The sequence below is a fragment of the Stenotrophomonas sp. 80084_Sma genome (assembly GCF_056481995.1).
In genome coordinates, this window is sequence record NZ_CM151177.1 from 3,271,948 (window position 1) to 3,725,306 (window position 453,359).

The following is a 453,359-nucleotide window of genomic DNA, read 5'->3' on the forward strand; positions in this document are numbered from 1 at the left end:
TCGAAGACGTGCCGTTCACGGTCAAGCGCGAGGACGTGCTGTCCAAGTGCGGTTGGTCGCCGTTTGAAGGCACCACCTTCCGTTCGCGCGTGGCCTCCACCTGGGTGAACGGCCAGCTGGTGTGGGACGGCAGCAAACTGGTCGGCGAACCGGCCGGTCAGCGCATGACCTACGACCGCTGATGCGTTCGGCACTGATGATCGGGGCGCTGCTGCTGGCCGCGCCCCTGCTCACCGCACCGGCAGCCCAGGCGCAGGATGGCATCGGCAGCCTGATCGACAGCCGCGTAGTGTTCCCGGCCAGCGCGTCGCAGGGCGCGCTGGTGATCGGCAAGGTTCCCGCCGGCAGCCGCGTGCAGTACGCCGGCCGCCAGCTGCGGGTGAGCGGCTATGGCAGCGTGGTGTTCGGCATTGGCCGCGACGAGAAGGGCCCGCTGCGCGTGCAGGTGCAGCGCCCTGATGGTGGCAGCGAGACCGCGACCATTGCGGTGACCCCGCGCGACTGGCCCACCGAGCGGGTCAACGGCGTGCCGCCGAAGACGGTCAACCCGCCGCCGGCGATTGCCGAGCGGATCAAGCGCGAACAAGCACAGGTGACCGCCGCGCGTGCCCGTGATGACGACCGTACCGACTTCACCCAGACCTTCATCTGGCCGGTGCAGGGCCGCATCAGCGGCCGCTTCGGCAACGCACGCGTGTACAACGGACAGCCCGGCGCAGGTCATTCCGGCATGGACATCGCGGTACCGACCGGCACGCCGGTGAAGGCGCCGGCGGCCGGCATCGTCACCTTCGCCGGCCCCGACCTCTACCTGACCGGCGGCACGCTGCTGCTCGACCACGGTTTCGGTGTCAGCTCCAACTTCCTGCACCTGTCGCGCATCGACGTAAAAGTTGGCGACCGTGTGGAACAGGGCCAGGTGATCGCTGCGGTCGGCGCCACCGGTCGTGCCACCGGCCCGCACCTGCACTGGGGCATGAACTGGTTCGATACCCGTATCGATCCGCTGCTGGTGCTGGAACGCAAATAACGGTCGTGCCGGGCGCTGGCCGGCAACCCCATGATCTTCGCGGCGAATCTGGATGCCGGCCGGCGGCCGGCGCTACCGTGATGTTTCGACGCATGGAAACAAGGAACGTTGCATGCCCGCTACGGGTGATATCCACGTCGTCCACAACGCACGCCTGGGCGCCTACGTGGCCTACCAGCTCACCCACCAGAATACGGAGGACGGTAGCTTCGCCGTCCTTGCACTGGACTGGGTGGGCAGTGCCCTGCCGGATGCCGCCGCCGTTGCAGCCATGCAACCTGCCCGCTTCAGCCCGTTCCGTGCGGCGCCCGCGATCCTGCACCGCTGGGTAGGCAAGCGCGTCCCGCGCGATTTCCGGCAGGTGGGCTGGCGCGAGCCGCTGATCGCCGATCATCCGAGGGCTTACGGCAGCTGGCCGGATGGCGCCGAATGGGTCGGGCAACGCAAGTGGGATGCGCTGGATACCGATGCCGTGCGCGCCTTCCACGCCGCGATGTCCGCGCCGCAAGACCAGAGCGTGGTACTGGAAAGCGATGCCTTTCCGGTGCGTCGCTGTACCCGCCAACTGGACAGCGCGACCCTGAACCGTGCGCCGTCACTGGCTGTATTCGATGCCCTGCCGCTGCTCACGCAGCTGGAGATCAGCACACCGGTGCCGGGCCTGCTGCCGTGGCTGCGTACACGGCCGTTGATCCATACCTTGCAGATCAGTGGCCTGCAGCAGACCGACGTCGATGTGCGAGGAACCCGGCTCCTGCAGATGACGATCGATGTCACCGGCCTGCGCTCGCTCCACCTCAACCCGCAGCTGGATCGCCTGACGCTGATCGGCAGCATCGATCCCGCGCTGATCATCCACGCCGAGGACGAAGGCCGCTGGCTGACCCTCATCAGTACCGATCCGCTGCTGCCAGGCCTGGGCCTGGCGCAGCTCGGTGAGCTGCAGCTGCGGGAGGTACGCGAACTCGACGCCGCACGCATCGCCCAGCAGTTCCCGCAACTGCAATCACTCGCGATCAACGGCGCCCCCTGCCTGCTGCATCAGCTGCAGTGCCTCGGCGATCTGCAGCAGCTGCACACCCTCAGCGGCAGCGATCTCTTTCCGCCTGCTGGTTCGGTGTTTCCGGCACCGGAATGCTGGCCGCGCTTGTGCCGGCTATGGCTGCACAGCTTACCGGCCGATCTTGGCACCGCCATCAGGAAGGCCTACAAGGGCGAGGTGGCAAAAGGCCTGGATCTGGATGTGGGCCAGCTGCGCAAGCCCGAATGGCTGGCCGCAAATCTCGACAACCCCTTCCGCGACTGGGAGGGAAGCACGCACATCAGCACTGCGCAGGCGAAGAAGGCAACCACGCTGTATCGCAAAGCCTGTACGGATGCATTGAAGCTGGCCACCGATGACCGCGCTGCTGCAGAACTGACCGCAGCGCTGGCGCAGATCGGCCGCAACTACACCGAAGGCTTCAACGCACTGGACCGCCGCAGCGGCTTCATCGAAACCGAAGAGCGCGAGCAGATCTACATGGCGTGGATGGGCATCGTCGATGCCGTGGAAGCGGCGCGCGCACCGGGCACTACGCCGCTGCAGCGCGACGTACTGCGCGAAGCAATGAACGAGGTCAGGACGTTCTGAGGCGCCCTGGAAGGGTAGCGCCGGCCGCCGGCCGGCAACCCCATGAATCCTGCATCGCCCTGGCTGTCGGCCAGCAGCCGGCAGCCAGGGCAATCGATCAGCCGCGCGCAGCCCACCACACACGCAGCAGGGTGCGTACCGGCGTGGCTTCGATCGGCTTGCCTGCCGCCTGCGCGGCAACGCGTGCACGCGCCAGGCTGGACCACACGCGGCGCGGGCGCGGGCCGGGCACGCGGCTGCCCCAGCCCTTCAACAGATGCTGCGCCCAGCGCTGTGCGGCCGTGCTGGCATCACCGTCCAGCAGGCTGCGCGGCACACCGGCTACGCCGGCATCCTGCAGGCGCTGGGCCAGGGTCTGCAGCTGCACCGCACGACCGGCGCCAGTGCGCGGCTTGTCCGCGAACAGGGCTGCCTCCACCGCGGCCACGGCCTCTGCGTAGTTCGCCAGCGCGCGCTCGGCGCCGGCCGCATCCAGCGCGACCGTGCGCGCTTCAACCAGATCCGGAAGTGCTTCGGCCAGCTGCGCCCACGGCGCACGCACCGGCTCCAGCAGGCGGCCCAGCGGATGGCGCGAACGATGCGCGGCCCAGCTGCGCAGCTCCTCGCCCCACCACGCCAGCTTGGCGTCGGCCGGCAACGGGTCGCCGCTGGTGTTGAGCATGTCGTCGAATTCCTGCAGCAGCGCGAACCACGCCACCGCAAGCTCGCGTTGCGATTCGGCCACGAACGGGGCGGCCACCGACCATTCCGGCCAACGGCTGCGCCACTTGTCGAGGAAACTGTCCAGCGCGGTACTGCTCACTACGTGATTCCTTACGGCTGGGCCGGGGCTGCCGGCCGGGTCGGCCAGAGGCTGGCCAGTTGCAGAAGTTCGGCGTTCTCGACCAGCACGTCGGCCTGCCAGGCCAGCGGATCGTCGCTGTGCAGGCGATAGCCCCACAACGCCGCCACCGACGGCATGGCCGCGGCACGCGCGGCGATGATGTCGCGCTCGTCGTCACCCACGTACACGCAGTCTTCGGCGGCAATGCCGATGGCCTGCGCGGCGTGCAGCAACGGCAGCGGATGCGGCTTGCGTTCGGCCAGGCTGTCACCACCCACCAGTACCGCACAGCGCTGCTGCCAGCCGTGCTGCGGCAGGATCAAGCGCGCCAGGTATTCAGGCTTGTTGGTGACAATGCCCCACACCGTACCGGCATCGTCCAACGCGGCGAGCATGCCGGCCACGCCATCAAACAGCACTGCGTGCTGGCCGATCAATGCTTCGTAGCGCTGCAGGAATTCCGGGATCAGCGCGTCACGTGCGGCAACGTCCAGTTCCGGGAACGCAGCCGAGACCATCGCCCGCGAGCCCTTCGACACCACCGGGCGCAGCGCGGCCGGATCGATGGGTGCGCGTCCACGCTCGGCCAGCATCGCGTCGCAGGTGGCGACGAAGTCCGGCGCGCTGTCCAGCAGGGTGCCGTCCAGATCGAACAGCACCGCGCGCGGGAAGCGGGCCGCGGTCATGCCGGCTTGACCGCGTAGGCCAGGTAGTTGATGTCGGTACGGCTGCTCAGGCGGGCCTGGTTGCGCCATGGCTCGTAGGCCATGCCGCTGACATCCACCAGCTGCATGTCGGCCTCGCGCAGCCAGCGCGCCAGCTCGGCAGGCTTGATGAATTCCTGGTAGTGGTGCGTGCCCTTGGGCAGCAGCCGCGCCACGTACTCGGCGCCGACGATCGCCACCGCGAAGGCGGCGGCGGTGCGGTTGATGGTCGACAGGAACAGGTGGCCGCCCGGCTTCAGCAGGCGCTTGCAGGCCTCGATGATCGCGCCCGGGTCGGGCACGTGCTCGAGCATTTCCATGCAGGTGACCACATCGAAGCTGCCCGGCTGCTCGGCGGCCAGATCTTCGGCAGCCTGCACCCGGTAATCGACCTTGGCGCCGCTTTCCAGCGCATGCAGGCGCGCGACCTTGACCAGTTCCGGGGCCAGGTCGATGGCGGTGACGTCAGCACCGGCCTGGGCCAGCGCTTCACTCAACAGGCCGCCACCACAACCGATGTCGAGCACGTGTGCGCCGCGCAGCGGCACGCGGTCGGCCACGTACTGCAGGCGTACCGGGTTCAGCGCATGCAGCGGCTTCTGCGGGCCGTCAGCGTCCCACCAGCGGTTGGCCAGCGCGGCGAACTTGTCCAGCTCGGCCTGATCGAAATTGGAGGAAGCGTGGGGGGCAGTCATGAGGGAGTCCTTGCGGCGCCGGGGTTCAGGCGCGGATATGACGGATGCGCTCGCGCCACTGGCGCGCGTTGGCGATGATGCCCGGCAGGTCCATGCCGACCAGCTCGCGCTGCACCAGCTTCGGCTTGCCGGCAATCCAGACGTCGCTGACCTGCTGGCGGCCGGTGGCGTACACCAGCTGCGACAGGACGTTGTGCAGCGGCTGGGTTTCCAGCACGGACAGGTCGACGCAGACCAGATCGGCCTGCTTGCCGACTTCGATGGAACCGATGCGGTCGCCGAAGCCCAGTGCGCGGGCGCCACCCAGGGTGGAGGCGCGCAGCGTGGTCGCCGCATCGAGCGCGGTCGCATCGTCGGCCACGGCCTTGGCCAGGATCGCCGCGGTGCGGTTCTCGCTGAACATGTCCAGGTCGTTGTTGCTGGCGCAGCCATCGGTGCCGATCGCCAGGTTCACGCCGGCGCGCTGCAGGGCGCAGGCCGGGCAGAAACCGGAGGCCAGCTTCAGGTTCGATTCCGGGCAGTGCACCACGCTGACGCCACGTTCGGCGCACAGGTGGATTTCCGCATCGGTCAGCTGGGTCATGTGCACCGCGATCAGGCGGTCGTTGACCAGGCCGAGCCGATCCAGCCGCGCCAGCGGGCGCTGGCCGTGCAGCTTGATCGAATCGTTGATCTCCTGCGCGGTCTCGTGGGTGTGCAGGTGCACCTGCATGTCGAGCTGGTCGGACAGCATCCGCACCCGCTCGAAGTTGGCATCGTTGACCGTGTACGGCGCATGCGGCGCGAACGCGGTGCCGATCAGCGGATCGGTGCGCCACTGGTCGTGCAGTTCACCGGCCTTGGCGAAGTATTCGTCATCGGTCTTGGCCCAGGCGGTGGGGAAATCGATGATGACCGCGCCCACCAGCGCGCGGAAACCGTGCTTCTTGTAGACCGCGGCCTGCACGTCGCCGAAGAAGTAGTTCTCGTTGGCACAGGTGGTACCGCCGCGCAGCATCTCGGCGATGGCCAGAGTGGTGCCGTCGGCAACGAATTCGGGGCCGATCACCGCCGCTTCCACCGGCCAGATGTGCTGCTGCAGCCAGGTCATCAGCGGCAGGTCGTCGGCGACGCCGCGCAGCAGCGTCATCGGGTTGTGCGTGTGCGCATTGACCAGGCCCGGCATCAGGGCAGCCTCGGGGCGGCTCACCACCTGGGTGGCGCGGAACCGCGCGCGCGCCTCGGCACGCGGCAGGATGGCCACGATTTCACTGCCACGCACGGCAACGGCATGGTCTTCCAGCACCACCGCGTGCGGCTCGATCGGAACGACGTAACCGGCTTCGATGAGCAGGTCGCAGGCTTCGGGGAGGTGCGGGCTATCGCTCATGCGGGCTCACTGGCTGTGGGGCGAGATACTTCTGGGGGACACGCCCCTGAGTCAGGGGCTGCCGCGAAGCGGCGGGGTCTGGAGACTCGTGAAGCGGGGCCCATGATCTGCCGAAGCAGATCATGGGAGCGCCAGCGCGAATGCGATGGCGCGTACCCGGCCACCGGCCGGCACTACCGTAATCCGGCTGCGCCGGATTACTTGACGCGTGCGGAGTATTCGCCCGAACGGGTGTCGACGCGGATCACTTCTTCCTGGTTCACGAACAGCGGCACGCGGACCACGGCGCCGGTTTCCAGGGTGGCCGGCTTGCCGCCGCCGCCCGAGGTGTCGCCACGGACGCCCGGATCGGTTTCGGTGATCTTCAGTTCAACGAAGTTCGGCGGCTGCACGAAGATCGGCTCACCGTTCCACAGGGTGACCACGCAGGACTCTTCGCCCTTCAGCCACTTCTCGGCGCCGCCCATGCCGGCCTTGGTGGCCTGGACCTGCTCGAAGGATTCCGGGTCCATGAAGTGCCAGTACTCGCCGTCGCTGTACATGAAGTTCATGTCGGTATCGACGACGTCGGCTGCATCCAGCGAGTCGGTCGACTTCATGGTGACTTCCTGGGTACGGCCGTCCTTGATCAGGCGGTACTTCACGCGGGTGAAGGCCTGGCCCTTGCCCGGCTTGACGTATTCGGTGTCGATGATGACGGCCGGTTGGTTGTTGACCAGGATCTTCATCCCGTTCTTGACGTCGTTCATGCCGTAGCTGGCCATGCGTAAACTCCTGAGTGGCAAAAACGCCGCGGGTGCGGCGAGCCGTTAGAATGGAAAGCCCACCGGATGCCGGTGGGCGACTGTTTTTCTGCCCCCATGATAACCGCAGGCCCCCTCTCCATGCAGCTTTCCGCCTTCCCACGGCCCCAGTCGCCAGGTGCGCCCGCGCGCTGGCAGCAGCTCTGGCGCCAGGCGCTGCGCGACCCGCACGCCCTGCTGGCCCGGCTGCAGCTGGACCCGGCCGCGCTGGGTGTCTCGGAGGCGGCCATGGCCCAGTTCGCGCTGCGCGTGCCGGAGGGCTTCGTGGCCCGCATGCGCCCCGGCGATGCGGCCGACCCGCTGCTGCGCCAGGTGCTGCCGATCGACGAGGAAATGCACCCGGCGCCCGGGTTCAGCTTCGATGCGGTGGGCGATGGCGCCGCCAAGAAGGCCACCGGCGTCATCCAGAAGTACCGCGGCCGCGCCCTGCTGGTCGCCACCGGCAGCTGCGCGATCAACTGCCGCTACTGTTTCCGCCGCCACTTCGACTATGGCGCGGAGAACGCCGCCAAGGGCGGCTGGCAGGAGGCCGTAGCCGCCATCGCCGCCGACCCGGACATCGACGAGGTGATCCTGTCCGGCGGTGACCCGCTGTCGCTGGCCACGCACAAGCTGGTGGAACTGACCGACGCCCTGCGCCAGATACCGCACATCCGCCGCCTGCGCATCCATACCCGACTGCCGATCGTGCTGCCGGAGCGCGTGGACGATGAACTGGTCTCCTGGCTGGGCAGCCTGCCTTGGCCGCCGGCGATCGTGGTCCACGCCAATCACGCCAATGAATTCGACGCCAGCGTGGACGCAGCGATGGCCCGCCTGCGCGGTACCGGCGCCCAGCTGCTGAACCAGGCGGTGTTGCTGCGCGGGGTCAACGACAGCGTGCAGGCCCTGCAGGACCTGAGCGAGCGCAGCTTTGCTGCTGGCGTGCTGCCCTATTACCTGCACCAGCTGGACCGGGTCGAGGGCGTGGCCCACTTCGAAGTGGACGACACCCAGGCCAAGGCGCTGATTGCCGGCCTGACCGCACGCCTGTCCGGCTACCTGATCCCCAAGCTGGTGCGCGAACTGCCCGGCGACCCGAGCAAGCGCCCGCTGTAACAAAAAAAGGGGACGGAGGGAATTAAGTCGCTTATGCATTTGCGACTTAATTCCCTCCGTCCCCCTTTTTTGGGGTCAGACGCCCGATTCGATCATCCGCACCACTTCGGTGGCGGTCACCGGGTGGCTCAACCAGTAGCCCTGGCCAAGATCGCAGCCGCGCTGCGCCAGCAGCTCGAACTGTGCCTGCTGCTCGATGCCCTCGGCCACCACGGTGATGCCCAGCGCGTGGGCCATCGCGATGATCGCCGTGGTCAGCGCAAGGTCGTCGGGATCGCGCTGCATGTCGGCAACGAAGCTCTTGTCGATCTTCACGCCGTCCACGGGCACCTGGCGCAGATGACTGAGCCCGGAGAAGCCCGTACCGAAATCGTCCAGCCACACCTTCACGCCAGTGCGGTGCAGCTTGTCCAGCAGCTGCGCGGCAACCATCTCGTCGCCGATCACGGCGGTTTCGGTCAGCTCCAGGTGCAGGCGCGACGCCGGCAGCCCGGACTCATGCAGGCACTGCGCGACCAGTGCCGGCAGTTCGCCGCCACGCAGCTGCCGCGGTGACACGTTGACCGACACGAACAGATCATCGCCCGCTGCCCCGCGCGGCCACTGCGAGGCCTCCATGCAGGCCGCACGCAGCACCTTCGGGCCGATGATCTCGATCAGGCCACTCTGCTCGGCCACCTCGATGAACACCGAGGGCGGGATCGTGCCCAGGGTCGGATGCTGCCAGCGCAGCAGTACTTCGACGCCGACCATGCGGCGGTCGCGCATGCGGAAGATCGGCTGGTAGGCCAGGCGCAGCTCACCGCGCTCCCAGGCGCCGCGCAGCTCCTGTTCCATATGCACGCGACGCTCGACCGCATGGTCCATCGCCCGGCTGTAATAGCGATAGCAGTTCTTGCCGGCCATCTTCGCCTGGTACATGGCGATGTCGCCGTTCTTCAGCAGCGTGGTCGCATCGGCAGCATCGTCGGGGAACAGGGTCACGCCGATCGAGGTGCCCAGGAACAGTTCCCTGCCCTGCACCACCAGCGGCTTGCCCAGCTCGCGCACCAGCACTTCGGCCAGCAGCCGCGCATTGGCCGCCACGTCGCCATCTCCGACCAGGATCACGAACTCGTCGCCGCCGAAGCGGGCCAGCAGGGCTTCATCGCCCCCGGCCTCGGTGACCGCGCGGCCGATACGCTGGGCGAACTGCAGCAATGCCTCATCGCCGGCCTCGTGGCCAAGGGTGTCATTGACCCGCTTGAAATCGTCGATATCGGCGAACAGAAGGCCCAGCCGGTGATTGGCGGCACGGGCCGCCATCAACCGATGATCAAGCGCCTCGCGGAATGCCAGCCGGTTGGTCAGCCCGGTCAGCGCGTCGGTATAGGCCATACGCCGCACTTCGCGGTCATGGCGTGCGATCGCATCGCGCATCCGGGCGAAACCGCGGACCAGTTCGCCGACCTCGTCGTCGCGGGTGTTCTCGGCCAGGGGTGTCTGGTAGTCACCGGCCTCGATGCGGCGGGCGGCGACGGCAAGATCACGGATCGGCGCGACCAGGGTGCGCTGCACGTACAGGATCACCACCACGCCGATCACCACCAGCAGGCCCAGCATCAGCAGCAGCCAGCCCAGGTGACGGCTGCCAACCTGCTGCAGGCGCTCGCCCAGGGTGGCGTTGGCCGCCTGCTCGCGCTGCTGCACCTCATCCAGCGCCATGCCGACCCGGACGCCGCCAATGCGCTGGTTGCCGATCATGATCGGCATGGCGTTGTCGAGCACCTTCGGCGATTCCTGCACGACCAGCATCTGCGCGGCCGCGGCCTTGGGTGCCAGTGGATCGGCCATCGGCTGACCGAATCCAGACACCTCGACCGAGCCATCGTGTACCAGCCGGCCGCGTTCATCGAACACCAGTACATAGCGCACCACGGGCTGGCGCGCGGTACTGCGCACCAGTACGCCCACCTGGTCCAGGTCACGGTAGTACAACGGGTTGGCCAGCGCGTCGGACAGCTCACGCGCCATCGCCTCGCCGCGGCTGCGCACGCTGCGGTCGAACAATTCATGGATGACGCCGCCGCTGAGGTTGCGCACCTCGCCCTGCATCGCGGCCTGCCGACCCAACAACACCGCAAGGATCGCGATCACCACGACCATCGCCCCGCCCATCGCGAGCAGGAACCGGGCCTGCATCCCCGAGCCAAGCCACTTCATTCCACTTCCATCCGCACGCGCGTCAATCCTTGTTTCAATTCATCCAACCGCTGCTGCGCATGCGCATCGACGCGGTGGAACCCGGAAGTGCCAAAAAACCGATGCAGCGCCCCCTGTGCCTGCGGGTCGCTGGCTGCCTGCAGCAGCACTTCCTGCAGGCGATCGCGCACGCGTGGATCAAGGTCGGCGCGGACCATCTCCACCGCACGCGGGTAGGGCTCGGTGCGCAGCAGCTCGCGGAAGTCGCGCCGGAACGCTGCCGGCATCCGCCGCTCGTCGTTCCAGTCCACGCTGCTCACCGCCCCCACGTCAACCACCCCCTTGTGCACGAACGTCGCGATGTTCAGCTCGCTGCGTGCAAATACGTAACCCACACTGTCCCGGCCCGGCATGTCCCATGCACCGGCCAGGATCTGGGGCGACAGGCCCTCCTGCAGCAACGTCATCACCGGCACCAGATAGGCACTGGTGGACGCCGTGTTCTGCAGGGCCAGGCGATGGCCCCGCAGATCCTGCACGCGCTGGATTGGGCTGTCGCGGCGCACGAAGAACACCGTCTGGTAATCCCGCACGCCGTTGCGCTCGGTCAGCAGCAGTGGACGGGCGCCACTGCGCTGGCCCAGCGCCACCGCCGTACCGGAGGTTTCCGTGACCCAGTCGACCCTGCCCCGCCGCAGATAGCTGGCCATCTGCTGCGGGTCGCGTGCCATCAGGATCCTCCCCTCCTTGATGCCAACGTCATGCATGCGCGCCACCACGTAGTCCAGCAATGGTTGCAGCTGCTCGTAATGGGCCTTCGGATCATCGCTGATCCGGCCCAGCACCAGCACCGGGTCCGGTGCTGCACGCACCGTCCCGGCCAGCAGGACCATGGCCAGGCTCAGCAGTCCCCCCCTGCATTGCCTTTCGCAGACCCGACACAGGCTTCATCCCCCCTGGGTATCCGGACAGACTAACCGAAAAAATGAGAACGTCGTCAGCTGTCCTTGCCGCCTGCCTGGGCCAGTCGCGCCATGCGCTGGGTGTCGGCGAGGATGCCGCGCAGCAGGCGCACTTCCTGCTCGCTCGGCTCACTGCGCAGGAACAGGCGGCGCAGCTTGCGCATCGCCGATTCCGGGGCGCGGCCCTTGTGGAAATCGATCTCGTCCAGTGTGTCAGCCAGCTGGGCGAAGAAGCTCTCCATCTGCTCGTGGCTGGCCGCCTGTTCGCGGAAGCCGGGCTCGGCATCGGTGGCCGGTTGCGCGCCCAGCAGCTGCATGCGCGTTTCATAGGCCAGCACCTGCACGGCGGCAGCCAGGTTGAGCGAGCTGAACTCCGGGTCGGACGGGATGTGCACCGCTGCATGGCAAAGCTGCAGTTCCTCGTTGGTCAGGCCGGTGCGCTCACGGCCGAACACCAGCGCCACCTCGGCACCCTCGCCAGCCTTGGCCACCGCGCGGGCAGCGGCATCGGCGGGCAGGTACTCCTCCAGCTGGACGCGGCGTGCACGGGCGGTGCAGCCCAGTACCAGGCGGCAATCGGCCACCGCCTCGGCCAGGGTGGCCACCACCGGGGCATCCCCCAGCACGTCTTCGGCACCGGCCGAGCGGCGGAAGGCCTCCTCGTCCAGTGGCTTTTCGGGGGCAACCAGCACCAGGCGGGCCAGGCCCATGGTCTTCAGGGCGCGGGCGGCGGCGCCCATGTTGCCGGGGTGCTGGGTACCGACCAGGACGAATCGGAGGCGGGTGGCGGCAGGAAACTGGGACATGAACAGGGAAAAGGTCGAGCTGGACGATGACCAATGGTAAACTGTGCGACCGGCCACTGCGCCGGACCCGCTCTTTTCCCCCGCCAGTCCATCTCTTCTGCCTTTCCGGGAGCCCACGCCATGCAGAAACCCGCCGTAACCGTCATGGTCAAGGCCGCCCGCCTCGCCGGCAACGTCCTGTTGCGCAACATCAACAAGCTCGAGGCACTGAACGTGGTGCAGAAGGGCCGGATGGACTACGCCAGCGAAGTGGATGCGGACGCGGAAAAGGTCATCGTCAAGGAACTCAAGCGCGCCTACCCCGAATACGGTGTATTCGGCGAGGAAGGCGGCGTGCAGGGCGAGCGTCGGCACATGTGGGTCATCGACCCGCTGGACGGCACCAGCAACTACCTGCGCGGCGTGCCGCACTACTGCGTGTCGATCGCCCTGGTCGAGAACGGCGAGCCGACCGATGCGGTCATCTTCGACCCGCTGCGCAATGAACTGTTCACCGCCAGCCGTGGCGCCGGCGCCGTACTGAACGACCGCCGCATCCGCGTGGCCGAGCGCAAGGATCTGGAAGGCACGATGATCCACACCGGCTTCGCGCCGCGTGAGCGCAACCGCGCCAGCGCCCAGCTGAAGGCGGTCGACGCCCTGCTGGTGCACGGCGAAGACATCCGCCGCACCGGCTCGGCTGCACTGGACCTGGCCTACGTGGCCTGTGGCCGCGCTGATGCCTACTTCGAAGCCGGCGTGAAGGGGTGGGACATCGCTGCCGGCCTGCTGCTGGTCCGCGAAGCGGGCGGCAAGGTCTGCGACTTCAAGGGCGCGACCCTGGGCCGCATGGACAACCGCGGTCCGGAGACCCACCAGATCGTGGCCGGCAACCTGAAGGTGGCCGAGTCGCTGCAGAAGGTGCTGGTGAACACTGGCTACGCGGCGGAGTTCGACGCGAAGTTCTGATCTGCGCGTAGACGCGGTTCATGGAGACGGCACCTGCGAAGGTGCCGTTTTCGTTTGCGCGGTGATCGTGCTTGTCACTTTCTTTGCTCGTGCAAAGAAAGTAACCAAAGAAACACGCCGCCAGGGCGCGAGCCGATGCTGTGCATCGGTACCCTGCGCTCCTCGGTCCGTCGAGGGACGGTGCGGGAACTCGCTGCGCTCAGACACCCGCACCTCTTCGCCCTCGCCGGACCTGCGGTGCTCGGCTCGCTCAAGGCGGACCCAAGGTCAAATGCCACAGCTGCACCCAGTAGATCCACGCCATGCGTGGATGCTGTTGCCGTTGATCTTGACTTTCCAGTCCGCCTTGAGCGAGCCGAGCATCGCAGGGGAATCAGGGGCGAAGAGGTGCCGATGTCTGAGCGCAGCGAGTTCGGCACCGCCCCTTGATTCACCGAGAAGCGCAGGGGACCGGCGCGTAGCGACGGCTCGCGGCTGGCGGAGCGTTTCTTTGGTTACTTTCTTTGCGCGCAAAGAAAGTGACACCTCCCCGCAGGCGAGGAAACGATCCGGCACCACCCATGCGTGCGCGCGCAAACAAAAACGCCCGGCGCGAGGCCAGGCGTTCCTGCACTGCCTTGGAAGCGGACGCTTACGCCACCGTCGACGCCCGCAGCGCGGCGATGCGCTCTTCCAGCGGCGGGTGGCTCATGAACAGCTTCTTCGCCGTCGAACCGGCAATACCGAACGCCGCGATCTGCGTCGGCAGCGTGCTCTGGCCGTGGTTGAGCTGCAGGCGTTCCAGCGCGGCGATCATCTTCTGGCGGCCGGCCAGCGAGGCACCGCCTGCGTCGGCGCGGAACTCGCGATGGCGCGAGAACCACATCGAGATCATGGTGGCGAACAGGCCGAACACCATCTCCAGCACGAACACGATGATGTAGTAGGCGAAGCCGCGGCCGCCGCCTTCGCGGTTGCCCGACAGTGCGCTGTCGATGATGCCGCCGACAGCGCGCGCCAGCACGATGACGAACGTGTTCAGCACACCCTGCAGCAGGGCCATGGTGATCATGTCACCGTTGGCGACGTGGGCGATCTCGTGGCCCAGCACCGCTTCGGCCTCGTCTTCGCTCATATTGTGCAGCAGGCCGGTGGACACCGCGACCAGCGCATTGTTGCGGTTGGCACCCGTGGCGAAGGCATTGATCTCCGGACCTTCATACACGGCCACTTCGGGCATGCCGATGCCGGCCGCCTTGGCCTGGCGCTCGACGGTGGCCAGCAGCCAGCGCTCGGTCTGGTTGCGCGGCTCGGTGATCACCACCGCGCCGGTGGAGCGCTTGGCCATCCACTTGGACAGCAGCAGCGAGATGAAGGAGCCACCGAAACCGAAGATGCCGGCCATGATCAGCAGGCCGCTCATCTTGCTGGGGTCGGTTCCCAACAGCGACATCACGATGCTGGCCAGGATCAGCACGGCAAAGTTCGTGGCCAGGAAGAGGGCAATACGGGTGAACATGGGAAATTCCGGCTCGGAAGGGGTCGATATCGATCAATTTGCGGTGCGGTCAGCTTGAATTCAAGCGCCAACCTGACCGACGATTCAGCCAGCATGACCTCCCCCATTCCCTGCGGCCGTTTCGCCCCTTCGCCGACCGGCCTGCTCCACCCCGGATCCCTGCTCGCCGCCTTCGGCAGCTGGCTGCTCGCCCGCCATCACGGCGGCCTGTGGCGGCTGCGCGTCGAAGACGTCGACCCGCCGCGCACCGTGCCCGGTGCAGCGGAATCACAGCTGCAGGCGCTGGCCGCGTTCGGCCTGGTCCACGATGGCCCGGTACTCTGGCAGAGCACGCGCGGCGAGGCCTACCAGGCCGCGTTGGATGAACTGCTCGCCAGCGACCAGGCCTTTGTCTGCCACTGCAGCCGCAGCGACCTTGCCGCCGGCGGCGGCATCCATCATCGCTGCGTCGCCCGGCAACCACGACCGGACCCGGCCGTCCGCTTCCGCGTGCCGCCCGGCAGCCTTGTGCACTTCGACGATGGCCTGCGCGGCCCGCAGCAGCAGGACGTGCATGCCGAGGTCGGCGACTTCGTGCTGCGCCGCGCCGATGGCTGCTGGGCCTACCAGCTGGCGGTGGTGGTCGATGACGCCGCGCAGGGGGTGACCGAAGTGGTGCGCGGGGCCGACCTGCTCGACTCCACCGCACGGCAGATCCTGCTGCAGCAGGCGTTGGGCCTGGCGGTGCCGCGCTACTGGCACTTGCCGCTGCTGCTGGATACACCGGGCCACAAGCTGTCCAAGTCACTGGCGGCGCTGCCGGTGGACAGCGCACGTCCGCTGCCGGTGCTGCGCCAGCTCTGGCAGCTGCTCGGCCAAGCCCCTGAGGCGCTGGCGCAGGCACACGATCTGGACGCGCTGCTGGCCACCGCTCGACAGGCCTTCGACCCGGCGCGGTTGCCGCGTAGCGACATCCTGTTGCCGGCCGGCGCACTTTCCGCGCCGATGTTGCAGAATCACCCTTCCCCCACCTGATACCCGGACAGCACTCCATGACATCTCGCGTCGCACTGGTCACCGGCGGAACCGGCGGCATCGGTACCGCCATCTGCCAACGCCTGGCCGACCAGGGCCACCGGGTCGCCACCAACTACCGCGACGAGGCCAAGGCCCGCGCCTGGCAGCAGGCGATGACCGAACGCGGCTACAGCGTGTCGATCTTCCCGGGCGATGTCTCCGATCCGGACAGCGCCGAAGCGCTGGTGCGCGCCGTCGAGGCCGAACTGGGTCCGGTCGAGATCCTGGTCAACAACGCCGGCATCACCCGCGACACCACCTTCCACCGTATGCGCGCGGACCAGTGGCACGATGTGATCAACACCAATCTCAATTCGGTGTTCAACGTCACCCGGCCGGTCATCGAGGGCATGCGCCGCCGCGGCTGGGGCCGGGTCATCCAGATCAGCTCGATCAACGGCCTGAAGGGCCAGTACGGTCAGGCCAACTACGCGGCGGCCAAGGCCGGCATGCACGGCTTCACCATCTCGCTGGCCCGCGAGAACGCCGGTTTTGGCATCACCGTCAACACCATTTCGCCCGGCTACGTCGCTACCGACATGGTGATGGCGGTGCCGGAGGAGGTGCGTGCCAAGATCATCGCCGACATCCCCACCGGACGCCTGGGCAAGCCGGAGGAAATCGCCTACGGCGTCTCGTTCCTGGTCGCCGATGAAGCCTCGTGGATCACCGGTAGCAACCTGGACATCAACGGCGGCCACCATATGGGTTGGTAAGCCGCGCAGCGGGCCATCGCGGCGAACGCCGCCGGCCCCTGCCGATGGTCATGCTGCGCAGCACGCAAACCCTTGTTGCGCAACATGATCGCCGCCGAAAGCCAAGCCTGGCGGGGGCTGAGGCGGTTGCAACGGCTGCTGCACTGCGCCATGCTGCGCGTCTACTGTGACGAGTACCGCTTCATGGCTGCGACCCGCATCATCAAGAAGTATCCGAACCGCCGTCTCTACGACACCGAGATCTCCAGCTACATCACCATCGAGGACGTGCGCCAGCTGATCCTCGACGGTGAAGACTTCGAAGTCCGCGACGCCAAGAGCGGCGACGACCTCACGCGATCGGTCCTGCTGCAGATCATCGCCGACCAGGAACAGGACGGCGAACCGATGCTGTCCACCCAGCTGCTGAGCCAGCTGATCCGCTTCTACGGCGATTCCCTGCAGGGCTTCATGGGCAACTACCTGGAGCGCAGCATGCAGGTCTTCCTCGACCAGCAGCAGCAGTTCCGCCAGCAGATGGGCAACCTGCTGGGGCAGACCCCGTGGGCGATGATGAACCAGCTGACCGAGCGCAACCTGGAGTTGTGGCAGGAATTCCAGCGCAACATGGGCACCGGCTTCGGTGGCCCGCGTCCGGGCGGCACCGGAACCGGAACCGGCGCAGGTACCGGCAACAAGCCGAACGAACCGGGCACCGGCACCGGCGGCAAGACCCGCCGCTGAGCTGCAGCATCGGCTGATACGAAAACGGCGCGCCCCTGGCGCGCCGTTTTGTTTGGCCTCGCGCCAACGATACGTCAGCGTTTCGCCTTGCACCCCGTGCATACGCGCTCGACCTTGTAACCCTTCGCCTTCAGCTTCTCGACCACGCCGTCGTTGCCCAGCAGGTGCAGCGTGCCCACCACCACCAGCGTACCGCCCTGCCCTGCCTGCAGGTACGGCAGCAGCTTCGGCACCCAGGCGTCATTGCGGCCGGTATTGATGCGCTGATACAGCTGCGGATACTGCTGGCGCATTTCCGCCGCCATCCGGGTCCACAGCACGCGCTCGTCACCGCGGCGCCAGGCGTCGTGCAGCTGGCGTGCCTGCTCGTCGGCCTTGCCGGCCTGGTCCAGCGCTTCGGCCAGCATCTGCCGCTGTTCCTGCAGCGTCATTCCGTCGAGCATGCCGATCTGGGTGTCGATGTCTTCCAGTCCCGCAGTCTTGCGCCCGGTCTTCTGCGCACGCTCCATGAAGTGACGGTCCAGGCCCAGTGCCGGGTCCAGGCCCAGCTTCTGCATCTGCCCGACCGAAATGCTCAGGCCGACAAACCACGGCTTCATCCCCTGCATCTGCGCCAGCGGCAGCTTGTTTTCGGTGGCGAACACCTGCAGCTTCTGCCAGGTCGCAGCATCCAGATCGCGCTTGAGCTCGCTGCCATCGGTGCGCACCGCAGCCTGCACCATGCGGCTGGCCAGCTGTGGCGACTGCATGTCTTCCGGCGACAGTTCGAACACGACCCGCTGCGAGGCCTCGAACGCCTGTTCAACATCGGGCGACAACGGGTAATCCTGCGGCTTCAGCAGGTGGAAGGAACCGAGCAGGTAGAGGCGCGAGTCACCCGGGCCGGTCACTTTCCACAGCAACGGCACCGGCGGCTTGGCCGCCGCTGCGCCAGCGGTATCGGCTTGCACGGTACGCGCCGCAACCAGCGGTGCCAGCGCACAGGCCGCCAACAGAACGGTGGCACGCAACAGGGATCTGATCGGCATATCAGCCTTCTCCTTCAGGCAGGTGGTAGGCCTTCTCGCCCGCTTCCACGCGCAGGTCCAACCGGTTTTCCGGCGGCGCCAACGGGCAGGTCGCGTAGGCGGTGAACGCACACGGTGGGTTGTAGGCATGGTTGAAATCGATGCGCACGGTGCCATCGGCAGCGGGGGCATCGGTATCCAGATAGCGACCGGCCGGATAGCTGCCGCGGCCACTGGTGCGATCGGCAAAGATCAGGAACAGCGGCTGCCCCGGCGCACCGATCGCCTCCAACCGCCAGCTGCGGCCATCGCGCTGGAACTCGACCGCGCCGGCATTGGGCATTTCGGTGGTCAGGCCGGTGATGTCGACGATGGGCAGGGTCTTGCCCGGCGGGTGCGCGATGAAGCGCGCCTGCACCTGCCAGTCCGGGCCGCCCGGCCAGTACTCCAGCCCACCGAAATCGCGACGTGCCGGCGCATCGGCGTGCTTGACCCGCAGCGCATCGCGCGGACCGCGGCGGATGATGCTGAGCTGGCCTTTGCCGCCATCGAACGCCAGCAGCGTCGGCTGCGCATCCTTGTCGGTGTCGATGCGGATGCGGCCGCGCACCGGCTGGCCATCATGGCTGACATCCACACCGGCTTCGGGCGTGAACCACCATTGGCTGCCTTCACGGCGCAGCAGGCCCAGCTTGTCCGGCCCAACCGCCAGGCGGATGCCATTGGTCGCGCCGCTGCCGACGAAGTGGGATTTGTTCTGCAGCCAGTGCAGGCCGACCAGCGCGGTCCAGCCATCGGGCCGGGTCAGGTCCTGATAGCGTGCCACCCGCCACTGCTGCTCGGCGGCATAGGACGGATCCTCCGCGGCCGAGGCTGGTGCCGGCGGCGTTGCCGGGCTGCAGGCGGCCAACACCAAAGCGGCCAGCAGGCCCGCCATTCCCCGATAACGCATCGATGCTCCCCTCAACGTCCGCGCAGGAACCAGCGGTCGATCTCCGCCAGCGAAAAACGGGCCCAGGTCGGCCGGCCGTGGTTGCACTGGCCGGACCGCTCGGTGATTTCCATGTCGCGCAGCAGCGCGTTCATTTCCGGCACGGTCAGGCGCCGGTTGGCGCGCACCGCGCCATGGCAGGCCATGGTCGACAGCAGTTCGTCGCGTGCACTGGCCACGCGCCGGCTCTGGCCGTGTTCGCGCAGGTCGGTCAGCACATCGCGCAGCAGGCCTTCCGGTTGGGCATGCGCCAGCAGCGCCGGAATGCTGCGCACGTGCAGCGCACCGGGACCGGCACGGGTCACTTCGAAGCCGAGTGCGGCCAGGGTTTCACTTTCATTCTCGGCGGTGTCGGCTTCGCGCTCGCCCACTGCGAGCGTGATCGGCACCAGCAGCGGCTGCGACTGCAGGCCGATGCCATCGTGCGCGTTCTTCAGCCGCTCGTAACCGATGCGTTCGTGTGCCGCATGCATGTCGACCACGATCAGGCCTTCGGCGTTCTCGGCCAGGATGTAGATGCCATGCAGCTGCGCGATCGCGTAGCCCAGCGGTGGCACGCCAGCGTCGGCACTGGTGACCGGCAGCCCGTTCTCGGTCGGCATCGGCGGCAGCGCAGCACCGCGTTCGGCGCCGGCCGGTGCGGCATACAGCGCGGCATAAGCCGCCGGTGCATCGGCCACCTGCAATCCCAGCGGTTGCTGCGGGCGCCAACCCGAGAATCCACCACCGCCACCACTCGAACCGGCCCCCGGTGCGGCACCGCGTACCAGACCGAAACCGGAGGCGCCCGCACTGGAGAGCATCGGTGCCGCGCCTGCATCCACCGGATGCGCGGAGCCGGCGCCGATGTCCTGCACCGACATGCCGGCGCGGGTATCGGCCAGCGCATCCTTCAGCGTGCGGTAGACAAAATCATGCACCAGCCGCGAGTCGCGGAAGCGCACCTCGTGCTTGGCCGGGTGCACGTTGACGTCGACGCGGGTCGGGTCAAGCTCCAGGAACAGCACGTAGGCCGGTTGGCGGCCGTGATACAGCACGTCGCCATAGGCCATCTTCACCGCATGGGCGACGCTGCGGTCGCGCACCGAGCGGCCGTTGACGTACAGGTACTGCTGGTCGGCGCTGGCGCGCGAATAATGCGGCTGCGCGATCCAGCCGTGCAGGCGCAGGCCGGCGCCGCTGTGGTCGACGCGAACGGCTTGGTTGGCGAAATCCTCGCCCAGCGTTTCGGCCAATCGCGCATCGGAATACAGATCGCCCGGCTTGTAGCGGCGCGAGGCCTTGCCGTTGTGCGAGACGCGCAGTTCGACATCCGGCCGCGCCAGCGCCAGCGAACGCAGCCATTCTTCGATATGGCCCAGCTCGGTGCGCTCGGCGCGCAGGAATTTGCGCCGCGCCGGTACGTTGTAGAACAGCTCGCGTACTTCCACCGTGGTGCCCGGCGCATGCGCGCGCGGCGTCACTTCGCCGATCTTGCCGCCTTCGATCTGCAATGCCGAACCGTGTTCGTCGTGCGCGCGGCGCGAGGACAGGGTGAAGCGGCTGACCGAGGCGATCGATGGCAGCGCTTCACCCCGGAAACCGAGCGTGGCCACCGATTCAAGATCGTCCAGATCGGCGATCTTGCTGGTGGCGTGGCGCGATACCGCCAGCGGCAGCTGTTCCGGCGCGATGCCACTGCCGTTGTCGCGGATGCGGATCAGGCGGACACCGCCCTCCTCAAGATCGATATCAACGCGGCTGGCGCCGGCATCGATCGCGTTCTCGACCAGCTCCTTGACCACCGACGCGGGACGTTCGACCACTTCGCCAGCGGCGATCTGGTTGATGAGGATCTCCGGCAACGGCCGGATCGGGCGCGGATGGGTAGCAGACGTCATGCGGGGATGATAACGGAGCGGCCGAGGGTAGAGTCGAGCCATGCTCGACTGACGGGCTACCGGTAAGGCCCAGTCGAGCGCGGCTCGACTCTACAGAAAGCAGTAACCCACCTTCGGCGGGTTATTTGCTGCCGCCGGCCATGGTGCCGGCGGCGTCGATCTCGGCCTGGGCCCGGGCGGCATACAACGTGCCCGGCGGCGGCTGACGGCTGAAGAACGTGTGCACACCGTCCAGTACCGCACCGGCGATCTTGCGCTGGTAGGCCGGGTCGATCAGGCGGCGCTCTTCATCCGGATTGGAGATGAACGCGGTTTCCACCAGCATCGCCGGCATGTCCGAAGTACGCAGCACCGCGAAGTTGGCGCGCTCGATGTTCGGCTTGTGGTTGTTGCCGATCCGCTTCAGGCCGCCCAGCACATGGCCGGCCGCGTCCTCGGACGCCTTCATGTAGCCGCTCTGGGCCAGATCCAGCAGCACGTTGGCGAGCGTGCCTTCGGTCTGCTGCAGGCGCACGCCACCGACCAGGTCGGCCGCGTTTTCCTTGTCCGCCAGCCAGCGGGCGCGCTGCGAAGAGGCGCCCTTGGTCGACAGCACGTACACCGACGAGCCCGTGGCCGAACGGTTTTCCGCCGCGTCGGCATGGATCGAAATGAAGATGTCGGCCTTGTTCGCACGCGCCTTCTGCGCGCGCATCGGCAGCGGAATGAACACGTCGCTGTCGCGGGTCAGGTAGGCCTTCAGGCCCGGCGTCGCGTTGACCTGACGGGCCAGTTCACGCGCTACGGCCAGGGTCACATCCTTCTCGCGCTTGCCGGTCGGGCCGATCGCACCGGGGTCCTGGCCGCCGTGGCCTGGATCGATGGCCACCACCAGGTGGCGCATGCCAGCCTGCATGCGGATGCGCGAGGCATCGCTGGGCATGGCCGGACGCGGTGGCACCACCGTGGTCGGAACCGGTGCAGGCGCTGTGGCCGGCGGCGTGGTTACCACGGCGGCGGTACGCTGGCCGGCAAGGATCGCAGCCGGCGATGCGGACGGCGTGCTGCTGGCAGCCGTACCCGCTGCCGCGACCTGGGCCGGTGCAGTGGACGGGGCCGGGGTCGGAGTGGCCGGTGTGGCAGCCGCGGCGCTGGCCTGCTGCTGTACCTGCGCGGTCAACAGCGCGGTGGCGCGCGCGGCGTCGTTGCGCGACTGCGCGCTCTCGGCCGGCGTCGGTGCGGGCGTGTTGACCGGTGCCGGTGCCTGCGGCTGCACCGCCGGCGTCGCTGGCGGGCGGCTGGCGGCCACGGCCGGGCCATCGCCCGGCCATTCGATCACCAGCTTGGATTCATTGCCTTCGCGCTGCATCTGTGGGCGGAACGGCGCCACCGATTCAGCGAGGTCGAAAACGACACGGAAGGTCCCCGGCACCGGCTGTCCGGTACGCACCGCCGTGACCACGCCCTGCGCGGCCGGCATTTTCAGGTTGCGTATGGCGCTGGAGTCCGGGAAATCGACCACCAGGCGGTTCGGTCCGGCCAGCGACAAGGTCTTGTAACCGCCACTGCCGACCAGCGAGATCTCGGCACGGGTGCCGGTGGCGCCGGTATTCAGCAGGACCTGACGGACTTCACCGGCCCACGCACTGACGCTCGCCAGACCCAGTCCGACGGCGGCACAGATGGCAATGAGACGGTTCCCCGGGCGCATGGCTCAGGATTCAATCACCGCGCTGAACGGAATGCAACACCTTTTTCCTTAATAATCCGTAACCTGCCGGTGTTTGTTCTCGTCAGCCGACAGAAATGGCCTGCAAGTCGCCCCCTTGGGGGAGCCGTTCCAGCCATTCATGTCCGACGTCGCTGGCTCCAGTGAGACGGACGCGACGCCCCTGCCCCTCGATCTCCAGCGCCACCACCAGGTCGGTCGGCGGCAGCGCGCCAGCGCCGCGTTCCGGCCATTCCACCAGCCACAACACCGCGCTGCCCTCGTCCAGCCCGAGAAAATCGAGCTCGCCGGCCTGGCCGATCCGGTACAGATCCAGATGCCAGGCCTCGCCACCGCTGGCCAGCGGATAGCGCTCGACCAGGGTGTAGGTCGGGCTGCGGATCGCCCCCTGCACGCCCAGTGCGCGCAGCAGTGCGCGGGCGGTGGTGGATTTGCCGGCGCCCAGGTCGCCGCGCAGTTCGACCAGCGCCTGCGGCGGTCGGGTGGCGGCCAGCCACTGCCCGAGCAGTTCAGTGGCAGCGCTGTCGGCAAGGAAGAAATCGATCATCTGGAAAGTTCCGGGTTGGCCAGTCGCCGCAGCGGCGACAGCAGATCAGTTGGAAGCAGGCCGCGCGCGCCGTCGGCGGCAGCGACGTCGCCGGCAAGCGCATGCAGCAGCGCACCAGCGGCGGCGGCATCGAAGGCGGCCAGGCCTTGCCCACGCAGGCTGGCGATGATGCCTGTCAGCAGGTCTCCCATGCCACCCACGGCCATGCCGGGATTGCCAGCCGCGATCAGTCGTGGCCGTTGCCCCGGCGCTGCGACGATGCTGCCGGCGCCCTTCAGCACCACCACGGCGTGGAAGCGCTCGGCCAGTGCCTGTGCGCAGGTGAAGCGATCGGCCTGGATGTCAGACGTGCTGCAACCCAGCAGGCGCGCGGCCTCGCCCGGGTGTGGCGTAAGGATGGCGTCGGGCAGCGCGCGCGGATCCTGCGCCAGCAGGTTCAGTGCATCGGCATCGACCACCAGTGGCCTGGCGCTGGCCAGCACCCGCGCAAACAGTGCGCGCGCCCATTCGTCCTGGCCCAGACCGGGGCCGATCGCCACCACCCTGGCCTTGTCCAGCAGTGCCGGCAGCGCGTCACCATCTTCCAGTGCATGGGTCATGGCTTCGGGCAGCCGCGCCAGCAACGGGCCAACGTGGTCGCGGCGGGTGCCCAGGCTCAGCAATCCAGCACCCGCGCGCAAGGCGGCTTCGGCCGCCATCGCGATGGCGCCGCCGCTGCCATGGTTGCCGCCGACGCACAGCACGTGCCCGGATTCGCCCTTGTGGGTATTGGTGCGGCGCGGCGGCAGCAGGGCTGGCAGGCGCACCTGCGTCCAGAGCTGCGCAGCGGGTGACACGCTCTGCCATGCGGCCGCGGGTAGCTGCAGCGGCGCCAGCGCCTTCCGCCCGCAATGGTCCAGCGCATCGCCGGTGTACAGCCCGCGATGCGGCACGATGAACTGCACGGTCAGCGCCGCCCTCACCGCGTCGCCCGGTACGGCGCCGCGGTCGGCATCCACGCCACTGGGGACGTCCAGCGCCAGAACCGGTGCCGCCTGCGCATTGAGCGCGGCAATCAGCGTCTGAGCCACGCCCTCCGGCACGCGATCGAAGCCCAGCCCGAACAGGGCATCGACCCAGATATCGGCCTCGGGAAGCGCGCCGTCGAAATCGGTGAGGGTGCCGCCGTCGGATGTGAATTCCGATGCTGCACGCTGTGCCAGCGCGGTTGACGGTGGCTTCCCCGGCAAGGCGATCACCGTCACCTCACGTCCGGCCTGCAGCGCATGGCGGGCCAGCACATGGCCGTCGCCGCCGTTGTTGCCCGCACCAACCACCACGCCGATCCGCTGCGCCTGCGGCCAATGCTGCAGCAGGCACTGCCAGGCGGCCTGGCCGGCCTGTGCCATCAGGCCCCAACCGCCCTCGGCGGCCAGCGCCGAGGCCTGCGCATCAAGCGCACGCGCGGCAGCGGAATCGAACAGATCGGCAAGGTTGGCCATGCGGGGATTTTATACTGGTGCGCATGTCCCCCGTCCCCGCCCCTGTCGATCCTACCCAGGCCGTGCAGCGCATCCGCGAACTCGCCCGTGCGCATGGCTTCCAGCGCTGTGGCATCGCCGGCATCGAGCTGGGCGAGGATGAAGCGCACCTGGCTGACTGGCTGGGCCAGGGCCTGTACGGCACGATGGACTGGATGGCGCGCCACGGCACCCTGCGCGCGCGCCCGGCCGAACTGCTGCCCGGCACCGTGCGGGTGATCTCGGTAGGCATGGACTACAGCCACAAGGACGACACCGAAGCTTGGGCAACCCTGGCCGACCCGGGCCGCGCCTACGTGGCCCGTTACGCTTTGGGTCGCGACTACCACAAGCTGATGCGCAACCGCCTGCAGAAGCTGGCCACGCAGATCAACGATGAAGTGGCACCGCTGGGCTACCGCGTATTCGTCGATTCCGCCCCCGTGCTGGAACGCGCACTGGCGCGCAATGCCGGCCTGGGCTGGATCGGCAAGCACACCTGCCTGATCGACCGCCATGGCGGCTCCTGGTTCTTCATCGGCGAGATCTACATCGATATCCCGCTGCCGATCGATGCACCGGCCACAGCACACTGCGGTACCTGCACGCGCTGCATCGATGTCTGCCCGACCCAGGCCATCACCGGCCCGCAGCGGCTGGACGCGCGGCGCTGTATCTCCTACCTGACCATCGAGCACGACGGGGCCATTCCCGAAGAGATGCGGCCGTTGATCGGCAACCGCATCTACGGCTGTGATGACTGCCAGCTGGTCTGCCCCTGGAACAAGTTCGCCAAGCGTACCGACGAAGCCGATTTCCGCGCGCGCAACAACCTCGATACCGCGCGGCTGGACCAGCTGTTCGCCTGGGATGAAGCCGAGTTCCTGCGCCGTACCGAAGGCAGCCCGATCCGGCGCAGTGGCCATGAACGCTGGCTGCGCAACATCGCCGTGGCACTGGGCAATGCACCGTCCTCGGCCGAAGCGCTCGCCGCATTGCATACCCGCATCGATGATCCCTCGCCGCTGGTGCGTGAACACGTGCAGTGGGCGCTGGGCCAGCACACGGTGCGCTGACGTGCGATCCTGAGCCCCCGTTCCGCCCGCAGCACGCCGTTCCCATGCAGCCACGCAACAACGACATCCTCACCCCCAGCCAGCTCAACACCCTGGCCCGCGACCTGCTGGAAGGCAGCTTCCCGGCGATCTGGGTCGAGGCCGAACTGGGCAGCGTGGCGCGCCCTGCCTCCGGGCACCTGTATTTCACCCTGAAGGACGCACGTGCGCAGCTGCGCGCAGCAATGTTCCGGATGAAGGCGCAGTACCTGAAGTTCGTGCCGCGCGAAGGCATGCGCGTGCTGGTGCGCGGCAAGGTGACCCTGTACGACGCCCGTGGCGAGTACCAGATGGTGCTGGACCACATGGAAGAAGCCGGCGAAGGCGCGCTGCGCCGCGCTTTCGAGGAGCTGAAGGCACGCCTGGAGGCCGAGGGCCTGTTCGACCCGGCACGCAAGCGGCCGCTGCCGGCGCACGTGCAGCGCCTGGCAGTGATCACCTCGCCCACCGGTGCCGCCGTACGCGACGTGCTGAGCGTGCTCGGCCGCCGCTTCCCGCTGCTGGAAGTGGACCTGCTGCCGACCCTGGTCCAGGGCAGCAGTGCCGCCGCGCAGATCACCCGCCTGCTGCAGGCGGCCGACGCCAGTGGCCGCTACGACGTGATCCTGCTGACCCGCGGTGGCGGCTCGCTGGAAGACCTGTGGGCCTTCAACGATGAAGCGCTGGCCCGGGCGATCGCCGCCAGCCGCACCCCGGTGGTGTCGGCGGTGGGACACGAAACCGACTTCAGCCTCAGCGATTTTGCCGCCGACCTGCGCGCACCGACGCCGTCGGTGGCGGCCGAACTGCTGGTACCCGACCAGCGCGAACTGGCCCTGCGCCTGCGCCGCACGGCCGCCCGCATGGTGCAGTTGCAACGGCATGCGATGCAGCAGGCGATGCAGCGCGCCGATCGTGCCCTGCTGCGCCTGAACGCCCAGAGCCCGCAGGCACGGCTGGACCTGCTGCGCCGCCGCCAACTGGATCTGGGTCGGCGCCTGCATGCCGCCTTCAACCAGCAACAGGAACGCCGTGCCGCGCGCCTGCGCCATGCGGCGGCAGTGCTGCGCGGGCATCATCCGCAGCGCCAGCTCGACGCGATGCAGCGCCGCCTGGCTGCCCTGCGCGGGCGCCCACAGATTGCGATGCAGCGTCTGCTGGAACGCGATGCACTGCGCCTGCGCGGGCTGGCGCGTTCGCTGGAAGCGGTCAGCCCGCTGGCGACTGTGGCACGTGGCTACAGCATCCTGACCCGCAGCGACGACGGTGCCCTGGTGCGGCACGTCGACCAGGTGCAGCCGGGTGACGCCCTGCAGGCCCGTATTGGCGACGGTGTGATCGAGGTGCAGGTCAAGTAAAGGGTTGTTCGGCAGGGCTGCGCCCTGCACCTGCAGAAGCGCTCAAGCAACAGCAACAGCCGAAGCAACAGCCAAAGCTGGTATTCCGTGGGATGGCGGGGCGGTGTGGCTGTGCAGGACACGCCGTAAACCCATCCATGGGGGCTCGATGGCGCCATCCATGGCGCCAACGGTCCCGCACAACCACACCGCCCCGCCTCTGACAGATTCCGGAGGCTGTTGGTAGTTGTCGACCTTGGTCGACACGGTAGATCCACGCATGCGTGGATGAATCTCCATCGGAATCGAATATTTCGATATCGGAACGATTTGAGCCGAGCATGGCTCGGCTCTACAGAAGAGCGAACAGATTGCGAGAATCTTTCGAAGGCGGGGTGGGTCCGGTTGCGGGGGCGTGAGCCGCATGGGCCCGAGGCATGCCTCGGGCGGGTTGGGCAGGACGCCCAACCCCGGTCTTGCCGTGTGCGCAGGACTGCGCACACGAGCAAGCGGCGACCGAGCTTACATGGGTGAGGGCGCTTTGCTTGCGAAGCACTGCTTCGCAAGCGCCCGAACGCACAGCCGCCAGCGGCTGGGCCGGGCCCCGGAGGGGGGACTTGCAGCGGCCCCCGCAACCGGACCCACCCCGCCATCCCACGGAATGCACGCTGTTGCTGTTGCTTCGGCAGGTGCAGGGCGCAGCCCTGCCGAACAACCCCCTACTTTGCCTGCTCGCAGAACTTCTGCCGGTACTCGAGCGCCTTCGGCATCAGCGCCTGCAGGTTCTGGATGCGGGTACCCGGGTTGGGATGGGTCGAGGAGAATTCCGGCGGTGACTGGCCACCGCTGGCCTGGCCCATGCGCTGCCACAGCGGCACCGCCTCGCGTGGATCGAAGCACGCTGCCGCGGCCAGCATCAGCCCCACTTCATCGGCCTGCGTCTCGTGGCTGCGCGCATACGGCAGCAGATACCCATAACCCATCGCCGACATCATCATCTGTTGCTGCTGCGCATCCATGCCGCTGGCGGCGCCGGCCACCTGCCCGATCTGGGTCAGCTTCTGCTGGGCCATCCGCTGTGCACCGTGGCGCAGCAGCGCATGGGCAATCTCATGGCCCATCACCACCGCCATCGCATCACGGGTGCGCGCCACCGGCACCAGCCCGGTGTAGACCGCCATCTTGCCGCCCGGCAGGCAGAACGCGTTGGCCTGCTCGGATGGGATCACATTCACTTCCCACTGGAAATCCCGCGCGAAATGCGCCGGCTGCACGCCGTGCTCCTGGGCCAGCGCGGTCTCCACCACATCGACCTTGGCAATCAACCGCTGGGCGATGTCGCGCACATCGCGCGCGATCGGCGCATTGGGATCCATCGGCCGTTCCTGCGACAGGATCTGCTGGTAGGCCTGCAGCCCCAAAGCGGTCTCCTGCCGCGCATCCAGGCTGCTGTCAATCATCACCTTCTCGCCGGTATACGGATCCACCGTACGGTTGGAAAACCAGTAGAAGACCGCATAGCCAGCGGCCAGCAATAGCACCCACCAGCGGATGTTGCCGAACAGGCCGCGCCGTTGTGGGCCTTGCGGCGAGCGGGAGAAGGGATCATTGCGCATCGGGTCGGCTTCCAGCAGGCCCCGCCGGCCGGCGGGCACGGCGCAATCTTAGTGCGCCGATGCCAGCAACGGGTGAAGCCGGCCGCCGATCAGATGCCGCGTACCAGGCGGAAGCCGATGCGCGCGTTGGTGGTATCCGAGTCCTGGGATTGCCGCCAGGCGGCACGGGTCTGCTCCGGCGCATTGGCCCAGTTGCCGCCCCGGATCACCCGTGCGCGGCAGCCCGGGTTGAACCAGGCGGCGCCATCGGAGGGCGCGCGCCGGTAGCTGGCATGCCAGCAATCGGCCACCCATTCGCTGAGATTGCCGCCCATGTCGTGCAGGCCGAAGGCATTGGCCTGGAAACTCCCTACCGGTGCTGGCCCCCACCAGCCATCGCCATAGCCGATGAAGGCGTTGTGCCAATGCCGCCCGGACGGCGACACGTCCTTGCTGCCGGTGAAATTGCCGCTGCCCGGCGGCGGCGTGCCGGCATCGCCCCAGGGGTAGCGACCACTGCTGCCACCGCGCAGCGCGTACTCGAACTCTGCTTCACTGGGCAACCGGTAGCTGCGCCCGGTCTGCTCGGACAACCACGCCGCATAGTTTTCGGCATCGCGGATGCTGACGTGCATCACCGGCGAATTGGCCATCGCGCGGCCACCGTCGTAATCCGAGCGCCAGTCCACGCCGCTGCGGCGGATGAAGTTGCCGCTGCGTTCGTCATAGACCACCGAATGGCCGCGCCGCGTCGCCCGTGGGCGCGCATTGGTCGCCTTCACGTAGCGCTGGAAATCGCTGACCGTGACCTCGGTGATCGCCATCGCAAAGCCTCGATCAAAGCGCACATAGTGCGATGGTCGCTCGGCATCGCTCGAGCCCGGCTCGGCATCGCCGGCGCCCATCTGGAAACCGCCATGCGGCACCACCACCATCTGCGGCCCGCGTCCGCCATCGCGCATGGCGTCGCTGAACACCTGTCCCGGGCGGAAGCTGCCGTAGTGGGTGGCCAGGTCGATACGCTCACGCAGCTGGGCCACCACCGCGTCTCCCGGCAGGGCGATGCGCAGGGCCTCGGCCAGTTTCTCGCGCGCCGGCTTCAGGCCCTGCGGCGTGGACAGGTCGCGCAGGCCGTCATCGCGCAGCTGCAGCAATGCCGCCGCACGGATCTGCTCGATGCGCTCGAACGCGTCGGCGATGGTGGGCGACGAGTCGCGCACCTTGCTCGCTTCGGCCAGCCAGGTGCCGGCGCTGGCGAAATCGCGCGTGCGTGCCGCGTCTTCGGCGCGGCGGATCAGTCCACTTTCGGCCGCGGCCAGTCCCTGCCGTGCGCGGCTGTTGTCCTCATCCAGTGCCAGTGCCTCACGGAAGTTGCCGATGGCCCCATCCCCGTCTTCACCGATCCGGTCCGAGCGCAGGTCCTCTTCGCCGGCGCGGTTATAGGCCACCACACGCTGGGCAAGCTCCACCCGTCCCTGCAGCGCACGCACCTTTTCGTCCTTCGGCGCCAGCGTCAGCAACACCAGCGCCTGGCGGCTGGCCTCAGCCAGCGCCTCGCGCTGCTTCAGCGGCCGCACCAGCAACGCATCCGCCTGCTGCTGCAGGCGCTGGCGGGCGCGCTGCAGGCCTTGGCGAGCCTGGCGGTCATCCGGATCCTCTTCCTGTACCGCCAGCCACAGCGGGATGGCGGCATCGGCATCCTCATAGAGCCGTCCTTCGGCGAACGCCTGCTCGGCGGCGCGGCGCAACTGGGCCAGGCTGCGGCCCTGGCGGTCCACCCGCGGCGGCGTCCACTGCTGTACATCCTCGGCGGCATCCTCACCGGCGATGGTCACGCTGCCCTGCCCGGCCTGCGGGCGCTCGTCGCTGTCTGCGTCCGCGGACGGGCGCGCCTGTTCCCCGGCACTCCGGTCCGTTGCCGTGGGGGGCGACGGCGTGCAGCCGGCCAGGGCCAAGGCCAGGGCGGTGCACAGCACGGGCGACAACGAAAAACGCAAGCAGAGCCTCCTTCGGCACGGACGCGCACCGACGTTAGGCTATTCTCCCCTGCCTGAGCAAACCCGAGTAGTAGGCCCTGACCCGTGGCAACCTGGATCACCACCCCCGCCGAGCTGGATGCGTACTTCCAGCAGCGCCCGACCCGCATCGGCCTGGATACCGAATTCATCCGTGAGCGCACCTTCTGGCCGCAGCTGGCCCTGGTGCAGATGGCGGTCGGGCAGGACATCCTGCTGATCGACCCGCTGATTCCCGGCATGACCGAGGCGCTGGCGCCGTGGCTGGCCGATGAATCCATCACCAAGGTGATGCACAGCGCCAGCGAAGACCTGGTCGCGTTCAAGTGGGCGTGCGGCGTGCTGCCACGACCGCTGTTCGACACCCAGATCGGTGCTGCGCTGGCCGGCATCGGCGGCGGCATGGGCTACCAGAAGCTGGTGGCGGAAATCACCGGCGTCGCCCTGGCCAAGGGCGAAACCCGTTCGGACTGGATGCGCCGCCCGCTTTCGGAGTCGCAGCTGCAGTATGCCGCCGACGACGTCGAGCACCTGTTCGCGCTGCATGACGCCATTGATGCCAAGCTGCAGGCACTCGGCCGCCAGCAGTGGCTGCACGACGATGGCGAGCGCCTGCTGGCCAGCGTCGCCAATGACGAAGACCGCTGGCCGCATCTGGCGATGCGCTCGGCGCAGTTCCTCGACGCGGCCGCACAGCACCGCCTGCTGCGCCTGCTGCGCTGGCGTGATGTACAGGCACGCAACAGCGACCGCCCGCGAAGCTGGATCCTGGACAACGAACTGGCCGCCACCCTGGCGCGCACGCCACCGGCCGACGAGGCTGCGCTGGGCAAGCTGTTCGAGCAGTTCCCGAAGGCACCGCGCAAGCTGGCCGGCGCGGTCTGGCAGGCGCTGTCCACACCGCTGGCCGATGAGGCCGGGGCACCGCTGGCACTACCCGCCAACGACAGCAACAAGCAGGCGGTGAAGAAGCTTCAAGACGCGGTGGCCGAGCGCAGCCGCGAGCTGGGCCTGCCGGATGGCGTGCTGGCCTCCCGCAAGCATCTGGAAAGCTATCTGGAACGCCGCCAATGGCCGGCAGCACTGGCCGGCTGGCGCCAGCAGGAACTGGAATCGCGGTTGCAGGCGCTGCTGCCGGCACGTTGATGGCACAAGGCGCCGGACCACGTCGGCGCCGTGCACCTCAGGCCTGCTGGGGCCGTGCTAGGGTTTGCCGGTACTGACAAGGAGACGTCGATGCAGACCCTCAAGATCGCGACCGCCTGCGCACTGCTGCTAACCCCGTTGGTCCTGGCATGCGCTGGGCAGGCCGCACCACTTTCCTATGCACAGGAAAAGGAGAACACAGCCAAGCTGGTGGACATCATTGACGGTGCCACCCGCGATGGTCTGGTTGCCGTGCTGGTGCCGGCCCCGTATGTCGTGCACAACGGCGGGCCAGGCGTCGGCTCTCCGGTCCCCGGCTTTCATCTGGGCAACCGCTCGACCGACCTGCCCGGGTTCTCGACGCGGGTGTCCTTCCAGCACAAGGACATTCCCTCCCAGGGCTATGTGCAGCTGTTCAACACCAACGAACTGGAAACCGGCCCGCAGCGGACGGTGTTGATGGACGTGTTCGAGGTGCATCTGATTCCGCCGGGCACCTATCTGCTGAACGGTGCGGAGAACTACCGCCTGAACACCCGCGTGGCCAAGCTGAAGCCGCTGGGGACCATGGACGAAGTATCGAAGGACATCGGCGCCACCCGCCTTGCCGACGTCGACTACCGTTTCTATTCCTGGAAGAAGGTCTGGGTACCACCGGGCGTCCTGACCGATCAGCACTCCCAGCAGGTCTGCATCTCGGTGCACGTGGCTTCCGGCAACTGCGTGGCATGGGGCACCCAGAACTATGAAACCTCGCGCCCGACCGAAGGCTACTGGGATGACAGGATCGTCCCTGAAGACATCCCTGCCGTACGCATCCAGGCGGTCATCGCCAAGGCCCACGCGCCACTGGCCTTCACTGCCCACGAAGGGCAGATCCTGCTCAGCCCCTTCATTGTTGCCGCCGACGGCGATATCGATTTCAACGCGAACGACTGCGCACCGGTCGACAAGCTGACGGGCTGCGCCCTGCGCCGCTTCAGGGTGCACTACCAACCCGCGCCGTTGGACGCTGCACGCAAGCACATCGCAATCACCTCGCGCGGCCTCAACGGCAAGCAGCGCAAGGTACTGGAGCGGATGGAGGCGATGCAGCTGCAGGTGCTGGGCCCCAGTGCGCCGTCCGATGCAGCGCTGGGCAAGGGCGTCAGCGCCACGCCTTGAGCACGGATGATGCCTGACCAGCAACGAAAAACGGCGCTCGATGAGCGCCGTTTCCGTTACACGACGGGGTGGGCTTACCAGTTCATGTTCAGCGAGACACCGACGGTACGCGGCTCGTTGTAGACCGCGGCCATGTAGTTCTCGATCACACCCTTGAGGTTCTTCTCGTTGGTGATGTTGCGCGCGAACAGCGCCACTTCGTAGGCACCGTAGTTACCCGAGTAGCCGATCTTCAGGCCACCCTCGAAGTCACCCTTGGAGTTGAACTCCTTGCTGTCGTACAGCACGAAGCTGGTGTAACCCTGCTTGTTCCAGTCGGTGGAGACGAACATGGTGCCGGCGTCGCTCACCGGGAAGTCGTAGCGGGCCGCCAGGTTGACGTTGTACTTCGGCGCGTTCGGCAGCGGGTTGCCGTCGATCTGCGCGAAGGTGTTGGCACCGACCTTGATGGTCGGGTCGCCGACGGTGCAGACCACCTGGCCATTGAGGCCGCAGACCTGCGCGTACACGCGCTTGTCCTTGATCTCGCTGTGCAGCAGGCTCAGGCCGGCGCTCAGGGTCAGGTTCGGGATCGGACGCAGCTCCATGTCCGCTTCGAAACCGTAGGCCTTGGCCTTGTCGGCGTTGAACAGCACGCCGTTGCCGTCCGAATCGTTGCCGTTGAGCTGGATGTCGTTGACGGTGTAGGTGAACGCGGTGGCGTTCAGGCGCAGGCGGTTGTCCCACAGGCTGCTCTTCACGCCCGCTTCCCAGGACAGGATGGTCTCGGAATCAGCGGTGGTGAAGTCGGCATTGAACACCGCCGAACGGCCCTGGATGGTCGGGCCGCGGAAGCCGCGTGCGACCTTGGCGTAGACGCTCACGTCCGGCGTGATCTGATACATCGCGCTCAGATCCCAGCTCGGGGTGGTGTCGGACATCTTGACGTCGGTGCGGCCCTTGTAGGTGACCACGCCAGCGGCAGTGTCAGCCGTCTTCAGCAGGCGGGTGTGCTTCTCGTCCTTGGTCTGGCGCAGGCCGGCAGTGACGGTGAACTTGTCGGTGAAGGCGTAGCTGATCTGGCCGAACCCGGCCCACGAGGTGTTCTTGTTGCGCAGGCGCACCCAGTTGTTCGGGTTGCGGGCCGCGCCCTGCAGGAACCATGCACGCTGGTAGAAGTCGGTGGTGTCGCTGCCGTTGAAGTAGAACGCACCGGCCTGCCACTGCAGGGCGCTGTCGTCATGGCTGGCCAGGCGGAATTCCTGGGTCCACTGGTCCAGGTCACGGATGCGGCCCATCGACTGGCCGTAGCCGTTCGGCACGCCGTTGACCGGGAAGTTCACCGCGGCACCGCCGTCGGTGTCGCCACGGCTGTAACCGGAGGTGGTTTCGTAGGCGGTGATCGAAGTGAAGTCGATCGCGCCGAAGTCATAACGCGCCTTCACCGAACCGCCATAGGTCTTGTACGCCTGCGGGTTGTTGCCGGCTTCGTCGTAGGCGACCTTGTCGCGCGGCACGTCGGTCTTGTTCGAGCCCTTGGTCAGCGCACCGCGCAGGAACAGGGTTGAGGTGCCTTCGTAATCACGGGCGTGGGCCGAGGCCAGGATCGAGAACTGGTCGCTCGGGGTCAGCAGCAGCTGGGCGCGCACGTTGCGGTCATCGAAGCCGCCCATGGCGTTCTTCTTCGGGCTGACCGTGCCGTCGGCGCTCGGGCCCTTGTAGGTGTTGTCGACGTAATCGTCGCGGTGCTGGTACAGGGCCGACACACGGAACGAGGCGATGTCGTTGATCGGGCCACCGAAGCCGCCGTCGATCGACACGCTGTTGTAGGACGCGTAGCTGGCGCTGACGCGGCCGGTGTAGTCCTGGGTCGGCTTCAGGGTGTCGAACTTGATGATGCCGGCGGTGGTGTTGCGGCCGAACAGCGAGCCCTGCGGGCCGCGCAGCACTTCCACCTGGTCCACGTCATAGACCGGGTTGGACTTCAGCACCACGTGTTCCAGCACCACGTCGTCCTGGATGATCGACACCGGCTGCGAGGCACCGAGGTAGAAGTCGATGTTGCCCAGGCCACGGATGTAGAAGCGCGGGAAGATGCGACCGGTGGTGGTTTCCGCATACAGGCTCGGCACGCGGCCGGACAGCGCCAGCAGGGTGTCGTCGCCGCCGGCGGTGAAGTCGCGCATGCGCTCGCCCTGCACCACGCCCACCGAGACCGGCACTTCCTGCAGGTTCTGCTCACGGTGTTCGGCGGTCACGGTGATCGTGTCCAGGCCGGTCGGGGTCGGCGCGCTGTCCTGTGCGGCGGCGCCGAAGCTGCCGACCAGGGCCAGGCCGGCACAGGCCAGGGCCAGCGGATGGCGGCGGAAGGAAACAAAGGAAGACGACATACCCGACAGGCGGCGGGAATCGGAATGGGAGGGCATGAAATGCTCTGAGGAGGCGTCCGTGCGGCCTGCGCGAGCCGGGCGGCAAAATGGAGGATAACTGCGCAAGCCGCCATTATCCCCCAAATTGTTACGATTTCGTTGCACAGCACCCAAACCCGGCGAAACAAGCGGTTTCGGCACAGTCACCGGGCATTCCGCACGCCCTGAAGGCTTGACTCAGGGCAGCGGGGTCAACGCCACATCGACCATCGCCAGCAGCCGCTCGCGGCTGATGCCGTCACGGGCCTGCACCGAAATGCCGTGCAGCACCGTGGCGAAGTGATCGGCCAGTGCCTGCACCGCCACATCGCCGGCCAGCTGCCCTTCGGCCTGCGCCTGCTGCAGCCGCGCAATGATCGCCGCCGTACGCTGGCGACGATGGCTGGCCAGCCAGTCCCGTACGCCCTCGCCATCGGGCGACACGCTGCTGGCCGAGGACACCACCAGGCAACCGTGTGGCCGCCCGCGCCGGGTGTAGGTCAACACGGCGTCACGCAGCATGGACCCGATCGCCTCGCGCAGCGTGGCCTGCTCCAGCGCGCGCGGCGCGAAGCCGCCCTCGCCTTCCTCGTACAGCGCAACGGCTTCGCGGAACAACTGCTCCTTGCTGCCGAACGCGGCATAGATGCGTGCAGAGGCGATGCCCAGTGCTTCCACCAGTGCCGACATCGACGTGCCTTCATAGCCGTGCTGCCAGAACAGCAGCATCGCCTTGCGCAACGCCTGGTCCCTGTCGAATTCGCGCGGTCGCCCTGCCATCTGCCTGCCTGCTCCAGTGAGGCGCGCAGTGTAACGCGGGTGTTGACCACCGCGAGGGTCGCGCATATTCTTTGTTGATCGACAAACAATTGGAGCAACACATGCAGACCCTCAAGGGCCCCAGCCTGCACCTGGCGCAGTTCGCCGGCGACCAGGCCCCGTTCAACAGCCTCGCCAGCATTGCCGCGTGGGCCGCCGGCCACGGCTTCAAGGCCCTGCAGATTCCCGCGTGGGATGCACGCCTGTTCGACCTGGCCACGGCTGCCGACAGCCAGGACTACTGCGACGACCTCCGCGGCACCCTGGCCGAGCACGGCCTGCAGGTCAGCGAACTGACCACCCACATCCTCGGCCAGCTGGTGGCCGTGCATCCGGCCTACGACGAGCTCTGCGATGGCTTCGCCCCCGAAGCACTGCGCGGCAACCCGAAGGCCCGCAGCGAATGGGCGCAGCAGCAGCTGCACCTGGCCGCCCGTGCCTCGCGACGGCTGGGCCTGCAGGACATGGGCACCTTCTCCGGCTCGTTCGCCTGGCCGTATCTGTTCCCGTTCCCGCAGCGCCCGCCGGGCCTGATCGACGCGGCGTTCGACGAACTGGCACGACGCTGGCGGCCGATCCTCGATGCCTGCGAGGACAACGGCGTCAACCTCTGCTACGAGATCCATCCCAGCGAAGACCTGCATGACGGCACCAGCTTCGAGCGCTTCTTCGAACGCGTCGACCAGCACCCGCGCTGCCGCATCCTGTTCGATCCCAGCCACTTCGTGCTGCAGCAGCTGGACTACCTGGAGTACCTGGACATCTACCACCCGCTGATCCGCATGTTCCACGTCAAGGATGCGGAGTTCCGCCCGAGCGGCCGCCAGGGCATCTATGGCGGGTATGCCGACTGGACCGAGCGCGCCGGCCGCTTCCGCTCGCTGGGCGACGGCCAGGTCGACTTCAAGTCGATCTTCTCCAAGCTGGCCCAGTACGACTACGCGGGCTGGGCGACGCTGGAATGGGAGTGCTGCCTGAAGGACCAGGAAGCCGGCGCGCGCGAAGGTGCCGCGTTCATCCGCGACCACATCATTCCGGTCACCGACAAGATCTTCGACGACTTCGCCGGTGCACCGATCAGCACCACACAGATGCAGCAGATGCTCGGCATCGCCTGAGCCCCAACGGAGCAACCCCCATGAACACCCTTTCTTCCGCTGGCACTGCCGGCGACGATGCCCTGCGCCATCACTACCTGCGTATCGACGGCCAGCGCGTGCATTGTGTTTCCGCCGGCCATGGCGAGCCGGTGCTGCTGATTCCCGGTTGGCCGCAGACCTGGTATGCCTGGCGCCACGTGCTGCATGCGCTGGCCGAAGCCGGTTTCGAAGCGATTGCCGTGGATCCGCCGGGCATCGGCGAATCCGACCGCCCCGCCCACGGCTACGACACCGGCAGTGCCGCCGCCGTCCTGCACCAGACCATGCAGGCACTGGGCCACGATCGTTACCAGGTGGTCGGACATGACATCGGCATGTGGATCGCCTATGCGCTGGCCAGCGATCAGCCGCAGGCCGTGCGCCAGCTGGCGGTCACCGAAGCGGTGATTCCCGGCCTGGCGCCGGAACCGGGCATCTTCGCCGCACCGGCTGACAACATCTTCCTCTGGCACTTCATGTTCAACCAGGTGGCCGACCTGCCGGAAGCACTGATTACGGGGCGCGAGCGCGCCTACCTGGAATTCATGTTCGACCGCTGGTCGTACCGCCGTGATGCGGTGGCCGCCGATACCTACATTGCCGCCTACAGCCGCCCCGGCGCCCTGAGGGCGGGCTTCGCCTGGTACCGCGCGATTCCGGAAACGATCCGCCAGAACAAGCTGCGTGCGCAGCACCGTTTGCCGATGCCGGTACTGGCCATCGGCGCCGAGCACGCCACTGGCGATGCGCCGATGCTGACCCTGCAACCGCATGCCGATGATGTGCGCGGCAGCATCGTGCCGGGCTGCGGCCACTTCATCATGGAAGAAGCGCCGCAGGCGTTCCTTGCACAGCTGCTGCCGTTCCTGCAGGAGGCACGCCATGCTGCTTGAACCGGCGCTGCAGCAGTTCGTCGACGCCGTCGCCGCCCATGCGCTGCCGGAAGACCTGCGCGAACTGCGGGCGATCAGCGAGAGCGCGTTGCCACAGTTGCAGGGAGCACCACAGCCGGTTGCGCATGTGATCGAACACACGGTAATCGCGCTCGACGGGCATGCGCTGGAGCTGCGTTTCTACACGCCGGAAGGGCTTCCCGATGGACCGGTACCGGCTCTGCTGTTCGCCCACGGCGGCGGTTGGTTCCAGTGTTCGCTGGCGGTCTATGACGGCCCCTGCCGCGCGCTGGCCAATGCCAGCGGTTGCGTGATTGTCGCCGTGGGTTACCGGCTGGCGCCGGAGCACCCGTTCCCGGTTCCACTGCATGACGTCGCCGACGCCTGGCGGTGGTTGCAGGACAACGCCGAGCGCCTCGGCCTGGACCCACGGCGGCTGGCGATCGGTGGCGACAGCGCCGGCGGCAACCTCGCCGCCGCCTGCTGCCTGCTGCTGCGCGAACGGGGCCTGCCGCAACCGTGCCACCAACTGCTGCTGTACCCGGCGCTGGATGCCGGCATGGGCAGCGGTTCCTACCGCGACTACGCCACAGGCTATTACCTCAGCGCCGAACTGATGCAGCGCTGCTGGCAGGCCTATCTGGGTGATCTGGCCCAACCGTCGGCGCTGGCCTCGCCCGCCCACGCAACCGACCTGCAGGGGCTGGCGCCAGCCTCCGTGCTCAGCTGCGAGCACGACCCGCTGCGCGACGAGGCCGAGCAGTACGCGCACCGCCTGCAGGCTGCGGGTGTCGACTGCACGCTGGAGCGGCTGCCGGGGATGATCCACGCCTGCATCCACCTGCAGGACGTGGCTGTTTCCACCGGCATGGCGGTACAGCGCGCGGGCGATCTGCTGCGCCAGGCGCTGGCCTGAACCGGCTGGGGACGGCGGCAGATCCACGCCTGCCGCCGTCCCGGTCCGGCGCTTGGCAAGCCCGGCAGGCGGCGCTACACTGAAAGCCTGCCGTGGGGCCATAGCTCAGCTGGGAGAGCGCGTCGTTCGCAATGACGAGGTCAGGAGTTCGATCCTCCTTGGCTCCACCACTATTCAGAAGAACCCGTAGATCTCCGTGATCTGCGGGTTTTTTTTTTTTCAGCGCCCGCGGCTCAGGCCGGCTCCTCGCCGCCGTCCTTGCGCTGCGGGCTGCGCGAGTGCGTATCGCGCACCTGTTGATCGCGCTGCCCCGGCCGCTGCTTGGCCACGTCGTCCTGCTTCCTGTCCTGGCGGCTTTCCTGGATGCCCTGCTTCGGGTCCTGATCCTTGCCTCGCTCGTTCATTGAAATCTCCCTCGCCGGCGGAACGCCAACGTTGCCCATCACGCTAGAGGTTGCCGGGTAAGCCACAGGTCAGTCCTGTGCCAACGTCATGTGCAGGCACTGGCTTGCCGCTGCGGCCCCCGTGCAGCCAGAATCCGACGCACCACGCCCACCGGTATGCCATGCCCTCTTCTGTCCAGCACGCAGCACACGCCGTGCCGATGCGCCTCGATGCGACCGACGGCAGCATCCAGCTCGGCAATCTGCCGGCCTTGATCTGCCCCACCCTGTCACGGGATGAGGCGCGTATCGCGTTCGCCACGCTGGTGCGAGGGGAGCGTGATGTCGGCACCGGCTATCACTGGCTCAGCCTGCACCGGCTCAGCCTGGGCGGTGCGCCCGCTGGCATCAGCCTGTGCTTCCACGGGCAACAGCTCGACATGGTGACGATGGGCGTCGATCTACCCGGTGCAACACTGGAAGACGGCTGGCCAACCCAGGCCGCAATCGATGCAGAAGTCGCCTTCATGCGCCGCACGCTGGGTGCGGCGCTGGGTCGCAAGCTGAGCGGCGGCCAAGCCCGGTTCAACTGGGGCGAAGCCTGGGCCCGTTTCGATCCGAAAGGCTTCATGGCCAGCAGCGGCATTCGCTACTCACCACGCACGTGACCGCGCTCAGGTACGGGTGATCGACACCCCACCCTCCACGCGCATCGCGGTACCCGTAACGAAACTGCTCTCATCGCTGGCCAGGAACAGCGCCGCATTGGCGATCTCCTCCGGCTCGGCGAGGCGCTTGAGTGCGTGCAACGAGCGCACGAAGTCGCGGGCATCGCCGGTCGGTGCGGCCTGCCGGCCCATCTCCGTATCGGTGCCACCGGGCAGCAGTACGTTGCTGCGCACGCCGCGCGCACCGTATTCGGCAGCGATCACCTGGCTCAGGCCGATCAGCCCGGCCTTGCTTGACGCATAGGCCGCCATGCCCGGGAATCCCACGGTGTGGCCGACGAAGGTACCGACGAACACCAGCGAGCCGCCGCCGCGCGCCAGCAGTGCCGGCAGCTGCGCGCGTGCCGCATGGAAGGCGGCGTCGAGATTGGTGGCCATCACCTCGCGCCAGGCATCCACCGGAAACTCCGCCGCCGGCACGCCCGGGCCGAGCATGCCGGCATTGTTGAGCGCGATGTCCAGGCCGCCGAATGACTGCTGGGCCAGATTGACCAGCGCCTGCGCCGTGCCCGGGTTGGCCACGTCGGCGGCATGCACCACGGCTTCGCCACCGGCAGCGCGAATCTGCTCGGCCAGCGCCTGCAGCGGCTCCGGCCGCCGTGCGTTGAGCACCAGCTTTGCTCCTTCGGCGGCGAAGCGCAGCGCGCTGGCGCGGCCGATACCGGCGCTGGCACCGGTGATGAGAGCGATCTTGTTGTTCAGGCGCATGGTCGTGGTACCGGTTGTGAAGTGGCCGCCACGATGCCGTGCCTTCGGTCCGCCAACACTCCGTTTCCGGGCCTCACAGGTGAGTGCAGGAAACGGAGTTTCCGCAGCACCGGCACGTGCCAGAATCCGGCCATGGACAGTACCGCCACCACCGCCCTCGATGACCGCATCGAACGGGTCTGCCGCCACCTGCAGACCAGCCTCGACGAACCCTCGCTGCAGGAACTGGCCGATATTGCTGGCTGCAGCCCGACGCGCTTGCATCGCCTGTTCAAGCAGTCCACCGGGCTGACCCCCAAGCAGTACGCCGCCGCGCTGCGCGCCGACCGCCTGCGCACCGGGCTGGAACAACAGGAACGCATCACCGACGCCTTCCACGATGCTGGCTTCGGTTCCAGTGGACGCTTCTACGAGAACGCACCGAAGTTGCTGGGCATGACGCCCAAGCAATGGCGCGCAGGGGGGCGCGGCGAAGTCATCCACTTCGCGCTTGCCGAAAGCTCACTGGGCAGCGTGCTGGTGGCCAGCAGCGGGACCGGCGTGGTCGCGATCCTGCTCGGCGACGATCCGGAGACACTGCTGCAGTCGTTGCAGCAACGCTTCCGCCAAGCCGAACTGGTCGGCGCCGACCAGGGCTACGAGCAACTGGTGGCACAGGTCGTAGGCCTGGTCGAGGATCCTTCGCGAGGCGCCACGTTGCCGCTGGATATCCGTGGCACCGCGTTCCAGCAACGGGTGTGGCAGGCACTGCAGCAGATTCCGCGCGGGCAGACTGCCTCGTATGCGGATATCGCCGCGCGTATCGGCGCGCCGCGCTCAAGCCGCGCCGTCGCACGCGCATGCGCAAGCAATCCGTTGGCGGTGGCCGTGCCCTGCCACCGCGTGGTGCGCCGCGATGGCGACCTGTCCGGCTATGCCTGGGGCGTAGCGCGCAAGCGCGAACTGCTGCGCCGGGAAAAGACCTCGACTGCCTGAGGTGGGTGCCGACCTTGGTCGACACACTCAGCTTCCCGTAGGCGCCGACCTTGGTCGGCACACCGCCAAGGCCTCAATCCAGCTTCACCACCAGCTTGCCGAAGTTGCGCCCCTGCAACAGCCCGAAGAACGCCTCCGGCGCATTCTCCAACCCTTCCACCACATCCTCGCGGTACTGGATGCGGCCGTCGCGCAGCCACTGCGGCATCTCGCGTTCGAACTCCGGCCACAGGTGGTTGAAGTCGTGCACGATGAAACCGCGCACGGTCAGGCGCTGGCGCAGGATCTGGCTGAACAGTGCGGGCAACCGGTCCGGGCCGGGCTGCTCGACGCCCCGCTCGTTGTAGGTGGCGATGGTGCCGCACACCGGAATGCGGGCGAAGTCGTTGAGCAGCGGCAGCACTGCATCCAGCACGTGTCCGCCCACGTTCTCGAAATACACGTCGATACCCCTGGGCACTGCCGCGCGCAGCGTCGCGGCGAAATCAGCGGCGCGATGATCCAGCGCCACGTCCACGCCCAGCGTCTGCAGATAGGCACGCTTGGCTTCGCCGCCGGCGATGGCGACCACGCGCGCGCCCTGCAGCTTGGCCAGCTGGGCCACGGTCGCGCCCACCGGCCCGGTCGCGGCAGCCACCACCAGCGTCTCGCCCGGCTTCAAACGGGCGATTTCATGCAGGCTGGAATAGGCGGTGAAGCCGGGCATGCCATACACGCCCAGCGCGGTACTCAGCGGCAGTCCGGCCGGGTCCAGGCGGCGCCCCAGTGCCTTGGCCGGCAGCACCGCGTGGGTCTGCCAGCCCCCCGGCGCCAGCACCAGCTCACCTGCGGCTACGCCCTCGGCGTTGGACTGCAGCACCTCGGCCACGGTCTGCCCTTCCATCACCGCGCCCACCGCCACCGGCGCGGCATACGAGGGGCCCTCGTCCATGCGTCCACGCATGTACGGGTCCAGCGACAGGTAGCGGTTGCGCAGCAGCACCTCGCCATCGGCCAATGACGGCAACGCAACCTGTTCCAGGCGGAAGTTGGCTGCACTTGGCGCCCCCTGCGGACGCGACGCAAGCACGATGCGGGAGGTGGTCGAGGGATCGGACATGGCCAGGTCTCTGCTGTTGCCAGCATCAGGAAGGGAGTGCCGACACTACGCCGCAGCCATCCCCGATGGCGGCCACGAAAACAGCGTTCCATCGCCCGGACCGGCGCAGGTCCGGCGCAGCCCTTGCCCTTGCAGCTTTGGCGATCGCGGCGATCTGCTGATTTCCACCGCAGACGATGATCGACTGGCCACGCCCCGCCCCAGAACGGAGGATCAAGCACTTGCGAGCGCGCAGACGGCAATGTGAAGAAATCTTGGCAAAACGCTTGCCGAAGGCAGCCGACCTCCGTAATATACGCGTCCTTGGCAGCGACCTCGCTGCAATGAAACATGTGGCCGAGTAGCTCAGTTGGTAGAGCAGGGGATTGAAAATCCCCGTGTCGGCGGTTCGATTCCGTCTTCGGCCACCACTTTCGAAGGCCTGCAGAGATGCGGGTCTTTTTTTTCCGGAAACCGGGTTTGATCACGGTTGCCACACAATTTGGCCGAGTAGCTCAGTTGGTAGAGCAGGGGATTGAAAATCCCCGTGTCGGCGGTTCGATTCCGTCTTCGGCCACCATCTTCAGAGACCTGCAGAAATGCAGGTCTTTTTTTTTGCGCGATCGTGCCTGCCGTCTCTGTAGTACCGTCCTTGGTTCACTGCATGGAGCACTGATGACATGGATGACACCCCTTCCCTGTCCCAACTACGGCAATCGCTGCGTCGCCTGCAATGGCTGGTTGCCGGGCTGTCCGTATTGTTGCTTGGCTTGGCCGCAGTCACGGCCTGGCTGCTTTCGCAGCGCGATGCCCCATTACACGTCGATCATTTGAGCACGCGGCAGCTGCAGGTACTCGACGAGCACGGCGTGGTACGGGTGGAGATTGGCCAGGACAGCGTAGAAGAAGGGCGACGAAGCCGCGCTGCCGGCATCCTGATTTTCGACGCTTCCGGCGCCGAGCGAGGCGGCCTGAGCACGTTCGAGGACAACAGCGTCGCTCTTGCTCTGGACGCCCCGAAGGGACAGGGCGAGGACCGGTGGCGGGACCGGGCCGGACTCCGTGTGGACGCCGACGGCTCCGCGCAACTGCTGCTGACCGACAATCTGACCCGCGGCGCAGTACGCCTGCATTCCAAGGGAACTGGCGGCGGAGGGCTGGACACCTTCAAATGGGATATGGGCAGCGGCACGTTGCATACGCGGACACTTACCTTTGACGGCGACGAGCGCAGTCAACGCCCGTTCGAGCAGTAGCCGCAACTGACGACGGCAATGGTGCCGGCGCATGGAACCTTTACACGCGCCCGTGGCCGCTCGCCTAAGCTCAGGACTCCTGCCTGGAGCCTGCCGATGCCTCTGCGTCCCGCCCTGCTCGCCTGCCTGCTGCTGGCCGCCTCCCCGGTGATCGCCGCCGAACCGGTGCGCGCAGTCGACACGCTGGACATCGACCGCTACGCAGGCCAGTGGCACGAGATCGCGCATCTTCCGGTGTCGTTCCAGAAGCAGTGCGTCGGCGAGATCACCGCCAACTACGGGCTGCGCCGCGATGGCCGCATCAGTGTCACCAATGCCTGCCGCAACGGCGACGGAGAACGCGTGGTTGCTGAAGGCGTGGCACGCCCGGTTGCCGGCCATCCCGGCCAGTTGCAGGTGCGCTTCGTGCCGGACTGGCTGAGCTGGGTGCCACTGGTCTGGGCGGACTACTGGGTCCTGGCACTGGACCCGGACTATCAGTGGGCGTTGGTCGGTGAACCGGACCGTAAGTACCTGTGGATCCTCTCGCGCCTGCCGGAAATGGATCGCGCCCGGTTCGAACAGTTGAAAGAGAAAGCCGAGACGATGGGCTACGACCTCGGCCCACTGCGCCTGATGGCTCCGATTCGCGATACGCCCGCCGACTGAACCGCGCCGCATCCGGCGCACCACGCGCGTGCCATCCGGCGCCGCGCACGCCCGGCCGCCATCTTCACGCGCTACCCTCTGCGACGGGTCGCCACAGGCGATCCAAACGACCATACGCCGTAGTATGCTTATCCAACGCACCCCTCCAGAGGACCTGCGCCCATGCTCCACCGCTTCCGTATCGCCTTGATCGTCCTGTGCACCCTCGCCCTTGTTGCCTGCAACAACGGCATCGTCAAGCGTGTTTCGGAACCGGCGGCCAGCCTGCAGCAGCTGACCGTGCGCGCCGACGGCAACTGGACCGTAGCCCTGCGCCTGCAGAACTACAGCTCCATGCCCATGACCTTCGATGACGTCGCGCTGGCGCTGACCGTCGGCGACAGCGACGCCGGCACCCTGCAGGCCAAGCCGGGCATTTCCATCGGCGGCACCTCGGCCGACGTCATCCAGGTCAATCTGGTGCCCAGCTCGGCCGCACGCCTGGTAGTGGCCGATGCGCTGGCCAGCAACCGCACCCTGGCCTATGGCCTGAAGGGAACGGTGGCAGCCACGCCGCAGGAAAAGAAGCAGCGCAGCTTCGACATCAGCAGCCGCAGCACCCTCAACCAGGCCCCGGGCCTGCCGGGCGTGCTGCGCTGACTCCCGCTTTCCGCCGCGGCGCCCGGCGCCGCTCCCCCTGTCCCTGATCAAATCGAGACGTACCGATGAGCAGCTACACCGCCCCGCTTTCCGACCTCCGTTTCGCCCTGCACGATGTGCTCAAGGTCGAACCCCTGTTCGCCCGCCTGGGCTTCACCGACGCCACCGCCGACGTGGTCGATGCCGTGCTGGAAGAAGCCGGCCGCTTCAGCGCCACCGTGCTGGCCCCGCTCAACAGCGTCGGCGACGAGATCGGCTGCGTGCTCGACCAGGCCACCGGTGAAGTGACCACCCCGCCCGGCTTCAAGCAGGCCTACGACCAGTTCGTCGATGGCGGCTGGACCGGCCTGACCGCCTCGCCGGAGCTGGGCGGCCAGGGCCTGCCGCACACCCTGGGCGTGCCGCTCAACGAGATGATCAACGCCGCCAACCTGGCCTGGGGCAACTTCCCGCTGCTCTCGCACGGCGCCATCGAAGCGCTGAAGCAGCACGGCGAGGCCTGGCAGCACGAGGCCTTCCTGAAGCCGCTGATCGAGGGCCGTTGGACCGGCACCATGTGCCTGACCGAGCCGCACTGCGGCACCGACCTGGGCCTGCTCAAGACCAAGGCCGAGCCGAATGCCGATGGCAGCTACTCGATCACCGGCACCAAGATCTTCATCACTGCCGGCGAGCACGACCTGACCGGCAACATCGTGCACCTGGTGCTGGCCAAGCTGCCCGACGCCCCTCCGGGTGCCAAGGGCATCTCGTTGTTCGTCACCCCGAAGTTCAAGGTCGACCGCGAAGGCAACGTCGGCGAGCGCAACGCACTGCGCTGCGGCTCGATCGAGCACAAGATGGGCATCAAGGGGTCGGTCACCTGCGTGATGAACTTCGATGGTGCGCAGGGCTACCTGGTCGGCCAGCCGCACAAGGGCCTGCAGGCCATGTTCACCATGATGAACACCGCGCGCCTGGGCGTCGGCCTGCAGGGCATCGGCCTGTCCGAGCGCGCCTACCAGAACGCACTGAAGTACAGCCGTGAGCGCCTGCAGTCGCGCGCCCTGAGCGGCGCCAAGTTCCCGGACAAGCCGGCCGACCCGATCCTGGTCCATCCGGATGTGCGCCGCATGCTGCTGACGGTGAAGTCACTGGTCGAGGGCAGCCGCCTGCTGGCCCTGCACGCCGCCACCCTGATCGACGTCGCCCACCACGCCGAGGATGCCGCCGAGCGCGAGCGCGCCGACACCCTGGTGAGCTTCCTGACCCCGATCTCCAAGGCCTGCCAGACCGAATGGGGCATCGAGAACACCTACAACGCCCTGCAGTGCTTCGGTGGCCACGGCTACATCCGCGAACACGGCATGGAGCAGCTGGCCCGCGATGCACGCATCACCACGCTGTATGAAGGCACCACCGGCATCCAGGCGCTGGACCTGATCGGCCGCAAGACCGCGTCCAGCCAGGGCGCCGGCCTGAAGCTGATGCTGGCCGAGATCGAAGCCTTCGCCAAGGCCAACGAGGGCAACGAAGCGCTGGCCGAGTTCATCGGCCCGCTGCGCGCCAAGGCCGCCGAATGGGGCAAGCTGACCATGGATGTGCTGCAGCGTTCGGCTTCCAATCCGGACGAACTCGGCGCGGCCAGCTACGACTACCTGTTCTATTCGGGTTACGTGGTGCTGGCTTACTGGTGGGCCCGCAGCGTGGCCGCCGCCGATGCCAGCGCGCACGGCGCCGCTTTCGCTCAGGGCAAGCGCGAGACCGCACGGTTCTACTTCGCCCGCGTACTGCCGCGCACCCTCGCCCACGCCGCCGCGATCCAGGCCGGCGCCGCCCCGCTGATGGCGATGGACGACGAGCGCTTCGGCGCCTGAGCCGGGCTGCGCCCGGCACCCGCGGTAGTGCCGGCCGCTGGCCGGCACCCGCAACAGCAACATCAACGGCAAGAGCTGGCTTCCTGCGGGGTGGCGAGGTGGGTCCAATTGCGGGGGACGCTGCAAGTACGTCCATGTAAGCTCGGTCGCCGCATCCATGCGGCTCACGCCCCCGCAACCGGACCCACCCCGCCCTCGACAGATTTCTGCTGCTGGTAGGTGTCGACCTTGGTCGACACCGTAGATCCACGCCATGCGTGGATGGAAACCACCGAAATCCATCTGGAGAAAAGCCCCCTTTTGTTAAAGGGGGCGCGCCGACAGGCGCGGGGATTAGGAAGAATGCGCGGGCAACCCAGCGCGCCAACGGCGGGCTGGGTTGCTAAAGGGGGCGCACCGACAGGTGCGGGGGATAGGAGAACAGCTTATACCTGAATCTTGCGATTTGGGCATCGCCCTCGGGGCGATACCCAAATCGCAAGATTCAGGTATAAGCTGTTCTCCCGATGGAGACAGACACTACACGCTTGGGTCTGATCGAAGCCGGAGCCCCGATTTCTGCTCCGGGCGCCGAAGCATCGCCCAACGCCACGACGCTGCATCGCCCCGGTTCGGTCCGGCTGCTCTCGCTCGATGCCCACGGACGCGTACTGGACTGGATCACCTGGCAGGATGCGGCGTGCCTCTACGCCCGCGAAGCCGTCGCCTGGACACTCGGCGATCCCTGCCTGCACATCCACGGCGGCACCAACCGCTTCAGCGGCCTGCAGAGCGGCATGGACCTGCACCCGATCATCGCCGCCCGCGGCCACGCCCGCTCCCGCGCGATCGACCCCACGCCGAACCTGACCAACCCGGCCCTGTTCGCCCGCGACGCGCACCTGTGCATGTACTGCGGCCAGCAGTTCAACCGCCCCACGCTCACCCGCGACCACGTCATGCCGCTGTCCAAGGGTGGCCTGGACTGCTGGGAAAACGTGGTCACCGCCTGCTTCCACTGCAACTCGCGCAAGAGCGACCGCACCCCCCAGCAGGCCGGAATGCCGTTGCTGGCGGTGCCTTACCGGCCCAGCTGGATCGAGCATCTGATCCTGTCCAACCGCAACATCCTGGCCGACCAGATGGCCTTCCTGAAGGCGCAATTGCCCAAGCGGTCAAAACTGAGCACCTGAATCGCTGAAAATGCAACCCTCACCGTCCTGTCACGGGCGGCGGCGTTTGCTTGCCCCACCCCCGTTTGAGGGCGAAAATGGGCGTTCAGAACAAGTGCGAACATGATGATCGACTCTGCCCGCTATCCCCGCCTCGCGCGCATCCAGACACCGGATGACCTGCGCACGTTCGACGAATCCGAATTGAGGGCGGTCGCCGACGAACTGCGCGCCTACCTCATCGAGTCGGTGGGCAAGAGCGGCGGCCACTTCGCCGCCGGCCTGGGCGTGATCGAACTCACCGTGGCCCTGCACTACCTGTACCAGACCCCGCAGGACCAGCTGGTCTGGGACGTCGGTCACCAGACCTACCCGCACAAGATCCTGACCGGTCGCCGCGACGAGATCCACACCGTCAAGCAGAAGGACGGCGTCGCGCCGTTCCCGAAGCGCGAAGAGAGCGAGTACGACACCTTCGGCGTCGGCCACTCCTCGACCTCGATCTCGGCCGCACTCGGCATGGCCATCGCCCGCCAGTCCGAAGGCGACAACCGCCAGGTCGTTGCAGTGATCGGTGATGGCGCAATGACCGCCGGCATGGCGTTCGAAGCGCTGATGCACGCCGGTGGCATGGAGCCCGAGCCGAACCTGCTGGTGATCCTCAACGACAACAACATGTCGATCTCCGAGGCGGTCGGCGGCCTGACCAAGATGCTCGGCCGTGCCACCGGCAGCCGCACGCTCAATGCGCTGCGCGAAGGCGGCAAGAAGATCCTCGGCGACAAGAAGAACAATCCGGCGCGCTTCGTGAAGCGCTGGGAAGAACACTGGAAGGGCATGTTCGTGCCGTCCACGATGTTCGAGGAAATGGGCTTCCACTACACCGGCCCGATCGACGGCCACGACATGCCCGCCCTGCTGTCCACGCTGAAGACGCTGCGCGCCTCCAAGGGCCCGAAGCTGCTGCACGTGATGACCACCAAGGGCAAGGGCTACGAGCCGGCCGAAGGCGACCAGATCGGTTACCACGCCGTCGGCCCGTTCGATCCGGACAAGGGCCTGGTGGCCAAGGCCGGTGCCAAGAAGCCGACCTACACCGATGTGTTCAGCGACTGGCTGTGCGATGCCGCCGCTGCCGAGCCACGCCTGTACGGCATCACCCCGGCGATGCGCGAAGGCTCCGGCCTGGTGCGCTTCAGCAAGGAATACCCGCAGCGCTATTTCGACGTGGCAATTGCCGAACAGCACGCGGTCACTCTCGCCGCCGGCATGGCCACCCAGGGCGGCAAGCCGGTGGTGGCGATCTACTCGACCTTCCTGCAGCGTGCGTACGACCAGCTGGTGCATGACGTGGCCATCCAGGACCTGGACGTGCTGTTCGCGATCGACCGCGCCGGCGTGGTCGGCCCGGACGGCGCCACCCATGCCGGCAACCTCGACCTGAGTTTCCTGCGCTGCGTGCCGAACATGGTGGTGATGGCACCGTCCAACGAAGCCGAGTGCCGGCAGATGCTCAGCACTGGCCTGCAGCATCCGGGCCCGGCTGCCGTGCGCTATCCGCGCGGCACCGGCACCGGCGTCGCCGCCGGCACCGACCTGTCGACCCTGCCGATCGGCAAGGGTGAGCTGCGCCTGCAGGGCAGCCGCGTGGCACTGCTGGCCTTTGGCAGCACCGTGGCGGCCGCCGAACAGGTCGGGCGCGAGCTGGGCCTGAGCGTGGTCAACATGCGCTTCATCAAGCCGCTGGACGGCGAGCTGGTGCTGGCCGTGGCCGCCCAGCACGAGGGCCTGGTGACGATCGAAGACAACGTGGTGGCCGGTGGCGCCGGTTCCGGCGTCGGCGAGCTGCTCAACGCCGAAGGCGTACTGCGCCCGATCCTGCATCTGGGCCTGCCAGACAGTTACCAGCACCACGCAAGCCGTGAGGACCTGCTGGCCGAAGCCGGTATCGATGCGGCGGGCATCCGCGCGGCGGTACTCAAGCGCTGGCCGCAGCTGGCTGCAGGCACCCCGCCGCTCAGCGCGGCGGGCTGAGGCCGGTCACCACCAGTAGATCCACGCATGGCGTGGATCTACTGCGGAACAGGGGTCGATCCACGCCATGCGTGGAGACAGATGCAAAGTAGATCCACGCCGTGCGTGGATGGCGGGCTCCGGAACGATGATCTGGCCGGAAACCCCAACCCTCAGCCGTAGCTGACCGCTTCCACGAACGCACCGCTGGCCTCCACCCGCACCGCAGCGCGCTGCCCGGTGTCGACGAAGTGGAGGCGTGCAAGGGTTTCAGCGAAATCGTAGGCCCGGGCACCATCGCGGAACTCGATCGGTTCCGGCCGGTCCGGGTGCAGCACGCGCCATTGGCGTTGCTCGCATTGCAGGCGGATCAACATGCAGCTCACTCCTTGAGGCAGCGTATCGACGGTGGCGGGACGGGCGTGCCGGTTACGGCAGACTTCATCGCGACGGATCAGGGGCACGCAGGGGTGCCCTGATCACAGAAGATACGACGTTCAAAATGTGAGCTGTATCAGATTATTCTGATTTTCGATGGGCGAGCTCAATTCACCTGGAACTGCGCCCGGCAGCCGTCGCTGACCCAGATGCCACGACGGTTCCAGCCCCAGGTCTGGCCCTCGATGCAGGCGCTGCGTGAATCCTGACGCACCAGGCGCACACCACGACGGATGCGGGCATCACAGTACTCCTGGCGGTGGCCGTTGGAATGGCAGGTGATCACCTCACCCCCGCCCCAGCCATTGCCACCGTTGCCCCAGCCGTTGCCATGGCCACCACCCCAGCCACCGCCACGGCGGTACTCGCCAACGAACTCGGCACGGCAGCCCTGGGTGACCCACACACCGTAGCGCGATTGCCCCCAGGTCTCGCCTTCCACGCACGGCGAACCGGACAACTGGCGGATCATCCGGGCACGGCCTTCCAGGCGGCATTCATTGCTGCGGTTCTTGATCGATTCGCAGCGGACGATGCCGCCGCCATCACGACCGCCATAGCGATCGTCGTCATAACCGTAGCCATAGCTCTGCGCCTGCGCGCCGCCCGCGGCCGCCAGCATCGGCAGCAGCGTGCAGGCCAGGGTTCGCCAGGTGAGTGCCTTGCCCATCGGAATCTCCGGATGAATACGATGGCGCAAGCATCCGGGATTCGTGGCGCGGCGCACAGGGGGCGCCCCACGGCGGTTTTTTCCCCATTCAAACAACTCAACCGTGGCTGACTGCGCCTCGGCCGGTGGCGTCACTCCCCGATATGGAGCGCATCCACGGTGCTGCCGAGCGCCTCGACCCGGACCGTGCTGCGCTGGCCGGTGCGACGATGGTGCTCGAGGGCCAGCGCAGCGGCCGCGTCGAAGGCATCGGCACCGCGGGCGTAACGGGTGGCGTCACCCGCCTTCGGATGCAACACGGACCAGTGCCGGGCAGTGCATTGGACAGTAAAGACCATGAGAAGCTCCTGCGGAAGGAAAGAGGCGGTGACAGGCGGCAGGGCCACGTGCCAGTACACCCTCAGGCTATCGATCGCGTCGGAGATGGCCCATCAGATTTGTACGAAAATGCCTCAGGATTCGGTCGGGCGCTTCCCAACCCTCACATCCCTGAGGCTGTTTAGTGAAGGCGTTCCGTGACCCTTGTCACGGAGTTGACGGAGCTTCACACTACCGTCACCAACAGGGGCCCCTTCCACATGCGCACCTTCTTCTCGCAGCAGCGCTGGACGCTGCTGAAGTTCTATTTCGTCGCCAGCTATCTGGTGCTGATTGAAGAGCTGATCCGCGCCGCCATGCACTGAGCGCTTGCTGGAGGGCTATTTGCGACAGACACTGTCGCTTTAGGCACGGAGCCCGCCCGATGAAAGCGCTTCTTCTGATTCCAGCCCTGCTGGTGCTGACCGCGTGCGCCAACCAGCACGACGCCGCCGCACGTGCCGATGCGGCGACCACCTCGTCTGCGATACCGAAGGTGGGCGGCGATCGCGATGCCCACGGATGCATTGGTTCGGCCGGCTACCAGTGGTGCGAGCGCAGCCAGCGTTGCGAACGCCCGTGGGAACTGGCACGGGCACAGGGCCTGGCCAATACCGCCGAGGCCATCGATGCCTACTGCGCGAAGCCGGCCAGCCCGGCACGCAAGTGAGGCGCGCACCCCATGGCTGAGCTGAGCCCGCTACCCACCCTGGCCCCGGGTCGCTACCGCCACTTCAAGGGCGGCGAGTACGACGTGCTCGATATCGTCCGCAGCAGCGAGACGCTGGAGCCACTGGTGCTGTATCGCGCGCTCTATGGCGAAGGCGGCCTGTGGGTGCGCCCGTATGCCATGTTCGTCGAACAGGTACCGGGCGAACACGGACCGCAGCCGCGTTTCGCCCGCATCGACGCATGACGGTTCCGCTGCCGGCCCTGGCCGGCAGCGCGGTGACACCACGGGCCTGCGTTACAATCGTACCGTCCAGTCGGTTTCTTCCCGCCATGTCCGCATCCCCCTCCCGTTCGCGCCGCAAGGCGCCCGACAGCGTGCGCCAGTCACTGCTGCAGGCCACCATTGAAGTGATCGGCCGTAATGGCCTGGCCGCGCTGACCGTGCAGGACGTCGCACAGGCCGCCGGTGTCAGCAAGGGTGCGCTGTTCCATCATTTCAGCAGCAAGCAGGCACTGGTGGATGAAGCCATCGGAGCGCTCATCGGCGAATTCGAAGCGCGGGTGCGTGCCCTGCTGCAGGAAAACCCCGAAGGGCATGGCCGTTTCAGCCGCGCCTATGTGCAGGCCAATTTCGAGCATCTGCTGCAGCAGGAACAGGACAACGACATCGGCCTGACCCTGGGCAACCTGATGGAACCAGCCCTGCTCGCGCATTGGCGCACCTGGAAGCGTGCGATGCTGGCCGAGTTCGCCGGCGAAGCCAACGATCCCCGACTGTATGCGGCGCGCTGCGCTGCCGATGGCTACTGGGCCACGGCCTATGGGCGTCCGCTGGACGAGGAAGAACGCGCCAACGCATTGGCGATGGCCGAACAGGCCCTGAAACTATGCGACCCGCAGTGAGCAGGAGCGCTCAATGAATCCCTATCTCTACCTTGCCGCTGCCATCGTGCTGGAAGTAATTGCCACGTCGCTGCTGAAGGCATCCGACGGCATGAGCCGGCTGGCGCCGACACTGGGCGCGCTGGTCGGCTATGGACTGTGCTTCTACCTGCTGTCGATGACCATGAAGTCGATCCCGACCGGCATCGCCTACGCGATCTGGTCCGGCGTCGGCATCGTGCTGATCTCGCTGATCGGGCTGGTGGTGTTCAAGCAGCGCCTGGATGCACCGGCGTTGATCGGCATCGGCCTGATCTGTGCTGGCGTACTGGTGATCAATCTGTTCTCGCGCAGCAGCGCACACTGAGTACGCTGCTGCGCGATCAACGCTAGCTGACCTTCTTCGCTACGGTCATGCCGAGCAGGAACAGCACCACGGCGATGATGATGCCGGCCCAGAACAGGAACTTGGCGATGCCGACCGCGGCGCCGGCAATGCCGCCGAAGCCGAGCACGCCCGCAATGACGCCGATGATGGCGAAGATGATAGCCCACTTGATCATGTCAAACCTTTCCCCGTGGGGACTGCGTACTGGATGATCAGGCTAGGCCGTAGCCGATGCGGCAGTCGTGAACAGGCCGCGTGCGCGGCGTGAATCAGCGCGGGCGGAAACGCAGCAGGGCCACTGCAAAGGCCAGGAAAACGCTGCCCACCAGCCGCTCGAACCAGCGCCGCGCGAAGGGTTTGGCCAACCATCGGCGCAGGCCATGGCCACCGGCGGCATACATCACGTACCAGAACAGTTCGCAGCCGGCGAAGGTGGCAACCAGCACGCTGTACTGCAGCGCCTGGCCACGCGACGGGTCGACGAACTGCGGCAGGAACGCCGCAGCGAACAGCAGCAGCTTGGGATTGCTCAGGCCCACCAGAAGGCCACCACGGAACACCTTCCACGCGCCCAGCGACGCCGCAACCGGCAGCGCGGCATCGACCGTCACCGGTGGTGCCGGCCGGCAACTGTCACGCCATGCCTTCAGGCCCAGCCAGGCCAGATAGGCCACGCCCAGATAGCGCAGCACCTCAAACAGCATCGGCGAGGAATGCAGCAGCGCACTCAGGCCTGCTGCGGAGGCCGCCAGCACCAGCAGCATCGCCAGCAGGCAGCCAGCCATCGCCGGCACGCTACCGCGAAAGCCGAGCCCGACGCTGCGACCGAGGATATGCAGCATGTTCGGCCCCGGCGTACCACACAGAACGAACACCGTGGCGAGGAACCACCACCAGGTATGCAGCGCCATATCGGACATCCACTTCAGAAGATCCCACCAGCATAGAGTGCGCCGGCCTGGCGCGGCACACACAGCGCAGCATGGATGCGGTGGTTACAGAGGCAGGCTCAGGCCGCGAGCGCGTCGCGCCGTACCAGTACCTGGTCGATCAAGCCCCATTCGCATGCCTGCTCGGCACTCATGAAACGATCGCGGTCCAGGGTCTGCTCGACCTCCTCGACACTGCGTCCGCAATGCTGCGCATACAGCCGGGTGATGCGCTGCTTGGTGCGCTGCATTTCCTCGGCGTGGATGAAGATGTCCGACGCCTGGCCCTGCACCCCGCCCAGCGGCTGATGCACATGCAGGCTGGCATTGGCCAACGCCGCACGGTGACCGGGCTCGCCGGCCATCAGCAGGAACGAACCCATCGACCGCGCGGTGCCCATGCACAGCGTATGCACCGGGGCCGAGATGTATTGCATGGTGTCGTACATCGCCAGGCCGCTGGAGATCACCCCACCCGGCGAGTTGATGTACAGATGGATCGGCTTCTCCGGGTTTTCCGATTCCAGGAACAGCAGCTGCGCGCAGACCAGCGCCGACACAGTGTCATCGACTTCGCCGTTGAGAAAGATGATGCGCTCGCGCAGGAGCCGCGAGTAGATGTCATGGGAGCGCTCACCGCGCTCGCTGCGTTCCACCACCATCGGTATCAGCTGCATTCTGTCCCGCATGTGCCTGCTCCCTGTAGCGTTTGATCCAGGCGCCGGCTCAGGCCGCGCGCATCATGGTGCGATGATCGTCGTTGGCGGCCAACGGCAGCAGCGCGCGCAGGTCAGTGAGCCGATGCACGATGGTCAGCACCGTCCCCTCACCGTCATCCGCGCGCAGCCGGAAACACACCAGGCTGTGCAGATGCGGGGGCTGCGCATCGCGCAGGCGGAACCCCAGCTCCCGCCCCTCCTCGCACAGGCAAGGCTGCGGATCGGCAAGATCGGCCGCAGGCAACCAGCGCTCACGCAGCGCCGGATCGAACAGTGCGCGCCAGACCCGTTCCGGTGGCGCTGGCAGCCACTGCTCCATCACCAACGCGGGAGCCGCTTCGTTCAGAACATCGTCCATCAGTCCATCTCCTTCAGCAGATCCTGCAAGGCATCCATCCGCGCGGGCCAGTAGGCCCGGTAGCGCTGCAGCCAGTTGCCGATGTGCGCCAGCCCGCGCGGATCGACCTCGTAGTGGACGAAACGGCCTTGGCGCTGTTCGCTCACCAGCCCGGCATCGCGCAGCACCGCCAGGTGCTGGGACATCGCAGACTGGCTGATCGCCATGCCCTCGCGCAGCGCGCTGGCATGCTGCCCGCCCTCGGCCAGCTTTTCGAAGATGTGGCGGCGGGTGGGGTCGGCCAGCGCTTTGAAGAGGGCGTTCTCGATCATGACCAACACATTAGCAATCACTAATGTGTAGTGCAACTCCCGCATCGGCTGTGCTGCAATGACGGCTCCCCGGCATGGAGCTGTGCATGAAGACCCTTGGCCTGATCGGCGGCATGAGCTGGGAAAGCTCGGCGCAGTATTACCGGCTCATCAACGAGGACGTGCGGCAGCGCCTCGGTGGCGCACATTCGGCGCAGCTGCTGCTGTGGTCGGTGGATTTCGCCGGCATCAAGCAGCTGCAGCATGACGGCGACTGGGATGCGCTGGGCGACCACATGGCCGACGCTGCACGGCGCCTGCAGGCCGGTGGCGCCGATCTGCTGTTGATCTGCACCAACACCATGCACAAGCTGGCCGACCGCATCGAGGCGGTCTGCCCACTGCCGCTGCTGCATATCGCCGACCCCACCGCCCAGGCCATCGTGCAGGCAGGCGCACGCAAGGTGGGCCTGCTCGGTACCGCCTTCACCATGGAACAGGACTTCTACCGCGGCCGGCTGCAGGATCGCTTCGGATTGGAGGTGCTGGTTCCCGAAGGCGATGATCGTCGCAGCGTGCACGACATCATCTACCAGGAACTGATCGCCGGTGTGGTCAGCGAGCACTCACGACAGGTCTACGCCGGCGTGATCGCGAGACTGGTGGCGCGCGGTGCCGAAGCCATCATCCTGGGCTGTACCGAGATCATGCTGCTGGTACGCCCGGAAGACAGCGCAGTGCCGCTGTTCGATACCACTGCGCTGCACGCACGGGCTGCGGTGGACGCGGCGCTGGCCTGAATCGATGCGCGCCGGAGCGCGGAATCAGTCCGCGCCCTGCACTTCCAGCGCGGTGATGAGCCACTCGACCACCGCCTGTGAATCGCACAGGAAGAAGATGGCATCGCCGGAGCGCGCCTCGGTAAGCAGGCGATAGACCGTGATCGCCACCGCCGACTGGTTGGCGATGAACACTTCCGGGCTGCGCGGCCCCTCGCTGTGGCCGGCAACCGCGTGCAGCGCCTTGCGTGCGGCCACGGTGGCAGCCGGGTCCGCGCTGCGGGTCAGTTCCGGCCCGCGCAGGCCCCAGGCAATGAACACATGCTTGCCCTTGAACGTGGTGTCCAGGACCCGCACCTCGGCGCCACCTGCGTCGGCCGAGCGATGAATGACGGTACTGCTGATCAACGCAACCCCCTGTGGTCGTCGTGGTCCGCGCATCCTCCTCCACGCGCCGGCCGCATGCCAGTGACAACAGCCACAGGCTGTGCCGACCGGCGTGGGAGACATGTAAGAGGGTGTAAACCGATGCGATCGGATGTGCAGCGATGATACGGGATGTAGCCCTCTGCATGGGCCCGCGCGTACTACTAAACCGCCACTGAGCCATCTTCGGAACGAAGCGTTCCGGCAGCCCCGGACTGGGCCATTCTTGCCGCCCCATCCCCACCGAGCCTGCACATGTCCCATCGCCTGCTGCTGACGATCACCGGCACCTCCCTTGCCCTGCTGCTGGCCGCCACCACCGTGGCCGCACAGGACTACGACACCGATCACATTCCGGCGCTGCGCTGCGAATCGCAGTTCAACAAGACCGCGCAATGCCCGATCGAGGGCCCGATGCGCCTGGCCAGGCAACTGTCGGTCACCCGCTGCGTGGAGAACCAGAACTGGGGCCAGAGCCGCCGCACGTTGTGGGTGACCGACGGCTGCCGCGCCGAGTTCGTCGCCGACGGCTATGGGCGCGGACGCTGGCCGGGCCGCGGCAGGGACCGTGACGATGATGGCGAGCGCCTGGTCTGCGAGTCCTACGAAAAGAAGGACAAGGAATGCCGCATCCGTGTGCGCCACGAGGTGCGCCTGATCAAGCAGAAGTCGGTGACGGCCTGCATCGAGGACCAGAACTGGGGCTGGGACCGCCGCGGCGTGTGGGTCAGCGACGGCTGCCGGGCCGAGTTCCGCGTGTATTGACTGCCGAGCACGCGCTGGCTGCGGCGGGTGCGACTGCACCTGTGGCATAGCCGATAGACTGGCCCCTCCTGTCAGGAGCCCGACCATGCCCGCTGCGACTGCGCTGCGCCTCCGCGACGCGACGCCCGCCGATGCCTCCGCGCTGATCGCACTCGACAGCGTGGCGGCAAGCGACCCTCGACGGGCGGAACAGATTGGCGAGTGGTTGGCGCGGGGCAACGTGCATGTTGCCGAGCAGGAGCGCGAGATCGTTGGCTACATGACCCTCCATGAGCACTTCTTCGGCGAAGGCTTCGTCGAAATGCTGATGGTCGCGCGCGAGCGGCGCAGCCAGGGCGTCGGCGCTGCACTGCTGCGGCACGCGATCGCACAGCGTGGACAGCGCAAGCTGTTCACCTCGACCAATGCCTCCAACATCGCCATGCAGCGCCTGCTCGTTGCATCGGGCTTCATCGACAGCGGCATCGTGCATGGACTGGATGACGGCGACCCAGAGCTGATCTACCGCTTTGCCGGCAGCTGATCGAGATACGCGGTCACCTTGGTGTCCAGCAGATCCATCAGCACGGGATCCATGCAGCGATAGTCGTCGGGAACATCGAGGCAATGCAGGTGCTTGTGTTCCAGCAGGCGCGCGTATGCGGCCTGCAGTCGATGCTGATGCTTGGCCTCCATCACGAAGATGACATCGGCCCAGCGGATGTCCGCCGGGTCGATGGGGTGTCGTGCATGCGGGCTGGTGCCGGCCGACCGCGCAGTGAAGCCGGGCCGCCGTCGCCACATGGCTTCGGCGGTTGGGCTGCGCAGCTGGTTGCGGCTGCAGACGAACAGCAGGTTGATCATTCCTGTTCCTGCAGTTGGCGGGCGCTGAGCACTGGATAGGTGAAGCCCAGCTGGCGTGCGCGCGCAAGCTTGGCATCGCGCGTGTACAGCAGCTTCCAGTTCTTCTCGGGCTTGTAGCTGTAGGCGGTCGTGGCGCGGTCGCCACCACGGTTGCGCGCCTGGCTGCGACGCCAGGCACGGTTTCTTGCAGATTCCATGATGTGTTCTCGTGAGTACCGGGTTCAGCAGCCGCGGTAGTACGAGTGGCGCGCAGCATACACCGCGCGCACAAAAAAGCCCACGCATTGCTGCGCAGGCCTCTTGATTCATCACAGTGGTCGGGACGGCCGGATTCGAACCGACGACCCTCTGCCCCCCAGGCAGATGCGCTACCAGGCTGCGCTACGCCCCGACTGATGCTGCGATGTGCCCGCCAGTGCGGCGGGCCGTGAAGTATAGCGGATTACGATGGAAATGGGATCAGCGGCGCAACAACTGCAGCACTTCTTCCAGCTCCATGCGCACCTGCTTGATGATCTGGTTGCTCAGCGCCGATTCCTCGCGGGCATCGGGACCGTCCAGACGCAGGCGTGCACCACCGATGGTGTAGCCCTGTTCGTACAGCAGGCTGCGGATCTGCCGCACCATCAGCACGTCGTGGCGCTGGTAGTAGCGGCGGTTGCCTCGGCGCTTGGCCGGCTCAAGGCTGGGAAACTCGGTTTCCCAGTAGCGCAGGACGTGCGGCTTGACGTCGCACAGCTCGCTGACTTCACCGATGGTGAAGTAGCGCTTGGCCGGGATCGGCGGTAGTTCGCGGTTACTGCCCGGATCCAGCATAAGCTTCCACCCTCTCCTTGAGCTTCTGGCCCGGACGGAAGGTGACCACCGTGCGGGCGGAAATCGGAATTTCCTCGCCGGTCTTGGGGTTGCGACCCGGGCGCTGGTTCTTGCGCCGCAGATCGAAATTACCGAAGCCCGACAGCTTCACCTGACGTCCCTGTTCCAATGCTTCACGCAGCACATCGAAAAACGCGTCGACGAATTCCTTGGCTTCCCGCTTGTTCAGACCGACTTCGTCGAACAGCTTTTCCGCCATCTCCGCCTTGGTCAATGCCATTGCCTGCTACCCCCGAGTGCTGCCCGCTCAGCCGCGGATCCGGGCGTGATGTTCACGCTCGATGGCAGTGACCGCCTCGGCCACCACCGCATCCACGTCGCGGTCCGTCAGAGTGCGCGACTTGTCCTGCAAAATCAAGCCCATAGCGAGACTCTTGAATCCCGGCTCGACGCCCTGGCCGACGTAGCGGTCGAACAGGTTCAGGTCGCGCAGCAGCGGGCCAGCAGCCTGGCGGACGGTGGCCGCGAGATCGGCCCAGGCCACCTGTTCAGGCACCAGGAATGCCAGGTCGCGACGCACTGCCGGGAAGCGCGACAGTTCGCCGGCACGCGGCAGGCGGCGGGCGGTCAGCGGCTCCAGGTCCAGTTCGAAGGCATAGACGTCGGCTTCGATGTCCATTGCCTTGGCCAGACGCGGGTGGATCTGCCCGATCCAGCCGATCGCCACGCCATCGCGGAACACCTCGGCCGAACGGGCCGGGTGGCCGTAGGGGCGGGCCGACGGGCGGAACTCCAGTACCGCACCACTGGCAGCCGCCAGCGATTCCAGATCGCCCTTCAGGTCATGGAAATCGACCTTGCGGGCCGGCAGGCCCCACTGCAGTGCCTGTGCATCACCACAGACCGCAGCGGCCACGCGCGGGGTTTCCAGCGGCGCCGGCCGGCCGTCGCCGGCCTGCTGGGCGAACACGCGGCCCAGTTCGAACAGGCGCACGCGGCCGATCTGGCGGGCGGCGTTGCGGCCCAACGTGGCGACCAGGCCTGGCAGCAGCGACGGGCGCATCACCGCCAGTTCGGCCGACAGCGGGTTGGCCAGCGGCACCAGGTTGTCGCGCAGCTGCCACTGGCTCAGCAGCGCATCGTCGACGAAGGCGAAGTTGACGGTTTCCTGCTGATCACGGGCGATCAGCTGGCGGCGCACGCTCAGTGCGTCCAGCTGGGTCTCGCTCGGCATCGCCACGCGCGAGGCGCCGCCCGGCAGCGTGGTCGGGATCTGCTCGTAACCGTGGATGCGCGCCAGCTCTTCGATCAGGTCTTCTTCGATGGCGATGTCGAAGCGGCGGCTCGGCGCCGTGACCTGCCAGCCGTCGGCGGTGGCAACCACGTCCATGCCCAGCGCGCGCAGGATGCGCTCCACTTCCGCATCGTCGATGGTGATGCCGAGCACGCGGGTGATGCGGGCGCGGCGCAGCACGATGGTTGCCGGCTGCGGCAGATCGGCCTCACGCACGGCCTCGGTGACCGGCGCCGGGGTGCCGCCGGCCAGGTCCAGCACCAGGCGGGTGGCGTACTCGATGGCGGTACGCGGCAGTGCCGGGTCGACACCGCGCTCGAAGCGGTGGCCGGCATCGGTGTGCAGGCCCAGCTTGCGACCACGGCCCATGATCGCGGCCGGCGCGAAGTGTGCGGCTTCCAGGAATACGGCGGTGGTCGCGTCGGTGACGCGGGTGTCGAAGCCGCCCATCAGGCCGGCCAGGCCGACCGCACGATCGGCGTCGGTCACCACCAGGAAGCTGTCGTCCAGCGCGGCGTCGCGGCCGTCCAGCAGCTTCAGGCTCTCGCCGGCACGCGAACGGCGCACGGCGATGCTGCCCTGCAGGGTGCCCAGGTCGTAGGCATGCATCGGCTGGCCGAGCTCGAGCATCACGTACTGGGTGATGTCGACCAGCAGCGAGACCGGGCGCACGCCGCTGCGGCGCAGGCGCTCGGCCATCCACAGCGGGGTCTTGGCGGCGGCGTTGACACCTTCGATGACGCGGCCCAGGTAACGCGGTGCTTCGGCGCCGGCGTCGAGCTGGATGGCCAGCTCACGGCTGCCGATGGCGGGAATCGCCTCGGCGGTGAAATCCAGCACGTCGCTGCGGGTGGCCGCGGCGACGTCGTAGGCGATGCCGCGCAGGCTGAAGCAGTCGGCGCGGTTCGGGGTCAGCTTGATCTCGATGCTGGCGTCCGGCAGGCCCAGGTACTCGACCAGAGCCTGGCCGACCGGTGCGTCATCCGGCAGCTCCAGCAGGCCGGAGGCATCGTTGTCCAGGCCCAGCTCCTTGGCCGAGCACAGCATGCCATTGGACTCGACACCGCGCAGCTTGGCCGGCTTGATCTTCAGCTCGCCAATCTGCGCGCCGACCATCGCCAGCGGCGCAACCAGGCCCGGACGTGCGTTCGGTGCGCCGCACACGATCTGCAGCAGCTCGCCCTGCCCGGCATCGACCTTGCACACCTGCAGGCGGTCGGCTTCCGGATGGCGTACGGCGTCGACGATGCGCGCCACGACCACGTGCTCGAGGCCCTCGCCCAGCGCGGTCACGTCTTCCACTTCCAGGCCGATGGCGGTCAGCACCGCACTCAGTTCATCGCGCGAAGCGCGGGTCGGGACGTGGCTGCGCAGCCAGTTTTCGGAGAATTTCATGGTGTCACCCTGGTGGGAGGCGTGCCTCCCGTTGCGGTTTTTGTGGTCGCCCAGCGCATGCGCAAGGAGGCGTCCATCCAGAAAAGCAGCCGAGCATGGCTCGGCGCTACACGGTTGCGACTTACGCGAACTGCTTCAGGAAGCGCACATCGTTCTCGAAGAACGCGCGCAGATCGTTGACGCCGTAACGCAGCATCGCGAAGCGCTCCACGCCCATGCCGAAGGCAAAGCCGGTGTAGCGCTCCGGATCGATGCCGACGTTGCGCAGCACGTTCGGATGGACCATGCCGCAGCCGAGCACTTCCAGCCAGCGGGTGCTGCCATCGGGCTGCTGCCAGGCGATGTCCACTTCCGCGCCCGGTTCAACGAACGGGAAGTAGCTGGGGCGGAAGCGCATCTCGAAGTCGCGCTCGAAGAAGGCGCGCACGAACTCGGCCAGCGTGCCCTTCAGGTCGGCGAAGGTCGAATGCTCGTCCACCAGCAGGCCTTCCACCTGGTGGAACATCGGCGAATGGGTCTGGTCGCTGTCGCTGCGGTACACCTTGCCGGCGGCGATCATGCGCAGTGGCGGCGCGTGGTCGCCCATGTAGCGCACCTGCACACCGGAGGTATGCGTGCGCAGCAGGCGGCCGTCACCGAAGTAGAAGGTGTCGTGCATGGCGCGCGCCGGGTGGTGCGGCGGGAAGTTCAGCGCCTCGAAGTTGTGCCAGTCATCCTCGATCTCCGGCCCTTCCGACAGCTCGTAGCCCAGCCTGCCGAAGATGCCGGTGATGCGCTCCAGGGTGCGGGTGATCGGATGCAGGCCGGCGCGGTCGCCATTGCGGCCCGGCAGGGTGATGTCGATGGCTTCGGCGGCCAGGCGCGCATCCAGTGCCGCGTCTTCCAGCAGCGCCTTGCGCTCGCCCAGCGCGCGGGTCAGCGCGTCGCGGGCCTGGTTGATCGCTTCACCGGCGGCCTTGCGCTCGTCGGCCGGCAGGGCGCCGAGCTGCTTGAGCTGCGAGGTGATGCTGCCACTCTTGCCAAGCAGGGCCACGCGCAGCTGTTCCAGCACGTCGGGGCTCTGTGCGGCGGCCACATCGGCCAGCGCCTGGGTGGTGAGGGATTGGATGTCGCTCATGGGGGGCCGGAACTCCAGTCGATCTGCCATCGCGATGCGCGAAGGGCCGACCCCTGTCGCCACCGCCGTCCCCGCGCTGCCGTCATGGCCTCACCGGGACCCAAAAAAGAATGGGGAAGGACTTGCGCCCTTCCCCATGCATTGCCTTGACCTGACACCGTTCCGAGTGAACGGTTACGGCATCGGGAAGGACTTATGCCGCCAGCGCGCCCTTGGCCTTTTCGGCCAGCGCGGTAAAGCCGGCTGCGTCGTGCACGGCGATGTCAGCCAGGACCTTGCGATCCAGGGTGATGCCGGCCTTCAGCAGACCGTTCATGAAGCGGCTGTAGCTCAGGCCGTTGATGCGGGCAGCCGCATTGATACGGGTGATCCACAGCGAACGGAAGTTGCGCTTCTTCTGCTTACGGCCGATGTAGGCGTACTGCTGTGCCTTGATGACCGCCTGCTTGGCGACGCGGAAGACCTTGCGACGGGCGTTGTAATAGCCCTTGGCGAGATCCAGAATCTTCTTGTGGCGGCGACGCGCCTGTACGCCACGCTTAACTCGTGCCATTTTTCAGTTCCTCAGAGGTAAGGGAGCATGCGGTCCAGACGGCCTGCGTCTTCTGCACGGACATGGCCCGTCTGACGCAGATTACGCTTACGCTTGGTCGCTTTCTTCGTGAGGATGTGGCTACGGTTGGCGTGGCCGCACTTGTACTTGCCCGAGGCGGTCTTGCGGAAACGCTTGGCCGCTGCCCGGTTGGTCTTGATCTTGGGCATTGCAATGTCCTTGATGGGATATGACCCTGGTTTCTGACTGATCTGGCGGCGGCCTGGGCCGCTCTTTCCGTCCTGCCATGATCGGCGTACGACCCGTCCTGGGTGGGTCGAGCCGGGCATGATACAGGCAAAACCGCCCTGCCACCAGCCCCTGCAACCCTTTCGCCGGCAATTCACCGGCTTCCTGCAAAAGCAAAGGGACGCCCATGGCGTCCCTCTACCCTGAACCATTCAGCCAGGCGCCCCGGAAGGCGGCCCGTCAGGCCTCAGGTCTTCTTCTTCGGCGCGATCATCATGACCATCTGACGCCCTTCCAGGCGCGGACGGGATTCAATGACGATGTCCTCGCCCAGATCGGTCTCGATCCGGTTGGCCATTTCGCGGCCCAGTTCCTGGTGGCTCATTTCACGGCCACGGAAACGGATGTTGACCTTGATCTTGTCACCATCCTCGAGGAACCCGCGCATCTTGCGCAGCTTGATCTGGTAGTCGCCCTCGTCCGTGACCGGACGGAACTTCACTTCCTTGATCTCGACCTGCTTGGTCTTCTTCTTGGCCTCGCTGGCCTTCTTCTGCGCTTCGAACTTGAACTTGCCGAAGTCCATGATCTTGCAGACCGGCGGATCGGCCTGCGGCTGGATTTCGACCAGGTCCAGGCCTTCATCTTCGGCCATGGACAGCGCTTCGTCGCGCGACAACACGCCGATCATTTCTCCGTCACTGCCGATCACGCGGACGCGCGGCACACGGATTTCCTGATTCTTGCGGTTCTGTTTGTTGTCAGGGGTGCTGATATTACGTTCTCCCAAGGGTATCGAACCGGTCCGGGTGCCTGTGCCCCCGGACCGGACCTTTGCTTACGCGCCCTCGGCCTGGAGCCGCTCGATGAAGGCCTGCAGGCTCATGCTGCCCAGGTCTTCGCCAGAACGCGTACGCACCGCCACAGCCCCATTTTCCTTCTCGCGGTCACCAATGACCAGCAGGTAGGGCACGCGCTGCAACGTATGCTCGCGGATTTTATAGCCGATCTTCTCGTTACGCAAATCCGAGCTGACGCGGAAGCCTTGCTCCGCAAGGGTTTTGGTCACGCCCGAGACGTACTCGGCCTGAGCGTCGGTGATGTTGGCCACCACCACCTGGGTCGGCGCCAGCCAGGCCGGGAACTGGCCGGCATGGTGCTCGATCAGGATGCCCAGGAAGCGCTCCATCGAGCCCACGATGGCGCGATGCAGCATGACCGGGTGCTTCTTCTGGCTGTTCTCGTCCACGTACTCGGCGCCCAGACGGCCCGGCATCATGAAGTCGACCTGCATCGTGCCCAGCTGCCAGGTACGGCCGATCGCGTCCTTGAGGTGGTACTCGATCTTCGGGCCGTAGAAGGCGCCCTCGCCCGGCAGCTCCTGCCACTCCACCCCATTGCTGGACAGTGCCGAGCGCAGCGCGCCCTCGGCCTTGTCCCAGGTGGCGTCATCGCCCAGGCGCGATTCCGGACGCAGCGCGATCTTGACCTGGATCTCATCGAAGCCGAAGTGCTGGTAGACCGCCAGCGCCTGCTGGTGGAACGCGGTCACTTCCGCCTCGACCTGGTTTTCCGTGCAGAACACGTGGCCGTCGTCCTGGGTGAAACCACGCACGCGCAGGATGCCGTGCAGCGCGCCGGACGGCTCGTTGCGGTGGCAGGCACCGAACTCACCATAGCGGATCGGCAGGTCGCGGTAGCTGTGCAGGCCCTGGTTGAACACCTGCACGTGGCCCGGGCAGTTCATCGGCTTGAGCGCGTAGGTGCGCTTCTCCGATTCGGTGAAGAACATCGCGTCCTGGTAGTTGTCCCAGTGGCCGGACTTCTGCCACAGGCTCACGTCCAGGATCTGCGGGCAGCGCACTTCGCCGTAGCCGGTCTTGCGGTACACCTTGCGCATGTACTGCTCGACCACCTGCCACAGTGCCCAGCCCTTCGGGTGCCAGAACACCAGGCCCGGCGCTTCTTCCTGCAGGTGGAACAGGTCCTGCTGCTTGCCGATGCGGCGGTGGTCGCGCATCTCGGCTTCTTCGATGCGCTTGATGTACGCCTCGAGCTGCTTCTTGTCGGCCCAGGCGGTGCCGTAGATGCGCTGCAGCTGCTCGTTCTGCGCGTCACCGCGCCAGTAGGCACCGGAGATGCGGGTCAGCTTGAAGGCCTTCAGGAAGCGCGTGTTCGGCACGTGCGGGCCGCGGCACATGTCCACGTATTCCTGGTGGTAATACATGCCCATCGCCTGGATGTCGTCGGACATGTCCTCGATCAGGCGCAGCTTGTAGTCCTCGCCACGGGCCTTGAAGATCTCGATCACTTCGGCGCGCGGCGTCACCTTCTTGATGACGTCGTAGTCCTGGGCGATCAGTTCACCCATGCGCTTCTCGATCGCGGCCATGTCGTCCGGGGTGAACGGGCGCTCGGAGTAGATGTCGTAGTAGAAGCCCTCGGCGATCACCGGGCCGATCACCATCTTCACGTCCGGGTACAGCTGCTTGACGGCGTGGCCGACCAGGTGGGCGCAGGAGTGGCGGATGATCTCCACGCCCTCCTCGTCCTTGGCGGTGATGATGCGCAGGCTGGCATCGTGGTCGATGACGTCGCTGGCATCGACCAGCACGCCATCCACGGCACCGGCGATGGTGGCCTTGGCCAGGCCGGCGCCGATCGACTGGGCGACCTCCATGACGCTGACGGGATTTTCGAATTCGCGGCGGCTGCCGTCGGGAAGAGTAATGTTGATCATCGCAGTGGCTTCGTGCGGGGCCCGCTGGGCGGGCTGGAAAGCGTTCCCGGGGCGGCGCCCGGGCAATAAAAAAGCGCCGCGAGGGCGCCTGGAACACAGGGCCTTCGGGGGCAGGTCAACAGTGGGCGGTGGTAGTGCTCATGTCGCACGCTCGGCCGGCGCTGGGCGCGGGCCACCTTGTTCCAGTCAGGGTTCTACGCTGATCTTAAACCAGCGCAGGGGAAAGCCCAAGGCCTACCGTACGGTCCGCTGAATGGGTCTCGCTGGCGGCGTGAAATTGCAATGATTACCATGTCGGCGCAGGCCGCCCTGTGCCAGCCTGCCCGCTTTCCCCCAGGACCCCGTGATGCGCCACCCGCTCCGACCGGCTCCCGCCGGCCCCGCCCGTGCCCCGCGTTCGCCGGCCCGCTGCCACGCTGGCCGCCCGCGATGATCACCGTCGGCCTTTCCACGCTCGGCTTCTGCAGCCTGGGCATGCTGGCGGCGATGTTCTCGGCGCTGGCGTTCTATGCCGCCTCGCCGCACTGCCGCTGGCCGCGCCTGCGCCGTGCCGGCCGCCTTGGCCGCCAGATCGGCCTGGTCGCCGCTGCCGCCGCGCTGTGGCTGTGGATGGCCGAGCTTGGTTTTGCCGCCGGCCTGGTGGCGATGCTGTGCACCTGGATGCTGGCCGCCATGCTGCTGCCGGCGCTGGCGGCCTGGCACCGCCCCGGCACGGAGTCGCCGTGATGTGGCCGCGCGCCTTCGCCGGCATCGTGGCCGGCTTCCTCCTGGCCGCCGCCGTCACCGGGCTGGTGACCTGGCTGCCGCCCGGCCCGTGGCAACGGGCGCTGGTGCCGACCCTCATCGCCTTCATCCCGCTGTGGATGCTGGCCGCCCTCTGGGCGTTCAGTTTCCGCAGCGCGCTGCGCGCCTGGCTGGTGCTGGCCGGCAGCGCCGCCGCCGGCTTTGCCGTGCTCGGGCTGCTGCGCCTGACCGGCGCGGTGCAATGAGACCTTTCCCATGAAGTTCAGTTCGCAGACGCTGCGCACGTTCACCACCCTGCACACCTGGGTCGGCCTGGTTGCCGGCTTCGGCCTGTTCGTGGCCTTCTACGCGGGTGCGCTGACCCTGTTCCACCACGACCTGCCGCTGTGGCAGACGCCCGGTGCAGCCACCGCACTCCCCGCCGGCCTGGACGACGCGCAGTACCTGCTGGAAGACGTGCTTGCCGCGCATCCGGAAGCGCGCCGCCACGTCGGCATGACCTTCCCCGGCACCGAACACCCGCAGCCACTGGCCTACTGGCAGGCCGATGACGGCAGCTGGCGCTACGCCTGGCCGGGACAGATCGCCGGCAGCCCGACGCCGCCACAGACCGGGCTGGCCGAACTGGTCAACGAGCTGCATTACAGCCTCGGCCTGCCGGTGGCCGGCATCTACGTGATGGGCATCGTCAGCCTGCTGTATGGCATGGCCCTGCTCAGCGGCCTGGTGATCCACCTGCCAAAGCTGTTCGGTGATCTGTTCGCACTGCGTCCGGGCCGCAACCTGAAACAACTGTGGCAGGACGCGCACAACGTGATCGGCGTGCTCAGCCTGCCCTTCCACCTGATGTTCGCGGTCACTGGCGCCCTGCTCTGCCTGGTGTTCGTGCAGATGGCCCTGCTCAACCCGCTGATCTACGACGGCAAGGCCCTGCAGGCGGTACCGACCGCAATGGACACCGCGCCCGTGCGCGACGCCAGCGGCATCCCGGCACCGCCGGGCAGCCTGCGCGTGCTGCATGCACGCGCGCTTGAAGTGGCCCGCGCACAGGGCGTGGCCAATTTCGAACCGGCCTACCTGAAGCTGGCCAACGCCGGCGATGCCAACGCCACCATCGAGATCACCGGCGAATCCACCGGAACGCTCGGCCCGCTCGGCGCGGTGGCACTGAACGTGGCCACCGGCAACGTCCTGGCCTCGCAGCTGCCCGGCCAGCGCGACGCCAACCACGCCACGCTCAGCGCGGCCTATGCCCTGCACTTCGGCGAGTTCGGCAACGGCGTGGTGGTCTGGCTGTACTTTCTGCTCGGCCTTGGCGGTGCCTTCCTGTTCTACTCCGGCAATCTGTTGTGGATCGAATCGCGGCGCAAGCGTCGCCAGCCGCAGCAACCGCGTGCCGGGGTGAACATGGCACGGGCCACGGTCGGCGTCTGCATCGGGCTGTGCGTTGCGATTTCGGTGGCGTTCGTCACCGCACTGGTGCTGGAGCGGCTGGCACCGTCCGCGGTCGATCACGGCATCCGCTGGGCCTGCTTCGGCAGCTGGGCGGCCTGTGCGCTGTGGGCCGCGCTGCGACGCCCGGCGCAGGCGGCACGCGAACTGCTGTGGGCGGCGGCGATCAGCACCGCGCTGGTGCCGATCCTGCATGGCGCGCTCAATGGTGACTGGCTGTGGCGTGCTGCTGCGCGTGGCCACTGGCCGCTGTTCTGGGTCGATGCCATCGCGCTGGCCATGGCCTTCGGCTTCGCCCGCCTGGCTGTGGCCAGCCAACGCCGCGCCCGCAACGGCGACCCCAACAGCGTCTGGGCCAACTGAGCCGTCGCCGGGCATGGCCCGGCGCTACCGACCGTTACGCGCAACGCCCCCTGTAGCGTCGAGCATGCTCGACAGCTGTTGATTTCGCGCCAAGCTCCGTCGAGCAAGCTCAACGCTACCCAAGCAGGATCATGCCTCGCCGGGGTAACGACTCACTTCGATCAGGTTGCCATCCGGGTCGCGGAAGTACACCGATTCGATCGGCCCCAGCGCGCCGGTACGTGCGACCGGCCCCTCCTCCACTGCAACGGACTGCGCCTGCAGGTGGGCCAGCACATCGGTCGTCGCCGTGCGCGTGACCAGGCACAGATCGGCGCTGCCCGGCATGGGCCGCAGCGCATGCGGTTGCAGCGGGGCGCTGGCCGGATGCAGGTTGATCTTCTGCTGGCCGAACTGCAGCGCGGTACGACCGGCGCCGAAGCGCACGACCTGCATGCCGAGCACGCGCTGGTAGAAATCACAGCTGCGGTCGATGTCGGCGACGGTGAGGACCAGATGGTCCAGGCGTTCGAGATGGATCATGCCCGCAGCGTAATGCTGCGGGCATGGACATGCTGTGCGGGGTCGGGCCGATGGCGTTGCGGCGTTGCGCCGGACATCGCCTGATGCAGCTCAATCGCCGATGCGTGCCTTCTGCCAGGGGCCCAGCATGGCGTTGAGCAGGCTGGCCTGTTCGTCGTCGCCGGTCAGCTCCCACATGAAGACGCCGGCCAGGCCCTGCTCGCGGGCGAACTGCGCACGCAGGCCGATCGAGCGCGGGTCTTCATAGCTGATGAAAACCTTCTGCTCGGCGTTGTACAGCCACGGGCTCTGCGCCTGTGGTTGCCAGTGCTTCGTCCAGCCCGGCTGGTCGAGATAACGCGCCTTGATCACCCGCCAATCGCCGGCATCGGCTGGTGCGCTGTAGGCCTGATACAGACCGTCCGGTGCATCGCCGGTGACCTTGAAGCCGCGCCCGTAGAACGGCATACCCAGCACCAGCTTGTGGGCTGGCACCCCGCGCTCGCGATAGTACTGCACCGCGCCGGCAACGTTGTTCCAGCGCCGCAGTTCCGGCGCCAGCGGATCGGTCGGCACTTCATGCAGGGGCGCATTGAACGTCGACACCGCCGAGAAGCCGGTGCCCATGTCGTAGCTCATCAGGTTGATGAAATCGAACACCTTGGCCAGCGCCGGCAGGTCATAGCTTGCGGCTGGATCGTAGGGGCCATCGGTCTGCAGGCGACCGGCGGCCAGTGCGGCGGTCAACAGCGTCGGCTGCCCCGCCTTGCGGCCATGCGCATCAAGGGCCACGCGGAACGCCTGCGCGAGCCGGGTCAGATTGGCGCGGTCCTGCGGGCGGTGTGCCAGCTCCTTCGGTCCGCCACTGACCGGGAACTCCCAGTCGATGTCCACGCCATCGAAACTGCCAGCATGACGATCGAAGAACAGCGCCATGCATGAGTCGACCAGGCGCTTGCGGCTGCCCTCGGTCAGCGCTGCATCGGAGAATCCACCTGCGCCCCAGCCACCGATCGAGATCAGCGTGCGCAGATGCGGGTGCGCCTTCTTCAGCTCGGCCAGCGCCGCGAAATTCTTCGGCGCTTCCGCGCCGATCGTGCAGCGCCCGTCCTCGATGGTGGAGAACGCATAGAACAGGTGGGTGAGGCGCTCGGCCGGAATGCTCGACACCGGGTAGCGCTCGGCCGAACCACCGGGGTAGTAGGCACCGAAGATCGGCGGCTGCACGGGCGCCGCATGCAGGGCAATGGGCAAGGCACCGGCAATCAGCACGGCAAGGGCAGCCACGGTCTGGCGGAACATGGGGTCTCCCGGTTCGAAGGCGCAGCCACGTTAGCAAACGGATGGGGCTGTGGGACGGTTGTCGTGGCATGTCGTCCAGTGGACAGGTGCATCCCGCCGAATGGCGACAACGCGCCAGTCATGCAACGACCCTCATGCACTGCAGCAGGACACACGCCGACGCCGCGTTCGCGGGCTCGCGCATCGGCTAAGGTAGCCGCGGACCTTCAACCGCGCATGGACATGAGCACCGACCACGACAACCTCGACGACGGCGACCTGCTGGACGACGAAACCCTCGACGAAGGCCAGGCCCTGGAGGCACGCGCCTACGACGCCTTCCACGAAGGCAACCTGCAGCGGGCGGTGGCGCTGTTCGGCGAGCTGATCGCACTCGCCCCCGAAGTGCCGTACCTGCATTACATGCGCGGATTGGCGCACAAGTATCTGCGCGACTGGGCTGCCTCACTGCAGGACAACCTGCGATCGGAGCAGCTGCGCGGCGAGTTCGATGTCGCCACTGCCTGGAATGCCGGCATCGCCGCCACCGGCATGGCGGACTGGGCCGAAGCACGACGCCAGTGGACCCGCTGTGGCATCACCCTGCCCGAAGGCGAGGGCCCGATCGAGGGCCACTTCGGCGTGGCCTGCGTGCGCCTGGCGCCATGGTCCGACGCCGAAGTGGTGTACATGAGCCGCATTGATCCGGTGCGTGCACGCATCGACAACGTACCGCTGCCCGAAAGCGGCTTCCGCTTCGGCGACATCGTGCTGCACGACGGCGCCTCGACCGGCCAGCGTGCCTACGGCGAGCGCCAGGTGCCGGTGTTCAACGCGATGCAGCGCCTGCAGGCATCGGACATGGCGACCTTCACCGTGTTCGTGCAGTGCGATTCGGCCGATGACATCGCTGCCCTGCAGGCCATCACCCTGCCCGGCATCGGCATGGTCGAGGATTGGACAGCCACCGTGCGCCGGCTGTGCCGTCGCTGCAGCTACGGCACGCCGCACCAGCATGGTGATGAGGCGCCAGATGAAGACCAATGGAGACGCGAACGTGACCTCGGCGTGGCCGCACAGGGCCGGGCTGCGGTGGAAAAGCTCATGGCGGTGTGGGTCGCTGCAGCCCCCGGCCGGGTGCTGGAGGCCATCGAACAGCGCGAGCACCCGCTGAGCGACCCGGAGCCAGGCCAGGTCTGGTGGCTGGGTGAGGACGAAGAAGACGCGTAAGTGCAAGGACCAACGGTCCTCATCCACAGGATTCCAGGCAAAGAAAAAGCGGGCCGAAGCCCGCTTTTTCATTTCAGCGATTCCAGGAGCGTGTCAACCAAGGTTGACACCCACCGCCGATTATTCGGCGCTGACGGCGTCGCCTTCTTCCACGGCCTTCATCGACAGGCGGATACGGCCCTGCTTGTCGACTTCCAGCACCTTGACCTTGACCACATCGCCTTCCTTCAGCACGTCGCCGACCTTCTCGACGCGATCGCTGGAGATCTGCGACACGTGGACCAGACCGTCCTTGCCCGGCAGGATCGTGACGAACGCACCGAAGTCCATGATCTTGGCGACCTTGCCTTCGTAGATGCGGCCCGGCTCGACGTCCGAGGTGATCTGCTCGATGCGGGCCTTGGCGGCCTGGGCAGCGATGGCATTGACCGAAGCGATGACGATGGTGCCGTCATCCTGGATGTCGATCTGGGTGCCGGTTTCCTTGGTGATGGCCTGGATGGTCGAACCACCCTTGCCGATCACTTCGCGGATCTTGTCCGGGTGGATCTTGATGGTCAGCAGGCGCGGCGCGTAGTCCGACAGCTCTTCACGCGGAGCGGTCAGGCCGTGGGCCATTTCGCCCAGGATGTGCAGACGGCCAGCCTTGGCCTGCTGCAGAGCCTGCTTCATGATCTCTTCGGTGATGCCTTCGATCTTGATGTCCATCTGCAGGGCGGAGATGCCCTCAGCGGTACCGGCCACCTTGAAGTCCATGTCGCCCAGGTGATCTTCGTCACCCAGGATGTCGGACAGGACGACGAAGCGCTCGCCTTCCTTGACCAGACCCATGGCGATACCGGCAACCGGCGCCTTCACCGGCACGCCGGCGTCCATCAGGGCCAGCGACGAACCGCAGACCGAGGCCATCGACGAGGAACCGTTCGACTCGGTGATTTCCGAGACGACGCGGATGGTGTACGGGAAGGCTTCCAGCGACGGCATGACAGCCAGCACGCCGCGCTTGGCCAGGCGACCGTGGCCGATTTCGCGGCGCTTCGGGCCCATCATGCGGCCGCACTCACCCACCGAGAACGGAGGGAAGTTGTAGTGGAACAGGAAGTTTTCCTTGTACTCACCGGCAACGGCATCGATGACCTGGCCATCACGGGCGGTGCCCAGGGTGATGGTCACGATGGCCTGGGTTTCGCCGCGGGTGAACAGCGAGGAACCGTGGGTACGCGGCAGCACGCCGGTCTTCACGGCGATCGGGCGGACGGTGTCCAGCGCACGGCCGTCGATACGGACCTTGGTGTCCAGCACCGAGTCACGCATGGTGCGGTATTCCAGCTCGCCGAATTCCTTCGACAGCTCGGCCGGGTTCCAGCCTTCAGCGGCAACGCGGCCAGCCAGGGTTTCGACCACGTCCTTCTTGATCGCCGAGATGGCGTCGCGGCGCTGCAGCTTGTCGCGCACCTGGAAGGCTTCGCCCAGGCGCGGGCCGATGGCTTCCTTCAGGGCGGAGATCAGCGCGTCGTTCTTGGCCGGGGCTTCCCAGGTCGACGGCTTGGTGCCGGCTTCGACGGTCAGCTCGTTGATCGCGTTGATGACCTTCTGCATTTCGCGGTGACCGAAGGTCACGGCGCCCAGCATCACTTCTTCGGACAGTAGCGCGGCTTCGGATTCGACCATCAGCACGGCGTTGGAGGTACCGGCGACAACCAGTTCCAGCTGCGAGTCGGCCAGTTCGCTGACGGTCGGGTTCAGGATGTACTCGCCGTTCTTGTAACCGACCTTGGCAGCGCCGATCGGACCCATGAACGGGGTGCCGGCCAGGGCCAGGGCAGCCGAGGCGCCGATCAGGGCCGGGATGTCACCGTCCACGTCCGGGTTCAGCGACATGACCGTGGCGATGATCTGCACTTCGTTCTTGTAGTCTTCCGGGAACAGCGGACGGATCGGACGGTCGATCAGACGCGAGATCAGGGTTTCCTTCTCGGTCGCACGGCCTTCACGCTTGAAGAAACCACCCGGGATACGGCCGCCGGCGTAGAACTTTTCCTGATAATCGACGGTCAGCGGGAAGAAGTCCTGGCCTTCGCGCGCGCTCTTGGCGGCGACGGCGGTGACCAGCAGTACGGTGTCGTCCATCTTGACGATGACGGCACCGCTGGCCTGACGGGCGACTTCGCCGGTCTCGAGCGTGACGGTGTGCTTGCCGTACTGGAAGGTTTTGGTGATTTTTGCCACGGAGGGTGTCCTTGGGGATGCTGTCTGCGAATTTGGACCGTCGGCGACCCTTGCCGCCAGCGGGTGGCCGGATCGTTCCGGCCTGAATCGGGGATTGCGGTGCTACAAAACAAAACCGCGGCGCATCGCTGCGCCGCGGGGGATTCGTTGCTTAGCGACGCAGGCCAAGCTTCTCGATCAGGGCCTTGTAACGCTCGACGTCCTTCTTCTTCAGGTAGTCGAGCAGGCTGCGACGGCGGTTGACCATCTGCAGCAGGCCGCGGCGGCTGTGGTGGTCCTTCTTGTGGGTCTTGAAGTGGCCGGTCAGCAGTTCGATGCGCGCGGTCAGCAGTGCAACCTGGACTTCCGGGGAGCCGGTGTCAGCCGAGCTGCGCTTGTTATCTTCAATGACCTTCTGGGTGTCGATCGACATTTCTTTTTTCTCTGTGATGCGTGGCCGGCAGGAACGCGCTTCGCGCACCGCCAGGCTCGCCGTGGACTACGAGGATGAAACCTGCGCGAGGCAGGTTGCCGGAAAACGGCCGCGAAATTGTAACGGTCGGGGGCTTCCGGGACAAGGACCGGGGCTGAACCGCCCGGCCCAGGTCAGAGGTTGAAACGACGCTGCGGAGCGAGCAGGCCACTGTCATCGACCTGGCCCAGGCCCTGGACAGCATCGTCCGGGCCAAACACGGCCACCAGGCCATGCGGCCAGGACAGGTCCCGCTGGCGCTGGCCGACGCAGAAGCGGTGGGCCTGGTCGGCATCGAGGTCGACCCGCGGGTATTCAGCCAGGCCGGCCGCCAGCGGCAGCAGCAGCGCGTCCATCCCGGCCTCGTCGCCCGCCTCGACCATCGCCCGCAGTTGATCCAGCGTGACCATGGCAGGCTCGCGGAACGGCTCGACCCACAGCCGGCGCAGCGCGCTGATGTGGGCGCCACAGCCCAGGCTTTCGCCGAGGTCGCGGGCCAGGCTGCGGATATAGGTGCCGGAGCCACAGGTCACGCGCAGCCGCAGCCGTTCCGGCTGCTGCTCCAGTACCTCGATGGCATGCACCTGCACCTCACGCTCCGGCGCTTCGATGACGTCACCGCGGCGGGCCTTCACATACAGCGGCTCCCCACCCTGCTTCAGCGCCGAATAGATCGGGGCACGCTGGCGGATGTTGCCGGTCAGCGGCACCAGCGCCGCCTGCAGGGCCTCGGCACTGATCGCCGGCACCACGCGCTGCAGCAGCACCTGGCCTTCGGAGTCATCGGTGTCGGTGGTCTGGCCCAGCATGATCTCGGCGTCGTAGGCCTTGGCCGAGCCGAGCAACAGTCCGGCAATCTTGGTCGCCTCGCCGAAGCACAGCGGCAACAGGCCGGTGGCCAGCGGATCGAGGCTGCCGGTATGGCCACCCTTTTCGGCACGGAACAGGCGACGGGCCACCTGCAGGGCGGCGTTGGAGCTCATGCCGGTCGACTTGTCGAGCAGCAGGATGCCATCCAGGCGGCGGAACTGAATTCGGGTCATGACAGGATTTTGTAGAGTCGAGCCATGCTCGACTGCTGCAGCGCGGTCTGCATCAGACATCGCGCAGCCGGAATGCAACAACGCCGGGCATGCCCGGCGTCACGCGGTTATTCTTCGTCGCTCTCGCGACGCTTCTCGGCGGCCAGCGTATCAGGCAGATCGCGCAGGATGTTGTCGATGTGCTCACCACGGTCGACCGAGTCGTCGTAGTGGAAATGCAGTTCCGGCACGTGGCGCAGCTTCATCGCACGGGCCAGGTCCATGCGCAGGCGATAGCCCAGCTCCTTCAGGCCGGCCACGGCTTCGGCCGAACGTTCCGGCATCAGCGCGGTGACGAACACCTTGGCATGGGCCATGTCGCGGGTGATTTCCACGTCGGACACGCTCACCGAGGGCAACCCGTGCTCGCGCACAGCGTTGTGCACCAGGGTGCCGAGTTCACGGCGCAGCTGGGCGGAGACACGGTCGGTTCGATGGAAAGTCTTGGGCACGCGGTCGGGCTCTCGATTCAAATGTGACCCGACCAAGGTCGGGTCCTACCAGGAGGAGCGGCCCGACCTTGGCCGGGCCCCACCAGGGGGCGGACCGGCCCGTGAGGGCTGGTCCGTTGCAGCAATTACAGGGTGCGCGGCACTTCGATACGCTCGAAGCACTCGATCTGGTCACCCGGCTTGACGTCGTTGTAGGCCTTCACCGCGATACCGCACTCGGTACCGTTGCGGACTTCCTCGACGTTCTCCTTGAAGCGACGCAGCGATTCCAGCTCGCCCTCGAAGATCACCACGCTGTCGCGCAGCACGCGGATCGGCTTGTTGCGCTTGACCACGCCCTCGATGACCATCGAGCCGGCCACGGCGCCCAGCTTGGAGCTGCGGAAGACGTCGCGGACCTCGGCGATACCGATGATCTCTTCGCGGATCTCCACGCCCAGCAGACCGGAGGCCACCTGCTTCACCTGGTCGATCACGTCATAGATGATCGAGAAGTAACGCAGGTCAACGCCGTTGGATTCGATGATGCGACGGGCCGAAGCGTCCGCACGCACGTTGAACCCGATGACGGTGGCCTTCGAAGCGGCCGCCGAGTTGGCGTCCGATTCGGTGATGCCGCCCACGCCGGAGTGGATCACGTTGATGCGGATGTCTTCGTTGGACAGCGCGACCAGTGCCTGGCTCAGCGCCTGCACCGAACCCTGCACGTCGGCCTTGATGACCAGGTTGAGGACCTGCTGGCCCTCGCCCTTGCCCAGGGTCGCCATGATGTCTTCCATGCGGCTGCCGGCGGTGGCGACCAGGCGCGATTCACGGCGCTTGGTCTCACGCTGCTGGGCAACGTCCTTGGCCAGGCGCTCGTCCTCGACGACCACGAAGTCATCACCCGCTTCCGGCACGCCGGACAGGCCCAGGACCTGCACCGGAATGGACGGGCCGGCGAACTCCGGCTGCTTGCCGGTTTCGTCGAACAGCGCACGCACGCGGCCGTACTGGATGCCGCACACCAGGTAGTCGCCCTTCTTCAGGCGGCCCTGCTGCACCAGCACGGTGGCGACCGGGCCACGGCCCTTGTCCAGCGACGATTCGATCACCACGCCCGAAGCGCGGCCTTCGTCGACGGCCTTCAGTTCCAGCAGTTCGGCCTGGATCGAAATGGCGTCCAGCAGGTCGTCGATGCCCAGGCCGGTCTTGGCCGAGATCTCCACCATCTGGGTGTCACCACCGAAGTCTTCGGCCACGACCTGCTCGGACAGCAGTTCGTTCTTGACCCGCATCGGGTCGGCGTCGGACTTGTCGATCTTGTTGATCGCCACGATCAGCGGCACACCCGCCGAACGGGCGTGCTGGATCGCTTCCTTGGTCTGCGGCATGACGCCGTCATCGGCGGCCACGACCAGCACCACGATGTCGGTCAGCTTGGCGCCGCGCGCACGCATCGAGGTGAATGCCGCGTGGCCCGGGGTATCCAGGAAGCTGATCACGCCCTTCGGCGTATCCACGTGGTAGGCACCGATGTGCTGGGTGATGCCGCCGGCTTCGCCGGTGGCGACCTTGGTGCGGCGGATGTAATCCAGCAGCGAGGTCTTGCCGTGGTCGACGTGGCCCATGATGGTGACCACCGGCGGACGCTGGGTGGCTTCGCCCTGGTTTTCACCGGTCGAGGCCAGCAGTGCGTCTTCGGCGTCGTTGTCGTTGGCACGGATCGCCTTGTGGCCGAGTTCTTCGGTCACCAGCGCAGCGGTGTCATGGTCGATGGACTGGGTGATGGTGGCCATCACGCCCATCTTGAACAGCGCCTTGACCACCTCGCCGCCCTTCAGCGCGAGCTTCTGCGCCAGGTCGGCCACGGTGATCGTGTCGCCGATCGCCACTTCACGCACCACCGGCGCGGTCGGACGCTCGAAGGCGTGCGGACCTGCATTGTTGCCACCGCGCGACATGTCGCGACGGCCACCGGCCTGGTTACGCCCGCCCGGACGACCACGGGTGTTGCTGTTGTTGCTGTTGCCACGACGCGCGCGGTCGGCAGCCGACAGGTGCATCTGGCCGGCGAAACGGTCGCCCGGGCCACGCTCGTTGCGCGGCGCGCTGCGGTTGTTGCGGTCGTCGTTGCGCGGCGGCGGCGGAGCGCTGCGCGGCGCAGCCGGAGCGGCGGCCGGAGCACGCGGCGGGCGCGGCGCGGTTTCATCGATCGGAGCGCGCTTGGGCTTGCTGGCAGCCAGCGCCTCGGCAGCCTTGGCGGCGGCCGCAGCTTCCTCGGCGGCCTTCTTCTCGGCCTCTGCGCGTTCCTTGGCCGCAACCTCTTCCTCACGGGCACGGACGATGGCTTCGTCGCGCAGACGATCCTTCTCGGCCAGGGCCTGCTGTTCGGCAAGGTTGCGCGCACGCGACTCTTCCAGCTTGCGCAGGATGTCGGCGCGCTCTTCGTCCGGGGTCATGGCGCGAGCACCATCCTTGACGTAGGTACGCTTCTGGCGCACCTCGACATTCACGGTCGTCTTGCTGCGACCGGAACTGACCGTCACTTCCTGCTGTTTCCGGCGGTTGAGCGTGATCTTCTTTGCAGACTGATCAGTTTCTTCCGGGGCCTGCTCGGGCTTGCCGTGCGAACGACGAAGGAAGCCCAGGAGCTTCACCTTCTCGGTGCTGGTCACGACCTGGTCGGGACCGCTGAACTTCATGCCGGCACCGGCCAGCTGTTCCAGCAGTTTTTCGACCGGCGTGTTGACCAGTTCGGCAAGCTTGCGGATGGTGGTTTGCTGCGACATTCGGATCCTATGATCTTGTGGGCGCCCCCCCGCATCTGGAGGTGGCGCGGATTCTACGCCCTGAGCGGCTCAGGGCCCTGTTCATTGCCGGCTCATTCGCCGCGTTCCAGTCGGGCGATCTCCTCGGCACGTGCGGCCAGGATCAGCGCAGCGGCGCGCGCCTGATCCAGCCCTTCGATGCCGAAGTCCATGACCTCGTCGGCGGCCAGGTCGGACAGGTCCTCACTGGTACGCACGCCGTGGCCGGCCAGCGCATACGCGGTGGCTTCGTCCATGCCCTTCAGGGACAGCAGGTCCTGCGCCGGCTGGCCGTCTTCAAGGCCTTCCTCGACTGCCAGGGCCTCATTGAGCAGCGCATCGCGGGCACGAGCGCGCAGCTCTTCGACGATGTCTTCGTCGAAACCTTCCACGGCCAGCAGTTCGCCGACCGGGACATATGCGATTTCCTCGACGGTGCCGAAGCCTTCGCTGACCAGGATGCCGGCGATCTCTTCGTCCACTTCCAGCTTGTCCATGAACAGCTGGCGGGCCGAAGCCTGCTCGGCCTCCGACTTGGCGGTGACCTGGTCCTGGGTCATCACGTTGAGCTGCCAGCCGGTCAGGCGGCTGGCCAGGCGCACGTTCTGGCCGCCCTTGCCGATCGCCTGGGCCAGGCGGTCTTCGGCAACGGCCAGGTCCATCGAATGCTTGTCTTCATCGACGATGATCGACTGTACTTCGGCCGGCGCCATCGCGTTGATGACGAAGTTGGCCGGGTTGTCGTTCCACAGCACGATGTCCACGCGCTCGCCATTGAGCTCGTTGGACACGGCCTGCACGCGCGAACCGCGCATGCCGATGCAGGCACCGATCGGATCGGTGCGCTGGTCGTGGGCGAGCACGGCGATCTTGGCGCGGTCGCCCGGATCGCGGGCGCAGGCCTTGATTTCCACCAGGCCCTGGCCGACTTCCGGCACTTCCAGCTTGAACAGCTCGATCATGAATTCCGGGGCGGCGCGGCTGATGAACAGCTGCGGGCCACGCGGTTCCGAACGGACTTCGGCCAGGTAGCCGCGCACGCGGTCACCGGCGCGCAGCACGTCGCGCGGAATGCCCTTGTCCTTCGGGATGAAACCTTCGGCGTTGCCACCGAGGTCGACATAGATGTTGCCGCGCTCGGCGCGCTTGACCACACCGGTGATCAGCTCACCCACGCGATCCTTCCATGCATCCACGACCTGCTGGCGCTCGGCTTCGCGCACGCGCTGGACGATGACCTGCTTGGCGGCCTGGGCGGCAATGCGGCCGAAGTCCGGGTTCTCGATCTGCTCTTCGATGTAGTCGCCGACGTCCACGCCTTCGGCTTCATCGACGGCGTCCATCAGGCGGATCTGGCGGTCCGGCGATTCCATGACCACGTCATCGGCCACCACTTCCCAGCGGCGGAAGGTTTCGTAGCTGCCATCCTTGTGGTCGATGACCACGCGGGTCAGCACTTCCTCGTCGGGATAGCGCTTCTTCGCTGCCGAGGCCAGGGCGGCCTCGATGGCATCGAAGATCACTTCACGCGGCACGCCCTTCTCGTTGGCGACTGCGTCGACTACCAGCAACAGTTCCTTGCTCATTGGCTCACTCCGCGCGCGGCTTCTTTGCCGCCGGCTCGTTGGAAGAAGAATTCTTGTTCGGCTTCGGACGCTTCGGTGCCGGACCGGTCGGCTTGCTCGGGGCCAGCCCCAGCGCCACCCAGTCGGGCATGATCCGTGCCTTGTCGATGTTGTCGGCCGACACGACCACTTCAGCCTTGTCGACGATGAAGGTGATGGTGTCCGCGGCCTCGTCGGTCGCTTCGATGCGGCCCTGCAGGCGACGACGGTTGTCCTGCGGCAGCTTCAGCGTGACCTTGGCCATTTCGCCGAGGTGACGGCCGAACTGCTCCAGGTTGAACAGCGGACGGTCGACGCCCGGCGAAGACACTTCCAGCGTGTAGTTGCCGCTGATCGGGTCTTCGACGTCCATCTGTGCCGACACTTCGCGGCTGACCCGCTCGCAGTCGTCGACATTGATGATGCGCTCGGGCTGTTCAGCCAGCGGCACGTCGATGTAAAGGCGCAGGGTCGCACCGCCGGGGGCCGGCAGATACTCAACGCCCAGCAGCTCCAGGCCCAGCGACACAACGGTCGGGGCGAGCAGATTCGCGATGTCGGTTGCCTTGTCGCTCACAGCCTGCCTTGATCTCTTGGTTGGGTGCCGGCCTTGGCCGGCATGGAAACATGACGCCCCGGAAACGACAAAGGGCCCGCTGGGCCCCTTTTCCGGAAAGACTCCGGTGACTGGATTCCGGTTGCAACCTGCAGTGCCTGCCGGTTGCGGCCCTCCTTCCGGGTCCGGACTCCCGCTGGGAGGCCGCCTTCAGGGGTATTGCTAGGCCGCTGATGATAGCGACTGCACCGCGCTGGTGCAAGGCTTGGACCCGCCTGAAACCGGCCGCTTCGCTCGCCGGGCATGGCCCGGCGGATCAACCAGAGCCGCAGAAGAAAAACGCCCTCGAAGCAGGACTTCGAAGGCGATCTCTTTACTTGGTAGCGGGGGCAGGATTTGAACCTGCGACCTTCGGGTTATGAGCCCGACGAGCTGCCAGACTGCTCCACCCCGCATCAGAAGCGGAATTATGAGGCATAACTTCAAAACCTGCAAGCTTTTCCTCATTCATCGAACTGGTTGGCGCCGATTCGATGTGTTGGTAGCGGGGGCAGGATTTGAACCTGCGACCTTCGGGTTATGAGCCCGACGAGCTGCCAGACTGCTCCACCCCGCACCGGAAGTGTTTGAACTGCTGCCCTGCTCTTTCGAGGAGGGCTACCGCAACGATGTTCTGGCTGAACCGCTGCAGTGACAACTCAGGCTGCGCATATTACACGAATCGCGCAGCTTTGTGTCAACTTTTATGCAAGATGCGCAAATGCCTGCTGGCACCAGACCATGATCGGGTTCCATGCCAGGCCCAGCGCCAGCAGCGCCAGCGCGTTCACGCCCAGGACCAGGCCCAGCACGCGGTCGTTGCTGCGCGGCATGGCCTCGCCCACCGGCTCATCGAAGTACATGACCTTGATGACGCGCAGGTAGTAGAAGCAGCCGACCACGGCACACAGCACGCCGAGAATGGCCAGCCACAGCAGGCCACCGTTGACGGCCGCGCCCAGCACCGCCAGCTTGGTCCAGAAGCCCAGGAACGGCGGGATGCCAGCCAGCGACGCCATGATGCACAGCACCAGGCCGGCCATCCACGGGTTGCGGGCATTGAGGCCCTTGAAGTCTTCGATGTTCTCGGCTTCGAAGCCGGCACGCGACAGCGCGATGATCGCGCCGAAGGCGGCGGTCGACATGATGGCGTAGGCCAGTGCGTAGAACAGTGCGGCGGCATAGCCCTGCGAGCCGCCACCGGCAATGCCCATCAGCAGGAAGCCGATGTGCGAGACGGTGGAAAACGCCAGCATGCGCTTGAGGTTGCTCTGCGCGATGGCCATCAGGTTGCCGATGACCAGCGAGACCGCCGCCAGGCCGGCGATCAGCAGCTGCAGTTCGGTCGACAGCGGGCCCACGCCCATTTCCAGCAGGCGGTAGGCCATGCCGAAGGCGGCCAGCTTCGGCGCCGAGCTGATGAACAGTGCGATCGGTGCCGGGGCACCCTGGTACACGTCCGGCAGCCACATGTGGAACGGCGCGGCACCCAGCTTGAAGGCGACGCCGGCGATCATGAAGACCGCACCGGTGATCAGCAGCACGCGCTCTTCCGAGTGCGGGATGGCCTCGCGGATGACGTCCAGCTGGAGGCTGCCGGTGGCGCCGTAGATCAGCGACATGCCGTACAGCAGCAGGCCAGAAGCCAGCGAACCCAGCACGATGTACTTCATCGCCGCTTCCGAGGCCAGGCCGTTCTCACGGTTGCTGGCAACCAGCGCGTAGGAGCACAGCGCCAGCAGTTCCAGGCCCAGGTAGACCATCAGCAGGCTGCCGGCCGAGACCAGGATCATCATGCCGGCGGTGCCGAACAGGATCAGCACCGGGATCTCGCCCTGGAACAGGTTGCGGTCGCGCAGGTAGCGCCAGCCGTAGACCAGGGTCAGGCCGCTGAGCAGCACGATCCCGGTCTTCATCACGTCCGCGGCGGTATCACGCACGAACATGCCATGGAAGACCTCCCCCTGCCCGCCCACGCCGGTGGCCAGCATGAACAGCACCACGGCCAGCGCAGCGAGCGAGAACAGGTGGGTGACGATCTTGTTCCGGTTGCTGACGAACAGGTCGAGAATCATCAGGGCGAAGGCGCTACCGATCAGCACCAGCTCGGGAGCGAGCGGTGGCAGGTCAGCGGCGGTCAATGGCAGCAGCGGCGAGGTGGTCATCATCAAATCCTGGAATTACAGCAGCTTGCTGGATGCGATCTGCATCGCCAGCTTCGCGATCGAGGGCTCCATCAGGTCGGTCAGCGGCTTGGGGTAGATGCCCAGGGCCAGCACGCCGATGGCGAACACGCCCAGCACCAGCCACTCGCGGCCGTTGATGTCCTTCAGTTCGGCAACATGGCTGTTGGCCACTTCACCGAAGAAGATGCGCTTGTACAGCCACAGGGTGTAGGCGGCGCCGATGATCAGGGTGGTGGCCGCGCCCAGCGCGATCCACGGATTACGCTGGAAGGCCGCAAGGATGACCATGAACTCGCCGACGAAACCGCTGGTGCCCGGCAGGCCTGCATTGGCCATGAAGAACAGCATGGCGAAGGTCGCAAACCAGGGCATCACGTTGACCACGCCGCCGTAATCGGCGATGCGGCGGCTGTGCATGCGGTCGTACAGCACGCCGACGCTGGAGAACATCGCACCGGACACGAAGCCGTGCGAGATCATCTGCACCATGGCGCCCTGCAGGCCCAGGCGGGCGGCATCGGCGTTGCCGGCTTCACGCACCAGCCACAGGGCAATGAATGTGCCCAGGGTGACGAAGCCCATGTGCGCGATCGACGAATAGGCGATCAGCTTCTTCATGTCGTCCTGCACCAGGGCGACGAGGCCGACGTAGATCACCGCGATCAGCGACAGCGCGATCACCAGCCACGCCCATTCCTGCGACGCGTCCGGGACGATCGGCAGGTTGAAGCGCAGGAAGCCGTAGCCACCGATCTTCAGGGCGATGGCGGCCAGGATCACCGAACCGGCGGTCGGCGCTTCCACGTGGGCATCCGGCAGCCAGGTGTGGACCGGGAACATCGGCACCTTGACCGCGAAGGCGATCAGGAAGGCGAAGAAGATCCAGGTCTGTTCCTTGGCCGACAGCGGCAGCGCGTACAGGTCGGCCAGCTGGAAGCTGCCGCCCTTCATGTACAGGTAGATCAGCGCCACCAGCATCAGCACCGAGCCGAGGAAGGTGTACAGGAAGAACTTCAGCGCGGCGTAGATGCGACGCGGGCCACCCCAGACACCGATGATCAGGAACATCGGGATCAGCATCGCCTCGAAGAACACGTAGAACAGCATCGCGTCCGTGGCCGAGAAGATACCGACCGTGACGCCTTCCAGGATCAGGAAGGCGGCCACGTACTGGTTGACGCGCTTGTCGATGGCGCTCCAGGCGCCGATCAGGGCAAGCACGCTGACCAGGGTGGTCAGCAGGATCAGCGCCACGGCGATGCCGTCCACGCCCAGGTTGTAGCCGATCTTGTACGCCGGGATCCAGGCATGGGTCTCGACGAACTGCAGACCGTCGATGCCCGCGTTGTAGCCGCTCAGCAGCGAGAGGCTCGCCACGAACGTCAGCACCGCTACGCCCAGCGACGCCCAGCGGGCGGTCTGCGCATCACGGATCGCAAGGATCAGGGCGCCACCGATGATCGGCAGCCAGATGAGGACACTGAGTAGAGGCCAGTTCGACACGTCTTCTTATTCCGTACAGGTCATCAACGCAGGTAATGCATCAGCACGCCCAGAAGGGCAATCAGGCCGATGATCATCGCGAAGGCGTAGTGATAGAGGAAACCGGATTGGGTACGACGCAGCACGCCGGCTGCGACGTCCACAACACGTGCCGAAAGATTGACCACGCCGTCGACGATGTTGCTGTCGATCCAGCGTGCGACCTTGCCCAGCTTGACGCTGCCACCGGCAAAGCCATCGATCCACAGCTTGTCGAAGCCGTACTTGTTTTCCAGCACCGACACCAGCGGAGCGAAGGTCTTGCGCGCCTTGCCCGACAGGTCCGGCTTCCACAGGTAGAACAGCGCAGCCAGCAGGAAGCCCGCCAGGGTCAGCCAGAACGGCGGCAGCATCATGCCGTGCAGCGCGAACGCCACCGGCCCGTGGAACTCTTCGCCCAGGAAGGCAACGGTGTTCTTGGCCGGATCGTAGAAATCGACGATGCCGGTGAAGAACGTGTTGACCTGGCCCTTGATTGCGTCGTGTGCATGGTGGCCGGCCCAGTCGGTGCCGTGCAGCATCGGACCGATGCTGAAGAAACCGATGGCGATCGACGGGATGGCCAGCAGGATCAGCGGCAGGGTCACCACCCACGGGGTTTCGTGCGGCTCATGCGGACCGTGGCCATGGCCGTGGTCGTCATGGTGCGCGTCCCCATGATGGGCATCAGCAGGGTGCGCATCTGCGGCGTGGTGATCGTCATGGGCATGGCCGTGATCATCATGCACGTCGCGGAAGCGCTCCTTGCCGTGGAAGGTCAGGAACAGCAGGCGGAAGCTGTAGAAGCTGGTCACCAGCACGCCACCCAGCACTGCCCAGTAGCCATAGGTGGCCACCCAGCTGTTCTGCATGTGGGCGTGGATCTCGGCCGCCTCGATGATGGTGTCCTTCGAGTAGAAGCCGGAGAAGAACGGCGTACCGACCAGGGCCAGGGTACCGATCCACATGGTGACGAAGGTGATCGGCATGTACTTGCGCAGGCCGCCCATCTTGCGCATGTCCTGCTCGTGGTGCATCGCGATGATGACCGAGCCGGCACCCAGGAACAGCAGCGCCTTGAAGAAGGCGTGGGTCATCAGGTGGAACACGGCGGCCGAGTACGCCGACACGCCCAGTGCAACCGTCATGTAGCCCAGCTGCGACAGCGTGGAGTACGCGACGACGCGCTTGATGTCGTTCTGCACGATGCCGATCAGGCCGGTGAAGAACGCGGTGGTGGCACCGATGAACAGGATGAAGTTCAGCGCGGTCTGCGACAGCTCGAACAGCGGCGACATGCGGGTGACCATGAAGATACCGGCGGTCACCATCGTCGCGGCGTGGATCAGTGCCGAGATCGGGGTCGGGCCTTCCATCGAGTCCGGCAGCCACACGTGCAGCGGGACCTGGGCCGACTTGCCCATGGCACCGATGAACAGGCAGATGCAGATGACGGTGGCGATCGACCAGATCACCGGCTCGTTCAGCAGCTGCATGCCGAACATGGTGCCGTCCCAGATCTGCAGCTGGGCGCGCGGGTCAGCCAGCATGCCGGCCTGCGAGAACACCTGCGAGTAGTCCAGGGTGCCGAACACCCACAGCACGCCGGCGATACCGAGCAGGAAGCCGAAGTCACCAACGCGATTGACCAGGAACGCCTTCATGTTGGCGAAGATCGCAGTCGGGCGCTTGAACCAGAAGCCGATCAGCAGGTACGACACCAGGCCCACCGCTTCCCAGCCGAAGAACAGCTGCAGGAAGTTGTTGCTCATCACCAGGGTGAGCATCGAGAAGGTGAACAGCGAGATGTAGCTGAAGAACCGCTGGTAGCCCGGATCGTCCTGCATGTAGCCGATCGTGTAGATGTGGACCAGCAGCGACACGAAGGTCACCACCACCATCATCATCGCGGTCAGCTTGTCGACCATGAAACCGACGTGGGCCGAGTACTGGCCGACTTCGAAGAACGTGTAGATGTTCTGGTTGAACGGCTGCGCGCCGCCCCACAGCAACTGGTAGAGCGTGTACATCGACAGGCCGCAGGCAACCGCGACGCCGAGGATGGTGATGGTCTGCGCGCCGAAGCGCTTGACCTGGCGACCGAACAGGCCGGCGATGATGCTGCCGAACAGCGGTGCAAGCACCACTGCGATCAACAGACTCTTGGAGAGAGTGATTTCCATCTGTGGATCAGCCCTTCAACGAATCGACTTCGCCGACATTGATCGTGCGGCGGGTACGGAACAGGGTCACCAGGATCGCCAGGCCGATGGCGGCTTCCGCGGCGGCGACGGTCAGGATGAAGAACACGAACAGCTGGCCGGACGGATCGCCCAGCTGACGCGAGAAGCCGACGAAGTTGATGTTCACCGACAGCAGCATCAGTTCGATCGACATCAGCAGGACGATGACGTTCTTCCGGTTGAGGAAGATGCCGGCCAGGCTGATGGCGAACAGCACCGCGCCCAGCGCAAGGATGTGGCCAAGGGTAATCACGGCTGGGTCTCCTCGCCGGCGGCCGGCTTGCTGTTGCTGTGCACGACCGGCGCTTCGGCGCCCATCTTGACCATGCGCAGGCGCTGGCCGGCCTTGACCATGGTCTGCTCACCCGGGTTCTGGCTCTTCACGCCGGTACGGCGGCGCAAGGTCAGCATCACGGCGGCAACCACGGCCACGGTCAGGATGACGGCGGCGAACTCGAACGGCAGCAGGTACTCGGTGAACAGCGTACGCGCCAGCCAAGTGACGTTGGAGCTGTCGGCAGCGACCGCAGCGGCGTTGTCGGCCGGGAACGGGTTGACCGCCCTGCCCTTCACGCCGATCAGGATCAGCATCTGCACCAGCATCGCCACGGCAACAATGAGACCGACCGGCAGGTAGCGGACCCAGCCCTCACGCAGCTTGGTGGGGTCGATGTCGAGCATCATCACCACGAACAGGAACAGCACCATCACCGCGCCGACGTAGACCAGCACCAGCGCCACGCCGAGGAACTCGGCGCCGACCAGCAGCCACACGCAGGCAATGGAGAAGAAGGTCAGCACCAGGCAGAGCACGGCGTGAACCGGGTTGCGCACGCTGATCACCGCACCGGCCGAAACCGTTGCCGCGATGGCGAACACCCAGAAAGCGATATTTACCCAATCCATCTCTCGACCTCAGCGGTAAGCGGCATCGGCGGCGCGACGCTCGGCGATCTCGGACTCGAGACGGTCGCCCAGGGCCAGCAGCTGCGGCTTGGTAACGATGTTTTCGCCACGATTCTCGAAGTGATACTCGAGGATGTGGGTTTCGACGATCGAGTCCACCGGGCAGCTTTCTTCGCAGAAGCCGCAGAAGATGCACTTGAACAGATCGATGTCATAGCGCGTGGTACGGCGGGTGCCGTCTTCGCGCTTGGCCGAGTCGATGGTGATGGCCAATGCAGGGCACACCGCTTCGCACAGCTTGCAGGCGATGCAGCGCTCTTCACCGTTGGGGTAACGGCGCAGGGCGTGCAGGCCACGGAAGCGCGGCGACTGCGGGAACTTCTCCATCGGGTACATCATCGTGTACTTGGGCTTGAAGCTGTACTTCAGCGTCAGCCAAAGGCCGCCCAGCAGTTCGAGCAGCAGCAGGCTCTTGAAGTAATGGGTAATCCTGTTCATCACTTAGACGCCCTTTTGAATCACGCCGAAGAACACCATGACGGCGGTAACCGCGATCCACAGAATGGCCAGCGGGATGAAGACCTTCCAGCCCAGGCGCATGATCTGGTCATAGCGGAAGCGCGGGAAGCTGGCACGGAACCAGATGTAGGCACTGGCGAAGAAGAACACCTTGACGAACAGCCACGGTGCACCGCCCTTCCAGATCCAGTCGACCAGCGGCGAGACGTCGCCGAAGTTGACCCAGCCCTGGATGGGGCTCAGCCAGCCGCCGAGGAAGAAGATCGAGATCAGGAAGCTGATCAGGATCATGTTGGCGTATTCGGCCAGGAAGAACAGCGCGAACGCACCGCCCGAGTACTCGACCATGTGGCCAGCGACGATTTCCGATTCACCTTCCACCACGTCGAACGGCGCGCGGTTGGTTTCGGCAACGCCCGACACCCAGTAGATGACGAACAGCGGGAACAGCGGCAGCAGGAACCAGTCGAAGAAACCGGAATTGCCAGCCTGCGCCATCACGATGTTGCTCAGGTTCAGGCTGCCCGACGCGATCATCACGCCGACCAGGGCGAAGCCCATGGCGATTTCGTAGCTGATCATCTGCGCCGAGGCGCGCATCGCACCCAGGAACGCATACTTCGAGTTGGATGCCCAACCGGCCAGGATGATGCCGTAGATGCCCAGCGAGGTCATCGCCAGCAGGTACAGCAGGCCGGCGTTGGCGTTGGACAGCACGATCTGCGAGTCGAAGGGGACCACCGACCAGGCCGCGAAGGCCGGAGCCAGGGTGATCAGCGGGGCCAGCAGGTAGATCGCCTTGTTGGCGCTGCTCGGCTGGACCACTTCCTTGAACAGCAGCTTGAAGACGTCGGCGAAGGCCTGGAAGATGCCCATGCCCACGTACATCGGGCCGTGGCGGACGTGCATCCAGCCGATCAGCTTGCGTTCCCAGACCACGTAGAAGGCCACCGAGATGATCACCGGCACGGTGATCACCAGGATCTTCAGGATGATCCAGATCAGCGCGCCGATGTCACCAAGGCCAAGCAGCCACTGGTGCAGCGGATCGACCGCGTTCAACAGCAATTCGTTCATGCAGCCACCACCGTTACGCGAGCGGCACCCAGCGGCGCGGTCGCGCCGTGGCCCGATTCAATCCAGACCGAACCCGCAGCGACGCGGGCGTCGATCACCACCGGCAGGGTGGCCTTGCCGGCATCGGTGCCGACCTTGGCCATCTGCCCTTCCTGCAGCTGCAGGCGAGCGGCATCTTCAGCGTTCAGCACGATGCGCGGGGCGTTGTTGAGCGGATGCGACTGCAGCGCCGGGGCGCGACGGACCACCGCATCGGTGCGGTAGATCGCGGCGGTCGAAGCCACTTCCAGGCCTTCGCCGGCAACCACCGGCTGTGCCGAGGCGGCAACGGCGACCGACACCGGGGCCAGGCTGGCGCGCAGGCCGGCCAGGTCGGTGAAGTCGAAACCGGCTACCGCCAGCTCACCGCCCAGGGCGCGCAGCACGCGCCAGCCCTCACGGGCCTCGCCCGGCAGCTTGCCGCCGGCACGCGCCGACTGCTCGCGACCATCGAGGTTGGTCAGGGTGGCGTCGATTTCCGGCAGCGCACCGATCGGCAGGATCACGTCGGCAACGTCGCGGGTGGAGACGCAGGCGAACTGGCTGAAGGCCACCACCTTGGCGCCGACCAGCGCCTTGCGCGCGGCGGGGGCGTCGGCGAAGTCCAGACCCGGCTCCAGGCCGTACACCACGTAGGCCTGGCGCGGCTGCGCCAGCATTGCGGCGACGTCCTTGCCGGCCGGCAGCACGCCTGCGCGGGTCAGGCCAACGGCGTTGGCACCCTGCGGGATGCGGCACAGCTTGGCACCGGTCGCAGCAGCGAAGTCACGCGCGGCGGCGCGGATCGCGGCAGCCTGCGGATGGTTTTCGGCGATGCCACCGACGATCAGCACGGTGTTGTTGCCGCCCTGCACCGCCGAACGCAGCTCGGCGTTGGCCAGCGCGTCGACGAACTTCGACGGCGCGACGATCTGCTTGCCGGCGATGCTGAAGGCGAAGTCGAAGTCCACCGGGTTGACGACGTGGATCTTCGCGCCGTTGGTGGTCTGCGCCTTGCGCAGGCGGGCGTGCAGCAGCGGCAGTTCGTGGCGGATGTTGCTGCCCAGAACGACGATGCGGTCGGCGCCTTCGATCTCGGCCAGCGGCAGGCCGAACACTTCGGCGGTTGCGGCGTCGGAGAAATCGCGGTTGTTGATGCGGTGGTCGATGTTGCTCGAGCCCAGGCCCTTGGCCAGGCGGGCCAGCAGCGCGCCTTCCTCGTTCGAGGTGGACGGGTGCACCAGCACGCCCAGGTTGTCGCCCTGGTTGGCCTTGAGGATCTCGGCGGCCGCAGCCAGGCCTTCGGCCCAGCTCACTTCCTTCCACTCGCCATTGACCTTGCGCAGCGGCTTGACCGCACGGTCTTCGCTGTACAGGCCCTGGTGCGAGTAACGGTCACGATCGGACAGCCAGCACTCGTTCACCGCTTCGTTGTCGCGCGGCACGGTGCGCAGCACTTCGCCGCGACGCACGTGCAGGAACAGGTTCGAACCCATCGCGTCGTGGTAGCCCAGCGATTCGCGCGCGGTCAGTTCCCACGGGCGGGCGCGGAACTGGAACACCTTGTTGGTCAGCGCGCCGACCGGGCAGACGTCGACGACGTTGCCGGACAGCTCGGTGGTCAGCGGCTTGCCGTCGAAGGTACCGATCTGCAGGTTCTCACCGCGGTACATGCCACCCAGTTCGTAGGTACCGGCAACGTCGGCGGTGAAGCGGACGCAGCGGGTGCACTGGATGCAACGGGTCATCTCGGTGGCGACCAGAGGGCCCATGTCCTCGTCCGGCACCACGCGCTTGCGCTCGTTGAAGCGGCTGACCGAACGGCCATAGCCCAGCGACACGTCCTGCAGCTCGCACTCGCCGCCCTGATCGCAGATCGGGCAGTCCAGCGGGTGGTTGATGAGCAGGAACTCCATCACCGAGCGCTGGAACTTCAGTGCCTTCTCGCTGCGGGTGGCGACCTTCATGCCATCCATCACCGGGGTGGCGCAGGCCGGCGCCGGCTTCGGCGACTTTTCCACGTCCACCAGGCACATGCGGCAGTTGGCGGCGATCGGCAGCTTCTCGTGGTAGCAGAAGCGCGGAATCGAAATGCCGGCCTTGTCGGCCGCCTGGATGATCATCGAACCCTTGGGCACGACCAGCGACTTGCCATCGATTTCGATGGTCACGTGATCCGGTGGCACGTTCGGGTTTACGGGTTGCGCGCTCATGCGGCGGCTGCCTCCACCTTCTTGCCGTCAACCATCGAATGACCGTTGACGATGTAGTACTCGAATTCGTCCCAGAACTGGCGCAGGAAGCCCTGGATGGGCCATGCAGCCGCTTCACCGAACGCACAGATGGTGTGGCCTTCGATCTGGCCGGCCACCGCCTTCAGCTGGTGCAGGTCTTCCATCGTGGCCTTGCCGGCGACGATGCGCTCCAGCACGCGGTGCATCCAGCCGGTGCCTTCACGGCACGGGGTGCACTGGCCGCACGATTCCTTGTGGAAGAACTGGCTGATGCGGCAGGCGAACTTGACGCAGCAGACGCTGTCGTCGAGCACCACGATCGCACCCGAACCCAGGCCGGAGCCCAGCGCACGGATGGTGTCGTAGTCCATCGGCAGATCCTGCAGCTCGGCCGCGGTCAGTACCGGCATCGACACGCCGCCCGGGATCGCGCCCTTGAGGGTGCGGCCCGGACGCAGGCCACCGGCCATTTCCAGCAGGTCGTGGAACTTGGTGCCCAGCGGCACTTCGAAGTTGCCGCCGTTCTGCACGCAGCCGGACACCGAGAAGCACTTCGGACCGCCGTTGGCGGTCAGGCTCAGGCCCTTGAACCACTCCGGACCGTTGCGGATGATCGCCGGCACCGAACCGTAGGTTTCGGTGTTGTTGATCGTCGACGGCTTGCCGTACAGGCCGAAGTTGGCCGGGAACGGCGGCTTGTAGCGCGGCTGGCCCTTCTTGCCTTCCAGCGATTCCATCAGCGCGGTTTCTTCGCCGCAGATGTACGCGCCGGCGCCCAGCGCACCGTAGATGTCGATGTCCACGCCCGAGCCCATCACGTTCTTGCCCAGCCAGCCATTTGCATAGGCGTCGGCCAGGGCCTGTTCGAAGTGCTCGAACGGCTCGTGGTGGAACTCACCGCGCAGGTAGTTGTAACCCACGGTCGAACCGGTGGCGTAGCAGGCGATCGCCATGCCTTCCACCACCGAATGCGGGTTGTAGCGCAGGATGTCGCGATCCTTGCAGGTGCCCGGCTCGGATTCGTCCGAGTTGCAGAGGATGTACTTCTGCATGTTGCCCTTGGGCATGAAGGACCACTTCAGGCCGGTCGGGAAGCCTGCGCCACCGCGGCCACGCAGGCCCGAGGCCTTGACCATCTCGATGACCTGCTCCGGCGGGATCTTCTCTTCGAGGATCTTGCGCAGGGCGGCGTAGCCACCGGTCTTCAGGTAGCTTTCGTACGACCACGGGGTGTCGTAATGCAGGGTGGTGTAGACCACCTGGTGCGGCAGCGGCGCGGGGCCGACCGGACCCTTGGATTCGTGGTGATGTGCCATGCCCTTACTCCAGCCCGTCCAGCAGCTCGTCGACCTTTTCCAGGGTCAGACGCTCATGGTAGTGACCGTTGATGACCATCATCGGCGCGCCGCCACAACCGGCCAGGCACTCTTCCTCGCGCTTGAGGTAGACGCGGCCGTCCGGGGTCGATTCACCGTGCTTGATGCCCAGCTTCTTCTCGCAATGGCGGACGATGTCCTCGGCGCCATTGAGCCAGCAGCTGATGTTGGTGCAGATGGCCACGTTGTTGCGGCCCACCTTCTCGGTCTCGAACATCGAGTAGAAGCTGGCGACCTCATAGGCCCACACCGGCGGCAGGTCGAGGTACTTGGCCACGCCGGCGATCAGTTCGTCGGTCAGCCAGCCCTCGTTCTGCTCCTGGGCCGCATGCAGGCCCTGCAGCACGGCAGAGCGCTTGCGGTCCGGCGGGAACTTGGACAGCCAGTGATCGATGTGAGCGCGGGTCTTGTCGCTCAGCACCACCATCGGGTCGACGTCGCGCGCCGCCTCGAAATTACCTGTCGCCTTCATCGGCCGACCTCAGCGAAATGCATAACGTGAAATTCCAGAAACTGCGGCGCCGGCTTGCGCCGGCTGCCTGCAGCGGGCGTTGGCGTGGCGGACGGCATTACCGGTCAACCTCGCCGAACACCAGGTCGTAGGTACCGATCATCGCCACCACGTCGGCCAGCATGTGGCCGCGCACGATCGAATCGATCGAGGACAGGTGGGCGAAGCCCGGTGCACGCAGGTGCACGCGGAACGGCTTGTTGGCGCCATCGGAGACCAGGTAGCAGCCGAACTCGCCCTTGGGCGCTTCCACTGCCGCGTAGGTTTCCCCGGCCGGCACGCAATAGCCTTCGCTGAACAGCTTGAAGTGGTGGATCAGCGCTTCCATGTCGTCCTTCATGTCCTCGCGCTTGGGCGGAGCGACCTTGAAGTTCTTGACCATGACCGGGCCGGGGTTGGCCTTCAGCCACGCCACGCACTGCTTGATGATGCGGTTGGACTCGCGCATTTCGGCAACGCGGACCAGGTAGCGGTCGTAGCAGTCGCCTTCCTTGCCCAGCGGGATGTCGAAATCGACGGCATCGTACTTGGCATACGGACGCTTCTTGCGAAGGTCCCAGGCAATGCCCGAGCCACGCAGCATCACGCCGGTCATGCCCCACTGGTGGGCCAGTTCCGGAGTGACCACGCCGATGCCGACGGTACGCTGCTTCCAGATACGGTTGTCGGTCAGCAGGGTTTCGTATTCGTCGATGCGCTTGGGGAACTCGACGGTGAAGTTCTCCAGGAAGTCCAGCAGCGAGCCTTCGCGCGAAGCATTGAGCTGCTTCAGCGCCTTGCCCTTGTGCCAGCGCGATTCCTTGTACTTCGGCATGTGGTCCGGCAGGTCGCGGTAGACACCGCCCGGACGGTAGTACGCCGCGTGCATGCGCGCGCCGGAGACCGCTTCATAGCAGTCCATCAGCTCTTCGCGCTCGCGGAAGGCATACAGCATCACCGCCATCGCACCCAGGTCGAGCGCGTTGGAGCCCAGCCACATCAGGTGGTTGAGGATGCGGGTGATTTCGTCGTACATGGTGCGGATGTACTGCGCACGCTCCGGCGCTTCGATGCCCATCAGGGTCTCGATCGCGCGCACGTAGGCGTGCTCGTTGCACATCATCGACACGTAATCCAGGCGATCCATGTAGCCGATCGACTGGTTGAACGGCTTGGACTCGGCCAGCTTTTCGGTACCACGGTGCAGCAGACCCACGTGCGGGTCGGCGCGCATGATGGTTTCGCCGTCCATTTCCAGGATCAGGCGCAGCACACCGTGCGCGGCCGGATGCTGCGGGCCGAAGTTCATGGTGTAGTTGCGGATTTCCTGCCGGCTTTCGGCGGCGTTGCTGGCGAAGGCTTCGCCGGCCTGGTGTACGTGGCTCACTTCACTGCCTCCTGCGCGCGCTCACCTTCTGCGGTCTGCAGACGGGCGTCGTCGCGGATCACGCGCGGCACGCCGACACGCGGCTCCACCGAGGTGACCGGTTCGTAGATCACGCGCTTCTTTTCTTCGTCGTAGCGGACTTCGACATTGCCGATCAGCGGGAAGTCCTTGCGGAACGGATGGCCGACGAAACCGTAGTCGGTCAGGATCCGGCGCAGGTCCGGGTGGCCTTCGAAGATCACGCCGTACAGGTCGAACGCTTCGCGCTCGAACCAGTTCAGGCCCGGCCAGATGCCGGTCAGCGAGGACACCACCGGCAGCGCTTCGTCAGGGGCGAAGCAGCGCAGGTGCATCATCAGGTTGTGCTGGTACGAACGCAGCTGGGCGACCACGGCGAAGCGCTGGGTCGGCATGTGCTGCGGGCGGGCACCGTCGGCACCGTTTTCCTCGGAGGGGAACTCGCCCCACGCGAAACGGCCCTGGGCCTTGCCTTCGACGCCACGACTGAAGCCCTGCGAGGACACGTCGGCGGTGTCCCATTCGTCGGAGCCATAACCGAGGTAGTCGACGCCGCAGAGATCTACGGCCTGCTCGAAACCAAACTCGTCACGCAGCGCCAGGGCGGTGGCGTGCCACTCGGCGGCAGGCACTTCCAGCGTCACTTCGCCGCGGGGTTCGACCACGATGACCTTCGCACCTGCGAAACGTGCGGAGAGTCGGTCGATGAAGGATGCTTGCTCTGCCATGGGGGCTTGGCGCGCTCTTGTCAGGTGAAGGGGTCAGCGGGCGATGGTCTGTGTACGCCAGATCTTCTTCTGCAGCTGCAGGATCCCGTACACCAGCGCCTCGGCGGTCGGCGGGCAGCCCGGGACGTAGACGTCCACCGGCACCACGCGATCACAGCCGCGCACCACAGAATAGGAGTAGTGGTAATAGCCGCCACCATTGGCGCAGCTACCCATCGAGATGACCCACTTCGGGTCCGGCATCTGGTCGTAGACCTTACGCAGCGCCGGGGCCATCTTGTTGACCAGGGTACCGGCCACGATCATCACGTCGGACTGACGCGGCGACGGGCGGAACACCACGCCGTAGCGGTCAAGGTCCAGACGCGCGGCGCCGGCATGCATCATCTCGACCGCGCAGCAGGCCAGACCGAAGGTCATCGGCCACATCGAGCCGGTGCGCGCCCAGTTCAGCAGTGCATCGACGCTGGTGGTGACGAAGCCCTTTTCCAGCAGCGGGTTGTCGCCTTCCGGCCGCAGGATGTCATCAACCCGGCCTTCCGGCGTGGGGTTGTTCATGAGGCCATCGAGAGTCTGAATCACTCCCATTCCAGCGCTCCCTTCTTCCAGACGTAAATGAAACCGAGGAACAGCATGCCGACGAACAGGCCCATGGTGATGAGCGAACGGGCACCCAGCTCCATGAAGACCTGGGTCCACGGCACGATGAAGATGATTTCCAGGTCGAAGACGATGAACTGGATCGCGATCAGGTAATAGCGCACGTCGAACTTCATGCGCGCGTCTTCGAAGGCCTCGAAGCCGCACTCGTACGGCGACAGCTTTTCCAGATCGGGGCGGCGGGGACCGAGGAATCGACCAACCAGCATCAGCGTAATGCCGATACCGGTGGCAACGATCAGAAACAGCAGAGACGGCAAATATTCGGCCAGCACAGCGATTCTCTCTTGCCTCTGCCGCCGCGCCTGCAGGCGCTTTGGCATGGGGGAGTGGACGGGAATCTGCCTGGCGCCTTGCGCGCCAGACGAACCCGCTTTACTTACAAATGGTGCCCAAGAGGGGACTCGAACCCCTACGACTTGCGTCGCTACCACCTCAAGGTAGTGCGTCTACCAATTCCGCCACCTGGGCAAACGATCACATCAGACTATCTTCCCGATGCGCCGCGTATTGTAACCGGCTTCAGTCTTTCTGGGAGCCTTCCGAAGGCTTTTCTTCACCAGAAACCGAAGATTCCGCCTGAGCCGGCACATTCGCGGCCGGAACCGGGGCGGCCGGGACCGCATCGGCCTTCGGAACGGCCGGCAATTCGCCCGCCGGAGCCGCCGGAGCGACTGCCGCCGGTGCGGACATCAGGCCCAGATCCTGGTCGGCCGCCGGGCGGCTGCCATGACCGGCATACCAGGCCATGAAGAGGCTGATGCCGAAGAACACGACAGCCAGCCACTTGGTCGACTTGGACAGGAAGTTCGAGGCGCCGCGCGCACCGAACACCGTACCCGAGGCACCGGCACCAAAGCCCGAACCCGCCGCCGCACCCGAGCCACGCTGCATCAGGATCAGCGCGATCATGGCCACAGCGACCAGCACGTAGACGACATTGAGGATCAACATCAGCATTGGAAACCGCCCTCGGACAAAACTTCTAGGATTAGTTCGCGGCCGCCGCCCGTGCGATGGCCAGGAAGTCCGCGGCCACCAGGGAGGCGCCGCCGACCAGCCCACCATCGACATCCGGCTGCGCGAACAGTTCCCCGGCATTGTCGGGCTTCACGCTACCGCCGTAAACAATGGGCAGTGAATCAGCGATTCTAGCATCGATACGCGCGACTTCGCCACGGATGAACGCGTGCACCTGTTGCGCCTGCTCCTTGGTAGCGGTACGGCCGGTACCGATGGCCCAGACCGGCTCGTAGGCGACCACGGCCTTGGCGAAACCGGCCGCGCCGACCAGCTCCAGCACCGGCGCCAGCTGGCCGGCGATGACCGCTTCGGTCTGCCCGGCCTCGCGCTGCTCCAAGGTCTCGCCCACGCACAGCACCGGCACCAGGCCGGCGTGCTGGGCGGCGGCGAACTTGCGTGCGACCAGCTCGCTGCTTTCGTGGTGGTACTGGCGGCGCTCGGAATGGCCGACCAAGCCATAGCGGGCGCCGACCTCGACCAGCATGGCGGCGCAGACCTCGCCGGTGTAGGCGCCCTTCTCGTTGCTGCTCACGTCCTGCGCGCCAAAGGCCAGGCCGGTCTCGCCAAAGTCCTCGACCAGCTCGCCCAGGTACGGCAGCGGCGGCAGGATCACCACGTCCACCCCCTCCAGCGGCAGCCCGGCGGCGACCTGCCCCAGCAGTTCATTGGCGAATTGACGGCTGCCATGCAGCTTCCAGTTTCCGGCGACGATCTTGCGGCGCATGAGCGGGTGGCTCCTGTGTGAAGTCAGCCGGTCATGATACCCGTTACGGCAAAAATCCGTTTCCGTGTAAGCGGTTACATGGATTTTCAGCCAACGGCGCAGCCCCTCGTGGCGGGCCGGCTGGGTTGGGTGGGTCGCGGTGAGCCCGGTTGGATTTGGGGCTTGGCCGCGGCATCCATGCCGCGGACACCCCCGCCATCCCCACCCGCCCGGCCTCTGACACATTGCGGCGGTTCCGCCCGCCACGGAAAGAAAAAAGAAGATCAAGAGCAAAAGCGGCATTCCAGGTACCCCTGCCCCGCTTCGATCCAACAGATCTCATCCACGCATGGCGTGGATCTACCGTGTCGACCAAGGTCGACACCTACCGGGAATCGCGATTTACCCACCGTCACCGGGAAACTGTCGGGGGTGGGGCGGTGTGGGTTGGCAGGACCGTTGGCGCCATGGGCCCGAGGCATGCCTCGGGCGGGTTGGGCAGGACGCCCAACCCCGGTCTTGCCGTGTGCGCAGGACAGCGCACACGAGCAAGGCGCCATCGGGCCCCCAGGGACGGGTTTACGGCGTGTCCTGCCAACCCACACCGCCCCGCCCAACCAGCAGAAACCCAGAGCCGCATTGGCTTTGGCTTTGGCTTTGGCCTCTGCGGGTGCAGGGCGCAGCCCTGCAAAAAAAAAGGCCGCCTTTCGGCGGCCTCACTTCTCATTACTTCAGCTTGATCTCGCGCAGGCGTTCCTCGAGGAAGCCGTGGGCGGTGATCGCCTCCGGGTACCGGCTCGGGTTCTCCGGGGTGATGCAGGACGGCAGCACGTCGATCAGATAGTCCGGGTTCGGATGCAGGAAGAACGGCACCGAGTAGCGCGGCTGGCGCGCCAGCTCACCCGGGGGGTTGACCACGCGGTGGATGGTCGACGGGTACACGTGGTTAGTCAGGCGCTGCAGCATGTCGCCGATGTTGACCACGATGGTGTCCGCGTCCGAGGTGAACGGCACCCACTCGCCCTCGTGCGACTGCACTTCCAGACCCGCGGCGCTGGCGCCGACCAGCAGGGTGATGAAGTTGATGTCGCCATGCGCGCCGGCGCGCACGTTCGGGATGTCGTCGGTGGTGATCGGCGGGTAGTGGATCGGGCGCAGGATCGAGTTGCCGAAGTTGGTCTTGTCGGCGAAGAAGTCTTCCGGCAGGCCGATGTGCAGGGCCAGCGCCGACAGTACGCGCGAACCCAGGTTGTCCAGCGCCTGGTACAGGCCGTAACCGCGCTCGCGGAAGCCCTCGACCTCGGTCGGCCACAGGTTCGGCGCCATCACGTCGCGGTACTTGGAGTCGTCGGCGATCTCGCGACCGATGTGCCAGAACTCCTTCAGGTCGAAATGCTTGGAGCCCTTGGCGGTCTCCACGCCGAACGGGGTGTAGCCGCGGGCGCCGCCACTGCCGGCCACGTGGTACTTGCGCTTGACCTCCTCCGGCAGGGCGAAGAAGGCCTTGAAGGCATCGTAGGCCGCGTCGATGTCGGCCTGCGGGATGCCGTGGTTGCGGATGCCCGCGAATCCCCATTGGCGGTAGGCCGCGCCCAGCTCGGCCACGAAGGCCTCGCGGTCGCTGTCGAAACGGGTGATGTCGAGGGTGGGGATCTGGCTCACAGCGGTTCCTGGCTTGTCGTTGGGTCTGGAAGGGCCAGCGCATTCATGGCCCACCTGAACATTGTGACAGATCGCCCGGGGGACGCCACTCGATACGAAGAAACAAACCGATACAATGCGCAACCCGCGCGCGGATTAACGATTCCGTCACAACCGGGACTCCCGCCCCTGCTCCACCTGCCGCCTCCGTCCTTCATGCGCCCTGCTGCTCCTTCTGCCAACACCTCCCTGCCCTCCGGCCCGGCACGTCACTGGCGCCGATTGGCCTGGTGGTCGCTGTTCGTGGCCGGCAACGCGCTGCTGGCGATGGCGATCACACTCGGCAACGTACCGCTGGCCGACAACCCCGGTGGCGCAATCGGCCTGGTTTACCTGTCCGTCGCTCTGCCGGGGCATCTGCTCGCCTTCGGTGCCCTCGCAGGCCTGCTGCCGCTGCTGCTGGGCCTGTGGCAGCGCAGCACGCGCACGCTGAGCATCAGCGCCGTGCTGCTGCAGGGCCTGTGGCTGTGCCTGCTGCTGGTTGATGCGAAGGTTTTCACTCTGTATCGGTTCCACCTCAATGCCATGGTGGTGAACATGGTGTTCGGCGGCGCGCTGCAGGACCAGGTCGCGTTGTCCTGGAAAACCTGGCTGCAGGCCGGACTGCTGGTCGCCGCCATCTTCGCCGCCGAAGGCCTGCTGGCCTGGGCATGCTGGAAGCTGTTGCCCGCCCTGCCCCGCCGCCGCCGGGTCCTGCAGGCCTGGGCGGTGGTCGCTCTGCTGATGGGGGGGGCCAGGTCGCCACCGCCTACTACGATGCCCGCGGCGACCGCGACGTCATCGCGCAGTGGAACTACCTGCCCTGGGCGCAGCCGATCACCGCCAAGAGCTTCATGCGCAAACTGGGCGTTGTCAGCGAACAGCAGGCTGGCCTGCCTGACCCGCGCCATGCGCAGCTGCTGTATCCGCTGCAGCCCCTGCGCTGCCAGAACCCACATCGGCCGAATGTGCTGATGGTGGTGCTGGAGTCGCTGCGCCAGGACGCCATGACGCCGCAGCTGATGCCCAATACGACGGCACTGGCACAGGCTTCGCGCGTGTACGACCAGCATTTCAGCACCGGCAACGCCACCCGCTACGGCCTGTTCGGCCTGCTCTACGGCCTGCCCGGCGGCTACTGGCAGAGCATGCTGGACGAACAGCGCGGCTCGCAGCTGTTCCAGGTGCTGGGCCAGCAGGGCTACGACCTGCACCTGTACGGCAGCGCGCCGCTGTACAGCCCGGAGTTCGACCGCACCGCCTTCGCCGACGTACGCGACCAGCTGCACCAGGGCCCCTCCGCCCTGACACCCGACAAGCGTGACGCAGCCATCGTCACCGCGCTGCAGAGCGACATCCGCACCAGCCAGGCCGCGCAGCACCCGTGGTTCGGCTTCGTGTTCCTCGACTCCACCCACGCCGGCTACCACCTGCCCGCCAGCTACCCGCCGGTGGCCACGCCGATGGCCAAGGAGATCGACTTCCTGTCCTTCGGCCCGGACCACGACCCGACGCCGGAGCTCAACCGCTACCGCACCGCCGTGCACTACGCCGACAGCCTGATCGGCTCGCTGCTGGACGACCTTCGCGCACAAGGCCTGGCCGAGAACACCATCGTGCTGGTCACCGGTGACCATGCCGAAGAGTTCAACGACCTCAAGCTGAACTACTGGGGCCACAACGGCAACTTCTCCGACTACCAGCTGCAGGTGCCGTTCGTGCTGCACTGGCCAGGCCAGCCCAGCGGCCATGAGATGCGCACCAGTTCGCATGAGGACTGGGTGCCGACGTTGATGCGCCACGCACTGGGCTGCGAGAACGCACTGAGCGACTTCAGTACTGGCCAGGACCTGCTGGCCGCGCCCACCACCAGCGAACGTGCGCTGGTGGTGGAGAGCTGGTCGCAGCGCGCGGTACGCCATGGCGATGCCATCTACGTGTTCGACAAGTTCGGCAACGCCACCGCGCTCGACCGGCACTACCGTCCGCTGCCGCAGCAGGCGCCGGACGCCGCCGCCATCCGCTCCGCATGGGAAGCGCTGACCCGCTTCCGCAACCGCTGAACTTCAAGGACCGATCCTGCATGAACCGTCCGCTGCGCATCCTGCATACCGAAGCCGCCAAGGGAATGGGCGGGCAGGAGATCTACATCTTCCGGCACATGCAGGTGATGCGCGCGCGTGGCCATGAAGTGTCGTTGCTGTGCCAGCCCGATGCGCGCCTGGCCACACTGGCACGCGACGACGGTTTCACCGTGCATACGCTGCGCATGGGAGGCCTGGCACGCCTGCTGCGCGGCGTGTGGTCGGTATCGCGACTGGTGCGCCGCGAACGCTACGACGTGGTCAACACCACCAGCCGCCGCGATGCGCTGATCGCCGCCGCCGGTGCACGCCTGGGCGGCACGCCGCTGGTGGTGCGCTCACGCCACCTGATGAGCCCGGTCAATTCGCTGCTGACCTATACCGGGCTTCCGCACCGGGTGTTGACCGTCAGCAGCTTCGTCAAGCAGCTGCTGGCCGACCGTGGCATTCCGGCCGAGCGCATCGGCATCGTGCCGCCTATCGCGGTTCCGCCGCGCTGGAGCGAGATCCGCAAGGCCGATCCCTGGCAGTGCCTGCAGGACGCGCGCGCGCAGGTGCGTGCCGAGCTCGGTTTCGGCGAACAGGACATCGTGGTCGGCTGCGTGGCGGTACTGCGCGAGCCCAAGGGCCATGCCGACCTGCTGCAGGCGATGATCCCGCTGTGCAAGGCCAACCCGGACCTGCACCTGGTGATCGTCGGTGATGGCCAGGCCGTGACGGAACGACTGCAGGCGATGTGCGCCGAGCACGGCCTGCAGCGCCAGGTGCACCTGCTCGGCTACCGCGATGGAGCCTGCCGGCTGATGGCCGGCTTCGACATCTTCGCGCTGGCCTCGCACAAGGAAGCGGCCGGCACCGTGTTCCTGGAAGCGGCTTATGTGGGCGTACCGATCGTAGCCACGCGGGTGGGTGGCGTGCCGGAGATGGTGGTCGATGGCAGCAATGCGATCCTAACCCGTTTGGGAGACAATGCCGCCCTGACAGGTGCCTTGCGCCTGCTGGTGGACGACCCGGAACGGCGGCGGCAGATGGGCCGCGCTGGCTGGGACTGGATGCACGGCGCACACCGCTTCACGCCGGACGGCCACGGTGAAGCCACCGAACACTACTACCACCAGTGGCTGAAGGAGCTGGGACATGGCTGATGCGCGAACCGTTCCGGTGCTGATGCACCACCATGTCAGCCCTTCGCCGGGCATGATCACCGTGTCGCCGGAAAACTTCGAAAGCCAGATCGCGTGGCTGGCAGGCAATGGCTGGACCTCACTGACGCTGGACCAGTACGCCGGCTTCCTGGCCGGCAAGCCGGTGCCGCGCAAGTCGATCGTCATCACCTTCGACGATGGCTACCTGGACAACTGGGTGTATGCCCATCCGATCCTGCAGAAGTACGGCATGCATGCCGTGGTGTTCGTGGTCACCGGCTGGATGGGCGAAGGCCCGGAACGTCCGCATGCCGGCATTGCCGGAGCGACGCTGCCTTCGACGCCGGACCATCGCGGCTGCGAAGCGGCGATCTACGAGCAGGACCGCAGTGACGACGTGATGATGCGCTGGAGCGAAGCACGTGCGGCCATCGCCGCCGGCACCTTCGAAGTGCATTGCCACACCCATACCCACACCCGCTGGCTGCGCCGTGACGATCTGGACCGTGCGCAGCGCCGCGCGGGCCTGAGCCGGGATCTGGCGATCTCGCGCGAAGTCCTGCAGGACAAGCTTGGCGAAGTGTCCGATACCTTGTGCTGGCCGTACGGTGATTTCGACCAGGATCACATCGAAGTGGCGCGCGAGCAGGGCTTCCGCTACCTGCACACTACCCACCCGTTCGGCCGCAACGTGATCGGTGGCGACCCGGAACGCATCTATCGTTTTGCGATCCGCAACCGCCCGGCCAACTGGCTGCGCAAGCGCATCCGCCTGAGTTACAACCCGCTGATCGCGCCGCTGTTCAATGGGTTCAAGGCACGCCAGAAGAAGATGGTGCCGGGGCCCTGAGCACGCCATCCTCCCGGGCCGCCGCAAAAGAAAACGCCCCGGAATTCCGGGGCGCTTTCTTTGTACGGATGTGCAGTCGCCTCAGCTGGCGGCTTCACGCACCGCAGCGGACAAGCGGTCCAGCGTCTGCTGCATCAGCGTAGCGTCATCGGCTTCCACGGTGACCCGAACCACCGGCTCGGTACCGGACGGCCGCAGGAACGCGCGGCCACGGCCGGCTACGGCCTGCTGCGCCACAGCCAGCGCGGACTGCACGCTTTCAGACTGCACCGTGGCCTTGGCCGAGACATTGCCCAGACGCACGTTGACGGTCTTCTGCGGCACCCGCACCAGGCCCTTCAGTGCCTGGCGCAGGGTCTGCCCACTGTTGCGCAGCGCGACCAGCACCTGCAGAGCGCTGACGATGCCATCACCGGTGGTGGCCCGGTCCAGGCACAGCAGATGGCCCGACGCTTCCCCACCGAGTACACCGCCGCCTTCGACCAATGCCTGGTGCACGTAGCGGTCACCAACGTTGCTGCGCACGAACGGGATCTGCAGATCGGCGAAAGCTTTCTCCACGCCGTAGTTGCTCATCAGCGTGCCGACCACCGGGCCGCGCAGGCGGCCTTCGTCCTTCCAGGCGCGGGCCAGGATGTACAGCAGGTCGTCACCGTCGACCGGGTTGCCCTGGTCGTCGGCCATCAGCACACGGTCGCCATCACCATCGAACGCGATGCCGAGATCTGCACGGGTCTCGCGGACTTTGGCCGCCAGGTTGTCGATATGGGTGGAACCCACGCCGGCGTTGATGTTGACGCCGTTGGGCTCGGCACCGATGCCGATCACCTCGGCCCCCAGTTCGCGGAACAGCAGCGGTGCGATCTGGTAGGTGGCGCCGTGTGCGCAATCCAGCACCAGGCGCACGCCACGCAGGTCGAACGCGCGCGGCACGCTGGCCTTGCAGAACTCGATGTAGCGGCCGACCGCTTCACGCGCACGCGATGCCTTGCCCAGCTTCTCCGATTCGGCGGTGGTGAACGGAACGTCCAGCGCCGCTTCCAGGGCAAGTTCGGTGGCATCGTCGAGCTTCTCGCCCTGGGCCGAGAAGAACTTGATGCCGTTGTCGTAATGCGGGTTGTGCGAGGCGCTGATGACGATGCCGGCGTCCACGCCCAGCGTGCGGGTCAGGAACGCCACCGCCGGGGTCGGCATCGGCCCCAGCAGCTGTACGTCGGCGCCGGCGGCGACCAGGCCGGCTTCCAGTGCCGCTTCGAACATGTAACCGGAAATGCGGGTGTCCTTGCCGATCACCACGATCGGCCGGCGCCCGTCCTGGCCGCGCTGGGCGACCAGGACGCGGCCCAGGGCATTGCCCAGGCGCAGCACGAAGTCGGCCGAGATCACGCCCTGGCCGACCCGCCCACGGATGCCATCAGTACCGAAGTACTTGCGGCCTCCCATCACGCCACCTCCGGCGCCGGCTGACGGCCCAGCATTGCCAGCAGATCGGACAGGCGGTCGCGCATTTCGCGGCGGTCGCAGATCTGGTCGATGGCACCGTGCTCCAACAGGAACTCCGAGCGCTGGAAGCCTTCCGGCAGCTTCTCGCGCACGGTCTGCTCGATCACGCGCGGGCCGGCGAAGCCGATCAGCGCCTGCGGTTCGGCGATGTTGATGTCGCCCAGCATCGCGAACGAGGCCGACACACCACCGGTGGTCGGGTGGGTCAGCACCGAGATGTACGGCAGGCCCGCTTCACGCAGCTTGCCCAGCGCGGCCGAGGTCTTGGCCATCTGCATCAGCGAGAACAGGCCTTCCTGCATGCGCGCACCGCCACTCTGCGAGAAGCACACGTACGGGGCGCCGATCTCGACCGCGGTTTCGGCGGCCAGCGCGAAACGCTCACCCACCACCGAGCCCATCGAGCCACCCATGAAGGCGAAGTCGAAGGACGAGGCCACCAGTGCACGGCCCTTGAGCAGACCGCGCATGGCGATCAGCGCGTCATATTCGCCGGTGTTCTTCTGCGCGATCTTGATGCGCTCGCTGTACTTCTTCTGGTCCTTGAACTTGAGCAGGTCGGTCGGGCCCAGGCGCGCACCGATCTCGGTGGTACTGTCGGCGTCGAACAGGGCGGCCAGGCGCGCACGTGCGCGGATCGCCATGTGGTGGCCGCACTTCGGGCAGACCTCCAGGTTCTCTTCCAGTTCCGGACGGTACAACGCGCTGCCGCAGTTGCTGCACTTTTCCCACAGGCCCTCGGGGACACTGCGCTTCTTGCTGGGGGTGTTGTCGGTGCGGATGCCGGACGGCATCAACTTGCTGAGCCAACTCATGCGGGAGGACACTTCCGTTCAGGGCGGCCCAAGGGCCGCAAAGGCGGACAGTCTAGCTCCGCTTTCCCCGCCCGTGCACCCCCTTGCCGGACACGGGGCCGCCGGAAAAAACCATGCTGGGACGTACGTTTAGCGCGGCAACGCCGTGCGGGTAGCGCCGGGCCATGCCCGGCGGATACCCTTGCGCCCCGCACCGCCGGGCATGGCCCGGCGCTACCGTTACTGGTCCAGCGCCTGCCGCAGCGGAGCCAGGAAGGTTCGAGCGCGCTGCGCGGCCTCCTCAGCCGAGCCCGCTTCGGCCAGCGCCGCCACCAGCGCGCTGCCGACCACCACGCCGTCGGCCTGGCGGGCCATCGCCGCAGCACTGTCGGCATCCTTGATGCCGAAGCCGGCCACCACTGGCACCGAAGCGCGCGCGCGCAGGGCCTGCAGGCGGGCACTGGCGGCATCGCTGTCCAGGCGCTCGGACGCGCCGGTGACACCGGCAAAGCTGACGTAGTAGAGGTAGCCACGGGCCAGCGCCAGCAGCTTGTCGGCGCGCGCTTCGCTGGTAGTCGGCGACGCCAGCAGGACCAGTGCCAGGCCCGCTGCATCGAAGGCCTGCTGCGCTTCGCCGGCTTCTTCCGGCGGCAGGTCGACCAGCAGAACGCCATCCACACCGGCCTCCACGGCTGCCGTTGCGAAGGCCGCGTAGCCATGGATCTCCACCGGATTCAGGTAGCCCATCAGCACCACCGGCGTCTGAGCGTCACGCTCGCGGAACTGCGCAACGGCCTTCAGCACGTAGCGGCTGCCAGCACCACGCGCCAGCGCGCGCTCGGAGCTGCGCTGGATGGTCGGACCGTCGGCCATCGGGTCGGAGAACGGCACGCCCAGTTCGATCACATCGGCACCGGCATCGACCAGCGCGTGCATGACCGGCACGGTGGCCTCCAGCGAGGGATCACCGGCGGTGATGAAGGGAATCAGCGCCTTGCGCTGCTGCTCGCGCAGTCGCTGGAAACAGGCATCGAGTCGGGAAACAGGCATCTCAGGCACATCCTTCAATCAGTTCAATCGCATCGCTGGTCCCCCAGTACATCTGGATGACCCTCCCTTCAAACAGTTCCACGCGGATGCCAAGGGCCGAGCCCGGGTCCTGCCAGGTGAGGTACTCGCCCTGGTCACCGTCGTAGGCATGCGGGCTGGATACCGGCGGCTTCGGGAACTGGGCCATGGCCTGGGCGCGGGTCATGCCGACACGCAGGCCGAACGGCCCGGGCTGCTGGGTCGGCGCCCCGCTCTCCGGATCCAGGCCGAGATCGAAACGGACGACGCGATCTTCATCGGTCATCATCGACACGCCCGGCGGCAGCCCCTTGCCGTCGTAGTACTCGCAACTGCCGCCGATGGCTTCGACCGCCCCTTGCGCGGTCCACGGCCCGAGTGCCTTCAGATCGGTCATATGCTGGCCGATCAGCACCTCGCCGGCATGGTCCAGCGCCACCGAGGCCACCGCGAGCGCGTCATCGCTGTCCTTATCTTCCACAGACGGCGGATCGTCAATCGGCGTACGCGCCATCGGGTCAAGATCATCGTTGGCGGCCTGCTGCACAGGCTGCGTGGTGGCCTTGGCGGCCGGTGCCAGCACCGGCGGCTCCGGCGGCTGGCACGCGGCCAAGCCCAGCGCCAGCAGCAGCACGCCGCTGTTCCGCAGCCGCGCGCTCACAGCACCAGCCCTTCGCGCGCGGCGATGGTGTGCACGTCCTTGTCGCCACGGCCGGACAGATTGCAGAGGACGATCTGGTCACGCGGACGACCGCGCGCCAGCTTGATCGCCTGTGCCAGCGCATGGCTGGATTCCAGCGCCGGCAGAATGCCTTCGGTGTGCGCCAGCAGGTGGAAGGCCTGCAGCGCTTCCTCGTCGGTGATGCCGAGGTAACGTGCGCGGCCGGTATCGGCCAGGAACGCGTGCTCCGGCCCGACACCCGGGTAGTCCAGGCCGGCTGATACCGAGTGGGTCTCGATGATCTGGCCGTCGTCGTCGCACAGCACATAGGTGCGGTTGCCGTGCAGCACGCCCGGCCGACCCGCCGCGATCGATGCAGCGTGGCGCCCGGTGCTGATGCCATCACCGGCAGCTTCGGCGCCGACGATCTCGACCTGACGATCATTGAGGAAGGCATGGAACAGGCCGATGGCATTGCTGCCGCCGCCGACGCAGGCGGTGATCGCATCCGGCAGGCGGCCGTACTCGGCCAGCATCTGCTCGCGTGCTTCGCGGCCGACGATGGCGTTGAAATCGCGCACCATGCGCGGGTACGGATCCGGACCAGCCACGGTGCCGATGATGTAGAAGGTGTCCTGCACGTTGGTGACCCAGTCGCGCATCGCTTCATTGAGCGCGTCCTTCAGGGTGGCCGAGCCGGAGGTGACCGGCACCACCGTCGCACCGAGCAGCTTCATGCGGTAGACGTTGATCTTCTGCCGCTCGATGTCGGTGGCGCCCATGTACACCACGCATTCCAGGCCCAAGCGCGCGGCAACGGTGGCACTGGCCACGCCATGCTGCCCGGCACCGGTCTCGGCGATGATGCGCTTCTTGCCCATCCGCGCGGCCAGCAGCGCCTGGCCGATGGTGTTGTTGATCTTGTGCGCACCGGTGTGGTTCAGGTCCTCGCGCTTGAGCAGGATCTGCGCACCGCCGACATGATCGCTCAGGCGCTGGGCGTGATAGATCGGGCTCGGCCGGCCCACGTAATGGGCCAGGTCGCGGTCATAGGCCAGCTGGAATTCGGGGTCCTGGCGGGCCTGGTCATAGGCCTGGGCCAGTTCCTGCAGCGGGCCGACCAGGGTTTCGGCAACGAAGCTGCCGCCGTAGCGGCCGAAGTGGCCCTGGGCATCCGGGAAGGCGTGGTAGTCGGCAATGGGGGAGGCAGACATGGAAGCGACCGCTGGTTCGAGACAGGTGGATACTCTAGCGCACGGGTCGTGACCGGAAAATGGATATTATCTGGCGCATATCGTCAGGAAATCTCACATGAGTCGTTCCCTGCTGCCTCCCCTCAATGCGCTGCGTGCGTTCGAGGCCACCGCCCGTCTGGGCGGGGTTGGGCGCGCCGCGCAGGACCTGCATGTCACCCACGGCGCGGTCAGCCGGCAACTGAAGCTGCTGGAGGATCATCTCGGCCTGGCATTGTTCCAGCGTGCCGGCCGCGGGCTGCGCCTGACCGCTGCGGGCACGCGACTGCAGGCCGCGTGCAGCGAGGCGTTCAGCGGCATCGAAGACTGCGTGCGCGAGCTGCGCCGGCCGACGGCGGCCCCAGCACTGGTGCTGGGCTGCAGCGGCAGCGTACTGGCGCGCTGGATGATCCCGCGCCTGCCCGTGCTGCAGGCCGCCCTGCCCGGCGTGCGCCTGCAGTGGTCGGCGCTGGATGGCAGTTTCACCGAAGCACAGGCGGCGCTGGATGCCGTGCTGCTGCTGGCGCAGGGGCCGTGGCCACGGGGCTGGCAGGTGCGTGAGCTGGCGCCGGAACGGGTCGGCGTGGTGGTGGCACCCTCGCATCCGGCCGCGCAGCGCCTGCGGCAGGTACCGCCCTCGGCGCTGCTGCAGGAAACGCTGCTGCACACCAGCTCACGGCCGCAGGCGTGGCCGGCGTGGGCGCAGGCGCACGATCTGGACACCGCGAAGCTGCAGCTGGGCACCGCTTTCGAACATCTGTACTACCTGCTGGAAGCAGCCGTGGCCGGGCTGGGCCCGGCGATCGCACCGGAGCCACTGGTGGCCGAAGATCTGGCAGCAGGCCGGCTGGTCGCACCGTGGGGGTTTACCGCCACCGGCGGCTTCTGGGTGCTGGCGCGGCCGGATGGCCCGGCCGATGCACGGGTGGACGCCCTGGCCGACTGGGCAGCAGCGCAACTGCAATGAGACGAGGCCCCGGGCGGCGTTCACCGCCCGGAGCCGGCAACACAGGCCTCAGCGACCGCCCATCGCGACCCGCTGCTGCTCCTCATGCACCTGCTGCTGGTGCGAAGGATCTGCCAGCAGCTTGGCACTGGTCTGCTCCAGCGACGGCGGCGCCTGGGCCAGGTCGACCGCGGTGCGGAAGCCCGGCGTCGTGCCCATCACGAACGCCTTGCCATCCTGCACCGTGATGCTCTGCAGCTTGTCGGCCGCGTCGATTCCGTTCTGCTTTGCATGCAGGGTGATATTGGCGGCAGCCTCTTCGGAAAACACGCTGGGAAGCTTGCTGCGGACGGCGTTGTGCAGTGCGTGGTCCGGATGCGATGCATCGTTCAGCGACGGCCCCTTCGGTACAGCCGCTGCAGGTTCATGGCCCTGCACACGGCCCGCCGCCAGCGCGGCAGCGGTCTGGCGACCGACAATTCCATCGGCCACCAGCCCCTGCTGTTTCTGCAGCGCGACCACCGCTTCGCGGGTGTGATCACCAAAACGACCATCCTCTGACAACCGATGGCCCTGCGCATCACGCACACCGAGCTGGTTGAGAGTCTGCTGCAACGCCTGCACGTCGGCGCCACGCTGCCCCTGCTTCATCACCTCGCTGGCCGCCGTGTGTGATGCAGCCGGCTGCACGGTGGCGGTTGGCCGGGACAGCGCAGGTTCGCCATTGCCGTGCAGCGGCGCGCGCACCTGGAATTCCGGCTTCGGTGTCAGCGCACCAACGATGCGGGTGCTTCCGCCATCCCAGTACCCGCCCGGCCGGATGGTGACTTCGGCCGGCCCGGTGCTTCCCTGTGAACCGATGAACTGGATGTTTCCCTGCGCGTCGTAGCCTTTGAAAATGCCGACATGCTGGCCCTGCGACGAGGAGAACATCAGGATGTCGCCCTGCTTCAGCGTTCCGTTCGGTTTGCGTGCTTCGGCAGCCGAGGTCACATCGAAATGCTCGCGTGCGTAAGCCGTGGTGTTCGCACCATTGAACAGCGTCGACGTAGTGAACCCCGCAGCGTTCTCGCCACGCACGTCGTAACCCGCGTTCTTCAGGCCGCGCCATACGAACGCCGAGCAATCCACGCCGAAGCGTCCGTCACCATCGAGGTCACGCTCCAGCCGGCTGCTGTCGCGACCCGGGCGCGGATGGTCCGGGCGCCCGTATTCGTACTGGCGGCCTGAGGCCATGAAATGCTGATAGGCCTCGTTGTAGAGCGCGGCACTGCCGACTGCAGCCGCGGCCTGGCCCGCAGCAGGCGCCGCCGCTGAAGGCGTCTGTACCTGCGGTTGGGTCTGGGCCTGCACGGGCGCGGCCGCCGGAGTGCGCGTGGGTGGCTGCTGCGTGGCAACCTCACCCGGCTGCCAGCCCTCGAAACGGCGGATGCCGTCGGCCAGCACTTCACGCTCGCGCACGCTCATCTGGCCGACGGTCTTCGAGCGCAGGTCGACACCCTGGCGATCGCCTTCGGCATAGATGGTGGCCGCCTGCTCCTTGTGGTGGGTGGTGCCGCTGTAATCCTTGGTGGAGTAGCTCGGCAGCATTTCCTCCACGGTCTTGTCGCCGAACCGGCGTTCGAGCAGCTGGATCTTCGCCACCCGGCCGGCTTCATAGCTTTCGAAAACCGCGTTGCCCCATTGGTCAAGATCGACCACGCCCTTGTAGCGCCCCTGCGCCGATTCCAGCGCCTGCTCGCGGGTACGCGGATTGGTTACCGTCTTGTCCGCGCTGCCGGCGAATTCAAACTTGAGGTTGCCAGGATTGTTGTTGCGCCACGAGACGCTGCCGCCTGATCGTTCGACGACACTGCCATCGTCCATTTCCAGCGTGCGCGTGGTACCTACGCTGCTGACCAGCCGGGTGATTTTTGGATCCGACATGAGCTGTTCCTTTGCCAGTGGTTGATTGGACCGCTCCCCTGGCGGTGATTACATTCCGTTGGAAAACACGTCGAGCACGTCCGCACTGACCCAGCCCTGTGCGCAGTTCCCGGCGTAACGTCCCGGCGCCGTCGCATGGCAGGCCTCGCCCCCCGTGGTCGCCAGGCCAGTGATCGGCCTGTCGCCATAGGTGTCACACAACGTGTTGCCCTTGCACTTGCCGACCGTCGCAGCGGGAACCGCAACGACGTAATAGAACAGCGGATTCTGTCCGGTACGCCCGATGCCCTGCACGCAGACCAGCTGCCCCTTCGACAGCTTCGCGGTCACGCTGGCCTTGCTGCCGGTGGATGGCACCGCACTCAACGTCTCCACGCCCTTGGCATCGGCTACGCCCGCGAAGAAACCCTGGTCGCCACAGTCCGGCGACAGTTCGACATCGTAGAAATCACCGCTGTCCACATCGCCGGCCGTGCAGCCGCTACCCGTACTGGCGTTGCTGCATTTCACGCCACTGGCCTGGATCAGCGCCGCCAGGCCGTCGGCAGCCGGTGCTGCCGCCGGAACCGTGGCCGGTGCTGTGGCAGGTGCATCTGCCGGTGCGGCAGCGGCCGGTGCCGATGCGGTCGGGGCGGATGAGTCACCAGCCGCACACGCGCCCAAGGCAAGCAGCAGACCGGGCACGAGCGTCAGGCGGGCCAGGCGGATACGGGGGAAAGAGAGATGGGGCATATCCATTGCGTCCTCGTTCGAAAGGTAAGGCGTATCTCAGGGGCGCGGCCAGCGACACGCACACGGCATCGCACCCAGCCAAGACAGGCTGGGCGCATTGTGTCCGATCAGATGTTCGGGGGGTGTCGACTTTTTGGCGCTGGAACCTGAATTACCCGAAAGCGTGATACTCATCGCATTCAGGATTCGCCCGCCTTCACGGCACGGCGGAATGCACCGTCGACGATGACATTCCGGGTGACCCCTCAGGTGACGCGGATCACTCCAGAACGGTGCAATCCGCGCGACGCACTTCTTCGACGAAGGTGCGCATTTTGTAGCCGTCCTTGATGCCCGGCTCCAGCTCGATGCCGCTGGAGACGTCCACGCCCCACGGCAGCGTCGCCAGCACAGCATCGTAGACGTTCTCAGGGTTCAGGCCACCGGCCAGCAGGAACGGCCGGTGCAACCCGGTCGGAACGCGGCCCCAGTCGAACGCCACGCCAGTGCCGCCACCGCCACCCGGGGCGTGGCTGTCGAACAGGAAGCCGGCAGCGCTGGGGTAGCGCAGCTGCAGGGTGCGGGCGTTGACCTCTTCACGGCCGCCCATGGCGATCGCCTTCAGGTACGGCATGTTGAAGCTGCGGCAGAAGCTTTCGTCTTCCTCACCATGGAACTGCAGCAGGGTCGGACGTACCGTACGCAGCACCTCGCGCACTTCCTCCTTGCTGTTGTTGCGGAACAGCGCCACCACGTCGACCATCGGCGCGATCGCCTGGCGCATCGCGCGGGCCTCGGCCGGTGCAACCCGGCGGCTGCTCTCGCGGGCAAAGATGAAACCCACTGCGTCCACGCCCAGCTCACCGGCCAGGCGGACGTCGCCGGCACGGGTCATTCCACAGAACTTGATGCGCGTACGGTAGTAGGAACGGCTCATAGCGTGACCTCGGCGGGCAGATGCCAGTTGTCGGGGTACAGGGGCCCAAGGAACACCAGGCCCTGCGGCGGTGCGGTGGGACCAGCTACGGTGCGGTCGCGCCCGGCCAGCAGTTCGGCGATCCATTCCACCGGTTTTTCGCCGCTGCCCACCAGGATCAACGATCCGACGATATTGCGGACCATGTGATGAAGAAATGCATTGCCACGTACTGCGACTTCGATCACTTCGCCATGACGGCTGACCTGCAGCGACTGCAGTTCACGCCGCGCATGCAGCGCCTGGCACTGCACCGAACGGAACGCGCTGAAGTCATTCTCACCAAGCAATGCCTGGCCGGCGGCATGCATCAGGGTCTCGTCCAGCGCACGGCGCTCCCAGCTCAGGGTCTGCCGGTCCAGCGCCGGCCGTACCTCGCGGTTGAGCAGCCGATAGCGATAGCGGCGCGCGCGCGCGGAGAAACGGGCGTGGAAATCATCGGCCACCGGCACGCACCAGCGCACCGCGATCGAGCGCGGCAGGCGGGTGGTGGTGCCGAGCATCCAGGCGCGCGGATCGCGCACCACGTCGGTATCGAAATGCACGACCTGGCACTGGCCATGCACGCCGGCATCGGTGCGGCCGGCGCAGATCACCTGCAGCGGCGCATCAGCCACCGATGACAGGGCCTGCTCGAGGCTGGCCTGCACGCTGGGACCACCCTCGCCCAGGTTCTGCCAGCCCCTGAAATCGCTGCCGTCGTACTCGACGCCAAGCGCATAACGCATGTGCTACCTCGATGTTGCGGATGGGGCGGCGCTCAGGCCGGATCGCGTTCGGACCAGACCGCCAGTTCGTTGCCACCGGGCTCGACGAACTGGAAGCGGCTGCCACCGGGGAAGGAAAACACCGCGCGCACGATCTCGCCGCCGGCGTCGCGCACGGCGGCCTCGACCGGTGCCAGTGCGTCGGCATACAGCACCAGCAGCGGTGCACCGCTGTCGCTGGCCCGCTGCGGCTGGCCACGGAAGAAGCCGCCCTGCAGGCGGCCATCGTCGAACGCCGTGTAGTCGCTGCCGTAGTCGACGAACGACCAGCCGAACACCTTCTCGAAGAAGGCACGGCTGGCAGCCGGGTCGCTGGACGCGAATTCAACGTAGTCGATGCGGCGTTCGCGGCTCATGGCAAGGTCCTTGTCGGCAGATTCGGTCACGGCAGGCGGGCCAGCAGTTCGCGGGCCTGGGCCTGGCTGTGCAGGTCACCGCCTTCGGCGACTTCCAGCAACAGGGTGCGCGCCGTCTGCGCGTCGCCCAGATCGAGGTAGGCAATGGCCAGTTCCAGGCGCTCCTGGCCGGCACGTGGCGACCAGCCGGCGTCGCCGGCAGGCGCGGCCGCGCTCGACGCGATGTCGTCGGAATGAGAGGCCTCGATGCTGCCATGGTCGATGCCGTCGATGGCTTCGGGATGAGCGGCATCCGCCGGCGCCTCGTTGTCATGCGCGTCGGCCGGCAGATCGAACACGCCGCGGAACTGCGGCTGCTGTTCGGCATGCAGTGCGTAGTCCGGCACCGCCACGTCGGCCGGCGCCTGCGGTACAACACGTTCGTCCTGCAGCGGCGCGGCGACGACAACCTCGTCGGCGGTGGTTGCGGAATCGTCCCAGCGCGGCAGATCGGTCACCGCTTCGGGCAAGGCCACCGCGTCCTCGTCGCGCAGCGTGTCGGCCTGCCAGTCGGCCCGTACCGCGTGCTCGGCGACGGGTTCGGCGACCACTACGTCGTGCACTTCGGTTTCGGTCGCCCAGTCGGGCATCGCCGGTTCCTGGCGGCCGTTGCCGGCAACAGCCGATGACCACGAGGACTGCTCGGCCAGCGTATCCAGCGCCGCACCCGCCGGCACCGCTGCGGCCAGGCCGGCGGCATCGTCTTCCTCACGCAGCGGCGGCAGCGGCGACGGCTTGCGACGACGCAGCAGCCAGGCGGCGCCCGCCGCCAGCAGCAGCACCGGCAGCCCCAGCCAGTACCACGGCGTTGCCGCATCGCGGGCATCCGGTGCCTGCGTCAGGCGCTGCTGCGCGGCGGCCAGGTCGTTGTCCTTCATCGCGATCAGCGACTGCTGCTGTTCCTTGAGCTTTTCAAGGTCGGCCACGCGCTGCTTCAGCTCGCCGATCTCGGCATCGCGGGTGGCGATGTCCTCACGCGCCTGGCGCAGTTGTTCGTTGCCCAGCATGTCACCCTCGCTGCCGGCAGCGGTGCCGGTGGTTGTGCCCGCGTGCGCGGCGTCGGACGCCAGCGCCGGAGCGATCTCAAGTCGTGCCCCATTGGCCGCAGCCGGGGAAGAAGCGTTCGTGGCTGCCGCCCTGGCAACCGGTGCGGCCATGCCCACCGGTTGCGGCACGGTACGTGCCTGCCGCCATTGCGCGGCATGCTCGCGCACGAGCGTCGCCGCTTCGGCAGCGTCGACCGCAGCAAGCGCATCACTGCCGGGCATGCGCAGCACCGCACCCTGCTTGAGCAGGTTGACGTTGCCGCGGATGAAGGCTTCGGGATTGGCACGCAGCAGGGCGATCATCGCGCGGTCGCGACTGACCTGGTTGCCACGTGCCACCGCACTGGCGATCTGCGACAGGGTCTGCCCGCGCTGCACGGTGATGCTGCCATCGGCCGCCGGTGCAGCAACTGGCGCGGAGGCCGCACGCGGGCGTGCCGGTGCTGGCGCCACCGCTGGTGGCGGCGTCGTGGGCGTCTCTGCTGCTGGCACCGAAGCCGGTGCAGGTTCGCGCACGATGGTATTGGAGAGCGTACCGGCCGGCGCGACGATTTCCGGCTCGGCCACGGCCAACGCACTGGGTGGCGCATCGACCAGTGCCGAGTACTCACGCACCAGGCGGCCCTGGCCCCAGTCGGCTTCGATCAGGAAGCTGAGCGACGGCGTCTCCACCGGCGCCTGCGAGGTGACGCGCACCACCGCCCTGCCCTGCGTGTCGCGGGTCAGTTCGAACTGCAGTTCACTGACCAGTCCGGTTGGCCGCTGCAGGCCGACACGTTCGAAGGTGACCGGTGAGGCCAGCGCCACGCGCAGGTTTTCCAGTTCGGACGGGTCCGCCGAGACCACCGGGATTTCGGCCAGCAGGGGCTGGCCCGGCTTGGACAGGACCCGGATGTCGCCCAACCCCAGGGCAAGCGCCGAACTGCTGGCCAGGGCGAGCAGTGCGGCGGACAGATAGGTGAGCGGGCGCTTTGCGCCCTTGGCCCGTTTATTCATGGGCAACACTATAAAGCGTGCGGACCGGGGTCCGCACCCACCGATGGGAGACCTTCGGTAGTGCCGGCCGCTGGCCGGCATACACGCACGCCCCCATCACGGCAATGCCGGCCAGCGGCCGGCACTACCGATGAGGCAACCGCTGTGATCAGCGCTGCTCGGCGGCGACCAGCTCGGCCAGCTGCACGGCATTCAACGCCGCGCCCTTGCGCACGTTGTCCGACACGATCCACAGGTTCAGGCCACGCGGGTGCGACAGGTCCTCGCGGATGCGGCCGACGTACACCGCGTCGGTACCCGACGCATGCGTGACCGGGGTCGGGTAGCCGCCAGCCTCGTGGCGATCCACCACTTCGATGCCCGGCGACTGCTCCAGCAGCGCGCGTGCTTCGGCCACGGTGACCTTGTCGCGGGTCTCGATCGCGACCGACTCGGAGTGGCCGTAGAACACCGGCACACGCACTGCAGTCGGGTTCACCAGGATGCTGTCGTCACCGAGGATCTTGCGGGTCTCCCAGATCAGCTTCATCTCTTCCTTGGTGAAGCCATTGTCCTGGAAGTCGTCGATGTGCGGGATCAGGTTGAAGGCGATCTGCACCGGGAAGCGCTGCGGATCGATTTCCTGGAAACTCAGCAGCTGGCCGGTCTGCTTGCCCAGCTCCTCGGTTGCCGAACGGCCACCGCCGGACACCGACTGGTAAGTGGAGACGTTGATGCGCTCGATGCCGTACTTGCGATGCAGCGGCGCCAGCGCCACCAGCATCTGCATGGTCGAGCAGTTCGGGTTGGCGATGATGCCGCGCGGACGGTTGGCGACCTGCTCCGGGTTGACCTCGGACACCACCAGCGGCACGTCATCGTCGTAACGGAAGGCCGAGGAGTTGTCGATCACCACCGCACCCGCTGCGGCGAACTTCGGTGCATATTCCTTCGACACGCTGCCGCCGGCCGAGAACAGGGCGATCTCGACGCCGCTCGGATCGAAGGTGGCCAGGTCCTGGACCTTGACCTTCTGGCCGTTGAACTCGATCTCGCCGCCGGCCGAACGCTCGGAGGCGAGGACGCTCAGGGTACCGACCGGGAAATCACGTTCGGCCAGGATCGACAACATGGTCTCGCCGACCGCACCGGTGGCACCGACGACGGCGACGTGGAAACTGCGCTGTGCATTGCTCATGGGGGAAACTCTCACGAAAACGGGGATGGGGAAAAAAACACGCACGACAGCTGGGTTCGGGGAACCTCCTCAAGCGGGGCGCGCGGAGGTTCCCTATCGTTTCCCGGTTTTTTTGCCCAGAGTCACGCGCGCGGCCATCGCCGCGTCAGCGTTGATCGCGCTCGGCATGCGCGATGGGCCGCCGTCCAGGCCGAGCCCGGCAACCAGATTATCCACGGCCAGCTGTACCATCGCCGTGCGCGTGGCCAGCGAGGCGCTGCCGATGTGCGGAGTGAGCACGACGTTGCGCAGCGCCAGCAGTTCGGGGCGTACCTTTGGCTCGCCTTCGTACACATCCAGACCCGCTGCAGCAAGGCGGCCGTTGGCCAGCGCATCGGCCAGCGCGATCTCATCGACCAGACCACCGCGGGCGATGTTCACCAGCGTCGCCGACGGCTTCATCTTCGCCAGCGCGGCGGCATCGATCAGGTGGTGCGAGGCCGGGGTATACGGCAGCACCAGCAGCAGGTGATCGGACTGCGCCAGCAGCGTGTCCAGGTCAACGTAACGGGCCGCCACCTCCGCTTCGGTCGCGGCCGGAAGCTGCGAACGGTTGTGGTAAAGCACCTTCATGCCGAAACCATGCGCGCCGCGACGGGCGATGCCCTGGCCGATGCGGCCCATGCCGAGGATACCCAGCGTGCTGCCGTGGATGTCGGCACCGAGCATGGTCTGGAACGACCACTGCTGCCACTGGCCTTCGCGCAGCCAGCGCTCGGATTCAGTGATGCGGCGCGCGGTGGCCATCAACAGAGCGAAACCGAGATCGGCGGTGGTTTCAGTCAGGACGTCCGGGGTATTGCTGGCGAGGATGCCGGCCGCGCTGAGCGCGTCGACGTCCAGGTTGTTGTAGCCCACCCCGACATTGGCGATCACCTGCAGCTGCGCGGCGCCGGACACCTGGGCCGCACCGATGCGCTCGTTGAGGGTGATGATGGCGCCGTCGGCGCTGGCCAGCTGTTCGGCGATCTGGTCGGGCGACCACGCGGTGACGGTGTCGGTGCTGCGCAGCTGCACTCGATCGCGCAGCGGCGCGATGGCCGCGTCGATCAGCGGCTGGCTCACCCACACGGTCGGCCGCGTGTCAGCCATCGATCTGCCCGGGAATACGCGGGGTGATCGTGCCAACATCGCCGCACTGCGCGCGATGACGCAGCGCCTGGTCCATCAGCACCATCGCCACCATCGCCTCGGCGATCGGGGTGGCGCGGATACCGACGCAGGGATCGTGGCGACCGGTGGTGACGACCTCCACCACGTTGCCGGCCGTGTCCAGCGACGGGCCGGGCAGGCGCAGGCTGGAAGTCGGCTTGAGCACGATCGAGGCGACCACCGGCTGGCCGGTGGAAATGCCACCGAGGATGCCGCCGGCATGGTTGCTGGCGAAGCCCTGCGGGGTCAGCAGGTCGCGGTGTTCGGTGCCCTTCTGTGCGGCGCTGGCGAAACCGTCGCCGATCTCAACGCCCTTCACCGCGTTGATGCTCATCAGCGCGGCAGCCAGTTCGCCATCGAGCTTGCCGTAGATCGGCTCGCCCCAGCCTGGCGGCACGTTGTCGGCCACCACGTCCACGCGCGCACCGACCGAATCACCGGACTTGCGCAGCGCATCCATGTACGCCTCCAGCTCGGGCACCTGTGCGGCGTGCGGCCAGAAGAAGGGATTGTCTTCCACCGCCGACCAGTCGAAACCGGCCGGGGTGATGTCGCCCAGCTGCGACAGGTAGCCGCGCACGGTCACGCCGAAGCGCTCGGCCAGCCATTTCTTGGCGACTACGCCGGCGGCCACGCGCATGGTGGTCTCGCGCGCGGAAGAACGGCCGCCACCGCGCGGGTCGCGGATGCCGTACTTGTGCCAGTAGCTGTAGTCGGCATGGCCCGGGCGGAACTGCTGGCCGATGTTGGCGTAGTCCTTGCTGCGCTGGTCGGTGTTGCGGATCAGCAGGGCGATCGGCGTGCCGGTGGTCAGGCCCTCGTACACGCCGGACAGGATCTCGACCTCGTCCGCCTCGCGGCGCGCTGAGGTGTGGCGGCTCTTGCCGGTAGCGCGACGCTGCAGGTCGTGGGCGAATTCGGCCGCGTCCAGCGCCAGCCCCGGAGGGCAGCCATCGATCACGCAGCCGATGGCCGGCCCGTGCGACTCGCCGAACGTGGTGACGGTGAACAGCTTGCCGAACGAATTGGAACTCACGGGCGCTGCGCCGCCAGTTCGGTGATGCGCGCGCTGTGGGCGATCAGCTCGCGGCATTCGACCGCGAAGATGCCCATCTGGCCAACCTTGAATTCGATCCAGGCGAAGTCGACTTCCGGCAGCAGCTTGATCAGGTGCTGCTCGGACTCGCCCACTTCACAGATCAGCAGGCCGTCCTCGCTCAGGTGCAGCGGGGCATCGCGCAGGATCTTCAGCACCAGGTCCAGGCCGTCGTCACCGGCACGCAGGCCCATCTCCGGCTCGTAGGAGTATTCCTGCGGCAGGGCATCGGTCTCGTCGTTGGTGACGTACGGGGGGTTGGTGACGATCAGGTCGTAGTGGCGACCGGTCAGGCCGTTGAACAGGTCCGACTTGAGCAGGGTCACGTTGTGCGCCTGCAGGCGTTCCTTGTTTTCCTCGGCCAGCGACAGCGCGTCGTCGCTCAGGTCGACACCGTCCACTTCCCAGTTCGGGTAATAGTGGCCCATGGCGATGGCGATGCAGCCCGAACCGGTGCACAGGTCCAGCGCACGGCTGACATCGCGGCCGGCCAACCACGGCTCGAAGCCGCACTCGATCAGTTCAGCGATCGGCGAGCGCGGCACCAGGGCGCGCTTGTCGCTCTTGAAGCTCAGACCGGCGAACCAGGCCTCACCGGTCAGGTAGGCGGCCGGGATGCGTTCGTCGATGCGACGCTGGAACAGTTCCAGCACACGCACCTTCTCTTCCTGCAGCAGACGCGCCTGGCCGTAGGCCGGGCCCAGATCGTGCGGCAGGTGCAGGCTGTGCAGCACCAGCTGGGTGGCCTCATCCAGCGCGTTGTCGTAGCTGTGCCCGAAGGTCAGCCCGGCTTCGTTGAAACGGCTGGTGCCGTAGCGGATCAGATCGATGATCGTGTGGAGTTCGGCGGCCGTTTCAGCGGTCATGGCGGTACTGCGGGCAAAGTGGCCCTCGATTATAGGGGCTGGCGCCCGCGGCGGCATCCGTTGCGGCAGAAACGATCGAGCCGCAGCCGGTATGATGGAGCCCACTTCGCGCGGGGGCTCCCATGTTCAATCGCAACGCCGGCATCATCCTGCTGATCGCCCTGGCGGCGGGTCTCGGCCTGCTGGCCGCCCAGCAGGTGTTCGCGCCGAAGCCGCCGGCCAATGCCCCGGCCACCGAAGCGATCACGCTGTACCCGCAGCCGCGCGAACTGCCCGACTTCAATCTGGCCCAGTCCGACGGCACCCGCCTGATCCCGGGCGAACTGAAGGGTCACTGGACCCTGGTGTTCTTGGGCTTCACCTTCTGCCCGGACGTCTGCCCGACCACCCTGGCCGAGCTGGCCGGCGCGCAGAACCAGTGGGAGGCCCTGCCCGACAGCCTGCGCCCGCGCGTGCTGTTCATCTCGGTCGACCCGGACCGTGACAGCGCCACCCGCCTCGGCGAGTACGTGCACGGCTTCCACAAGGACACTCTGGCCGCCACCGCCGATGTGCCCTCGCTGGAGCGCTTCGCCACCTCGCTGGGCTTCGTGTTCCAGAAGGTGCCGGGCAAGCACTTCGACGAGAACCCCGAGGATTACACCGTCGAGCACTCGGCCAGCCTGGCCGTGCTCGACCCGCAGGGCCGCCTTGCCGGCCTGGTGCGGCCCCCGTTCAACGCGCCGGCCATTGCCCGCGACCTGCAGAAGCTGACCGAGAAAACCGCCCCATGAGCCTCACCACCGCCCTGACGTACGCCCTGCCCCACCGCCTGCTGTCCTCGATGGCGCGTTCGCTGGCGTACTCGGACGATCCGCGCGTGTCGCGCTGGCTGATCGACACGGTCACCCGCAAGTTCAACGTCAATCTGGACGAAGCGGCCAACCCGGACCCGCGCAGCTATGCCACCTTCAACCAGTTCTTCACCCGTGCGCTGAAGCCGGGCGCGCGCGTGGCCGATGCCGATCCGCGCAGCCTGGTGATGCCGGCCGATGGCCGCATCAGCCAGCTCGGCAGGATCGAAGCCGGCCGCATCTTCCAGGCCAAGGGCCAGTCGTTCACCGCCGCCGAACTGCTGGGCAGTGACGAGGATGCCAAGCCGTACAACGACGGCCTGTACGCCACCGTGTACCTGTCGCCGCGCGACTACCATCGCGTGCACATGCCGTGGACCGGCACCCTGCGCGAAACCGTGCACGTGCCGGGCCGCCTGTTCAGCGTCGGCCCGGCCGCCGTCAACGGCGTGCCGCGCCTGTTCGCGCGCAACGAACGCCTGGTCTGCCATTTCGACACCAGCTTCGGCCCGATGGTCAGCGTGATGGTCGGTGCGCTGCTGGTGTCCGGCGTGGAAACCGTGTGGAGCGGCGAAGAAATTCCGGCCTACGGTGACCGCATCACCCGCAAGGACTACCGCGGCCGGGGCATCCAGCTGGAGCGTTTCGCCGAGATGGCGCGCTTCAACTACGGCTCGACCGTGATCGTGCTGCTGCCGCCGGGCGTAGCCGAGTTCGCCCCGCAGCTGGGCGCCGAAAGCCCGGTGCAGCTGGGCCAGGCGCTGGCGAAGCTGCGCTGACAAAAAAGGGGACGGAGGGGATTAAGTCGTTTATGCATAAACGACTTAATCCCCTCCGTCCCCTTTTTCCACAACGGAATGCCGGCCAGCGGCCGGCACTACCGGTACGCGCATTACTGCAGGGCTGGGGCCGGGCCGACGTCCATGCCGTCGTAGTCTTCCACGCCCTTTTCCGCGGCCAGGGCAGCGAATTCCTGGTTGCGGCGGTCCAGCGAGGCTTCGTCGTGGATCTCCACACGCTCCACGTGCAGCACGTGGAACGGCGCATCGCCCTCTTCCGGCTCCTGCTCGAACAGTTCCACGAAGGTATAGCCCTGCGCCTGCAGGTGCTCTGCCAGTGCCTGCAACGGCTCAGCCGTGGAGTGCACGAAGAAGTACCCCCACAGCAACGGGCCGGTGATGTCCCAGTCGGTGTTTTCGCGGAGGTTGGCGAACAGGTTGCGGGTGTCTTCGAGATCCATGTGGGTTCCAGAGGTCGTGGGGGATTACTTGTCGCAGCCCTGCAGCTTCAGCGTCTGGCCGTGGCGCAGGCTGTAGGCCGGGGCCTTCAGGCCGTTGGCGCGGGCCAGGGTCGGCACGTCGCACTGGAACTTCGCGGCAATGGCGCCCAGGGTCTCACCCCGGCCCACCTTGTGGCTGCGCACCGGCTTCGGCCGTGCCGCCGGGCGCGGCGTGGCTACCGGAGCGACCGGTGTGGTCGGCACGCTGGTGGAGGCCGCGGCGTCGGCCACCGGCACCACGCCGCCCACGGCCACGCTGCCGGTGTAGCTGGCGGCGGTCGGGCGCTTGATCGCCGCGTTCAGATCGGCGGTGATCAGGGTGCGGGCCAGGTCGGCACGCGGGCCACTGACGCAGTTGCGCTGGTACAGGCCGGCAATGCGGGTGGTGGCGTTGATCAGCGTGCCGGCCGGAATCCAGCCATCGGCCTCATAGCGCGGGTTGAGATTGCGCAGCGCGCGCATGTAGCCATCACGGGTGCCGTGGCTGCCCAGGCAGATGGTCAGTTCGTAGATGGTGGTCGACTTGGCCAAGCGCAGCGTGGCCGGCTGCGCGCTGATCTTCGGGAACTCCACGCCGTATTGCTGCGGGTGCAGGAAGATCCAGGCCGCGGCGATCACCATCGGCACGTAGTCCTTGGTCTCGCCGGGGAACTGGTTGTAGACGCTGTCGGTCCAGAAGCTCTGCCCGGCGCTCTGCTTGAACACGCGCGCGGCGCGGCCTTCGCCACCATTGTAGGCGGCCACCGACATTTCCACGTTGTTGTTCAGTTCGCGCAGGCGTTCGTTGAGGTAGCTGGCGCTGGCCTCGGCCGCACTGCGTGCATCGAAGCGGGTGTCAAAGCCGGTGCCATCCGGGCCGAGGCCGAAGCGGCGGCCGGTGGCCGGCATGAACTGCATCAACCCGGCGGCGCCAGCGCGCGATGAAGCATGCACGCGGCCATTGGACTCCTTGGCCATGATGCCGAACAGCAGCGCTTCAGGCAGGCCACGCTTCTCCCACTCCGGCCACATCACCGCACGCAGGTTCTGGTAGTTCTCGTAGCTGGTCAGCAACGCCGGGCGCATGTCGGTCAGCCAGCGGCGGATGCCGGCCTGCACCGCCGGGTTGTATTCGACCATGCTGTCGAAGGCATGTCGCTTGTCGTTGAGCAGCGCTGCAGCGCGCGCGGCCTCCGGCACGTCGGCGGTGAGCGGGCCGATATGGTCGGGGTCGGCTTCCAGGCGGTCACCGCCCTCATCGGCCACGTCATCGCTGGCAGCGGCATCAGCATCATGCTTGAGCAGACGCTTGTAGCTGGCCAGCAGGGTGCCCATCTGGCAGCCCTTCTGCTTCACGCAGTCGTTGAGGACATCTTCCATGTCCTCCAGCGCGGCGTCCGCCTCGTTGCTGCCCTTGGGGTCGGCATTGGCGACCAGCAGCAGCGCATCGCTGTAGCGCTTCTCGGCGGCGGTCATGCGCTGCTGCAGCGCATCCACCTTCACCTTGTCCCGGGCCGAAACCCGCTGCGCATGGGCGTCGGGCGCCAGGGAAACCAGGCCGGCCAGGGCCAGCAGCGGCCAACCGCGGGAAATCAGGACAGGAACGGGCATTGATGGCACTGTGTGCGAAACAGGCAGGCAGAGTAGCGGCGCCGCCAAGGTCCGGGCAAGCCGACCTTCGGCCCGTCACCGCCGGCGGTTAACATTGGGCTATTCACCACAAGGGCTGGACCATGGATCCGATTCTGCTCGGCAAAGGCATCACCGACGATATTGCCGTCACCCTGCTGCCGAAACTCGGCAACCGCCACGGCCTGGTGGCCGGCGCCACCGGTACCGGCAAGACCGTGACCCTGATGACCCTGGCCGAGGGCTTCTCGCGGCTGGGCGTGCCGGTGTTCCTGGCCGATGTGAAGGGCGATGTGTCCGGCCTGGCGGTGCCCGGCCCTGGCGCCGAAAACCTGCTCAAGCGCGCCGCCGAGATCGGCGTGGCCGACTACGCACCGGCCGCCAGCCCGACCATTTTCTGGGACCTGTACGGCAAGCTGGGTCACCCGGTGCGCACCACGGTCAGCGAGATGGGCCCGACCCTGCTGGCGCGCATCCTCGAGTTGAACGACACCCAGTCCGGCGTGCTCGACATCGTGTTCAAGCTGGCCGACGACCGTGGCCTGCTGCTGCTGGACATGGACGACCTGCGCGCCCTGCTCGGCCTGGTCGCCGAGGAACGCAAGGACATCTCCACCGAGTACGGTCTGGTCAGCGCGCAGTCCATCGCTGCGATCCAGCGCTCGGTGTTGCGCCTGGCACAGGATGGCGGCGAGAACTTCTTCGGCGAACCGGCCTTGGAACTGGCCGACATCATGCGGGTCAATCACGACGGCCGCGGCGTGATCGGCATCCTCGCCGCCGACCAGCTGGTGCTCAAGCCCAAGTTGTATTCCACCTTCCTGCTGTGGCTGCTGTCGGAGCTGTTCGAGCAGCTGCCGGAGGTGGGCGACCTGGACAAGCCGAAGCTGGTCTTCATCTTCGACGAGGCCCACCTGCTGTTCGACGACGCACCGGCCTCGCTGGTGCAGCGCATCGAGCAGGTGGTGCGCCTGATCCGCTCCAAGGGCGTGGGCGTGTATTTCTGCTCGCAGTTCCCCGACGACGTACCGGGCAACATCCTCGGCCAGCTCGGCAACCGCGTGCAGCACGCACTGCGTGCGTTCACCCCGCGCGACCAGAAGGCGGTGAAGACCGCTGCCGAGACCTTCGTGCCGAATCCGAAGCTGGACGTGGCCAAGGTGCTCAGTCAGCTCGGCACCGGCGAAGCACTGGTCTCCACGCTGCAGGACAAGGGCGTGCCGATGCCGGTGCAGCAGACGATGATCGCACCGCCGCGCTGCCGGATGGGGCCGATCACCGAGGCCGAGCGCACCCAGGTGCGTGCCGGCAGCCCGGTCGGCAGCCGCTACGACACCGCGATCAACCGCGAATCGGCCGCCGAGCTGCTGGCCCAGCGTGCGCAGAAAACAGTCGAGCAGGCGCAGGCTCCCGCCGCCCGCAGCCGCGAGCAGGACGAAGCGCAGGAAGGCGGTTTCGGCCAGGCGATCAAGGATGCGATCTTCGGCACCAAGCGCCGCCAGGGCATGATCGAGACCATGGCCAAGCAGACCACGCGTACCGTTGGCACCAAGCTGGGCAACCAGATCGTGCGCGGCCTGCTGGGCGGCATCTTCGGCGGCAAACGCTGACCTGCCCTCCCGGGGTCGGAGGCCTTTCCTGTGGAAAGGACCCGGCCCCATCGTTCCCCTGAAAAGAAGTTGCACCACATGTCGCGTTGGCGTCCCCCTGCAGAAAAGAGTACCGCCCTGATCACCGCCTCCGGCCACGCCCGGTTGAAGGCCGAACTGGATGAGCTGTGGCGTGTGCGCCGCCCGGAGGTGGTGAAGGCGCTGGCCGCCGCTGCCGCGGAAGGCGACCGCTCCGAGAACGCCGAGTACACCTACCGCAAGAAGCAGCTGGGTGAAATCGACCGCCGCGTGCGCTACCTGACCAAGCGGCTGGAATCGCTGCGCGTGGTCGACACCACGCCGACCGATCCGCAGGCGGTGTTCTTCGGCGCATGGGTGGAACTGGAGAACGTGGACAGCGGCGACACCAGCCGCTACCGCATTGTCGGGCCGGATGAGACCGATGCTGGCCTGGGCTGGATCAGCATCGATTCACCACTGGCGCGCGCGCTGCTGAAGAAGCGGCTGGATGATGAATTCTCGGTGGAGCTGCCCGGCGGCCAGTTCACCTTTGCGGTAATCGGGGTGGAATACGAGCCGTTGTAGAGTCGACTGTCAGTCGACTACCGCGCGAAGCGCGGCACAAACCTCCGCAGCCGGACGGCAAACGCACCGCGATCCTCAATCGCGGTTGATGACTCGCCGAAGCCATCTGTCAGGCGTTCACGGCCTCGGAACGAAGAGCAGTCGACTGACAGTCGACTCTACATAGCCCCGTGCAACGGCGGCGGATACTGGCGGCCGGCACGCAACGGGCGGAAGTACGCGGCATCTGCATAGAAGTCGGCGTCCTGTCTCTCGTGCCAGCCCGGAACTCCAGCCAACGGCAGCGGACGCAACTGCAGGGGATCGGTCACTGCCCTGCCTTCGGCGATGGCCGCGGTCACTGCGTCAACGCAGGTGTCATCGGCTTTGCCGTGCACCACCACGCACTTGCCCACCAGCCGGCGGCCCGGCAGCAGCGCCTGCTCCATCAGCGCGTGCCCGAATACCGTAGCGATGGCAATGTCGCCGCTCAGCCAGTGTCTCGATTCGAACAGCGCACACCAGTCGTGCACATCCCAGGCAGCCAGCAGCGTGTGATCGCGCACACGCACGATCACGCCGGTTTCGTCGAACTGGGTCAGTGCCGCCTGCGCGCGGTTGCGCTGACCCGGCGGCATCGCCTCGATATGCCGGCACTGCTGCGCATTGAGCGCCTGCTTGAGCTGCGGGTAGTGGGCCCACACCAGTGCGTTGAACAGGTCATGCCAGTTGTCGGCGCGGGTGGCGATGCGGCCCTGTGCGATGCGGGCTTCGTAGTGCAGGCCGTCGGCCAGCAGCCTGGCATCCTGCTCGACCAGCTGCATGCCCGGTAGCGCGAGGCGTGCCTCGAGCGCTGCAATGGACGGCCACTCCGGGCCTTCCAACAGATCACGAACGTCGCGCAATCCGGCAAACACCGGGTGCCCGAACACCTGTGGATCGACCGCCGCACGCGGCGGCGGCACGAAACGGCGGACGCCGCTGCCGTCACCGGGGGCGGTCGTCGCCGCGGTCACAGCATCTTGAGATCGAATGCCGGGCGGGTGGCGGCCGGCAGCGCGTCACCGTACAGGTCGTGCTCGTCGCTCTCGGTGATGTCCACGTCGACGAACTCACCCACGCGCAACGGCACCTGGTCGGCATTCTGGATGTGCACCAGGCCATCGATCTCCGGGGCATCGGCCTTGGAACGGGCCACCGCGATATCGCCTTCGATGGCGTCGACCAGGCACTGCTGCACGGTGCCGATCTTGGCCTCCAGGCGCGCAGCGGAAATCTGCGCCTGCTTTTCCATGAAACGGGCCAGGCGCTCCTGCTTCACTTCCTCCGGAACCGCATCCGGCAGGTCGTTGGCGGTGGCACCCTCGACCGGCGAATAGGCGAACGCGCCGACGCGGTCCAACTGCGCTTCGTCGAGGAACGACAGCAGCTCTTCGAACTCGGCCTCGGTCTCGCCGGGGAAGCCGACGATGAAGGTGGAACGCACGGTGATGTCCGGCGCGATACGGCGCCAGTTCTGCACGCGCTCCAGGGTCTTCTCGACCGCGCCTGGGCGCTTCATCAGGCGCAGGATGCGCGGGCTGGCATGCTGGAACGGGATGTCCAGGTACGGCAGGATGCGGTTTTCGGCCATCAGCGGCACCACCTCGTCCACGTGCGGGTACGGGTAGACGTAGTGCATGCGCACCCACGCATCCAGCTCGGACAGGCCTTCGCACAGCGCCTTCAGACGGGTCTGGTAGGCCTTGTCGCGCCACATCTTCTCGGCGTACTTCACGTCCACGCCGTAGGCCGAGGTGTCCTGCGAAACCACCAGCAGCTCGCGCACGCCACCACGCACCAGGCGCTCGGCTTCACGCAGCACTTCATCCACCGGGCGCGAGACCAGCTTGCCGCGCATCGACGGAATGATGCAGAAGCTGCACTTGTGGTTGCAGCCCTCGGAAATCTTCAGGTAGGCATAGTGACGCGGGGTCAGCTTGATGCCGTAGTCGGGCACCAGGTCCACGAACGGATCGTGCTTGGGCGGCAGCGCTTCGTGCACCGCTTCCATCACGCTCTGGTAGTCCTGCGGGCCGGACACCGCCAGCACGTTGGGGTACGCCTCGCGGATCTGCTCCGGGCGCTTGCCCAGGCAGCCGGTGACGATGACCTTACCGTTCTGGTTCATCGCCTCGCCGATCGCGTCCAGCGACTCGGTCACCGCCGAATCGATGAAGCCGCAGGTGTTGACCACCACCACGTCGGCCGAATCGTAGGACGGCACGATGTCGTAGCCTTCCGAGCGGAGCTGGGTAAGGATGCGTTCGGAATCGACAAGGGCCTTCGGGCAGCCAAGGCTGACGAAGCCGACTTTGGGGTTCAGCTGGGACATGGAATCGCGGGACTCTGGGGGCCTGGGCCCCTGCCGTCGTGGCAGGGGTTCCTGGGGGCCGGGGCCTGAAAGGGCGCCAGTATACCGGGGTTGGCGGCCGCGCTCTGAATGGCCAGCCGCCCGATCACGCACAGCCGCTGACACCGCGCTAACCCACGCAGCGCCGACAATGCGGTTCTGTTCACCGCAACGAGATGGAAACGATGGCCGAGTGGATCACCCTGGATACGCATCACGGCCCGGTACGGGCCTGGCACGCCCTGCCGGAGGGCACCCCGCGTGGCGGGCTGGTGGTGGTGCAGGAAATCTTCGGCGCCAACCCGCACATCCGCGGCGTGGCCGAGCGCTTCGCGGCCGAAGGCTATGCGGTGCTGGCGCCGTCCTTTTTCGACCTGATTGACGGCACAGAAGCCGATCCGGACGCCCTGCCCTATGACGCCGACGGCGTGAAGCAGGGCCTGGAACGGATCAGCGCACTGGGCATGGAGAAGGCGCTGGAGGTGGTCCGTGCCGCAGCGACCCGGCTGGCCCCCTACGGCAAGGTCGGCACGGTGGGCTACTGCTGGGGCGGCACGGTGGCGATGCTGTCGGCCCTGCGCCTGGGCCTGCCCTCGGTCAGCTACTACGGTGCGCGCAACGTCCAGTTCCTGGATGAGACACCCAAGGCCCCGGTGATCTTCCACTTCGGTGCCCAGGACAAGAGCATCCCGCCGGAGGCCGTGCAGGCCCATCGCGAGAAGCTGCCGCAGATGGCCACCTTCGTCTATCCGGCCGACCACGCCTTCAACCGGGAGGTCGGACATGCGTATGATCCAGACAGCGCCACCCTGGCGCTGCAACGCACCCTGGACTTCTTCTCGGAGCATCTTGGATGAGCGAATTCGAACTCGATTCACGCCTGGCCACCGATAGCGTGCTGGTGGCGGAAGGACCGTTGTCGCAAGTGCGGCTGATGAACGACGAACGATTCCCCTGGCTGGTGCTGGTACCGCGCCTGGCCGGGGTGACCGAGTGGATCGAGCTGGACGGCGAGCAGCAGGACAAGCTGCGCACCGAGCTCAACCGCGCCTGCAAGGCCCTGAAGGGCGCCGACGGGGTGGAGAAGATCAATATCGGTGCGCTGGGCAACATCGTGCGCCAGCTGCATTTCCATGTAATCGGCCGCCATGACGGCGACCCCGCGTGGCCAGGCCCGGTCTGGGGCAGTGGCCCCGCGCATCGCTACGAGCCGGGTGCGCTGGACCAGCATGTCGCCTACTGGAAGGAACGGCTAGGATATCCAGCCCAGTCCTGAGCGTTTGCCGACCCGATGCGATTCAACCTCGTTGCCGCCGTCCTGCTGATCCTGATCGGCCTGTTCATGCTCGCCAGCAACCTCGGCTGGACGCACCTGAACCTGTCCAAGCTGCTGTTGACCTGGTGGCCGGTGGCACTGGTGGGCGTGGGCATCGCGATGCTGTTCGGTCGCGGGAAATAAGCTGGCGCCGGGCCATGCCCGGCGAGCGCAGCGTGTGGCCGCACCCATGAAAACGCCGGGCATGCCCGGCGTTTTTGTCATGCGATGGCGCGCCGCTCAGGTCCGCGGCAGGGTCACGCCGGTCTGGCCCTGGTACTTGCCACCACGATCGCGGTACGACGTCTCGCAGATGTCATCGGCGGCCGCCTGGAAGAACAGCATCTGCGCCACGCCTTCATTGGCGTAGATGCGTGCCGGCAGCGGCGTGGTGTTGCTGAATTCCAGGGTGACGTGGCCTTCCCACTCCGGCTCCAGCGGGGTCACGTTGACGATGATGCCGCAGCGCGCGTAGGTGCTCTTGCCCAGGCACACCACCAGGGTGTCGCGCGGGATGCGGAAGTACTCCACGGTGCGCGCCAACGCGAAGCTGTTGGGCGGGATGATGCATTCATCGCCGACGATATCCACGAAGCTGCCCGGATCGAAGTGCTTGGGATCGACGATGGTCGAGTTGATGTTGGTGAACACCTTGAACTCGCGCGAGCAGCGCACGTCGTAGCCGTAGCTGGAGGTGCCATAGCTGACGATGCGCTCGCCGTTGGCCTGCTTGACCTGCCCGGCCTCGAACGGCTCGATCATGCCGTGCTGCTCGGACATGCGGCGGATCCAACGGTCACTCTTGATGCTCATGCTTTGTCCTGGGGTACGAGGGGGCGCGAGGATTCTAGCAGGGGGCCGGGCGTTGCCGGCGGCCCCTGCCCTGGCACTTACAGCAGCGACGACAGGATCGGGATCGAGGCACGCGGACGCTTGCCAACCTCCTCGATCAGGCGCTGGGCGGCATGGCGGTAGGCCTGGGCCGGGACCGAATCCGGCTGGGCCACGGTGATCGGGGTACCGGAATCGCCCTGCTCGCGGATGCCGATCTGCAGCGGCAACGAACCCAGCAACGGCACGCCGTACTGCGCGGCCATGCGCTCGCCGCCGCCCTCGCCGAACAGGTGCTCGACATGCCCGCAGCTGCTGCAGGTATGCACCGCCATGTTCTCGACGATGCCGAGCACCGGCACCTCGACCTTCTCGAACATCTTCAGCGCCTTCTTCGCATCCAGCGTGGCGATGTCCTGCGGGGTGGTGACGATCACCGCGCCGGCCAGCGGGATCTTCTGGGTCAGGGTCAGCTGGATGTCACCGGTGCCCGGTGGCAGGTCGATCAGCAGGTAGTCCAGGTCATCCCACAGGGTGTCATTGAACAGCTGGGTCATCGCCGAGGTGGCCATCGGCCCACGCCAGATCATCGGCGTGTCTTCTTCGATCAGGTAGCCGATCGACATGGTGTCCACGCCGAACGCACGCAGCGGCTCGATGCTCTTGTTGTCGGGGCTTTCCGGGCGACCGGACAGGCCCAGCATGGCCGGCACGCTCGGCCCGTAGATGTCCGCATCAAGCACGCCCACGCGTGCGCCGAGCTGCTGCAGGGCCACGGCCAGATTGACCGCAGTGGTCGACTTGCCGACGCCGCCCTTGCCCGAACCAACCGCGATCACGTTGCGGATGCGGGCATGCGGCGTAAGTCCCTTCTGGACCTGGCTTGCATGGGGACGGCGGGGAGAACTGTTCACAACGAGCACCGGCGGGGTCAGGGGGAATAACCGAGCATCATACAAGCTGGACGTAACCTGACTGAAATTCAGGATTGCTACAGATTCGTGCACAGCTTGTTAAGTTCATGTTACGTTCGACCCGCACTGTTTTGGGCTGCGGAGCTGGCATTTCCAGCCCGCGCGATGGCGCATGCGCAGTGCCGTTTTTGTTTTTGCTCTCCAATGGAACTACATGAACTACGTAAGCAACACCGCACGTCGCAACACGCTCGCCGTCGCCCTGATTTCCGCTCTGATGGCCGCCGCCCCGGCAATGGCCCAGGACAAGGCGACCAACCTGGACAAGATCACCGTCACCGGTTCGCTGATCCCGCAGACCCAGGTTGAAACCCAGACCCCGGTGATGTCCATCACCGCCCAAGACATCCAGACCCGCGGCTTCAGCAGTGTTGCTGAAGTGCTGCAGCAGTCGTCGCTGACCACCGGCGGCCTGCAGGGTGGCCAGACCTCGGGTTCGTTCACCCAGGGCGCCGAAGCTGCCGGCATGTTCGGCCTGAACCCGGGCTACACCAAGTACCTGATCAACGGCCGCCCGATGCTCTCGTATCCGGCGCTGTACAACGGCAGCGAAACCTTCAACAACATCAGCGGCATTCCGATCGACATCGTCGAGCGCATCGAAGTGCTGCCGGGCGGCCAGTCCTCGCTGTACGGCTCGGACGCAATCGCCGGTGTGGTCAACATCATCCTGAAGGAGCGCATGGACGGCGGCACCATGACCCTCCGTGGCGGCACCTACACCGAAGGCGGTGGCAGCAACATCCGCTTCAGCGCCGCCAAGGGCATCAACGCCTTCGACGACCGCTTCCATGCACTGTTCAACGTGCAGATCGAGAACGGCAGCCCGATCTGGGGCTACCAGCGCGACATCACCCGCCAGAACAACCCGGTCGGCTACACCGCCCAGGTTCCGTCGAACGACTTCGCCGTCATCACCAACGCTGACAACAAGCTGCTGATGATGGACCCGAGCCGTTGCGCGAACGTCGCTGGGCTGTATGACGGCACCACTGTGGTCGGCCAGCGCCCGTCGGGCGAGTCCTGCGGTTCGGTGTACAGCGCCGGCTACAAGACCCTGAAGAACGGCAAGAACAGCGGCCAGTTCTACTCGTCGATGACCTTCGACGTGAACGACAACTTCCAGCTGTTCGCCGATGTGCTGTACAGCAAGGAAAAGACCGAGTTCACCTCCGGCTCCAGCGCCCTGTGGTGGGGCACCAAGTCGAGCCTGGGCAGCTTCTACGACCAGGGCCTGGGCAAGGTCGTGAACCTGCAGCGCGCCTTCGCGCCGGAAGAAATCGGCCCGGGCCACTACAACAACATCATGAACTCCGACGAAAGCCGTGCCTACCAGGTCACCCTGGGCGGCAAGGGCATGGTCGGCGACTGGGACTACAGCGCCAGCTTCACCCGTGGTGAGTACCGCCTGGACCAGAACCGCTTCGTGCGCTGGAAGGACAAGATCGATGGCTTCTTCGGCGACAACGTGCTGGGCCCCAAGCTGGGCACCACCGCTGATGGCTTCGACATCTACAACCCGGACTACGCGGCCTTCTACTCGCCGATCACTCCGGACCAGTTCGCCAGCTTCACCGGCTACGGTACCCACCGCAGCAAGACCTGGCAGAACCTGGGCCGCGTGCAGGTGACCAACGGCTCGCTGTTCAGCCTGCCGGGCGGTGACGCCGGCCTGGCCGTTGTGCTGGAAGGTGGCAGCGAAGGTTGGGACTACTCGCCGGACCAGGCGTTCGTCAAGGGCAACGTGTGGGGCACCACCGCCGTCGCCGGCGCCGGCCACCGCAGCAACTATGCGGTCACCAGCGAGCTGCGCATGCCGCTGCACGACAAGCTGACCGTCAGCGCGTCGGGCCGCTATGACGCCTTCAAGATTGCCGACAAGACCGTCGACAAGGCCACCTACAGCATCGGTCTGGAATTCCGTCCGATCGAGAGCCTGCTGCTGCGTGGCAAGTACGGTACCGCCTTCCGCGCGCCGACCCTGTCCGATGCCTTCCAGGGCATGAGCGGTTCGTACTCGTCCGGCCAGAACGACTACTACCGCTGCAGCCAGCTGGGCTACGGCCTGCGTGACGAGGCCTGCTCGTTCTACAAGAACACCTCGGTGTACAGCGAAAAGTCCGGCAACCCGGACCTGAAGCCGATCACCGCCGACGTCTGGAGCGCAGGCGTGGTGTGGGCTCCGGTCAGCAACTTCTCGCTGTCGGCCGACTACTACAACTGGAAGATCAAGAACGAGGTCAAGACCCTCAGCAGCGACCAGCTGCTGCTGGCCGAGTACCAGTGCCACAACGGCCTGCCGAACAACACCTCGGCCAGCTGCGGTGACGTGACCAACTGGGTGTCCCGCGATGCCGGTGGCAACCTGACCCGCGTGTACACGCCGAAGCTCAACGTTGCCAGCCAGAACCTGGAAGCGGTGACCGTGGCGGCCAAGTACCAGCAGGATATCGGCCGCTTCGGCTCGCTGATGTTCTCCGGCAACTACACCAACATGCTGAAGCGTGAAGTGCAGCCGATGCCGGGTGCCGCCAAGCTGGATCTGCTGAGCGATCCGTACAACATGTGGTACTACGACAACTTCGCCAAGGTTCGCGGCGATCTGTCGGTGGCCTGGAACATCGCCAAGTTCACCACCACCGTGTACGCCAACTACGTCGGCAGCACCCCGAACTACCTGGCCTACACCGGCCGCAGCTACGGCTACGTCCACTCCTCCGGCGCCAAGGCCGGCAAGTGGGGTTCGTACACCACGTACAACCTGAGCATGAACTACCAGGCACAGGAAGATCTGGTCCTGTCGCTGATGGTCAACAACGTGTTCAACAAGCTGCCGGAAGGCCAGCGCTACAACTACCCGGGCAACGAATCGACCCCGTTCAATGACGGCTTCTACAGCGTCTACGGCCGCCAGATCTCGGCCCAGGTCAAGTACAACTTCTGATCCCGTCGTTTTCCGGACTTCGTGTCTGGACCAGGCCCCGCTTCGGCGGGGCCTTTTTTTTGGTTCCAGGAAGCCTTCGGTAAAGCATTGATGCAGAAGCAGCAAATGCACTACGAAAGAATGCCCTTCATATCGCCATCTTTTGAAACACTCCAAAACAATTGGCGTTAGTCATTGATATATCGCCATTTTTCAGGCAAAAGCCCGATTGACGAAATGACGATCGCGTGTTCCCTGCGTTAAGTGCGTGTTACGGTCCGGCTGAATGGAATGCAACTGAACAGATCGTTAAGCCGACACGGAAGCCGGTAGCCAAGACATCGCTCACTACGGGGATTTTCCATGTCTCGCCATCGTTCCACACTCTCGCGCCACCCACTGACGCTCGCCCTGCTCGGCACACTGCTCGCCTCCGGCACGGCCCTGGCGCAAAGCGGCAATGCACCGACCCAGCTTGACCGCGTGACGGTCACCGGTTCGCTGATTCCGCAGACCGAGATCGAGAACCACACGCCGGTCCTGACCGTGACCGCAGAGGACATCCAGACCCGCGGCTTCACCAGCGTTGCCGACGTCCTGCAGCAGTCCTCGCTGTCCACTGGCGGCCTGCAGGGTGGCCAGACCTCGGCCTCGTTCACCCAGGGCGCCGAAGCCGCCGGCATGTTCGGCCTCAGCCCGGGTTACACCAAGTACCTCATCAACGGCCGCCCGATGCTTTCATATCCGGCGCTGTACAACGGCGGCGATACGTTCAACAACATCAGCGGCATTCCGATCGACATCGTCGAGCGCATCGAGATCCTGCCGGGCGGCCAGTCCTCACTGTATGGCTCCGATGCGATCGCTGGCGTGGTCAACATCATCCTCAAGGAACGCATGGATGGTGGCGTCCTCAACGTCCGTGGCGGCGCCTACAGCGAAGGCGGCGGCAACAGCTTCCGCTTCAGCGGCGCCCGCGGCTTCAATGGTGTCGATGACCGCTTCCACGCGCTGGTCAATGTGCAGTACGAAAAGACCAGCCCGATCTGGGGCTACCAACGCGATCTGACCAAGGTCAACAATCCCGACGGCTACAGCCCGCAGTACGTCTCCAACGATTTCCTGGTGCTGCTGCCGGCCAACAACAACCGTTACGCGATGATGGACCCGAACCTGTGCGCCAACGTCGCCGGGCAGTTCGATGGCACCACCGTGCTCGGCACCCGACCCACCGGCCAGGCATGCGGCTCGACCTATGGCACCGGCTACAAGACCATCAAGAACGGCAAGGAAAGCGCGCAGATCTACAGCTCTGCCACCTTCGACGTGAATGACAATTTCCAGCTGTTCGGCGATGCGCTGTACAGCCTGGAAGAGGTCAAGTACGCGACGGGTTCCGGCTACACCTGGTGGGGCACCTCTTCCGGTTGGGGCCGCTTCTACGACCAGGCCAGCGGCCAGTACATGAACCTGCAGCGCGTGTTCGCCCCGGAAGACATCGGCGGCGCCGGCTACCGCGACATCATGAACACCGACCGCAACAAGGCCTATCAGGTGACGCTGGGCGGCCGCGGCACGGCCGGCAACTGGGACTACAGCCTCAGCTTCACCCGCGGCGAGTACAAGCTGACCGAGCGCAATTTCGTGCGCTGGAATGACCCGATCAACGATTACTTCGAACAGCGCGTGCTCGGCCCGGTGCTGGGAACCACCAGCACCGGCTACGACATCTACAGCCCGAACTGGGAAGCCTTCTACGCGCCGCTGCCGGCCGGTGACTTCCAGACCTTCACCGGCTACAGCTACAGCCAGAGCCGCACCTGGCAGAACCTGGCCCGTGCACAGGTCACCAATGGATCACTGTTCAAGCTGCCCGGCGGCGACGCCGGCCTGGCCGTGGTCGTTGAAGGTGGCAGTGAAGGCTGGGACTACAGCCCCGATCCGGGCCTGATGGATGGCAGCGTCTGGGGCACCACGGCGGTCTCCGGTGCCGGCCACCGCAGCAACTATGCGGTGACCGGTGAGCTGCGTCTGCCGCTGCATGACACGCTGACAGTCACCGGCTCCGGCCGCTACGACGCCTTCAAGATCGGCAGCAACACCGTCGACAAGTCCACCTACAGCATCGGCATCGAGTTCCGCCCGATCGAGAGCCTGCTGTTCCGCGGCAAGTACGGCACTGCCTTCCGCGCGCCGACCCTGTCCGACGCATTCCAGGGCCGCAGCGGCTACTATGCCAACGGCTCCACCGACTACTACCGTTGCGGCCAGCTGGGCTACGACCCGGCCAACACCACCGGTTGCCCGTATGACAGCGTCTCGGTATTCGGCACCCGCGCCGGCAATCCGGACCTGGAACCGATCACCGCCGACGTCTGGAACGCAGGTGTTGTGTGGGCACCGATCAACAACCTGTCGCTGTCGGTGGACTACTACAACTGGAAGATCAAGAACGAGGTCGATACGCTCAGCTCCGACCAGCTGCTGCTGGCCGAGTACTACTGCCGTGGCGGCCAGGCCAACAACACCTCGGCCAGCTGCCAGAACGTCGACGACTGGATCACCCGCGATGCGTCCGGCGTGCTGGACGAGATCTACACCCCGAAGATGAACGTCGCCCGCCAGAACCTGGAAGCGCTGACCGCCAGCTTCAAGTACGTGCACGACATGGGCCGCTTCGGTTCGTTGCAGTTCTCGGGCAACTACACCGACATGCTCAAGCGCGAACTGCAGCCGCAGCCGGGCGATGAGTTCCTGGACCTGCTGCGTGACCCGTACGCGATGTGGGTATATGACTCCTACGCCAAGGTGCGCGCCGATGGTTCGGTCGGCTGGGCCAAGGACAAGTGGACCACCACCCTGTATGCCAACTACATCGGCAAGACGCCGAACTACATGGCCTACGTGGGCAATGGCTACGACTACGTCCACAGCTCCGGCTACAAGGCAGGCAAGTGGGGGTCCTACACCACCTACAACCTGAGCGTGAACTATCGCGCGCTGGACAACCTGACCCTGTCGCTGATGGTCAACAACGTGTTCAACAAGATGCCGGACAACCAGCGCTTCAGCTTCGCCGGGACCAGCGGCCAGCCGTACAACAATTACCTGTACAACGCCTACGGGCGTGCCATCTATGTGCAGGCCAAGTACGAGTTCGGCGATCACTGATCCAGGCCCTTGCCGCACCAAAGACCCCGCCCCCGGCGGGGTCTTTTTTTGCTGGTCGTCCCTCCAGGGCGTGACGCGCGCCCGGGCATTCACGCCAAGTTGACTGGATTCACGTCTTCGTTCATCTTCAGGTCATATTGATGTGCCCGCCACAAGGACCCTGCCGACCATGGAACTGCGCTTGTCCCCCGCCCGCCTTGGCGCCGCCGCACTGGCGGCGCTGTGCATTGCCCCTGCCCTCGCAAGCCCTCTGCCAGCCGAGGATTTCGCCAAGATCCCCACCATCCAGTCGGTCACCATGAGCGCCGACGGCAAGCAGCTGGTCGCGATCGTCGCCGCGCCCGGCAGCGACAACAGCGATACCGCCCTGGCCAACTGGAACCTGGATAACCTCGGCGCCGGTCCGGTCGCCATCACGCCATCCGGTGACCGGATGAAGTTCATCGCGGCAAGCGCACTGAAGGCGGGACGCAACCTCGTCATCGGACGCCAGGAATGGACAGGCAAACTCGGCGGCTGCGGTGAAGGCAACAGTACGGGAGCCACCAAGACCTTCCTGACCAAGGCCTACCTCACCGACGCTACCCAGACCAAGTTCGACGAGGCTTTCGCCAACAACACCCGCACGCTCGGGGTCAGCCCCGAGACCCTTCGCTGCCTCGAACTTGCGGGTACCGCCTCGCTCGTCCATGGGCTGCCGCTGGATGCAGACAGGGTCATCATCAGCCAGCTCAATGAGGCCACGCTGCAGGCCAACTACTATCGCTTCAACCTGCGCACGGGCCAGACCGAACTGCTGTTCAAGGGCAGCTCCCGCACGTCACCCGGCCTGTTCCATCCCCGAACAGGTGAAGTCCTTACCCAGACCCAGGTCGAATCCGCCGGCTCCGACGATTTCGAACAACGCATTCTGATCAAGAACAGCGCCGGCCAGTTCGAAGTGCACGCCCCCCTGACCACCCGACTGAGCGAACGCTATACGGTGGAAGTCGTCGGCATAGACGATGACAGCGGCAAGCTGTACGTGCTGACCGACCAGTTCTCCGATCTGGTGCAGGCGCGACTGTACGATCCTGCCAAAAAGGAGTTCGACAAGGAGCCTCTGGCCGCCCATCCGTCCTTCTCGATCAGTTCACTGATCCTGGGCACGCGCAAGAGCAACTTCAACCAGGTCCTCGGCTTCTATATCGACGGTCCGCAGCGACAGGCCGTGTACGTGGATCCGCAGATGAAGGCCCTGCAGGAGGGCCTGCAGAAAGCCTATCCCGGCCTGAGCATCTACATCACCGGCTACAACGACGACCTTTCGCGCGTCCTGTTCACCACGGAAAGCAACCGCAACCCGAAGAGCTACTTCATCCTGGCCGATCGCAAGGATGTCGTGCCACTCGGCAATGAGCGCCCCTGGGTGGACAGCAAACAGATTGGCGAACAACGCTGGGTGACCTACACCGCACGCGATGGGCTGCAGATTCCAGCGATTCTGGATCTCCCGCCGGGCTGGAAGCAGGGCGACGGCCCGCTGCCGGCACTCGTTCATCCGCACGGCGGGCCGTGGGCGCGCGACTACACTGGCTGGGATGCATCAGGCTGGGTACCGTTCTTCACTTCGCGCGGCTACGCCGTGTTGCGCCCTCAGTACCGCGGCAGCGCCGGCCTTGGCCGCAAGCTCTGGCTGGCAGGTGACGCCGAGTGGGGCCAGAAGATGCAGGACGACAAGGATGACGGCGCCGCCTGGCTGGTCTCACAGGGCATCGCCGCCAAGGACCGGATCGCGATCTTCGGCTATTCCTACGGTGGTTTCGCGGCTGCCGCTGCAACGGTCCGAAGCCCATCGCCCTACCAGTGCGCCATCGCGGGTGCCCCGGTCACTGATCTTGGCCGACTGGGCACCTCCTGGAGCCAGAACCGCCTGCAACGCATTCTGCAGGGGCGCACGGTGAAGGGCATGGACCCGATGCAGAACACCGCGAAGGCCACGATTCCTCTGCTGACCTTCGTCGGCGACCGTGACGTACGCACGCCGTCCTTCCATGCGAGGAACTTCTACAACGGCGTACAGGGCAAGGTGCCGGCCCGGTTCGAACTGATCCCCGACATGCCGCACAGCATGCCCTGGTACCCCGTGCACTTCCGGACGACATTGACGCTCATGGCCGACTACCTGAGCAAGGATTGCGGCCCCGGCGGCCTCTGATCCCTCCCCGGGCACCCTCGCTTTCACCAAGCCCCTGCCGGCCAGGCAGGGGCTTTTTCATGCCCCAAATACTGAATTTCCCCATAACAACAGCAAGTTAAGAGATTTTAATATTCATGTTGCATTTACTTTACGCGACTCATACACTCCATTAACCGAAGCATAACAAGTGGGGATCAAAACGAAATGCGCAACGCCAACCGCCAATCAAAGCCAAGCCGCGTCCCGTTGACTCTTGCTGTGCTGGCCTGCCTGCAGGTCGCACCGGCTCTGGCCCAGGAATCCACCCAGCAGGAAGCAAAGGCGTCAAGCAGCTCAAGCGCTTCCACCCGCGCAACCGATCTTGACAAGGTTACGGTCACCGGCTCCCTGATCCGCCGTGCGGACTACGAGACCACTTCGCCGGTGTTCACGATCAACGCCGAAACCAATGCGAAGCAGGGCCAGGTCAACGTGGCCGAGTTCCTGCAGAAGTCGGCCATCGGTTCGGCCGAAACCCAGATCACCCACCAGTTCGGCGGCTTCGTCGTGGACGGCGGCACCGGCGTACAGACCGTGTCGCTTCGCGGCCTGGGCGCCAACCGCACCCTGGTGCTGCTCGATGGCCAGCGCCCCGGCCCGGCCGGTACCCGTGGCGCCGTCGGCGCCTTCGACCTGAACGTCATTCCCACCGCCATCCTGCAGCGTGCCGAGATCGTGAAGGACGGTTCGTCCTCGATCTATGGTTCCGACGCGGTGGCCGGTGTGGTCAACCTGATCACCAAGAAGAACATCGAGCGCCCGGAGCTGACCGTCACCGGTCGCGTGCCGACCGAGGGTGGCGGCGAAGTGTTCTCGGCGTCGCTGGCCAATGGCTGGAACTTCGAAAAGGGCAGCGTCGTGGCTGCCGTCGAGTGGTACAAGCACTATGAGCTGACCCGCGGCGACCGCGACTATCTGAAGTGCGGCAACGACCTGATCAAGGACGCGGACGGCAACCGCATCGATCGCGAAGATCGCTCGGTCAACGCCGGCACCCCGCTGGCCGGCTGCAACAACATGCTTCACAACGTGGTCGACATCGGCAGCACCCGCTATGTGCCGTCGGGTGATGGCACCACTGTCGGCCCGCTGCCGGGCTACCGCCCGCGCAAGACCCAGACCTATGCGCGTGGCCAGGCCTTCTACGATGAGCCGTTGAACTTCGCCCGTTGGGGCGAGGGCCAGATCATCAACCAGCAGGAACGCAAGACGGTCTACCTGGCAACCGATTTCGGCTTCGATTCGGTCAACTGGAAGACGCAGTTCCTGTTCAACCGCCGCGAAACCGAAACGTTCGCCTGGCGCCAGTTCTTCCCGTACGCATACCTGCCGGGCACCCGCATCGAAGCCAATCCGGTGATGCTGTTCAAGTCGCAACAGGATGTGACGGTCGACTACTTCTATGCCGCCACCAAGCTTGACGGCCTGTTCAAGGGCACCGACACCTGGGCATGGGAAGTCAATGCGAACTTCAGCCACTCCAAGGGCAAGTACGGTAACCTCGCCATCCAGGCCTCCAAGAGCGGCGACCTGGACTACACCGATGCTCCTCCGGCGGTGAACTACTTCGATCCGGAGTACCTCAGCGGCCGCAAGGTCGATGAACTGGTCGACAAGCTGGGCGTCTGGGACTGGGGCAAGACCATCTACAAGCAGGCCACCATCAACGCCGTCGTCAGCGGCGACCTGTTCGAGATGCCGGCGGGTGCGGTCGGTTTTGCGGGCGGCCTGGAATACCGCTACTACTCGATCAACGACCAGCCGGGCGAATTGTCGCGCGCCGGTGACATCTGGGGCTCGTCCTCGGCTGATGTGACCAAGGGCAACGACAAGGTCAAGGAAGCCTTCGTCGAGCTGGACGTTCCGCTGCTGAAGGGCCTGCCTGCGGTGGAGTCGCTGAGCCTGAACGCCTCCGGCCGTGTATTCAAGTACGACACGGTGTCCGGTTCGGACAACGTCTGGAAGGTCGGCCTGAACTGGCAGATCATCCCATCGGTGCGTCTGCGTGGCTCGATCGGCACTTCCTACCGTGCTCCGGGCCTGTATGAGCTGTACCTGGGCAACCAGACCGGCTTCTTCCAGCAGGCAAACGATCCGTGCGTCCGCTGGGGTGAAAGCTCCAACAGCGCCTATCAGACCAACTGCGCAGCCGCAGGCATTCCCGCCGATTATGCGGGCGGCGGCTCGAGCGGTACCTCGTACGCCACCGGCGGTGGCAGTGGCCTGATTCCCGAAACCTCGCGTGCGAAGACTGCGGGTATCGTGTTCACTCCGACCTTCGCCAACCTCAGCGTGGCCATCGACTACTTCGACTATGAAGTGAAGGATGAAATCGCCCAGCTCGGCAGCACCAACATCATGCGCGGCTGCTACGGCGGCACGGTGTACCCGAACAGCTACTGCGACCTGCTGAAGCGCAACCCGGCTACCGGCAACCAGCCGTATGCGGTGACCGAGATCCAGAACAAGTACATCAACATCAACAAGCAGCGCACCCGTGGTTACGACCTGACCGCCAACTTCGATCACGACTTCTCGTTCGGCAAGTTCTCGGCCGAGACCCAGGTCACCTACACGATCGAAGACACCCAGGAAGTGTTCTCCAGTGCGGCTGCAAGCGGCCTGGAATCCTCGGAACTGCTGGGCGACATCGGCCGTCCCAAAGTCGTGGGCAATCTGGCATTGAGCCTGACCCGTGGCGACTGGTCGTTCAACTGGCTGACCACCTATATCCACAAGACCGAAGACATCGACCTGAACCCGGTGTACACCTATCAGGGCCGTCCGAACTCCTACCGTGACATCGTTGCCGATTCGCGCACGTACCACACCGCTTCGGTCAGCTACGCGCAGGCCGACTGGGAAATCCTGGTGGGTGTCAGCAACATCTTCAACAAGACCCCGCCGTTGATCTCCACCGGCGTCAGCGATGCCCGCTACGGCAACATCCCGGCATTCGCAACCCAGTACGACCTGTACGGCCGCACCCCGTTCGTGCGTCTGAAGTACAAGTTCTGATCCACGCCTGATCGCAGGACCCCGACAGACCCGGCTTTTGCCGGGTCTGTCTTTTCCGGCCCACGAAGCGGCCCCCTTGCGCCCGGCCATGACCTTCGACACCCTTGCAGGGCAGGCCGGCGGCGTATTGTTCGGCCCACGGCCGTCCCCGCGGCCCTTCCCTGACTCACTCGGCCTGGAGGCCATCAAAGTGACCCGTACTCCCAAGATCGTGCTGCTGACCCTGGCCGTTTCGGCCGCGCTGGTCGGCTGCGGCAAGAACGAAACCCCGGCCAAGGATGCCACCGCCTCCACGCCGGCTGCGGCCGAAGCCACCAACTACACGCTGGACGAGAGCAAGCTGCCGGCCTACAACGCCTTCCAGCCCAGCGATCTGGATGCCAGCAAGGACGCCTGTGGCGCCTTCGGCGACTACGTGAACAGCAAGTGGCTGGCCGCCAATGAAATTCCGGGCGACCGCACCAGCTGGGGCGCGTTCACCATCCTCGACGAGCGTTCGGTGGCCGTGCAGCACCAGCTGGCTGAACAGGTCGCGCAGGTCAAGAACCCGAACCATATCGAGAAGATCGTCGGCGACCTGTGGGCCACCGGCATGGACGAAGCCAAGATCAATGCCCAGGGCATCGAGCCGCTGAAGGCCGATCTCACCGCGATCGACGGCCTGCAGGACAAGGCGGCCATCGCCGACTACCTGCGCAGCAGCGCGGCCAAGGGTGACAACGTCCTGTTCGGCTTCGGCGCTGAAGCCGACTTCAAGAACTCGGCCGTGAACCTGGCCTACGCCAGCCAGGGCGGCCTGGGCCTGCCGGACAGCACCTACTACACCGATGCCAAGAACGCCGACAAGCTGAAGGCCTACCAGGCACACGTCGCCAAGGTGCTGGAGCTGTCCGGCGTCGCCGCTGCCGACGCTGCCAAGCAGGCCGAGGACGTGGTCAAGTTCGAGACCCGCCTGGCCAAGGCCTCCAAGTCGCGCGTCGAGCTGTCGCGCAACGTCGAGCTGTACTACAACCCGGTCACCCTGGCTGACGCCGACAAGCTGACCCCGAACTTCAGCTGGACCGAGTTCTTCAAGTCGCAGGGCGTAGCCGCGCCGGAGAAGTTCTCGCTGGCCATGCCGGCCTTCCATGAGGAAGTGAGCAAGGCGCTGGGCGATACCGATCCGTCGGTGTGGCGCGCCTACCTGCGCTTCCACACCGTGGACAGCGCTTCGCCGTACCTGGCCGATGCCTTCGTGCAGGAGAACTACGAGTTCTACGGCAAGACCCTCAACGGCCAGAAGGAACAGAAGCCGCGCTGGAAGCGCGTGCTGGGCACCATCGAGAACGACGCCGGTGAAGCCTTCGGCCAGCTGTACGTGAAGGTTGCCTTCTCGCCGGAAGCCAAGGCGAAGATGGAAGAGCTGGTGAAGAACCTGGCCGCTTCGCTGAAGGAACGCATCCAGGGCCTGAGCTGGATGAGCGATGAAACCAAAGCCAAGGCCATCGCCAAGTGGGAAACCTTCACCCCGAAGATCGGTTACCCGGACAAGTGGCGTGACTGGGCGGGCCTGCAGACCCAGCGCGACAGCTACCTGGGCAATGTGCGCGCGGCCAGTGAGTTCAACTACAAGTTCAACCTGTCCAAGATCGGCAAGCCGGTGGACAAGACCGAGTGGGGCATGACCCCGCAGACGGTCAACGCCTACTACAACCCGCTGCAGAACGAGATCGTGTTCCCGGCCGCCATCCTGCAGCCTCCGTTCTTCGATCCGAAGGCCGACGACGCACTGAACTATGGCGGCATCGGTGCGGTGATCGGCCACGAAATGACCCACGGTTACGACGACCAGGGTGCACGCTTCGGGCCGACCGGCAACATGGAAGACTGGTGGACTGCCGCTGACAAGAAGAACTTCGAAGGCTTGACCGGCAAGCTGGTCAAGCAGTTCGACCAGTACAAGGTCGACGGCCAGGCCGTGAACGGTCACCTGACCCTGGGCGAGAACATCGCCGACCTGGGCGGCCTGGCTACCGCCTACGACGCCCTGCAGAAGGCCTCCGCCGGCAAGGAAGATGCAAAGGTCGATGGATTCACCCGCGACCAGCGCTTCTTCTTCAACTGGGCCACCGTGTGGCGCACCAAGTACACCCCGGAAAACGCCAAGGTCCGCCTGGCCACTGACCCGCACGCGCCGGCGCAGTTCCGAGCCATGGGTGCGCCGTCGAACCTGCCGACCTTTGCTGCGGCCTTCCAGTGCAAGGCCGGTTCGCCGATGGCCCGCGCCGGCGAGCAGCAGGTGGTGATCTGGTAAGCCCTGGCTGATGCCAAGGTAGACCTGCAGAGGCCCGGGAATTCCCGGGCCTTTGTTTTTTGCCGCGCCCGTCATCCACGCATGGCGTGGATCTGCTGCGCCTGTGCAGGCCCACGCCGTTGGTAGATGCCGACCTTGGTCGGCGTATGGCACGGCGGAGCCACCGTGATGCGTGCATGCGGTGTCGATGCCACACACCCGGTAGCGCCGGGCCATGCCCGGCGGATGCGCCGTGATGCGTGCATGCCGCGCCCATGCGCGGCTTGCTATAGTGCGCGCGCCCTCAATCCATCACGGATTCGTTCCACATGCCCAATTTCCGTCCGCTTGCCATCGCCCTGGGCATCAGCCTGGCGACTCTGGTCCCGACCCACGATGCCTTCGCCGCCAAGAAAAAGGCCGCGCGTGCCCCGGCTGTCAGTGCCCAGTGCAGCGACTTCTACGACGCCACCAATGCCGGCTGGCTGAAGGCCAACCCGGTGCCGCAGACCGGCGCCACCACCGCGCTGGGCCAGCTGGTCGACCGCAGCCGCCAGCAGCAGCGTGAACTGCTCGACGCAGCGATGAAGGCGCCGCAGGGCAACGTGCAGAAGCTGCTGGGTGACTTCTGGGCCAGTGGCCTGGACGAAGCGGCCGTGGAAGCAGACGGCTCCAACCCGATCGCCCCGCTGCTGACCCGCATCAACGCCATCAAGAAGGCCAAGGATGTGCCGGCCTCGATCGCCGCACTGCACCAGGTCGGCATCCCGGTGGCCTTCAACTTCGGCCCGGACGTCGACCTGAAGGCACTGGACCGTCACATCGGCTACTTCATGCAGGGCGGCATGGGCCTGCCGGATCCGGCGTTCTATACCCGCACCGACGCCGACACCGTGGCGCTGATGGGGCGCTACCGCAACTACGTCAAGCAGATCCTGGCGCTGACCGGCACCCCGGCGGCCAAGCTGGATGCCGAGTCGCAGGCGGTGATCGCGCTGGAAACCGAGCTGGCACGCAATGCGCAGTCGCTGGCCGGCATCAACAACCCGTTCAACAACTACGCGCCGATCTCCACCAAGGAGCTCAACAGCCGCTACCGCAACCTGCAGCTGGATGCCTTCCTGAAGGCACAGGGCGTGGATGACGACCTGGTCTCGCTGGCCGACCCGGGCCTGTTCAAGCAGCTCGACGGCATGGTCACCAAGCTCAAGCCGGACCAGTGGAAGGCCTACCTGCGCTGGCGCGTGGGCGACTCGATGGCGCCGTACCTGTCCAAGGCCTACCGCGACGCCGAGTTCGAATTCCGCGGCCGCGTGCTGCGTGGCGAAACCCTGCCGCCGCAGCGCTGGGAAGACGTGCTGGAGGCGATCAACGTGGCCGCTGGCCCGATGGTCGGTCGCGAATACGCTGCCCGTTACCTGTCCGCCGAAGATCGTCGCCAGGCGGCGTGGATCGTCGACAAGGTGCGCGAAGTGCAGATCGAGGCGGTCAAGAACAACAGCTGGATGAGCACCGAAGCCAAGGCCGAAGCGCAGGCCAAGCTGGCTGCGCTGAAGATCGAGATTGGCACCCCGCTGCGCGACCTCGACTACAGCGTGCAGCCGATGGGCCGCGGTTCGTTCGGTGGCAACATGCTGATTGCTTCGACCTGGCGCCATCGCGAGGAAATGAAGCGCATCGGCAAGGGCAATGCCGACCGTCGCTGGGACGTGCTGCCGCAGCAGCCGTCGCTGGCCTACGATCTGGCCCAGAACCGCCTGATCGTCACCGCCGCGATCCTGCAGGGCCCGGTGTTCAACGCCAAGGCCGACGCTGCCGACAAGTTCGGCAGCTTCGGTGGCCTGGTCGGCCATGAGCTGACCCGCGCGATCGATGCCAAGGGTGCGCTGGTCGACGCCAAGGGCGAGCTGCGCAGCTGGTGGACCCCGGCCGACAAGACCGCCTGGACCCTGCTCGGTAACCGCGTGGCCGCGCAGTACAGCGCCTACGACTTCCCGGGCGTGAAGGGTGCCAAGGTCAACGGCACGCTCACCCAGGAAGAGAACCTGGCCGACATCGCCGGTCTGGAACTGGCCTGGGCGGCGTATGTCGCGCAGGAGCCGAAGGCCAAGCAGGCCCAGCAGCAGGGCTTCTTCCGCGCCTGGTCTGCGCTGTGGGCGCAGCAGCTGGCGCCGAACGAGGCCGTACGCCGCCTGACCGCCGACATCCGTGCACCAGGCCTGTGGCGCAGCAACGGCACGCTGGCCAACCTGCCGGCCTTCGGCGCCACCTTCAGCTGCAAGGCCGGCCAGCCGATGCAGCGCAGTGAAGCCGAGCAGATCAAAGTCTGGCGCTGATCCAGCTGCCACACGGGTAACGCAGAGGGCGCCTTCGGGCGCCCTCCTTTTTGCAGGTGCAGCACGATCCCGGATTAACACCGCGCATGCTATCGCTGCGGCTTCGTCCAACGTGGAGCCCCGACATGGCACACAAGAACACGATCTGTGTCTGGTATGACAACGGCGCGCTCGAGGCCGCCACCTTCTACGCCAGTATCCTGCCCGACAGCGCGGTGACCGCCGTGCATCACGCCCCCGGTGACTATCCGGACGGCAAGGAAGGCAACGTACTGACCGTTGAATTCACGGTCTGCGGCATCCCCTGCGTCGGCCTCAACGGCGGCACCGCGTTCAAGCACAGCGAAGCGTTTTCCTTCCAGATCCAGACCGAGGACCAGGCCGAGACCGACCGCCTGTGGAATGCGATCGTCGGCAACGGTGGCCAGGAGAGCCAATGCGGCTGGTGCAAGGACCGCTGGGGCATCTCCTGGCAGATCAGCCCGCGCATGCTCATCGAAGCGGTGACCAGCCAGGACAAGGCACTGGCCAAGCGCGCATTCAACGCGATGATGCCGATGAAGAAGATCGACATCGCCACCATCGAAGCAGCGATCAAAAAAGGGGACGGAGGGGATTAAGTCGTTTTTTCCCCATTGCCGGTGACCCCATGCGAATTGCGACTTAATCCCCTCCGTCCCCTTTTTCCGAGGTGCAGATGACCTGGGATGCGATCATCGTTGGTGGTGGCCACAACGGCCTGGTCTGCGCGGCCTATCTGGCGCGTGCCGGAAAGAAGGTGCTGGTGCTGGAACGTCGCGGCGTTCTTGGCGGCGCTGCGGTCACCGAGGAATTCCATCCCGGCTTCCGCAATTCAGTCGCCTCGTACACGGTCTCGCTACTGCAGCCGAAGGTGATCGACGACCTGCAGCTGCATGCGCATGGGCTGCGCATCGTCGCGCGCCCGGCCAACAACTTCCTGCCATTGCCCGACGACCGCTATCTGTTGTCGGCACCTGGCCGCACTCAGGCCGAAGTGGCGAAGTTCTCCGAGCGGGATGCGCAGCGCTTGCCCGCGTACGAGGCACGCCTTGAAATCTTCGCCGACGTACTGCGCGCATGGGCCCTGCGCGCGCCGCCCGACCTGGGTGTAGCAGGCGGTTGGCGTGCGCTGCCCGCACTATGGCAGATGGGGAAACTCGGCCGCGAACTGGCGGCGCTGGATGCGCCACTGCGGCAGGAACTGCTGGACCTGTTCACGCTGTCGGCGGCGGAGTACCTGGACCGTTGGTTCGAGAGCGAGCCGATCAAGGCGCTGTTCGGCTTTGATGGCATCGTCGGCAACTACGCAAGCCCGTATACAGCGGGCAGTGCCTACGTACTGCTGCACCACGTATTCGGCCAGTGCAATGGCGTAAAGGGTGCGTGGGGCCACGCGATCGGCGGCATGGGCGCGATCAGCCAGGCCATCGCCAGCGCGGCGCGCGAGGCCGGGGCCGAACTGCGCGTGGATGCCGGTGTGCAACAGGTACTGACCGAACAAGGCCGCGCCGTGGGGGTGGAACTGGTCAACGGCGAAACCCTGCGTGCACGCGCGGTGGTGGCCAACGTCAATCCGAAGCTGCTGTACGAACAGCTGCTGGAGCCAACGCAGGTACCCGCTGCCACACGCGAACGCATGACGAACTGGCGCTGCGGTTCCGGCACCTTCCGGATGAACGTGGCGCTGTCGCGGTTGCCGGACTTCCGTGCCCTGCCCGGCCCCGGCGATCACCTCAGCGCCGGCATCATCATGGCCCCCAGCCTGGACTACATGGACCGCGCCTGGCTGGATGCGCGCCGCGAAGGCTGGTCGCGCGAACCGATCGTAGAGATGCTGATTCCGAGCACGCTGGATGATTCACTGGCGCCGCGCGGGCAGCATGTGGCCAGCCTGTTCTGCCAGCACGTGGCGCCGGTACTGCCCGACGGGCGTAACTGGGATGATCACCGCGAGACTGTGGCGGACCTGATGATTGCCACCGTCGAACGGTATGCGCCCGGCTTTGCCGGCAGCGTGCTCGGTCGGCAGGTGCTGTCGCCGCTGGATCTGGAACGCACCTTCGGCCTGGTCGGCGGCGACATTTTCCATGGCGCGCTCAGTGCCAACCAGTTGTTCTCGGCACGGCCGATGGTCGGCCAGGCCGGCTATCGCGGTGCCCTGCCCGGTCTGTACCTGTGCGGTGCGGGCACCCATCCCGGTGGTGGCGTCACTGGTGCGCCCGGGCACAATGCCGCGCAGGTGGTGTTGCAGGATGGGTAGAGGTGTGCCGACCAACGGTCGGCACCTACCGCGTCAAATGATCCCATTCAAAGCGTGCCAACCAAGGTTGGCACCTACCCGCGTGGGACAAGGCGTGCCGACCAACGGTCGGCACCTACAGCGTCAAATGATCCTTCGGATCATTTGACGCTGCGCAGATGGTTCGGGCGCTTCGGTGGGCCAGGCGGGCGGCGCTTGTTGAACGGCGATTGCCCGCGCCAGTAGCGGATCAGCAACCAGCCGAACAGCATGCCGCCGAGGTGTGCGAAGTGGGCCACGCCCGGCTGCCAGCCGGTCATGCCCAGCACCAGTTCGCCCACGCCGAACAGGATCACGAAGGTGCGTGCCTTCATCGGGATCGGCGGGAACAGCAGCATCACCCGCTGGTTGGGGAACAGCATGCCGTAGGCCAGCAGCAGGCCAAACACGCCGCCGGAGGCGCCCAGCACCGTGGCCGGGTTTTCCAGCAGCGTGCCCACCAGTAGCTGGCAGACACCGGCACCGGCCACGCACACCAGGTAATACAGCAGGAAGCGCTTCTCGCCCCAGGTCTGCTCCAGCGGCGCGCCGAACATGAAGACCGCCAGCATGTTGAAGAACAGATGGCCGAAGCTGCCATGCAGGAAGCCGTAGGTCAGCAGCTGCCAGGGCTGGAAGTTGCCGCCCGGCGAGAATGCGTCGAAGCCCTGCTGAAGGGGTTGCAGCATGAACGGCTCGAAGGTCTGCATGCCGAGCAGGAACGGCTGCTGCAGCAGGAACAGGATCGCATTGGCGATCAGCAGGGCCTTGGTGACGGTAGGCAGTCGCGGGAACATGGGAGCACCGGCATGGAACGGCCTCCATCATAGCCGCAGCACCGTGTCTTGTTGGCGACCGGCAGGCGCGGCCTGTTCAGTCGCCAGCGGTGCTCAGCCCGGCCCCCACACAGCGGCATCCAGTGCCGCCGCCGGATCAGCCGCCGGCATCCGCACCCGGCCGTTCTCCACCCGCACGCCCTCGGCGCGCAACCGCTGTGACTGCTCGCGCCAACCAGCCGAACCTTCCTCCATGGCAATGCGCCCATCCGAGCGCAGCACGCGGTGCCAAGGCAGGTCCGGGTCGTCGTTCTGGCCCAGGATGCGCGCGGTCAGGCGCGCACGCCCGGGCAGGCCCGCGCGCAGCGCCACCTGCCCATAGCCCATCACCTGCCCCGCCGGGATCGCGCGGATCACCGCCAGGATGCGCGCGCGCGCCTGCTCAGGCGTCAGCGCCGCAGGCGGGTTACCAGAAGAACGCCGATCAGCACCAGCACGGTGCCGGCGATCTGCGCCGGCCCCATCGGTTCGTCGAGCAGCCATAGGCTCATCACGATGGTGGAAACAGGGCCCAGCATACCGACCTGCGCGGCCAGCGACGAACCCACGCGCTGCACCGCCAGCATGATCGCCAGCACTGGCAGCACCGTGCACACGGTGGCATTGACCAGCGACAACCACTGCACCGGCGCCGGTGCCTGCCACAACAACGGCAGCGGATGGGTCACCGCGAAATGCAGCAGCACCAGCACGCTGGCCACGCAGCTGGCGTAAGCGGTCAGCCGCACCGCTCCGATACGCGCGACCACCTGCCCACTGCCGAACAGGTACAGCGCATAGCTGAGCGCACTGCCCAGCACCAGCAGGCTGCCAACGATGATCTGCCCACCCTCGCGCTGCAGGTCATGGCCGAACGCCAGCAGCACACCCAGATAACTCAGCACCAGCGCGCCGATCTGCCATCGGCCCGGCCGCTGGCGCGCCAGCAGCACGTTGATCAGCAGCACCAGGGTCGGGTTCAAGTACAGGATCAATCGTTCCAGCGTCACGCTGATGTACTGCAGCCCCTGGAAGTCGAGCAGGCTGGACAGGTAGTAGCCGGTGAAGCCCAGCCACAGCACGCGGGCTCGGTCGGCCCAGGACAGTGGTTCGGCCCGACGCGCGGCCCACAGCGCCATCAAAACGAACAGCGGCAGCGCCATCAGCATGCGCAGGGCAAGCAGCGTGGTGGCATCCACGCCGTGACGCAGCCCGAGCTTGACGATGATCGCCTTGCCGGAAGCAGCGATGGCGCCGATCGCGGCCAGGCCGATCCCCCCCAGCGCAATGCGTGGGGAGGCGGTGGCGATACGGGAAGCGGGATTGGACATCAGGACGACGGCGGGCCGCTCGGAGCGGCTGGGGAAAGCGCGGGGGCGGCCATTGTCGCACGGAGCCGTCCGGTGCCCGCCCTGTAGAGTCGAGCCAAGCTCGACTGTCTTTCCACCGCAGTCGAGCATGGCTCGACTCTACAAAGAGCGACGGCCGAGCATGGGCTCGGCTCTGCAGCAACCGCAGGTCAGCGCATCAGCACCACTTCCTCGGCCGAGGTCGGGTGGATCGCCACGGTGTCATCGAACTGGGCCTTGGTCGCGCCCATCTTCACCGCCACCGCGAAACCCTGCAGGATCTCGTCGGCCGCTTCGCCCAGCAGGTGGATACCTACCACGCGTTCTTCCGGGCCGGCGCAGACCATTTTGAACAGGCTGCGCTGGGTACCGTTGGCCAGCGCCTGCAGCATCGGTCGGAAACGGCTGTGGTAAACGCTCACCTGGTCGAAACGCGCGCGCGCTTCTTCCTCGCTCATGCCCACCGCACCCAGCGGCGGGTGCGAGAACACCACGCTGGCCACGTTCTCGTAATCCATCTTCGACTGCGGGCGGCCACCGAACAGGCGATCCATCAACCGTCGCGAAGCAGCCACCGCCACCGGGGTCAGGCCGACCTTGCCGGCGATGTCACCCACCGCGTGCACGCTCGGCACGCTGGTGGTCTGCCATTCGTCCACCTGCACCTGCTGGTGTTCGCCAATGCCGATGCCGAGCGCTTCCAGGCCCATATCACGACTGTTGCCGCGGCGGCCGGTGGCGAAGAACACCGCGTCGAACACGCTGTCGAGCGGGCCGTCATGGCCGAACGCACGTACGCGTTCGCCATCGCGCTGCAGTTCGCGCAGGCGATAGCCGAAATGGATGCGCACGCCCTGCTGCTTCAGGTTCTCGGCCAGCTGATCAGTCAGCTCGTAATCGAAGCGATCCAGCAGCCGCTGGCCACGCACCAGCAGGCTCACCTTGCTGCCCAGTGCCTGCAGCAGGCCGGCCAGCTCCACCGCGATGTAACCGCCACCGATGATCGCCACCTCGGCCGGTGCCGCACGCAGATCGAAGAAATCATCGGAGACCAGGCCCAGTTCCGCGCCGGGGATATCTGGACGCAGCGGGTGCGCGCCGGTGGCGATCAGGATGTGCTCGGCGCTGTAACGCACGCCATCACTGCAGGCCACGGTATGCGCATCGAGCAGATGGCCGCGCGCCGGAATGCGCACCACGCCGGTCTCATCCAGGCGTTTGTGGTAGCTGGTGTGGATGTTGCTGATGTAGGCCTGGCGATGGATCACCAGTTCCTTCCACGACAGCGCCGGGCGCGCCTGAACATCGAAGCCCATCGCACTGGCCAGGCCGATGCGCTCGTGCAGGTCGGCCGCCAGCCACATCGCCTTCTTCGGCACGCAGCCGACATTGACGCAGGTCCCGCCCAGCTCACCGGGCTCCAGCATTGCCACGCGCTTGCCATGCTGCGCGGCACGGATCGCACCAGCCAGGCCGGCGGAGCCGCCGCCAAGGACGATCAGGTCGTAATCATAGGGTGCAGTGCTCATCGGAATCGCTCGGGTCGGTAAGGGGCAGGATCGATCGCTGGCGTGCGGCCGCAGACGAGATCGGCGATCAGCTGGCCGGTGCCGGCGCTCATGCTGATGCCGAGCATGCCATGCCCCGCTGCAAGCCAGACGTGAGGATGTGCGGGCGCGCGGCCGATCAATGGCACGTCGTCCACGCTCATGGGGCGCCACCCGCACCACTGCTCCTGGAGCTGCGCACCGCGTGGCGCGCGCAGGTAGCGGTCGGCGGCCTGCTGCAGGGCCTGCAGGCGGGCCGTGCGCAGCTGCGGGTCGGCACCGGCGAATTCCATGGTGCCGCCCAGTCGTAACGCCTCGCGCCAGGCAATCACGAACACGGAATGGTCCTTCAGCACCACCGGGCGCTGCGGCACCTGCACCGGTCGCGACCAGGTCAGCGAATAGCCCTTGCCGGGCTGGATCGGCACGCGCAGATCCAGTTGCCGTGCCCAGCGCGGCGACCACGGTCCGGTGGCCAGCACCAGCTCGCGTGCGTGCAGCGTGCGTTCGCCGACGTGCACGCGCACACCCTGCGCGTCGGTGCTGAAATCCTGCATGTCCGCCTGCTCCTCGATCACCACGCCCTGTGCACGCAGCACGCGTGCCAGTTCGGCGGTGTAGCGGTCCGGACGCAGCTGCGCATCGCCGGGGAAGTGGATCGCGCCGGCAATGCGATCATGGAAAGCTGGATTGTCGCGCGCATAGTCGGCGCCGTCGATGCGCGCCGTGGCGATGCCCTGCGCGTTCAGTGCCTCACACTCGGCGGCGTGGTGATCGAAATTGCGGGCATCGCCAAACACGTAGTCCAGACCACGGGTATCGAATTCGCAGTCCAGCGCATGCACCTGCACCCACTCGGCCAGACGCAGCCGGGAATCATTCAGCAGCGCAGCGCGGGCGTGCGTGGCCTGCAGCCAGTCGCGGGCATTGCAGCGTGCGCTGAACTGCAGCAGCCAGCGCCACAATGCAGGGTCCAGTCGCGTACGCACGTACAACGGCGCACGCGGATCGAGCATCCAGCGCAGCGCGCGCAACGGTACGCCAGGCGCTGGCAGCGGCGGCGCGTGGCTGGGGGTGATGGTGCCGCAGTTGCCATGCGAGGTCGCGCCGCCGACACGCCCACGGTCGATCACGCGTACCTGCCGGCCCTGTGCGCGCAGCGCGAGCGCGACGGCCAGTCCAATGGCACCGGCGCCGACCACGATCACATCCTCGCGCGCGCCCTGCATCGATCAGCCCTGCCCGGCCCCGCGCCGCATCGGCGGCCACTGCCGGTAGGTCATCGCACGCCACAGCCATTCCATCGGCCCGAAACGGAAGCGGCGCAACCACGCGTGCGAAATGCCCACCTGCACAGCGAACAGCAGTAGTGCGAACAGCAGCTGCACGCTGCGCGGCATCACCTCGAACCATCCCAGTCCGTAGTGATAGAAAAGCAGCGTGCAGACCAGCGACTGCGCCAGGTAATGGGTCAGCGCCATGCGCCCCACCGGCGCCAGCCAGGCCAGCCGCGTGCGCCAGTGCACGATCCACGCCAGATAGCCCAGGCACATCGGCAGGCCGCCTATGGTCACCAGGCCCATCGCCGCCGTCACCGGAAGGTTGTAGGCGCCCGGTGCCAGGTAGGGTTTCCAGGCGACGCCGATCAACGTGACCAGCAGGCCCAGCGGCAACGCGATCCAGCGCAGCGACGCGTACAGCCGCGGGAAGCGCTCCGGCGCCGCCAGCGCGCCACTGCCGGCGAACCAGCTGCCGATCAGGAACATGCCCAGCACTTCCGGGCCGGTGATCAGCAGCGCCCCCATCGACGTACCGAACTCATTCAGGCGCTGCACATTGGCCTGCGCCCAGCTGCCCTGCCCGTACACCTGCCGCTGCAGCTCAGTGCTCCGCTGCGCCTCGGCAAGCATGCCCTGCACATCTTCGGCCGAAGCCATCGACACCATCGCGCCGACCAGCAGCATCATCGCCACACCGCCGAGGTAGACCATCAGCCCCATCCACGGCAGCCAGCTGCGTGGCGCCTCGCGGCAGGCCAGCAGCGGCAACGAGATCAGTGCATACATCACCAGAATGTCGCCGGACCAGACCAGCAGTGCATGGCACAGACCGATCAGCAGCAAGCCAGCGCTGCGGCGCAGGTAGAACGGGGTGAAGTCGCGCCCGGCGGCCTCAGCGCGCTGCGCCATCACCGCGAAGCCGGCACCGAACAGCAACGAGAACAGGGTGAAGAACTTGCCCTGCACGAACACGTAGACAAAGGCATCGGCCCAGTAGTCGATGCCCTGCCAGTGCACGTCGATGCCGGTGAACGCCAGGTCCAGCGGCCCGCTGAAGGCCTCGATGTTCATCAGCAGGATGCCCAGCAGCGCAGCACCGCGCAGCACGTCAAGCACGGCGATGCGTTCGCCGGAAGCCACCGGCTGCAGGGAAGGAGAAGCGGCGTTCACAGGGCGTCCGTCGGGCAGGTCCGCCATTATGCCGCCGGCCTGCGCGCCATGGATGGCCGCGCCGTGTTCCACAAACGCAACGGCCCGCCGAAGCGGGCCGTTGCTGCCATCACGATCGCACTGCGATCAGTGCTGGTGACCGCCGTCGCCGTGGACGTGGCCGTGGTCGATTTCTTCCTTGCCGGCTTCGCGCACATCGACGATTTCCACGTCGAAGTGCAGGTCCTTGCCGGCCATCGGGTGGTTCAGGTCAACATCGACCACGCTCATGCCGACCTTCTGCACGGTCACCGCACGCGGGCCGAAGTTGGTCTGCAGCACGACCTGCTGCCCCGGAGCCAGCTTGGTGTTGCCGAAGTGCTTCTTCGGCACGCGCTGGGACAGGCCCTCGCGGCGCTCGCCGTAGGCATCGGCTGCGTTGACGTCGACGCTGAAGGTCGCGCCGGCTTCCTTGTCCATCATGGCGTTTTCCAGGCCCGGGATGATGTTGCCGTGGCCGATCAGGATCGCCAGCGGCTCGCCGCGGTCCTTGGACGATTCGATCGGCTCCTGGCCGACTTCGGAAACGGTGTAGTGGAAGCGGACAACGCGGTCTTTTTCGATCTTCATGCGCAACTCTGTCTGGATCTGCCGGAGGCAGGCGGGTTGGGGCGGGTTGTCGCCCGGCGGGGACGCCGCCATCATGACGGCCAATCCAAGGTGGCGCATTATCCGGAGATCATGCACATCACGCCAGTTTCGTCCGGCCCCCGCCGGTTCCTCGCCCCGGCCCTGCTGCTGGTCCTGCCCCTGCTGATGACCGCCTGCGGCGGCGGCAAGGCCACCCGTCCCGCGCCACCACCGCCAACCGCAAACTGGCCGAAGACCGTGCCGGACAATCCCGAGGCCGCCAACTCGGTGCTGATGCGCGCCATCAGCCTGGTCGGCACCCCCTATCGCTATGGCGGCAATACCCCCGACTCCGGCTTCGACTGCAGCGGCCTGGTCGCCTACGTCTACCGCGAGATGCTGGACCTGAAGCTGCCACGCACCTCGCGCGACCTGGCGGCGGTACAGGGCCCGAAGATCGACCCGCAGCGCCTGGCCACCGGCGACCTGGTGTTCTTCGGCAGCCGCGGCAGCGTCACCCATGTCGGCATTTATGTGGGTGAAGGGCGCTTCGTGCACGCGCCGAGCACCGGTGGCACGGTCCGGCTGGACTCGCTCAGCGGTCCGTACTGGAAGGACCACTACACCGGGGCGAAACGCGTCCTTCGCTAAGATGAACAGGCGATATGTTCAAAATTGTGACGCACATCACCATGCAACTAACGATTTTCTAACGGAATTTTTAACTTATTGCCGCTTTTACAGGGCATGATGCCCCATCGTTTTTTTCCTGTGACCGACGCGTGACGACTGACGACCTGAAAAGCGAAGGCCAGACTTCCGTATCTTCACGTAGTGCCCGCCCGCTGTTGCTTGGCCTGGCACTGTGCCTGACCAGCCTTCCGGCCTGGTCGCAGACTGCTCCGAACCGTTCCGATGTGACCCCGGCCCCGGTGGCCGAGAGCACCGCCCGACCGGCCGCCAAGGCCGAGGCTGCCGCTCCGCAGCGCAGCCGCGTCGATGCCGCCGCCAGCGCCACGCTGGCCGCCCTGCTGCCGCACCTGGCTGCCAACGACACCATTCCGCTGATGGACCGCTCGGCCGTGGTGGCCGGTGATCTCAGCCGCCTGCTCGCCAACTACGACACCAGCAGCGCCGCCAATGGCAGCGTTGTCGGCACCGCCGCCGACAACGGCAAGGTGCAATCGCTGCTGCGCCGCGCGATGACCCTGCTGGGCACCCCGTACCGTTGGGGTGGCAGCAACCCGGACAGCGGTTTCGACTGCAGCGGCCTGGTCGGTTACGTGTTCCGCTCGGCCCTGGGTATCGAGCTGCCGCGCGTCTCCCGCGAAATGGCGCACGATGACAACGCCGAACTGATCAATGATCGCACCGCACTGGCTGCCGGTGACCTGGTGTTCTTCGGCCGCAAGGGCCGCGTCGACCACGTCGGCATCTATGTTGGCGATGGCCGCTTCCTGCACGCACCGAGCTCCGGCAAGGACGTCCGCGTGGACACCCTGCTCAGCGGCTACTGGGGCAACAAGTTCATGCAGGCCCGCCGGGTCGATCTCTGACCCGCTGGCGCCACCGCGCCGCCTGACACGAGAAAGCCGCTGCCCTGCAGCGGCTTTTTTGTTTGCGCCCCCACTGGGTGCCGACCTTGGCCGGCACTGCGCCATCTGCCCCAGTGGGTGCCGACCGTTGGTCGGCACTGCGGCCATCCACGCATGGCGTGGATCTACCGGGGACCTACCCTGATCGGCACCGCGCCAGTCAGCTCCAAAACAAAAAGCCCGCCGTTCAGGGCGGGCCTTTCATCTCCACGCAACCTCAGGCGCGTGGCGGTGTCGGGTCGGGATCATCCACACCCACATTGCTGGACGGGTTGTCATACACCGCCTGGTCAAGCAGGCCGGTTTCCTTGGCCACGATCACCGGCACCAGCATCTGGCCCGTCACATTCGTCATCGTGCGCATCATGTCCAGGATGCGGTCGATGGCATACAGGTAGCCGATGGTCTCCAGCGGCAGATTGGCTGCGCTCAGCACCACCGTGGCCATGATCACCGCGGTACCCGGCACGCCGGCGGTACCGAAGCTGCCCAGCACCGAGGCGATCAGCACCACCACGTACTGCTCCGGGGTCAGCGGCACACCGCTGTACTGCGCGATGAACACCGCGCACAGCGCCGGGTAGATCGCGCCGCAGCCATCCATCTTGATGCTGGCGCCCAGCGGCACCGCGAACGAACCGTAGTCCTTGTTCACGCCCAGGTTGTGGGTGATCGAGCGCAACGCCACCGGCATCGCTGCGAAGCTGGACGAGCTGACGAAGGCGACCTGCATGCCCGGCGCCGCGCCACGGAAGAACTTCAACGGGTTCAGGCCGTGCGCCAGCAGCAGTGCGCTGTAGACCACCACGATGTGCAGTGCGCAGGCCACGTACAGCGCCAGCACGAAGTGGCCCAGCGGCAGCAGCTTCTCGAAACCGTAGCTGCCGACCAGGCCGGCAATCAGGCCGAAGGTGCCGATCGGGGTGACTTCCAGCACGAAGCGGGTCACCTGGATCATGATGTCGCTCATCTGCCCGACCAGCTTGCGCGCCTCGGTCACCTTCTCGCCCAGCTTGACGATGGCAAAGCCCACCAGGCCAGCGAAGAAGATCACTGGCAGGATCGAGCCGCGACCGGCAGCCAGCACGGTTTCACCGGCCGCATTGACCTTGGTGCCGATGCCGGACAGCGCGTAGAAGACATTGGCCGGCACCACGTCCAGCAGCACCTGCACCACGCTGGGCACTTCGCGCGGCACGTAGTTGCTGGCCATCGACAGCTGCAGGCCACCTGCGCCGGGCTGCAGCACGGTACCCACGCCCAGGCCGACGCACACCGCCAACGCGGCGGTGATCACGAACCACAGGAAGGTGCGGCCACTGAGCGCGGCGACCGACTTCTGGCCGTGCAGCGACGAGATTGCGTTGATGACCGCGAAGAACACCAGCGGCACGGCGATCATCTTGATCAGGGTGACGTACAGCTCGCCGAGCGGGCCGAACCACGTTTCCGCGGCCGGGCCGAGCGCCCAGCCGGCCAGCGCGCCGAGCACGAAGCCACCGACCACGCGCTGCCAGAATGGAATCCGCAGCCAGGCAGAGACCAGCTTCATAGGCAATCCAGAGGGGAAGGAAGGGATGCTGGCACGATAGCCCAAGGCGGCCCGCAGAACGACCGCCCGGCCGGCAAATCAGTGTGTCATCGGCGTGCCTTGCGAGGGCGGGCATAATGAACGTCCCGTTACAGTTTGTGAGATCCCTGCGTCCATGCGCCGTTCCGTCTCCCTGTTGGCCGCCTGCGCCACCACCCTGCTGCTGGGCGCCTGCGCCAGCACCACCCCCGCGTCCGCCCCGGCCGGCGTGAAGGTCGCCGTCAACCCCGTTGCCCATCCGGCCGGCGAGACCCCGCAGTGGTGGTACCGCAGCGGCGCCGCCCAGGCCGCCGCCAACGGCGCGATGTCCGGCAAGGCCAAGAACGTCATCCTGTTCCTCGGCGACGGCATGAGCCTGACCACGGTGGCCGCCTCGCGCATCTACGAAGGCCAGCAGAAGGGCGGCTCGGGTGAAGAGAACCTGCTGTCCTGGGAGCGCTTCCCGGCCACGGCATTCAGCAAGACCTACAACACCGATTCGCAGACGCCCGATTCGGCCGGCACCATGACCGCCATCACCACCGGCGTGAAGACCCACATGGGTGCGATCGGCGTCAGCGCCGGCAGCCGGACCGACTGTGCCGACAGCCTGTCCAAGGGCCTGCTGACCTGGCTGCAGCTGGCCGACAGCGCCGGTCTGGCTACCGGCGTGGTGTCCACCGCGCGCCTGACCCATGCCACTCCGGCCGCCACCTACGCGCACTCGCCCGAGCGCAACTGGGAAAACGACACCGACCTGACCGAAGCCGCGAAGGCCGCCGGCTGCAAGGACATCGCCCAGCAGCTGTTGTCCACCTCGCGCTATGGCCGTGGCCCGCTGGTCGCCCTCGGCGGTGGCCGTGGTGAGTTCACCACCGTGGAAGAGCGCGATCCCGAGTACGACGACAAGGTCGGCCAGCGCCTGGACGGCCGCAGCCTGGTGCAGGAATGGCAGCAGGCGCATCCGCAGGGTGCCTACGTGTGGAACAGCAAGCAGCTGGCCGCCGCCGCGAATGCGCCGGCCATCCTTGGCCTGTTCGAGCCGGACCACATGCGCTACGAGTACGAGCGCCCGCAGGATCCGGGCGGTGAGCCGAGCCTGGCCGAACTGACGGCGGCAGCCATCAAGAACCTGGCCAAGCACCAGGAAGGCTACGTGCTGATGATCGAAGGCGCGCGCATCGACCACGCCAACCACAGCGGCAACGCCTACCGTGCGCTGACCGAGACCGTGGCCCTGTCCGACGCGGTGCGCGTGGCCAACGAACTGACCTCGGCCGACGATACCCTGATCATCGTCACCGCCGACCACTCGCACACCCTGAACTTCGTCGGCTACCCGGCGCGCGGCAACCCGATCCTGGGCAAGGTGAAGGACAAGGGCGGCGAAGACGGCGCCGGCAAGCTGGACTACGCGCTGGACGGCACCGGCCAGCCGTACACCACCCTGAGCTACGCCAATGGCCCGGGCCATACCGGCAGCAGCAACCAGCAGCCGGCCGGTCCGAAGCGTTACCCGCACAACCCGAGCAGCTTCGAACCGGCCAACGGCCGCCCGAACCTGCGCGAGGTCGACACCGAGCATCCGGACTACATGCAGGAAGCACTGGTGCCGATGAAGTCCGAGTCGCACGGCGGCGAAGACGTCGGTATCTGGGCACGCGGCCCGGGCAGCAAGGCGATCCGCGGCACGCTGGAACAGAACGCGATCTACCACATGATCGTGCAGGCCACCCCGGCCCTGCGCGAGCGCCTGTGCCAGGCCGGCACCTGCGATGACAAGGGCGTGCCGGTACAGCTGCCGGCGCCGACCGCATTCGAGCGCAAGGCCGAGGCCAAGTGATCGTGAGGCAGGCCCACCCTGCCCCTGCCAGCGGCCGCTTCGCGCGGTCGCTGGTCCTGCTTGGCGTGCTGGTCAGTGCCAATGCAGCGGCACAGGCACCGGCGTGCAAGCTGCTGACCGACGAACACGGGTTGTGGCCGCTGCCCAACTGCGAAGTGGTCGATCACCGGCCGAAGATCAGTGCCGACACCTTGAAGGACCTGAATTACGACGACCATGGCCTGGCCGTGGTGTACGCCGACCAGGGCTTCCACTACGTCAACCGCAAGGGCCGCAGCCTGCCGGTACTGACCTGGGACAACGGTCCGGAAACACCGCAGGAAGGCCTGCTGCGCGCCCGCGTCGGCAACCGCGTGGCCTACTTCGATCTGAAGTTCCGCCAGGTGGTGCCCGGCACCTTCGATTTCGGTTGGCCGTTCCAGGATGGCGTGGCCGAAGTCTGCAATGGCTGCCGGCGCGGCACGCCGGATGCCGATGGCCACACGCCGATGGAAGGCGGAGAGCGGTTCCGCATCGACCGTTCGGGTCGTCGGGTAAAGTAGGTTTTCGGCAGGGCTGCGCCCTGCACCTGCAGACGCAACGGCAACGGCCGAAGCAACAGCAACAGCGTGCATTCCGTGGGATGGCGGGGCACTGTGGGTTTGCGGGGACGGCGCAAGTACGTCCATGTAGCCTTGGTCGCCGCATCCATGCGGCTCACACCCCGCAGACCCACAGTACCCCGCCTTCGACAGTTTTCCGGCGGCTGTTGGTAGGTGTCGACCTTGGTCGACACATCTGTCAGATATCGAATGAGTCATCCACGCATGGCGTGGATCTACTGTGTCGACCAAGGTCGACACCTACCAAAGCGGTGCACGACGCCGTTCCGACAGATCGCGGCAATCTGTCGAAGGCGGGGTGGGTCCGGTTGCGGGAGTGTCCGCGGCATGGATGCCGCGGCCAAGCCCCCATGGATGGGTTTACGGCGTCTCCCGCAACCGGACCCACCCCGCCATCCTTCAGGAAACCAGCTTCTGCTGTTGCTGTTGCTTTGGCTGTTGCTGTTGCTGTTGCTGTTGCTTTGGCCGTTGCCGTTGCTCTGGATCGTAGCGGGTGCAGGGCGCAGCCCTGCCGAGCAACCCTATACTTGCCACCGTGACTGCCTTCCCTGCCCTCGTTCCGCTGGATGCGCCGCTGCTGGTGGGCTACAGCGGTGGCGTCGACTCCACCGTGCTGCTGCACTGGCTGTGGCGCTGCGCGCAGACTTCCGGCACCGCCCTGCGCGCGGTGCACGTGCATCACGGCCTGCAGCCCGATGCGGATGACTGGGTGCTGCACTGCCAGCAGCAATGCGACGCCTGGGGCATCGAACTGGCCGTGCACCGCGTGCAGGTCGAGAACGGCACAGGCCTGGGCACCGAGGGTGCCGCGCGACTGGCACGACGCGCCGCGTTCGCGGCCGAACTGCGCGACGGCGAAACCCTGGCGCTGGCACAGCACCAGGACGACCAGGCCGAGACCTTCCTGTTGCGCGCCCTGCGCGCTTCCGGCGTCGATGGCCTGGCGGCGATGTCCACGCACAGCCGCCTTGGCGAAAAGCCTCTATGGCGACCGCTGCTGGCAGTGCCACGCAGTGCACTCCTCGACTACGCCCGCCAGCATGCACTGCACTGGATCGAAGACCCCAGCAACGCCGACGACCACGCCGATCGCAACTTCCTGCGCCTGCAGGTGCTGCCGCTGTTGCGCCAGCGCTGGCCGCATGCCGCTGCGGCGATGGCGGGCAGCGCAACGCACTGCGGGCAGACCCGCGAACTGCTTGACGAGGAAGACGCCGAGCTGATCGCACACCTGGAAGTCGCTCCACGCGTGCTGTCGCTGCAGCTGCTACGCCAGGTCTCACCGGGGCGCGCCGCGCGCGTACTGCGCGCCTGGGTGACCGGCCACGGTGCGGCACCGCTGCCGGCCACCGTGCTGCAGCAGGCGCTGGACGAGTTGCTGCCGGCCGACAACGATCGCCAGGCGCGGGTGCGCTGGCACGATCACGCCATCCAACAGTGGCGCGACCACGCCTACCTGCTGCCGGCCCGGCTGCCTGCGCTTCCCCACGAGTGGCAGGCCGAATGGGATGGACGCGCACCGCTGGCACTGCCCGATGGCGGACAGCTGCGCCTGCAGGGCACCCCGGCCTTCGATCGCCCGCTGCAGGTCCGTGCACGCGTGGGCGGTGAGCGCATTCTGCTGCCCGGTCGCCAGCATTCGCACGCGTTGAAGGACTGCCTGCAACGCGAACACCTCGCCCCCTGGCGACGCGCTCAGCTGCCGCTGATCTTTGATGGCCCGCAGTTGCTGGCCGCCGCCGACGTGGTCATCGCCGCACCACTGCAGGCCTGGCTGCAGGCGCATGGCGCACAGTTGCAGTGGCGCCCGGGCGGCTGGTGAATTGACCCCCGCGCGCGGCCCGTCCACACTTGCCGCATGGCCAAGAAGTCCCCCGAAAACGCCTCCCCGGTCGCCCAGTTCGAGCAGTCGCTCGAATCGCTGGAGCAGCTGGTGGAGCAGATGGAAACCGGCGAGCTGAGCCTGGAAGCTTCGCTCAGTGCTTACGAACGTGGCGTCGGTCTGTATCGCCAGTGCCAGCAGGCGCTGGAGCAGGCCGAGCTGCGCGTGCGCCTGCTCAGCGATCCGGCGCAGCCGGAAGCATCCGAGCCTTTCGATCCGCCCAGCCATGACGGCTGAGGTTCTGTTCGCGCGCTGGCGCGACCGTATCGAAAGCCAGCTCGACGCCGCGCTGCCCTCGCCTGCCGAAGCGCCGCAGCGCCTGCACCAGGCCATGCGCTATTCGGTGCTGGGCGGTGGCAAACGCATGCGCCCGCTGCTGGTCTATGCCAGTGGCCACCTGTTCGGTGCGCAGCCGGAAAGCCTGGATGCGGCCGCCATGTCCGTCGAACTCATCCACGCCTACTCGCTGGTGCATGACGACCTGCCGGCGATGGATGACGACGCGCTGCGTCGCGGCAAGCCGACCACCCACATCGCCTTCGATGAAGCCACCGCGATTCTGGCAGGCGACGCGCTGCAGACCCGTGCCTTCGGCCTGCTGGCCGATGCACCGCTGCCGGCCACGCTGCGCGTGGCCTGCCTGCAGACCCTGGCCCACGCGTCCGGCGCCGCTGGCATGTGCGGCGGCCAGGCGCTGGATATCGATGCCACCGGCCAGCAGCAGACGCTGGCGGCATTGACCCGCATGCATGCCCTGAAGACCGGCGCGCTGATCCGTGCGGCGGTGCGCATGGGCGCGCTGTGCGGCCAGGCCCACGAACCTCAGCTGGCCCAGCTGGACAGCTTCGCCGACGCACTCGGCCTGGCCTTCCAGGTACGCGATGACATCCTCGATGTCGAGGCCAGTTCCGAGCAGCTGGGCAAGACCGCCGGCAAGGACCAGGCGCAGGACAAGAGCACCTTCCCTGCCCTGCTCGGCATGGACGGTGCCAAGGCTCAGCTGCACGAACTGGCCGCACGCATGCAGTCGATCCTGGACGGGTATGGCGAAGAGGCCGATGCACTGCGTGCACTGGCGACGCTGGCGGTCGAACGCGATCATTGATTGCTCGCCGGGCACCGCCCGTCGCTCCCCGCACATGAAAACGCCCGGCAATGCCGGGCGTTCTCAATTCCGCATGCCGCCGGTGTTACTTGATCAGGCGCAGTGCGAACGGGTAGCGGTAGGCTTCGCCATTGTTGGCCTTGACCGCTGCGATGATGCTGAACACCAGGCTGATGATGCCCACGATCGGGGCCAGGAACACGCCGATGATCACGATGGTCAGGATCATGCTGATGACCATGGCGATGGTCACGGTGATCTGGAAGTTCAGGGCTTCCTTGGCCTGGTCGGTCACGAAGGCCTTGCCCGCGTCATCCTTGTTGATCAGCCAGATGATCAGCGCGCCGATGAAGCCGGTGAAGATGCCCAGCAGGTGCGCGGCCAGGGCCATGGTGCGCTGGTCGGCCGGCACGTCGGTGGTGGCCGGCGGCGGCGGGACGTTATCGAATTCGCTCACGACAAAACTCCTTTTCATTGGGTGGTCTTGACCCACCAGCACCAAGCTGGTTGCGTCAGGCGGGCATAGCTTACGCCATCGACGCCATCAATCATTACCGGCGATGGTCATCCGCCCCAGCAGGATCGAACCGGTCCGGATGTGCGAGCGCGGGTCGACGTCACTGCCGACCGCTTCGATGCTGCTGAACATCTCGCGCAGGTTGCCGGCGATGGTGATGCCATCCACCGGGTACTGGATCTCACCATTCTCGACGCGGAAGCCGCCGGCACCGCGCGAGTAGTCGCCGGTCACCCCGTTCACGCCCTGCCCCATCAGTTCGGTCACCAGCAGGCCATCGCCCATCTGCCGGGCGATGTCCTGCAGGGAGCCCGCGTTGGCGGCCAGCTGCAGGTTGTGCACGCCACCGGCATTGGCGGTGGTCTGCAGGCCCAGCTTGCGTGCAGAGTAGCTGCCCAGCACGTAGCGCTGCAGCACGCCGTCACGGACCAGGGCCGAAGCACGCGTGGCCACGCCGTCACCGTCGAAGGCGGCCGAGCGCAGGCCACGGCGCAGGTGGGGCAGTTCCTCGATCTGCATCCAGTCCGGGAACAGCTGCTGGCGAACGCTGTCCAGCAGGAAGCTGGCCTGGCGGTACAGCGCACCGCCGGACACCGCCGACAGCAGGTGTCCAACCAGGCTGCGCGCTACTTCCGGGGCGAACAGCACTGGCATGGTGCCGGTGGCCATCGAGCGAGGCTGCAGGCGGGCGACGGTGCGCTCGGCAGCACGACGGCCGACCAGGCCCACGTCTTCCAGGTCCTCCCGGGCCAACGCGCTGGTGTACCAGCCATCGCGCTGCATGCCATCGCCCTGGCCGGCGATCAGCGCACAGCCCACCGAATGATGGGTGCCACGCTCACGGCCGAAAAAGCCATGCGAATTGGCGTACACCGACAGGCTCTGCATGCTCGAAACCGAGGCGCCGTCGGAATTACGGATCTGCGCATCGGCCTCACGGCCTGCGTTCTCGCAGGCCAGGGCCAGGTCCACCGCCTCGTCGGCCTGCAGCGCCCAGGGGTGCCAGGCATCCAGATCCGGGAAGTCGGAGGCCATCAGCGCGGCCTCGGCCAGGCCGGCAGCCGGGTCATCTTCGGTGTGCCGGGCGATTGCACAGGCCTGCTCGACCGTGGCGGCAAGGCTGGCCTCGTTCAGGTCGCCGGTGCTGGCGCTGCCCTTGCGTTGGCCGAAATAGACGGTGACGGCGATACCGCGGTCACGGGTGGACTGCACGGTCTCCACCTCGCCAAGGCGGACATTGACCTCCAGGCCACGATCCTCGCTGCAGCTGACCTCGGCCTGGCTGGCGCCCAGCGCACGGGCGCGGTCGAGCAGCTGCTGGGAGAGGTCGGCCAGCCGTTCCAGTCGGGCCAGGCTGTCGTCGCCGACAGCGACTTCAGGGGCGATCACGTTCAATGCTTTATCCTGTACGGGTTGGGCCCGGCATCACGCCGGGCGACTTTTTTTGAGATCAGGTAGGAACGATGCGCGGACGCGACGAAGAAACCGGTGAATTCCACGACAAGAGCCGCAGCCAGAACCGGCGCGACGCGCTCGACGTCCTGGCCCTGGGCGAGAAGCTGGTGTCGTTGACCCCGGCCCAGCTGGCACGCCTGCCGATCCCGGAAGACCTGCTGCCGCATATCGCCGAGTGCAAGCGCATCACCGCCCACATCGCCCACAAGCGCCAGCTGGCGTTCCTGGCCAAGCACATGCGCCGCGAAGAAGACGCCACGCTGGATGCGATCCGCGATGCGCTGGACGCCAACAGCGAAACCGGCCGCCGCGAAGTGGCGATGATGCACCGCGCGGAAGACTGGCGCGAGCGCCTGCTGGCCGAGGGTGACAAGGCGCTGGCTGCACTGCTGGACGACTACCCGCAGGCCGACCGCCAGCAGCTGCGCACGCTGGTGCGCAATGCCCAGGCCGAAAAGGCCAGGAACAAGCCGCCACGCGCCTACCGCGAAATCTTCCAGGTGCTGCGCGCCCTGATGCTGCCGGCCGCACTGGGCCTGAAGGCCAGCGCCGAAGACGCCGACCCCGTCGACAGCGACGAAGCCGACGAGGACTGAGTCCGCGCCGGCCTGGGCGGTGGCGCTGGCCATCGCCCGGCTCAGGCCTGGGTACCGCCGACCGTGATGCCCTCGATCAGCAGCGAGGGCTGGCCGACACCCACGGGCACGCTCTGCCCGTCCTTGCCACAGATGCCCACACCCTCGTCCAGGGCCAGATCGTTGCCGACCATGCGCACCTTCTGCATGGTTTCCGGACCGTTGCCGATCAGCGTCGCACCCTTCACCGGCGTGGTGATGCGGCCATCCTCGATCAGGTAGGCCTCAGTGGCCGAGAACACGTACTTGCCGCTGGTGATGTCGACCTGGCCGCCACCGAAGTTGACTGCGTACAGGCCCTTCTTCACCGAACGGATCATTTCCTGTGGGTCGTGCTGGCCGGCGCGCATGTAGGTGTTGGTCATGCGCGGCATGGTCAGGTGCGCGAACGATTCGCGGCGGCCGTTGCCGGTCGGCGCCATGCCCATCAGCCGTGCGTTGAGGCTGTCCTGCATGTAGCCGACCAGGATGCCGTCCTCGATCAGGGTGGTGCACTGGCTCGGGTGGCCTTCATCGTCGATGTTCAACGAACCACGGCGTCCGTCCAGCGTGCCGTCATCGACGATGGTCACGCCCGGGGCGGCAACGCGCTCGCCGATGCGGCCCGCGTAGACGCTGGTGCCCTTGCGGTTGAAGTCGCCTTCCAGGCCGTGGCCGACCGCTTCATGCAGCAGCACGCCGGGCCAGCCCGGACCAAGCACCACCGGCATCACCCCGGCCGGTGCCGGAACGGCGTCCAGGTTCACCAGCGCCTGGCGCAGCGCCTCGCGGGCAAAGGCCTCGGGGCGGCCGTCGGCGAACAGCTCCTCATACCCGTAGCGGCCACCACCGCCGGCATAGCCGGACTCGCGGCGGCCGTTGTGCTCGACGATCACCTGCACGTTCAGGCGCACCAGCGGGCGCACGTCAGCGCCCAGCACACCGTCGCTGCGGGCGATAAGTACCGTATCGACGCCGCCGGACAGGCTCACCATCACCTGCTTCACGCGCGGGTCGGCGGCGCGCAGGTAGCCATCCAGGCGCTTGAGCACCTCGACCTTGGCCTCGTTGCCGATGCCATCGATCGGGTCCAGCGCCGGGTACAGCGCGCGCGCGTTGCCGCGCAGCAGCGACCGCCCGGACTGGGCGCCACCTTCACGCGAGATCGCACGCGCCGACTGCGCCGCCGTCAGCAGCGCATCGGCATGGATGTCGTCGGAGTAGGCGAAGCCGGTCTTCTCGCCGGAAATCGCCCGCACGCCCACGCCCTGCTCGATGGAATGGGCGCCGTCCTTGACGATGCCGTCTTCCACGCTCCAGCTCTCGCGGCGGGCATGCTGGAAATAAAGGTCGCCGAAGTCCACACCGGGGCCGAGCAGCTGGCCGAAGGTGCGCTCCAGGCCAGCGGTATCCAGGCCGCCGGGGCGCAGCAGGCGGTCTTGGGCAAGCGTCAGGGCGATATCAGTCATGGTTCTCGATCTGGGGATGCGGGGGCGCTCAGGCAAGCCCCGTGAACAGGAAAGCCGCGCTCAACGCGAGCGCGGCAGGCCGGTGACGGTCGGCGGAATGGCCGGCGCCGGTGCCGGTACGGGTGGCGGAGCCTTGTCGCGGCTGCGCTCGATCACTTCCACCTTCGGTTCCTTCCATGGACCGGTCACCTTGTAGGTCCGGGCGCCAATCTCGCCCAATGGCTTGGACAATACCGCATTGGTGGCCGCGCCCAGCGCCGCCCCCACCGGGCCACCGGCGACCGCACCCACCACGGTCAGCAGATTGCCTGCACGCGGGTTGACGTCGATGGTCTGGTCGAACTGCTGGTTACGCAGGTCGGCCTGGCCGCGGATGGTGATGTTGGCTGCCGGGCCTTCGATCAGCACCTTGTCGGTGCGCGCCATGCCCTGGCCGAACTGCATGCTGCCGTCGATCTGGTTGAACGCGAAGCCCTTGGAGAAGAAGTCGCGGAAGTCGAACATCAGGCGCCGCGGCAGCTGGGTGACACTGAGCAGGCCCAGCACCCGGCCAGCGCCCGGTTCCAGCTCCAGCAGCTGGCCGTTGCGCGCGTGCAGGTCCAGGCGGCCCTGCAGGTTGCCCAGCTGGAAGTCCGACGGCCCCCCACTCCACGTGGCCTGCAGCTGCGCCTGGCCGGAACCGCCACGCAGCTGGCCGCCGTAGTCGAGGTTCTGCATCAATCCGCCCAGGTCCTCGCTGCGCACCTGTGCGGTCAGCTCGGTGCGGGCACCACTGGTGCGGCCCAGCCAGCGACCGCTGATGTCGATCTCCTGGTCGGGCGCACGGAAGCGCAGCTCGTCCACGTTCAGGCCATTGGCCAGCGGCCGCGTACGCAGTACCGCCTGGCCCAGCACCACCTTGCCGAACTTCAGGTCGGCGATGTCCAGCGCGAACGGCGGCAGCTTGGCCGGGTCCATGTCGTTGGCGCCGGCCTGTACCCGTGCCGGTGCGGCCGATGCACCCGGAGCCGCCGGCAGGGATTGCCAGTGCACGCGGTCGAGCTGGCCACTGATGGTGCCGCCGTCTGCATTGGGGACGGTCAGGCGCCCGGCCAGCGACGGGCCGTCCAGGCGCACATCCAGTGCCTGCGCGCCCGGGCGCAGCTGCAACCGGGTCTGCTCGAACACGCCACCGATCAGCTTCAACTGGCCGACCTGCACGTCCACCGCACGCAGCGGCATGGCGTCGTCATCACTGCCACCCCGCGCCAGACTGATCCACTCCAGAGCGTCCAGGGTCGGGCTGCGGCCATTGACGGTCAATCCGCTCGGCGGCGGCTCGCGGTCGACATGGTCGCTGCCCAGCGTCACCTGCACACCGGTCTGGTTGTTGTGGCTGCGTGCGGCCAGCGCCAGGCGCTGGCCGAACGCAACGTCGATGCGGCCGGCCCCCATCGGCAGCTGTGCAGCCACGGTGGTCGCCAATGGCTCGGCAGCCGGTTTGTCCAGCGGCGCCGGCAGGTCCAGCCGGGTCCCGACCAGATCGGAGCTCAACCGCAGCTCGCTGGGCGGCGCAGGCGCCCCTGGAGCGACCTTGGGCAGGCTGACCGCGATGGTCCACGGCGAGGTTCCGGTGATGTAGGGCTTGAGCCAGGCCATCTCCGGCGCGCGGTCGATCAGCACGCCAGCATCCAGCGTGGCCGACAGCTGCGATTCGAAGGCCAGTCTGCTGTCGTGCACGTAGCCACCGGCACGCAGGCTCAGGCGACCGTCCTGGCCGAGGTGGCGCACCGACAGTGCCTCGGCATCGAAACCGCCATTGCTGTAGCGCGCCTGCCCCTGCATGTTGTCGAAGGCGAGCTGGAAGCGCTTGTCGACCAGCTTCACGCCGGCCAGATCGACCGTCCCCTGCAGGTGGCCGCCACCTTCATCGTGGTGCAGTGGCTGCAGCAGATCGAAGGTCACATGCGCCGGGCCGGCAGCAGTGAGGTTGTCCAGGGTGTCGCCATAATCCTTGTGCAGCGGGCTCTGCCGCAGCATCGCCAGCAGCTTGCCCGCCTCGCTCTGCGCATCGGCGCGCACATACAGCGGCTGCTGCCCGAAATCCGGAATGCCCGCCTCGAACTTCTGCACCGCCACACCGGCCAGATCGCCGCGCCCATGCATGTCGAAGCCGGGGCCGATGAAGGCGATATCGGCGTCGACCTGGCTCATCAACGGCCAATCGTGCTGGAAACGGATGTCACCGTTGGTGATATGGCCGGTGGCCTCGAAGCGGCCATCGTTATTGTCGAACGGCCAGTCGTCCAGGTCGCCACTGACCAGGCCGATGCCATTGCGCACCTGGCCGCCGGCCAGCGCCATGTCCAGCCAGTCGGTGGCGCCCTTGCTCATCTTGGAGTGGATCCAGAAGCGCTTGGCCGCAGTCATCGGCACGTCGTCCAGCTTGGCCGCCAGCTGCAGCCACGGCCGCGTACCGTCCCCCTGGAACCAGACCCCGCCGCGCACGTCGGCCGCATAGTCGGTGCCTTCCACGCGCATCGCCGCAGTACCGATACGCCAACCACCGCCCTCGTCGCGCCAGCCCACCACCTGTCCCGCCAGATGCAGGTCATGACGCACACCAAAGCCGGTCGGCCAATCGAACTGCAGCTGCCGTTGCGGCTGCAACTGCAGGCTGAAGCCATCCGCGTCGCCTTCGAAGCGCCCGCCCAGGCCGCGCAGGCCGGGCGAATTGCCCACGCTGGCGAAGCCCAGCGACTGCAGTTCGCCCTGCGCCCACAGCGGGCCATCGCGATCGCCCGCCAGCTGCAACTCGCGCACGTCCAGCTGCGGCCTGGACAGGAACAGCCAGCGACGCAGGCCTGGTTCGAGACGATCGCTCAGGGCCAGCGCACGCAGCGCGGTGCCGGCCTGCACTTCGCCAGAACGGACCCGCAGCTGCTTGCCAAGCTGCAGCTGCAGGCCATCGAGCTGCTGCTCGCCCTCTTCGGTTTTCAGGCGCAGGCGCGGCACCTGCAACGCCCAGCCATCAGCCTGGCGCTGCCAGCGCAGGCGTGCCTGCAACCGCTGCAGCTGCAGCTGCGGAGCCGCCATCGAGGGCATCGGTGCGCCATCGATGCGGACATCACGCAGGTCCGAATCGGTGGTCACCGCCACCGGCGCGAAATCGCGCAGGGTCAGCCACAGGTTGAGTTCGCCCTTGCCTTCGCGCAGGCGCACACCGCCGGCCGCCAGCAGCGGCGACCAGGCATGGAAATCGACCGGATCGGCGCCCAGCCAGGCCTGGCCATTGCCGCGCACGCGGTCCACGTCCAGCACCGCCGTCAACGGCAGCGCTTCGGTCTGGGCCCAGGCACGCACGCCTACACGCAGGCGGTCGCCATTGACCCGCAGGCGCACGTCGATGCGTGGCAGCGTGGTGTCGATTCCCAGCCCCGGCGCATGCACGCCCAGGCGGCCTCCGATCACCTGCAGTTCGCCCAGCCGGCGCAGCGCATCCAGCGGGTCCCCGCCATTGGCGGCCTGCGGCAGGCCGCGTACCGACCAGCGACCGTCCTCGCCCTGCTGCAGGTCGAGCGCCAGGCCACGCAGGCGCAGCTCGGTCAGCGACCGGCCAGGCAACAGGCCGCTGTACATCGATACCAGCACTTCGGCCTCGCCGATCGCCAGGCCCTGGCCGGCGCCGATGCGCAGGCCCTTGAGCTGCAGCAGCGGACCACGCCGGGTCCAGGCGGTCTGCAGCTGGTCGAAACGCACCGGCTGGCCAGCGCGTTCACTCAGCCAGGCGGCAATCCTGTCGGGATGGCGCTCGGCCAGCGGCAGCAGCTGGCTGAAGGTGCCCACCAGCAGTGCAAGCCCGACCAGGCCCACCGCGCAGGCGGCAATGAAATGACGGCGGATCCTTCGCAGTCGCAGGCGCGGCGGCGCGCTCATCGGCCACCGCCGGCCTGCGGCCGGCGAGGATCAGAGCAGAACGACATCGAATTGCTCCTGCAGGTACTGCTCGTCCGCCTGGAAGCGGATGCTCTTGCCGAGGAATTCCTCCAGCTCGGCCACCGCCGCGGATTCCTCGTCGGTGATGCGCGCGACCACCTTGGTCGACGCGATCACCAGCAGGCGCGCGGCATCGAACTGGCGCACGGCACGGGTGATCTCGCGGAAGATCTCGTAGGTCACCGTCTCGGTGGTCTTGATGCTGCCGCGGCCGCTGCACTGCGGGCAGGTCTCCGACAGCTGGCGCTCCAGGCTTTCCACCGTGCGCTTGCGGGTCATCTCCACCAGGCCCAGCGGCGAGAAGTCGTACACCGTGGTCTTGGCATGGTCGCGGGCCAGCGCCTTTTCCAGGGTGCGCAGCACCTGGCGGCGATGCTCGGCATCGTCCATGTCGATGAAATCGATGATGATGATGCCGCCCAGGTTGCGCAGCCGCAGCTGCCGTGCCACCGCCTGTGCCGCTTCCAGGTTGGTGCGGAACACCGTCTCTTCCAGGTTGCGCTGGCCGAGGAACGAACCGGTGTTGACGTCGATGGTGGTCATCGCCTCGGTCTGGTCGATCACCAGGTAGCCACCGGATTTCAGCGGCACCTGCTTGTCCAGCGCGCGGCCGATCTCGTCCTCCACCCCGAACATGTCGAAGATCGGGCGATCACCGCTGTACAGCTCGATCTTCTCGGCCAGCACCGGCATGTACTTGGCAACAAAGGCCTGCAACTGCGCGAAGGTCTCCTTGGAGTCCACCTTCACCTTGTCAACGTCCTTGCGGATCAGGTCGCGTACCGATCGCAGCGGCAGGCTCAGGTCTTCATAGATGTTGCTGCACGAGGCCGCTTCGCGGCCACGACGCTCGACCACGTTCCAAACGCGCGACAGGTAGGCGATGTCCTCGGCGATGGCCTCTGCCGGCTGGCCCTCGGCATTGGTACGCACGATGTAGCCGTAGCCCCCGTGCTGCGCCGACAGTTCGGTCACCAGCGCCTTCAGGCGGGCGCGCTCGGTTTCATCCTCGATGCGTGCGGAAACGCCCACGACCTTGGATTGCGGCAGCAGCACCATGTAGCGCGAGGGAATGCTGATCTGGGTGGTCAGGCGTGCGCCCTTGGTCCCGATCGGGTCCTTCACCACCTGCACCACGATGTCCTGGCCGTCGCGCAGCAGCTCGACGATCGGCACGCTGGATGGCGGCGGCAGCGTGGTGTTCTCGGTATCGGCACTGGCCACCGGCGCCGGCCGCACCACGTCGTTGGCATGCAGGAACGCGGCACGCTCCAGCCCGACTTCGACGAAGGCGGCCTGCATGCCGGGCATCACCCGCTGCACCTTGCCCTTGTAGATGTTGCCGACCACACCCCGGCGCCAACCGCGCTCGATGTGCAGTTCCTGCAGCATGCCGTTCTCGATCACCGCGACCCGGGTTTCGCGCGGGGTCACATTGACCAGGATTTCCTCAGACATCGGCAGCCTCCCTGGCGGCATCGGCAGTTGTGGCCGGCACGCCGCAGCGCGCCAGCAGACGATCGGTATGCAGCAATGGCAGCCCCATGACGCCGGAGTAGCTGCCGGAAAGATGTTCGATCCAGCGCTCGGCCCCGCCCTGGATGGCGTAGGCCCCGGCCTTGTCCAACGGCTCGCCGGTGGCCACGTAGGCGGCGATGTCGGCAGCGTCGATCGGGGCGAAGGTCACTTCGGAAATGACCAGTTCGCTGTCCAGCCCGTCCGCGCCGACCACCACCACGGCGGTCATCACCTGATGGGTGCGCCCGGCAAGGCGCGCCAGCATCGCCCGCGCATCGGCGGCGTCAGTGGGCTTTCCGAACACGTCACCATCCAGCACCACCTCGGTGTCCGAGCCGAGCACGCGCGCCTGCGGGTCATCGGCCAGCACCCGGGCCAGCCCGGCGCGCGCCTTGTCGGCGGCGACCCGGCAGACATACTGTTCGGCGCTTTCAGCGGGCGCGCGCTGCTCGACGACCTCCAGGTCCAGGGCCTGGAAGGGGCGTCCGAGTCGGGCCAGCAGCTGGTTGCGTCGGGGGGAGCGGGAAGCAAGATAGAGCATCGGCACAGCATAACCTGAGGCCGCCACCTGAATCGTCGGCAACCCGTCCCGGAACGTGCGCAACCCCGAACGGGCTCACAGCGCGTTCATCGCTACGACACCACCCTCAACGGCACAACAAGGAGTTCTCCATGCGCCTGACCGCCACCCCGCTGCTGCTCGCCCTGTCCCTCGCCCTTGGAACCTCGATGACCGCCCATGCTGCCCCGTCGTCGCCGTCGATCGCCGCCCCGGCCGAAGGCACCCTGCTGAACATCTCGGCCAATGCCGAGGCGACCCGCGTGCCGGACGTGGCCACCCTGTCGGCCGGTGTGGTCACCCAGGCTGCCGATGGCAACAGCGCCATGCGCCAGAACGCCCAGCAGATGGACAAGGTACTGGCCGCGATCAAGGCCGCCGGCATCGCCGAGCGCGACGTGCAGACCAGTGGCGTCAGCCTCAATCCGCAGTACCGCTATGCCGACAACGAAGCACCGAAGATCACCGGCTACCAGGCCAGCAACACGGTCAGCCTGAAGGTGCGTGACATCGCCAAGCTGGGCAAGGTGCTGGATGCACTGGCTGCGCAGGGCGCCAACCAGATCAACGGCCCCAGCTTCGAGATCGACCAGCCGGAACCGGTCTACGACGAAGCCCGCCTGGCTGCACTGAAGAAGGCCCAGGCCCGCGCCCAGACCTATGCGAAGTCGCTGGGCCTGCAGGTGCGCCGCATCGTCAGCATTTCCGAGAACGCCGGCGGCGGCTACCGCCCGATGCCGATGATGCGGGCCATGTCGGCCGGCGCGGCGATGGACAAGGCCACCCCGGTCGCACCGGGTGAATCGACCGTCTCGGTCAACCTGGACGTGGTGTTCGAACTGGGTCGCTGATCCCGTTCGCCATTGCCGACAAAGGCGGATCCCGCAGGGGATCCGCCTTTTTCATGCCCGTAGCCGGCGTTGGCTGAAGGCCAGCCCAACGATCGCCCCCCTGCCTCTAGGCAGTGGCTGCCCTGTCGCGCTACTGATGGACTGCCAGCCGCGTGCGGCAACCCCGCCACGGGCCCTGGTGCGTTGAGGACTTCGTCACTGGCATGGAGGTGGACCATGGTTCGTACGTATCCCGTTGCATCCCCGCATTTCGACCCCGCCCGCGTTGCCGCCTGGAGCGCGGCCATCGCCCTGCATCTGCTGGCCTTCCTGTTGCTGCTGATCCCGGCGACCTACCAGGCCGTGCAGGTCCCACGTGACAAGACTGCGGTCAGGCTGATCGAGAAGATCCCGCCACCGCCCACGCCACCGGTTCCGATCCCGCCGAAAGAGATCGTCCAGGTGGTGCCGAAACCCCGGACGCAGCCGGTAGCACCGCCACTGCCTGCACCCACCGCGACCGTGGAGGAGACCCAGGGCATCGCACTGCCGGCCGCCGAACCGGCCCCGCCCCAGCTGGCACCGAGCATCGATACCTCCACGCCTCTGGCCGGCGCCCAGCTGCAGTACCGCAGCGCCCCGCCGCCGGCCTACCCGCTGGCGGCACTGCGCAACCGCGAGCAGGGTACGGTGCTGTTGCGGGTAGAGGTGGACTCCCACGGGCAGCCGGCGGTGGTCAGCATCGAGCGCAGCAGTGGCTCGCGCAGCCTGGACCAGGCCGCACGCCAGCAGGTGCTCAGGCACTGGCGCTTCGAGCCGGCCCAGCGTGATGGCGTGGCCGTGCCGGCCATCGGCATGGTGCCGGTGCAGTTCTCGCTGCCGGACTGAGGTGATCGCCGGCCCGGCTGCTTGCCGGGCCGGCGCTTCCGTCCGGACGGGTACGGACGGAACAGGATCAACTGTTATTGATTAAGCAAAAATTCACGACTTCGTCACCTGTCGGAAACCTAGATTGGTCCGTCCCGGAATCTTCCGGAGACAGCCCTCAACGCTACGGTTTTCCAGTTAGGAGAGAAGCTGTGAAACACCTGATCCAACGGCCCGCCAGCCGCCGCCGCACCACCCTGGCATCGTCCATCACCCATATCCTTACCGGCGGCACGCTGCTGCTGGTTGGCGCCGTGGCTTCCACCTCCGCTTTCGCGCAGGAAAAGGCCACCAACCTGGACCGCATCACGGTCACCGGTTCGAACATCCCGCGCACCAACACTGAAACACCGTCCCCGGTGCAGGTGGTGACCCGCCAGGAAATCGACCGTACGGGCAAGACCACGGTTGCCGAGTACCTGCAGACACTGACCGCCGACGGTTCCGGCTCCATTCCCAAGACCTTCGGCAACGGCTTTGCCGGCGGTGGTGCCGGCATCTCGCTGCGCGGCTTGGGCGCGGGTTCGACCCTTGTCCTGTTGAATGGTCGCCGCATGGCCACCTACGGCCTGGCCGATGACGGCCAGAAGGTTTTCACCGACCTGAGCACCATCCCGCTCGACGCCGTCGAACGCGTGGAAGTGCTGAAGGACGGCGCCTCGGCGATCTATGGTTCCGACGCCATCGCCGGCGTGGTCAACATCATCCTGCGCAGCGATTTCCAGGGCGCGATCCTCCGGGGCTCCTACGGCCTGTCTGGCGACAGCGATGGCGACGCGAAGAAGGCGACCCTGACCGCCGGTACCGGCGATCTGGCCACCGACGGCTGGAATGCCTTCTTCAGCCTGGATGTGGCAAAGACCGACGCGATCAAGATCAGTGATCGCAAGAACCGCAAGTGGATCGGTACCGGCGATACCCGCCCGTGGGGCTATGGCAACAACGCCCAGTTCCTCGGCGGCGCCTTCCTCAGCGGCAAGACCCGCGGCGGTGTTGGTCCGAACGGTTCGGTGTATGACGATCGCAATGTGACCAAGGACAATCCTGCCTTCCTGGTCGCATTGCCGGGCTGTGCTGGCCTGACCACCATTCCCGGCCAGACCGAGGCTACTGCACAGGCGCAGGGCTGCCTGTGGGATCCGAACCAGCTGTATCGCGATCTGACCCCGGAAGAGAAGTACGTCAACGTGTTTGGCCGTGCCAGCTTCGCGTTTGGTGAAGGTGGCGAGATCTACACCGAAATCGGCTACTCGAAGAAAGAGACCACCTTCAGCAACACCCCGTCCGGCGTATCCGGCAGCTGGGGCTTCCCCGAAGGCCCGGTCAACGGCAACAGTGGCCCGGGCGCAGTGGTGCTGGGCCCGAATCATCCTGACAATCCCATTCCCGGCCAGGCCTCGCGCCTGCGTTATTCGGCGTGGGATGTCGGGCCCCGCGTGACCAACAACACCAATGAGTTCACCCGCTTCCTGGTCGGCGTCAAGGGCAACTGGGGCGACTGGAGCTACGACACCGCCTATCTGCACTCGGGCACTGATCTGGTCAACAAGCGCACCGGCTTCCTCAACTACGACAACGTACGTTGCGCATTGGCCAACCCGAACTGCGCCGGTGGTGTTTGGCGCATCGGTGACAACGCGGGCATGAACTCGCAGGCGTTGTACGACTTCATCTCGCCGGATATCAGCGCCCGCGCCAAGTCCAGCCTGGACATGTTCGACTTCACCGTGTCGCGCAGCCTGATGGACCTGAAGGGTGGCCCGCTGGGCCTGGCATTGGGTACCGAATGGCGCAAGACCAGCAACAGCCTGACCCCGCAGACCTACACCGACAAGGGCCAGATCATCGGTCTGGGCTACTCGGCCTACGACGGCACCCAGAACGTGTACGCAGGCTACGTTGAGCTGTCTGCGCCCGTGCTGGAAACCCTGGAACTGTCCGGTGCGGTTCGCTACGACAAGTACGAGAGCGGTGAAGGCAAGGCCACGCCGAAGATCGGCATCAAGTGGACCCCGGCCGACTGGATCGCACTGCGTGGCAGCTACGCCGAAGGCTTCCGGGCACCCAACCCGGCCGAGAACGGCGATGGTGGCCTGGCAGCGTTCTCCAACGCGTCCGATCCGGTACGTTGCCCGAACGGCAACCCGGCACCGGGTGCCACCGGGGATGACTGCGGTGCCCTGCCGGTGGCCATCATCACCCGCCCGAACAAGGATCTGAAGCCGGAAGAGTCCAAGAGCTACTCGGTGGGTATCGTCCTGCAGCCGACGTCCACGACCTCGCTGACCATCGATGCCTGGCAGATCAAGCGCACCAACGAAATTGCCCAGGGCAGCACCTCCGAAGCCATTGCCGCCGGCAACGTGTTGCGTGACAGCAACCTGCTCAACGGCGTGCCCGGCACCGGCAGCATCCTGGCAGTCAACACGCAGTACATCAATGCCGCATCGACCCGGGTCCGGGGTATCGATACCGATATCCGCCAGACCTTCGACATCGGCCCGGGCCAGCTGGAGATGGACCTGCAGTGGAGCCATGTGCTCAAGTTCGAGCGCACCGATGCCGACGTGACGGTTGACTACGCGGGTACTCACGGCAACTGCGACGTGACCAACTGCATCGGCACCCCGAAGGACCGCATCAACTTCGGCACCACCTGGAGGCAGGGTCCGTGGAGCGTCAGCGGCGTTGCCAACTACATCTCGAAGATGGACAACAAGGACTTCCGTGGTCCGAACGGCTCCTATCTGTTCGCGTATGCAGACGGAACGGACGTCAAGAAGATCTCCTCGTTCACCACCTTCGACCTGTCGGGCCGCTGGAACATCACTGAAGCCTTCGAGTTGAACGCCTCGGTGCAGAACGTGTTCGATCGCATTGCGCCGCTGGATCCGTCCACCTACGGCGGTGTCAACTACAACCCGCTGCACTTCAGTGGTGCCATCGGTCGCTACTTCACCGTCGGTGCCAAGTACACCTTCAAGTAATACAGGCAACACCTTTCAACGCAGCAACTTCGAAGGCCCGGGCAGCTGCCCGGGCCTTCGTCGTTCCGCCCCTTGCAGGCATGTTCACGGGCACATGGCTACCGTGTGCACGCGGCATCACCGCCGCAGGGGATCTGCATGGCCGCAACTTCGCAACGCCTGGGCCTGCCCGCGTTGACTGCACTGGTGGTCGGCTCGATGGTCGGCGCCGGCATCTTTTCATTGCCGCAGAACGTGGCGCGCAGCGCCGGGCCTGCCGCCGCGCTGATCGGCTGGGCCCTGAGCGGCGCGGGCATGCTGATGCTGGCCTTCGTGTTCCAGGCCCTGGCCAACCGCCGGCCTGATCTCGATACCGGCATCTACGCGTACGCACGCGAAGGCTTCGGCAACTACATCGGCTTCTCCGCTGCGTGGGGCTACTGGGTCGCCTCGGTGCTCGGCAACGCCAGCTTCTTCGTGCTGATATTCAGTGGCCTCGGCCACTTCATGCCCGTGTTCGGCGAAGGCAATACCCCGGCCGCCGTGGCCGCATCCTCATTGCTGTTGTGGACCGTGCACCTGTTGGTGCTGCGTGGCCTGCGCACTGCCGCCATCGTCAACGGCCTGGTGACCGTGGCCAAGTTGCTGCCGATCGCCCTGTTCCTGGTCCTGGCCGCCGGCGCGTTCCGCATGGACGTGTTCCGCGCCGATTTCCTCGGCGCGCCTGCACTCGGCGACCTCGGCCAGCAGCTGCGCGGCATGATGCTGGTGACCGTGTGGGTGTTCATTGGCATCGAGGGCGCCAGCATCTACTCGCGGCGCGCCGCACGCCGTGCCGACGTGGGTCGCGCCACGGTGATCGGCTTCCTCGGCGTGTGGCTGCTGCTGGTGCTGGTCAGCCTGTTGTCGATGGGCGTGCTGTCGCAGGCGGAACTGGCCGGACTGCCCAATCCGTCGATGGCCTATGTGCTGCGCGCCATTGTCGGCGAATGGGGCGCGACGGTGATCATCATCGGTTCGATCATCTCCGTTCTCGGTGCATTGCTGGCCTGGGTGCTGCTGTGCGCCGAAGTGCTCTATGCCGCCGCAGGTGACGGCACCATGCCGGCCTTCCTGGGGCGTGAGAACGCGCGCGGCGTGCCGGCCAATGCACTGTGGTTGAGCAACGGGCTGATCCAGTTGTTCCTGCTGCTGGTGCTGGTCAATTCCGGCAGCTATACCGGGCTGGTGCTGCTGGCCGCGTCGATGAGCCTGGTGCCCTACTTCCTGTCCACGGCATTCGGCGTACAGCTGGCCTGGCGTGGGCAGGCCTATGCCGGTGAACCAGGCGTGCGCTGGCGCGATTTCGTGGTCGCACTGCTGGCCAGCGCCTATGCGCTGTGGCTGGTGTATGCCGGCGGGCTGGACAACCTGCTGCTGTCGGTACTGCTGTACGTGCCCGGCGTGGCGTTGTTCGCATTGACCCGGCACCAACGCGGCGAACAGGTATTTACGCGTTGGGAAGGGGTACTGTTCGCTGCGATCCTGGTTGTGGCGGTTGCTACGCTGGTGGCGTTCTGGCGAGGCAATCTCACGCTGTAGACCCGAGCCCAGGCTCGGCTGGTTCATCCGCAGCAGCCGAGCATGGCCCGGCTCCACAACAGCAGTCGCGCAACCTCGACGCTACAAAGACGCAAAAAAAAACCTGCATCTCGCGATGCAGGTTTTTCAACAAGGTGGCGCCCGAAGTTGGACTCGAACCAACGACCCCCTGATTAACAGTCAAGTGCTCTAACCGGCTGAGCTATTCGGGCAGACGACTAGTATAACCACTCTTCACGCGCGATGGTAGGGGTGATTGGCAATCATTGCGGCAGCCCGATACAGCTGCTCGGCCACCACCAGGCGCACCAGCATATGCGGCAGCGTCAGCGGACCGATCGACCACTTCTCATCGGCCAGCGCGGACACCTCCGGCGAATGCCCTTCCGGGCCACCGATCAGGAACGCCAGGTCCCTTCCCTGCCCGCGCCAGTGTTCCAGGCGCTGCGCCAGCTGTTCGGAACTGAGCTGGCGGCCCGGCACGTCCAGCGCCACCACATAGGCATTCTTCGGCAGCGCAGCGATCACCCGCTTGCCTTCGTCTTCAGTGGCGCGGCGCGGATCACGCCCCTTGCCGCGCAGGCCGGGTTCGATTTCCACCAGCTCGAACGGCAGCCAGTGCGACAGCCGCTTCTGGTACTCGGCGAAGCCCTGCGCCACCCAGCTGGGGGCGCGTTCTCCGGTGGCGATCAGGCGGGCTTTCATCAACGGTCCTCCAAAACGTCGACGGCGCCATCGGCGCCGTCGAAGGGATGCATCAACGCGTGGCTCAGGCCACTTCGTCGTCGCTGGACGGCGGCTGGTCGCCGACGGTCCACAGGCGCTCGAGAGCGTAGAACTCACGCACGCGCGGCAGCATCACATGGACGATCACGTCGCCCAGGTCGACCAGCACCCACTCGGCTTCGCGCTCGCCTTCCACGCCCAGCGGCATCACGTCGATGTTCTTGGCGAAGCGCACGACTTCGTCGGCAATCGACTTGACGTGGCGGGTCGAGGTGCCCGAAACGACGATCATGTAGTCGGCAACGCTGGACCGGCCGCGCACGTCGATCTCGACCAGGTCCTTGGCCTTCAGGTCTTCGGTGGCTTGGCGGACGCTGGCCAGCAGTTCCGGCACGGACGGCGGCGGGCTGGGCAGATCGACCTTGATGGTCTGGGGCTGGGTCTGGTTGCTCAAAGTGGATCGACTCGATAAACGTGGGGGCGATTATACGGGGATGGCGCCGCTGCGCCATTCACGGCCTGGCCGGGCGGTACAGCCCGTGTGCAGCCACATAGTCCGCCACGCCGGGTGGCAGCAGGGCGCGCCAGGGGCCGCCGGCGGCGATCTGCGAGCGCACGGCGCTGGCCGATTCCTCGCGCAGCGGGTGGTGCAGGCGCAGGATGCGCCCGGCCGGGCTGGCGAACAGGGCCTGCTCGGTGTCGGCCCAACGCCCTTCCAGCGCCCGGCCCAGCTCGCCATCCACCGCGGCCTGCAACGGACTACCCGGGCGCTCCGCCACCACGAAATGAGCCAGCCCGAACAGCGCCTCCCATTCGTGCCAGCGGGACAAGCCAAGCAGGCTGTCGGCGCCGACCAGCCAGGCCAGCGGCCGGCTCGGCCCCAGCTCGCCGCGCAGCTCGCGCAGGGTGTCCACGGTGTAGGACGGCCGACCGGGGAAACGCGCCGCGCGTTCCAGCTCGCGGCGGTCCAGCAGCAGGCCTGGTTCGTCGCCGATGGCCAGCGACAGCATGGTGCAGCGCTGCTCGGCCGTGGCGCCGGGCACGGCACGGTGCGGCGGATCGGCCGCCGGCAGCATGCGCACGGCAACCTGCAGTTCATCACGGGCAGCCCGCGCGATCGCCAGGTGCCCGAGGTGCACCGGATCAAAGGTGCCCCCGTAGTAGATCCGCAGGCTCATTGCTCAGGCCCGCGCCAGCAGGCGCACGGCACGCGGTTCGGCCACAGCCACCAGCAGGCGCTCCAGCGCCAGCCAGGCATCGCCGTCGGCGCGCCCCTTGGCGATACGGTCGACCAGTCCCGCTTCAGCCACGAAGCGCTCCCAGCGCTTGCTTTCCGGATGCCGCTGCAGCGCGCGCTTGTACGGCGCCTGCCGCGATTCCCAGATGCCGCGCGATTTCATTTCGGCGGCCAGGTTGCCACCCCGGGCCTGCACCCGGGCCAGGCCAGCACCGGCCAGCAGCTCGCGGATCACCATCGGCATCAACGCAGCCACCGCCTCACCCTCGCCTCGCAGGCCGGCCAGCATGCGCAGCACCGCCGGCGGTTGCCCGGAGAATGTCGCCTCCACCAGCCGGAACACGTCATAGCGGGCGGCGTCGGCCACCAGCGACTCCATGCGCTCCACATCCAGCGGCTGGCCATCGGCCAACAGCGCCAGCTTGTCGATTTCCTGGGCGGCAGCCAGCAGGTTGCCTTCCACCCGCTCGGCCAGGCGCTGCACGGCGGCCGGGTCCGCGCGCAGGCCCTTGCCACGCAGGCGGCGCTCGATCCAGTCCGGCAGTTCGTGCGGCTTGATCGCCCACGCCACCGACAGCACGCCGATGCGGTTGACCGCTTCGGCCCACTTGCCCTGGTGCGCCTTGCTCCATTCGTTGGCGGTGATCATCAACACCACGTCCGGCGCCGGATTGGCGCAGAACTGGCTGATCACCTCGGCACCGTCCTTGCCCGGCTTGCCGCTGGGCAGGCGCACCTCGACCAGGCGACGGGCGCTGAACAGGCTGGGGGCATTGAAACTGGCGTCGAGCTGGTTCCAGTCGAAATCACGCCCATCGGCGTCGAACACTTCACGTTCGCCAATGCCCGAGGCGCGCGCACGTGCGCGGATGGCGTCGGCCGCCTCCAGCACGCGCAGGGTTTCCGGGCCGGCAATCAGGTAGACCGGCGCCAGCGCGGTATCAGCGCCCTGGCTGGCCAGCTGCTCCGGACGCAGTTCCATGCGCGCGGCTCAGTGCTTGGCTGCGGGGACCGGCTCGGCCGGTACCGCGCCTTCGATCGGCTTGTCCTTCGGCGCCGACAGGCTGCCGCCCTTCTCGATCTCGGCACGCACCACGCTGTCGATGCGGCGGATGATCGAGGCGGACATTTCCCGGCGCAGTTCATTGGCCAGGATTTCACGTTCGGTGGTGGTACCGGTGGCGTCGGTCGGCGGCGACACGTAGTCGCGCGACAGCTCGATCACCTGCTGCGGCACCAGTTCGCTGCCGTCTTCGCGACGGAAGATGAAGATCACCGCGTAGCGCAGGCTGTATTCCTGCGCACGGCCCTGCGAGTCGATGGCGATCGGCAGGTCGCCCCAGCGCTCGGACAGTACCTGCAGCTGGGCGCTGGGCTCCTTGCTGTCCTCATCGGCCAGCCTGGCGCCGGAGGCCAGCAGGCTGCGGTTGAGCAGCTTGACCAGTTCGCTGTAAGGCGCAGTGGAAACCACCTTCACCGGTGCCGTGTCGGTCGGCAGCATCAGCTTGTTGCGCAGATGGAAACCGCAGCCGGCAAGGCCGAGGACAAGAACGAGGGCAAGCAGGATTCGGGTCATGGAGACAGTCTGGCGGAGCCGGGCGATCACGGCAACAGACAGCGTGCCCGAAGCCGCGTGAATGCAGGGCCATCAAACGCCGGGCCCTGCACCGGAATGGTACCGGCCACCACGCGGGTGGCCGGTACGGGGTACATCAGGCGGCGACGATGTTCACGATCTTGCCCGGCACGATGATGATCTTGCGCACCGTCAGGCCTTCCATGAACTTGGCCGCGTTGGGCTCGGCCAGGGCCAGTGCCTCGACCTGCTCGCGCGCGGCGTCGGCCGCCACGTCGATGGTGCCACGCAGCTTGCCGTTGACCTGCACGGCCAGGGTCAGCGCGTCGCGCACCAGCGCACCGGCATCGGCCTGCGGGAACGGCTGGTCTTCCAGCAGGGTCTCGCCATGGCCCAGCACCTGCCACAGGGCATGGCTGGCGTGCGGGGTGATCGGGTTGAGCAGCAGCACGATGGCCTGCAGCGCTTCCTGGCGCACCGCGCGCCCCTGCGCACTGCCGTCCTCGAACTTGGCCAGCGCGTTCATCAGTTCCATCACCGCGGCAATGGCGGTGTTGAAGCTGTGGCGGCGGCCATAGTCGTCACCGACCTTGCCGATGGTCTCGTGGGTCTTGCGGCGCAGTGCCTTCTGGTTGGCATCCAGTGCTGCAACATCCAGCGCCGGAGCGGCGCCATCGGCAGCATGCTTCTGCACCTGGGCCCACAGGCGGCGCAGGAAGCGGGCCATGCCATCCACACCGGCTTCGTTCCACTCCAGCGACTGTTCCGGCGGCGCGGCGAACATCGAGAACAGGCGCACGGTGTCGGCGCCGTACTTGTCGACCATCGCCTGCGGGTCCACGCCGTTGTTCTTCGACTTGGACATCTTCTCGGTGCCACCGACCACCACCGGCTGGCCGTCGGCGATCAGGGTCGCGCCGGTGATGCGGCCGCGCTCGTCGCGCTGCACTTCCACATCGGCCGGGTTGATCCAGTCCTTCGAGCCATCCGGGTTCGGGCGGTAGTAGGTCTCGGCAATCACCATGCCCTGGCACAGCAGGTTGCGCGCCGGTTCGTTGCTGTCCACCATCCGCGCGTCGCGCAGCAGCTTGTGATAGAAGCGGAAATACATCAGGTGCAGGATCGCGTGCTCGATGCCACCGATGTACTGGTCGACCGGCAGCCAGTAGTTGCCGCGCTTGTCGACAGCATCACGGGCACCCGGCGAGGTGTAGCGGGCGTAGTACCAGCTCGACTCCATGAAAGTGTCGAAGGTGTCGGTCTCGCGCTCGGCCGCACCGCCACATTCCGGGCAGGTGGTCTTGCGCCATTCCGGATCGGTCTTGATCGGCGAACCGGTACCCGAGAATGCCACGTCCTCCGGCAGCACCACCGGCAGCTGTTCTTCCGGCACCGGCACCGCACCGCACTTGGCGCAGTAGATCACCGGAATCGGGCAGCCCCAGTAGCGCTGGCGGCTCACGCCCCAGTCGCGCAGGCGGTAGTTGACGCGGCGCTGGCCCTGGGCCTTGCGCTCGAATCGTTCGGCCAGGGCTTCGAAGGCACCCTGGAAATCCAGGCCATCGAACTCGGCCGAGTTGACCAGCTCGAAGGCACGGCTCTTGTCGCTGTACCAGTCCTGCCAGCGGCTGCCATCCCAGGTGCGCTCTTCTTCGGTGCGCGCATCCTTCAGCGCGATCACCTGCTTGATCGGCAGGCCGTACTTGTTGGCCACTTCGTTGTCGCGCTGGTCATGACCCGGCACAGCCATCACCGCGCCGGTGCCGTAGCCCATCAGCACGAAGTTGGCGACCCACACCGGCACCGGCTCGCCGGTGACCGGATGCAGCGCACGCAGGCCGGTGTCCATGCCGCGCTTTTCCTGGGTTTCCAGTTCCGCCTCGGACACGCCACCCTGCTTCAGGTCGGCCAGCATCGCGGCCAGTTCCGGGTTGTTCTTCGCCGCATGCAGCGCCAGCGGATGTTCGGCGGCGATCGACACGAAGGTCACGCCCATCACGGTATCCGGACGGGTGGTGAACACGCGCAGCGGATCCAGCACGCCGCCGTCAACGTCACGTACATCGAACTGGATTTCCAGGCCCTCGGAGCGGCCGATCCAGTTGCGCTGCATGGTCTTGACCGAATCCGGCCAGCCGTCCAGCTCGTCCAGGCCGTCCAGCAGTTCCTGGGCGTAATCGGTGATGCGCAGGAACCACTGCGGGATCTCTCGCTTCTCGACCAGGGCGCCGGAGCGCCAGCCGCGGCCGTCAATCACCTGCTCGTTGGCCAGCACGGTCTGGTCGACCGGGTCCCAGTTCACCACCGCATTGCGGCGGTAGGCCAGGCCCTTGCGCATCAGGCGGGTGAACATGCGCTGCTCGTGGACGTAGTAGTCCGGGCGGCAGGTGGCGAACTCGCGCGACCAGTCAACGGCATAGCCCATGGCCTTGAACTGGCCACGCATGTGCTCGATGTTCTTGTAGGTCCAGGCCGCCGGTGCGGTCTTGTTCTTGATCGCGGCGTTTTCCGCCGGCAGGCCGAACGCGTCCCAGCCCATCGGCTGCAGCACGTTGTGGCCGGTCATGCGCTTGTAGCGGCTGATCACGTCGCCGATCGTGTAATTGCGCACGTGGCCCATGTGCAGCGCACCGGACGGGTACGGAAGCATCGACAGGCAGTAGTACTTCGGCTTGTCCGAAGTCTCGTCGACTTCGAAGGCACGGGTGGCGTCCCAGTACTGCTGGGCGGCGGATTCAACCTGCTGCGGGTCGTAGGCGTTGGTTTCAGCGCTGGTCATGGAACACGCGGATGCGGCGGCAAAGCGGTACAGCGTACCGCAGTGCGGCAAACGTCTCCAATCCCACCCGCTGAAGGCCGGCTCCGCGAGCGCCCGAGGCCGGTCTCAGCGCGGCCGCGACAACGGCAGGGCCAGGGCCAGCCAGGCCGTCCAGCAGGCGAACGCAAGCCGTTGTGCCAGCGGCGCCGCCAACACGCCCTGCAGGGCAAACGCCGCCAGCGCGGCCAGTACGCCACAGGCGAGCGCCACTGCGCCCAGCGCGCGGCCATGCGCCTGGCGCAACTGCGACGTGCCCAGCAACAGGGTCCCGGCAACGAAACCCAGCACCCAGATCATCCAGGCGCTGGCATGCAGCTGGCTGGCCGGCCCGTGCAGGTCATCCACATCCAGCGGCAGCAGTCCCATCGCGGCGAACGCCAACCCGGCCAGCAGCAGCATCTGGCTGCCCACCCGGGGCGCCCAGCCGGCGGTTGCCGGCAGCCCACGGCGCAGGCACTCGGCCACAACCACCGCCAGCAGGCCCGGCAGCACCAAGCCCAGCAGATTGAAGGCCAGCGCATGCGGCACCCCCTGTGCACCCAGCAGCGCCACCGGGTGGCGAGCCTGTGCGTAGCCATCCAGGCCGGCGCCGAAACCGAGCACCGCCAGCACGAACAGCAGTGCGGCGACCAGACCGGACAGGCGCAGCAACGGGGACAGGGACGACATGCAGGCTCCGGAAAGGACGGCGACAGGAAGGCGGCATTGTCAGGCATTTACTACAACCCGGGTTGAGACCGGCATCGATCGTCACCATAGAATCAGTCTCCAGACGCCAAACGATGCTTTCCCCCATGACCGAGACGACCTACGTATTCGACGCCACCACTGCGACCTTCGAGGCCGAAGTCCTGCAGAAGTCGCTGCAGACGCCGGTGCTGGTCGACTTCTGGGCCACCTGGTGCGGGCCGTGCAAGACCCTCGGGCCGATGCTGGAAAAGCTGGCTGCCGAGTACAACGGCGCCTTCGAACTGGCCAAGGTCGACGTCGACAAGGAACAGCAGATCGCCGCCGCCTTCCAGATCCGCTCGGTGCCGACCGTGTTCCTGGTGAAGGGCGGCCAGTTGGTGGACGGCTTCCCGGGGGCCATCCCGGAAGGCCAGCTGCGTGAATTCCTGGCCCAGCACGGCATCGTGCCGGCCGACATCGGCGACGCCGTCGCCGAAGACGAAGCGCCGCTGGACCCGCAGGCGCAGGTGGACGTGCTGCGCGCGCAGATCGCCGCCGAGCCGGACAAGGACGAGCTGAAGCTCGACCTGGCGCTGGCCCTGCTGCAGATCGGTGGCGTGGATGAAGCCGGTCTGCTGATCGATGGCCTGCCCGCCAACCTGGCCACCGACGACCGTGCCGTGCGTGCACGCGCCCGGCTGTCCTTCGCCTCGGCCCTGAAGGACGCCCCGGCCGCCGAAGTGCTGGACGCGCGCATCGCCGCCGATGGCAAGGACCTCAAGGCACGCCACCTGCGTGGCGTACAGCTGCTGCTCGGTGGCCACGACGAAGCCGCGCTGGCCCAGTTCCTGGAAATGCTGCGGATCGACCGCACGTTCGAGGACGGACTGCCGCGCAAGGCCCTGATCGACGCCTTCAATGTGATCTCCGACGAGGACCTGGTCGGCCAGTACCGCCGCCGGATGGCCTCCCTGCTGTTCTGAACGGGAACCCACTTCGTTCAGAATCCCTGCACTGAACGCGGGCAATAATGCGCGGGATGGCGGCCGTACGGTCGCCACGATCCGTTCGGGGGGATGAGGTCGGGGCCATGGGGTCTTGCAGCTGCGCCCCCGCATTGCCGGGATTGCAAACTGTGACCTTCGTCCGCTCGCTGTCGTTCGCCATGCGCTTCCAGGGCGCGCTGCTCTGCGCTCTTCTCTTCCTGCCGGCCATGGCCGCCGCCCAGGACTGGAACTACCGGGTCCGTCCCGGCGATACCCTGTGGGATCTGGGAGGCCTGTACCTCAAGCCTTCGGTGCGCTGGCAGCAGCTGCAACAGCACAACCGCATCGACAACCCCTACCAGCTGCCACCGGGGCAGCTGCTGCGCTTCCCGATCAGCTGGCTGCGCATCGAACCGGCACCTGCCCGCGTGCTGTCGGTGCGCGGCAAGGTCGAACTGTCAGGCGCCGATGGCAGTGCCTCGCGCGCGATACTCGCCGGGGAACAACTTCGCATCGGTGACACCGTGCAGACCGAAGGCGACTCCAGCGTCACGCTTGAATTCGCTGACGCCTCGCGCCTGCAGCTGCGCGAGTACTCCCGGCTGCGCCTGGACCAGCTCAGCCGCTACGGCCACACCGGTATGGTCGATACCCGCCTGCGCCTGCAGCAGGGCCGCGCCAGCAATCGGGTGACACCTGCCCGTGGCCCGGCCTCGCGCTACATCATCGATGCACCTACGGCGACCAGCAGCGTGCGCGGCACCGTCTTCCGGGTCAGCGCCGGTGACACCGGCCAGGTGGCTGCCACCGAAGTACTACAGGGCAAGGTGCAGGTCGGCAACACCCACGGCAAGCGCCTGGTCCAGCCTGGACAGGCCAGCCGCAGCAGCAGCGCCGATGCCGCACCGGACGCTGTCTCCGCCCTTCTTCCAGCGCCGCAGCTGCGTAGCGACGAGGTGCGCCTGGCGCCCCTGCCGACCCTGCTTGCCTGGGACCCCGTCGACGGCGCCGCGCGCTACCGCGTGGAAGTGGTACAGGCAGCGACGCCGGAAATCCTGCTGTTTGCCGCCACCACCGCCGACACCCGGCTGGCGATCGGTGACCTGCCCCCCGGCCAGCTGCGCATCCTGTTGCGCGCGGTGGATGCACAGGGCGTGGAAGGCCTCGACGCCAGCGCCGATTTCGAACTCAGCGACCAGCCCCCGCCGCCGCTCACCGTGGCCCCCCTGCATGGGCAGACCGTCAACAGCGACCGCCCGCGCTTCCGTTGGAGCCAGGCGCCGGGCGCGCGCAGCAGCGTGCTGCAGATCGCCACCGAGCCGAGCTTCGTGCAGCCACTGCAGGAACAGAGCACCCCTGGTACCGACCTGCGCCTGGCGCAGCCGCTACCGCCCGGAGAGTACTTCTGGCGGGTGGCGTCGCGCGACGGCAACGGCCATCAGGGCCGCTACGGCCAAGCCCTGCCCCTGCAACTGAGCAATGAACCGGTCGACCCTGCCCTGCAGCCGCCTGAGGCCGCGCATGGCGAACTGACCCTGCGCTGGCAGGCCGGCAGCGAAGGCCAGCAGTACCGGGTGCAGGTGGACCGTCGTGGCGACTTCAGGGCGCCCCTGGTCGACCAGACCGTGAGCGAGCCGCAGGTCAGCTTCAAGCGGCCGTGGAGCGGCACCCTGCATGTGCGTGTGCAGTACATCGACGACGATGGTCATGCGGGTGAGTACTCACCGGCCCAGCAGATCAAGCTGCCCTGCCGCCTGTGCTACGGCGCCGGTGGTGGCGCCCTGCTGCTGTTGCTGTTGTTATGAGGCGCTCGCCGCTGCCGTGGCCGAAGCGGATCCTGCTGGCACTGCTGGCCGGGGTGCTGACGGTGATCGCCAGCCAGGGCCAGTGGCTGTGGCGACAGGACGAAGCGGCCTACGACGCCATGGTCGGCAACTGGGACTACCGCCCCGACCCCAGCGTGCTGATCGTGGCCATCGACGAGGGCAGCCTGCAGCGCATCGGCCAATGGCCCTGGCCCCGCTCGATCCATGCCCGCCTGCTCGACCGGCTGACCGATGCCGGTGCCGAGCGCGTCGCACTGGACCTGATGCTGTCCGAACCTGATCGTCGCGACAGCCGCCAGGACGATGAACTGGCCGCCGCGATACGCCGCAACGGCCGGGTGGTGCTGCCGGTACTCGCGGCACCGGCCGCCGGCGACCGCATGGCCGAGGAAATGCTGCCGATTCCGCAGATCGCGGCCAGTGCCGCAGCGATCGGCCACACCGATGTGGAAGTGGATGGCGATGGTGTCGCGCGCGGCGTGTACCTGCGTGCCGGCATCGGCCAGGCCCACTGGCCAGCACTGGGCCTGGCGCTGGCCGACCTGCCCGCGGGCGCGGTGCACGGCCTGCCCGACCCCGACCCGGAGATCGGTTCGCCCTATCAATGGCGGCGCAACGACTACGTGCGGGTGCGTTATGCCGGACCGCCCGAACGCCTGCCGCAGGTGTCCTATGCCGATGTGCTGGATGGTCACGTGGACATGGCGATGCTGCACGGCCGCCGCATCGTGGTGGGCATGACCGCCAGCGGCATCGCACCGCGGCTGCTGACCCCGACCACCCGCGAGTTCTGGATGAGCGGCAGCGAGTACCAGGCCAACATCGCTTCGATGCTGCTGCAGCACAAGCAGATCGACCTGCTGCCCCGTCTCTGGCAGCACGCCATCAGTGGCGTCCTGGTGGCACTGTGCGTGATCCTGCTCGGCCTGCGCCTGCCATGGCTCGCGGCGCTGTGCTCGCTGCCGCTTCCACCGCTGCTGAGCTGGTTGCTGTTGCGCGCCGGTGACCTGTGGTGGGCACCGGCCAGCGCAATGCTGGGCATCCTGCTGGTGCTGCTGGCCTGGGCGACCTGGCGCGTCTCGGCCTGGCACCGCCTGGCCAACCGCGATGCGCTGACCGGTCTCGGCAATCGCCTGCGTTTCGAGCAGTCGCTGCAACAGGAATGCGATGCCGCGCGACGCAGTGGCAAGTCCTTGAGCCTCGCACTGATCGACGTTGACCATTTCAAGCGCCACAACGACCGCCACGGCCATCAGGTCGGCGACCGCGTGCTGCGCGATGTTGCACGCCTGATCGGTGCGCATGCGCGACGCCCTCGCGACATGGCCGCGCGCTACGGTGGCGACGAGTTCGCACTGGTGCTGCCCGATACCCCGGCCGAGGGCGCGCGCCAGGTCATCGAGGACCTGATTGCCTGCGTGCGCGCACTGCCGGCGCCCGGTGACGGCAGCGAAGCAGGCGTCACCCTCACCATCGGCGTGTTCACCCGCGTACCCGACGGCACGCTGCAACCACACCATTTCGTCGAAGGCGCCGACACCGCGTTGTACCAGGCCAAGGCCAACGGCCGCGACGGGTATGTCATCGACGGCGAGGCGTGACCCTCGCCGCCCGGGGTGCAACATACGCATGCGAATGGTTAGACTGGGCGCCTCGCCCTGCGCCCCCGGACCCGCATGAACGCCCGCCTGTTCCGCTTCGGTATCAATCTCTGGCCGCCGTTCCTGTTCACCGGCATCCACGTCACCCGGGTCTCGCCGGACTACCGGCAGATCGACGTCGAACTGCGCATGCGGCCCTGGAACCGCAACTACGTCGGCACGCATTTCGGCGGCAGCCTGTTTGCGATGACCGATCCGTTCTGGATGCTTGGCCTGCTGCACATCCTCGGCCGCGACTACTACGTGTGGGACCGTGCCGGCGCCATCGATTTCCTCAAGCCCGGCCGCGGTACCGTGCGTACGTCGTTCCGCATCGACGACGCACTGCTGGACGAACTGCGCGACGAAGCCGCCGCTGGTGACAAAGTGCTGAGATGGTTCAGCAATGATGTCGTCGATGAAAGCGGCGAGGTGGTCGCCCAGGTGCGCAAGCAGGTCTACCTGCGGTTGAAGCCACACGCACGCTGAGCGCGCTTCAGTCGCGTCCCGCAGCAGTCGAAGCCGATTCCTTCTGCAACGGCACCGACAGCCACGGGTTCTCTTCAGCGCTGCGCGCTGGAGAGCGACGCGGCACCTGCAGGTGGCGGCCGTCGGCCGACAGCTGCGGCGCCCGCACCGGCGAGCGGAACTGCACCGGCAGCCGCTGCAGTGCGTCCACCGGATCATCCGTCTGCTGCCGCAGCCAACGCTGCGCCCCCAGCAGCCGCACCATCGCCGCGGCATCCTGTGGCCGTGACGAATAGGCAGGATAGATCGGCGCGGCGATATCGGTCAGCACGCAGCCCATAACGTTCGACAGGCAACCGAAGTCATGCTGCGGTGGCGCCGGCACTGGCAACGGGCGATCCGCTTCCAGCGCCGATGTGGCTGCCGCGCCACAGGCCCAGCCAAGATTGCCGGCCGCGCGGGCCAGGGTGCTGCTGCGATCCAGCACCAGCACGCCGCCGAACTCCCGCGCCGATGTCTCGATCGCCGCCCGGCTCATCGCGTACTCACCCTGCATGGCACGGCACAGGCTCTGTTCCTCGGCCCGCAGCGGCTGCATGGCCTGTTCGCACTCCGCCGGCAAGGGGTGGTCGGCCGGCAGTTCGACCAGCATGTCGGCCAGCAGCTGGGCATTGGCCTGCACCAGGCTGGCACCGATGATGCTCTCGACCAGATAGCTGCTGCCGGGCAACAGCCGCCGGCCCAGTTGCAAGCCACGGCAGGCACCTCGCAGGGCACCGTCGATATCGCCCTGCACGTACGCCAGCGCGCGTGCACTGGTGGCGTCCATCACCACGCCATAGGTCGGCAACGGAACCAGAACGCCCTCGCCCTTCGGCGGGAACGGCGACATGAAGTAGTCCGCTTCGGCCAGCTGATCCAGCCGCGCATGCAACTGCTGGTGCCCAGCATGGGCCTCCACGAAGCGTTGCGGGTCCGCGCGGACCTGGGCGAGGCAGCCGCTGGCGGCCGGCCCGCAACTGGCACCGGGCCGCGAGCGCAGCTCAGCATGGTTGGCCACCAGGTGTGTCTGGCCGCCGCTGCTGCCCCGCAGGTCGGCCTCCCAACGGCGCACGTCCTCGGCCAACGCCTGCTCGCGCTGGCGGGCATCCAGATCGTCGAACGGCAGCGTCCACAACAGGGCATAACCATTGTGGCCAGTCGCCGGCAGGCGTGCTTCCAGTCGCTGCTGCGCCTGCAGCCGCGATTCGGGCACCGGCCACATGCGCGAAGCGCACCACACCACGATGGCCAGCACCAGCAGGCCTGCCAGGGTCCAGCCCAGTCCGCGCAGAATCTTCAACACAGCTTCCCTTCCATGTGCCGTTGCCACAGTCGATTCCCCAGCGTAATCGACCGGCAGTGACCGCTACAATGCGCGCATGTCGCTCGAAGCCCCCGCCCTGGTCCCCCGCCCCTCCCTGCAGCGCCTGTTCCTGACCGGCCTGCTGACCCTGCTACCGATCTGGCTGACCTGGGTCGTGGTCAAGTTCGTGTTCGTGCTGCTGTCGGGCATTTCCAGCCCCTTGGTGGTACCGCTGTCCGAGCAGATCGCGACAAGCTTCCCGCACTACCTCGGCTGGGTCCGCGCCGAATGGATCCAGGACACCATCGCCCTGCTGGCCACCCTGCTGGTGATCCTGGCGGTGGGCGTGGCCAGCCGCCGCGTGCTCGGCCAGCGCCTGCTGCGCTGGGTGGGCGCGGTCATCAAGCGCATTCCGCTGGCCAGCATCATCTACGACAGCGCCAAGAAGCTGCTGGACATGCTGCAGACCGAGCCGGGCAGCACCCAGCGCGTGGTGCTGATCGACTTCCCGCACCGCGACATGAAATCGGTCGGCCTGGTCACCCGCGTGATCAAGGAACACGGCACCGACCGTGAGCTGGCCGCGGTGTATGTGCCAACCACGCCGAACCCGACCTCGGGCTATCTGGAAATCGTGCCGGTGGAACTGCTGACGCCGACCGACTGGACCGTCGACCAGGCCATGAGCTTCATCATTTCCGGCGGTGCCGTGGCGCCGTCCAGCGTGCCGTTCACCCGTGCCGGCGAACGCACCGGCGAACACACCGAATGACCCCGGCGCCGATCGAGCGCCCGCTGCAGGACCGCGCGGTCCTGCTGTTCATCGTGCTGGCCGCGTTCTTCTGCGGCAATGCGGTGCTGGCCGAGCTGATCGGGGTGAAGATCTTCGCGCTGGAAGACACCCTGGGCATCGCTCCGCTGAACTGGAACCTGTTCGGCCAGACCGGCTCGCTCAGCTTCACCGCCGGCACCCTGTTGTGGCCGGTGGTGTTCATCATGACCGACACCATCAACGAGTTCTTCGGCAAGCGCGGCGTGCGCTTCATCTCGTGGCTGGCGGTGGTGCTGATCGGCTACGGCTTCCTGTTCGCCTTCGCGGCTATTTCGCTGGCGCCGGCCAGTTGGTGGGTCACGTCGATGGATGGCCACGGCGTGCCCGACTACCAGGCCGCGTTCGCGGCGGTGTTCGGCCAGGGCATGTGGACCATCGCCGGCTCGCTGGTGGCCTTCCTGCTCGGCCAGCTGATCGACGTGGCGGTGTTCCATCGCATCCGCCAGGCCACCGGAGAACGCCACGTGTGGCTGCGCGCGACCGGATCGACGGCGGTCTCGCAGGTAGTCGACAGCTTCGTGGTGATCTGGATCGCCTTCGTGCTGGGCCCGCAACACTGGCCGACCTCGCTGTTCCTGGCGGTCAGCAGCGTCAACTACATCTACAAGATGGGCTTTGCGATCGCCCTGATTCCGTTGCTGTACCTGATGCGGCGTGCCATCACCCGCTATCTGGGTGCCGAGCGAGCCGCATCGTTGCGCGCCGCCGCTGCGGCTGACTGAAGCCCCAGCAGCAAAAAGCTGACTGCGCCTTCACGCTGGCCGTACGCGGCCGGATCGTGCAAGCTCCACGGTCTGTGTTCCACGGAAGCTCCTGATGCCGCATCCCACCCGCGCCCTGGCCGCCGCCATCGCCGCGTTGTTCCTGTTCAGCGCCGTGCCGTCGGCCGAAGCAGCGAAAAAGAAGGCCAGCCGCCCTGCCGCCGCGCAGACCCGCCAGGCCGCCAAGCCCAAGGCCCGGCCTGCCCGCGCTACCGCGCCGGCCCGTGGCAGTTCGGCGCGCCGCGCCACGCCGCGTCCGGTCGCACCGGCCCGCGCCGTACCCAAGCAGGTGCAGCTGGAGCGCCTGTATGACGAATACTGGGATGCCTCGATGCGGTTGAATCCGCTGCAGGCAACCTTCCAGGGCGAGGCCCGCTACAACGACCAGCTGCCCAACATCCTGTCCGCCGCGTGGCGCCAGCAATCGCACGACTTCACCACCGAGTGGCTGGGCAAGGTCGAGAAACTCGGCAGCGACGGCCTGCAGGGCCAGGACCTGCTCAGCTACGAGATCTTCGTGCGCGACGCGCGCGCTTCGCTGGCCGCCGAGCGCTACCCGAGCTGGATGATGCCGATCAGCCAGTACTACAACGTCGGCAGCATCATGGCGATCCTCGGTGCAGGTGCCGGCGCGCAGCCGTTCAACACAGTGCAGGACTACGACACCTGGTCGCGCCGTTCGCTCGGCATTCCCGAGCTGTTCGACCAGGCCATCGACAACATGCGCCAGGGCATGAAGGCCGGCGTGGTGCAGCCACGCGACCTGATGGAAAAAGTGCTGCCGCAGCTGGATGCAGTGATCAAGCCGACCGCCGAAGAGAGCATCTTCTGGTCGCCGATCCGCACCATGCCGAACACCATCGCGGCCGAGGACAAGGCCCGCATCAGCGCCGAATACAAGCGCATGATCGAACTGCGCATCATGCCGGCCTATCGCGCCCTGCGCGGTTTCATCGCCACCGAATACCTGCCCGCCTCGCGCACCAGCAGCGGCCTGGGCGCACTGCCCGATGGCCAGGCCTGGTACGCCAACCTGATCGTGCAGACCACGGCCAGCGACCAGACCGCCGCGCAGCTGCACGCGCTGGGCGAACAGCGCGTGCAGGAACTGCAGGCGCAGATCGCCACGGTGATGAAGGACGCCAAGCTGCGCGGCACGCCGGCCAAGCTGCTGCGCAGCATGCGCAACGACCGCCAGTTCCAGTACGGCGACGCCAATGCGTTGATCAACCGCTATCGCCAGGTGCAGCAGCAGGTCAACGCACGCCTGCCGCAGGTGCTCGATACCCTGCCCAAGTCAACGCTGGACGTGCGCGCGGTGGAACCGGAGCGTGCACTGACCGCCGCAGCAGCGGCCTACCAGCCGTCTGCGGCCGGGCAACCGGGCGTGCTGTACGTGAACACCCGCGACCTGCCCAGCCGCAAGCGCTGGAACGTGCCGGTGCAGTACCTGCATGAAGCGATCCCCGGCCACCACGTGCAACTGGGCCTGCAGCAGGAGCTGGCCAAGCTGCCGCGCTTCCGCCGCCTGGGTGGCGATCTCGCCTTCGTCGAAGGCTGGGGCCTGTATGCCGAAACACTGGGTGAGAACCTGGGCATCTACACCGATCCCTACGACCGCATCGGCTACCTGTATTCGCGCCTGCTGCGCGCTGCCCGCGTGGTGGCCGACACCGGCGTGAACGCCCAGGGCTGGAGCAAGCAGCAGGCCGTGGCCTACCTGCAGAAGACCGTGGACATGAGCAGCGATGACGCCAACGCCGAAGTCGAGCGGATCATGGCCCAGCCCGGCCAGGCGCTGTCCAACGTGGCCGGCCTGACCACCATTGTCGCCCTGCGCGACAAGGCCAAGGCACGCCAGGGTGCCGCCTTCGACCTGCGCCGCTTCCACGCCGAACTGCTGAAGGATGGCTCGATGCCGCTGGACGTGCTGGACCGCAAGATGGAGCGCTGGATGGCGCAGCCGGCCAGCGCCACGCCCGCGCCTTCACCCTGACCCCTCCGGAGCCGCCATGCGCCCTGCCGTCGCTCTGTTCGCCGCCGTGCTGGGCCTGCTGCCGCTGGCCACCTCCGCCGCACCGGTGCTGACCCCACCGGATGCGGGCATCGACGGCCTGATGCAGGCCTACGATGGCCAGGTACCCGGCGCGGCCGTGCTGGTACTGCACGACGGGCAACCGGTATTCCGCCGCGGCTACGGCCTGGCGGTGGTGGAGGACGGCACCGCAGTCACCCCGGCCAGCAACTTCCGGCTGGCCTCGGTCAGCAAGCAGTTCACCGCTGCGGCGGTACTGCTGCTGGTGGAGGATGGCCGGCTTGGGCTCGACCAGCCGGCCCGGCAGTGGCTGCCCGAGTTGCCGCCGGCTGCAGCGACCATCACGATCCGCCAGCTGCTCTCGCACACCAGCGGCCTGCTCGACTACGAAGACTTGATGGACCCGGCGGACACACGGCAGGTACACGATGCCGATGTGCTGGCCCTGCTGTCGCGCCAGGACCGGCTGAACTTCGCACCGGGCACGCAGTACCGCTACAGCAACAGCGGCTATGCACTGCTGGCAATGATCGTCGGCCGCGCCTCCGGCCAGGATTTCGCCGCCTTCCTGCAGCAGCGCGTCTTCGCGCCGCTGGGCATGGCCCACACCGTGGCCCACCAGGACGGTGTCGATACGGTGCCAGCACGTGCCTATGGCTACAGCTGGATCGACGGTCGCTGGCAACGCACCGACCAGAGCACCACCAGCGCCGTGCTCGGCGATGGCGGCATCTATTCCTCGCTGGACGACCTCGCCCGCTGGGATGCCGCGCTGTATGACGACCGCCTGCTGTCGAAGGCCTCGCGCCGCGCGATGTTCAGCCCGGCCACGTCGACGCCTGAAGCCGACGTGCCGCACTACGGCTTCGGCTGGCGCCTGAACGGGCCGGTGCAATGGCACAGCGGCGAGAGCATCGGTTTCCGCAACGTGATCGTGCGCCACCCGGAGAAGCACCTGACCGTGATCGTGCTGACCAACCGCAACGACCCCGAACCCTATCCGCTGGCGCTGAAGATCGCCCAGCGCTGGCTGGACACCCTGCAATGACCCGCGATGCCGACGCCCTACTGGGCATCCACCACGCCGCACTGATCTGCAGCGACTACGCACGCTCGAAGGACTTCTACGTGCGCATCCTCGGCCTGCGCGTGCTGGCCGAGAACCACCGCAGCGCGCGCGACTCCTGGAAGCTGGACCTGGCCCTGCCCGACGGTGGCCAGCTGGAACTGTTCTCCTTCCCCTCGCCGCCGCCCCGTCCCAGCCGCCCGGAAGCCCAGGGCCTGCGCCACCTCGCGTTCCGCGTCGTCCGGCTGGAACCCTTCATCCAGCGTCTGGCCGCGCATGGCGTGGTATGCGAACCGATCCGCGTGGACGAATACACCGGCCGCCGCTTCACCTTCTTCGCCGACCCCGACGACCTGCCGCTGGAGCTGTACGAAGTCGGTTGAGCGTTCTTCAATCGAGATTCATCCACGCATGGCGTGGATCTACCGTGTCGACCAAGGTCGACACCTACCAACAGCCGCAGAAATCTGTCGGAGGCGGGGCGGTTTTGCCGTTGCCGTTGCCGTTGAGGTTGCCGGCCAGCGGCCGGCACTACCGCGGGTGCAGGGCGCAGCCCTGCAAAGCCCCCCTTCCCCATACCCCGCCGAATGGGTATACAGTCGACCCATGCCGGCAGCGTGCCGGAATGAACCCTGGGAGGGGACCATGCGCAACACCTTCAAGACCCTGCTGCTGGCACTGCCGCTGTGCCTGGCCGCCCTGTCGGCACAGGCCGCCGACGGCGCCGCCGGCCGCTGGAAGACCATCGACGACAAAACCGGCAAGGTGAAGTCGATCGTCGAGATCAGCCAGGCCGCCAACGGCACGCTGACCGGCAAGGTGGTCGACATCCTGCACTCGGACAAGGGCCCGAACCCGGTCTGCGACGGCTGTGAAGGCGCCAACAAGAACAAGCCGGTGAAGGGCATGACCATTCTCTGGAACCTGAAGGCCGACGGCGCCAACAAGTGGTCCGGCGGCACCATCCTCGACCCGGCCAACGGCAAGACCTACAAGTCGAAGATGGAACTGCAGCCCGGCGGCACCAAGCTGGACGTGTCCGGCTGCATTGCCTTCATCTGCCGCGCGCAGACCTGGCAGCGCGAATAAGCCCCCAGGCCCCGCTTCATCCCCGTGACCCGGCTTCGGCCGGGTCACGTCGTTGCGGGCATGCGATACTCTGCGGTTCCCCTCGGCTTCACCCCGCGACCATGACCCGTACCGCGCTCGTCACCACCGCCCTGCCCTACGCCAACGGCCCGCTGCATCTGGGCCACCTGGTCGGCTACATCCAGGCCGACATCTGGGTGCGTGCGCGGCGAATGAGTGGCGGCAAGGCCTGGTTCGTCTGCGCCGACGACACCCACGGCACGCCGATCATGCTGGCCGCGGAGAAGGCCGGGGTCACCCCGGAAACCTTCATCGCCAACATCCAGGCCAGTCACGAACGTGACTTCGCCGCCTTCGGCGTGGCCTTCGATCACTACGACTCGACCAATTCGGCGGCCAACAAGGCGCTGACCGAGCAGTTCTACCTGAAGCTGGAAGCGGCCGGCCACATCAGCCGCCGCTCGGTGGCGCAGTTCTACGACCCGGCCAAGGGCATGTTCCTGCCCGACCGCTACGTCAAGGGCATCTGTCCGAACTGCGGCAGCCCCGACCAGTACGGCGACAACTGCGAAGTCTGCGGCGCCACCTATGCGCCGACCGACCTGAAGGAGCCGCGTTCGGTCATCTCCGGTGCCACGCCGGAAATGCGCGATTCGGAGCACTTCTTCTTCGAGGTGGGCCACTTCGATGCATTCCTGCGCGAATGGCTGGCCGGCGATGTCGCCCTGCCGGGCGTGAAGGCCAAGCTGGGTGAGTGGCTCAATGCCGAAGGTGGCCTGCGCGCGTGGGACATCTCGCGCGACGCACCGTACTTCGGTTTCCAGATTCCGGGCCAGCCGGGCAAGTACTTCTACGTCTGGCTGGATGCGCCGATCGGCTACCTGTCCAGCTTCCAGACCCTGTGCGGCAAGCTCGGCGAAGACTTCGAAGCGCATCTGCGCGCCGGCACCGCCACCGAGCTGCACCACTTCATCGGCAAGGACATCGTCAACTTCCACGGCCTGTTCTGGCCGGCGGTGCTGCATGGCACCGGCCACCGCGCGCCAACCCGCCTGCACGTCAACGGCTACCTGACCGTAGACGGCGCCAAGATGAGCAAATCGCGCGGCACCTTCGTGATGGCGCGTACCTTCCTCGACGCCGGCCTGGAGCCGGAAGCGCTGCGCTACTACTACGCCGCCAAGTCCGGCGGTGGCGTCGACGATCTCGACCTGAACCTGGGTGACTTCATCGCCCGCGTCAACGCCGACCTGGTCGGCAAGTTCGTCAACCTGGCCAGCCGCTGCGCCGGCTTCATCAGCAAGCGTTTCGACGGCCAGCTGGCCGCACAGCTGCCCGATGCGGCGCAGTACCAGCGCTTCGTCGACGGCCTGGCGCCGATCCGTGAAGCCTACGAGCGCAACGATCCGGCCGCGGCGATCCGCCTGACCATGACCCTGGCCGACGAAGCCAACCGCTACATCGACGACGTCAAGCCGTGGGTGATCGCCAAGCAGGATGGCGCCGACGCGCAGCTGCAGGCGGTGTGCAGCCAGGGCCTGAACCTGTTCCGCGTGCTGGTCACCGCACTGAAGCCGGTGCTGCCGGCCACCGCTGCGCAGGCCGAGGCCTTCCTGGCCGCGCCGGTGACCGACTGGACCGAACTGGCGCAGCCGCTGCTGGGCCATCGCATCACCGAGTACACCCCGCTGTTCACCCGTATCGACCCGAAGAAGATTGACGCCATGATCGACGCCTCCAAGGACACCCTGCAGCCGGCCGCCGCTGCCGCCCCCGCCGCCAGGACCGACGCCGCCAAGCCGGCCGCACCGGCACCGGCCAAGGACGAAGCCAAGGGTGCCGATGCTCCGGCCTACATCGGCATCGACGATTTCGCCAAGCTCGACCTGCGCATCGGCAAGGTGCTGGTCTGCGAGTTCGTGGAAGGTTCTGACAAGCTGCTGCGCTTTGAACTGGACGCCGGCGAGCTGGGCAAGCGCCAGATCTTCTCCGGCATCCGCGCCAGCTACGGCGAGCCGGAGAAGCTGGTCGGCCGCAGTGTGGTGTTCATCGCCAACCTGGCCCCGCGCAAGATGCGTTTCGGCCTGAGCGAAGGCATGATCCTGTCGGCCGGATTCGACGGCGGCGCGCTGGCGCTGCTGGACGCCGACAGCGGTGCGCAGCCGGGCATGCCGGTCCGCTGATGCCTGCAGCGGGCGTGGCCACGGCCGCGCCCGCCGACTGCACTGGCCACCGGAGGCAACGCGATGGGAAGCAACGGAATGGAACTGGCGCTGTTCGACTTCGACCACACCGTGACCACCTGCGATACCTATGGCCGTTTCCTGCGCCGCGTGGCCACCGCCGAACAGCTGGCGCAGGCGTGGTGGAAGGTCGGCCCGTGGCTGGCCGCATACAAGCTCAAGCTGATCTCGGCCGAACGCATCCGCGCACGCGTCACCCGCCTGACGTTCAGTGACCGCCACAGCGATGACATCGCCACGCTGGCCGCCGGCTTCTCGCGTGAGTTCCTGCCCGACGTGGTGCGCCCGGAAATGCTGGAGCAGATCCGCTGGCACAAGGAACAGCAGCACACCGTGGTGATCGTGTCCGGCTCGCTGGACCTGTATCTGCGGCCGTGGTGCGAACAACTGGGCCTGCAGTTGATCTGCAACCGGCTGGAGAGCCAGGACGGCCGTCTCACAGGTCGCTATGCCGGTGGTGACTGTGGCCCGCGCAAGGTCGAGCACATCCGTCGCCAGTTCGATCTGTCACGCTACGTGCGCATCCATGCCTACGGTGACAGTTCCGAAGACAAGCCGATGCTGGCGCTGGCCCACGAGCGCTGGTTCCGTGGCAAGCCCTTGAAGTAACCCCAACGCGCAGCCTTCGCCACGCATGAGCCTGATTCCTCCCCTGACCGAACGCCTCGACCGCCTGCTGCCGCAGACCCAATGCGGGCAATGCGGCTACGACGGCTGCCGCCCGTACGCGCAGGCCATGGCGCGCGGCGAGGCAGGCGTGGACCGCTGCCCGCCGGGCGGCGACGCTGGCGCGCGCGCACTGGCGCAGGTACTGGACGTACCCACCATTCCGTTTGATCGTTCGCGCGGCGAGCACAAGGCGCCGCAGGTGGCATTGATCGTGGAAGCCGACTGCATCGGCTGCACCAAGTGCATCCAGGCCTGCCCGGTGGATGCCATCGTCGGTGGCGCCAAGTACATGCACACGGTCATTGCCGATCTGTGCACCGGTTGCGAGCTGTGCATTCCACCGTGCCCGGTGGATTGCATCGAGCTGGTGCCAACGTAGCCACCAGACCAACCGGCAGTGGAGCGGCGGGGTAGAGTCGACTGTTGGTCGACTGCTCTTCGTTCCGGCGGCGCAAAACCCCGCGCTGCGCGCGATAGTCGACTAACCGTCGACTCTACCCTCCACTGGTGGGACCTGACCTTGCCTGCCGTTACGGTACCGCCGCCGTCACTACGATCTCGACCTTCCAGTCAGCGTGGGCCAGCTTGGCCTCGACCGTGGCACGCGCCGGGGTCGCACCCTCGACCACCCACTCATCCCACGCCTTGTTCATGCCGTCGAAGTCGGCCATGTCGGCCAGGAACACCTCGGCGCGCAGCACGTGCTGGCGGTCACTGGCGACCAACGCCAGCAGCTTGTCGATTTCTGCCAGCACCTGCCGGGTCTGGCCGGTGATGTCCTGGCTGGTGTCTTCCGGAATCTGGCCGGAGAGATAGGCGACCTTGTTGTATACGGTCATTTCGGACATGCGCGGTCCGACGTCGTAACGCTCCATCATGGGCGTGGCTCCTGCGGTTGATCAGGCCTGCATTGTCCTCCAAACCGGTCGACGGTGGGTGCACGGGCATCCTCCGCGACACGTCACTACCGGACTCCGACGGTCCCACTGGTCAAATGACGATGACAGGCGCACGATGCGCCACGCCCGCGTTGACACCGCCCTCGCCCCTCCTGCCGCACCCTTGCGCCGATGACCGCCCCCGTCGATTCCACCACTGCCTCTTCCACGCCAACCTGGAAGCGGGTTGCCACCATCGTCATCCCCCTGCTGATCCTCGCCCTGGCCCTGCACGGCCTGGCCAACGAGTTCGACGAGCACGGCTATCGCGCCATCCGCCAGGCGTTCCGGCAGCTCAGCGGCACGCAGATCGCGCTCACCGTGGTACTCGGCCTGGCCAGTTACGCCTGCCTGATCGGTTTCGATGCCATCGGCCTGCGTCGCAGCGGCATCCGCGTGCACCCCGCGCGCGTCGGCATCACCGCCTTCCTTGCGCACACGCTGGGTCAGACCGTGGGTTTTGCCGCGTTGACCGGCGGCGCGGTGCGCCTGCGTGGCTACCGCAGCGCCGGCCTGGACCTGGCGCAGATCGGCCAGGTGGTGCTGATGAGCACGCTCGGCTTCGTGTTCGGTGCATGGCTGCTGATCAGTGTGGCGCTGTGCATGGAACCGGCTGCCGCAGCCTTGGCACTGCCGCTGGATCCCAATGCGGTACGTATCGTCGGCATCGTCGCGTTGCTCGCCTACCTCGCCACGGTGCTGCTGGTCGGCCGCGATGGACGGCAGTTCCGTGTGTTCGGTCATGCCTTGTGGCTGCCCGACCGCCGCACCATGATCGGTGTCACCGTGCTCAGCGTGATCGAACTGGTGCTGGCCAGTGCCGCGTTCTACGTGCTGCTGCCGGACTCCACGCCCACCGGCCTGCCAGGCTTCGTCGGGCTCTACCTGGTGGCAGTGCTGGCCGGCCTGGTCTCCACCGTGCCCGCGGGCCTGGGTGTGTTCGAGTGGAGCCTGCTGAAGCTGTTGCCGCAGGTGGCACCGGCAGCGGTGCTGGCGGCGGCGCTGATCTATCGCGTCACCTACTACGTGCTGCCGCTGGTGCTGGCCACCCTGCTCGCCCTTGCGCCTGCCCTGCGGCAGCCGCTGCAGGCCAGCGCCGGAGCAACGCGTGCCGGCTGGAACGCGCTGCGCCCGTGGCTGCCGCAGATCATCGCGCTGGCGGTGTTCAGCATCGGCGCCGCGCTGGTCATCGACGGCACGCTGCCGACGCCGCGCCGTCACCTGGTCAACGCCTCGCTGCCGATCCTGGAAACCTCGCACCTGATCGGCAGCCTCAGCGGGGTCGCGCTGCTGCTGATCGGCCAGGGCCTGGCCCGGCGCAGCCATGCGGCGTGGATGCTGGCGATGGTGGTGTGCGTGGTCACCCCGTTGCCGTTGTGGCTGCGTGGTGGCCAATGGCTGATCGCAGTTTCCGCAGTGCTGGCGGCGATGGCGCTGTGGGCCGCGCGCCGCGAGTTCTACCGCCAGGGCGCACTGCTGGATGAAGCCTGGTCGTGGCCGTGGCTGCGCAACCTCGGCCTGGTGCTGGTCGCGGTCACCTGGCTGCTGTTCTTCACTTACAGCCACGTCGAGTACCAGAACGAGCTGTGGTGGCAGTTCGCGGTGTCCGGCAACGCGCCGCGCGCGCTGCGTGCGTTGCTGGTGGTGGCCATCGCGCTGGTGATGTTCGGCCTGGCGCGGTTGCTGCACAGCACGCGCAGCCCGCTGCAACCCGCCGACGAAGCCACGCTGCAGTCCCTGGCGCCGGTACTGGCCGGTGCCACCGATACCCAGGCCTGCCTGGTACTGACCGCCGACAAGGCGGTGCTGCGCGATGACGCGAAACAGGGCTTCGTGATGATGCAGCGCTACGGCGGTTCGCTGATCGCGATGGGCGATCCAGTCGGCCCGCCTGACGTGGCGCGCGCGTTGATCTGGCGCTTCCGGGAGGAAGCCGACCGGCTGGGCCTGCGCCCGGTGTTCTACCAGGTGGGCGAGACCTACTGGCAGACCTACCTCGACCTGGGCCTGGGCCTGGTCAAGCTGGGCGAGGAAGCGATGGTGCCGCTGCATGACTTCGGCCTGGAAGGCCGCGAACGCGCCGATTTGCGCCAAGCCTGGAACCGGGGCAAGCGCGGTGGCCTGACCTTCCGCGTGGCACCGGTGGAGGAAATTCCCAGCCTGCTGCCGCGCCTGCACGCAATTTCCAATGCATGGCTGGAAGACAAGGCCGGCGATGAGAAGGGCTTCTCGCTGGGCAGCTACGACCCGGATTACCTGGTGCGCTTCCCGGTGGCGCTGGTCGAGGCCGAGGGCCAGATCGTGGCGTTCGCCAACCTGTGGCAGGCACCGGCCGGCGCCGAGCTGTCGGTCGACCTGATGCGCCACGTCAACGAAGCACCGAAGGGCACGATGGACTTCCTCTTCATCGAACTGTTCCTGTGGGGCCGCGCGCAGCGCTATGCGCGTTTCTCGCTGGGCATGGCACCGTTGTCCGGGCTGGCACAGCATCGGCTGGCCGGTCGCTGGAACCGACTGGCCGGCCTGCTGGCGCGGCACGGCGAACGCTTCTACGGATTCAGTGGCCTGCGCCGCTTCAAATCGAAGTTCGATCCGCAGTGGCGGCCGCGCTATCTCGCCGCGCCCGGCGGCATGCATCTGCCGGCCGCGCTGCTGGATGCCACGCGCCTGATCTCGCTGGATCCGCGGCGGAATTGAAGCCGCGATCCGCCGGGCATGGCCCGGCGCTACCTGCCACCCGGTAGGTGTCGACCTTGGTCGACACGCTCATTCCACGGCACCTTCAGCCCCGGCGCCGACCAAGGTCGGCGTCTACCAAACGCTACACCCCGCCCTTCAGGATCACTTCGGCGAGGCGGTCGTAATCGCCACCGAAATGGTGATCGCCCGGCAGCTTCACCTTCCTCACGCCGTCATTGGCCGGCAGATCCGGGCACAGCGCGTCCTCATCCTTGTCGCCGTACACGCACAGCGTTTTTTCCGCCGGCAGCCTGGCCACTTCCGGTGCAATCGGCAGGCCGTCACCGCCACCGCCCAGCCAGTTGCTGACATGGAATTCGAAGTCGGCCTTCCTGCCCACCGACAGCAGCACGATGCGCTCCAGCGCCTCACGGGTGCCGACGTCGAGCTGGTTGATGGTGGCCGGCAGCACGTCGGCGCCCTGCGAGAAACCGATCAACATCACCTTGTCGCGGTGCCATTGCTGGCGGTAGTGGTCGATGATCTTCTGCAGGTCGCCCGCAAAGCCCTTCGGTGTGCGCTCGCTCCAGAAGTAGCGCAGCGAATCGATGCCGACGACCGCCACGCCATGCTCGTTGAGTGACGACGCCACGTTCTTGTCCAGGCCAGCCCAGCCACCGTCACCGGAGACGAACACCGCCAGCGTATCGCCGCTGCCGGTCGCCGGCATTTCCACCACGGGCAGGCCCTTCAGTGCAGCAGGCGGCGGTGCCAGGCTGACGCCGGCCTGCGCGCCGATCACCCGTGCCGCAGCCACCAGGCCCGGTGACGCATCACCGCGCGCGGTGCGCTTGAACTCGCGTGCCATCGCGACCTGCTGCACGAACGCGCTGGCCTGGCCGACCTTGCAGCCGCGGTCACCGGCCGCGCTCAACCACGGAAAATTCAGTTCGGCCGGCTGCAGCCTGTCGTGCTTCACACCATCGCCGCAGACCATGCGCTGGTGGTTGTGGTCCGGGCAGAAGCCGGTGGTCAGTACACCGGCGAACACCTGGGTATCGGCCTGCGCTGCCAGCGAATAGGCCATCTCGGCACCTTCGCCATCACCGCCGACCAGCGGCAGGTGGTAGCCGGGCAGATGCAGCGAGGCCTGCAGCCAACGTGAGAAATTCTCGACGTCACCGGAACCGAACGAACAGGTCGGGTCCCCCTCGCGCTTGAGCACACCGCGCAGGTGCGCAATGTCCACTGCCGCGACCAGCGCGCCATCGGCACGCAGGGCCTCGATCGGCAGGCGGCTGGTGTCACCACCGGCCGTGGGTTCGTGGAACCAGATCACCACCCGTTGCGGCGTGCCGGATGGCATGTGCACCGGAATCTGCTCGAACCGCCCATGGCTGAACTGCTGCGGGGTCACGGCCGCCGTTGCCGGCAGCGCGGCCAGCGCCAGTACCACACCCATTGCCCTGCCCAGCCCTGCACGCTTCATATCGCATCCCCGATGGAATGCGCACACGATACGCCGCCGCCGCGTGCACGGCACGTACCGGCGCAGGCCGTTGGGGATTCAGTGGGCTGCGGCCCGACGGCTGCGACGGTACAGGGCCATCGCCAGATACAGCAGCCAGCCAACGATCACCGCGATCACCACTTTCTGTCCCAGCCCACGCGGTGGACCACCACGCCACAGCACATGCAGCCACAGCAGCACAAAGGCCAGCCATGCCCAGCCCCAGAGCAGGCCCGCAGCGGACTGCCAACCCGGTTCGCGGCGCAGATACCAGGCCTGCAGCAGCATGCCGACGCTGGCACACAGGAACGCCGTGTTGGCTGCCAGCCCATGGATGAACGGTGCCAGCAGCGGTGTTGCTTCAGGCAGCCAGCTGTCGCCGATGGCGACCGTCGCCAGGCCCAGCGCGGAAACCGTGAACAGCAATGGTGCGGCGGCACTGCGCCGCGGGCCGATGCTGCCGCGATACAGCGCAATGCCAAGCGCCGCAATGGCCAGCGCCAGCAGGCAGTAGGCAGCGCGCAATGCCAGCCCCCACGGCCCGTGCAGGTACAGGCTCAAGGTCGCCCGCACCCAGTCCAGATCACTGCGCGCAACCTGGGTCCACAGCGCGGTGGTCACGAACAGCACCAGTGCCACCAGCGCCAGCACGGCCGCCGGGCGTGCACGGCTCATGGTGCGGCCTCTGGATGCCGCGTCTTCCACTCGGCCAGCGCCTTGCGGTAGCGCTGCAGCTCATCGGAATACAGGTCCAGCACACACAGTGGGCAACCACTGCCGCAGCATTCGTTGGGGCCGGGTTCTTCCGGTGGCAGCGGGCGGGGATCGGGATCAGGGACGGACACGGTCGGAAACGGCAATCATTGGAAACAGGTCACCAGTGTACCGGGCCGGCTCAAACGCCCAGCTGACGTCGCAGGTTGTCACGGGCGGCCGCGTCCAGGCGCTGGTGGAAGAACTCGCTGAGGAAGATCCGCGGAGCGCGCAGCAGGCCCTGCAGGAAGCGGCGACGGCCGGCACGGTACAGGAAGCCCGGCACCACCCCTTTGTATTCTTCGGCCACGCCACGGTCATAGGCAGCGAACACCGGTTCCGGCGCGGCCAGGATCGCCATGTCGCAGTCCAGGAACAGCGCCGCCTCGGCATCCACATCCTCCGGACCAAGCGCGCCGTGGCGGGCGGTCAGCAGGATCAATTGCTCCACGCGAGCGGCGTCGACAGTGGCAAGCTCTGGCGCCTGTGTGATCGCCTGCAGAGCCAGCTGCGCCGAACGCGCCTCGTTGTCCTTGCGCCCCGCCTGGTAGATCGCATCGTGATAGAGCACGGCCAGATAGATCTCGGCCGGCTGCTTCCAGCCGGGGCCGTCGGCGACATCCTGGCAATGCTGCAGCACCGCGCGCACATGGCCGAAGTGGTGGTAGGCCCGTGGCGGCGTTGCATAGCTGTCCTGCAGCGCCTGCCACTGCGCCGGGGCAAGCGTCAGCGGTGAGAAGTCCATGACCGGATCATCCCGCCTGCGCCGGCGCCGGGCAAGCTGGCGGTTTTTTCACCACGCACTCACAACGCTTGCCGGGCGGGGCCCGGAGCCAGTTGTCCACAGCTTTGTCGAGCGCTGGTCCACACCGGTTGTGGATGAACGCGGCGCCGACCAACGGTCGCTGCAGCCGGACATCCATGGGCATACACTCGCCACAGGCGGGAGCGCCCGCCGCTGCCGGGAACCGTCATGTACCGTTCTGCCGCCCATTGCCTCACTCTTTCGCTGCTGGCCTTCTGTGCTCCTGCCTTCGGCGCAGGCCAGGCACCGCCCGCCGATGTGGTGACGACCCCGACCATCACCGTGTCGGCCGCACGTGTGCCGACCCCGGAAGAAGTGTTCGCCATTCCCGCGGACCTGCGTGCGATGCTCCAGAAGCAGGTGATCCAGCGCAGCTACTCCCGCGACCAGCGGCTGCAGGCGCTCGTGGAGATGATCTTCGACCAGCACGGGCTGGACCTGCAGTACGACGCCAATGCGACCTACACCGTCAGCGATATCTGGCAGCACCGCCGCGCCAACTGCCTGGCCTTCACCCTGCTGTTCGTGACGCTTGCGCGGGAGGCTGGCATCCAGGCCCGCGTGCAGGAAGTCGGGCAGGTGGTGTCCTGGTACCAGGACCAGGACGCGGGCGTGGTCTACAGCGTCGGCCACGTCAACGCCGGTGTCGACGTCGGTGGGCGTTTCGGTACCGTCGATCTGGACCGCAATGTGCTCTATGACCGCCGCGGCCCGGTTCCCGTCAGCCGTGCGCGGGCGTTGGCGCACTTCTACAACAACCGGGGTGCGGAGCGCCTCGCCGACGGTGATTTCGTCGGCGCGCGTGCATTCTTCGACGCGTCCCTGGCTCAGGACAGCGGGTTCGCTCCGGTGTGGAACAACCTCGGCGTGCTCGACCACCGCGAAGGCAACAACGAGGCGGCGCGGCAGGCGCTGGACCGATCGCTGCAGCTGGAAGGCCGCCAGGATGCCGCACTGACCAATGCCTCCGCGCTGTTCCGCAGCCTGGGCTTGACCGCGCAGGCACAGTCACTTGAGCGCCGGTTGAAGTCGGTGCAGCGCGAAGACCCGTTCGCGCAGTACATGTTCGGCGCCAAGGCCGAACGTGCCGGCCAGCTGGACCAGGCGATCCGCTATTACCGGCAGGCCGTGCGCCTGTATGACACCGCGCATCAGTTCCACTTCGGGCTGGCACGCGTCTATTTCCTGGCTGGCCAGCTCAAGCGCGCCGATCGCGAACTGCTGCGTGCACAGGAACTGGGGGGCGCGCCGGAGCAGGCGCGCTACCAGGCCAAGCTGGACAGCCTGGCCCGCTGGCGCGCGCAGCAGCAGGCCAAGCGCTGAAGGCGATCAGGCCTTCTTGAGGAAGCAGGTCTTCAGGACCAGGCCCTTGATCTTGTCCGAGTTGCCTTCGATGTGCTCGGCGTCATCCTCGACCAGGCGGATGTTGCGGATCACGGTGCCCTGCTTGAGCGGGATCGAGGAGCCCTTGACCTTCAGGTCCTTGATCACGGTGACGGTGTCGCCGGCCTGCAGGGTGTTGCCGTTGCTGTCACGCACGACCAGGGTGGAACCGGCGCTTTCCTCGGCGGTCCATTCGAAACCGCAGTCGGCGCAGATCCACAGCGCACCATCGGCGTAGGTGTTTTCCAGGGTGCACTGCGGGCAGGCGGGGGCAGAAGACATCAGCAAGTACCTCAAAGTGAATCAACAGCCGCCATTGTAACCGCCTGGCTCCCTGCCCTTTTCCGGCCAGCGCCCGGCGGCTCGCATGACCCGATCCGGAACCCCCACCCAGAACAGAAGGCCGCAGGAACTTGCAGTCGGCGACGAACTGCAGCAGAGTGCGCGGCCCCTGATCGCCCCCCGGAACTCCCCATGCGCCTCGGCATCGACTTCGGTACCAGCAACTCCGCCGCCGCCATCGTGCATGAGGGGAAACTGCTGCCGATCCGCTTCGGCGACGCCGAGCAGTTCCGCACCAGCGTGTACTTCCCTGGCGTGGTGCCCGACCCGGACGACTTCCAGCTCGACGCCGGCCAGGAACACGAGCTGCAGCAGATGATCGACAGCGCCGCGCGCGCGGCCCGCGCCGCCGGCCAGGAACGCACGCCGCAGGCGCTGCGCCGCGAAGCCCTGCGCGCACTGCGCCGGGAATGGATGGAAGCCCGCGCCGGCAAGGAGCGCAGCGCCAGCGACCTGCTGCAGAACGCGGTCTACGGCGACGACGCGCTGGAAGCCTATTTCGAGGAACACGAAGGCAACCTGGTGCAGAGCCCGAAGTCGATGCTGGGCTACAACCTGCACCCGCGCGCGAAGCAGACCATCACCGGCATCGCCGCGCACATCCTCGAGCACATCCGCCTGACCGCCAGCGCCCAGCTTGGCCAGCCGCTGCGTGCCGCCCTGCTCGGCCGCCCGGTGCAGTTCCGCAGCTCGATCGGCGCGGCCGGCAACGATCAGGCACTGGACATCCTGCGCGAAGCCGCCACCCAGGCCGGTTTCGACCAGATCGATTTCCTCGAGGAACCGGCCGCGGCGGCCATGCATTACCACGCCGAAAGCCGCGAGCGGCACCAGGCGGTGATCGTTGACATCGGCGGCGGTACCACCGATATCGCCCACGCCGAAGTTGGTGGCGATGCTGCGCCGCGCATCCACCGCGCCTGGGGTATCGCCCGTGGCGGTACCGACATCGATCTGGCGCTGAGCCTGTCCAGCTACATGCCGCTGTTCGGCCGCGGCATCACCCGCGTGCCCGCCCACCACTACGTGGAAGCCGCCACCGTGCAGGACATGACGCGCCAGCGCGACTTCCGCCAGCACAAATACGACCACGTCGACGAACCGTGGGGCGCGCGCCTGCAGGCCCTGCAGGACACCGGCAACACCGCCCGCCTGTACCGCGATGTCGAACGCGCCAAGATTGCCCTCAGCGCCGCCAGCGAACACCGCAGCACGCTGGACTACATCGCCCGCGACCTGCATGCCGACAGCAGCGCCGACGGCCTGGCCGCCGCCGCCCATGGCTACCTGGAGCAGATCCGCGAACTGCTGGCCCAGGTCCGCAGCGACATCGGCGGCGACCCGGACGCGGTGTTCCTGACCGGTGGCATGTCCCGTGCCGGCTACCTGCGCCAGGCCGTGGCCGAGGCCTTCCCGGGGGCCCGCATGGTCCACGGCGAGCCCTCGCTGGGCGTGGTCCAGGGCCTTGCGCTGGCGGCAGCCAGCCAGGATTAACAAAACGTTACGCGGTCTAAGTTACTCTTGGTCGGCTAGAACCACGCTGCACCTTCCGCCGGCCACGCCGGTGTGTGTCCACAGTGCAGCCTGGCCCGCCCCGCGGGCCTAGCGGCCATGCCTTCCTGGCTCGTTCATGGTCCGCGCAGCACCTGAGCCGCCATCGAGACCCGCTTTGGGCACCCGCCAGGCCCCTGTGGCCTTACAACCTGACGCAGCACCTGCACCCATCGACTGCCGCCGTTGTGACGCGGTCTGTTGCCGGCTGCCCGTGCTGCTGCAGCCCGGCGACCACGTGCCCGGCCAGTTCCTGTCACGCGACACCCACGGCCGTGCCGTGATGGCGCGCAACGAGGAAGGCTGGTGCGCGGCGATCGATCCCTATCACCTGCGCTGCACGATCTATTCGCAGCGCCCGGCGATCTGCCGCCAGTTTTCGATGGGCGGCGATGACTGCCGCCGCGAGCGGCAGGACTACCTGCGCCAGGCCGATGCCTGGGCGCTTTCCTCCCCTTCCACCTGACAGGAGCAACCATGCCCCGCAAGGCAAAGACCCCCGCGAAGGCCAGCAACAGCATCCGCAGCGAACGCAAGGGCGCGGCCGCCAGCACAGTGGTCAGCAGCGATTCGATCGCTTCGGACCTGGCAGCGTTCCGCAAGGCCGGTGGCAAGATCGAAGTCCTCGGCACCACCTGGGCACTGAAGAAAGCCAGCTGACCCAGTATCGACCGCGGCGGCGCTGCCGCCGCGGCCTGCCGGATCGCGTTCAGCGGTCCAGGCGTACCCGCACACTGCCCGAATGCGACTGGATGCGGATGTCACCATCACCGCCGCCCAGACGCGTATCGAGGTGGCTGCCCGGCCCATAGCGCGGCCGCTCCACCTGCCCGGCATCGCTGTTGATCGATCCGCTGAAGCTGTTCACCGACAGCTGTGCCGACACCGTGCGCGGCAGGCTCAGCGTGACCGAGGCACTGACCGATTCGACGTTGATGCGGCCGCCGGGAGCCAACCCGGCCGCTGCCAGATCGATGCTGCCCGAGACGGTCTCCACCGCCAGCCGCTGCACGCGCCCGGCATCCACCTCGACCCGACCGGACACCGTCTGCGCACCGATATCACCGGACACGCCGCCGCCGGCCTCGATCCGGCCACTGACCGTGTTCACGTCCAGCTTCGGCGTCTGCAGGCGTGCGCTGACGCTGCCACTGACCGTGTTGAGCTTGCTGTCGCCACTGCGGCCAGCCGCGCTCAGGCTGCCGCTGACCGTGTCGGCCTGCAGCCGTCGCACATCGATGCCACTGATGTCCTGGCTGGCGCTGACCGTGCTCAGCAGCAGCTCCACCGAGCGCGGCACGTTCAGTACCAGCGTCGCGCCACCATTGCTGCTGCGGCGCGGGTATTCGATCTCCCAGCGCACACGGTTGGCACTTTTCTCCTGACGCAGCTGCAGGCCGTCGCTGAGCGTGCCGGTGAGCTGCACGTCATTGCGGTCCCAGCCACGCACGGTCACCTTGCCGGCCACATTGCTCAGCTCGATGCGACCGCCCGCGGCCAGGGTGTGGCGCTCGTCGATGCGGGTGTCGGCCAGCGCCACGGCAGGGGCCAGCAGCAGCGCGACACAGCAGGAAATCAGGGTTCGGGTCATGGGGGTCTCCTCAGGTCGTCAAGCCGGACTCGGCGGCATAGGCCGCCTGCCGGGTCAGTTCCAGCCGCAGCGCGTAGGTGCGCTTGAGCTGGCCAAGCAGGTGCGGCGCACGCGGGTCCTGCGCCAAGGCGGCACGGATCTGCGCTGCGCTTTCATCCAGTTCGTGCAGCGCCGGCTGCCATTCCGGCGCCCGTCCATCGGGCAGCGAAGCGACGGCCTGCTGGTACTGCTCGGTCATCGCCGCCGCCTGCAGCTGCAGCGCTGAAGGTACCGGCACCTCCGGCTGCGCATGCCGCCACGGTGCCACCGCGTAGAGCGCCAGGCTGGCCGCCAATGCCGCACCGACCGGCAGCCACCAGCGACGCCGCGAGCGCGCTGGCAGGGCCACCACGTTGTCGCCCGGCGCAGGTGCCGCCTGCGGTTCACGCGGCGGCAGCTGCGCCGACAGGCGTGCCCAGCCATCGGTGGGTACGCCGCGTTCGGTCGGCAGCGCGCGCAGCCGGGCCAGCAGATCGTGGTCGGAATCGTGGTCGTGTGTACTCATGTCATGTCTCCCAGCCGTGCGCGCAACAGGCCGCGCGCACGATGCAACTGTGCCTTGGAACTGCCGACGGCCATCTGCAGCTGTTCGGCGATTTCCTGGTGTTTCCAGCCTTCGATGTCGTGCAGTACCAGTACCGCACGTGCCCGTGGCGGCAGTGTCGACAGTGCCCGTTCGAGGTCGCGTTCGGTGCCGGCGCAACGATCGTGCACTGCCAGCTCCTGCAACCCTCCGTCCACTTCGTCGAGGCTGTCGTGATCCTGCCCGCCCGCACGTCCACGCAGCTCCATCAGTGCCGCGTTGACGCCCAGCCGGTGCAGCCAGGTCGACAGGCTGCTCTCGAAACGGAAGCCCGGCAGCGCCTTCCACGCCTGCAGGAACGCTTCCTGCAGCGCGTCCTCGGCGCGTGCCTGCTGGCCGCCACACAACCGCCACAGCACAGCGAATACACGGGGCGCGTGGCGCCGGTACAGCAGTTCATAGGCAGCGGTGTCACCGGCGGCCGCCGCCCGCACCAGGGCGGGTTCATCGACGGCGTCGTTGGCGGCAGGCGGCGCGGGCATGGTGGTGTCGAGCATATCGCTTGGATGCGGCGACCCGGGAAAAGGTTTAGAGCCGATCGATGATCGATGGCATGCAACCTTTTGGGTGGCTGCTGCATCCATGAAAGGTCCTTCGCGAAATTGCCGTCCAGGAGTCCTGCCATGTCCAGCCCATCCTGCGCCGCCCTGCTGGTGATCACCGCCTGTGTCCTGCTGCAGGCGCTGGGCCTGTCACTGCAGCTGCGTCCCGACAATGGCCGCGCCTGCCTGCAGCAGCACCGCCAGGAACTGGTGTGCGTGGCCTGGAACCCGGCGGTCGAATCCCCCGCACGCGCCGGGTAACATCAGGGGCCGTTCCCGCCGCCTGTTTTCGCCCCATGATGTTGTCGCTGAAGGATCACCTGCCCGCCTGGACCCACCCGTGGTTGAACTACGCCGGCGTCGCGCTGCAGATCGTACTGGTGCTGCTGGTCGCATGGCTCCTGCGCGTGCTCGCCCGTCGCCTGATCCGCCGCTTCGCCGAGCACTACACGCTGCCGCCGGAAATGGTGATGGGCGCGCGCCGGATCACCAGTTTCGTGGTCTATTTCAGTGCCCTGCTGTACATCCTCAGCCTGCTCGGCGCGAAGCCGTCGGTGCTGTGGACCGCGTTCACCGGCTTTGCAGCCGTGGGCGCGGTGGCCTTCTTCGCGGCGTGGAGCGTGCTGTCCAACATCTTCTGCACGCTGCTGATCTTCACCACCCGCCCGTTCCGCCTGCACGACTACATCGAGGTGCTGGAAAACGGCGAGAAGCCGGGCCTGAAGGGCCGGGTGATCGACGTGAACCTGATCTACACCACGCTGCAGGAAACCGGCGACGGCCACGAGGGCACGGTGCTGCAGCTGCCGAACAACCTGTTCTTCCAGCGCACGGTGCGCCGCTGGCGCGACCCGGCGCAGGCCCCCGGCGGCATCCAGGGCGACGGCTGAGGGTGGTTTTCGGCAGGGCTGCGCCCTGCACCTGCTACGAGCTGGAGCAACAGCAACAGCCGAAGCAACGGCAAAAGCTGGCTTCCTGCGGGATGGCTGGGTGGGTCCGGTTGAGGGAGACGCTGCAAGTCCCCCCTCCGGGGCCCGGCCCAGCCGCTGGCGGCTGTGCGTTCGGGCGCTTGCGAAGCAGTGCTTCGCAAGCAAAGCGCCCTCACCCATGTAAGCTCGGTCGCCGCTTGCTCGTGTGCGCGTTCCTGCGCACACGCAAGACCGGGGTTGGGCGTCCTGCCCAACCCGCCCGAGGCATGCCTCGGGCCCATGCGGCTCACGCCCCCTCAACCGGACCCACACCGCCTTCGACAGATTTCCGCGAGCTGTCGGAACGACGCATTGCCCTGGTGGGTGTCGACCTGGGTCGACACGGTAGATCCACGCCATGCGTGGATGACTCATTCGATATCTGACAGATGTGTCGACCAAAGTCGACGCCTACCTACAGCCGCGGAAATCTGTCAGAGGCGGGACGGTGTGGGTAGGCAGGACCGTTGGCGCCATGGATGGCGCCATCGAGCCCCCATGGAAGGGTTTACGGCGTGTCCTGCCTACCCACACCGTCCCGCCTACCTGCGGAATGCCCGCTTTTGACGTTGAAGTTGCCTTGGCTTGAAGGCTTCGGCAGGTGCAGAGCTGCAAGCCCTGCCGAACAACCTTTACCTCAACTGGCTGTCCTTGCTGCCACGCCGGTTGTAGCCGGCATGCGCCTGCGCTTCGTCGTCATGCGCCTGCTGGCACGCCACGCACAGCCGTACCCCGGGCACGGCCTGGCGCCGCGCCAACGGGATCGGCGCGTCGCATTCCTCACAATGTTCCAGACCAGGCCCCTCGCGCAGCTGGCGCCGCGCGCGGGCGATCGCATCGTCGACGGTGGCGTCGATCTGGTCTTGGACCGCGCCGTCTCCCGCCCAACCGGTGGCCATGGCCATCCTCCGCAGGTGTGTCGCCTGATATGGGGACGATACACCGCGCAGCAAACGGTAGCGCCGAGCCATGACCGGCAGGCCTTCAGCAAGCTGAGCAGAAGGCAGACGGGCCGGAGCAGGCCATTTGCGACTTAATCCCCTCCGTCCCCTTTTTGGCTTACCAGACCAGGTCGTCCGGCACCTGGAACTGCGCGTAGTAGGCGTCGTCCTCGGCATTGCCGGTGGAGATCTCGGCGGTCGAGCCCGGCTGGCCGTGGTCGACGATGATCGCCTCCGGGGCGCGTTCACGCACTTTTTCGGCAGCGGCGCGCGGCAGCAGGGCGTAGCCCTCGCCGTGGGCAACGATGACCAGCACGCCCACCGACAGCGCCTTGCGCAGCTTGGGGTCGATCAGCAGGGTGCGGATCGCCGCGCCATCGCTGAAGCGGTACTCGTCGTCGCCCTTGTGAGGCACGGCATGGGCCGTGATGATCTGCCGGGCCTGGGCCTTCTGTTCAGCCTGCCTGGCCTGGGCATTGCGCTCGGCGGCCAGTGCGCGGTCGCGCTCGACCTTCTCGGCGCGGGCCCGTTCAGCCTCGCGCTGGACATCGGCCGAGGTCGATTCGGCCTTGCCCTGCCGGGCCTTGGCCTGCGCGCTCGCGGCAGCGCTGGCCTGCGACTTCTTGGCCAGGCCGGCCTTGAGCAATTGTTCCTGCAGCGCGTTGGGCTTTGCCATGGTCGATGCGTACCGCGTGTAATCTTGGATGCCCCATTCTACCGACGCCCCGCCGCCCCTGCATGGCAGTCCTGAAGTACCTCACCGGCTATCCCGAACCCCTGGTCGCCCAGGTCAGTGAACTACTGGCGCAGGGCAAGCTCGGCCCCTGGCTGCAGCAGCGCTATCCCGATCCGCACGAGGTGCGCAGCGACCGCCAGCTGTACGACTACACGCAGGAGCTGAAGGACCGCTACCTGCGCAAGTCGGTGCCGCTCAACAAGGTCTGCTACGACAACACGCTGGAAGTGATCAAGCATGCGCTGGGCACCCATACCGCCATCTCCCGCGTGCACGGCGGCCGCCTCAGGGCCAGCCGCGAGATCCGCATCGCCACCGTGTTCCGCCAGGCACCAGCGGCGTTCCTGCGCATGATCGTGGTGCATGAACTGGCCCACCTGAAGGAAGCCGATCACAACAAGGCCTTCTACCAGCTGTGCCAGCACATGGAGCCGGAGTACCTGCAGCTGGAGTTCGATACCCGCCTGTACCTGACCGAGCTGGCCAACCGCGGCCAGCGCTGACCGGCCGCAGCGGCTACACTGCGCGCCCCCTGCCTGACCTTTCCGCCATGGAACCGATCCGTCTCGACAAACGCCTGTCCGCCCTGCTCGGCATCCCGCGCGGCGAGGCGCGACGCTACATCGAAGGCGGCTGGGTCACGGTCAATGGCGACGTGGTGGAACAGCCGCAGCGCCCGGTCGATGACAGCGCGGTGATCGTCGTGGCCGAGCAGGCCAGCGATGAAAAGGCCGAGCGGGTCAGCATGCTGCTGCACAAGCCGGCAGGCGTTGCCGCTGAAACCCTGTGTGCGCTGGTCAGCAGTGACAGCCGCAGCGAACTTGATGCCAGCGACATCCGTCCGCTTCAGCGTCACTTCCACGGCCTGCAGCTGGCCGCCTCGCTTCCGGCCAGCGACAGCGGCCTGGTGGTGGTCAGCCAGGACCCGGCCACGCTGGCCCATCTGCAGCGCAATCTGGGCCGCACCGAACAGGAATACCTGATCGAAGTGGCCGAAGGCGGTCCCGAGCGCGGCCCGTGGCTGATGGCGCGGCTGCAGCAGGAATCGGGCGGCGCCAAGGTCAGCTGGCAGAGCGAGCAGCGCCTGCGCTTCGCCGGCAAGGGGCTGACGGCCAAGGGCCTGCGCGTGGCGGTCACCGCTGCCGGCCTGCAGGTCGCGGCCGTGCGTCGGCTGCGGATTGGCCGCGTGGCACTGGGACCGCTGCCTGCGGGGCAGTGGCGTTATCTGGGCAGCGACGAGCGCTTCTGACCGCGAAATCCCTGCCATCCACGCATGGCGTGGATCTACTGCAGCGGGTCTATTGGCTTTCATCCACGCATGGCGTGGATCTACTGCAGCGGGTCTATTGGCTTTCATCCACGCACGGCGTGGATCTACCATCGGGGCATGAGCCTGCCCAAGCCCCTGTGGCGACGCCTGCTGCGCGTCGCTGCGATCATCCTCGCCGCGCTGTTGCTGCTGGTCCTGTCCGGGCTGCTGCTGGCCGACCACCTCACCCCGCAGGCACAGGGCGCACCCTCGCATGTGCTGCCACTGCAGCCGGCGCAGACCCGCATCGACCAGCAGATCGTGCCGCTGCAGGACGCACACCCCGGGCAGTCCGGCGTGGCGTTCCTCAGTGATGGCATGGATGCCTTCGCCGCGCGCGCGATGATCACCGCGCACGCAGGCCGCAGCCTGGACCTGCAGTACTACATCTGGCACGACGACCTGATCGGCCATCTGATGGCCAAGGCGCTGTACGACGCCGCCGAGCGCGGCGTGCGCGTGCGCATCCTGCTTGACGACATGAACGCCAAGGACAAGGACGCGTTGATGATGGCACTCGATGCGCATCCGAACATCGAGATCCGCCTGTACAACCCGTTCCGCAACCGCAGCGGCATCGCGCGCACGCTGGAGCTGGTGCAACGCGCTTTCAGCGTGAACCACCGCATGCACAACAAGAGCTGGATCGCCGACGGCCGCATCGCGATCGTCGGTGGCCGCAACATCGGCGAGGAATACTTCAGCGCGCGCGACGATGTGAACTTCCAGGACCTGGACCTGGTGGTGGCCGGCCCCGCCGTGCAGCAGGCCAACCAGATCTTCGACGACTACTGGAACAGCAGCACGGCGATCCCGATTTCCGCACTGGCCTCGTATACCGATGCACAGTTGCAGCAGCTGGTACGGCAGTCGGACCTGGATGCCATGCATGCCAAGGCACAGCCCTACCTGCAACGCGTGGCCGAGTCGCGCGCGCTGCAGCGGCCCAGCCCGGAACCGCTGCACTGGAGCGCGAACGTGCGCATCGCTTCCGATCCGCCGATGAAGCACCGCGATGACGATCGCCGCGGCTGGCTGGTCAGCCGTCTCAGCGACGAGTTGCGCAGCACGCGGCGCAGTGCGCTGTTGATCTCGCCCTACTTCGTGCCCGGCAACGAGGGGGTCGAGGCGCTGTCGGCGCTGGCCGCACGCGGCGCGCAGGTGGGCGTGGTGACCAACTCACTGGCCGCCAACGATGTGGCAGCGGTACACGGCGGCTACATGGGCTACCGGGTGCCGCTGCTGAGGGCCGGCGTGCAGCTGTACGAACTGAAGGCACACGGCCAGCTGGATGCCAGCCTGTTCGGCAGCAGCGGCGCCAGCCTGCACACCAAGGCATTCGTGGTCGATGACCGCCGCGGTTTCGTCGGTTCGTTCAACCTCGACCCGCGTTCGGCCTACCTCAATACCGAAATGGGCGTGCTGTTCGATGACCCGGCGCTCGGTGCACAGCTGCGCGACGAGTACCTGCGCCTGGCCGGCCCGGAGCACAGCTGGTGGCTGGCGCTGGGGCGCGATGATGACCTGCGCTGGCTGGAGCGGCAGCCACCGCCGCACTGGGTGGAGGCCGAACCCGGGGCCAGCCTGGGCAAGCGCTGGACCGCGCGGGTGATCAGCTGGCTGCCGGTGGAATCGCAGCTGTAGCGCTCAGGGCGCAGGACCCGCCTCTTCCTGTCCGGCGTCATCCCGTGTTTCCACGCTGCGCCCATGCAGGCGCCGCCAGATCCAGCGCAGCGCATGCGGCGGCGCCGAAGGCAACTGTTCAAGCAGGGCCAGCATGCGGCTCTGGCTGGCATGTCCGTGCCGGCACAGCAGGCTGGCCGCTGCGGCCGCGCTGGCCAGGCGCAGGCTGTCGGCCAGCGGGCCATCCGCCTCGGGCGCCAGCGCCTGGTGCACCGGCTCTGGCAGCTCCCAGGCCGCAGCCACGCGTTGCGCCAACGGCAGTGACCACTGCTGGAGCAGCTGCAGCGCCAGCGCCGGCTCCACCGTTTCATCTCGTGCCTGCGCTTCCTGCAGCAGCTGGCGCATCACCAGCGCGGCCCCCAGCCCCTGTACCAGGCCCAGCCACTGGGCGGCGAAGGCATCGCCGAAAGTGACCGTGCGCGCGTGGTCAGCGGCTGCGCGCGAGGCCAGCAGTGCGTGCTCCCAGATGATCGTGCTGAACTGCGGAAACACCTCGCACTGCACCTGCATCACCGGCTGCACCAGAACTGCGCTGATGATCTGTCGCACGCCTTCGGTACCGACCAGCGTCACCGCCCGCTGTAGGCTTTCCACCGGGCGCTCGTGCACCTTGTAGGCCGGGCTGTTGGCGATGCGCAGCAGGTTGCCGGTCAGCACTGGGTCCTGGCCGATGATCGCCGCCATCACCCGCGCCGACGCAGCATCGTCGTTGACCGTCTGGATCAGCTGCGGCAGCAGTTGCGGGCGGCGCGGCAGCTGACGGGCCGCCCAGTCCCGGTCCTGCAGCGCGCGCGCCACCGCCTCGCCCAACCCCGCGGCCTGCACCGCCGTGGATTCACCGGCCAGGCGCGGGTACAGGGCCAGTGCATGCAGGCCACGCTGCAGATGTGCAGCGATCTCGGCCGAGGGCAGAGCCTCGCCCTGCAGGCTGGCCGCAGCCGCCGCCACCGCCTGCCGCGACGCCGCCGCCAACCGGGACGGTGCCGTCCCGGTCGAGCGCGCCAGCCAGCCACGCAGTGATCGCCACCAGGCCGGCGTCATCGCCGCCCGCCCTGTCGTTGTGGTGCCCTTGCCGTCACTGACCGCCCTGCCTCTTCACGCGAATCCGGCCACCCGCCGTCGTCGCAGCATCGGCCGAACTTTCATCTTCTTTAACCGGAAGGCCACCGATGTCGACGGCACCGGCCGGGGGAATGGACTAGAATGGCGCCGCGCGACCCGTCCCCCTGCACCGACGACGTCGCTTTTTTTGTTTTGGGACCCTACCGTTCACTGGCCGTTCGCTGCAGTTCGCCGCTGATCGCGCCATCGGAGACGCCATGCTATTCGAAACCCTCGCCACCACCGGCCACGAACAGGTGGTGTTCTGCCACAACCACGACGCCGGCCTGAAGGCGATTATCGCCATCCACAACACCACCCTCGGCCCGGCCCTGGGCGGCGTGCGCATGCGCCCCTATGCCAGCACCGAAGAGGCGCTGGCCGATGCGCTGCGGCTGAGCCGGACGATGACCTACAAGAATGCACTGGCCGGCCTCAACGTGGGTGGCGGCAAGGCGGTGATCATCGGCGACCCCAAAGTGGACAAGACCGAGGTGCTGTTCCGTGCCTTCGGCCGCTATGTCGATTCGCTGGGCGGGCGCTACATCACCGCCGAGGACGTCGGAACCGACGTCAACGACATGGAGAACATCTACCTGGAAAGCCAGTTCGTGACCGGCGTGCACCAGGTCCATGGTGGCTCCGGCGATCCCGCCCCGTTCACCGCCTACGGTGCGCTGCAGGCACTGATGGCGTCGATGCGCTTCAAGTTCGGCCATGAGGAAGTGGGCAAGACCAGCATCGCCGTGCAGGGCCTGGGCCACATCGGCATGGAACTGGTGAAACTGCTGCGCGACCGCGGTGCCAAGCTGTACGTCACCGACCTGGACAGCGCGCTGGTTGATCGCGCGGTCAGCGATTTCGGCGCCGAAGCGGTCAAACCGGATGAGATCCACGAGGTGAACGCCGACGTGTTCGCACCGTGCGCGCTGGAAGGTGCGATCAACGCCGACACGCTGCCGCGGATCAAGGCGAAGATCATCTGCGGCACCGCCAACAACCAGCTGTCGAGCCTGGAAATCGGCGACGAGCTGCATGCGCGCGGCATCCTGTATGCGCCGGACTATGCAGTCAACGCCGGTGGCGTGATGAACGTGTCGCTGGAGATCGACGGTTACAACCGCGAACGCGCAATGCGCCTGATCCGCAGCATCTACCACAACCTCACCCGCATCTTCGAACTGTCGCAGCGCGAGAACATCGCGCCGCAGCGTGCCGCCGACCGCATCGCCGAAAGCCGCATCCTGTCGATCGGCAAGCTGAAGATGCCGCTGGGCCGCAGCACCCCGCGCCTGGGCAACCTGCGCGGCGGTTGAACCCGCCGATGTCGCGCCGGGCATGACCCGGCGCGAGCCGTCCTTCAGAAGCCGGTGCTGTAGTGCAAGGCGGCCTGCCGCGCACCTTCGCCACCAACGCGCTGGTCGAAGCCCAGGCTCAGGCGGCCATTGCGGCCCCACCACGATTCCAGCGCCACGCCGATCAGCGCACTGCCGCGCGGCGCGTTCCAGCCCGCCAACGGCGCCCAGGCGTCGACGCCGACGAAGCTGGCCTGCCAGTCCGCATCCGCACCATCAAGCCGTTGCTGCCATTCGGCATGCCCACGCAGCGTCCAACGCCCCCAGCCGCGCTCGCCGCGGATACCGGCCAGCATCTGGCTGCGCTGCACGCGGTTGGCATCGCCCCGCAGGCCGAAACCAAAACCGCCGAGTTCATTGAAGGCGTCGGTCTCCACACGCGTGGTGCTGGCACCGACGTAGGGCGTCATCGATGCGCCCGCACGCCCCAGCCGGTACCCGCCCTCCACGCTGGCACTGCTGAAACGGCCGCCGTACCGCGCGGAGACGCCATAGGCACCCGCACCGAGCAGCAGCTGACGATCCAGCGCGCGGGTGAACTGTCCGCTCCCCACCTGGGCCAGCGCGTAGCCACGCCCCAGATTCCAGCCGGCATACAACTGTGCCTGCGCCTGGCGATCACGCCCACGATCACCGCCGAAACTGCTGCCACCAGTGCTGCGGGTCTCGCCAAACGCCACGCCCATCAGGCCGTTGCTGCCCAGTGGCAGATCCTGGCCGGCCATCCAGCCCCGGCTGTCGGCAGCGTTGCCGGCGAAGCTGCCCTGCCCCGCCTCACCCAGCGCGCTCTGCCAGCTCCCGCGCAGGCGCGGTGCGGCCTGTACACGATCAAAACGCTCGGCGATCGCACGCCGCGACATGTCGATACTGTCGAAGGTCGCTGCTTCGGCTCGCGCATGCGCTTGACCGGACAGGCTCTGCAGGCTGGCGGCCAGGCCCTGCGGGCCACCGCCGGTCCACTGCAGGGCACCGGCCGCTGCACCAAAGGCCGATCCCTGCAGGCCTGTGTTTTTGTCCAGCGCTGCGAATGCACCTTCCAGGCGCTGTGCTGCCGCCTGGGCGGACGCCCCCAGCCCGCTGGCCGCTGCGGTGACGCTGACCTGGGTCAGGTTCAACCACGCGTTGTTGCTGTCATAGCCGTAGCTGCTCTGCAGCAATGACAGCCCCTGCAGGCCACTGGAGGTAGCCGGCGTACTGAAGGTGCCGCTGAGTCCGCCTGCCGCATGGATCAGGTCCTGCCGGCTGCCGTTCTGTGGCACGTAGCCGGAAACGAAGCCATGCACGCGCACGCCACCGTCGATCGTGGCATTGCCGGTGACCTGCAGCGCATTGGCGCCCAGTGCGATCATCAACTGTGCGCCGGCCTGCTGGGTGTAGTTGCCCTCGATGGTGCCGGTGGTGTTGCCGGTGGTGAGGAATACGCTGCTGCCGTTGACCACATTGCCGATCACGCGGGGCGTGCCGCCATTGAACTGCAGGCCGGTCGAATCCGGATCGGACTGGCCGAGGATGGTCACGTTGGAACGGATCACGCCACCGTTCTGCAGCGACAGGATGCCGCGTTCGATGCGGGTGGCACCGGTGTAGCTGTTGTTGCCGGCCAGCACCAGGGTGCCCCCGCCCTGCTTGACCAGCCCGCCGCTGCCGACGATATCGTTGCGCCACGCCGAGCCGGTCGAGGCCAGATCCACGTTGGCGACCACATCACCCCAGTCGAAACGACCCGGACCGTTGATCGCACGACCGATGTCGAGCAGGCCGTAGCCGAACACCGGATCCACGCCCGGCGCACCGATGTCCTTGGCGGTACCCAGCAGGGTCTGCCGCACCAGATCGTTGCTGAAGTACGGGAAGCGCTCCCAGACCAGCGCCGCCGCACCGGAAATCAAGGGCGCCGCGAATGACGTGCCGTAGTTCCAGTAGTAGCTGCCACCGTTGGCATCGGGGTAGACCGCGCTGCCGGGCGCCGCCAGGCAGTAGCGGGCCGCCTGGCCACAGGCATTGGCATAGCTGGCCAGCGTACCGGGCGCATACGGATCCACGGCGGTGGCCACCAGCCAGCCGCGCTCCAGGTCGGCAGCCGGCAGCGTGCCGGCCACGCCCTGCTGGCTGGGCAGTGCGGCCAGGCTGCTCGGCTCGCTGCGGCCATCATTGCCCGCGGCGAACACCACCAGCCCGCCATGGTTGATCACGAAGGGGCGATATTCGGCGGCCACCTGCGCGGTGGTCGGCAGGTCGGTCCAGTAAAGGCCGCCCCACGAATTGTTCATCACCTTCACGTTGTAGCTGATCAGGTCCTGGTGGACCTGCGCCACGCCCAGCGGGCCGCTGAAGGAATTGCCCTTGCCGCTGCCGTCATCGACGGGCGGCTTGTCGGCAATGATCCGTGCCGACACGATCTGCGCCTTTGGCGCGATGCCACCCGGCCAGGAGCCCGTTGCCGCGCCGGCGGCGAGGCTGGCCACGGCGGTGCCGTGGCCGACCACATCATCGACACCCAGATTGTTCCTGGCCGGATCGATGTAGTTGAGGTTGGCCAGCACCCGGCCATTCAACGCCACCGCATTGCGCTGCACGCCGGAGTCGACGATGCCGATGCGCACGTTCTGGCCGGTCAGGCCGGCAGCCTGTGCGGCGCGCGCATTGGTGACTGACAGATGCGCGTCGAAGGCCGGCTCCTGCGGTTTGACCGGGGGCGGCGTCGTCGGTGGCGGGGTAGTCGGTGGCGGCGGTGGTGGCGGGGTATCGATGCGCACGTTGCCGCCCCCGCCACCTCCACCACAGGCCGTCAGCGCTACCGCCAGCGCGGTTCCCAGGGCAGACCTCACCATCATCGTGCGTTCCATCGATTCCTTCCCATGAACGTTGTCCTGCCTTAATCCCGGCAGGCGTGCGGCCGCGCCCAGCGGCGGCCCTCCCCGACCCTCTATACTTGGGTCGACCCCCACGCAGTCTGCCGGGAAACCGGGGCACATCCAACGGCCCCCGGTCTCCTTTCCGAACATTGCTTACGCATCAACGAGATTGCCATGTCCAACATCGTCATCGCCGCCGCCAAGCGCACCGCCATCGGCTCCTTCCTCGGCCAGTTCAACGGCGTGCCGACCCCGACCCTCGGCGCGGCCGCCATCGCTGCCGCCCTGGAACAGTCGGGCATCCCGGCCAGCGACGTTTCCGAAGTCCTCATGGGCTGCGTGCTGCCGGCCAACCTCGGCCAGGCGCCCGCCCGCCAGGCGGCGATCGCTGCCGGCATCCCGCTGTCGACCGGTGCCACCACGCTGAACAAGGTGTGCGGCTCGGGCATGAAGACCATCATGCTCGGTCATGACCTGATCAAGGCCGGTTCGGCCAGCATCGTTGTCGCCGGCGGCATGGAATCGATGTCCAACGCGCCGCACATGCTGCCGAACTCGCGCACCGGCAACCGCTTCGGCAACTTCCAGGCGGTCGATCACATGGCCCACGATGGCCTGGTCAACGCTTATGACGGCAAGGCGATGGGTGAATTCGCCGAATGCGCCGTGGACAAATACCAGTTCAGCCGCGAAGAGCAGGACGCCTACGCCATCGAATCGGTCAAGCGCGCGCAGGCGGCGCAGGCCAACGGTGCGTTCGCCGATGAAATCGTCGCGGTGAAGGTCGCTACCCGCAAGGGCGAAGTCGAGGTCACCACCGACGAGCAGCCGGGCCGCTCGGACATCGCCAAGATCCCGACCCTGCGCCCGGCCTTCAAGAAGGACGGCAGCGTCACTGCCGCCAGTTCCTCCAGCATCTCCGACGGCGCTGCTGCAGTGGTCCTGCTGACCGAGGAAGATGCAGCCGCTCGCGGCATCACCCCGCTGGCCCGCATCGTCGGCCACGCGACCCATTCGCAGGAACCGGAGTGGTTCACCACCGCCCCGATCGGCGCGCTGCACAAACTGCTGGACAAGACCGGCTGGTCGCTGGACCAGGTCGATCTGTTCGAGATCAATGAAGCCTTCGCCGTGGTGGCGATGGCGCCGATGCGCGAACTGGGCATTCCGCACGACAAGCTCAACGTGAATGGCGGCGCCTGCGCACTGGGCCATCCGATCGGTGCCTCCGGTGCACGCCTGGTGGTGACCTTGGTCAACGCCCTGCGCACGCGCGGTGGCAAGCGCGGCATTGCCACCCTGTGCATCGGCGGTGGCGAAGCAACGGCAATCGCCATCGAATTGATTTAAAAAGATTTAACGATGATTTCGCAAAAATGAATGCGGGATCGCTTGACACCCAATCTTGGCTTGTCATCATGTTGTCGGCGCGCAGCATGCGCGTTGCCTAATTCTAACGACGAGGATTTACACAATGAGCATCAACAAGCTGCTGGTCGCGATGTCCCTGGCTCTGGCCCTGGCCGCCTGCTCGAAGCAGGAAGCTGCCCAGGACGCCGCTGCTTCGGCCAACGAAGCCGCCACCGAAGCCCAGGCTGCTGCCGACCAGGCCGCCGCTGCTGGCGCCCAGACCGCCGACGCTGCCCAGCAGGCCGCTGACACCGCCGCCACCGCTGCTGACGCTTCGGTTGACGCTGCTGCCCAGGCTGGCGCTGCTGCCACCGACGCCGCTGCCGGCGCCGCTGCTGACGCTGCCAAGGCTGCTGAAGGCACCGCTGAGAAGGCCAAGGACGCTGCTGAAGAAGCCAAGAAGTAATAACTTCTTTCTTCACGCTGTTCTGGAAAAGCCGCTGGTTCGCCAGCGGCTTTTTCTTTTTCGAATGCGCGACTGAGCCGCTGCATCGCGACCCCGTCTTCACAACGGCATGAATAGGCTGGCGTCCCCATCCATTGCAGTACCGGAGACCGCCATGAAGATTCGTCCGATCACCACCACCCTGCTGGCCGCCTCCCTGCTGCTGGCCCTGGCCGCCTGCAAGGGCCCCGAAGCCGAACAGGCCAAGCAGGACGCACAGCAGGCTGCCGACAGCGCAGGCGCTGCCGCCCGTGACGCCGTGGACAAGGCCGCCGAAGCCACCCGCGACGCCGCCGACAAGACCGCTGCCGCGTCCGAGCAGGCCGCCGCCGATACCCAGCAGGCGCTGGACAAGGCTGCAGACGCCACCGCCAACGCCGCCGACAAGGCCAAGGACGCCGCAACCGATGCCGCCGCACACGCCAGCGACGCCACTGCGAACGCCGCACAGAAGGTCGCCGACAAGGCCCGCGATGTCGCCAATGACGCCAAGGCCAACGCCGCCAAGGAAGAAGCCAAGCACTAACGGTTCGTTCGCCGGGCATGGCCCGGCGCTACCGACCAGCCGAGCATCGGCTCGGCTGCACAGGAAAAGCCGCGGCACTGCCGCGGCTTTTCTGCTTTTCGCTCTCTGCTCTTTCTGTTGATTCCGTGCTGGACGCGTACGGAAAGTGTCCACGGACGCGCGGGTAGGTTGCGCAGGGGCGTAAGCGCCATGGATGGCGCGCCCGAGCTTACATGGACGTACTTGCAGCGCCCCCTGCGCGACCTACCCGCGCGGCCCACCCATCAGTATCAGCGCCCACCACGAGGGGCTCCGCCGTTGGCCGCCTCCTACGGCAGCGCGCGCGCCAGCATCGCCGTCAGCTCCACCCCCGCCGGCAGCGTCCCGAACGCCAGCCCGTGCTCCCCTTCCAGCCGGCTACGCACGAATGCCTCCGCCATCGGGCTGCGCGCACGCAGCAGCAGCGCCGCCTGCAGCAGCAGCGCAGTGCGCTCGCAGAACAGCCGCGCCTGCGCTTCCTCCGGTGGCGGTGCCGCTGCCCAACGCTGCAATGCCGCTGCATAGCGCCCATCACGGTCAGCCACCGATGCCAGCTCACCGCGCAGCGCCGCCATCGCCTCCGGTTCGCGCGCCAGCGCACGCAGCACATCCAGGCACTGGATGTTGCCGCTGCCCTCCCAGATCGAATTCAACGGTGCCTGCCGGTACAGGCGCGGCAGCATCGACTCCTCCACGTAGCCCGCACCGCCCAGGCATTCCTGCGCTTCATTGACGAAGGCGGGCGCGCGCTTGCACAGCCAGTACTTGCCCAGTGCCGTCCCCAACCGCGCCATCGCGGCTTCATTGGCATCCACACCGGCGCGATCCACCGCGCGCGCGATCCGCATCGCTAACACCGTGGCCGCTTCCGACTCCAGCGCCAGATCAGCCAGCACGTTGGTCATCAGCGGGTGCTCGACCAGCAGCTTGCCGAAGGTACGTCGATGACGTGCGTGGTGCAGCGCCTGCGCCAGCGCCATGCGCATCTCCGCCGCTGCACCCAGCATGCAGTCCAGGCGGGTCATCATCACCATGCCGATGATGGTGGCCACGCCGCGCCCCTCTTCGCCCACGCGCCATGCCTGTGCGCCGCAGAACTCGACCTCACTGGAAGCGTTGGCCCAATCGCCGAGCTTGTCCTTCAACCGCATCAACCGGAACGCATTGCGGTCACCATCGGCCAGCCGGCGCGGCATCAGCAGGCAGGTCAGGCCTCCCGGCGCCTGCGCCAGCACCAGGAAGCCATCGCACATCGGTGCGGAAAAGAACCACTTGTGGCCGACCAGACGGTAACGCTCGCCATCGATCGGTTCGGCGCGCGTACTGTTGGCACGGACATCCGAGCCGCCCTGCTTCTCGGTCATGCCCATGCCCAGGGTGATGCCGGCCTTGTCCGCCACCGGCACGTCGCGCGGGTCATAGACCGGCGCAGCGGCCTTGCGCGCCCACTCGGCCAGATGCGGCTGCGAATGCAGTACCGCCACCGCTGCATGGGTCATGGTCAACGGGCAGCTGGTGCCCGCCTCGGCCTGGTGATGCAGGTAGCTCAACACCGCACGTGCCACGTGCGCGCCGGGCTGCGGCTCATGCCAGGACAATCCAGCGACACCGTGCGATTTTGCCGTGTCCATCAACTGGTGATAGGCCGGATGGAACTCCACGGTGTCGATGCGATGGCCCTGTGCATCATGCGTGCGCAGCCGAGGACGATCACGGTTGGCATCGAAGCCCAGCCGGTACAGTTCATCACCGGCGAGTGCACCATAGACACCCAGTCGCGGCGCGAAGCTGGCGGCGCCTTCGCGCTGTACGGCCTCCATCAGCGCCACGTCGTCGGTCCACAACTGTCGCCCTGCGAACGGCGGCGGCTGGTTCAACACCACATGGGTTTCATACGGTGCGTTGCTGCTGAAGCTGGGTCCACTCATCCGGTCCATCCTGGCGGCAAGAGGTCTGCGGCCCGATTGTGCCGCATCGCCTGCCAAGCCCGTGTTCAGGCCGGTTCTCACCCTCTGCACGAGACGCAGGCCACAGTGACCGCATGGCAGGCAACGACGATCTGGTGGTGCTGCGCCCGGAGGGGCTGTACTGCGCCGCCGGCGATTTCCATATCGACCCGTGGCGACCGGTAGCGCGCGCGGTCATCACCCATGGCCACGGCGACCATGCCCGCCCGGGCATGGGGGAGTATCACTGCAGCGAAGGCAGCCTGCCGATCCTGCGCTGGCGCCTGGGTGACGTGCCGGTGCAGGCGCATGCCGAGGGTGTGCCGTTCCGCCTGGGGCAGGTGCAGGTATCGCTGCATCCGGCCGGCCACGTACTCGGTTCGTCACAGGTACGCATCGACGACGGGCAGCAGGTATGGGTAGCCTCCGGCGACTACAAGCGACAGCCTGATCCGACCTGCACACCGTTCGAAGTGGTGCCCTGCGATACCTTCATCACTGAAGCTACGTTCGCACTGCCGATCTACCGCTGGCCGGACACGCCGGCGGTGGCTGCAGAGATCCTGGCGTGGCGCCGCGAATGCGAACAACGTGGCGAAGCCGCGATCCTGCTGTGCTACGCATTGGGCAAGGCACAGCGGGTGCTGGCCGAGCTGCTGCCGCTGGACGATCGACCAGCCTGGCTGCACGGCGCCATCGCCAATGGCGTGGCGGTGTACCGGCAGGCCGGGGTGCCGATGCTGGAGACGCTCACCGTGGCCGAGCAGGGCCGCCAGCCTGATGCCGCCGGCCAGCTGATCCTCGCGCCGCCGTCGGCTGCGGGCACGCCCTGGATGCGCCGCTTCGGCCGCCACCAGCTGGGCTTCGCATCCGGCTGGATGCAGCTGCGCGGCAATCGGCGGCGCCGCAATGTCGATCGCGGTTTCGTCATTTCCGATCACGCCGATTGGCCAGCACTGCTGCAGACCATCGAACAGACAGGCGCGCAGCGGGTGATCGCTACCCATGGCAATACCGATGCGTTGATTCCGTTCCTGCGCGAACGCGGCGTGGCTGCCGAAGCCTTCCGCACCGATTTCGGGAGCGAGGAATGAAGGCCTTCGCTGCGCTCTACCAGCGCCTGGACCGCAGCACGGCTACGCTGGACAAGCGTGCAGCCCTGGTCGACTACTTCCGCCAGGCGCGCGCGCACGATGCGGCATGGGCGATGTACCTGCTCAGCGGTGGCAAGGTGGGCGGCGCACGCCGGAAGATCGCCGCCAGCGGCGAACTGCGCGGCTGGATTGCCGAAGAATCCGGCTTGCCCCCCTGGTTGGTGGAAGACAGCTATGCGCAGGTGGGTGACCTGGCCGAAACGCTGACCCTGCTGCTGGATGATCCATCGCAGCCAGCCGCCGACCGCCCGTTGGCTGATTGGATCGAACAGCATCTGCTGGCCGTGGCCAACCAACCCGAGGCAGTACGCCGCGCTGCGGTCGTCGCCGGGTGGCGGCAGCTGTGCAGCAGCGAACGCCTGGTGTTCAACAAGCTGCTGACCGGCGCCCTGCGCGTTGGCGTTTCGCAGCGACTGGTACAGCAGGCACTGGCGGAATGGTCCGGCCTGGACATCGCACGCATCGCCCAGCGCATGCTCGGCGAGTGGGTCCCCTCGCCCGGGCTGCTGGCTCAACTGCTGTCACCGGACGAGCTGCCGTCCGACCGCCAGCAGCCCTACCCCTTCTTCCTCGCCTCCCCTCTGGAAGGCGATCCTGCCGAACGCCTCGGCGCGATCGACGACTGGCTGCTGGAATGGAAATGGGATGGCATACGCCTGCAGCTGCTGCGCCGGCGTGGCGAAGTCGCGCTGTGGTCCCGTGGCGAGGAACGACTGGATGGCCGCTTCCCCGAGATCGAGCACGCCGCGATGGCGTTGCCGGAGGGCTGCGTGCTGGACGGAGAGCTGCTGGCCTGGGACGAGACCGCCAACCTGCCGCGCGCATTCACCGCCCTGCAGACCCGCATCCAGCGTCGCAAGCCAGGAGCAGCGACTCTGCGCAACACGCCGGTACGCGTGCTCGCCTATGACCTGCTGGAGCACGACGGCGCGGACCTGCGTGAGCTGCCGTTGCAGGAACGGCGTACGCGGCTTGCCGCGGTCATCGGCGCATTGGACGATGTGCGGATCCAGCTGTCGCCCGACGTTGCCGCCGTCGACTGGGCGCAGGCGGCGGCGATGCGCGATGTGGCACGCGAACGTGGCGTGGAAGGGCTGATGCTGAAACGACGCGGCTCGCCCTACCTGGCTGGGCGACGCCGCGGTGACTGGTGGAAATGGAAGGTCGATCCGCTCACCATCGATGCGGTGCTCCTGTACGCACAGGCTGGCCATGGGCGGCGCAGCACGCTGTACACCGACTACACCTTCGGCGTCTGGGACGGCGACACGCTGGTGCCGGTGGCCAAGGCGTATTCGGGCTTGGACGACAAGGAGATCCTCGCGCTTGACCGCTGGATCCGCGCCAACACCCGCGAACGTTTCGGGCCGGTGCGCAGCGTACGCGCCGAACAGGTGTTCGAGCTGGGTTTCGAAGCGGTCAACCGCAGCAGCCGGCACAAATCGGGGATCGCCGTGCGCTTTCCGCGCATCCTGCGCTGGCGCCACGACAAGCCTGCCAGCGAGGCCGATCAGCTGGCCAGCCTGCAGGCGCTGGCGCGATGACCCGCAGCCAGGCACTGCGCCGGCTGGAAGACTGGTTCGCGGCACGCGGCTGGCGCTCACTGCCCTTCCAGCGCGCGATGTGGCGCCACTACCTGGCCGGCGAATCCGGGTTGCTGCATACGCCCACGGGCAGCGGCAAGACGCTGGCGATGTTCGGCGGGCCGTTGCTGCAGGCGCTGATCGATCCACCGCCCTCGCCCCGCCGCGCCAGTGCGGTGCGCCCATTGCAGGTGCTGTGGGTAACGCCCTTGCGCGCGTTGGCCAGTGATACCGCACGCGCGCTCCAGGCCGTCGTCGACGGCTTGGGACTGGGATGGCGTGTCGGCCTGCGCAGCGGTGACGCCAGCAACCGCGAGCGGCGCCAGGCCCGCGAAGGCCGCATCGACGTACTGGTCACCACGCCCGAATCACTGGCGCTGCTGCTGAGCTATCCGGATACGTTGCCGCGCATGCGCCAGCTGCGCTGCGTGGTGGTGGACGAATGGCATGAGCTGCTGGGCAACAAGCGCGGTGTGCTGCTGCAGTTGAACCTGGCGGTGTTGCGCGAAGCTGCGCCTGCAGTGCAGCTGTGGGGGCTTTCGGCCACGCTGGGCAACCTGGATGAGGCGCGCGACGTGCTGCTGCCCGGACAGCCCGACGCGCCGATCGTGCAGGGCGTGCGCCCGCGCGCGATCAGCGTGCGCAGCCTGCTGCCGGAACCCGGCGAACGTTTTCCGTGGGCCGGGCATCTGGGCCTGGCGCAGCTGCCGCGGGTGCTGGACGCGTTGATGCGGGCACGCAGCAGCCTGTTGTTCACCAACACCCGTGCGCAGGCAGAACTGTGGCATCAGGCGCTGGCCGCGGTCTGGCCGGAAGCCCCGGACACGCTTGCGCTGCACCATGGCTCGCTGGATCCAGCGCTGCGCCAGCAGGTCGAGGATGGCCTGCGCGCGGGCGCGCTGCGCTGCGTGGTTGCCACCTCCAGCCTCGACCTCGGCGTGGACTTCCCCGAGGTTGAGCAGGTACTGCAGCTGGGCAGCCCGAAGGGCGTGGCCCGCCTGCGCCAACGCGCGGGACGTGCGCGTCACCGCCCGGGTGCCAGCGGTTCCATCCTGTGCGTGCCCAGCCATGCACTGGAGCTGGCCGAATACGCCGCGGTGCGCCGTGCATTGGCCCAAGGCGTGGTCGAAGCGCGCAGGCCGCCGACGCTGTCGCTGGATGTGCTGGCCCAGCATGCGGTCAGCCGCGCGCTGGCCGGTGGCTTCGACAGCGATGCGCTGCTGGCGCAGGTACGGCGTACCCATGCCTTCGCATCTCTCGGCGAAGACCAGTGGCAGGCCGTGCTGACGTTCATCGTGCAGGGTGGCCAGGCCCTGGCCCAGTACCCCGATTTCCACAAGGTCGTGCGTGATGCCGACGGCTACTACCGGATGCACGATCGCCGCCAGGTACTGCGCCATCGGCTGTCGATCGGCACCATCAGCAGCGATGGCAGCGTGCGCGTGCAGTTCCTGCGCGGTGGTGGCCTGGGTGCCGTGGAGGAACAGTTCGCCAGCCGCCTGCGTCGCGGCGACCGTTTCCAGTTCGCCGGGCGCCTGCTGGAACTGGTGCAGCTGCGCGACATGACCGCCTTCGTGCGGCTGGCACGAGGGCGCGGTGATGGTGTGGTGCCGCGCTGGCAGGGAGGCCAGTTGCCACTGTCGATGCCGCTCGGCCGCGAGCTGGAGTGGGTACTGTCCTGCGCCGACGACAGTGCCGAATCACGCTGGTTGTCCCCCTTGCTGGCACTGCAGCAGCAGTTGTCGGCGCTTCCCGGCCCAGAGCATCTGCTGGTGGAAGATGTGCGGCGCCGCGACGGCCAGTTCCTGTTCGTCTACCCTTTTGCCGGCCGTCACGTGCACGAGGCGCTGGCCGCCTTGCTGGCACTGCGCTGTACCCGCCGGCAGCGCAACAGCATCGGCTACGCGGTGAACGATCATGGCCTGGTGCTGGCACCGGCGCAGGCGATCGAACTGGATGCGGCGCGATGGCGAGCATTGTTCACCCCCGATCAGCTGCTGGACGATCTGCGTGCCGCGGTGAACCTGGGCGAGCTGGCGCGCCGCCAGTTCCGTGGCATCGCACGCGTAGCGGGCCTGCTGGTCCCCAGCCTGCCCGGCGGTATGCCGCGATCGCTGCGCCAGCTGCAGGCCTCGGCAGGCCTGCTCTACGACGTACTGCGCGAGCATGACCCCGGCCACCTGCTATTGGCATTGGCCGAACGCGAAGTGCTGCACGACAGCCTGGATCTGCCGGGACTACAGCAGGTCCTGGCAAGGATCGGCATGCAGGCCCTCTCCGTGCAGCACCCGACATCACTCACGCCACTGGGCTTCCCGTTATGGGCTGAACGCCAACGCGGGCAGTTCAGCAACGAGGACTGGCGCACCCGCGTGCAACGCGCGGCCCAGCAGCTGGAGCGCCGCCATGGCCGATGAACTGCCGCTGCTGCGCGCCGGCGAATCGCTGATACTGCTTGGCGCGCGTGCGCTGTACTGGCCCGCGCGGCAGGCGCTGTTGATCGCCGACCTGCACCTGGGCAAGGCCGATGTATTCCGCCGCGCCGGCATCGCATTGCCCAGCGGCGGCACCGGCGAAGACCTGCAACGCCTGCAGGGGCTGCTGGACAGGCATGCCTGTCGCGAGCTGTGGATCCTGGGTGACATCCTGCATGGACCGGCGCATCGCGCTGCGTGGTACCAGCAATGGCTGGCATGGCGCGAACGCAATGCTTCGCTGGACGTGCATGTCCTGCGCGGCAATCACGACCGCCAGCTGCCGCATGCTCAGTTGCAGGTACAGATCCACGATGAAGTACGGCTGCAGCCGTTCCTGCTTCGCCATGAGCCGATGCCCGATGCAGAGCTGCATGTGATCGCCGGGCATCTGCATCCGCAGGTCGCCTTGCCGCCATTGCGACGGCGCTTCCCCGCGTTCTGGCTGCGTGAGCGGATGACGGTGCTGCCGGCCTTCTCCGCGTTCACTGCCGGCATCGTGCCCGTGCCCGCCCGCGGCGAGCAAAGGGTCGCCTGCGTGGAAAACGGCCTGGTGCAACTGCCGGTGGCTTGAATCAGGCCGGACGAATGCCCAGCTGCGGCATCAACTGGAAATCAGGCGTGTCGCCCTCACGTCGTCGCGGCAACGCCTGGATCGCCGCGAGCATTTCCTGCGCGCAGGTGCGGATGCGCGCGTGGTGCTCCGCTGATGCATGACTGATCAGGCTGCCAACATGGAACTCGAACACGTCCTCCAGTACGTCGGGCTGGTCCTCGTGCAGCATCTGCAGCAATCCGCGCAGCTTGCAGATTTCCGATTCCAGCTCCTCGACCGCGAACAACATGGCGTCCTCCTCTTCAACATCAGCGGCACATCCGGGCCGCAACAGGCCGCAACGGCAGCGCCGCCCGGGCCACGCGCGATGTTGATCACGGAAAGGAAAACGGGCGACGCGCAATCGCGTGCAACCTACTTCTCGCATATCGGCGGTGAGGCAACCGTTAATTCAGGTGACGACGCGCTTCACGCATTGGCCGAAATCGCGTTGATACGAGGCATCTCCGCTGCAGTGGCCAGTGCGTCGACGAACGCCGGATCCAGTGCAAGTGCACCGAACCAGCCGTGCTGGGTGCCACTGAGCACGCGCAGCATGTGGCCACGGCCCCCGGGCAGGCGCCCCATCGGGCCCAGCAGCACGTCACGCGCCTTCGCCCAGGCGTCGCGGTCGGACTGGAACAGCGGCGTCAGCCAACGACTCCAGCGCTGGTACACCGCAACGTGTGCCCTGCGTTGCGCCTGGTAGGCCTGCAGCGCGACCGTGCTGCCGCCATAGGTGCGCACCGCATCGCGCAGCGCCAGCGCGTCCAACAGCGCCATGTTCACGCCCTGCCCCAGCTGCGGGCTCATCGCATGCGCGGCATCACCGGCCACCACCATGCGGCCGTGGTGCCAGCGCGTCATCACCGCATCACGGTAGACCGCGCGCGCCAACTGGCCGGCATCACGCAGATGGGCGAAGCGCGCACTGGCCTGCGGCCACAGTGCATGCAGTTCATCCAGCCAGGGCGTCATGCCATCGGCCTGCCAGCGTTCGAAGTCGGCGCGCGGCAGGCTCCAGAAGAAACTCAGGCGCGGCGTGTCATCACCGGGGCGCGTGCCGACCGGCAGCAGTCCGATCATCTTGCGCGCGGCCACGTAACGCTGCCGCAGCTCCTGCACGTGCGGCCAGTCCTCGGCCGGCAGCAGGCACCACAGCGCCCCCCACGGATACACGCGGTCCAGCCCGGCACCGCCGGCGATCGTGCCGCGCAGCGTCGACGCGGCGCCATCGGCGACCACTACCAGGTCGAACGGGCCATGCGTGCGCCCGTCGCTGTCGCGCAGACGGCCGTGTTCGGCATCCACCTCGGTAATGGTGGTACCGGCATGCAGCTGGCCCTCGCCTGCACGCGCCTCGTCCAACAGCGAGAACAAGGCCCCGCGCTGCATGCCCAGGCCGTGCAGGCGCGCATCCAGTCCCTCGTAGCGCATGTCCATCACCGCGCGCTCGCACGGCGTGTCGCCATACAGGCGGTGCACCGGCGCGGCATGTGCGCGCACGGAATCAAGCAGGCCCATCTGCCACAGTACCTGCAGGCCGCTGGGCTGCAGCAGGAAACCGGCACCCACCGGCCCCGGCGTGGGCACGCGTTCGAAGATCTCCACCTCGTGGCCGTCACGGGTGAGCAGGATGGACACTGCCTGTCCAGCGGTGCCGTAGCCGATCACGGCGATGCGCAGTCGTTCCGTCATGGCCGCATTGTGCCCGAGGCGGGTGGATCGCGAGCGGGTCGCGGGCAATCCGCGCAAAAAAAACCCCGCCGAAGCGGGGTTTTCAACGCACTGTCGAGTGGATCACTCGGCCGGCGTGATGTTCGAAGCCTGGGCACCCTTCGGGCCCTGGGTCACGTCATAGGTGACACGCTGGCCTTCCTGCAGGCTGCGGAAGCCCTTGGAGTTGATGGCGGAGAAGTGCGCGAACACGTCGGCGCTGCCATCCTCCGGCGAGATGAAGCCAAATCCCTTGGCGTCGTTGAACCACTTGACGGTACCGTTCGGCATGGTGATGCGAGACCTTATGCAATGAATGGGTGGTGTACGCTGAACCCGCGCACAAGCTGAGTATGCAAAGCTTGCTCGGGGAAGACAATCACCCCCGTGCCAATTCGCCCACCAGTTCCGGAAGTCCGTTGCCGGCCGCCTGCACGTTGGCCAGCACTTCGGCCATCGTGATCTCCTCGCCATCACCACAACCGGCAGCCCAGTTGGCGATGATCGCCAGGCAGGCGTAATCCAGCCCCAGCTCGCGTGCCAGGGCGGCTTCCGGCATGCCGGTCATGCCCACCAGATCGCAGCCGTCGCGGCGCATACGGGCGATTTCAGCGATGGTTTCCAGGCGCGGGCCCTGTGTTGCGCCGTAGCAGCCACCGTCATGGACCGTGACGCCGGTCACTTTGGCCGCAGCCAGGATCTTGCTGCGCAGCATTGGTGTGTACGGGTGGCCGAAATCAACGTGGACCACGTCGGTGCCTTCTTCCTCACAGATCGTGCTGATGCGGCCCCAGGTGTAGTCGATGATCTGGTCCGGGCAGGCCAGCACGCGCGGACCAAAGTGTTCGGTGATGCCCCCCACCGTGTTCAACGCCAGCACGCGCTGCGCGCCCAGCTGCTGCAGCGCGGCCAGGTTGGCGCGGTAGTTGATCTTGTGCGGCGGCAGCGAATGGCCTTCGCCATGCCGCGCCAGGAACGCCACGCGATGGCCGAGCAGCGTACCAACGCGCACCGGGCCCGACGGACGGCCGAAGCGGGTGTCGACCTCGTGGGTCTGCACGTCGTCAAGCTTGGCCAGGTTATAGACACCGGTACCGCCGATCACGGCCAGGGCGATCTGTTGCATTCGAAGCACTCCATGAAAAGACGAACGCCGGCACCCGAGGATGCCGGCGGCAGAAGAAGACGCGCCGCGGGCGGCTGCGCCGTTATTCCTTCATCGCGTAGATGGCCGGCACGCAGCGCAGGGTTTCGTTGACGTCCATGCCGAAGCCGAACACGTAACGGTCCGGCAGTTCGATGCCGGCGTAGTCGGCAGTCACGTCCGGCAGCGCGCGGTCGTGCTTCTTCACCGTCATCGCGGCGATGCGCACGTCGGTCGCGCCCTGTTCCAGGCACCAGGTGCGCACGCCCTGCAGGGTGTAGCCCTCGTCGAGGATATCGTCGACCAGCAGCACGCGGCGGCCGAACAGCGAGGTGGCCGGTTTGTGCTTCCAGACCAGGTCGCCGCCGGTGGTTTCACCGCGGTAACGGGTTGCGTGCAGGTAATCGAACTGCACGTCCTGGCCGCGCGCGCCCAGTTCCAGCGCCAGCTGGCCGGCGAACGGCAGCGCACCGTGCATGATGGACAGGAACAGCGGCACCTCGCCCTTGTAATCGCGCGCGATGGCGTCGGCGATACCAGCGATGGCCTTGTCGATGGTGGGGCGGTCGACCAGCAGGTCAGCCTGGGCCAGGGCCTGGGAAATGGTGAGGTTGGGCATCAGACGGTTCTTCCAAGGGTTTCAAGCAGACGGGATTGGGTGTCGCCATGGCGGGCATCGGCCAGCAGGCCGTCCCAGCCGAGCGCGCCGCGGCCCAGCAGGCCCAGCAGCGCAGCAGTATTGAGGGAGCGTCCCTGCACGGCGTGCAGGGCTTCATCGACCAGCTCCGGGTGGCAGACCAGCACCACGTCGCAGCCGGCATCCAGATGCGCGTGCACGCGCGCCGGCACGCCGCCCGCACTGTGCGAGGCGGCCATGCCGATGTCATCGGAGAACACCACGCCGCGGAACCCGAGCTCGCCGCGCAGGATGTCCTGGATCCAGCGCGGCGAATAGCCGGCCGGTTCCGGTGCCACCTGCGGATAGATCACGTGCGCCATCATCACCGCGTCGGCACCGGCGGCGATGCCGGCCTGGAACGGGACCAGGTCCTGGGCGCGCAGCTCGTCCAGCGCGCGCGGGTCGATCGCGGTATCCACGTGGGTGTCTTCCAGCACGGTGCCATGGCCGGGGAAATGCTTGAGCGTGGCGGCCATGCCGACCGCATGCATGCCGCGCACGTAGGCGGCGGTGAACGCGGCCACCACCTGCGGGTCTTCACTGAAGGCGCGGTTGCCGATGGCGCGGTTGCCACGGCCAAGGTCGACCACCGGCGCGAAGCTCAGGTCCAGGCCGCTGGCGCGCACTTCGCTGGCCATCAGCCAGGCGTGCTGCTCGGCCAGGGCCAGCGCCTGCTGCGGGTCGGTGGCGTACATCGCCCCGATGTCCTGCAGTGGCGGCAACTCGCTGTAGCCCTCGCGGAAACGCTGCACGCGGCCACCTTCCTGGTCCACGCAGATCAGCTGCGGGCGCGGCGCGGCAGCGCGGATCGCCGCGCTCAGATCGGTCACCTGCTGGCGCGAGGCGAAGTTGCGCTTGAACAGCACCACTCCGGCCACGGCATCGTGCTGCAGCCAGTCACGTTCCTGGGCGGTCAGTTCGGTGCCGGCAACGCCGATCAGCAGCATGGTCGATCTCCACAACGCGCGCCCGCATGGCGCAGTGCCGCATTGTCGCAGAACCGGCCGACAGGCGCAGTGGTCAGAAAAAGGGGACGGAGGGGATTAAGCCGCAATCGGCCCCCACGGGCTGGATACGTCTTAATTCCCTCCGTCCCCTTTTCGGATCCGGTCAGACCTTGCAGCCGTCCGGGCCGCAGGCCTCGTCGCCGTCAGCCGGGGCCGCAGGCGCGCCCTGCTCGGCGGCGATCTGGCGCAGGGCGTTGGCGAAGGCCTCGGGGGGCTGCGCCCCGGAAATGGCCCACTTCCCATCGATGACGAAGGTCGGCACCGAAGAAACGCCCAATGCATGAGCCTGCGCCAGCTTGGCTTCGACCTCGGCCAGGCCGCGGTCGGAGGCCAGCATCTGCGTGATTTCACCCGCGTCGAGGCCGCCTGCCGCGCCCGCCTTGATCAGCACCGAGGGGTCCGCCAGGTTCTGACCGTGCTCGAAGTGGGCGCGGAACAGTGCTTCGCCCACCGCATCCTGCACGCCGTGCTCGCCTGCCAGCCACAACACCCGGTGCGCCGGCAGCGTGGTCACCCGCACCTGGCCCTGGCTGAAGTCCATCGGCAGGCCCTCGGCCCGCGCGGTGGTCTGGGTCTGGCCGAGGATCTGTTCGGTACGCTCAACGCCGCCGAACTTGCGCACATAGGCCTCGCGCAGCGGCACCGGGGTGGCGTCAGCATCCGGGTCGAGCTGGAACGGCTGCCAGTGGATATCGAGTTCAGGCGCGTTGGCGCCCAGCAACTGCACGCCCTGCTGGAAACGATGCTTGCCGATCCAGCACCAGGGGCAGACCACGTCGGAGTAGATGTCGATTCTCATCCTTTCCACATGGGGGCCGACACCCTCGATAAAAGGGGACGGAGGGGATTAAGTCGTTTCCCGCACAGATGGGGTAAAGACGACTTAATCCCCTCCGTCCCCTTTTGGGTGGTTTCACCACTCTGAATACGGGTGGCTGGCCAGGGCAACGTTGTAGTAGCGGGCATCATCGGTGACTTCGGCACCCACCCAGTCCGGCAGGTCGATGGTCTGGTCAGCGCTGTCCAGCTCAACCTCAGCCACGACCAGGCCGGCGTTGTCGCCGAGGAACTCGTCCACCTCCCAGGTCAGGCCGGCGTGTTCGACCAGATGGCGGCGCTTGTCGATCAGGCCGCCCACGCACAGCGCCAGCAGTGCGCGAGCATCGTCCACCGGGATCGGATAGTCGAACTCCTGGCGGGTGTGGCCGATGGTGCGCGACTTCAGGTTCAGCGCGGCGTGGTCGCCCTCGATGCGCACGCGCACCGAGGCGTTCTGGGTGCCGCGGTCGAGCGCGCCCATGTCGTTGATGTAGCCCTGCGCCATCGGGATCACCCGGCGCGCGGCGGCGCGCCAGCCATCACTGCTGACGAGGAATTTGCGTTCGATTTCGATGCCCATCGCGCCATTATGCGCGATGGGCATGACAGCCGATCAGCGCTTCTCGAATACCGCGATGCTTTCCACGTGTGCGGTGTGCGGGAACATGTCCATGGCACCGGCGCTGACCAGGGTGAAGCCCTGTTCGTTGACCAGATAGCCGGCATCGCGTGCCAGCGAACCCGCGTGGCAGCTGACGTAGACGATGCGCTTGAACTGCTTCAGCGGCAGCTGCTGCAGCACTTCGATCGCGCCCGAGCGCGGCGGATCCAAGAGCAGCTTGTCGAAGCCCTGGCGCATCCACGGCGTGCTGCGCTGGTCCTGGGTGAGGTCGGCGCTGAAGAACTGGGCGTTGGTCAGGCCGTTGCGCTCGGCATTCTCACGGGCCCGCGCGACGAGGCCAGCATCACCTTCAACACCGACCACTTCGCGCACGCGGCGCGCCAGCGGCAGGGTGAAGTTGCCCAGGCCGCAGAACAGGTCCAGCACACGCTCGTCCTCACCCGGCTCCAGCAGGTCCAGGGCGTGGGCGATCATCTTCTCATTGAGCTTGGCGTTGACCTGGATGAAGTCCAACGGACGGAACGCCAGCTCCACGTCCCACGGCGCCAGCCGGAACGACAGCGGCACGCCCTGCCCGTCCAGCGGCTGCACGGTATCCACGCCACCGGACTGCAGGTAGATCACGAAGCCATGCTGCTGGCCGAAGGCGGCCCAGGCCACGCGGTCGGCATCGCTGAGCGGCTGCAGGTGGCGCACGGTCAGGACCACGGCCTGGTCGCCAGCGATGAATTCGATCTGCGGGATGTCACGCTTGCCATCGAGCGATTCGATGAAGGTGGACAGCGCCTCGACCTTGGTGCCGATCTCGGGGATCACGGTCAGGCACTGGCTGAGGTCGGCGACGAATCGCGGATCCTGTTCACGGAAGCCGACCAGGGTCTTGTCCTTCTTTTCGACCCGGCGCACCGAGAAGCGACCCTTGCGCCGGTAGCCCCAGCTCTCACCGACCAGCGGCGCCAGCACGGTGCCCGGCTTCACGTGGCCGATGCGCTCCAGGTTGTCCATCAGCACGCGCTGCTTGGCGACAATCTGCTGGTCTTCGTCCAGGTGCTGCAGCACGCAGCCGGCGCAGGTGCCGAAGTGCGGGCACTTCGGGGTGACGCGCTGCGGCGAGGCCTGCAGCACTTCCACCGTACGCGCTTCGTCGAAATGGCGGCTGCGGGCGGTCTGTTCGGCCATGACCACCTCGCCCGGCAGGGCGCCGCTGACGAAGGTGACCTTGCCGCCCTCGCCTTCACGGCGGGCGACACCGCGACCATCATGGCTGAGGTCGAGGATCTCGGTCTGGAACGGGGTACGGTCGATGCGGGAGCGGGATCGGGCCACGTGGCAACAGGCTGCGGGCAAAAATGGGGGCGTATTGTCGCAGATCCTGACCGGCAGGGTCCGGACCCGCTTGCGCCCGCCGCCGCTGTGCTTGATGATTGCAACAGCTGACATGGAGGCAGCCCTGATGCAGATGACCCCGCGGGCCAGCCGGCCCCGCTTCCTGCTTGTCGAGGACGACATCATCAGCCGCGGTTTTTTCAAGGCGGCGTTGGAAACGTTACCGGCGGACGTGGACACCGCAGACTCATTGGCCAGTGCCCTGGCCAGCGCCGAGCCCGGCGCGCATGACCTGTGGCTGATCGACGTCAACCTGCCTGACGGCAACGGCGCGCAGCTGCTGCGCGAACTGCGCCGTTCACATCCCGACACCCCGGCGTTGGCGCATACCGCCGACGGTGATACCTCGATCCATGCGCGCCTGCGCGAGGCCGGTTTCAGCGACACGCTGGTCAAGCCGCTGGGCCGCGACCAGCTGCTGAAGGCGGTGCGCCGCGCCCTGGTCAACAGTCCGGCCGGGATCGTCATGGCCCAGGCGCCGGCCGCGGTCGAGCTGCAGGTACAGGACTGGGACGAGACTGCGGCACTGGCCGCGCTCAATGGCCAGCGCAACCACCTGATCGCGCTGCGCGAGCTGTTCCTGGCCGAGCTGCCAGGCGTACGCGATGCGGTCGAGCAGGCGGTGGACCAGCATGACGAGCGCCAGCTGCGCAGCCAGTTGCATCGGCTGCAGGCGAGCTGTGGCTTCGTGGGCGCGGCGCGGTTGGGCCGGGCGGTGCGCCAGTTGCATCATGCGCCGGAGTCCGGGCAGGCCCAGGCGGGGTTCCGCGACGCGGTGGCTGCCCTGCTGCATTAACGGTTGTTCGGCAGGGCTGCGCCCTGCACCTGCCGAAGCCTTCAAGCCAGGGCAACGTCAAAGGCCAAAGCAGCATTCCGTGAGATGGCGGGGCACTGTGGGTTTGCGGGGACGGCGCAAGTACGTCCATGTAGCCTTGGTCGCCGCATCCATGCGGCTCACACCCCGCAAACCCACAGTGCCCCGCCTTCGATAGTTGGCCGGTGGCCAGTAGATCCACGCCATGCGTGGATGAATCTCAATCGGAATCAAATATTTCGAATTGAAATCGAAACGCATCCACGCATGGCGTGGCTCTACTGTGTCGACCAAGGTCGACACCCACCAGAGCAGAGTGCCGTTCCGACAGCTCGCGAGAAACTGTCGAAGGCGGGGTGGGTCCGGTTGCGGGGGCGTGAGCCGCATGGGTGCGGCGACCGAGCTTACATGGGTGAGGGCGCTTTGCTTGCGAAGCATTGCTTCGCAAGCGCCCGAACGCACAGCCGCCAGCGGCTGGGCCGGGCCCCGGAGGGGGACTTGCAGCGGCCCCCGCAACCGGACCCACCCCGCCTACCCACGGATAGCCAGCTTCTGCCGTTGACGTTGACGTTGACGTTGATTCGGCAGGTGCATGGCTGCAAGCCCTGCCGCCCCCCCCTCAACGCCTGGGAGCGAGCTGCTCGAGCATTTCCCAGGACTTCAGGCCGCGCGGCCCCAGGTGATGGGCCAGCACCCGCCGCATCGGCAGGCGCAGGCTGGCCAGGTCGGCGGCATCGGGCTCTTCATCGGCGGCCAGCGCCAGCAGCGCAGAACCCGTCGCGGCCGCCCGGCGTTCCCCACCGCGCTCGCTGAGCAGGCGCTGCGCGCCTTCCTGTGGGTCCAGTTCGTAGCGCGCGGCCGGGTCGATCGGCTGGCCGTCGCTGGCGCTGTCCAGATCGAAACCCAGGCCCAGCGCAGACAGCAGCTCGCGCTCAAACCGGCGCAGGGTCCAGGCCAGGCCGGCGCCCACGGCCAGCCGCGCGCGTGCCTCGCCGTAGGCCAGGTACAACTCCGGCAGCGGGTCCTGGCGCGGGGCCAGGCGCAGGGTCAATTCACTCAGATAGAAGCCGGCCAGCATCGCCTGGCCGACCAGGCGCGGGGCAGCATCCAGTGCCTCGGCACCCCGCAGCTGGGCCAATTCGCCCCGCTGCTGGGCACTGAAGCGGATCCACTGCAGCGGCTGCAGGGCCGCGCGCAGCACCTGTCCCTTGGCGGTGGATACGCCACGCGCGAGCAGGCCGATCCGGCCATGCTGCGCGCTCAGCACTTCGACCAGCAGGCTGGTCTCGCGATAGGCCCGTGCATGCAGCACGAAGCCGGTGTCGTCCTCGATCATCATCGAAGCGACCGTTCCGGGTTACTCGTAACCGAAGGCCTTCAGTGCGGCCTCGTCGTCGGACCAGCCTTCACGCACGCGTACCCAGGTTTCCAGGAACACCTTGGCCCCGAACAGACGCTCCATCTGCAGGCGGGACTTGGCCCCGATCTCCTTCAGGCGGGTACCACCCTTGCCGATCACGATCGCCTTCTGGCCCTCGCGCTCGACCCAGATCACCGCACCGATGCGCAGCAGGTTGCCATCTTCGGTGAAGCGCTCGATTTCCACGGTGGTGGCATACGGCAGCTCTTCGCCCAACTGGCGCATCAGCTGTTCACGTACCAGTTCGCCGGCCAGGAAGCGCTGGCTGCGGTCGGTGATCTCGTCTTCGCCGAACATCGGCGGCGCTTCCGGCAGCAGTGCCAGCACGTCGCGCACCAGCGCTTCCAGACCGTTGCGCTTCTGCGCCGAGATCGGATGCACGGAGGAGAAATCGCGGCCGGCGGTGACTTCCTGCAGGAACGGCAGCAGCGCGCCCTTGTCCTTCAGTCGATCGATCTTGTTGACCACCAGCACCACCGGGATGCCGGCGTCGCGCAGAACATTGAAGGCCAGGCTGTCTTCCTCGTCCCAGCGACCGGCTTCGATCACCAGCAGGCCGGCATCGACGCCTTCCAGCGAGCCACGCGCGGCGCGGTTCATCACCCGGTTCATCGCCCGCTTCTGCACCTTGTGCAGGCCGGGGGTGTCGACCAGCACCAGCTGGCCTTCCGGATAGGTGGCGATGCCCAGCAGGCGATGGCGCGTGGTCTGCGGGCGGTTGGAAACGATGCTGACCTTGGCGCCGACCAGGGCATTGGTCAGGGTCGATTTGCCCACGTTCGGGCGGCCGATGACGGCCACGCTGCCGCAATGATGGGAAGTTTGTTCGCTCACTTGGAATCCAGTTGTTCTAGGACGGCCGCAGCCGCCTGTTGTTCGGCAAGCCGCCGCGAGGCGCCTTCGCCCTCGGTGCTGGCGGCCGGGTCGGCTACGTTGCAGCGTACCCGGAAGTGCTTGGCGTGGTCGTCACCGGATTCTGACACCAGTTCATACTGCGGCAACGCCTTCTGTCGGGCCTGCAGCCATTCCTGCAGGCGGGTCTTGGGGTCCTTCTCGGGCCGGCCGGAAGCCGGCAGTGCCTCGATCGAAGCGCTGAACCAGGGCAGTACCACCGCCCGGCAGGCCTCGAAGCCGGCATCCAGGTAGATTGCGGCCACCACGGCTTCCACGGCATCGGCCAGAATCGAGTCGCGACGATGACCGCCGGACTTCATTTCGCCGGGGCCCAGGGTCAGCCGTTCGCCCAGTTCCAGGGTGCGCCCGATCACCGCCAGCGCGCCTTCACGCACCAGCTCGGCACGGGCACGGGTCATCGCGCCTTCGTCGGCCTTGGGCCAGCGTCGGTACAACGCCTCGGCCGCCATCATGTTGACGATGCTGTCGCCGAGGAACTCCAGGCGCTCGTTGTGCGGCGCACCGGCACTGCGATGCGTCAGCGCCTGCTTGAGCAGGGCCGGGTCGCTGAAGGCATGACCGATCAGGTCGCCACGTTGGATGAATTTACTGGGCACCGCTTCGTGTCAGGTCCTGGGAAGAATCGAATTTGCCAACCACATCGAGGTTGCCGATCAGCTGACGGCGCACTTCGTAGTTGACCTTGAGGGTCCAGCCATTGTCGCGACGGTCGAACTTCACGTTGGCCGGCTTCACGTTGTCCGAATAGTTGATGTACAGGCGCTTGAAGAACAGGTCCTGGATGCGCGCCGGCTCCATGCTGCCCACGCCCGGCTCGTTGGCCAGGCTCTTCATCGCCGAGCGCACCGCGTAGTACTCCTGGTACATCGGGAACAGCTTCATGCCGATGTAGAGGAAGAAGCCAACCACGATCAGGACCGTCAGGAACGAGGTCAGGGTCATGCCACGCTGCGTGTTCATCGTCTTCATTGCGTTCTCCCCAGATACGCGTTGGATGTGAAAATACTCAGTTGGTGCCCGCTCAGTTGATGCTCGAGCCGATCCGCGACGGCTCGAAGCCATCCTTGCAGAACCAACCCTGGCAGTTCAGCCAGATCAGGAACGCCTTGCCACGCAGGTTCTCTTCCGGCAGCAGGCCCCAGAAACGGCCATCATCGCTGTTGTCGCGGTTGTCGCCCATCACCAGGTACTTGCCGGCCGGCACGGTCCACTGGCCCTGGCCACGCGGATAGTCGGTCTCCAGCACCGTGTGGGTGCGGCCCGGCAGGTGCTCGACCAGCAGGTTGGCGCCCTCGCCCTGGCCCTTGTGGCCGGCGTAGATGCCCTTGTTGTCGTACTTCAGCGGCTCGCCGTTGAGGATCACGCCGTCGCCTTCGAAGACCACGGTGTCGCCCGGCACGCCGATCACGCGCTTGATGAAGTTCTCGCCCTTGGCCGGATCGTTCTCGCCATGGCCGGGGAAGTGGAACACCACCACGTCACCACGCGAGGGCTCGCCCACCGGCACGAACTTGGTGTTGCTGATCGGCAGGCGCAGGCCGTAGGAGAACTTGTTGACCAGGATGAAATCGCCGATCAGCAGGTTCGGCATCATCGAGCTGGACGGGATCTTGTACGGCTCGGCAATGAAGCTGCGCACGATCAGCACGATCGCCAGCACCGGGAAGAACGCACGCGAGTAGTCCACCAGCACCGGCTCGGAATCGAGCAGGCCCGCGCGCTGGGCGCGACGCTTGGCGAGGTACAGCTTGTCCGCGAGCAGGATCAGGCCCGAGGCCAGGGTCAGCACGACCAGGAGGATCTCAAACAGTTTCATTCAGGGTCCTTTGCAACGTCACCAGACGACCGGCCCCGCAGGGCCGGTGCGGGCTTACTTGTTGTCCATCTGCAGCACGGCCAGGAACGCTTCCTGCGGGATCTCCACGCGGCCGACCTGCTTCATGCGCTTCTTGCCTTCCTTCTGCTTTTCCAGAAGCTTCTTCTTGCGCGAAACGTCGCCACCATAGCACTTGGCCAGCACGTTCTTGCGCATGGCCTTGACCGTGGTACGGGCGATGATCTGCGAGCCAACGGCGGCCTGGATGGCCACGTCGAACATCTGGCGCGGGATCAGGTCCTTCATCTTTTCGCACAGTTCGCGGCCGCGACGGTCGGCATGGCTGCGGTGCACGATCAGCGACAGTGCATCGACCTTGTCACCGTTGATCAGTACGTCCACGCGCACGAACGGGCCTGCGTCGAAGCGCACGAAGTGGTAGTCCAGCGAAGCATAGCCACGGCTGACCGACTTCAGCTTGTCGAAGAAGTCCAGCACCACCTCGGCCATCGGCAGCTCGTAGCTGATCTGCACCTGGCTGCCCAGGTAGTTGATGCCGATCTGGCTGCCGCGCTTCTCTTCGCACAGCTTGATGATGTTGCCGATGTACTCCTCGGGGGTGAGCACGTTGGCACGGATGATCGGCTCGCGGATCTCCTCGACCTGGTTCACCGGCGGCAGCTTGGCCGGGTTGTCCATGTTGATGATCGAGCCATCGGTCTTCAGGACTTCATACACCACCGTCGGCGCGGTGCTGATCAGGTCCAGGTTGTATTCGCGCTCCAGGCGCTCCTGCACGATTTCCATGTGCAGCATGCCGAGGAAGCCGCAGCGGAAGCCGAAGCCCATCGCCTCGGAGCTTTCCGGCTCGAAACGCAGCGCGGCATCGTTCAGGCGCAGCTTGTCCAGCGCTTCGCGCAGGTCCGGGTAGTCCTCGGCATCGACCGGGAACAGGCCGGCGAACACGCGCGGCTGCATTTCCTGGAAGCCCGGCAGCGGCTTCGGTGCCGGGTCGCCGGCCAGGGTCAGGGTGTCGCCGACCGGCGCACCGTGCACGTCCTTGATGCTGGCGGTGACCCAACCCACTTCACCTGCACGCAGCGCCGGCAGCACCTTGCGCTTCGGGGTGAACACGCCGACGTTGTCGACCTGGTGGTTGCGGCCGGTGGACATCACCTGCAGCTTGTCACCTGCCTTGATCTCGCCCTGCATCACGCGCACCAGCGAGACCACACCCAGGTAGTTGTCGAACCAGGAGTCGATGATCAGCGCCTGCAGCTTGTCGGTGTCGCGCGGCTTCGGCGGCGGGATGCGATGCACGATCGCTTCCAGCACGTCCTGCACGTTCAGGCCGGTCTTGGCACTGACCGGCACGGCGTCGGAGGCGTCGATGCCGATCACGGCCTCGATCTCGGCCTTGGCACGCTCGATGTCGGCGGTGGGCAGGTCGATCTTGTTGATCACCGGCACCACTTCCAGGCCCTGCTCCACGGCGGTGTAGCAGTTGGCCACCGACTGCGCTTCCACGCCCTGGGCCGCATCGACCACCAGCAGCGCGCCTTCGCAGGCGGCCAGCGAGCGGCTGACTTCATAGGAGAAGTCGACGTGGCCGGGGGTGTCGATGAAGTTCAGATGGTAGGTCTGCCCGTCCTTGGCCAGGTACGGCAGCGACACCGACTGCGCCTTGATCGTGATGCCACGCTCGCGCTCGATCGGGTTGGAGTCGAGCACCTGCGCTTCCATCTCGCGGGCCTGCAGGCCACCACAGAGCTGGATGATGCGGTCGGCCAGCGTGGACTTGCCGTGGTCGACATGGGCGATGATGGAGAAGTTGCGGATGTTCCGCATCGAATCAGAAGACATAGGTGGCGGCGGCGCGCGGCGTCGTCAGGGTAACGGTCGATTATCGCATGCTCGGCGCCCGCCCGCGAAAACGGCCTCATCGGACCGGGCCCGGAATGGCCGAAGCCCCGCCAGGGCGGGGCTTCGAGGAAAAGCCGGGGCCGCCGAAGCGGCCCCGGCAGGCCTTACTGGCCAGCCTTGACCGCGACGAACGCGCTGTTGCCGCTGCCGGTGCGCACCAGCAGCATCACCACGTCGCCCTTCTTGTAGCTGGAAAGCGCACGGTTCAGCGCGTCCACGCTGCCGACCTGGGTGCTGGCCACCTGCAGGATCACCATGCCCGGAGACAGGCCGGCATCACGCGCGCCCTGGCCCTTGACCCCGGTGATGCGCACGCCTTCGCCCGATTCCAGGCCCAGCTGCTTGCGCTGCGGTGCGGTCAGGTCACTGACGTCCAGCCCCAGCAGGGCATTGGCGCCGGCCTGTGGAGCCGCATCGCTGTCGCCGGTGGCCGGGCCACGCGAACCGGCCTGCCCGTCTTCGGTCAGTGCGGTCAGGGTGGCACTGAGGTCGCGCGGCTTGCCATCACGGATCACGCCCAGGGTGACCCGGCTGCCCGGTGCCATCGCGCCGATCAGCGGCGGCAGGTCGGACCAGCTGTTGACCGGCGCGCCGTTCACCGAACGGATCACATCGCCGACCTTCACCCCGGCCCGGGCTGCAGCCGAGTCCGGCACGATCTGGTTGACCAGGGCGCCGCGGCTGTCCGGCAGGCCCATCGCCTGCGCCTTCAGCCCGTCGATTTCCTGCACCACCGCGCCGAGCTGGCCACGGGTGACCTTGCCGGTCTTCTTGATCTGCTCGACCGCGCTCATCGCCAGGTCGATGGGGATCGCGAAGCTGATGCCCATGTAGCCGCCCGAGGCGGAGAAGATCTGCGAGTTGATGCCGACCACTTCGCCACGGGTGTTCAGCAGCGGGCCACCGGAGTTGCCCTGGTTGATCGCCACGTCGGTCTGGATGAAGGGCACGTAGCGCTGGTCCGGACCACCTGTGCTGCGGCCGAGGGCGCTGACCACGCCGGCAGTGACCGAGTGGTCGAGGCCGAACGGCGAACCGATCGCGACCACCCACTGACCCGGCTTGAGGGAGTTGGAGTCGCCAACGCGCACGGTCGGCAGGTTCTTGCCGTCGATCTTCAGCAGTGCCACGTCGTACTGCTGGTCGCTGCCCACCACTTTCGCGGTGAACTCACGGCGGTCACCCAGCTTGACCTTCACCTCGCTGGCATCGGCCACCACGTGGTAGTTGGTCAGCACATAGCCATCGGGCGAGATGATGAAGCCCGAGCCCATGCCGCGGCCCTTGATGCTGGGGCCACCGTCCGGACCGCCCGGGCCCTGCCCCGGCATCGGGAAATCCGGGCCGAAGAAGCGGCGGAAGAACTCCGGCATGTCATCGTCGCCGCCCATCGGGCCCCGCGAGGCCTGGCGGTTGTTGCGGACGATGGTGGTGTCGACGTTGACCACGCCAGGCCCGACCTGTTCGACCAGATTGGTGAAGTCAGGCAGGCCCGTGACCAGCGGCTGGGCCGGGGCCCGCGGCGCGGCGGCCGGCGCGGCCTGGGTCTGGGCGGCCGGAGCCGGGGCCTGCGCGCAGGCCACCAACGGCAGGGTCAGGGCCAGCAGGCCCATGGCCTGCGTGCGGAGTCGGGGAGTCATCGGACGGCAACCTCCGGATCGGATGGAAAGAGGAATACGGGCCCCGCCGACGGCGGGGCGTGAAAGCGCCCGGCTCAGTCGCGCGGGCGCGGCGGCACCGGCAGGTCGTCCTGCAGGCGCGGCTCGAACGGGTAGAACGCGGCGCCACCGGCGTGGGCCGGGAAGCTCGCATTGAGCGCGCCGCCGGCAGCGGGCGCCAGGCTGGAGCGCGGCCACGGTCGCGCCTGCAGGCCACCAACCTCACCGAACGGCATGTTGCGGCTGGCATTGGCCGGCACGGTCGGGGTCAGCGGCGCCTGTGCGGCGGCCACGGCGCGTTGCGGCATGTCCTCGCGCTGGGCGGCACGCGCGGCCTGCTGGCTGCGGGTAGCGCTGGCGCGACGGGTGTCCTGGCGTCGGCTGGCCGCGGCCATGGCCACTGCCGGTACACCGGCCACGGCCATTGCGGCGGTATCCACCGAGGCTTCGGTTACCGGAGCCGGCGTCGTCGGCGCCGGTGCGGGCGCAAGTTCGGCCTGGCTGGCGATCACCTGCGGTGCCAGCGGCTCGCCCGGGGTGGCCTCTTTCAGCTTCTCGCCGCCCATGAACAGCGCCACCGCCGCCACCGAGGCGGCCAGTGCGGCGCCACCGCCCCAGGCCCGCCAACCGCTGCGGCGCACCTCGCGGCGCGGCTCGGCCTGCGGCGCCGGTTCGGCAGCGATGGCGGCGGCCACGGCCGCGCTGAAGCCGGCCGGCGCCAGCGCCGAGGCCTGCCCGCGCATCACGTCACCCAGCAGCTGCCAGCGTTCCTGGCAGCCGGCCAGCTCGGGGTCGTGCTCCATCCGGCGCAGCAGGAAGCGCGCTTCGTCGGCGCCCAGCTCGCCATCGACCAGGGCCGACAGCTGTTCGCGATGGCGCTGGTCCAGGCGCTGCCCGGCGGGCGATTGGTGGTTCTGCGATTCGTTGAACGGATTACTGGTCATACGCGGCTCTTCTCACGGGTGGCGCTGCCGATGTCCAACAGCGGCCGGAGTTCGGTGTCGATCGCCTCGCGCGCCCGGAAGATCCGTGAACGCACGGTGCCGATCGGGCACCCCATTTTCTGCGCGATATCTTCGTAACTCAGGCCTTCCACCTCGCGCAGGGTGATCGCCAACCGGAGTTCTTCCGGCAGCGCGTTGACGGCCTTCATCACCGTCTGTTCCAGTTCCTGGCGCATCAACTCGCGTTCGGGCGTATCGGTGTCGCGCAGGCGCGTCCCGCTGTCGAACTGTTCGGCGTCACCGATGTCGATGTCATCGGTCGGCGGCCGGCGATTGTGTGAAGCCAGGTAGTTTTTGGCGGTATTCACGGCGATTCGATGCAACCAGGTTGAGAACTGGGCATCGCCGCGGAAACTTCCGATCGCGCGGTACGCACGGATGAAAGTGTCCTGGGCGACGTCCTGACATTCGCTCCAGTCGGCGATGTAGCGACCGACCAGGGCCACCACGCGATGCTGGTACTTGCGCACCAGGACATCGAACGCGGCGCTCTCGCCGTGCTGCACGCGCCGGACCAGTTCCAGATCCAGCTCCTGAGGTGTATCAACATCGGCCATGAGGGGCCGCACTCCTGTCAGCCCAACCGACGTCGGGCAATGAGACTGCCAATCCCGGGAAAAGTTCAGTCGCCGATCACCTGGCGCCGCACCAGCTTTTAACCACCGTTCCGTTAGCGTCCCGGTCCACGGCCATGGATCCGGGGTCGCCACTCCCCTGCTATTGGGATTTGACGCGGGGGAAACAACCTCTGGATCATAGCCGCTTCTCCATACACAACCGGATGGAACGTCCATGCTCTCAGGCTTCGATGGTCTCCGCTTCAGCCACTGGCACCCCGAGATCCGCGACGACGGCGTGGTGGTTCTCTCCCTGGATCGTCAGGACAGCAGCGTCAACGCCATGTCGCAGGACGTGCTGCTGGAACTGGGCGACCTGCTCGAGCGCATTGCACTGGACCCGCCCAAGGGCGTGGTGATCCAGTCGCTGAAGAAGGCCGGCTTCATTGCCGGTGCCGACCTGAAGGAGTTCCAGGAGTTCGACCGCCGCGGCACCGTCAACGACGCCATCCGTCGCGGCCAGGCCACCTACCAGAAGCTGGCTGAACTGCCCTGCCCGACCGTGGCAGCCATCCACGGCCACTGCCTGGGCGGCGGTACCGAGCTGGCGCTGGCCTGCCGCTACCGCGTGGCCTCCAATGACAGCAGCACCCGCATCGGCCTGCCGGAGACCCAGCTGGGCATCTTCCCGGGCTGGGGTGGCAGCGCGCGCCTGCCTCAGCTGGTCGGCGCACCGGCGGCGATGGACATGATGCTGACCGGCCGCACCCTGTCGGCCTCGGCCGCGCGTGGGATCGGCCTGGTCGACAAGGTGGTGGCACCGGCGGTGGTACTCGACACCGCCGTCGCGCTGGCGCTGTCCGGCACCACCCGCCCGTTCAAGCAGCGCGCGACGGCCTGGGCCACCAACACCTGGCTGGCCCGCACCCTGCTGGCGCCGCAGATGGTCAAGCAGGTCGCACGCAAGGCCAAGAAGGACCAGTACCCGGCGCCCTACGCGCTGATCAGCACCTGGCAGCGCAGCGGCGGCAAGCCGATCCAGGCGCGCCTGGATGCCGAACGTCGCGCGGTGGTGAAGCTGGCCAGCACGCCGACCGCGCGCAACCTGATCCGCATTTTCTTCCTGACCGAGCGCCTGAAGGGCCTCGGCGGTGGTGACTCCGGCATCCGCCACGTGCACGTGGTCGGCGCCGGCGTGATGGGCGGCGACATCGCCGCGTGGGCCGCCTACAAGGGCTTCGAGGTCACCCTGCAGGACCGCGAGCAGCGCTTCATCGACCCGGCCATGGAGCGCGCGCAGGCCCTGTTCGCCAAGAAGGTACGCGACGAGAGCAAGCGTCCTGCGGTGGCCGCGCGCCTGCGTGCCGACCTGGAAGGCAACGGCGTGGCCGAGGCCGACCTGGTGATCGAGGCGATCATCGAGAACCCGGAAGCCAAGCGTGCGCTGTACCAGACGCTGGAACCGAAGATGAAGCTGGATGCGCTGCTGACCACCAACACCTCGTCGATTCCGCTGGTGGAGCTGCGCGACCACATCCAGCGCCCGGCACAGTTCGCTGGCCTGCACTACTTCAACCCGGTCGCGCAGATGCCGCTGGTGGAAATCATCCATCACGACGGCATGGCGCCTGAGACCGAACGTCGCCTGGCCGCGTTCTGCAAGGCACTGGGCAAGTTCCCGGTGCCGGTGGCCGGCAGCCCGGGCTTCCTGGTCAACCGCGTGCTGTTCCCGTACATGCTGGAAGCCGCCACTGCCTACGCCGAAGGCATCCCGGGCCCGGTGATCGACAGGGCGGCGGTGAAGTTCGGCATGCCGATGGGCCCGATCGAACTGATCGATACCGTGGGCCTGGACGTAGCCGCCGGTGTCGGCCGCGAACTGGCACCGTTCCTGGGCCTGCAGATTCCGGCCGCGCTGCAGACGGTGGAACCGGACAAGCGCGGCAAGAAGGATGGCCAGGGCATCTACACCTGGGAGAACGGCAAGCCGAAGAAGCCGGACGTGGCCAGCGATTACCAGGCCCCGGCCGATCTGGAGGACCGCCTGATCCTGCCGCTGTTGAACGAAGCGGTGGCCTGCCTGCACGAAGGCGTGGTGGCCGATGCGGACCTGCTGGATGCCGGCGTGATCTTCGGCACCGGCTTCGCACCGTTCCGCGGTGGTCCGATCCAGCACATCCGCGCGGTAGGTGCCGACGCGATCGTCGAGCGGTTGAAGGCGCTGCAGCAGCGCCATGGTGACCGTTTCGCACCGCGCCCGGGCTGGGACAACCCCGCCCTGCGCGAACCGGTGGTGTGAGTTGATCGGCCGGGCCTGCGGCCCGGCACCCGCTGGATCAACAGCCAGAGCCAGAGCCGGAGCAACAGCCGGCTCTGGCTTTTCTGTTTGTTGGGCGGGGCGGTGTGGGTGGGCGGGACACGCCGTAAACCCGTCCATGGGGGCTCGATGGCGCCTTGCTCGTGTGCGCTGTCCTGCGCACACGGCAAGACCGGGGTTGGGCGTCCTGCCCAACCCGCCCGAGACATGCCTCGGGCCCATGGCGCCAACGGTCCTGCCCACCCACACCGCCCCACCCCTGACAGTTTCCCGGTGACGGTCAGTGACCTTCGGGAGCTGGTAGGTGTCGACCTTGGTCGACACGCTTGGTCCACGCCATGCGTGGATGCGAGCGAAGCGACCGGCGTTTGATTTTGACTTTGATTTTCTTTTTTCTTCTCCGTGGCTGGACGCACACGGAAACTGTCAGAGGCCGGGCGGGTGGGTGGCGCAGGGGCGTGAGCCGCATGGATGCGGCGATCGAGCTTACATGGACGTACTTGCAGCGTCCCCTGCGCCACCCACCCGCCCGGCCAAGCGCGGCTTTTGATCTTGCTTCTGCCTTCAGCGACCAACCCACAGCCACGAGGGGCTGCGCCGTTGGCTGGAACAACCTGTTACCCATACGGGGCATGTCCCCGTCACAGCTGCATGCGATGCTGATCACCTGATCCCTGCCAGCGAGAACGCCCGCATGACCACCATCATCGCCCCGCGCGTGCACGACATCGGCGGCCTCGAAGTCCGCCGGGCCGTCCCGACCCTGCAGGCCCGCAGCATCGGCTCGTTCGTGTTCGTCGACCAGATGGGCCCGGCACTCATGCACCCCGGCACCGCCATCGACGTGCGCCCGCATCCGCATATCGGCCTGGCCACCGTCACCTACCTGTGGTCGGGCGCGATCGGCCACCGCGACACGCTGGGTTCGGATCAGGTGATCCGTCCCGGTGACGTCAACTGGATGACCGCCGGCCGCGGCATCGCCCATTCCGAGCGTACGCCGCAGCCGGACCGCGACCATGACAACCCCATCCACGGCATGCAGACCTGGGTGGCGCTGCCGAAATCGCATGAGGAAATCGAGCCGGCGTTCTACCACCATGCCGCCGCCACCCTGCCCGAGCAGCGCCGCAATGGCGCATGGCTGCGCGTCATTGCCGGCCGCGCCTACGGCGAAGAATCACCGGTGAAGGTGTTCGCCGATACGCTCAACGTGGCGATCGACCTCGACCCGGATGCGGAAATCGATATCGACAACGGCCACCGCGAGCGCGCGCTGTACATCCTCGAAGGCGACGCGCAGCTGGATGGCGTGGACATCCCTGCCCAGCACCTGGTGATCCCCGAGGCTGGTGCGCGTGGCCGCCTGCGCGCAAAGACGCCGGTGAAGGCGATGTTGTTCGGTGGCGAGCCGCTGGATGGCCCGCGTCACCTGTGGTGGAACTTCGTGTCCAGCTCGAAGGAACGTATCGAACAGGCCAAGCACGACTGGGAGGCCGGCCGCTTCGGCACCATTCCGGGCGACGACAAGGAATTCATCCCGCTGCCGCAGTACTGAACATCGCGTGTTGCACACATCCGAAGGTGTATCCCTGCACCCGGCGTTGACGCTACAGTCACCCGCTGATCATTGAAATGTGACATAAATCACACTTTCGACCGTCAAAGGAGTGCAACACATGAGCATGGGTAAACGCTTGTCCGCCGAGTTCCTCGGCACGTTCTGGCTGGTTCTGGGTGGCTGTGGCAGTGCCGTGCTGGCCGCCAAGTTCGGGGGTGACGGCAATCCGCTGGGTATCGGTTTCCTCGGCGTTGCGCTGGCCTTCGGCCTGACCGTGGTGACCGGCGCCTATGCGTTCGGCCATATCTCCGGCGCGCACTTCAATCCGGCGGTCAGCGTCGGGCTGTGGGCCGGTGGTCGTTTCCCGACCAAGGACCTGATCCCGTACATCATCGCCCAGGTCGCCGGCGGCCTGCTGGCCGGCTTCATCCTGCTGCAGATCGCATCGGGCGCCAGCGGCTTCGCCATTGATGGCAGCCAGGCCGGTGCATTCGCCAGCAACGGCTACGGCGCGCTGTCCCCCGGCGGCTACAGCGTGGCCGCGGCCTTCCTGTGCGAAGTGGTGCTGACCGCAGTGTTCCTGATCGTGATCATGGGCGCCACCCACGGCAAGGCACCGGCCGGGTTCGCCCCGCTGGCGATCGGCCTGTCGCTGACCCTGATCCACCTGATCAGCATCCCGGTCACCAACACCTCGGTGAACCCGGCCCGTTCCACGGCGGTGGCCTTCTTCGCCGGCAGCGGCGCGGTCAGCCAGCTGTGGCTGTTCTGGGTCGCCCCGCTGCTGGGCGGCGCGATCGGCGGCATCATCTACAAGTGGATCGGCAACGACCGCTGAGGCCCGTGCGGACCATTGCGGCCGACCATCGGCCGCAATGGTTACGCGTGTAACCGCGATTTGTGCGATCGCTCACGTTCCGTTAAGGTTGAGTTGACCGTCCGTGCACATGCCGGCCGGGGCGGCATCCGGGGATGGGATGCCAAGGCTGCCGGTCCATCCGGCGGAGCCAACGACACACCACCTTGGGGGATGCATGAAGTTCGCGCCTGTAGTGTTGTCGAGCCTGCTGTTCGCGGTGGCCCAGGCCGCCGCGCAGGCTCCCACCGAATGTCCTTCATTGCCGGCCAGCAGCGGCCTGCAGTGGCAACAGCAGGCACAGGCCGATTTCCTGGTCTGCCGCGCCAGCACCGGCGATGGCCGCGAGGTACTGAGCCTGATGCTCAGTGCGCGCGATCCAAACCTTCCATTGAACCGCTCGCTGCGCCAGGAAAAGGGCAGCTTCGGCGGTGAATCGCTGTACTGGTACCAGCCCGATCTGGGAGGCCAGCAGCCGCCCGGCTATGCCGAGCGTCGCATCAGTGTGGTCAAGCTCGACAAAGGGCGTTACGCGCAGATTTCGCTGTACCCGGACAGCGCGCAGGAACTGGGCTCGCTGCAGCAGCTGGCGCAGGGCATGAGCCTGACCCCGTCGGCCGTGGCCGCGGGGCGCTGAAGGTGACGGGGATGACTGCCTGGCAGCATCCCCGCAATGCGAGCCGATCCGACGGTAGTGCTGGCCGCTGGCCGGCACCCCGATCCGCCTTTGTCCGAGGCTGCTGCTGGCCAGCGGCCGGCACTCCCTCAGAACTTGCCTTCCTGGAAATCGACGAAGGCCTGCATCAGTTCCTGCCGCGTGTTCATCACGAACGGGCCATGCCGCATCACCGGCTCGCGCAGCGGACGGCCAGCCACCAGGATCAACCGCGCGCCTTCGTTGCCGGCCGAAAGGTGCAACTGCTCGCCACCGCCCAGCACCGCCAGTTCCTGGCGTGCAACGTCGCGCGCGGCGTCCTGCTCACCCACAGTCATCGCACCTTCGAACACGTAGGCGAACGCGTTGTGCCCCTCCGGCAGCGCATAGGTCCAGGCCCGGTCGGGCGACAGCGTGATGTCGAGGTAGAGCGGATCGGTGGCCGGCTGCACGATCGGGCCATCGGTGCCGTCCACGCTGCCGGCAATCACCTTCACCTCCACGCCCGGCTCCGGGTGCACCACGGGAATGCGCTCGGGTGCGAATTCCTGGTACTTCGGCTCGGTCATCTTCTCCTTCGCCGGCAGGTTCACCCACAGCTGGAACCCGCGCATCTGCCCGCTTTCCTGCTCGGGCATCTCCGAATGCACCAGGCCGCGGCCGGCGGTCATCCACTGCACGCTGCCCGGTGTCAGCAGGCCTTCGTTGCCGTGGTTGTCGCGATGCCGCATGCGTCCGTCGAGCATGTAGGTGACGGTCTCGAAACCACGGTGCGGGTGTTCCGGGAAGCCGGCGATGTAGTCTTCGGCACGGTCGGTACCGAACTCATCAAGCAGCAGGAACGGATCCAGGTCGGGCAGCGTCGGGCCGCCGATGACGCGGGTCAGGCGCACGCCGGCACCGTCGGAGGTGGGCATGCCACGGATGGTGCGCAGTACGCGGACCGGTTCGGGAAAGCTCATGGCGACTCCTGTTGGATGGGTGCCACTGAAGATGGACGCCACACGGCCGTACGCCAATGGATGGCTCCGCAACCGATTGTTCCATCCCTGATGTTCGCTGCACGTCAGCGCAGCCGCCGTACGACCAAAGTACTACCGCCGATTCGTCCTGTGCCAATTGACCCTGTCGTGGGCAAGCAGGACTCTTTGTCTGTCTTTCCGGGAGAGAGCACCTCATGAAAGGGTTTTCCAAACTGGGCTGGGCGGTACTCGCTCTGCTCGGCGCGTTCTGTCTGGGCACCGTGGCGCTGCGCCGCGGCGAACACATCAATGCCCTGTGGATCGTCGTCGCGGCGGTGTCGCTGTACCTCGTCGCCTATCGCTTCTACAGCCTGTTCATCGCCAACAAGGTGATGCAGCTGGACCCGACCCGGGCTACCCCGGCGGTGATCAACAACGATGGCCTGGACTACGTCCCGACCAACAAACACGTGCTGTTCGGCCACCACTTCGCCGCCATTGCCGGCGCCGGCCCGCTGGTCGGCCCGGTCCTGGCCGCGCAGATGGGCTACCTGCCCGGCCTGCTGTGGCTGGTGGTGGGCGTGGTGTTGGCCGGTGCGGTGCAGGACTTCATGGTCCTGTTCCTGTCCAGCCGCCGCAATGGCCGCTCGCTGGGTGACCTGGTAAGAGAAGAGATGGGCCAGGTGCCCGGCACCATCGCGCTGTTCGGTGCGTTCCTGATCATGATCATCATCCTGGCGGTGCTGGCGATGGTGGTGGTCAAGGCGCTGGCCGAAAGCCCGTGGGGCATGTTCACGGTGATTGCGACGATGCCCATCGCGATCCTGATGGGCGTGTACATGCGCTACATCCGCCCCGGCAAGATCGGCGAGATCTCGGTGGTTGGCCTGATCCTGCTGCTGGCCGCGATCTGGTACGGCGGCAAGGTCGCCGCCGATCCGGTCTGGGGCCCGGCCTTCACCTTCACCGGCACCCAGATCACCTGGATGCTGATCGGCTACGGCTTCGTCGCCTCGGTGCTGCCGGTGTGGCTGCTGCTGGCCCCGCGTGATTACCTGTCGACCTTCCTCAAGATCGGCACCATCATCGCGCTGGCCATCGGCATCCTGGTGGTGATGCCGGAACTGAAGATGCCGGCGCTGACCCAGTTCGCCGCCAGCGGTGATGGCCCGGTGTGGAAGGGCGGCATGTTCCCGTTCCTGTTCATCACCATCGCCTGCGGTGCGGTCTCCGGCTTCCATGCGTTGATTTCCTCCGGCACCACGCCGAAGCTGCTGGCCAATGAAGCGCACATGCGTTACATCGGCTACGGCGGCATGCTGATGGAATCGTTCGTGGCGGTGATGGCGCTGGTGGCGGCCTCGATCATCGATCCGGGCATCTACTTCGCGATGAACAGCCCGGCGGCGGTGATCGGTGCCGATGCCGCGTCGGCCGCGCACTACATCACCAACACCTGGGGCTTCACCATCACCCCCGAGCAGCTGACCGCGACCGCGGCGGCCATTGGTGAACCCACCATCCTGCATCGTGCAGGTGGCGCGCCAACACTTGCGGTAGGCATCGCGCAGATCCTGCACGAAGCGATTCCCAGTGGCAGCGACGCGATGATGGCGTTCTGGTACCACTTCGCGATCCTGTTCGAAGCGCTGTTCATCCTCACCGCGGTGGACGCCGGTACCCGTGCGGGCCGCTTCATGCTGCAGGACCTGCTGGGCAACTTCGTGCCGGCCCTGAAGAAGACCGAATCGTGGACCGCCAACATCATCGGCACCGCGGGTTGCGTGGCGCTGTGGGGCTACCTGCTCTACACCGGCGTGGTCGATCCGTTCGGCGGCATCCAGACGCTGTGGCCGCTGTTCGGCATCTCCAACCAGATGCTGGCCGGCATCGCATTGATGCTGGGCACGGTGGTGCTGTTCAAGATGAAGCGTGACCGCTATGCATGGGTGACTGCGGTACCGGCGGTGTGGCTGCTGATCTGCACCACCTACGCCGGCTTCATCAAGATCTTCGACAGCAATCCGGCACAGGGCTTCCTGGCCCAGGCGCACAAATTCCAGGCCGCGCTCGCCAGCGACACCATCACCGCACCGGCCAAGTCGGTGGCGCAGATGAAGCAGATCGTGGTCAACGCCTACGTCAACACCGGCCTGACCGCGCTGTTCCTGCTGGTGGTGGGCGCGGTGCTGGTGTATTCGATCAAGACCATCCTGGCGGCCCGCCGCAATCCGCAGCGCACTGACCGCGAGACCCCGTACGTGGCGCTGAAGCCGCATGAAATGGTGGATCTGTGATGAGTACCCAACTGGTTCCCGCCGGCCAGTACCAGGCGCACCGCCGCATCTGGCGGCGCCTGGTGCAGACCGCACGACTGTGCTGTGGCATTCCTGATTACGACAACTACGTTCGGCACATGCTGGAAAAGCATCCGGACCAGGAGCCGATGGACTACAAGACGTTCTTCCGCGAGCGCCAGGAAGCGCGTTATGGCGGACGCAACGGTGGCCGCTGCTGTTGAGGGTCCGGTTCAACAGCGCTCGAATGACGTTGAGTAGATCCACGCCATGCGTGGATGAAGCCTGGCAGATATCGAGTTGAGTCCGGGGTCAGATCCGTTTCCTCCGGGAAACAGATCTGACCCCTTCCTTGTTCATGGATACCCATGAAATGCATCCACGCATGGCGTGCATCTACGGAAGCATGACGCCAGGGCGGTCCGAACTCAGCCGGTGGCCATCCACTTCAGGATCAGGCCGGTGACGTAGGCCAGGCCCGTGCCGGTGGCATAACCCACCGTACCCAGCAGCACGCCCACCGGCGCCAGCGTCGGATGGAACGCCGCCGCCACCACAGGGGCCGAAGCGGCTGCGCCGATGTTGCCCTGCGAACCAATGGCGAAGAAGAACAGCGGCGCGCGCAGCAGCTTGGCCACCACCCACAGCACCAGCACGTGCGTGGCCATCCAGATCGCGCCGAGCAGGAACAGCCACGGCCGATCCAGCAGCGACAGCAGGTTCATCTGCATGCCGATGCAGGCGATCAGGAAGTACAGGAACACCGTGCCCAGCCGCGAAGCGCCAGCCGCTTCCAGCCGGCGCGCACGGGTGAAGCTCAGGCCCAGGCCCATCGCCGTGGACAGCAGGATCACCCAGACGAACTGGCTGTCCAGGCTGAACTGGCTGGCCCAGCTGACATTGGCCTTGAACCAGCCCGCCAGCGGCGCGGCGATGGCATGGGCCAGGCCGACGCCGCCCAGTGCCACGCCAACGATCACCATCAGGTCGGTCATGCTGGGAATGCGCGCGTTCTGCGCCTCGTAGGCACTGATGCGCGCCTTCATCTCGTCGATGGCACGGGTGTCGGCACCATTGCGGGTGTCGATCTGCTGTGCGCGGTTGGCCAGGAACAGCAGGATCGCCATCCACAGACTGGCACAGGCCACGTCAACCACCGCGAACTGGCCGAAGGTGGTGGCATCGGTGCCGAACACCTCGCGCATGGCGACCATGTTGGCGCCGCCACCGATCCAGCTGCCGGCCAGCGCCGCCATGCCGGCCCAGGTATCACCGGCCACGGTTTCCGGATGGATCAGCTTCATCAGCTGGAACGAGACGATGGCGCCGAGCATGATGCCGGCGGTACCGGCACAGAACACGATCAGCAGTTTCGGGCCGAGCTTGATGACGCCTTTCAGGTCGATCGACAGGGTCAGCAGGACCAGCGCGGCCGGCAGCAGCACGTCACGCGCGACCGGGTTGTACAGCGAGGTGTTGTGGCCATCGATGACACCGGCGGTGTTGTAGACGGCGGGGATGAAATAGCACAGCAGCAGGGCCGGCACCCAGGCGAAGATCTTCTTCAGCAGCGGGGTTGGACCACTGGCGGCCCAGAAGATCAGGGCCAGGGTGGCGGCAATCAGGCCCAGTCCAACGATATCGTTGCTGATCAGGGCAGTAGCGGGTTCGGTCGGCATGGGATCCTCTGTCGATCGAAAGAGCGGAGAAAAAAAAGCGCCGCATAAGGCGGCGCAGATCGAGATTAACATTGTCTTCACGCCCGGTCATGCTGCAGTGCCGACACCCTCCATCCCGTCAGGGAGCCCACTCATGCAGCTTGGTGCCTTTTCGGTCAGCCTCTCGGTGAAGGATCTCGCGGCCTCCCGTGCCTTCTACGAAGCCCTGGGCTTCTCGGTCACCGGCGGCGATCCGGCACAGAACTGGCTGGTGATGCGCAGCAACGGCACGGTGATCGGGCTGTTCCAGGGCATGTTCGAGGGCAACCTGCTGACCTTCAACCCCGGCTGGGACCAGCACAAGCAGGAACTGCCCCACTTCCAGGATGTGCGTGAGCTGCAGGCAGAGCTGGACGCCAGGGGCATCGAACTGGCGGTCCGCACCGATCCTGATGGCCAGGGGACCGGCTACCTGCAGTTGGCCGATCCCGACGGCAACGTGATCCTGATCGACCAGCACGTGGCGCGACCGAACGGGCGTTGAAGCGGACAGCCATTGCCTGGGTGGGCGTCGACCTTGGTCGACGAACGGCATGCCAACCAAGGTTGGCATCTACCAGAGCACGCCCAGCCACCGCCGGGGCATGCCAACCAAGGTTGGCATCTACCAGGACACGGACAGCCACCGCCGAGGCATGCCAACCAGGGCTGGCACCTACCAGAACACGGACAGCCACCGCCTGGGTAGGCGTCGACCTTGGTCGACGAACGGCATGCCAACCAAGGTTGGCATTTACCAGGACGGCCGGATCAGCGCGGTCGCGAGGCACCGAAATCGAGCGTGACACGTGTGCCACGCGGCTCGCAGGGCTGCAACTGCAGGGTCCATCCCAGGTGCTCGCACAGCCGCGCGATCAGATCCAGTCCGATGCCGCCGCCACGATCGGCGCGTTCGCCACGGGCCATCCGCGCATGGATCGCCGCGATCTCTTCCGGGCTCATGCCATGTCCCGGGTCTTGCAGGGTCAGCACCGCCGATGAACTCAGGCGCAATTCGATGTGGCCACGGCCACTGTTCTCGATGGCGTTGCGCAGCAGGTTGCCGATCGCTGCCTGCACCACCGCCAGCGGCGCGACGATGTCCACCGGTGCGGCCTGGATGCCGATGCTCAGGTCCTTGTCGCCCAACAGGTGGCGATGGTCGTCGACGATCTCCGGCAGCAGCTGGTCCAGCGCGATGCGCTCGGCACGCGCCGCCAGTCGCGCCGGATCACGCGCCAGCACCAGCAGCAGTTCGATCAGCTGCTCCACGCTCTGCGCGGTGCGCAGTACCCGTTGCATCTGCTGGCGCGCACGCTCGGGCAGGCCCGGTTGCTCCAGCGCCAGTTCGGCGGCACCGGTCATCACCGCGATCGGCGTGCGCAATTCGTGGCTGGCGGTGCTGATGAAGACCCGCTCGCGTTCGACGAACTGCTCGTTGCGGTCCAGGTAATCGTTCAGCGCATTGGCAATGGTGTGCAGCTCTGAGCTGCCGCGCGGGTCGACCTCGATGCGCTGCCCCTGCACGCCCGGCCTGAGCGCGGCGATGTGTTGTGCCAGCAGGCTCAGCGGACGCACCATCCGCTCCATGCCGAACGAGGCCATCAGCACGGTAACGAAGATCATGATCACCCCGGCCAGCATCACCCAGCGCGTGGCGAACTGTTCCAGGTCATGGAAGTCGGAGATGTCCAGTACCAGCGCGACCCGTCCCATCGACTGGGTTTCACGCACCATCACCGCCGTCTCGCGGCCCTTGACCATTACGCCGTCGTGCAGCCCTGGATGCAGGGTACGCAGGCTATCGGGAAGGTTGACCGCGTCGAAGCGGTACAGGCTCAGCGTGTCCGAATCCTGCCAGCGATAGTGCGGTTCGTGCTCGACATGCTCGACGATGCTGTCGAGCTCGGAGTTGAGCAGCGCGCGCCAGGCAGCATGCTCGGCGTGCTCGTGCACGTAGTTGCCGACGCTGAACACCGCGATCGACAGCAGCGCCAGATAGCCCAGCAACCACCACACCACGCGCCGGTACAACGGCCCCGGCTTACGCGCCCTCATCAGCATTCCTGCCGGCGTCGGCACCCTCCACTACCGCCAACCGGTAACCCACGCGCGGCAGGGTGTGGATCAGCTTCTCGGCAAACGGACCGTCAACGCTGCGACGCAACTCGTAGACATGCGAACGCAGCAGGTCGCCATCCGGCGGCTCGTCGCCCCACAGGGCGAACTCCAGCTGCTGTCGCGTCACCGCACCCGGGCTGGCCCGCATCAGCACTTCCAGCAGTTTGCGGCAGGCCGGGTACAGGTGCAGCACCTGGCCCTCACGCTGCGCCTCCAGCGTCGCCAGGTCCAGCACCAGGTCGCCCACCTGCAGGCGCTTGCGCGGGTTGCGGCCCTGCGCACGCAGCAGCAGCGCTTCCAGCCGCACCTCCAGCTCGGGCAGGGCGAACGGCTTGGTCAGGTAGTCGTCGGCACCGGCGCGGAAACCGGCGATCTTGTCCGGCAGTTCATCGCGCGCGGTCAGCATGATCACCGGCACCTCCGACGCGTGTTCGGCACGCAGCCGGCGCAGCACTTCCGGTCCCTCCATGCGCGGCAGCATCCAGTCCAGGATCACCGCATCGTAGGGGTGGCTGCCGGCCAGGTGCAGGCCGGTGATGCCATCCGGGGCCACGTCCAGCACATGCCCGCGCGACTCGAAATAGTCGAACAGGTTGGCCACCAGCTGGCGGTTGTCCTCGATCACCAACAGACGCATGCACGAAACATCCACGGAAGTTCGTACCATGGTAGCGCCGCCCATGTCGGAATGCGGTCGTCCCGCCCCCTTCTGACGCTTTTCCCACCCCCGCCACCTCAGAATGGCCGTTTTGCTCCCGGAGCCTGCCGTGCCCGTAGCCCTGCCCCGCCGTTGGCGACTGCCCCTGTTATGGCTGCTGATCATTGCTGCATTGGCAGCGGGCATCGGCCTTCGGCAGCCGCAGCCACCGGACGAGCCGCGCTTCGTGCTGGCCGCACGGACCATGGTCGAGAGCGGGCAATGGCTGCTGCCGCATCGTGGCAGCGAGCTGTATGCCGAGAAACCACCGGTCTTCATGTGGCTGCAGGCGGCCGCCTACGAGGTGGTCGGCAGCTGGCAATGGTCGTTCCTGCTGCCGTCATTGCTGGGCGCCCTGCTGAGTCTGTGGCTGGTGTCGGATCTGGCACGGCGGCTGTGGTCGCCGCGGCATTCCATCTATGCCCTCGCGGCGCTGTTCTGCACCCTGCAGTTCGGGCTGATGGCCAAGCGTGCGCAGATCGACATGGTGCTGGTGGGGATGACCACCGTCGCCCTATGGGGCTTGATGCGGCACCTGTGCGAGCGTCGCAACCTGCCCGCGTTGTGGCTGGCCGGTTTCGCCGCCGGTGTCGGCACGGTGACCAAGGGCGTGGGTTTCCTGCCGCTGCTGCTGGTGCTGCCCTGGTTCGGCTGGTGGCTGTACCAGCGCCGTCGCGGGCACCGTGTGGAGGGTCCGCACCCGGCAACGCTGCTGTGGTTGATCCCGGCGTTCCTGCTGGGCGTGGGCGTGTGGCTGGCGCCGCTGGGCTGGGCCCTGCTGCATACGCCCAGCGCCGAACTGCAGGCCTACGCGCACGAGCTGTTGTTCAAGCAGACCGGCACCCGCTACGCCAATGCCTGGCACCACCGGCAGCCGGCCTGGTACTACCTGCAGGTGATCCTGACCCTGTGGCTGCCGGGCAGCCTGCTGCTGCCGATGCTGTTCAAGCCGTGGTGGCGCCGCATCCGTCGTGGCGATCGCCGCCAGTGGCTGCTGCTGGGCTGGGCCGTACTGGTACTGGTGTTCTTCAGTGCCAGCCCGGGCAAGCGCGAGGTGTACCTGCTGCCGATGCTGCCGGCGATGGCACTGGCCGTGGCGCCGCTGCTGCCCGGCCTGCTGCGCCGCGTGTGCGTGCGCCGCTACCTGTTCGGCTACAGCGTGGTGCTGATGCTGGCCACCGGCGTACTCGGCGTGATGCTGATGACCGAGCACCCATGGGCGTTGGCGCAACTGCAACGCCGCGCCATGCCCGAGACGTTGCTGCCGGTGCTGGGCGATGGCCTGCTGACCTTCGCCATTGCCCTCGCCACGCTGATCGTGTGGCTGCGGGTACGCCGTGCCGCGACGCTGGTACTGCTGACCCACGGCATGCTGTGGATGCTCTACGGCCTGGTGCTGATGCCTGCACTGGACCCCTTCGCTTCGGCGTCGGCACTCATGCGCCGGGTGGGCGCGCGGATCGGACCCGACGCCGAACTGGCGCTGGTGGCCTGGCGCGAGCAGAACCTGTTGCAGGCCGACCGGCCGGTGCGCGAGTTCGGCTTCAAGCGGCCCTGGGCCGAGCAGTGGCACGACGCCGGCCCGTGGCTGGCCGAGGCACCGGACAAGCGCTGGCTGCTGGTGCTGGACGATGCGATGAGCCCGTGCGTGGACCCGAGCAAGGTGATCGATATCGGTATTGCCAACAGGAATCGCTGGCAACTGCTTCCCGGTACCGCGTGGGACGCGGAATGCCACGCCGAACGGGCCGGCGCGACCGCTGAAGAAGACTGAACGCTGACACGTGCCGGGCAAGCATTAACCCGGCACGAACGAGCGTCCGACCCTTCTCCGACATCCAGGTGACGAGCATGGCCGCGGATTCCCGACCCGCCCTTTCCCAGCATGCCCGTCCGTCCCCTTGATTCGGTAGCGCCGCTTGCGACATCGCCACTGGCGTCAAAATTCGCCGTAACTCACCTCTGGCTGCCTGTCGCAATTGGTCTGCCCGTGTTTACGCTGCTGATGGGTTTCGGCGGCGACCAATGGGTGGCCGATCACCTGTTCCGCCTTGAGGGTGGCCATTGGGCGCTACAGGACGCCTGGGTCACCCGCACGGTGGTGCACAAGGCTGGCAAGTGGCTGAGCACGGCTGCTGCGCTCGTGGCGATCCTGCTGTGCTTCCACCACTGGCGTAAGGGTCGCGATCGCACCCTGCGGTGGGCGCTGCTTTATGTCGTGATTGCCATGGCCCTGGGCACGGGCGTGATCTCCCTGCTGAAGTCGCTGGTGCCGATGGAATGCCCCTGGGACCTGCTGCGCTACGGTGGCCACCAGCCGTTCATCGGGCTTTTCACGGCACGCCCCGCAGGCATGGCCGCACAGGCCTGCTTCCCGGCCGGCCACGCCAGCGCAGGTTATGCATGGTTGTCCCTGTACTTTTTCGCCTTGCTGTGGCGCCCTTCATGGCGCTGGACCGGGTTGTGGATCGGCCTTGGCACCGGCCTGGTATTCGGCGTCAGCCAGCAGCTGCGGGGCGCGCATTTCCTTTCGCATGACGTTGCTACTGCGTTGATCTGCTGGCTGCTTTCGCTGGGCCTGTATCTGATCGTCAAACGCGTCCTGGCCCGCCGTCAGCTGGACCGTCCCCACCGCCAGGAGGCAAACGCATGAGTGCATCGGTCCAACGCCCCGCCCGCCTTCCCGCGTTGGCGAACCTTCGCCGCTGGCGGCCGCAGCTGTCCACCGAAGCACTGATCGCACTGACCAGCCTGTTCTTCGCGGTGGCAGGCAATGGCCTGTTCTGGCACAGCGCGATGGCCAGCCATCCGGGCAGCCTGCGCTACGCGCTGTCGCTGCTGCTGTTGCTGCTCGGTGCGCACGGCGTGCTGCTGGGCATCCTGGTCTGGCGCTGGAACGCCAAGGTGGTGATCAGCCTGTTGCTGCTGGTGACCGCATTCGCTGCGCATTACATGAGCCGTTACCACATCTACCTGGATGCGGACATGCTGCGCAACGTGCTGGCGACCGATCCCAAGGAAAGCCGTGAGCTGATGACCGTGTCGCTGCTGTGGCCGGTGCTGTTGCTGGCAGTGCTGCCGATGATCGTGCTGTGGCGTGTGCAGCTGCGTCGCCGCAGCTGGGGCCGCAGCCTGCTGTGGCGCCTCGGCTTCCTGGTGGTGGCGGCGGTGACTGCGGTCGGCGGCGCGTTGATCTCGTTCCAGGACGTCTCGGCACTGATGCGCAACCAGCGCGAAGTGCGCTACCTCGCGACACCGGCCAATGTGCTGCTGGGCATGCCGCGTGCACTGCGTGGCGACAACCCGGTGCAGCGCGCACCGAAGTTGCCGATCGGTACCGATGCCAAGGCCATCCCGCGTGCCCCTGCCAGCAAACCGCGCCTGCTGGTGATCGTCATGGGCGAGACCGTGCGCGCGCAGAACTGGGGGCTCAACGGTGGCCGTAACACCACCCCGGAACTGGCGCAGGCCAGCGTGATCAATTTCCCGGACATGCACTCGTGCGGCACCAGCACCGAGGTTTCACTGCCGTGCCTGTTCTCGCCATGGGGCCGGCACGACTACGACGAGAAGAAGATCCGCGCGCACCAGTCGCTGCTGCACGTATTGAACCGTGCCGGCATCGCGCCGCTGTGGCGTGACAACCAGTCCGGCTGCAAGGGCGTGTGCGAAGGCCTGGACTTCCAGTCATTGTCCGATGCGACCACCCCGGGCCTGTGCGCTGACGGCCGCTGCATGGATGAAATCCTGCTGCAGGACCTGGCCACCCAGGTACGTGCAAAGCCGGGCGACCGCGTCGTGGTGCTGCATCAGCTGGGCAACCACGGCCCGGCCTACTTCGAGCGCTACCCGCCCGCGTTCCGCCGCTTCACCCCCACCTGCGATACCCGCGACATCGGCCGCTGCTCGCGCGAAGAGATCACCAACAGTTACGACAACGCCGTGCTGTACACCGATCACTTCCTGACCAAGACCATCGGCACGCTGCAGGGCATGCAGGACTACGACACGGCGATGATCTACCTGTCCGACCACGGCGAGTCGCTGGGCGAGAAGGGCCTGTTCCTGCATGGCGTGCCCTACGCCATCGCCCCGGCCGAGCAGACGCGGGTACCGATGACGATGTGGTTCTCGCAGGGCTTCGCCAGCAGCCGCGGGCTTGACCTGCAGTGCGTGCGCAAGCGTTCGGCGGCCTACACCGACCATGACAACCTGTTCCCGTCGGTACTGGGCCTGATGCAGGTGAAGACCTCGCTGTACGAGCGCGACCGCGACGTGTTCGCCAACTGCGAGGGTTGAGGGTTGTCCGGCAGGGCTTGCAGCCCTGCACCCGCGGTAGTGCCGGCCGCTGGCCGGCAGCCTCGACAGCAACAGCAACAGCAACAGCAGAAGCTGGCTATCCGTGGGTTGGCGGGGTGGGTCCGGTTGCGGGGGACGCCGTAAATACATCCCTGTAGCAACTGTGTTGCTGGAGAGTCTCAGGCCCGTCAGGTAAACGGGCACGGTAGTGCCGGCCGCTGGCCGGCAGCCTTTGGTCTTTCGCCCTGGCTCGCCTCAGGCGGGGACTAGCCCGCTTTCAGCGTCGCGCACACGGGCGATGAGGATGACCAGCATCTTCCGCATCACTGCCACGATGGCCACCTTGCCTTCCTTGCCGCGGGCTCGTAGCGACTGGTAAAAATCGCGCAGCCGAGGTTCATGCCGCATGGCCGACATTGCCGCCATGTAGAGCACTTGCCGGATTTCGGCTCTTCCACCGTGGATGCTTCGTTTTCCTCTCATCGTGCCGCTGTCGTGGGACATCGGGGCTACCCCGACCAGGCTGGCGATGCGCTTGCCAGTGATCCTGCCAAGCTCTGGCAGATAGCTGGCTAGAACTGCCTGCAGCACAGGCCCTACGCCCTTCATCGACTTCAGCATCTTCAGTTGAGGCTGCTGACCAACCTGCTCGACGATCTGCTTGCCCAGACGCTCAACCAACGTTTGTAGGCGGGTGATGTTGCCCTGCAGTAGTCGGCGCAGTTCACGATCAAGCACCATTTCCTGCTGTTGCCGCGCGATGGTCAGGGCGTCTATCGCCTGCCGACGTGCCCGAACGAACTCCCGCATCTTCTGCTGCCAAGACTGCAGCGGCTGATAGGGAGGCAGCTTCACCAGGGCGGCCATCTGCGCCAACGCGTAGGCATCCAAACGGTCGGTTTTGGCAGTCTGACCCAACCCCTGAGCCAGTTTCCGGGCGCGCAAGGCATTGGCACGGGCCACCGGATGACCGGCCTTGTGCAGGAAATCCAGCACCGGCTGCTCATAGCCACCCGTGGCTTCAAGCACGATCTGGCGGGTCGGACGCTTCTTCAGCCAAACATCCAGTTCAGAAAACCCGGAGCGGTTGTTGCTGACCTGCAGGGTTTCTCCGTCCGTCGTACCGATATCCAGCTGACGCTTGCTGACATCAATCCCGATCCCGTTCATCACCTGACTCCGTATAGTCTGGAAGGGTCGAGAGCTCCCCCGCTTGCCCAGTCTTATCGCTTCGAGTGGTCGCTCCAGCAACTGTTCGGGCGGATCAAGGGAGATTCCGGCGTGGGCGCCAAGCTACATGGCGATCGTCGCGATCCTGGTTACGGATCGTCGAGATCTAGGCTCGCACGGCGGCCCACGCCGGCTCTCGACGCCTACGCTGCCAGATTCCGATTAGATAAGGCTCGGTCGCGCCATCCATGGCGCTCACGCCCCCGCAACCGGATCCACCCCGCCTTCGACAGTTTTCCGCGATCTGATGGAACGGCCTTGGGGTCAGATCCGTTTTCCGGAGGAAACCGGATCTGACCCCAGATTCCTTTCGATATCTGACAGATGTGTCGACCAAGGTCGACACCTACCCACAGCACACGGAATCTGTCGGAGGTGGGGCGGTGTCGGAGTGCGGGGTGTCAGCCGCATGGATGCGGCTGCCAAGCCTACAGGGACGTACTTGCGGCGTCCCCGCACTCCGACACCGCCCCGCCAAACCACGGAATACCCGCTTCTGACGTTGACGTTGCTTGAAGGCTTCGGCAGGTGCAGGGCGCAGCCCTGCCGAACCCAACCGACTTCCGCCACTTGCGGTGGCGGCGACTGCCCACTAGCCTTCGGCCGTCGTTCACCACCCAAGGACCGCCCGTGAAACACCGTCATCTCCTGCTGGCCTCGGCAATCGCCGCCGCCACGCTGGCCCTGGCCGCCTGCAAGAAGGAAGCTGCCCCAGGCACCGATACCGCCAGCAGCAGCGCCCCGGCCGGCGAAACCGCCGACCAGTTCGTGGCCCGCATCAATGCCGAATTCAAGGCCGCCTACCCGGAGATGACCTCGGCGCAGTGGCTGTCCTCCACCTACATCAACAGTGATTCGGAACGCATCGCGGCCAAGGCCAACGAGCGCTCGCTGACCCAGCTCAACAGCTGGATCGAACAGGCCGCCAAGTTCGATGGCAAGCCGATGAGCGAGGACAGCAAGCGCGCGATCCACCTGCTGAAGCTGATGTCCTCGATGCCGGCACCGCGTGACCCGGCCAAGCTGGCCGAGCTGACCCAGATCGCCACCCGCATGGAAGGCAGCTACGGTGCCGGCAAGTACTGCACCGATGCCAACGATCCCAACTCCTGCCGCCAGCTGGGCGAGCTGGAGCAGGTGCTGGCACGCAGCCGCGACTACGACAAGCAGCTCGACGCCTGGCAGGGCTGGCACAGCACCACCAAGAGCATGCGCGGCGACTACCAGAAATTTGTCGGTCTGGTGAACGAAGGTGCCAAGGGCATGGGCTTCACCGATGCCGGCCAGATGTGGCGCAGCGGCTACGACATGCCGCCGGAGCAGATCGGCCCGGAAACCGACCGCCTGTGGGAACAGGTCAAGCCGATGTACGAGCAGCTGCACTGCTACGCACGCGGCAAGCTGGACAAGACCTACGGCAAGGACAAGGCGGAAGTGGGCAATGGCCTGATCGCCGCACACCTGCTGGGCAACATGTGGCAGCAGGACTGGTCGAATCTGTGGGACCAGCTGGAGCCGTATCCGGGTGCCGGCAGCCTGGACATCACTGCAGCGCTTGAAAAGCAGTACCAGACCAACCTGAGCGCGGCGTTGGCCAAGGCCGGCAAGGATGCCAACGTAGCGGCGCAGTACAAGGCACAGCGCGAGGCCGAACTGCGTACCGCCAAGCAGATGACCGAGCGCGCCCAGGACTTCTACGTGTCGCTGGGCATGCCGTCGCTGCCGCAGTCGTATTGGGAAAAGACCCAGTTCATCAAGCCTGACGACCGCGACGTGGTCTGCCACGCCAGCGCCTGGGACATGAACATGGAAGGCGACGTGCGCACCAAGATGTGCATCAAGCCGAACGAAGAGAACTTCACCACCATCTACCACGAGCTGGGCCACATCTATTACGACCTGGCCTACAACCCGTTGCCGCCGCTGTTCCAGGGCGGTGCCAACGATGGTTTCCATGAAGCGATCGGCGACACCATCGTGCTGGCGATGACGCCCAAGTACCTCAGCTCGATCGGCCTGGTTGATGCGCCGACCGAGAGCCGCGAAGCGGTCATCAACAACCAGATGCGCATGGCGCTGTCGGGCGTGTCGTTCCTGCCGTTCGGGCTGATGATCGACCGCTGGCGCTGGGGCGTGTTCGATGGCTCGATCACCGCCGACAACTACAACAAGGCGTGGTGGGACCTGAAGGCCAAGTACCAGGGCGTGGCGCCGGCCAGCACCCGTGGCGAAGAGTTCTTCGATCCGGGCGCGAAGTACCACGTGCCGGGCAACACCCCGTACACCCGCTACTTCCTGGCGCGCATCCTGCAGTTCCAGTTCTACAAGGGCCTGTGCGACGCGTCCGGCTACAAGGGCCCGCTGCATGAGTGCACCTTCTACGGCAACAAGGAAGCCGGCCAGAAGTACTGGGCGATGCTGAGCAAGGGTGCCAGCCAGCCGTGGCAGGCCACACTGAAGGAACTGACCGGCACCGACAAGCTCGATGCCGGCCCGATGATCGAGTACTTCAGCCCGGTCAACGAATGGCTGAAGCAGCAGAACGAAGGCCAGATGTGCGGCTGGCAGGCCAACGCGGCCCCGGCGGCGAAATGAGAAAAGGGGCGGGTCCGCAAGGATCCGCCCCTTTCCGGTAGTGCCGGCCGCTGACCGGCGACTACGCGATGAAGACCCAACGGGCAGCCGGCCAGCGGCCGGCTCTACCGAAACAGCAATCAAACGAAGGCCAGATGTGCGGCTGGCAGGCCAACGCGGCCCCGGCGGCGAAATGAGAAAAGGGGCGGGTCCGCAAGGATCCGCCCCTTTCCGGTAGTGCCGGCCGCTGACCGGCGACTACGCGATGAAGACCCAACGGGCAGCCGGCCAGCGGCCGGCTCTACCGAAACAGCAATCAAACGAAGGCCAGATGTGCGGCTGGCAGGCCAACGCGGCCCCGGCGGCGAAATGAGAAAAGGGGCGGGTCCGCAAGGATCCGCCCCTTTCCGGTAGTGCCGGCCGCTGACCGGCGACTACGCGATGAAGACCCAACGGGCAGCCGGCCAGCGGCCGGCTCTACCGAAACAGCAATCAAACGAAGGCCAGATGTGCGGCTGGCAGGCCAACGCGGCCCCGGCGGCGAAATGAGAAAAGGGGCGGGTCCGCGAGGATCCGCCCCTTTCCGGTAGTGCCGGCCGCTGGCCGGCAACTGCACGGTGGACATCTGTCTGGCAGCCGGCCAGCGGCCGGCTCTACCGAAATGCCTGTCAGCTGTTCTTCTTCGCCGCCATCGCTGCAGCCAGCTCGGCCTTGAATTCCTCGAAGGTCTGGCCCTTCTCCTTCGCTTCGGCCTGTGCGGCATCGCGCAGCGCATCGGAGTACATCAGGCGCACCGGCGTGCCGTTGCGCTCGTGCAGTTCACCGGCCTGCATGATCAGCGCCAGCACCTGCGCAGCGCTCTCGCTGTGGCCAGCGATGCGGCCGTCCATGCCCAGCACCCATTCGCCGTCACGGCGCACGACACCGGCCAGCAGGGTGCGCTGCGCATCGCGCAGCTCGGCATGCGGTTCCACCGGCGATGCCTGCGCGGCGGCCTTGTTGGCGGCCTGCTTTTCCTGGCGACGGCGCTGGTCGCGGCGGGTCTTGGAGCTGGTGGACATGGTGCGGTACCGCTGCGAAGGGGGGCGCAAGGATAGCGCACCCCGCCCGCAGCGCTGCTTCACGCGTGCTCGATCCAGCATGGTCAGTCCAGCACCTTGCCGTGCCGCCAGTAGCCCATGAAGGTGATCGCGCGGCGGTCCAGCCCGCAGTCACGCACCAGATGGCGGCGGATCGCCATCACCGCACCCGCCTCGCCGGCCACCCAGGCATACAGCGGCCCGGCCACGCTGGCATCGGCCTGCTCCCAGAGGATCTGCGTATCGACGTTGATCTCCTCCAGCGCATCGCCAGCAGGCACGCTCGAGGTCGCTGACAGCCGTTCCTGGACCGCCTGCAGCAGCGGCTGGCCATAGGCGGCCTGCCCACGCGGCAACCACACCAGCTCGGCGGTGCCCGGCGCTTTCAACGGCACCGCATCGCCGGCCTGGGCCACTTCCAGCAACGCCAGCGTGCGCGGCGGATCAGGCATGGCCGCCAGCTCTTCGAGGATGCCGGCTACCGCAGGTAACGCCGTTTCATCGGCCACCAGCAGTACCTGGCCGACACCGGCCGGTGGCTTCCACTCCCAGCCTTCGCTGCTCTCGGCACAGTCGGCATCGGGGGCCAGCAACACCACGCGGTCTCCCGGCCGTGCATGCGTGGCCCAGCGCGAAGCGGGTCCGGTCACCCCGTGAATGACAAAATCGACGTCGACCTCGCCCTGCTCGGCGCGCAGCTGGCGGATGGTGTAGGTGCGCATCGGCGGGCGCTGATCATCCGGCAGGGCCCGGTAGCGCGGATACCAGTCCTCGCCGCTGGGCACCTGTGGCACCTCCTGGCCGGGCAAGGGGAAGAACACCTTGATCCGCTGGTCCGGGCCTTCGGTCTTCATCCGCGCCACGTCGGCGCCGGTGAACACCATGCGGTCCAGGGAAGGGGAGAGAACGCGGCGCTCCTTCAGCGCCACCTCGAACAGGCGGTAGGTCTGCTGCGCAGCCATGGGGGAACCTCATGCAACGACATCGGATTGGCTGGCTGTCGTGCATCCACGCACCGGCTGGCTGGAATGCCCAGCCTAGTCCGGTTGTCCGCGGCTGCAAGGATGTGCCGGCATCCCCGTCCGCCCTACCCCTGCGCGCTGCTCAATGGCCCGTGCAGGCTGCCTGCGCCGCGCGCTCGCGCTGGTGTTCCCAGTACCAGAACACGAAGCCGGCGCCGAAGAACGCGGCCTGGCCCAGGGCCAAGTGCAGCGGGCTGGCGCTCAGCAGCGGCGACACCACGCCGGCCACCACGGTACTGATCATCAGCTGCACGAACGCCTGCAGCGACGAGGCCAGGCCGCGCTGGTGCGGGTACATGTCCAGCACCGCCAGCGCCAGGATCGGGAAGATCAGCGCCATGCCCATGCCGCCCAGGAAGATCGGCAGCACCGCCCACGGCAGCACAAACTGCGGGGCCAGCGCCACGTAGCCGACGTTCAACAGCACCGACAGCGCGCACAGGCCGAAACCGATGGCGACCTGGCGGGTAGGCGTGGTGTGCCCCGCCATGCGCCCAGACAGGAACGAGCCGGTGGTCATGCCGCCGATGGTGGGGATGAACAGCCAGGCGAAGCCGCCCTCGCCCAGATGCAGGTGCTGCATCACGAACACCGGCGCCGAGGAGATGTACAGGAAGATGCCACCGAAGCCGATGCTGCCGGCCAGCGCCAGGCGCAGGAAGCGCGGGTTGAAGCCGATGCGCAGGTAATCACGCATCAACGTGCGCGGCGACAACGGCACGCGCGCTTCAACCGGATGGGTCTCCGGCAGGTAGCGCGCAGTGGCCGCCAGCAGGACCAGCCCGAACACCACCAGGAACCAGAAGATCAGCGGCCAGCCGGCGCCACTGAGCAGGATCCAGCCACCGATGATCGGGGCGATCGCCGGGGCGATGCCGAACAGCATCGACACCTGGCTCATCAGCCGCTGCGCGTCATGGCCGTGGTACAGGTCGCGGATCACCGCTCGGCCGACGATCATGCCGACACCCGCCGACAGGCCCTGCAGCGCGCGGAACGCCAGCAGCGTGGTCAGGTCGGTGGACAGCGCGCAGCCGACCGAGGCGCCGACGAACACCACCAGGCCACCGAGGATCACCCACTTGCGGCCCCAGGCATCGGACAGCGGGCCGTGCGCCAGGCTCATCAGGCCGTAGAACAACAGGTACACGCTGATGGTCTGCTGCACCGCCACTTCGTCCACCGCCAGGCGCTGGGCCAGCTGCGGGAACGCCGGGAAGATGGTGTCGATCGAGAACGGACCGAACATGGCCAGACCGGCGAGCAGCAGGGCCATGCGGCGGGTGGAGGGAGCAACAGCGGCGGTCATGGGGAAGGCGTCCGGCAGGGCCATGCGCGGCACGCACGGCGGGCGCCGGTCCCCTTCTGCAGGGACGGCGCCAGATGAATTCGGGTATCCGCCCATCATAGGTGGGGATTGCGCCCGATGCCATGCAGCGGTGCACAAAACGCACGGCCGGGCCATCGGCCATTCAGGCGCGGCGGCCATGCCTGGAGGCGGCCGGCGGGCCCGCAACGGGCTATAATCAGCGGGCAACACGGTGGGAGAAGCGGAACACCGCTGCCGAAGGCGCAACGCCCGTAATCGCTCAGGCCCGATACCACCCGTAACAGAACTCTGGAGAGACCGGTTCGATCCGGCGCCGAAGGGGCACGAAGCTGCGGTCCGCCGCGCTTTTAAACTCTCAGGCAAAAGGACAGAGGGGCGCCCCGCAGACCGCCGACCGGCGGCTTGTGCCCGTGCGTGTGCCCTTTCCTGACGGATCCTTCGCCATGTCCCAGAACACCCCTTCCCTGCGTGAGCTCGAGCACCACAATGCGTTCGTCGAGCGCCACATCGGCCCCAACGACGCCGAGATCGCGCAGATGCTCGATGTCGTCGGCCACGCGTCGCTGGATGGCATGACCGATGCCATCGTACCGGCCAAGATCAAGTCGCCGGCGCCGCTGGCGCTGCCGGAGTCGATGACCGAAGTGCAGGCACTGGCGAAGATCCGTGCGATCGCCGACAAGAACACCGTGCTGCGCAGCTTCATCGGCCAGGGCTACTACGGTACCCACACGCCGAACGTGATCCTGCGCAACATCTTGGAAAACCCGGCCTGGTACACCGCCTACACCCCGTACCAGGCGGAAATCTCGCAGGGCCGCATGGAAGCGCTGATCAACTTCCAGACCCTGTGCGCCGACCTCACCGGCATGGAAATCGCCAACGCCTCGCTGCTGGACGAAGCCACTGCCGCCGCCGAAGCGATGACCCTGGCCAAGCGTTCGGCCAAGTCGAAGTCGGACACCTTCTTCGTGCACGACGCCGTGCACCCGCAGACGCTGGAACTGCTGCGCACCCGCGCCGAGCCCATGGGCATCGTGCTGCGCGTCGGCACTCCGGCCGAAGCGCTGGAAGCGGAAGCCTTCGGCCTGCTGCTGCAGTACCCGGACACCTTCGGCCAGGTCGGCGACTACAAGGCGCTGGTCGATGCCGTGCACGCACGCGGCGGCCTGGTGGCCGTCGCCACCGACCTGCTGGCCCTGACCCTGCTGGCCGCCCCGGGCGAATGGGGCGCGGACATCGTGGTCGGCAACAGCCAGCGTTTCGGCGTGCCGTTCGGCTTCGGTGGCCCGCACGCCGCCTTCATGGCGTGCCGTGACGCCTACAAGCGCTCGATGCCGGGCCGCCTGATCGGCGTCTCGATCGACGCGCAGGGCAACCCGGCCTACCGCCTGACCCTGCAGACCCGCGAGCAGCACATCCGCCGCGAGAAGGCCACCTCCAACATCTGTACTGCACAGGTGCTGCTGGCGGTGATGGCGTCGATGTACGCCGTCTACCACGGCCCGGACGGCCTGACCCGCATCGCCCGCCGCACCCATCGCCTGGCCTCGATCCTGGCCGCCGCGCTGCGCAACGCCGGCGTGCAGGTCGGTGGTGACTTCTTCGACACCCTGCATGTCACCGGCGTGCATGCCGATGAGATCCACGCCAAGGCACGCGCCGCCGGTTACAACCTGCGCGCGATCGACAGCGACTCGGTCGGCATCAGCCTGGACGAGACCACTACCCGCGCCGACATCGTCGCCGTGGCTGCCGTGTTCGGTGCCTCGCTGGACGTCGACGCACTGGATGCCAGCACTGCCGATGCGCTGCCGGCCGGCCTGCTGCGCCAGTCCGCGTTCCTGACCCACCCGGTGTTCAACACCCACCACAGCGAGCACGAGCTGCTGCGCTACCTGCGTTCGCTGGCCGACAAGGACCTGGCAATGGACCGCACGATGATCCCGCTGGGCTCGTGCACCATGAAGCTCAACGCCACCGCCGAGATGATTCCGGTGACCTGGCCGGAGTTCTCGCAGATCCACCCGCTGGTGCCGGCCGACCAGGCGCTGGGCTACAAGGAACTGATCGACACGCTGGAAGCGATGCTGGTGGAATGCACCGGCTACGACGCGGTCAGCCTGCAGCCGAACTCCGGCGCGCAGGGCGAGTACGCCGGCCTGCTGGCGATCCGCGCCTACCACCGCTCGCGCGGTGAGGAACATCGCGATATCTGCCTGATTCCGGACTCGGCGCACGGCACCAACCCGGCCTCGGCACAGATGTGCGGCATGAAGGTGGTGGTGACCAAGACCGATGCCAACGGCAACGTCGACGTCGAGGACATCCGCCTCAACGCCGAGAAGTACAGCGACCGCCTGGCCGCGATCATGATGACCTACCCGTCCACGCACGGCGTGTTCGAGGAAGAGGTGGTGGAGATCTGCGAGATCATCCACAAGCACGGCGGCCAGGTGTACACCGACGGTGCCAACATGAACGCCCTGGTCGGCGTGGCCAAGCCGGGCAAGTGGGGTTCGGATGTTTCGCACCTGAACCTGCACAAGACCTTCTGCATCCCGCACGGTGGTGGCGGCCCGGGCGTCGGCCCGTGCGCGGTCAAGGAGCACCTGGCCCCGTTCCTGCCGGGCAAGCTGGGTGACAACGGCCCGGTCGGCATGGTCAGCGCGGCCAGCTTCGGCAGCGCCTCGATCCTGCCGATCAGCTGGATGTACATCGCGATGATGGGCCGCGACGGCCTGCGCAAGGCCACCCAGATCGCGCAGCTCAACGCCAACTACATCGCCAAGCGCCTGGCCCCGCACTTCAAGACGCTTTACACCGGCCGCAACGGCCTGGTGGCGCATGAGTGCATCCTCGACGTGCGCCCGCTGGAGAAGACCAGCGGCATCGGCGCCGAGGACGTGGCCAAACGCCTGATCGACTTCGGCTTCCACGCTCCGACCCTGAGCTTCCCGGTGGCGGGCACGCTGATGGTCGAGCCGACCGAGAGCGAATCGCTGCACGAGCTGGATCGCTTCATCGACGCGATGATCCAGATCCGCGAGGAGATCACCGCGATCGAAGACGGCCGCCTGGACCGCGAGGACAACCCGCTGAAGAACGCGCCGCATACCGCGACCGCGGTGACCGCTAGCGAGTGGACCCACGCCTACCCGCGTGAACTGGCTGCGTTCCCGCTGCCGAGCCTGAAGCTGCAGAAGTACTGGCCGCCGGTGGCACGCGTGGACAACGTGTACGGCGACAAGAACGTGATGTGCGCCTGCATCCCGGTCGATGCCTACAAGGATGATGAAGTCGAGGCGTGATTCCTCGCTGCATCGGTAAAGAAAACGGCCCGCGCAAGCGGGCCGTTTTCATAAGCGCGTGTGGACCAAGGTCCACACCCACAAACATCCGATCACGGATCCGGCATCTGCCCCAGGCTCAACTGCCACGACACGCCGAAGCGGTCCTGCACCCAGCCGTAGCGGTTGCTGAAGTCATAGTCGCCTACCGGCATCAACCAATGGCCGCCCTCACCCAGCACGCGTGCGGCACGTTCGAACTGCTCGGCGCCGGAGCACTCCACGAACAGCGAGATCGACGGTGAGAAGGTGAAATCGTGCACGTCCAGGCTGTCGAAGCACAGGTAGTGGGTTCCACCGAGCAGGAAGATGGCCTGGCGGACCTGCCCGGGCACGCCGGCACCGGCGCCGTCCGGATGGCGCTGCATTGCCAGCAGGCGGAAATCGGCGAAGGCCTCGGCATACAGAGCCAAGGCCGCTTCGGCCTGGCCGGTGAACATCAGGAAGGGGCGGCTGCGCAGCATGCGGTACTCCTGGTCGACGGGCCGCGGACGGCCCACACGATCAGGATGGCACGGCGGATGTGCAGCCCCCGTGGTAGTGCCGGCCGCTGGCCGGCAGCTTCAATCACGCCTCGCGCATGCGCCGTGCGATGGCGCTGCTGGTGGCGATCGTGGCGGTCAACGCCACCATCGACAGGAACTGCAGGCGGGTGTGCGACTCGCTCAGCAGCAGGCCGAAGATCAGTGCCAGGATCGCCAGCGCGCAGCAGGTCAGCCACGGGAAGCCGGCCATGCGGAACGGCAGGCGGGTACCCAGGCGATCCGCGCGGCGACGCAGCACCAGCTGCGACACCAGCGACAGCGTCCACACCAGCAGGCAGGTGGAACCGACGATGTTCAGCAGCACCGGCAGCACCCGGTCCGGGAACAGCAGTTCCATCACCGTGGCGGCAAAGCCGAACAGCACGCTGGCCAGCACGGCGATCACCGGCACCTGGCGCGGGTCGGTCCAGCCGAGCACCGCCGGTGCCTCGCGGCGCTGCGCCAGCGAATACATCATGCGCGAGGCGCCGTAGAGGTTGGCATTGAGTGCCGACAGCAGTGCGATCACCGCGATCAGGGTGATGGCCGTACCCGCGCCCGGGATGCGGGCGATATCCAGCACCGCAGCGAACGGCGACTTCAGCGCCTCGCTGGTCCACGGCACCACGGCGATGATCACGCTCAGCGAGCCGATGTAGAACACCAGGATGCGCCAGGCCACGGTGCGGATGGCACGGGCAATGCTGCGCTCGGGATCTTCGGTTTCGGCCGCAGCGACGGCTACGATCTCGGTGCCGCCAAAGGCAAAAACGACAACCAGCAGCGCCGTGCCGATGCCGGCCAGCCCCTTCGGCGCGAAGCCGCCATGCTCGGTGAAGTTGCTCAAGCCCGGCGAGGTGACCTGCGGCAGCCAGCCCATCAGCAGCGCCACACCGATGGCGATGAAGGCCAGGATCGCCACCACCTTGAGGATGGCGAACCAGAATTCGAACTCGCCGAAGTTCTTCACCCCGAGCAGATTGATCGCGGTGAAGAACAGCATGAAGGCCAGCGCCGCCATCGGTACCGGTATCGCCGGCCAGACCGTGGCAAGAAGCCCGGCCGCGCCTACCGCCTCGGCGGCGATCACGATCACCAGCTGCACCCACCACAGCCAGCCCACGGTGGCGCCGGCGGTGGCGCCCATGGCATCAGCGGCATAGACCGAGAACGCGCCACTGGTCGGCTTGGCCGCCGCCATCTCGCCCAGTGCGTTCATCACGATGATCACCAGCGCACCAGCGACCAGATACGACACCAGAACCGCCGGGCCGGCTGCCTGTACACCCACGCCCGAGCCGAGGAACAGGCCGGCGCCGATGGCGCTGCCCAGGCCCATCATGATCAGCTGGCGGGGCTTGAGCGAGTGCCCGAGGCGGGACGGCGAAGCGGTCGGAATCGAGTTGGGCATCGGCAGGGCTGGCGGCGGCTACAGGGGCGACACCTTACCCTGTCCCGTGCCCACGGGGATAGGCACAGCGCAGCAGGCGGCTCAGGCCAGCGCCGGCTCGCCGACGTTGCCACCAATACGGGCCCGGTAGGCGCGCGGCGAGAAACCGGTTTCAGCCTTGAACTTGCGGGTAAAGGCGCTCTGGTCGCTGAAACCGCAGGCCTGGCCGATGCAGGCGATGCTGTCGTCACCGTGCAGCAGGTGCATGGCCATCTGGATCCGCAGCCGGGTCAGCACCTGCTGCGGGGTCATCTGGAACACCTTGCGGAAGCTGCGCTCCAGCTTGGACAGCGAGAAGCCGGTGATGTCCAGCAGGGTCTGCATGCGCACGTTCTCGGCGTAGTGCGCATTGAGGTGGGCCAGGGCCAGCCGCAGCTGCTCGTATTGGGTGCCCAGGCTGTCCTTCTGGCCAAGGTCGCGGGATATGCCGATCAGGCCCTCGATGGCCCCATCGACCACCAGCGGGCGCTTGCAGGTCAGGCACCAGCCCGGTTCGCGGTTGGCGAACAGGTGCAGCTCCATCAGGTTCTCGATCACCTCACCGGACAGCACGCGGGCGTCCTGGTCGACGTAGTCCGCACTGAGGCCGGTCGGGTAGATCTCGGCCGCGGTACGCCCGATCACGTCCTTGCGCGCGCGCAGACCCAGCCGCCGCAGCATGGTCTGGTTGACGTGGGTGTAACGCCCCTGAAGGTCCTTGATGAAGAACAGCACATCCGGGATGGCGTCGAACAGGGCTTCGATGTCGGCGGGCTCGACTCGCATGGGGCAAGCATACCCGAGCCTGCTTTTGCCTGTACGTTCACCTTTGCCGGACCTCGGTTTAACGGGCTCGGTTCCAGTGTCGTGGTTCTCTTTCAGATCCTCCGGAGCCAACGTCAATGGCCGCCAGCAAGCCGACCGGCAAGCGCGCAACCACCCACGCTGAAAACCAACACCGGGGCAACGGTGATGAACTGCACCAGCAGGCCGGGGGCAGCCATCCGGTGATGACCACCGATCAGGGCATCCCGGTGGCGGACAACCAGAACTCCCTGCGGCAGGGAGCTCGGGGGCCCACGCTGCTGGAGGACTTCATCCTGCGCGAGAAGATCACCCACTTCGATCACGAACGCATTCCCGAGCGCATCGTGCACGCACGTGGCAGCGCAGCACATGGCTACTTCGAACTGACCCGATCGCTGAAAGCGCATACCCGCGCGCGCGTCCTGACCGAGGTAGGCGTGAAGACACCCGTGTTCACCCGCTTCTCGACGGTAGCCGGTGGCGCAGGCTCGGTGGACACCCCGCGCGACGTGCGCGGCTTCGCGGTCAAGTTCTATACCAAGGAGGGCAACTGGGACTTGGTCGGCAACAACATCCCGGTGTTCTTCATCCAGGACGCCATGAAATTCCCGGACCTGGTGCACGCGGTGAAGATGGAACCGGACCGTGCCTTCCCGCAGGCGGCCACGGCCCACGACACCTTCTGGGATTTCATCTCGCTCATGCCCGAGTCGATGCACATGATCATGTGGGCAATGAGCGACCGTGCCATTCCGCGTTCGCTGCGAATGATCGAAGGCTTCGGCGTGCACAGCTTCCGCCTGCTGAACGAGGCAGGTGAGTCGACCTTCGTCAAGTTCCACTGGCGGCCGAAGCTGGGCATCCAGTCAACGGTCTGGGACGAAGCGCTGAAGCTGCAGTCGGCCGACAATGACTTCCATCGCCGTGACCTGTTCGAGGCCATCCAGCGCGGTGACTTCCCGGAATGGGAGCTGGCAGTGCAGCTGTTTACGGAAGAAGAGGCCGACGCATTCCCGTTCGATCATCTGGACCCGACCAAGATCATTCCCGAATCACTGGTGCCGTTGCAGGTCATCGGCCGCATGGTGCTGGACCGCTGGCCGGACAACTTCTTCGCCGAGACCGAGCAGGTGGCGTTCTGCCCGGCCAACGTGCCGCCCGGCATTGACTTCAGCAACGACCCGCTGCTGCAGGGGCGCCTGTTCTCCTATCTGGACACCCAGCTGCTGCGCCTGGGCGGCCCCAACTTCCACCAGATCCCGGTGAATGCTCCGAAGTGCCCGTTTTCCAATCATCAGCGCGACGGGCACATGCAGATGCAGGTGCCCAAGGGCCGGGTGGCCTACGATCCCAGCTCGCTGCAGGAAGACACACCGCGCGAGGCCTCAAGCGGATTCCGCAGTCACGCCAGCACGGACGATGGCCGCAAGGGCCGCATCCGCGCGGAGAGCTTTGCCGACCACTACAGCCAGGCCCGCATGTTCTTCCGTAGCCTTGAAAAGCCGGAACAGGCCCATCTGGCATCGGCGCTGGTGTTCGAGTTGTCCAAGGTGGAAACGCTGAAGGTGCGGGTGCGTACCCTCAGCCACCTGCGCAATATCGACGACTCACTGGCACAGCGCGTGGCCGACGGGTTGGCGTTGCCTGCACTGCCCGACCCCGCGCCGACTGCCACCCCGGTGCGGGACATGCCCCCCGCTCCCGAGGTGCGAGTGATCGGGCGCAACAAGCCTACCCTGCAGGGTCGCTGCATCGGCATCCTGTTCGATGAAGGCTCCGACGCTCGCATCATTGCCAGCCTGAGCAAAGCAGCCAGGAAAGCAGGTGCAGACGTGAAGCTGGTCGCCCCCAAAGTGGGTGGCGCCACGCTCAGCGATGGCGCCTTGCAGGCGGCGGATGGGCAGCTGGCGGGCACCCCCTCGGCCGTGTTCGATGCGGTGGCCGCAGTGCTCAGCCCGGAGGCCGCGAAGGCTTTGTCGAAAGAGAGTGCAGCCATCGAATTCGTCAGCCAGGCGTGGGCGCACCTGAAGGCCATTGCCAGCGATGCCGGCGGCCATGCGCTGCTGAAGGCAGCAAGGGTCGGCAACGATGCCGGCATCGTCGAAGCGGAAGATGCCAAGGCCTTCCTGGCGGTCGCCGCCACCCGCCAATGGGCGCGTGAACCCAAGCTGCGCCTGCTGGCCTGACTACAACGACAGGAGAACCGTCATGCCCCGTGGTGACAAATCCGCATATACCGACAAACAGAAGCGCCAGGCCGAGCACATCGAGGAAAGCGAGCGCGAGCGCGGTGCCGGCGAAGGCACGGCCGAGCGTATTGCCTGGGCTACCGTGAACAAGCAGGATGGCGGCGGCAAGCGTAGCGGCAGCGCACGCAAGGGTACGAAGAAGGCGACCCGCAAGACCGCTGCCAAGAAGGCGCCTGCCAGGAAGTCCGCTACAAAGAAGGCCACACCCAAGACGGCAGCGAAGAAGGCACCTGCGAAGAAGGCGGCGGCTAAGAAGGCACCGGCTCGCAAGACAGCCACAAAGAAGACGACAAAGAAGACGGTGGCCAAGAAGGCCAGCACTCCCGCCTCGCGTAGTGCTGCCGCGAAGAAGGCAGCGAAGACCCGTGCGGCAAAGAAGACCGTGCGCAGGGTGGCAGCGAAGAAGGCAGCACGTACCCGCGCGCGCGGCTGAGCCCTTCGATCAGGGCGACAGCGTCCTCATCCACGCGGCAACTTCGGCTGCAGCTGCGTCGGCGCGCGCCTGGAGTAGCAGATGCGGCCCTTCCAGCGAAACATGACGAGCATCCGGCAAAAGGGCCTGCAGCTCTGCCACGCTGGGCGGCCACAGCAGGCGGTCATGGCACGCGTGCAGGCACAGCGTCGGCACTTCGATTGCCGACAGCAATGCGCGTACGTCGACCCGCAGGGTCGCTGCGGCGCGTTGCCGCAACGTGATCGCCGGAATCTGGACCAACGCATCGCGCAGCATCGACATGTGCTCGCGGGTGCGCCACCGCCCCAGCAGCAGGCGCGCCAGCAACGCCACGGGAGGCAGAGGCCAAGCCGGCGACAGCAGGGCTGCGCTGGCTGCCGGCAATGGCACCGGCCGACGCGCAAAGGTCGAGGCAAGCACCAGTCCGCGCAGCCCGGTAGGGTGTCGCGTGGCCAGTTCAACTGCCAACGGGCCCGAGAAGGACTCGGCAAGCAGGATGAAGGGATGGCCGGGCAGCTGCGACCACAGCCGTTGGGCTAGCGTGGCGTGATCCTGCCCTCCCTGCGCAGGTAGCGTAATCGCCTGCGTCGTCAGCCCATGAGCCTGAAGTGCTGACAGAAACGGGGTGGACAGGCTGCCGGAGCCATCCAGGCCGGGCAGCATCAGCACGTGCTGCGGCGCAGCCGATGCTGAATCACAGCCCGGCTTTTCCTCGCTCCCGATTCCCATGTCACCTCCTTTGCTGACAAGCATCACCCACATCGGCATGCAACGGAACCTCTGCTCCGGCTCTCCGGCTGCTTTGCCGGTCAAGGTTGAGCAATACTGCCCGCTCTGCCGCGGAACGCGGCTGCCAAGGAGAGCCGTTGGTGCGATGGACCTACGCGCTGGCCATGATGGCCATGATGGCCATGATGGCCATGATGGCCATGATGCTGCCACTGAACAGCTCCGCCAGCGATGGTTGGATAAACGGGGACGGCAAGGCGATGCCGGAGACCGGTGCTATGAAATCCAGCGGTGGCTTTGCTGCATCGCTGCTGGTTACCTCCGATGCCGACTGGCAGGCCAAGTGGGAAACCCCACCGGAGACCACTCCCGGTTTTACCGAGGCCAACGAAGTCCACCTGGGCGGTGAATTGTTCTTGCTGACATTCCTGTCCAACCCGCAACTGGACGAGAACCGCGTACCCAAGGTGCACTGCGATCTGCGCATGCTACGTCCGGACGGCAGTACCAGTATCGACGAACCCGATGTTCCCTGTTTCACCACTGCCCTGCCCGGCCCGCCAACCCTGTTGTACATGGCCAACCTGCACCTGAAGTTCGTCGCCGAGGCCAGTGATCCGAAAGGCACATGGACTGCGCAGGTGGTGGTCAGGGATCTGCTGCGGAATGTGAGCCTGCCTCTGCAGGCTCGCTTCGACGTCCGTTGAACGGAGGCATGCGAATGAAGATGCGGCGATTACTGAGCTGGACCGGTCTTGCGCTTTGCGTGGTCTACCTGCTGTTGACCGCATGGCTGGTTCACGGCGCGCAGTCGGACGCGGACCCGAAGGGCACCTATATCCTGATGGCGCTCCCCATCACCCTACAGTCCGCCGCACTCGATGCCATCGGCGCAGGCAGCCTGCTGTACGGCAAACCCTGGTCGACCGCGTATGCAGTGCTGCTTCCGCCAACACTGCTGTTGCTGTACGCAGCCGGCTGGCTGATCGAACGCGCCGCGCGCGGGCGCTAGCCAGCGGCACGGACCGGTTGCGCGCATCGACGCCCTGCACGCGGGAGCGCATGCAGGGCGCCATCCAACATCCAGTCGCAGGTTGCTTACGCCGCCTGCGCAGGCATGATGGGCATGCGCGCGCCCTGCTCCACCTTGAACACCGAAACCGACGTGGTCAGCGCATGCGCCTGTTCTTCCAGCGCGCGGCTCGCCGCGGTGGCTTCTTCCACCAGCGCAGCGTTCTGCTGGGTCACCTGGTCCATCTGCACCACCACCTGGTTGACCTGCTCGATACCGGCGGCCTGTTCCTTGCTTGCCGCTGCGATGTCGCTCATCAGCTGGGTGGTGCGCGAACTTGCCTGGGCTACGCGGGCGATCGCGGCTTCCGATTCAACGGTCACTGCCAGGCCGCTCTTCACCTTGGCAGCGGCATCTTCGATCAGTTCCTTGATCTCCTTGGCGGCGACACCGGCACGCTGCGCGAGCGTCCGCACTTCACTGGCGACCACGGCGAATCCACGCCCCTGCTCACCTGCACGCGCCGCTTCCACCGCAGCATTCAGCGCCAGGATGTTGGTCTGGAACGCGATGCCATCGATCACCGTCGAAATTTCCGAGATGCGTGCCGAGGACTGGTCGATCTCACCCATGACCGAGGCCATCTGTGCCATCGCCTGCTCGGTCTCGCGCACGGCGGCACCGGCCGCATGCGCTTCACTGTCGGCCTGACGCGCCAGCTCGGCGTTCTGGCGCACGGTGGAGGTCAGTTCCTCCATCGATGCGGCCGCTTCTTCCAGATTGGCTGCCTGCTGCTCGGTACGGCGCGACAGGTCGTTGTTGCCGGCGGCCAGTTCCTGCGCCGCGTTGTTGATGCTGTCGGCAGCCACCTGGATGCCATGCACGATGCCGGTCAGCTGTGCGGTGGTGGTGTTGGCATCGTCGCGCATGCGTGCGAACACGCCGTCGTACTCGCCGTCCATGCGTGCGGTCAGGTCGCCGTGCGAGATCGCGCGCAGCACGTCGGAGACATCGGCGATGCTGGCCTGTGAACTGGCCATCATGCCGTTGAGATGTTCGACCATCGCCTTGAACTGGTACTGGAACGCAGCGGCATCACCACGCATGCTGAAATCACCGGCGCGTGCGGCGCGGGCCAATTCATCGATCTGCGCGTTGATCGCCATCAGGCTCTGCTTCACCGCGGCCAGGGTACGGGTCAGCGTGCCCTTCTCGCCCGGGTAGTCGGGCAGGTCACGGCTGAGGTCGCCGATGGCGTAGCGCTGCATCACCTCGGCCATCAGCAGTTCCACCTGCACGTGCGATTCGACCAAGCTGTTGGTGGCCTGCACCATGCGACCGAAGTCACCGGGGAACGCCGTGACGTCCATGCGATAGCGGATCGCGCCCGCCTCATGCTGCTCAGCCATCTGCAGCTGTGCGCCGATCGCCGCCTGCACGCTCTGCCGCACGCTGGCCATCGCCTCGCCCAGCTGGGTCAGTTCGTCACGGCCGCCAAGGCGGAACTCCTGGTCCAATTGTCCCTTGGACAGGCGCTCGGCCAGGTTCACCGCGCGGGCCAGCGGACCGGTCAGGCTGCGGCCGATCATCACCGAGGCACCGATGCCCACCAGCAGCGCGACGCCGCCCAGCACCAGCAGCTGCAGCAGGCTGCGCTCACCCAGGCGGATCGCCTCGGCGGCTGCCTCACGGCTTTCCTTCTCTTCGAAGTCCACGCCATCGGACAGCGCCTTGTTCCAGCCGTTTGCTGCTTCCTGCACGGGGCCCAGGGTCAGCGCTACGGCGCCCGGGTAGTCGCCCTGCTCCATCAGTTCGCTGGTCTGCTTGTTGAGTGGACGCGCAATGGCACGCTTGGCGGCGATGGTTTCCGCGATGGCCTTGCCGTCGGCGTCGCTGGGCAGCGCCTGGTAGGCGGTCCAGCTGGCCTCGTAGCGCTTGACCAGATCGGCGATACGCTGCTCGTCGTGGCCGCGGTCATCGCCCTGGCGGATCAGCATCTCGCGGCGCACCACCATCATCTGGTTGTTGGCATCAAGCATCTGCGACAGCAGGCGCACCTTGGCCACGCTGACATCGACCACCTGCTGCATCGCGCGCTTCTGCACGACACTTGCGGTGGCGCCGGTGGTCACCACGGCGGCAACCAGCAGCAGCAACAGGCCAAAGCCCAGCCCAAGACGCCAGGCAACCCTGACGTTCCTCAAATAGTTCATCGGTACATCCAAAACGGGGGGATGTGGCCCTATCGGCACGCAAGGCCGCAATCTTGATGTGTGCCTGCACCACTCCATTTATTGATTCAGGAATGTGATGGGGCCTGGGCCAGCGTTCCAAGGCTAGAAGTGATAGTCCAGTTCGACACCCACTTTGTAAGTCGCGATATGGACGGTTCCATTGCCTTGCAGATCCCGTTCCACGCTGGGATGAGGGAGTTTCTTATCGCCTGGGGCGCAATGAACAAAGGTGAGATCACCAAACATCTTCGCGGTTCCCGTCGCCCACGAGTGCTGAGATCCATGATGAGGAACCTGGATTGCGCTCAAGCTGCTCCATCGCTTATGACCGAAGTGCGCTTTGAGTTCGGCGAACCTATTCTGGTCGATGCCCAGATCACCCAACAACAGCAGTCCACCATGAGAGGAAACACCAGCACTGCTCATAGGTTCGTGCTCCTTGAAAAATTTGCACTGCCGTAGCTCTTTCCCAAGCGGACGTATCATCAGACACAGGGAGATATTGTTCCGATGATGCCCATCCCCTCCGAAGTGGCCGTCATAGAATTCACGGAGCTTTCCCCTCCAGTCAACGGAAGCGGAGCCCACTGCCTGCTCCGGCTGATCCATTCCCAAATCGGACAGGATCGTCGCCAGTTGGTCGCGAAGCTCCTTCACTGTCTTCTGGGATAGCCTGCTCAACCTTTGGCCCGAGTCATCCGTCTCGAAGAGATCGCTCCCCATCGAGTTGAAGAAGGTCAACTCAACGGGGAAAGTGCCTGCCCTGCGCCTGGCGGAGTCCTCGACCAATCGAACCGATGCACGCTCAATTTCAGCCCCGCGAGTGGAAAGAACATACTCTTCACTTACTGCAACACGATCGCTTTCATTGCCGCCGCTGTCAGGGAACGGTTCGATGTTCTCACCCTCTTCCGCCGGCCCTCCGGACTGGACGAACATCAACTCGCCGACATTGTCCTCAAACCCATTCGCTGCCAACCAACGGACGGGAACAAGCTGAAGGAGGACTGCATCCAGCAGACCTTCACTCCCATTCTCTTCAGTGTTTTCTTCGTCATCCAACAGTTCCATCACGTTCTCGAGCTGCTGTCCGATATCCATGAAAGGCAACACCATCCGTTTTACCCGCCGACTCTTCAGCAACTCGCGAATCCCATTTACGTGATCAACGTCAAAATGAGAAATCACCAGAACATCCAATTCCTGCGGGAGATCCCCCCAAGTATTCAGCCGCCCAACGAGCGGTACCACATGGCTAGGCCTGCGTGAGCCACAGTCATACACCCAACTGAATCCCTTGCTGGAATCATCACTGACGATGCCAGTAAAGAAGGTTCCATGCCCGACCGGTTGAAAGCGCTGGCAAACGTGAGTCAGCATGATTCATCCATGAATATGAGTTGATATGGAAGGGAATCTACAGTAATCCGAAGCGATCCAGCGACCGGCCACCTCGGGGCAGAGGCTCCATCAATCACGCGAGCTAGGATGTAGTTGCACCGCGACACCGTGCTCGGTGCCGCCGATGCCTGATCACGTAACGGGAATACGCCGATTCAGCCTGCGCAGAAGAGTCGTGAGTATGGCCAATCCCCCTGCCAAGATCAGCAGGAAGAACGCCGCCATCTTCCAGAAGAAGAACGGCCACAGCCAGATGTAATCCAGGTCGGTCAGCTTCAGCAGGTCCAGCGGTGGCTGCAGCTCGATGTCTGCCGCGTGCCCGGCCAGGGCCGGGTCCACCTCCAGCACGGTTACCCGTAGCCATGAGCGGCCGCGTGGCAATGCGTCGCCGCGGCCATATCCAAAGTAGAACGCCGTGAGGCCGCTGGACTCAACCGAAGCCAGCGCGCGATTGATGCCCTGCCCGGCCACTCCCGAACGCTCCCCTGCACGGAAGTCTCCCTGATCGGTCGGAGTTTCGATGCGCAGCAGCACCTCGGGGTCAGCCTCTGTACCGTCCGCGGCATAGCGCAGGCGCAGGCGCAGTTGGTCATCGATGAGGCGGTAGACGGTGATCTGGGCGGTTGCGCCAGGACTCAGCACCAGCGGCACCGTCTGCGTGCGCGAAGCCAGGGTATTGGCAGCCGCACCCAGCACCAGTACCAGACAGGCGATGCCCCACAGGCTCCACAGCACCCACAGGGTGATCCGCACCACCGTTACGCCCTTCACGCTGACATCCGGGTCATCACGTCATTTCCCTGCTGGCCGTGCCGACACAGTAACGAAAAAGCCCCGCTTTCGCGGGGCTTTTCCTTCCAGCGGCGCCAAGCAAGGCCCAGTGCTACCGGTCACTCACTCAGGCGAACGGATCCTGCAGGACCATGGTGTGGTCGCGGTCCGGGCCGGTGGAGACGATGCTGATCGGGCAACCGGCCAGCTCTTCCAGCGAACGCAGGTAGGCACGTGCGGCCGGCGGCAGGTCGTCCCAGTTGGTGATGCCGTGGGTGTTCTCGCTCCAGCCCGGGAACTCCAGGTACACCGGGGTGCAGTCTTCCCAGCCCTGCGCGTCCAGCGGCGCGTACTCGGTGCGCTTGCCGTTGTATTCGTACGCGATGCAGACCTTCAGCTTTTCCATGCCATCCAGCACGTCCAGCTTGGTGATGCACAGGCCGCTGATGCCGTTGATGGCCACGGCGCGCTTCAGCGCGACGATGTCCATCCAGCCGCAGCGACGCGGACGGCCGGTCGAGGCACCGTACTCGGCGCCGCGGTCACGGATGCCCTGGCCGACTTCGTCGTCCAGTTCGGTCGGGAACGGGCCGCCGCCGACGCGGGTGGCGTAGGCCTTGGCGATGCCCAGCACGTAGTCGATCGAATCGGCGCCGACGCCGGAACCGGCCAGTGCACCACCCACGGTGGTGTTGGAGCTGGTGACGTACGGGTAGGTGCCGTGGTCGATGTCCAGCAGCGCACCCTGCGCGCCTTCGAACAGCACGCGCTTACCCTGCTTGCGCAGGTCGTGCAGGATGCCGGCCACGTCGGACTTCATCGGCTGCACGTATTCGCCGAAGGCCAGCGCTTCGTCGAAGGTCTTCTGGAAATCGACCGCATCGGTGTTCAGATACTTGGTCAGCACGAAGTTGTGGTAATCCAGCGCGGTGCGCAGCAGTTCTTTCAGCTGCTTCGGGTAATGCAGGTCGGCGATGCGGATGCCGCGACGCGCCACCTTGTCTTCGTAGGCCGGGCCGATGCCACGGCCGGTGGTGCCGATCGCCTTGCCGCCGGCAGCGCGCTCGCGCGCCTGGTCCAGGGCGATGTGGTACGGCATGATCAGCGGCGCGGCCGGAGAGATCTTCAGGCGCGAACGCACTTCCACGCCGGAGGCTTCCAGCTCGGCGATTTCCTTCTGCAGCGCGGCCGGCGAGATCACCACGCCGTTGCCGATCAGGCACAGCGCATCGTCACGCAGGATGCCCGACGGGATCAGGTGCAGGACGGTCTTCTTACCGTTGATGACCAGGGTGTGGCCGGCATTGTGGCCGCCCTGGAAGCGCACGACGGCGCCGATTTCCTCAGTGAGCAGATCGACGATCTTGCCCTTGCCTTCATCGCCCCACTGGGCACCCAACACTACGACAGACTGACCCATGACGGGCTCCTCATATGTTGCGGCCATCGGGGCCGCGGACGGTTGAACCGTGGCGGGGCTGGCCAGCACCTGGAGGGCGGCTCCAAACGGGGAGCAGCCGGCGATGGAAGGCCCATACACGGAAAAAGCCGAACGGGGAGGCCCGTCCGGCTTTTGTGCATTATCCGGGTTTCCGGGGTCGGGTGCCACCTTTCCGACGGACGGCTTCACCGGCCGGTCAGCCGCCCCGCCCGGTCGTGCCGGCCGTTGGCCGGCAATGCCAACCAAGGTTGGCATCTGCCAGAGCCGGACCACGCATGTGCCGGTCGGTCAGGCGCCTCCCGGGAGTGCCGGCCGCTGGCCGGCAATGCCAACCAAGGTTGGCATCTACCAGAGCCGGGCCACGCATGTACCGGCCGGTCAGGCGCCTCCCGGTAGTGCCGGCCGTTGGCCGGCAATGCCAACCAAGGTTGGCATCTACCAGAGCCGGGCCACGCATGTGAACGCAGGCGGCCGCTGGTGGGCAATCCCAGGTTGCCGGCCAGCGGCCGGCACTACCCTTTCAATGCCGCGCCCACCACAGCAGGCTCAGGCCGGCCAGCAGCACCAGCCCGCCAAAGCTGCGCAGGGCTGGGCTGGGCAGGTCCAGCAGGCGCTCGGCCATGCGCTTCCAGGCGAATGGGGCGACGAACAGGAACAGGCCTTCCAGCACCGCCACCAGGCAGACGGCGGCGAACAGATCTTTCATGGGGGACTCCGGAAAAAGCACGGGGCCCGGCATCTGGCCGGGCCCCGTGGGGTACTGCCCTGCGACCTCAGCGGTCGTTCTTCAGGTACTGCAGGAACGGGTCGTTCTTGTCGAGCACGATCACGCCGTTGCCGTCGGTCATGGAGCCACGGTAGGCCTCCAGGCTGCGGTAGAACGCATAGAACGACGGGTCGGCCGAGCCGGCCTTGCCGTAGATGCGCGCCGCATCGGCGTCGCCTTCACCGCGCAGGCGCTGTGCATCACGCTCGGCCTCAGCGATCAGCACGGTGCTGTCACGGTCGGCCTGGGCGCGGATGGTCAGCGACTGCTCCTCGCCCTCCGCACGCAGCTTGGCCGCTTCCTGCTTGCGCTGGGCGCGCATGCGCTCGTACACGTCATTGATCACCTGGCTGTCGGTGGGCAGGTCCACCTGCTTGATGCGCAGGTCGATCATCTGCATGCCGAGGCCCGCCACCGCTTCGTTGATCCCCTTCAGCTGCTCGGCGATCAGCTCGCTGCGGTCGCCGGAGACCAGCTGCTGCAGGGTGCGCGAGTTGATCTGGTTGCGCAGCGAGTCGGTGATGATCGGTGCCAGGCGGGCGTTGGCGATGCGCGGATCGCCACCGGTGGCACGGAAGTAGTCACCCACGTTGGAGATGTAGCCGATGGCGAAGAAGTCGACGCTGACGTCCTTCTGCTCGGCGGTGAAGTAACGCGCCGGGGCGGTGTCGAGCACCTGGAAGCGGCGGTCGAAGACCTTCACCGTTTCCACCACCGGCACCTTGAAGTGCAGGCCCGGCTTGATGTCCGAACGCACCACCTTGCCCAGGTTCAGCACCATGGCAGTCTGGTCCTCACGGACCACGTACACCGAGCCAAGCAGGCCCAGCACCACCGCCACGATCACGGCAATCCAGATAGGACTCTTCATCGGCTGCCCTCCTCACGGCCGCTCGGTCGCCCGGTCGGGCGGCCCACCGGCCGGCCCGGATCACGGGAAGCTTCCGCCGCTGCACCCGGCAGCGACGGCATCACCACCTCCGGATTGGTCACTCCCGGCGGGGCCGAGGTGGTGGGACGGGTATCGCCGGTCATCGGCACGTAGATCAGCTGGCGGCCATCGCCACCGATCACCTTGCGGTTCTCGCTCAGCACCTGCTGCACGGTCTCCAGCCACAGGCGCTTGCGGGTCACTTCCGGGGCGTCCTTGTACTGGGCCTGCAACAGGCTGAAGCGCTGCGCGTCACCCTCGGCCTTGGACACCACGGCCTGCTTGTAGCCTTCGGCGGTGGTACGGGCACGCGAGGCCTGGCCTCGGGCTTCCGGCACGACCTTGGCGGCGTAGGCCTGGGCTTCGTTGATCAAGCGTTCCTTGACCTGCTGGGCACCGTTGACCTCGTCGAAGGCCGGCTTCACTTCCTCCGGCGGACGGGCGTCCTGCAGGGTCAGGCCGGTCACGGTCAGGCCGGTCTTGAACGCCTTCAGCAGCGCCTGCAGGCGCTCTTCAGCAGCCACGGCCAGCGGGCCACGGTTGTTCAGCACGGCGTTGAGGTCGGCACGGCCGACTTCCTCGCGCACCGCGCTCTGCGCCGACTGCTCCAGCACCTGGTTGGCATCGACCGTGCCGAACAGGTACTGCTGCGGGTCGTCGATGCGGTACTGGACGTTCAGCGAGACGTTGACGATGTTCTCGTCGCGGGTCAGCACCGGCACCTGGATCGAGAAGGTCTTGATCTCGGTGGCATTGACCTTGGTGACCGATTCGATCGGCCACGGCAGCTTGAAGTTCGGGCCGGGCTGCAGGATGCGCGAGAACTGGCCGAAGCGCAGCACCACGCCACGCTGCTGTTCGCCGATCAGCTGGAAGCTGGAGAACAGCACCAGCAACACGACAGCCGCCACCACCCAACGCATGATGCCACCGTCGAACAGGTCCTTCAGCGGCCCGGGCAGTCCGCCCCAGCCACCACCATTGCCACCGCCGCGCGACCCGAAGGGCCCGCGTCGATTGTCCTCGGGGCCTTGTCCGCCCTTGTTGCCGCCGGGTGTATTCCAGGCCATGCACGCTCCATCAAGATTTGGGCTGCGGCGCGGGCCCTTCCCGCACCACCAGCCGTGAAACCATCACCGATCATACAAGATGGGGCGGATCGGCAGGATCGAAAGGGGGGCAACGGGGTAAGGTGGCGTTTTCCTCGAAGTCAGGCAACGCCGATGGCCCCCACCACCCCGTTCACCGCCTTCCGCATCGAAAACGACGACGCCGGCTACCGCAGCGGCCTGGCCCAGCTCAATGTCGACGACCTCAACCCCGGCCAGGTACTGATCCGCGCCCACTGGTCTTCGGTCAACTACAAGGACGCGCTGGCGGGCACCGGCAAGGGCAGGATCCTGCGCCGCTTCCCGCTGGTCGGCGGAATCGATGTGGCCGGCACCGTGGTGGCATCCACCGACCCGGCCTGGCGTGAAGGCGATGCGGTACTGGCCACGGGCTGCGGCCTCAGCGAAACCCGCGACGGCGGCTACAGCCAGTACGTGCGGCTGGAATCGCGCGCGGTGATCGCGCTGCCGGCCGGGCTGAGTGCCCGCGAGGCAATGGTGCTGGGCACCGCCGGCTTCACGGCGGCGCTGGCGCTGCTGCGCCTGCAGGACAACCGGCAGACCCCGGAGCTCGGCCCGCTGGCGGTCACCGGCGCCAGCGGCGGTGTGGGCGCGCTGGCGCTGTCCATCTTCAGCCGTGCCGGCTACACGGTGCACGCGGTCAGTGGCAAGCCGGAGCAGTCCGACTTCCTGCACGGCATCGGTGCCGCCGAGGTGCTGCCACGCTCGGCGTTGGCCGATACCGGCCCACTGCAGTCGGCCCGCTTCGGCGGGGGCCTCGACAATGCCGGAGGCGACATGCTTGCCAGCCTGCTGGCACAGACGGTGCCCTACGGCAGCGTGGTCAGTGCCGGCCTGGCAGCCAGCCCGACGCTGGACATGACGGTGATGCCGTTCATCCTGCGCGGCGTGTCACTGCTGGGCGTGTCCTCGGCCAATGCACCGCGCGGGCTGCGCGAAGAAGTGTGGTCGCGGCTGGGCAGTGACTGGAAGCCGCAGCAGCTGGACCGCATCTGCACCGCCGAAGTCGGCCTCGATGGCCTTCCTGCCGTGTTCGAACGGATGCTGGCGGGCGGTTCGCTGGGCCGCACCGTGGTGCGGATCGACTGAACGTCGCAGGCAGGCGACGGACGGCAGATGCGCCCCTCCCGCCAGTAATGGGCCCGCACTACACTGCGGGCATTACATGGGGAACAACATGGCACGCATTCTGATCGTCGACGACTCACCGTCGCAGCTGTTGGGGATACAGCGCATCGTCGAGAAGCTCGGGCACCAGATCCTGACCGCCACCGATGGCGCCGCCGGGGTCGAAACCGCCAAGGCCGAGCTGCCCGACCTGGTCCTGATGGACGTGGTGATGCCCAACCTCAATGGCTTCCAGGCCACCCGCACCCTCGCCCGCGACGAGGCGACCCGGCATATCCCGGTGATCCTGGTGACCACCAAGGACCAGGACACCGACCGCATGTGGGGCATGCGCCAGGGCGCCAAGGCCTACATCACCAAGCCGTTCTCGGAAGACGAACTGTCCGAGGTGCTGGAACGGGTGTTCGCCGGGCAGGGCTGAGACGCGCGCGGTAGTGCCGGCCGCTGGCCGGCAACCACGCATCACCGTCCCGGGCAATGAAGTTGCCGGCCAGCGGCCGGCACTACCTTCAAATGGTCTCGCCGAAGGCCTTGGCCAGGTTCCGGTACGCCTTCTTCTGCGCCTCATCGGTCGCGGCCGGGGCCACGATCTCGATTTCAACAATCTGGTCGCCATCCGGGTTGCCCGGCAGGCCACGGCCACGCAGACGCAGCTTGCGGCCGGCATCGGAATCGGCCGGAATCTTCAACTCCACCGCACCGCCCAGGGTCGGCACGCTGATGCTGGTACCCAGCGCGGCCTGCCACGGCGTCACCGGCAACGTATAGAGGATGTTGCGGCCATCGACTTCGAACCGCGGGTGTGCGGCGTACTCCACTTCCAGCAGCAGGTTGCCGCCATGGTTGCCCTGCCCGGCCAGGCGGATCACCTGGCCGGGGCGGATGCCCTTGGGCACGCGCACGTCCAGCTGCTTGCCGTTGACGGTGATGCGCAGGCTGTCGCCGCTGTAGGCCGCTTCCAGCGGAACCGACAGCTTGGCGCGGGTATCGCGGTTGGGCGCGTGGCCCTGGCTGCTGAAGCCCGGCCCCGGACCAGCGCCACCACCGCCACGCTGGCGCGCGAACAGGCTCTCGAAGAAGTCGCTGAAGCCTCCATTGGGGCCGCCACCGCCGAATACTTCCTCGAAATTGAAACCGCCAGCACCACCATAGTTCGGCGGCACGTTGAACTCCTCGCCCGGGCGATAGCCCTGCGCGCGCAGCTGGTCATAGGCCGCGCGCTTTTCCGGATCGCGCAGCGCCTCGTAGGCCTCGTTGACCGCCTTGAACTTGTCTTCGGCCCCGGCCTCCTTGCTGACGTCCGGGTGGTACTTGCGTGCCAGCCGGCGGTAGGCGGTCTTGATCTCCGCCTCGCCCGCGCTCGGTTCCACCCCCAGGGTGGCGTAGTAATCCTTGAATTCCATCCAGCTACCTCGATCTGCTTCGGCCGCGCCGGTGGCGCCGCCCCGGGTTCATTCTACGCGCCGGCATGCTACGCCGCCCCTCGTGCGGCCACGGTGAGGCCGACTGATCCTGCGCAATGCGGCTGCCATCCCCATGCGCCACGCTGTGGCTGGAAGCCCCCGCCGCAAAGCCTGAAGATGGGGCCTGCACACGGGTTTTCCAATGTCTTGACGCCCCTGTCCCATCCGGCCCACTAGCCTGCCCCAGCAAGGAGTTCCCCATGACCATCCATGTCGGCGACCGCATTCCGGAAGTGACCCTCAAGCGCATCCGCGAGGGCATCGAAACGCTCGATACGCATTCGCTGTTCGACGCACGCAAGGTGGTGCTGTTCGCCGTGCCCGGCGCGTTCACCCCGACCTGCTCGGCCCGCCACCTGCCCGGCTACGTCGAGAAGTTCCAGGCGTTCCGCCAGCGCGGCATCGACGTCTACTGCATGGCCGTCAACGACCCGTTCGTGATGAAGGCATGGGCTGCCGACCAGAGCGTGCCCGATGGCCTGCTGATGCTGTCCGACGGCAATGCCGAACTGACCCGCGCGCTCGGCCTGGAGCTCGACGCCAGCGCCTCGGGCATGGGCATCCGCTCACGCCGTTTCGCCCTGTACGTGGTGGATGGCGTGGTGCGTGCGGCCTGGATCGAGCAGCCCGGCCAGTTCGAAGTGTCTTCGGCCGAATACGTGCTGGAGCACCTGCCAACCTGATCTTCCACCGCAAGAGGAAACGGCCAGCCATGTCCACCAAGCCAGCCAAAGCCGCAAAGCCTGCCGCAAAGGTGCCCGGCATCAGTGACCGCAAGACCCTGCGCGAACGCGCCCGTCGCAATATCGAAGACGGTGCGATCACCGACAGCTACAGCGCCGATCGCAAGGTCGTGATCAAGCTGCTCAACGATGCACTGGCCACCGAGTACGTATGCGTGCTGCGCTACTACCGGCACTACTTCATGGCCAAGGGCATGCTGGCCGACGCGGTGAAAGCCGAATTCCTCGAACATGCACAGCAGGAACAGGCGCACGCCGGCAAGCTGGCCGAGCGCATCGTCCAGCTCGGCGGCGAGCCGGACTTCAACCCCGACACGCTGACCGCGCGCTCGCATGCCGAGTACAAGGAAGGCAGCGACCTGCGCGACATGGTCCGCGAGAATCTGGTGGCCGAACGCATCGCCATCGACAGCTACCGCGAGATGATCAACTTCATCGGCGACCGCGATACCACCACCAAGCGCATCCTTGAAGAGATCCTTGCACAGGAAGAGGAGCACGCCGATGAGTTCGCCGACCTGCTGGATGGGTGGATCGGGGAATAGCGGCCCCGCATACGCCTTGGTAGATGCCCACCTTGGTGGGCGCATTTATCGCGTGCCAACCAAGGTTGGCACCTACCAGAGCATGGATCCGTCGGGTCGCCGGGCCATTCCCAGCACCTACCGCAGGACGTTGAACCGCACCTGCGTCCACGCACCGTCGGCCGCCAGCGCGGTCAGGGTGTGTGCGCCCGGCTCGGCAAACTCGCGCTGCATCAACTGCGCGCCACGGGTCTGCGCGATCCAACGGCCATCCAGCAGCCAGTCCACCGCCTGCTCGCTGCCCAGCGCGCGCAGCTGCAGGCGCACGCCATGTTCGGCATTGGGTGCACGCGCCAGCGTGGCGCCATCATTGAGGCCATCGATGTGCAAGGCCACGCTGGCCTCACGCCCGTCGTCGCGGCAATCCGGCGACAGCGCCGGCAACTGCGAGGCAGCGCGCGTGGCCTTGGGCAGCCACGGTGACAACAACGCCGGCCAGCGCGCGATCTCTCGCGCGACTTCCTCATGCGGCAAACGGCAATCAGCGGATACACGCAGACCGGTCCGCGCGTCGGCCAGGTAACGCTGGCGCCCCGGTTGCCAGCGCCGCGCCTCGCGCTCGGGGAAGGTCGGTGGTGCCGCGCCGTCCAGCAGATAGGCCGACATCCGCCGCTGGCACAGTGCCGTCGGCAGGCCTTCGGCGCGTTCGCCGGTGGGCCAGCAGATATCTTCCTGGCTGACACTTGCCGGCATCGGTGCAGCAGCCGAATCGCCGCGCTGGCGCGGCAGGCTGTCCACCACTTCGAACATCAGCGGCAGCGCGGTCACCGCGCCGTACTGGCCCGGTAGCGGTGTGCCGTCCGGCCGGCCCACCCACACGCCCACGGTGTAGTGGCGCGTGCTGCCGATTGCCCACGCATCGCGGTACCCGTAACTGGTGCCGGTCTTCCACGCCACACGCGGGCGGCCACCGACATCGAACGTACCGACGCTGTAGCCTGGGCGCGGGTTCGATTCCAGCATTTCGCGCACGATCCAGCTGGCGCCCGGCGAGGCCAGGCGCCGCTCGATCATCGGTTCGTCATCGGTGTAGCGCACGCGTCCGGCAATGCCGTTGCGGTTCAGCGCCGCGAACGCGCCGACCAGATCTTCCAGCCGCGCACCGGTACCGCCCAGAATCAGCGAGAGGTTGGGCGTGCTGCCCGGCGGGAAGCGCAGCTGGATGCCGGAGTGCGACAGGCGCGCGGCGAAGCGCGCGGCCCCGACCCGCTGCAGCAGGTCCACCGAGGGCACATTGAGTGACAGCCGCAATGCACTGGAGGCACCAATCGGCCCATTGAAGGCCATGTCGAAATTGCCGGGCCGGTAGCTGCCGAAACTCTGCGGCGCATCGACCAGCAGGCTTTCCGAATGGATCAGGCCATCGTCCAGCGCCATCGCATACAGGAACGGCTTGAGCGTGGAGCCCGGCGACCGCCAGGCCTGCACCATGTCGACGTGGCCGAGCCGCTGGCGGTCACCAAAGGACAACGTACCGACGTAGGCACGCGCCTGCAGAGTCTGGTTGTCGACCACCAGCAAGGCCGCCGAAGTACGCTCGGGCAGTGTCGAGAAATAGCTCGCCACGCGTTCTTCCAGCGTGCGCTGCAGGCCGATGTCGATGCTGCTCTGGATGCGCGCCTGGCCCGGATGCGCCGAATGCAGGCGCTGCGCCAGCAGCGCGGCGTGCAACGGAGGTCGCAGCGAGCGTGCCACCACGTTCTCGATGCGCGCATCCTGCACTTCCTCCGGCGTCCACGCGCCCAGTTCGGCCATGCGTGACAGCACCTTGTCGCGCGCTTTCTGCGCGGCTTCCGGGTGGCGGTCTGGGCGCAGCCGGCTCGGTGCCTGTGGCAGTACCGCCAGCAAGGCGGCCTCGGCATGTGACAGCTGCGCCGCCGGCTTGCCCAGATAGGCCCAGCTGGCCGCTTCCACGCCCTCGATGGTGCCACCGTAGGGCGCGCGCTCCAGATACAGGGCCAGGATCTGCTGCTTGCTCAGATGCACTTCCAGCTGCACCGCGCGCAGCATCTGCTTGAGCTTTCCCCAGGGCGTGCGCGTATGCGGGTCGAGGATGCGCGCGACCTGCATGGTCAGGGTCGAGCCGCCGGAAACAATGCGACCACCGCGCAGCAGCTGGCCGCTGGCACGCAGGATGGCCAGCGGGTTGATACCCGGATGGCGCCAGAACCAGCGGTCTTCGTAGGTCAGCAGCGCCTGCAGGTACAGCGGCGAGACGCTGTCGATCGATGCCGGATAGCGCCACACGCCCTCGGCATCGGCGAACGCACGCAGCGGCGTACCGTCGGCAGCCACCACCAGGGTGCTGGTATCGCGCTGCTTCGGCAGCGGCGGCGGGAAGGCGAAATCCAGCACCAGCAGCAGCGCCAGCGTGGCGGCCGTGCCCCAGCGCAGCCACGGCCACAGCGGCCGCAACCGGCGGCGCAGGGCCGCCAGCCGGATCGACATCGTCTTCTTCATTGCAGCGTGCCGGATTGGAGCTTGCCAGCGGGACGGGCCGCGCCGTCGCGGCCCGTCCGCGCGGTCACGGCTGTACCACCGTGATCGTGGTCGGGTTGCTACGGCCGACGCCACGCAGCTGCGGCCGGTACATGTCCTCCACCAGCGGCGGCGGCACCGAGTAGGTACCCGGGGTCACCGCACGCACCAGATAGAACACGTTGGCCTTGCTGCCACGCGAGAGCTTCAGCGCAGCCACATAGCGGTCGTCGCGGAACTCCTCGTGCTTGGTATCGGCGGCTTCACCACGATCGCTGATGGTGATGCCATCGACCACCACGTCGGCCCACTGCTTCGCATCGCCCAGGTTGAAGTTCTCGATCTCCAGGCCCGCCGGCAGCAGATCGGTCAGCAGTGCATCGGGCATCGTGGTGTCGGCGGTAACGGTGACGCGCACGATCAGTGCTTCGCCTTCCTTCAGCGGGCGCGGCGACCACGGCTTGCCATCGGTGCCGTAGTAGCTGCGCTCAACGCCCAGCACGCTGTTGTCCGGCGCCGGTGCGCTGCGCGGAATACCGGCCACGTCGATGCTGGCGAACATCGGCGGCTGCCCCTGCGGGGTGAAGCGCACGCCGCTGGCCAGCTCACTGGCGCTGAAGTTGCGGCCGAACAGCTTGCGCTCGCCGATGGCTTCGGTGTTGCCACCGATCACCAGCTCACCGGCCACCAGCGCCTTCTGGTTGGCAGCAAGCGCCTTGCCGAGGCGGGCAATCGCCACCTGTTCCTGCGTGCTCAGCCACATCCAGCCGGCATTGCGGCGCGCATCCAGGCCACGGCCAAGATCGACCGCACGCGCATCCCAGGCCGGCTTGGCCAGCTTGTTTTCGTGGGTCAGCGCGATCATCAGCGCGTCATCACGGATGGCGCTGCCGTAGTCGCCGAAGTAGGACGGGCGTTCGCTGCTGGACTTGGCGAAGGCTGCGGTCAGCGCGGCCTGGCCACGCTTGGCATCACCCTGCAGCGACAGCGCCACGCCCAGATGGACCAGCGACAGGCCGCCGACCGCCTTGCTGCGCTCGTTGTCGTACAGCGTGCGCAGGGTGCCCAGCGGCGCACGGTTGACCCGGGCCAGCACATAGCCCGAATACGCCTGGTTGGCGAACTTCAGCTTCTCACGGTCGTCCTGGCCGTAGAACTGGTTGCCGCCGGACAGCAGGTCCTCGCTGAGCCGGTTCAGTGCCTTCTGCAGCACGTTGTCCGGCACCGCGAAGCCGGCGTCCTTGGCATCGAGCAGGAACTCGGTGATGTAAGGCGTCAGCCACGGGTTCACGTAGCCGTCGTCACCCCACATCGAGAAGTTGCCGTTGGCCACCTGCATCGACGCCAGGCGACCGAACGCACCTTCCATGCGTTCGCGACGGGTCTTGGCATCCAGGCCATCGGCACCGAGCATCGACGACGTCGCCTGGTCCAGGATCAGCGCGGCGTAGCCCTTGCTGGTGGTCTGCTCGGCACAGCCGTACGGGTAGTTCAGCGCGCCCTGCAGCGCACTGGCGAACGGAATCGGCGGCAGCGGGCTGACCAGCAGGCGGGCATTCACCGACTCGGACATCAGGCCATCGGTCAGGCTGTTGTCGAGACTGACCGCTGCCAGCGGATCCAGCGTGCGCACCTGCGAACGCAGCACCTGCGGCCACGCCGCACGCACCGGCAGCTCGTAGCGGCGATCGGCCTTGAAGCCGTTGCCGTCCACACGTACGCGCACCTTGGCCACGCTGTGGCCCTCACGCGCCGACAGCGGGAAACTCAGCGTTGTCTTGGCATCAGCATTCAACTGCACGCTGCGGCTGCCCTCGCCCAGGTTCAGCGGGCCCTCGGTGTCCACCTTCACGTTGAACTGCCCCGGCTTGCCGGTGAAGTTCTGCACGTCCAGGGTCACGGTGCTGCGGTCGCCCGGGGCGAGCACGCGCGGCATGCTGGCTTCGGCCAGGATCGGCGCGCGCACCACGGTTTCCACATCGCGCTTGCCGTACTGGTCATCGCTGTAGACCAGCGCCGACACCCGCAGCGTGCCGTTGAAGTCCGGCACCTTCAGGCGGATGCGGGCGATGCCCTTGGCATCGAGCTGCACCGGGCCGGAGAACAGGTCCACGGTCTGCACGCGCGCGGTCGGGCGCTTGGCCTGCGGCAATGCCTGCAACGCCATGTCGCCACCGAACTTCAGCTTGCCGGCACCGCCATCAAAGCTCTCGATCACCCGGCTGTAGATGTCGTAGGCATCGATGCCGAGGCGACGCTGGGCGAAGAAGTGCGCACCGGCATCGGGCACCGGGAAGCGGGTGATGTTGAGGATGCCCACGTCCACCGCCGAGACGGTGACGTGCGCCATCTTGCCGGCCAGCTGCGGTGCACTGACCGTCACCGGCAGGTCCTGCTCCGGGCGCATCTGCTTGGGCGCCACCAGGCCGACCGCCACGGTGCGGCCCTTGCGGTCCATCGGCACATGCACCACGCCCACGGCACGCGCCGGGGTGATCTTGCTCGGCGCACTGCCGCCACGGAACACCAGCGCGGTGATGTAGACGTCGTGGCGCTCCCAGTCGGCGGTGACTGGAATCTTGAAGGTCGACCCCGGCTTGGCGTCGATGTCCTGCACGTACAGCATGCGGTCGGTCTCGACCATCAGGATGCCCTTGCCGGCATGCGGCGGGGTCACCGTCACTTCCAGGGTGTCACCGGCCTTGTAGCCGGTCTTGTCCAGGCCCAGCTTGACCTTGTCCGGGCGCGCGTCCAGGCCGCGGTTGTCATCGCCCCAGCTCCAGCCGGCACGGAACGGGTAGCGGCTGGTCAGGCCGGTGGACGGATCGAACACGTCCACCCGGTACTCGCCCCACTCCACCGGGAAATCGAAGGCGACCGCGCTGCTGCCGGCGTCGACGGTGCGCGTTTCCTTGTTCTCGAAGCGGCGGGTGAAATCGTAGTCCCAGCGGTTGTCGTTGAAGGTCCAGTGGTAGTCGCGCAGCTCGCGTACCAGGGTGATCTTCAGGCCCTTGGCCGGCTGCGGCGCACCGACGGCATCCACACGCATCAGTTCGAAGCGCGCATTGCCGTTGGAATCAGCACCATCGTCGGGGTTGAACAGCGGCCGCACGCCGACCAGCGCGTTGGCCGGCCACATCACCCGCTTCAGGGTACGGGTGACCGTGCGGCCACCGGTTTCATACAGGCTGCCGGACAGCACCACGGCGATCGGTGCCTTGGCCTTGGCCGCCTCTTCCGGCAACGCAACATCCTCACGCAGCTGACCGTTGCCCGGCAGCGTGGTGTCGATCACGTCCTTGGCTTCGCGTGGCAGCTGCAGGGTCGGGTCACCGAAGAAATAGCCCGGCAGGCCCTCGACCGGCTGCTGCTCGGCGGCCACCGCCATGCGCGCGGTGAAACGGTTGCCGTCGGCCGGCGCACCGTACAGGTAGGCACCATTGGCCTGCAGGCGAAGGTCCTCGCCCGGCTTCAGCGTCTTCTGGGCGCTGTCCAGGTCCAGCTTCATGCGCTCGGGCAGGAACTCCTCGATGCGCAGGGTCATGCCCTGGATCGCGTCCTTGCTGGCCGGATCGGTGCGGAACTCGACCTGCCAGCGCCCGGTCGGCGCTTCAGCGGGAATGACCTGCTCGAAGTTGATGTAGCCCTGCTCGCCCGGCTGCAGGCGGGTCTCGCGGAAGGTCTTGCCGTCGGGCTGCTTCAGGCGCAGGAACACCGGCTGCGCCTTGACCGGCTTGCCGTCGTTGTCGCGCAGCAGGGCGGACAGGCGCACGGTCTCGCCCGGGCGGTACAGGTCACGGCCGGACCAGGCGTAAACGTCGAACCAGGCATTGTCACGACCGGCCACGGCAAATTCGCTCAGGTCCAGCGCCGGCTGGTTGAACGGCAGGAAGCTGGTGTCCTTGCCCGTGCTGGCGACCAGCACGTGGGTGGCATCCAGGGTGTAGTTCAGCAGCGCATTGCCGTTGCCGTCGGTGCTGCCCTTCAGCACCACCTCGCCCTTGGCGTCCAGCACACGCAGGTCGATGCTCTTCAGCGGCGCACCGTCCTTGAGGCCGGCGGTGTGCACGAACAGCTTGTCCTTGTAGGCGCGGGTATGCAGGCCGATGTCGCTGACCGAGAAGAACGCGGTATCGAACTCGCCTTCATAGTCGCCGGTGCGCTTGAGCAGGGCAAAGTACAGGCCCGGCTCCTGCAGTTCCTTGATGTCCTGGGTCGGCAGGTAGGTCAGCACCCGCTCGTTCTTCTTGCCGCCGAGGATGAAGCGGTTGACGTAGACCGGCTCGGCCAGTTTGTTGATCGGGCTGCGTTCGTAGTCGCTGCTCAGCTCCCAGCTGCCACGGCGGCCGCCGCGCTGGTACTGGCTGAAGAAGGTCGGCAGGTCCTTCTCGCGCACGCGCAGGAATTCGACGTCAACCTCGGGCACGTTCACCGAGACCACCGGCAGGCCACGGCTGTCCTTGGCCGGCAGCACGCTGCCCTGCGAGGCGAAGCCGACCACCGGCTTCAGCTCGCCGCTGAACACCTTCTGCTTCAGTTCCTTGCCCAGGCGACTGCCATCGGCGGCCAGCAGGTCGGGCGAGACCACCAGGCTGAACTCCTTGCCGGCCTCCACGAACGGATAGCGGAGGGTCAGGCCGTCATCGGACAGCGTCCAGCTGCTGTCGTCGGTGCCGACCTTCTCTTCGAAGCGCACCAGCTTGTCGAAATCCTGGGTGCCAACCAGCGGGCGCGAGAACTCCAGCGCCAGCGACAGGCCGTCATTCTTCTGGTCCGGGTAGGCGCGCAGCAGGGTGAATTCCTTCACCTGCTCGGCCTGGGTGGTGATCGCTTCACCGCTGGCCTTGGGCAGCTGCCCGCTGTCGTTGCGGCAGCCGGCCAGGCCCAGCAACAGGCCTCCTGCCAGTACCGCCGCCGCCCATCCCCACCGCTTCCGCCGTGCCGGACCGCTCATGTCGTCACTCCTTGATCGAGGTGGCCATTATAGGCAGGCCGCGTCAAGGTGTTGACGCGAATTCGGCAGGAATGCATCGGAACGGTGGCACCGGGCCGCGCCCGGCTGGATCGGATCCGTGCCGACCAAGGCGGTCCCGATAGCCGCCAACCTTGGTTGGCGTTGGGCCCGTGCCAACCAAGGTTGGCACCCACCAAAGCGTTGCTACCCCGGCAGGTACAGGTCCACGTAATCGGTCACCGGCATCGCCGCCAGCGCCACCGGGTCCAGCGATGCCGCCAGGATGCGCTGCTGCTGGGCGGTCGGGAAGCGATGGGCCAGGTGCCGGCGGAACTTGTCCATCAGCAGCGGAATGCCTTCTCCGCGGCGTCGGGCGTGGCCAAGCGGGTACTCCACCAGCACTTCCGGCAGTTCACTGCCATCGTTGAAGCGCACGCTGAGGCCGTTGGCGATGCTGCGCTTGTCCGGGTCCAGGTAGTCGGCGCTGAGCTGCGGATCCTCGTGGCAGGCCATCTTTGCGCGCAATGCGTCGATGCGCGGATCGGCGGCGACGTCGTCCTCATAGTCCTCGGCCACCAGCCGCCCATGCAGCAGCGCGATGGCGATCATGTACTGCACGCAGTGGTCGCGGTCGGCCGGATTGTGCAGCGGGCCCTGCTTGTCGATGATGCGGATGCAGGCATCCTGGGTCCGGATCGCGATGTGTTCGATGTCCTCGACGCGCCGCCCGGCCACGCGCAATTGCTGGTGCAGCGTGATCGCTGCCTCCACTGCGGTCTGGCCGTGGAACTCGGCCGGGTAGCTGATCTTGAACAGCACGTTCTCCATCACATAGCTGCCCAGCGGCCGCTCCAGCGTCAGTGCCTGGCCATGCATGGACACAGCCTCGAAGCCCCAGGTCGGTGCACTGAGCACGCTCGGATAGCCCATTTCACCCGTTGCCGCGATCAGCGCCAGGCGCACGCCACGGCTGGTGGCGTCGCCGGCGGCCCAGCTCTTGCGCGAACCGGTGTTGGGCGCGTGCCGGTAGGTCCGCAGCGCCTGGCCATCGACCCAGGCCAGCGACACAGCATTGAGCATGCGTTCGCGATCAAGCCCGAGCAGCTGCGCCACCACAGCGGTGGTGGCGACCTTGACCAGCACCACATGGTCCAGCCCGACCCGATTGAAGGAATTCTGCAGGGCCAGTACACCCTGGATCTCGTGCGCCTTGATCATCGCCAGCAGCACGTCGTGCACGGTCGGCGGCGGGCGGCGCAGGGCCTGCGCGTTGCGTCCCAGCCAGTCGCAGACGGCGAGGATTCCGCCCAGATTGTCCGACGGGTGGCCCCATTCGGCGGCCAGCCAGGTGTCGTTGAAATCGAGCCAGCGCACCATCGCGCCCAGATTGAACGCCGCCTGCACCGGGTCCAGCACGTAGTGCGTGCCCGGTACGCGTGCGCCGTTGACCGCGCTGATGCCCGGCACCACGGGACCGAGCAGCTTGCTGCAGGCCGGGAAGGACAGCGCTTCCAGACCGCAGCCCAGCGTATCAAGCAGGCAGTGGTGCGCGGTCTGGAACGCCAGCGGTGAGTCGATGCGGGCGTCGCGCACGTAGTCGACGATGTCCACCAGCAGCGCATCCCACGCTGCACGCTCGTTGGATGGGGTGTGGTTGTCGGACATCGTCGATCTCCTCGTTACGGTGCACGGTTGCCCGTGCACCATGCCAACCAAGGTTGGCATCTACCAAAGCAATTGGTCACTGCGGCCCGGTAGTCGCCAACCTTGGTTGGCGTTTACCAACGCATCACTCGGCCGGCACCCGCACCTTGCCTTCCATCAGCACGCGGGCGCTGCGGCTCATGATGGCCTTGCTTACTGTCCACTGGCCGTCAACGAGGCCGGCCTGCGCACCCACGCGCAACGTGCCGGAAGGGTGACCAAAGGTCACCGCTTCGCGTTCACCACCACCGGCCGCGCGATTGACCAGGGTGCCCGGAATCGCTGCTGCGGTGCCGATCGCCACGGCGGCGGTACCCATCATCGCGTGGTGCAGCTTGCCCATCGACAATGCGCGCGCATGCAGATCGATGGCCGAGGCCGGAATGGCCTTGCCGCTGGATGACACATAGTCCTGCGCCGGTGCAACGAACGCCACCTTAGGCGTGTGCTGGCGGGTCGCAGCGTCTTCCAGCGAGTTGATCAGGCCCATGCGCAAGGCGCCGTAGGCGCGGATGGTCTCGAATTTCTGCAGTGCCGCCTTGTCTTCGTTGATCGCCGGCTGCAGCTCGGTACCGGCGTAACCCAGGTCGGCGGCGTTGAGGAAGATGGTCGGGATGCCGGCGGTGATCATCGTCACCTCGAAACTGCCCACGCCGGGGACATCGAGGGTGTCGACCAGGTTGCCGGTCGGGAACATCGCGCCCGCATCGCCGTCATCGGACGGATCGATGAATTCCAGCTGGATCTCGGCGGCCGGGAAGGTCACGCCATCCAGCTCGAAATCGCCGATCTCCTGTACTTCGCCATCGCGCATCGGCACGTGCGCGATGATGGTCTTGCCGATGTTGGCCTGCCAGATGCGCACGGTGCACAGGCCATCGCGCGGCACGCGGGCAGGATCGATCAGGCCGTTGGCGATGGCGAACGGACCCACCGCAGTGCTGAGATTGCCGCAGTTGCCGCTCCAATCGACGAAGGCGGTGTCGATCGACACCTGGCCATACAGGTAGTCGACATCGTGGTCAGGCACCGAAGCGGTGGAGATGATCACGCACTTGCTGGTGCTGGAGGTGGCGCCGCCCATGCCGTCGGTCTGCTTGCCATACGGATCGGGCGAACCGATCACGCGCATCAGCAGCGCATCGCGTGCGGCGCCCGGCACCTGCGCGGCTTCGGGAAGATCCTGCAGGCGGAAGAACACGCCCTTGCTGGTGCCGCCGCGCATGTAGGTGGCGGGAATTCGGAGTTGCGGAAGAAAATTCATCGTCGGATCCAAGCGTTTGGATTTCAGGAAATGTCTTGCATCAGTGCGTCAAGGCCACGATCAACGCACCACACCCGCATGACGTCCACGCGGTCCGGCAGATCGAGGTAGTAGACGAGATAGCGTTCAAAGCCCGGAACCTGCATGAAGCGCAGGAGTGCCGGCAACTGTGCGGCGAGGTCGGCATGGCGGACGGAACCTGACGCAGGGAACATCGCAATACGTTGAAGCGTGGCCTCCAGCTCGGCGAGAAAGCGCTGACCCAGTGCCAGCCCTCCCTGTCGTGCGTACCACAGCGCGGCGTCGGCTGCGTCTGTCTCGGCCCGGGGCCTCCATTCAATCGCCTTCACGCTCCATCCTTTCGGTCAGCTCGCGACGCATCCGCTCGAATGTGGCCGCAGTCACCGGAACGGCAGGCCCAGAAGCCAGCCCCTCGGCAATCAGCTGCTTGAGCAGCTCTTCAGCCTTGCTGCGCTGGCGCTGGCGGATCAGGTCACGCACATAGTCCGACGTGCTGGAGTAGCCGCCTTCGCGCACTTCTTCGTCCACGAACTGCTTGAGCGGATCGGTCAGCGAAATGTTCATGGTGGCCATGAAACTCTCCTTTGGCAGTTTTTGCCAAGTCAGTGTGCGCCCTGCCCTGGTGTCGGACAAGCCCGCCCCCGGCCTCCGGGGGCAGGCATTCAGTCCGGCATCACGCCACCTTGGCGCCTTCCAGGAAGTCCTGGGCGAAGCGCTGCAGCACACCGCCGGCCTCGTAGATCGCCACTTCCTCGTCGCTATCCAGGCGGCAGGTGACCGGCACGAGCACGTCCTGGCCGTCGCGGCGGTGGATGACCAGGGTCAGCTCGGCGCGCGGGGTGCGCTCGCCGATCACGTCGAAGGTCTCGGTGCCGTCGATGCCCAGGGTCAGGCGGGTGGTGCCCGGCTTGAACTCCAGCGGCAGCACGCCCATGCCGATCAGGTTGGTACGGTGAATCCGTTCGAAGCCTTCGGCCGCGATCGCCTCCACGCCGGCCAGGCGCACGCCCTTGGCGGCCCAGTCACGCGAGCTGCCCTGGCCGTAGTCGGCACCGGCGATGATGATCAGCGGCTGCTTGCGGTCCATGTAGGTTTCGATCGCTTCCCACATGCGCATGACCTTGCCTTCCGGCTCCACGCGCGCCAGCGAACCCTGCTTCACGCTGCCGTCGTCGTTGCGCACCATCTCGTTGAACAGCTTCGGGTTGGCGAAGGTGGCGCGCTGCGCGGTCAGGTGGTCACCGCGGTGGGTGGCGTAGGAATTGAAGTCCTCTTCCGGCAGGCCCATCTTCGCCAGGTACTCACCGGCGGCACTGGACGCCAGGATCGCGTTGGACGGCGACAGGTGGTCGGTGGTGATGTTGTCCGGCAGCACCGCCAATGCGCGCATGCCAGACAGCGTACGCTCACCGGCCAGCGCGCCCTCCCAGTACGGCGGGCGACGGATGTAGGTGCTCTGCGGGCGCCAGTCGTACAGCGGGCTGACCGCCGCACCGTGCTCCACACGCACGTTGAACATCGGGTTGTAGACGCGGCGGAACTGCTCCGGCTTCACCGAGGCCTTCACCACCGCGTCGATCTCGGCGTCGCTCGGCCAGATGTCCTTCAGGCGCACCTCGTTGCCGTCGGTGTCCACGCCCAGCACGTCCTTCTCGATATCGAAGCGCACGGTGCCGGCGATGGCATAGGCGATCACCAGCGGCGGCGAAGCCAGGAAGGCCTGCTTCGCATACGGGTGGATGCGGCCATCGAAGTTGCGGTTGCCCGACAACACGGCGGTGGAATACAGGTCGCGATCGATGATTTCCTGCTGGATCTTCGGGTCCAGCGCGCCACTCATGCCGTTGCAGGTGGTGCAGGCGAAGGCGACGATGCCGAAGCCGAGCTTTTCCAGGTCCGGCAGCAGGCCGGCCTCTTCCAGGTACAGCTGCACCGCCTTCGAACCCGGCGCCAGCGACGACTTCACCCACGGCTTGCGCAGCAGGCCACGCTCGTTGGCCTTGCGCGCCAGCAGTGCGGCGGCGATCACGTTGCGCGGATTGGACGTATTGGTGCAGCTGGTGATGGCGGCGATGATCACCGCGCCGTCGGGCATCAGCCCCTGCGCCTGCTCGGCCTTGCCCGCTTCCAGCTTGGCTTCGTCGGCGATGCCGCGCTCGGCCAGCTCGGCGGTCGCCACGCGCTTGTGCGGGTTGGACGGGCCGGCCATGTTGCGCACCACGCTGGACAGGTCGAAGCGCAGCACACGCTCGTATTGTGCGGTAGCCAGGTCATCGGCCCAGAGGCCGGTGGTACGGGCGTAGTTCTCCACCAGCGCCACCTGCGATTCCTCGCGGCCGGTCAGGCGCAGGTAATCGATGGTCTGCCCGTCGATGTAGAACATCGCGGCGGTCGCGCCGTACTCCGGGCACATGTTGGAAATGGTGGCGCGGTCACCGATGGTCAGTGCCGCGGCACCCTCGCCGAAGAATTCAAGCCACGCACCGACCACGCGTTCCTTGCGCAGGAACTCGGTCAGGGCCAGCACCACATCGGTGGCGGTGATGCCCGGCTGCGGGCGGCCACTCAGTTCGACACCGACGGTGTCGGGCAGGCGCATCCAGGACGCGCGGCCCAGCATCACGTTCTCCGCTTCCAGGCCGCCCACGCCGATCGCGATCACGCCCAGCGCGTCCACGTGCGGGGTGTGGCTGTCGGTGCCCACGCAGGTATCCGGGAAGGCCACGCCGTCCTGCACGTAGACCACCGGCGACATCTTCTCCAGGTTGATCTGGTGCATGATGCCGTTGCCCGGCGGAATCACGTCCACGTTCTCGAAGGCCAGCTTGGTCCAGTCGATGAAGTGGAAACGATCTTCGTTGCGGCGATCTTCGATGGCGCGGTTCTTCTCGAACGCCTGCGGATCGAAACCTCCGCACTCCACCGCCAGCGAGTGATCGACGATCAGCTGCACCGGCACCACCGGATTCACCTTGGCCGGGTCACCGCCCTTGTCGGCAATCGCATCACGCAGGCCGGCCAGGTCGACCAGTGCGGTCTGGCCGAGGATGTCGTGGCACACAACGCGCGCCGGGAACCACGGGAAATCGAGGTCGCGGCGGCGCTCGATCAGCTGCTTAAGCGAATCGCCGAGCGTGGCCGGATCGCAGCGGCGCACCAGGTTCTCGGCCAGCACGCGCGAGGTGTACGGCAGGGTGGCATAGGCGCCGGGCTGGATCGCATCGACAGCGGCACGCGCGTCGAAATAATCCAGCGTGCTGCCGGGGAGGTTCTTACGGTAATCGGTATTCATGGGCTGGCGGAGTGCTTGAGGCGGGCCGGGTGCCGGCGGTGCGGCGGCGAAAGCATCCGGCCGGCACGCGGCCGGCCGGATGGGTACAGCAGGTGGATCAGACGCGCTTGTCGATGGCGACGAAGTCGCGGTCTTCCGGACCGATGTAGTTGGCGCTCGGGCGGATGATCTTGCCGTCGATGCGCTGCTCGACGATGTGCGCGCTCCAGCCGGCGGTGCGGGCGATCACGAACAGAGGAGTGAACATTGCGGTCGGCACGCCCATCATGTGGTAGCTGACGGCACTGAACCAGTCCAGGTTCGGGAACATCTTCTTGATGTCCCACATCACCGATTCCAGGCGCTCGGCGATGTCGTACATCTTCATGCTGGACTGTTCTTCGGACAGCTCGCGGGCCACGTCCTTGATCACCTTGTTGCGCGGATCGGAGACGGTGTAGACCGGGTGGCCGAAACCGATCACCACTTCCTTGCGCTCGACGCGGGCCTTGATGTCTTCCTCGGCTTCATCCGGGTTGTCGTAGCGCTTCTGCACTTCGAACGCCACTTCGTTGGCGCCGCCATGCTTCGGGCCGCGCAGCGCGCCGATGCCACCGCAGATCGCGCTGTACATGTCGCTGCCGGTACCGGCGATGACGCGGCAGGTGAAGGTCGAGGCGTTGAACTCGTGTTCCGCGTACAGGATCAGCGAGGTGTGCATCGCCTTCACCCACGATTCCTGCGGCTTCTCGCCGTGCAGCAGGTGCAGGAAGTGGCCACCGATCGAGTCGTCGTCGGTTTCCACGTCGATGGCGCGGCCGTTGTGGCTCCAGTGGTACCAGTACAGCAGCATCGAACCGAGGCAGGCCATCAGCTTGTCGGCGATGTCACGCGCGCCCGGATGGTTGTGATCGTCCTTCTCCGGCGCCACGCAGCCGAGCACGGACACGCCGGTGCGCATCACGTCCATCGGGTGCGCCGACGGCGGCAGTTCTTCCAGCGCCGCCTTCACCGCGGCCGGGATGCCACGCAGCGACTTCAGCTTGGCCTTGTACGAAACCAGCTCGGCGCGGGTCGGCAGCTTGCCGTGCACCAGCAGATAGGCGATTTCCTCGAACTCGCTGGTGTTGGCCAGGTCCAGGATGTCGTAGCCACGGTAGTGCAGATCGTTGCCACTGCGGCCCACGCTGCACAGCGCGGTGTTGCCGGCAGCGGTGCCGGACAGGGCGACGGACTTCTTCGGCTTGAAGGTCGGGGTTGCGGTCGTATCGTTCATGTTTCCCTCCGAAAACTTGATGGTGCAGGGTACTGCTTATTTCTTGGCGGCGAACAGTGCATCGAGCTGCTGCTCGAAGGCGTGGTAGCCGATGCGGTCGTAGAGTTCTTCGCGGGTCTGCATGGTTTCCACCACGTTGCGCTGGTGGCCATCGCGGCGCACCGCCTGGTAGACGTTCTCGGCGGCCTTGTTGGCGGCACGGAACGCCGACAGCGGGAACAGCTGGATGGCGACGCCGGCCGAGGCCAGTTCATCACGGCTGAACAGCGGGGTGGCACCGAATTCGGTGATGTTGGCCAGCACCGGCACCTTCACCGCGTCGACGAAGCGGCGGTAGGTATCCAGGTCGTAGGCAGCCTCGGCGAAGATGCCATCGGCACCGGCCTCGACACAGGCGATGGCGCGCTCGATGGCCTTGTCCACGCCGTCCACCTGGATGGCATCGGTGCGGGCGATCAGGAAGAAGTCCGGATCGGTCTTGGCATCGGCGGCCGCCTTCACGCGGTCGACCATTTCACCCTGCGAGACGATCTCCTTGCCCGGGCGGTGACCGCAGCGCTTGGCGCCGACCTGGTCCTCGATGTGGCAGGCGGCCGCGCCGGCCTTGATCAGCGACTTCACGGTGCGCGCGATGTTGAACGCGCTCGGGCCAAAGCCGGTGTCGATGTCGACCATCAGCGGCAGATCGCAGACATCGGTGATGCGGCGCACGTCCACCAGCACGTCTTCCAGGGTATTGATGCCCAGGTCCGGCAGGCCCAGCGAGCCCGCAGCAACGCCGCCGCCGGACAGGTAGATGGCACGGAAGCCGGCGCGCTTGGCCAGCAGGGCGTGGTTGGCGTTGATTGCGCCGATCACCTGCAGCGGCGATTCGGCAGCCAGCGCCTCACGGAAGCGGGCACCGGCAGAGAAAGGGGCGGAAGCAGTCATGCGGCAATCCAGGTTGAAGAACGGATGGGTAGGCGCAAGCACCATGCCAAGCTGCAAGCGATTGATTTCACGGGGATGACCGACACGCAGCCGCGAAACAAATGAAACATTGAAACAGATGTATCATGAAACATTCCGTCTGAACCCGCCGCCATGTACCTGCCCCGCTCGCCCCTGCGCCATGCCGATGCCGACCCCGGCCGACCGGTGATCTGGACGGTCAGCGTCTCGCGGCTGACCGGCCTGCTCGGCGACGTCATTCCCGAGTTCGACCGCCGCGCGCGCATCGAACAGATCAACCTCGGCTTCGAGGAAGCGGTGGATGTGATCGGCCAGCGCCTGCGTCGCGAGCACTGCGATGTGGTGATCGCGGGTGGCTCCAACGCCGCCTGGCTGCGCGGCCGGCTGGAGCTGCCGCTGGTGCCGATCCAGGCCAACGGCTTCGATCTGATGGAAGCACTGGCGCGCGCGCGACGCATCGCCAGCCGCATCGGCCTGGTCACCCACGCCAGCGACGTGCCGGTGTTCAGCAACTTCCAGCAGAGTTTCGGCCTGGATATCGAGCATCGCCGTTTCGTCACCCGCGAGGACGCACGCGACTGCATCGCCGACCTGCGCGCCAACGGCATCGAAGTGATCGTCGGCACCGGCATGGCCATCGACCACGCCGAACAGGCCGGCCTGCCCGGCGTGCTGCTGTACTCCGCCGACTCGGTGCGGCAGGCGTTCGAACATGCGCTGGAACTGACCCAGACCCTGGCACGTTCCGGCAGCAACCGCCCTGCCCCACGCCGGCGCCCCGCAGCGCGTGCCGATGCGCATGAACTGCTCGGCGACAGCGATGCGATGGCGCAGGTGCGCGCGCAGATCGCGCTCTACGCCCCGCATGACAGCACCGTGCTGGTCACCGGCGAAACCGGCACCGGCAAGGAACTGGTTGCGCGCCAGCTACACGCGGCCAGCGGCCGTCGAGGCCGCTTCGTCGCGTTGAACTGCGGCGCGATCAGCGAATCGCTGCTGGAAGCGGAGCTGTTCGGCTACAGCGATGGGGCCTTCACCGGCGCACGCCGTGGCGGCCGTGTCGGCCTGGTCGAAGCCGCAGACGGCGGGACGCTGTTCCTGGACGAAATCGGCGAACTGCCGCTACCGCTGCAGACCCGCCTGCTGCGGGTGCTGGAAGAACGTGAGGTCCTGCGCGTGGGCGCCACCGAACCGACCCCGGTGGACCTGCGCGTGGTGGCCGCGACACTGCAATCACTGGAACAGCGCGCGGCAGCCGGCAGCTTCCGCCGCGACCTGTACTACCGCCTGGCCGCGTTGCGTATCGCCCTGCCCTCGCTGCGTGCGCGGCGCGCGGATATCCCCTTGCTGGCACAGCACTTCTTCCGCCAGCTGCGCGGCATCGATGCGCCACTGGATGAGCATGCACTGGCGGTACTGACCACCGCGGAGTGGCCCGGCAACGTGCGCGAACTGCGCAATCTCATTGATCGTCTGCGCATCCACTGGCAGCCGGGCGAAGGGCTGATCGATGCGGCGCGACTGCTGCGGCTGGCGCCCGAACTGGTGAACGAGGGCGTTGCAGCATTGCCGGTGGAAAGCAACGGCAAGCGCCCGCCGCGTGCGCAGTTGGAAACGCTGTTGCAGGAACACCGCAATGACCGCGAGGGGATGGCGCAGGCGCTGGGCGTATCACGCACCACGCTATGGCGCTGGCTGCGCGCGGAGGGGTTGTAACCACTCGTTGCCTGGTGGGTGCGAACCTTGGTTCGCACCGCTCTTCCGTCAAGCATCTCATCCACGCATGGCGTGGATTTACCGGAACACACCAAATGCTACAGACGCGCTCCGGCTGCGCGCGGACGACGAGCGCTCAGCGTGCCCAGCGCGCTTCGATGGCGAACCGTCCACTCCCCACTGCAGCAGTCCACAACAGCAGCACACCTAGCGGCACTTCACTCAGATAGAAGAACCAGCTCAGCCAATCCGGCACGCTCAGTCCCGCAGGAATGCGCGCTATGCCATCGGTAAGCGCCGCCACCGCACAGATCGCCGCCAGCAGCAGGGCCGAGGGCCGGCTGAGCAGGCCCAGCACCAGCAGGCCGCCCGCAATCCATTCAATGCCGCCCAGCACCGGCGCACTGAACACCGGGAACGGAATCCCCGTATCGACCAGCGTATGCACCATGCGCTCGCGCCCCGCGTCGGTGAACACCTTGTTCCAGCCGGAGACGCAGAACATCACACCGGCGACGATGCGGGCAAGCAGCAGCAGGTAAGCCTCCACGCCACAACGCGGTGATGGCACGGCAAACAGGCAACGCCAGGAGGGCATGGCGACTCCGGAAATCGAGGGCATTCGTCGGAGTGTGCCGGTTGCTGACCTGCTCGCAGATGAAGCTGACCAGTCCGTTCGCGACAGCCTGCTCTTGTAGAGTCGAGCCATGCTCGACTGCCTTGCGCGCCAGAGCACCCGCAGTCGAGCATGGCTCGACTCTACAAAGAGCGTGCGTCAGTAAGCAGCAGCTCGATTTCCTCCACCTGCACCACCGGCACCTGCCACGGGTGATGCGGCACGATGCCCTGTTCGAAGATGCGCTGCAGCCGCTGCGGATTCCGAGGCAGGCAGAATTCCAGGCGCACGCTGTCGACCACTTCGGTGCGGCCCGCCTCACCCTGCACGGGCGACGCACCCACGCGCGGGCGGAACTGCTCGAACCCCGGCGCCGACCACCACATCCCGTGCTCGTAGTCGCCGGCCGCCAGCGCGTCCACCGCGAGGATGCCCTGCTTCACTGCATCCAGTGCTGCCGACGGCACGAACACCACCACACGGTACAGCGGCAGGCGTTGCATCAGGTTGCCTTACGGATACAGCAGGCGCTTGCTCCAGCGCCCTTCGGCACCGGCTTCATAGCACCAGCGTTCGTGCAGGCGGAACTGCGCGCCGTACCAGAACTCGATGCGGTCGGGTACCACGCGCAGGCCGCTCCAGCCGTCCGGGCGCGGCACGTCCTTGCCTTCGAAGCGGGCTTCGATCTCGGCCACGCGCGCGTCGAATTCCTCGCGCGTCGCCAGCGTCTTCGACTGCTGCGAGGCCCAGGCGCCGATCTGGCTCATGCGCGGGCGGCTGGCGAAATAGGCGTCGGCTTCAGCATCGGCAACCTGCTCGACACGGCCTTCGATGCGCACCTGGATACCCGCCTCGCGCAGGCTGCGCCACAGGAACAACAGCGCGGCCTGCGGATTGGCCTGCAGCTCCTGGCCCTTGTGGCTGTCCAGGTGGGTATAGAAGACGAAGCCACGCTCGTCGAAGGCCTTCAGCAGCACGGTACGCGCCGAGGGACGGCCCTGCGTATCGGCGGTGGCCACGGTCATCGCATTCGGCTCGACCTCGCGGCTCTGCTTGGCCTCGTCGAACAGGCCGGCAAACGTGGACAGGGCTTCGGCGTACAGGTCGCTCATGATTGCGTTCTTCTCACACGGATTGGGCTATTGTGGCTGCATGGCCGCTGCTGCGTATATGCCCCAGGTGAAAGGATTCCCCGAAACATTGGCCGAACAGGCGCTGGATGATGCGCTGGGCAGCGGTGCAGCGATTCCAGTATTGGCGATCAGCGGCCTGCAGGGGAGCGGCAAATCGACGCTGGCCGCGCAGGTGGTGGCGCGCGCCCAGGCACGCGGCCTGAACGCGGCCACGCTGTCGATCGATGACGTCTACCTCACCCGTGCGCAGCGCCAGCGACTGGCCCGCCAGGTGCATCCGCTGCTGATCACCCGCGGCCCGCCCGGCACCCACGACCTGCCGCTGGCCCATGCCGTGCTGGACGCCGTGGCCACACGCCAGCCCTTCGCGATGCCACGCTTCGACAAGCTGGCCGATGAACGCCTGCCCGAGGCTCAGTGGCCGCAGCTGCAGCAGCCATTGGACCTGCTGGTGTTCGAAGGCTGGTTCCTCGGCACACCGGCGCAGGATGACAACGCACTGGACAGCCCGCTGAACGCACTGGAGCGCGAGGCCGACGCCGATGGCCGTTGGCGCCGCTGGTGCAACCAGGCGCTGGCCCGCGACTACCCGGCGTTGTGGCAGCGCTGCGACCGCCTGTGGTTCCTGCAGCCGCCGGATTTCTCGGTGGTACCACGCTGGCGCTGGCAGCAGGAGCAGAACCTGCAGGCCGCGCAGCCGGGCCGGCACGGCATGAGCCGGCCTCAGCTGGAGCGCTTCGTGCAGTACTACGAGCGGGTCAGCCGGCAGGCACTGCACGCCCTGCCCGCCCTGGCCGACCACGTGGTGGTGCTGGACGGCCAGCGCCAGGTGCAGGACGTGCGCTGAGCACGCCTATTCCACCAGGAAGGTCACCCGCAGGTTGACCCGCCATTCGGTGATCTCGCCACTGCCGTTGGTGACCACCTTGGTCTCGTTCACCCAGGCGCCCTGGATGCCCTTGACCGTCTCGGAGACCTTCTTCAGACCGCTGCGCACGGCGTCCTCCACGCTCTTCGGCGAGGAGGCGGTGATTTCGATGACCTTGGCGACCGTCATGGCCTGTACTCCGGCTGGCGCGGGAGACCCCGCAGGAACGCCTACCCTGACGTGAAGAACGTAAAGGCAAGGGCACGGAGGTGTTAGCATCAGAGGGCATGAATCCTGCTCCGAACCTGATCCTGATCGGCCCGATGGGCGCCGGCAAAACCTGCATCGGCCGCCGCCTGGCCGAGCGCTTCACGCTGGACTTCGTCGATGTCGACCAGGCCATCGTAGATGCCGCCGGCGCCAGCATCCCGACCATCTTCGAGCACTCGGGTGAAACCGGCTTCCGCAGCCATGAGCGCGAAGCCTTGGCCCGTGTGCTGGAAGGCCGCGGCCAGCTGGTCTCCACCGGTGGCGGCGCCGTACTGGATCCGGACAACCGTGCGCTGATCGCCCAGCGCGGCTTCGTGGTCTACCTGCGGGTCAGCGTGGCCGCGCAGCTGGAACGCCTGGCCCGCGACAAAGGCAGGCCACTGCTGCAGCGCCCGGACCGCGAGCAGGTGCTGCACGATCTGGCTGCTCACCGCGACCCGCTGTACCGCGAACTGGCCGACCTCACCCTTGATACCGACCCGTATACCGCTGCCGACGCGACCGCCCACCTGGTGGTCAAGCTGGCCACGCAATGGCAGCGCCAGGACCTGACCGCATGACTTCCCCCGCCCTGCTGCAGGTCGCCGTTGGCGGCGACCGCCCCTACTCCATCACCATCGGCGCTGGTGCCCAGACCGACGGCACCGCGTTGGCCTCGCATGTGCGCGGCCGCCACGTGCTGCTGCTCAGCGACAACGAAGTGGCTCCGCGCTACCTGGCAGCCGTGAAGCAGACGCTGCTGGCCGCACGCCCCGACCTGATCGTCGGCGAGCACGTGCTGGCCGCCGGCGAAGCCTCCAAGACCCTGGCCGAATTCGGCCGCGCGATCGAAGCGCTGGCCGCGCTCGGCGCCACCCGGGATGCCTGCGTGTTCGCCCTCGGTGGCGGCGTGGTCGGTGATCTCGCCGGTTTTGCCGCGGCCTGCTGGATGCGCGGCGTGGATTGCGTGCAGCTTCCGACCACCCTGTTGGCGATGGTCGATTCGTCGGTGGGCGGCAAGACCGCGGTCGACATTCCGGCCGGCAAGAACCTGGTCGGCGCATTCCATCCGCCGCGCGCGGTCATTGCCGATACCCGCGTGCTGGCCACCCTGCCACCGCGCGAGCTGCGCGCCGGCCTGGCCGAAGTGGTGAAGTACGGCGCGCTGGGCGACGCGGTGTTCTTCGAATGGCTGCAGCAGCATGCCGATGCACTGCTGGCCGGCGAGGATGCGGTACTGTCCGAAGCCATCGCGCGCAGCTGCCGGCACAAGGCCGCCATCGTCGAGCGTGATCCGTTCGAGAAGGGCGAGCGTGCCCTGCTCAACCTCGGCCATACCTTCGGCCATGCCATCGAGACCGAACAGGGCTACTCGGCCCCGGGCCGCGATGCACTGAACCACGGCGAAGCGGTGGCGGTGGGCATGGTGCTGGCGGCAAAACTGTCCACCGACCTCGGCCTGGCCGACGATGCCGACCGCGCGCGCCTGCAGGCGCTGCTGGAGCGCCTGGGCCTGCCGGTGACGATTCCCGCAGGACTGGACCCGCAGGCCCTGCTCGGCCGCATGCGGCTGGACAAGAAGAACGTGGCCGGCCGCCTGCGCCTGGTGCTGTGGCGCGGCATGGGCCGCGCCGAAGTGGTGCCGGACGTGGATGAGGCGGCGGTGCTGAAGGTGCTGTCGGCCCGGTAGTGCCGGCCAGCGGCCGGCACGACCGCGTTGCGGCCGGGGTCACCCTGGCCCCGCTACAATCGGCGCCATGCACGTCTACCTGCAACATCCCGACGCCGGTGCGCAGGCACCGCGCTTCCTGCGCCTGAGCCTGCAGCCGGATCTGTTCGGCGGCTGGGAACTGCTGCGCGAGAGCGGCCGCGTCGGCAGCCGCTCGCAGCTGCGGCGCGAGCTGTTCCTGCAGGCCGACGAAGCCCGCCATGCCTTCGAGAAGGCCCGCGATGCCGAACTGCATCGCGGTTTCCAGATCCTCTCGCACGGCGACTGACGCCGCTGCCAACTTTCGTCCAAGGAATGCCCATCGTGACCAGCCCTCTCCGCAACGATCGCCTGCTGCGCGCCCTGCGCCGCGAACCGGTGGACTGCACCCCCGTCTGGCTGATGCGCCAGGCCGGACGCTACCTGCCGGAATACCGCGCGACCCGGGCCAAGGCCGGCAGCTTCCTGGCCATGGCCAAGAATCCGGAGATTGCCTGCGAGGTCACCCTGCAGCCGCTGCGCCGCTTCCCGCTGGATGCGGCCATCCTGTTCTCGGACATCCTCACCATTCCCGATGCGATGGGCCTGGAGCTGTACTTCGTCGAAGGCGAAGGCCCGAAGTTCCGCCACCCGGTGCGTGATGAAGCCGCCATCGCCAGGCTGGCGGTGCCGGACATGGAACAGGACCTGGGCTACGTGATGGACGCGGTGCGCCTGATCCGCCGTGAGCTGGACGGCCAGGTGCCGCTGATCGGTTTCTCCGGCAGCCCGTGGACGCTGGCCTGCTACATGGTGGAAGGCGGCGGCAGCAAGGACTTCGCGCGGATCAAGGCGATGGCACTGAACCATCCGCAGGCCCTGCACCGCCTGCTGGAGGTCACCACCGAGGCGGTGATCGCCTATCTCGGCGCGCAGCGCGCGGCCGGTGCACAGGCACTGCAGGTGTTCGACACCTGGGGCGGCGTGCTGTCGCCGTCGATGTACCGCGAGTTCTCGCTGCGCTACCTGCAGCGCATCGCCGAGGGCCTGGAGCGCGGCGAAGGCAACGAGCGCACCCCGCTGATCCTGTTCGGCAAGGGCACCGGCCTGCATCTGGAAGCGCTGTCGCAGACCGGTGCCGATGCGCTGGGCCTGGACTGGACGCTGGATCTGGACGAGGCGATGCGCCGCACCGGCGGCCGCGTCGCCCTGCAGGGCAACCTCGACCCGACCACGCTGTACGCCTCGCCGGATGCGATCGCCGCCGCAGCAGCACGCGTGCTCGACACCTATGCCGCCGGCAATGGCGGCTCGCGCGAGGGCCATGTGTTCAACCTCGGCCACGGCATGTCGCCGGACATGGACCCGGCGCACGTGCAGGTGCTGGTCGACGCGGTGCACGCGCACAGCCAGCGCTGAGCATTGCGCATGCGGTTGCGGCGCGATGTTGATCGCGCCGTGACCCGCAGTGCGCGATCATGACGTCCCCCACGCTGCACCGGCCACACCCCATGTCCACATCGCCATCGACCTACAACCGCCAGCGCCCCCTGCTGTGGCTGGTTTCGTTGGCGATCTTCATGCAGATGCTGGACTCGACCATCGTCAACACGGCCTTGCCGGCGATGGCGGCCAGCCTGGGAGAAAGCCCGCTGCAGATGCAGTCGGTGGTGTTCAGCTACGCGCTGGCGGTGGCCACTTTCATCCCCGCCTCCGGCTGGATTGCCGACCGCTACGGCACGCGTCGTACCTTCCTGGTAGCGATCATCCTGTTCACCCTCGGCTCGCTGGCCTGCGCGCTGGCCCAGCACCTGCACCAGCTGGTTGGGGCACGTGTGCTGCAGGGTATCGGCGGTGCGATGCTGCTGCCGGTCGGCCGCCTGGCAGTGATGCGTTCGGTGCCACGCGAGGACTTCCTGCGCGCGATGAGCTTCATCGCCATCCCCGCGCTGGTCGGCCCGTTGATCGGCCCGACGTTGGGTGGCTGGCTGGTCGAGATCGCGTCGTGGCACTGGGTGTTCCTGATCAACCTGCCGATCGGCGTGATCGGTTTCATCGCCGCGATGAAGATCATGCCCGACCACTACGCCAGCCATCGCACCCGTTTCGACCTGCGCGGCTACATCATGCTGGCCTTTGCGATGGTGGTGCTGTCGCTGGCGCTGGACGGCATCTCCGGGCTCGGAACGCCACATGCGCTGGTGATGCTGATGACCGTGGCCGGCCTGGCCGCACTGGTCGGTTACTGGCTGCATGCCGCCAACTCCACCGCGCCGTTGTTCTCGCTGGCCCTGTTCCGCGTGCCCAGCTACCGCATCGGCATCCTTGGCAACCTGTTCTCGCGCATCGGCAGCAGCGCCATGCCGATGCTGATCCCGTTGCTGCTGCAGGTCGGCCTGGGCCTTGGCCCGATGAACGCCGGCCTGATGATGGTGCCGGTGGCGGCGGCCGGCATGGTGTCGAAGAAGCTGGCGGTGAAGCTGGTCGAGCGCTACGGCTACCGCCGCGTGTTGATGGTCAACACCGTGCTGGTGGGCCTGGCGATGGCCAGCTTCATCCTGATGACACCCGGCCAGCACCTGGCCTGGCGCCTGCTGCAGCTGGCGTTCTTCGGCGCGGTCAATTCACTGCAGTTCACCGTGATGAACACCGTGACGCTGCGGGATCTGGACCGCGAGTTCGCCAGTTCCGGCAACAGCCTGCTGTCGATGGTGATGATGCTCGCCGCCGGTTTCGGTGCCGCGGCGGCCGGCAGCCTGCTGGCCGCGTTCGGCAATCACCTGGACAGCAACAGCGCCACCGCGGCACTGCATGCGACGTTCCTGTGCGTGGGCGCGATCACCCTGACCTCGACGATGATCTTCTGGCAGCTGCCCGACACCAAGCCGGAGCCACGGCAGGTCGAGCACGTCGCGGAGTGAGGGGGTTCGGCAGGGCTGCGCCCTGCACCCGCTAGAAGCCGCAGCAACAGCAAAAACCGGCTCTGTGAATGCTGTGCGCTGGGCGGTGCGGTGTGGGGCTTCAGGACACGCCGTAAACCCATCCTTGGGGGCTCGATGGCGCCATCCATGGCGCCAACGGTCCTGCAGCCCCACACCGCCCCACCCCCGACAGTTTCCCGGTGACGGTAAGTAGATCCACGCCATGCGTGGATGAAACTTCATCGAAATCGAATATTTCGATATCGGAAAGATCTGAGCCGAGCATGGCTCGGCTCTACAGAAAGCAACTGTCGGCACCTCGCGAGAATCTGTCGAAGGCGGGGTGGGTCCGGTTGCGGGGGCGTGAGCCGCATGGGCCCGAGGCATGCCTCGGGCGAGTTGGGCAGGAGGCCCAACCCCGGTCTTGCCGTGTGCGCAGGACAGCGCACACGAGCAAGCGGCGACCGAGCTTACATGGGTGAGGGCGCTTTGCTTGCGAAGCATTGCTTCGCAAGCGCCCGAACGCACAGCCGCCAGCGGCTGGGCCGGGCCCCGGAGGGGGACTTGCAGCGTCCCCCGCAACCGGACCCACCCCGCCATCCCACGGATTGCACGCTTTTGACGTTGACGTTGCTTCTGCAGGTGCAGGGCTGCAAGCCCTGCAATAATCCCTACCTTCCCATCACCCGGGCAATCGCTTCCACCAGCAGTTCCCCGGTCACCGGCTTGCGCAGGAAGCCACCGATGCCGGCCGCCTCCACCTGCTGCTGCAGGTCCGGGTCAGTACGCGCGGTCACCGCCAGCAGCGGCAGCATGTAGCCCTGGTTGCGCAGATGCTGGGCCAGCTCGAAGCCGCTCAGGCCCGGCAGGTCGAGATCCAGCAGGCCGACGTCGAAATCACCGGCACTGATCTCACGCAGTGCCGCCAGCGCATGGCCCGCATGTACCACCTCGTGCCCGCGCGCACTCAGCAGCCCGCGCACTACATCGGCCACAGTCGCGTCGTCCTCCACCAGCAGTACCCGCAATGGCGGCATGTTGGCCGCGTCCTCGCGGTGCGTTTCACCATCTGCTTCGGCATCGGCATCGACCACCATCGGCAACGGCAACGTCACGCCGAAGCAGGTGCCGCGACCGAGCTGGCTCTCCACCTGGATCCGCCCTTGCATCGCATGCGCCAGTTCGCGGCAGATCGCCAGGCCCAGTCCACTGCCGCCGTACTGCGCCGCGGTACGTGCACCATCGGCCTGCTCGAAGCGGCGGAACAGGCGTTGCTGTTGCTCCTGGCTGATGCCGGGGCCGGTGTCGCGCACTTCGAAATGCAGAGATCGCAGCTCGGCGTCGCTGCGCGCGTGCAGGGTGATGGTGCCGCGGCTGGTGAACTTGACCGCATTCGAGAGCAGGTTCAGCAGGATCTGCCGTACCCGCATCGCGTCGCCGGTGGCCTGCAGGCCGGGCGGCAACTGGTTGTCGAGGGTGAAGCGCAGGCCCTTCTGTGCAGCCAACGGGCCCATCAGCGCCGCCAGGTCCTGCAGCAGGCAGCTCAGCGCGAACGGCTTGGACTGCAACTCCAGACGGCCGGATTCGATCCGCGCCAGGTCCAGCGCATCGTTGACCAGATGCAGCAGGTGCTCGCCGGCGTGGCGGATTGATTGTGTATAGCCGCGCTGCTGCGGATCCAGCGGTGAGGACAGCAGCAGCTCACTCATGCCGAGCACACCGGTCATCGGCGTGCGGATCTCATGACCAAGGTTGGCCAGGAAGCGGGTCTTGGCCGCCGACGCCTGCTCGGCCAGCTCCTGCTTGTGCAGCGCCAGCTGATAGGCGTGGCGACGCTGCAGGCGCCGACGGTACAGCCAGGCGAACCAGCTGGTCAGCAGCAGCGCGAACGAGGCCAGCACCAGCAGGCCGGGCAGGCTGCGCCACCACGGTGGCTGCACGCGGAATTCCAGGCTCTGCACCCGTGACCAGACATGGTCGGCCGACCGCGCCTGCACTTCCAGCCGATAGCTGCCCGGTGCCAGCCGCGAGAACAGGCGCTCACCGGCCGGTCCCACTTCCACCCAGTCCGGGTCATAGCCGGCCAACCGGTAACGATAGGTATTGGACGCCGAATCGGCGAACGACAACAGGCGCGCGACGATGCGCAGATCGCGGTCGCCATCGGCGATCTGCAACGGCGTGTCGTGGGTGAGGTCCAGCACCTGCTCGTTGCGACGCACCTCCACCCGCTCGATCACCAGCGGCGCACGCCGCATCGAGGGCCGCACCTGCTCCGGGTCGAACACCACCACACCGGCCGGCGTACCCGCCACCAGATGGCCGTCTCCCGACATCACCAGCGTGTGCTCGCGGAATTCCTGGCTCGGCAGGCCGTCATGCACGCCATACAGGCGCACGCTCTGGCCATCGGCGCCGATGCGCACCAGGCCACGCGCGCTGGTTGCCCACGCCACCCCCTGTGCATCGACCACCAGCCCCGAAGCGGAGATCGCCGGGTAGCCCTGCTCGGCACCGATCACGGCCTGCCGCTCCAGCCGGCCCTGGCTCCAGCGGTAGCGCGACAGGCGGCCATCCTCGGACAGCCAGACCTGGCCATCGCTGCCCACGTGCAGTGCATGGATCGCGGTCGCCGGTGCGCCCGGCACCGGCTGGAAGCGCTCGCTTTCCGGCAGCCACTGCAGCAGGCCTCGGCTGCTGGCCAGCCAGATATGGTCCTGCGGCCCGCATTCCACATCGAGATTGAGCTGGCCCTGCTGCAATCCGCGCTGGCCATTGTCCAGCTGGCGCCGCAGGCGCCCATCCAGATCGCGCTGCTGAAGACCCGACGGCAGCATCAGCCAGAGGCTGTCACCATCACAGGTCATCATCGATTCGATGACCCCTTCCATGGTCGCGTCGGCGCCGGCATCCCGGCCCCAGCGGCGCAGATCACGCCGCTTCGGGTCGTAGCGCAGCAGCGCGTCGTTGGAGCCGATCCAGACCTGGCCGCGGCGATCCTCGCGCACCGAGGTCAGCCAGTGCATGCCGTTGACCCAGGTGCGGTGCTGTTCGATGCGGCCGCTCTTCGGATCGAAGCGGTCCAGCGCGCCGTGGCTGCCGACCGTCCAGATGCCGCCGTTGCTGGATGGGCTGGTACCCAGCACGAAGGCATTGCGCAGCGAGCGCGGGTCGTCCTCCAGCCGCGACAGCACCGAGAACTGCCACCAGCGCGGCAGCAGGTGCCACAGGCCGGCGTTGGTGCTGGCCAGCCAGATGCCCCCCTCGCGATCCTCGTAGGCGCCGGTCCAGTTCGGGCGTACCGGGCCACGCGCCACCGCGCTGTACAGCGGCACGGCCTGGTACTGGCCATCGACCGCGCGGCCAAGGCCGGTGCGGGTGTCCAGCCAGTGCCCGCCCTGCTCGTCGCGCAGCATCATGCCCAGCACCTGTTCGCCTTCGGGCAGCTTCCAGGACGGTGCCTCGAAACGACCATCGGGACGACGCACGATGGCACCGGCCATCGTGCTGATCCAGAGGCTGCCATCGGGCTCGGCCGTCAGGCCATTGATCAGCAGGCTGGGAACGATGCCGGCACCAACCCGTTCAAAGTCCGTGCCGGTCCAGCGCGCGACACCATGCTTGGTGCCGATCCACAGGCTGCCATCGGCCAGGGTTGCCAGATAAGGCACCGATGCGGCCGGCAGGCTGCGTGGGTTGTTCGCTTCGGGCAGGAAGCGCTGCAGCCGGTCCTGGTTGTCCAGGCGGTACAGACCACCTTCGTGGGTGCCGAACCAGACCGAACCATCCGGCGTGGTGGCCAGGCTCCAGACCGTGTTGGTGCCCATCAACGGCTGGCTGCTGCGGTCGTAGAAATGCAGCTGGCGGCGATCGGCCGACATCCGTACCAGGCCCGCGTTCTCGGTGCCGATCCAGAGCTGGTTGCGGGCATCGACCAGCACCGTCCAGATGCGGTTGTCGCGCAGGCCGTCTTCCGAGCGCCAGATCCGGTAGTTGCGCCCGTCGTAGCGGGCCAGACCGTCGTTGGTGGCGATCCAGAGGTAACCGTAACGATCCTCGGCCATGCGGTTCACGGTATTGGACGGCAAGCCGTCGAACACCGTCACCTGGCGCGGGCTCGGTGGCACCGGCTGCGCCGCAGCGGGCGACAGGCAGCACAGGAGGACCAGCAGCAGCATCGCCGCCCGCAGATACACCACCGATTGCCTCCTCACGCTGCTTCTGATGATTCCCGCACTACGGGCGTCGGCATGGTAAACCGAAAGTCGCGCCGTTCACGCCCGGCACTGGCGCATTCAAAGGGCGGTTTGTCGTTTTGCGCGCGCCTGGGCAATGGCAGTCACCAGCATGTCACCGGTCACCGGCTTGCGCAGGAAGCCATCGAACCCGGCCGCCAGGACCTGGGTCTCGGCGTAGGCATCGGAGCGCGCGGTGACCGCCACCAGGGGGAGTTCATAGCCCATGGTACGCAGCTGGCGAGCGATGGCGGTGCCGTCCAGCGCGGGCAGATCGAGATCGAGCAGGCCCACGTCAAAACCATCGGTGGCAATCTCCGAAAGCGCGCCCAGGCCATGCAGCACGTGCACCACGTCGTGGCCACGGCCACGCAGCAGGCCGGCGATGACCTCGGCCACGGTCGCGTCATCTTCCACCAGCAGGATGCGCAGCGGCGGCAGCACCGGCAGCACCGGCGACTCGCCCGGCGCATTGGCGGCCTGCCGGATCCAGGGCAGCGGCAACCACACCCGGAATCGCGCGCCCTTGCCCGGCTGGCTGTCCACTTCGATGCGTCCGTTCATGGCCACGGCCAGCTCCTGGCAGATCGCCAGGCCCAAACCGCTGCCGCCATAGCGCGACGCGGTGCGCGGGCCGTCCGCCTGTTCGAAGCGATGGAACAGGCGGTCCTGCTGTTCGGCGTTGATGCCCGGGCCGGTGTCATGCACTTCGAAGCAGAGTCCGCCACCGTTCTCTTCCAGGCGCACGGCAAGGCCGACGTGCCCGCGCTCGGTGAACTTGATTGCATTGCCCAGCAGGTTGAGCAGGATCTGCCGCACGCGCATCTCGTCGCCGCTGACGCTGATCGGCCCCGGCGGATCGCCCCCACGCTGGAACCCCAGGTTGCGCTGCTTCGCCATCGGCTCCATCAACGCCTGCACCTGGTCGAGCAGGCCAGCCAGATCGAACGGGCGCAGGTCGAGCTCCAGCCGGCCTGCCTCGATGCGGGCCAGATCCAGTGCGTCATTGACCAGCCGCAGCAGGTGGCTGCCAGCCTGCTGGATCGAGCCTGCATAGCTGCGCTGCACCGCATCCAGCGGGGTGGCCAGCAGCAACTCGCTCATGCCGAGCACACCGGTCATCGGCGTGCGCACCTCATGGCCCAGCGTGGCCAGGAACCGGCTCTTGGCCTGGGAGGCCTGCTCTGCCAGTTGCTGCTTGTGCACGGTCAACTGCCATTGCTGGCGGCGGCGCAGGCGCGCACGGATCGACCACACCAGGATAAGCAGCAGCAGCGAGCCGATCAGCAGGTAGCCGAAGATCGCCATGCCGCTGCGCCACCAGGGTGGCAGCACCTTCACCTGCAACCGCTGTGAAGGCGTCCACGTGCCACTGGCCGTTGCCGCCTGGACTTCAATGACGTAGCTGCCGGTCGGCAGCCGCGACAGCGTGCGCTGGCCGTCACCGCCCTGCTCCACCCAGTTCTGGTCGTAGCCCTGCACCCGGAAGCGGTAACGGTTGCCCTGCGGATTGGCATAGGAAAGCAGTCGCGCATCGATCTGCAGATCACGATCATCCGGCCCCAGCAACAGCGTGCCGGTGGTCGGCAGCGGTTGCCAGCCACGGGCATCATCGCGCCGCACGCGGACCTCGGCGATCACCAGCGACGACGGCGGCAGCACCGCATCGGCAGCATTCACATCGAACACGACCAGGCCGGTCTGGGCCACCGCGAGCACGCGACCATCGGCATTCACCGCCGGCGGCCTGCTGGTGAACTCGGCGTCGGGCAGGCCATCGCGTTCGTTGAACTGCTGCAGGCGGCGCGTCTTCGGGTCCCACCGCAGCAGGCCACGTGGCGTGGTCGCCCACAGGCGGCCGTCTTCGGCCAGCGCCAGTCCGCCCATGCTGACCGAGGGCACGCCAGCACTGCCATCGATGCGCTGGATCAGGCGCAGGCTCATGCCATCCCATTGGTAGCGTTCCAGCGCGCCCTGCCGGGCCAGCCACAGCTGCTGCGGATCCACCCACACCAGATCGTAGATCAACCCGCGCGAAACGCCCGGCACCGCTTCGAAGCGCCCGGCCTGTTCACGCCAGATCCCCATGTCGCCCATCACCCAGGCCTTGCCCTGGGCATCAAAGCGGATCTGCTCGACAGGTGAATCGGCGGTCTTGCGGAGATCCTCCAGCGGGTAACTACGCAGCACGCGGCCATCGGCGCTGCGCTGCTGCAGGCCCAGGTTCATCACCGACAGCCAGACCGTGCCATCGGGGGCCTGCCGCATCAGATCGATGCGCTGGCGCAGATCGGCTCCCCCATCGATATGCCAATCGTGCAGTGCGCGGGTCGCCGGGTCGTACACGCTGATGCGGCCGGCACGCCCCAGCCACAGGCGCCCGTCCGGCCGCGGCAGCACCGACCACACCGCCCCGCTGCCGATCTCGCGATCGCTGGCCAGCAACTTCAGTACTCCCTGCGCGTCCAGCTGGTACACGCCATGCGCTGAGCCGACGTAGTAATTCCGGCCATCACTGGCTGCACTCAGCAGGTACTGGCTGTCCAGCGGCTTGCCGTCAAGCTGGTTCCAGATCGAAAACCGGCGCCAGTCCGGCGGCAGGTAGGCCAGGCCCTGGGTCAGCAGCGCAACCCACAATCCGCCCTCATGGTCCTGCATCAGATCAAGCACACCGCTCTGGGCAGTGAGGAAGCCACTGCCGCGGTCGCCGTCGAGCCGCCGCAGCATGCTGGCATCTCCACGCAACAGGCCATCGGAGGTGCCCGCCCAGTAACCGCCCTGGCGATCGGCCAGCACCAGTGCCGAACGCAGGCGCGCACTGTCGGCCCAGCGCGGACGGCTGACCCGGTCCTGCGCGTCGATACGGTAGAGGCCGTCATTCTGGCTGCCGGCCCAGATCGAGCCATCGGGGTCGCGGCTCAGGCGCAACACACTCAGCGCCCCCAGTTCGCGCGGCGCGACAGCCTCGAATCCAGTCCCGTTCCAGCGCGCAATGCCCGCCTCGGTGCCGATCCACAGTCGCCCCTGCGCGTCGACAAGGCTGCTGTAGATGGTATTGCTGGGCAACCCGCCAGGACGGGCCGGATCATGCTCGAAGAAGCGCAGGCTGCCGTCTTCACCGAAACGGCAGACGCCATGGCCACTGGTGCCGATCCACAGTGCATCCTCGGCGTAGGCCAGCGTCCAGAACTGGCTCATGCAGGGGCCGTTGACCGCATCGAAGGTCTTGAAGCGTTCGCGGTCGGCATCCAGCCGGGCCACGCCCTTGCCATTGATGCCGACCCAGACGCGGTCCAGGGGATCGACCAGCAGGGTCTCGATCTCGTTGCCGGGCAGCGAGCCCGGCTGCTCCGGATCATGTTCCCAGACCCGCAGGTTGCCGCCGTCATAGCGCACCAGGCCACCATCGGTGGCCGCCCAGATATGGCCCTGGCGGTCCTCGGCCAGCGCCAGCACCATGCGCGAGGGCATGCCTTCAGCTGCACCGAAACGGCGCAGGCGCGGTGTTTCCGCCATGTCGAGGGCCGTGGCCGCCGTGGCGAACGCCATCAGCAGCAGCCCCATTCCCGCGATGCCTCGGCACCACAGGCGCCAACCGCTCGTCATCCTGAACCCCCCTGTCCTGTCCCGATTGTCACACAGGGCCGGGTTCATGGCTGCAACAGCCTGTTTCCACCGGTGGACCCACCACGAACTGTTGCAGCCATGCACGCAACGTTGGCGGGGGGCTGTGCGTATGATCGCAACGTCCCCCTTCCGGAGCCCGCCATCGATGCGTCCCTGCCTGGCCCTGCTGCCGATGCTGCTCGCCACCGCCCCCGCCTGGGCGGATGCAGATACCTATCGCCTCGATCCGGTGCATACGCGTGTGCTGTTCACCATCGACCACGCGGGTTACTCGCAGGCGATGGGGACGGTCTCCGGCAGTGAGGGCCGCCTGCAGTTCGATCCCGACAACTGGCGCGAGGCCACACTGGATGTCGAGGTCCCCGTGTCGCGATTGGACCTAGGTGATGCCAAATGGAACCAGGCCACGCTGGCCCGCAGCCTTCTGGATGGCGAGCGTTTCCCGAAGGCACATTTCGTCTCCAGCCGGGTCGAACCGATCGATGCCAAGCGTGCGCACGTGATCGGTACCCTGACCCTGCGCGGCGTCAGCCAGGAAGTCACCCTGGACGTGACCCTCAACGCCATCAAGCGCTACCCCCTTCCCCCGTTCCGACGCACCGCCGGTTTTTCCGCCAGCACCACGCTGAGCCGGCGCGCGTTCGGCATCACCGCCTGGCCGGGCGTCATCGGTGATGCAGTACAGCTGAGGATCGAGGCTGAAGCCACCCTCGACCGCAGCGACGCCCCGGGAACTCCCGCTCCCGTTCCGCACTCCGACCCCAAGACGGCCCGCTAGAGGACCTTTCATGACCGCCAAGAACACCCCCGCCGCCTGGGGGAGTGTCAGCCAGATCCTGCATTGGTTGATCGCACTGCTGATCCTCGCCCTGGGCGTGGTCGGCCTGACCATGGGCGAACTGCCCAAGACGCCCAAGTACTTCTGGGTCTACACCGCACACAAGTCGATCGGCATCACCGTACTGGCGCTGGTGCTGTTCCGCCTCGGCTGGCGCCTGTACGCCGGCGCCCCCAAGCCGGTGCCGGGCGTGCCCAGCTGGCAGGAGCGCATCGCAAGCGCCACCCACGTGCTGTTGTATGTGCTGATGTTCGCCATCCCGCTGTCGGGCTGGCTGTACGACTCGGCCAGTGGCCTGCGCCCGTTCCGCTGGTTCGGCCTGGTTGATGTGCCCAAGCTGAGTGGCCCGGATCCGCAGGTCGTCGCGGTGTCCCACGCCATCCACGAATACGGCTTCTGGCTGTTGATCGCGGTGGTGCTGGCCCATGCCGGCGCTGCCTTCTACCACCACCTGTTCCAGCGCGATGCAACGCTGTCCCGCATGTTGCCGCGCGGCTGGCTCGCCTCCCCTCAGAAGGACTGACCGATGAACCTGAAACTGACCACTCCGGCCGCCGTGGCCGCCGCCCTGGCCGGCATGCTGGCCACCGCCCCGGCGCTCGCTGCGGACTACGCGCAGGCCCCCGGCGCCGGCTCGATCCTGGTGTTCGCCACCAAGTACGACGGCGAAGTGTTCACCGGCAGCTTCCCGGGCTTTGCCACCAAGCTCAGCTTCGACCCGGCCAACCCGGCCGCCGGTTCGCTGGACGTGGTGATTCCGCTGGCCGGTGCCAAGAGCGGCAACAGCGACCGCGACTCGACCCTGCAGACCGCCGACTTCTTCAACGTCGGCAAGTTCGCCACTGCGCGTTACACCGCCAAGGGCTTCCGTGCGGTGGGCAACGACCAGTTCGCCGCCGACGGCACGCTGGAGCTGCGCGGCGTCAGCAAGCCGGTCACCCTTACCTTCACCTGGAAGCCGGGCACCCAGCCGGTGTTGACCGGCAAGGCCACCGTCAAGCGCCTGGACTTCGGCGTCGGCAGCGGTGACTGGGCCGACACCAAGACCATCCCGGATGAAACCGCGATCAGCACGATCGTGAAGTTCGACGCGAAATGATCAACGGGCCGGGGCACCGCCCCGGCCATCATCTCCGGTGGTGCCGGCCGCTGGCCGGCAACCTCACCGATGCGGGCAGGTGCCGGCCAGCGGCCGGCACTACCGATCGACGGCCAGCCACGCCCGAACCGCAGCCGCGTCGAACGGCCAGTCCAGCTCACGGTCGCCGCGCTCGTCGCGCAGCACCGGCACCCGCGCGCCGTAGCGCGATTCCAGCGCTGGCTGGTCATCCAGGAACACCGATTCGAATTCCGGCGCCCGGGCCTTGGCCAGCTCGGCCAGCGCCATGTCGCACAGGTGGCAGTCGTCACGCTGGAACAGAGTCAACACCGGCAGGGTCCCCTTGGTGGAAATGCTGCGCCGCAGCCATTGAAGTGCGGCGTGAACCGCTAGAATAGCGGTCTCTTCCGGTACCCGCAGTACGGCAACCATGGCTGTCAGCACGTTCGACGTTTTCAAGATCGGCATTGGCCCGAGCTCCTCGCACACCGTCGGGCCGATGAAGGCCGCCGAGCGATTCATCCATCGCTGGCTGCTCGATCCGGGCCGCCTGCACGAGGTCGCGCGCATCCGCGCCGATGTCTATGGCTCGCTGGCGCTGACCGGCCGCGGCCATGGCACCGACAAGGCGATCCTGCTCGGCCTGGAAGGCCAGCGGCCGAACCTGATCGACCCGGACATCATCCCGGCCACGCTGGAGCGCATCCGCAGCAGCAAGCGCATCCAGCTGATGGGCCAGCACGAGATCGCCTTCGACGAAAAGCGCGACCTCGGTATGAACAAGCGCCAGAAGCTGCCGTACCACACCAACGGCATGCGCTTCACCGCGTACAACGCCGAGGACGAAGTAATTGCCACCCGCGATTACTACTCGGTCGGTGGCGGCTTCGTGGTCAACCAGGACGACGCGGCCGATGACCGCATCGTGCCCGACGAGACCCCGCTGCCCTACCCGTTCAAGAGCGGCGACGAGCTGCTGGCGCAGACCGCACGCAGCGGCCTGAGCATCGCCCAGCTGATGTTCGAGAACGAGAAGTGCTGGCGCAGCGAAGACGAGATCCGCGCCAACCTGCGCGAGATCTGGAGCGCGATGCAGTCGTGCGTCGCGCGTGGCATCCGCGAGGAAGGCGTGCTGCCGGGCGGCCTGAAGGTCGGCCGTCGCGCACCGGCGCTGTACCGCGAGCTGTCGTCGAAGCCGGAAGCGGCGATGCGCGATCCGCTGACCACGCTGGACTGGGTCAACCTGTACGCACTGGCGGTCAACGAAGAAAACGCCGCCGGTGGTCGCGTGGTGACCGCGCCGACCAACGGTGCAGCCGGCGTGCTGCCGGCGGTGCTGCATTACTTCGACCGTTTCTGCCCGGGCGCCAACGAGCAGCGCGTGTTCGACTTCCTGCTGACCTCGGCGGCGATCGGCATCCTGTACAAGGAAAACGCTTCGATTTCCGGTGCCGAAGTGGGTTGCCAGGGCGAAGTGGGCGTGGCCTGCTCGATGGCGGCCGGCGGCCTGGTCGCGGCGCTGGGCGGCAACCCGAGCCAGATCGAGAATGCTGCGGAAATCGGCATGGAACACAACCTGGGCCTGACCTGCGACCCGATCGGCGGCCTGGTGCAGATCCCGTGCATCGAGCGCAATGCGATGGGTGCGGTGAAGGCGATCAATGCCTCGCGCATGGCGATGCGCGGCGACGGCAAGCACAAGGTGTCGCTGGACAAGGTGATCAAGACCATGCGCGATACCGGCCGCGACATGCAGGACAAGTACAAGGAAACCAGCCGCGGTGGCCTGGCGGTGAACGTCATCGAGTGCTGATGGCCGCAGCCAGGCATGGCCTGGCTCTACCCTGCAGCCGGGCATGAGCCCGGCTCAACATCGGACGACGTCGTCACCGCGTTCCGGTTAGGCTCGGGGCTCCCCTGCCCCGGATTGGCCCCATGCGCGTGATCGCTGCTGCCCTGCTTGCCTGCCTGCCGCTGCCTGCCTTGGCCGCGCCCACCTACGGGCCGCGGCTGGAGGGTTTCGACTACGGCTATCCGGTGAAGATCTTCGCACTGGAGTCGCAGCGGCAGCCACTGGAAATGGCCTATCTGGATGTCCTGCCCAAACGCCGCGCCATCGGCGTGGTGGTGCTGCTGCACGGCAAGAATTTCTGCGCAGCCACCTGGCAGCAGACCATCGCGCCGCTGCTGAACGCCGGCTACCGGGTGATCGCCCCGGACCAGGTGGGCTTCTGCAAATCCAGCAAGCCCGAACGCTACCAGTATTCGTTCGCGCAGCTGGCCGCCAACACCCATGCCCTGCTGCAACAGCTGCAGCTGGGTGATGTACCGGTGCACCTGGTCGGTCATTCGATGGGCGGCATGCTGGCGGTGCGCTACGCGCTGATGTTCCCGCAGGACCTGCGCAGCCTGTCACTGGTCAATCCAATCGGGCTGGAAGACTGGAAGGCGCTGGGTGTTCCCTGGCGCAGCGTGGACACGTGGTACGCCGGCGAAATGAACATCAGCTATGACAGCATCCGCCGCTACCAGCTGGACGTGTACTACGACGGCAAATGGAAGCCGGCGTATGAACCGTGGGCGCGGATGCAGTCGGGCATGTATGAAGGCCCGGGCAAGCAGGTCGTTGCGTGGAGCCAGGCACTGGCATCGGACATGGTGTTCAACCAGCCAGTGGTCTACGAACTGAAGAATCTGCAGGTGCCGACCACGTTGTTCATCGGCCAGAAGGACCGCACCGCGATCGGCCGTGACCTGGCGCCGCCTGCGGTGAAGGCGACGCTGGGCAATTATCCGGTGCTGGGCAGAGCAGCGGCCGCGGCCATTCCGGGCGCGACGCTGGTCGAGTTCGCCGAACTGGGCCATTCGCCGCAGGTGCAGGACCCGAAGCAGTTCAATGCGGCATTGTTGAAGGCGTTGAGGTCGCGTTGAGATTGCGGGCCCGCCGGGCATGGCCCGACGAGCGCAGCAACACGGACATCAACCCACGATCCGCAGCACGTCATCCAGCAACGCGGCCGCAGTGACTTCCGCACCCGCGCCCGGCCCCTGGATCAGCAACGGCTGGCGGTGATAGCGATCGCTGTGGATGGCCACGCGGTTGTCGGTGCCCGCGCCCTGCGCCAAGGGGTGATCGGCCGGCAACTCGCGCAGGCCTACCTGCGCACCCTCGCCATCAACGCGGCCGACGAAACGCAGCACACGACCATTGTCGCGCGCCTGCTGCCAACGCGCCTGCAGCGGCGCATCCAGTTGCTCCAGTGCGGCCACCGCATCCTCCAGCGGCAGCGCTGCCAGCGCTTCAGGCACCAGTGAATCCACCTGCACCTGCGAAGCATCCAGCGCCAGCCCGCTGCTGCGCGCCAGGATCAACAGCTTGCGGCGCACGTCCTCGCCGGACAGATCCAGACGCGGGTCCGGTTCGGTATAACCGGCCGCCAGCGCCTCGCGCACCGCCGCCGAGAACGGCGATTGGCCGTCATAGCGATGGAACAGCCACGCCAGCGAGCCGGACAGCACGCCCTCGATGGCGTGGATGTGGTCGCCACCGGCTACCAGCGCGCGCAGGCTGCTCAGCAACGGCAGGCCGGCACCGACGGTGGCGCTGTCGCCATAGCGTGCGCCACTGTCTGCGCAGCTCTCGGCGATGGCCGTGGCACGTGCCAGCTGCGCACCGCGGCCCAGCTTGTTGGCGGTGACCACGTGCACCCCACGCGCCAGCCACTGCACGTGACGTGCGGCCACATCTTCGCTGGCAGTGGCATCGACCACCACGTCACCCCGTTCCAGCCCTTCGGCGCTCTCCCATGGCGGTGAGCTGAGACCGTCACGCGGTGCGCGTCGTGCCAGCTCCAGCGGCAACGCCAGATCACGGTCGATCGCCAGTGCGGTGCGCGAATTGGCCAGCCACTGCACGCTGGGCAGTTCCAACCCGCGTGCCTGCAACGCCTGGTAGCGCTGCACGAAGGCAGAGCCCACCGTGCCGGTGCCGAGCAGCGCCAGGCGTCCCACGCCCAGCGCAGGAATGTCAGCGGCGAGCGCGCTCATGCATCCACCACCTGTTTGCGGCGCGCAGCCGCATCGATCACGGCTTCGGCGCGCTGCAGCGCTGCGCCGAGATCAGCCAGCAGGTCACGCTCGGCCTCGATGCCGACCGACAGGCGCAGCAGGCCTTCGCTGATGCCGGCGGCCGCGCGCGCTTCAGCGGTCATCGCCGCATGGGTCATGGTGGCCGGGTGCGCGATCAGGCTTTCGACGCCACCCAGCGATTCGGCCAGGGTGAAGCAGCGCAGGCCATCGACGAAGGCACGCACTGCGGCATGCGGATCATCGCCTTCGCAGTCGGCCAGTTCGAACGACAGCATCGCGCCGAAGCCGCTTTGCTGGCGCGCGGCGATGGCGTGGCCCGGGTGATCGGCCAGGCCCGGGTAGTACACCGTGCCGACCGCCGGATGCTGATCCAGCAATGCGACGATCGACGCGGTGTTTTCCTGGTGCACGCGCAGGCGCGCATCCAGCGTGCGCAGGCCGCGCAGGGTCAGGAACGCATCGAACGGCGAGCCGGTCAGGCCCAGCGCGTTGCCCCACCACACCAGCTGCTCGTGCAGCGCCGGATCGCGCGCGACCACCACCCCACCGACCACATCGCTATGGCCATTGATGTACTTGGTGGTGGAATGCAGCACAAGGTCCGCGCCGAACGACAGCGGCTGCTGCAGTGCCGGCGACAGGAAGGTGTTGTCGACTACCACCAGTGCACCGGCCTTGTGCGCGGCCTCGATGACGAAGCGCAGGTCGGTGATGCGCAGCAGCGGGTTGGACGGGGTTTCCACCAGCACCAGCTTCGGCTGCGTGGCCAGCGCCTGCGCCAGTGCGCGCGGATCGGTCAGGTCGGCGGTGACCAGTTCGAAGTGGCCCTTTTTCGCCAGCGCATTGAACAGGCGCCAGCTGCCGCCGTATGCATCGTGCGGCACCACCAGGGTGTCGCCCGGCTGCAGCAATGCGTTCAACACCAGGTTGATCGCACCCATGCCGGTGGCGGTGATGACGCCGCCGGCGCCGCCCTCCAGTTCCGCCAGCGCCTCGCCGAGCAGGTCACGGGTCGGGTTGCCACTGCGCGTGTAGTCGTACTGGCGCTTGTTGCCGAAGCCTTCAAAACTGAAGTTCGACGACAGCACGATCGGCGGCGTGACCGCACCATGCGCGGTGTCCCGATCGATGCCGGCACGGACGGCGGCAGTGGTGCGACTACAGGACGGCTCGTTTGCGTGCAGGCTCATGCGGACTCTCCAGAAGTGCGGAAGGCGGTGGCGAGGATCGCGTCGATGCGATCGGTTTCTTTGAGGAAGGCGTCGTGGCCGTAGGGCGAGCGCAGCACGCGCAGACTGCCGCGCGGGCCCAGCCCTTCGACCAGACCGACCAGGTCGGCCAGCGGCACCAGGCGGTCACCCTCCACCGCGACAACTACGGTGGGCGGCAGGATCGCGGTGGGGTCGACGCGGTGCAGGTCGATCGATTCGGACAGGCGCAGGTAAGCAGTCACCGGCGTGCGCGCGACGTACTGCGCACCGGCCGCATCGAGATAGTCTTCGGCGGCCACGCGCACGCGGCCATTGATCACTTCCGGCGCGGCATCGAAGCGCTCGCCGAACTCTTCCGGGGTGCGGTAGCTGAGCATGGCGAACTGCCGGGCCAACGCCAGACCGTGGTCTTCGCCGCACTGCAGCTGGCCCAACGCGACCGCGCGGCGCTGCAATGCGCGCCAGGCGGCGGCATACGGATGCGGGCGATGCGCGCCACTGGCCAGCACCAGCTGGCGCACGCGTGCACGGTGGCGGATCGCGAACTGCTGGCCGACCAGCGCCCCGTAGGAGTAGCCCACGAACGCCTTCAGCGTGCGGATGCCGAGATGGTCCAGCAGCAGCGCCAGTGCATCGGCCTGGTCGGCGGTATCGATCGGCACATCCAGTGCACCATCGGCGCCGATGAAGTCGAAGGCCAGTACACGCAGCTGCTGCGGATCCAGCGCGCGCCCGCTGCCGACCAGGTCTTCGGCCCAGCCCTTCTCGCTGAACTGTGCATTGGACGCCACGTGGCGATGGGCGGAAATGCCACCGGCCAGCACCACCACCGGCGCATTGGCCGGGCCGACCCACTCATAGCGCAGGCGCACCGGGCTGGGGCCGGCGTGACGCATCGACAGCACCGCGGCGAACTCACCGCGCTCGGCATGCACGCGGTCTTCGACCGGCACGCTGACGGGGACAAAGGGTTCGGGGCGAAGCGCGGTACTGGCGGCGAAGCTCATGGCGGGATCCGGTTGGGGAATCGGCCATCGAGCCTTCGCGGGGCCCGCGTTCGAGATGCACGTGGGGTGCATGGTTCGAACCATCTTTCGGTGGACGCCACGGTCCCCGCAGGATTTGGCACCTACGCAGACGCTTTCGCATCCGCGGGCTGCCCCGGCTTCAAAGGGCCTGTCCCTCTGCCGGTCTCGATGGTGGAGCCACGATGCCAGCCCTTTCCGGCACTGTCAATCCCTTCATACGGATAAAGCGATGAATATTTTCAACGCGACTATGCGAAGGCGGTCGCGGTCGTCCTGTTCAGGATCGGCTACAGTCCCGGCGGTCCCTACCCTCTGGAACCACTGATGCTGCGCCTGCCCCTGACCTGCCTGCTGATGTCCCTGCTGGCGAGCACGACGGCCAGCGCCGGTGACTGGCGCCAGGGCTGGGGACTGGTTTCCCCCGCCACCCCAACCACCCACGCTGGCAGTGCCGAGGGCGCCGCCCCCATGGCCCGGCTGCGCCTGCAGCCGGTCGGCACGCAATGGCAGGCCCGGATCGACAATGGGCTGGCAGGACCGCTGCAGATCGAACTGCGCGCTGCACCCGGACGCCCGGTCGAAGGGCTGCCGCTGCAATCGCTGATCCAGGGCGACAGCAGCCTGGTGATCGGCCACCTGCCCGCCCCGCTCGATGGCCGCACGCTGGATCTGCGCCTGCAGTCGGTGCCGGGCAACCCGGCCGCACAGGCCGAAGATGTCGCCTATCGCCTGCCGTTCGATGCGGCCCGTCCGCGCGTGGACCAGGCGCCACAGGGCCGGTTCAGCCACGATGACGAGGAGAACCGCGACGCGGTGGACTTCGCACTGCCGGAGGGCACGCTGGTGCTGGCCGCGCGCGAGGGCACAGTGATGCAGATCCAGGATGGCTTCCGTGGCAACGGCCAGGACCGCGAGCGCGATGGCGGCCGTGCCAACTTCATCCGCGTGCTGCACAGCGACGGCAGCATGGCGCTGTACGGCCACCTGCAGGCCGGCGGCATGCGCGTGCGTCGCGGCCAGGCGGTGGGGGCCGGGCAGCCGCTCGGCCTGTCCGGCAACAGCGGCTTCAGCAGCGCGCCGCACCTGCACTTCGTGGTGCAGGTCAACCGCGGCATGGGCCTGCGCTCGGTGCCGGCACGCATCTTCGCCGAGCAGGGCCAGCTGCAGTTCGCCCGCCAGGGCGAGGCCGAGGGCGGCATCGGGCGCTGAACGGCCCCGGCCGGTATAATCGGGCGCTTATCTCTTTGAAAAGCGCCCCGGGCGGGCGCCACTGCCATGTCCGAAGTCGCCAACGAAGCGTCGCGTCGCCGCACCTTCGCCATCATTTCCCACCCTGACGCCGGCAAGACCACGCTCACCGAAAAGCTGCTGCTGTTCGGAGGCGCGATCCAGATGGCCGGTTCGGTCAAGGGCCGCAAGGCCGCCCGCCACGCCACCTCCGACTGGATGGCGCTGGAAAAGGAGCGCGGCATCTCCGTCACATCCTCGGTGATGCAGTTCCCGTACGAAGGCAAGATCGTCAACCTGCTCGACACCCCCGGCCACGCCGACTTCGGCGAGGACACCTACCGCGTGCTGACCGCGGTGGACTCGGCGCTGATGGTGATCGACGTGGCCAAGGGCGTGGAAGAGCGCACCATCAAGCTGATGGAAGTCTGCCGCCTGCGCGACACCCCGATCATGACCTTCATCAACAAGCTCGACCGCGAGGGCAAGGACCCGATCGAGCTGCTGGATGAAGTGGAAACCGTGCTGGGCATCCAGTGCGCACCGGTGACCTGGCCGATCGGCATGGGCCAGCGCCTGAAGGGCGTGGTCCACCTGCTGACCGGCGAAGTTCACCTGTACGAACCGGGCCGCAACTTCACCCGCCAGGACTCGACCATCTTCCCGTCCATCGATGCGCCCGGCCTGGCCGAGAAGATCGGTGCACAGATGCTGGCCGACCTGCGCGACGAACTGGAACTGGTGCAGGGCGCCAGCCATCCGTTCGACCTGGACGCCTACCGCGCCGGCAAGCAGACCCCGGTGTTCTTCGGCTCGGGCGTGAACAATTTCGGCGTGCAGCCGCTGCTGGACTTCTTCGTCGAACATGCCCCGTCGCCGCAGGCGCGTTCCACCACCGGCCGCGAGATCGCCCCGGAAGAGAACAAGCTGACCGGCTTCGTGTTCAAGATCCAGGCCAACATGGACCCGCAGCACCGTGACCGCGTGGCGTTCATGCGGGTCTGCTCGGGCCGCTTCAGCGCCGGCATGAAGACCTTCCACGTGCGCACCGGCAAGGAAATGAAGCTGGCCAACGCGCTGACCTTCATGGCCAGCGACCGCGAGATCGCCGCCGAGGCGTGGCCGGGCGATGTGATCGGCATCCACAACCACGGCACCATTTCCATCGGCGATACCTTCACCGAAGGCGAAGCAGTCACCTTCACCGGAATCCCCAACTTCGCCCCGGAACTGTTCCGCCGCGCACGCCTGCGCGATCCGCTCAAGCTCAAGCAGCTGCAGAAGGGCCTGGCCCAGCTGTCCGAAGAAGGTGCGACCCAGTTCTTCCGCCCGCTGACCAGCAACGACCTGATCCTGGGTGCGGTCGGCGTGCTGCAGTTCGACGTGGCCGCCTACCGCCTGAAGGACGAGTACGGCGTGGAAGCCACCTTCGAGCCGGTCAGCGTGACCACTGCGCGTTGGGTCCACTGCAGCAACGAGAAGAAGCTGGAAGAGTTCCGCGAGAAGAATGCGCTGAACCTGGCGCTGGATGCAGCCGGCCACCTGGTCTACCTGGCACCGACCCGGGTCAACCTGCAGCTGGCGCAGGAACGCTCGCCGGACGTGCGCTTCTCGGCCACCCGCGAAGCGGCGCATACGGTTTCGGTGGGCTGATGCCAGCGGGCCGGATCCCTTTCCGCAAGGAAAGGGCTCTGCCCCCGGCCGTCGCGGGTGGTTCATCCACGCATGGCGTGGATCTACCGCTCACGGATTCATCGGCGCAACGCAGGGATTCACCCACCATACGGTGACGGGCGTGCACACGGCGGCCATCGCGGCGATGATAGGGGGACGCGGGTCCCCCTCCCCGTGAACGATGCCCATGCCCATGTCCACGACGTCCATTGCTTCGATCCGTGAAGAAATCGCCAGCGCCCTGACCCATGGCCTGGGCGCGGTGTTCGCCCTTGCAGCCAGCGCGGTGCTGATCACCCTGGCTGCGATCTACGGCGACGGCTGGCAGCTGGCCAGCGCGATCGTATTCGGTATCGCGCTGTTGCTGCTGTACACCGCCTCCACCCTGTATCACGCCATCCAGCATCCGGTCGCCAAGGGCCGCTTGAAGGTGTTCGACCACTGCGCGATCTACGTGCTGATCGCGGGCACCTATACCCCGTTCACCCTGATCGGCCTGCGTGGCCCGTGGGGCTGGGGCCTGTTCACCGCGATCTGGGCGCTGGCGCTGGGCGGCGTGGTGTTCAAGCTGTTCTACACCGGCCGCTTCAAGGTGCTCTCAACAGTGATCTACATCGCCATGGGCTGGCTGGTGGTCGTGGCGATCAAGCCGATGTGGGCTTCGATCGACGGCGGCACCCTCACCTGGCTGTTCGCCGGTGGCCTGTCGTACACGCTGGGGACCTACTTCTACCACCGTGAATCGATCCCGTATTCGCATGCGATCTGGCACCTGTTCGTGATCGGTGGCAGCGTCTGCCACTTCGTCGCGGTCACCATGCAGGTGCTGTAAACCAGCGTTCGAACGCGGCGTGTGCACACCACGCACATGGACGCTTCGCGCCCTGTCCACGAAGAGGGGGCAACCATGGCGGCGTGAATGCTGCCACCTCCCCTGCCACAAAGCGCACGACCCGCTGGCGCCTCCGCCGCCCCGGCCCACGAGGCCGGCGCTGGCTCACGATCCTGATCTTCCTGCTGGCGGCACTCCTGCTGCTGATCGCGCTGTGGGACTGGAACTGGTTCAAGGGGCCGGTTGAGCGCGCGGTTCAGGCACGCACCGGCCGTGCGCTGCACATCGGGAACCTTGATGTCGACCTCGGCCGCACCAGTACGATCCGCGCCGATGCGATCACCTTCGCCAATGCCAGCTGGGCGAAACAACCCGATATGGCCACCGCAGACCGCGTCGAGATCGACGTGCGGGTGTGGCCGCTGCTGCGCGGCAGCGTGCAGCTGCCCGAAGTACGCCTGACCCGGCCGGACGTGCTGCTGGAAACAGCGCCGCGCAAGGGCGACCCGGGCAATTGGAATTTCCTCGGTGGCAGCGCCGGTGGGACCAGCCCGCAGCTCAAACGGTTGCGCATCGATGACGGTCGCCTGCAGTTCCTCGACGCGCTCGGCCGTACCGATATCCGCGTGGACGTGCGCAGCGGCCAGCCGAAACAGGCCGATGCGGCGCCACCGCTGCTGGTACAGGGCAAGGGACACTGGCACGGCAATCCGTTCACCCTGCGTGGCGGCACGGAATCACCGCTGGAGCTGACCGACAGCGACCATCCGTTCCGCATCCATCTCGATGGCCGAGCAGGCGCCACCCACGCGGTAGCCAGTGGCACGCTGACCAATCCCTTCCAGCTGCGCGTGTTCGATCTGCAGTTTGCGCTCAGCGGCCAGGACCTCGCCGACCTCTATCCGCTGCTCGGCATTGCCATTCCGCCGTCGCCACCCTATGCGTTGAACGGCCGGCTCAAGCGTGACCACAACGTCTGGCGCTACGACGCCTTCACCGGCAAGGTCGGCGACAGCGACCTCGGTGGCAATCTGCAGTTCGAAGTGGGCGGTGCGCGGCCGCGGCTGACCGCCACGCTGGAATCCAAGCGCCTGGACTTCGATGACCTTGCCGGCTTCGTCGGTGCCCCACCGAAAACCGGCGGCGGCGAAACCGCCAACGCCGAACAGAAGGCCGAGGCCGCACGGGTTGCCGCCCGCGCACGCGTGCTGCCCGACACGCCCTACAACCTCGGCAAGCTGCGCGCGATGGATGCCGACGTGCGCTGGAAGGCCCACCGCATCAACGCGCCATCGCTTCCGTTGGATGACATGGATGCACACCTGTTGCTGGATGACGGCGTACTGCGGCTGGACCCGCTGAACTTCGGCGTGGCCGGAGGCGATATCCGCAGCACGATCCGCATGGACGCGCGCCGTCCGCAGATCAGCACCGCCCTGAAGGCCAGCGTGCGCGGCGTGCAGCTCAGCCAGCTGTTTCCGGACGCGAAACTGGCCGAGCAGGCCAAGGGCGGCATCGGCGGCGAGGTGGACCTGAGCGGCCGCGGCAACTCGATCGCCGCAATGCTCGGCAGCAGCAGTGGCAAGGTCGGCCTGGCGATAGGCCGCGGCCATGTCGGCAACCTGGTGATGGAACTGGCAGGGCTGGACATCACCGAATCGCTGAAATTCCTGGTGACCGGCGACAAACAGATTCCCCTGCGCTGCGCCTTCGCCGACTTCGGCGTGCGCGACGGCCTGATGACCAGCCAGGCGCTGGCGGTGGACACTACCGATACGATCCTCATCGGCGAAGGCACGGTCAGCCTGCGCGACGAGACCCTGGACCTGCTGCTGAAACCGCGCCCGAAGGACAAGAGCATCCTGGTACTGCGCTCTCCACTGCACATCAGTGGCACGTTCAAGGACCCGTCCTTCCGCCCGGACGTCAAGGCGTTGGGGATTCGTGGCGCGGTGGCCCTGGTACTGGGCAGCATTGCCCCGCCGGCGGCGTTGCTGGCGACCATCGAACTGGGGCCGGGCAAGGATGCCGACTGCGGGGGGCAGTATGCGAAGTAGGGTTACAGCGTTGTTCGCGGCGCCTCGTTTTTCCGCGCGTAGAGCCGGAGCAAGGCGACAGGCAGGACACGCCGTAAATACGTCCCTGTAGGCTCGGTCGGCGCATCCATGCGCCTCACGGTCCTGCCTGCCGCCTTGCTCCGGCTCCGGACAGTTTCCAGCGCGCGCGGAACGAGAGCGGAAATTCAAAGTCAGAAGAAAAAAGCAAATTCAAAAGCTGTTGCCAACCAAGGTTGGCAGCTACCAAAAGCAGATCGTCTGGGGCGAATCTCACCGCGCTCGCGGCAATGTATCCAGAGGCAGAGGGCATGGGCGTGCAGGACCGATGGCGCCATGGATGGCGCCATCGAGCCTACAGGGACGTACTTGCGGCGTGTCCTGCACGCCCATGCCCTCAGCCTCCCGGCGTACCAGGAAGGCGCTGCCCTCAGCTCTGGCTCTGGCTTCGAAAAGCGGGCCGGCGGGCCGCAGGCCCGCCAGCGAACAACTCACCCTGCCACGATGTACTGCTGCAGCTGATCCAGCTCGCGCCGCTGCGCATCGATCACCGACTTCACCAGGTCGCCGATGGAAATCACCCCCAGCACCTGTGCGCCCTCCACCACCGGCAGGTGGCGGATGCGGTAGTCGGTCACCAGCTGCAGGCAATGCTCCACCTGCTCGCCCGGCGAGACCGTCACCACCTTCGCCGTCATGATCTCGGCCACCGCCGTATCCCGCGACGAACGATCACGCAGCACGATCTTGCGCGCGTAGTCGCGCTCCGAAAGGATCCCGACCAGCCGCGGACCGTCCATCACCAGCACCGCGCCAATGCCCTTTTCCGCCATCAACCGGATCGCATCGATCACCGCCGCATCCGGCGCGACCGCATGTACTTCAGGAGACTTGCCGTCCAACAGTTGCCGTACCGTGGTCATCTGCCTGCCCTCCGAGGGTGGGTTGCAGGGCCGAGTCTGCCACGGCGGATGCTAGCCAGGCGTCAACCAGGTACAACGGGCGCTGCTTGGATTCCTCGTACAGCCGTCCCAGGTACTCGCCGATCAGGCCCAGCGCGATCAACTGCACCCCGCCCAGGAACAGGATCACCGCCATCATCGTCGGCCAACCCGCCACCCGGTCACCGTACAGGGCCGCCTTGGCAATCACCCACACGCCGAATACGAAGGCCACCGCTGCCGTTGCCAGGCCCATGTAGGTCGCCGCCCGCAGGGGAACGGTCGAGAACCCGGTGATGCCCTCCAGCGCGAAGTTCCACAGCCGCCACAGGCTGAACTTGCTGGAGCCGGCCACCCGCGCGTGACGGTGGTAGGGCACAGCAATACGCTTGAATCCGACCCAGCTGAAAAGGCCCTTCATGAAGCGGTGGCGTTCACGCATCTCGCGCAGCGCACTCAGCGCGCGTGGCGACAACAGACGGAAATCACCGGTGTCGGCAGGGATCGGCGTGCGTGACAGGCGGCCGATCACCCGATAGAACGCCGCCGCCGTGGCGCGCTTGATCCAGGCTTCGCCATCGCGGGCCATGCGCGTGCCATAGACGTTGTCATGGCCCTCGCGCCAGCGCGCAACGAACTGCGGCACCAGTTCCGGCGGGTCCTGGCCATCGGCATCCAGGATCATCGCCGCGCCGTCGCGCACCAGATCCAGGCCGGCAGTCAGCGCGGCCTCCTTGCCGAAATTGCGCGACAGCTTCAACGCCGATACGCGCGCGTCGTCCTGCGCCAATCCTGCAATCACCTGCCAGGTACCGTCGTGGCTGCCATCGTCCACATACAGGATGTGGCCATCGATGTCGGGCATTCCGTCCAGCACCGCACACAGGCGGGGATGCAGGCACGGCAGCGCCTGCTCCTCGTTGTAGGCGGCGATGACGACAGTAAGGCGTTCGCGGTTCATGCCCGGATTGTACGTTGCCTGCAGGTGCATGGCCTGCCGCCCCGAGGGCAGGTGTCCTCAGTCTTCCGACAGGTAAGCCGCGCCGCCCAGCTGCCGTGCCTGGCGCTGGATCCATGCCGCGCGCCGCTGCACGTACGGCCCTGGCTTTGCCGCGTTGTAGCGCCGCGGTGCCGGCAACACCGCCGCCAGCCGTGCACTCTCGGCCGGACTCAACCGGGACGCATCCTTACCCCAGAACGTCTGCGCCGCCGCCTGCGCGCCATAGACGCCATCGCCGAACTCGGCGATGTTGGCGTACATCTCCAGGATCCGTTCCTTCGGCCACAGTGCTTCGATCAGCACCGTGTACCAGACTTCCAGGCCTTTGCGGATCCAGCTGCGGCCCTGCCAGAGGAACAGGTTCTTGGCGACCTGCTGGCTGATCGTGCTGGCCCCCCGCAGGCGTCCGCCCTTGGCGTTGTGGTCGCGGGCCTTCTCGATCGCCTGCAGGTCGAAGCCATTGTGGTCGGGGAAGCGCTGGTCCTCCGCGGCCACCAGTGAGATCGGCAGGCTCGCTGCCATCTGGTCCAGGTCGCGCCACTGGTAATGCAGGCGATAGGACCAGTCGGCCTCCCCCAATGCCTCGCCATAGCGCCATAGCATGACCGTGGATACCGGCGGGTCGATGAACCGCAGCACCAGTACCTGCAGGCAGCTGAAAGCGGCCAGCAGCAGCGGCAGCCAGAGCAGCCGTTTCCAGCGCCAGCGCCTGCGGCGCGGGACTTCCGCGATGGCCTCCACCTTGTGCTGCTCTCCCCCTGCCCCCATTACTGGTGCATCCTTCTTCTATCCGGTTGTCGGCGCATTATCCGGCAACCGCCCTCGTTTACGCGCGATGTGAGCCGATGACCGCCAACCCCGATTCCCTGATCCGCTTCCTGCTTCCCGACGCTGGCGTCCGTGGCGTCCACGTGCGCCTGCAGGCTACCTGGCAGGAGATCCTGTCCCACGCCGAGTACCCGGATACCGCCGCCGAACTGCTCGGCGAGGCCTGCGTGGCCTCGGCGCTGTTCACCGGCCACACCAAGATCGATGGCCGCCTCTCGATCCAGCTGCGCAGCAGCACCGCGCTGCGCACCCTGTTTGCCGAGTGCACCGCCGCCGGTACCCTGCGCGGCATCGCCCAGCTCAGCGACGGCGCCGATGCGCCGCGCGACCTGTCCAGCCTGGGTGATGACGCCCTGCTCGCGATCACCATCGAGAACCCGGGCCTGGACCCGCGCGAGCCGCAGCGCTACCAGAGCCTGGTCGCGCTGACCGCACCGGAGCTGGACGAGGCCTTCGAGGACTACTTCCGCCAGTCCGAACAGCTGCCGACCCGCCTGCTGCTGGCCGCCGACCGCAACGGCGCCGCCGGCCTGCTGCTGCAGAAGCTGCCGGGTGACGAGGGTGACGAGGACGGCTGGGCGCGTGCCAGCGCCCTGTTCGAGACCCTGGGCAAGGCCGAGCTGCTGGCCACCCCGGCCGAGCAGTTGCTGCACCGCCTGTTCCACGAAGAGAAGCCGGAACTGATGGGCGGCAAGCCGCTGTCCTTCGCCTGCTCCTGTTCCCGCGAGCGGGTCGCGTCGATGCTGCAGTCGCTGGGCGAGGACGAGGCCCGTGCCGCAGCCGCGGACACCGGCGCCGTCGAGGTCCGTTGCGAATTCTGCGGGCGGGAGTATCACTTTCCTTTGACGGAGTTCGGCATACTGTTCCACGGTGCCGAGGGGACTGTACCGGCGCCTGAACGGCTTCAGTAAACGGCTTGTCTTGCATCTGGGGGGATCAAGGCTTGTTAAGAATTCATAAACACCCTAGGATCAAGTTCCCGTCTCCGCGGGAACTTCCGTTGTCCGTCCCTGTCTGAACTGGTCCGATGCGTACCTTCCTGCGTCTACCGCTGGCCCTGCTGATCGCCCTTGGCGCGATCACGGGCGTGCACGCGCAGAGCAAGGACACCCGGACCGTGCTGCCGGTATGGAACAAGGGCAGCGGCAAGGTCGAGGCCCTGCTGTACCTGGAGCCCACCGGTGAACAGGCCGCCGGCGCCCGCTGGCACTTCGGCCGCAACTCACTGGATGCGGCCTTCGGCCTGTCCTCCGGCGATTCGCTGGGCCTGCTCTGCAACAGCAGCAGCGGGACCAGCATGAGCGGCCTGGCCAGTCACTGCATGCTGGCCAGCCTGGGTGACGACGACGACCTCAACAGCCGCCGCTTCACCGGTACCGCCGCGCTGAACCGCAGCAGCAGCCGTCTCGGCATCACCGCCGGCACCGGCCGTGAAACGCTGCCGGCGTGGCTGTCCGGCCCGAACAAGACACCCTCGCTGCGTGCCGAGCAGAACGATCTGACCGTATTCGCGCAGAAGAACATCGGCCGCGAGGGCTTTGTCTCGATTGCCGGTACCTACGCCAAGGCGCGCCTGGTGCCGCTGGCCGACGCCGCACCGTCCATCGTCGACCGCTGGGACAGCAAGAGCCTGAGCATCGGCGCCGGCTACGGCAATTTCACCGGCAGCATCATCGGCCGCGTGATCGATGTGCCGGGCAAGCCCGGCAAGTGGGAAGGGCTGGGTATCGGCCTGACCTGGCGTACCCCGTGGTCTGGCCAGCTTACTGTTGGCGCCGAGAACGTGATCAGCCGCGGTAAGAATCCGTTCTCCCCGCGCAATGAAAGCAACGACGACGGCACTGTGCCGTATGTGCGTTACGAACAGGATCTCTGACCCCACCAGGTGTGGGTCCAACGATTGACTGTCCACGGGCGCCGAAAGGCGCCCGTGGCGCATGCGTGATCGCGATACAGACTGAACGCTACCCTACGCCGGAGAGACGCTGGCATGCATTTCGACATGCTGCGATACACAACAGTGAAAATTTTTTCATCACTTCCGCATAACAAACGAGACGCAGCTGAGCTTCCACACATACAAGCCTTTGATTTTTCGCATTAAATTTCATTTTTACTAAAATCACAGACTTGATTAACGTAGCTTTAATTCTTGGCGAGCGCCCGCTACTATCGACTCAGCCTCGCGATTTGGGAGCGCTTTTCGCTCCCCCGCCGGGCATTAACCCAGCCAAGATTTCTTGGAGAGAGAGAGCCAATGAATTTCCAGTCCAACAAGCTGCGCGATGCCGTTCTGGTCGCGCTCGTTGCCGGTGTGGCGTCCACTGCCACCGCCCAGGCCCAGGAAGCGACCAACCTTGACCGCATCTCGGTCACCGGTTCGCGCATCAAGAGCACCGACATCGAAACCTCGCAGCCGGTCCTGAGCCTGACCCGCGCCGACATCGACAAGCAGGGCGTGACTTCGGTCGCCGACATCCTGCAGCGCGTTGCCGCCAACGGTGCCGCCCTGAACCGTACCTACAACAACGGCGGTGACGGTTCTGCCGGCGTCAGCCTGCGCAACCTGGGTTCCGAGCGCACCCTGGTACTGGTCAACGGCCGCCGCTGGACCACCGGCCTGGATGGCAGCGTCGACCTGAACACCATCCCGACCGCGATGATCGAGCGCATCGACATCCTGAAGGACGGCGCATCGACCATCTACGGTTCGGACGCGATCGCCGGCGTGGTGAACATCATCACCAAGCAGAACTTCGATGGCGCGGAAGCCAACTTCTACAAGGGCCAGTACAGCGCCGGTGACGGCGACCGCGAAGCGGCCGACTTCACTCTGGGCACCACCACTGACCGCGCTTCGCTGGTGCTGGGCGTCTCCTACGTCAACGAAAAGGCCGTGATGGCCGGCGATCGCAAGATCTCCGCCGGTGGCCCGCCGTTCTTCAGCGGCCAGAGCAGCACCGGTATTCCGGGTTCGTATCTGCGTAACGACGAGCGTTACATCATCCTCAACGGCGTTGAAACGCCGTTCGATCCCAATGTTCACGGCTACAACACCGCGCCGGACAACTACCTGCTGACCCCCAACGAGCGCACCTCGCTGTTCGCGGTGGGTTCTTACAACGTTACCGACAACATCACCTTCCGCACCGAGGCGATGTACAACGAACGCAAGTCCGAACAGCTGCTGGCTGCCATGCCGGTCACCGGCCAGCGCCTCAGCGCGGGCAGCATGTACAATCCGTACGGCGTTGATCTGACTGGCGTCGCGCGCCGCTTCAACGAAACCGGTGGACGTTCGTTCAACCAGAACGTCAAGAACTGGCACTTCTACGGTGGTTTCGAGGGCTTCTTCGAATTCGCCGACCGCAATTTCGACTGGGATGTCGGCTACCGCTACGACAAGACCGACCAGAACGATCTGACCTACGGCCTGTTCAACAAGCAGCGTCTGGCCGAGGCATATGGTCCCTCGGCGATCCGCGATGGCAAGGCTGTGTGCCTCAACTCCGCTGGCGCAATCATTCCGGGCTGCGCCCCGATCAATCCGCTGGGTGGGATGGGTTCGATCTCGCAGGAGGCACTGGATTACACCTCGTTCACCGCGCATGACTCCGCCAGCCTGGTGTCCAAGGGTTATTACGCCAACATCTCCGGCGAAATCGTGCAGCTGCCGGCGGGTGCATTGGGCTTCGCAGCTGGTTACGAATATCGCAAGGAAACCGGTCAGTTCGATCCGGACGCCTTCATCGCCTCTGGCCTGAGCACCGGCAACGGAGCATCCCCAACCAAGGGTAGCTATGACCTGGACGAGTTCTTCCTGGAACTGTCGATCCCGGTGCTGGCTGACCTGCCGGGCGCCAAGCTGCTCGACTTCAGCGCGGCAACCCGCTACTCGAAGTACAGCAACTTCGGCAACACCACCAACAACAAGTTCGGTTTCCGCTGGAAGCCGATCGACGACCTGATGGTGCGTGGTAACTACTCGGAAGGCTTCCGCGCCCCGAGCATCAACAACCTGTATCGCGGTGATGCTGACTCGTTCGAGAGCTACATCGATCCGTGCTCCTCAACGTCTGGTCGCCGTACCGGCGCTATCGCGGCACAATGTGCGGCAGAGGGCGTGCCGATCGGCTTCGTTCAGCCGGGCGCTGGTAGTGGTGCGAAGCAGACTCCTGAGCCGTTCACCTGGCAGGCCAACCCGAACCTGAAGCCGGAAACCTCGACCAGCAAGACGCTGGGCCTGGTGTGGAGCCCGAGCTTCGTGCAGGGTCTGAACGTGACCCTGGACTGGTGGCAGATCAAGATCGAGGACGCCATCACCCGTCCGGCCATCCAGGACATCATGGATCGTTGCTATGGCGGCACCGCGCAGGAGCAGGCAGCCAACTGCGGCCTGATCACGCGTGACCCGAACTACGGCAGCACCAACCAGCGTTACACCATCACCAACGTCAACATGCCGCTGCAGAACCTGGCGTCGTACAAGGTGGAAGGTTGGGATCTGGGCATCCTGTACAAGTTGCCGGAAACTTCGATCGGCCAGTTCACCATCACTCTGGACGGCACCTACCTGTCCAAGTGGGATACCAAGTCGACTCAGGATGCTCCGATCGAGGGTCGCCAGGGACGCTATCTCGACCAGGATCCGTACTGGCGCATCCGTTCCAATCTGTATGTGGACTGGTCCTACGGGGACTTCGGGGTCAACTACGGCATTCGTTACAAGTCCGGCATGACCGAACCGTGCCCGTTTGATCCAGTCAAGGAACCGGAAACCTTCGCATACTGCTCTGATGGCGCGAAGGGAACGAACCACATTGGTGCCACGACGTACCACGACATCCAGTTCCGCTACAACACGCCGTGGAAGGGCACCATCATGGTCGGCCTGAACAACGCGTGGGACAAGAGCCCGCCGGTTTCGTACTACACCTCGTACAACATGTTCGACCCGCAGTACGACCTGCCGGGCCGCTACATGTACATGCAGTACAAGCAGAAGTTCTGATCGATCCACTGATCAGCTGATGCAGCAACGGCCCCGCAAGGGGCCGTTGTTTTTTGTGCCTCCGGCAATACATGGATGGCGCAAGAAAAAAGCCGCGGCAGTGCCGCGGCTTTCTCGTGACCAGTACGGCAATCTTCAACCGTTCGGAATCAGCGTCTCGATGAGATGCTCGACATAGGCCTCGAAATCCTCGCGCGCCTGCTTGGGCTGCTGCAGCTGCAGCGACAGCTGCAGGAAGCCGACATAGGCGGCGTAGGCCAGGCGTGCGCGGTGGCGCGCATCGGTCGAGCTGAGCCCTGCCTGGCGGAACGAGGCGATCAGATAGTCGAGGCGGCGCTGCGACACGCGGTCGATCACCGGACGCACCATCGGATGGTCCAATGCCTTCAGCAGCTCGCTGTAGATGATGTGCGGCTGCACTTCATGCGCCACCATCTGGAACAGCTGGCGCAGGCGCACGCGCGGGTCCGGCACGTCTTCCAGGCTGCCGAACACCTGTTCCTGTTCGAACAGTTCCCAGCGTTCCAGCGCAGCCTGCAGCAAGGCGTCACGCGAGGGGAAATGCCAATAGAAACTGCCCTTGGTCACGCCAAGGCGCCGCGCCAGCGGTTCCACCGCAACGGCGCCTACGCCTTGTTCAGCAATCAGGTCGAGGGCCGCCTGGGCCCAGTCTTCGGCACTCAGGCGGCTGTTGCGGCCGGCGCGCGGTTCGCCGGCGGAAGCGTCAGGTTGATTCATGGGCTGATTTAACCATACGCCGGGGTTCGTTGCAGTACGCCGTTGCGGGCGAAACCGTCAAAGGGCTCTCCTGCAGGGCTGCCGCACCGCACCATACGATGCAGTATTGACTTCCCTCACAAGCGATCCATACTAGCAAGTATGGTTACGTCCCCTACTCCCGCTGCGTTCCATGACCTGCACCTGGAGGCGGCCCATGGTGCCCGCCTCGCCGCCACTGCCAGCGACCACGGTCGTCGTGGCCGGGTGCTGTTCGCGCACGGTTTCGGCCAGACCCGTCACGCCTGGAATGCCACCGCGCGTGCCTTGTCTGCAGCCGGCCTGCAGACGCTGGCTTATGACGCACGTGGTCACGGCGATTCGGACTGGAATGCCGCCGACCTGCCCTATCATGGCGAACAGTTCGCCGATGACCTGATCGTGCTGGCTGGCGAACAGCCGCGCCCGCCGGTGCTGGTTGCGGCCTCGATGGGGGGCCTGTTCGGCCTGCTGGCCGAGTCGCGCTGGCCGGGCCTGTTCTCGGCGATGGTGCTGGTCGACATCACCCCGCGCTGGGATACCGCCGGTGTCGAGCGCATCCTCGCCTTCATGACCGCCCATCCCGACGGATTCGCCTCGCTGAGCCAGGCCGCCGACGTGATCTCGGCCTACATGCCGCACCGTCCGCGCAAATCCGAGCAGTCGCTGCGCGCGCTGCTGCGCGAAGACGGTCACGGCCGCTGGCGCTGGCACTGGGATCCGCGCCTGGTGGCCGAACTGGCCCGCGACAGCGAACAGCACCAGGACGCACTGGCCGAAGCCGCGCGCCAGGTAAAGTGCCCGCTGCTGCTGGTCAGCGGCGGTCGCAGCGACCTGGTCACGCCGCAGACCGTGGCCGAATTCCTGGCGTTGGCGCCGCACGCGCGCCATGTACAGCTGCCGCAGGCCACGCACATGGTCGCCGGCGATGACAACGACGCCTTTACCGCTACTGTGTTGGACTATCTGGACGTGTTGCCCGCAGCAGACGCTGCGGCTTCGTCCGCCACAAACGAGCACGTCACCGGAGCACGCTCATGAGCATCGTTCTTCCCTTCCTCGCCCTGCTGCTGGCAGGCGCGTTCGTCGCCTACCACCGCATGCGGCTGGTTACCTGGACGCTGATCAGCGTGGCCCTGCTGGCCGCCTGCTGGTTCATTCCCTACGTCAACCAGACCGCCACGATCGTCGCGGCCGCTGTATTGGCCGTCATCGCCGTGCCGCTGCTGCTGCCGTTCATCCGCAAGCCGCTGCTGACCGGCCCGATGATGAAGGTGTTCCGCAAGGTGCTGCCGCCACTGTCGCAGACCGAGCGCATCGCGCTGGAAACCGGCTCGGTCGGTTTCGAGGGTGAACTGTTCACCGGTGATCCGGACTGGAACATCCTGCTCAACTATCCCAAGCCGCAGCTGACCGCCGAAGAACAGGCCTTCCTCGATGGCCCGGTGGAAGAGCTGTGCATCATGGTCAACGACTGGGAAATCACCCACGTCCACGCCGACCTGCCGCCGGAACTGTGGGCCTTCATCAAGAAGAACAAGTTCTTCGGCATGATCATCCCGAAGGAATACGGCGGCCTGGGCTTCTCTGCGCTGGCCCACCACAAGGTGATCCAGAAGCTGGCGTCGGTGTCTTCGGTGGTCAGCTCCACCGTCGGCGTGCCCAACTCGCTGGGCCCGGGTGAACTGCTGGTGCATTACGGCACCCAGGAACAGAAGGACCAGTACCTGCCGCGCCTGGCCGATGGCCGCGAAGTGCCCTGCTTCGGCCTGACCGGTCCGTTCGCCGGTTCCGACGCCACCTCGATTCCGGACTACGGCATCGTCTGCAAGGGCGAGTGGAACGGCGAGCAGGTGCTCGGCGTCAAGCTGACCTTCGACAAGCGCTACATCACCCTGGCCCCGGTTGCCTCGCTGATCGGCCTGGCCTTCCGCATGTACGATCCGGATGGCCTGATCGGCGATACCCGCGACATCGGCATCACCCTGGGCCTGCTGCCGCGCGACACCGCCGGTGTTGAAATCGGCCGCCGCCACTTCCCGCTGAACTCGACGTTCCAGAACGGTCCGATCCGCGGCAAGGACGTGTTCATTCCGCTGACCCAGCTGATCGGTGGCGCTGCCATGGCCGGCAAGGGCTGGAACATGCTCAACGAGTGCTTGGCCGTGGGCCGCTCGATCACCCTGCCGTCCACCGCCAGTGGTGGTGCCAAGGCCGGTGCCGCCGTGACCGGCGCCTATGCACGCATCCGCAAGCAGTTTGGCCTGTCGGTCGGCCGCTTCGAAGGCGTGGAAGAAGCGCTGGCCCGCATCGGCGGCAAGGCGTACAAGATCAGCGCACTTTCGCAGGCCACTGCGGCGGCGGTTGACCGTGGTGACGTGCCGTCGGTGCCGTCGGCGATCGCCAAGTACCACTGCACCAACATGAGCCGCGAAGTGATCTCGGACATGATGGACGTGATCGGCGGCAAGGGCATCATCCTGGGGCCGCGCAACTTCGCCGGCCGCAGCTGGCAGGCCGCGCCGATCGCGATCACCGTGGAAGGCGCCAACATCATGACCCGCAGCCTGCTGATCTTCGGCCAGGGTGCGATCCTCTGCCACCCATGGGTGCTGAAGGAAATGAAGGCTGCGCAGGATCCGGATACCCGTGCCGGTCTGCAGGAGTTCGATCGCAGCCTGTTCGGCCACATCCGCTATGGCCTCTCCAATGCCGTGCGTTCGTTCTGGTTCGGCCTGACCGGTGCACGCTTCGGTGCTGCCCCGGGTGACGCCTACACCCGCCGCTACTTCCGCAAGCTGGACCGTTACTCGGCCAACCTGGCGCTGATGGCCGACATCTCGATGATGACTCTCGGCGGCAAGCTGAAGTTCAAGGAATCGCTGTCCGGCCGCCTGGGCGATGTGCTGAGCCACGTCTACATGACCAGCGCCATGCTCAAGCGCTACCACGACGAAGGCGCACCGCAGGCCGACCAGCCGCTGCTGGCCTGGGCCTTCCATGACAGCGTGCACAAGATCGAAGAATCGCTGTCGGCCGCGCTGCGCAACTTCCCGATCCGTCCGATCGGTTGGCTGATGTGGGCGTTGATCTTCCCGCTGGGCCGTCGTGCCGAGGCCCCCGGCGACCGCCTGAGCCGCCGTGTTGCCGCTCTGCTGATGGCGCCGAACGAAGCCCGCGACCGTCTGGCCAGCGGCGTGTTCCTGACCCCGTGCGAGAACAACCCGGGCGGCCGTATCAACAGCTACCTGAGCAAGGCGATCATGGCCGAGCCGGTGGAGCGCAAGTTCCTGAAGGCGCTGAAGAGCAAGGGCATCGAAGCGCTGGACTTCAAGAGCCAGCTGGACGAGGCCGTGGCCGAAGGCGTGATCACCCAGGACGAGCGCAGCCTGCTGGAAGAACTGCGTACGCTGACCCTGGACACCATCACCGTGGACGACTTCGACACCCACGAACTGCGCGCGGCCAGCTACTACGACCGCCAGCACAAGGACCCGCATTCGCAGGCGGCCTGATCGCCCGCGACACGCGTTGCCTCGACGGCGGGCCTTGGCCCGCCGTCGCTTTATCCGCCGACCGGAACGTCAACCATGTCCACGCCCCTGCTCTCGCTTTACCACCGCCTGCAGCGCTGGCCTGCCGGCAACTGGCTGTTCTCACGCGCGGTGTGCTTCAAGGCGCCCTACTTCGCCAGCATCGCGCCCACCATCACCGCACTGGAGCCAGGCCGCTGCGAAGGCGTGATCCGCCAGCACCGCCGCATCAACAACCACATCGGCACGGTACATGCGATCGCGATGTGCAACCTGGCCGAGCTGGTCGACGGGGTGATGGTGGACGCCAGCCTGCCGCCAGACATGCGCTGGATCCCCAAGGGCATGGAAGTGAAATACCAGGCCAAGGCCTTGGGCACGTTGAAGGCCGTGGCGACGCCCATGTTGTCCATCGTCAGTGCTGCGGACGGCTACGACCTGCCCGTGAAGGTCAGCGTGACCGATGCGGCAGGGACCGAGGTGTTCCATGCGACCATCGCGATGTGGGTATCGCCGCGCCCTCCGCGTATAGGCTGATCAACCATGACGACCGCTGAACTGCTTGTGCGCCTGGCAGGCATTCACAGCCTGGGGTTTGCCGCCTTCCATCTAGCGTTCTGGCGGCTGTTCGGCTGGAAACGCGAGCTCGCCCAGCTCGGCACGGTCAACCGCGCGATCATGCAGATCCTCAATCTGCGCGTGATCTATGTGTTCCTGGGAATGGGGCTGATCGCGCTGATCTTTGCCCCGGACCTGGTCGGCACTCGTCTGGGGTTGGTCCTGCTGGGTTTCATGGCGGTGTTCTGGGTGGGCCGCGCGCTTGAACAATTCGTCTTCCTGCGCATCAACGACTGGCGCGTACACCTGCTGACGGGCCTGTTCGTGCTGGGTGCGGCGCTGCATGCCGTGCCAATGTGGCTGGGCTTCATGCGCGCCATCAGCCGCTGAGCGGCGGCGCCTGCCAGCACGCGCCCACGTCAGAGCGCTCGCAACACCAGCGCCAGAATGGCCGGTACGGCCTGGATCATGAAAATGCGCCGGCTCACGCTGTACGCGCCATAGCACCCGGCCACCACCACGCAGGCCAGCGAGAACGTCACCAGCACCGGCTGACCGATCACCAGCCCCACCACGATGCCCGCCGCCAGGAAGCCGTTGTACAGGCCCTGGTTGGCCGCCAGCACGCGCGTGGTCTCTGCCTTCTCGGGCGTGTTGCGGAAGGTCTTCAGGCCCAGCGGGCGGGTCCACAGGAACATTTCCAGCACCAGGAAGTACAGGTGCAGCACCGCGACCAGCACGGTCAGCAGCAGCGCGATCAGCGACATCGTTTCTCTCCTCAAAAAGACTGGACGGGATCAGCGGTCGCGCGGCAGCTTCTTTTCTTCGCGCAGCACACCGAATGCGGCAGCGGTCATGCACGCGGCAACCACCACGCCGCCGATGAACACCACGTGTGAACCAAACAGCGACAAGCCCTTGTGCACCCACGCAAAGCTCAGGTCCGCGCCGCGGTACACCACGGTATCGATGGCCGCACCGGCCTTGTAGCGCCACTGCCGGTCCACGCGGGTATAGATGGTTTCGCGTGCCGGCTTGGCCAATGCGAACTCGCTGGCGCGGGTCATCACCTGCACCACTGCGACCATCAACGGCATGGGTGAAGCGGCAAGCACCGAAAAGCCGATCAGGATCGCAAAACCAGGGATCAACAGGGCCGGCGCGATACCGTGGCGCGACAGCAGCCAGCGGGTCAGGCCGAGCTGCATCAGCAGCGCCAGTGCGTTCACCGCCAGGTCGATACGCGAGAAGAAGGCCGTGGCAGCGCCTGCATCGTTGAACGCCGCACGCACGATGCTGGCCTGCTGGTTGTACAGCAGGGTGCCCACGCCCACACCGAACACCACCATGATCGCCAGCCAGCGCAGCAACGGCTCACGCACGATCAGTTTCAGACCGTCCAGTACGCTGCCCCCCATCGGCTGCTCGCCGGATACCAGCTGCTGCTCCTGCTCACGCAGCACCGCCCAGTGCCGTAGTCGCCAGATGCTCAACAGGCAGATGGCGAGGAATCCGGCCGAGACCAGCATCAGGTTGGCGATGCCCACACGCTGCACCAGTGCACCGGTGATGATCGGCCCGAGAAAGGCACCGATGGTGCCGGCCGCGCCGATGTAACCGTAGAAGGCACGTGCCTGCGCGTTGGAAAACACATCGGCCATGAAGCTCCAGAACGCCGCCACCGCGAACAGGTTGAAGACGGTGATCCAGAAAAAGAACGCCATGCCGCGCCCCGGCACACCGCTGTCGAACAGTACGTAGAAACCCAGCAAGGTGACGATGAAGAACCCATACACCGCCGGCAGGAACACCCGCCGTGGGAAGCGGCTGACCAGCCAGCCGTACACCGGCTGCAGGACCAACATGATCACGAACACGCAGGAGAACAGGAACTGCAGGACGAAATCCTTCAGCGCGATGCCATGGCTGGCGAACCAGGCGATCAGCATCGGCGGGAACACCGTTTCCAGGTCGGCCGAGGCGGCCATCGCCTCCCGCACCGGGCGCAGCACGTAGTAGCCACTGAGCAGGCAGAAGAAGTACAGGAACGACCACCACAGCGCCGGCGACTCACGCAGTGCCGCCGTCAGCCCACGCAACGGCCCCTTGCCCTTCACCGCGCTCACGCGGTGTCCCTCGCCAGAAGACGGCGGTTGGACAGCGGCATGGCAGGCTCCGGGGGCGGTGAAGCGCGTACGTTAGCCAATGCACTGCAACATCGCCAGCAGCAGCCACGCAGAAGGCCGCAACGCAGTGTCACGGCCCCGCCCGGACGACACGTTCCGACACATGCTTTCGGGGCGTCAAAATTCCAACTTTTTCAACGAGATGCGCATTCATCTTCGCTTTGTTTGTGCACAAGGGAAAAGCGGCGCTAGAATCGCCATCAGCAGTCGCGCACGGGTCTCCACGATGAAAAAGAACAGCCTGCGTCGTCCGATCCGTTCGGCGGCCACCGGTTTGCTGGGCATGTTGATGCCCGTTGCCTTGTCCACCACCGCGCAGACCCCGCCGCCATTGCCGCCGATGCCGGCCAACATCGAATCCGCCGCCACCGCCGTCGCCCACACCCAGCCCGCCGCTTACCGCACCGGCCTGGTGCCGCAGGTGCAGCTGCCGGCGGCCGGCTTCAACGTGGCCAACATCGAATCGATGGCGCAGCAGCTCACCTATGGCGAGCGTGTGCCCGGCATGGCCGTGGCCATCGTGCAGGGTGGCCGCGTACTCAGCGCGCGTGGTTATGGCGTTACCGATGTCAACAACCCGCTGCCGGTCGACGCCCACACCGTGTTCCGCCTGGCATCGCTGTCCAAGGCCTTCGCCGGCACCATGGCCGGACTGCTGGTCAACGATGGCACGCTGCGCTGGGACAGCAAAGTCACCGACTACGTGCCGGGCTTCCGCCTGAACTCTCCGGAAGCGACCGATCGCCTGACCGTGGCCGACGTGCTCAGCCACCGCGTCGGCCTGCCGTACAACGCCTACGACCGCGACATCGAAGGCAACGCCGAGTACTACGCACTCACCCAGAAGCTGGCCAATACCAGCCTGAAGTGCCTGCCGGGCGACTGCTACGCCTACCAGAACGTGGCCTTCAGCCTGATCGGCGACGTGGTCTATGCCGCCTCGGGGAGCTTCTACGAGCAGTCGGTCGAGCGCCGCATCTTCAAGCCGCTGGGCATGAACGATGCCAGCCTCGGCCTGGCCGGCATCCAGGCCAGCTCGCGCTGGGCGCGTCCGCACGTGCGCAGCCGCAATGGCTGGGTGTCGCTGACACCGAAGCCGACCTACTACCGCGTCGCCCCGGCCGCCGGCGTCAACGCCAGCGCCAGCGACATGGCGCAGTGGCTGCTGGCCCACACCGGCCATCGCCCGGACGTGCTGCCGGCACCGCTGCTGGCCACCCTGCATTCGAGCCTGATCAACACCCCGGGCGAAATGCGTTCGGGCTGGCGCCGCGAGCGCCTGCATTCGGCCGGCTACGCACTGGGCTGGCGCACCTTCGACTACGCCGGCCACGATGTGGTGTTCCATGCCGGTGCCGTGCAGGGCTATCGCGGCCTGGTCGCGCTGGTGCCGGAACGCGATCTCGGCATCGCCATCATGTGGAACGGCGAAAGCGGCCTGCCCAGCGGCCTGCTGCCGACGGTGCTCGATTCCGCGCTCGGCCTGCCGACGCAGCGCTGGCTGGACGTGGACACCGACTTCGGCAGTGACAACCTGATGGCCGAAGGCGCGAGCCCGGCGCAGCAGGACAAGCGCAAGGGCAAGGGTGCTTCGAGCAACCGTGCGGTGGCCTCGCCGCGCTGAGTTGGCGGGCTTCACCGTGTGTGCGAAGGGCGGCCTGCGGGTCGCCCTTTTTGTTGGCAGTTGTAGAGCAAAGCAGTCGAGCACCGCTCGACTCTACAAACGGAAGGCTAATGCGCGAAGTAGTGCATGCCGCCATCCACCGGAATCACCGCGCCGGTGATGTAGCCGGCCAAGGGCGAGGCCAGAAAGGCCACCAGCGGCGCCACCTCCTCCGGATCACCAAAACGCCCGATCGGAATGTTGCGTTCGATGAACTCACGCCGGCTTTCCTCGGTGGGATGCAGGCGGTCCCGGATCTGAGCACTGTTGATGCGTCCCGGCGCGATTGCATTGACCGTGATGCCCTGTGAGGCCAGCGCCGACGACAGCCCTTTGCTCCACAGATGCAACGCCGCCTTCGCCGCCGTGGCAGCATTCACCGCGCGCGGTTCCATTGAACCGCTGAGGTTGATCACCCGCCCCCAGCCCTGCGCCTGCATCGCGGGCAGCAGTGCCTGGGTCAGGCGTCGTGCCGAAGAGAAGTTCAAGGCCATGGCTTCCTCCCAGACATCGTCCCCCGCATCCACCGTGGTCGGCCGGCCTCCTCCAGCCGCATTGACGAGGATGTCGACACGCGTCAGTGCCGCCGAGGCTGCATCCGCAATGTGGCGTACCTGCTCCGCATCGGTGAGGTCGCCCAGCAGGACGATCGGTGCCGGCGCGCCTGCAGATTCGATCTCCGCCGCCAGTGCATGCAGCGGCTCGGCACGCCGTGCACTGATCGCAATGCGTACTCCCTGTGCCGCCAGCAGCCTGGCCACACCGGCACCGATGCCACTGCCCGCCCCGGTGATCAGCGCGGTACGCCCTTCAAGCCCCAGATCCATGATGTTCTCCCAATCCGCCAGCCGGTACATCCGGCCCGTGCAGTACATGCTGTTTGATCACCCCTGATTGATAAACTCCGCGCAGGTTTCAGCATTCAACACCCGGGGTGTCAGATGAATCTGCTGGAGAGCATGAAGGTCTACGTGCTGATCGTGGACAAGGGCAGCCTCAGCGCTGCGGCGGCGGCGATGGATATCTCGGCGACGATGGCCGGCAAGCACCTGCGTGCGCTGGAAGCACGGCTGGGGATGCAGCTGTTGAGCCGTACCACCCGGCGCCAGCACATGACGCCCTTCGGCGAGGACTACTACACCCGCTGCCGGGAGATCCTGCGGCTGGTGGAAGAAACGGACGCACAGGCGCAGCACCAGCAGCTGGCACCGGCGGGCACGTTGCGCATCAGTGCGCCGGTGATCTTCGGCACGCACGCACTGGTACCGGCACTGGCCGAATACATGGCGCGCCATCCGGGTGTCCGGGTCGAAGTCACGCTGAGCGACCGCGTGGTCGACCTCGCCGAGGAGGGTTTCGAAGCGGCGCTGCGCATCGGCACGCTGGCCGACAGCAGCATGCTGGTGGCGCGTGCGCTGGCACCGTATCGCTTGATGATGTGCGCATCACCGGCGTACCTGGCCAGGCATGGCACGCCTCGCAGCCTGCAGGACCTCGCCCTGCATCAGTGCCTGTCCTTCGAACCGAGCGCACTCGCACAGTGGCTGCAGGCCGATGCTGGCGAACTCGAGCGTGTGCCCGGCGGCCGGCTGCAGATCAACAACGGCGAAGCGCTGCGCACGGCAGCGCTGCACGGGCTGGGCATCGTGCTGCAGTCGGCACTGCTGCTGGCTGCCGACATCGACACCGGACGCCTGGTGCAGCTGTTCCCTGAGTTCGGCCAGACCGGTCGGCCGATGCACGTGGTCTACGCCCACGATCGCTACCACTCGACCCGCCTGCGCAGCTTCCTGGACTTCCTGGTGGAGCGCTTTCCACCGGCGCCGTACCGCTAGCGTCGACCGTCAGAAAAGCAGTCGAGCACGGCTCGACCCTGCAAACGGCCCATAAAAAAAGGTTCTTCACCCAACTCCGGGGAAGGCGGCTCGGATTTTGAGGAAGAAATAGGCGTCGTCCCGGTATCCGTAGGCGACGCGCTTTATGACCTTTATCTTGTTGTTGATCCCCTCGACCAGATTCGTTCCGAGGGGCCACCGGCAATGAGCCAGAATGCCTGCCAGATAGGGCTGTAGGCGACGGACAAACGTTCGCAGGGGCTCCAGGCGGCTACGCAATGCGCGCTGTCGCCAGCTCTTCCACGCTTTTGCTGCCCAAGCCTGGCTGCGGTAGCGCCAGAGCTGCTTCAAGTCGTCTTTCAGCACATAGGCCGTCAGTAGTGCCTTGTTGGCAGCCAGCAGCTCCTTGAGCTTCACTCGTTGATCCGCCGGGACATTCTGCCGGTTGCGCAGCAAGAGCCAGCGAGAGGTCTTCACCACACGCCGAGCAGGTTTGTCCTGGCGCAGCCTGTTGGCTTCATCCACGCGGACCCTGTCGATGACCTCCCGGCCGTATTTGGCCACCACATGGAACAGGTCGTAGACCACTTCGGCATTTGGGCATTGGGCTTTCACTTCTAGGTCGAATGCCGAATTCATGTCCATGGCGACCGCTTGGATACGTTCGCAGCCCTCCCGGCCCAACAGCTCGAAAAAGGGGCGAACATCCGCTCGGCTACGACCACGCCCAACCCATAGCACTCGTTTGCGGGACGGCTCTACTATCACCGTGGCGTAGCGATGGCCCTTCTGGATCGCGAATTCGTCCATTGCAAGAATACGGATTCCGGAGAGGTCCACCGGTCCCAACGTCTGCTGCAAGTGCCTGAAATCAAGCGCCTTGACGGTTTTCCAGTCCAGTCCGTGCCATCTGGCTGTGGCATGGATCGACGTGGTAGCACACATCTGTGCAACGCTCTTTGCGAGTCGTTGCGTGACCCGGCAGTGCCGATCCAGCCAGTCCAGATGCTCCAGCTTCGGCCCGCAACGAGGGCAGGCCACGCGCTGCCGCTGCACCTCCAGCTCGACCGGCTCATCGAAAACAGGCAGATCACGGATACGCCGGATCACATGGTCGTGGATGGAGGTAACCCACTTGGAACAGCCGCTGCAGCGGTGCCTGCGGCGTCCATCGGGAAGCAGCGAAAGTACCAGCCACGAGACCCCATGACGAACCTCGCGTCTCCAACCATCCAGGCGATACCCCGCCCAGTCCCCCAACAACGGCATACAATCCAGCTTGGCCACGGCCGGCCCCAGTTTGTAGTCTCGACAACCACAATCTAGCGGGTCGGCCGTGAGCCTCTCCCCTCAGATGGGAGAAGAACCTAAAAAAACCCCCTCCCCGCTGGGCAGTCAGGGAAGGGGGTTTCAGGATGCGGCTATCGGGAAGTACTTAGATCAGCGGCGCCGGGGTTGCCGGCAGAGCGACCGGAGCAGCCTTCTTCTTGCGGGCGGCCGGCTTGCGCTTGGCAACCTTCTTCGCTGCCTTCTTCGGGGCAGCCTTCTTGGTCGCCTTCTTCGCGGTCTTCTTTACTGCCTTCTTGGCGGTCTTCTTGACGGCCTTCTTGGCAGTTGCCTTCTTCGCGACCTTCTTGGCCGGCTTGCGGGCCGTTGCCTTCTTGGCAGTCTTCTTGGTGGCCTTCTTGGCTACCTTCTTGACGGCCTTCTTCGCGGTCTTCTTGACGGCCTTCTTGGCAGTGGACTTCTTGGCTACCTTCTTCGCCGCCTTCTTCACTGCCTTCTTCGCAGTGGTCTTCTTGGCGACCTTCTTCGCAGCCTTCTTCACTGCCTTCTTGGCGGTCGCCTTCTTCGCGACCTTCTTCACTGCCTTCTTGGCAGCGGCCTTCTTCGCGACCTTCTTCACCGCTTTCTTGGCGGCGGGCTTCTTCTTCGCAGCTTTCTTGGTTGCCATGGGATGGCTCCTCGTCAGTGATAGGGAGTTGAAACGCCCAGGTGGATCAAACCCGCGGATGCTGCGTGCGGGGACCGCCGGCGCGTCAGGCGCGCCGTTACGGATGCGGCAATGCCCGCCTCGATCGGCGGAGCGGACATCGGAACGGGAGTTGCCTTGCATTTCTCCGGGGGAAGCGGGGCCATGTCCACCGTCATCAGGGTCGCGGTGGTCTTGAAGGGGCTGCTTCGCATCGGACGATTGATTCTGCGCACTCGGTTGGGCAGGCAAGGTCTGCTGAGGCGAAACCTAATCACGGTTTTTTTTACTGTCAACAACCCCCGCGAAAAATTTTCACATCCGCGCCATCCCGGACGCCGCCCTCGCCACCGCCGTGCGCGCCCTGCAACGACCATTGAAGCGGCGCGCACGCGCGCCGCATACGACGAAGTCGATGCGCCCTCTGAACAAAAAACACTTGAAATAAGCACTCTGCGCAGATAGGCACATGTTCCGGACAACAGCGCGCGTGCATCGCCGATGGTCACCCGCACCGTCGCCAACGCCAGCACAACGGGGCCGCAACGGGGGGCGAAAAGTTTTCACATTCGATCGCTTCGGCGCGGGGCGGAAACGCGGATTTGCGCAAAACTGCGCACGCTGATCGGCACCGTTCGTCTGTCGGCTGATGCCACGCCGAGGGTGCAGAGCGAACCCGCCGTCATGAGTCCGACGCACTCGCCAAAACAAAAACGGCCACCCGAAGGTGGCCGTTCCAGAACCCGGAAGTGACGACTCAGTGGTCGTCGTTTTCCAGGGCTTCGGCATACGCGTCCGGATCCAGCAGTTCGTTGACCTCTTCAGCGTTGGTCAGTTCGACCACGAACATCCAGCCTTCGCCGTAGGCATCTTCATTGATGGTTTCCGGCTTGTCGGACAGCGCCGAGTTGACCTCGACGACCTTGCCGCTGATCGGGCTGTAGACGTCCGAGGCGGCCTTCACCGACTCGACAACGGCGATCTGCTCGCCAGCCTTTGCGTCGGCGCCGACTTCCGGCAGTTCGACGTAGACCAGGTCACCCAGCAGGCCCTGGGCGTGGTCGGAAATACCGACGGTGACACGGCCATTGCCTTCGACACGGGCCCACTCATGGGACTTGAGGAACTTGAGGTCGCCGGGGATCTCGCTCATGGGACTGCTCCAGAGATATGCAGGGGTGGAAAAAACGGGGCTAGTGTAACCAACCGGCCGCCACTGCTGTCAGTGACGATCGGCAGTTTCGGATCAGGCGTCGGCGAGCACGCCGGGCTGGGCCTGGCCTTCGCGCACGAACGGGAACTTGACCACGCGCACCGGCACCTGCCGGCCACGGATGTCGACGGTGACCTCGCCCAGTTCACCGGCCGGTACACGGGCGAAGGCGATGCCCTTGGCCAGGGTCGGCGAGAAGGTGCCGGACAGGATCTCGCCCTGGCCGCCGGCGGTGGTCACCGCCTGACCATGGCGCAGCACGCCCTTCTCGTCCATCACCAGACCGATCATCTGGCGGGCGGTGCCGGCAGCCTTCTGCGCTTCCAGCACGTCGCGGCCGATGAAGTCGCGACCTTCGTCCAGCGACACGGTCCAGGCCAGCGCCGCTTCGTACGGGCTGATCTCTTCGTCCATGTCCTGGCCGTACAGGTTCATGCCGGCTTCCAGGCGCAGCGTGTCGCGTGCGCCGAGGCCGGCCGGCTTCACGCCCGCCGCCAGCAGGCGGTTCCAGAACGCGACCACGGCGTCCTGCGGCAGCAGGATTTCGAAGCCGTCTTCGCCGGTGTAACCGGTACGGGCGACAAACAGTTCGACGCCGTCATCGGACTGCACCTGCAGGGCGGCGAAACGGCCCAGCTTGGCCAGCGCTGCGCGATCGCTTTCGCGGGCCAGGCCGATGACGATGTCGCGCGCCTGCGGGCCCTGCACGGCGAGGATGGCCAGGTCCGGGCGCTGCTCGACGGTGACGCCGAACGGTGCAGCCTGCTCGCGCAGCCAGGCCAGGTCCTTCTCGCGGGTGGAGGCATTGACCACCATGCGGAAGAAATCGTCGCCCAGGTAGTAGACGATCAGGTCGTCGATGACGCCGCCGCGCGGATTCAGCATGCACGAGTACAGCGCCTTGCCGGTCACCTTCAGCTTGTCGACCGAGTTGGCCAGCAGGCGGCGCAGGAACGGCTTGACCTGGTCACCGCGCAGGTCGACCACAGTCATGTGGCTGACGTCGAACACACCCGACTCGCGACGAACGAGGTGGTGCTCGTCGAGCTGCGAGCCGTAGTGGATGGGCATGTCCCAAACCCCCGAAATCGACCATCTTGGCGCCAAGGGCGCGGTGGGTATCGTTGAGCAGCGTCTTCTGGGTCATGACCGGGTCCGGCAGCAGAGGAAACAAGAATCCCCATTATCCCAGATCGGTCGCCCGCAGGTCGCGCCGCAGCGCAGCGGGGTGTTTGGCAGGCCTGCGGCCGGCGCCGCCTTCTACAGCTGGAGCGCAAAGCCTGAGTTCATCGGCTCTGGATTGACTCGGCCTGGGCGGGTCGGAGCGAGTGCTTTTGCTCTTTGCTCTTTTTCTTTTTCCGTGGGCTGGACGCGCACGGAAACTGTCGGGGGCCGGGCGGGTTGGGTTCGCGGGACCGTTGGCGCCATGGATGGCGCCATCGAGCCCCCATGGGTGAGGGCGCTTTGCTTGCGAAGCACTGCTTCGCAAGCGACCGAACGCGCAGCCGCCAGCGGCTGGGCCGGACCGCGGAGCGGGGTCTACGGCGTGTCCCGCGAACCCAACCCGCCCGACCCAGACACATGAACCACCTTCCGCGACCACCCACGAGGGGCTCCGCCGTTGGCTGGGAACCCCTAGGCCACCGCTTCGACCAGCAGCGTGCTGCCCTGCACCGCCACCACCCGTACCCACGTACCTGCAGGCAGCTCCGGACCGCTCACCTGCCAGGACGCATCGTCAATGCTGACCCGTCCTTGGCCACCGACGATGGCCTGCTGCAGTACCACCTCCCGGCCGACCAGCTGCTCGGCACGGCGGTTGAGCAACGGCGCATCGCTGGGCCGTGCCCGCGGCCTCCCCCAGCGCCGGTAGCACTGGATCGAGACCACACTCAGCAGGACGAAGGCGATCACCTGCCACAACAGTGGAATGTCGCTGAACACCGCAACCAGTACGAACACTGCCGCCGCGCCAATGCCGATCCACAGCATGAACGCACCCGGCGCCAGCGCTTCGGCAGCGAACAGCAGCAGCGCCAGCGCGCCCCAACCGACGACTTCCCAGCGCATGTCAGCCTCCGAGCGGCGGCGGCCGCTTGCCGGCGGCCTTGTTGTCCTGGCTGGCCAGCGCCTGCTTCGCCAGTTCGGCCACGCCCGCGATCGAACCGATCACGCCACTGGCCTCCATCGGCATCAGCACCAGCTTCTGGTTCGGCGAACTGGCCAGCTCCTTGAACGCTTCCACGTACTTCTGCGCGACGAAGTAGTTGATCGCCTGCACGTCACCCTCGGCAATCGCGGCCGACACCACCTTGGTCGCCATCGCTTCGGCCTCGGCCAGGCGCTCGCGCGCCTCGGCATCGCGGAACGCGGCTTCGCGACGGCCTTCGGCTTCCAGCACGGTGGCCTGCTTCTCGCCATCGGCGCGCAGGATCTCCGACTGCCGTGAACCCTCTGCCTCGAGGATCTGCGCGCGCTTTTCGCGCTCGGCCTTCATCTGCCGCGCCATCGCATCCAGCAGATCGCGCGGCGGCTGGATGTCGCGGATCTCGATGCGGTTGACCTTCACGCCCCAGGGATTGGTGGCATGGTCGACCACGCTCAGCAGCTGGGCATTGATCACCTCGCGCTGGCTGAGCGATTCATCCAGGTCCATCGAACCGATCACGGTACGGATGTTGGTCTGCACCAGGGCGATCATCGCCACTTCCAGGTTGGCCACCTCATAGGCGGCCTTGGCGGCATCCAGTACCTGGAAGAACACCACGCCGTCCACGCGCACGGCGGCGTTGTCCTTGGTGATCACTTCCTGGCTGGGCACGTCCAGCACCTGCTCCATCATGTTCACCTTGCGCCCCACCCCGTACACGATCGGGATCAGGAAATGCAGGCCGGGGGTCATGGTGTGCGTGTAGCGCCCGAAGCGCTCGACGGTCCACTCGTAGCCCTGGGGCACCATCCGTACTGCCTTGAACAGGATGACCACGGCCACGAAGGCCAGTACCACGGTAAAGAACATGGTCGGGAACATCTTGCTTTCCTTATCTATGACGTCCAGGCCCCAGCATAGCGCGTGAAGGCCACATTCACAGCGGAGCTACCAGGGCACGCGCCCGCGCAGGATGTCGGCGAACATCACCCAGTCGCCCATGAACGAGTACAGCGGGTGCTGGAAGGTGGCCGGGCGGTTCTTCTCGAAGAAGAAATGGCCGACCCAAGCGAAGCTGTAACCGCAGAACAGGGCGGCCAGCAACAGCACCGGCTGCCCGCGCAGGATTGCTGCAACGACCAGCAGCAGCACGCCGCAGCTGCCGACGAAGTGCAGCCGGCGCGATACCGGGTGGCGGTGCTCGCTGAGATAGAACGGATAGAACTCGCGGAAGCTGGCGAAGCGGGACATATGCGTGCTCCGGGGGCCGTGGTCACCGCCATCATGCGCCTTCCTGGGAGGGAAAGCGGCCTGGACGGCGTGGCCGATTCTGACAAGGCAGTGCATGATCCGGTGGCGCTGCCTTTGTAGCGTCGAGCCATGCTCGACTGGCCCTCCCTGTTGCGGTCGAGCATGGCTCGACTCTACATAAGAGCGGAAGCCGTCGAGCATGGCTCGACGCTACAAAAGCCGAAGCGGTCGAGCATGGCTCGACGCTACAAAAGCCGAAGCGGCCGAACATGGCTCGACGCTACACCGGGGGCGTGCGCGGCCCGAACATGATCACCGCCATGCCGGCCAGGCACAGGGCTGCGCCGAACAGGTCCCAGCGGCTGGGGCGGATGCCATCGACCAGCCACAGCCAGAACAGCGCGGTGCCGATGTAGACACCACCGTAGGCCGCATAGACCCGGCCACTGGCGGTCGGGTGCAGGGTCAGCAGCCAGGCGAACAGGGCCAGGCTGGCGGCAGCCGGCAGCAGCAGCCACACGCTGCCGCCCTTGCGCAGCCACAACCACGGCAGGTAGCAGCCGACAATTTCGGCCAGCGCGGTCAGCAGGAACAGCGCGAGCGTCTTCACGCCTTCTCCGCCGCCTTGGCGTGCTGCCACAGTGCTTCCTGCGCATCCAGGTCCATCGACGCCAGCGCTCCACCCTGGGCGTCAGCCTGCGCTTCCATCGCACGGAAGCGGCGTTCGAACTTGTGGTTGGCCCCGCGCAGCGCCGCACCCAGATCGATATCGGCGTGGCGTGCCAGGTTGGCGCAGACGAACAGCAGATCGCCCAGCTCTTCCTGCAGGCGCGCTTTGTTGCCGGCAATATCGCCGCGCTCGAACTCCTCGCGCAGCTCCTGCAGTTCCTCCGCCGCCTTGTCCAGCACCGGCAACGGGCCCGGCCAGTCGAAACCGACCTTGGCCGCGCGCGACTGCAGCTTCACCGCTCGCTGCCATTCGGGCAGGCCACGCGAGATGCCGGCCAATGCGGAGGTGTCCTGCTCGCCCTTGGCGGCACGCTCGGCACGCTTGATCGCATCCCAGTTACGCGTCACCCCGTCGGCGTCATCGACGCTGACATCGGCGAACACGTGCGGGTGGCGGCGCTGCATCTTGTCGCTGATCGCGCGTGCGACCTCGGCGAAGGCAAAGGCGCCCTGCTCCTCGGCCATGCGTGCATGGAACACCACCTGCAGCAGCAGGTCGCCCAGCTCATCGCAGAGATCATCGAGGTCGCCACGGTCGATCGCATCGGCCACCTCGTAGGCTTCCTCGATGGTGTACGGCGCGATGGTCGCGAAGTTCTGTTCCAGGTCCCAGGGGCAGCCGCCCTGCGGATCGCGCAGGCGCGCCATGATCGCCAGCAGGCGTTCCAGTTCGTTGCTGGCTGCACTGCCGGCGATGGGGGTGTCATGCGCGCTCATGCGGTCTCCAGGGTCAATCGGACAACCAGTCGCGCCACGGCAGGCTGGTATCACCAATGGCAATGAAATCGCCGTTCAACAGGGTCTCGCGGCGGTTGTAGCGGAACGGCTTGCCGGTCGCTGCCGACAGTACCGCACCGCCGGCGGCGTGCAGTACGCACTGGCCGGCGGCGGTATCCCATTCGGAGGTCGGGCCCAGACGCGGATAGACATCCAGGCCACCTTCGGCGATCCGGCAGAATTTCAGCGACGAGCCCTGCGCGATGGTCTCGATGCGGCCCATGCGCGCCAGCAGCGCCTCGGTTTCCGGTGAGCGGTGCGAGCGGCTGGCGGCAACCCGCAGCGGTGCGGTGGCCGGCGTGCGGGTGCGCAGCACGGTGTCGTGCAGGCCCTGCCGGCGATAGGCCAGCTCGCCGCGCATGGCATGCCAGACGATGCCCGTCACCGGGGCCAGCACCACGCCGAAGGCCGGTGCGCCCTGGTAGATCAGCGCGATGTTGACGCTGAACTCGCCGTTGCGCTTGACGAACTCACGGGTGCCATCGAGCGGATCGACCAGCCAGTAGGCGCCCCAGTGGCGGCGCTGCTCCCAGGGTACCTGCGCCGATTCCTCGGACAGGATCGGCAGATCCGGGGTCAGCTGCTGCAGGCCCTGTTCAATGACCTGGTTGGCCGCCAGGTCGGCACTGGTAACCGGGCTGTTGTCGTCCTTGATCTGCACGTCGAAGCCATCGGCATAGACCTGCATGATGGCCTGTCCGGCTTCCTGGGCAATGGCGATGGCGGTCTCGCGCAGGTCCGTGGTCAGTTTGATCATCGCAAACCCTGCAGCCACTGGCGGGCGATGAACAGCGCCGCCAGCGAGCGTCCCTCGGAGAAGTCCTCGCGCAGCATCAGCTGGTCCAGCTCGGCCAGCCTCCACGGGACGACTTCCAGTTCTTCCGGCTCGTCGCCGGCCAGCTTTTCCGGGTACAGGTCGCGCGCCACCACCAGCCACGACTGGTGGCTCATGTAGGTCGGGGCCAGGGTCATCGCGCGCAGCACATCCACCCGGCGCGCGCCGTAACCGGCCTCTTCCTTCAGTTCGCGGTCGGCCGCCTGCTCGGGGGTCTCGCCGGCGTCGATCCGACCCTTGACCAGGCCCAGCTCGTAGCGGTGCATGCCGGCGGCGTATTCACGTACCAGCAGCACGGTCTCGTCGTCGAGCATCGGCACCACCACCACCGCGCCATGCCCCCGGCTGACCAGCCGCTCGAAGCGGCGGCGTTCGCCGTTGGAGAACTCCAGGTCCAGGTGCTGGCGCTGGAAGGGACCGTTCTCCTCATCGGTGATCCGATGGATGATCGGCAAGCGACGGCCGGCACGGTCATCGTTCATGCGGAATCTCCGCGGCGGCCGGCGCCTGCGCCGGGGCCGATAGAATGTGCAGGCAGCAACATGTTCATGAGCCCGAAATGCTAGCAGACCCAACCCCCTCCCCGCTGGCCCGCCATTGGCGGCAGCGCGACCTGCAGGTGCTGTGGCACCCCTGCACGCAGATGCGCGAGCATCCGCACACCCTGCCGCTGGTGCCGATCGCCCGCGGCGAAGGTGCCTGGCTGATCGACCACGACGGCAATCGCTATCTAGATGCGGTCAGCAGCTGGTGGACCAACCTGTTCGGTCATGCCGAACCGCGCATCGGTGGTGCCATCGCCGCCCAGGCCACGCAGCTGGAACAGGTGATGCTGGCCGGCTTCGGTCATGAGCCAGCCATCACCCTGGCCGAACGCCTGCTGGCGCTGGCCCCGCGGCAGCCCGGCCGCGAACCGCTGGCCAAGGTGTTCTACGCTGACAACGGCTCCGCCGGCGTGGAAGTGGCGCTGAAGATGGCCTTCCAGTATTTCCAGAACCGTGGCGAGCCGCGGCGCACGCGGTTCATCGCACTGGAGAACGGCTACCACGGCGAGACCCTGGGCGCGCTCGCGCTGGGCGACATCCCCCTGTACCGCCGTGTCTATGCACCGCTGCTGGCCGAAGGCCTGTTCGCGCCCTCGCCCGACGCTTACCTGGCCGAGCCGGGCCAGAGTGCGGCAGATCGCGCGCGGCAGGCCGCGGATGGACTGGCCACGCTGTTCGACCAGCACCCGGGCGAGATCTGCGCGGTGATCCTGGAACCGCGCCTGCAGTGCGCCGGCGGCATGCGCATGCACGACCCGGTGTACCTGCAGCGCGTGCGCGAACTGTGCGATGCGCACGGTGCATTCATGATCGCCGACGAGATCGCCACCGGTTTCGGCCGCACCGGCACCCTGTTCGCCTGCGAGCAGGCCGGGGTGATGCCGGACCTGATGTGCCTCTCGAAAGGCCTGACCGGCGGCTTCCTGCCGCTTGCCGCGGTACTGGCCACGCAGGCCCTGTACGACGCGTTCCTCGACGACTCGCGCGAGCGCGCCTTCCTGCATTCACACAGCTACACCGGCAACCCGCTGGCCTGCGCGGCCGCGCTGGCGACGCTGGACATCTTCCGCGACGACGATGTGATCGCGCGCAACCGCGGCATCGCCTCGGTGATGGGCACGCTGGCCGCACCGTTCAGCGACCATCCGCACGTGGCCGACGTGCGCCAGGCCGGCATGGTGGTGGCGTTCGAGCTGTCGCGCGATGGCAACAAGCGCACACCGTTCGACCCGGCCATGCGGCTGGGCCTGCACGCCTACAAGGCCGCGCTGAAGCGCGGTGTGGTACTGCGTCCGCTGGGCGACGTGCTGTACTGGATGCCACCCTATTGCGTGGATGACGAACAACTGGAGCTGCTGGCACATACCACGCTGGCGGCGATTGACGAGGCGATTGCATGCGCGTGACCCGCTGCCCCATCGACCTGGCGCTGCACAGCGGCCAGACCGTGACCCTGCCGGAAGAGACCGCCAACCACCTGGTACGGGTGATGCGCCTGCGCGAGGGAGACACCTGCGTGCTGTTCAACGGCGACGGCCATGACTACAGCGCCACGCTGACCGTGGCCGGCAAGCGCGAGGTTCAGGTGCGCATCGACGCGGTGCAGGCCATCGACAACGAATCGCCGCTGGCGATCACCCTGCTGCAGGGCATCGCCCGTGGCGAGAAGATGGACCTGATCCTGCAGAAAGCCACCGAACTGGGCGTGGCGGCGATCATTCCGGTCAACGCCGAGCGCACCGAGGTGAAGCTGGATGCAGCACGGGCGGAGAAGCGCGTGGCGCACTGGAACAATGTGGTGACCTCGGCCTGCGGCCAGTCCGGGCGCGCGCGCATTCCGCACGTGGGATCACCGCTGTCGCTGGCGCAGGCGGCAGCGGCGCTGCCGCCCGATACGCTGCGGCTGACCCTGGATCCGCAGGGTGCGCACCGGCTGTCGACGCTGGACGCCGCGCCTGCCGGGGGCATCGTGATCGCAATCGGTCCGGAAGGGGGGTGGTCGCCACGCGACCGTGATCAACTGGCGGCCGCGGGCTTCCAGGGCCTGCAGCTGGGCCCGCGCATCCTGCGCACGGAAACGGCCGGCCTGGCCGCGATTGCAGCACTGCAGGCGCGGTTGGGGGATCTGGGGTAAGGCCCGATTCCTGGTAGTGCCGGCCGCTGGCCGGCAACCGCATGATTCCGTGGATGCCGGCCAGCGGCCGGCACTACCAGGAATTCAAAATGCCCGGCGGATGTCCGGTCAGGCCGCCAGCGAATCCAGGGCGGCTTCCAGCGCGTCCAGGTTCGGCAGCAGCGCGCTCTGCTCACCCAGCAGCACACGCATGTGCACAATGTCCGGCAGGGTTTCTTCCGAGGCATCAGCCAGCAGCCCGTCGCGCGGCACCGAAATCAGCTGCGGGAAGTTCTGCGTCAGCAGCGCGTAGTACGGACGCTGCGCGTTGCCGCTGAGGGCCTTCAGTACCACCACCTTGTTATGGCCGCTCACGGCTTCTTCGCCCAGTCCCGAAAGACGTGCGAACGACACCAGCGGCACCTGCCAGCCATGCCAGCCGATCTCGCCGACCAGCCAGCGCGGCGCATCGGAGACCGGCTGCACCGGCACGCGCGACATCATTTCGGCCACGGTGGCATTGGGCAGCAGCACGCGCGCGTTGCCGGCCTGGATCAGGACGCCACGGATTTCGTCATTGCTGGCATAGCTCATGGTGCTTCTCCGTTGTCGTCCTGCTCACCCCAGCGCGCGGCAATCGCCTGCGCCAGTTCCTGCGGTTCACCGGCCACCATGCCGGCAGCAACCACCGCCGTGGCTGCAGCCGGGTCGTAGCAGCCCTCGCCCACCTGCCCGGCCACCCATGCACCGGCGGCGGCCAGATCCAGCGCCGGACCAACATGCGCAAGGTCAGCGCCGCTGAGCAGGACCAGCGCGGTGTGGTCAGCTGGCAGCGCGGCAATCGCAATGCCCTGCGCGTCGCTGACGAAATGCAGGCCGTCACTGGCTGCCTGCACGCCGATGTCATCGGCCAGCACGTGCACTTCACCCGGAGTTGCACGCTGGCCGGCTTCAGCCAGCTGCACCGGCAACGGCGACACGCGTGCCATCTGCTTGACCAGGTTGCCGTAGCGCCCGCCATCCAGGCGCATGTGCACCAGGACCGGCACGCTCAGCGAAGGCGGCAGCGCGCCGAGCAGGCGACGCAGCGCATCCGGGCCACCGATGCCGGCCAGCACCAGCAGCGATCCGGCGCGTGCGCCCACGGGCGCTGCGGCATCCAGATCGACCAGGCTCAGATGACCGGTATCGAAGGAAGGCAGCGGAGCCTCCACCGCAGCGTGGTGCGGAGCGGTTGCCGAGGCATCGGCCTCGTCCTCGACCAGCGACCAGGCGGTGTGGTCGAAGGAGACCGGCGGTAGCGGCGGTACTGCGGACGCGGTCTCTGCCAGCGACGGCAGTGCGGGGGCCTGCAGCGGCTCAGGCACCACCGGCTGCAGCGCGGCCAGCGCCTGTTCCAGCGCGATCGGTTCGTGCAGCTGCGCAGGCGGCGAGTACAGAGTGTCAGCGGGGACCTCGTCGGCCCAGCTCAATGCCTGCTCCAGGTGCGGCTGCAGCGCTTCTTCCTGCGGCGCCGGTGCCGGTGCCGGGTGGCCCGGCTCCAGCTGCAGGCTGGGTTCTTCTTCGGCCCCCGGCGGCAACACCTGCTGGTGGCCATGCAGCTTGGCGGACAGATGACGGCCCCAGCGCTGAGCCTCCCAACCATCACGACGTGCAGCCAGTTCGGCCTCGTCGAAGACCAGGGTCAGACCCGGTGCGGACAGCACCGCTTCCAGGCGCTCCAAGGCGTCCTCGATGGCGGCTTCCAGCGCGATCACCACGAACTGTGGGCGCGCCTCCTGCAGGACCCGCGCCTCCAGCGTGTTGGGATCATCTTCCAGCACCAGCTGCACATCGGCGTGCGACAACGCCTCACGCAGGCGCTCACGCGCCGCGCCGGGACGGGCCAGCAGGGCCACGGCCGGGGCCGGATGGGTTTCACTCACGGACACGGGCGATCCCCAGCAGGTCGTACACGTTACGCATCAGGTCCAGTTCCTGGTACGGCTTGCCCAGGTAACGCTGGACACCGATCTCGAAGGCGCGCTGGCGGTGCTTGTCACCGCTGCGCGAAGTGATCATCACGATCGGCACGTCCCTGTAGCGCGGGTCGCCACGCATCGCGGTGGCGAGCTCGTAGCCATCCATGCGCGGCATCTCGATATCCAGCAGCATCAGGTCCGGCACGCGCTCTTCCAGGCGTTCCAGCGCTTCCACGCCATCGCGGGCGACGCTGACCTCGAAGTTGTGGCGTTCGAGGATGCGGCCGGTGACCTTGCGCATCGTCAGCGAGTCGTCGACCACCATCACCAGCGGCACCTGGCGCTCCTGGCGCGGTGCGTTGGCCAGCACAGGCAGCGTCGGGTTGGCGAGGAAGCGGCGCACCAGCGGCGCCACGTCCAGGATCACCACCACGCGGCCATCGCCGGTGATGGTCGCGCCGTAGATGCCCGGCACCGACGCGATCTGCAGGCCGACCGGCTTGACCACGATTTCGCGGTTGCCCAGCACCTGGTCGATCGCCACGGCGGCACGCAGATCACCGGCACGGACCAGCAGCAGCGGCACCTGGTCCTGGCCATCGGCACGCGCCGGGGCCTGCCCGACCAGGCTGCCGAGGTCGTACAGCGGATAGTCTTCGCCGCTGTAACGGTAGCTGCTGTCGGCGGCTTCGAAACGCTCGCGCGACAGGCGGCCGATACCACTGACCGAGGCCACCGGCACCGCGAAGGTGGTTTCGCCGATCTGCACGAACACCGCCTGGGTGACGGCCAGCGTCTGCGGCAGGCGCAGGGTGAAGCGTACTCCCTGGCCCCGCACCGACTGGATGTCGACCGAGCCACCGAGCTGGCGCACTTCGTTGCGCACCACGTCCATGCCCACGCCACGACCGGCCAGCTGGCTGACCTGGTCGGCGGTGGTGAAGCCGGACGCGAAGATCAGGTTGTCCAGCTCCTGCTCGTTCGGCTGCGCATCGGCGGCCAGCAGGCCACGGTCGATGGCGCGGCGGCGGATCGCCTCGCGGTCCAGGCCAGCACCGTCATCGGCCACCTCCAGCACGATTTCCGAACCTTCGCGGTGCAGGCGGATGGCGATCTCGCCCTCCTCCGGCTTGCCGGCGGCGCGGCGCTGTTCCGGCGCTTCCAGGCCATGGGCCACGGAGTTGCGCAGCATGTGTTCCAGCGGCGCGACCATGCGGTCGAGGACGTTGCGGTCCAGTTCGCCGTGGGTTCCTTCCAGGGTCAGGTGGACCTGCTTGCCGGTATCCATGCCGGACTGGCGGACCACGCGGCGCAGGCGCGGCACCAGGCCATCGAACGGCACCATGCGCGCGCGCATCAGGCCATCCTGCAGCTCGGAGCTGACGCGCGACTGCTGCTGCAGCAGCGAATCGTACTGGCGCGACAGATCGTCCAGCACGCCCTGCAGGCCACCCAGGTCGGCCGCCGACTCGTTCAGCGCACGGCTGAGCTGCTGCAGGGTGGAGAAGCGGTCCAGCTCCAGCGGATCGAACTTCTGGTCGGCCTGGTCCTGCTCGCGCTGGTAGCGGGCGACGATCTGCGCCTCGGTTTCCAGGTCGAGTCGCCGCAGCTGGTCGCGCAGTCGCGCATTGGTGCGCTCCAGTTCGCCCATGGCACCACGGAAGGCACCCAGCTGCTGTTCAAGCCGCGAGCGGTAGATCGCCACTTCACCGGCATGGTTGACCAGGCGGTCGAGCAGGTCGGCACGCACGCGCACCTGCTCCTGCTGCGGACGCGCCAGCGGATCTTCATCGACCACGCCCTCGGCCGGAAGCGGAGCCGACAGCGGCGCTTCGATCGGGGCCGCCAGTGGGCCCGCGGCCTGTGCGGGCACGGTCTCGATCTCGCTGGCCGCACGCACGGCCGCAGCGGCTGCGGCGATATCGATGGTGGTGCGGACCTCGAAGGCTTCGACCAGATCCTGCGCCGGCTCCACCACGCGGTGCGCGCCGGTGCGGGTGAGCAACTGGTGCAGGCGGTCAAAGCCACGCTCCAGCAGCTGCACGTCGCGACGTTCGATCTCGGTACGGCCAGCGGCCACCGCCTCCAGCAGCGATTCGATGCTGTGGCCAAGGTCGCCGATGGCATTGATGCCAGCCATGCGTGCGCCACCCTTCAGGGTGTGCAGATCACGCTGCAGGCCGGCCAGCACCTCGCGGTCCTGCGGTGCATCGCGCAGTTCGCTGATCAGGCCATCGCAGTGGTCGAGCAGGTCCTTGCCTTCCTCGACAAAGATATCGACCAGCTCGCGGTCGTACACGCTGAAGTCGAGTGCATCGGCGCCGTCTTCGGCATCCGCCGCAACAGGTGCCTGCTCGTGGTGCGGCGCACGCGGCACGATGTCGGTCGCTGCAACCTGTGCATCGGTATCGACCGTGCCCTGGCCCGGTGCGTCTTCCATTTCGAAGAAGCGCACCGCAGCAGTGCCGCCCTGCGGCGCCTCCGCGGTGATCTCCTCAATCACCGTCGCCGGGGACGGCTGATCGGCGCTCTCTCCTTCACCGACCGCCGCCTCCCCGCCGACGTCCGCATCCTCGGCAAAGGCATCTGCCTCACCCGGCGCGAGTTCGCTGGCCTGGAGGCCGATCACGGGCCATTGCCCGTCGTCGTCCAGGGTCTGCTCCTCCTCGATCACGTGCAGGCCGGCCTCGAGCGCGGCTGCCAGCGTGACCGGTTCTGCAAAACCCGGCACAGCCATTTCATCCTGCAGGCTCGACAGCTCGCTGTCGAGTGGCAGTGCAGCAGCGTCGTCAATGACGTTGTCATCGTCACTGTCCGAATCAAACGGCAACGGCGTATTCAGGTCGATCGCGTCAACTTCCGCAGACACCGGCAACTCTTCCGTGTCGCGGTCATCCACCGGCAGCGCACTGGCGTCGAGGTACGGCGACAGATCGTCCGCCATGGTCAGGTCAGCGTCGTCGACCGTCGCGATCGCCGGCACGGCATCTGATTCGTCCTGGGCAACATCAGGCGCACGTTCAATCGGCTGGATCGATTCAATCGCGCCGGTGTCGTCCGCGGCAGGTTCACCTTCGCCCGGCACCGACGGCCAGCCGGCGTCGAAGTAACGCGAAAGATCGTCGCTGGCGGTCAGCTCACCCACGTCCAGGCCGCTGTCGGCTACGACGTCCAGCGCCTCCAGCCCGGTTGCAGCTGGAACCGGTTCCAGCGCATCTTCGGCATGCGACTGCGGCTCGGCAATGAAATCGGTCGCCGCATCGAAAGCGGACGGCATGCTGGTTTCGTCCAGCGTGTCCAGCCCGGCCAGCGGCGCTTCGGCCGCGGATGCCTGCTCGGCATCAGGCGCCAGCTCGACGCCCTCTTCGTCCTCGTCTTCCAGCGCGAACAGCGGCCAGCGCGCTTCCGGCAGCTCGCCGGCCAATGCCTGCAGCCGCTGCACCAGCGCGCACTGCGGAACAATCCGCGGCTGTTCCGCCTGCAGCGCTTCCATGGTCGCGGTGATCGCCTGCGCGGTCGCATCCAGTGCGGCTACGCCCTCGTCGCCAGGCACCACGTCGGCGGCCAGTGCACGCTTGATGTAGGACTCGGCACCGCCGGTGACCGCCGTGATTTCCGGCACTTCGGTCATCGCGAAGGCGCCGTTCATGGTGTGCACCGCACGCAGCAGTGCGTCGCTGACCGGCTGCGGTGCCTGCTGCGCCGAACGCAGCCATTCCTGCAGGGTCGCCTGGTGGACTTCGACCTCGGCCTCGAGGATCTCGCGCAGTACGCTGTCGATGTTGGCCGGGGTACCGGCGTCTTCCGCCACCGCCGTGGCATCGGCCTGCGCCGACGCAGCGGCCTCGGCTTCCAGCAGGCGGCTGATTTCGTCTTCGCCTTCGGACTCGGCCAGTGTCGCTGCCGGTGCGGCCGCAGCCGGCAACGGCACGTAGAAGGTCTCCTCGCCGGCACCGACCCGATCGGCAATGGCCTGCATCGCCTGCAGGTCCACGCTGATGCGCTGGCCATGGCGCAGCGCGGCGTTCAGCTGCGGCAGCGCGGCATGGGCGTTGTCGACCATCGCCAGCACCGCCGGAGTCGCCGGGCGACTGCCATCGAGCACGCGATTGAGCATGCCTTCGATCTTCCAGGCGAACTCGCCCAGGGTGCGTGCACCCACCAGGCGGCCACTGCCCTTGAGGGTGTGGAAGATGCGGCGGATCGGCCGCAGCCGGTCCATGTTGTCCAGCTGCATGCGCCATGCCGGCAGCAGCGTGCCCAGGTTGGCCAGCTCGTCGTCGAACTCTTCCAGGAACACCTCGCGGATGTCCTCGTCGATGTTCTCGGCATCGTCGTCGAAGCCGGCCTCGAAGCCGGTCTCGGTGCCGGCCACGACCGGGATGTCCGCAGCGGGTGGAGCCGCCATGGCCTGCGGATTGAAATCGGCCGCCGCGGCGCTCAGCTCGGCGAAGAACTGCGCGTCGGCTTCGCTGAAGTCGATCGGCGCGATGGTGTCGATATCAATCACCGACACCGCCGGTGCCGGTGCATCGGAGACCGGCGTCAGCACCTCGGCCATCGGCGCGGGCACCTCCTCCTGCACATCCGCCGGAACCGCGTCCGCTTCGGCAACCACAGGGCTTTCGTCCACCCGCACGGATGCAGCGGGATCGACGATCTCCAGCGCCGGGTGCAATCCGGCGTCGTCGTCCAGCGACAGCGTCTCCATCGCGTGCAGCGACAGCACGTCGTCGGCATTGTCCAGCGCATCGGCGTCGAAACGGAACACCACGTCGTCACCGGCGGCGACCACATCGTGCTCGGCAGCCACCGGGTCGAACACGGGCGCGGCAACGTCAGCGGTGTCAAAGGGCACCGACGCGTCGACGTCGTCCTCGACATCCATCACAGCCACATCGGCCAATGCCGGCGGTGTTGCCCCCGACAGTGTCCACTGCGGCGCCGGTTCCACGCTGGTTTCGGCCCGTTCGAAACTGACCGGGTCGAAGCTGGCGAAGGTCGGACTGCGCTCGTCTTCGGCACTCGCGGTCGGCTCGGAGTCCGGATGGAACGGTGCGAGATCCCATTGCGGTACCTCGGGCGCAGGCGCGCTGGACGCGGCGAAGACCAGCGGTGCATCCGCGTCGTCATGCAGCGACAGCGGTGTGGAGGCGACACTCCCCAGCGCCCCGAACATCAGGCGGTTGTCCACCACCTCCGGTGCAGGCGCGGCCGGTGGCGGATCGAAGGTGAAGTCCGGCAGCGGCACCAGCACCGTGCCGGCGGCGGGCGCGGCCGGCTGCACCGGAATCTCGATGGGCTCCGGCTGCACCGGCTCGGCCTGCAGCGCGATCGGCTCGCGGTCCACCAGCAGCGATGCGAACGGAATCGGCGCGGCGGCAACAGGCTCCACCGCATTGCGGTCCGGCAACGGCCAATAGCGCAGCGCTTCAAGGCTGCTGCGGGTGATGTCGAGGATGTCCTCGCGACCCGGGCGGCGGTCGCGCAGAGCCTCGAGGTAGTACTCCAGGCTGGCCATGGCATCGGCCAGGGTGTCCAGCTGGCGGCCACTGGGCACGCGCTGGCGACCGATCAGCTCGGCTTCGATGTACTGCTGCACACCGCGCAGGTAATCGGCGGCGGTGTTCAGGTCGAGCATGCGCAGCGCACCGGACACATCGCCCAGCAGGCGCGGCACGTCCTGCAGCTCGGCATGGTTCCAGCTGGTTTCGATGAAGGCGACGAAATGCTCGCGGGCGGCGGCGAAGTTGGCGATGGCCTCATGTGCCAGCACCTCCACCGTGCGCCGGTTCTCCACCGCGCTGGGGTCATCTTCGCCACTGCCGCCGGCGCCCAGATGGGCGACCTGGTCGTCCAGCGACGCGTCCACGTAGAGCAATGCGCCGGCGATATCCAGCAGCAGGTTCTCGTCGATCTGCTGGCGCCCTTCGACCACGCCACGCAGCGCATCGCGCTGCTGCACGACCACGCCGCGGGCAACGCCCAGGCCCATCATGCCCAGCGTATCGGCCACGGCGCCAAGTTCGTTGGCCTGGGTCTGCAGCTGTTCGGGCGCACCGCCAGTACGCAGGTGCAGGTCCAGCGCATCCTTGATGCGCAGCAGTTCTTCCTTCACCGCGCTGCCCACGGTATCCAGCAGCTCGCGGTTGCGCCCGCTCAGGCTGCCCCGGGCATGGTCCAGCTCGGCCTCGGTGGCGCTGACGCTGTCCGGCGCGAACGCCAGCAGCACGCTGTCATGCACGCCCTCTTCGCCACGCGCGGCACGGATTTCGTTGAGCAGCGGCATCAGCACGATCGGAATGTCGCGGTGGCCGTTCTGCAGGCGCTCCAGGTAATCGGGCAGCAGCACGCTGCCGCGCATCAGGGTCGCGCAGGCTTCATCCCGATCAGCCACGCTACCGGCGCCGATGGCATTGGCCAGCTGTTCCAGCTCCTCGGCCACCATCGCCGGGGCGTACAGCTCGACCATGCGCAGGGTGCCCTGCACCTGGTGCAGGTAGCCGGCGCAGATGCGCATGCGGCTGGCATCGGCCGGGTCTTCCGCGTAGTACTCGACCTCGTTGCGCACCTGGCGCAGGGTCTCGTCCAGCTCGGGCTTGACCCAGCCCAGCGCTGCGTGGCTCATCGCATCGCGCAGACTGCTCATGGACGCGCTCCGTTCGCCGCCGCGCGGAAGCCGCGCGAGTTCTGGCGTGGGGAATGGAAATGCTTCATCGACTGGTTCCTTGCTCGCCGCCCTGCCCGCGTCACGCCGGCAGCTTGAAGTCGGCGACCGAACGACGCAGGTCGGCCGCCAGCTGCGCGAGGTGACCGATCGATTCGGCGGTCTGCCCGGCACCCTGCGAGGTCTGGCCGGTGATCTGCCGGATCACGCCCATGGTGCGGGTGATGTCCGAGGCCGCAGCCGACTGCTGCTGGGCGGCGATGGAGATGTTCTTGATGAGGGTGTTCAGTGCATTGGACACGCGCTCGATTTCGGTCAGTGCGGTGCCGGCGTCCTCGGCCAGGCGTGCACCGGACACCACTTCGGCGGTGGTCTGTTCCATCGAGGTGACCGCTTCGTTGGTATCGGCCTGAATGGCCTGGACCAGGTTCTCGATGCGTCGGGTTGCGCCCGAAGTGCGTTCTGCCAGGCGCTGCACTTCGTCGGCCACGACCGCGAAACCGCGGCCCGCTTCACCGGCCGAAGCCGCCTGCACCGCCGCGTTCAATGCCAGGATGTTGGTCTGCTCGGAAATGTCGTTGATCAGTTCCACGATCGAGCCGATTTCCTGCGACGACTCGCCCAGGCGCTTGATGCGCTTGGAGGTTTCCTGGATCTGGTCACGGATCTGGTCCATGCCCTGGATGGTCTCGCGCACCACGCCGGCACCTTCGGCAGCGATCACCACCGAGCGCTGTGCCACGTCGGCCGACTCGGCCGAGTTGCGCGACACCTGTTCGATGCTCGCCGCGATTTCACCGATGCGGTCCGAGGCCGAGGTGATCTGGTTGGCCTGATGGCCCGCCGCCTCTGCCAGCTGCATGGCGGTGGCCTGGGTTTCCTGGGTGGACAGCGCGACCTTGGCCGAGGTGTCGTTGATGGTGGTCACCAGGTGGCGCAGCTCGTCCACCGCGTAGTTGATCGCGTCGGCGATGGCGCCGGTCATGTCCTCGGTCACCGAGGCCTTCACGGTCAGGTCGCCCTCACCCAGCGAGGAGATTTCGTCCAGCAACCGCATGATCGCCTGCTGGTTGCGGCTGTTGAATTCCACCTGGGTCTGGTAGCGCAGTTCCTGCTCGCGCGAGCGGCTGCGCACGTTGGTGGAGACGAAGCCAATGATCGCGATCAGCGACAGCGCACCGGACACCACGCCGATCCAGAAGTTCGGGAACAGGCGGGTATCGGACACCGAACCGAACGAGGAGAACGCCTCGAACAGCTTGCGGCTGTCGTCCAGCATGTGCGCCGAGCCCTGGCCCAGCGCGGTGGCGGCGGACTGGGCGGCGAACAGCTGGCGCGAGCTGGCCAGGATCGCATCGGCGTCCTGCTTCATTGCTTCCCACTTCTGCTGCGACTGCTCCAGCGCGGCCACGGCGGCGGCACCGCGCACGGCGGTGATGCCCAGTTCCTCGTTGCCGTTGCGCAGGCCGTCGAGCACCTGCGAGAACACGGTGATGTCGCGTGCCAGTGCATCGCCCGAGGTGGCAGCGGCGCTGCCACCGGCACGCATTTCGGTCACGCGGCGGGCCATCGAACCGGCCACCACGACCTGCTGCAGTGCGCTGTACACCTGCGACGACGGCGCGCCCGAGGCGGACATCGCGCGCACCAGCTCGTTCAGCTGGGCCTGCAGGCCCGGCACCGCGCCGGTGAAGTTGTTGGCATTGCCGGCCAGCGCCAGCACGGCGGGCTCGCTGGCGACCAGCTGCCCGGCCTGCTTGCCCAGCGGCGCCCAGGTCTCGGCCAGGGTGGCGATCGCACCGGACACGCCCGGTTCCTTGCCGTAGCGGCCCTGCAGGGTCGACACGTTCTGTTCGATCGCGTTGCGGGTGGCCTTGAAGGCGGTGAACGCCTGCGCGTTGCCGCCCACCGCATCACGGCCCTGGTTGGCCAGCTGCTGTGACAGCACCTGCAGGTCGGCCGCCTTGGAGCCGGCATCGGCCAGGCGACTGCCCTGCCAGGTGGCGACGCCGGTGTTGACGCCGAACAGGATCATCGATGCCAGCAGCAGGAACAACCAGAGGTTGCTGCCGCCCAGCCGCAGCTTGCCGGTCTTGGTGGCGTCCGAAGCAGTACTCATCGTTCAACCTCGATCTTCAATGCAGGGGGCGATGCCCGGCCTCAGGCCGCGGCTTGCCGGAATTCAGGGGTACGCGACAGCAGCGAGAGCGAGAACACGCCCCAGTCGTGGCCGTCGGCGTGGAAGGCGCGATCGACGAAGTGGCCGTAACGTCCTTCGGCCAGCGTGCCGGCCGCGATCTGCTGGTCCAGTTCGAAGCTGCGCTGGCCGAACAGTTCATCGATGGTCAGCGCGACGTCGCCACCCGACTGGCGCATGATCAGCACGCGCTGGCCTTCCTGCTGCACGGTGCGCGTGCCTTCCAGGAAGTACTTCAGGTCGACCACCGGGAACAGGTTGCCGCGCAGGTTGCCTACGCCCAGCAGCCACGGCTGCGCGCACGGCACCGGGGTGACCGGCGGCATCGGCACGATTTCCACCACTTCGCGGAAATCGGATACCAGCCGGCGCTGGCCGACGCGGTAGCCCACGCCACGCCAGAGGTCCTGGGCGAACTGCCGTTCGGGCAGCTGCACCGCATGGGCCAGGCTGCGCCGTTCATAGGCTTCGAGGATGTCGAAGGGCGAGCGCATCAGGCCACCAGTTCGTTGATCCGCGCGATCAGTTCATCCTCGCGCGGCGGCTTGACGATGTAATCGGCTGCGCCCTGGCGCAGGCCCCATGCCTTGTCGGTTTCCATCGCCTTGGTGCTGACGATGATCACCGGGATGTGCTTGATCGCCGCGTCACGGGCCATCGCGCGGGTGGCCTGGAAGCCGCTCATGCCGGGCAGGACCACGTCCATCAGCACCAGCTGCGGCACCTGGTCGCGGACCAGCTGCAGTCCATCCTCGGCGTTGTCCGCTTCCAGCACCTCATGGCCGGCACGGCGCAGCCACTGGGTGAACACCGCGCGGTCGGTCGGTGAATCCTCGATCAGAACGATACGAGCCATTGTGCCTTTCCCCCCTGGTCAGGCGTTGACGTATGTGCGGATGGCACCCAGCAGTTCTTCACGCGTGAAAGGCTTCGTCAGGTACTGCTCCGAGCCGACGATGCGTCCCCGCGCCTTGTCGAACAGGCCATCCTTGGACGACAGCATGATGACCGGGGTCGCCTTGAACAGCTGGTTGCCCTTGATCAGCGCACAGGTCTGGTAGCCGTCCAGGCGCGGCATCATGATGTCGACGAAGATGATCTGCGGTTGCTGGTCTGCGATCTTGGCAAGCGCTTCGAAGCCGTCGGTGGCGGTGACCACCTCGCAGCCTTCGCGTTTGAGCAGCGTTTCCGCAGTCCTGCGGATGGTCTTCGAATCATCGATGACCATCACCCGGAGTCCTGCGAGTTCCCCGCCCGCAGTCGTGTTTTCAGTCATTGCCTATCCCCAAGCGCACGGCCCGATCTCTGGCGGGGGCCGCTACGAAAGCGTATCTATATCGCACTTTCCGCGCCCGCTTCAAGGCCGCCCCATGGCGCGGGGCATGGCACCCTCCTGAACGTGACGGGTTTCGCAATGCGTGCGCGACCGCCGGGCGGACGCTGCGTTGCAGTAAGGCGGGGAGGCGCGCGACCGGCGTTGCCGCTACCATCAACGCCTTGCCAGACAGGTGCGCCCATGCCGTTGAACGTCATCGTGGTGATGGACCCCATCGCCCACATCAAGATCGCCAAGGACACCACCTTCGCCATGTTGCTGGAAGCCCAGCGCCGCGGCCATGCCCTGCACTACGTGCGCCCGGGCGGGTTGGCCCTGGAAGGTGGCGTGGCGGTGGCCCAGACCGCACCGCTGCAGGTGCGCGACGACCCGACCGGCTGGTATGAGCTGGGTGCGTTCAGCCGTACCGAGTTCGGTCCCGGCCAGATCGTGCTGATGCGCAAGGACCCTCCGGTCGACGCCGAGTACATCTACGACACCCAGGTGCTGGACGTGGCCGCCGCTGCCGGTGCCTGCGTGGTCAACAACCCGCAGGGCCTGCGCGACTACAACGAGAAGCTGGCCGCCCTGCTGTTCCCGCAGTGCTGCCCGCCGACCCTGGTCAGCCGCGATGCCAAGGCGCTGAAGGCCTTTGCCTTGGAACACGGCCAGGCGGTTCTGAAGCCGCTGGATGGCATGGGCGGCCGCTCGATCTTCCGCAGCGGCCAGGGCGATCCGAACCTGAATGTGATCCTGGAAACCCTGACCGACGGCGGCCACAGAATGGCGCTGGCACAGAAGTTCATTCCCGACATCACCGCTGGCGACAAGCGCATCCTGCTGGTCGATGGCGAACCCGTCGACTACTGCCTGGCGCGCATCCCGCAGGGTGATGAATTCCGCGGCAACCTCGCCGCCGGTGGCCGCGGCGAAGGCCGCCCGCTGAGCGAGCGCGACCGCTGGATCGCCGCCCAGGTCGGGCCGGAGATGAAGCGTCGCGGCATGCGCTTCGTCGGCCTGGACGTGATCGGTAATTACCTGACCGAGGTCAACGTCACCAGCCCGACCTGCGTGCGCGAACTGGACGCACAGTACGGCCTGAACATCGCCGGCACCCTGTTCGACGCACTCGAGGCCGGCCTGCGCTGATGCCGTCCGCACCTGCCGTACTGCCCCCGCCGCCGCGCGAAGCGCAACGGCTGGGGGCGACCATCGCGTTGTCGGTGCTGGTCCACGCCCTGCTGATCCTGGGCGTGGGCTTCGCCGTGAAGGGCGATGCACCGCTGGTGCCGACGCTGGAAGTGATCTTCAGCCAGACCCGCACCGCACTGACGCCGAAGCAGGCTGATTTCCTGGCCGCAGCCAACCAGGAAGGCGGTGGCGAACACGACCGCGCACAGCGTCCGCGTGACAACCAGGCCGGCATCGTGCCGCAGGCCCAGTCCGGAATCAGCCCGATTCCGCAGCAGCAGCAATCGGCCGCACCGGTTCCGCCGCCGCAGGCGCGGGTGGTCAGCAGCCGCAATGGCGAAGAGGTGGTCGCGCAGGCGCAGTCCCGGCCCACGCCGGATCAGCCCGAACCGGACGCGCCGCTGAGCGCGCGCGAGCAGCGCGATGTGGAAATGGCCCGCCTGGCCGCTGAAGTCCATCTGCGCTCGGCGCAGTACGCCAAGCGCCCGAACCGCAAGTTCGTGTCGGCCAGCACGCGCGAATATGCCTATGCCAACTACCTGCGTGCCTGGGTCGATCGCGCCGAGCGCGTCGGCAACCTGAACTACCCGGACGAGGCCCGGCAGCGCCGCCTGGGTGGCCAGGTGGTGATCAGCGTGGGTGTGCGCCGCGATGGCAGCGTGGAAAGCAGCCGGATCCTGCGTTCGAGCGGGACGCCGTTGCTGGATGAGGCGGCGCTGCGGGTGGTGAAGCTGGCGCAGCCGTTCCCGCCGTTGCCGAAGACCGAGGATGAGATCGATATCCTGCAGGTCACCCGCACGTGGGTGTTCCTGCCGGGCGGCACCCTGCACGACGATCGGTAGGGTTTGTTGCCCGGGCCTGCGGCCCGGGACCCGCTGAACGTCAACGTCAACGTCAAAGGCGGCGGTTGGACTGTGGATTTGGTGTGGCGGGGTGGCTGGCCAGGACACGCCGTAAACCCATCCTGAAGTGACCCCCGAGACTTGGACGGGGTCAGGCGGCCGATTGGGCCTGCTCCCGGTACTTTATCGGGCTCAGACCTTTCAGTTTCAGTTTGATGCGCTCTTCGTTGTAGTACTGGATGTATTCCACCAGCCCAGCCTCCAGACTCTCGAGGCTGTCAAAGCTGTTCAGGTAGAAGAACTCCGACTTCAGCGTTCCAAAGAAGCTCTCCATCGCCGCATTGTCCAGGCAGTTGCCGCGCCGGGACATGCTTTGCTTCAACGAGTGCTTTTCCAGCATATGCCGGTAGTTTTCATGCTGGTACTGCCAGCCCTGGTCGGAGTGGATCATCGGGCGCTCATCCGGGGAAAGCTTCTTGATGGCCTCCTCCAGCATTTGACCCACCAGATCAAATACGGGCCGACGCTTGATCTGATAAGCCACGATTTCGCCGTTGTAGAGGTCCATGATCGGCGACAGGTACAGCTTCATGCCCTGCACCTTGAACTCGGTCACGTCAGTCACCCACTTCTGGTTGGGCCGCTCGGCATGGAACTGGCGATTGAGGTCATTGCCAACCACAACATTGGCCGCCCCCTTGAAGGCCTGGTAGCGCTTCACACGCACCCGCGATTTCAGTCCCATCTCCCCCATCAGGCGCTGAACCCGCTTGTGATTGGTCCGATGACCCTGATTGGCTAATTCCAGCGTCACCGTGCGATAGCCATAGCGCCCTTGGCTTTGATCGTAGATTGCACGGATGCGCTCGCACAGGGCTGCCTCATCCTGATCCGGATGGGCCAGGACATGGTTCTGGTAATAGAACGTACTGCGTGACAGCTCAGCTGCTTCGAGCAGAAGCGACAGCGTATGAACCTGCCTCAATCCTTGGACGGCTTGCGCTTTGCGTCCTGCGCCGCCTGCTCTTCCCGGATCAAGGCATCGAGTTTTTTTAGGTAGTCGGTCTCCGCACGCAGATAGGCGACTTCCTTGAGCAGCTCATCGCGGCTCATATCCTCAGGTGGCTTGGACGAACGGGTCTTTTTCATCGGCTTTCGGGGCGGCGGCGGAGGGGGTGCCAACGCTTGGGCACCGCCTTGAGCATACAGGCGCCGCCATCGCCCCACCGCGCCGGCATCGCCAATTTGAAAGTAGGTGGTGGCCTCCCGCCCGGACAAGCCGTCCTGGCTCATCTTCTCCAGGACAGCCAGTTTGAACGGGAGGTCATAGGACCGGGCCTGGCGATGAAATCCCCGCCTACCATGCAGCCGATAGGTCGCCACCCAGCGCCTGACCGTGGAGAACTCCAGGCCGTGGCGACGGGCAATGGCTTTGACCGATGTGGAGGTCTTACAGGCCTCTTTGGCGACCTGCAGTTTGAAACGCGCGTCGTATTTGTTCATGTATCCCTCGGGGTTGGATCTGGTGTCCAACTCCCGGGGGTCACTTCATCCTTGGGGGCTCGATGGCGCCATCCATGGCGCCAACGGTCCTGCCCAGCCACCCCGCCCCACCTCTGACAGATCCCGGCGCATCGCGTCCCGCTCCGCTGTTGGTAGGTGTCGACCTTGGTCGACACACATCCACGCTATGCGTGGATGCGAGCGAAGCGATCCGCTTTTGACTTTGATTTTCTTTTGATTTTCCGTGGCGGACGCACACGGAAACTGTCAGAGGTCGGGCGGGGTGGGTTCGCGGGGGTATCCGCGCCATGGATGGCGCGGCTAAGCCCCCAGGGACGGGTTCACGGCGTCCCCCGCGAACCCACCCCGCCCGGCCAAGCGCGGCTTTTGATTTACGCGATCAACCACCCCCGCCACGAGGGGCTCAGCCGTTGGCCTTCGCCTTCGCCTCGCGCGCGGCCTGTTGCTCGACCAGGGTCAGTGCCACGTTGTCGCGCAGGTACGCCGGCTCGACCTTCTCCGGTGCGATGGCTTCGCCGCGGGCGAAGGCCGGCACCGCCAGTGCCAGTACGTCCGACGCGCGCGGCAATGCGGCGGCATCGAATCCACGCAGGCCAGCCCCAAGTTGCGCCACCAGTGTGCCCTCGGCTGCGCCGAAACCGGTACCCACACCGTAGGCGGACAGCCCTTCCGGCAGCGATACCGCAGCGGGTGCGCATACGCGCTCGGCATCACGCGCCACCGGCAGGCCGTCCACGCGCTCGAAGCGGGCAACGTAGAGTTCGCCCATCCGCGCATCGATCGCCGACAGGATCTGCGTTTCCTCGGCCGGTGCCCGCAGCGCCAGCACCTGCAGCGTCGAGACCGGCAGCAGCGGACGGTCCAGTGCCAGTGCGATGCCCTGGGCGATGGCAATCGCTAGGCGCACGCCAGTGAACGCACCGGGGCCGCGACTGAGCGCGATGCCGTCCAGCTGGCGGCGGCTGATGCCGGCGTCGGCCAGCAGCGCCTCCGCCCACGGCAGGCTCAGTTCGGCGTGCCGGCGCGGGGCGATCTCGAAGCGTTCCAGCACCTGCCCATCGACATGCAGGGCAACGGAACAGGCTTCGGTGGCGGTTTCAAAGGCGAGCAGTTTCATCGGATCGGGTCAGAACAAGGGGAACGTGGCACCGGGCGCCGGCTCGGGGCCGGTCGCAACAGCGACTGGGGCAGCCGCATCATCGGCCGCAGGCGCCCATTGTGGCGTAAAGAAGGCCTGCACATCGGCCAGGCTGCGAGTACGCCGGAACGGCGGCAGCGAATCGAGGAAGACCCGGCCATAGCCACGGTTGAGCAGGCGCGGGTCACACAGTACCAGCACGCCACGGTCGCTCTCGCTGCGGATCAGGCGGCCGACGCCCTGCTTCAGCGCGATCACCGCCTGCGGCAATTGCTCGTCGCGGAACGGATTGCCGCCCTGGCTGCGGATCGCCTCCAGCCGCGCCTCGTACACCGGGTCATCCGGCGCCGCGAACGGCAGCTTGTCGATCATCACCACGCTCAGCGCTTCGCCGACCACATCCACGCCCTCGCGGAAACTGGCCGAGCCCAGCAGCACGCCATTGCCCGATTCACGGAAGCGCTGCAGCAGCGTCGCACGCGGCGCCTCACCCTGCACGAACAACGGCCACGGCCCGTCGCGCAATGCCTCGGCGGCCTCACGCAATGCACGGTGCGAGGCGAACAACAGGAAGGCCCTGCCCTGCGAGGCCTGCAACACCGGCCGCAAGGTCTGGATCAGCGCGGTGCCAAACCCGCGCGCCGCCGGATCGGGCAGGCCTTCGGGCAGGTAGCACAGCGCCTGCTCGGGCCAATTGAACGGGCTTGGCTGCACCAGCGTGTGCGGATCGTCCAGGCCCAGGCGGGTGGCGATGTGATCGAAACCACCGCCCACGGTCAGCGTTGCCGAAGTGAAGATCCACGCGGCACGGCTGCGCTCGCGATGCTCACGCAGCGGACCGGACACATCCATCGGCGTGCGCTGGCAACGGAAACCACGCGGCGTAAGCTCGTACCAGAGCACATCGGCCGCACTGCTCGCTTCCGACGGATCGGTGTCGAAATCGAGAGTGGGTTCGTCATCGCCCAGCCAGCGGCTGAGCCGCGAGACCGCCTCGCGCGCCCGCGCATGACAGGCATCCAGACCCGCCGCCGCTTCGCGCAGCGGCTGCAATGCCTGCTCCAGGGTCACCAACCCTGCCATCACCGTATCGAATCCGTCGCGCACCTGTGGCATCGCCAGCGCGCGCCATTGCGTGCCACGCGGCGGCAGTCCCTCCATCGCCGAACGCAGCGCCAGCAGCGCCTGCTGCAACTGGTCGACCGGTTCCTGCAGCGCCGACTGCGCGCCGCCGACACCGCGTGCTTCAGCCAGGCAATCGCGCCCGAGCTCCTGCCACGGGCGCATGCCAAAACCCTCGCCGAAGAACTGCGCGGCCAGTTCGGGCAACTGGTGCGCCTCGTCGATGACGAAGGCCTGGGCGCCCGGCAGCAGTTCACCGAAGCCATCCTGCTTCAGGGCCAGATCGGCCAGCAGCAGGTGATGGTTGACCACCACCACATCGGCAGCCTGTGCACGCTGCCGCGCACGCACCACGAAGCAGTCATCCCAGAACGGGCAATCGGTGCCCAGGCAGTTGTCGACGGTGGAGGTGACCATCGGCAGCAATGGGGAGTCGTCGGCCAGCCCGTCGAGCTCGGCGATGTCACCGAACTCCGAGCGACCGGACCAGGCCAGGATGCGCTGGAACTGCGCCGCCTGTTCAGGGCTGGAAAAACGCGGCTCGCCGCGCGCCTGCTGCAGGCGATAGCGGCACAGGTAGTTCGCACGCCCTTTCAGCAGCGCACTGCGCAGGCCGACCCCGAGTGCTTGACGCACCCGTGGCAGATCGCGGTGGTAGAGCTGGTCCTGCAGCGCGCGGGTGCCTGTGGAGATGATGGTGCGCAACCCGGACAGCAGCACCGGCACCAGATAGGCAAACGTCTTGCCGGTGCCGGTACCGGCCTCGGCCAGCAGCAGATCACGCTGCTGCAGCGCATCGGCGATGGCTTCGGTCAGGTGCAGCTGTGCCGGACGCGGGACGAATGCATCCAGGTGCGAGGCGAGCGCGCCGCCGTCGCTGAGGGCTTCGCGGCTGGCATGGACAAGGTCGGACATCAGAGGGAAAGGATACCCGGCCGGGCGCTGCCGGGCACCCGTTTCAAGCCAGAGCCAGAGCACCAGCAACGGCAACGGTGTTGTTCACGGCTCTGGGTTTCTGCGTGCAGGGTGGGGCGGGAGGGGCAGGCAGGACACGCCGCAAACCCATCCATGGGGGCTCGATGGCGCCATCCATGGCGCCAACGGTCCTGCCTGCCCCTCCCGTCCCACCCTCGACAGTTTCCCGGTGACGGATGCACGGGCGGTGTAGCGTCGAGCTTGCTCGACTGGGATTCCAGAAGCGGTGGGTGGAACAGGAAAGAAGAATGACGGCGAGTGCGCGCAGCGCGCGACCCGCTCTTGATCTGATTTTTTCTTTTCCGTGGCTGGACGCACACGGAAACTGCCAGGGGCCGGGCGGGTGGGCTGCGCAGGGGCGTGAGCCGCATGGATGCGGCGACCGAGCTTACACGGACGTGCTTGCAGCGCCCCCTGCGCAGCTCACCCGCCCGGCCCACCTCGCCGACCCGCAGTCGAGCAAGCTTGTATGTTCCTCCCGGCTCCTACGAGGTATGTAGGAGCCAGGGTGGAGGGACCGTCAAGCATGCATCTGCGGATACTAGCCGACAGACGAGTCGAGCGATCCCCATCCCGCACACGAACGTCGATAAAGGATCGTACGGCCCCCAAAGGGGATCGTCGATGTAGGCAAGCTAACGTCGGTGCGGTACCACCCCAGCCCCTTAAAGATAGCTGGGAGCCGTACAAATGTCTGATTCTCTCGATATTGGCGTGGACGTGGACTCCAAGGAGTTCGTACCGGCAGTGGCCGACCGCAAGGCCGGCGACAGGATCGCCAACACCCGGGCCGGCATAGCCCAGTGGCTCAACACCTTGCCCCAGCGATGCCGGATTGGCATGGAGGCGACGGGGCGGTACTACGAGTTGTTGGCTCGGATGGCTGGCCAGGCAGGCCACGTTGTCTATGTGATCAATCCACGTCTGATCAAGCACTACGGCCGGGCGACGGGCTCGCGTGGCAAGACGGACGCCATGGACGCCGAAGCGATCGCCCGGTACGTGAAGAAGGAGAACGATCGCCTGCGTGAATACGTACCGCGTACCGACGAGCAGCAGCAGATGCACGATTTGCTGCGCAAGCGGCAGACGCTGGTAAAGACACGCGCGCGCCTGGAGCAATCCTTCGGGGTAAGCAAAAGTGCCCCCGGGGAGCTGTCAGATCTGTTCTGCGCTCTGGCTGGGACGCTGTCCGAGCTGGAAAGCGAACTGCAGCGCTTGGGTCGCGATGGAGAGCATGGCACGCTCTACAAGCGCCTGTTGACCATCCCTGGTGTCGGCCCTGCCGTCGCCGCTCACCTGATCTACTACATGACGCGCTGGCCGTTGGCCAACGCCAACGCGTGGATCGCCTGCACCGGCCTGGATCCCCGGCCTAACGAGTCTGGCGGCAGAACGGGACGGCGTAGGCTGTCCAAACAGGGCGCGCCAGTGCTGCGCCAGATGCTCTACATGGCCGCCATGGGGCTCAAGCGGTGTCGTCGGGGGCAACCGCTCTACGACGAGCTGTCAAAACGCGGTCACCCCAGCACCGCCGTCTTCAACATCCTGGCCAGAAAGCTGGCCAGGATCGCCTGGGGTGTCTTCAAAAGCGGCCGGGACTTCGATCCGGCCATGCTGAAGGTGGGTCAAGCCTGCTTCCAGCAGGCTTGACCACGAACATAGGATCTCGACTCTACGCAGTATGCCCAGCCACGAGGGGCTGCGCCGTTGGCCGGAAACTCAGTACCGCTTGATCCCCGGCACGGTGCAGCCTTCCAGCTGCGCATGCGCCGACACCGCATTCTCCTTCTCGCCGCGCGCCAGACGCGACTGCTCGATCGTCGCCCAGTGCCGGCGGCACAGCGGCCCGGTCTTCGAGCCCAGATCCACCGCCTTGCGCGCGAACGTCTCAGCCTGTGCCCATTGGCCCTGCAACAGCGCCAGCTCGGCACGCTCCTGCAGCACCGCCGGGTCACCGGCCACGATTTCCAGCGCGTGGTCCAGGCTGCTGGCGGCACCGGCCAGGTCGTTGGCCTGGCGCCGCGTCTGTGCGGTCACCCGCAGGTCTTCCACCTGCGAATCACGCAGCGGCTGCACCGACAGCTCCTTGTCGTCCGGACCTGCGGCCGCATCCACCGCAGCCAGGCGCTGTGCCGGCGTGGTGGTATCAACCGGCGGCTTGGCCACCGGCGGTGCGCTGCTGACGCAGGCGGCCAGGGCCAGGCTGAGGCCGGTCAGGGCCAGGGGCTGCAGCAGGGATCGCATGTTCATCGGCATCATCGGCTCGGGGGAGGAGTGGCGGCGGCGGGCGCCGCGGCAGGTTCAGCAGGCGGCTCAGGCTTGCGGTCCAGGCCGAACCAGCTACGCCAGCCACCGCCCTCGCCTTCGGCACCCTGCCCGTCCGGCGACACCGCCGGCGCACACGGTGCATAGGCCGGCGCATAGCCCACCACGAACGGGAAACGACGCGCGCCCGGGCAGCCTTCATCCGTGCTGTTGAGTCCGGTCGGCGCCACCGACTGCCAGTCCAGGCCCTTGTTGCTGACCCGCAGCGGCGCACTCGGCAGGCGCTGGAAGATGCCCGACCAGACCCGCATCGCGCCGGTGGCACCGTACAAGCCGGCCTGCTCGTTCTGGTCGTTGCCGATCCAGATCACCGCCAGATGATCGCCGGTGTAACCGGCGTACCAGCTGTCGCGGCCATCGTTGGTGGTACCGGTCTTGCCGGCCGGCTGCAGGCGGCCGAGGCCATCGGCGTTGAGCCGCTGCGCGGTGCCGCTGGCAACCACCTGCTGCAGGCCGACACTGATCAGGTTGGCGGCAATCGAGTCGCCTTCCTGGGCCGGTGCCGGGGTCTTGTCGTAACGCTTGAGCAGCTTGCCCTGCGGATCGAGCACGCCACGCACCGCATGCAGCGGCTGGATTTCGCCACCGGACGCGAGGAACTGGTACAGCTGGGCCATCGCGTACGGGCTCTGATCGGTCGAACCGAGAATCACCGCCGGATTCGCCTCGGCCTTGATGCCGGCCAGCACGTGGATCAGCTGGGTCACGCGCTCGGGGCCGACCTGCATGCCCACGCGCACCGTGGCCTGGTTGTAGGAATGCGCCAGCGCGTCGATCAGGCGCACAGTGCCGTGGCTGCGGTTGTCGGCATTGCCGGGATTCCAGTTGCGGCCGCGGCCGAGCTGCACGGTCACCGGTGAATCGTCGACCCAGCTGGCCAGCGAGTAGCGGTCCGGCTGCGCCAACGCGAGCAGGTACACGAACGGCTTCAGCAACGAGCCGACCGGGCGCTGTGCTTCAATCGCACGGTTGAAGCCGACCTCGGACACTTCACGGCTGCCGATCACCGCCAGCACGTCACCGTTGTGCACGTCGGTCAGCACCATGCCGGCCTGCAGTTCGGGGCGACGCTTGCTCTCCAGCGACTTGATGGTGCGGTTCACCGCGCCTTCGGCATAGGCCTGCGCGGACGGCGACATACCGGTCATCACGCTCAGGCCGGCGCCCTGCAGGGCAGATTCCGGATAGTCGTGACCCAGTTGGCGGCGGACCAGATCGACATAGGCGGGGAAGCGGTTGGCGGCAACCAGGCCCGGCGTCTTGGGCACGCCCAGCGGGGCCTTCAACGCACGCTGGTACTCGGCGTCATCGATCAGCGTGGCTTCGTGCAGTTTGCCCAGCACGAAGTTGCGGCGATCCAGCGCGCGTTCCGGATTGCGCCGCGGGTCGTAGAAGGACGGGCCCTTGACCAGGCCGATCAGCAGCGCGATCTGCTCGGTCTCCAGCGACTGCAGGTCGCGACCGAACCAGAACTCGGCGCCAGAGGACATGCCATGGATCGCCTGGCTGCCACGCTGGCCCAGATACACCTGGTTGAGGTAGGCCTCGAAGATGGTGCGCTTGTCGTAGCGCGCTTCCATGATCAGCGCGTAGAGCACTTCGTTGAATTTGCGGGTAACCGTCTGCTCCTTGCCGATGCCAAGCAGGCCGCTGCGGGCCAGCTGCTGGGTCAGCGTAGAGGCGCCCTGACGGCTCTGGCCACCGGAGCGGATGGTTACCCACACCGCACGGGCGATGCCGGACAGGTCGATGCCGTGGTGGCGGTTGAAGTCCTTGTCCTCCACCGCCTGCAGGCCGGTCACCAGCAGGTCCGGCGCCTCGTCCATGCGGATCAGGCGGCGTTCTTCCTGCTTCTGGCCGTACAGGGTGGCGATGCGGGCCGGGTCCAACCGCGCGGCCTTCAAGGCCTTGCGGTTGTCGGCGTCGCGCAGCGAGGCGACCGCACCATCGGCCAGTGACAACTCGAGCCGGCGCGGGGCAACCCGGCCATCGACGTCGTTGTAGCCGCGGCTGGAGATGACGAAGCGCCCGCCGTTCACCGCATAGGTGGCCGGCTCCTTGCCCTGGCCGTCATCGCGGTAGGCGGAGGCGGCCAGCTCGGTCTTCAGCGTGGACGCATCCATCGCCTTGCCGGGGGTGAGCACCAGCGGGCGCGCGTAGACGCGCGTCGGGATCTGCCAGCGCAGCTCGCCGAAACGCTGGGTCACCTGCTGGTTCAGGTACAGCGTATAGGGAATGAGGAAACCCAATCCCAACGCGACCGCAGCCATGCTCCAGGTGATCAGCCGGCGCCGCCACAGCGGGCCGTTGTCCTGCTGGTCGTCGTCGTCGAAATCGTCGATGTCGTCGGAATCGTAGCGTCGGGGCACGGGAATGCGAGAATGTAGGGTCTGGCGAGTCTACCCCAGCCGCTGCGGCTGGCGAATTCTCCCGGGTTCCCCTGCTTAAGCTGGAGTTGCAACCGGATGGCGATGTCCCTGGCCGAGATCCGATACCTGATCAACCGCCTCACGGGCCTGGCCCGCCGGAGCCTGGCCAGCCTGCGTACCCGTGGGTGGCGGGCGACCTGGCAGCGCATCCGCGTGCATACCCAGCGCGCCGTTCCCGCGCCGCGAACGCCGCTGTTCCTGCCGCCGGCACAGGATTTCGCCCCCTTCACGGTGCCGTTCAGCGAAACGCCGGAAGTGAGTATCGTCATCCCGGTCTACAACCACGTCGGCCATACCCTGGCCTGCCTGCGCGCCCTGGCGGCACATCCGCCGCTGGCGACGTGCGAGATCCTGGTCGTGGATGACGGCAGCAGCGACGCCACCGTGCAGTGGATGCCGCAGGTCGCCGGACTGCGCTATGAGGTGCGCGAGCACAACGGCGGCTTCATCGAGGCCTGCAACGATGGCGTGTCGCGCGCACGCGGCCGCTATGTGGTGCTGCTCAACAACGATACGGTGCCACAGCCGGGCTGGCTGGATGCCCTGCTGGACACGTTCGCCAGCACGCCCGACGCCGGCCTGGTCGGCAGCCAGCTGCTGTACCCGGATGGCCGCCTGCAGGAATCAGGGGGTGTGATCTTCGCCAACGGCAGCGGCTGGAGCTACGGCCGTTTCGAGGCGGCGGACGACCCACGCTTTGCCAGCCTGCGCGACGTCGACTACTGCTCCGGCGCGGCGCTGATGCTGCCGCGCGCCCTCTGGCAGCAGCTGGGCGGCTTCGATACCCGTTACAAGCCGGCGTACTACGAGGACACCGATCTGGCCTTCCGCGTTCGCGCCCAGGGCCTGCGTGTGCTGGTGCAACCAGCCAGCCGGGTGATCCACGATGAAGGCACCAGCAACGGCACCGATACCGGCAGCGGGGTGAAGGCCTACCAGGTGCGCAACCAGGCCATCTTCGCCGCCCGCTGGGCCACCGAGCTGGCCCACCATCCGGCGGTGGGCGAAGTGCCGTCACCCGCGCTGCTGCTGCGTGGCCGACGCCAGGTGTTGATCCTGGACGAGGAAGTACCCCAGCCGGATCGCGATTCGGCGTCACTGCGCCAGGTGAACCTGATCCGCCTGCTGCTGCAGGGCGGCGCTCATGTGGTGTTTGTTCCCACCCGCCGCGAACATGGCGGTGCCGCCACCGAAGCACTGCAGCGGATGGGCGTGGAAGTCTGGTATGCGCCGTTCCTCGATGGCGTCGCCAGCTGGCTGCGAACGCACGGTGCGCGTTTCCACGTGGCGCTGCTGGTCCGCCACCATGTCGCCCACGAGTGCCTGCCGCTGCTGAAGCGCTATGCGCCGCAGGCCCGCACCGTGTTCGACACCGTGGACCTGCACTACCTGCGCGAACGTCGTGGTGCCGAAGTCGCCGGTGATGCCGGGTTGCTGCGCGCCGCCGAGCGTACCCGCGCCAGCGAGCTGGCGGTGATGGAGCAGTGCGACGTCACCGTGCTGGTCAGTGCCGCCGAGCGCGAGCAGCTGCAGGCCGACGCCCCTTCCGTGCAGGTGGAGCTGATCTCCAACCTGCACGACGTCGCCGGCGCCGGCAAACCGTTCGAACAGCGCCATGATCTGGTGTTTGTCGGCGGCTTCCGCCATCCGCCGAACCTGGATGCCATGGAGTGGTTCATCGGCGAAGTCTTTGCCGGCATCCGCGCCCGCCTGCCCGAGGTACGCCTGCACTGCATCGGTGCCGCCACACCGGAATCGCTGCTGGCATTGGCCGCACGCCAACCCGGCGTGCAGATGCACGGTTTCGTCGAGGACATCACGCCCTACATGGACGGCGCACGCATTTCCATCGCGCCGCTGCGTTTCGGCGCCGGCGTGAAGGGCAAGATCAACCTGAGCATGGCCCATGGCCAGCCGGTGGTAGGTACCACCTGCGCTGTGGAAGGAATGCACCTGCACCCGGGCCAGGACGTGCTGGTGGCGGATGATGCGGCGGGCTTCGCCGATGCGGTGGTCCGCCTGTACCAGGATCCGCAGCTGTGGCAGCAGTTGTCCGACGCCGGCCTGGCCAACATCGCAGAGCACTTCTCCCTCGACGCTGCCCGCGCGACCGTGCAGCGGGTGTTCTTCACCTAATCCGGGCGACCGCCGGCGCGGCGCAGGCGGTCTTCGAACGCCGGCAGCTCGGCCAGGTCCGGTTGCAGCAACCGGGCCTGTTCGGCGGCGTGTGCGGCAAACGCCAGGTCTCCATTGCCGAGCCGTTCGCTGCCGATCGCCAGCCAGCGCTGGGCCAGGCGCAGGCGTGCCGAGGGAAGCCCGGCCGCGGTCGGCGACAGGGTCTGCCACGCCTGCAGGCAGGCACCTGCGGCCTGCACGCGATTCTGCCGCAGGTTGTCGTCGAAGCAGCGGCGACTGGCGGGCAGCAGCCGCGCTGCGGCAGCCTTCACCCGTGCATCGCGTGGCGCCAGTGACTGCGCTTCGCGCAACGCGTCGAACGCACTGTGCCCGGGGGGCTGATCCATTGCCCGGCACGTTCGGCGCGCTCGATCCTGCGCAGGTGGTCGCGCAGTTGGCGCTCGCGCTGCGTGTTGCTGACCGCCGGCTGCTGCAGCGCCTTCTGCGCCTGTTGGGCGCGCTGCAGGCGTTGCGCGAGCTGCTGTTGCGCGGCCGGCGAAGCACCCAGTTCCGCTGCCAGCGCGGCATCGGCCTGCGCCGCTTCGAACTGGAAATCGTCGGCCTGCTGCTGGCTGCGTGCCAGCACCGCCTGCAAGGTCTGTTCGCGGCCGCGCTGGGCACTGGAATCATCAACCGCCACTGCCAGCACGGCGAGGAATCCCTTCGCTGCGGATTCCAGCTGCCGACGCTGCAAGGCGCGCTGGGCCTGGCGCAGGCGCTGGTCGACGGCCTGTGCCAATGCTTCCTGGCTGGCGGGCAGATCGGCGTGGCCGGCATCGAACTGGCGCGCACGCTGCAGTATCGCGGCTGCCTCGGCCAGCTCGCCGCGTCCGGCCAGGATGCGGGCCTGCTGCAGCAGATCGCTCAGTGCGTCCTCGCGACCTTCCAGCGCCGGCAGATTGTCCGGCTGCAGTACCAGGATGCGCTGGAACAGGGGCAGCGCGCTGCTGTCACCGTCGTCCAGCCGGCCCGCTGCAAAGGCGTTGCGCGCCTGCGCCAGCAGTGCACCGACGCCGGCGCCTGCGCTGCGCCGGGCCTGCAGCTGGCGTGCCACGGCGTCCGCATCGCCCTGCGGCACCTGCAGTTCCCGGGCCAGTGCCAGCGCCTGCGCGCTGCCTTCGAGGTCGTTGGCCTGCAGTTTTTCGCTGGCCTGCTGCAGGGCCGCGGCGCCGGTACGGGCCAGCCCCTCACGGGCCTGCGGACGATCACCATCCAGCGCCAGCACGGCCTGGTAGCGCTCACGCGCACCACTGCCATCGGCGGCACTCAGCCGCCCAGCCGCCAGTGCGCGATCGCCTTCGGCCAGCAACTGTTCAATCTGAGGCTCATCCCAGAACCAGTCGGCCAGCGGCTTGCGCAGCAGCACCAGCAGCACGAACACCGCCAGCGCCGCGACCAGCGCCCAGCGCCACACCCGGCGCGCGTGACGTGCCTGCAGCCACCACCAACGGCCTTCGCGGCGGACGCGGTCCAGCGCAGGATGTTCAGCGCCATGCGGGCGATGCGGAGGCTCGCGTTCCATGCGTGCAGGGTAGCCGGGGCAGCGTGAAGCTCAGCCGAGGCGACGCGCCTCGCTCACGCCGGGCAGCGCATCCAGCTTGCCCAGCAGGGTCGACAGCTGGCCGTAGTCGCTCACCTTCAGGCGCAGGCGCAGGTGGGCACGGCCACTGTTGCGCACGTTGTCACTGTGGATGTCGAGCACGTAGGCGTCTTCCTGGGCGATCAGGTTGGTGATGTCCTTCAGCAGCCAGCGGCGGTCGACCGCAGTGACCACCACGTCCACTTCGTAGCCGCCACCGGCCTGGCCCCACTCCACCGGCAGGATGCGCTGCGGGCTGGTGGCTGCCAGCCGGGCCAGCGCGGCACAGTCTGCACGATGCACGGTGACACCCCGGCTACGGGTCAGGTAGCCGACGATCGGTTCACCGGCCACTGGCTGGCAGCAACGCGCCAGCTGCACCAGCAGGTTGCCCACGCCCTGCACGGTGAACTTGGACTTGCCCAGGTTCTCACGGCGCGCGGTCGGCCGCGGCAGGGCTGGCACGGGCGCCGGCTGGCTCGCTGCACGTTCGGCTTCCAGCAGGGTACGACTGACCTGGTTCGGGCCGGTGTCACCCAGCGCCACCTGGATGTAGAGGTCGTCAACGCTGTCGGCATGGAACTTCTTCGCCGCCACCGCCAGATCAGAATGCTGCAGGCCCAGACGCTTCAGCTCGCGCTCGAGCAGTTCGCGCCCGGCCTGCACGTTGCGCGCGCGGTCCAGCTTGTGGAACCAGCTGCGTACTTTTTCGCGCGAGCGGTTGCTGGCCAGGAAGCCGTTGGCCGGCATCAGCCAGTCGCGGCGCGGATCGGCCTCCTTGCCGGTCAGGATCTCGACGCGGTCGCCGCTGCGCAGGCGGTAGGTCAGCGGCACGATACGGCCATTCACCTTCGCACCACGGCAGCGGTGGCCCACCATCGTGTGCACCTGGTAGGCGAAATCGAGCGGTGTGGCGCCCTGCGGCAGGTCCAGCACCTCGTCCTTCGGGCTCAGTGCATAGACCCGGTCCTCGGTCAGCTCGGCATCGAGCGCCCCGGCCAGTTCATTGCCCTGCCCGTCCTGCGCCTGCTCCAGCAGCTGGCGCATCCAGGTGATCTTGCGGTCGAAGGACTTCTCCGCGCCCTTGCCGCCTTCCTTGTACTTCCAGTGCGCGGCCACGCCCAGCTCGGCCTGCGAATGCATCTCGTGGGTACGGATCTGCACTTCGATGGTGCGCCCTTCCGGGCCGACCACGGCGGTATGCAGCGAGCGATAGTCGTTGGCCTTGGGCCGGGCGATGTAGTCGTCGAACTCGCTGGGCACCGGCGCCCACAGTGCATGCACCACGCCCAGCGCGGCGTAGCAGGCGGCGACATCGTCGACCATGACGCGCACCGCACGGATGTCGTACAGCTGGTCGAACGCCAGCCGCTTCTTCTGCATCTTCCGCCAGATGCTGTAGATGTGCTTCGGGCGGCCACTGACCTCGGCCTTGATGCCCTGCGCGACCAGTTCGCGCGACAGCACCTTCTTGACGTTCTCGACGTAACGCTCGCGGGCGATGCGGGTTTCGTCCACCTCCCGCGCAATGCGCCGGTAGGTCTCCGGTTCCAGGTGGCGGAACGCCAGGTCCTCCAGCTCCCACTTCAGCTGCCAGATGCCCAGACGGTTGGCCAACGGCGCATGGATGTCGCGGGTCAGCTGCGCCAGCGCGCGGCGTTGCTCGTCGTCCAGCTTGTCGGCCGCGCGCATGCGCGCCAGCTGCCGCGCCAGCAGGATGGGCACCACGCGCAGGTCACGGATGATCGCCAGCAGCAGGCGGCGCAGGCCCTCGCTGTTGCGCCCGGCCTCACGGCCGGCATGCAGTGCCCAGACCGGATCGGCCGCATCCTGGCCATCCAGCAGGCCGATCACTGCGGCCTTGTGATTGCCCAGCGGCAGTTGCTCCAGGCTGGCGCGCAGGCCGGGCAGATCGAACAGCAGGGCCGCGACCACCGCGCCTTCGTCGGCCGAGAGCATCGCCAGTGCGTCGAGGGTGTCGCCCAGCACCGACCAGCTGGCGCGCATCTGATGGTCGCAGTCCGGTGCTTCCCAGTGCCCGCGCAGGGCCTGGCGCAGCGGAGCAGGCAGCACGGCTGCCGAGGGGCGGTTCAACAAGGCATCCAGGCCGGGGACGGAAGCGCGGTTCACAGCATCGAGCAGGCAAGACAGAGGCCCCTACACTAGCGCCGGCGCCGTTCAGGGACAATCACCGCGGCCACCATCACCCGGCATGAAGACATGCCGCTACACTCGCGGGCAAACCCAGGAGAGTCCCGACATGTCCTCGATCGTCCCGCGTTTCCGCCTACGGCTGCTGGCCTGTGCCGCACTGTTGCTGTCCCTGTCGGCGCCTGCGCTGGCCCAGCGCGTGGTGGAGGGTGACCTGCAGCAGCAGATGTCACCGGCCGAGTTCAAGGCGGCCGGCCTGGACAAGCTCAACGCGCAGGAACTGGCCACGCTGAACCGCTGGCTGCAGGGCAAGGTCGAAGCGGCCACCACCCAGGCGGTTGCGGCCGTACGGGAAACGGCGCGCGAGGAAGGCCGTCAGGAAGTGATCGTGAAGAATCGCGGCTTCTTCGATTTCGGCAGCAGCGAGCCGATCACCGGCGTGCTGCAGGGCGAGTTCCGCGGCTTCGGCAAGGGCCGCGTCTACGTGCTGGACAACGGCCAGGAATGGGAGCAGACCGATGCAAGCACCCTGGCCGGTGTGCGCAAGCAGTCCCCCGCCGTCAGCATCAAGCCCGGTGTGATGGGCGTGTGGTACCTGAAGGTCGACGGCGTGAACACCCAGCCGAAGGTGCGCCGAACCAAGTAACGCCGTGACCTTGCTGCAGAGCCGAGCGTGGGCTCGGCTCTGCAGCAACGACGTCACGCCTGGCGCAATGCGGTCACCCGCTGCGCCAGCTTCTTCGCAGAGATGCCGGTGCGCGCACCCAGCTCCTGCGCGAACAGTGACACCCGCAGCTCTTCCAGATCCCAGCGCAGCGCCTGCCATTGCGGGCGCTCGCGCAGTCCCTGCTGCTCCCCCGCTGCCAGCGCTTCCAGGAACGGATGCAGTTCCAGCATGCGTGCCTGGTCACGTGGCGGATCACGCTTGGCACGCTCGGTGCGCAGGATCATCGCCTTCAGATAGCGCGGGTACTGCGCCAGCGCGTCGGCCGGCGTGTCGCGCAGGAAGCCGGGATGGATCAGCCCGACCAGCTGCGCTTCCATGTCGTCCAGATTGCCGCGTGCCCAGCCCATCAACGGTGCTTCCAGCATCGGCTTCAGTTCCGCCACCAGCGCCAGGATGGTCTCGGCCAGTTTCAGCCGCGACATGGCCTCGCCGAACAACGCCTTGGCCGCATGCTCACGGCGCTGTTCGAAGGCCGCCGCATCGCGGATGTCTTCCAGGCCCTCGGCCAGCACCGCGTTCATCGCCGCATCGACCAGGTCGCCACGCAGGCGCTCCTGCGACTCGATCGCCGCATACAACAGGCCGGTCTTGGCACCAACCGGCAGCTGCTTGCGCGCCTGCTTCACCTTCTCGGCCAGGGCAATCTCCAGCAGACGGCGCACGCCCAGCGGATGGGCCTCCAGCGCCTGCTGGCGATCGGCGAAGATGCGCAGCGCCACGCTGTCGCCCTCGTCCAGCAGCGCCGGATAGGCCGGCACGCCCGCTTCACCGGGTACCTGCAGCGGAATCGGCGTGGCCGGGAACGTGCGCAGGCCATCGGCGGCCATCTCGCGCCCAGCGCGTGCAGCGAAGGCATCGCCGGCACGCCCACCGAACTTCGCGCGCAGCGTGTCCAGATCGCGCGAGGTCGCCAGCACCTTGCCCTGCTCGTCGCGCAGCCGCAGGTTCATGTGCAGGTGCGGTTCGATCGAACCAGGCTCGAAATCGAGCGCGGTCACCGTTGCGCCGGTCGCACGTGACAGGAAGCGCGCCAGTTCGCCGGTAATGGCATCGGCGCTCGGCTGCGGGAACGCCTCGTAGAACGCGCGGCCGAAGTCCGGTGCCGGCACGTAGTTGCGGCGCATCGCCTTGGGCAGGCTGCGGATCAGTGCCGAGGCCTTGTCGGCGACGAAACCCGGCGCCAGCCAGCCCAGTTGCACCGGGTCCAGTGCGTTGAGCAGGTGCAGCGGTACGTCCAGGGTCACGCCATCGTCGTCGGCACCCGGTTCGAAGCGGTAATGCAGTGGCAGGCGCGCCTGGCCCAGCGGCAGGTACTTCGGGTAACGCTCCTGTTCGCTGCCCTCACCCGGCAACAGATCGACCAGCGACCAGTGCAGGGTCTTGCGCTGTTCCGGCGCCAGCCCCTTCCACCAGGTATCCAGCCCCGCGGCCGAATGGATCTGCGGCGGCACCCTGTCCAGGTACCAGCGCGCCTGCCAGTCCTCGTCGGCGACGATGCCGGCGCGGCGCAGCTTGGCTTCTTCTTCGCGGGCGATCTCCAGCACTTTCTGGTTGTCGGCCACGAAGCTGGCGCGGGTGTTGATCTCGCCGGTCACCAGCGCCTGGCGCACGAAGATGTCATGTGCCTCGCCCGGCGCGATGCGGCCGTAGTGCACCGGCTTCTTCGGCGCCAGCACCAGGCCGAACAGGCTGATCTGCTCGGAGGCCAGCACCTGGCCCTGCGCGCGCGACCAGTGCGGATCGAAGTGCTTGCGCAGCAGCAGGTGCGGCAGTTCGGCGATCACCCAGTCCGGCTCGATCGCGGCCAGCGTCATGCCCCACACCTTCTGCGTATCCAGCAGGTTGGCCACCAGCAGCCACGGCGGCGGCCGCTTGGACAGCGCCGAACCCGGGAACGGCAGGAAGCGGCGCTGGCGTGGCGCCTGGAAATCTCCCTTCTCGGTGCGGTGGCCGATCTGCGTCGGCAGGCCCGCCACCAGCGCGCGATGCAGGGTCTGGTACGCAGCGGCACGCACGCGCTCGCTGAAACCGCCGCCCGCCGGTGCCTGTTCCTTCTGCGCACGCACGGGCACTGGCGCCGGGGCCGCCTCGGCCTTGCCTTCGCGGGCCAGGCGCGCGGCACGATGCAGCTGGCCACGGGTGGCCTTCACTGCAGCGGCGTCATCGCGCGCCGGAGCCGGTGCACTGCTGCCAGCCAGCAACGGCGCCATCGAGGCCTCGTTGGCCTCTTCCTTCCAGCCCAGTTCCTCGCACAGCAGGCGCAGTTGGCGATGCAGCTCGCGCCACTCGCGCATGCGCAGGAAGCCAAGGAAATGGCGGCCGCACCAGTCACGCAGCTTCGATTGGGTCAGGTCTTCGTGGGCCTGCCGGTAGGCTTCCCACAGGCGCAGTACACCGACGAACTCTGACCGCCCATCGGCGAACTGCGCATGCGCGCTGTCGGCCGCGCCACGCGCTTCGGGTGGGCGTTCGCGCGGGTCCTGGATGCCCAGGAACGAGGCGATCACCAGCATCGGCCGCAGGCAGCCGGCAGCCTGCGCGGCCACCAGCATGCGCGCCAGCTTCACGTCCACCGGCAGGCGTGCCATCTGCTTGCCGATGGTGGTCATGCGCCGCTCGGCGTCGATCGCGCCCAGTTCGGTCAGCTGCTGCCAGCCATCGGCCACCGCACGCTCGTCCGGCGCTTCCAGGAACGGGAACTCTTCGATGCGGCCCAGGCCCAGCTGCAGCATGCGCAGGATCACCCCGGCCAGGCTGGAGCGGCGGATTTCCGGATCGGTGAACTCGGGCCGCGCCTGGAAATCGGCCTCGGCGTACAGGCGGTAGCAGATACCCTCGGCGATACGGCCGCAGCGACCCTTGCGCTGATTGGCGCTAGCCTGCGAGATCGGCTCGATGTGCAGACGGTCCAGCTTGTTGCGCGGACTGTAGCGCTTGACGCGGGCAAAGCCCGGATCGACCACGTAGCGGATGCGTGGCACCGTCAGCGAGGTTTCCGCCACATTCGTGGCCAGCACGATGCGGCGGTTCGGGCCGGGGTTGAACACCCGGTCCTGGTCCTGGTTGGACAGGCGCGCGTACAGCGGCAGCACCTCGGTATTGCGGTACTTGCGGCGTTCCAGCGACTGGTGCGCATCGCGGATCTCGCGCTCGCCCGGCAGGAAGATCAGCACGTCGCCGCGCGAATCCAGACGGGTGATTTCGTCGATGGCCGACACGATGGCGTCGTTGACGGTGCGCTCGCCCTCCTGCTCGCCCTCGCCTTCCAGCGCGCGGTAGCGCACTTCCACCGGGTAGGTGCGGCCTTCAACGCTGATCACCGGCGCATTGTCGAAATGCTGGGCGAAGCGTTCGGTGTCGATGGTGGCCGAAGTGACGATCAGCTTCAGGTCCGGGCGCTTGCGCAGCAGCTGCTTCAGGTAGCCCAGCAGGAAGTCGATGTTGAGGCTGCGTTCGTGCGCCTCGTCGACGATGATCGTGTCGTAGTTCGACAACCAGCGGTCACTGGCGATTTCCGCCAGCAGGATGCCGTCGGTCATGAACTTGATGCGGCTGTCTTCGCTGACCTTGTCGTTGAAGCGCACCTGGTAGCCGACCAGCTGGCCCAGTTCGCTCTGCAGTTCCTGCGCCACGCGGCTGGCCACCGCACGTGCAGCAATCCGTCGCGGCTGGGTGCAGCCGATCATGCCGGCCTGGCCACGGCCTGCGGCCAGGCACAGTTTCGGCAGCTGGGTGGTCTTGCCCGAGCCGGTTTCACCAGCGATCACCACGACCTGGTGGTCGCGGATCAGCCCGATGATGGCGTCGGCTTCACGCGCAATCGGCAGCTGCGGGTCCAGAGTAATGGACGGCTGCTGCTGCGCCCGTGTCATCCGGCGCTGCACCGACGCCTGCAAGGCCTGCTCGAAAGTGGCGGCCAGTGCCGCATCCTGTGGCTTGGCCTGGCAACGCGAGAGCATCCCCAGCAAACGGCCCCGGTCGCGGCTCATGGCGCCGTCGATGGCGGCGCGCTGTTGGCGCAGGCGGGGCGATGGATTTTTATCGATAGAGTTCATCAATCGGTTCGTTCAAAACTTTGAAAGCGACCAGTCATCACGACCGGTTTATTGTGAAGGCCAACGATTCCACAAGGAGGAACCCCATGGCGAAGACCAAGAGCACGACCAAGGCCAAGACCGGCAAGCAGAAGCTTGCAGCGGCGGCACCGTCGGCGCCGAACATCGATATCGGGATCACCCAGGGCGACCGCAAGAAGATCGCCGACGGTCTGTCGCGCTTCCAGGCCGATGCGTTCACGCTCTACCTGAAAACGCACAACTTCCACTGGAACGTGACCGGGTCGATGTTCAACTCGCTGCACACCATGTTCGAGACGCAGTACACCGAGCAGTGGGCGGCACTGGACGACGTGGCCGAGCGCATCCGCGCGCTGGGCTTCAATGCCCCGGGCTCCTACCGGGAATTCGCTGCGCTGACCTCGATCGCCGAGGAACCGGGCCTGACCGACAGTGCGGACTGGCGTGAAATGGTACGCCAGTTGGTGGTCGCCAACGAAGCGGTCTGCCGTACGGCACGTGAAGTGCTGGACGTGGCGGCCAAGGGTGACGACGCCCCGACCGAGGATCTGATGACCCAGCGCCTGCAGACCCACGAGAAGTACGCCTGGATGCTGCGCTCGCTGCTGCAGTAAGGGTTGGGGGTGTTCGGCAGGGCTGCGCCCTGCACCCGCAGAGGCCTTGAAGCCAAGGCCAGAGCCAGAGCAGAAGCTGGCTATCTGTGGGTTGGCGGGGTGGGTCCGGTTGCGGGGGACGCCGTAAATCCATCCATGGCGCTCACGCCCCCGCAACCGGCCCCCCCCCGCCTTCGACAGTTTTCTGCGATCTGCCGGAACAGCGTCCGCTCTGGTAGGTGTCGACCTTGGTCGACACGGATGAATTCAGTCGATATCTGACAGATGTGTCGACCAAGGTCGACACCTACCAACAGCCGCGTGAACCTGTCGAGGGCGAGGCGGTGTCGGATTGCGGGGTGTCAGCCGCATGGATGCGGCTGCCAAGCCTACACGGACGTACTTGCGGCGTCCCCGCAATCCCACACCGCCCCGCCAACCCACGGATCACCCCAGAGCCGGCTGTTGCCTTTGACGTTGCTCTGGCTTGAAGGCTTCTGCAGGTGCAGGGCGCAGCCCTGCCGAACCCCCGCCGGGGTAAACTAGCCGGATGGCTTCCCGTCCCGCGCACGACCTGCTCCAACGCGTCTTTGGTTACGACGATTTCCGTGGTCCCCAGCAGGACATCGTGGAGCATGTGGCTGCCGGTCATGATGCCCTGGTGCTGATGCCCACCGGCGGCGGCAAGTCGCTCTGCTACCAGGTGCCGGCCCTGCTGCGTGACGGTTGTGGCATCGTCATCTCGCCGCTGATCGCGCTGATGCAGGATCAGGTCGAAGCCCTGCGCCAGCTCGGCGTGCGTGCCGAGTACCTGAATTCCACCCTGGATGCCGAGACCGCCGGGCGCGTCGAGCGCGAACTGCTCGCCGGCGAGCTGGACATGCTCTATGTCGCTCCCGAGCGGCTGCTGACCGGCCGCTTCCTGTCACTGCTGTCGCGCAGCCAGATCGCCCTGTTCGCCATCGACGAAGCACACTGCGTGTCGCAGTGGGGCCATGATTTCCGCCCCGAGTACCGCCAGCTGACCGTGCTGCACGAGCGTTGGCCACAGATCCCGCGGATCGCGCTCACCGCCACCGCCGATCCGCCGACCCAGCGCGAGATCGCCGAGCGCCTCGATCTGCAGGAAGCACGCCACTTCGTCAGCTCCTTCGATCGCCCCAACATCCGCTACACCGTGGTGCAGAAGGACAACGCCCGCAAGCAGCTGACCGATTTCCTGCGCGGCCACCGCGGCGAGGCCGGCATCGTCTACTGCATGTCGCGGCGCAAGGTCGAAGAGACCGCCGAATTCCTCTGCGGCCAGGGCTTCAACGCCCTGCCCTACCATGCCGGCCTGCCACCGGAAGTACGCGCCAGCAACCAGCGCCGCTTCCTGCGCGAGGACGGTATCGTGATGTGCGCCACCATCGCCTTCGGCATGGGCATCGACAAGCCGGACGTGCGTTTCGTCGCGCATACCGATCTGCCCAAGTCGATGGAAGGCTACTACCAGGAAACCGGCCGCGCCGGCCGTGATGGCGAGGCCGCCGAGGCCTGGCTGTGCTACGGCCTGGGTGACGTGGTGCTGCTCAAGCAGATGATCGAGCAGTCCGAAGCCGGCGAAGAGCGCAAGCAGCTGGAGCGGTCCAAGCTGGACCACCTGCTGGGCTACTGCGAATCCATGCAGTGCCGCCGCCAGGTGCTGCTGGCCGGTTTCGGCGAGACCTATCCCCAGCCCTGCGGCAACTGCGACAACTGCCTGACCCCGCCCGCCTCCTGGGACGCGACCATCCCGGCGCAGAAGGCGCTGAGCTGTGTCTATCGCAGCGGCCAGCGTTTCGGCGTCGGCCACCTGATCGATGTCCTGCGCGGCAGCGAGAACGAAAAGGTGAAGCAGCAGGGCCACGACAAGCTCAGCACCTACGCGATCGGCCGCGACCTCGACGCGCGCACCTGGCGCAGCGTGTTCCGCCAGCTGGTCGCCGCCAGCCTGCTGGAAGTGGACAGCGAGGGCCACGGTGGCCTGCGCCTGACCGATGCAAGCCGCGACGTGCTGACCGGCCGCCGCCAGATCAGCATGCGCCGCGACCCGGCCAGCAGCACCAGCGGGCGCGAGCGCAGCGCGCAGCGCACCGGCCTGTCGGTGCTGCCGCAGGATCTGGCGCTGTTCAACGCGCTGCGCGGCCTGCGTGCCGAACTGGCCCGCGAACAGAATGTGCCGGCCTTCGTGATCTTCCACGACAGCACTCTGCGCAACATCGCCGAACAGCGCCCGACCAGCCTGGACGAACTGGCCCGGGTCGGCGGCATCGGCGGCACCAAGCTGAGCCGCTACGGCCCGCGCCTGGTCGAGATCGTGCGCGAAGAAGGATAGCGGCTCTACATTGGTGCTGGTCCAACCTTGAACCGGCCATTCAGCCTGAAGTGCATCCGCGCCCGCTTGCAGCTAGATTAGCGTCATGTCCCTGGCCTCGACCCTGCTCCGTGTCGTGCTCATGCTCAGCCTGTTGCTCAACGGGCTGAACGCGGCCATGGCCAGTGGTCACGAGGAAATGGGCCGGATGGCGCACGCCGTAGCCACTGCTGTTGACGGCGGCACCGCCGACTGCCACCACCACGCCGGCATGCAGGCCGACGAGGCTCCGCAGGCCAAGGCCCCCGCCCATGACGCTCATTGCCAGATCAAGGACTGCGTGCGCAGCTGTGCCCAGCACCCGCTGCTGGTAGTGCTGCCGTTGCCGGTCATGGCCGGCCCGGCATTGTCGCTGGCCCCGCAGCCGATGCCGGCCAATGGCCGCCCGGCGCCGCCGCTGCCGCCGATCTCGCGTCCTCCCATCGGCTGATTCCACACGCATCGTGCGCCCTGCGCACCGCAGCCGGCCGCCTGCCGGCGTCTTTACGTGTCTGGAGTCACCATCATGAATACCCGCATTCCCCCCGGTCCGGGCGCTGTGCCCATGCCGTCGCGCCGCCTGTTCGTGCAGGGCCTGGCCGCCGGCGGCGTGGTTGCCGGCATCGCCGCTGTCGGCGTGCCGCAGCGCGCGCTCGCCGCCGCCACGGCCGCCCCACGGCTGGCCGGCGCCCCCGCCGTGCTCAGCGACACCCGCATCGAACTGGCCATCGGCGAATCGCTCGCCAATTTCACCGGCCGCACCCGCCCGGCGATCACCGTCAACGGCTCGCTGCCGGCACCGATCCTGCGCTGGCGCGAAGGCCAGACCGTCGACCTGTTCGTGCGCAACACGCTGGAACGCCACCCGACCTCGATCCACTGGCACGGCATCCTGCTGCCCGCCAACATGGACGGCGTGCCCGGCCTGAGCTTCAACGGCATCGGCCCCGGCGAGACCTACCACTACCACTTCGAGCTGAAACAGTCGGGCACCTACTGGTACCACAGCCACTCCATGTTCCAGGAGCAGGCTGGTCTGTACGGCGCGCTGATCATCGACCCGGCCGAACCGGCGCCGTACCACCACGACCGCGAGCACGTGATCATGCTGTCGGACTGGACCGACATGGACCCGGGCGCGCTGTTCCGCCGCATGAAGAAGCTGGCCGAGCACGACAACTACTACAAGCGCACCCTGCCCGACTTCCTGCGCGACGCGAAACGCGACGGCTGGTCGGCGGCGCTGTCCGACCGTGGCATGTGGGGCCGGATGCGGATGACGCCCACCGATATCTCCGACATCAACGCGCACACCTATACTTACCTGATGAACGGCACCGCCCCGGCCGGCAACTGGACCGGGCTGTTCCGCAGCGGCGAGAAGGTGCTGCTGCGCTTCATCAATGGCGGGTCGATGACCTACTTCGACGTACGCATTCCTGGCCTGAAGATGACCGTGGTCGCTGCCGACGGCCAGTACATCCACCCGGTGAGCATCGATGAGTTCCGCATCGCCCCGGCCGAAACCTACGATGTGATCGTCGAACCGAGCGGCCAGGACGCCTTCACCATCTTCTGCCAGGACATGGGCCGCACCGGCTACGCCGCCGGCACGCTGGCGGTTCGCCATGGCCTGCAGGCACCGATTCCCGCGCGCGATCCACGTCCGTTGCTGACGATGAGCGACATGGGTCACGACATGGGCAGTGGTGGCCACGGCGGTCACGACATGGCCGCGATGAAGAGCATGGAAGGCGGCTGCGGCGCCAGCATGGGCCACGGCGCGCACGGCGGCGGCGATGCCGCCAGCAAGGCACCGAAGCACCCTGCCAGCGAACGCAACAACCCGCTGGTGGACATGCAGAGCTCGGCCTCCGAACCGAAGCTGGACGACCCCGGCATCGGCCTGCGCGACAACGGCCGCCAGGTGCTGACCTACGGCGCGATGCGCAGCCTGTTCGAAGACCCGGATGGCCGCGAGCCGAACCGCGAGATCGAGCTGCACCTGACCGGACACATGGAGAAGTTCTCCTGGTCGTTCGATGGCATCCCATTCGCCAGCGCCGAACCACTGCGGCTGAACTACGGCGAGCGCATGCGCATCGTGCTGGTCAACGACACCATGATGCAGCACCCGATCCATCTGCACGGCGTGTGGAGCGATCTGGAAAACGCACAGGGCGAGTTCCAGCTGCGCAAGCACACCATCGACATGCCGCCGGGCACCCGCCGCAGCTATCGCGTGCGCGCCGATGCACTCGGCCGCTGGGCCTACCACTGCCATCTGCTGTACCACATGGAAGCGGGCATGATGCGCGAAGTGAGGATCGAAGAATGAGCCGCTCACTGCTTTCCCCCAGCCTGCTGGCCCTGGGCCTGGCCGCTGCAATGCCGGTGTTCGCGCAGTCGCACGCTGGTCATGACATGGCCGCGATGGATCCGCCCGCGAAAACCGCGAAGACGCCGGTCGAACCGATCGATCATTCGAAGATGGATCATTCGAAGATGGATTCGGGCGCGATGGACCACTCAGCCATGGATCACTCGAAGATGGACCATGGCGCGAGGCAGCCGGCGACGATGGACCATTCCACGATGGATCATTCCACGATGGACCACGCCGCGATGGGCCACGGATCGCCTGCACCGACCGAACCGCGCGACCCCATCCCGGTGCCGACCGACGCCGACCGCGCCGCGGCCTTCCCGCCCATCGCACACGGTGCGATGGAGCATGCGCCAGAGATCAACAGCCTGCTGCTGATCGACCGTCTGGAACATTGGGATGGCAAGAGCAGCAATGGCCAGGCCTGGGAGGCGACCGGCTGGATCGGCGGCAACATCAACCGCCTGTGGCTGCGCACCGATGGCGAACGCAGCCGTGGCCGCACCGAATCGTCGTCACTGGAAGCACTGTATGGCCGCAGCGTGTCGCCGTGGTGGGACGTGCTGGTCGGCGTGCGCCAGGACTTCCGCCCGGCCGACTCGCGCACGTGGGCGGCGGTCGGCATCCAGGGCCTGGCGCCGTACAAGTTCGAGAGCTCGGCCACGCTGTACATGGGCTCCGGCGGCCAGGTGCTGGCCAAGGCCGAGGTCGAGTACGACGTGCTACTGACCAACCGCCTGATTCTGCAGCCGCTGCTGGAAGCCACCGTCGCGGCCAAGGACGAGAAGGAGTACGGCATCGGCCGTGGCCTGAACAAGGTCGAAGCCGGGCTGCGACTGCGCTATGAGTTCAGCCGCCGCTTCGCGCCCTACATCGGCATCAGCCACGAACGCACGTTTGGTGACACCGCCGACTACGCCGGTGACCACGCACGCGACACACGCTGGGTGGCCGGCGTGCGCATGTGGTTCTGAGCAGCAGTTCGTGAGCAATGGCCAGCCCCGGCAGCCGCCGGGGCCGGCTACACTGCGCCACGTTCCAATGCAGGCACCGCCATGTCGTTGCAGATCCGCCGCGCCACCCTTGCCGACGTCGACGCGCTGTCGGCCATCGCGATTGCCACCTACAACGAAACCTGGGGCGATTCCTATCCGCCGCAGGAGCTGCACGATTTCCTGCAGGCGCACTACAGCAGCGAACCGCAACGCATCGAACTGTCCGATCCACGCAGTGCCATCTGGCTGTTGATGGACGGTGACGCCGTGGTCGGCTATCTGGCCGCCGGTGCCAACACCCTGCCGCACACGGATGCACGCGAGGGCGACATCGAACTGAAGCGGTTCTACATCCTGGCCGCACACCAGAACGGCGGCCATGGCGCACGCATGATGGACGCGTTCATGGCCTGGCTGGACCAGCCGCAGCGCCGCACCCTGTGGGTGGGCGTGTGGGAAGAGAATTTCGGCGCACAGCGCTTCTATGCGCGTTACGGCTGCAGCAAGGTTGGCGAGTACGACTTCATCGTCGGCGGCACCCACGACCGCGAGTTCATCCTGCGGCGGTAGTGATCACGCGCTCCATGTAGAGTCGAGCCATGCTCGACTGCACCTAACCTGTAGAGTCGAGCCATGTTCGACTCTTGGCGGCAACAGCCAGTCGAGCATGGCTCGACTCTACAAAGCGCGAAGCGCCTAGAAGTCGAACAGTTCCGACAGGAAGCTGTCCTTCTTCTTTTTCTTGTATCCGTGGCCCCGATTGTCCTCGTAGCGCTGGCCCAAGTGGCGGGTATCACGGTGCATCACCGGCGGCGGAGAGGATGCCGGATGCTGCTGCACAGGCGCGGGCGGCGGCACGGCCGCACCGGCACCGGCACGCTCGATGATCTTGTCCAGTTCACCACGATCCAGCCACACGCCCCGGCAGCCGGGGCAATAGTCGATCTCGATGCCATGGCGTTCGGCCATCTGCAGGGTCTGGGTCTTGCACACGGGGCACAGCATCGGCATTGCTCCTGTCGGTCCTGCATCGACTGTACCTGTGCGGTGATGACTGTGCGGCAACGCATGACCGATGGCACAGGGACTTCCGACGCGTGCCGATGCGGCGGCAGTCGCACACACTGGGCCCCTGTTCCGCAGGGAGTGCGTACTTGACCGCGTTGTCCCGCCTGCCCACCGCCGCGCGCCTGCTGCTGGTCCTGCTGGGCGTTGGCCTGGGCCTGAACCTGCGCGATATCGCTGCGGCCGCAGGGACTCCGATTCCCGCCCTGCCCATACCCTACGGCGGCAGCCTGCTGGACAACGCGCTGGCGGTGCTGGTGGCACTACTGCTGGCCACGCTGCTGCGGCCCCGTGGCATGGGCCTGCTGGCCAGCCTCGGGCTGCGCGGGAATGGTTGGGGAGGCCTGATGTGGGTGCTGCTGGCCAGCCTGCCGTGCTGGCTGGGCCTGGCGCTGCTCGGTACCCCGAACACCGCGCTGACCGCGCTGGACGCCACCATGCTGGCCGTGCTGTTCCCACTGGCCGAGGAAGTGCTGTTCCGCGGCCTCGGCTTCGTGCTCCTAATGAAGATCGTGCGTGGTCCGTGGCCGCTGCTCGCGCTGCCGCAGGCACTGCTGTTCGGCATGGTGCACTGGCTGGGCTTCGGTGGATTCGACGGTGGCGGCATCGCCCTGTTCGTCGGCGCGGTGATCGCCCTGGGCGGCTTCATCTTCGCCTGGCTCGACCACCTCGACGGCGACACCCTGTGGTGCGGCCTGGTCCTGCATGTTTCGATGAACCTGGCCTGGAATGTGTTCAGCCTTGACGACGCCGTCGCGCTCGGCTGGCAGGCCACCAGCCTGCGCATCGGCACCGCGCTGCTGGCGGTGGCGATGCTGGCCTGGCACGTGCGCCGCCAGCGACGCGGACAGCTGTAACGCCCACTTAGCTTGCCGTGCACGCCGGGATCACTACCGGCTTGCGCATACTTGCGCGCCTTTCGCTCCCCCTGTTGTCCGGAGTTGCCGCGTCATGTTGCTGTCCAAGCGCTTTGTGGAACCGCGCGTCCTGCTGATCGAGGACGCCGAGGAAACCCAGGAACTCAGTCGTCTCGCCCTGGAAAGCCAGGCCTGCCAGGTCACCGCTGTCAGCAGCGCCGAGGCCGCGCTGGGCCTGCTCAACGCCGGTGAACCGTTCGACCTGCTGTTCACCGACGTCTGCCTGGGCGGCATCAGCGGCATCGAAACCGCCAACCGCGTGCGTGAGCACCTGCCACAGCTGCCGATCCTGGTCACCTCCGGCATGGACCAGCACCGCGTGCTGCCGCAGCTGCGCGCCGGCATCCACTTCCTGCCCAAGCCGTACAGCATGAGCGAGCTGCTCGATGCCATCCGGCTGTGCTTCCGGCACGCAGCGGATGCCACGCTGATACCGCCGCCGCAGGCCAGCGCGGCCTGAGGCAATCATCCACGCCTGGCGTGGATCTACTGATTCCGTTTCTCTTCGGCATGGATCCGCGTCAACACCACCGGTAGATCCACGCCATGCGTGGATGCAGCCCCCCATCAACCGCCGGTGTACGGCCCTTCACCCGGCATCACCTCCAGCAGTGCGCGAGTGATCACCTGCGGGTAGACCGTAAGATGGTCCTCGCCGTCAATCACCACGTTGTCCACCTTCAACTTGCGCCCCGTGCGCTTCAGCTGGGCAGTGAAGTCCGCGGTCTGCTTCAGCATGTCGTTGCCGGTGGAATAACGCGGCCCTGGCTTGTCCGTCTCGTAACTGCCCACCGACAGCAGCACGCGCGTAGGCTGCGTCGGGATGACTGCGGCATCCTGCATGCGCGGCAGCAGAAGCTGGTCGAACCACAGCGAAGGACTGGACAGGATGTAGGTGCTGAACATGTCCGGTTGAGTGGTCAGCACATAGGCGCCGAACAGCGCGCCATAGGAATGACCAGCGAACATGCGCCGGGCGGGATCGGTGCGATAACGCGCATCGACCATCGGCAGCACCTGTGTCGCCAGGAAATCACGGTAGTGCGCGGCACCGCCGTAGGTGACGTCATCACTGTAATAGCCATCGACCGTGCGCGCCGGATTGCTGGGCGTGTAGTCGCGCGAGCGGCTCTGCTTTGAAGTCAGGCCTTCCTGCGGCGGCAAACCGACCAGGATGAAATTCTCGATGTTGACGCCCTGCTGCCCCACCAGATTGCGCACGCTGCGCACCAGCGGGAAGCTGTACAGCGCATCGGTCACGTACAGCACTGGATAGTGCTTTTCAGGGTGCGCGGCATAGTCGGCCGGCAGCGCCACCCAGATCGGATAGTCGCGGCCCACGGGGTCATGTATGCGCAACGCTTCCGTATCCGGCAGCACCACGCCTGGCGCAGCGGCTGCCGCGCTCTCCTTCGCTTCACTCTGCGCTGCCGGCGGCGCCACCGACATCGCACAGCCACTCACGGCCAGGCAGGCCGCCACACTCCATCCACGCACACGCTGCATCCACGCTCTCCCATTGCGGGCGACGCACCCGGGTGGCGCCGCTACCGCATCCTCACACGTCATGCGGTGCAGTGCCACGCCGGATCAGGGCGAGGCCTGCGGCGGCGCCGGGAACAGCGTGCGCAGTGCCTGCAAGGCGGCCGGATGATAGATCGTCGCGTGGGTTTCCTCCGGCAGTGGCAGGTACTTCACCAGCGGCGACGGCGACGCCTGCTGCAGCAGCGTGGCCAACTGCGCGGCGGACGCAGCCAGCTCCGGCTGCCCACTGCTGGCCAGGAACACACGCGGCTGCGCACGCGTCACCGCCGGCAACTGCTTGGCCGCAGCGGCCAACATCGTGCCCCGGTTCCACCACAGGCTGGGGTCCAGCGCGATGTAGCTGTTGAAGAGTGTCGGCTCCTGCAGCAACGTCTCGACCACGAACAGGCCGGCCAGCGATTCACCGATCAGCGCGCGCTCGTCGGTGGTCGGGTAGCGTTGGCGCACCTGCGGCATCAGTTCATCGCGCAGGAAGCTGCGGTAGGCCGCTGAACCGCCGATGCGGGGCGCGATCTTCTGGTCCTGCGGGTCGCTGCTGGGGCCCGTCATGTCGCGGCGGCGCTCGGTGTTCTCGATGCCGACCAGCAGGAACGGACGCATGCTGCCGTTGCCGCTCAGCACCTGCACCAGCCCGGCCACATGCAGGAAGTCCTCGCCGATGCCGCCATCGGCCATGTACAGCACCGGCAACGCCGCCTTCGGGTCCAGGCCCCACGGCTGCGGGCGGTAGACATTGATGCGGCGGGTTTCGCCCAGCGCCTTCGATTCAATGGTGAAGGTCTCGCCGATGACCAGCGGGGTCGCGGCAGCGGCCTGTGCGGACGGCGCCGGCTCGGCGGCCATCAACGGCGCGGCGGAGACAGCGGACAACAACAGCGACAGCACGATCAAGCGCATGGAGCGGCCCATCCTGGGAAAGTGCCGAGCATAACGCCAAGGCCAAAGCGTCGGCCGATGCGGCATGCCTGCACGTATGCTACGGCGCTGCGCGATGCTTGAACTGTATCGGGAAATGACTGCAATCGCGTTTGCTAGCATTCGTCGTTTCCTACAAGGAGTTGGGACATGGGGGGCTTCAGCATTTGGCACTGGATCATTCTTCTGGCGGTCGTCCTGATCCCGGTCGGCATCGCAGCCGTCATCGCAGCGATTGTTCTCAGGCGAAAGTAGATCCACGCCATGCGTGGATGCGCATTCTGGGGATGCCTCAAGCGCATCCGCGATGGCACGCGCGAAGCGTGCAGCCGTTGGCATGCTGACCGTGGCGGAAATGCTGCACGCCGCTGAGCGCTGCCGGTCGATGGCCATGCCCGACTGCCATCTGGATGAAGGGGGGGCGATGGGTTGTTCTTCGCCTGCCGCAGGCTGGCGGAACGGGTGTGCCGGGATATCCGGCCGGCGTACCCGCCGCTTTACCCAGAACCGGTCCATACTTGGGACGGGCTGGTCGCCAGTCCCTTCGAAACCTACAAGGAGGTTTGCATGTTGAGTGCCGTACTCATCGCCGCGCTGGCCGCCAGCCCGGCCGCGCCCGTACCGTATGCCGACTGCCTGCTCGGCAACATCCAGCCCGGGCTGTCTGATCGTGCCGTGCAACTGGTGCAGGAGGCCTGTGCTGCAAAGCATCCGGAGAGCTTCGCCGCAGCAATGGAACTGGAACGCAGAACCAGTCTGCAGCGGCTCACCTATTTCGAGGCGGCAAGAGCGGAGGCGGCACGTTCTGCGAATGCGGCAGCAACGGCCGCACAGGAGGCTGCCGACGCGGCGGCGGCTAAAGCGAAGAATGCGCGGACGAAGTAGTTGCCCTGGACGAGCGCCACAAAAAAGGCACCGCATTGCGGTGCCTTTCTGAATGACCTGGGTCATTGGATGCAATGGTGGGCCGTGAAGGATTCGAACCTTCGACCAAAAGATTAAAAGTCTTCTGCTCTACCGACTGAGCTAACGGCCCATTGCACTGCCCCAGCCTTTCGGCGGGGTGGGCATTCTACCCTACTTTGCCGGGCCGGGTGAAACCCTGGTGCATGAGGTTGCCGGCCAGCGGCCGGCACTACCCGATCCGGTGAGCCCGCTTAAACCTTCCGGGCCTCCGTCGCATCCCATCTGTGATCCTTCCCCGGAGCCACGGATGCGCCTGCCCTTCTGCCTCATTGCCGCCCTGCTGCTGCCCTGCGCAACACTGGCCGCCCCGCCCCAGGTCGTCACTGATGATATCGGCCGCTTCTGGGCTACCTATGACGCCGTGCGCACCGAGCCCGACGTTGAACGCCAGGTCGCACTGGTGCAGGAGCGCTACATCGATCCAGGCAGCCCCGGCCTGCATGCGCTGATGCAGGTGCGCAACTACACCGCTCGCGAATACGCCACGGCCATGCGTACGTGGCCGCGCTTCTGGACGTCGGTACGGCCATTGACCGCCAACGCGCAGCAGGCCAGCGCCACCCTGGAACGGGACCTGGCTGCGTTCCGGGAGCTTTACCCCGCCCTGCGCCCCGCCAACATCACCTATGCGGTCGGTGTTCTGCGTACCGGCGGCACGACGCTGGGTGACAAGGTGCTGATCGGAGCGGAGATGGCGCTGGGCGATGAGCGCGTGGACGTGAGCGAGCTGCCGGAGCCGATGCGCAGCCGCCTGCGGATCTTCTACGACAGCCGTCCGGGGGCGAACAACGCGCAGAACAACCTGCACGAGTACGTGCATACGCAGCAACGCGAGACCACCGGCAGCCTGGCCCAGTACGCGGTGCGCGAGGGTGTGGCCGAGTATGTGGCGGAGCGCATCAGTGGGCGCCGGCCGGCATTACCCTTCTACGACTACGGCGCAACACACGAAGCGGAAATCCGCACGCGCTTCATTGCTGAGATGAACGGGGAAAATCTCGACAAATGGCTCTACAACAGCGCCCGCAATCCGTTCGGGGTGAGTGATGTGGGCTATTACGCCGGGTATCGCATCGCGCAGGGGTACATGCGACAACAGGCTGATGAGAAGGCGGGGATCGCGCGGATGATCGAACTGGACTATGCCGATCCGAAGGCGGTGCGGGCGTTTATTGAAGCATCTGGGTGGTTGCGGCAGCGGTAGCGCCGGGCCATGCCCTGCGGACAGTGCCAACCAAGGTTGGCACCCACGGGAATGCCGGCCAGCGGCCGGCACTACCAGATTCCAGACCCCGGCGGCGCCGGGCCATGCCCGGCACCCGTATTTCAGGCGTACAGCGTCGGGTCGGCTACGCCGGCCTCGGTGAAGCCCTGCGCGCGCAGGCGGCAGGCATCGCAGTGGCCGCAGGCGGCGCCGTTGGCGTCGGCGTTGTAGCAGGACACGGTGAGGCCGAAGTCCACGCCCAGGCGCACGCCTTCGCTGACGATCTGGCCCTTGCTGAGGAACTGCAGCGGTGCGTGCACCTTGATGCCCGCGCCTTCCACGCCCGACTTGGTGGCCAGGTTGGCCAGCGCCTGGAACGCGGCCACGAACTCGGGACGGCAGTCCGGGTAGCCGGAGTAGTCCACGGCGTTGACGCCGCAGAAGATGTCGTTTGCGCCGAGCACTTCGGCCCAGCCCAACGCCAGCGACAGCATGATGGTGTTGCGCGCCGGCACGTAGGTGACCGGAATGCCGGCACCGCCGGCCTCGGGCACGTCGATGTCGTCGGTCAACGCCGAGCCGCCGATGCTGCGCAGGTCCACGTCCACGGTCTTGTGCGCGATAACGCCCTGGGCCTTGGCCACGCGGGCGGCGGCATCCAGTTCGGAAGTATGGCGCTGGCCGTAGCGCACGCTCAGGGCATGCACGGCGAAGCCCTGTTCCTGGGCCATGGCGATGACGGCGGCTGAATCCATGCCGCCGGAGAGAAGCACGACTGCCTTCTTCATGGGTAAAACATCCGGTTGGGAGGGGAAAGCCAGCACGCTGTCCCGCGCCGGAGCTACATCAGGGAACGCTGCCTGGGCTCATCGGCCCGGCTCATCGTTCCACAGGATTTTATGCAACTGCATCTGGAAGCGCACCGGCAGCCGGTCCTCGACGATCCAGTCGGCCAGCTGGCGCGCGGTGATCTCACCCTTGCTCGGCGAGAAGAACACGGTGCAACGCTTCACCAGATCGTGCTCGGCCAACTGGGACTTGGCCCAGTCGTAATCCTCGCGGCTGCAGATGACGAACTTGATCTGGTCGCGGGCGGTCAGCAACGGCAGGTTGTCCCAGCGGTTGCGCGCCACTTCGGCCGAACCCGGGGTCTTGATGTCGACCACGCGCGATACCCGGGGGTCCACAGCGCTGACGTCCAGCGCACCGGAGGTTTCCAGCGAGACGTCCATGCCGGCATCGCACAGCTTCTGCAGCAGCACCAGGCAGCGCTTCTGCGCCAGCGGCTCGCCACCAGTCACGCAGACGTGGCGCACGCCCTGGGCCAGCACCTCGGCCACGATGTCGTCGATGTCCCACCAGGTGCCGCCATGGAAGGCATAGGCGGTGTCGCAGTACTGGCAACGCAGCGGGCAGCCGGTCAGGCGCACGAACACGGTCGGCCAGCCAGCGGTATCGGCTTCGCCCTGCAGCGAGGTGAAGATCTCGGTGATCTTCAGGCGTGGCAGGGGCGACTGCACGATCTCACTGGGCGTGGCTGCGGCGCTGGACGAGGTAACGGCGGTCATGGCGGGGACTTCTTGGTGGGACACGTGGCGGGTGGGCTACCGTGGCCGGTAACGAAAGCAGCCGAGCATGGCTCGGCTCTACAACTGCAGCCGGTCGGGTGTGGCCTAGCCGGTGATGCAAGCCGCCGGGCATGGCCCGGCGCTACCGGATCCGGGCGGGTTTGCCGGTCCGGAAACGAAAGCAGCCGAGCGTGGGCTCGGCTCTACAGGGCACCCATTGTACGCCCGGTCAGCGGATCAGCGGATCTGCTTGCCGAGGCGGATCGACTGCAGGCGGTCCTGCGCGGTGCGCGCGGCGTCCGAGCCAGGGTACTGCGCCACGACGGTCTCCAGCGTCTGCTGGGCCTGGTCGACCTTGCCCTCGCCATACTGCGAGAGGCCGACCTTGAGCAGGCCGCCAGCGGCCTTGTCGTGGGTCGGATAGCGCGAGAGCAGTTCACGGAACTGGGTCTCCGCCATCGGGAAATTGCGGGTGGCGTAGTAGCTCTCGCCCAGCCAGTACAGCGCGTTCGGCGCGTAGACGCCGTTCGGGTACAGCTGCAGGAAGCTCAGGAACAGCTGCGCCGAATCATCGTACTTGCCGGCCTTCAGCGAATCGAAGGCGACGTTGTAGGAGGTGCGCTCGTCGCCGGTGGCGGCAAGGCTGCCGGCATCACCATGGACGGAAGGCGGCCGCTCGGAAGTGGCCGCCGCTGCGGGTTTTGCCGGGGCCGGGGCGGCCTTCGGCGCGCTCGCCGGAACGGGCGGCAGGGCCGGGGCGGCATTGCCCCCTTCCAACCGGTTCAGGCGGCTGTCCAGATCCAGGTACTGGTCCTGGGCGGACTGCTTGAGCTGGGCGTTGTCGTGCTGCAACTGCTCGATCGAGGCCTGCAGGCTGGTGACCTGCTGCCGCAGCTGATTGATCTGGCTCAACAGGTCCTGGTTGGCACTGTTGTTGTACATCTGCTGCTCGATCGCGCCAACGCGGTCGGCCAGGCTCTGTCGCTGTGCATGCGCCGGTGCGGCAGCCACGAGGGCTGCCGCAACGACCAGCATCAGTTTGATGCCAATACGCATGGATTACTGCGCGGTGTAGACGATTTCGACGCGACGGTTCTGCGACCAGCAGGACTCGTTCGACTCGGTGCAGACCGGACGCTCTTCACCGTAGGACACGACGGTCAGCTGCGAAGCCGAGCCACCGTTGGCCTGCAGGGCCGAGTTGACGCCGTTGCCACGACGCTCGCCCAGGGCCTGGTTGTACGCGCGCGAACCGCGCTCGTCGGTGTGGCCCTGCAGGGTGATGCGCGAGGACGGACGGTCACGCAGGTACTTGGCGTGGCACGCCATGATGGCCTGGAATTCCGGCTTCACGTCTTCCTTGTCCAGGTCGAAGTAGACAACGCGCTGGCGCAGGCAAGCGTCGGTGTCCAGGTCGCCCGGGCCGTACAGGCCGGAGGTCGACGGAGCGGTCGGGGTGGTGGTCGAGGTGCCGGTGTCAACCGGGGCTGCCGGCTCTTCCTTCACCTTCTTCGAGCAACCGGCCAGGACGGCCACAGACAGCAGGGAAACAAGCAGAACGCGGGTGGACTTGTTCATGGCGATACCTTTGTGGCTCCTAGGCCGATGAGGGGTTCAAGACAGCGAAAATATTAACACTCTTTTAGCGCTGGGTACGGTATGGGGACCATGCCGGTTCGCGCACATCTCCGTCAGCCAGAACCAACCGCTGGCGCACGCGCGCATCGGCAGAAACGGCGTACAGCACACCACGGCCACCCTCGCGGGCGGCGTACAACACCATGCTTGCGTTGGGCGCAAAGCTCGGAGATTCATCCAGCGAACCCGGGGACAGCGTGCTCCAGCGGGGCGAACCCAGCGAGCTGTCCATCATCGCGATCTTGTAGCTGTTGCCCGAGCCCTGGGCGACGGCGATCTTCTTGCCATCGTAGGACACCGAGGGCTTGGCATTGTAGTTGCCCTGGAAGGTCACGCGCTCGGCGCTGCCGCCGCCCGCACCGACCTTGTAGACCTGCGGACGGCCGCCGCGGTCGGAGGTGAAGTACACCGCGCTGCCGTCCGGTGCCCAGGTCGGCTCGGTATCGATGGCGAAGTGGTTGGTCAGCTGGGTCAGCTGCTTACTGCCCAGGTCCATCACGTAGATTTCCGGGTTACCCGAACGCGACAGGGTCAGGGCCAGTTTGCGGCCGTCCGGCGAGAACGCCGGGGCGCTGTTGATGCCGCGGAAGCTGGTGACCAGCTCACGCGCACCGGTGCCGATGTTCTGGATGTAGATGGCCGAATTGCCACGCTCGAAGCTGACGTAGGCCAGCTTGCTGCCATCCGGGCTCCACGACGGCGACAGCAGCGGCTCGGCCGAACGCACGATGGTCTGCGGGTTGTAGCCATCGGAGTCGGCCACCATCAGCGCGTAGCGCATGGCGTCGCCCTTGCCGCTGGCGGTCACGTAGGCGATGCGGGTCCAGAAGGCGCCACGGACACCGGTGATCTTCTCGTAGATGGCGTCGGCCATCTGGTGGGCGACGTCACGCATGGCGTTGCCACGGGCGGTCATCGCCAGGCCCAGCAGGCGCTCGCCCTTCGGTACGTCGAACAGTTCGTACTCGACACGGTAGGCGCCGGCACCGGCGTCGAGCACGCGGCCGACCACGATGTAGTTCTGCTTCAGCGCGCGCCAGGTGGCGAACTGGATGTCGCCGCCCCGCACGGGCTTTTCGACGATCTGTGCTTCCGGCAGCGTGCGGAACTGGCCCGAACGCTCGAGGTCGGCGCGGACCACGCCGGCGACGTCGGTCTGCGGTGCAGCCGCCGAACCCTGGTAGGGCATCGGCACGATGGTGATCGGCAGCGCGGAGGCATTGCCGCCGATGATGTCGATATCCAGCCCCTTCTGCTGCGCGACGGCAGCAAAGGGCAGCAACAGGGCCGCAAACACGGCAAGCCAGCGAGGCATCTTTTTCATGGAGCGCTCAATAGGGGGAAACCGGAACGAGGGATAACAAAGCGGGAGTGAACCGCTTCGCAATCATGAACCAAGGGTACGTGAATTCCGGGTCAGTTCCAGCCCGTCCTCTCACGCACCGTTAACGTCGTGGCTAACATCGCACCGCCTGCCCCGGCCACACCGCCCCACAGGGTGGTATTCCACAGCAGCCCCCAGCCTGCCCGGCTGAAACCGGGCCCGCCAGAGGCAAGCGCGACATCCGTGGGCGGAGGTGACCCGAGAGCCACCTTGCCTTGCCCGCCTCAGCGATCCTGGGCAGTAAAGGTGAAGTTGAGCGTGCGTGCGAACACAGACTCGAAGCCGCGGTACGGCAGCGGCTGCGCGTTGAGCACGGCGGCCTCGATCGAACGCTTGCCGGCCTCGTCGTACGGGCAGTTCGGGCTGACCTTGGCCTGCATCACCGTGCCCCCCGGAATCTGGGTGATGGTGATCTGGCAACGCTGGCCGAGCGGCACCGTATCCGGGCGCACCCACTGCGACAGCACCTTGGCCTGGATCGCGGCCGCGTACTTGGCCGAAAGATCATCGCTGTTGCCACCGCCACCGGCGGCCGGCTGGGAGGCACCGCTGGAACCGGCAGCGGCACTGCCGGCAGCATTACGCGCGGCTGCCACCTGACGCAGCTTCTGCTCGGCCAGCTTGGCTTCCTTCTCGGCCTGCTCGCGGCGGGCACGGATCTCGGCGATCTTCTTCTGCTTCTCGGCCTCGGCCTTGTCAGCCGCCACGCGCTCCTGCTCGGCCTGCTTCTTTTTTTCGTCCGCTTCCTGCTGCTTGGCCAGGCGCAGCTTCTGCTCCGCTTCTTCCTGGCGCTTGCGTTCGGTCAGGTCGATCTGCTCCTGGCGGCGCTTGGCTTCCTGTTCCTGCTTGGCCTTCTCTTGCGAGATGGCCAGCGCGCTCACCGCTTCCTGGTCCTTGGTGTCCGGCTGCGCGACACGCTCCTGCGCCTGTTGCTGCTGCGGCGTGGGGGCGTCCTGCGGGCGCGGCTCGGGAATCGGCTGCGGCGGCGGGATGGTGTCTTCCGGCACCGGGATCGGCTCGGCCACCGGCGGCGGCAGGTCTTCCAGCTTTTCCGACTGGCGCAGGGCCTGGCGTGCAGCGGAGGCCTCGGACGCGGACAGCGCCAGGCTGGCCTCGACCGAGGGATCGCCGGCGGCGGCATCGGTGTTGCGCTCGGGCGACCAGAACCAGGCCACGATGAACACCAGCGCGACCAGCAGGTGCACCAGCAACGCCAGCGCCAGGGGCAAGCCCCAGCCGGGTTCGCGCTGATGCGGGGGTGGCAGGGCGTCAGCGTGCATCGGTGGCCAGGCCTACCTTGTCTACCTTGGCGCGCTTGATCACATCCATTGCAGCAATGACCTTTTCATAGGCCACGGCGCGGTCGGCGGCGACGATCACGCGCACGCCCTTGTCCTGGGCGGCGATGCCGGCCAGACGGCCTTCCAGTTCCTCGGCCGACACGGCGGTCGGGTCCTTGGCGTCGGGCAGCTTCAGGCTGAACTGGCCGTCCTGGCGCACCGAGACGATCACCGGATCCTGCTTGCTCTCCAGCGCCTTGGCGTTGGACTGCGGCAGGTCGACGTCGAAGCTCAGGGTGAGCAGCGGTGCGGTGACCATGAAAATGATCAGCAGCACCAGCATGACGTCGATGTAGGGAACGACGTTGATTTCCGATTTCAGCTTGCGGCGCTTGCGGCGACCGATGGCAGCGGACATGGCTTGGACTCCCGGGTCAGGCGCTTACTCGTCGCCAGCGCTCTGGCGCTGCAGGATGGAGCTGAACTCTTCGGCGAAGGTCTCGAACCGCACCGACATGCGCTCCACGCGCGTGGTGAAGCGGTTGTAGGCCCACACCGCCGGGATCGCCACGAACAGGCCGATGGCGGTGGCGAACAGTGCCTCGGAGATGCCCGGCGCGACGGCGGCGATGCCGGCCTGCGCACCGCTGCTGATCATGTCGTGCATGGTCACCATGATGCCGAACACGGTACCGACCAGGCCCACGTAAGGCGCGGTCGAGCCGATGTTGGCCAGCAGTTCCAGGTTGCGCTCAAGCTGGTCCACTTCGCGGGTGTAGGTGGTGCGCATGGCACGCTGTGCGCCTTCCAGCTGGGCACGGCCGTCCAGGCGGCGCTTGTCGCGCAGGCGGGTGTACTCGCGGAAGCCGGCTTCGAAGATGGCTTCCAGGCCGCCGACATTGCGGCTGCGGTCGGTGGCCGAGCTGTACAGCTTGCCCAGGTCCGCACCGGACCAGAAGCGGTTCTCGAACTCGTCGGCTTCGCGGGTGGCCTGCTTGAACACGCGGGCCTTGCGGAAAATGATCACCCAGCTGACGAACGAGCCGACCAGCAGCAGCAGCACGATGATCTTCACCGGCAGGCTGGCCTTGGCCATCAGTTCGAGGTAGTTGATGCCGCCGCCAGTGGTGGCCTGGGCAAGGGTCTGTGTCGCGGCATTGCTGACGTCGGCCGGCAGTGCCTCGGTGACCGTGGCCTGCAGGGCCAGGAGCGTTGCGATCATCCGTTGTTCCTCAGTGTTCGGATTCGGGGTGGAGGTGGGGTTGCAGCACGGCAAGGACGGCCTCGTCCATGCCACGCGGGCGGAAACTGGCCGCTTCCAGTGCGGCGATGCGGACCTGCGCCGACAGCAGCAGCTCGCCGTCGCGCAGGATCTGCTGGTCGAAGACCATGCTGGCCTTCTTCAGCTGGACCAGACGGGCACTCACCTGCAGGGTGTCATCCAGCCGTGCCGGCTTGATGAAATCCATCTGCATCGAGCGCACCGCAAAGACCATCCCGTGCTCGGCGCGCATGCGCTCCTGGCCGTAGCCCAGCGCACGCATCCATTCGGTCCGGGCCCGTTCCATGAAGGCCACGTAGCGGGCGTGGTAGACCACGCCACCTGCGTCGGTATCTTCCCAGTAAATGCGTGTCGGCCAACTGAATCGGGGCTCAACCGACATCGGGAACCTCCGCGAACAGGTCCTGCGGCGGGTTCTTCGGCTTCAGGCCCATGTGCCGGTAGGCCTTGTGGGTGGCCATGCGGCCACGCGCGGTGCGCACCAGGAAGCCCTGCTGGATCAGGTACGGCTCGACCACGTCTTCCAGCGTGCCGCGCTCTTCAGACAGCGCCGCCGCCAGCGATTCGATGCCGACCGGGCCGCCGTCGAAGTAGTCGACCATGGTCTTGAGCAGGCGCCGGTCAAGCTCGTCGAAGCCCTCCGGGTCGACCTTGAGCATCTTCATCGCGGCCTGGGCCACGGCCTCGTCGATGTGGCCGCCGGCCTTCACCTGCGCATAGTCGCGCACGCGGCGCAGCAGGCGGTTGGCGATACGCGGGGTGCCACGCGCGCGGCGCGCGATCTCCCCTGCCCCATCGGCGGTGCAGTCGATGGCCAGGATGGCTGCCGAGCGGCGCACGATCCGGGTCAGCTCCTCGACACTGTAGAACTCCAGGCGCTGGACGATGCCGAAGCGGTCGCGCAACGGCGCGGTCAGAAGGCCAGCACGGGTGGTGGCACCGATCAGGGTGAACGGCGGCAGGTCGATCTTGATCGAGCGGGCGGCGGGGCCCTCGCCGATCATGATGTCGATCTGGAAATCTTCCATCGCCGGGTACAGCACTTCCTCCACCACCGGCGACAGGCGATGGATCTCGTCGATGAACAGCACATCGTGCGGCTGCAGGTTGGTCAGCAGCGCGGCGAGGTCGCCGGCCTTCTCGATCACCGGGCCGGAGGTGACCCGCAGGGCCACGCCCAGTTCGTTGGCGATGACATGGCTGAGGGTGGTCTTGCCCAGGCCGGGCGGCCCGAAGATCAGCACGTGGTCGAGCGCGTCGCCGCGCCCCTTGGCCGCCTGGATGTAGATCTCCATCTGCTCGCGCACCGGCACCTGGCCGAGGTAGTCGGCAAGGCGCTTGGGGCGGATGCTGGCGTCGGCGGCGTCATCCTCGCGGGTGGCGCCGGCGCCGATGATGCGGTCGTCGGTCATGTGCTGATTATGCGGCAAAAGCGCGGGTTTCGGCCGGGCTGCGCCCGCCACCCGCAGAAGCAACTGCAACGGCCGGAGCAACAGCCAAAGCTGAGTTCCTGGGGAATGGCGGGGTGGGTCCGGTTGCGGGGGACGCTGCAAGTAGTACGTCCATGTAAGCTCGGTCGCCGCATCCATGCGGCTCACGCCCCCGCAAGCGGACCCACCCCGCCTTCGACAGTTTCCTGCGGCCTGTCGGAACGGCGTTCTGCTTTAGTGGGTGCCGACCGTTGGTCGGCACGGTAGATCCAGGCGTGGAGGAAACTGGAGAGCAGAGTGGGCCAAGCTTCAAGCGCGCGGCATCTCCGCAAGTGGAGCCCCCTTGTTGTTCAAGGGGGCGCGCCGACAGGCGCGGGGATAAGGTGGAATGCGCGCGGGACCCACGGTTTGCGCAGCAAATCGTGGGACGTAGCGCAGGTGGAGATTAAATCTCCACCTGCGCGCCCAGTTCCACCAATCTGTTGCCCGGAATCCGGAAGAAGCCCGTGGCCGGAGCGGCGTTCCTGTGCATCAGCGCGAACAGCTTGTCACGCCAGATCGGCATGCCGCGGTTGGCGGTGGCGACGATGGTTTCGCGGCTGGCGAAGAAGGTGGTGTCCATCGGGTCGAAGTAGATGCCGCCGTGGTCGCACGAGCGCATCAGCGCCAGCGGCACGTCCGGGGTCTCCATGAAACCGAAGCGCACGTAGACGCGGTAGAACTCGTCGCCCACCGATTCGATCTTCAGCCGCTGCCCTTCCATCGCATAGGGAATGGGCAGGGTTTCCACGTGCAGGAACACGTTGCGCTCGTGCAGCACCTTGTTGTGCTTGAGGTTGTGCATCAGCGCATGCGGAGCCACGGTCGGGTCGGCGGTAAGGAACACCGCGGTGCCCGGCACGCGTACCGGCGGCGCCAGCATCAGGCCTGGCAGGAAGGTATCCAGGCGGATGCCGTCCTTGCGGATCTCATCGCGCAGCAGCTCGCGGCCACGGCGCCAGGTGCGCATCATGGTGAACAGGAAGATGCCCAGCACCACCGGGAACCAGGCGCCCTGCAGCAGCTTGGCGCCGTTGGCGATGACGAAGCCGAGGTCGATGACGAAGAACACCACGCACAGCGGCAGGATCCACTTGCGCGCCTTCGGCCACAGCGAGCGCGCCACCAGGGCCAGCAGCAGGGTGTCGATCAGCATGGTGGCCGACACCGAGATGCCGTAGGCCACCGCCAGGTTGGAGGAGCTGCGGAAGGCCAGCACCAGGCCGATCACCATCACCGCGATGCCCCAGTTGATACCCGGGATGTAGATCTGGCCGATGGTGTCGTGCGAGGTGTGCTTGATCCGCATGCGCGGGATGTAGCCCAGCTGCATGGCCTGGCGCGATACCGAGAACGCGCCGGTGATGACCGACTGCGAAGCAATCACCGCGGCCATGGTGGCCAGGATGATCATCGGATACAGCGCCCACGACGGCACCGCTTCGAAGAACGGATTTTTCACCGCCTCGGGGTGGTTGAGCACCAGCGCACCCTGCCCCAGGTAGTTCAGCACCAGGCACGGCAGCACGAAGAAGTACCAGGCGTGGCGGATCGGCTTGGCACCGAAGTGGCCCATGTCGGCGTACAGCGCCTCACCGCCGGTCACTGCCAGCACCACCGCACCGAGGATGAAGATGCTGTGCCAGCCATGCTCCATGAAGAAGCGGATTGCCCACCACGGGTTGAACGCCTTCAGCACTTCCGGTGCATCGACGATGTTGTAGATGCCGATCGCCGCCAGCGAAATGAACCAGATCGAGGTGATCGGCCCGAACAGCTTGCCGATCTTCGCGGTGCCGAAGCGCTGTACCGCGAACACCGCCAGCAGTACCACCACGGTGATCGGAACGATGAAGGCGTGCAGTCCTGGCGCGGCAACTTCCAGGCCTTCCACCGCACCCAGCACCGATATCGCGGGGGTGATCACGCCATCGCCGAAGAACAGCGAGGCACCGAAGATGCCGAGGATGCCGACCACATAGGCCGAGCGCGACCCGTTGCGCAGCGTGCGCTGGGTCAGCGCCATCAGCGCCATGATGCCGCCCTCGCCGTCGTTGTCGGCGCGCATGATGATGGTCACGTACTTCAGCGTGACCACGATGTTCAGCGCCCAGAACGCCAGCGACAGCACGCCCAGCACGGTGTCGTGGTCACTGTTGAGCCCGTAGTGCGGCGAGAACGCCTCCTTCAGGGTGTACAGCGGGCTGGTACCGATATCGCCGAAGACCACGCCGATCGCACCGATGATCAGCGCCAGGCCTCCGGCTGGAGGGGCGTGACCATGACCGCCTGGGGCGGCCGCGTGCGGGGTTTGACTGCTGGACATGGGACTCCTGGCGAGGCTCAGGCGGTGGGTTGGGGAAAGGAAGGCGGGTCAGCGCAGCGCCGACTGCAGCGCCTTGCGGATCACGGTGGCCACTTCGTCACCTTCGTTGAAGGCATCGCGGGCCATGCGCGCCGCTTCGGCCGGCTTGTAGCCCAGCTGTTGCAGGGCCACGGTGGCATCGGACAGCGGATCGGCCGGGGCCGGGCCGCTGCCGGTGGGCAGCGCGCCGCCGGCACCGAACTGGGCGGCGCGGTCGCGCAACTCCAGCACCATGCGCTCGGCGGTCTTCTTGCCGATGCCCGGAATGCGGGTCAGCGCGGTGATGTCACCGGCCTGGACCATGCGCGCGAATTCCTCGACGGTGACGCCGGACAGCACGGCCAGCGCGATCTTCGCGCCGATGCCACTGACCTTCTGCACATCGCGGAACAGGCGCCGCTCACCTTCGCGCAGGAAGCCGTACAGCGAGACGCTGTCTTCCTTCTGCGAGTAATGGGTGTACAGGGTGACCTCGCGGCCGAGCTCGGGCAGGTCGTAGAAGGTGCTCATCGGCGCCTCCAGCTCGTAGCCCACTCCGTTCACGTCCACCACCAGCCACGGCGGCGCCTTGTAGGCGACGATGCCGCGCAGTCGACCGATCATTGCGTGCAGCTCCTCATTTGCGGCCCCACGCCTGGCGGGCACTGAGCCCCAGGCGGTTGGCCGTTGCCCTTACGTGGGCATGGGTGATCGCCACTGCCAACGCGTCGGCCGCGTCGGCCTGCAGCTTGGTTTTCAGGTTGAGCATGAGCCCGACCATGTGTTGAACCTGTTGCTTTTCGGCGCCACCGCGCCCGACCACCGCCAACTTGATCTCGCTGGCGGCGTATTCGTGCACCGGCAGGTCACGCAGCACCACGGCGGAAATCGCCGCGCCACGGGCCTGGCCCAGCTTCAGCGCCGAATCGGGGTTGCGGGCCATGAACACGCGTTCGATGGCCACTTCCTGCGGCTGGTACTCGCGGCACAGGTCAGCCAGGCCCAGCACCAGCAGCTTCATGCGCTGCGGGAAATCGTCGGCGCCGAGCAGCACCAGCGGCTGGTGGTGCACGTGGCTGACGCGGCCGGTGGCGTCGACATCAATGATGCCGACCCCGGTCCGCTGCGAACCGGGGTCGATGCCGAGGATGCGGGTCATGCTGCACTCCTGGCGGGGCGGAACGGGAGGCGCTGGCAGGCGTATGGGCTCATGACTGTCCGCGGTGACCGTTCAACGGCCCGCGCCCAGGCCGTCGAGGACGGCTCAGGCGTAGGCGTCGGCGCCGAGTTCGGCGTTGGAGTACACGTCCTGCACGTCGTCCAGGTCTTCAAGCATGTCCAGCAGCTTCTTGACCTGCAGGGCAACCTCGCCCTCGACCTTGATGTCGTTGTCCGCGCGGAAGGTGATTTCGGCGTGGTCGGCGACATGGCCAGCGGCGGCCATCGCATCCTTGACCGCGTTGAACGCGTCAGGGCTGGTGACCACGTCGATCGAGCCGTCGTCCGGGTAGACCACGATGTCATCGGCGCCGGCCTCGATGGCCGCTTCGGTGATGGCTTCCTCGTCGGCTCCCGGGGCGAAGCTGAGCACGCCCAGGCGCTTGAACATGAAGGCGACCGAGCCTTCGGTGCCCATGTTGCCGCCGCACTTGCTGAACGCATGGCGGACATCGGCCACCGTGCGCACGCGGTTGTCGGTCAGGCAGTCGACGATCACGGCCACGCCACCCGGGGCGTAGCCCTCGTAGCGGATTTCCTCGTAATCGACGCCTTCCAGTTCACCGGTAGCCTTCTTGATGGCGCGCTCGATCACGTCCTTGGACATGTTCACGGCCAAGCCCTTGTCCACGGCCACACGCAGGCGCGGATTGTTGTTGGGGTCGCCTCCACCGCCGCGCGCGGCAACGCCGATCTCGCGGATGATCTTGGTGAAAATCTTGCCGCGCTTCGCGTCGGACGCGTTCTTGCGGGCTTCGATGGAGGGGCCTCTACCCATGGGTGCTACCGTCTGGCTGCTTCAGGATCAAGGCGCGGATTCTACCTGATCGGGGGCGGCAACCGTGTCTAGGGCCGAAGGGATATCGGGAAGGCGCCATCCACGCATGGCGTGGATCTACTGCCGCCGGGCATGGCCCGGCGCTACCGAGAGTGCACCGCCCTGCCCGGCGAACCGCCTTACGCAGCGGCGGCGTCGCGGCTGTGATCGAACTGGCCGTGGCGCAGGAAATGCGCGGTCTGCCGCGCGGCATCGGGCGATACCACCAGGCCACTGTGGCTGGTGCGTACCACGCAATGGTCGGCCAGGCCCGGCAGGCGTGTCTCGGCCAGGGCCACGGTACCGTCGGAGGCATCGTCGATGGCGCCCAGCAGGCTGCCCAGGCCGTGCGGCACCGAACCGGCGATCAGGCCAACCTCGGCCCTGCCCTGCCAGTCCGGCAGGCCATCGAGCAGCAGATCGCTGCTGCGCCCCAACGCCAGGCCCCAGCCGTGCTCGGACAGCGAACGCGCAGTGCCACTGCCGCGCAGCGGCGAGCCCAGGCAGACCACGCGCTGCACATCCAGCTGCGGCTGGCGGCGCAAGGCCTCCAGCGCCAGCAATCCCCCCAGGCTGTGGCCGACCAGCGACAACGGGCCGGCATCGGCCAGCCGCTCCAGCAGCTGCGGCACGGCCACGTCGGGGCCACCGAACACCGAAGAGTAACCGAACGCGTGCACCTGGAAACCACGCGCGCGCAGGCGCCAGGCCAGCGGCCCGACCCAGGCACGGGCATTCCAGATGCCATGCAGCAGCAATACGGGGGGAGTCATGCAAACAGCCTGGCGGTCAGCGGGGCGGAAACGTACGGTGATTGAACACGCGCGCGCAGCAAGCGGCGGTGAACGTCAGGTCGCGCGCGGTGCGCGGCGCAGGATGAACTCGAGGTCCTGGGTATCACCGACCGGGAACAGGTACTCGCCGGCCTTCTCGAATCCATAGCGGGCGTAGAAACGCTGTGCGCCGAAGTTCTCCGACCACACGCCCAGCCACAGCGTGCGCGGGCCTTCGTGTTCCAGCCAGGCCAGCGCGGTTTCCAGCAGGCGGCTGCCCCAGCCGCAGCTCTGCTGCGTCTTGATCAGGTACAGGCGCTTGAGTTCGCCGTCACCGGGCTTCACGTCCGGGTGCGGCAGGCCACAGGGGCCGGCGGCGGCATGGCCGACCGCCTCCCCGTCCAGCTCCAACAGCCACACCGCGTAATCCGGGTGGGCCAGGATCACGCGCTGGCGCTCGACCGTGTAGGCCTCCTCGAGGAAGGCCTGCAGGTCCTGCGACGGATACAGATGGCCGAAGGTTTCGGTGAACGTGCGGGCAGCCAGCGCCGACAGGGTCGGCGCGTCGTCCACGGTGGCGCGGCGGATCGAATACATGCAGGAAGTTGACGTCAGGGCGAAGCGCGGGTCAAGCCTTTTCAGGCGATTCCGCTTCTTCTTCCTCGTCCTCTTCCTCGTACTCCTCTTCGTCCTCGTCCTCTTCTTCGCCTTCCTCGTCCTCGTCGTACTCTTCCTCTTCGTCGTCCTCGTAATCCTCGACGCCGAAGTCTTCACCGTCCCAACGGCCTTCGCCGTCGGCGACGAAGGTCAGGGCCATCGCCGCCGGGTTGGTTCCGACGCGAACCAGCCAACCACCGAACACGCGCGCACGCTCGGTGACCAGGGTGGCCTCGGAGCCTTCATTGCCCAGCTTTTCCCACTCCAGCGAAAACGCAAACTCGGTCATTGCCTGGATCTCCTGATCAGTTGGTCTTGGGGCGAACCTGGATGTGCACTTCGGCCAGCTGCGCGTCGACGATCGGCGACGGCGCGTCGGTCATCAGATCCTGTGCACCGGTGGTCTTCGGGAACGGGATGACGTCGCGGATCGACTCGGTGCCGGCCATCAGCGCGGCGATGCGGTCGATACCGAAGGCGATGCCACCGTGCGGCGGCGCGCCGTAGTTCAGCGCGTCGAGCAGGAAGCCGAACTTGGCGCGGGCCTCTTCGGCACCGATGCCGAGCAGTTCGAACACCGCGCTCTGCATGTCCGGACGATGGATACGGATCGAACCGCCGCCGATTTCATTGCCGTTGAGCACCATGTCGTAACCGCGCGAAACGGCGGTACGGGCATTGGCGCGCAGGTCGGCGATGTCGTCCACGGCCGGTGCGGTGAAGGGGTGATGCAGGGCGACGTAGCGCTGTTCTTCCTCGTCCCACTCGAACATCGGGAAGTCGGTGACCCACAGCGGTGCCCAGCCGTCGGCGACCAGGCCGAAGTCCTTGCCGGCCTTCAGGCGCAGCGCGCCCATGAAGTCGGAGACCTTGTTGTAGCCACCGGCGCCGAAGAACACGATGTCGCCGTTGCCGGCGCCGACGTGGGCGACCAGCGCAGCGAAGGATTCCTCGCTGAAGAACTTCTGGATCGGCGAGCTGACTTCGCCGTTGTCGGCGATCTTGATGTAGGCCAGGCCCTTGGCGCCGTACTTGGCGGCATGCGCTGCGTATTCGTCGATCTGCTTGCGGCTGAGCGCTGCACCGCCCGGGATGCGCAGCGCGACGACGCGGCCTTCGGCGTCATTGGCCGGGCCGGTGAACACGGCGAACTCGCTGTCCTTGACCAGCTCGGCCACGTCGACCAGCTCCAGCGCGATGCGCAGGTCCGGCTTGTCCGAGCCGTAGCGACGCATTGCCTCGGCCCAGGTCATGCGCGGGAAGCTGGTATCCAGCTGGACGTCGACCACTTCCTTGAAGATGGCGCGGATCATGTCCTCGACGAAGTCCTGCACGTCGCGCTCGCGGACGAAGGCGAATTCCATGTCCAGCTGGGTGAATTCCAGCTGGCGGTCGGCACGCAGGGCCTCGTCGCGGAAGCAGCGCGCGATCTGGTAGTAGCGGTCGAAGCCGGCCACCATCAGGATCTGCTTGAACAGCTGCGGGCTCTGCGGCAGGGCGTAGAACTCGCCCGGGTGCATGCGCGCCGGCACCAGGAAGTCGCGCGCGCCTTCCGGGGTGGCCTTGGTCAGGATCGGGGTCTCGATGTCCTGGAAGCCCTTGTCGTCCAGATGGCGGCGCAGGGCCTGCACCAGCTTGATGCGGGTGCGCTGCATGCGCTGCATTTCCGGGCGGCGCAGGTCCAGGTAGCGGTACTTCAGGCGGGTTTCCTCGCCCGGATTCTCGTGGGCGTGGAACGGCAGCGGCGCGGCCTTGTTCAGCACGGTGATGGCGGTGGCGATCACTTCCACCTTGCCGGTGCGCATCTTGTCGTTCACCGCGTGGCGGGCACGCACCACGCCTTCCACCTGCAGCACATCCTCGTAGCCCAGCGACGCGGCCACGGCGAACACGTCGGCGTTGTCGACTTCCACGGTCACCTGCACGATGCCTTCATGATCTCGAAGATCGATGAAGCAGACGCCGCCCTGGTTACGGGCCACGTCGGTCCAGCCGGCGAGGGTGACAGTCTGGCCAATCAGGGTCTCATCGACCAGGCCGCAGAAGTGGGTACGCATGGGGGGAAGCTCCGCTGGAGAACGCCGGCACCGGATGGGGGCCGGAAAGCCTCGTATTCTGCGGCCGAGGCCCCGGCCGGGGCAAATCCGGCCAGTCACACCGGCTTGATCGCCCCCCTCCCTATAGTCGGGCACCTGCCACCGTATGGGATGCCGCCATGAAACCGCTGTCCCTGGCCAGCCTGGCCGTAACCCTCAGCCTGGGTGCCGCGGGCACCCTTGCCCTGCCCGCCCCTTCCGCGCATGCGCAGAGCGGCGTGGTCCGCTGCGAAAGCCAGAACAACCGCGAACGGGTCTGCAACACCGGCTGGCGCAATGCGCAGCTGGTGCGCCAGCTGTCCGGCTCGGACTGCGATGAAGGACGCACCTGGGGCAGCCGTAACGGCAGCATCTGGGTCACCAACGGTTGCCGCGCCGAATTCGTCGAGGCCCGCGGTGGCTGGGGCGGCGGCAATGGCAATGGCGGTGGCTGGGGCGGCAACAACGGCCGGCCTGGCGAGACCATCCGCTGCGAGAGCCAGAACAACCGTGAGCGCAGCTGCCCGGTCGGCTGGCGCAATGCCCGCCTGGTCCGCCAGCTGTCCGGCAGCCCCTGCAACGAAGGGCGTACCTGGGGCGTGCGCAACGGCGCGGTCTGGGTCAGTGGCGGCTGCCGTGCCGAATTCGCCGAAGCCCGCGGCTGGGGCGGCGGTGGCGGTGGCTGGGGCGGCGGCAACAGCAATTACTCGGTTACCTGCAGCAGCAACAACAACCGCTCGCAGACCTGCGACTGGGATGAGCGCCAGGGCCGCCCAGTGCTGCAGCAGCAGCTGTCCGGCAGTGCCTGCCAGGAAGGCCGCAGCTGGGGCTACTCACGTGGCCAGGTGTGGGTGAGCAACGGCTGCCGCGCGCGTTTCGGTACGCGGTAAGTACACGGTCGGATCCCTGGCCGACGGCCAGGGCTCTGACCCCGATCCGGTATCCCGCATCCACGCATGGCGTGGATCTACTGAGGGCCTTTCTGGGGTCGGGGCCCTCCGCAGGAGGGATCCGACCCTGGGATCACGGGGCGGACGCTTTATCGTCGCCCCACGGTGCAGGCGGCAGGGCAACCGGCTTGCTCAGGTCGAACTGCACGCGGAAGCGGCGGCCCTCCGGGCGGGTCAGCTCGTAGACAAAGGCCTGGTCGGGATCAATCTCCATCGCCCAGGTGTTGTGCGTGGAGGCCAGCATGTCGGCGCGGCGGAACATCGCCACCGAATCGGCGTCGGCGGGGAACTGCTGGCGCTCGGCGGTGCCCGGCGGCGTGCTGTCGCCACCATACAGGGTGATCGCGTCGGGGCTGCCGTCTTCGTGGCGATGGTCGTGCTTCAGGCGCAGGCCGGTTTCCGTACGGGTCAGCACCCAGGTCCGCGAGTGGTCATCGCCGACATGGAACGGGATGCGCAGCTCGTGCGCCGGATCGGCACAGCCGCGCACATGCATGACCAGGCGCTGCCCGGCGAACGGATCCTTGCCGGTCGGTGCCGGCGTGTCCTCCACTACCTTGCCGGCGTAAGCCTGGCCGCAATGCGCGGCGATGGCGGCCATGAAGGCATCGGCCGGTGCGGTCGCCAGATCATGGGCGACCGTATCGGAGCGCTGCGAACACGCAGCAAGGCTGAGCAGGAGGGCGGAAGCGGTGACAACGGCAGGCAGTTTCATGCCCCAACCCTAACGGCCATGGCCGAAGTGCGCAAACCGCACGCGCAGCATCTGCTCAGCGATCGACTGCAGATGCCGCTGGCAGCGTTTCGGTGGCCGCCACCGGCGCGGCTTCGCCTTCACCCGCAGGTTCCTGTTCAACCGGATCGACATCGAACGGCGTGCGGAACACCAGCGACGGCAACAGCGTGGTCAGTGCGGCATACAGCAGCAGCGCGCCGAACAGCACCGCCGGAATCTGGAAACGCTCGCGCATGATCGCCGCCAGCACCAGGGTGAAAATCAGCGTCGGCGCCAGCGCCAGCGAGACCCGCAGGCTGCTGCGGAAGCTCTCGCCGAACATCACCCGGCGCTGCAGCCAGACCACGCCGATGCGCAGCGGCAGCACCACCAGGGTGATCACGATGCCCAGCCCCAGCGCCTCGAAACTGAGTGCTTCGCTGGGCACCTTGGTGCCGGCGTTGAAGAAGTAGAACGGCACGAAGAACGAGGCGAACAGGCGCAGCGCATGCAGGTTCTCGTGCGAGGCCAGCAGTGGCATGCGCTGGTGCAGCAGGCGCGCGACCAGGCCGGCGATGAACGCACCGACCAGGTAATACACACCCAGCAGATAGGTGATGTACGCCGCGACCATGCCGACCATGACCAGCAGCGAGAACTCCGAACCCGGCGCGTGCGGCGCCACCCAGCGGCCCAGCGCGATGAACAGCAGCGGCAGGCCGACCATCATCGCCAGCAGGGCCAGGCTGGACAGCGCCATGTGCCCCGGGTCGCCGGCCTGCAGCACGATGAACAACGCCGCCAGCGCCAGCAGTTCGCCGGCGATGGCCTTGCTGGTCACCCAGAACCGCTCGTCCTCGCTCAGGCCCAGCCGCGACAGCGAATCCATGATGAAGCCGGTGGACGGCGTCAGCAGCGCCAGCGCCAGCAGGCCGGCGGCCTGCCACGGCAGCCCCGCGTAGCGCCAGGCCAGCCAGCCCACACCGAACAGCGTGCCGGTACGGATCACCAGATGCGCCAGCAGCGGCCACATGCCACGGCGCAGCGCCTGCAGATCCACTTCCAGGCCGGCGAACAGGAACAGCGAGGAAATGCCCAGTGTGGCCAACAGACCGATCACTGCGTCGTGCGCCTGGTCGCCCAGCCAGAGCATGCCGATGATGCCGAACAGCAGGCAGGTCAGCGGCGCGGGCAGGCTGAAACGCTGCAGCGCGCGCGGGATCACCAGCAGCGCAAAGATCAGCAGCAGGTAGATCAGTTCATGGCTCATGGGGGACTTCCGTGTGATTCGAACGCGCGCAGGATGCGCGCGCCGAACCGATCCGGCAAGCCACTTCTGAATGACCCCGGTTACCTCAACCGATCAGCCGATCGGCGATGCGGCCTACCTGCGCCAGCACCGTGGCACGCTGTTCGTTGCTGATCGCACCCGCCTGCAGGTAGGCGGTCAGCACCCAGGGCGTGCCGCCGGCCAGCGGCCACAGCACGGCGATATCGTTGCGCGCGTCTTCGCCATTGCTGCCGGTCTTGTCACCGACGCGCCAGCGCTTGCCCAGGCCCGCGCGCAGGCAGGCGTCGCCGGTTTCGTTGTCGATCAGCCAATCGGCCAGCTGCTGCCGCGACGCCGGCTGCAGCACCTCGCCCAGCACCACGCGCTGCAGGGTCGCAGCCATCGCCGCCGGCGTGGTGGTGTCGCGCGGATCGCCCTTGGCAAAGCTGTTCAGCTCCGGCTCCAGGCGATCACTGCGGCTCACCGCATCACCGCTCGCGCGCAGGAACGCAGTCACCGCGGGCGGGCCACCGACCACGCCGAACAGCAGGTTGGCGGCAGTATTGTCGCTGGTGATGATCGTGGCACGGCACAGATCGCGCACGGTCATGTCCTTGCCGGCGTGGCGGCGAGTGACCGGCGCGTGCGAGAGCAGGTCGGCATCGCGCACCGGCACGCGCGTGTCCAGCAACGCGGGCCTGCGCTCGGCCTGGCTGAGCACGGTGGCGGCCAGCACGCTCTTGAACGTGCTGCACATCGGGAAACGCTCGTCCTGGCGATGACCGATGCGGCGGCCGCTGGCGGTATCAAGCAGGGTCACGCCGAGGCGGCCGGCACAGGCCTTTTCCAGTGCGGCGAAGTCGGTGGCGGCGGTGAGGGCGGCATCGGTCGGTGCACTGGCGGCGGTCTTGCCCGCCGCACGGGCCAGCAACGGCAGGGCAAGCGAGGAAGCCACGGCGGCACCACTGAACTGCAGGAATCGGCGACGGGCGAGCATGCGGGGTTCTCCTGGGGGACCGTTCGATTATTGAAGCCTCGCACGCAGGCGACCAGCGCGAAAAATCAGCGGGAGGCATTAGCTGGATTAATGGCTGTCGCAATCAACCCCTTAATTCTCCTGAACTGGGCGCGAGGCAGGTAGGATCAGCCATCATCCTGGCTCACGACTACTCCGATGCTGCACCCTACCCTGCCGCTGAACGCCCTGCGTGCCTTCGAGGCGGCCGCACGCCACCAGAACTTCACCCGTGCCGCGCTGGAGCTGTGCGTCAGCCAGGCCGCGCTGAGCCACCAGATCCGCGGGCTGGAGGACCGGCTCGGCATCCGTCTGTTCCATCGCCTGCCGCGCGGCGTGGCGCTCACCGAGGAGGGCGCGGCGCTGTATCCGGTGCTCAACGAATCGTTCGAGCGCATCTCGGCCAGCATCGCGCGCTACACCGGTGGCCCGGCCCGTGAAGTACTGACGCTGGGCGTGGTCGGCACCTTCGCCACCGGTTGGCTGCTGCCACGGCTGGCTGCGTTCGAGGCCGCGCACCCGGACATCGAGCTGCGACTGCAGACCCACAACAACCGCATCGATCTGGCCGGCGAGGGCCTGGACCTGGCGATCCGCTTCGGTGATGGCGACTGGCAGGGCCAGGCCTGCACAGCGATCCTCGACGCGCCGTTTGCACCGCTGTGCGCACCAGCATTGGCGCGGCGGCTCAAACAGCCACGCGACCTGGGCACCCTGCCCCTGCTGCGCTCCTACCGCAGCGACGAATGGCCGCGCTGGCTGCAGGCGGCAGGAGTGAGTGGCGTGGAAGCCCGCGGGCCGGTGTTTGATTCGTCGTTGACGGTGGCGATGGCCGCGGTGGGTGGTGCCGGCGTGGCGCTGCTGCCGCTGCGCATGTTCGAGCAGGAACTGGCCGAGGGTCGCCTGCTGCAGCCATTCAGCACCACGCTGGAGCTGGGGCGCTACTGGCTCACGCGGCTGCGCTCGCGGGCCGAGCGTGAGCCTGCCAAACGCTTCCGCGAGTGGCTGCAGGCACAGGGATGAAAAAGGGGACGGAGGGGATTAAGTCGTTTGTGCCACAAACGACTTAATCCCCTCCGTCCCCTTTTTTGCGTGATCAGGACTCCAGCAGTTCCATCCACGCGGCTTCGGCTTTTTCCAGCTGGGCGGCAGCGGTTTCGCGGTCACGGCCGATCACCGCCAGGCGGGTGGCATCGGCGTAGTTGGCCGGGTCGGCCAGCTGGCGGTCCAGCTCGGCCAGAGCGCTTTCCAGTTCGGCCACCTTGGCTTCGGCGGCGGCCAGCTTGTGCGGGTTCACCGGCTTCTTCTGCACCACCTGAGCCACCGGCGCGGTCTTGACCACCACCGGCTCTTCCACCTGTTCCATGCGCGCCTTGGTGCCCTGCGCCTGCGGACGGGTGCGCAGCCAGGCCGCGTAGGCGTCGAGGTCGCCGTCGAACGGCTCGACCACGCCATCGGCCACGCGCCAGTAGGTATCGCAGACCAGGCCGATCAGATGGCGGTCATGCGAGACCATCACGATCGCGCCTTCGAAGGTGGCCAGTGCTTCGGCCAGCGCTTCGCGCATTTCCAGGTCAAGGTGATTGGTCGGTTCGTCCAGCAGCAGCACATTCGGCTGCTGCCAGGCGATCAGCGCCAGCGCCAGGCGCGCGCGCTCGCCGCCGGAGAAACCATCGACCGGCTCGAACGCGCGGTCGCCCGGGAAGTTCCACTTGCCAAGGAAATCGCGGAACGACTGGTTCGGTGCGTCCGGCGCGATCTCGCGGAAATGCTCCATCGGCGACTGGCCTTCGTGCAGCGACTCCACCGTGTGCTGGGCGAAGTAGCCGATCTTCAGGTCCGGGTGCGCCATGCGCTCGCCGACGATCGGCGCCAGCTCGCCCACCAGGGTCTTCACCAGGGTGGTCTTACCGGCACCGTTGGGGCCGAGCAGGCCGATGCGCTGGCCCGCTTCCAGGCCGAAGCCGACGTTGTGCAGGATCACCGCGTCCTTGCCGTAGCCGGCCTCGACGTGGTTCAGGCGGATCAGCGAGAACGGCAGCTTGGCCGGCGGCGCGAACTCGATGCGGAACTCGCGCTCGGCACGCACCGCTTCGGTGCCGGCCAGCTTGGCCAGGCGCTTCATGCGGCTCTGCGCCTGCGCGGCCTTGCTGGCCTGCGCCTTGAAGCGGTCGATGAAGCTCTGCAGGTGGGCACGCTCGGCCTGTTCCTTCTCGTGCGCGATCTGCTGCTGGCGCAGCTGTTCGGCGCGCTGGCGCTCGAAGTCGGTGTAGCCGCCCGGATAGAGCTTGGCGCCGCCACCGTGCAGGTGCAGGGTGTGGGTGGCCACGTTGTCGAGGAACTCGCGGTCATGCGAGATCAGCAGCAGGGTGCCGGGATACTTCAGCAGCCACTGCTCCAGCCAGTACACCGCGTCCAGATCCAGGTGGTTGGTCGGTTCGTCCAGCAGCAGCAGGTCGCTTGGCATCATCAGCGCGCGGGCCAGGTTCAGGCGCACGCGCCAGCCGCCGGAGAACGAGGACACCGCGCGGTGGTGGGTCTCTGCCGGGAAACCGAGGCCGTGCAGCAGCTTGCCGGCGCGCGCTTCGGCGTCGTAGGCATTGAGCTCGGCCATCTTCGTGTGCGCCTCGGCCACCGCTTCCCAGTCTTCACGGGCGGTCGCCTCGGCCTCGGCGGCCAGCACTGCAGCCACCTCGATGTCACCGCCCAGCACGAAGCTCAGCGCCGGGTCGGGCAGCGACGGGGTTTCCTGGGCGACGCTGGCGATGCGCACCTTGCCGGGCAGATCGACATCGCCCTTGTCCGCCTCCAGCTCGCCCTTCACCGCCGCGAACAGGCTGGACTTGCCAGCACCGTTGCGGCCGACCACACCCACCCGGTAACCGGCGTGCAGGGTCAGGTCGACATTGGACAACAGCAGCCGCTCGCCGCGGCGCAAGGCGAAATTACGAAGGGAAATCATCGGGGGAGGCGTCCATATAACCAGATGGAATGTGCTGGTGAGCACTGTTCCTGCGACGCAATTCTAGCGTTAACGAATACTTGACGCGTCCCGGGATGCGCGGCGGCCGGCGTTCCTCTCTCCCACGTCCTTGCCGCGCGCGTCCCGGGCTCCCTCCCCCGCCAGTGCCGATCCGGGCTAAATGGTTGCTGCTGCAACGTTTTTTCCGATGACCGGCATTTGACACGCACTGAATATCCCGTTAATTCCTGCTTTGCGCACCGCAACAACCGCCGTCCGCCTCACCCCCGTGATGTCGATTCCGGTGCCGCCCCCGCCAACCGGAGCTCCGTCCCGATGACCCGCAAGACCAGCCTGATCGCCGCCGCCGTCGCTGTCGCACTCGGTGGCTCTCCGTTCGTAGCCGCTGCCCAGCAGGCCGGCACCGCAGCCAATACCCTGGACACGGTGATCGTCACCGGTACCCGCGTGGCCGACCGCACGGTGGCCGAGTCGCAGTCGCCGATCGACATCATCACCCCCGAAGCCCTGCAGTCCACCGGCACCAGCGAGCTGGCCACCGCGCTGTCGCGCGCGCTGCCCTCGCTGAACTTCCCGCGCCCTGCCCTGACCGATGGCACCAGCGGCGTGCGCCCGGCGCAGCTGCGCGGCCTGTCACCGGACCAGGTGCTGGTGCTGGTCGACGGCAAGCGCCGCCACACCTCGGCGATGATCAACGTCAACGGCAGCATCGGCCGTGGTTCGTCGGCGGTGGACATCAATGCGATCCCGATCGCCGCCATCGAGCGCGTGGAAGTGCTGCGCGACGGTGCGTCGGCGCAGTACGGCTCGGACGCCATCGCCGGCGTCATCAACATCGTGCTCAAGGGCAGCG

General features: G+C 66.8%; 398 protein-coding genes, 9 tRNA genes, 4 pseudogenes and 2 riboswitches (2 of these 413 only partly in view). Of the genes and pseudogenes, 166 read left to right on the plus strand and 245 right to left on the minus strand.

Annotated features, from left to right (window positions below; genetic code table 11):
* From ACZK3W_RS15195 to ACZK3W_RS15205, 3 genes are all read left to right on the plus strand, one after another.
* Positions 1-182: the 3' end of a dihydroorotase gene (locus ACZK3W_RS15195; RefSeq protein WP_010486624.1), read on the plus strand. It extends 1,165 nt beyond the left edge of the window; only the last 182 of its 1,347 coding nucleotides appear in the window; its start codon lies off the left edge, out of view; it ends in the stop codon at positions 180-182.
* A complete protein-coding gene (locus tag ACZK3W_RS15200; RefSeq protein ID WP_049444813.1) occupies positions 182-1,030 on the plus strand; it encodes a M23 family metallopeptidase in 849 nt (282 codons plus the stop codon). The genes ACZK3W_RS15195 and ACZK3W_RS15200 overlap by 1 nt, the downstream gene beginning before the upstream one ends.
* A 112-nt stretch (positions 1,031-1,142) precedes the next feature.
* Entirely contained in the window at positions 1,143-2,663 is a 1,521-nt protein-coding gene (locus ACZK3W_RS15205; RefSeq protein ID WP_197616058.1) for a hypothetical protein, read from the plus strand.
* Positions 2,664-2,760: 97 nt separating this feature from the next.
* Here ACZK3W_RS15205 and ACZK3W_RS15210 read toward each other — a convergent pair whose 3' ends face one another.
* The 5 genes from ACZK3W_RS15210 to efp all read right to left on the minus strand — a co-directional run bounded on the left by ACZK3W_RS15210 (position 2,761) and on the right by efp (position 7,018).
* A complete protein-coding gene (locus tag ACZK3W_RS15210) occupies positions 2,761-3,465 on the minus strand; it encodes a squalene/phytoene synthase family protein (protein WP_049460737.1) in 705 nt (234 codons plus the stop codon).
* Between the two features lie 11 nt (positions 3,466-3,476).
* Positions 3,477-4,172, minus strand: coding sequence for a phosphoglycolate phosphatase (locus ACZK3W_RS15215; RefSeq protein WP_110712927.1), 696 nt, complete (start codon positions 4,170-4,172; stop codon positions 3,477-3,479).
* Positions 4,169-4,885: a bifunctional 2-polyprenyl-6-hydroxyphenol methylase/3-demethylubiquinol 3-O-methyltransferase UbiG gene (gene ubiG, locus ACZK3W_RS15220; protein WP_197616060.1), complete on the minus strand. Its 717-nt coding sequence runs from the start codon at positions 4,883-4,885 to the stop codon at positions 4,169-4,171. Before ubiG ends, ACZK3W_RS15215 begins: the two co-directional genes overlap by 4 nt.
* A 25-nt stretch (positions 4,886-4,910) precedes the next feature.
* Positions 4,911-6,254 (minus strand): TRZ/ATZ family hydrolase, encoded by a 1,344-nt coding sequence (locus ACZK3W_RS15225; protein ID WP_197616061.1) that lies wholly within the window; start codon positions 6,252-6,254, stop codon positions 4,911-4,913.
* Positions 6,255-6,451: 197 nt separating this feature from the next.
* Positions 6,452-7,018 carry an elongation factor P gene (gene efp, locus ACZK3W_RS15230; protein WP_014037874.1) on the minus strand — a complete coding sequence of 189 codons (567 nt, stop codon included), beginning with the start codon at positions 7,016-7,018 and terminating at the stop codon, positions 6,452-6,454.
* 96 nt (positions 7,019-7,114) lie between these two features.
* On the opposite strand from efp, the gene epmB reads away from it, so the two are divergent.
* The gene (epmB, locus tag ACZK3W_RS15235) at positions 7,115-8,155 is read left to right on the plus strand and encodes an EF-P beta-lysylation protein EpmB (RefSeq protein ID WP_197616062.1); all 1,041 of its coding nucleotides are present in this window, start codon (positions 7,115-7,117) and stop codon (positions 8,153-8,155) included.
* A 75-nt stretch (positions 8,156-8,230) separates the two neighbouring features.
* Here epmB and ACZK3W_RS15240 read toward each other — a convergent pair whose 3' ends face one another.
* The 3 genes from ACZK3W_RS15240 to ACZK3W_RS15250 all read right to left on the minus strand — a co-directional run bounded on the left by ACZK3W_RS15240 (position 8,231) and on the right by ACZK3W_RS15250 (position 12,104).
* Entirely contained in the window at positions 8,231-10,357 is a 2,127-nt protein-coding gene (locus tag ACZK3W_RS15240; RefSeq protein WP_049460742.1) for a putative bifunctional diguanylate cyclase/phosphodiesterase, read from the minus strand.
* Positions 10,354-11,229 (minus strand): phosphate/phosphite/phosphonate ABC transporter substrate-binding protein, encoded by an 876-nt coding sequence (locus ACZK3W_RS15245; protein ID WP_227200124.1) that lies wholly within the window; start codon positions 11,227-11,229, stop codon positions 10,354-10,356. Before ACZK3W_RS15245 ends, ACZK3W_RS15240 begins: the two co-directional genes overlap by 4 nt.
* A 104-nt stretch (positions 11,230-11,333) precedes the next feature.
* Complete coding sequence (locus ACZK3W_RS15250) at positions 11,334-12,104, minus strand: RNA methyltransferase (protein ID WP_049401245.1); 771 nt, start codon at positions 12,102-12,104, stop codon at positions 11,334-11,336.
* A gap of 120 nt (positions 12,105-12,224) precedes the next feature.
* On the opposite strand from ACZK3W_RS15250, the gene ACZK3W_RS15255 reads away from it, so the two are divergent.
* On the plus strand, positions 12,225-13,052 hold the full coding sequence (locus ACZK3W_RS15255; protein ID WP_197616063.1) for an inositol monophosphatase family protein: 828 nt from the start codon (positions 12,225-12,227) through the stop codon (positions 13,050-13,052).
* Between the two features lie 631 nt (positions 13,053-13,683).
* Here the strand turns inward: ACZK3W_RS15255 and htpX are convergent.
* On the minus strand, positions 13,684-14,550 hold the full coding sequence (gene htpX / locus ACZK3W_RS15260; protein ID WP_478450107.1) for a protease HtpX: 867 nt from the start codon (positions 14,548-14,550) through the stop codon (positions 13,684-13,686).
* Positions 14,551-14,643: 93 nt separating this feature from the next.
* On the opposite strand from htpX, the gene gluQRS reads away from it, so the two are divergent.
* From gluQRS to phaR, 3 genes are all read left to right on the plus strand, one after another.
* Positions 14,644-15,564 (plus strand): tRNA glutamyl-Q(34) synthetase GluQRS, encoded by a 921-nt coding sequence (gene gluQRS / locus ACZK3W_RS15265; protein WP_125895513.1) that lies wholly within the window; start codon positions 14,644-14,646, stop codon positions 15,562-15,564.
* Between the two features lie 17 nt (positions 15,565-15,581).
* On the plus strand, positions 15,582-16,322 hold the full coding sequence (phbB, locus tag ACZK3W_RS15270) for an acetoacetyl-CoA reductase (protein WP_049423910.1): 741 nt from the start codon (positions 15,582-15,584) through the stop codon (positions 16,320-16,322).
* Positions 16,323-16,505: 183 nt separating this feature from the next.
* Complete coding sequence (gene phaR / locus ACZK3W_RS15275; RefSeq protein ID WP_032130258.1) at positions 16,506-17,045, plus strand: polyhydroxyalkanoate synthesis repressor PhaR; 540 nt, start codon at positions 16,506-16,508, stop codon at positions 17,043-17,045.
* A 74-nt stretch (positions 17,046-17,119) separates the two neighbouring features.
* Here the strand turns inward: phaR and ACZK3W_RS15280 are convergent, their stop codons facing one another.
* From ACZK3W_RS15280 to ACZK3W_RS15305, 6 genes are all read right to left on the minus strand, one after another.
* Positions 17,120-18,073, minus strand: coding sequence for a TraB/GumN family protein (locus tag ACZK3W_RS15280; RefSeq protein ID WP_032130255.1), 954 nt, complete (start codon positions 18,071-18,073; stop codon positions 17,120-17,122).
* Position 18,074: 1 nt separating this feature from the next.
* Positions 18,075-19,004, minus strand: coding sequence for a DUF1684 domain-containing protein (locus ACZK3W_RS15285; RefSeq protein ID WP_197616064.1), 930 nt, complete (start codon positions 19,002-19,004; stop codon positions 18,075-18,077).
* 11 nt (positions 19,005-19,015) lie between these two features.
* Entirely contained in the window at positions 19,016-20,923 is a 1,908-nt protein-coding gene (gene mutL / locus ACZK3W_RS15290; RefSeq protein ID WP_478450109.1) for a DNA mismatch repair endonuclease MutL, read from the minus strand.
* 121 nt (positions 20,924-21,044) lie between these two features.
* Positions 21,045-22,613 carry an N-acetylmuramoyl-L-alanine amidase gene (locus tag ACZK3W_RS15295; RefSeq protein WP_197616066.1) on the minus strand — a complete coding sequence of 523 codons (1,569 nt, stop codon included), beginning with the start codon at positions 22,611-22,613 and terminating at the stop codon, positions 21,045-21,047.
* 82 nt (positions 22,614-22,695) lie between these two features.
* The gene (gene tsaE, locus ACZK3W_RS15300) at positions 22,696-23,178 is read right to left on the minus strand and encodes a tRNA (adenosine(37)-N6)-threonylcarbamoyltransferase complex ATPase subunit type 1 TsaE (protein WP_049401237.1); all 483 of its coding nucleotides are present in this window, start codon (positions 23,176-23,178) and stop codon (positions 22,696-22,698) included.
* Entirely contained in the window at positions 23,175-24,659 is a 1,485-nt protein-coding gene (locus ACZK3W_RS15305; protein ID WP_197616067.1) for an NAD(P)H-hydrate dehydratase, read from the minus strand. Before ACZK3W_RS15305 ends, tsaE begins: the two co-directional genes overlap by 4 nt.
* A gap of 23 nt (positions 24,660-24,682) precedes the next feature.
* Between ACZK3W_RS15305 and queG the strand changes: the two genes are divergently transcribed.
* Positions 24,683-25,753, plus strand: coding sequence for a tRNA epoxyqueuosine(34) reductase QueG (gene queG / locus ACZK3W_RS15310; protein WP_197616068.1), 1,071 nt, complete (start codon positions 24,683-24,685; stop codon positions 25,751-25,753).
* Positions 25,754-25,797: 44 nt separating this feature from the next.
* Positions 25,798-27,129 carry an exodeoxyribonuclease VII large subunit gene (xseA, locus tag ACZK3W_RS15315; protein WP_197616069.1) on the plus strand — a complete coding sequence of 444 codons (1,332 nt, stop codon included), beginning with the start codon at positions 25,798-25,800 and terminating at the stop codon, positions 27,127-27,129.
* Between the two features lie 698 nt (positions 27,130-27,827).
* Here the strand turns inward: xseA and ACZK3W_RS15320 are convergent.
* Entirely contained in the window at positions 27,828-28,724 is an 897-nt protein-coding gene (locus ACZK3W_RS15320) for a M48 family metallopeptidase (RefSeq protein ID WP_049401698.1), read from the minus strand.
* A gap of 89 nt (positions 28,725-28,813) precedes the next feature.
* Positions 28,814-30,700, minus strand: coding sequence for a formylglycine-generating enzyme family protein (locus tag ACZK3W_RS15325; RefSeq protein WP_049423890.1), 1,887 nt, complete (start codon positions 30,698-30,700; stop codon positions 28,814-28,816).
* A gap of 84 nt (positions 30,701-30,784) precedes the next feature.
* Between ACZK3W_RS15325 and rnd the strand changes: the two genes are divergently transcribed.
* Together rnd and ACZK3W_RS15335 are read left to right on the plus strand one after the other, a co-directional pair.
* Positions 30,785-31,864, plus strand: a complete 1,080-nt coding sequence (rnd, locus tag ACZK3W_RS15330; RefSeq protein WP_032130292.1) for a ribonuclease D — start codon at positions 30,785-30,787, stop codon at positions 31,862-31,864.
* A 90-nt stretch (positions 31,865-31,954) separates the two neighbouring features.
* A complete protein-coding gene (locus ACZK3W_RS15335) occupies positions 31,955-33,028 on the plus strand; it encodes a hypothetical protein (protein ID WP_032130293.1) in 1,074 nt (357 codons plus the stop codon).
* 74 nt (positions 33,029-33,102) lie between these two features.
* Here the strand turns inward: ACZK3W_RS15335 and ACZK3W_RS15340 are convergent, their stop codons facing one another.
* The gene (locus ACZK3W_RS15340) at positions 33,103-35,433 is read right to left on the minus strand and encodes a TonB-dependent receptor (protein ID WP_032130294.1); all 2,331 of its coding nucleotides are present in this window, start codon (positions 35,431-35,433) and stop codon (positions 33,103-33,105) included.
* A 180-nt stretch (positions 35,434-35,613) separates the two neighbouring features.
* A complete protein-coding gene (locus ACZK3W_RS15345; protein ID WP_197615928.1) occupies positions 35,614-36,195 on the minus strand; it encodes a TetR family transcriptional regulator in 582 nt (193 codons plus the stop codon).
* A 101-nt stretch (positions 36,196-36,296) separates the two neighbouring features.
* Between ACZK3W_RS15345 and ACZK3W_RS15350 the strand changes: the two genes are divergently transcribed.
* From ACZK3W_RS15350 to ACZK3W_RS15365, 4 genes are all read left to right on the plus strand, one after another.
* Complete coding sequence (locus tag ACZK3W_RS15350) at positions 36,297-37,352, plus strand: sugar phosphate isomerase/epimerase family protein (RefSeq protein WP_197615929.1); 1,056 nt, start codon at positions 36,297-36,299, stop codon at positions 37,350-37,352.
* Positions 37,353-37,372: 20 nt separating this feature from the next.
* Positions 37,373-38,266, plus strand: coding sequence for an alpha/beta fold hydrolase (locus ACZK3W_RS15355; protein ID WP_032130297.1), 894 nt, complete (start codon positions 37,373-37,375; stop codon positions 38,264-38,266).
* Entirely contained in the window at positions 38,256-39,182 is a 927-nt protein-coding gene (locus ACZK3W_RS15360) for an alpha/beta hydrolase (RefSeq protein ID WP_197615930.1), read from the plus strand. The genes ACZK3W_RS15355 and ACZK3W_RS15360 overlap by 11 nt, the downstream gene beginning before the upstream one ends.
* Positions 39,183-39,276: 94 nt before the next feature.
* Positions 39,277-39,352 (plus strand) — tRNA-Ala (locus ACZK3W_RS15365).
* Positions 39,353-39,415: 63 nt separating this feature from the next.
* Here the strand turns inward: ACZK3W_RS15365 and ACZK3W_RS15370 are convergent.
* Complete coding sequence (locus tag ACZK3W_RS15370; protein ID WP_165929940.1) at positions 39,416-39,586, minus strand: hypothetical protein; 171 nt, start codon at positions 39,584-39,586, stop codon at positions 39,416-39,418.
* Positions 39,587-39,747: 161 nt separating this feature from the next.
* Here ACZK3W_RS15370 and ACZK3W_RS15375 point away from each other — a divergent pair, with 161 nt between their 5' ends.
* Complete coding sequence (locus ACZK3W_RS15375) at positions 39,748-40,233, plus strand: hypothetical protein (protein ID WP_125894302.1); 486 nt, start codon at positions 39,748-39,750, stop codon at positions 40,231-40,233.
* Positions 40,234-40,239: 6 nt separating this feature from the next.
* On the opposite strand, the gene ACZK3W_RS15380 is transcribed toward ACZK3W_RS15375, so the two are convergent.
* Complete coding sequence (locus ACZK3W_RS15380; RefSeq protein WP_197615931.1) at positions 40,240-41,001, minus strand: SDR family oxidoreductase; 762 nt, start codon at positions 40,999-41,001, stop codon at positions 40,240-40,242.
* A 132-nt stretch (positions 41,002-41,133) separates the two neighbouring features.
* Here ACZK3W_RS15380 and ACZK3W_RS15385 point away from each other — a divergent pair, with 132 nt between their 5' ends.
* Complete coding sequence (locus ACZK3W_RS15385) at positions 41,134-41,976, plus strand: methylated-DNA--[protein]-cysteine S-methyltransferase (RefSeq protein WP_197615932.1); 843 nt, start codon at positions 41,134-41,136, stop codon at positions 41,974-41,976.
* Between the two features lie 73 nt (positions 41,977-42,049).
* On the opposite strand, the gene ACZK3W_RS15390 is transcribed toward ACZK3W_RS15385, so the two are convergent.
* Positions 42,050-43,075 carry an NADP-dependent oxidoreductase gene (locus ACZK3W_RS15390; RefSeq protein WP_197615933.1) on the minus strand — a complete coding sequence of 342 codons (1,026 nt, stop codon included), beginning with the start codon at positions 43,073-43,075 and terminating at the stop codon, positions 42,050-42,052.
* Between the two features lie 334 nt (positions 43,076-43,409).
* Here ACZK3W_RS15390 and ACZK3W_RS15395 point away from each other — a divergent pair.
* The 8 genes from ACZK3W_RS15395 (at position 43,410) to dxs (ending at position 50,638) form a co-directional block, all read left to right on the plus strand.
* Positions 43,410-43,485 (plus strand) — tRNA-Phe (locus ACZK3W_RS15395).
* A gap of 73 nt (positions 43,486-43,558) precedes the next feature.
* Positions 43,559-43,634 (plus strand) — tRNA-Phe (locus ACZK3W_RS15400).
* Between the two features lie 100 nt (positions 43,635-43,734).
* Entirely contained in the window at positions 43,735-44,310 is a 576-nt protein-coding gene (locus ACZK3W_RS15405; protein WP_107432594.1) for a hypothetical protein, read from the plus strand.
* A gap of 96 nt (positions 44,311-44,406) precedes the next feature.
* On the plus strand, positions 44,407-44,958 hold the full coding sequence (locus ACZK3W_RS15410; RefSeq protein ID WP_125894312.1) for a lipocalin family protein: 552 nt from the start codon (positions 44,407-44,409) through the stop codon (positions 44,956-44,958).
* A 162-nt stretch (positions 44,959-45,120) separates the two neighbouring features.
* A complete protein-coding gene (locus ACZK3W_RS15415) occupies positions 45,121-45,597 on the plus strand; it encodes an LEA/WHy family protein (RefSeq protein WP_032130304.1) in 477 nt (158 codons plus the stop codon).
* A gap of 65 nt (positions 45,598-45,662) precedes the next feature.
* Positions 45,663-47,453, plus strand: coding sequence for an acyl-CoA dehydrogenase C-terminal domain-containing protein (locus ACZK3W_RS15420; protein WP_049401710.1), 1,791 nt, complete (start codon positions 45,663-45,665; stop codon positions 47,451-47,453).
* 506 nt (positions 47,454-47,959) lie between these two features.
* Positions 47,960-48,625: an HNH endonuclease gene (locus ACZK3W_RS15425; protein WP_125894316.1), complete on the plus strand. Its 666-nt coding sequence runs from the start codon at positions 47,960-47,962 to the stop codon at positions 48,623-48,625.
* 105 nt (positions 48,626-48,730) lie between these two features.
* Positions 48,731-50,638 carry a 1-deoxy-D-xylulose-5-phosphate synthase gene (dxs, locus tag ACZK3W_RS15430; protein WP_197615947.1) on the plus strand — a complete coding sequence of 636 codons (1,908 nt, stop codon included), beginning with the start codon at positions 48,731-48,733 and terminating at the stop codon, positions 50,636-50,638.
* A gap of 152 nt (positions 50,639-50,790) precedes the next feature.
* On the opposite strand, the gene ACZK3W_RS15435 is transcribed toward dxs, so the two are convergent.
* From ACZK3W_RS15435 to ACZK3W_RS15445, 3 genes are all read right to left on the minus strand, one after another.
* Positions 50,791-50,994: a hypothetical protein gene (locus tag ACZK3W_RS15435; RefSeq protein WP_005417823.1), complete on the minus strand. Its 204-nt coding sequence runs from the start codon at positions 50,992-50,994 to the stop codon at positions 50,791-50,793.
* A gap of 167 nt (positions 50,995-51,161) precedes the next feature.
* Positions 51,162-51,725 (minus strand): DUF3011 domain-containing protein, encoded by a 564-nt coding sequence (locus ACZK3W_RS15440; RefSeq protein WP_049401711.1) that lies wholly within the window; start codon positions 51,723-51,725, stop codon positions 51,162-51,164.
* Positions 51,726-51,856: 131 nt separating this feature from the next.
* Positions 51,857-52,063 (minus strand): hypothetical protein, encoded by a 207-nt coding sequence (locus tag ACZK3W_RS15445; protein ID WP_049423877.1) that lies wholly within the window; start codon positions 52,061-52,063, stop codon positions 51,857-51,859.
* A gap of 404 nt (positions 52,064-52,467) precedes the next feature.
* Here ACZK3W_RS15445 and ACZK3W_RS15450 point away from each other — a divergent pair, with 404 nt between their 5' ends.
* The 4 genes from ACZK3W_RS15450 (at position 52,468) to ACZK3W_RS15465 (ending at position 54,003) form a co-directional block, all read left to right on the plus strand.
* Positions 52,468-52,752 (plus strand): hypothetical protein, encoded by a 285-nt coding sequence (locus tag ACZK3W_RS15450; RefSeq protein WP_197615936.1) that lies wholly within the window; start codon positions 52,468-52,470, stop codon positions 52,750-52,752.
* 12 nt (positions 52,753-52,764) lie between these two features.
* Positions 52,765-52,998 carry a DUF1653 domain-containing protein gene (locus ACZK3W_RS15455; protein ID WP_032128669.1) on the plus strand — a complete coding sequence of 78 codons (234 nt, stop codon included), beginning with the start codon at positions 52,765-52,767 and terminating at the stop codon, positions 52,996-52,998.
* An 86-nt stretch (positions 52,999-53,084) separates the two neighbouring features.
* Positions 53,085-53,657, plus strand: coding sequence for a TetR/AcrR family transcriptional regulator (locus ACZK3W_RS15460; protein WP_049401207.1), 573 nt, complete (start codon positions 53,085-53,087; stop codon positions 53,655-53,657).
* Positions 53,658-53,670: 13 nt separating this feature from the next.
* A complete protein-coding gene (locus tag ACZK3W_RS15465) occupies positions 53,671-54,003 on the plus strand; it encodes an SMR family transporter (RefSeq protein ID WP_005410423.1) in 333 nt (110 codons plus the stop codon).
* 22 nt (positions 54,004-54,025) lie between these two features.
* Here ACZK3W_RS15465 and ACZK3W_RS15470 read toward each other — a convergent pair whose 3' ends face one another.
* The 5 genes from ACZK3W_RS15470 to ACZK3W_RS15490 form a co-directional block, all read right to left on the minus strand.
* Positions 54,026-54,199, minus strand: a complete 174-nt coding sequence (locus tag ACZK3W_RS15470) for a DUF1328 domain-containing protein (protein ID WP_006380555.1) — start codon at positions 54,197-54,199, stop codon at positions 54,026-54,028.
* 94 nt (positions 54,200-54,293) lie between these two features.
* The gene (locus ACZK3W_RS15475) at positions 54,294-54,935 is read right to left on the minus strand and encodes a LysE family translocator (protein ID WP_032128667.1); all 642 of its coding nucleotides are present in this window, start codon (positions 54,933-54,935) and stop codon (positions 54,294-54,296) included.
* A gap of 98 nt (positions 54,936-55,033) precedes the next feature.
* Entirely contained in the window at positions 55,034-55,642 is a 609-nt protein-coding gene (locus ACZK3W_RS15480) for an ATP-dependent Clp protease proteolytic subunit (RefSeq protein WP_032128666.1), read from the minus strand.
* 37 nt (positions 55,643-55,679) lie between these two features.
* A complete protein-coding gene (locus ACZK3W_RS15485) occupies positions 55,680-56,030 on the minus strand; it encodes an SRPBCC family protein (RefSeq protein WP_197615937.1) in 351 nt (116 codons plus the stop codon).
* A complete protein-coding gene (locus ACZK3W_RS15490; RefSeq protein ID WP_042358872.1) occupies positions 56,030-56,341 on the minus strand; it encodes an ArsR/SmtB family transcription factor in 312 nt (103 codons plus the stop codon). Before ACZK3W_RS15490 ends, ACZK3W_RS15485 begins: the two co-directional genes overlap by 1 nt.
* A gap of 86 nt (positions 56,342-56,427) precedes the next feature.
* Between ACZK3W_RS15490 and ACZK3W_RS15495 the strand changes: the two genes are divergently transcribed.
* Positions 56,428-57,120 (plus strand): aspartate/glutamate racemase family protein, encoded by a 693-nt coding sequence (locus ACZK3W_RS15495; RefSeq protein WP_197615938.1) that lies wholly within the window; start codon positions 56,428-56,430, stop codon positions 57,118-57,120.
* 24 nt (positions 57,121-57,144) lie between these two features.
* Here the strand turns inward: ACZK3W_RS15495 and ACZK3W_RS15500 are convergent, their stop codons facing one another.
* Entirely contained in the window at positions 57,145-57,540 is a 396-nt protein-coding gene (locus ACZK3W_RS15500) for a hypothetical protein (RefSeq protein WP_012511691.1), read from the minus strand.
* A gap of 240 nt (positions 57,541-57,780) precedes the next feature.
* Here ACZK3W_RS15500 and ACZK3W_RS15505 point away from each other — a divergent pair, with 240 nt between their 5' ends.
* Together ACZK3W_RS15505 and ACZK3W_RS15510 are read left to right on the plus strand one after the other, a co-directional pair.
* Positions 57,781-58,290 (plus strand): DUF3011 domain-containing protein, encoded by a 510-nt coding sequence (locus ACZK3W_RS15505; protein ID WP_032128662.1) that lies wholly within the window; start codon positions 57,781-57,783, stop codon positions 58,288-58,290.
* Between the two features lie 85 nt (positions 58,291-58,375).
* Entirely contained in the window at positions 58,376-58,813 is a 438-nt protein-coding gene (locus ACZK3W_RS15510; protein ID WP_032128661.1) for a GNAT family N-acetyltransferase, read from the plus strand.
* On the opposite strand, the gene ACZK3W_RS15515 is transcribed toward ACZK3W_RS15510, so the two are convergent.
* The 11 genes from ACZK3W_RS15515 to thrS form a co-directional block, all read right to left on the minus strand.
* Positions 58,792-59,133: a low molecular weight protein tyrosine phosphatase family protein gene (locus ACZK3W_RS15515; protein WP_197615939.1), complete on the minus strand. Its 342-nt coding sequence runs from the start codon at positions 59,131-59,133 to the stop codon at positions 58,792-58,794. The genes ACZK3W_RS15510 and ACZK3W_RS15515 overlap by 22 nt on opposite strands.
* Positions 59,130-59,330: a hypothetical protein gene (locus tag ACZK3W_RS15520; protein ID WP_014037933.1), complete on the minus strand. Its 201-nt coding sequence runs from the start codon at positions 59,328-59,330 to the stop codon at positions 59,130-59,132. Before ACZK3W_RS15520 ends, ACZK3W_RS15515 begins: the two co-directional genes overlap by 4 nt.
* Positions 59,331-59,447: 117 nt before the next feature.
* Positions 59,448-59,524, minus strand: a tRNA-Pro gene (locus ACZK3W_RS15525).
* 68 nt (positions 59,525-59,592) lie between these two features.
* The gene (locus ACZK3W_RS15530) at positions 59,593-59,949 is read right to left on the minus strand and encodes a MerR family transcriptional regulator (RefSeq protein WP_005410431.1); all 357 of its coding nucleotides are present in this window, start codon (positions 59,947-59,949) and stop codon (positions 59,593-59,595) included.
* Positions 59,930-60,229, minus strand: a complete 300-nt coding sequence (locus tag ACZK3W_RS15535) for an integration host factor subunit alpha (protein ID WP_005410432.1) — start codon at positions 60,227-60,229, stop codon at positions 59,930-59,932. The genes ACZK3W_RS15530 and ACZK3W_RS15535 overlap by 20 nt, the downstream gene beginning before the upstream one ends.
* A gap of 27 nt (positions 60,230-60,256) precedes the next feature.
* Positions 60,257-62,638 carry a phenylalanine--tRNA ligase subunit beta gene (pheT, locus tag ACZK3W_RS15540; protein WP_197615940.1) on the minus strand — a complete coding sequence of 794 codons (2,382 nt, stop codon included), beginning with the start codon at positions 62,636-62,638 and terminating at the stop codon, positions 60,257-60,259.
* Between the two features lie 121 nt (positions 62,639-62,759).
* Positions 62,760-63,755, minus strand: a complete 996-nt coding sequence (locus tag ACZK3W_RS15545) for a phenylalanine--tRNA ligase subunit alpha (RefSeq protein WP_005417865.1) — start codon at positions 63,753-63,755, stop codon at positions 62,760-62,762.
* Between the two features lie 193 nt (positions 63,756-63,948).
* Positions 63,949-64,308 (minus strand): 50S ribosomal protein L20, encoded by a 360-nt coding sequence (gene rplT / locus ACZK3W_RS15550; protein WP_006380762.1) that lies wholly within the window; start codon positions 64,306-64,308, stop codon positions 63,949-63,951.
* An 11-nt stretch (positions 64,309-64,319) separates the two neighbouring features.
* On the minus strand, positions 64,320-64,517 hold the full coding sequence (gene rpmI / locus ACZK3W_RS15555) for a 50S ribosomal protein L35 (protein WP_005410436.1): 198 nt from the start codon (positions 64,515-64,517) through the stop codon (positions 64,320-64,322).
* Between the two features lie 266 nt (positions 64,518-64,783).
* A complete protein-coding gene (infC, locus tag ACZK3W_RS15560) occupies positions 64,784-65,326 on the minus strand; it encodes a translation initiation factor IF-3 (protein ID WP_005410437.1) in 543 nt (180 codons plus the stop codon).
* 48 nt (positions 65,327-65,374) lie between these two features.
* On the minus strand, positions 65,375-67,276 hold the full coding sequence (thrS, locus tag ACZK3W_RS15565) for a threonine--tRNA ligase (protein WP_032128659.1): 1,902 nt from the start codon (positions 67,274-67,276) through the stop codon (positions 65,375-65,377).
* A gap of 429 nt (positions 67,277-67,705) precedes the next feature.
* On the opposite strand from thrS, the gene ACZK3W_RS15570 reads away from it, so the two are divergent.
* The 3 genes from ACZK3W_RS15570 to ACZK3W_RS15580 are packed head-to-tail and all read left to right on the plus strand — an operon-like array spanning position 67,706 to position 69,835.
* The gene (locus ACZK3W_RS15570) at positions 67,706-68,002 is read left to right on the plus strand and encodes a hypothetical protein (protein ID WP_005410439.1); all 297 of its coding nucleotides are present in this window, start codon (positions 67,706-67,708) and stop codon (positions 68,000-68,002) included.
* Positions 68,002-68,265: a hypothetical protein gene (locus ACZK3W_RS15575; protein ID WP_197615948.1), complete on the plus strand. Its 264-nt coding sequence runs from the start codon at positions 68,002-68,004 to the stop codon at positions 68,263-68,265. Before ACZK3W_RS15570 ends, ACZK3W_RS15575 begins: the two co-directional genes overlap by 1 nt.
* 10 nt (positions 68,266-68,275) lie before the next feature.
* Positions 68,276-69,835 carry a PepSY-associated TM helix domain-containing protein gene (locus ACZK3W_RS15580; protein ID WP_197615941.1) on the plus strand — a complete coding sequence of 520 codons (1,560 nt, stop codon included), beginning with the start codon at positions 68,276-68,278 and terminating at the stop codon, positions 69,833-69,835.
* A 129-nt stretch (positions 69,836-69,964) separates the two neighbouring features.
* Here ACZK3W_RS15580 and ACZK3W_RS15585 read toward each other — a convergent pair whose 3' ends face one another.
* Together ACZK3W_RS15585 and ACZK3W_RS15590 are read right to left on the minus strand one after the other, a co-directional pair.
* Positions 69,965-70,357 (minus strand): VOC family protein, encoded by a 393-nt coding sequence (locus ACZK3W_RS15585; protein ID WP_049401221.1) that lies wholly within the window; start codon positions 70,355-70,357, stop codon positions 69,965-69,967.
* Positions 70,358-70,447: 90 nt separating this feature from the next.
* Complete coding sequence (locus ACZK3W_RS15590; RefSeq protein ID WP_197615942.1) at positions 70,448-71,638, minus strand: glycosyl hydrolase family 18 protein; 1,191 nt, start codon at positions 71,636-71,638, stop codon at positions 70,448-70,450.
* 222 nt (positions 71,639-71,860) lie between these two features.
* Between ACZK3W_RS15590 and ACZK3W_RS15595 the strand changes: the two genes are divergently transcribed.
* Complete coding sequence (locus tag ACZK3W_RS15595) at positions 71,861-72,847, plus strand: tetratricopeptide repeat protein (protein WP_369352666.1); 987 nt, start codon at positions 71,861-71,863, stop codon at positions 72,845-72,847.
* A 120-nt stretch (positions 72,848-72,967) separates the two neighbouring features.
* Here the strand turns inward: ACZK3W_RS15595 and pnp are convergent, their stop codons facing one another.
* The 27 genes from pnp to ACZK3W_RS15730 form a co-directional block, all read right to left on the minus strand.
* Complete coding sequence (gene pnp / locus ACZK3W_RS15600; RefSeq protein ID WP_032128652.1) at positions 72,968-75,076, minus strand: polyribonucleotide nucleotidyltransferase; 2,109 nt, start codon at positions 75,074-75,076, stop codon at positions 72,968-72,970.
* 151 nt (positions 75,077-75,227) lie between these two features.
* A complete protein-coding gene (gene rpsO / locus ACZK3W_RS15605) occupies positions 75,228-75,488 on the minus strand; it encodes a 30S ribosomal protein S15 (RefSeq protein WP_005410445.1) in 261 nt (86 codons plus the stop codon).
* 173 nt (positions 75,489-75,661) lie between these two features.
* Entirely contained in the window at positions 75,662-76,570 is a 909-nt protein-coding gene (gene truB, locus ACZK3W_RS15610; RefSeq protein ID WP_197615945.1) for a tRNA pseudouridine(55) synthase TruB, read from the minus strand.
* A 107-nt stretch (positions 76,571-76,677) separates the two neighbouring features.
* Positions 76,678-77,061, minus strand: a complete 384-nt coding sequence (rbfA, locus tag ACZK3W_RS15615; RefSeq protein ID WP_005410447.1) for a 30S ribosome-binding factor RbfA — start codon at positions 77,059-77,061, stop codon at positions 76,678-76,680.
* A gap of 125 nt (positions 77,062-77,186) precedes the next feature.
* Complete coding sequence (gene infB, locus ACZK3W_RS15620; RefSeq protein WP_032128650.1) at positions 77,187-79,832, minus strand: translation initiation factor IF-2; 2,646 nt, start codon at positions 79,830-79,832, stop codon at positions 77,187-77,189.
* A gap of 92 nt (positions 79,833-79,924) precedes the next feature.
* Entirely contained in the window at positions 79,925-81,436 is a 1,512-nt protein-coding gene (nusA, locus tag ACZK3W_RS15625; protein WP_005410449.1) for a transcription termination factor NusA, read from the minus strand.
* Positions 81,437-81,440: 4 nt separating this feature from the next.
* Entirely contained in the window at positions 81,441-82,031 is a 591-nt protein-coding gene (rimP, locus tag ACZK3W_RS15630) for a ribosome maturation factor RimP (RefSeq protein ID WP_014037945.1), read from the minus strand.
* 357 nt (positions 82,032-82,388) lie between these two features.
* A tRNA-Met gene (locus tag ACZK3W_RS15635) sits at positions 82,389-82,465 on the minus strand.
* Positions 82,466-82,549: 84 nt separating this feature from the next.
* Positions 82,550-82,626: transfer RNA gene (locus tag ACZK3W_RS15640), tRNA-Met, on the minus strand.
* Between the two features lie 127 nt (positions 82,627-82,753).
* Entirely contained in the window at positions 82,754-84,214 is a 1,461-nt protein-coding gene (gene nuoN / locus ACZK3W_RS15645; RefSeq protein WP_478450121.1) for an NADH-quinone oxidoreductase subunit NuoN, read from the minus strand.
* 15 nt (positions 84,215-84,229) lie between these two features.
* Positions 84,230-85,738, minus strand: a complete 1,509-nt coding sequence (locus tag ACZK3W_RS15650; protein WP_032128647.1) for an NADH-quinone oxidoreductase subunit M — start codon at positions 85,736-85,738, stop codon at positions 84,230-84,232.
* A gap of 23 nt (positions 85,739-85,761) precedes the next feature.
* Positions 85,762-87,939: an NADH-quinone oxidoreductase subunit L gene (nuoL, locus tag ACZK3W_RS15655; protein ID WP_121504565.1), complete on the minus strand. Its 2,178-nt coding sequence runs from the start codon at positions 87,937-87,939 to the stop codon at positions 85,762-85,764.
* 7 nt (positions 87,940-87,946) lie between these two features.
* Positions 87,947-88,252, minus strand: a complete 306-nt coding sequence (gene nuoK, locus ACZK3W_RS15660; protein WP_005417921.1) for an NADH-quinone oxidoreductase subunit NuoK — start codon at positions 88,250-88,252, stop codon at positions 87,947-87,949.
* Complete coding sequence (locus ACZK3W_RS15665) at positions 88,249-88,905, minus strand: NADH-quinone oxidoreductase subunit J (protein WP_032128645.1); 657 nt, start codon at positions 88,903-88,905, stop codon at positions 88,249-88,251. The genes nuoK and ACZK3W_RS15665 overlap by 4 nt, the downstream gene beginning before the upstream one ends.
* Positions 88,906-88,914: 9 nt before the next feature.
* Entirely contained in the window at positions 88,915-89,403 is a 489-nt protein-coding gene (gene nuoI, locus ACZK3W_RS15670; RefSeq protein ID WP_006381128.1) for an NADH-quinone oxidoreductase subunit NuoI, read from the minus strand.
* Positions 89,404-89,406: 3 nt separating this feature from the next.
* Positions 89,407-90,501: an NADH-quinone oxidoreductase subunit NuoH gene (gene nuoH, locus ACZK3W_RS15675; protein WP_006381129.1), complete on the minus strand. Its 1,095-nt coding sequence runs from the start codon at positions 90,499-90,501 to the stop codon at positions 89,407-89,409.
* Entirely contained in the window at positions 90,498-92,732 is a 2,235-nt protein-coding gene (gene nuoG / locus ACZK3W_RS15680; RefSeq protein WP_006381130.1) for an NADH-quinone oxidoreductase subunit NuoG, read from the minus strand. Before nuoG ends, nuoH begins: the two co-directional genes overlap by 4 nt.
* Positions 92,729-94,069 (minus strand): NADH-quinone oxidoreductase subunit NuoF, encoded by a 1,341-nt coding sequence (nuoF, locus tag ACZK3W_RS15685; RefSeq protein ID WP_006381131.1) that lies wholly within the window; start codon positions 94,067-94,069, stop codon positions 92,729-92,731. The genes nuoG and nuoF overlap by 4 nt, the downstream gene beginning before the upstream one ends.
* Positions 94,070-94,073: 4 nt before the next feature.
* Positions 94,074-94,601: an NADH-quinone oxidoreductase subunit NuoE gene (gene nuoE / locus ACZK3W_RS15690; RefSeq protein WP_006381132.1), complete on the minus strand. Its 528-nt coding sequence runs from the start codon at positions 94,599-94,601 to the stop codon at positions 94,074-94,076.
* 97 nt (positions 94,602-94,698) lie between these two features.
* Positions 94,699-96,006, minus strand: a complete 1,308-nt coding sequence (locus ACZK3W_RS15695) for an NADH-quinone oxidoreductase subunit D (RefSeq protein WP_006458796.1) — start codon at positions 96,004-96,006, stop codon at positions 94,699-94,701.
* Complete coding sequence (locus ACZK3W_RS15700; protein ID WP_125894344.1) at positions 96,003-96,752, minus strand: NADH-quinone oxidoreductase subunit C; 750 nt, start codon at positions 96,750-96,752, stop codon at positions 96,003-96,005. The genes ACZK3W_RS15695 and ACZK3W_RS15700 overlap by 4 nt, the downstream gene beginning before the upstream one ends.
* A 33-nt stretch (positions 96,753-96,785) precedes the next feature.
* Positions 96,786-97,340: a NuoB/complex I 20 kDa subunit family protein gene (locus tag ACZK3W_RS15705; protein WP_005410463.1), complete on the minus strand. Its 555-nt coding sequence runs from the start codon at positions 97,338-97,340 to the stop codon at positions 96,786-96,788.
* Positions 97,331-97,687 (minus strand): NADH-quinone oxidoreductase subunit A, encoded by a 357-nt coding sequence (locus tag ACZK3W_RS15710; RefSeq protein ID WP_008265012.1) that lies wholly within the window; start codon positions 97,685-97,687, stop codon positions 97,331-97,333. Before ACZK3W_RS15710 ends, ACZK3W_RS15705 begins: the two co-directional genes overlap by 10 nt.
* Positions 97,688-97,798: 111 nt before the next feature.
* Positions 97,799-97,883 (minus strand) — tRNA-Leu (locus ACZK3W_RS15715).
* Between the two features lie 51 nt (positions 97,884-97,934).
* Positions 97,935-98,372 (minus strand): preprotein translocase subunit SecG, encoded by a 438-nt coding sequence (gene secG, locus ACZK3W_RS15720; protein WP_010486424.1) that lies wholly within the window; start codon positions 98,370-98,372, stop codon positions 97,935-97,937.
* A 31-nt stretch (positions 98,373-98,403) separates the two neighbouring features.
* The gene (gene tpiA / locus ACZK3W_RS15725) at positions 98,404-99,159 is read right to left on the minus strand and encodes a triose-phosphate isomerase (protein WP_032128643.1); all 756 of its coding nucleotides are present in this window, start codon (positions 99,157-99,159) and stop codon (positions 98,404-98,406) included.
* A 705-nt stretch (positions 99,160-99,864) separates the two neighbouring features.
* Positions 99,865-100,800, minus strand: coding sequence for an isopenicillin N synthase family dioxygenase (locus ACZK3W_RS15730; protein ID WP_032128257.1), 936 nt, complete (start codon positions 100,798-100,800; stop codon positions 99,865-99,867).
* Between the two features lie 195 nt (positions 100,801-100,995).
* Here ACZK3W_RS15730 and ACZK3W_RS15735 point away from each other — a divergent pair.
* The 3 genes and pseudogenes from ACZK3W_RS15735 to ACZK3W_RS15745 all read left to right on the plus strand — a co-directional run bounded on the left by ACZK3W_RS15735 (position 100,996) and on the right by ACZK3W_RS15745 (position 104,897).
* Positions 100,996-102,881: pseudogene (locus tag ACZK3W_RS15735) on the plus strand (DUF3413 domain-containing protein).
* Between the two features lie 20 nt (positions 102,882-102,901).
* Positions 102,902-104,047 (plus strand): glycosyltransferase family 4 protein, encoded by a 1,146-nt coding sequence (locus tag ACZK3W_RS15740; protein ID WP_032128255.1) that lies wholly within the window; start codon positions 102,902-102,904, stop codon positions 104,045-104,047.
* A complete protein-coding gene (locus ACZK3W_RS15745) occupies positions 104,040-104,897 on the plus strand; it encodes a polysaccharide deacetylase family protein (RefSeq protein ID WP_125895660.1) in 858 nt (285 codons plus the stop codon). The genes ACZK3W_RS15740 and ACZK3W_RS15745 overlap by 8 nt, the downstream gene beginning before the upstream one ends.
* A gap of 81 nt (positions 104,898-104,978) precedes the next feature.
* Here ACZK3W_RS15745 and glmM read toward each other — a convergent pair whose 3' ends face one another.
* The 5 genes from glmM to trpB all read right to left on the minus strand — a co-directional run bounded on the left by glmM (position 104,979) and on the right by trpB (position 110,137).
* Positions 104,979-106,340, minus strand: a complete 1,362-nt coding sequence (gene glmM / locus ACZK3W_RS15750) for a phosphoglucosamine mutase (protein WP_032128253.1) — start codon at positions 106,338-106,340, stop codon at positions 104,979-104,981.
* Positions 106,340-107,215: an acetyl-CoA carboxylase, carboxyltransferase subunit beta gene (accD, locus tag ACZK3W_RS15755; protein ID WP_005410473.1), complete on the minus strand. Its 876-nt coding sequence runs from the start codon at positions 107,213-107,215 to the stop codon at positions 106,340-106,342. Before accD ends, glmM begins: the two co-directional genes overlap by 1 nt.
* Positions 107,216-107,434: 219 nt before the next feature.
* Positions 107,435-108,244, minus strand: coding sequence for a tryptophan synthase subunit alpha (gene trpA, locus ACZK3W_RS15760; RefSeq protein WP_197617189.1), 810 nt, complete (start codon positions 108,242-108,244; stop codon positions 107,435-107,437).
* Between the two features lies 1 nt (position 108,245).
* Positions 108,246-108,923, minus strand: coding sequence for a hypothetical protein (locus ACZK3W_RS15765; RefSeq protein WP_197617187.1), 678 nt, complete (start codon positions 108,921-108,923; stop codon positions 108,246-108,248).
* Positions 108,920-110,137 carry a tryptophan synthase subunit beta gene (gene trpB / locus ACZK3W_RS15770; RefSeq protein ID WP_125895657.1) on the minus strand — a complete coding sequence of 406 codons (1,218 nt, stop codon included), beginning with the start codon at positions 110,135-110,137 and terminating at the stop codon, positions 108,920-108,922. Before trpB ends, ACZK3W_RS15765 begins: the two co-directional genes overlap by 4 nt.
* A gap of 97 nt (positions 110,138-110,234) precedes the next feature.
* On the opposite strand from trpB, the gene ACZK3W_RS15775 reads away from it, so the two are divergent.
* Positions 110,235-111,122, plus strand: a complete 888-nt coding sequence (locus ACZK3W_RS15775; RefSeq protein ID WP_032128249.1) for a LysR family transcriptional regulator — start codon at positions 110,235-110,237, stop codon at positions 111,120-111,122.
* A 48-nt stretch (positions 111,123-111,170) separates the two neighbouring features.
* Here ACZK3W_RS15775 and ACZK3W_RS15780 read toward each other — a convergent pair whose 3' ends face one another.
* The 10 genes from ACZK3W_RS15780 to prmB form a co-directional block, all read right to left on the minus strand.
* On the minus strand, positions 111,171-113,027 hold the full coding sequence (locus tag ACZK3W_RS15780) for a C40 family peptidase (protein WP_197617185.1): 1,857 nt from the start codon (positions 113,025-113,027) through the stop codon (positions 111,171-111,173).
* A gap of 48 nt (positions 113,028-113,075) precedes the next feature.
* Positions 113,076-113,765 carry a hypothetical protein gene (locus ACZK3W_RS15785; protein WP_180836626.1) on the minus strand — a complete coding sequence of 230 codons (690 nt, stop codon included), beginning with the start codon at positions 113,763-113,765 and terminating at the stop codon, positions 113,076-113,078.
* A gap of 253 nt (positions 113,766-114,018) precedes the next feature.
* Positions 114,019-114,675, minus strand: coding sequence for a phosphoribosylanthranilate isomerase (locus tag ACZK3W_RS15790; protein WP_019660598.1), 657 nt, complete (start codon positions 114,673-114,675; stop codon positions 114,019-114,021).
* Entirely contained in the window at positions 114,672-115,442 is a 771-nt protein-coding gene (gene truA / locus ACZK3W_RS15795; protein WP_134952017.1) for a tRNA pseudouridine(38-40) synthase TruA, read from the minus strand. The genes ACZK3W_RS15790 and truA overlap by 4 nt, the downstream gene beginning before the upstream one ends.
* A gap of 32 nt (positions 115,443-115,474) precedes the next feature.
* A complete protein-coding gene (locus tag ACZK3W_RS15800; protein ID WP_032128247.1) occupies positions 115,475-115,837 on the minus strand; it encodes a VOC family protein in 363 nt (120 codons plus the stop codon).
* 26 nt (positions 115,838-115,863) lie between these two features.
* Complete coding sequence (locus ACZK3W_RS15805; RefSeq protein WP_197617183.1) at positions 115,864-117,918, minus strand: FimV/HubP family polar landmark protein; 2,055 nt, start codon at positions 117,916-117,918, stop codon at positions 115,864-115,866.
* 148 nt (positions 117,919-118,066) lie between these two features.
* Positions 118,067-119,095, minus strand: coding sequence for an aspartate-semialdehyde dehydrogenase (locus tag ACZK3W_RS15810; RefSeq protein WP_012511725.1), 1,029 nt, complete (start codon positions 119,093-119,095; stop codon positions 118,067-118,069).
* Positions 119,096-119,188: 93 nt separating this feature from the next.
* The gene (locus tag ACZK3W_RS15815) at positions 119,189-120,226 is read right to left on the minus strand and encodes a 2-hydroxyacid dehydrogenase (protein ID WP_125895652.1); all 1,038 of its coding nucleotides are present in this window, start codon (positions 120,224-120,226) and stop codon (positions 119,189-119,191) included.
* Entirely contained in the window at positions 120,219-121,322 is a 1,104-nt protein-coding gene (gene aroC / locus ACZK3W_RS15820; RefSeq protein ID WP_010483045.1) for a chorismate synthase, read from the minus strand. The genes ACZK3W_RS15815 and aroC overlap by 8 nt, the downstream gene beginning before the upstream one ends.
* Positions 121,319-122,248 (minus strand): 50S ribosomal protein L3 N(5)-glutamine methyltransferase, encoded by a 930-nt coding sequence (gene prmB, locus ACZK3W_RS15825; RefSeq protein ID WP_032128243.1) that lies wholly within the window; start codon positions 122,246-122,248, stop codon positions 121,319-121,321. Before prmB ends, aroC begins: the two co-directional genes overlap by 4 nt.
* Before the next feature lie 122 nt (positions 122,249-122,370).
* On the opposite strand from prmB, the gene ACZK3W_RS15830 reads away from it, so the two are divergent.
* Both ACZK3W_RS15830 and asd read left to right on the plus strand, forming a co-directional pair.
* On the plus strand, positions 122,371-123,021 hold the full coding sequence (locus ACZK3W_RS15830; RefSeq protein ID WP_006381470.1) for an SCO family protein: 651 nt from the start codon (positions 122,371-122,373) through the stop codon (positions 123,019-123,021).
* Positions 123,018-123,860, plus strand: a complete 843-nt coding sequence (gene asd, locus ACZK3W_RS15835) for an archaetidylserine decarboxylase (protein WP_197615841.1) — start codon at positions 123,018-123,020, stop codon at positions 123,858-123,860. The genes ACZK3W_RS15830 and asd overlap by 4 nt, the downstream gene beginning before the upstream one ends.
* Before the next feature lie 113 nt (positions 123,861-123,973).
* Here the strand turns inward: asd and ACZK3W_RS15840 are convergent, their stop codons facing one another.
* Together ACZK3W_RS15840 and ACZK3W_RS15845 are read right to left on the minus strand one after the other, a co-directional pair.
* On the minus strand, positions 123,974-124,321 hold the full coding sequence (locus tag ACZK3W_RS15840) for a ribonuclease E inhibitor RraB (protein ID WP_071228773.1): 348 nt from the start codon (positions 124,319-124,321) through the stop codon (positions 123,974-123,976).
* Between the two features lie 24 nt (positions 124,322-124,345).
* Positions 124,346-125,950, minus strand: a complete 1,605-nt coding sequence (locus ACZK3W_RS15845) for a transglycosylase SLT domain-containing protein (RefSeq protein WP_197615840.1) — start codon at positions 125,948-125,950, stop codon at positions 124,346-124,348.
* A 122-nt stretch (positions 125,951-126,072) separates the two neighbouring features.
* On the opposite strand from ACZK3W_RS15845, the gene ACZK3W_RS15850 reads away from it, so the two are divergent.
* Together ACZK3W_RS15850 and greB are read left to right on the plus strand one after the other, a co-directional pair.
* A complete protein-coding gene (locus ACZK3W_RS15850) occupies positions 126,073-127,578 on the plus strand; it encodes a helicase HerA-like domain-containing protein (RefSeq protein WP_197615839.1) in 1,506 nt (501 codons plus the stop codon).
* 78 nt (positions 127,579-127,656) lie between these two features.
* On the plus strand, positions 127,657-128,163 hold the full coding sequence (gene greB / locus ACZK3W_RS15855; RefSeq protein WP_032128239.1) for a transcription elongation factor GreB: 507 nt from the start codon (positions 127,657-127,659) through the stop codon (positions 128,161-128,163).
* Between the two features lie 158 nt (positions 128,164-128,321).
* Here greB and ACZK3W_RS15860 read toward each other — a convergent pair whose 3' ends face one another.
* Together ACZK3W_RS15860 and rimO are read right to left on the minus strand one after the other, a co-directional pair.
* Positions 128,322-129,158: a DUF3025 domain-containing protein gene (locus tag ACZK3W_RS15860; protein WP_197615838.1), complete on the minus strand. Its 837-nt coding sequence runs from the start codon at positions 129,156-129,158 to the stop codon at positions 128,322-128,324.
* Positions 129,155-130,516: a 30S ribosomal protein S12 methylthiotransferase RimO gene (gene rimO / locus ACZK3W_RS15865; protein WP_049398716.1), complete on the minus strand. Its 1,362-nt coding sequence runs from the start codon at positions 130,514-130,516 to the stop codon at positions 129,155-129,157. The genes ACZK3W_RS15860 and rimO overlap by 4 nt, the downstream gene beginning before the upstream one ends.
* A 203-nt stretch (positions 130,517-130,719) precedes the next feature.
* Between rimO and ACZK3W_RS15870 the strand changes: the two genes are divergently transcribed.
* The 3 genes from ACZK3W_RS15870 to ACZK3W_RS15880 are packed head-to-tail and all read left to right on the plus strand — an operon-like array spanning position 130,720 to position 131,993.
* Complete coding sequence (locus tag ACZK3W_RS15870; protein WP_197615837.1) at positions 130,720-131,391, plus strand: dienelactone hydrolase family protein; 672 nt, start codon at positions 130,720-130,722, stop codon at positions 131,389-131,391.
* On the plus strand, positions 131,388-131,810 hold the full coding sequence (locus ACZK3W_RS15875; protein ID WP_049398714.1) for an HIT domain-containing protein: 423 nt from the start codon (positions 131,388-131,390) through the stop codon (positions 131,808-131,810). Before ACZK3W_RS15870 ends, ACZK3W_RS15875 begins: the two co-directional genes overlap by 4 nt.
* Before the next feature lie 15 nt (positions 131,811-131,825).
* Positions 131,826-131,993, plus strand: coding sequence for a LiaI-LiaF-like domain-containing protein (locus tag ACZK3W_RS15880; protein ID WP_005418011.1), 168 nt, complete (start codon positions 131,826-131,828; stop codon positions 131,991-131,993).
* Positions 131,994-132,089: 96 nt separating this feature from the next.
* On the opposite strand, the gene dcd is transcribed toward ACZK3W_RS15880, so the two are convergent.
* Both dcd and apbC read right to left on the minus strand, forming a co-directional pair.
* Positions 132,090-132,662, minus strand: coding sequence for a dCTP deaminase (dcd, locus tag ACZK3W_RS15885; RefSeq protein WP_010483020.1), 573 nt, complete (start codon positions 132,660-132,662; stop codon positions 132,090-132,092).
* A 77-nt stretch (positions 132,663-132,739) separates the two neighbouring features.
* Complete coding sequence (gene apbC, locus ACZK3W_RS15890; protein ID WP_026347084.1) at positions 132,740-133,594, minus strand: iron-sulfur cluster carrier protein ApbC; 855 nt, start codon at positions 133,592-133,594, stop codon at positions 132,740-132,742.
* Between the two features lie 214 nt (positions 133,595-133,808).
* Here apbC and ACZK3W_RS15895 point away from each other — a divergent pair, with 214 nt between their 5' ends.
* The 8 genes from ACZK3W_RS15895 (at position 133,809) to ACZK3W_RS15930 (ending at position 151,873) form a co-directional block, all read left to right on the plus strand.
* Positions 133,809-136,598, plus strand: coding sequence for a TonB-dependent receptor plug domain-containing protein (locus ACZK3W_RS15895; protein ID WP_180836621.1), 2,790 nt, complete (start codon positions 133,809-133,811; stop codon positions 136,596-136,598).
* A gap of 342 nt (positions 136,599-136,940) precedes the next feature.
* Positions 136,941-139,748: a TonB-dependent receptor domain-containing protein gene (locus tag ACZK3W_RS15900; protein WP_197615836.1), complete on the plus strand. Its 2,808-nt coding sequence runs from the start codon at positions 136,941-136,943 to the stop codon at positions 139,746-139,748.
* Positions 139,749-139,917: 169 nt separating this feature from the next.
* Positions 139,918-141,945 (plus strand): alpha/beta hydrolase family protein, encoded by a 2,028-nt coding sequence (locus tag ACZK3W_RS15905; protein ID WP_049398711.1) that lies wholly within the window; start codon positions 139,918-139,920, stop codon positions 141,943-141,945.
* Between the two features lie 186 nt (positions 141,946-142,131).
* On the plus strand, positions 142,132-144,984 hold the full coding sequence (locus ACZK3W_RS15910) for a TonB-dependent receptor domain-containing protein (protein ID WP_125893993.1): 2,853 nt from the start codon (positions 142,132-142,134) through the stop codon (positions 144,982-144,984).
* Between the two features lie 190 nt (positions 144,985-145,174).
* Positions 145,175-147,277, plus strand: coding sequence for a M13 family metallopeptidase (locus ACZK3W_RS15915; protein WP_049398732.1), 2,103 nt, complete (start codon positions 145,175-145,177; stop codon positions 147,275-147,277).
* Positions 147,278-147,585: 308 nt separating this feature from the next.
* Positions 147,586-149,592 carry a M13 family metallopeptidase gene (locus ACZK3W_RS15920; protein WP_125893991.1) on the plus strand — a complete coding sequence of 669 codons (2,007 nt, stop codon included), beginning with the start codon at positions 147,586-147,588 and terminating at the stop codon, positions 149,590-149,592.
* A gap of 125 nt (positions 149,593-149,717) precedes the next feature.
* Entirely contained in the window at positions 149,718-150,212 is a 495-nt protein-coding gene (locus ACZK3W_RS15925) for a VOC family protein (protein ID WP_032128230.1), read from the plus strand.
* Between the two features lie 77 nt (positions 150,213-150,289).
* Complete coding sequence (locus tag ACZK3W_RS15930; RefSeq protein ID WP_197615835.1) at positions 150,290-151,873, plus strand: FAD-dependent oxidoreductase; 1,584 nt, start codon at positions 150,290-150,292, stop codon at positions 151,871-151,873.
* Between the two features lie 140 nt (positions 151,874-152,013).
* On the opposite strand, the gene ACZK3W_RS15935 is transcribed toward ACZK3W_RS15930, so the two are convergent.
* From ACZK3W_RS15935 to ACZK3W_RS15965, 7 genes are all read right to left on the minus strand, one after another.
* On the minus strand, positions 152,014-152,688 hold the full coding sequence (locus tag ACZK3W_RS15935; RefSeq protein ID WP_032128229.1) for a rhomboid family intramembrane serine protease: 675 nt from the start codon (positions 152,686-152,688) through the stop codon (positions 152,014-152,016).
* Between the two features lie 93 nt (positions 152,689-152,781).
* Complete coding sequence (locus tag ACZK3W_RS15940; RefSeq protein ID WP_223276966.1) at positions 152,782-153,120, minus strand: MGMT family protein; 339 nt, start codon at positions 153,118-153,120, stop codon at positions 152,782-152,784.
* Complete coding sequence (locus ACZK3W_RS15945) at positions 153,117-154,037, minus strand: DMT family transporter (RefSeq protein ID WP_049423794.1); 921 nt, start codon at positions 154,035-154,037, stop codon at positions 153,117-153,119. Before ACZK3W_RS15945 ends, ACZK3W_RS15940 begins: the two co-directional genes overlap by 4 nt.
* Before the next feature lie 188 nt (positions 154,038-154,225).
* Positions 154,226-155,584: a glutathione-disulfide reductase gene (gene gorA / locus ACZK3W_RS15950; RefSeq protein ID WP_197615834.1), complete on the minus strand. Its 1,359-nt coding sequence runs from the start codon at positions 155,582-155,584 to the stop codon at positions 154,226-154,228.
* The gene (locus ACZK3W_RS15955) at positions 155,581-156,831 is read right to left on the minus strand and encodes an FAD-dependent oxidoreductase (protein WP_197615833.1); all 1,251 of its coding nucleotides are present in this window, start codon (positions 156,829-156,831) and stop codon (positions 155,581-155,583) included. Before ACZK3W_RS15955 ends, gorA begins: the two co-directional genes overlap by 4 nt.
* A 3-nt stretch (positions 156,832-156,834) precedes the next feature.
* Positions 156,835-158,079, minus strand: a complete 1,245-nt coding sequence (locus ACZK3W_RS15960; protein WP_125893980.1) for a DUF418 domain-containing protein — start codon at positions 158,077-158,079, stop codon at positions 156,835-156,837.
* Between the two features lie 99 nt (positions 158,080-158,178).
* Positions 158,179-158,661 carry an FKBP-type peptidyl-prolyl cis-trans isomerase gene (locus tag ACZK3W_RS15965; RefSeq protein ID WP_049398704.1) on the minus strand — a complete coding sequence of 161 codons (483 nt, stop codon included), beginning with the start codon at positions 158,659-158,661 and terminating at the stop codon, positions 158,179-158,181.
* Positions 158,662-158,772: 111 nt separating this feature from the next.
* Here ACZK3W_RS15965 and ACZK3W_RS15970 point away from each other — a divergent pair, with 111 nt between their 5' ends.
* Together ACZK3W_RS15970 and ACZK3W_RS15975 are read left to right on the plus strand one after the other, a co-directional pair.
* Positions 158,773-159,312 (plus strand): C40 family peptidase, encoded by a 540-nt coding sequence (locus tag ACZK3W_RS15970; RefSeq protein WP_110714359.1) that lies wholly within the window; start codon positions 158,773-158,775, stop codon positions 159,310-159,312.
* Between the two features lie 131 nt (positions 159,313-159,443).
* A complete protein-coding gene (locus ACZK3W_RS15975) occupies positions 159,444-160,217 on the plus strand; it encodes a C40 family peptidase (protein ID WP_005414115.1) in 774 nt (257 codons plus the stop codon).
* Between the two features lie 256 nt (positions 160,218-160,473).
* Here the strand turns inward: ACZK3W_RS15975 and ACZK3W_RS15980 are convergent, their stop codons facing one another.
* Positions 160,474-161,808 carry a dicarboxylate/amino acid:cation symporter gene (locus ACZK3W_RS15980; protein ID WP_006381938.1) on the minus strand — a complete coding sequence of 445 codons (1,335 nt, stop codon included), beginning with the start codon at positions 161,806-161,808 and terminating at the stop codon, positions 160,474-160,476.
* Between the two features lie 154 nt (positions 161,809-161,962).
* Between ACZK3W_RS15980 and ACZK3W_RS15985 the strand changes: the two genes are divergently transcribed.
* The 5 genes from ACZK3W_RS15985 (at position 161,963) to ACZK3W_RS16005 (ending at position 167,258) form a co-directional block, all read left to right on the plus strand.
* Positions 161,963-163,669 carry an alkaline phosphatase gene (locus ACZK3W_RS15985; RefSeq protein ID WP_197615832.1) on the plus strand — a complete coding sequence of 569 codons (1,707 nt, stop codon included), beginning with the start codon at positions 161,963-161,965 and terminating at the stop codon, positions 163,667-163,669.
* A complete protein-coding gene (locus ACZK3W_RS15990; RefSeq protein WP_032128996.1) occupies positions 163,666-164,211 on the plus strand; it encodes a WG repeat-containing protein in 546 nt (181 codons plus the stop codon). Before ACZK3W_RS15985 ends, ACZK3W_RS15990 begins: the two co-directional genes overlap by 4 nt.
* Positions 164,212-164,806: 595 nt before the next feature.
* Positions 164,807-166,093 carry a tRNA lysidine(34) synthetase TilS gene (gene tilS / locus ACZK3W_RS15995; protein WP_197615831.1) on the plus strand — a complete coding sequence of 429 codons (1,287 nt, stop codon included), beginning with the start codon at positions 164,807-164,809 and terminating at the stop codon, positions 166,091-166,093.
* A gap of 36 nt (positions 166,094-166,129) precedes the next feature.
* Entirely contained in the window at positions 166,130-166,390 is a 261-nt protein-coding gene (locus ACZK3W_RS16000) for an exodeoxyribonuclease VII small subunit (protein ID WP_005410522.1), read from the plus strand.
* A complete protein-coding gene (locus tag ACZK3W_RS16005) occupies positions 166,380-167,258 on the plus strand; it encodes a farnesyl diphosphate synthase (RefSeq protein ID WP_197615830.1) in 879 nt (292 codons plus the stop codon). Before ACZK3W_RS16000 ends, ACZK3W_RS16005 begins: the two co-directional genes overlap by 11 nt.
* Before the next feature lie 85 nt (positions 167,259-167,343).
* Here ACZK3W_RS16005 and ACZK3W_RS16010 read toward each other — a convergent pair whose 3' ends face one another.
* Positions 167,344-167,715, minus strand: coding sequence for a DUF4870 domain-containing protein (locus tag ACZK3W_RS16010; RefSeq protein ID WP_010482972.1), 372 nt, complete (start codon positions 167,713-167,715; stop codon positions 167,344-167,346).
* An 87-nt stretch (positions 167,716-167,802) separates the two neighbouring features.
* Positions 167,803-169,170: a metalloprotease PmbA gene (pmbA, locus tag ACZK3W_RS16015; RefSeq protein ID WP_197615829.1), complete on the minus strand. Its 1,368-nt coding sequence runs from the start codon at positions 169,168-169,170 to the stop codon at positions 167,803-167,805.
* 68 nt (positions 169,171-169,238) lie between these two features.
* Between pmbA and yjgA the strand changes: the two genes are divergently transcribed.
* Positions 169,239-169,826, plus strand: a complete 588-nt coding sequence (gene yjgA / locus ACZK3W_RS16020) for a ribosome biogenesis factor YjgA (RefSeq protein WP_049398682.1) — start codon at positions 169,239-169,241, stop codon at positions 169,824-169,826.
* Between the two features lie 41 nt (positions 169,827-169,867).
* Here the strand turns inward: yjgA and tldD are convergent, their stop codons facing one another.
* The 4 genes from tldD to ACZK3W_RS16040 are packed head-to-tail and all read right to left on the minus strand — an operon-like array spanning position 169,868 to position 177,347.
* Positions 169,868-171,313, minus strand: coding sequence for a metalloprotease TldD (tldD, locus tag ACZK3W_RS16025; protein WP_049398683.1), 1,446 nt, complete (start codon positions 171,311-171,313; stop codon positions 169,868-169,870).
* Between the two features lie 60 nt (positions 171,314-171,373).
* On the minus strand, positions 171,374-175,228 hold the full coding sequence (locus ACZK3W_RS16030) for a YhdP family protein (RefSeq protein ID WP_197615828.1): 3,855 nt from the start codon (positions 175,226-175,228) through the stop codon (positions 171,374-171,376).
* Positions 175,229-175,258: 30 nt separating this feature from the next.
* A complete protein-coding gene (gene rng, locus ACZK3W_RS16035; RefSeq protein ID WP_010482960.1) occupies positions 175,259-176,746 on the minus strand; it encodes a ribonuclease G in 1,488 nt (495 codons plus the stop codon).
* Positions 176,739-177,347 (minus strand): Maf family nucleotide pyrophosphatase, encoded by a 609-nt coding sequence (locus ACZK3W_RS16040; RefSeq protein WP_032128990.1) that lies wholly within the window; start codon positions 177,345-177,347, stop codon positions 176,739-176,741. The genes rng and ACZK3W_RS16040 overlap by 8 nt, the downstream gene beginning before the upstream one ends.
* A gap of 131 nt (positions 177,348-177,478) precedes the next feature.
* Here ACZK3W_RS16040 and ACZK3W_RS16045 point away from each other — a divergent pair, with 131 nt between their 5' ends.
* The 4 genes from ACZK3W_RS16045 (at position 177,479) to ACZK3W_RS16060 (ending at position 183,669) form a co-directional block, all read left to right on the plus strand.
* Complete coding sequence (locus ACZK3W_RS16045; RefSeq protein WP_006382138.1) at positions 177,479-178,216, plus strand: SIMPL domain-containing protein; 738 nt, start codon at positions 177,479-177,481, stop codon at positions 178,214-178,216.
* 216 nt (positions 178,217-178,432) lie between these two features.
* Positions 178,433-179,083, plus strand: a complete 651-nt coding sequence (locus ACZK3W_RS16050; protein WP_071228714.1) for an energy transducer TonB — start codon at positions 178,433-178,435, stop codon at positions 179,081-179,083.
* Between the two features lie 191 nt (positions 179,084-179,274).
* Complete coding sequence (locus tag ACZK3W_RS16055) at positions 179,275-182,109, plus strand: TonB-dependent receptor (RefSeq protein ID WP_032128988.1); 2,835 nt, start codon at positions 179,275-179,277, stop codon at positions 182,107-182,109.
* A gap of 138 nt (positions 182,110-182,247) precedes the next feature.
* On the plus strand, positions 182,248-183,669 hold the full coding sequence (locus tag ACZK3W_RS16060) for a basic amino acid/polyamine antiporter (protein WP_478444893.1): 1,422 nt from the start codon (positions 182,248-182,250) through the stop codon (positions 183,667-183,669).
* Positions 183,670-183,804: 135 nt separating this feature from the next.
* Here the strand turns inward: ACZK3W_RS16060 and ACZK3W_RS16065 are convergent.
* From ACZK3W_RS16065 to ACZK3W_RS16100, 8 genes are all read right to left on the minus strand, one after another.
* Positions 183,805-183,881, minus strand: a tRNA-Asn gene (locus ACZK3W_RS16065).
* A 22-nt stretch (positions 183,882-183,903) separates the two neighbouring features.
* On the minus strand, positions 183,904-184,374 hold the full coding sequence (gene rlmH / locus ACZK3W_RS16070) for a 23S rRNA (pseudouridine(1915)-N(3))-methyltransferase RlmH (RefSeq protein ID WP_005418108.1): 471 nt from the start codon (positions 184,372-184,374) through the stop codon (positions 183,904-183,906).
* Between the two features lie 64 nt (positions 184,375-184,438).
* Positions 184,439-184,849 (minus strand): ribosome silencing factor, encoded by a 411-nt coding sequence (gene rsfS / locus ACZK3W_RS16075; protein ID WP_005418109.1) that lies wholly within the window; start codon positions 184,847-184,849, stop codon positions 184,439-184,441.
* A gap of 58 nt (positions 184,850-184,907) precedes the next feature.
* The gene (gene nadD, locus ACZK3W_RS16080; protein WP_197616009.1) at positions 184,908-185,573 is read right to left on the minus strand and encodes a nicotinate-nucleotide adenylyltransferase; all 666 of its coding nucleotides are present in this window, start codon (positions 185,571-185,573) and stop codon (positions 184,908-184,910) included.
* Positions 185,574-185,576: 3 nt separating this feature from the next.
* Positions 185,577-186,614 (minus strand): DNA polymerase III subunit delta, encoded by a 1,038-nt coding sequence (gene holA / locus ACZK3W_RS16085; RefSeq protein ID WP_032128985.1) that lies wholly within the window; start codon positions 186,612-186,614, stop codon positions 185,577-185,579.
* A gap of 9 nt (positions 186,615-186,623) precedes the next feature.
* Positions 186,624-187,208 (minus strand): LPS-assembly lipoprotein LptE, encoded by a 585-nt coding sequence (locus ACZK3W_RS16090; protein WP_032128984.1) that lies wholly within the window; start codon positions 187,206-187,208, stop codon positions 186,624-186,626.
* A gap of 136 nt (positions 187,209-187,344) precedes the next feature.
* Positions 187,345-189,987 carry a leucine--tRNA ligase gene (leuS, locus tag ACZK3W_RS16095; RefSeq protein WP_121504589.1) on the minus strand — a complete coding sequence of 881 codons (2,643 nt, stop codon included), beginning with the start codon at positions 189,985-189,987 and terminating at the stop codon, positions 187,345-187,347.
* Positions 189,988-190,092: 105 nt separating this feature from the next.
* Complete coding sequence (locus tag ACZK3W_RS16100) at positions 190,093-190,695, minus strand: DUF998 domain-containing protein (RefSeq protein ID WP_164080896.1); 603 nt, start codon at positions 190,693-190,695, stop codon at positions 190,093-190,095.
* Positions 190,696-190,820: 125 nt separating this feature from the next.
* Here ACZK3W_RS16100 and trxA point away from each other — a divergent pair, with 125 nt between their 5' ends.
* From trxA to ACZK3W_RS16120, 4 genes are all read left to right on the plus strand, one after another.
* On the plus strand, positions 190,821-191,678 hold the full coding sequence (gene trxA / locus ACZK3W_RS16105) for a thioredoxin (RefSeq protein ID WP_164080895.1): 858 nt from the start codon (positions 190,821-190,823) through the stop codon (positions 191,676-191,678).
* A gap of 107 nt (positions 191,679-191,785) precedes the next feature.
* On the plus strand, positions 191,786-193,486 hold the full coding sequence (locus tag ACZK3W_RS16110; protein WP_032128980.1) for a FecR family protein: 1,701 nt from the start codon (positions 191,786-191,788) through the stop codon (positions 193,484-193,486).
* Positions 193,483-195,108, plus strand: a complete 1,626-nt coding sequence (locus ACZK3W_RS16115) for a CHASE2 domain-containing protein (protein ID WP_121504592.1) — start codon at positions 193,483-193,485, stop codon at positions 195,106-195,108. The genes ACZK3W_RS16110 and ACZK3W_RS16115 overlap by 4 nt, the downstream gene beginning before the upstream one ends.
* A 75-nt stretch (positions 195,109-195,183) precedes the next feature.
* Positions 195,184-195,636 (plus strand): DUF4442 domain-containing protein, encoded by a 453-nt coding sequence (locus ACZK3W_RS16120; protein WP_154353097.1) that lies wholly within the window; start codon positions 195,184-195,186, stop codon positions 195,634-195,636.
* Between the two features lie 7 nt (positions 195,637-195,643).
* Here ACZK3W_RS16120 and ACZK3W_RS16125 read toward each other — a convergent pair whose 3' ends face one another.
* Positions 195,644-196,960, minus strand: coding sequence for a hypothetical protein (locus ACZK3W_RS16125; RefSeq protein ID WP_032128977.1), 1,317 nt, complete (start codon positions 196,958-196,960; stop codon positions 195,644-195,646).
* A 76-nt stretch (positions 196,961-197,036) separates the two neighbouring features.
* On the opposite strand from ACZK3W_RS16125, the gene ACZK3W_RS16130 reads away from it, so the two are divergent.
* From ACZK3W_RS16130 to rnfB, 9 genes are all read left to right on the plus strand, one after another.
* A complete protein-coding gene (locus tag ACZK3W_RS16130) occupies positions 197,037-197,732 on the plus strand; it encodes a DUF502 domain-containing protein (RefSeq protein WP_197616007.1) in 696 nt (231 codons plus the stop codon).
* Positions 197,729-198,514 carry a queuosine precursor transporter gene (locus ACZK3W_RS16135; RefSeq protein ID WP_049398695.1) on the plus strand — a complete coding sequence of 262 codons (786 nt, stop codon included), beginning with the start codon at positions 197,729-197,731 and terminating at the stop codon, positions 198,512-198,514. The genes ACZK3W_RS16130 and ACZK3W_RS16135 overlap by 4 nt, the downstream gene beginning before the upstream one ends.
* 94 nt (positions 198,515-198,608) lie before the next feature.
* The gene (locus ACZK3W_RS16140; RefSeq protein WP_071228705.1) at positions 198,609-200,549 is read left to right on the plus strand and encodes a DUF885 domain-containing protein; all 1,941 of its coding nucleotides are present in this window, start codon (positions 198,609-198,611) and stop codon (positions 200,547-200,549) included.
* A 16-nt stretch (positions 200,550-200,565) separates the two neighbouring features.
* The gene (locus ACZK3W_RS16145) at positions 200,566-201,636 is read left to right on the plus strand and encodes a serine hydrolase domain-containing protein (RefSeq protein WP_197616006.1); all 1,071 of its coding nucleotides are present in this window, start codon (positions 200,566-200,568) and stop codon (positions 201,634-201,636) included.
* The gene (gene gloA2, locus ACZK3W_RS16150) at positions 201,633-202,037 is read left to right on the plus strand and encodes an SMU1112c/YaeR family gloxylase I-like metalloprotein (protein ID WP_197616005.1); all 405 of its coding nucleotides are present in this window, start codon (positions 201,633-201,635) and stop codon (positions 202,035-202,037) included. The genes ACZK3W_RS16145 and gloA2 overlap by 4 nt, the downstream gene beginning before the upstream one ends.
* A 262-nt stretch (positions 202,038-202,299) precedes the next feature.
* Positions 202,300-202,743 carry a DUF2147 domain-containing protein gene (locus ACZK3W_RS16155; RefSeq protein ID WP_032130402.1) on the plus strand — a complete coding sequence of 148 codons (444 nt, stop codon included), beginning with the start codon at positions 202,300-202,302 and terminating at the stop codon, positions 202,741-202,743.
* A 101-nt stretch (positions 202,744-202,844) separates the two neighbouring features.
* A complete protein-coding gene (gene metG, locus ACZK3W_RS16160) occupies positions 202,845-204,926 on the plus strand; it encodes a methionine--tRNA ligase (protein WP_197616004.1) in 2,082 nt (693 codons plus the stop codon).
* 78 nt (positions 204,927-205,004) lie between these two features.
* Positions 205,005-205,595: an HAD family hydrolase gene (locus ACZK3W_RS16165; protein WP_049463206.1), complete on the plus strand. Its 591-nt coding sequence runs from the start codon at positions 205,005-205,007 to the stop codon at positions 205,593-205,595.
* A 25-nt stretch (positions 205,596-205,620) separates the two neighbouring features.
* Positions 205,621-206,034 (plus strand): Rnf electron transport complex subunit RnfB, encoded by a 414-nt coding sequence (gene rnfB / locus ACZK3W_RS16170; RefSeq protein WP_121504596.1) that lies wholly within the window; start codon positions 205,621-205,623, stop codon positions 206,032-206,034.
* Between the two features lie 151 nt (positions 206,035-206,185).
* Here rnfB and ACZK3W_RS16175 read toward each other — a convergent pair whose 3' ends face one another.
* Positions 206,186-206,533, minus strand: a complete 348-nt coding sequence (locus ACZK3W_RS16175) for a RidA family protein (protein ID WP_005410556.1) — start codon at positions 206,531-206,533, stop codon at positions 206,186-206,188.
* Positions 206,534-206,725: 192 nt separating this feature from the next.
* Here ACZK3W_RS16175 and mprF point away from each other — a divergent pair, with 192 nt between their 5' ends.
* Positions 206,726-209,290: a bifunctional lysylphosphatidylglycerol flippase/synthetase MprF gene (mprF, locus tag ACZK3W_RS16180; protein ID WP_197616003.1), complete on the plus strand. Its 2,565-nt coding sequence runs from the start codon at positions 206,726-206,728 to the stop codon at positions 209,288-209,290.
* 124 nt (positions 209,291-209,414) lie between these two features.
* Here mprF and ACZK3W_RS16185 read toward each other — a convergent pair whose 3' ends face one another.
* From ACZK3W_RS16185 to ACZK3W_RS16200, 4 genes are all read right to left on the minus strand, one after another.
* Positions 209,415-210,761, minus strand: a complete 1,347-nt coding sequence (locus ACZK3W_RS16185) for a virulence factor family protein (RefSeq protein WP_275943022.1) — start codon at positions 210,759-210,761, stop codon at positions 209,415-209,417.
* Positions 210,762-210,839: 78 nt separating this feature from the next.
* A complete protein-coding gene (locus ACZK3W_RS16190; protein WP_197616002.1) occupies positions 210,840-211,457 on the minus strand; it encodes a DUF998 domain-containing protein in 618 nt (205 codons plus the stop codon).
* A complete protein-coding gene (locus ACZK3W_RS16195) occupies positions 211,454-211,627 on the minus strand; it encodes an oxidoreductase-like domain-containing protein (protein ID WP_049398321.1) in 174 nt (57 codons plus the stop codon). The genes ACZK3W_RS16190 and ACZK3W_RS16195 overlap by 4 nt, the downstream gene beginning before the upstream one ends.
* A 50-nt stretch (positions 211,628-211,677) precedes the next feature.
* Positions 211,678-212,280 carry an HD domain-containing protein gene (locus ACZK3W_RS16200; RefSeq protein ID WP_049421037.1) on the minus strand — a complete coding sequence of 201 codons (603 nt, stop codon included), beginning with the start codon at positions 212,278-212,280 and terminating at the stop codon, positions 211,678-211,680.
* 228 nt (positions 212,281-212,508) lie between these two features.
* Between ACZK3W_RS16200 and ACZK3W_RS16205 the strand changes: the two genes are divergently transcribed.
* Entirely contained in the window at positions 212,509-213,663 is a 1,155-nt protein-coding gene (locus tag ACZK3W_RS16205) for a tetratricopeptide repeat protein (protein ID WP_032129363.1), read from the plus strand.
* Positions 213,664-213,669: 6 nt separating this feature from the next.
* On the opposite strand, the gene ACZK3W_RS16210 is transcribed toward ACZK3W_RS16205, so the two are convergent.
* Positions 213,670-214,005: a zinc ribbon domain-containing protein YjdM gene (locus ACZK3W_RS16210; RefSeq protein WP_010482882.1), complete on the minus strand. Its 336-nt coding sequence runs from the start codon at positions 214,003-214,005 to the stop codon at positions 213,670-213,672.
* Positions 214,006-214,197: 192 nt separating this feature from the next.
* Between ACZK3W_RS16210 and ACZK3W_RS16215 the strand changes: the two genes are divergently transcribed.
* From ACZK3W_RS16215 to ACZK3W_RS16225, 3 genes are all read left to right on the plus strand, one after another.
* Positions 214,198-215,559, plus strand: coding sequence for an Hsp70 family protein (locus ACZK3W_RS16215; protein WP_032129362.1), 1,362 nt, complete (start codon positions 214,198-214,200; stop codon positions 215,557-215,559).
* Between the two features lie 271 nt (positions 215,560-215,830).
* On the plus strand, positions 215,831-216,082 hold the full coding sequence (locus ACZK3W_RS16220; protein ID WP_005410565.1) for a YkgJ family cysteine cluster protein: 252 nt from the start codon (positions 215,831-215,833) through the stop codon (positions 216,080-216,082).
* 11 nt (positions 216,083-216,093) lie between these two features.
* The gene (locus tag ACZK3W_RS16225; protein WP_005410566.1) at positions 216,094-216,276 is read left to right on the plus strand and encodes a hypothetical protein; all 183 of its coding nucleotides are present in this window, start codon (positions 216,094-216,096) and stop codon (positions 216,274-216,276) included.
* Positions 216,277-216,325: 49 nt separating this feature from the next.
* Here the strand turns inward: ACZK3W_RS16225 and ACZK3W_RS16230 are convergent, their stop codons facing one another.
* The 3 genes from ACZK3W_RS16230 to ACZK3W_RS16240 are packed head-to-tail and all read right to left on the minus strand — an operon-like array spanning position 216,326 to position 218,326.
* Positions 216,326-217,207 carry a DUF4097 family beta strand repeat-containing protein gene (locus ACZK3W_RS16230; RefSeq protein ID WP_032129361.1) on the minus strand — a complete coding sequence of 294 codons (882 nt, stop codon included), beginning with the start codon at positions 217,205-217,207 and terminating at the stop codon, positions 216,326-216,328.
* Positions 217,208-217,217: 10 nt separating this feature from the next.
* Complete coding sequence (locus ACZK3W_RS16235; RefSeq protein WP_032129360.1) at positions 217,218-217,751, minus strand: hypothetical protein; 534 nt, start codon at positions 217,749-217,751, stop codon at positions 217,218-217,220.
* On the minus strand, positions 217,748-218,326 hold the full coding sequence (locus ACZK3W_RS16240; RefSeq protein WP_032129359.1) for an RNA polymerase sigma factor: 579 nt from the start codon (positions 218,324-218,326) through the stop codon (positions 217,748-217,750). Before ACZK3W_RS16240 ends, ACZK3W_RS16235 begins: the two co-directional genes overlap by 4 nt.
* 126 nt (positions 218,327-218,452) lie before the next feature.
* On the opposite strand from ACZK3W_RS16240, the gene ACZK3W_RS16245 reads away from it, so the two are divergent.
* Positions 218,453-218,632, plus strand: a complete 180-nt coding sequence (locus ACZK3W_RS16245) for a hypothetical protein (RefSeq protein ID WP_049398314.1) — start codon at positions 218,453-218,455, stop codon at positions 218,630-218,632.
* Between the two features lie 35 nt (positions 218,633-218,667).
* Positions 218,668-219,261, plus strand: a complete 594-nt coding sequence (locus ACZK3W_RS16250; protein WP_080291803.1) for a mechanosensitive ion channel family protein — start codon at positions 218,668-218,670, stop codon at positions 219,259-219,261.
* A gap of 710 nt (positions 219,262-219,971) precedes the next feature.
* Here ACZK3W_RS16250 and ACZK3W_RS16255 read toward each other — a convergent pair.
* Both ACZK3W_RS16255 and ACZK3W_RS16260 read right to left on the minus strand, forming a co-directional pair.
* Positions 219,972-220,238 carry a DksA/TraR family C4-type zinc finger protein gene (locus ACZK3W_RS16255; protein ID WP_032129365.1) on the minus strand — a complete coding sequence of 89 codons (267 nt, stop codon included), beginning with the start codon at positions 220,236-220,238 and terminating at the stop codon, positions 219,972-219,974.
* A 160-nt stretch (positions 220,239-220,398) separates the two neighbouring features.
* Complete coding sequence (locus tag ACZK3W_RS16260) at positions 220,399-220,956, minus strand: DUF2058 domain-containing protein (protein WP_032129357.1); 558 nt, start codon at positions 220,954-220,956, stop codon at positions 220,399-220,401.
* Between the two features lie 62 nt (positions 220,957-221,018).
* Between ACZK3W_RS16260 and ACZK3W_RS16265 the strand changes: the two genes are divergently transcribed.
* From ACZK3W_RS16265 to ACZK3W_RS16275, 3 genes are all read left to right on the plus strand, one after another.
* Entirely contained in the window at positions 221,019-221,519 is a 501-nt protein-coding gene (locus tag ACZK3W_RS16265; protein WP_049421271.1) for a M48 family metallopeptidase, read from the plus strand.
* Between the two features lie 47 nt (positions 221,520-221,566).
* Positions 221,567-222,265, plus strand: a complete 699-nt coding sequence (locus tag ACZK3W_RS16270; protein WP_154353117.1) for an RNA pseudouridine synthase — start codon at positions 221,567-221,569, stop codon at positions 222,263-222,265.
* 138 nt (positions 222,266-222,403) lie between these two features.
* Positions 222,404-223,969 (plus strand): phospholipase D family protein, encoded by a 1,566-nt coding sequence (locus ACZK3W_RS16275; protein ID WP_197616000.1) that lies wholly within the window; start codon positions 222,404-222,406, stop codon positions 223,967-223,969.
* Between the two features lie 3 nt (positions 223,970-223,972).
* On the opposite strand, the gene ACZK3W_RS16280 is transcribed toward ACZK3W_RS16275, so the two are convergent.
* Entirely contained in the window at positions 223,973-225,049 is a 1,077-nt protein-coding gene (locus tag ACZK3W_RS16280) for an HDOD domain-containing protein (RefSeq protein WP_032129353.1), read from the minus strand.
* A gap of 278 nt (positions 225,050-225,327) precedes the next feature.
* Here ACZK3W_RS16280 and ACZK3W_RS16285 point away from each other — a divergent pair, with 278 nt between their 5' ends.
* Complete coding sequence (locus tag ACZK3W_RS16285) at positions 225,328-226,425, plus strand: Glu/Leu/Phe/Val dehydrogenase dimerization domain-containing protein (protein ID WP_125895918.1); 1,098 nt, start codon at positions 225,328-225,330, stop codon at positions 226,423-226,425.
* A gap of 44 nt (positions 226,426-226,469) precedes the next feature.
* Here ACZK3W_RS16285 and ACZK3W_RS16290 read toward each other — a convergent pair whose 3' ends face one another.
* Positions 226,470-229,310: a S8 family serine peptidase gene (locus ACZK3W_RS16290; RefSeq protein ID WP_197615999.1), complete on the minus strand. Its 2,841-nt coding sequence runs from the start codon at positions 229,308-229,310 to the stop codon at positions 226,470-226,472.
* A 183-nt stretch (positions 229,311-229,493) separates the two neighbouring features.
* On the opposite strand from ACZK3W_RS16290, the gene ACZK3W_RS16295 reads away from it, so the two are divergent.
* The 3 genes from ACZK3W_RS16295 (at position 229,494) to ACZK3W_RS16305 (ending at position 231,700) form a co-directional block, all read left to right on the plus strand.
* Positions 229,494-230,669, plus strand: a complete 1,176-nt coding sequence (locus ACZK3W_RS16295; protein ID WP_010482849.1) for a thiolase family protein — start codon at positions 229,494-229,496, stop codon at positions 230,667-230,669.
* 124 nt (positions 230,670-230,793) lie between these two features.
* Positions 230,794-231,135, plus strand: a complete 342-nt coding sequence (locus ACZK3W_RS16300) for a hypothetical protein (protein ID WP_004153024.1) — start codon at positions 230,794-230,796, stop codon at positions 231,133-231,135.
* A gap of 154 nt (positions 231,136-231,289) precedes the next feature.
* Positions 231,290-231,700, plus strand: a complete 411-nt coding sequence (locus ACZK3W_RS16305; protein WP_014647982.1) for a hypothetical protein — start codon at positions 231,290-231,292, stop codon at positions 231,698-231,700.
* Between the two features lie 308 nt (positions 231,701-232,008).
* Here the strand turns inward: ACZK3W_RS16305 and ACZK3W_RS16310 are convergent, their stop codons facing one another.
* Positions 232,009-233,646 (minus strand): acyl-CoA dehydrogenase family protein, encoded by a 1,638-nt coding sequence (locus tag ACZK3W_RS16310; protein ID WP_049398306.1) that lies wholly within the window; start codon positions 233,644-233,646, stop codon positions 232,009-232,011.
* A gap of 113 nt (positions 233,647-233,759) precedes the next feature.
* On the opposite strand from ACZK3W_RS16310, the gene ACZK3W_RS16315 reads away from it, so the two are divergent.
* From ACZK3W_RS16315 to pdeM, 4 genes are read left to right on the plus strand one after another with little or no spacing between them, the layout of a single operon-like run.
* Positions 233,760-234,758, plus strand: coding sequence for a ligase-associated DNA damage response exonuclease (locus ACZK3W_RS16315; RefSeq protein ID WP_197615998.1), 999 nt, complete (start codon positions 233,760-233,762; stop codon positions 234,756-234,758).
* Entirely contained in the window at positions 234,755-236,362 is a 1,608-nt protein-coding gene (locus tag ACZK3W_RS16320; protein WP_032129348.1) for an ATP-dependent DNA ligase, read from the plus strand. Before ACZK3W_RS16315 ends, ACZK3W_RS16320 begins: the two co-directional genes overlap by 4 nt.
* Positions 236,359-238,818 (plus strand): ligase-associated DNA damage response DEXH box helicase, encoded by a 2,460-nt coding sequence (locus ACZK3W_RS16325; RefSeq protein ID WP_197615997.1) that lies wholly within the window; start codon positions 236,359-236,361, stop codon positions 238,816-238,818. Before ACZK3W_RS16320 ends, ACZK3W_RS16325 begins: the two co-directional genes overlap by 4 nt.
* Positions 238,808-239,449 carry a ligase-associated DNA damage response endonuclease PdeM gene (pdeM, locus tag ACZK3W_RS16330; protein WP_032129346.1) on the plus strand — a complete coding sequence of 214 codons (642 nt, stop codon included), beginning with the start codon at positions 238,808-238,810 and terminating at the stop codon, positions 239,447-239,449. Before ACZK3W_RS16325 ends, pdeM begins: the two co-directional genes overlap by 11 nt.
* Position 239,450: 1 nt before the next feature.
* Here pdeM and ACZK3W_RS16335 read toward each other — a convergent pair whose 3' ends face one another.
* The 9 genes from ACZK3W_RS16335 to rlmD all read right to left on the minus strand — a co-directional run bounded on the left by ACZK3W_RS16335 (position 239,451) and on the right by rlmD (position 246,783).
* On the minus strand, positions 239,451-239,720 hold the full coding sequence (locus tag ACZK3W_RS16335; RefSeq protein ID WP_032129345.1) for a hypothetical protein: 270 nt from the start codon (positions 239,718-239,720) through the stop codon (positions 239,451-239,453).
* 179 nt (positions 239,721-239,899) lie between these two features.
* Positions 239,900-241,168 carry an FAD-dependent monooxygenase gene (locus tag ACZK3W_RS16340; RefSeq protein WP_197615996.1) on the minus strand — a complete coding sequence of 423 codons (1,269 nt, stop codon included), beginning with the start codon at positions 241,166-241,168 and terminating at the stop codon, positions 239,900-239,902.
* Positions 241,169-241,270: 102 nt separating this feature from the next.
* On the minus strand, positions 241,271-241,477 hold the full coding sequence (locus ACZK3W_RS16345) for a cold-shock protein (protein WP_005410590.1): 207 nt from the start codon (positions 241,475-241,477) through the stop codon (positions 241,271-241,273).
* 88 nt (positions 241,478-241,565) lie between these two features.
* The gene (locus tag ACZK3W_RS16350) at positions 241,566-242,312 is read right to left on the minus strand and encodes an S-methyl-5'-thioinosine phosphorylase (RefSeq protein ID WP_010482830.1); all 747 of its coding nucleotides are present in this window, start codon (positions 242,310-242,312) and stop codon (positions 241,566-241,568) included.
* Positions 242,313-242,394: 82 nt separating this feature from the next.
* On the minus strand, positions 242,395-242,949 hold the full coding sequence (locus tag ACZK3W_RS16355; RefSeq protein ID WP_005410592.1) for a hypoxanthine-guanine phosphoribosyltransferase: 555 nt from the start codon (positions 242,947-242,949) through the stop codon (positions 242,395-242,397).
* A complete protein-coding gene (gene nagZ, locus ACZK3W_RS16360; RefSeq protein WP_032129343.1) occupies positions 242,949-243,956 on the minus strand; it encodes a beta-N-acetylhexosaminidase in 1,008 nt (335 codons plus the stop codon). The genes ACZK3W_RS16355 and nagZ overlap by 1 nt, the downstream gene beginning before the upstream one ends.
* A 163-nt stretch (positions 243,957-244,119) precedes the next feature.
* Positions 244,120-244,815, minus strand: a complete 696-nt coding sequence (locus tag ACZK3W_RS16365) for a DsbA family oxidoreductase (RefSeq protein ID WP_049398295.1) — start codon at positions 244,813-244,815, stop codon at positions 244,120-244,122.
* Positions 244,816-244,929: 114 nt separating this feature from the next.
* Positions 244,930-245,415 carry a CYTH domain-containing protein gene (locus tag ACZK3W_RS16370; protein ID WP_197616010.1) on the minus strand — a complete coding sequence of 162 codons (486 nt, stop codon included), beginning with the start codon at positions 245,413-245,415 and terminating at the stop codon, positions 244,930-244,932.
* 33 nt (positions 245,416-245,448) lie between these two features.
* On the minus strand, positions 245,449-246,783 hold the full coding sequence (gene rlmD, locus ACZK3W_RS16375) for a 23S rRNA (uracil(1939)-C(5))-methyltransferase RlmD (RefSeq protein WP_478450125.1): 1,335 nt from the start codon (positions 246,781-246,783) through the stop codon (positions 245,449-245,451).
* Positions 246,784-246,910: 127 nt separating this feature from the next.
* Here rlmD and ACZK3W_RS16380 point away from each other — a divergent pair, with 127 nt between their 5' ends.
* Entirely contained in the window at positions 246,911-247,639 is a 729-nt protein-coding gene (locus tag ACZK3W_RS16380) for a response regulator (protein WP_032129364.1), read from the plus strand.
* 637 nt (positions 247,640-248,276) lie between these two features.
* On the opposite strand, the gene recO is transcribed toward ACZK3W_RS16380, so the two are convergent.
* The 9 genes from recO to rpoE all read right to left on the minus strand — a co-directional run bounded on the left by recO (position 248,277) and on the right by rpoE (position 256,950).
* Positions 248,277-248,996 carry a DNA repair protein RecO gene (gene recO, locus ACZK3W_RS16385; RefSeq protein WP_032129846.1) on the minus strand — a complete coding sequence of 240 codons (720 nt, stop codon included), beginning with the start codon at positions 248,994-248,996 and terminating at the stop codon, positions 248,277-248,279.
* Positions 248,997-249,014: 18 nt separating this feature from the next.
* Positions 249,015-249,911 (minus strand): GTPase Era, encoded by an 897-nt coding sequence (gene era / locus ACZK3W_RS16390; protein ID WP_010482823.1) that lies wholly within the window; start codon positions 249,909-249,911, stop codon positions 249,015-249,017.
* Entirely contained in the window at positions 249,908-250,588 is a 681-nt protein-coding gene (gene rnc / locus ACZK3W_RS16395) for a ribonuclease III (protein ID WP_032129847.1), read from the minus strand. The genes era and rnc overlap by 4 nt, the downstream gene beginning before the upstream one ends.
* Positions 250,578-250,961 (minus strand): DUF4845 domain-containing protein, encoded by a 384-nt coding sequence (locus ACZK3W_RS16400; protein ID WP_010482821.1) that lies wholly within the window; start codon positions 250,959-250,961, stop codon positions 250,578-250,580. Before ACZK3W_RS16400 ends, rnc begins: the two co-directional genes overlap by 11 nt.
* Positions 250,962-251,013: 52 nt before the next feature.
* A complete protein-coding gene (gene lepB, locus ACZK3W_RS16405) occupies positions 251,014-251,808 on the minus strand; it encodes a signal peptidase I (protein WP_032129848.1) in 795 nt (264 codons plus the stop codon).
* A 54-nt stretch (positions 251,809-251,862) separates the two neighbouring features.
* Complete coding sequence (gene lepA / locus ACZK3W_RS16410; protein ID WP_032129849.1) at positions 251,863-253,656, minus strand: translation elongation factor 4; 1,794 nt, start codon at positions 253,654-253,656, stop codon at positions 251,863-251,865.
* 179 nt (positions 253,657-253,835) lie between these two features.
* Positions 253,836-255,371: a DegQ family serine endoprotease gene (locus ACZK3W_RS16415; RefSeq protein WP_197617005.1), complete on the minus strand. Its 1,536-nt coding sequence runs from the start codon at positions 255,369-255,371 to the stop codon at positions 253,836-253,838.
* A 74-nt stretch (positions 255,372-255,445) separates the two neighbouring features.
* Positions 255,446-256,333 carry a sigma-E factor negative regulatory protein gene (locus ACZK3W_RS16420; protein WP_049421254.1) on the minus strand — a complete coding sequence of 296 codons (888 nt, stop codon included), beginning with the start codon at positions 256,331-256,333 and terminating at the stop codon, positions 255,446-255,448.
* The gene (gene rpoE / locus ACZK3W_RS16425) at positions 256,330-256,950 is read right to left on the minus strand and encodes an RNA polymerase sigma factor RpoE (RefSeq protein WP_010482816.1); all 621 of its coding nucleotides are present in this window, start codon (positions 256,948-256,950) and stop codon (positions 256,330-256,332) included. The genes ACZK3W_RS16420 and rpoE overlap by 4 nt, the downstream gene beginning before the upstream one ends.
* 235 nt (positions 256,951-257,185) lie before the next feature.
* On the opposite strand from rpoE, the gene ACZK3W_RS16430 reads away from it, so the two are divergent.
* The 4 genes from ACZK3W_RS16430 to ACZK3W_RS16445 all read left to right on the plus strand — a co-directional run bounded on the left by ACZK3W_RS16430 (position 257,186) and on the right by ACZK3W_RS16445 (position 262,321).
* Positions 257,186-259,249, plus strand: coding sequence for a 3-hydroxyacyl-CoA dehydrogenase NAD-binding domain-containing protein (locus ACZK3W_RS16430; RefSeq protein ID WP_043034534.1), 2,064 nt, complete (start codon positions 257,186-257,188; stop codon positions 259,247-259,249).
* Positions 259,250-259,961: 712 nt separating this feature from the next.
* Positions 259,962-260,825, plus strand: a complete 864-nt coding sequence (locus ACZK3W_RS16435) for a pirin family protein (protein ID WP_032129853.1) — start codon at positions 259,962-259,964, stop codon at positions 260,823-260,825.
* A 121-nt stretch (positions 260,826-260,946) separates the two neighbouring features.
* A complete protein-coding gene (gene aqpZ / locus ACZK3W_RS16440; RefSeq protein WP_032129854.1) occupies positions 260,947-261,666 on the plus strand; it encodes an aquaporin Z in 720 nt (239 codons plus the stop codon).
* Between the two features lie 196 nt (positions 261,667-261,862).
* On the plus strand, positions 261,863-262,321 hold the full coding sequence (locus ACZK3W_RS16445) for a hypothetical protein (protein WP_032129855.1): 459 nt from the start codon (positions 261,863-261,865) through the stop codon (positions 262,319-262,321).
* Between the two features lie 128 nt (positions 262,322-262,449).
* Here ACZK3W_RS16445 and ACZK3W_RS16450 read toward each other — a convergent pair whose 3' ends face one another.
* Positions 262,450-263,301, minus strand: coding sequence for a pirin family protein (locus ACZK3W_RS16450; protein ID WP_197617003.1), 852 nt, complete (start codon positions 263,299-263,301; stop codon positions 262,450-262,452).
* Positions 263,302-263,516: 215 nt separating this feature from the next.
* Between ACZK3W_RS16450 and ACZK3W_RS16455 the strand changes: the two genes are divergently transcribed.
* Both ACZK3W_RS16455 and ACZK3W_RS16460 read left to right on the plus strand, forming a co-directional pair.
* The gene (locus ACZK3W_RS16455; protein ID WP_049401342.1) at positions 263,517-265,598 is read left to right on the plus strand and encodes a carbon starvation CstA family protein; all 2,082 of its coding nucleotides are present in this window, start codon (positions 263,517-263,519) and stop codon (positions 265,596-265,598) included.
* Positions 265,598-265,822: a YbdD/YjiX family protein gene (locus ACZK3W_RS16460; protein WP_005410613.1), complete on the plus strand. Its 225-nt coding sequence runs from the start codon at positions 265,598-265,600 to the stop codon at positions 265,820-265,822. Before ACZK3W_RS16455 ends, ACZK3W_RS16460 begins: the two co-directional genes overlap by 1 nt.
* Before the next feature lie 204 nt (positions 265,823-266,026).
* Here ACZK3W_RS16460 and ACZK3W_RS16465 read toward each other — a convergent pair whose 3' ends face one another.
* Positions 266,027-267,277 carry a DUF819 family protein gene (locus ACZK3W_RS16465; protein ID WP_049421249.1) on the minus strand — a complete coding sequence of 417 codons (1,251 nt, stop codon included), beginning with the start codon at positions 267,275-267,277 and terminating at the stop codon, positions 266,027-266,029.
* Positions 267,278-267,410: 133 nt separating this feature from the next.
* Between ACZK3W_RS16465 and ACZK3W_RS16470 the strand changes: the two genes are divergently transcribed.
* Complete coding sequence (locus ACZK3W_RS16470; RefSeq protein WP_032129859.1) at positions 267,411-267,800, plus strand: VOC family protein; 390 nt, start codon at positions 267,411-267,413, stop codon at positions 267,798-267,800.
* 266 nt (positions 267,801-268,066) lie between these two features.
* Here ACZK3W_RS16470 and ACZK3W_RS16475 read toward each other — a convergent pair whose 3' ends face one another.
* Together ACZK3W_RS16475 and ACZK3W_RS16480 are read right to left on the minus strand one after the other, a co-directional pair.
* Complete coding sequence (locus tag ACZK3W_RS16475) at positions 268,067-269,353, minus strand: sensor histidine kinase (RefSeq protein ID WP_049461542.1); 1,287 nt, start codon at positions 269,351-269,353, stop codon at positions 268,067-268,069.
* Positions 269,340-270,053 (minus strand): response regulator transcription factor, encoded by a 714-nt coding sequence (locus tag ACZK3W_RS16480; RefSeq protein WP_032129861.1) that lies wholly within the window; start codon positions 270,051-270,053, stop codon positions 269,340-269,342. Before ACZK3W_RS16480 ends, ACZK3W_RS16475 begins: the two co-directional genes overlap by 14 nt.
* Before the next feature lie 130 nt (positions 270,054-270,183).
* Between ACZK3W_RS16480 and ACZK3W_RS16485 the strand changes: the two genes are divergently transcribed.
* The 3 genes from ACZK3W_RS16485 to ACZK3W_RS16495 all read left to right on the plus strand — a co-directional run bounded on the left by ACZK3W_RS16485 (position 270,184) and on the right by ACZK3W_RS16495 (position 274,412).
* On the plus strand, positions 270,184-271,887 hold the full coding sequence (locus ACZK3W_RS16485; protein ID WP_121504620.1) for an ArnT family glycosyltransferase: 1,704 nt from the start codon (positions 270,184-270,186) through the stop codon (positions 271,885-271,887).
* A gap of 111 nt (positions 271,888-271,998) precedes the next feature.
* Positions 271,999-272,766 carry a phosphatase PAP2 family protein gene (locus ACZK3W_RS16490; RefSeq protein ID WP_197616999.1) on the plus strand — a complete coding sequence of 256 codons (768 nt, stop codon included), beginning with the start codon at positions 271,999-272,001 and terminating at the stop codon, positions 272,764-272,766.
* Positions 272,763-274,412, plus strand: a complete 1,650-nt coding sequence (locus tag ACZK3W_RS16495) for a phosphoethanolamine--lipid A transferase (RefSeq protein WP_197616997.1) — start codon at positions 272,763-272,765, stop codon at positions 274,410-274,412. Before ACZK3W_RS16490 ends, ACZK3W_RS16495 begins: the two co-directional genes overlap by 4 nt.
* Positions 274,413-274,667: 255 nt before the next feature.
* Here the strand turns inward: ACZK3W_RS16495 and ACZK3W_RS16500 are convergent, their stop codons facing one another.
* Positions 274,668-275,582 carry an IS110 family RNA-guided transposase gene (locus ACZK3W_RS16500; protein ID WP_478450126.1) on the minus strand — a complete coding sequence of 305 codons (915 nt, stop codon included), beginning with the start codon at positions 275,580-275,582 and terminating at the stop codon, positions 274,668-274,670.
* Positions 275,583-276,272: 690 nt separating this feature from the next.
* Here ACZK3W_RS16500 and ACZK3W_RS16505 point away from each other — a divergent pair.
* A complete protein-coding gene (locus tag ACZK3W_RS16505) occupies positions 276,273-278,237 on the plus strand; it encodes a M2 family metallopeptidase (protein ID WP_125895308.1) in 1,965 nt (654 codons plus the stop codon).
* Positions 278,238-278,884: 647 nt separating this feature from the next.
* On the opposite strand, the gene ACZK3W_RS16510 is transcribed toward ACZK3W_RS16505, so the two are convergent.
* From ACZK3W_RS16510 to ACZK3W_RS16520, 3 genes are all read right to left on the minus strand, one after another.
* On the minus strand, positions 278,885-279,277 hold the full coding sequence (locus ACZK3W_RS16510) for a hypothetical protein (RefSeq protein ID WP_008265644.1): 393 nt from the start codon (positions 279,275-279,277) through the stop codon (positions 278,885-278,887).
* Positions 279,278-279,360: 83 nt separating this feature from the next.
* Positions 279,361-280,257, minus strand: coding sequence for a siderophore-interacting protein (locus ACZK3W_RS16515; protein ID WP_197616339.1), 897 nt, complete (start codon positions 280,255-280,257; stop codon positions 279,361-279,363).
* Between the two features lie 142 nt (positions 280,258-280,399).
* Positions 280,400-281,626, minus strand: a complete 1,227-nt coding sequence (locus ACZK3W_RS16520) for a multidrug effflux MFS transporter (protein ID WP_049401428.1) — start codon at positions 281,624-281,626, stop codon at positions 280,400-280,402.
* A gap of 299 nt (positions 281,627-281,925) precedes the next feature.
* Positions 281,926-282,028: riboswitch (glycine riboswitch) on the plus strand.
* A gap of 62 nt (positions 282,029-282,090) precedes the next feature.
* On the opposite strand from ACZK3W_RS16520, the gene gcvP reads away from it, so the two are divergent.
* Complete coding sequence (gcvP, locus tag ACZK3W_RS16525) at positions 282,091-284,958, plus strand: aminomethyl-transferring glycine dehydrogenase (protein WP_197616337.1); 2,868 nt, start codon at positions 282,091-282,093, stop codon at positions 284,956-284,958.
* Between the two features lie 92 nt (positions 284,959-285,050).
* Here gcvP and ACZK3W_RS16530 read toward each other — a convergent pair whose 3' ends face one another.
* From ACZK3W_RS16530 to ACZK3W_RS16540, 3 genes are all read right to left on the minus strand, one after another.
* Positions 285,051-285,461, minus strand: coding sequence for a VOC family protein (locus ACZK3W_RS16530; RefSeq protein ID WP_005410627.1), 411 nt, complete (start codon positions 285,459-285,461; stop codon positions 285,051-285,053).
* Between the two features lie 103 nt (positions 285,462-285,564).
* Positions 285,565-286,932, minus strand: a complete 1,368-nt coding sequence (locus tag ACZK3W_RS16535) for an amino acid permease (RefSeq protein ID WP_125895312.1) — start codon at positions 286,930-286,932, stop codon at positions 285,565-285,567.
* Positions 286,933-287,013: 81 nt separating this feature from the next.
* On the minus strand, positions 287,014-287,736 hold the full coding sequence (locus tag ACZK3W_RS16540; protein WP_032127825.1) for an AraC family transcriptional regulator: 723 nt from the start codon (positions 287,734-287,736) through the stop codon (positions 287,014-287,016).
* A gap of 173 nt (positions 287,737-287,909) precedes the next feature.
* Here ACZK3W_RS16540 and ACZK3W_RS16545 point away from each other — a divergent pair.
* Positions 287,910-289,943, plus strand: a pseudogene (locus tag ACZK3W_RS16545) (catalase); the annotation flags it as partial.
* 22 nt (positions 289,944-289,965) lie between these two features.
* Positions 289,966-290,439 carry a hypothetical protein gene (locus ACZK3W_RS16550; protein ID WP_197616335.1) on the plus strand — a complete coding sequence of 158 codons (474 nt, stop codon included), beginning with the start codon at positions 289,966-289,968 and terminating at the stop codon, positions 290,437-290,439.
* Positions 290,440-290,448: 9 nt separating this feature from the next.
* Here the strand turns inward: ACZK3W_RS16550 and ACZK3W_RS16555 are convergent, their stop codons facing one another.
* Complete coding sequence (locus ACZK3W_RS16555; protein ID WP_125895332.1) at positions 290,449-291,189, minus strand: alpha/beta fold hydrolase; 741 nt, start codon at positions 291,187-291,189, stop codon at positions 290,449-290,451.
* Between the two features lie 140 nt (positions 291,190-291,329).
* Here ACZK3W_RS16555 and ACZK3W_RS16560 point away from each other — a divergent pair, with 140 nt between their 5' ends.
* Together ACZK3W_RS16560 and ACZK3W_RS16565 are read left to right on the plus strand one after the other, a co-directional pair.
* A complete protein-coding gene (locus tag ACZK3W_RS16560) occupies positions 291,330-291,896 on the plus strand; it encodes a hypothetical protein (protein WP_293795323.1) in 567 nt (188 codons plus the stop codon).
* Positions 291,897-291,910: 14 nt separating this feature from the next.
* Complete coding sequence (locus ACZK3W_RS16565; RefSeq protein ID WP_107432237.1) at positions 291,911-292,201, plus strand: hypothetical protein; 291 nt, start codon at positions 291,911-291,913, stop codon at positions 292,199-292,201.
* An 86-nt stretch (positions 292,202-292,287) separates the two neighbouring features.
* Here ACZK3W_RS16565 and ACZK3W_RS16570 read toward each other — a convergent pair whose 3' ends face one another.
* From ACZK3W_RS16570 to hflK, 7 genes are all read right to left on the minus strand, one after another.
* A complete protein-coding gene (locus ACZK3W_RS16570) occupies positions 292,288-294,414 on the minus strand; it encodes a methyl-accepting chemotaxis protein (protein ID WP_197616333.1) in 2,127 nt (708 codons plus the stop codon).
* A 123-nt stretch (positions 294,415-294,537) separates the two neighbouring features.
* Positions 294,538-295,815 (minus strand): ComEC/Rec2 family competence protein, encoded by a 1,278-nt coding sequence (locus ACZK3W_RS16575; protein WP_197616331.1) that lies wholly within the window; start codon positions 295,813-295,815, stop codon positions 294,538-294,540.
* A gap of 153 nt (positions 295,816-295,968) precedes the next feature.
* Positions 295,969-296,607 carry a hypothetical protein gene (locus tag ACZK3W_RS16580; RefSeq protein ID WP_197616329.1) on the minus strand — a complete coding sequence of 213 codons (639 nt, stop codon included), beginning with the start codon at positions 296,605-296,607 and terminating at the stop codon, positions 295,969-295,971.
* Positions 296,608-296,734: 127 nt separating this feature from the next.
* Complete coding sequence (locus ACZK3W_RS16585) at positions 296,735-298,027, minus strand: adenylosuccinate synthase (RefSeq protein ID WP_197616326.1); 1,293 nt, start codon at positions 298,025-298,027, stop codon at positions 296,735-296,737.
* A gap of 541 nt (positions 298,028-298,568) precedes the next feature.
* Positions 298,569-298,754 carry a DUF2065 domain-containing protein gene (locus ACZK3W_RS16590; protein WP_005410640.1) on the minus strand — a complete coding sequence of 62 codons (186 nt, stop codon included), beginning with the start codon at positions 298,752-298,754 and terminating at the stop codon, positions 298,569-298,571.
* A gap of 67 nt (positions 298,755-298,821) precedes the next feature.
* Positions 298,822-299,685, minus strand: a complete 864-nt coding sequence (gene hflC / locus ACZK3W_RS16595) for a protease modulator HflC (protein ID WP_010482785.1) — start codon at positions 299,683-299,685, stop codon at positions 298,822-298,824.
* Entirely contained in the window at positions 299,682-300,815 is a 1,134-nt protein-coding gene (hflK, locus tag ACZK3W_RS16600) for an FtsH protease activity modulator HflK (protein WP_049401370.1), read from the minus strand. Before hflK ends, hflC begins: the two co-directional genes overlap by 4 nt.
* 153 nt (positions 300,816-300,968) lie before the next feature.
* On the opposite strand from hflK, the gene ACZK3W_RS16605 reads away from it, so the two are divergent.
* A complete protein-coding gene (locus ACZK3W_RS16605; protein WP_197616324.1) occupies positions 300,969-301,964 on the plus strand; it encodes a YhdH/YhfP family quinone oxidoreductase in 996 nt (331 codons plus the stop codon).
* Positions 301,965-302,052: 88 nt separating this feature from the next.
* Positions 302,053-302,424 (plus strand): twitching motility response regulator PilH, encoded by a 372-nt coding sequence (pilH, locus tag ACZK3W_RS16610; RefSeq protein ID WP_005410644.1) that lies wholly within the window; start codon positions 302,053-302,055, stop codon positions 302,422-302,424.
* 88 nt (positions 302,425-302,512) lie between these two features.
* On the opposite strand, the gene ACZK3W_RS16615 is transcribed toward pilH, so the two are convergent.
* Positions 302,513-303,406, minus strand: coding sequence for a DnaJ C-terminal domain-containing protein (locus tag ACZK3W_RS16615; RefSeq protein ID WP_197616322.1), 894 nt, complete (start codon positions 303,404-303,406; stop codon positions 302,513-302,515).
* 260 nt (positions 303,407-303,666) lie between these two features.
* Between ACZK3W_RS16615 and ACZK3W_RS16620 the strand changes: the two genes are divergently transcribed.
* Both ACZK3W_RS16620 and ACZK3W_RS16625 read left to right on the plus strand, forming a co-directional pair.
* The gene (locus ACZK3W_RS16620; RefSeq protein ID WP_032127816.1) at positions 303,667-304,149 is read left to right on the plus strand and encodes a peroxiredoxin; all 483 of its coding nucleotides are present in this window, start codon (positions 303,667-303,669) and stop codon (positions 304,147-304,149) included.
* Between the two features lie 29 nt (positions 304,150-304,178).
* On the plus strand, positions 304,179-304,754 hold the full coding sequence (locus tag ACZK3W_RS16625; protein ID WP_049421227.1) for a ferritin-like domain-containing protein: 576 nt from the start codon (positions 304,179-304,181) through the stop codon (positions 304,752-304,754).
* A gap of 117 nt (positions 304,755-304,871) precedes the next feature.
* Here ACZK3W_RS16625 and pbpC read toward each other — a convergent pair whose 3' ends face one another.
* The 9 genes from pbpC to prpB all read right to left on the minus strand — a co-directional run bounded on the left by pbpC (position 304,872) and on the right by prpB (position 320,691).
* Complete coding sequence (pbpC, locus tag ACZK3W_RS16630; protein ID WP_197631860.1) at positions 304,872-307,253, minus strand: penicillin-binding protein 1C; 2,382 nt, start codon at positions 307,251-307,253, stop codon at positions 304,872-304,874.
* A gap of 64 nt (positions 307,254-307,317) precedes the next feature.
* Positions 307,318-312,225, minus strand: a complete 4,908-nt coding sequence (locus ACZK3W_RS16635) for an alpha-2-macroglobulin family protein (RefSeq protein ID WP_197616318.1) — start codon at positions 312,223-312,225, stop codon at positions 307,318-307,320.
* 204 nt (positions 312,226-312,429) lie between these two features.
* Positions 312,430-313,890 (minus strand): bifunctional 2-methylcitrate dehydratase/aconitate hydratase, encoded by a 1,461-nt coding sequence (locus ACZK3W_RS16640; RefSeq protein WP_197616316.1) that lies wholly within the window; start codon positions 313,888-313,890, stop codon positions 312,430-312,432.
* A gap of 124 nt (positions 313,891-314,014) precedes the next feature.
* Positions 314,015-315,193 carry a 2-methylaconitate cis-trans isomerase PrpF gene (gene prpF, locus ACZK3W_RS16645; protein ID WP_197616314.1) on the minus strand — a complete coding sequence of 393 codons (1,179 nt, stop codon included), beginning with the start codon at positions 315,191-315,193 and terminating at the stop codon, positions 314,015-314,017.
* 23 nt (positions 315,194-315,216) lie between these two features.
* The gene (locus ACZK3W_RS16650; protein ID WP_006384132.1) at positions 315,217-315,543 is read right to left on the minus strand and encodes a type II toxin-antitoxin system RelE/ParE family toxin; all 327 of its coding nucleotides are present in this window, start codon (positions 315,541-315,543) and stop codon (positions 315,217-315,219) included.
* The gene (locus tag ACZK3W_RS16655; RefSeq protein ID WP_006384133.1) at positions 315,530-315,787 is read right to left on the minus strand and encodes a type II toxin-antitoxin system ParD family antitoxin; all 258 of its coding nucleotides are present in this window, start codon (positions 315,785-315,787) and stop codon (positions 315,530-315,532) included. The genes ACZK3W_RS16650 and ACZK3W_RS16655 overlap by 14 nt, the downstream gene beginning before the upstream one ends.
* A gap of 100 nt (positions 315,788-315,887) precedes the next feature.
* Positions 315,888-318,506: a Fe/S-dependent 2-methylisocitrate dehydratase AcnD gene (gene acnD, locus ACZK3W_RS16660; protein WP_071228106.1), complete on the minus strand. Its 2,619-nt coding sequence runs from the start codon at positions 318,504-318,506 to the stop codon at positions 315,888-315,890.
* A gap of 97 nt (positions 318,507-318,603) precedes the next feature.
* Positions 318,604-319,761: a bifunctional 2-methylcitrate synthase/citrate synthase gene (gene prpC, locus ACZK3W_RS16665; protein ID WP_014038133.1), complete on the minus strand. Its 1,158-nt coding sequence runs from the start codon at positions 319,759-319,761 to the stop codon at positions 318,604-318,606.
* 36 nt (positions 319,762-319,797) lie between these two features.
* A complete protein-coding gene (prpB, locus tag ACZK3W_RS16670; protein ID WP_005418360.1) occupies positions 319,798-320,691 on the minus strand; it encodes a methylisocitrate lyase in 894 nt (297 codons plus the stop codon).
* A 153-nt stretch (positions 320,692-320,844) separates the two neighbouring features.
* Between prpB and prpR the strand changes: the two genes are divergently transcribed.
* Complete coding sequence (prpR, locus tag ACZK3W_RS16675) at positions 320,845-322,428, plus strand: propionate catabolism operon regulatory protein PrpR (protein WP_197616312.1); 1,584 nt, start codon at positions 320,845-320,847, stop codon at positions 322,426-322,428.
* 136 nt (positions 322,429-322,564) lie between these two features.
* Here the strand turns inward: prpR and ACZK3W_RS16680 are convergent, their stop codons facing one another.
* From ACZK3W_RS16680 to pdxH, 3 genes are all read right to left on the minus strand, one after another.
* Positions 322,565-323,026, minus strand: coding sequence for a DoxX family protein (locus ACZK3W_RS16680; RefSeq protein ID WP_197616310.1), 462 nt, complete (start codon positions 323,024-323,026; stop codon positions 322,565-322,567).
* Between the two features lie 161 nt (positions 323,027-323,187).
* Complete coding sequence (locus ACZK3W_RS16685) at positions 323,188-323,547, minus strand: YqfO family protein (protein WP_197616309.1); 360 nt, start codon at positions 323,545-323,547, stop codon at positions 323,188-323,190.
* Between the two features lie 9 nt (positions 323,548-323,556).
* Positions 323,557-324,156: a pyridoxamine 5'-phosphate oxidase gene (gene pdxH / locus ACZK3W_RS16690; protein ID WP_032127805.1), complete on the minus strand. Its 600-nt coding sequence runs from the start codon at positions 324,154-324,156 to the stop codon at positions 323,557-323,559.
* A 40-nt stretch (positions 324,157-324,196) separates the two neighbouring features.
* On the opposite strand from pdxH, the gene ACZK3W_RS16695 reads away from it, so the two are divergent.
* A complete protein-coding gene (locus ACZK3W_RS16695) occupies positions 324,197-325,024 on the plus strand; it encodes a kinase (protein WP_180838643.1) in 828 nt (275 codons plus the stop codon).
* Between the two features lie 6 nt (positions 325,025-325,030).
* On the opposite strand, the gene ACZK3W_RS16700 is transcribed toward ACZK3W_RS16695, so the two are convergent.
* Positions 325,031-325,234 (minus strand): dodecin family protein, encoded by a 204-nt coding sequence (locus ACZK3W_RS16700; RefSeq protein WP_005410663.1) that lies wholly within the window; start codon positions 325,232-325,234, stop codon positions 325,031-325,033.
* 98 nt (positions 325,235-325,332) lie between these two features.
* Here ACZK3W_RS16700 and ACZK3W_RS16705 point away from each other — a divergent pair, with 98 nt between their 5' ends.
* The 5 genes from ACZK3W_RS16705 (at position 325,333) to mdtD (ending at position 329,902) form a co-directional block, all read left to right on the plus strand.
* The gene (locus ACZK3W_RS16705; protein WP_032127802.1) at positions 325,333-325,875 is read left to right on the plus strand and encodes a shikimate kinase; all 543 of its coding nucleotides are present in this window, start codon (positions 325,333-325,335) and stop codon (positions 325,873-325,875) included.
* Positions 325,872-326,984 carry a 3-dehydroquinate synthase gene (gene aroB / locus ACZK3W_RS16710; protein ID WP_197631861.1) on the plus strand — a complete coding sequence of 371 codons (1,113 nt, stop codon included), beginning with the start codon at positions 325,872-325,874 and terminating at the stop codon, positions 326,982-326,984. The genes ACZK3W_RS16705 and aroB overlap by 4 nt, the downstream gene beginning before the upstream one ends.
* A gap of 67 nt (positions 326,985-327,051) precedes the next feature.
* Positions 327,052-327,291 (plus strand): WGR domain-containing protein, encoded by a 240-nt coding sequence (locus ACZK3W_RS16715; protein ID WP_032127800.1) that lies wholly within the window; start codon positions 327,052-327,054, stop codon positions 327,289-327,291.
* 26 nt (positions 327,292-327,317) lie between these two features.
* On the plus strand, positions 327,318-328,400 hold the full coding sequence (hemE, locus tag ACZK3W_RS16720; RefSeq protein WP_032127799.1) for a uroporphyrinogen decarboxylase: 1,083 nt from the start codon (positions 327,318-327,320) through the stop codon (positions 328,398-328,400).
* 92 nt (positions 328,401-328,492) lie between these two features.
* Positions 328,493-329,902 carry a multidrug transporter subunit MdtD gene (gene mdtD, locus ACZK3W_RS16725; protein ID WP_010482759.1) on the plus strand — a complete coding sequence of 470 codons (1,410 nt, stop codon included), beginning with the start codon at positions 328,493-328,495 and terminating at the stop codon, positions 329,900-329,902.
* Positions 329,903-330,573: 671 nt separating this feature from the next.
* Here mdtD and ACZK3W_RS16730 read toward each other — a convergent pair.
* Together ACZK3W_RS16730 and ACZK3W_RS16735 are read right to left on the minus strand one after the other, a co-directional pair.
* Positions 330,574-334,101 carry a hybrid sensor histidine kinase/response regulator gene (locus ACZK3W_RS16730; protein ID WP_478450127.1) on the minus strand — a complete coding sequence of 1,176 codons (3,528 nt, stop codon included), beginning with the start codon at positions 334,099-334,101 and terminating at the stop codon, positions 330,574-330,576.
* 96 nt (positions 334,102-334,197) lie between these two features.
* On the minus strand, positions 334,198-337,743 hold the full coding sequence (locus ACZK3W_RS16735) for a hybrid sensor histidine kinase/response regulator (protein ID WP_197617342.1): 3,546 nt from the start codon (positions 337,741-337,743) through the stop codon (positions 334,198-334,200).
* Positions 337,744-337,909: 166 nt separating this feature from the next.
* Here ACZK3W_RS16735 and ACZK3W_RS16740 point away from each other — a divergent pair, with 166 nt between their 5' ends.
* Genes ACZK3W_RS16740 through ACZK3W_RS16750 form a run of 3 tightly spaced genes read left to right on the plus strand, consistent with a single transcriptional unit; the run spans position 337,910 to position 339,701 of the window.
* The gene (locus ACZK3W_RS16740; protein WP_032127796.1) at positions 337,910-338,542 is read left to right on the plus strand and encodes a YceI family protein; all 633 of its coding nucleotides are present in this window, start codon (positions 337,910-337,912) and stop codon (positions 338,540-338,542) included.
* Between the two features lie 10 nt (positions 338,543-338,552).
* Positions 338,553-339,125, plus strand: coding sequence for a cytochrome b (locus ACZK3W_RS16745; RefSeq protein WP_005410672.1), 573 nt, complete (start codon positions 338,553-338,555; stop codon positions 339,123-339,125).
* 3 nt (positions 339,126-339,128) lie between these two features.
* Positions 339,129-339,701, plus strand: a complete 573-nt coding sequence (locus ACZK3W_RS16750) for a YceI family protein (RefSeq protein ID WP_010482754.1) — start codon at positions 339,129-339,131, stop codon at positions 339,699-339,701.
* 99 nt (positions 339,702-339,800) lie between these two features.
* On the opposite strand, the gene ACZK3W_RS16755 is transcribed toward ACZK3W_RS16750, so the two are convergent.
* Positions 339,801-340,031 carry a glutaredoxin family protein gene (locus ACZK3W_RS16755; RefSeq protein ID WP_149909241.1) on the minus strand — a complete coding sequence of 77 codons (231 nt, stop codon included), beginning with the start codon at positions 340,029-340,031 and terminating at the stop codon, positions 339,801-339,803.
* 100 nt (positions 340,032-340,131) lie between these two features.
* Here ACZK3W_RS16755 and ACZK3W_RS16760 point away from each other — a divergent pair, with 100 nt between their 5' ends.
* Both ACZK3W_RS16760 and ACZK3W_RS16765 read left to right on the plus strand, forming a co-directional pair.
* Entirely contained in the window at positions 340,132-341,514 is a 1,383-nt protein-coding gene (locus ACZK3W_RS16760) for an L-serine ammonia-lyase (protein ID WP_024956918.1), read from the plus strand.
* A gap of 122 nt (positions 341,515-341,636) precedes the next feature.
* Entirely contained in the window at positions 341,637-342,632 is a 996-nt protein-coding gene (locus ACZK3W_RS16765; protein WP_180838343.1) for an alpha/beta fold hydrolase, read from the plus strand.
* A gap of 48 nt (positions 342,633-342,680) precedes the next feature.
* Here ACZK3W_RS16765 and ACZK3W_RS16770 read toward each other — a convergent pair whose 3' ends face one another.
* From ACZK3W_RS16770 to metX, 3 genes are read right to left on the minus strand one after another with little or no spacing between them, the layout of a single operon-like run.
* The gene (locus tag ACZK3W_RS16770; protein ID WP_197616651.1) at positions 342,681-343,748 is read right to left on the minus strand and encodes a homoserine dehydrogenase family protein; all 1,068 of its coding nucleotides are present in this window, start codon (positions 343,746-343,748) and stop codon (positions 342,681-342,683) included.
* Entirely contained in the window at positions 343,745-344,980 is a 1,236-nt protein-coding gene (locus ACZK3W_RS16775; RefSeq protein WP_197616649.1) for an O-succinylhomoserine (thiol)-lyase, read from the minus strand. Before ACZK3W_RS16775 ends, ACZK3W_RS16770 begins: the two co-directional genes overlap by 4 nt.
* Positions 344,977-346,008, minus strand: coding sequence for a homoserine O-succinyltransferase MetX (gene metX / locus ACZK3W_RS16780; RefSeq protein ID WP_049401407.1), 1,032 nt, complete (start codon positions 346,006-346,008; stop codon positions 344,977-344,979). Before metX ends, ACZK3W_RS16775 begins: the two co-directional genes overlap by 4 nt.
* A 77-nt stretch (positions 346,009-346,085) precedes the next feature.
* Positions 346,086-346,204, minus strand: a riboswitch (SAM riboswitch).
* 149 nt (positions 346,205-346,353) lie between these two features.
* Here metX and ACZK3W_RS16785 point away from each other — a divergent pair.
* From ACZK3W_RS16785 to ACZK3W_RS16800, 4 genes are all read left to right on the plus strand, one after another.
* Positions 346,354-347,238, plus strand: a complete 885-nt coding sequence (locus ACZK3W_RS16785; RefSeq protein WP_253145962.1) for a M23 family metallopeptidase — start codon at positions 346,354-346,356, stop codon at positions 347,236-347,238.
* Between the two features lie 66 nt (positions 347,239-347,304).
* Positions 347,305-348,909 (plus strand): peptide chain release factor 3, encoded by a 1,605-nt coding sequence (locus ACZK3W_RS16790; RefSeq protein WP_014038155.1) that lies wholly within the window; start codon positions 347,305-347,307, stop codon positions 348,907-348,909.
* A gap of 214 nt (positions 348,910-349,123) precedes the next feature.
* A complete protein-coding gene (trhA, locus tag ACZK3W_RS16795) occupies positions 349,124-349,762 on the plus strand; it encodes a PAQR family membrane homeostasis protein TrhA (RefSeq protein WP_005410682.1) in 639 nt (212 codons plus the stop codon).
* A gap of 83 nt (positions 349,763-349,845) precedes the next feature.
* On the plus strand, positions 349,846-351,819 hold the full coding sequence (locus ACZK3W_RS16800) for an AsmA family protein (RefSeq protein ID WP_197616645.1): 1,974 nt from the start codon (positions 349,846-349,848) through the stop codon (positions 351,817-351,819).
* A 488-nt stretch (positions 351,820-352,307) separates the two neighbouring features.
* On the opposite strand, the gene ACZK3W_RS16805 is transcribed toward ACZK3W_RS16800, so the two are convergent.
* From ACZK3W_RS16805 to mtgA, 3 genes are read right to left on the minus strand one after another with little or no spacing between them, the layout of a single operon-like run.
* Complete coding sequence (locus tag ACZK3W_RS16805; RefSeq protein ID WP_019336409.1) at positions 352,308-352,739, minus strand: CBS domain-containing protein; 432 nt, start codon at positions 352,737-352,739, stop codon at positions 352,308-352,310.
* Positions 352,699-353,718, minus strand: coding sequence for a glycosyltransferase family 2 protein (locus ACZK3W_RS16810; RefSeq protein WP_032130071.1), 1,020 nt, complete (start codon positions 353,716-353,718; stop codon positions 352,699-352,701). Before ACZK3W_RS16810 ends, ACZK3W_RS16805 begins: the two co-directional genes overlap by 41 nt.
* A gap of 57 nt (positions 353,719-353,775) precedes the next feature.
* Entirely contained in the window at positions 353,776-354,525 is a 750-nt protein-coding gene (mtgA, locus tag ACZK3W_RS16815; RefSeq protein ID WP_032130069.1) for a monofunctional biosynthetic peptidoglycan transglycosylase, read from the minus strand.
* A 77-nt stretch (positions 354,526-354,602) separates the two neighbouring features.
* Here mtgA and hslO point away from each other — a divergent pair, with 77 nt between their 5' ends.
* From hslO to ACZK3W_RS16830, 3 genes are all read left to right on the plus strand, one after another.
* Complete coding sequence (gene hslO / locus ACZK3W_RS16820; protein ID WP_032130068.1) at positions 354,603-355,496, plus strand: Hsp33 family molecular chaperone HslO; 894 nt, start codon at positions 354,603-354,605, stop codon at positions 355,494-355,496.
* 116 nt (positions 355,497-355,612) lie between these two features.
* Positions 355,613-356,461 (plus strand): XOO1806 family protein, encoded by an 849-nt coding sequence (locus ACZK3W_RS16825; protein WP_125895574.1) that lies wholly within the window; start codon positions 355,613-355,615, stop codon positions 356,459-356,461.
* Positions 356,462-356,842: 381 nt separating this feature from the next.
* Positions 356,843-359,596, plus strand: coding sequence for a TonB-dependent receptor plug domain-containing protein (locus tag ACZK3W_RS16830; protein ID WP_049401415.1), 2,754 nt, complete (start codon positions 356,843-356,845; stop codon positions 359,594-359,596).
* Between the two features lie 135 nt (positions 359,597-359,731).
* Here ACZK3W_RS16830 and ACZK3W_RS16835 read toward each other — a convergent pair whose 3' ends face one another.
* Entirely contained in the window at positions 359,732-360,334 is a 603-nt protein-coding gene (locus ACZK3W_RS16835; RefSeq protein WP_006464233.1) for a TetR/AcrR family transcriptional regulator, read from the minus strand.
* Between the two features lie 141 nt (positions 360,335-360,475).
* On the opposite strand from ACZK3W_RS16835, the gene ACZK3W_RS16840 reads away from it, so the two are divergent.
* The 4 genes from ACZK3W_RS16840 (at position 360,476) to ACZK3W_RS16855 (ending at position 364,833) form a co-directional block, all read left to right on the plus strand.
* The gene (locus ACZK3W_RS16840; RefSeq protein WP_032130065.1) at positions 360,476-361,393 is read left to right on the plus strand and encodes an alpha/beta fold hydrolase; all 918 of its coding nucleotides are present in this window, start codon (positions 360,476-360,478) and stop codon (positions 361,391-361,393) included.
* Positions 361,390-363,867, plus strand: coding sequence for an acyl-CoA dehydrogenase (locus ACZK3W_RS16845; protein ID WP_125895573.1), 2,478 nt, complete (start codon positions 361,390-361,392; stop codon positions 363,865-363,867). The genes ACZK3W_RS16840 and ACZK3W_RS16845 overlap by 4 nt, the downstream gene beginning before the upstream one ends.
* 75 nt (positions 363,868-363,942) lie before the next feature.
* Entirely contained in the window at positions 363,943-364,422 is a 480-nt protein-coding gene (locus tag ACZK3W_RS16850; RefSeq protein ID WP_197616643.1) for a hotdog fold domain-containing protein, read from the plus strand.
* A 6-nt stretch (positions 364,423-364,428) separates the two neighbouring features.
* Positions 364,429-364,833 carry a hypothetical protein gene (locus tag ACZK3W_RS16855; RefSeq protein ID WP_032130062.1) on the plus strand — a complete coding sequence of 135 codons (405 nt, stop codon included), beginning with the start codon at positions 364,429-364,431 and terminating at the stop codon, positions 364,831-364,833.
* 29 nt (positions 364,834-364,862) lie between these two features.
* Here ACZK3W_RS16855 and ACZK3W_RS16860 read toward each other — a convergent pair whose 3' ends face one another.
* Together ACZK3W_RS16860 and ACZK3W_RS16865 are read right to left on the minus strand one after the other, a co-directional pair.
* Positions 364,863-365,210 (minus strand): DUF1304 domain-containing protein, encoded by a 348-nt coding sequence (locus ACZK3W_RS16860; protein ID WP_197616641.1) that lies wholly within the window; start codon positions 365,208-365,210, stop codon positions 364,863-364,865.
* A gap of 30 nt (positions 365,211-365,240) precedes the next feature.
* Entirely contained in the window at positions 365,241-366,569 is a 1,329-nt protein-coding gene (locus tag ACZK3W_RS16865; protein WP_197616639.1) for an MFS transporter, read from the minus strand.
* Positions 366,570-366,855: 286 nt separating this feature from the next.
* On the opposite strand from ACZK3W_RS16865, the gene ACZK3W_RS16870 reads away from it, so the two are divergent.
* On the plus strand, positions 366,856-368,253 hold the full coding sequence (locus ACZK3W_RS16870) for a serine hydrolase domain-containing protein (RefSeq protein WP_032130059.1): 1,398 nt from the start codon (positions 366,856-366,858) through the stop codon (positions 368,251-368,253).
* A gap of 107 nt (positions 368,254-368,360) precedes the next feature.
* On the opposite strand, the gene ACZK3W_RS16875 is transcribed toward ACZK3W_RS16870, so the two are convergent.
* A complete protein-coding gene (locus ACZK3W_RS16875) occupies positions 368,361-369,119 on the minus strand; it encodes an SDR family NAD(P)-dependent oxidoreductase (RefSeq protein ID WP_032130070.1) in 759 nt (252 codons plus the stop codon).
* Positions 369,120-369,233: 114 nt separating this feature from the next.
* On the opposite strand from ACZK3W_RS16875, the gene ACZK3W_RS16880 reads away from it, so the two are divergent.
* Entirely contained in the window at positions 369,234-370,127 is an 894-nt protein-coding gene (locus tag ACZK3W_RS16880) for a LysR substrate-binding domain-containing protein (protein ID WP_197616637.1), read from the plus strand.
* A gap of 66 nt (positions 370,128-370,193) precedes the next feature.
* Here the strand turns inward: ACZK3W_RS16880 and ACZK3W_RS16885 are convergent, their stop codons facing one another.
* Together ACZK3W_RS16885 and ACZK3W_RS16890 are read right to left on the minus strand one after the other, a co-directional pair.
* Positions 370,194-371,396, minus strand: coding sequence for an ISL3 family transposase (locus tag ACZK3W_RS16885; protein WP_049422456.1), 1,203 nt, complete (start codon positions 371,394-371,396; stop codon positions 370,194-370,196).
* A gap of 166 nt (positions 371,397-371,562) precedes the next feature.
* Positions 371,563-372,243: a histone gene (locus ACZK3W_RS16890; protein WP_182266552.1), complete on the minus strand. Its 681-nt coding sequence runs from the start codon at positions 372,241-372,243 to the stop codon at positions 371,563-371,565.
* A 21-nt stretch (positions 372,244-372,264) separates the two neighbouring features.
* Here ACZK3W_RS16890 and ACZK3W_RS16895 point away from each other — a divergent pair, with 21 nt between their 5' ends.
* The gene (locus tag ACZK3W_RS16895) at positions 372,265-372,564 is read left to right on the plus strand and encodes a hypothetical protein (RefSeq protein ID WP_197616635.1); all 300 of its coding nucleotides are present in this window, start codon (positions 372,265-372,267) and stop codon (positions 372,562-372,564) included.
* Positions 372,565-372,856: 292 nt separating this feature from the next.
* Here the strand turns inward: ACZK3W_RS16895 and gcvH are convergent, their stop codons facing one another.
* The 9 genes and pseudogenes from gcvH to nudE all read right to left on the minus strand — a co-directional run bounded on the left by gcvH (position 372,857) and on the right by nudE (position 379,535).
* Positions 372,857-373,252 carry a glycine cleavage system protein GcvH gene (gene gcvH, locus ACZK3W_RS16900; protein ID WP_005410701.1) on the minus strand — a complete coding sequence of 132 codons (396 nt, stop codon included), beginning with the start codon at positions 373,250-373,252 and terminating at the stop codon, positions 372,857-372,859.
* A 93-nt stretch (positions 373,253-373,345) separates the two neighbouring features.
* Positions 373,346-374,459 (minus strand): annotated as a pseudogene (gene gcvT / locus ACZK3W_RS16905) (glycine cleavage system aminomethyltransferase GcvT).
* A gap of 488 nt (positions 374,460-374,947) precedes the next feature.
* Positions 374,948-375,382: an NfeD family protein gene (locus tag ACZK3W_RS16910; protein ID WP_125895565.1), complete on the minus strand. Its 435-nt coding sequence runs from the start codon at positions 375,380-375,382 to the stop codon at positions 374,948-374,950.
* Between the two features lies 1 nt (position 375,383).
* Complete coding sequence (locus ACZK3W_RS16915) at positions 375,384-376,343, minus strand: SPFH domain-containing protein (RefSeq protein WP_005410704.1); 960 nt, start codon at positions 376,341-376,343, stop codon at positions 375,384-375,386.
* Positions 376,344-376,409: 66 nt separating this feature from the next.
* The gene (locus ACZK3W_RS16920) at positions 376,410-376,712 is read right to left on the minus strand and encodes an Mpo1-like protein (protein WP_049422150.1); all 303 of its coding nucleotides are present in this window, start codon (positions 376,710-376,712) and stop codon (positions 376,410-376,412) included.
* 280 nt (positions 376,713-376,992) lie between these two features.
* Positions 376,993-377,322 carry a YnfA family protein gene (locus ACZK3W_RS16925; protein ID WP_032130110.1) on the minus strand — a complete coding sequence of 110 codons (330 nt, stop codon included), beginning with the start codon at positions 377,320-377,322 and terminating at the stop codon, positions 376,993-376,995.
* On the minus strand, positions 377,319-378,158 hold the full coding sequence (gene mazG, locus ACZK3W_RS16930; RefSeq protein WP_049422149.1) for a nucleoside triphosphate pyrophosphohydrolase: 840 nt from the start codon (positions 378,156-378,158) through the stop codon (positions 377,319-377,321). Before mazG ends, ACZK3W_RS16925 begins: the two co-directional genes overlap by 4 nt.
* A gap of 13 nt (positions 378,159-378,171) precedes the next feature.
* Positions 378,172-378,975, minus strand: a complete 804-nt coding sequence (gene cysQ, locus ACZK3W_RS16935) for a 3'(2'),5'-bisphosphate nucleotidase CysQ (protein ID WP_197616633.1) — start codon at positions 378,973-378,975, stop codon at positions 378,172-378,174.
* On the minus strand, positions 378,972-379,535 hold the full coding sequence (nudE, locus tag ACZK3W_RS16940) for an ADP compounds hydrolase NudE (protein WP_197616631.1): 564 nt from the start codon (positions 379,533-379,535) through the stop codon (positions 378,972-378,974). The genes cysQ and nudE overlap by 4 nt, the downstream gene beginning before the upstream one ends.
* 77 nt (positions 379,536-379,612) lie before the next feature.
* Here nudE and bioA point away from each other — a divergent pair, with 77 nt between their 5' ends.
* Both bioA and ACZK3W_RS16950 read left to right on the plus strand, forming a co-directional pair.
* A complete protein-coding gene (bioA, locus tag ACZK3W_RS16945; RefSeq protein ID WP_285303450.1) occupies positions 379,613-381,004 on the plus strand; it encodes an adenosylmethionine--8-amino-7-oxononanoate transaminase in 1,392 nt (463 codons plus the stop codon).
* Entirely contained in the window at positions 380,995-381,732 is a 738-nt protein-coding gene (locus ACZK3W_RS16950) for a 16S rRNA (uracil(1498)-N(3))-methyltransferase (protein WP_197616626.1), read from the plus strand. Before bioA ends, ACZK3W_RS16950 begins: the two co-directional genes overlap by 10 nt.
* A 108-nt stretch (positions 381,733-381,840) precedes the next feature.
* Here ACZK3W_RS16950 and ACZK3W_RS16955 read toward each other — a convergent pair whose 3' ends face one another.
* The 7 genes from ACZK3W_RS16955 to pilG form a co-directional block, all read right to left on the minus strand.
* The gene (locus ACZK3W_RS16955; RefSeq protein WP_065723902.1) at positions 381,841-382,305 is read right to left on the minus strand and encodes a chemotaxis protein CheW; all 465 of its coding nucleotides are present in this window, start codon (positions 382,303-382,305) and stop codon (positions 381,841-381,843) included.
* The gene (locus ACZK3W_RS16960) at positions 382,302-383,642 is read right to left on the minus strand and encodes a chemotaxis protein CheB (protein ID WP_197617318.1); all 1,341 of its coding nucleotides are present in this window, start codon (positions 383,640-383,642) and stop codon (positions 382,302-382,304) included. Before ACZK3W_RS16960 ends, ACZK3W_RS16955 begins: the two co-directional genes overlap by 4 nt.
* Complete coding sequence (locus ACZK3W_RS16965) at positions 383,629-390,321, minus strand: Hpt domain-containing protein (protein ID WP_478450128.1); 6,693 nt, start codon at positions 390,319-390,321, stop codon at positions 383,629-383,631. The genes ACZK3W_RS16960 and ACZK3W_RS16965 overlap by 14 nt, the downstream gene beginning before the upstream one ends.
* A 100-nt stretch (positions 390,322-390,421) precedes the next feature.
* Complete coding sequence (locus ACZK3W_RS16970) at positions 390,422-392,458, minus strand: methyl-accepting chemotaxis protein (RefSeq protein WP_032130100.1); 2,037 nt, start codon at positions 392,456-392,458, stop codon at positions 390,422-390,424.
* 41 nt (positions 392,459-392,499) lie between these two features.
* On the minus strand, positions 392,500-393,030 hold the full coding sequence (locus tag ACZK3W_RS16975) for a chemotaxis protein CheW (protein WP_049400398.1): 531 nt from the start codon (positions 393,028-393,030) through the stop codon (positions 392,500-392,502).
* Entirely contained in the window at positions 393,030-393,392 is a 363-nt protein-coding gene (locus ACZK3W_RS16980; RefSeq protein WP_005410717.1) for a response regulator, read from the minus strand. Before ACZK3W_RS16980 ends, ACZK3W_RS16975 begins: the two co-directional genes overlap by 1 nt.
* An 18-nt stretch (positions 393,393-393,410) precedes the next feature.
* Complete coding sequence (gene pilG / locus ACZK3W_RS16985) at positions 393,411-393,812, minus strand: twitching motility response regulator PilG (RefSeq protein ID WP_005418455.1); 402 nt, start codon at positions 393,810-393,812, stop codon at positions 393,411-393,413.
* 240 nt (positions 393,813-394,052) lie between these two features.
* Between pilG and gshB the strand changes: the two genes are divergently transcribed.
* A complete protein-coding gene (gene gshB / locus ACZK3W_RS16990; RefSeq protein WP_197617325.1) occupies positions 394,053-395,000 on the plus strand; it encodes a glutathione synthase in 948 nt (315 codons plus the stop codon).
* Positions 395,000-395,884: an energy transducer TonB family protein gene (locus ACZK3W_RS16995; RefSeq protein ID WP_049422140.1), complete on the plus strand. Its 885-nt coding sequence runs from the start codon at positions 395,000-395,002 to the stop codon at positions 395,882-395,884. The genes gshB and ACZK3W_RS16995 overlap by 1 nt, the downstream gene beginning before the upstream one ends.
* 151 nt (positions 395,885-396,035) lie before the next feature.
* On the opposite strand, the gene ACZK3W_RS17000 is transcribed toward ACZK3W_RS16995, so the two are convergent.
* The 3 genes from ACZK3W_RS17000 to ACZK3W_RS17010 all read right to left on the minus strand — a co-directional run bounded on the left by ACZK3W_RS17000 (position 396,036) and on the right by ACZK3W_RS17010 (position 400,583).
* Positions 396,036-397,387, minus strand: a protein-coding gene (locus tag ACZK3W_RS17000; protein WP_132810585.1) for an IS3-like element ISStma2 family transposase whose coding sequence is annotated in 2 segments (ribosomal slippage) — positions 396,036-396,940 and positions 396,940-397,387 — 1,353 coding nt in all. Because the reading frame shifts where the segments join, the coding sequence is not laid out codon by codon here.
* Between the two features lie 424 nt (positions 397,388-397,811).
* On the minus strand, positions 397,812-398,525 hold the full coding sequence (gene tsaB, locus ACZK3W_RS17005; protein WP_180837847.1) for a tRNA (adenosine(37)-N6)-threonylcarbamoyltransferase complex dimerization subunit type 1 TsaB: 714 nt from the start codon (positions 398,523-398,525) through the stop codon (positions 397,812-397,814).
* A 9-nt stretch (positions 398,526-398,534) separates the two neighbouring features.
* Positions 398,535-400,583, minus strand: a complete 2,049-nt coding sequence (locus tag ACZK3W_RS17010; protein ID WP_149909239.1) for a DNA repair helicase YoaA — start codon at positions 400,581-400,583, stop codon at positions 398,535-398,537.
* A 774-nt stretch (positions 400,584-401,357) separates the two neighbouring features.
* On the opposite strand from ACZK3W_RS17010, the gene ACZK3W_RS17015 reads away from it, so the two are divergent.
* Positions 401,358-402,296 (plus strand): IS110 family transposase, encoded by a 939-nt coding sequence (locus ACZK3W_RS17015; protein ID WP_440565794.1) that lies wholly within the window; start codon positions 401,358-401,360, stop codon positions 402,294-402,296.
* 69 nt (positions 402,297-402,365) lie between these two features.
* On the opposite strand, the gene ACZK3W_RS17020 is transcribed toward ACZK3W_RS17015, so the two are convergent.
* Both ACZK3W_RS17020 and mrcB read right to left on the minus strand, forming a co-directional pair.
* Positions 402,366-402,905, minus strand: a complete 540-nt coding sequence (locus tag ACZK3W_RS17020; RefSeq protein ID WP_197615787.1) for a hypothetical protein — start codon at positions 402,903-402,905, stop codon at positions 402,366-402,368.
* Positions 402,902-405,340, minus strand: coding sequence for a penicillin-binding protein 1B (gene mrcB, locus ACZK3W_RS17025; RefSeq protein ID WP_197615788.1), 2,439 nt, complete (start codon positions 405,338-405,340; stop codon positions 402,902-402,904). Before mrcB ends, ACZK3W_RS17020 begins: the two co-directional genes overlap by 4 nt.
* Positions 405,341-405,436: 96 nt before the next feature.
* Here mrcB and ACZK3W_RS17030 point away from each other — a divergent pair, with 96 nt between their 5' ends.
* Positions 405,437-407,536, plus strand: coding sequence for a glycosyltransferase (locus ACZK3W_RS17030; protein WP_197615789.1), 2,100 nt, complete (start codon positions 405,437-405,439; stop codon positions 407,534-407,536).
* Here ACZK3W_RS17030 and ACZK3W_RS17035 read toward each other — a convergent pair.
* Positions 407,533-409,097: pseudogene (locus tag ACZK3W_RS17035) on the minus strand (hypothetical protein). The gene ACZK3W_RS17030 and the pseudogene ACZK3W_RS17035 overlap by 4 nt on opposite strands.
* Before the next feature lie 30 nt (positions 409,098-409,127).
* The gene (locus ACZK3W_RS17040) at positions 409,128-411,284 is read right to left on the minus strand and encodes a RelA/SpoT family protein (RefSeq protein WP_125892796.1); all 2,157 of its coding nucleotides are present in this window, start codon (positions 411,282-411,284) and stop codon (positions 409,128-409,130) included.
* 130 nt (positions 411,285-411,414) lie between these two features.
* Between ACZK3W_RS17040 and ACZK3W_RS17045 the strand changes: the two genes are divergently transcribed.
* Positions 411,415-411,951, plus strand: coding sequence for a hypothetical protein (locus ACZK3W_RS17045; RefSeq protein ID WP_032130197.1), 537 nt, complete (start codon positions 411,415-411,417; stop codon positions 411,949-411,951).
* Between the two features lie 53 nt (positions 411,952-412,004).
* Here the strand turns inward: ACZK3W_RS17045 and hrpA are convergent, their stop codons facing one another.
* On the minus strand, positions 412,005-416,087 hold the full coding sequence (hrpA, locus tag ACZK3W_RS17050) for an ATP-dependent RNA helicase HrpA (RefSeq protein WP_197615791.1): 4,083 nt from the start codon (positions 416,085-416,087) through the stop codon (positions 412,005-412,007).
* 86 nt (positions 416,088-416,173) lie between these two features.
* Here hrpA and ACZK3W_RS17055 point away from each other — a divergent pair, with 86 nt between their 5' ends.
* The 6 genes from ACZK3W_RS17055 (at position 416,174) to ACZK3W_RS17080 (ending at position 423,026) form a co-directional block, all read left to right on the plus strand.
* Positions 416,174-416,722 carry a Dps family protein gene (locus ACZK3W_RS17055; RefSeq protein ID WP_006439098.1) on the plus strand — a complete coding sequence of 183 codons (549 nt, stop codon included), beginning with the start codon at positions 416,174-416,176 and terminating at the stop codon, positions 416,720-416,722.
* Between the two features lie 529 nt (positions 416,723-417,251).
* Positions 417,252-419,057, plus strand: a complete 1,806-nt coding sequence (recQ, locus tag ACZK3W_RS17060; RefSeq protein WP_049463264.1) for a DNA helicase RecQ — start codon at positions 417,252-417,254, stop codon at positions 419,055-419,057.
* Positions 419,058-419,142: 85 nt separating this feature from the next.
* Positions 419,143-419,526 (plus strand): CopL family metal-binding regulatory protein, encoded by a 384-nt coding sequence (locus tag ACZK3W_RS17065; protein WP_049400501.1) that lies wholly within the window; start codon positions 419,143-419,145, stop codon positions 419,524-419,526.
* Between the two features lie 75 nt (positions 419,527-419,601).
* Entirely contained in the window at positions 419,602-421,413 is a 1,812-nt protein-coding gene (locus ACZK3W_RS17070; RefSeq protein WP_107431695.1) for a copper resistance system multicopper oxidase, read from the plus strand.
* Entirely contained in the window at positions 421,410-422,435 is a 1,026-nt protein-coding gene (locus ACZK3W_RS17075; protein ID WP_197615792.1) for a copper resistance protein B, read from the plus strand. Before ACZK3W_RS17070 ends, ACZK3W_RS17075 begins: the two co-directional genes overlap by 4 nt.
* Positions 422,436-422,516: 81 nt before the next feature.
* A complete protein-coding gene (locus ACZK3W_RS17080) occupies positions 422,517-423,026 on the plus strand; it encodes a GNAT family N-acetyltransferase (protein WP_197615793.1) in 510 nt (169 codons plus the stop codon).
* 126 nt (positions 423,027-423,152) lie between these two features.
* On the opposite strand, the gene ACZK3W_RS17085 is transcribed toward ACZK3W_RS17080, so the two are convergent.
* Positions 423,153-423,461, minus strand: a complete 309-nt coding sequence (locus ACZK3W_RS17085) for a TFIIB-type zinc ribbon-containing protein (RefSeq protein ID WP_132810656.1) — start codon at positions 423,459-423,461, stop codon at positions 423,153-423,155.
* Positions 423,462-423,610: 149 nt separating this feature from the next.
* On the opposite strand from ACZK3W_RS17085, the gene ACZK3W_RS17090 reads away from it, so the two are divergent.
* Both ACZK3W_RS17090 and ACZK3W_RS17095 read left to right on the plus strand, forming a co-directional pair.
* Positions 423,611-424,378: a CPBP family glutamic-type intramembrane protease gene (locus ACZK3W_RS17090; RefSeq protein WP_197615794.1), complete on the plus strand. Its 768-nt coding sequence runs from the start codon at positions 423,611-423,613 to the stop codon at positions 424,376-424,378.
* A gap of 94 nt (positions 424,379-424,472) precedes the next feature.
* A complete protein-coding gene (locus ACZK3W_RS17095; protein WP_049400506.1) occupies positions 424,473-424,898 on the plus strand; it encodes a response regulator in 426 nt (141 codons plus the stop codon).
* Between the two features lie 107 nt (positions 424,899-425,005).
* On the opposite strand, the gene ACZK3W_RS17100 is transcribed toward ACZK3W_RS17095, so the two are convergent.
* Both ACZK3W_RS17100 and ACZK3W_RS17105 read right to left on the minus strand, forming a co-directional pair.
* Positions 425,006-425,944 (minus strand): alpha/beta hydrolase, encoded by a 939-nt coding sequence (locus ACZK3W_RS17100; RefSeq protein ID WP_180837838.1) that lies wholly within the window; start codon positions 425,942-425,944, stop codon positions 425,006-425,008.
* An 84-nt stretch (positions 425,945-426,028) separates the two neighbouring features.
* Positions 426,029-426,880 carry an alpha/beta hydrolase-fold protein gene (locus tag ACZK3W_RS17105; RefSeq protein WP_197631832.1) on the minus strand — a complete coding sequence of 284 codons (852 nt, stop codon included), beginning with the start codon at positions 426,878-426,880 and terminating at the stop codon, positions 426,029-426,031.
* A 585-nt stretch (positions 426,881-427,465) separates the two neighbouring features.
* Between ACZK3W_RS17105 and ACZK3W_RS17110 the strand changes: the two genes are divergently transcribed.
* Positions 427,466-427,783, plus strand: coding sequence for a hypothetical protein (locus tag ACZK3W_RS17110; protein WP_049463266.1), 318 nt, complete (start codon positions 427,466-427,468; stop codon positions 427,781-427,783).
* Positions 427,784-427,858: 75 nt separating this feature from the next.
* Here the strand turns inward: ACZK3W_RS17110 and ACZK3W_RS17115 are convergent.
* A tRNA-Lys gene (locus ACZK3W_RS17115) sits at positions 427,859-427,934 on the minus strand.
* Positions 427,935-428,111: 177 nt separating this feature from the next.
* Here ACZK3W_RS17115 and ACZK3W_RS17120 point away from each other — a divergent pair.
* Complete coding sequence (locus ACZK3W_RS17120) at positions 428,112-429,068, plus strand: DUF2268 domain-containing putative Zn-dependent protease (protein WP_197615796.1); 957 nt, start codon at positions 428,112-428,114, stop codon at positions 429,066-429,068.
* Positions 429,069-429,190: 122 nt separating this feature from the next.
* On the opposite strand, the gene queC is transcribed toward ACZK3W_RS17120, so the two are convergent.
* The 18 genes from queC to aspS form a co-directional block, all read right to left on the minus strand.
* On the minus strand, positions 429,191-429,856 hold the full coding sequence (gene queC, locus ACZK3W_RS17125) for a 7-cyano-7-deazaguanine synthase QueC (RefSeq protein ID WP_049422913.1): 666 nt from the start codon (positions 429,854-429,856) through the stop codon (positions 429,191-429,193).
* A 78-nt stretch (positions 429,857-429,934) separates the two neighbouring features.
* The gene (queE, locus tag ACZK3W_RS17130; protein ID WP_197615797.1) at positions 429,935-430,636 is read right to left on the minus strand and encodes a 7-carboxy-7-deazaguanine synthase QueE; all 702 of its coding nucleotides are present in this window, start codon (positions 430,634-430,636) and stop codon (positions 429,935-429,937) included.
* Positions 430,637-430,873: 237 nt separating this feature from the next.
* The gene (ybgF, locus tag ACZK3W_RS17135; RefSeq protein ID WP_197615798.1) at positions 430,874-431,692 is read right to left on the minus strand and encodes a tol-pal system protein YbgF; all 819 of its coding nucleotides are present in this window, start codon (positions 431,690-431,692) and stop codon (positions 430,874-430,876) included.
* Between the two features lie 3 nt (positions 431,693-431,695).
* Positions 431,696-432,214, minus strand: coding sequence for a peptidoglycan-associated lipoprotein Pal (gene pal, locus ACZK3W_RS17140; protein ID WP_032128527.1), 519 nt, complete (start codon positions 432,212-432,214; stop codon positions 431,696-431,698).
* 64 nt (positions 432,215-432,278) lie between these two features.
* Positions 432,279-433,598: a Tol-Pal system beta propeller repeat protein TolB gene (gene tolB, locus ACZK3W_RS17145; RefSeq protein ID WP_032128528.1), complete on the minus strand. Its 1,320-nt coding sequence runs from the start codon at positions 433,596-433,598 to the stop codon at positions 432,279-432,281.
* A 284-nt stretch (positions 433,599-433,882) separates the two neighbouring features.
* Positions 433,883-434,938, minus strand: a complete 1,056-nt coding sequence (gene tolA, locus ACZK3W_RS17150) for a cell envelope integrity protein TolA (RefSeq protein WP_005410750.1) — start codon at positions 434,936-434,938, stop codon at positions 433,883-433,885.
* On the minus strand, positions 434,928-435,356 hold the full coding sequence (tolR, locus tag ACZK3W_RS17155) for a protein TolR (protein WP_197615799.1): 429 nt from the start codon (positions 435,354-435,356) through the stop codon (positions 434,928-434,930). The genes tolA and tolR overlap by 11 nt, the downstream gene beginning before the upstream one ends.
* A gap of 24 nt (positions 435,357-435,380) precedes the next feature.
* Entirely contained in the window at positions 435,381-436,160 is a 780-nt protein-coding gene (gene tolQ, locus ACZK3W_RS17160) for a protein TolQ (RefSeq protein ID WP_006438802.1), read from the minus strand.
* Between the two features lie 10 nt (positions 436,161-436,170).
* Entirely contained in the window at positions 436,171-436,602 is a 432-nt protein-coding gene (gene ybgC, locus ACZK3W_RS17165; RefSeq protein ID WP_071229045.1) for a tol-pal system-associated acyl-CoA thioesterase, read from the minus strand.
* On the minus strand, positions 436,592-437,632 hold the full coding sequence (gene ruvB / locus ACZK3W_RS17170) for a Holliday junction branch migration DNA helicase RuvB (RefSeq protein WP_010481595.1): 1,041 nt from the start codon (positions 437,630-437,632) through the stop codon (positions 436,592-436,594). Before ruvB ends, ybgC begins: the two co-directional genes overlap by 11 nt.
* A gap of 463 nt (positions 437,633-438,095) precedes the next feature.
* On the minus strand, positions 438,096-440,015 hold the full coding sequence (locus ACZK3W_RS17175) for a potassium transporter Kup (RefSeq protein WP_032128529.1): 1,920 nt from the start codon (positions 440,013-440,015) through the stop codon (positions 438,096-438,098).
* Positions 440,016-440,063: 48 nt separating this feature from the next.
* On the minus strand, positions 440,064-440,657 hold the full coding sequence (ruvA, locus tag ACZK3W_RS17180) for a Holliday junction branch migration protein RuvA (RefSeq protein WP_005410756.1): 594 nt from the start codon (positions 440,655-440,657) through the stop codon (positions 440,064-440,066).
* Between the two features lie 13 nt (positions 440,658-440,670).
* The gene (gene ruvC, locus ACZK3W_RS17185) at positions 440,671-441,192 is read right to left on the minus strand and encodes a crossover junction endodeoxyribonuclease RuvC (protein ID WP_032128530.1); all 522 of its coding nucleotides are present in this window, start codon (positions 441,190-441,192) and stop codon (positions 440,671-440,673) included.
* Positions 441,193-441,297: 105 nt separating this feature from the next.
* Positions 441,298-442,029 (minus strand): YebC/PmpR family DNA-binding transcriptional regulator, encoded by a 732-nt coding sequence (locus ACZK3W_RS17190; RefSeq protein WP_032128531.1) that lies wholly within the window; start codon positions 442,027-442,029, stop codon positions 441,298-441,300.
* Between the two features lie 179 nt (positions 442,030-442,208).
* On the minus strand, positions 442,209-442,841 hold the full coding sequence (locus ACZK3W_RS17195) for an esterase/lipase family protein (protein WP_032128532.1): 633 nt from the start codon (positions 442,839-442,841) through the stop codon (positions 442,209-442,211).
* A 75-nt stretch (positions 442,842-442,916) separates the two neighbouring features.
* Positions 442,917-443,438: a GNAT family N-acetyltransferase gene (locus tag ACZK3W_RS17200; RefSeq protein ID WP_197615800.1), complete on the minus strand. Its 522-nt coding sequence runs from the start codon at positions 443,436-443,438 to the stop codon at positions 442,917-442,919.
* A 31-nt stretch (positions 443,439-443,469) separates the two neighbouring features.
* The gene (locus ACZK3W_RS17205) at positions 443,470-443,787 is read right to left on the minus strand and encodes a hypothetical protein (RefSeq protein ID WP_032128534.1); all 318 of its coding nucleotides are present in this window, start codon (positions 443,785-443,787) and stop codon (positions 443,470-443,472) included.
* Positions 443,788-443,803: 16 nt separating this feature from the next.
* Positions 443,804-445,555, minus strand: coding sequence for an aspartate--tRNA ligase (gene aspS, locus ACZK3W_RS17210; RefSeq protein ID WP_197615801.1), 1,752 nt, complete (start codon positions 445,553-445,555; stop codon positions 443,804-443,806).
* A gap of 158 nt (positions 445,556-445,713) precedes the next feature.
* Between aspS and ACZK3W_RS17215 the strand changes: the two genes are divergently transcribed.
* Positions 445,714-446,463 carry a DUF3011 domain-containing protein gene (locus tag ACZK3W_RS17215; RefSeq protein WP_182266580.1) on the plus strand — a complete coding sequence of 250 codons (750 nt, stop codon included), beginning with the start codon at positions 445,714-445,716 and terminating at the stop codon, positions 446,461-446,463.
* A gap of 133 nt (positions 446,464-446,596) precedes the next feature.
* Here ACZK3W_RS17215 and ACZK3W_RS17220 read toward each other — a convergent pair whose 3' ends face one another.
* The 3 genes from ACZK3W_RS17220 to blaL2 all read right to left on the minus strand — a co-directional run bounded on the left by ACZK3W_RS17220 (position 446,597) and on the right by blaL2 (position 449,505).
* The gene (locus ACZK3W_RS17220; protein ID WP_197615802.1) at positions 446,597-447,238 is read right to left on the minus strand and encodes a hypothetical protein; all 642 of its coding nucleotides are present in this window, start codon (positions 447,236-447,238) and stop codon (positions 446,597-446,599) included.
* A 55-nt stretch (positions 447,239-447,293) separates the two neighbouring features.
* Entirely contained in the window at positions 447,294-448,508 is a 1,215-nt protein-coding gene (locus ACZK3W_RS17225; RefSeq protein WP_032128538.1) for a cation:proton antiporter, read from the minus strand.
* Positions 448,509-448,593: 85 nt separating this feature from the next.
* Positions 448,594-449,505, minus strand: a complete 912-nt coding sequence (gene blaL2, locus ACZK3W_RS17230; protein ID WP_049400784.1) for a L2 family extended-spectrum class A beta-lactamase — start codon at positions 449,503-449,505, stop codon at positions 448,594-448,596.
* 177 nt (positions 449,506-449,682) lie between these two features.
* Here blaL2 and ampR point away from each other — a divergent pair, with 177 nt between their 5' ends.
* On the plus strand, positions 449,683-450,546 hold the full coding sequence (gene ampR, locus ACZK3W_RS17235; protein WP_012511908.1) for a LysR family transcriptional regulator AmpR: 864 nt from the start codon (positions 449,683-449,685) through the stop codon (positions 450,544-450,546).
* A 73-nt stretch (positions 450,547-450,619) separates the two neighbouring features.
* Here ampR and ACZK3W_RS17240 read toward each other — a convergent pair whose 3' ends face one another.
* On the minus strand, positions 450,620-452,485 hold the full coding sequence (locus ACZK3W_RS17240) for an ABC-F family ATP-binding cassette domain-containing protein (protein ID WP_197615803.1): 1,866 nt from the start codon (positions 452,483-452,485) through the stop codon (positions 450,620-450,622).
* A gap of 336 nt (positions 452,486-452,821) precedes the next feature.
* Here ACZK3W_RS17240 and ACZK3W_RS17245 point away from each other — a divergent pair, with 336 nt between their 5' ends.
* Positions 452,822-453,359, plus strand: the beginning of a protein-coding gene (locus ACZK3W_RS17245) for a TonB-dependent receptor plug domain-containing protein (protein ID WP_197615804.1). The gene runs 1,850 nt beyond the window's last position; the window shows 538 of its 2,388 coding nt (coding positions 1-538); the start codon lies at positions 452,822-452,824; its stop codon lies beyond the right edge, outside the window.

Excerpts from the sequence above, each read along its gene's own strand:
- ACZK3W_RS15200 (WP_049444813.1), top strand. The coding sequence starts at position 182 with ATGCGTTCGGCACTGATGATCGGGGCGCTGCTGCTGGCCGCGCCCCTG.
- ACZK3W_RS15205 (WP_197616058.1), top strand. The coding sequence starts at position 1,143 with ATGCCCGCTACGGGTGATATCCACGTCGTCCACAACGCACGCCTGGGC.
- ACZK3W_RS15215 (WP_110712927.1), bottom strand. The coding sequence starts at position 4,172 with ATGACCGCGGCCCGCTTCCCGCGCGCGGTGCTGTTCGATCTGGACGGC.
- ubiG (WP_197616060.1), bottom strand. The coding sequence starts at position 4,885 with ATGACTGCCCCCCACGCTTCCTCCAATTTCGATCAGGCCGAGCTGGAC.
- ACZK3W_RS15225 (WP_197616061.1), bottom strand. The coding sequence starts at position 6,254 with ATGAGCGATAGCCCGCACCTCCCCGAAGCCTGCGACCTGCTCATCGAA.
- efp (WP_014037874.1), bottom strand. The coding sequence starts at position 7,018 with ATGGCCAGCTACGGCATGAACGACGTCAAGAACGGGATGAAGATCCTG.
- epmB (WP_197616062.1), top strand. The coding sequence starts at position 7,115 with ATGATAACCGCAGGCCCCCTCTCCATGCAGCTTTCCGCCTTCCCACGG.
- ACZK3W_RS15240 (WP_049460742.1), bottom strand. The coding sequence starts at position 10,357 with ATGAAGTGGCTTGGCTCGGGGATGCAGGCCCGGTTCCTGCTCGCGATG.
- ACZK3W_RS15245 (WP_227200124.1), bottom strand. The coding sequence starts at position 11,229 with ATGGTCCTGCTGGCCGGGACGGTGCGTGCAGCACCGGACCCGGTGCTG.
- ACZK3W_RS15250 (WP_049401245.1), bottom strand. The coding sequence starts at position 12,104 with ATGTCCCAGTTTCCTGCCGCCACCCGCCTCCGATTCGTCCTGGTCGGT.
- ACZK3W_RS15255 (WP_197616063.1), top strand. The coding sequence starts at position 12,225 with ATGCAGAAACCCGCCGTAACCGTCATGGTCAAGGCCGCCCGCCTCGCC.
- htpX (WP_478450107.1), bottom strand. The coding sequence starts at position 14,550 with ATGTTCACCCGTATTGCCCTCTTCCTGGCCACGAACTTTGCCGTGCTG.
- gluQRS (WP_125895513.1), top strand. The coding sequence starts at position 14,644 with ATGACCTCCCCCATTCCCTGCGGCCGTTTCGCCCCTTCGCCGACCGGC.
- phbB (WP_049423910.1), top strand. The coding sequence starts at position 15,582 with ATGACATCTCGCGTCGCACTGGTCACCGGCGGAACCGGCGGCATCGGT.
- phaR (WP_032130258.1), top strand. The coding sequence starts at position 16,506 with ATGGCTGCGACCCGCATCATCAAGAAGTATCCGAACCGCCGTCTCTAC.
- ACZK3W_RS15280 (WP_032130255.1), bottom strand. The coding sequence starts at position 18,073 with ATGCCGATCAGATCCCTGTTGCGTGCCACCGTTCTGTTGGCGGCCTGT.
- ACZK3W_RS15285 (WP_197616064.1), bottom strand. The coding sequence starts at position 19,004 with ATGCGTTATCGGGGAATGGCGGGCCTGCTGGCCGCTTTGGTGTTGGCC.
- mutL (WP_478450109.1), bottom strand. The coding sequence starts at position 20,923 with ATGACGTCTGCTACCCATCCGCGCCCGATCCGGCCGTTGCCGGAGATC.
- ACZK3W_RS15295 (WP_197616066.1), bottom strand. The coding sequence starts at position 22,613 with ATGCGCCCGGGGAACCGTCTCATTGCCATCTGTGCCGCCGTCGGACTG.
- tsaE (WP_049401237.1), bottom strand. The coding sequence starts at position 23,178 with ATGATCGATTTCTTCCTTGCCGACAGCGCTGCCACTGAACTGCTCGGG.
- ACZK3W_RS15305 (WP_197616067.1), bottom strand. The coding sequence starts at position 24,659 with ATGGCCAACCTTGCCGATCTGTTCGATTCCGCTGCCGCGCGTGCGCTT.
- queG (WP_197616068.1), top strand. The coding sequence starts at position 24,683 with ATGTCCCCCGTCCCCGCCCCTGTCGATCCTACCCAGGCCGTGCAGCGC.
- xseA (WP_197616069.1), top strand. The coding sequence starts at position 25,798 with ATGCAGCCACGCAACAACGACATCCTCACCCCCAGCCAGCTCAACACC.
- ACZK3W_RS15320 (WP_049401698.1), bottom strand. The coding sequence starts at position 28,724 with ATGCGCAATGATCCCTTCTCCCGCTCGCCGCAAGGCCCACAACGGCGC.
- ACZK3W_RS15335 (WP_032130293.1), top strand. The coding sequence starts at position 31,955 with ATGCAGACCCTCAAGATCGCGACCGCCTGCGCACTGCTGCTAACCCCG.
- ACZK3W_RS15340 (WP_032130294.1), bottom strand. The coding sequence starts at position 35,433 with ATGCCCTCCCATTCCGATTCCCGCCGCCTGTCGGGTATGTCGTCTTCC.
- ACZK3W_RS15345 (WP_197615928.1), bottom strand. The coding sequence starts at position 36,195 with ATGGCAGGGCGACCGCGCGAATTCGACAGGGACCAGGCGTTGCGCAAG.
- ACZK3W_RS15350 (WP_197615929.1), top strand. The coding sequence starts at position 36,297 with ATGCAGACCCTCAAGGGCCCCAGCCTGCACCTGGCGCAGTTCGCCGGC.
- ACZK3W_RS15355 (WP_032130297.1), top strand. The coding sequence starts at position 37,373 with ATGAACACCCTTTCTTCCGCTGGCACTGCCGGCGACGATGCCCTGCGC.
- ACZK3W_RS15360 (WP_197615930.1), top strand. The coding sequence starts at position 38,256 with ATGCTGCTTGAACCGGCGCTGCAGCAGTTCGTCGACGCCGTCGCCGCC.
- ACZK3W_RS15370 (WP_165929940.1), bottom strand. The coding sequence starts at position 39,586 with ATGAACGAGCGAGGCAAGGATCAGGACCCGAAGCAGGGCATCCAGGAA.
- ACZK3W_RS15375 (WP_125894302.1), top strand. The coding sequence starts at position 39,748 with ATGCCCTCTTCTGTCCAGCACGCAGCACACGCCGTGCCGATGCGCCTC.
- ACZK3W_RS15380 (WP_197615931.1), bottom strand. The coding sequence starts at position 41,001 with ATGCGCCTGAACAACAAGATCGCTCTCATCACCGGTGCCAGCGCCGGT.
- ACZK3W_RS15385 (WP_197615932.1), top strand. The coding sequence starts at position 41,134 with ATGGACAGTACCGCCACCACCGCCCTCGATGACCGCATCGAACGGGTC.
- ACZK3W_RS15390 (WP_197615933.1), bottom strand. The coding sequence starts at position 43,075 with ATGTCCGATCCCTCGACCACCTCCCGCATCGTGCTTGCGTCGCGTCCG.
- ACZK3W_RS15405 (WP_107432594.1), top strand. The coding sequence starts at position 43,735 with ATGGATGACACCCCTTCCCTGTCCCAACTACGGCAATCGCTGCGTCGC.
- ACZK3W_RS15410 (WP_125894312.1), top strand. The coding sequence starts at position 44,407 with ATGCCTCTGCGTCCCGCCCTGCTCGCCTGCCTGCTGCTGGCCGCCTCC.
- ACZK3W_RS15415 (WP_032130304.1), top strand. The coding sequence starts at position 45,121 with ATGCTCCACCGCTTCCGTATCGCCTTGATCGTCCTGTGCACCCTCGCC.
- ACZK3W_RS15420 (WP_049401710.1), top strand. The coding sequence starts at position 45,663 with ATGAGCAGCTACACCGCCCCGCTTTCCGACCTCCGTTTCGCCCTGCAC.
- ACZK3W_RS15425 (WP_125894316.1), top strand. The coding sequence starts at position 47,960 with ATGGAGACAGACACTACACGCTTGGGTCTGATCGAAGCCGGAGCCCCG.
- dxs (WP_197615947.1), top strand. The coding sequence starts at position 48,731 with ATGATCGACTCTGCCCGCTATCCCCGCCTCGCGCGCATCCAGACACCG.
- ACZK3W_RS15435 (WP_005417823.1), bottom strand. The coding sequence starts at position 50,994 with ATGTTGATCCGCCTGCAATGCGAGCAACGCCAATGGCGCGTGCTGCAC.
- ACZK3W_RS15440 (WP_049401711.1), bottom strand. The coding sequence starts at position 51,725 with ATGGGCAAGGCACTCACCTGGCGAACCCTGGCCTGCACGCTGCTGCCG.
- ACZK3W_RS15445 (WP_049423877.1), bottom strand. The coding sequence starts at position 52,063 with ATGGTCTTTACTGTCCAATGCACTGCCCGGCACTGGTCCGTGTTGCAT.
- ACZK3W_RS15450 (WP_197615936.1), top strand. The coding sequence starts at position 52,468 with ATGAAAGCGCTTCTTCTGATTCCAGCCCTGCTGGTGCTGACCGCGTGC.
- ACZK3W_RS15455 (WP_032128669.1), top strand. The coding sequence starts at position 52,765 with ATGGCTGAGCTGAGCCCGCTACCCACCCTGGCCCCGGGTCGCTACCGC.
- ACZK3W_RS15460 (WP_049401207.1), top strand. The coding sequence starts at position 53,085 with ATGTCCGCATCCCCCTCCCGTTCGCGCCGCAAGGCGCCCGACAGCGTG.
- ACZK3W_RS15465 (WP_005410423.1), top strand. The coding sequence starts at position 53,671 with ATGAATCCCTATCTCTACCTTGCCGCTGCCATCGTGCTGGAAGTAATT.
- ACZK3W_RS15470 (WP_006380555.1), bottom strand. The coding sequence starts at position 54,199 with ATGATCAAGTGGGCTATCATCTTCGCCATCATCGGCGTCATTGCGGGC.
- ACZK3W_RS15475 (WP_032128667.1), bottom strand. The coding sequence starts at position 54,935 with ATGGCGCTGCATACCTGGTGGTGGTTCCTCGCCACGGTGTTCGTTCTG.
- ACZK3W_RS15480 (WP_032128666.1), bottom strand. The coding sequence starts at position 55,642 with ATGCGGGACAGAATGCAGCTGATACCGATGGTGGTGGAACGCAGCGAG.
- ACZK3W_RS15485 (WP_197615937.1), bottom strand. The coding sequence starts at position 56,030 with ATGGACGATGTTCTGAACGAAGCGGCTCCCGCGTTGGTGATGGAGCAG.
- ACZK3W_RS15490 (WP_042358872.1), bottom strand. The coding sequence starts at position 56,341 with ATGATCGAGAACGCCCTCTTCAAAGCGCTGGCCGACCCCACCCGCCGC.
- ACZK3W_RS15495 (WP_197615938.1), top strand. The coding sequence starts at position 56,428 with ATGAAGACCCTTGGCCTGATCGGCGGCATGAGCTGGGAAAGCTCGGCG.
- ACZK3W_RS15500 (WP_012511691.1), bottom strand. The coding sequence starts at position 57,540 with ATGCGCGGACCACGACGACCACAGGGGGTTGCGTTGATCAGCAGTACC.
- ACZK3W_RS15505 (WP_032128662.1), top strand. The coding sequence starts at position 57,781 with ATGTCCCATCGCCTGCTGCTGACGATCACCGGCACCTCCCTTGCCCTG.
- ACZK3W_RS15510 (WP_032128661.1), top strand. The coding sequence starts at position 58,376 with ATGCCCGCTGCGACTGCGCTGCGCCTCCGCGACGCGACGCCCGCCGAT.
- ACZK3W_RS15515 (WP_197615939.1), bottom strand. The coding sequence starts at position 59,133 with ATGATCAACCTGCTGTTCGTCTGCAGCCGCAACCAGCTGCGCAGCCCA.
- ACZK3W_RS15520 (WP_014037933.1), bottom strand. The coding sequence starts at position 59,330 with ATGGAATCTGCAAGAAACCGTGCCTGGCGTCGCAGCCAGGCGCGCAAC.
- ACZK3W_RS15530 (WP_005410431.1), bottom strand. The coding sequence starts at position 59,949 with ATGCTGGATCCGGGCAGTAACCGCGAACTACCGCCGATCCCGGCCAAG.
- ACZK3W_RS15535 (WP_005410432.1), bottom strand. The coding sequence starts at position 60,229 with ATGGCATTGACCAAGGCGGAGATGGCGGAAAAGCTGTTCGACGAAGTC.
- pheT (WP_197615940.1), bottom strand. The coding sequence starts at position 62,638 with ATGAAATTCTCCGAAAACTGGCTGCGCAGCCACGTCCCGACCCGCGCT.
- ACZK3W_RS15545 (WP_005417865.1), bottom strand. The coding sequence starts at position 63,755 with ATGAGCGACATCCAATCCCTCACCACCCAGGCGCTGGCCGATGTGGCC.
- rplT (WP_006380762.1), bottom strand. The coding sequence starts at position 64,308 with ATGGCACGAGTTAAGCGTGGCGTACAGGCGCGTCGCCGCCACAAGAAG.
- rpmI (WP_005410436.1), bottom strand. The coding sequence starts at position 64,517 with ATGCCCAAGATCAAGACCAACCGGGCAGCGGCCAAGCGTTTCCGCAAG.
- thrS (WP_032128659.1), bottom strand. The coding sequence starts at position 67,276 with ATGATCAACATTACTCTTCCCGACGGCAGCCGCCGCGAATTCGAAAAT.
- ACZK3W_RS15570 (WP_005410439.1), top strand. The coding sequence starts at position 67,706 with ATGATCACCGTCGGCCTTTCCACGCTCGGCTTCTGCAGCCTGGGCATG.
- ACZK3W_RS15575 (WP_197615948.1), top strand. The coding sequence starts at position 68,002 with ATGTGGCCGCGCGCCTTCGCCGGCATCGTGGCCGGCTTCCTCCTGGCC.
- ACZK3W_RS15580 (WP_197615941.1), top strand. The coding sequence starts at position 68,276 with ATGAAGTTCAGTTCGCAGACGCTGCGCACGTTCACCACCCTGCACACC.
- ACZK3W_RS15585 (WP_049401221.1), bottom strand. The coding sequence starts at position 70,357 with ATGATCCATCTCGAACGCCTGGACCATCTGGTCCTCACCGTCGCCGAC.
- ACZK3W_RS15590 (WP_197615942.1), bottom strand. The coding sequence starts at position 71,638 with ATGTTCCGCCAGACCGTGGCTGCCCTTGCCGTGCTGATTGCCGGTGCC.
- ACZK3W_RS15595 (WP_369352666.1), top strand. The coding sequence starts at position 71,861 with ATGAGCACCGACCACGACAACCTCGACGACGGCGACCTGCTGGACGAC.
- rpsO (WP_005410445.1), bottom strand. The coding sequence starts at position 75,488 with ATGTCGATCGACACCCAGAAGGTCATTGAAGATAACAAGCGCAGCTCG.
- truB (WP_197615945.1), bottom strand. The coding sequence starts at position 76,570 with ATGACCCGAATTCAGTTCCGCCGCCTGGATGGCATCCTGCTGCTCGAC.
- infB (WP_032128650.1), bottom strand. The coding sequence starts at position 79,832 with ATGTCGCAGCAAACCACCATCCGCAAGCTTGCCGAACTGGTCAACACG.
- nusA (WP_005410449.1), bottom strand. The coding sequence starts at position 81,436 with ATGAGCAAGGAACTGTTGCTGGTAGTCGACGCAGTCGCCAACGAGAAG.
- nuoN (WP_478450121.1), bottom strand. The coding sequence starts at position 84,214 with ATGACCACCTCGCCGCTGCTGCCATTGACCGCCGCTGACCTGCCACCG.
- nuoL (WP_121504565.1), bottom strand. The coding sequence starts at position 87,939 with ATGGAAATCACTCTCTCCAAGAGTCTGTTGATCGCAGTGGTGCTTGCA.
- ACZK3W_RS15665 (WP_032128645.1), bottom strand. The coding sequence starts at position 88,905 with ATGGATTGGGTAAATATCGCTTTCTGGGTGTTCGCCATCGCGGCAACG.
- nuoI (WP_006381128.1), bottom strand. The coding sequence starts at position 89,403 with ATGAACAGGATTACCCATTACTTCAAGAGCCTGCTGCTGCTCGAACTG.
- nuoH (WP_006381129.1), bottom strand. The coding sequence starts at position 90,501 with ATGAACGAATTGCTGTTGAACGCGGTCGATCCGCTGCACCAGTGGCTG.
- nuoG (WP_006381130.1), bottom strand. The coding sequence starts at position 92,732 with ATGAGCGCGCAACCCGTAAACCCGAACGTGCCACCGGATCACGTGACC.
- nuoF (WP_006381131.1), bottom strand. The coding sequence starts at position 94,069 with ATGGCACATCACCACGAATCCAAGGGTCCGGTCGGCCCCGCGCCGCTG.
- nuoE (WP_006381132.1), bottom strand. The coding sequence starts at position 94,601 with ATGAAGGCGACAGGTAATTTCGAGGCGGCGCGCGACGTCGACCCGATG.
- ACZK3W_RS15700 (WP_125894344.1), bottom strand. The coding sequence starts at position 96,752 with ATGGCAGAGCAAGCATCCTTCATCGACCGACTCTCCGCACGTTTCGCA.
- ACZK3W_RS15705 (WP_005410463.1), bottom strand. The coding sequence starts at position 97,340 with ATGGGAGTGATTCAGACTCTCGATGGCCTCATGAACAACCCCACGCCG.
- secG (WP_010486424.1), bottom strand. The coding sequence starts at position 98,372 with ATGCTGATGTTGATCCTCAATGTCGTCTACGTGCTGGTCGCTGTGGCC.
- tpiA (WP_032128643.1), bottom strand. The coding sequence starts at position 99,159 with ATGCGCCGCAAGATCGTCGCCGGAAACTGGAAGCTGCATGGCAGCCGT.
- ACZK3W_RS15740 (WP_032128255.1), top strand. The coding sequence starts at position 102,902 with ATGAACCGTCCGCTGCGCATCCTGCATACCGAAGCCGCCAAGGGAATG.
- ACZK3W_RS15745 (WP_125895660.1), top strand. The coding sequence starts at position 104,040 with ATGGCTGATGCGCGAACCGTTCCGGTGCTGATGCACCACCATGTCAGC.
- glmM (WP_032128253.1), bottom strand. The coding sequence starts at position 106,340 with ATGGGAGGCCGCAAGTACTTCGGTACTGATGGCATCCGTGGGCGGGTC.
- accD (WP_005410473.1), bottom strand. The coding sequence starts at position 107,215 with ATGAGTTGGCTCAGCAAGTTGATGCCGTCCGGCATCCGCACCGACAAC.
- trpA (WP_197617189.1), bottom strand. The coding sequence starts at position 108,244 with ATGCCTGTTTCCCGACTCGATGCCTGTTTCCAGCGACTGCGCGAGCAG.
- trpB (WP_125895657.1), bottom strand. The coding sequence starts at position 110,137 with ATGTCTGCCTCCCCCATTGCCGACTACCACGCCTTCCCGGATGCCCAG.
- ACZK3W_RS15775 (WP_032128249.1), top strand. The coding sequence starts at position 110,235 with ATGAGTCGTTCCCTGCTGCCTCCCCTCAATGCGCTGCGTGCGTTCGAG.
- ACZK3W_RS15780 (WP_197617185.1), bottom strand. The coding sequence starts at position 113,027 with ATGTCGGATCCAAAAATCACCCGGCTGGTCAGCAGCGTAGGTACCACG.
- ACZK3W_RS15785 (WP_180836626.1), bottom strand. The coding sequence starts at position 113,765 with ATGGATATGCCCCATCTCTCTTTCCCCCGTATCCGCCTGGCCCGCCTG.
- ACZK3W_RS15790 (WP_019660598.1), bottom strand. The coding sequence starts at position 114,675 with ATGAGCCGTTCCTACTACCGTACGCGCATCAAGTTCTGTGGAATGACC.
- truA (WP_134952017.1), bottom strand. The coding sequence starts at position 115,442 with ATGCGTTATGCGCTTGGCGTCGAGTACGACGGCAGCGATTTCAGGGGC.
- ACZK3W_RS15800 (WP_032128247.1), bottom strand. The coding sequence starts at position 115,837 with ATGAGCCGCGAACGCCGCATCGACTACGTTGAATTCGCGTCCAGCGAC.
- ACZK3W_RS15805 (WP_197617183.1), bottom strand. The coding sequence starts at position 117,918 with ATGAATAAACGGGCCAAGGGCGCAAAGCGCCCGCTCACCTATCTGTCC.
- ACZK3W_RS15810 (WP_012511725.1), bottom strand. The coding sequence starts at position 119,095 with ATGAGCAATGCACAGCGCAGTTTCCACGTCGCCGTCGTCGGTGCCACC.
- ACZK3W_RS15815 (WP_125895652.1), bottom strand. The coding sequence starts at position 120,226 with ATGGCTGACACGCGGCCGACCGTGTGGGTGAGCCAGCCGCTGATCGAC.
- prmB (WP_032128243.1), bottom strand. The coding sequence starts at position 122,248 with ATGACCGCTGAAACGGCCGCCGAACTCCACACGATCATCGATCTGATC.
- ACZK3W_RS15830 (WP_006381470.1), top strand. The coding sequence starts at position 122,371 with ATGTTCAATCGCAACGCCGGCATCATCCTGCTGATCGCCCTGGCGGCG.
- asd (WP_197615841.1), top strand. The coding sequence starts at position 123,018 with ATGAGCCTCACCACCGCCCTGACGTACGCCCTGCCCCACCGCCTGCTG.
- ACZK3W_RS15840 (WP_071228773.1), bottom strand. The coding sequence starts at position 124,321 with ATGGATCTCGAAGACACCCGCAACCTGTTCGCCAACCTCCGCGAAAAC.
- ACZK3W_RS15845 (WP_197615840.1), bottom strand. The coding sequence starts at position 125,950 with ATGCCCGTTCCTGTCCTGATTTCCCGCGGTTGGCCGCTGCTGGCCCTG.
- ACZK3W_RS15850 (WP_197615839.1), top strand. The coding sequence starts at position 126,073 with ATGGATCCGATTCTGCTCGGCAAAGGCATCACCGACGATATTGCCGTC.
- greB (WP_032128239.1), top strand. The coding sequence starts at position 127,657 with ATGTCGCGTTGGCGTCCCCCTGCAGAAAAGAGTACCGCCCTGATCACC.
- rimO (WP_049398716.1), bottom strand. The coding sequence starts at position 130,516 with ATGTCCCAGCTGAACCCCAAAGTCGGCTTCGTCAGCCTTGGCTGCCCG.
- ACZK3W_RS15870 (WP_197615837.1), top strand. The coding sequence starts at position 130,720 with ATGGCCGAGTGGATCACCCTGGATACGCATCACGGCCCGGTACGGGCC.
- ACZK3W_RS15875 (WP_049398714.1), top strand. The coding sequence starts at position 131,388 with ATGAGCGAATTCGAACTCGATTCACGCCTGGCCACCGATAGCGTGCTG.
- ACZK3W_RS15880 (WP_005418011.1), top strand. The coding sequence starts at position 131,826 with ATGCGATTCAACCTCGTTGCCGCCGTCCTGCTGATCCTGATCGGCCTG.
- dcd (WP_010483020.1), bottom strand. The coding sequence starts at position 132,662 with ATGAGCATCAAGAGTGACCGTTGGATCCGCCGCATGTCCGAGCAGCAC.
- ACZK3W_RS15895 (WP_180836621.1), top strand. The coding sequence starts at position 133,809 with ATGAACTACGTAAGCAACACCGCACGTCGCAACACGCTCGCCGTCGCC.
- ACZK3W_RS15900 (WP_197615836.1), top strand. The coding sequence starts at position 136,941 with ATGTCTCGCCATCGTTCCACACTCTCGCGCCACCCACTGACGCTCGCC.
- ACZK3W_RS15905 (WP_049398711.1), top strand. The coding sequence starts at position 139,918 with ATGGAACTGCGCTTGTCCCCCGCCCGCCTTGGCGCCGCCGCACTGGCG.
- ACZK3W_RS15910 (WP_125893993.1), top strand. The coding sequence starts at position 142,132 with ATGCGCAACGCCAACCGCCAATCAAAGCCAAGCCGCGTCCCGTTGACT.
- ACZK3W_RS15920 (WP_125893991.1), top strand. The coding sequence starts at position 147,586 with ATGCCCAATTTCCGTCCGCTTGCCATCGCCCTGGGCATCAGCCTGGCG.
- ACZK3W_RS15925 (WP_032128230.1), top strand. The coding sequence starts at position 149,718 with ATGGCACACAAGAACACGATCTGTGTCTGGTATGACAACGGCGCGCTC.
- ACZK3W_RS15930 (WP_197615835.1), top strand. The coding sequence starts at position 150,290 with ATGACCTGGGATGCGATCATCGTTGGTGGTGGCCACAACGGCCTGGTC.
- ACZK3W_RS15935 (WP_032128229.1), bottom strand. The coding sequence starts at position 152,688 with ATGTTCCCGCGACTGCCTACCGTCACCAAGGCCCTGCTGATCGCCAAT.
- ACZK3W_RS15945 (WP_049423794.1), bottom strand. The coding sequence starts at position 154,037 with ATGTCCAATCCCGCTTCCCGTATCGCCACCGCCTCCCCACGCATTGCG.
- gorA (WP_197615834.1), bottom strand. The coding sequence starts at position 155,584 with ATGAGCACTGCACCCTATGATTACGACCTGATCGTCCTTGGCGGCGGC.
- ACZK3W_RS15955 (WP_197615833.1), bottom strand. The coding sequence starts at position 156,831 with ATGCAGGGCGCGCGCGAGGATGTGATCGTGGTCGGCGCCGGTGCCATT.
- ACZK3W_RS15960 (WP_125893980.1), bottom strand. The coding sequence starts at position 158,079 with ATGGCGGACCTGCCCGACGGACGCCCTGTGAACGCCGCTTCTCCTTCC.
- ACZK3W_RS15965 (WP_049398704.1), bottom strand. The coding sequence starts at position 158,661 with ATGAAGATCGAAAAAGACCGCGTTGTCCGCTTCCACTACACCGTTTCC.
- ACZK3W_RS15970 (WP_110714359.1), top strand. The coding sequence starts at position 158,773 with ATGCACATCACGCCAGTTTCGTCCGGCCCCCGCCGGTTCCTCGCCCCG.
- ACZK3W_RS15980 (WP_006381938.1), bottom strand. The coding sequence starts at position 161,808 with ATGAAGCTGGTCTCTGCCTGGCTGCGGATTCCATTCTGGCAGCGCGTG.
- ACZK3W_RS15985 (WP_197615832.1), top strand. The coding sequence starts at position 161,963 with ATGCGCCGTTCCGTCTCCCTGTTGGCCGCCTGCGCCACCACCCTGCTG.
- ACZK3W_RS16000 (WP_005410522.1), top strand. The coding sequence starts at position 166,130 with ATGGCCAAGAAGTCCCCCGAAAACGCCTCCCCGGTCGCCCAGTTCGAG.
- ACZK3W_RS16005 (WP_197615830.1), top strand. The coding sequence starts at position 166,380 with ATGACGGCTGAGGTTCTGTTCGCGCGCTGGCGCGACCGTATCGAAAGC.
- yjgA (WP_049398682.1), top strand. The coding sequence starts at position 169,239 with ATGCGCGGACGCGACGAAGAAACCGGTGAATTCCACGACAAGAGCCGC.
- tldD (WP_049398683.1), bottom strand. The coding sequence starts at position 171,313 with ATGACTGATATCGCCCTGACGCTTGCCCAAGACCGCCTGCTGCGCCCC.
- ACZK3W_RS16030 (WP_197615828.1), bottom strand. The coding sequence starts at position 175,228 with ATGAGCGCGCCGCCGCGCCTGCGACTGCGAAGGATCCGCCGTCATTTC.
- rng (WP_010482960.1), bottom strand. The coding sequence starts at position 176,746 with ATGTCTGAGGAAATCCTGGTCAATGTGACCCCGCGCGAAACCCGGGTC.
- ACZK3W_RS16040 (WP_032128990.1), bottom strand. The coding sequence starts at position 177,347 with ATGCTCTATCTTGCTTCCCGCTCCCCCCGACGCAACCAGCTGCTGGCC.
- ACZK3W_RS16045 (WP_006382138.1), top strand. The coding sequence starts at position 177,479 with ATGCGCCTGACCGCCACCCCGCTGCTGCTCGCCCTGTCCCTCGCCCTT.
- ACZK3W_RS16050 (WP_071228714.1), top strand. The coding sequence starts at position 178,433 with ATGGTTCGTACGTATCCCGTTGCATCCCCGCATTTCGACCCCGCCCGC.
- ACZK3W_RS16060 (WP_478444893.1), top strand. The coding sequence starts at position 182,248 with ATGGCCGCAACTTCGCAACGCCTGGGCCTGCCCGCGTTGACTGCACTG.
- rlmH (WP_005418108.1), bottom strand. The coding sequence starts at position 184,374 with ATGAAAGCCCGCCTGATCGCCACCGGAGAACGCGCCCCCAGCTGGGTG.
- nadD (WP_197616009.1), bottom strand. The coding sequence starts at position 185,573 with ATGAGCCTGCGGATCTACTACGGGGGCACCTTTGATCCGGTGCACCTC.
- holA (WP_032128985.1), bottom strand. The coding sequence starts at position 186,614 with ATGGAACTGCGTCCGGAGCAGCTGGCCAGCCAGGGCGCTGATACCGCG.
- ACZK3W_RS16090 (WP_032128984.1), bottom strand. The coding sequence starts at position 187,208 with ATGACCCGAATCCTGCTTGCCCTCGTTCTTGTCCTCGGCCTTGCCGGC.
- leuS (WP_121504589.1), bottom strand. The coding sequence starts at position 189,987 with ATGACCAGCGCTGAAACCAACGCCTACGACCCGCAGCAGGTTGAATCC.
- ACZK3W_RS16100 (WP_164080896.1), bottom strand. The coding sequence starts at position 190,695 with ATGTCGTCCCTGTCCCCGTTGCTGCGCCTGTCCGGTCTGGTCGCCGCA.
- trxA (WP_164080895.1), top strand. The coding sequence starts at position 190,821 with ATGACCGAGACGACCTACGTATTCGACGCCACCACTGCGACCTTCGAG.
- ACZK3W_RS16110 (WP_032128980.1), top strand. The coding sequence starts at position 191,786 with ATGGGGTCTTGCAGCTGCGCCCCCGCATTGCCGGGATTGCAAACTGTG.
- ACZK3W_RS16115 (WP_121504592.1), top strand. The coding sequence starts at position 193,483 with ATGAGGCGCTCGCCGCTGCCGTGGCCGAAGCGGATCCTGCTGGCACTG.
- ACZK3W_RS16120 (WP_154353097.1), top strand. The coding sequence starts at position 195,184 with ATGAACGCCCGCCTGTTCCGCTTCGGTATCAATCTCTGGCCGCCGTTC.
- ACZK3W_RS16130 (WP_197616007.1), top strand. The coding sequence starts at position 197,037 with ATGTCGCTCGAAGCCCCCGCCCTGGTCCCCCGCCCCTCCCTGCAGCGC.
- ACZK3W_RS16135 (WP_049398695.1), top strand. The coding sequence starts at position 197,729 with ATGACCCCGGCGCCGATCGAGCGCCCGCTGCAGGACCGCGCGGTCCTG.
- ACZK3W_RS16140 (WP_071228705.1), top strand. The coding sequence starts at position 198,609 with ATGCCGCATCCCACCCGCGCCCTGGCCGCCGCCATCGCCGCGTTGTTC.
- ACZK3W_RS16145 (WP_197616006.1), top strand. The coding sequence starts at position 200,566 with ATGCGCCCTGCCGTCGCTCTGTTCGCCGCCGTGCTGGGCCTGCTGCCG.
- gloA2 (WP_197616005.1), top strand. The coding sequence starts at position 201,633 with ATGACCCGCGATGCCGACGCCCTACTGGGCATCCACCACGCCGCACTG.
- ACZK3W_RS16155 (WP_032130402.1), top strand. The coding sequence starts at position 202,300 with ATGCGCAACACCTTCAAGACCCTGCTGCTGGCACTGCCGCTGTGCCTG.
- metG (WP_197616004.1), top strand. The coding sequence starts at position 202,845 with ATGACCCGTACCGCGCTCGTCACCACCGCCCTGCCCTACGCCAACGGC.
- ACZK3W_RS16165 (WP_049463206.1), top strand. The coding sequence starts at position 205,005 with ATGGAACTGGCGCTGTTCGACTTCGACCACACCGTGACCACCTGCGAT.
- rnfB (WP_121504596.1), top strand. The coding sequence starts at position 205,621 with ATGAGCCTGATTCCTCCCCTGACCGAACGCCTCGACCGCCTGCTGCCG.
- ACZK3W_RS16175 (WP_005410556.1), bottom strand. The coding sequence starts at position 206,533 with ATGATGGAGCGTTACGACGTCGGACCGCGCATGTCCGAAATGACCGTA.
- mprF (WP_197616003.1), top strand. The coding sequence starts at position 206,726 with ATGACCGCCCCCGTCGATTCCACCACTGCCTCTTCCACGCCAACCTGG.
- ACZK3W_RS16185 (WP_275943022.1), bottom strand. The coding sequence starts at position 210,761 with ATGAAGCGTGCAGGGCTGGGCAGGGCAATGGGTGTGGTACTGGCGCTG.
- ACZK3W_RS16190 (WP_197616002.1), bottom strand. The coding sequence starts at position 211,457 with ATGAGCCGTGCACGCCCGGCGGCCGTGCTGGCGCTGGTGGCACTGGTG.
- ACZK3W_RS16200 (WP_049421037.1), bottom strand. The coding sequence starts at position 212,280 with ATGGACTTCTCACCGCTGACGCTTGCCCCGGCGCAGTGGCAGGCGCTG.
- ACZK3W_RS16205 (WP_032129363.1), top strand. The coding sequence starts at position 212,509 with ATGTACCGTTCTGCCGCCCATTGCCTCACTCTTTCGCTGCTGGCCTTC.
- ACZK3W_RS16210 (WP_010482882.1), bottom strand. The coding sequence starts at position 214,005 with ATGTCTTCTGCCCCCGCCTGCCCGCAGTGCACCCTGGAAAACACCTAC.
- ACZK3W_RS16215 (WP_032129362.1), top strand. The coding sequence starts at position 214,198 with ATGCGCCTCGGCATCGACTTCGGTACCAGCAACTCCGCCGCCGCCATC.
- ACZK3W_RS16225 (WP_005410566.1), top strand. The coding sequence starts at position 216,094 with ATGCCCCGCAAGGCAAAGACCCCCGCGAAGGCCAGCAACAGCATCCGC.
- ACZK3W_RS16230 (WP_032129361.1), bottom strand. The coding sequence starts at position 217,207 with ATGACCCGAACCCTGATTTCCTGCTGTGTCGCGCTGCTGCTGGCCCCT.
- ACZK3W_RS16235 (WP_032129360.1), bottom strand. The coding sequence starts at position 217,751 with ATGAGTACACACGACCACGATTCCGACCACGATCTGCTGGCCCGGCTG.
- ACZK3W_RS16240 (WP_032129359.1), bottom strand. The coding sequence starts at position 218,326 with ATGCTCGACACCACCATGCCCGCGCCGCCTGCCGCCAACGACGCCGTC.
- ACZK3W_RS16245 (WP_049398314.1), top strand. The coding sequence starts at position 218,453 with ATGTCCAGCCCATCCTGCGCCGCCCTGCTGGTGATCACCGCCTGTGTC.
- ACZK3W_RS16250 (WP_080291803.1), top strand. The coding sequence starts at position 218,668 with ATGATGTTGTCGCTGAAGGATCACCTGCCCGCCTGGACCCACCCGTGG.
- ACZK3W_RS16255 (WP_032129365.1), bottom strand. The coding sequence starts at position 220,238 with ATGGCCACCGGTTGGGCGGGAGACGGCGCGGTCCAAGACCAGATCGAC.
- ACZK3W_RS16260 (WP_032129357.1), bottom strand. The coding sequence starts at position 220,956 with ATGGCAAAGCCCAACGCGCTGCAGGAACAATTGCTCAAGGCCGGCCTG.
- ACZK3W_RS16265 (WP_049421271.1), top strand. The coding sequence starts at position 221,019 with ATGGCAGTCCTGAAGTACCTCACCGGCTATCCCGAACCCCTGGTCGCC.
- ACZK3W_RS16270 (WP_154353117.1), top strand. The coding sequence starts at position 221,567 with ATGGAACCGATCCGTCTCGACAAACGCCTGTCCGCCCTGCTCGGCATC.
- ACZK3W_RS16275 (WP_197616000.1), top strand. The coding sequence starts at position 222,404 with ATGAGCCTGCCCAAGCCCCTGTGGCGACGCCTGCTGCGCGTCGCTGCG.
- ACZK3W_RS16280 (WP_032129353.1), bottom strand. The coding sequence starts at position 225,049 with ATGACGCCGGCCTGGTGGCGATCACTGCGTGGCTGGCTGGCGCGCTCG.
- ACZK3W_RS16285 (WP_125895918.1), top strand. The coding sequence starts at position 225,328 with ATGCTATTCGAAACCCTCGCCACCACCGGCCACGAACAGGTGGTGTTC.
- ACZK3W_RS16290 (WP_197615999.1), bottom strand. The coding sequence starts at position 229,310 with ATGGAACGCACGATGATGGTGAGGTCTGCCCTGGGAACCGCGCTGGCG.
- ACZK3W_RS16295 (WP_010482849.1), top strand. The coding sequence starts at position 229,494 with ATGTCCAACATCGTCATCGCCGCCGCCAAGCGCACCGCCATCGGCTCC.
- ACZK3W_RS16300 (WP_004153024.1), top strand. The coding sequence starts at position 230,794 with ATGAGCATCAACAAGCTGCTGGTCGCGATGTCCCTGGCTCTGGCCCTG.
- ACZK3W_RS16305 (WP_014647982.1), top strand. The coding sequence starts at position 231,290 with ATGAAGATTCGTCCGATCACCACCACCCTGCTGGCCGCCTCCCTGCTG.
- ACZK3W_RS16310 (WP_049398306.1), bottom strand. The coding sequence starts at position 233,646 with ATGAGTGGACCCAGCTTCAGCAGCAACGCACCGTATGAAACCCATGTG.
- ACZK3W_RS16315 (WP_197615998.1), top strand. The coding sequence starts at position 233,760 with ATGGCAGGCAACGACGATCTGGTGGTGCTGCGCCCGGAGGGGCTGTAC.
- ACZK3W_RS16320 (WP_032129348.1), top strand. The coding sequence starts at position 234,755 with ATGAAGGCCTTCGCTGCGCTCTACCAGCGCCTGGACCGCAGCACGGCT.
- ACZK3W_RS16325 (WP_197615997.1), top strand. The coding sequence starts at position 236,359 with ATGACCCGCAGCCAGGCACTGCGCCGGCTGGAAGACTGGTTCGCGGCA.
- pdeM (WP_032129346.1), top strand. The coding sequence starts at position 238,808 with ATGGCCGATGAACTGCCGCTGCTGCGCGCCGGCGAATCGCTGATACTG.
- ACZK3W_RS16335 (WP_032129345.1), bottom strand. The coding sequence starts at position 239,720 with ATGTTGTTCGCGGTCGAGGAGCTGGAATCGGAAATCTGCAAGCTGCGC.
- ACZK3W_RS16340 (WP_197615996.1), bottom strand. The coding sequence starts at position 241,168 with ATGACGGAACGACTGCGCATCGCCGTGATCGGCTACGGCACCGCTGGA.
- ACZK3W_RS16345 (WP_005410590.1), bottom strand. The coding sequence starts at position 241,477 with ATGCCGAACGGTACCGTCAAGTGGTTCAACGACGCCAAGGGATTTGGC.
- ACZK3W_RS16350 (WP_010482830.1), bottom strand. The coding sequence starts at position 242,312 with ATGCAACAGATCGCCCTGGCCGTGATCGGCGGTACCGGTGTCTATAAC.
- ACZK3W_RS16355 (WP_005410592.1), bottom strand. The coding sequence starts at position 242,949 with ATGCCCAACCTCACCATTTCCCAGGCCCTGGCCCAGGCTGACCTGCTG.
- nagZ (WP_032129343.1), bottom strand. The coding sequence starts at position 243,956 with ATGCTGCTGATCGGCGTTGCCGGCACCGAACTGACCGCCCAGGAACGT.
- ACZK3W_RS16365 (WP_049398295.1), bottom strand. The coding sequence starts at position 244,815 with ATGAGAATCGACATCTACTCCGACGTGGTCTGCCCCTGGTGCTGGATC.
- ACZK3W_RS16370 (WP_197616010.1), bottom strand. The coding sequence starts at position 245,415 with ATGGGCATCGAAATCGAACGCAAATTCCTCGTCAGCAGTGATGGCTGG.
- ACZK3W_RS16380 (WP_032129364.1), top strand. The coding sequence starts at position 246,911 with ATGCAGATGACCCCGCGGGCCAGCCGGCCCCGCTTCCTGCTTGTCGAG.
- recO (WP_032129846.1), bottom strand. The coding sequence starts at position 248,996 with ATGATGATCGAGGACGACACCGGCTTCGTGCTGCATGCACGGGCCTAT.
- ACZK3W_RS16400 (WP_010482821.1), bottom strand. The coding sequence starts at position 250,961 with ATGAAGACGATGAACACGCAGCGTGGCATGACCCTGACCTCGTTCCTG.
- lepB (WP_032129848.1), bottom strand. The coding sequence starts at position 251,808 with ATGAAACTGTTTGAGATCCTCCTGGTCGTGCTGACCCTGGCCTCGGGC.
- lepA (WP_032129849.1), bottom strand. The coding sequence starts at position 253,656 with ATGCGGAACATCCGCAACTTCTCCATCATCGCCCATGTCGACCACGGC.
- ACZK3W_RS16415 (WP_197617005.1), bottom strand. The coding sequence starts at position 255,371 with ATGACTCCCCGACTCCGCACGCAGGCCATGGGCCTGCTGGCCCTGACC.
- ACZK3W_RS16420 (WP_049421254.1), bottom strand. The coding sequence starts at position 256,333 with ATGACCAGTAATCCGTTCAACGAATCGCAGAACCACCAATCGCCCGCC.
- rpoE (WP_010482816.1), bottom strand. The coding sequence starts at position 256,950 with ATGGCCGATGTTGATACACCTCAGGAGCTGGATCTGGAACTGGTCCGG.
- ACZK3W_RS16430 (WP_043034534.1), top strand. The coding sequence starts at position 257,186 with ATGCTCTCAGGCTTCGATGGTCTCCGCTTCAGCCACTGGCACCCCGAG.
- ACZK3W_RS16435 (WP_032129853.1), top strand. The coding sequence starts at position 259,962 with ATGACCACCATCATCGCCCCGCGCGTGCACGACATCGGCGGCCTCGAA.
- aqpZ (WP_032129854.1), top strand. The coding sequence starts at position 260,947 with ATGAGCATGGGTAAACGCTTGTCCGCCGAGTTCCTCGGCACGTTCTGG.
- ACZK3W_RS16445 (WP_032129855.1), top strand. The coding sequence starts at position 261,863 with ATGAAGTTCGCGCCTGTAGTGTTGTCGAGCCTGCTGTTCGCGGTGGCC.
- ACZK3W_RS16450 (WP_197617003.1), bottom strand. The coding sequence starts at position 263,301 with ATGAGCTTTCCCGAACCGGTCCGCGTACTGCGCACCATCCGTGGCATG.
- ACZK3W_RS16455 (WP_049401342.1), top strand. The coding sequence starts at position 263,517 with ATGAAAGGGTTTTCCAAACTGGGCTGGGCGGTACTCGCTCTGCTCGGC.
- ACZK3W_RS16460 (WP_005410613.1), top strand. The coding sequence starts at position 265,598 with ATGAGTACCCAACTGGTTCCCGCCGGCCAGTACCAGGCGCACCGCCGC.
- ACZK3W_RS16465 (WP_049421249.1), bottom strand. The coding sequence starts at position 267,277 with ATGCCGACCGAACCCGCTACTGCCCTGATCAGCAACGATATCGTTGGA.
- ACZK3W_RS16470 (WP_032129859.1), top strand. The coding sequence starts at position 267,411 with ATGCAGCTTGGTGCCTTTTCGGTCAGCCTCTCGGTGAAGGATCTCGCG.
- ACZK3W_RS16475 (WP_049461542.1), bottom strand. The coding sequence starts at position 269,353 with ATGAGGGCGCGTAAGCCGGGGCCGTTGTACCGGCGCGTGGTGTGGTGG.
- ACZK3W_RS16480 (WP_032129861.1), bottom strand. The coding sequence starts at position 270,053 with ATGCGTCTGTTGGTGATCGAGGACAACCGCCAGCTGGTGGCCAACCTG.
- ACZK3W_RS16490 (WP_197616999.1), top strand. The coding sequence starts at position 271,999 with ATGCCCGTCCGTCCCCTTGATTCGGTAGCGCCGCTTGCGACATCGCCA.
- ACZK3W_RS16495 (WP_197616997.1), top strand. The coding sequence starts at position 272,763 with ATGAGTGCATCGGTCCAACGCCCCGCCCGCCTTCCCGCGTTGGCGAAC.
- ACZK3W_RS16500 (WP_478450126.1), bottom strand. The coding sequence starts at position 275,582 with ATGAACGGGATCGGGATTGATGTCAGCAAGCGTCAGCTGGATATCGGT.
- ACZK3W_RS16510 (WP_008265644.1), bottom strand. The coding sequence starts at position 279,277 with ATGTCCACCAGCTCCAAGACCCGCCGCGACCAGCGCCGTCGCCAGGAA.
- ACZK3W_RS16515 (WP_197616339.1), bottom strand. The coding sequence starts at position 280,257 with ATGGCTGCGCAGCAGACCTACCGCCTGTTCGAGGTGGCGCTGAAGGAG.
- ACZK3W_RS16520 (WP_049401428.1), bottom strand. The coding sequence starts at position 281,626 with ATGACCGCCGCTGTTGCTCCCTCCACCCGCCGCATGGCCCTGCTGCTC.
- gcvP (WP_197616337.1), top strand. The coding sequence starts at position 282,091 with ATGTCCCAGAACACCCCTTCCCTGCGTGAGCTCGAGCACCACAATGCG.
- ACZK3W_RS16530 (WP_005410627.1), bottom strand. The coding sequence starts at position 285,461 with ATGCTGCGCAGCCGCCCCTTCCTGATGTTCACCGGCCAGGCCGAAGCG.
- ACZK3W_RS16535 (WP_125895312.1), bottom strand. The coding sequence starts at position 286,932 with ATGCCCAACTCGATTCCGACCGCTTCGCCGTCCCGCCTCGGGCACTCG.
- ACZK3W_RS16540 (WP_032127825.1), bottom strand. The coding sequence starts at position 287,736 with ATGCGAGTCGAGCCCGCCGACATCGAAGCCCTGTTCGACGCCATCCCG.
- ACZK3W_RS16550 (WP_197616335.1), top strand. The coding sequence starts at position 289,966 with ATGCCCCGTGGTGACAAATCCGCATATACCGACAAACAGAAGCGCCAG.
- ACZK3W_RS16555 (WP_125895332.1), bottom strand. The coding sequence starts at position 291,189 with ATGGGAATCGGGAGCGAGGAAAAGCCGGGCTGTGATTCAGCATCGGCT.
- ACZK3W_RS16565 (WP_107432237.1), top strand. The coding sequence starts at position 291,911 with ATGAAGATGCGGCGATTACTGAGCTGGACCGGTCTTGCGCTTTGCGTG.
- ACZK3W_RS16570 (WP_197616333.1), bottom strand. The coding sequence starts at position 294,414 with ATGAACTATTTGAGGAACGTCAGGGTTGCCTGGCGTCTTGGGCTGGGC.
- ACZK3W_RS16575 (WP_197616331.1), bottom strand. The coding sequence starts at position 295,815 with ATGCTGACTCACGTTTGCCAGCGCTTTCAACCGGTCGGGCATGGAACC.
- ACZK3W_RS16585 (WP_197616326.1), bottom strand. The coding sequence starts at position 298,027 with ATGGGTCAGTCTGTCGTAGTGTTGGGTGCCCAGTGGGGCGATGAAGGC.
- ACZK3W_RS16590 (WP_005410640.1), bottom strand. The coding sequence starts at position 298,754 with ATGAAAGATCTGTTCGCCGCCGTCTGCCTGGTGGCGGTGCTGGAAGGC.
- hflC (WP_010482785.1), bottom strand. The coding sequence starts at position 299,685 with ATGAAGAGTCCTATCTGGATTGCCGTGATCGTGGCGGTGGTGCTGGGC.
- hflK (WP_049401370.1), bottom strand. The coding sequence starts at position 300,815 with ATGGCCTGGAATACACCCGGCGGCAACAAGGGCGGACAAGGCCCCGAG.
- ACZK3W_RS16605 (WP_197616324.1), top strand. The coding sequence starts at position 300,969 with ATGGCCCCCACCACCCCGTTCACCGCCTTCCGCATCGAAAACGACGAC.
- pilH (WP_005410644.1), top strand. The coding sequence starts at position 302,053 with ATGGCACGCATTCTGATCGTCGACGACTCACCGTCGCAGCTGTTGGGG.
- ACZK3W_RS16615 (WP_197616322.1), bottom strand. The coding sequence starts at position 303,406 with ATGGAATTCAAGGATTACTACGCCACCCTGGGGGTGGAACCGAGCGCG.
- ACZK3W_RS16620 (WP_032127816.1), top strand. The coding sequence starts at position 303,667 with ATGACCATCCATGTCGGCGACCGCATTCCGGAAGTGACCCTCAAGCGC.
- ACZK3W_RS16625 (WP_049421227.1), top strand. The coding sequence starts at position 304,179 with ATGTCCACCAAGCCAGCCAAAGCCGCAAAGCCTGCCGCAAAGGTGCCC.
- pbpC (WP_197631860.1), bottom strand. The coding sequence starts at position 307,253 with ATGAAGAAGACGATGTCGATCCGGCTGGCGGCCCTGCGCCGCCGGTTG.
- ACZK3W_RS16635 (WP_197616318.1), bottom strand. The coding sequence starts at position 312,225 with ATGAGCGGTCCGGCACGGCGGAAGCGGTGGGGATGGGCGGCGGCGGTA.
- ACZK3W_RS16640 (WP_197616316.1), bottom strand. The coding sequence starts at position 313,890 with ATGTCCGACAACCACACCCCATCCAACGAGCGTGCAGCGTGGGATGCG.
- prpF (WP_197616314.1), bottom strand. The coding sequence starts at position 315,193 with ATGAATTTTCTTCCGCAACTCCGAATTCCCGCCACCTACATGCGCGGC.
- ACZK3W_RS16655 (WP_006384133.1), bottom strand. The coding sequence starts at position 315,787 with ATGGCCACCATGAACATTTCGCTGACCGATCCGCTCAAGCAGTTCGTG.
- acnD (WP_071228106.1), bottom strand. The coding sequence starts at position 318,506 with ATGAATACCGATTACCGTAAGAACCTCCCCGGCAGCACGCTGGATTAT.
- prpC (WP_014038133.1), bottom strand. The coding sequence starts at position 319,761 with ATGAACGATACGACCGCAACCCCGACCTTCAAGCCGAAGAAGTCCGTC.
- prpB (WP_005418360.1), bottom strand. The coding sequence starts at position 320,691 with ATGACTGCTTCCGCCCCTTTCTCTGCCGGTGCCCGCTTCCGTGAGGCG.
- prpR (WP_197616312.1), top strand. The coding sequence starts at position 320,845 with ATGTACCTGCCCCGCTCGCCCCTGCGCCATGCCGATGCCGACCCCGGC.
- ACZK3W_RS16680 (WP_197616310.1), bottom strand. The coding sequence starts at position 323,026 with ATGCCCTCCTGGCGTTGCCTGTTTGCCGTGCCATCACCGCGTTGTGGC.
- ACZK3W_RS16685 (WP_197616309.1), bottom strand. The coding sequence starts at position 323,547 with ATGCAACGCCTGCCGCTGTACCGTGTGGTGGTGTTCGTGCCGTCGGCA.
- pdxH (WP_032127805.1), bottom strand. The coding sequence starts at position 324,156 with ATGAGCGACCTGTACGCCGAAGCCCTGTCCACGTTTGCCGGCCTGTTC.
- ACZK3W_RS16695 (WP_180838643.1), top strand. The coding sequence starts at position 324,197 with ATGGCCGCTGCTGCGTATATGCCCCAGGTGAAAGGATTCCCCGAAACA.
- ACZK3W_RS16700 (WP_005410663.1), bottom strand. The coding sequence starts at position 325,234 with ATGACGGTCGCCAAGGTCATCGAAATCACCGCCTCCTCGCCGAAGAGC.
- ACZK3W_RS16705 (WP_032127802.1), top strand. The coding sequence starts at position 325,333 with ATGAATCCTGCTCCGAACCTGATCCTGATCGGCCCGATGGGCGCCGGC.
- aroB (WP_197631861.1), top strand. The coding sequence starts at position 325,872 with ATGACTTCCCCCGCCCTGCTGCAGGTCGCCGTTGGCGGCGACCGCCCC.
- ACZK3W_RS16715 (WP_032127800.1), top strand. The coding sequence starts at position 327,052 with ATGCACGTCTACCTGCAACATCCCGACGCCGGTGCGCAGGCACCGCGC.
- hemE (WP_032127799.1), top strand. The coding sequence starts at position 327,318 with ATGCCCATCGTGACCAGCCCTCTCCGCAACGATCGCCTGCTGCGCGCC.
- mdtD (WP_010482759.1), top strand. The coding sequence starts at position 328,493 with ATGTCCACATCGCCATCGACCTACAACCGCCAGCGCCCCCTGCTGTGG.
- ACZK3W_RS16735 (WP_197617342.1), bottom strand. The coding sequence starts at position 337,743 with ATGACGAGCGGTTGGCGCCTGTGGTGCCGAGGCATCGCGGGAATGGGG.
- ACZK3W_RS16740 (WP_032127796.1), top strand. The coding sequence starts at position 337,910 with ATGCGTCCCTGCCTGGCCCTGCTGCCGATGCTGCTCGCCACCGCCCCC.
- ACZK3W_RS16745 (WP_005410672.1), top strand. The coding sequence starts at position 338,553 with ATGACCGCCAAGAACACCCCCGCCGCCTGGGGGAGTGTCAGCCAGATC.
- ACZK3W_RS16750 (WP_010482754.1), top strand. The coding sequence starts at position 339,129 with ATGAACCTGAAACTGACCACTCCGGCCGCCGTGGCCGCCGCCCTGGCC.
- ACZK3W_RS16760 (WP_024956918.1), top strand. The coding sequence starts at position 340,132 with ATGGCTGTCAGCACGTTCGACGTTTTCAAGATCGGCATTGGCCCGAGC.
- ACZK3W_RS16765 (WP_180838343.1), top strand. The coding sequence starts at position 341,637 with ATGCGCGTGATCGCTGCTGCCCTGCTTGCCTGCCTGCCGCTGCCTGCC.
- ACZK3W_RS16770 (WP_197616651.1), bottom strand. The coding sequence starts at position 343,748 with ATGAGCGCGCTCGCCGCTGACATTCCTGCGCTGGGCGTGGGACGCCTG.
- ACZK3W_RS16775 (WP_197616649.1), bottom strand. The coding sequence starts at position 344,980 with ATGAGCCTGCACGCAAACGAGCCGTCCTGTAGTCGCACCACTGCCGCC.
- metX (WP_049401407.1), bottom strand. The coding sequence starts at position 346,008 with ATGAGCTTCGCCGCCAGTACCGCGCTTCGCCCCGAACCCTTTGTCCCC.
- ACZK3W_RS16785 (WP_253145962.1), top strand. The coding sequence starts at position 346,354 with ATGCTGCGCCTGCCCCTGACCTGCCTGCTGATGTCCCTGCTGGCGAGC.
- ACZK3W_RS16790 (WP_014038155.1), top strand. The coding sequence starts at position 347,305 with ATGTCCGAAGTCGCCAACGAAGCGTCGCGTCGCCGCACCTTCGCCATC.
- trhA (WP_005410682.1), top strand. The coding sequence starts at position 349,124 with ATGTCCACGACGTCCATTGCTTCGATCCGTGAAGAAATCGCCAGCGCC.
- ACZK3W_RS16805 (WP_019336409.1), bottom strand. The coding sequence starts at position 352,739 with ATGACCACGGTACGGCAACTGTTGGACGGCAAGTCTCCTGAAGTACAT.
- ACZK3W_RS16810 (WP_032130071.1), bottom strand. The coding sequence starts at position 353,718 with ATGAACCGCGAACGCCTTACTGTCGTCATCGCCGCCTACAACGAGGAG.
- mtgA (WP_032130069.1), bottom strand. The coding sequence starts at position 354,525 with ATGGGGGCAGGGGGAGAGCAGCACAAGGTGGAGGCCATCGCGGAAGTC.
- hslO (WP_032130068.1), top strand. The coding sequence starts at position 354,603 with ATGACCGCCAACCCCGATTCCCTGATCCGCTTCCTGCTTCCCGACGCT.
- ACZK3W_RS16825 (WP_125895574.1), top strand. The coding sequence starts at position 355,613 with ATGCGTACCTTCCTGCGTCTACCGCTGGCCCTGCTGATCGCCCTTGGC.
- ACZK3W_RS16830 (WP_049401415.1), top strand. The coding sequence starts at position 356,843 with ATGAATTTCCAGTCCAACAAGCTGCGCGATGCCGTTCTGGTCGCGCTC.
- ACZK3W_RS16835 (WP_006464233.1), bottom strand. The coding sequence starts at position 360,334 with ATGAATCAACCTGACGCTTCCGCCGGCGAACCGCGCGCCGGCCGCAAC.
- ACZK3W_RS16840 (WP_032130065.1), top strand. The coding sequence starts at position 360,476 with ATGGTTACGTCCCCTACTCCCGCTGCGTTCCATGACCTGCACCTGGAG.
- ACZK3W_RS16845 (WP_125895573.1), top strand. The coding sequence starts at position 361,390 with ATGAGCATCGTTCTTCCCTTCCTCGCCCTGCTGCTGGCAGGCGCGTTC.
- ACZK3W_RS16850 (WP_197616643.1), top strand. The coding sequence starts at position 363,943 with ATGTCCACGCCCCTGCTCTCGCTTTACCACCGCCTGCAGCGCTGGCCT.
- ACZK3W_RS16855 (WP_032130062.1), top strand. The coding sequence starts at position 364,429 with ATGACGACCGCTGAACTGCTTGTGCGCCTGGCAGGCATTCACAGCCTG.
- ACZK3W_RS16860 (WP_197616641.1), bottom strand. The coding sequence starts at position 365,210 with ATGTCGCTGATCGCGCTGCTGCTGACCGTGCTGGTCGCGGTGCTGCAC.
- ACZK3W_RS16870 (WP_032130059.1), top strand. The coding sequence starts at position 366,856 with ATGAAAAAGAACAGCCTGCGTCGTCCGATCCGTTCGGCGGCCACCGGT.
- ACZK3W_RS16875 (WP_032130070.1), bottom strand. The coding sequence starts at position 369,119 with ATGGATCTGGGGCTTGAAGGGCGTACCGCGCTGATCACCGGGGCGGGC.
- ACZK3W_RS16880 (WP_197616637.1), top strand. The coding sequence starts at position 369,234 with ATGAATCTGCTGGAGAGCATGAAGGTCTACGTGCTGATCGTGGACAAG.
- ACZK3W_RS16885 (WP_049422456.1), bottom strand. The coding sequence starts at position 371,396 with ATGCCGTTGTTGGGGGACTGGGCGGGGTATCGCCTGGATGGTTGGAGA.
- ACZK3W_RS16890 (WP_182266552.1), bottom strand. The coding sequence starts at position 372,243 with ATGCAAGGCAACTCCCGTTCCGATGTCCGCTCCGCCGATCGAGGCGGG.
- ACZK3W_RS16895 (WP_197616635.1), top strand. The coding sequence starts at position 372,265 with ATGTCCACCGTCATCAGGGTCGCGGTGGTCTTGAAGGGGCTGCTTCGC.
- gcvH (WP_005410701.1), bottom strand. The coding sequence starts at position 373,252 with ATGAGCGAGATCCCCGGCGACCTCAAGTTCCTCAAGTCCCATGAGTGG.
- ACZK3W_RS16910 (WP_125895565.1), bottom strand. The coding sequence starts at position 375,382 with ATGCGCTGGGAAGTCGTCGGTTGGGGCGCGCTGGCGCTGCTGCTGTTC.
- ACZK3W_RS16915 (WP_005410704.1), bottom strand. The coding sequence starts at position 376,343 with ATGTTCCCGACCATGTTCTTTACCGTGGTACTGGCCTTCGTGGCCGTG.
- ACZK3W_RS16920 (WP_049422150.1), bottom strand. The coding sequence starts at position 376,712 with ATGTCCCGCTTCGCCAGCTTCCGCGAGTTCTATCCGTTCTATCTCAGC.
- mazG (WP_049422149.1), bottom strand. The coding sequence starts at position 378,158 with ATGAGCGCGCATGACACCCCCATCGCCGGCAGTGCAGCCAGCAACGAA.
- cysQ (WP_197616633.1), bottom strand. The coding sequence starts at position 378,975 with ATGATCAAACTGACCACGGACCTGCGCGAGACCGCCATCGCCATTGCC.
- nudE (WP_197616631.1), bottom strand. The coding sequence starts at position 379,535 with ATGAACGATGACCGTGCCGGCCGTCGCTTGCCGATCATCCATCGGATC.
- bioA (WP_285303450.1), top strand. The coding sequence starts at position 379,613 with ATGCTAGCAGACCCAACCCCCTCCCCGCTGGCCCGCCATTGGCGGCAG.
- ACZK3W_RS16950 (WP_197616626.1), top strand. The coding sequence starts at position 380,995 with ATGCGCGTGACCCGCTGCCCCATCGACCTGGCGCTGCACAGCGGCCAG.
- ACZK3W_RS16955 (WP_065723902.1), bottom strand. The coding sequence starts at position 382,305 with ATGAGCTATGCCAGCAATGACGAAATCCGTGGCGTCCTGATCCAGGCC.
- ACZK3W_RS16965 (WP_478450128.1), bottom strand. The coding sequence starts at position 390,321 with ATGAGCAGTCTGCGCGATGCGATGAGCCACGCAGCGCTGGGCTGGGTC.
- ACZK3W_RS16970 (WP_032130100.1), bottom strand. The coding sequence starts at position 392,458 with ATGAGTACTGCTTCGGACGCCACCAAGACCGGCAAGCTGCGGCTGGGC.
- ACZK3W_RS16975 (WP_049400398.1), bottom strand. The coding sequence starts at position 393,030 with ATGCGCTCGCCCTTCGACATCCTCGAAGCCTATGAACGGCGCAGCCTG.
- ACZK3W_RS16980 (WP_005410717.1), bottom strand. The coding sequence starts at position 393,392 with ATGGCTCGTATCGTTCTGATCGAGGATTCACCGACCGACCGCGCGGTG.
- pilG (WP_005418455.1), bottom strand. The coding sequence starts at position 393,812 with ATGACTGAAAACACGACTGCGGGCGGGGAACTCGCAGGACTCCGGGTG.
- gshB (WP_197617325.1), top strand. The coding sequence starts at position 394,053 with ATGCCGTTGAACGTCATCGTGGTGATGGACCCCATCGCCCACATCAAG.
- ACZK3W_RS16995 (WP_049422140.1), top strand. The coding sequence starts at position 395,000 with ATGCCGTCCGCACCTGCCGTACTGCCCCCGCCGCCGCGCGAAGCGCAA.
- tsaB (WP_180837847.1), bottom strand. The coding sequence starts at position 398,525 with ATGAAACTGCTCGCCTTTGAAACCGCCACCGAAGCCTGTTCCGTTGCC.
- ACZK3W_RS17010 (WP_149909239.1), bottom strand. The coding sequence starts at position 400,583 with ATGTCCGACCTTGTCCATGCCAGCCGCGAAGCCCTCAGCGACGGCGGC.
- ACZK3W_RS17020 (WP_197615787.1), bottom strand. The coding sequence starts at position 402,905 with ATGATGCCGATGAACATGCGATCCCTGCTGCAGCCCCTGGCCCTGACC.
- ACZK3W_RS17030 (WP_197615789.1), top strand. The coding sequence starts at position 405,437 with ATGGCGATGTCCCTGGCCGAGATCCGATACCTGATCAACCGCCTCACG.
- ACZK3W_RS17045 (WP_032130197.1), top strand. The coding sequence starts at position 411,415 with ATGTCCTCGATCGTCCCGCGTTTCCGCCTACGGCTGCTGGCCTGTGCC.
- hrpA (WP_197615791.1), bottom strand. The coding sequence starts at position 416,087 with ATGAACTCTATCGATAAAAATCCATCGCCCCGCCTGCGCCAACAGCGC.
- ACZK3W_RS17055 (WP_006439098.1), top strand. The coding sequence starts at position 416,174 with ATGGCGAAGACCAAGAGCACGACCAAGGCCAAGACCGGCAAGCAGAAG.
- recQ (WP_049463264.1), top strand. The coding sequence starts at position 417,252 with ATGGCTTCCCGTCCCGCGCACGACCTGCTCCAACGCGTCTTTGGTTAC.
- ACZK3W_RS17065 (WP_049400501.1), top strand. The coding sequence starts at position 419,143 with ATGTCCCTGGCCTCGACCCTGCTCCGTGTCGTGCTCATGCTCAGCCTG.
- ACZK3W_RS17070 (WP_107431695.1), top strand. The coding sequence starts at position 419,602 with ATGAATACCCGCATTCCCCCCGGTCCGGGCGCTGTGCCCATGCCGTCG.
- ACZK3W_RS17075 (WP_197615792.1), top strand. The coding sequence starts at position 421,410 with ATGAGCCGCTCACTGCTTTCCCCCAGCCTGCTGGCCCTGGGCCTGGCC.
- ACZK3W_RS17080 (WP_197615793.1), top strand. The coding sequence starts at position 422,517 with ATGTCGTTGCAGATCCGCCGCGCCACCCTTGCCGACGTCGACGCGCTG.
- ACZK3W_RS17085 (WP_132810656.1), bottom strand. The coding sequence starts at position 423,461 with ATGCTGTGCCCCGTGTGCAAGACCCAGACCCTGCAGATGGCCGAACGC.
- ACZK3W_RS17095 (WP_049400506.1), top strand. The coding sequence starts at position 424,473 with ATGTTGCTGTCCAAGCGCTTTGTGGAACCGCGCGTCCTGCTGATCGAG.
- ACZK3W_RS17100 (WP_180837838.1), bottom strand. The coding sequence starts at position 425,944 with ATGCAGCGTGTGCGTGGATGGAGTGTGGCGGCCTGCCTGGCCGTGAGT.
- ACZK3W_RS17105 (WP_197631832.1), bottom strand. The coding sequence starts at position 426,880 with ATGCGCTTGATCGTGCTGTCGCTGTTGTTGTCCGCTGTCTCCGCCGCG.
- ACZK3W_RS17110 (WP_049463266.1), top strand. The coding sequence starts at position 427,466 with ATGTTGAGTGCCGTACTCATCGCCGCGCTGGCCGCCAGCCCGGCCGCG.
- ACZK3W_RS17120 (WP_197615796.1), top strand. The coding sequence starts at position 428,112 with ATGCGCCTGCCCTTCTGCCTCATTGCCGCCCTGCTGCTGCCCTGCGCA.
- queC (WP_049422913.1), bottom strand. The coding sequence starts at position 429,856 with ATGAAGAAGGCAGTCGTGCTTCTCTCCGGCGGCATGGATTCAGCCGCC.
- queE (WP_197615797.1), bottom strand. The coding sequence starts at position 430,636 with ATGACCGCCGTTACCTCGTCCAGCGCCGCAGCCACGCCCAGTGAGATC.
- ybgF (WP_197615798.1), bottom strand. The coding sequence starts at position 431,692 with ATGCGTATTGGCATCAAACTGATGCTGGTCGTTGCGGCAGCCCTCGTG.
- pal (WP_032128527.1), bottom strand. The coding sequence starts at position 432,214 with ATGAACAAGTCCACCCGCGTTCTGCTTGTTTCCCTGCTGTCTGTGGCC.
- tolB (WP_032128528.1), bottom strand. The coding sequence starts at position 433,598 with ATGAAAAAGATGCCTCGCTGGCTTGCCGTGTTTGCGGCCCTGTTGCTG.
- tolA (WP_005410750.1), bottom strand. The coding sequence starts at position 434,938 with ATGCACGCTGACGCCCTGCCACCCCCGCATCAGCGCGAACCCGGCTGG.
- tolR (WP_197615799.1), bottom strand. The coding sequence starts at position 435,356 with ATGTCCGCTGCCATCGGTCGCCGCAAGCGCCGCAAGCTGAAATCGGAA.
- tolQ (WP_006438802.1), bottom strand. The coding sequence starts at position 436,160 with ATGATCGCAACGCTCCTGGCCCTGCAGGCCACGGTCACCGAGGCACTG.
- ybgC (WP_071229045.1), bottom strand. The coding sequence starts at position 436,602 with ATGTCGGTTGAGCCCCGATTCAGTTGGCCGACACGCATTTACTGGGAA.
- ruvB (WP_010481595.1), bottom strand. The coding sequence starts at position 437,632 with ATGACCGACGACCGCATCATCGGCGCCGGCGCCACCCGCGAGGATGAC.
- ACZK3W_RS17175 (WP_032128529.1), bottom strand. The coding sequence starts at position 440,015 with ATGTCCAGCAGTCAAACCCCGCACGCGGCCGCCCCAGGCGGTCATGGT.
- ruvA (WP_005410756.1), bottom strand. The coding sequence starts at position 440,657 with ATGATCGGTCGACTGCGCGGCATCGTCGCCTACAAGGCGCCGCCGTGG.
- ruvC (WP_032128530.1), bottom strand. The coding sequence starts at position 441,192 with ATGACCCGCATCCTCGGCATCGACCCCGGTTCGCAGCGGACCGGGGTC.
- ACZK3W_RS17190 (WP_032128531.1), bottom strand. The coding sequence starts at position 442,029 with ATGGGTAGAGGCCCCTCCATCGAAGCCCGCAAGAACGCGTCCGACGCG.
- ACZK3W_RS17195 (WP_032128532.1), bottom strand. The coding sequence starts at position 442,841 with ATGACTCCCCCCGTATTGCTGCTGCATGGCATCTGGAATGCCCGTGCC.
- ACZK3W_RS17200 (WP_197615800.1), bottom strand. The coding sequence starts at position 443,438 with ATGTATTCGATCCGCCGCGCCACCGTGGACGACGCGCCGACCCTGTCG.
- ACZK3W_RS17205 (WP_032128534.1), bottom strand. The coding sequence starts at position 443,787 with ATGACCGAGTTTGCGTTTTCGCTGGAGTGGGAAAAGCTGGGCAATGAA.
- aspS (WP_197615801.1), bottom strand. The coding sequence starts at position 445,555 with ATGCGTACCCACTTCTGCGGCCTGGTCGATGAGACCCTGATTGGCCAG.
- ACZK3W_RS17215 (WP_182266580.1), top strand. The coding sequence starts at position 445,714 with ATGAAACCGCTGTCCCTGGCCAGCCTGGCCGTAACCCTCAGCCTGGGT.
- ACZK3W_RS17220 (WP_197615802.1), bottom strand. The coding sequence starts at position 447,238 with ATGAAACTGCCTGCCGTTGTCACCGCTTCCGCCCTCCTGCTCAGCCTT.
- ACZK3W_RS17225 (WP_032128538.1), bottom strand. The coding sequence starts at position 448,508 with ATGAGCCATGAACTGATCTACCTGCTGCTGATCTTTGCGCTGCTGGTG.
- blaL2 (WP_049400784.1), bottom strand. The coding sequence starts at position 449,505 with ATGCTCGCCCGTCGCCGATTCCTGCAGTTCAGTGGTGCCGCCGTGGCT.
- ampR (WP_012511908.1), top strand. The coding sequence starts at position 449,683 with ATGCTGCACCCTACCCTGCCGCTGAACGCCCTGCGTGCCTTCGAGGCG.
- ACZK3W_RS17240 (WP_197615803.1), bottom strand. The coding sequence starts at position 452,485 with ATGATTTCCCTTCGTAATTTCGCCTTGCGCCGCGGCGAGCGGCTGCTG.